This is a genomic window from Pedobacter sp. UYP30 (assembly GCF_040547165.1).
Lineage (GTDB): Bacteria > Bacteroidota > Bacteroidia > Sphingobacteriales > Sphingobacteriaceae > Pedobacter.
This window is the reverse complement of record NZ_JBEPPD010000003.1, coordinates 57,672-391,558: the sequence shown is the minus strand read 5'-3', so window position 1 is coordinate 391,558 and position 333,887 is coordinate 57,672. Positions and strand designations below refer to the sequence as shown.

The window sequence follows — 333,887 nt, the reverse complement described above, 5'->3', positions numbered from 1 at the left end:
CCCATATCCCTGAGCGGAGTGCAAAGATAGAAAAAATAACGGCACGCAGTTATAACCGGAAGAGGATTTCAGGATAATCACCGCAAAACGCTGTGACATAGCATCATTTATTTTTGCAACGGGGTATCGGGACGGCGCTGGGGCAGCGCCAACGACAGAAACGGCATCCTTTCGACCTCTACTTCGGAAATCAAAAGATATAGTAGATGGCGTGTTAAGGCGCCCAAAAAATACTGATTACTCAATAGTATCTACAATTCTAAAAATTATTATCTAAATTAGGGTTGTGGTTTCAGCAAAACATTACTTCCAAGACTTTGTTGGGCTTCTGTTTCCCAACCTCTGCAATGCCTGTGGAACGCCACTATTTAGAGGTGAGCATTTGGTGTGTTTAAATTGCATCCATCATTTACCGTATACCGACTACCATATACATTTTGAAAACCGAGTTGCAAAACAGCTTTGGGGTAGAATGGAATTTGAAGCGGCTATGGCTATGTTGTATTTTAGAAAGGGCGCAAGCATTCAAAATTTGATGCACAATTTAAAATACAACCAGAAAACCGAGATTGGGCTGTTGTTGGGCAGACTGCTTGGAGATAAACTCTTGGAAAGCTCATTATATAAAGGTATAGATTTTATTGTGCCGGTACCGCTGCATCCAAAAAGGTTACAAAAAAGGGGATACAACCAAAGTGCCTTTATTGCAATGGGGGTTGCCGAGAAAATTGAGGTCACGGTAAATGAAGGTTTGCTATTGCGAACCACCCATACAGACAGCCAAACCAAGAAAAACAGGTACAATCGTTACCAGAACATGAAAGATGTTTTTTCGGTTGAAAGCAGCGAGCCTCTTTGTAACAAACATATTTTACTGGTAGACGACGTTATTACAACAGGTGCAACTATAGAAGCTTGTGCCAACGCCCTAACAAAAAGCGGGGTAGCGAAGGTAAGCATCGCCGCTTTGGCTTTTGCCGATTAACGCCGCGTGGGCAATTTCTAGCCCGACAAAAAAAATCAACTAAAACTTTAAGAATTATTTTGAAAACTAAAAAATTAGTTTTAAGTTTGATTAATATTTCGACACCAAAATAAAAAAGATATGAAAATTAAAGATTTAACCAGAGCGGAAGAACAGCTGATGCAGGTGTTGTGGGATTTAGATAAAGCCTTTGTGAAAGAGGTTATCGAAAAGCTGCCAATACCCAAACCAGCATACAATACGGTAAGCACCATTATTAGGATTTTAGAAACCAAGGGCTTTGTAGGGCATGAGGCGTTTGGAAAAGCGCATCAATACTTCCCGATCATTAGCAAGGAAGATTACAAGCGCTTCGCCACAGAAAAATTACTGGATAACTATTTCGAAAATTCTGTAGAAAGCATGTTCTCATTCTTTGTTAAAGAAGAAAAAATGGATTTGAGCGATGTGGATGAAATTTTAAAAATGATTAATAAAATTAAAAACAGACCAAGATGAGCTTCTCCAACTACCTACTCTTAGCCAACTTGTATTTAACCGCTTTTTTTATTTTTTATAAACTGCTGTTGGATAAGGAAACCTATTTTAAGCTAAATAGAGTTTATTTGTTGTGCGCCGGCATACTTTCTATGGCCTTGCCTTTTTGTAGAAGCAGCTGGTTATACAACGATGCCATTGGGACCAACGTACAAACTATCGTTTCTTGGGATGCCTTGGCGCAACCTGTCGGCATTATTCCCGATGAAAAAATCAGCTTTACTTTTACCGATGTTTTGGCCGTTCTTTATTTGTTAGGGGTAGCCTTCTTTTTGGGTAAACTTATTCTAAGCCTTATTAAAACCCGAAAATTATTGTCGGCAGAGACTCCGGGAGCTGCCTATTCTTTTCTAGGCAGAAAAGTAATTGACCCAGCTTTACCTGCCGCTGAGGTAATTTCTCTGCACGAAGACGTACACATTAGGCAGTTTCACAGTATCGACGTGTTGCTGTTTGAGCTGTTTGCCATAGTAAACTGGTTCAATCCATTTATTCACCTGTATAAAAAAGCGCTTCAAGACATCCATGAGTTTTTGGCCGACGAAGCTTCTGCCAATAGCCACGGAGATAAACATGCTTACGCCGTGCTGATTCTTAGTAACGTAATGGGCGTAGAGCCGAGCTTACTTATGCATGGCTTTTTTAAAAAATCACTAATTAAAAAACGAATTTATATGTTACACAAAAACAAATCTAGAAGAATAGCCTTGTTAAAATACGGAATGTTCTTACCCATGTTTATGTTGGCGGCCGTGTTATCATCTGCCACACTTAACAAAAATAAAAAATTGGCAACACTTGCAGATAAGGTAGATGTAGAAAAATCTATTGAGACGGTAAATAGTATTTTGCCAGAGGCGATGAAAATTGCTCCAGCAAAAATTGAAAAAAGTGTTAATGCATCGCAAAAAACTAAAACAATTGAGCCTCAAAATGTTCCTGGGGAATGGGCAGCATTTTATAAATTTGTGTCCGGGCATTTACACTATCCATCTGACGCATACGACAACAATATTGCAGGCAATAGCCAAATAACTTTCAGCGTAAGAAGTGGAAGAGTGGTAGACCTCTCTATTGCAAAGCCTTTAGGTTATGGTTGCGACGAGGAAGTGATGAAAGCAGTTCTGTCTTACAAAGGTCTTAATAAAACCTATGATGGAAAATATGCTATGGGCGTAACGTTTGCGATTTACGATGAACACAATAACAACAACGCTCAAAAAATTGCGCCGTTAGAAGGTTACACAAATTTGAAAACGACAATACTTGTACGTTACAAAACAACGCAAGCGGACAAGGACAGCATTAAGAATGTGACGATTACGCAATATGATAAAACAAAAGCCGGCGGGATTGCATTAAATGAAGTACAGGTTAAAGACAAATCTTCGCAAACTGAAGGGGCGGTTTTGGGCGTAAAACTTACACAAAAACCATCAGGCGATAAAATATATGACTTTGTGTCCATTCAAAAGCAACCTGAATTTCCAGGTGGGATTGAGAAGTTCTACCAATATTTGAGCAAATCGATTAGGTACCCAAAGAAAGCACAGGAGGACAATAAACAAGGAAAGGTATTTTTGACTTTCATAGTTGAAGAAGATGGGAGTCTGTCGGATATTCAAGTAGTTAGAGGACCGAGTGAAGAAATTAATGATGAGGCAATAAGAGTGCTCAAAGCAAGCCCGAGATGGAATCCAGGGATTTATAATGACAAAGCTGTACGGGTAAAATACAATATTGCGGTAAATTTTAATTTGGACGATGGAAAAGATTCTGCGAAAAAGCCCCTATATATAGTAAACGGAAAAGAATATACCAAAGATTTTAAAACCATTTCTCCAAACGACATTGAGACAATTAAGGTCTTGAAAGACACCGAGGCAACCGCCTTATATGGAGATAAAGGAAAAAATGGAGTGATTATAATTGCCTTAAAGAAGAAATTGGAAGATTACAAAAAATAACTTTTACTTTCTGCCAGTTAAAATTTGAGATTTACGCTCTCATTTTAAATCTCTCCAAACCTAAGCAGACCATTATAAAACTTGGTAACCAGCTGTATTAGTCTTTTTTAACAAAAAACACTAAATTCGAAGATGCGTTTTAAACGTAACATCTTTCAATACAAAGCAAAATGCTAGAAAAAACAAAACTTAAGAAAACTGTGCGTTTGAAATATAGCGTCTTTTTTTCCTTGTTGATGCTTGCTGCCATTTTTTCTTCGGCTCATTTAAAACCAAACGCCGTCCTTAATAATTCTATTAAAGTTAGCAGAAATGTTTTGCCAACGGCAATAAACCCCAATTGGGATGCCTTTTACAAATTTATAGCTAAATCTATAAAATACCCAAAAAAGGCACAAGAAATTAATTTTTCGGGGCCATGCCAGGTAACCTTTAGCATTACAGATGGAAAGGTGGCCAACTTAACCGTTGTTAAACGTCTTGGGCAGGGTTGCGATGAAGAAGTAATGAAAGCCATTTTATCTTACCCAAATTTTGATACAAGTTATGATGGCAGCTATGCGTTTGTAACGTCTTTTGCCCTGCAAGGCAAAGGTAGAATAGTTACCAAAGAAGAAGTTAAACCATTAGAAGGTTTTACAAATTTAAATCACGTAATTATCATCGCCTACGCACGTAAACAAAAAGAGGTCGACAAAACAAACACAGAAAAGTTGATGAACTCTGGAATTAACGGAAAAGTATCAAACCTTGGAAAAGTATCAAACCTTGATGTTAAAAAAGACCAAGTTTTCGATTTTACAAAGGTTGAGAAAATGCCCGCATTTCCTGGTGGTTTGCAAATGTTCTACAAATATTTGGGAAATACCATTCGTTACCCAAAATCTGCAAGTATAGCTGGCATACAAGGAAAAGTATTTGTTCAATTTACAGTTGAAACGGATGGTAGTTTAACCGACTTTAAAATAATGAAAGGCGTAAGTGACGATATTGACGCCGAGGCCATACGAGCGTTAAAGGAAAGTCCGAAATGGAATCCAGGTGTGCAAAATGGAGAGTTTGTACGCGTACGCTACAACATTGTAGTAAACTTTAATTTAGGATCCAATAAACCGACACCTTTAGTTTTTGTTGATGGAAAGGAATACTTTGGCTCGTATATGAGCATACCTTCAAAGCATATTTATTCTGTAGATGTTCTAAAAGCGGCTGAGGATATTAAGCCGTATGGCGAGAAAGGTAAAAATGGAGTTATCTTAATTAAACTAAAAAAGAAGGTTGAAGAGAAGAAAGAATGACTGCTTGCGTTAACAACTAAAAAAAGTCGAAATCTAGGATGAAGGCTACCGAAACAAATTACTATTGACAGTACTATGTAAACAATTAGTTATCTGGTAAGAAAATCATTGGAACCAACAAAATAGCTGTCCTTCGACTGCTTGGCCCGACCATTCGGGAAGCTACCATTGACGTTATTTATAATCAATTACTTATCAGAAGATCATAACATTGCCTGACTTCTATCATTCAGCCTTACCAAAAACGACCTCCGCTAGACCTGACGCTGTCCTGTCTGGACGGGAGCCCTACTTTTTTCTTGACAAAAATTAGCAAAACCGAGCATTTCTGCGAGCTCATGAATGCAGATAAAACAATAGATGCTAATGAATAAACTCAAGGCTGGCATCCCTTTGGGTAAAAATTCGCCAAGCTGTTTAACATTCATGATTCGAGGCCTTTCCCCTACTCATTTCCGCTCACGGCTGCAAATCATCTTCGCATCAATACCCCGTCAGGTCTCTGCCAGCAGCTTTAGGCGTTTTTTCCTCCAAACTGCTGCTAGGCCGGGAGTAGCGAGATGGCTATACCGAGCTTAACAAAAACGTCATTTCAATTGATTTATATGAAATATATTAGCCCTCACGATGAAACCTGCTTTTTGGTTTCTCTTATGTTAATGACATTGCCCCAACACCTCCTAAAAAAGAGGAGAAGAACTTAATTTACGATGAATTGCGTTGTCTGATTTCCCTCTGCTTTCTTCCAGAGTTAGCAAAAGAGCTGATGAACCTCACTCTGCACGAAAATCTCTTTTACAACATAAAACCCCAGTAACTTTACATGGGGTTTTATGATAATCTCCTGTCTCGGGGCTATAAATCTATGTGTTTTTTACAATCGAAGCAAATAAATACTTTATTTATTTTTCAACATCAATAACGTTCCGTTCGGATAGTCAACCGGTTAGCCTTGTCTCAAGCGTTAAATTTGTTCTTCTGATACGAATTTGGCATGAGCAAAATCTCTGTTCATACGGGCAATATTTTCTAACGTAATTCCTTTCGGACATTCGGCTTCGCAAGCACCGGTGTTGGTACAGTTTCCAAAACCCTCGGCATCCATTTGTGCAACCATACTTTGCACCCGGCGGTAACGCTCTGGCTGTCCCTGTGGCAACTGCGCCAACTGAGATATTTTTGCAGAAACAAACAACATGGCCGAAGCATTTTTGCACGTTGCTACGCAAGCGCCACAACCGATACAAGCGGCTGCCTCAAAGGCAGCATCTGCTTGCCTTTTTGCAATTGGCAAGTCGTTTGCATCTTGGGCATTACCTGTGTTTACAGATATAAATCCGCCAGCGGCGATAACCCTATCAAAAGCAGAACGATCTACCGTTAAATCTTTTACCACCGGAAAAGCGGCAGCGCGCCAAGGTTCTACCACAATGGTATCGCCATCTTTAAAAGAGCGCATGTGCAACTGGCAAGTAGTAATGAGGTCTTTAGGACCGTGAGGCCTGCCGTTAATAAACATAGAACACATGCCGCAAATACCCTCGCGACAATCGTGATCGAACACAACTGGTTCCTCTCCTTTGTTTATCAATTCCTCATTTAATACGTCGAACATTTCCAGGAAAGACATGTCTGGCGAAATATCCGAAACTTTATAATCTACTAATGCACCTTTAGTTTTGTTGTCTTTCTGACGCCAAATCTTTAAGGTTAAATTCATATTTCCTGTACTCATGGTCTTATTAGTATTTAGTAGTTAGTAATAAGTATTTAGACACTAAACGGGTTAAAGATTAGACTTAATAAAGAGATTGCTTTCCCGAACAATCGGGACGGACAGTTCCTCGCAAATGAAGAATTTACGTGGTGCTATGCTATCTTGATACTAAATACTAACATCTAACTACTTCTTTTATAAACTATTTATAACTTCTTTGTGCTACTTTAATGTTTTCGAATTTAAGTTCTTCCTTATGCAGTTTAAATTTAACGCCTGGTTCATACTCCCAAGCAGACACATAAGAATAACCTTCATCATCACGTAAAGCTTCTCCTTCTGGCGTTTGATGTTCTTCTCTAAAATGGCCTCCACAACTTTCATTTCTATCTAAAGCATCAACACACATCATTTCACCGAGCTCTAAAAAGTCGGCAACTCTATTTGCTTTTTCCAACTCGGGGTTTAATTCATCTGCAGATCCAGGAATACGCACATCTTTCCAAAACTCTTCGCGAAGCGCGCGAATAGCTGAGATGGCCTCTTTTAAGCCTTCCGCATTACGAGACATTCCACATTTCTCCCACATAATATGGCCTAATCTTTTATGAAAATGATCTACAGATTTTGTTCCCTTAACGTTAACCAATTTCTCGATGGTTGTTTTTGCCCGAGCTTCTGCCTCAACAAAAGCCTCGTGATCTGTTGGTATTGCTTTAACAGAGATTTCTTTTGATAAATATTGTCCAATGGTATATGGAAGCACGAAATAACCATCTGCCAAGCCTTGCATCAATGCAGAGGCACCAAGTCTATTTGCACCATGGTCTGAGAAATTAGCTTCGCCGATGCAATACAAACCTTGTACACTGGTCATAAGGTTATAATCTACCCATAAACCGCCCATGGTATAATGCACCGCGGGATAGATACGCATTGGCGTTTCGTAAGGGTTTTCGCCCGTAATTTGCGCATACATATCGAACAAGTTGCCGTATTTGGCTTTTACCACATCGTGGCCCAACCTTAAACAGGTTTCTTGGCTCGGGTTATGATCGCCAGCTTTTGAAGCTTCTATTTTTCCGTAGCGCGCTGTATTTGCCTTAAAATCCAAATATACTGCAAGCTTAGATTTTCCAACGCCATAACCTGCATCACAACGTTCTTTGGCAGCGCGAGATGCTACATCTCTTGGCACCAAGTTACCGAAAGCAGGATAACGACGTTCTAAATAATAATCGCGTTCATCTTCTGGAATATCGGTTGGTTTGCGGTTATCGTCTTTTTTCTTCGGCACCCAAATTCTACCATCGTTACGCAAAGACTCAGACATCAGCGTAAGCTTACTTTGGTGCTCTCCAGAAACTGGAATACATGTTGGGTGAATTTGTGTATAACATGGGTTTGCAAAATAAGCGCCTTGCTTACACGCTTTCCAAGCAGCAGTAACATTGCAGCCCATGGCGTTGGTAGAAAGATAGAATACGTTTCCGTAACCTCCAGATGCCAATACAACTGCATGGCCAAAGTGGCGTTCTAATTCTCCGGTTAATAAATTTCTGGCGATGATTCCACGCGCTTTGCCATCTATTTTAACAATTTCGAGCATTTCGTGGCGGGTGTACATTTCTACTTTACCCATGCCTATTTGGCGTTCTAAGGCAGAATAAGCACCAAGCAACAATTGTTGCCCTGTTTGCCCAGCTGCATAAAACGTACGCTGAACCTGCACACCGCCGAAAGAACGGTTGTCTAGCAAGCCACCATATTCGCGGGCCAAAGGTACACCTTGTGCAACGCATTGATCTATAATATTAGCACTTACTTCTGATAAACGATGCACGTTTGCTTCTCGAGAGCGATAATCGCCACCTTTTACGGTATCGTAAAATAAACGGTAAACGCTATCACCATCATTTTGATAGTTTTTTGCAGCATTTATTCCGCCTTGAGCGGCAATAGAATGCGCTCTACGTGGCGAATCTTGGAAACAAAAGCACTTTACTTTGTAACCCATTTCTGCCAAAGTGGCCGCAGCAGAACTACCAGCCAAACCAGAGCCAATTACAATTACCTCTATACTTCGTTTATTTGAGGGGTTTACCAAAGCAACAGAGGAACGAAACTTGGTCCACTTTTGAGGCAAATCGCCTTCTGGTATATTTGAATTCAAATCTGACATTTCCTTGTAACTTAGTTATTTAATTAAACCTGCATAAATTGCTATCGGCATTGCCGCAAATAGAATGCATATAATAATAGCATACCAAACACCTGCTCCTTTTATAATAGCGTTGTATTTAGAGTGGTTCCAACCCAAGCTTTGAAAAGCCGATGCAAAACCGTGTAATAAATGGTAACATAAAGAAACCATTGCCAATACATATAATACAACAATGAGTGGGTTTTGAAACACGGCGTGCATCACAAAATACAAATTCTCATTTCCATTTGCATCTAAACCAGTAACCCCATCGTAATTTTCTATTCCTGTAAACCTAGAAACTACCCAAAAGTTAGAAAGGTGCACGATTAAGAAAATGAGCAACAATGTGCCCAATAAACCCATAGAGCGGCTGTACCATTTGCTATTTGCATTGCCATTGTTTACCGCATAACGAACTGGGCGTGCTTTTCTATTTTGTATCCAAAGCCTCAAACCCTGAACGATGTGGGCAATAAGCCCAATAAACAGCACAATTTCACCAGCCCTTATCAACCAATTGCTCGCCATAAAGTGTGCGCCTTGATTAAAGGTTATGCCGCCATCGTTAAAAAATATAAGCGAATTTATAAAACAGTGCACTATTAAGAAGAGTACTAGAAATAATCCTGTAATACCCATTATAAATTTTTTCCCTATTGAGGCAGAGAAAGCATTTCCGAAACTACCCATTTGATTAGTATTTGTATCTAACGTTACGCAAAAGTATTTATTTATGGCCTTAATTTATAAAGCATATCTTAAAAAGAGGCACAAAGGAGCTATTTAGAAACGTTCTAAAAAACATTAGGGTAGTTTAAATTTTCCCTTCTGGGTGATGTTTCGACCGTTTTTCCGTTGCCGACGGAACAAGTTAGCCAAACATCTTTGAAAAACTTAACTCGAAAACTTATATTGCGCACAAATAAATCTAACCAAACGATGAAAAACTATTCCATTTTAATGGGCGGCCTCGTATTAATGCTATCCGCATGCGACCCGAAACCAGCCACATTTTCCGCAACTACCACCAATTTTGGGCCAAATGCGGTAATCGCAATCAATGATGTGGCTACTAACAAAGCGTTAAAAGTTATCAATATTGAAAACAAGGCTCAAACTTTTAAAGCAAACCAACCCACCAACAATTTTGAAGAATTGATGATACAAGACGGTGGCAAAGAAAAAAAATACTGGATCTACTTAGATAATGGCGAGACCAAAATGCAGCTTGATGGAAAGAATTTATATTTCTATCCGATAAAAGAGGCTTCATCTATAGAAGGGAAAACATTAATAGACTATTACAAACTGAAAGATGAGCGCAGCAAAGACGTTCTTGACAGTTTAGAAATGGCGAAAACTGCGCTAGACCACGCAAACCCAAGCACTGTTGCAGAGCTTGCTAGAAGTTTAGACCATTGGCAAGCTAAAAGTGCTTCTTTAGATTTGGACATTATTAAAGATTTCGCAAAGAAAAGTCCAGATTCTAAAGTATCTGCCTTTCTACTAACTAGGTTACCTGGCATAGACGACAGTCCACAAATATTTAAAGGCATTTACGATGGGCTAAGCGAAGATGTGAGGACAAGCGAAATTGGAAAAGAATTAGAAAGCCAAATAGCTACTGCCATGTTAATGAGCGTAGGCAGCACAATGCCAAATATTGAGGGTACAACCCCATCAGGCGAAGCTTTTAACAAAACAAAAGTGCTTAAAAAGGTAAACCTTATCATCGCTTGGACATCTTACAGCGGTAAAAGTGCAACGAACAACAAAGAGTTGGTTGATCTTTACCAAAAGTTTAAAGATAAAGATGTACAGTTTATTAGCGTTTCTTATGACAAAGATAAAGACGCATGGTTAAATGGAATAAAAGCACAAAATCTTACTTGGCCGCAATATTCTGATTTGAAAGGGGCAAAATCTCCGAATGCGAAAAACATAAGCAATTACAGCATAACCTATTTTGCAATAGTAGATAAAAATGGCAAAGTGCTTACAGGGCACGATCTTTCTATGGATTTTGTTGGCGATGAGTTGGAAAAAGCGTTGGGACACTAGGCGCTGAGACGTTGTGCGTTAGGCATTGAGACATTGAGGCGCTGGGCATTAGGGCGTTTTCTTGCGCCGAAGTGCATAGTTTCAACTAACGAATGTAACCAATAATTTTTTTAAAAATAAAAAGCCCCAGTTTTAGCTGGGGCTTTGTACGATTTATGTGTTACTTAATTAAGCCACTTTTACATTTACCGCGTTTAAGCCTTTTCTGCCTTCTTCTACATCGTAGCTTACAGAATCATTCTCGCGAATGTTGTCAATTAGGCCTGAAGCATGAACAAAAATTTCGGCATCGCCGTTTGATGGAGTGATAAATCCGAAACCTTTTGTTTCATTAAAAAATTTTACTGTTCCTTGTTGCATTGTATTTCTTGTTATATTAATTTTGACAAAGATACAGTTAAATTCCTATTAATCAATTTTTTATTTTATTCTGGTTAAAACACGTATTTACCTCCTAAGTATTTTATGCTGGGGATGTACTGTTGTTTGTCCCTTTCCCTTAAGCAAGTTGCCGATACTGCCAAATTGCGCCCCAATATAGCTTTCTACCAAATAACTGTTTCCAGGCGCAAATTTCTCCGACGGAAAAAAAATCAAAGAATCGCCAACCACTTTAACTGTTCCGGGTACAATTTCGTTACCGCCAACGGTACTATTTTTCGATGGCACAATCCTAATTTTCAGATAATCACTTACCCCGCTGTCGGCCTTAACTAAGTCTTTAAGCTGCAGCAGGCTAACCTTATCTATGTTTTTAACGAGAATGGAAGCGCTATCTACAGAAAACTTAATGACCGGAAGATTGTCTACATTTGAACAGTTGCAAAAACAGATGAGGATTACAGAAAAACAACCTATATTTATGCTTTTTACCATGCATCTAATTTAGGCATTATGAAATTACTTATCGAAATTTTACTTACCGGTTTGGCCTTTTATATTGGCGCTAAACTTATACCCGGTGTAGAGGTGGCAGGTTATGGCAGCGCCATTATTGCCTCCGTTTTAATTGCGCTTGCGAATGCAACCATTGGTTTTATTCTCAGGGTACTTACTTTCCCCATCAATTTTTTAACCTTGGGCTTGGTTTCTTTCATTATTACCGTTTTGATGATTTTGCTGGTAGATAGTTTAATGACCTCTTTTAACACGACTGGTTTTTTTGCCGCAGCATTTTTAGCCATCGTCGTTGCGTTAATTAAAGCAATTTTTGGTGCAGTAGTGGGCGAAGAGAAATAGAATTTAGTTACGCCGAAGTCATTTTACTTATTTGGTCCCGCACTGCGGGATTTCCACTTTATCTTTTTGGCGAAAACAAAGCCAAAAAGGATATCGTTTCAATCGTGGGCGCAAAAACCAAATATGTGCTAAAAAATCTCTATCTAATAATTCCCCTGCTAATTACCATTTTCTGAATCTCGGAGGTACCTTCGTAAATTTGGGTGATTTTTGCATCGCGCATCAACCGTTCTACATGGTATTCTTTAACAAAACCATAACCTCCGTGTACCTGCACGGCTTCTACCGTTACTTCCATCGCGACTTTAGAGGCATAAAGTTTGGCCATAGAACCTGCTTGCGTGTAAGGCAAGCCTTGGTCTTTAAGCCATGCCGCTTTATACACCAACATTCTTGCTGCCTCTATTTGCGTTGCCATATCTGCAAGCTTAAAAGCAATTGCTTGATGTTCTGCAATAGGCTTTCCAAATGTTTTTCTTTCTTTGGCATATTTTGTAGCGAGCTCAAAAGCACCCTGCGCAATACCCAAAGCTTGTGCCGCAATGCCAATTCTGCCGCCCTCTAGCGTAGCCATGGCAAAGGTAAAGCCGAACCCATCCTCGCCAATTCTATTTTCCTTCGGAACTTTTACATCATTAAACATTAAAGAATGTGTGTCTGAACCACGAATACCAAGCTTGTTTTCTTTTGGACCAACAGTAAAACCTTCAGTTCCTTTTTCTACAATAAAAGCATTTATTCCTTTATGTCGTAACGCTGGGTGGGTTTGTGCAATTACCAAATAGGTAGAGGCCGTGCTGCCATTTGTTATCCAGTTTTTGGTTCCGTTAAGCAAATAATAGTCTCCTTTATCTTCTGCGGTTGTATGCTGAGAAGTTGCATCGGAACCTGCCTCTGGTTCCGACAAACAAAACGCCCCAATTTTTCCGCCTGTGGCCAAAGGTTTCAAGAACTTCTCTTTTTGCGCTTCCGAGCCATATTTTTCTAAGCCGTAGCAAACCAAAGAATTGTTTACGGAAACCACTACAGAGGCAGAGGCATCTATTTTAGAAAGCTCTTCCATCACCAACACGTAAGATATAGCATCTAAACCACTACCACAATACTTAGGGTCTACCATCATTCCCAAAAAACCCAGTTCACCAAGCATCTTAACCTGTTCTGTAGGAAATTTTTGATATTCATCTCGCTCAATCACGCCAGGTAAAAGTTCCTGCTGTGCAAAATCCCTCGCTGCCTTCTGGATCATTAGTTGTTCTTCGGTCAATTCGAAATGCATAACAATTTTAATTTTGGTTGTATCCAAATGTAACATTTATACCCAAAACGATCGTGATTGTTTACCCTTTTTCAGCAAAAATTACATGACCTAGTAATCTTATTTTCGCTTATCCTTAAAAAGAATACCAAAGCCAATTGTGCCAACCAACATAATGGGCAATAACTGTATTGCGTACATAACGGTGGCATAGGCCAAACCGTCTGTAAAGGCTATTCCATACAACATCAAACATTTCGCCATCATCCAATGAAATACCCCAATTCCTCCCTGAACTGGTACAGCCATGGCTAGTCCAGAAAAAACCATCGCGGTAAAGGCTGTGTTTAATCCAAGACCCGAAGTGCTTTGTAGAGAGAAGAACGCGGCGAAAATAGAAAACAGATAAAGCAACCAAATGCCTATGCTGTAACTTAAAAACAAGGGCTTGCGTTTTAATTTTTGGTAAGAGGTAAGTCCTTGTTTTAAGGCGCTATACACACGCAATAACCTCCGGTTGAAACGGCCTTTCACAAAATAGAAAAGAAGTACGAGGAAAGCTACCATCAATAAGATGATTCCAACTATCCACCAAATATGCTTAGTTGCAAATTGCTCTAAAAAACCTTGGTATACATTTGCGGTTAGGAACTCATCAACCAAATTAAATTGAAAAAAAACCACACCTACTGTTGCTAGAAAAAACACAAGAACGTCGAAAAGTCTTTCGGTTATTACGGTTCCGATGCTGGCAAATAACGGAATGTTGGCCTGTCTTTCTAAGGCTTTACACCTAATCAGCTCCCCAAATCTTGGCAGTGCCAGATTTGAAAGATAGCCTATATACAGGGCAAATAGCGCATTTAAAAAGCCAACTTTATATCCGATAGAATGGTATAGCATTTGCCACCTCAAGGCTCTAATCACATTTGCAACAAGGGAAAATACCACAGCGACTGTTACCCAAAATAAGTTGGCAACTTTTATTTCTAGCCAAATGCTTTCTAAATTTTGTCCCCTAAAAGCAAAGTATAAAATTGCTATTCCTATTAAAAACAGGAGAGTAATTTTTAACGCCGACTTTAAGGCAGTGCTCACTACATTAGGTTAAGAGACGGTTATTATCGTCTGGGAAAACTAGGGCTGGCTGAAAGTTTCTCGCCTCCTCAATGGGCATCGAACAATACGAAATAATAATTAAGATGTCTCCAACCTGCACAAGCCTAGCCGCCGCACCGTTTAAACAAATAGTACCACTGCCACGCTCACCTTTTATTACATAGGTCTCTAGCCGTGCGCCGTTGTTGTTGTTTACAATCTGCACTTTCTCATTTGCAATTATGTTGGCCGCATCCATCAAGTCTTCGTCAATGGTTATACTGCCCACATAATTAAGTTCTGCTTGAGTAACCTTTACCCTGTGTATTTTAGATTTTAATATCGAGATTGTCATACCACAAAGTTACCATTTAAAAGTAGAACTCGAAAGGCCGACTAGGTAGTTCGCCTACATAAACCACATCGGTTACATGTTATTATCTCAAACGTACATCTGTTAATTTTTTCCCGTTAAAATTATGTTATCTATCAAACGTGTGGCGCCCACTTTAGCGGCAACCAGTGCAACCAAATCGCCTTCTGTTTTCGACTCTGCTGGCATAAGCGTAGTTATGTTCGAAATGGTAAAATAATCTAATTCCACTCCAACTTGATGTTTAAAAAAATCTTTGGCCTGTTCGATCAGTGCACCAATAGAATCCTCGCTAAAACGCTCTGCCACAAACAGCAAGGCTTCACTTAGCACAAGCGCGTGCTTCCTGTCTTCTGTAGAAAGGTGCATGTTTCGACTGCTCATTGCCAAACCATCGGTTTCTCTAATAATGGGACAAGTGACAATTTCTATGGGCATAGTAAACAGCTCGACCATATTCTTTATCATCAAAACCTGCTGAAAATCTTTCTGCCCAAATAGCGCTACATCTGGCATTACACAATCAAAAAGCTTTTTTACAATTTGCGTTACCCCCTGAAAATGACCTTTTCTAAATTGTCCCTCTAACACAAACTCTGCTGGCCCCAAATCTACGTGCCATGCTTCTGGTTTAGGGTACATCTCTTGTACGCTAGGCATAAAAACAGCTTCGCATCCGCTTGCGCTCAACATGTCTAAATCGTGTTCTAAAGGCCGAGGGTATTTCTCTAAATCTTTTGTATCTGTAAATTGAGTGGGATTTACAAAAATGCTACAAATAACCACATCTGCGAACTGTTTAGCCTGATCTACTAGCGAAATATGGCCCGCGTGCAGCGCGCCCATGGTAGGCACAAGCGCAATTTTATTTCCTTTATATTTTAGTTGCGATACAAAATTATTGAGCGCAGCTTTTGTGTGAATTACTTCCAATTTTAGAATTTTGGTTTTTGCGCTAAAGGTGTGCATTTATCTAAAGTAAACCAAACAATTGATTGTCTTATTGATAAATAACATTATTTTAGTTACCTTTGCAACACAATATCTTTTTAATTTAATTAAAATTTTTCTGATTTATATGGAGATGGCTAAAACCAAGCTGCTGATCGTTACCCACGAAATGTCGCCGTTCCTTGAACTTACAAAAATTGCTGAAATTACCCGCCAATTGCCACAAGCAATGCAAGAAAAGGGTTTCGAAATCCGCATTTTGATGCCGAAATTTGGCAACATCAACGAGCGGAGAAACAGGCTTCACGAAGTGATTAGGCTTTCGGGAATGAACATCGTAATTGATGATACCGATAACCCGCTTATTATTAAAGTGGCTTCAATCCCAGCGGCTAGGATGCAGGTTTACTTTTTAGATAATGAGGAATATTTCCATCGCAAGCATGTGTTTAATGATGCAAAGGGAAAATTTTTCGAAGACAATGACGAACGCAGTATATTTTTCTGTATAGGCGCATTAGAAACTGTTAAAAAATTGGGATGGGCACCAGACATTGTGCATTGCCACGGTTGGATGAGCGCCTTGATACCTGTATACATCAAAACAAATTATAAGAACGACCCTACCTTTAAAAATTCTAAAGTAGTATATTCTGTTTACGATAAAAGCTTTGAGGGCAACCTCAACCCAACTTTTTCAAAAAAGGCTTTGATGGCAAATATGGTAGCTAAAGACACTAAGGCCTTCGAAAAAGGCGATTCTGAAAGCTTACAGATTGGCGCAATTACCCATGCTGATGCGGTAGTTTTAGCATCGGAAAATACAGACGATGCGGTGTTAAAATTTGTTAAAGATTCTAACAAACCAATTTTAGCTTATAACTTGACCGACGATTTTGAAAACTTCTACAACTTTTACGAAGAAATTTCAAATGATGAATTGGTTTCTGTTGCTTAAAAGGCATTATTAATTTGAATATGAACTTTATAAAACAAGACTTATTAACCCTGTTGATAGGTCTTTTTCTTTTTGCAGGCTGTAAAAGCACCAACAATATTGGCTTAGATGTAGACGCAAATACAGCCATTAAGGGAGATTTGGTAGATAACCAACTGGTTACATCTGCCACGGTACGAAGCGCGGACATTAGCACTGCTGGATTAAGTAGGTATCCACTTGGCTACATGGATGATTCCGTTTTTGGAAAAACCGAAGCGAGCTTGGCTCTAACGGTCAACCCTCCTGCCGTTAATTATGACTTTGGCCTTTCTGCACAATTAGACTCTGTGGTGTTGGTGTTAAAATTGGACAGTATTGAGGTTGGAGGTAGCGCAATAGAGCCAACCAAGTTTTATGGAGATACTACAAACTCCACCTATAGTATCGATGTGCACCAACTTAGCAATGCAATAACAATTTTTAAAAGTAATGCACCTCAACCATATAACGATGAGGTTTTAGGAAACTTTACTGGTAAAATAAAACCAACTACGCCAATTAAAATCACCAATATTGTGGCTGGCAAAGCAGACACACTCAAATCTGTTTCGCCGCAGCTGCGTATAAAACTCAGCAAGGAATTTTTCCAAACTAATGTTGTGGAAGCTTCTACTTTTATTACCACTTCTAATGCAGCTTTTGTAACCGCTTTTAAGGGCTTATCAGTTTCGATAAACAAGACGTCTTCTACGGGTGTGGGCGGAATTGCTTTTGTAAATTTAAATGGTACTAATTCGTATTTGCAATTGGTTTATAAAAGGACAAACGATAAGGCAACTAAAGATACCTTGTCTGTCAACTATCCAATTATTGGCACGTCGAGTACCACCACGATCGCGCATGATTACACTGGCACCGATATTCAAACCCAATTAGACAACCCGGCAACTCAGTATGATGTTACCTATGCGCAAGGACTTGTAGGTGTTAAAACCAGAATTTCTTTCCCAATGTTAAAAAACTTTACGGCAACTTATGGAAAAGCTGCGATAAACAAAGCTGAGTTGGTAGTTCCAGCTAGTACAGGAACTACCGCCTACCCATTTGGCCCTCTTGCGCGGTTATCTTTATACCGATCTGACATCGCTGGCCAACCTGCACAATTACCTGATCATTCTGGGATTCAAGGTGACCCAAAAGACTTAAGTACAGCTTTTGGCGGATATTATGATTCCTTAAAAAACCGTTATGTATTTGTAGTTACGAATTACGTGCAGGCATTGGTAGATGGGAAATTGACCGATTACGGCGCCTTTTTAGCTCCTTCTGCGTTAAACGAGTTTCAATTAATCCCTACGGCTACTGCTGCGGGCAGAACAGTAATCGGTTCGAATGGTAACGCTGCCAATAAATTAAAATTAAATATTTATTATACTAAGATTAACTAAGCCTGTTCTTGATTTAGTTTCTCTACTTTTATCAAAATTAAAACTCAATAAAAATTTATGTGCGGAATTGTAGGTTACATTGGTGACCGTGAAGCTTGGCCGATTGTTCTAAAGGGCTTAAAAAGATTAGAATATCGTGGATATGACAGTGCTGGTATTGCTGTTTTAAACGATCAGGGCTTAAGGGTTTACAAAAAAGCTGGGAAAGTTGCGGTTTTAGAGAATTTTGCCAAAGAGCTAAATACCTCGGGCACCATCGGCATGGGGCATACTAGATGGGCAACACACGGTGCGCCATCAGATAGAAACTCCCATCCCCACCCTTCAAATGATGGAAGCCTTTGCATCATCCACAATGGGATTATAGAAAACTATGCAACGCTGAAACAAGAACTTATTGGCCGTGGCCATGAGTTTATGAGCGATACCGATACCGAAGTGTTAATTCACTTAGTTGAAGAAATTAGAAATATAGAACAAACTGATTTACTAGAAGCGGTAAGACTTGCTCTTAACCAAGTAGTTGGAGCCTATGCCATCGTCATCATGGATAAAAATGACGCTACCCAGTTAATAGCAGCAAGAAAGGGAAGCCCTTTGGTTATTGGTGTTGGTAAGGGAGAATATTTTATCGCGTCTGATGCTACGCCAATTATCGAATACACAAAAAACGTAATCTACTTAAACGACAACGAAATAGCTTTGGTTACCAAGAACGATTTGTTGGTAAAAAGATTGGATAACGTTATTGAAACTCCGCTAATCCATCAATTGGAAATGCAACTAGAGGTTTTGGAAAAAGGCGGATTTGATCATTTTATGCTTAAAGAGATTTATGAGCAGCCACGCTCAATTAGAGATTGTATGCGTGGCCGTATCTATCCGCAGGAAGGTAAGGTATTGCTTGGTGGACTTAAAGAGTATGACGGAAAGTTAAAAAACATCGATAGGATCATTATCATTGCGTGTGGCACCTCTTGGCATGCCGGCTTAGTTGGAGAATACCTCATAGAAGAATATGCAAGGATTCCTGTCGAAGTAGAATATGCCTCAGAATTTAGATACCGCAATCCAATTATTACAGAGAAAGACATTGTTATAGCCATTTCTCAATCTGGAGAAACCGCAGATACTATGGCGGCCATAGAGATGGCAAAAGAACGAGGCGCCACTATTTTTGGCGTTTGTAATGTGGCTGGTGCTTCTATTCCAAGATTATCTGACGCGGGGGTTTATACCCATGCTGGCCCAGAGATTGGGGTAGCTTCTACCAAAGCATTTACAGCTCAGGTAACTGTACTAACACTTATGGCTTTTTACATGGCCCAACAGCGCGGTACGCTAAGCACAACTAAGCTTACCCAGTTGTTAACCGAGTTGGATACTATCCCTGAAAAAATAGAAAGATGTTTGGCCTCAAACGACATTATAAAACAAGTTGCTGAGAAAATAAAAGACTCTCCCAACTGTTTGTTCTTAGGTCGTGGAAGTGGTTTCCCTGTTGCACTAGAAGGTGCTCTAAAACTCAAAGAAATCTCGTATATCCATGCAGAAGGCTACCCGGCGGCAGAAATGAAGCACGGTCCAATTGCATTAATAGATGAAGAGATGCCTGTGGTATTTATTGCAACCCAAAACTCATCTTACGAAAAGGTAATAAGCAACATTCAAGAAGTAAAAGCTAGAAAAGGAATAATTATTGCCATTGTAACAGAAGGCGATGAAGTGGTGAGAGATCTTGCCGATTACTGCATAGAAATTCCAGACGCAAACGAAGCCTTTTTACCGTTGTTGGCTACTATTCCATTGCAACTACTTAGCTACCATATTGCAGTAATGCGTGGTTGCAATGTAGATCAGCCAAGAAATTTGGCTAAATCTGTAACGGTAGAATAAAGTTTGCTATAACGTTAGAATAAAGAGTGCTATAAAAAAGGGAATGGGTTAAAAAGGGAGGTCGTCTTCCATTTGCTCGTTCCCTTTTGTAAATTGATCATCTATCTTTTCTGGGGTGGGATCCGTGTGCGATATATTTTCGCTGGTTTCAAAATCTGTTTTTCTTCCCAGCATCGTAAAATTATCCGCTACTATTTCTGTGATGTATTTTTTTACTTTCTCCTTGTCTTCGAAATGGCGAGTACGGAGTTTTCCTTCTATATAAACAAGCTTTCCTTTCTTAAGATATTTTGAGGCGATATCTGCAAGTCCACGCCACATAACAATGTTGTGCCATTCTGTTTGCTCTATCCGCTTATTGTCTTTGTTATAGGTTTCTGAAGTGGCCAATGGAAAAGTTGCCACACTAACGCCACTGTCTAAATGCCTTACTTCTGGATCTTTACCTAAATGACCAACTAAGATAACTTTGTTTATACCCGACATACGTTTCGTTTAAGTTTTAATCCAAATTACAAAAAAATTGCCCAATTAAGGCTATTTACAAAAACTTCTCAATAAAATTGTTGATCAATTTTGGTTGGGGCAACTCATCTAATTCTTGTAAGGAAACCCATTTACAGTTGTCGAATTTAGACAGCTCAATGAAAAAATCATCTACCAAAAAGAACTTTGCGGTAATTAATTGATGGGTTAAAATATGCCGCAAACTTGTTTTAAGACTTAATGAACTATCCACACCGAAAACCGCTACCGCTGCGTCCATCAAATCAGGCTGCAAACCATCATAAGCATCCTTCGTTTCGATGCATGGAAAATCAAACAAATGTTGCCAAATATCTCCCGCTAGCCGATGCCGAACCAAAATTTGATTGTTTTTTATACAAATGAAATAGTTAAAGTAGCGGCTTTTCTTAGCCGCCTTGGGCAACTTTACAGGCAACTTACCCACGGAATCAGTTTTTAACGCCACGCAATCCACATTGAGCGGGCAAATACTACAACCTGGTTTTTTAGCTTTGCATTGAAGGGCGCCAAACTCCATAATGGCTTGGTTGTACAAACCTGGATCCGGCATAAACAACAACTCTGCCGCTAACACATTAAATTCCTTAATTCCTTTCGGGGCGTTAATGGGCGATTGTATGCCAAAATATCTGGCAAGCACCCTAAATACGTTTCCATCTACCACGGCTTGCTTTGCCCCAGCAGAAAAAGACGAAATAGCGGCCGCAGAATAAGGGCCAATGCCGCGTAATTTTAGTAGCTCCTGATAACTTGTGGGGAAAACACCGTTATAATCTCCTATCACCTGCTTGGCGGTTGCATGCATATTTCTGGCCCTAGAATAATAGCCCAACCCTTGCCAAAGTTTCAAAATTGACGCTTCATCTGCTTTCGCAAAATCGGTTACGGTCGGGAAAGCATCTAAAAACTTTAAAAAGTACGGAGTTCCTTGGTCTACACGAGTTTGTTGCAGAATAATTTCAGACAGCCAGATAATATATGGGTTATTTGTATGGCGCCAGGGCAAGTCTCTTTTATGGGTTTTATACCACGATAAGAGGGTGTGTTGAAAATCCATCGATGCAAACATACTACGTTTTAATTCAAATTTTAAGATTGTTACAATTGTTTGATGTTAAGGCTGCGAAAAAAAACATCTTTTATTTCCCTATCTCATTAAAAAGCAATACTTTTGCAACCCCAAAACAGTTATAAAAAGATACATAAAAAAACACATAAATATTTAAAGTATGACTAAGGCAGATATTATTTCAGAGATATCAACAAAAACCGGAATAGAAAAGGTTGATGTACAAGAGACGGTTGAAGCGTTTTTTAAAGTAATAAAAAACAGCATGATCGGTGGCGAAAACGTATACGTAAGAGGCTTTGGTAGTTTCGTTGTAAAGAAAAGGGCACAAAAAACCGCCAGAAATATTTCCAAAAACACTGCTATCATTATCCCAGAGCATTACGTACCAAGCTTTAAGCCTGCAAAAGTTTTTGTAGACAAAGTAAAAAGCAACACCAAAACACTTAAAGTAGAAGCTTAAAAACAAACAGCGTGAACAGTAGCATTACAATCAAACAGGTTATTATTGTCGGAGCAATTCTATTGCTCATTGCCTTTCTGTTTACGCGCGACATTAAGGGGCTTGTTAAACCCGCAGAACATAATGGTAATGCCGGCGCTGCAAGTGGCCAAATGGCTCAAAACCCAGCGGCCACAAGCGGGCTGACACTGGCAAACGCCTCTGAAGCCGGGAAAAGCGCTATTAGTAAGGGTTTGGGCAAAGACATTATCATCCTAGAGAAAAAATACCAATCTGCTAGTGGTAACGAGAAAGTAGATTTAGCTAAAAAACTCGCCCAGAAATGGGACGATGTAGAACAGATTACGCCATCTGCCATGTATTTGGAGGTTGTGGCAGAAAATGAGCCTACCGCTGTGAATTGGGTGAAAACCGGAGATGCTTTTATGAAAGCGTATGACCGTACACAAGACAGTTTGGCGCAGCCTTCCCTGCTAACAAAAGCAAACATGTCTTTCAAAAATGCGTTGGCGAAAGATTCTACTAACTTAGACGCAAAAACAGGCCTAGGATCTACTATTGTAAATGGTCTGGGCATGCCTATGCAGGGTATTGCTATGTTGTTAGACGTTGTTAACAAACAACCTAATAACATTAAAGCCAACATGAATTTAGGCTTGTTCTCTATAAAATCTGGACAATTTGATAAAGCAATTCCACGTTTTAAGACAGTTATTGCTACTTCGCCAACACCAGAAGCTTACTTTTATTTAGCTACTGCTTACGAAAATTTAGACAGGAACAAGGAAGCAATAGCTGCCTACCTTGAGAGTAAAAAATTAGCGGCTGACCCATCTTTAGCTAGCTTTATAGATAAAAAGGTTACCGAGTTAAAAAACAAGAGTTAATTAAACATTGATAAAAACATTTAAAAATTAAGACTATGCCAAGCGGAAAGAAAAGAAAGAGACATAAAATGGCCACTCACAAACGTAAAAAACGTTTAAGAAAAAACAGACATAAGAAAAAGTAGTTTTCTTATTTTACGATATAGCCCTAAACCTCTCGGCTTCTGCCTTGAGGTTTATTTCTGTTTGCAATATATTGCACATATTTTCGGCTACGTCAATTTTTATTGTCCATTTTCTCATAGGCGAAAGCCTACAAATTTATAGCTGTTGGTAAAAGAATTAATTATAAATTCGACTCCTGCCGGAGTAACCATAGCCTTAATTGAAGATAAGCAACTTGTTGAGCTACATAAAGAACAACTTAATACTAACTACGCCGTAGGCGACATTTATTTAGGCAGGATAAAAAAAATTATGCCTGGCCTAAATGCCGCGTTCGTTGATGTTGGTTATGAAAAGGATGCCTTTTTGCATTATTTCGATCTTGGCCCACAAGTAAAGTCTTTAATTAAGTTAACTAAAATAAAGCGCAATGGTTCGCCCTCCGGCAATTTATTAGAAGATTTAAAGCTAGAGCCCGACATTAATAAGGCCGGCAAAATCTCTGATATATTAAGTAAAAATATGCTTCTGCCTGTTCAGATAGCCAAAGAGCCAATTTCTACAAAAGGCCCTAGGCTAAGTTCAGACCTATCTCTTGCAGGCAGATATGTTGTGTTGGTACCTTTTGCCAATACCATTTCTGTATCTAAAAAAATTAAGAGCAATACAGAGCGAAATCGCTTAAAGAAAATCATAGAAAGCATCAAACCAGAGAAATTTGGCGTGATCATTAGAACTGTTTCAGAAGGTAGAGGCGTTGCAGAACTACAGAAAGACCTGTTGGACCTGGTAGCCAAATGGGAAGACTTTGTTAAAAAAATCAATAAAACCGAACCATCAAAAAGAGTTTGGGGCGAAATGGATAGATCTTCTACCTTAATTAGAGATATCTTAAACCCAGAGTTTACCAATGTATATCTAAGCTCACCCACGCTTTATGATGACATTAAAACATATATCCAGAATATTTCTCCAGAAATGGAGAAGATTGTAAAACTTTACAAACAAAAAGAACCAATATTCGATCACTTCGGTATCGAAAAGCAGATAAAAAATAGTTTTGGAAAAACTGTAAACTTACCGGGCGGCGCATATTTAGTGGTAGAACATACCGAAGCTCTGCACGTGGTAGATGTAAACAGTGGTAATCGTACGGCTAGCAAAGAGAATCAAGAAGAAAATGCACTTCAGGTAAATAAAGAAGCGGCAAAAGAAATTGCAAGACAGTTGCGCTTGCGCGATATGGGCGGTATAGTAGTCATCGATTTTATCGACATGCACAAGCCTGCAAACCGCAAAATGCTTTTCGATTATTTAAGAGAATTAATGCTTTTAGATCGTGCAAAACATACCATTCTACCTCCAAGCAAATTTGGTTTAGTGCAAATAACTCGTCAAAGAGTTAGACCAGAAATGAATATTGTTACAGTAGAAAAATGTCCTACTTGTGATGGTACGGGCGAAATTAAGGCAAGTATTATATTGATGGACGATATAGAAAACAACCTCAATTACATCCTTAACGAGCAAAACGAAAAAGGCATAACGCTTTGTGTACATCCGTATATAGAAGCATTTATAAAAAAAGGACTAATTAATCTACAGATGCGCTGGTTTATGAAATATAGCCAATGGATCAAGGTAAAATCAAAGTCTTCGTACCATTTAACAGAGTTCCATTTTATTTCTGCCAAAGACGAAGAGATAAAGCTGTAGGTACTAGGCATTAGGTGTGAGGTTGAAAACTAGACGTATATCTCACATCTAATGTCTAAAACTGTAATTTGGCGATTCAAAATACTCAACAACCCAAACTCCTAACACATAACCTTTAACTTTCAATTCCCTTCCCTTGGCTAAATCCAAAGTTGCTTATTTCTGTCAGAGTTGTGGATATGAATCTGCAAAGTGGTTGGGTAAATGCCCATCTTGTAACCAATGGAACACCTTTGTAGAAGAAGTGATAGAAAAGGCAAGTGCATCCATTCCTACTTGGAAAAGTGATCTTGGTACACGCGTGCTCAACAAGCCAAGCAAGGTAAGCGAAATCGAAAATTCTATAGAAAAACGGGCCTCTACAGGCGATAAGGAATTGGATCGTGTACTTGGTGGCGGCCTGGTAGAAGGTTCTATTGTGCTTATAGGCGGCGAGCCGGGCATAGGAAAATCTACCCTTATGCTGCAGTTCGCGCTAAATTTAAAAGGCAGAAAAATCTTGTACATTTCTGGAGAAGAAAGTCAGCAACAAATTAAAATGCGCGCAGAGCGGATAAACGACGCCTCCAATAGCAATTGCTATATCTTAACAGAAACTGCTACACAGAATATTTTTAAGCAAATTGAGTTATTAGAGCCGGAGGTATTGGTTATAGATTCTATCCAAACCCTCCATTCCTCTCATATCGATTCTACCCCTGGCAGCGTGTCTCAGGTTAGAGAATGCACCGCAGAGTTGCTACGTTTTGCAAAAGAAACAGGCACGCCCGTTTTTTTAATTGGGCACATTACCAAAGATGGCGCAATTGCGGGCCCAAAAATTTTGGAACACATGGTAGATACCGTGTTGCAATTTGAAGGGGATAGACACCATGTGTACAGAATATTGCGTTCGATAAAAAACAGGTTTGGTGCTGCCGCAGAATTAGGCATCTACGAAATGCATGGCGGTGGCTTGAGAGAAGTCTCCAATCCCTCAGAAATTTTGCTTTCGCAGCGCGATGAAGAGCTGAGTGGCATAGCTGTTTCGGCGATGTTAGAAGGCGCCAGACCAATGCTGATAGAAACGCAAGCACTAGTTAGCCCGGCCGCTTATGGAACGCCGCAACGATCTGCAACTGGTTTTGATACCAGGCGCATGAACATGCTTTTGGCAGTGCTCGAAAAACGATGTGGTTTTAAGCTGAGCGCACAAGACGTATTTTTAAATATTGCCGGCGGTATTAGAGTGGAAGACCCAGCAACAGATTTAGCGGTTTTGGTTGCCATTATTTCATCTCACCAAGATATTGCAGTATCGTCTAAAACTTGCTTCGCCGCAGAAGTTGGACTTTCTGGCGAAATTAGGGCTGTAAACAGAATAGAACAGCGAATTGCCGAGGCAGATAAGCTCGGTTTTGAAACAATCTATATCTCAAAATATAACCTTAAAGGTATTGTTAGAGAAAAGTTTAACCTAGAAATAAAGGCGGTAAGTAAAATTGAAGAGGTTTTTGGACTGGTATTCGGATAGCGCTTAGTAACCTGTAACCACAAATTAATAGTCGCTCTGCGATAGAGAAAAGCATTAGGGAAACATGAAAAGGTTATTTTAAACCTTAGCTTTTGTTTGCTTACAATAGCGGTTTTACCCAAAAAAAATAGGTTGAAAACACCTTTGGAAATTACAATACCAAAAACTGAACTGACTTTTTGAAGCAAGCGAAGCGACAATAACAACCAGAGACAAACCTTTACTCTTTTACTTCTTCGTAATCTACAAAGTCGCCTAATTTATCGGCATTGCCTTGTTTGTTCTTTGGCGGCATATAATCTATAGAAATAGAGCCCTCTGGCTGTCTTTTCTTCTGTCGGGGTTCGTTTGGACGCTGATTCATTTTACTTGCCATGTTGCCAAAAAGCATTGGCAAAATTAGCCTAATAAGCACCCTTATGAGCCAGAAAACTAAAATGGTTATAAAAATGAATCTTAACAATTGCATTGTTTTTGGTGTTGTTACAAATATAGACGATGAATCACCTGTTATGTTACTTTTGTACAGATTAATTGCAAAGCAATTACAAAGCTATTTAACGCTAAAATACAGAAAATTGTTTGCGTTATCAAGAGGAAAAGCTTAGACCAAAAACCATTTCTCTTATTCTGCTACAATTTCTGCAACCCGTCCAACTTGTCCGTCCGCCAACCTAACCTTAATTCCTCTCGAGTGAAAAGCCGACGAAGTGAGCAGATTTTGCACGATGCCGTAAGTGATGTTGCCGCTCCGTTGGTCTTTTTTTAAAATAATCCCCACCTCTAAACCTGGGTAAATGTCTTTGCGATTTTGTCCTTGCATATAATTTTAAGCTTTATATCTTTTCTCTATTCTTTTTCCGGCTATTTTTTAATTCATTCTTCCGTTGCGATTAATTTACTATTCCGCGACCACTCGCTCCAAGAACCTATATAAAGTTTTGGGATTTTTAGTCCGGCGTACGCAACTGCCAATAACGTATGGCAAGCTGTAACGCCTGAGCCGCAATGAACTATTATATTTTGAGAATGTTTTTCTGCAAAAATGATTTGATATTTCTGTCTCAGTTCTTGCGGCGATAAAAAAAGTTGACCATCATTTAAATTTGTAGAGAAAGGAATGTTTATAGCGCCGGGAATATGGCCGGCAATAAGATCAATCGGTTCTATTTTTCCTTTGAACCGTTCGCTATCTCTAACATCGATAATGAGGTGTTTTTCATCTCTTGCTATATTTTCTACTTCCTCTATGCCCGCCAGAGGAAGCATCCATTTACTTGCCTTGTAACTCGGAACTTTCTCTGCTACCTCTAACGTATCACTTAAAGGAAAACCTATTTTTTCGGCCTGAGTAAATCCGCCATCTGAAACCTGCACTTTTTTATGACCTATAGATTTTAACATCCACCAAAATCGTGCTGCCGCGTTGGATCCGTTTTGCTCGTCATACACCACTACATTACTTTCCTCAGAAATTCCAAGGGACGCTAGTGTATTTGTAAAACTTTTAAGTGTTGGTAAGGGATGCCTGCCGCCATTCGCAACGTCTGATTTTACATCTGCCAATTGAGTGTTAAGATCAACAAATAATGCTCCTTTTAAATGTTTTGCTTGATAATTTTCTCGAGCATTTTTGGCATTGGTAGCATCGATTAGCACAATTTTTTCTTTGTGATAAATTTCTACCAAATCTACTGCTTGAATAACTGGGGATAAAATTTTACTCATGTATATAATTTGCGCTTTCTTTAAAGTTTAACAAAGGAGCTCAATTCTTTTACTGCGCAATCCTTTGCATCCTCGCTAGCGCTAACGATTGGAATGACATCCTTTTTGGTTTTTTTGCCAAAAAGATAAAATGGAAAGCGTGTAAAAGCGCCCAAATTATTCCTATATTTTTATTAGTTGAACTTCTCTGCAAACATTTTTTCTAAGGCAAACATTTCGTCACGCAGTTTTGCTGCGGCCAAAAAGTCCATTTCTTTTGCAGCTTTTTGCATATCTTTTTTGGTATTTTCTATAGCACGTTGCATGTCTCCTTTGCCCATATATTGCACAATGGGGTCTGCCGCCAGGCTCACCTCCGCATTTTCTACATAAGCCCTCGCTCTGTTATCACTCGCTTTTTGAGAAAAATCTAACACCGAGGTTTGTTCCAAAATTGCTTCGCGAGATTTACCAACCGTAGTTGGTGTGATGCCGTGTTCTAAGTTGTATGCAATCTGAATATCGCGCCTTCTATTTGTCTCGCTGATGGTTTTCTCCATGCTGTCAGTAATTTTATCGGCGTACATAATTACGTGGCCTTTATCGTTACGTGCAGCGCGGCCTATGGTTTGAATAAGCGACTTCTCTGAACGCAAAAACCCTTCTTTATCCGCATCTAGGATTGCGACTAGGGTAACTTCTGGTAAATCCAAACCTTCGCGCAATAGGTTAATTCCAACCAATACATCAAATTCGCCAAGTCGCAGACCGCGCAAAATCTCTACACGCTCTAAAGTTTTTATTTCTGAGTGAATGTACCTGGTTTTTATGTTCAACCGATCTAAATATTTTGTCAATTCCTCGGCCATACGCTTGGTTAGCGTGGTCACCAAAATTCTGCCGCCATCTTTAATGGTTATATCTATTTCGTCTAGCAAATCGTCTACTTGGTTAATTGCTGGTCTAATTTCTATAACAGGATCTAACAAACCTGTTGGGCGAATTACTTGTTCTATCACTACGCCTTCAGATTTTTCTAGCTCGTAATCTGCCGGAGTTGCGCTTACGTAAATGGTTTGCGGTGCAAGTGCTTCGAACTCGTTAAAGTTTAAAGGTCTATTATCTAGGGCAGCCGGCAAACGGAAGCCATACTCTACCAACGATAATTTTCTAGATCTATCGCCACCGTACATGGCCCTAATTTGTGGCACGGTTACATGACTTTCGTCGATGACCATTAAATAATCATCTGGAAAATAATCTAGCAAACAAAAAGGACGCATACCCGGAGATCTTCCGTCGAAAAAGCGAGAGTAATTTTCGATACCCGAGCAATAGCCCAGTTCTTTCATCATTTCAATATCGAAATTGGTACGCTCTTCTAAGCGTTGTGCTTCTAATAAGTGCCTATCGGCGATAAGCTGATTTTTTCTAACCTCCAACTCTTCTTGGATGCCCCAAATGGATTGAGTGAATCGATCTTTCGGGGTAACAAATAAATTGGCCGGATAAATGGCCATGTCTTCTAATTTTTCGATGGTTTTACCCGAAACTGGATCAATGGCTGAAAGTTCTTCGATGTCATCGCCGAAAAAAGAAATGCGATAAGCATGATCTAAATACGCCGGAAAAATATCTACCGTATCGCCTTTTACCCTAAACGTACCGCGCTTAAACTCACTGGTTGTTCTGGCGTATAAAATCTCTACCAAACTATGCAGAAATGCATTTCGAGAAATCCTTAGTCCAACGGCAAAGCGAAACACCATTTTAGAAAAATCTTCGGGATTTCCCATACCATAAATGCAAGAAATGGAAGAAACCACTATAACGTCTCTTCTTCCGCTCATGAGCGAAGACGTGGTGCGCAGCCGAAGTTTTTCTATTTCTTCGTTGATGGCCAAATCTTTTTCTATATAGGTGTTGCTGGAAGGAATAAAAGCCTCTGGCTGATAATAATCATAATACGACACAAAATAATTGACCGCATTCTCTGGAAAAAACTGCTTAAATTCCCCGTATAATTGAGCCGCCAGAGTTTTGTTATGACTTAAAATCAAGGTTGGCTTTTGCGTTTGCTCAATAACGTTTGCTATGGTAAATGTTTTACCAGAACCGGTAACGCCAAGCAAAGTTTGGTAATTTTCGTTGGCGTTTACACCATCAACCAGTTGCTTTATGGCAGAAGGTTGATCTCCGGTAGGTTGATATGCTGATGTGATTTTGAATTTCATAGACTAACAACAAATATACAATTTAAGCGAAAAAAACTAAACAGTAAAAAGTCAGGAAAGTTGGCGAATTTTGTGCACTGCTATAAATTTGTTGCCCGAATTTTAGTTTGACTTCCTGTTATATGCACAGAAATCTCTTAATAATTATTAAGTTTAAGTTTTAAAGCTAAAAACTTTATTCCTCTCTCTACAGAAACTATAGCTATGATCTTCGACCTCAGCAAAACCAAATCTATTGCCAATACTTTTATTGCAGAGCTACGCGATACAGAAGTGCAAAAAGATGCGATGCGTTTTAGAACAAATTTAGAGCGATTGGGTACTTTCTTCGCATTTGAAATTAGCAAGCACTTGGATTATGAAAACACGGAAATACTTACGCCCCTAGGAACATCGACCATACCGATGTTAAAAAAGCAACCTGTTATTGCCACCGTTTTAAGGGCTGGTATTCCGCTACAACAAGGCATTTTAAACGTATTCGACAAAGCCTCTTGCTGTTTTATTGGCGCTTACCGCAAGGTAAAGAAAGACAACAGTTTTGTTATAAAATTGGATTATGTGTCTTCGCCAGATTTGACAGACAAAGTGGTAATTATGGCCGACCCCATGCTGGCGACTGGCAAAAGCATGGTTTTGTGTTGTAAAGAATTGATAAACCAACATAAAATTGCCGATTTACATATTGTGGCCGCGATAGCAAGCGCCCAAGGTGTTGCGTATATGCAGGCAAACCTGCCAAAAGCAAAACTTTGGCTCGGCGCAATAGACGAAGAAATGACAAGCAAAGCTTATATTGTATCTGGTTTGGGCGATGCCGGCGATTTGGCTTACGGAACAAAGGTTTAAAGGATGAATATTCTTTTTGTGTGCAGCAGAAATAAGTGGCGAAGCGCTACTGCTGAAACAATTTACAAAAACCACCAAGAACATCAAGTTAGATCTGCAGGTACGGAATCATCTGCTCGAATTAAACTTAATGCTAGTCATATTCTTTGGGCAGATGTTATCTTCGTGATGGAGAAAAAACATAAGCAAAGGATTCTAGAAAAATTTAACCTCGAATCTTCCGACCAGGAAATTATTATTTTGGATATTCCCGATGATTATAACTACATGAATGAAGAATTAATTGAGGAGATTCGTACCAAAGTTGAACCTTATCTCTAAATATTATGGAGCAACAGTCTATCTTTGACCCTAACATGCACGCAAAAAAACATATTTTTTTCGATTTAGACCACACCATTTGGGATTTCGACCGTAATGCCGAAGAAACGCTAACGGAGCTTTTTGCAAAATATAAATTGTTCGATTTGGGCTTGGCTTCTTGTCCAGATTTTATTAGCGCTTACACTAAAAACAACCACCAACTCTGGGCAGAATATCATTTAGGAAAAATTACCAAAGACCATTTGCGCGCAGCGCGTTTTCACAAAACATTTTTGCAATTAGGCCTAAAGCCCGATGATATTCCGCAACAGTTTGAAGAAGATTATGTAAATATTTCGCCCACCAAAACAAATTTGTTTGCCGGTGCAATAGAGGTATTGCAGGTGTTGCAAAAAAACTATGAGCTTCACATCATCTCAAATGGTTTTAAAACAACTACGCTCACAAAAATGAATTTATCCAACCTAAATCCCTATTTTAAAAATGTTATAATTTCTGAAGATGTTGGCGTTAATAAACCAAATCCGCAGATATTTAAGTATGCGCTAGACAAAGCGAATGCCAACAAAAGCCAAAGTATTATGATTGGCGACAGCATAGAAGCAGATATTGATGGCGCTTTAAACTTTGGGATGGATGCCATTTTTTTTAATGCAACTAAAAAGGAAAAACCATCGCATGTAAAGCACCAAGTTGAGAATTTAACGGAATTGCTTGGACTTTTTTAATTGAAATAGGCAACGAACAAAGACTTGGCGGCGTGTTTAAGAAAGAAATCAGAAGTCGGAGATCAGAAACCAGTCATTTATCATCCAAAACTTAATTCATGGAAAAGAAAGAAATAAAGGAAAAGTCTGAGACGTACAGTCTAAATACTAACTACTAAATACTATTATCTTATCTTCAACCATGCAAGCCAAAAAAACCGAGCAATCCATCTTACAAACGGTAGCAAAATATAGAACCAAATTTGCGCAAATGAGCGAAGCGGACTTCGTTAAGCAACCGCCCATCGGCGGCTGGTGTTATAGCGAAGTGTATTTGCATATTTTCGATGCAAGTTTACTCTCTTTTCGCTCGATAGCGTATTGTTTATCTGGCAAAGCCAAAGAAAAACCAACCCATTTCTCAGTAAAATTAATGTTGTGGTATGGCGCATTTCCGCCAAGGAAAAGATATAAAGTGCCCAAAAGCCTAGCCGAAAGGGTAAAAAAAATAAGCAAAGTCGAGGCCGAAACACTAATGAATGCGATGGAGAAAAAGCTTAGCCTTACCGCCGGTAAAGTTCAACTTGCTGACAGGAATAAAAAAATTAAGCATCCACGTTTGGGCTATCTAAATGCCCAACAATGGTTTCGCTTTATAGAAATACACCTCAAGCATCATCTAAAACAGCTTACCCGTATAGAAAAGAGTTTTAAGCAACGCATTTAATTTTACATCTTTGCTCCAGATGAAATTTCCAGTCATTAAAGGTTTTGATGAAGAAGCATTTAACAAGTATTTAAAAAATACTGGCTGGTTAATGTTTGGCAAAGTACTTAGCTTGTTGGTGGGCTTGGTTATTGCAAATTATTTAGGGCCAAATCTTTTTGGCGATTTAAGTTTTGCGCTTTCTTTAGTAGCTATACTCGCTGCAGTGGGCGCTTTGGGGCTAGATAGTTTTATCATAAGAGAAATTGTACAGAAGCCAAATAAACGAGATGAAATTTTAGGCACCTCGCTATGGTTAAGGCTTGCCGTTAACGCGCTACTAATTCCTATTGCAGTTGGTATTTATCTGCTTAGCCACAGTCTGTCTAGTAATCCCGGCGAATCATTAGCCCTCATGGTAGGCTTATTAGCCTTCGCTTCATTCTTTAAATCTTTCAATGTTATCGATTCTTTTTTCCAATCGCAGGTACAGTCTAAATACATTGTACACGTACAAAACATTTGTCTGTTCATTTCTGCCGGAATAAAAATAGCGCTTGTTTATTTTGGCTTTTCGCTTATCTACATCGTCTGGGCCTTGGTATTTGATGGTTTCGTTTTAGCTATCGGGTTGGTTATCGTTTATCAACGCAAGGGCTATACTATTTTTGCTTGGCGATATAATGGCGATCGGGCAAAATCTCTGTTAAAAAAATCTTCTCCACTTATTCTTTCTGCCGTAATGGTTTCTATTTACATGAAGATAGACGTGGTGATGTTAAAGAGCGTGGGCAGCAAAGCGGTAGGTATTTACAGCGCTGCGCAAAACCTTAGTGAGGCTTGGTACTTTATTCCTATAGCCATTGTTACTTCTGTTTTTCCAGCCTTAATAAACGCACGAAAAACGGACGTAGAAAGGTATCAAAAGCGCCTAAAAAACCTCTACGATCTTTTGGTTTACATCAGTTTACCCACTGCTATTTTCATCAGCTTTACGGCAAATTATATTGTAGAAATCCTTTACCCAAATAAATTTGATGGCGCGGGAGCCATGTTGTCCATCCACATTTGGTCAGGGATTTTTGTATTTCTAGGCGTAGCAAGCGGTCGATACCTTATTGCCGAGGGTTACACCAAAATTTCCTTTTATAGAACTGCCGCGGGCGCTTTGATAAATGTATTGTTAAACCTTTGGCTCATTCCAAAATATGCAGGTGTGGGCGCTTCCATCGCTACGCTAATAGCTTGTATTACCTCTACATTTTATATTTTGCTTATTCCAAAAACGAGGCAGCAAGGTATATTGATGATAAAATCTTTATTTTTGGTGGACGTATTTAAAGGTGTCCGTAGTAGACTAAAAAAATAAGCGGGAAATGGGATGTCAGAAATCAGTTGTTTGCTCTTCAAAATTGGATTTAACTCCCAATCTGACTGAAAAAAGATCATAACCTATAGAAACAAGTTCTCGGCGTTTTAGCAAGAAAGCGATAGCCTTTTTCTTTAAGGAAAATGTAAATTGGAGACTTGCTTAAATCATCAACATCAATACCTTCCTCAATCAAAATAATTTCTGGCTTATATTTTTCCCAATTATTAGAGAGCAGCACCTGATAATCCAAGCCTTCTACATCTATCGTTAAAAAATCTATTTTGGTATTGGCGGGAAGATAGTTATCAAAAACATCAGAAAGCGGAAGTACATCAATATCTACCTCTTTAATTATCTTGTACTTTGTAGATTCCCGATCTATTCGTTTTGAAACTTCTTCTGAAAAGCTATTTAAAGCTGGCTCGTTAAAACAATAAAACTTCAGTTTTCCACGCTCTTGCCCGACACCGATATTAAGATTGACGTCCCTTTTCCTAAACATCTCGAACGCTTTTATCGCAGTTGGAGTTGGCTCTACATTTATGCCCCTCCAACCTCGCTTAGAAAAATATTTTGTGTTGGAATACCTCACGGGATGATGCGCGCCAACATCTACAAAAAAACCTTTATAACCTTTTTTAAGCTCATAAAGCGCTTTCAATATCATATCTTCTCCATCTTGAGAATAGGATTTGCTAAATTTGAAATAGTTTACCGGTAAATATTTCAGCAGTACTTTCTTTAACGATTTAATCATCGATAAAAATAGAAAAAAGAGTCTGTTTAATATCAAAACAGACTCTTTTTTTATTAGTTCACTGGTTTTAATGCAATGTATGAGTTTAAGTTTGCTGGAGGACCAACAGATACTTTATTATCTTTGTACCAAGCGTAAAACCAGCCAGAACTGGCTGCAATCCCTATGTCCGCGATGTTTGTATATGTCTCGCCTATTGGCACTGAGTAAGGCTGCGAAGAAGAATATGCAGCCAAATTGGTAGAATTTCCTTCTGAAAAGGTGCCATCTTTATAAAAAGTAAAACAATGATCATTACTTTTTAGGATAGCTATTCCTACTATGTCAGTTGGAACTTTCCCCGCTGGTAAAAAATATGGTTTTGGAGCGATAAAATTACCTAGATTGTTAACACTCCCAACAGACATTATGCCATCTGTGTACCACACATAACTATATCCTGAATTAGATATTGCCATATCTACGACTTGGTTATAGGTTCTTCCAGCTGGCAAAACATAACTACTTGTTGGCCCATAAATCGAAGTAGAATTGCCTTTCGTTACTTGACCTGATAAGTCCCAAAAATAAACTCCATCATCTGTTCCGATATCAATGCCTACCATTGTTGCCAAAGTTCCCGATGATCCACTGCCTGGATATAGTGAGGCAGCCGCCAACTTGTCTTTTGCAGATAATTGCGTTGCACCAGAGCCGCATTGACCTCCGTTCATTATTGAATACGGATCTGTTCCCCCAACTCCGGGTACATCGATCGCATTTACAGAAGTACCCACATCATCGGTTCCATATTGTGATTCTCCATTCGCTTGCCAATTGGTGTGTCTAAAACCAATGCAGTGACCCATTTCATGCGCAATCGTTCTCTGACGTTGCTCAAAACTGTTGCTTGCAATCTCATTTTTATTAATTCGGATTAGGTTGCCAGGAGTTCCACTTATAGGGAAACGTGCAGCTCCACAGAGTCCCGCACCCAGGTTTTGATCAGTGATATAAATATCGTAAACACCGCCTGTAACTATACTGAAGTGCAACGACGAATTCGGCACATTATTCCATTGTGAAATGGCTGCATTAATTTCACCCGATAAACTGGCCATAGACCCGTCGACTAAAATTTTTATATTTGTAGCCGTTGTCGTGCTTACCAAGTTTCCCGTAAAATACTGTTCGATCCAAAGATCGTGGTTCGGCGGAAGGTTCATCAAACGCTCTCCTGCATTTCCACCGAAACCTTGTCTTGGAATACCTTGAGTAGATGGCAACTTCATGTCTTTTGGAAAAGAAATATCTCCCTCAACCAAATACTCGTCTCCCTTATCTTCTATCATTGTACTTTTAAAGCCTAAGCTTTTAATGTAAGAAAGCACTGGATCAACATTTTTAAGCGATTGGACGGGAATCTGTTGGACTTCCTTTCTACAGCCCATAGAAAGAATTGCAAGCATGCTTAATAAAAGGCATGCATTAAGGCATTGTTTTTTGCTCATAACGAATTTAGATAGTTGTGTAAATGATTAGTTAATTAGCCATAATTATAAAAAAAACTGTTTTTAGAAACGAAAAAATTACACGAAACCTTCAGAATTTTACACAAAACACCAAATCTGTACTGTTTTCACAAACCTATTGTTAAGACACTGTTTTTAAAAAGCTTTTATGTATGAGCGTTTTAGCTCCATCGTTTATCAAACAACAAATTATCTAGTCTCATGGAACGGAAGGCGTGATGGCAAATCAAAATTACATTTAAAGTTAGTTTTTTCTATAATTCTTCCCCTTCATTTCTCAATCAATTAAAATTTTATGTTACTTTTATGGTTGTTAAACCCAAACTGATTTTTGCCGCTCTCCCCATGAAAATTAAATCTTTCTTGTATTTTAGGCTTCAATTTTTGTTGGTTTTTTCGCTAGTTTCGTTCAATACCTATGCTCAGTTAAAGCCAGTTCCAGCTTGGGTTAAAGACATTGGTGGGACTGGAGAAAGTAAGGTGGCTGGCGTTGCCGTAGACAAATTTGACAACGTGTACGTTGCTGGGAACTTTAGAAACACTGTTACGATAGATTTATCTGGAACCTCCAACCCCATTACCCTCAGCTCAAATGGAGATTATGATGTCTTTATTACCAAGTACACTTCAGACGGTAAAGTGATTTGGGCGAAAAGTTTTGGCGGGTCAAATCTAGATCAATTGAACAACATTACTGTGGACGCAGAATCAAATGTTATTTTGGCGGGTCAGTTTAATTCTCCTAACATGGACTGTGACCCTGGCCCGGGGACTTTTAATCTGTCTAATAATGGAGACAACGATGCTTTTATAGTAAAACTGGATAAAAATGGGAATTTTAGATGGGCGAAAGACGTAGGGGGCTCAGAAACGGAATTTGGGCACGTTGTAGCAGCTGATAATCTAGGAAACATCATATTTGTTGGCTCATTTTCTTCTGCTATCATAGCTAGTAGCACAACATTGGTAAACCAAGGAGACAAAGACGGATTCTTAATAAAATACGATAAAAACGGCAATGTAATTTGGGCAACTAGTTTTGGCTCGTCTGGTACAGATGAAATCCGTCATGTAATAACCGACAAAAATAAGAACATCATTATCATGGGCTACTTTGAGAACGCCATCAACCTAAATCCGAGAGGTGTTCCGAGTAATATAACAGGTGGGGCACATAGCTATTTTGTGGCAAAATACTCGGAGAACGGCCTTTTACTTTGGGCTAATAAAGTGGATGGCCCAGATGTAGTTGTATCTTCATTAGCTATCGGCCCACAAAATGACGTTTATTTAACGGGCGGTTACAGCAGTTCGATAAAACTTTTGTCGCGATCTTTAAATCCCAGCGTTGTAACTCTTTCTGGAAGAAGTCTATTTGTTGGAAAATATAATTCAGTTGGGAATGCGCTTTGGGTTTATGGAATAAATGGAACATCGGAAACCTTATATAGCTACTATATTACAGCAGATTTAGATGATAATATTTACATCGGAGGATACTTTGACAGCACGCTAGATTTCAACGGTAATACGTCCACTACAACATTAACCAGCCATGGCGTTAGAGACACCTTCTTTGCCAAATACAAGGGTTCGGGGCAGTACGTTTGGGCATTTAACTTTGGCAGCCAATGTTCACAAAACTTCGGGCATAAAATCGCTGTTGATTCAAAGAAAAATATATTATTGGGTGGTGCGTTTTGCAATACAGTCGATTTTAATCCAAATAACTGCAATTTAAATTTAACTGCAAAGGACTATAACTCTGATGGCTATATTTCAAAATATAACCAAATTGAAATTGTGACAGATGCTAACATTACATCTTTTGAATTTCCAGAACAATACAGCCCAGCTTTGATAAATAAAGCACAAAAGAAAATTATAATCCGCGTTAAACCAAATACTGATTTAACAAAACTTATTCCAAAAATTGAAACTGATATTGGTATATTAAATCCACTTTCGGGCGTAGTTGGAGATTTTTCAAAACCTAAAACATACAAAATCTCCTCCAATTGCATTGACTACAACTGGCTAGTAACCGTTGTTTTAGCACAATCGCAAAGTATTTCAATTTGTGCTTCTGAAAAAACAAAACTAATAGGTGATACGGACTACAGTCAAAATAACGTGGCATATCTGTGGCAGATAAAAGATCTAAACGGAAATTGGATTGCAGCAAAAGGCAACTATCGCGAAGCAGGTTATGAACTCGACGGCTATGGGAATAACACAAACTCTAAAATCACTCTTAATTTCAGAAGACAAATAACTTTGAACGGAACTAAAAGTTCCGATTCAGAAACTGCGGTTACCATTAATCCACAAATTAATAACAACATCATTAGCTCACCAGAAGCTGTTCCTTGTGCAGGCCCTGCACAAATATCTATTGACGGATCGATCCCTCAAGCAGGCGAAAATGCAACCATAACTTATCAATGGCAACAAAGTGAAGATGCTGAACAATGGACAGACATCGCAAATGAAAAAAACAAAGACCTGGCTTCAATCTCGATAAACAAAACGGTCTATTTTCGCCGCCTCACTTCGTCTGGCGATTGCGTTTCGCCTAGCAACTCGCTAAAAATTCAGATTAATCCTCAGCCTACAATCGCCAGTGCTGGAGAAAACAAGACATTATGCGGTGATCTAACAGCAACATTAAATGGCAACTCTGCCAGCGACAAGGAAGTTGGAAGTTGGAGCGTTATCGCTCCAGCAGACTATAATCCCTTCGATCAAAACAACATACACAACCCAAAAGCGATTATCGCAAACATGCCACAAGATACACCAATTGTATTGCAGTGGGAAATCTCTAACAACAATTGCCAGACTTCAACAAAGGCTAATGTTGCGCTTATTTCTTATCACAATATCTCCGTTCAAGCGCCGACTTCCCTGACCATAGATTTTGGAAAGGAAGTGAATTTAAACGTCGTTACCGATTTAACCGCGACCGACAGGTACACTTTTGAATGGTCGCCCAAGGTAGGGCTGGACAACACAAATGTTTTAAGCCCAAATGCTTCACCCGCAGAAAATACCGTTTATTCGCTCAAAATAAACTACGGTCAAAGTTGCTCCAAAGTGGTAACCATTAAGGTTGTTGTGCTAAACACGATAAAAATCCCAAGTACTTTTTCTCCAAATGGAGATGGAATAAATGACTTGTGGGAAATCAAAAACCTAGGCAATTATTCAGGATCCAAAGTTTCTATCTACAACCGATATGGCGCCATCGTCTATCAAGCAACAAATTATGTAGCACCATGGAACGGAACGCGCAATGGCAAAGCCTTACCTTTTGGCGTTTATTATTACGTTATTTCATTAAAAGACAACAAAAAATCTATCTTTAGCGGAAGCGTAACCATTATGCATTAAACCTGGTATTGATGTATAACTATTGCTGCTTAGCACTATATTTGCCCCCCAGAAATTATGCTTACCGAAAACCTAAAATCTGCCTACGATAACTTTTACACCAACACCGATACCGCTTGGCGTATGTTGGGCGCAAAGTATAAGGCGCAAAACATTGTAGAAGTGTGCAAATCAATTACCCCAAGAACAGTATTGGAAGTTGGCGCTGGCGATGGCAGTATATTACATTACTTAGATGAGTGGGATTTTGCACCAGAGCTGCATGCGGTAGAAATAGCACAAAGTGGAGTAGATTTAATTTTAAACAGAAAACTACAACACCTAAAAACTGCACAAATTTTTGATGGTTATGTGCTGCCATTCGAGGATAACAGCTTCGAATTGATTGTTTTAGCCCATGTTTTAGAACACGTAGAACATGAGCGTATTTTGCTAAGGGAGCTTAAACGCGTGGCTAAATATGTGGTGATAGAAGTTCCAAAAGATTACAGGTTTGGCATAGACAATAGGATGAAACACTTTTTAGATTACGGCCACATTAACATGTACACGCCAACTTCTTTAAAGTTTTTGCTTAAAAGTGAGGGATTTGAAATTATTACCGACAAGGTTTCGATGACCACACCCGAAGTTAATTTTTTCAACGAGTTTATAAATAAAAAAGTAGTCAAATCACTTAGTAAACAACTAAAAATTAATGCCGAGTATTTAATTAAGAAAACATTGGGAAATCTTTTAGGCATAAAAAAGCGAGAACAGTTTGCCAATGCCTATACGGTATTGACCAAAAAATCTGATCACGATATTAAAATATTTTAGTGAAAAATGAAACCATTTAAGGGATATAAGAACATATGAGGCAAGCTCCATAAGTATTAATCACAAACAACTTAAATGAACTTCAATACCTTATATGGTTCAATAAAAAATAGATTTAATAACTTTAAAACCATTTAAGGGATATAGGAACATATGAGGCAAGCTCCATAAGTATTAATCACAAACAACTTAAATGAACTTCAATACCTTATATGGTTCAATAAAAAATAGATTTAACGATTTTAAAACCATTTAAGGGATATAGGAACATATGAGGCACTACATAAGTATTAATCACAAACAACTTAAATGAACTTCAATACCTTATATGGTTCAATAAAAAATAGATTTAATAACTTTAAAACCATTTAAGGGATATAGGAACATATGAGGCAAGCTCCATAAGTATTAATCACAAACAACTTAAATGAACTTCAATACCTTATATGATTCAATAAAAAATAGATTTAATAACTCTAAAACCATTTAAGGGATATAAGAACATATGAGGCAAGCTCCATAAGTATTAATCACAAACAACTTAAATGAACTTCAATACCTTATATGGTTCAATAAAAAATAGATTTAATACTTTAAAACCATATAAATAATGGCATTATCAAAGCAGTATTTAAAAGACTTGGTTTATCAAGTAAATGGAGCATCCATAGAAATACATAAAGCATTAGGGCCAGGATTATTAGAAAGTGTTTATCACAGATGTATGGCACACGAATTATCTTTGAGAGGCATCAGTTTTAAATCAGAGCTAGGACTTGCGGTAAATTATAAAGACATACAGATAGATACACTTTTAAGATGCGATTTTTTAATCGAGGATACTTTAGTTGTTGAATTGAAAGCTGTAGAAACGATTATGCCGATACATATAGCCCAAATATTAACTTACATGAAACTACTAAAAAAACCAATGGGCTTGATGCTCAATTTTAACTGTAGTCACATGTATTCTGAAGGACAAAAAACTTATGTTAATGAGCTGTACCAAGAGCTTTTTTAAACAATTAAAATTATTGGCACTGGCAAAAACTTAAATGAACTTAAATGCCTTATATGGTTAACCTAAAAGCCGATAAAGCTAGCCGATTAATAAAATATACAACAAGGTTAAAATCTTAAACGAACTTATATGCCTTCTATGGTTCAATTAAAAAGAAAATGCAAAATCTAGCGCCAGTAGCCTTATTCGTTTATAACCGCCCGCAGCATACGTTGCGCACGCTCAAATTTTTGCAGCAGAACTCCTTGGCTGAAGATAGCCGCTTGTTCATCTTTTCAGATGGCGCAAAAACCAAAAAAGACGAAGAAAAAGTTGCTGAGGTGCGGCGCATCGTTGCAGAGGTTGAAGGTTTTAAATCAATAAAAATCATTACCCGAGATAGCAACATGGGCCTTGCGAACTCTATTATTTCTGGCGTAAGCCAGTTGGTGAATGATTATGGTCAGATAATTGTTTTCGAAGACGATTTGGTCACCTCACCACATACTTTAACCTATTTTAACGATGCGCTTAATTGGTTTAGAACCGAAGAAAAAGTAATGCACATTGGAGCTTACATGTATCCGCTGCCAGAGAGCGTTGCTGAAAACAATTTACCTGAAACCTTCTTTTACCGCGCAGCAACTAGTTGGGGGTGGGCAACATGGAAACGGGCTTGGCAACATTTTGAACCTAACATAGATACGCTGATTGCCCAGTTTGATAAAGCTAAAAAAAATGATTTCTCTATTGATGGAAGCATGAATTTTTGGAAACAAATGCAGGAGTTCAAAGCCGGCAAGAACAACAGCTGGGCAATTAGGTGGTATGCTTCTATTTTTTTAAAAAATGGATTAACGCTAAATCCATTTAAATCTTTGGTACAAAACATTGGCCATGATGGTTCTGGCATACATTCTGGCGTAAACGACATTTATAATGTAAGCATTAACCCACAACCTATTTCACAATTTCCAACGGTAATCGCCGAAGATAAAAAAGTATATCAAACGATTAAAAATTTCCTTGCAAAGCGAAAAGGAAGCATGTCAATGCGAATTAAACGCTTTGTTAAAGAACGGATAGCGCGCTATTTCTCAAAGTAGTCCATCATTTTTTTGCGGTTTGGTTTACCTAAGTTATAATGAAATTGATTTCATTCTATTCTTATCTCTCTGTTGATATTTGTGAGCAAGCAGCACCAAAACCTTATGGAGCAGAACCTTCCGAGCTGAGGTTAACGATTATCAAATCGCCGTTTTGTATAACCCTGAGTGAGTGTGCTGTTTATAAAAAAGGCAGAGTGACCTTTTGACTCGCCGTTGTCGACAATCAGAGAATCTCACAAGCCATAGCATTCGTAACTCACTTTAAATGTACTTGCATGCTATTTTCCATTGCGAAGCGATAGATATCTAACTTCCGATAACTGATTTCTGGCGTCCCTGCGCCTTTAACCGTCCACCATCCCAGCCTCTACCTTCCCGGTTTCCTTGCAGTCAAAATAATATAAGGCGATAGGCTTTTCCGCTCTGCGGGAACAATTTTGGTAAACACTTTTCCGGTAAGCCAAACTAGCTTTTTAAAGATACGAACGCCTACAGGCTTTTCTTTTTCGCTTTCTAACCAAACACTAAACTTGCCGAAATACCCGGCTTCAACATCTTTCAAACCAGCCTTCTCGCAAACAGATTTTAAAAGTTCCAAATCCATACTATCGATGTTGTGTTTATCGTAATTCTCTTTGTCAAACTTTTTTTGAAACCAGCCATTTACTGCTTTAAAATTTGGCAGCGTGATAAACAAGATCCCTCCGGGTTTAACAAATGCAATATGCCGGTTAATAATGTCTGCCGTATCGTTAAAATGTTCTATCAGACCGCAGCTTAACACCAAATCGTATTGTATTTCTGCGTGATAGTTAAACAAATCTGTTTCGATAATATGGATGTCTTTTTCTGTAAGTCCATTTTTTTCCAACAAGTCATTTATCACAGGTGGATGCACGAAATAATCGAGAAGCGTAACATACAGCTTAAAATATTTCTTTAAAAACACGGCATAATAACCCGGGAAGCCCCCAAGCTCGATGGCGGTTTTAACTTTATTCTCTTTAATTACGTGTGCTAATTGCCGATTAAAAAGATAATTTGATGGGAGCTTTACAGCCAGCCCCTTTTTGCTCTCCCAATAATTTACCCAAAATTGCCTATCGGTTAGTAAGTTTGCCATTTTTTTAATCTGTTTCGAACGGCAAAGAAACGCAAATTTCAACAATTATATGTTTTAGATTGGCTACCCCATTATACAATTTTTGATTGCCTTTCCTTCCACCTTAAATTATCTTTCCAATAAAATGAGTTTGATTTCGTTAAAACAGTCAAGGCTTTTTTATTATTTTACAAGCCTGTACATTTAATTGTATTTTTGCTTGATTTGAAAGTTTTACACCTGAACACATACGATGCCAACGGCGGAGCTGGAAGGGCTTGCGTGCGCCTAAGCGATGCACTGACAGCCAATGGCGTAGATTCTAAGGTGATGGTGTTTTATAAGTTTGGTCAAAATCCCGCTATCGACACCTTTAGCGAAACGCCAATTCAAAGAGCCAAAGCGATTTATAACATTATATCAGAGCGGTATTGGTCCAAATGGCTTAGCAAATCGTTAAAAACACCCTTTAGTTTACAATGGTTTGGCCGTTCTATTAAAAACCACCCAGAAGTTAAAAATGCCGATATCATACATCTGCATTGGGTAAACCACGGCTTTCTTACCCCAAAGTTTTTAGCAGAGCTAGATGAACTTGAAAAGCCGATTGTATGGACTTTTCATGATAGCAATGCGTTTACCGGAGGCTGCCATGTACGCTATGGCTGCGAAAATTTCCATCGCCAATGCGGAGAATGCCCAGTGCTAAAAATGAGCGGCAAAGAGGATGCATCGCACAAAACATGGCTTAGAAAACAACAAGCCTACGAAAAAATGAATTTCCACATTGTTGCTCCGAGCCGTTGGATGGCAAACTCGATTAAATTTAGCAGTTTGCTCGGCACCAGGGCAGTAAACGTAATCCCAAACACCCTCGAAACCAATGTTTTTAAACCCTACGTTAAAAAAGAGGCTAAGAAAATATTTAAAATAAAACCAGAAAAATTTGTCTTATTGAGTGGCTTTATGCCTTCTAAAAACGATAAGCACAAAGGAACGCCCTATTTATTAGAGGCGCTAGAAATTTTATCGCGCAAAGCAGATGTAAAAACTGAGGATATAGAACTGGTTATTTTTGGCAATAAAGAAAACGCAGAGATGCCTACATTTCCTTTTAAAACTACTTTTTTAGGCACGATAGCTAAGGATGAGCACTTGGCAAAATGCTATTCTGCCGCCGATGCTTTTATAACGCCATCTTTAGAAGACAACCTGCCAAACACCGTAATGGAAAGCCTTGCTTGTGCTACGCCAGTTGTAGCATTTAGAACCGGTGGAATACCAGATATGGTTCAACATTTGCAGAATGGCTATTTGGCCGAGTATGAAAATGCCGAAGATTTAGCAGAAGGTATTGCCTGGTTGTATCATCACCCAGAACGTAGAGAAATAGAAAAACAAGCGCGACTTAGCGTGTTAACCAATTTTGCTGAAGAAATAGTTGCGGCAGAGCACATTCATTTATACGAAACGCTGTTGAGCCTGCAACCAAAATAGCTCTCTTGATTGTTATAAATAACGATTACGTTACATTATACGCGCACAAAAAAACTAAATTTGCAAACATTACTATTGTTAAGAAAATACAGCAGACATGAGTTTTAGAATAGAACATGATACGATGGGCGAAGTACAGGTGCCCGCAGATAAATATTGGGGGGCACAAACCGAACGCTCTAGAAATAATTTTAAAATTGGCCCAGAAGGGTCTATGCCGAAAGAAATTGTCCATGCTTTCGGCTATCTAAAAAAAGCTGCTGCCCAAGCAAATGCAGAACTTGGCGTGCTTTCTGAGGAGAAAGCTGCACTTATTGGTAAAGCTTGTGATGAAATAATAGCTGGCCGATTAGACGACCAATTTCCATTGGTAATTTGGCAAACAGGTTCTGGCACGCAGAGCAATATGAATGGCAATGAAGTGATAGCCAATCGTGCACATGTTTTAAACGGTGGACAGCTTTCTGACGATAAAAAGATACTGCATCCTAACGACGATGTGAACAAATCTCAGTCGAGCAACGATACTTTCCCTACGGCCATGCACATTGCAGCCTATAAATTAACTGTAGAGAACACTATTCCAGGTTTAGAAAAATTAAGAGATACCTTGGCTAAAAAAGTGGTAGAATTTTCTACTATCGTAAAAACTGGCCGTACGCATTTTATGGATGCCACGCCACTAACGTTGGGGCAAGAGTTTTCTGGCTACGTGCAACAAATAAACAATTCTATCCGTACGATAAAAAATGCCCTGGCTATGGTTGCAGAACTTGCCTTGGGTGGCACCGCCGTTGGCACGGGATTAAATACGCCAAAGGGGTATGATGTTTTGGTGGCAAAAAAGATTGCCGATTTAACCTCGATGCCTTTTGTTACTGCTCCTAATAAATTCGAGGCTTTGGCAGCGCATGATGCCATGGTAGAACTTTCTGGCGCTTTAAAACGTACCGCTGTTTCGCTTATGAAAGTTGCAAACGATATTAGAATGCTAAGTTCTGGACCGCGTTGCGGAATTGGCGAAATCATCATCCCCGATAACGAACCTGGCTCTTCTATTATGCCAGGCAAGGTAAACCCTACGCAACCAGAAGCAATGACCATGGTTTGTGCGCAGGTAATGGGTAATGATGTTACCGTTTCTATTGGTGGAGCAACTGGCCATTTTGAACTGAATGTTTTTAAACCTGTAATTGCCGCAAACGTATTGCAATCTGCTCGTTTAATTGGCGATGCTTGTGTGTCTTTTAACGATAAATGTGCTGTGGGCATCTTAGCAAACGAGCCAGAAATTGCCAAGCATTTACAAAATTCGTTAATGCTGGTTACCGCATTAAATCCACATGTTGGCTATGAGAATGCAGCCAAAATTGCTAAAAAAGCGCATAAAGAAAATAAAACTTTAAAAGCTGCAGCTGTAGAACTTGGCCTGCTTACAGAAAATGAATTTGACGAATGGGTAAAACCAGAAGACATGGTTGGGAGCTTAAAATAAATTGGTCCTTTTAAAGAAAATGGACTAGTTAACAGAAAATAAAAAGTTTTTCCCGATTAGAATAGTTCATAATATTTCTGCAAATGAACTGCTTTTTGTTTGAGAAATGAACATAGATTATTACCGATAATTTTTAAATAATTGAATCTATAAACCAATTAAAATGAGCACTTCTATCATTGATACCTTATTGGGTATAATCGGCATTATTGCGCAATTGCTGATTTTTATTGCCAGCATGTACTTTTTAGTTAAATGTAAAGGTACCGAAGCTATTTTGTTAACCATTGGTTCTGCATTCAGCCTAATCATGTCGATTTTTTATCGGGTGATCTCCTATCTCGTATCCAGTGGAAGCATTACTGGGGAAAATACAACATCTATGTACTCAATTGCTGGGTTTTTCTCCACTATTTTCTACGTAATCTTTGCCGTGGGGTTTTTTATGCTGTTGTTTAAGCTCGCGAATCAGCCTAAACAAGATTTCTCTCAATTTCCACCAACTAATTATTAAGTCGAGTGTTGCAATATCTATTAAGACCAAAACGCTCTAATCAATTCGTTGTAAATAAACGTCGGGTTTTTACGGCGCTGGCCATTTGGCTTTGTATTGGGTTATTTGCCAGCTGCGTGCGCAGGCCAAATATTCAAGGCAAAGGCACCGTTTTTATGCAGGGCGTTTGGAACGAAGACTCAGTGGCCTTTAGTAGCCGGCTAAAGACTTTTACACAACACGGTTTTAAATTTACCTGCGATTCTTTTTATGTTGATTTAACCACACACAGCAAAGTAAATTTTTACGAAGATTCTTGCTTTAACAATGGCCTTTGGAAAGAATATGCCAAGGGCGTTTATGCGGTAAAAAACGACACATTATCTTTATCTGGAACATTTACCCATGCCAATTACAAACAGAAATTATCTGGCTGTTATAGAATAGGCAGGTACGAGAGAATTTTTTTGATCAAGAAAGCCGATTCGAGTGTAATAATTTTAGAAAGCACCACAGACCAACGAGAGATTAGGTTAAATTTGAAGCAAAAAATTATTTGTGTTCAAAAATCACTTTAAAAATTTATGAAAAAAGTATCGTACATCGTTGTTTTCGTACTATGCAGCTACCTTCCCTTTAAGGCCGCAGCTTGGGGCGTTTTGGGCCATCGCATTGTTGGGCAAATCGCAGAAACCTACCTCAGCGCCAAAGCAAAAAAAGGTGTTAAAAGCGTTCTAGGATACGAAGACCTAGCCATGGCGGCAAACTGGGGCGATTTTATAAAATCTGATTCTAACTTCAATTACTTAAGCAGTTGGCACTACGTTAATTTATCGGCAGGTTTAGATCAAAATCAGGTTTTTAACTATTTGGGAACCGAAACGACGCCAAATGTGTACAACAAAATACCCGAGATGATCAAGGTGTTAAAAAACAAAGCGAGCACCGTTAGCCAAAAGCAACTAGCCATGCGGATGTTGGTTCACCTTGTCGGCGATTTACACCAACCTATGCATACCGCACGTAAAGACGATAGGGGCGGAAACGATGTTTTTGTTACTTGGTTTGGTCAAAAATCAAATCTTCACCGTATTTGGGATTCAGACTTGATAGACTTTCAACAGCTCAGCTACACCGAATACGCAAATGCAATAAACCACGCATCGGCGGTTGAGCTGTATAACTGGCAACACACTAGTTTAAAACAAGATGTGTACGAATCTTATTTGTTATGCAACCAGATCTATGCAAAAACCCCGGCCAACGCAAGGTTGAGCTATCGTTATAATTTCGAGTTTGTTGCACCTTTAAATCAACAACTGTTAAAAGCTGGAGTTCGGCTAGCTAAGATTTTGAATGATATTTACGCTTAGAGAGATTGAGGCTAGGTTGAGGTTAGGGTTGAGACCAACAGGGTCTAAAAAAATGGGTTATTCGCTTTTTCAAAGCCAATGGATGTAGCAGGGCCGTGACCCGGATATACCTTGCAATCATCGGGCAGCAGAAACAGTTTAGTCTGTATATTATCTATCAGCTGGCTATGGTTTCCTCCTGGCAGATCGGTACGCCCAATACTGCCGTAAAATAATACATCGCCACCTATTAAAAACTGATCTTCCTTGCTGTAAAAACACAAGTGCGCTGGCGAATGGCCAGGAGCAAAAATAAGGTCCAAACTGCTATTGCCGAAAGTAACGGTCCCTGTTTCCGGTAAAAAAGTATCGGGTTCTGGAGATAACTGGTAATTGTTAAAGCCCATTTGAGGAGCGTATCCCGGTATGGCCTGTAAAATATCCAATTCTCCTTTGTTAAATTGAGGCTTCAATCCGTACGTATCAAAAATAAATTTATTGCCAAAAACATGATCTAAATGGCAATGTGTATTGAGCAACAAGACTGGTTTCAGGCCATTTCCCTTTACAAACGAGGCCAATGCATTCTCCTCAACGCCATCGTACATCCCCGGGTCGATGATAACACATTCTTTCGTTTCATCGTATAACACGTAAGTATTTTCGCTGTAGGCGTTAAAAGTAAAGGTCTTTATGGTAAGCATAATTTTAATTTTTCCACCTAAAGGTAGAGATTAAGGTGTCTATATCTGTTTTTATAAATTTTACCACAGGTTCTATAGAATCGTACTGTGGCCGTTCATTGAAATAAAGTGCACCCCTAAAATAATGTTTGACACTATCTGTTAAAAAAAACTGTACGGAAGAGGCGGTATTTCCGTCTATCGCATAATAAACACCATAAACCTTTTTATCGGGATAATTTATTATTTTTTGATCAATGGCTGTGGCTTTAATGGTATGTTTAAATGCAAGTTTACGCGCATCTTCTACCATCTCATTGTACTCTTTCGAGCCAAACACATCATAATAGGTAAGGTGTAAAAACCCATTGAAGGGATTAAAATGAAGGTTGTACCAATCTCTCTTCGCTCCACTCTTCTTATCCAACTCCATTGTAGCATAAACCGGATAGTTAAAAGTAAAGGGCGCATTTGAAACGAATGCTCTGTATTTCTTCTCAGGATAGTTTATTCTAAAATATCCCTTTGGTTTAGGGCTGTAATTAGCACTGTTTTGGCAGGCGGCAGCAAGCAAAGTAAATACAATAATGGTTAAGCATGCAAACTTAAAATTCATTTTATGGTACGCTTAATTCATTAAGACCAAGGTAGCTTATTTATTCCAAATTGTCCAAGCTTGTTCTGCCTGAAGGTGCAACATTTCTAATCCATTTTTTGTTACCGCGCCCTGCTTGGCAGCTTGTTTTAAAAAAGTGGTCTCTAAAGGGTTGTAAACCAAATCATAGGCCAAATGATCCGGACCAATTGCATCGTAGTTAAGCTCAGGGTAGCCTTCTGTATTCGGTGTCATCCCCAATGGAGTTGTATTAATGAGGATGGTGTGTGTTTTCAACAGCTCGTTAGTAATTTCTGAATATAAAATGGCGCCTTCTTGCTTAGTTCTCACAACGCTTAAAAAATCGATATTTAATTTTCTAAGCACGTATTTTACCGCCTTAGATGCGCCACCGTTGCCAAAAACCAATGCCTTTGTATGTTGAGGCATTGAGAGCGTTGAAAGCGTTGAAAGCGTTGAGACCTTTGAAAGCTTTAAGAGCGGCTTGAGCGATTCCTCGAAACCAAACGCATCTGTATTATAACCTTTTAAAATTTTGTTCTGGCCTTGTGTTTTGATGTCGATGCAATTTACCGCACCAATTTTTGCCGCAGCGTCATCCATTTCAGTTAAAAACGGCAAAACTTCTACCTTATAAGGTATGGTAACGTTCAGTCCGCAAAGCGAAGGATGCTGTTCTAAAAGTGCTGGAAAAAGACTGATGCTGTCTATTGGAAAAAGTTCGTAGCCACACTCCAAAATGTGTTCTTTTTCGAATTTTTCTGTAAAATGTTTCTTAGAAAAAGAATGGGAAAGCGGGAAGCCTATCAAGCCGAAGGTTTTCATAAAATTATAGATTTTTTGCCAAAAGAATTTAGCCGGCTTTTTAGTCGTTGCTTAAAAAAGAGCTCTTTTTTTGCTGCGCGATGTTTTTTAGCTAGCGGTATAAAAAAAGTGCAATCATTTAGTAATCCTAATCGGTAATTAAAAAGTGGTCAAAAGTATCGCCTCTAAGCCCCAAACGAATGGTTTCTAACGGAATAACTTCTGATGGCGCAATGTTGCCCAAGTTTACGTTCGCCCCAATAAGTTTAATAAACCAAACTTGTTGCTCTTTTTGAGGCGCTTCCCAAATGATACTTTCTGCTGGTATTTGGGTTAAAATCTCATCAACCAAGCCCTGTCTAACTTCTCCATCGCCCCTATAAATACCTACGTTACCACCTTCTCTAGCTTCGGCAATAACCTTCCAAGCTCCAGCTTCCATTTCGGCTTTCATCAGTTTTATCCACTTGTACGGAGCAAAAATTTTGGCTGCATCTTTACTGCCTACCTCAGAGATTACCGTAACTTGTTTTGCCAATTCTATGATGTAGTTGCATTTTACTTCATGCTCAATTTCTATCGAGCCATCAGAAACTTCGGCAAACTCCATTCCGTATTCATCTAAAATACGCTGGTAATCTGCAAACTGGTCGCGAACAATAAAGGCCTCGAAAAGCGTACCACCAAAATAAACTGGTATACCGGCACTTTTATACAGCGCCAATTTCTCTTTAAGATTTGGGGTAACGTGCGAGGTTGCCCAACCTAATTTTACAATGTCTGTATAAACGCCAGCAACTTCTATAAAGTCCTCGGTCTGGCGTAAACTCAATCCCTTGTCCATTACCATGGTAAAGCCACTTTGACGGGGCTTTACCATTCTTTCAGGGGTGTTTTTTAATGGGTAATTCATACGGCTACAAATTGAAGAAAATTTTTACACTTTTTATGTAAAATTTTTTTTCGGTATTTTATCTAAAATATCTGCTAATTAAATCTACTATGCCACGGTTGTCTTGCAGTTGAGGCAAATACTCGAATAAAATATAATGCTTATCTGGATCTGTATTTAAAGCGGTTTCCAAGTAGCTCAAAGCTTCATTTTGTTGGCCCATTGCAAAAAGATACGCAACCATCCTATAATACAATTCTGCCGCATCTGGATTGTGCTTTATGGCTTCAGAAATAATTTCCGAAGCTTCTAAAATCTTTTTTTGCTCATACAAAACGGTGCTATAATCTAACCAAGCCTCTATATCTACTGGGTTGTACTCCAACACCTTCTCATAAGCCTTTACAGATTCCTCAATTTGGTTAAGTTTATAGTAAGCATCGGCCATTGCAAACCAAAAATCTGCATTTTCGGCTTCGACGTCTAGCGCTTTTTTATAAAAGTGCAACGATTCGAAATAGCGTTCCTCAAAGTTAAGGGTAACGCCAATACCAAACCAAGCATCCGCCATTTTTGCATCCAACTTTACCGATTTCTTGTAATAAGAACGCGCCTCATCCATTTTTTCGAGCTTCTCGTAGCACTCGCCCATAGCACAATAGGTATCGGCATTAGGCTGCTCATACTCAAAAGTCTGCTTATAAACCTCTATGGCTTCAGTAAATTTGTCTAATTGCACCAATGCGTTTCCTTTGTTAAAGTAGGCCGAGCTAAAATCTTCCCTAATCAATATGGCATAATCATAAGCATCGATCGCTTTTTCAAAAAGATCTAACTTATGGAAACTATTGCCCAAATTGTACCAAGCTGCGTAAGAATACGGATCTGTATCTATGTATTGCTCGTAAAACTTAATGCTTTCTTCTTGCTTGTCTAATACATCATAGCAAAACGCCAATTCATACAGCCCATCTTGGTTTTCCATATTCTGTTCCAAACTGAGTTTAATGTACTTAATTGCACTTTCAAAATCAGACATGCTTTGATAAACATAGGCCATTTGCAGTAAAATCTCGTCGGTAATTTCTGCAAGACCCAATGCTTTTTGGTAATTTTCTATGGCCTCATCAAAACGTTCTTTGGTTTGATAAATATTGCCACGCATCAAATAAATATCGGCTTCTGATGGTTCTAAAAGCTCTGCACGTTGCAGGGCTAAAAAAGCTGCATCGTAATTGTTGGTCAACATCCATAAATGCGCCTGTTTTATTAAGAATACAGTTGCGTAGGGATGTTGGCTGATGGCAAAATCTACCACTTGCAACGCCTTTACGGGATCATTTTTTTCGATGTAAAAATCTACTATATATTCAAAAGCATGCGAATCAAAAAAATACTGGTCTTTATTTCGGAGCATTTCTTCGTAACGTTCCACTGAACGTTGGGCATCTTCATTCGATTCAAAAAAGAAATCTTCTTCCATGTGTGTGTTGTTAAAAGAACCTACCTTTGAGAACGTTTATGAGCGTTAAAAAGGAAATTTATTATAATTTTACAGCATTTTGCCATTAGCGAGTAAAAAAATTATTAACAGCATTCTACATAAACCGCGTAAACTACTGATAGAAAACCTATTAAACACCCTTTCTGATTGTGAAAAACTACAAGAACGGTTCTTTTTGTTCGCCGCAAAAATAAAGTATTTTTCCTGATGCTCGGTAAGCGATAAGTAAAAGATGGCTATTGAACAAATGCAGAAGTCGGGAAAGCAGCTGAATTGGTTAAGCTAATTTATCGTTTAGATGATCATCTTCTGATATTAAAGTTGTGATGTCTGGGAGATTTTGGGTAAACCAATCTGGCAGAGCCTCAGGCCTGACTGAAAATTCTATTGATTGGTTTACTTTCTTGAATAAGATTCGATGATTAATCTCGGATGTATCTATTATAATTAAATCGTCAATCATTTTATGATAAACATCAAGCTTTTCCAGGTTTCCATAAAAATTGTTTTCTAAAGTTATAGGATCCACATAATGACCTCCTTCACTTGTTCTTTCAGTTACACGAAATTGAGAAAGATTGGGGTTTTCCAAACCGAAAAAAATAAGATGAACATGATAACCAGCAGCGGCGAAAGCTTTTGGCGTATTCCAGGTTTCATGATTCGTAAAATGACCTTCATAAATATAATGGTCATTAGTTCTCAACGCCTTTTTTGTCTGCTTATGGAAAAGGTCGACTACATATTCTAATGCTTCTTTACGCGCATATTTTGCAGACCTAGTTATTGCCGGGAACAACTCTTTAAGCTTTTTTGTATATAGTAAATCTCCATCAAAAATATGGTGCGTTGCCAAAAGTTCCGCTGGGAGATACTCTGTCCAACGGTAGATTTTCCAGCTCCGTTTGACCCAGTGATGATGTACAAAGAGGGCATTAATACATTAATAAAGGTCAAATTCTCTTCTTATCGCCTGAACTTGTAAGTCTGTCAATTCACGAATTACGATGAATGACCTTAATGTTGGCGATACCTTAACTATCTTTATAGATTTATCGGGGTATTCTAAGTAGCTCTGCTCTTTTGGCAACCTTTTAGACCATACCAAAAATGGCTTACCGTTTTCTAGCTTTTGTTTCCTAAGGCGCTGAACGGCTGTTTTACTTACCAATTTTAAATCTTCAATTGTTCCCATTATACTTTTGTACGATACTCAAATATAACAATTCTTTACCAGATCTGTACTGATTCACTATTACTTTTTACTGGCTCAAGTTGAATTAATGAAGCTGAAGACCAACAAATTGGTTGTTTTAGGGAAGTATGGATTTTTTTTGTAAAAAGAGAACGAATTTATTATAAAACCCGCTCCCTTCCACTTGCTTTTACTTACTTTTTCTCCGCGGCATACTTACAGCTAAACTTTTTATACCTAGTTAAGATGGCATAGCCAATATTTTGCATTTATTTCCTTAATTTTGAATCAAAAAAAATGCTATGTATAATATTTTAAGAAGTGCACACTCGGGTTGGCGATATATTGTTTTAATATTATTATTACTTGCGGTTATAAAAGCGGTTTCTGGTTGGCTGGGAAACAAAACCTACACACCTGGCGATAAGAAATTAAATCTTTTTACACTGATCAGTGCACACATTCAATTGTTGCTTGGTTTAGCATTGTATTTTATGGGCGATTGGTATCAAAAAGATAGTTCAAATGCTGCTGTTCGATACTTTAAAATGGAGCACATTAGCATGATGATATTAGCCATTATTCTAATTACCATCGGCAACTCTAGGTCTAAGAAAGTAGTTGAAGGCGTTGCAAAACACCGCGCAATTTCTATATTTTTTGGCTTAGCGCTTATTTTAATTGTGGTGGCTATTTTGTTAATGGTTAAAAGTGTACCAGGCAAAAGCTTTTTTGGGATGGGATAAATATTCTGCCTTACTACGTTTTGCAATACAGCGTAAGTTCAATTTTGCATGTTCCTTACTTTCTTTGCTGCAAATTATGTATGTTTAAAGTCTAATCACTTATAAAATATGAAGTCACCGATTGTAAATGGATTGAGTATTGCTTGGCTTGTTTTTACTATTTTAGGTGCGGCTTTAAAAATTTTACATATTGGAGGTTCTCTTATTGCTCCTATTTGTTTATCTCTGTCATTTTTACTAAGCGTAGTACTCCTATTTATGGTATTTAGAAAAATAATGAGCATTTAAGTTTACGCATTATTAAGCTGCTTGCAAGGACATAAGAACAATCGTGAGGATAAGGCATTTTTAAATCGAATTTGACAGCAATTTGTGTTCAATCGTAGTACTTTCAATTTTGCTTTCCCCCATCTTTTCCAAAAAATATTTTGAGTTCTCATAATTCTTTATATTTTTGCTGTAGATGAACAACAGAAATTATACATGGCTTTGGCGTAACAATTTAAAAATTAATTGTGCCTGGTGCGTATAGCGAAAATATTTTATCAACCTAAACCAACAAAAACCCAGCGCAACATAACGCTGGGTTTTTTGTTTTAAATTCAACTCGCCCATTAAATCCATTGCTTTATTTGCAATAACAACATCAAAAAAAATGTATAAAATTAATACCCAATACAAAAAACTACTTGCAGATACCACCACGCCTGTAAGCATTTACCTGCGCTTGCGTGATGTTTTTCCAAATAGCATCTTGTTAGAAAGTTCTGATTATCATAGCAGAGAAAATTCTATGAGTTTTGTTTGTGCCGATCCGATAGCGGGCATCATACTTAAAGGAAATCAACTGGAAACTTACTTTCCAGATGGAAGTGTAGAGATAAGAGAAACCGAAAACCTGGTAACAGAAATTGAGACGTTTAAAAACAAATTTAAGGTTACAGAGATTCCAGAGATAAAATTTATCAGCACCGGGCTGTTCGGTTATTTTAATTGGAATGCTGTTCAGCATTTCGAAGACATTAAATTTAAGGCAGAAACGCCCCACGGGGAGGAGATTCCAGAACTTCAATACCATTTATACCGCTACCTTATTGCCATAGATCATTTTAAAAACGAGATAACCCTTTTTAAAAATAGTTATGAGGGCGAATTAGATGAAGGCTTAGATAAAATGCAATACCTCATTCAGAACAAAAACTATCCAGAGTATAAGTTTAACATCAAAGGAGAAGAAACCTCCAACTTGGCCGATGAAGATTTTATCGCGCTGGTAGAAAAGCTTCAAAAGCATATTTTTAGAGGAGATGTGTTTCAAATTGTGCCTTCCAGGGCTTTCAAGCAATCCTTTACGGGAGATGAGTTTAACGTGTACCGGTGTTTACGTTCAATTAATCCATCACCATATCTATTCTATTTCGATTACGGCAATTTTAAGTTGTTTGGTTCATCGCCAGAGGCACAAATTACCATTAAAGACAATCATGCCAATATTTTCCCAATTGCCGGTACCTTTAAACGGAGCGGCAACGATGCCGAAGATGCCGAACAGGCAAAACGCTTAGAACAGGACCCTAAAGAAAGTGCAGAACACGTAATGCTGGTAGATCTTGCCCGCAACGATTTAAGCCGACATTGCAACAAAGTAGAAGTTAAGTCTTTTAAAGAGGTACAGTATTATTCTCATTTAATACATTTGGTAAGCAAGGTGAGTGGCCATTTACAATCAAACGTTCACGCTTTTGATGTGGTTGCAGATACCTATCCTGCTGGCACATTAAGCGGTGCGCCAAAATACAAAGCCATGCAGTTGCTAGACGAAAACGAAAGTTTGGGCAGAAACTTTTATGCCGGCGCAATCGGTTTTATGGGCTTTAACGAAGATTTTAACCACGCCATTATGATCCGTACTTTTATGAGCAAAAACAACGAACTTCACTACAGGGCCGGCGCGGGCATTGTGGCAGATTCTGTGCCCGAAAGCGAACTGCAAGAAGTAAACAATAAAATTGCTGCTTTGCGCAAAGCGATAGAAATGGCCACGGGGATTTAGATTTAAACAACAATGGAAAATAAAGATACAATAAGCAACAAAAGGGTTTTGGTTATAGACAATTACGACAGTTTTACCTATAACCTGGTGCATTTAATTAACGAAGTTGGTTTCGAGGCCGAGGTTTGGCGAAATGACAAATTCGACCTGGAAGAAGTGGAAGCTTATGATAAAATTTTGCTCTCGCCAGGGCCAGGCATTCCAACAGAAGCAGGTTTGCTTTTAGACGTAATTAAAAAATATAGCAATACCAAAAGTATTTTTGGTGTTTGCTTGGGGCAGCAAGCCATTGCAGAGGCTTTTGGCGGCACGCTCTTCAACCTCGGCAGACCCATGCATGGCGTTGCCACACCTGTTACCGTAACCGATGGTGAGGAAAGTTTGTTTTGGGAATGCCCACAAACCATAAATGTGGGCAGGTATCACAGTTGGGTAGTAAGCGATGAAAACCTACCATCTTGCTTAAAGATTACTGCCCGAGACCACAGTAACGGTATTATGGCACTTCGGCACGAAAGTTTAGATGTACGCGGTGTGCAGTTTCACCCTGAAAGCGTACTTACAGAATACGGCAAAAAGATGATGGAAAATTGGCTGAGCCTCCCAACCTCCTAAAGGGGAGCTGAAAAACAAGCTGGAATAGCGAAAAGTAAAATAATATACATGAATAGAAATTCAGGTCTCCCTTTAGGGGCGGAGGGGTCAATACTAGATAAAATAGTTGCCCGAAAAAAAGAAGAACTTGCTTCTGCAAAGCAGCTTGTTAAAATTATAGATCTAGAGCAATCAGTTCATTTCCACCGGACCCCACTTGTCTTTAAAAAATTTTTATTGGCCGAAGACCGTTCTGGGATTATAGCAGAATTTAAACGTAGATCGCCTTCTAAAGGATTGATCAATGGCATAGCCGACGTTGCAGAAGTGACCAATGCGTATAACAAAGCTGGTGCATCTGCCCTTAGCGTGTTAACTGATGTAGATTTTTTTGGCGGAACTACAGATGATATTTTAGCAGCCAGAGCGGCTAATGACATACCAATTTTAAGGAAAGATTTCATTATAGACGAGTACCAAATTTTAGAAGCAAAAGCTTGGGGCGCCGATATCATCTTACTAATTGCAGGAATATTATCGCCAATAGCGATACAAAAACTTGCAAAAACGGCTAAAAGTTTGGGCTTAAATGTTTTGTTAGAGGTACACAATCTGTCCGAATTAGAGCGCAGCATTTGTGCCGATTTAGATGCCATTGGTATAAACAATAGAAACCTTTCAGATTTTACAGTAAACATTCAAACTTCTTTCGATTTGGTAGACCAAATTCCAAAAGAGTTTTTAAAAATCTCAGAAAGCGCCATCAGTGGCCCAAAAATTATAAAAGATCTAAAAAGCGTTGGCTTTCAAGGGTTTTTAATAGGGGAGAACTTTATGAAGACCGAGGATCCAGGAAAAGCCATGAAAGATTTTGTGGTGCAGATGGTTTAACTTCAATTCAAATTACAAAAATATATCTACATAACCCGATAATACATTATCAACTTCTTTAAAATGACCCACCCAGCTTTTTCACAAAGAGGTGTCTTCGGCACAGGCATTCCAACGAAGGGGGATTGCCGATGTACTAAAAAATGTGAGGGGCAATCCCCCTCTTACAAAGGGGTGGTCGCGGACCGGGGTGTTCAATTAAAGAATAAACCACAGGTCTACACAATCAATTTTAAAGTCTTAAACTTTTACATCTTTACAATTAAACCAACCCAATTTTGGCTTCTTTATTGCGTATATTTGTTTTGATATATGAGCACACAAAAAATGTATGATACCGCTGCAGCACAAGAAAGAGTGGTGTTGGTAGGCGTTGTTACTCCGGGCGAAAAAGAAGCCCAAACAAAAGAATATTTAGATGAATTGGCTTTTTTGGTTCAAACTGCCGGCGGAAAAGTAGAGAAAGTATTTACTCAAAAAATGCTAAAACCAGATCGTGCAACTTTTGTTGGTACAGGAAAGTTAGAAGAAATTAAAGCTTATGTAAAAGCAGAAGAGATAGACATGGTGGTGTTCGATGATGAATTATCGCCCTCTCAACTGCGTAACATTGAAAAAGAATTTGGGGTTAAAATCTTAGATCGAAGTATTTTGATTTTAGATATTTTTGCCAATCGGGCACAAACCGCACAAGCCAAAACGCAGGTAGAGCTTGCGCAATTGCAATATATGTTGCCAAGGCTTACCAGAATGTGGACCCACTTAGAGCGCCAAAAAGGTGGTATTGGCATGCGTGGCCCAGGTGAAACACAAATTGAAACCGATAGACGAATTATTTTAGATAAAATTTCGCTATTAAAAGAACGCTTAAAGCATATTGATCGGCAGAACGAAACACAAAGAAAAAATCGTGGAGAACTTATTCGCGTTGCGCTTGTGGGCTACACAAATGTGGGTAAATCTACCATTATGAACATGCTAGCTAAATCAGAAGTGTTCGCAGAGAATAAGCTTTTCGCTACATTAGATACCACGGTGCGCAAAATGGTGATAGACAATTTGCCATTTTTACTTAGCGATACGGTTGGATTTATTCGCAAGCTGCCCCACCATTTGATAGAATGTTTTAAATCTACGTTAGACGAAGTGAGAGAAGCAGATATTTTGATTCATGTGGTAGATGTTTCTCATCCAAATTTTGAAGACCAGTTATTTACCGTTAACGAAACGCTTAAAGATATTGGCGCAATAGACAAAGAAATCTTGTTGCTTTTTAATAAAATTGATGCTTATGTTTCGCCAGAAATAGACGATCTGCAAGCACTAGAAGATGGCAAAATGTCTTTGCAGGATTTTAAAAACAGTTGGATGAGCCGTGGAGATGTACCAACGTTATTCATCTCCGCCACCGAAAAAGAAAATATAGAAGAGTTTAAAAGCGTTTTATACGAAATGGTAAGTGCAGCAAACAATGTTAGGTACCCGTATAGCAGAAATTTGCTTTATTAATTGAAAAGAGAGCGAAGAAATGGTTTTCCATCGCTTTGCGTAAAAAACAAATTAAATAATTATGGAAAGTAAAAGACAGCGAAAATTTGCTGGTGTTTTGAAAGAGGAATTGGCAGAAATCTTTCAGCGAGAGGGCGGATCCCTGCTACCAGATACCTTGGTAACCATTACCAGTGTGCGTGTATCGCCAGATTTAGGTGTGGCAAAAATTTACCTCAGCTTTTTTAACACGAAAGATACAGAAGCTTCAATCAATATCGTAAACTCGCACAATGGAGAGATTAGATATAAATTGGGCGCCCGCATTAGAAACCAAGTAAGGGTTATACCAGAGTTGAACTTCTTTGTTGATGATACCAACGAATATGTAGAACGGATGGACCATCTCTTTGATCAAATTGCAAAAGATAAAAATGAAGAAACCCAAGAGGATTAGCTAAAACTCGACTTGAAAAAATTAGAAAGTATTCTAGCAGCCCAAGCCACAACTATTGGCAAAGTGGTAGATTATAATCAGGGAAAAGATGACCTGATTCACTTAGATTGCACAAGCAATAACCAAGAGTTGAGCGATAAACAACTAAGTGACACCTTGCTTTACGCTACTTGGATGGAGGAAAAACTAGCGAGTGCTAAAGCTAAATACGGAATAGGCGGATACAGTGAACACAGAGATATTTACAAACGAAGTAATCATTTCTCAGCAACAGAGGAGGCTCGCCGCCTGCATCTTGGTGTAGATATTTGGGGAAAGACTGGAACTCCAGTTTACAATTTTTACGAGGCAAAAGTGCATAGCTTTGCCAATAACGACCATTTTGGGGATTATGGAGCAACGATTATTTTAGCCTATTGTATTGAAGGATTAACTTTTTATGCGCTTTTTGGTCATTTAAACTCTGCGTCTTTAATCGGCTTAACAGTCGGCGAGGTTATCCCGAAAGGAAAACAGTTTGCTGAATTTGGAAATGAAAAAGAAAATGGTTCTTGGCCTCCGCACCTTCATTTTCAACTTATTTTAAACATTGGCGATTATTTTGGCGATTACCCCGGTGTTTGCAAATTTAGCGAGCGCGAGCAGTATTTGGCAAATTGCCCAAATCCGGAGCTTGTTTTGCGGCACAGTTTTGGTTCGATTAGCGCGGAATTTTATGCGTAAATTAGTGTAATGAAAAAATTATTGGCCATTTGCTTTATCTTATACTGCACTATTGCTACAGCGCAATTGCGATTTAAAAGTAGCCCAGATGGTTTTGCCAATTTTTTAAAGCAGAACACCATTTATCCGCCTTTTTCTAAAGACAATTGCATCCAAGGCACAACAGAAATCCGTTTTAAACTAGATGCAGAGGGAAAGGTGTACTTCTCTGAAATTAGCAAACGCATTGGCACCGATTTGGACGAAGAAGCGTTGCGACTGGTACGCATGAGCAGCGGAAAATGGCTAGTACCGTCTGGTTACGACACGACGACTTACGTGGTGGTTCCAGTAAAATTTACGCTGCAAGGATACAATTGCGAAACAAAAAGCCAACAAGAAATAAACCAGGCCATCAACCAATATCAAGTAGAATTGGGCCAGATAAACACCATAGAAAATTTCTATAAGAACTTCGATGCCGCAAAACCTGGGCAGGAACAGCAAATTGTTAAATTGAAAAATCAGTTGGGTATTGATGATGATTATCTGAGTGAACGAATTAAAATGGCATTAAAGAAAATTAAACAGGGTGACAACCAGGGTGCTTGTGAAGATTTTAATTTTGTAAAAAATATGGGAAGCAATCTTGCCGATGACTATTTAAAGAAGTATTGCAAATAAATGCGTGCGCTGACAAAAATTTTCGCAGCTTTCGATCTAATATCCATCATTCTGCTGTTTCAACCTGTTTTAGATTTGATGAAACATTTCGACGAAGTTCCTGACAGTCTTCTGTCGCAAGCAAGAGTTTGGCTAACGTTCCCACTGTTTCTTTCGCTATTCGCATCGGCCATTGGCTTAGCGCTGTTTAAAAAATTTGGGTGGATTGCCTACTATATCCAATTCCCTTTTCGCCTGGTGTTATGGGTTTTTTCTATCGGTTTCATTACGCTATTGCCAGAATGGTTAAATTTATCAGATGGATGGTTTAACGCGCTGTTTAGAATATGTATTATTGCCGAGTTTTTTAGGCTGTATTTTACCGTTAAAATTCATAGGAAGTATTTTTAATTAAACCTGTCTTCTAAAAATTCGGTTGCCAAATATTTTTTGTTCTTAGCTTATCTTCACTTTAGCAATTACGGCTTCGGTTTGCTGTAGTTGGGAAGTCTTTGTTCCTTGCTCTTTGTTCCTTATTCCTTATTCCTTATTCCTTCTACCGTTTCCCACCTTCAGCCCTCAATCTTTCCTCCTTCCAAAATCACACTTATTGCTGCTGGCATAATCTCTGCGTGCACTTTATCTACTTTGCCCAAATATTCTCCATCTACCTGAAAATGGGTTTTCTTTCTAGCCGTTATCGTTACCTCGCTGGCCTGCAACACCTCAATTTTTTCTGGGTTTAAGGGCAAACTGGTTATCCACATTTTTAAAATCTCATAATACGAGTATTTCTTTACAAGCACTACTTCAAAAAGCTTGTCATCTAGCTTTCCCAAAGGATTTATTTTCAGACCAGAACCATACATGGTCGCATTTGCTATTGCAACCATTGCGGCTTTAGTATTTATTATTTCACCTCCCAATTTTAAGCTAACCTGCATCTTTTTATGATTTAGCAAAGCAAGCCAAGCTGCTTTTGCGTAACCTAACATTCCGCGTTGTGGTAAGGCGTCGAAAATTTTAATTAGGTAAGCATTAAAGCCCATGTCTGCTAAGTGGATACAGATTTCGTCGTTTACCTTAACTACATGAATCGCCTTTGGTTTGCCTGTTTCTATTAAATTTAATGCGCTCGGAATATCTAATGGGATTCCTAGTTCTTTGGCCATTCCGTTTGCGGAACCCGTTGCAACTAGCCCGATTGGTATGGATTTGTGCAGTACACACTCCGCCACCAGCTTTAAAGTTCCATCGCCGCCAACGGCCACAACCCTGTCTGGATCAGAATTGCTTATTTTTTCTCTAATTTTCGCTAAAGAGCAATCCTTCGGCAATTCATAAAAATCCAATACAACATTCCGCTGTAAGAAATGCTCAGAAATAATTTCTTTAAAGTTTTGGTTATGATTGCCCGACCCGGGATTTATGATAAATAACAGTTTCATTCTATTAAGCCCGTTTGTGGTAAAGTACTTTACAAACAACTTTGCACAAACTCTGTTTTAAAATTATGAGGGAAGCGGTTAGCGTAAAAGTTTATCATGGTTACGGCCACACCCAAAACTTGGTTGTTTTTGGACATGTATTTAAAGGTAGGGCAAAAATTAACCAGCGCTTTAGCAATAATCTTTTGATTAATGCATGCAACTTAGTTAAACTTTTTATGGTTAAACCTTTTGCGTTTACCAATATTAAACTACACTTTTTTGGAAAGACTTTTTTAAATAAAACCGAAGCAGATGGCTTTTTTAAATTCGAATGGCAAGCAAATGAAAAGGTCGCTGCCGGCTGGCACGAAGTAAAAATAGATGCTTTAAATGAAGCAGGAGATGTTATGGCAGAAGGCTTTGGTAAGATATATGTGCCACATATTACGCAATATGCCTTTATTTCTGATATAGATGACACGGTGGTTAATTCTTACTCGGCTACTCTTTGGCGGAGGTTAAAGGTACTTTTGACCAAAAATCCGCGGACGCGTACCGTTTTCTCATCTACCGCGAATTATTATCAACAATTAGCAGTATCGCACACTACCTTAAATCAGCCAAATCCATTTTTCTATGTAAGCAGCAGCGAGTGGAACCTGTACGATTATTTAACCGAGGCCTTTAAATTCAATCAACTCCCAGATGGCATATTTCTATTGAACACCATCAAACGTTTAAAAGATTTTTTTAAAACCGGGAAAACAGGCCATCAAGGGAAACTGCTTCGTGTAATGCGAGTTTTAGATACTTTTCCAGAACAAAAATTCGTGTTTTTTGGAGACAATTCACAACAAGATCCTCAAATTTATGAAACGATAGTACAGCGGTATCCAAAAAACATTATGGCCGTTTACATCCGTAATGTACGTTTATCAAAAGCAGAAAGCACTTTAGAATTATTAGATAAAATAGAAACGCTAGGAATTTCCACCTGCCTTTTTACCAAAAGCGAGGAAGCCATGGCGCATTCCAAAAAAATTGGCTTGATTGCGGGGGAAGATTTCGCTTGATGGGCTAACACGTTAAAACGGGCACAAATTTTTGTATTTTTGCGGCCATGGCAACAATAAAACCTTCATTGGCAAAAGGCACAAGAGATTTTTCTCCACAAGAAATGGTTAAGCGCAACCATATTTTTAACACCTTAAAACAAGTATTTTTAAAGTATGGCTATGCCGAAATACAAACCCCAAGCATAGAAAATTTAAATACCCTTACCGGAAAGTATGGCGATGAAGGAGACAAACTAATTTTTAAGATTTTAAACAGTGGAGAATTTCTAAACGACCCGAAAAAGAAGTCTTTTGATTTTGCGGGCGAGGAGAACAGCAATAAATTAATCCCGCTCATTTCTGAAAAAGCACTGAGGTATGACCTAACTGTGCCGTTTGCCAGGTATGTGGTCATGCATCAGAGCGAATTAACCTTACCATTTAAACGTTTCCAAATTCAGCCTGTTTGGCGTGCCGATAGACCGCAGAGGGGCAGATATAGAGAGTTTTATCAATGTGATGTTGACGTAGTCGGCTCAGAAAGTCTGCTAAACGAAGCTGAATTTATCCTCATTTATCACGAAGCTTTGTCGCTGTTAGGCTTAAAAGATTTCGACATAAAGCTTAACAACCGCAAAATTTTGTCTGGCATAGCCGAAATTATAGGTAAGCCAGCGCTTATAGTTGCTATGACTGTAGCCATTGATAAGTTAGACAAAATTGGCATTGAAGGTGTAAATAAAGAATTGTTAACCAAAGGATTTACGGAAAAAGACCTAGCGGTTTTGCATCCTATTATTTTATTAAAGGGAAGCAACACTGATAAATTATCGCAGTTAAAAACCTCATTAGAAGCATCAGAAATTGGCCTTAAAGGCGTTGTGGAAATAGAGGAGGTTTTAGAATACCTTAAATTACTTACAACCGATGATTACCAAGAGCTAAGTACCTCCATTCAGTTAGATATTACCTTAGCGCGGGGATTGAATTATTATACCGGCTGCATTTTCGAGGTTAAAACCAACGAGGTTGCCATGGGAAGTATTGGCGGCGGCGGAAGATATGATGACCTTACTGGCATGTTTGGACTACAAAACTTAACGGGGGTTGGTGTATCTTTCGGTGCAGATAGAATTTACGACGTGCTGGACGAGCTAAATCTTTTTCCTGCTTCTACAACAGCAGGAACAAAAATACTGATCAGCAATTTTGATGAGGTTGCGGAGAAGTTTGCCTTACCCATCCTTCAAAACCTTCGATTAAAAGATATTTCGGCAGAATTATATCCTACCGCAGCAAAGTTGAAAAAACAATTGGCCTATGCCGACGCTAAAAACATTCCTTTTGTGTTGCTTATTGGAAGCGATGAAATGCAAAGCAGCTTACTTACGTTAAAAAACATGAAGACGGGAGAACAACAAAAACTTGCCGTAACCGCATTGGTTGATTTCTTAGAAGCGAATACGTTTTAATAGATTTTTGCAAACTGAAACACTCCTAGCATCAAATTTTTAACGGTTGTTAGTTTTAATGGTGTCTGGTTTTATCAGCAAACCCTTTATGTCTCCCTCAACTTCTGGCTCTTTGCCTTTTTTACGTTTTTTAGAGGCAGGAGTAATTCCGCGTAGGCGCTCTTCTATAACTTTATCGAATTCGGTTTTTTGATCGCCTTTTAATACCTCTCTAATGTTGGCGTTTGTTTCGTTTTGGATTTTGTAATATTGATCCGCATCATCATCTCGAGGTGTCCCTGTCTGTTGGCGCTTTATCATCTCGGCCTGTTCTTTAGCTTGAGCATAAGTAAACCGATAAATTACACTTTTCTGGGTGTCGTTTAATTTCAGTCTCGAATTTAAATCATCAACATTTTTCTTTGCCGTTTCTGCTGGAGTAGGTGGCTTTTGCTGGGCTTGCGTAGTTAAACCAAAACCAATTAACGCAAAAAGTATTAAAATTAATTGTCTCATTTTTTTTAAATTACATACAAAGTTACCGATAAATAAGAAACAAAAAAACCCACGGCTTTTTATAACCGTGGGTCGATAAAATCTTTATTGTTTTTTTATAATGCTTTCTTGTAAAGTTCTGATACAGCATCCCAATTTACAACTTCCCAAATAGCCGCTAGATAATCTGGGCGCTTGTTTTGGTACTTCAAATAATAGGCGTGTTCCCAAACATCAATTCCAAAGATTGGCGTTCCTTTAACTTCTGCCACATCCATTAACGGATTATCTTGATTTGGTGTTGATGAAACCTGCAATTTTTTGTCGGTGCCAACAGAAAGCCAAGCCCAACCAGAGCCAAAACGAGTTGCACCGGCTTCTTTCATCTTTGTTTTAAAATCTTCGAAAGATCCAAATGCCTGCTTAATGGCATCGCCAAGTTCGCCTGTTGGCTCTCCGCCTTTGTTAGGCCCAAGTACTTTCCAAAATAAAGAGTGGTTGTAATGGCCGCCTCCGTTATTGCGTACTCCAGTTGGATATTTAGAGATGTGCTTTATCAACTCTTCGATGTCAGAATCTGCTTCTGGCTTGCCTTCTAAAGCCTTATTTAAGTTGGTTACATAACCTTGATGGTGTTTATCATGGTGTATTTCCATGGTTGTTTTATCTATTTGCGGTTCTAGCGCATCTGCTGCGTATGGTAACGCTGGTAATTCAAAAGCCATAATGGATATAAATTAAGTTTATTAAAATGATTCGTTATTATTACAACAAAAGTGCAGGCCAATTGTTCTTATTCTACTTATAGTTTTTATGTTTATTACTGAGCTAGATCTAACGTTTATTCTTAAAAAAGTTCTGCATTAGTATAGCGCATTCCTCTGCTAAAACGCCTGCAGTTACTTGTGTTTTTGGGTGCAATAAATTTGAACCCTTTGATGAATAGCCAAATTTCTCTTCTCGTGCACCATAGACAATCCTAGTAATTTTCGCCCAAAAACTTGCACCAGCACACATAACACAGGGCTCTACAGTAACGTATAACGTGCAGTCGGTTAAATATTTACCGCCTAAAGTTTGTGCCGCCGAGGTAAATGCCTGCATTTCTGCATGCGCAGTAACATCTCCCAATTTCTCTGTAAGGTTGTAGCCCCTACCCACAATTCTATTTTTGCAAACCACTATAGCACCGATGGGAATTTCGTCTTGTGTAAACGCTTTTTCTGCCTCCATCAGCGCCATTCTCATGTAATGCACATCCTCCGCATCCGAGTCCTTGTTCTCAAAATTAAAAAAAGTCATGTGCAAATATAACAATTGCCTTATATCATTTTGCTTCCATTGGGCAGGTTTGCGTCAACTGTAGTAAGAATAATATCACCGTTTTGGTCGGCGAAGCCCGTAACTAAAAACTCAGACATAAATTTCCCTATCTGCTTTGGAGGAAAATTAACAACGCCCACAAGTTGCTTTCCCAATAAACGCTCTTTGCTGTAGCGTTTTGTAATCTGCGCGCTGCTTTTCTTAATTCCCAAAGCACCAAAATCTACAGTTAACTTATACGCAGACTTATTAGCCTCTGGAAAATCCTCAACCATTATTACCGTTCCTACCCGTAAATCAACAGCTTCAAAATCAGTCCATTCAATTTTTTTCATAACACATATTGTAGTTTTTTCTAAGTACATGACAAAAATTTTATTATATTGATATTGAGTTTGTTGAATCCTGACAGCATGCAATTCCGACAGATTGTCTACCCCCTATTTGAATACGCTCACAGCCCTTCTTCCGTGTTTCTTTATTTTGATGGGCTTGATTTGGGTATCGATACAGTTTCCAATCTTGTGGCGCCACACAAAAGATTATGGTTAACGAAATCAGTTTTTCCAACCTGTCTAAAGCGGCCACATGAGTGTCCTCTATATTAAAGCCACTTGATTTCGTCACCTTAAAAAGTGTCTCATGAGACATTTTGGCACACGAATGAATTAAGGTAAACCGACGAAAAACCGATGATTTAACTCCCGATAAGGAAATAGCGTTATTCCCTTAAACTATCGCTTTTTCAATCATCTCCCCACCCATAAACGGATCGGTAGTCGTTCCTTTTTCTGTTTCAATCTTGCCTGCATAACGGTGCTTAAAATCTAAAGCATCATTAACCACACTTATGTCGTACCAGTTTGCACTGTTAGAAAAACTGATTGCTTGTTTTAATTGTTCCATTGCATTAATCGTTATTAACTTTTCGGGTTGATTGTATTTATTATCAATCAACTTAATTTGGATAGGTTCTGTGGAGAAGTTTGCAAACGAAAAAGCGAGTTTTCCTGTTGCCTTTTTACTTAGCAAACCGCCCATTTCTGAGTTCACTTTTACAGATAGTTTAGATGTTTTGTTGTCGCCTTCAAAATGTCTGTAAAATCCATTCGGCCCATGCACAACCAAATTGTATTGCCCATTTTCAAAGTCAGATAGATTAAACTTGTCTTTTAAAACATCTCCGGTTTTAACGCCGTAGGCAAGTATTTTGCCAGGTAAACCTTTAAATTTGTTTAGAACCACCACATTAAAAGGAGCGCTCTTATTTTCAACCGACGCACCAAAGGCAGTTTTTTCTGCGGCAAAAGAAAGTTCGAGTTTTCCATCTATTACTTTCGCATCTGCCGTTAATTGATAAGGCAACGCACAAGCAGGTTTGGTGCCTTGTTCTTGCTTGGGCATTTGCTCCGTGTTGTTGGCAGAAAAACTATCGTATTTGTTTACTTTTTCAATTTCATTCTTACGCAATGGCGTGGGCGCCATTTGTTCTGGCTTGTCTTTAGCATTATTGATACTTTTGACCACTTGAGCTCTCTGCAAAAAGTTTGGAAGTGGCACATTATTCTCTTCCGAAGGCCTAAAAACTGACGTTAAATCTCCGCACATTTCGCGCCTCCAATCGCTTATGTTATGGCTTTTAATTGTTTTGCCAGTTTTCTTTTTCAGCCAACTTTCTAAAAACATTAAAGAAGAAGTATGGTCAAAAACCTGCGAGTTTACAAAACCACCTTTGCTCCATGGCGAAGCAATTATCATCGGTACACGGTAACCGAGTCCAATCGGACTTCCTTTTTCATCCTCAAAATCTGTCGCATAATTTATTCCAGCAGAAACCTTTCCAGTTTCAGAGTCCTTCGGGTTTGGAACCACAAAAGGCGGCTGATGATCAAAATAACCATCATTTTCATCATAAGTATGCACAAAAATGGTCTTTTTCCAAACCTCCGGATTCTTTGTTAAAATATTCATCGCCTCGCTTACATACCAAGTGCCATAAAGCGGCGAGCTTGTATGATCTGAAAAACGCTGCGGTGCAACCAACCACGATACAGTTGGCAGTTTTCCGCTATCTACATCTTTCCGAAACTCGTGGAATATATCGCCCTTCGGCAAACTAACCGTTTCCGTTTTGCCCTCGTCATTTTTATAAGTAAACGGTTCTAATTTTAAATAATCCTTTTCTTCTTTATTCGTGGTGAACGCTTTGTCTATTAAGTTTTTTTCTTTTTGAGAAAGATTGTTGTATTTCGCCGTAACTTCTGCTGCAGTAAGCGGAGGATTTGATAAATGATCTCCGTGTTCACGGAAAAAAGAAGAGAGCTTTACGTTATGCCGTGCGATATATTCTAACGCATTATCACCATAGTTGCCACACCAATCATCGGTTTCATCATCCTTATATTTTGCACTCCAAACCTCATTTTGGTAAACTCGCCAATCTACTCCGTTATCTTCTAGCGTTTCTTGAAAAGTTGGCCAATCTACAAATACATTGTCTCTAGATTCAGCTTGGCTATTGCTTACAGCGGCTACCTTATTCGCGCTATTTTCGCCCCTAATGGTTCCTGTAAAAAAGAAAAGCCTGTTGGGTGTAGTGCCCGTTAAAGCAGAACAAAAATGCTGATCGCAAATGGTAAAGGCATCGGCTAGATCATAATAAAAAGGGATGTCTTGGCGATTGTAATGCGCGAGCGTCAATTTAGATTTTACGGGCACCCATTTATCATATTTTCCATTATTCCTGGCGTCAACTTGGTCATCCCAAGAATGTGGCAAACCGCCTTGCCAGGTAATTTTTGTTTTATTAATATCTACATGGAACGGGAGATAGGTAAAACCTTCCCCATCTTTTTGCAGCCACACTTTATTCCCGTCGGGCTGAATGTGTGGATGTGGATCGTTAAAACCCCTAACACCTTTCAGCTTACCAAACATGTGGTCGAACGATCTGTTTTCCTGCATCAAGAAAACAACATGCTCAGCATCCATAAAAGTAGTTCCTGGCGCAGCACTAATGCTCGCTGCTTTTGCTATCGCCTCTGGCAAAACATTTGTTAAACCAATGGTGCCAGCCAAAAGTGCCGTTTTCTTTAAAAAATCTCTTCGAGTATCTGTAAACATGTTTCGGTCGATTTGTTTTTTTCAACCTAAATTAGGTTTATAGTTATGTCAAATTTAGCCAATTGAACCCTGCTCTAAAAATTTTGAGCACAAAAACTTTTTTGTTAACACGTTTATAGCAGAGAGTTTACATAAGTCGCTCCAACAGAATACCACCTTTACAGAAAATTAATTTGCGTTGTATAAACTGGCGCATCAATTGCTAAATAAATCTTAAATTTACAGCTTGAATATTCGCGATTTAGTAAATAGGTATAAAACAGACGAGCGGGTAACCCAATTTGCCCAAACGTTAAACGGAAGCAGAAATCCAAAAATACAGCTAAAAGGTTTGGTTGGCTCCTCAGATGCCATGATTTCCCTTGCTTCTTATTTTTTATTGCACAAACCTTTGTTTTTTGTGTTGCCAGATAGAGAAGAGGCCGCTTATTTCCAGTCAGATTTAGAAAGTATTTTAGATAAGCAAGTGCTTTTTTTCCCTTCTAGCTATAGGAAATCTTTCGATTTTACACAGATAGACAATGCCAATGTGTTGGCTAGGGCCGAGGTTTTAAATGAGTTAAACCACGATTCTGAGTTTGGAAAAATCGTTGTTTCTTATCCCGAAGCCATTTCTGAGAAAGTTATAGACCGCTCTGCCTTAGATAGAAATACCTTGGAAATTGCGGTTGGCGCAAAACTAGGTATAGAATTTATAAATGAATTTTTAGTTGATTATGATTTTGACCGTTGCGATTTTGTTTATGAACCCGGGCAATTTTCTATACGCGGTGGTATTGTAGATATTTTCTCGTTTTCGTCTGATTTACCTTTCAGGATAGAATTTTTTGGAGATGAAGTAGAAAGCATCAGAAGTTTCGAGATTGAAAGTCAACTTTCGGTGGCCGCTGTAAAATCGCTTACCATAGTGCCAAATGTACAGGCCAAGTTTTTAACCGAAAGTAACATCAGCATTTTAGATTATATTGATGCCGATACTCAGCTTTGGTTTAAAGATGTAGAGTTTACGTTAGATATTGTGAAAGCGGGCTTTAAAAAAGCCGTAGAACTTTGGAAAGCTTTGTCTTTGGCCGAAAAGGCAGAAAACACAGGTTGGATAAATCCACAATTTGCCTTTACGGATGAGAAAATGCTTGGCGATCATCTGCATGATTTCTCCATCATCGAGTTTGGAAAACAGTTTTTTTACACCACAGAAAATAGGATCGATTTTGGCATAAAGCCTCAACCTTCTTTCAATAAAGATTTTACGCTTCTCATCCACAACCTAAAAGAAAACGAAAAGGCAAAAATAGAGAACCTGATATTTACCGATTCTACCAAACAGATTGAGCGTTTGTATGCCATTTTAGAAGACATTGACAAAACAGTGACCTTTACGCCGATAAATCACATGCTGAGAGAAGGATTTATTGATCCTGAAATTGGCATCGCTTTTTACACCGACCATCAAATTTTCGATAGATATTATAAATACAAGCTTAAAAAAGGTTACCAGCGAACCCAAGCGATTACACTAAGAGAATTGCGAGAGTTAAAACCTGGCGATTTCGTAACGCACATAGACCATGGAGTTGGGAAATACGCCGGGTTAGAAAAAGTAGAGACCAACGGGAAAATTCAAGAAATGATTCGGCTAGTCTATGCCGATAATGATTTGTTGTATGTAAACATAAATTCTTTAAACCGCATCGCCAAATATAGTGGCAAAGAAGGCGGCATTCCAAAGCTGAATAAACTTGGCACCGAGGCTTGGGATAAACTAAAAAAAAGTACTAAAAAAAAAGTTAAGGACATAGCCAGAGATTTAATTAAGCTTTATGCCATTCGCAAAACGCAAACCGGCACTGCTTTCTCTCCAGATGGCTACTTACAAAACGAATTAGAGGCCTCGTTTATTTATGAAGACACGCCAGATCAGTTAAAAGCCACGCTTGATGTTAAAAAAGACATGGAATCTTCTCACCCGATGGATAGATTGGTGTGTGGCGATGTGGGTTTCGGAAAAACAGAAGTGGCGATCAGGGCTGCCTTCAAAGCGGTTGTAGAAGGAAAGCAAGCCGCCATATTGGTGCCAACTACCATTTTGGCGTTGCAACATTTCAAAACATTTTCGGCAAGATTGGCTGATTTTCCGGTTACGGTAGATTACATCAATCGTTTTAAAAGCAGCAAACAAATTAAAGAAACCCTGCAGCGCGCTGCAGAAGGAAAGGTAGACATTCTCATCGGCACGCACCGTTTACTAAGCAAAGATGTAAAGTTTAAAGATCTGGGAATCATGATTGTAGATGAAGAGCAGAAATTTGGCGTTTCGGCAAAAGAAAAATTAAAAGCCATTCGCATAAATGTAGATACGCTTACCTTAACGGCAACTCCAATTCCCAGAACCTTACATTTTTCTTTGATGGGGGCGAGAGATTTATCCATCATAAGTACGCCGCCGCCAAACAGACAACCCGTAAATACCGAACTCCATGTTTTTAACGATAAATTGATTAAAGAAGCCATTCAATATGAATTGGATAGAGATGGCCAGGTGTTTTTTATCAATAACCGTGTAAACGATTTACCAAAATTTGCAGATTTGATCCAGAAGTTGGTGCCGAAGGCGAAAATTGGAATTGCCCACGGTCAGTTGGAAGGTGACGCATTGGAAGATGTAATGCTTGCTTTTATCAATGGCGAAAAAGATGTTTTGGTGGCAACAACCATAATTGAAGCCGGATTGGATATTCCAAATGCAAATACCATTATCATCAATCATGCACACATGTTTGGGCTAAGCGATTTGCACCAAATGCGAGGTAGAGTAGGAAGAAGCAATAAGAAAGCTTTTTGTTACTTGCTTTCGCCGCCACTTTCTACACTAACAAGTGAGGCTAGAAAACGTTTAAGCGCCATCGAAGAATTTTCTGACCTCGGCAGCGGATTTAACGTTGCCATGCGAGATTTAGACATCCGCGGAAGCGGAAACCTATTAGGCGCAGAGCAAAGTGGCTTTATTGCAGAGATTGGATTTGAGATGTACCATAAAATTTTAGATGAGGCCATAACTGAATTAAAAGATGCCGAGTTTAAAGGCCTTTTTGAAAACGAACCAAAAAAAGATTTTATAGGCTTTACCCAAGTCGATACAGATTTGGAAATTTACATTCCGGACAGTTACATTACCAACATTACGGAGCGATATAATCTATATACTGAGCTTTCTAAAATAGAAAATGAAGCCGACCTTTCTGCATTCGAAAAGCAATTGGAAGACCGTTTTGGACCTGTGCCACAGCCGGTAAAAACCATGCTAAGCGTAGTAAAGCTGCAGTGGTTGGGCAAAAAACTAGGTTTCGAGAAAATCAGTTTTAAAAACAATATGCTACGCGGATACTTTTTAAGCGATAAGCAATCGGCTTATTTCGATTCTGAGACTTTTACCAAAATCTTAAATTTTGCACAAAACCATCCACGCATGGGGAATTTGAAGGAGGTTAAAAACACATTGCGCATTGCTTTTAACAACGTAAATACCGTAGAAGAAGCGATACAAACATTAGAATTAATTGATTAAAAAACGTTAATTCAGTCAATGAACTGACTGAATTAACGTTAATTGAGTCAGTTTGTTGACTGAATTAATATAATTTTGGTATATTTGGTTGTGATGGAAAATCAGATACCAAGATATTTGAGTGCGATTATCAATAGCAAAATTGGCAAAAACAAGGTGATCCTACTTTTCGGAACCAGAAGAGTTGGCAAAACATGGTTTATAGAAAATATTGCTGGAGAAAACGAGGTAGCGCATCTATTTTTAAATGGCGAAGACCAAGATGTACAAACTTTGCTTGCTACCAGAACAGTGGCAAACTACAAAAGAGTTTTAGGTAATGCGAAGCTTTTAATAATTGATGAGGCCCAGGTTATACCAGAAATTGGAAAAATTTTGAAGTTGCTTATAGATTCTTTTAAAGACTTAACCATCATTTCAAGCGGCTCATCGGCTTTTGATCTTTCCAACCAAACTGGAGAGCCTTTAACAGGCAGAAGTCTAACCTTTTATCTTTATCCGATAGCACAAATAGAATTAAATGGCATAGAAAACCGGTTACAGACAACACAAAACCTGGAAGACAGGCTCATTTTTGGATCATATCCAGAGTTATTTCATTTAGATACGATAACCGAAAAAGCCCAATATTTAACGGAATTGGTAAAATCGTATTTGCTAAAAGATATTTTGATGTTTGAAAATATACAGAACAGCGCAAAACTATTTGAACTTTTAAAATTAATTGCATTTCAGGTCGGTTCAGAAGTTTCTGTTGATGAGCTCTCCAGAAGTTTGGGCATAGCTAAAAACACTGTAGATCGGTATTTAGATTTACTCTCAAAAGTATTTATCATTTATAAAGTGGGTGGTTACAGCAATAATTTGCGGAAAGAGGTAACCAAATCGTCTAAGTGGTATTTTTTTGATAATGGCATTCGAAACGCCATTGTTAACGACTTTAGACTTTTGGCACTACGTAACGACCAAGGGACTTTGTGGGAAAATTATTGTTTTAGCGAACGTATTAAGAAGATGAACTACCAACAAAAAAACACAAGGTATTACTTTTGGAGAACTTACGATCAACAAGAAATTGACCTAATTGAAGTTAAAGATGAACAAATTACTGCCGTAGATTTTAAATGGGGAAATAAGAAAAAGAAAATCCCGGGCTTTTTTGGTAAAAATTACCCCAACGCATCCTTTACCGTAATAAACAAAGAAAATTATTTAGAATTTATTAGTTAATGCACAATCAAAACGCACTGAAAGAATTAGTTGAAATGGAAATGCCTTTCGGAAAGTATAAAGGCAAACTCATCTGCAACTTACCAGAAGACTATTTGTTGTGGTTTAAAGGCAAAGGTTTCCCAAAAGGAAAACTAGGTGATTTAATGGCCACCATGTTTGAGATTAGGCTAAATGGATTAGAATATTTGCTGGATCCATTGAAGAGGAGATAATTTGAAAATTATGTTATCTTGAGCCTGTCGAAGGACAATATATATTCCTTCTTTAGATTATTTCGGGTCTTCGACAAGCTCAGACTGACAACGTGTGAATTAGATAACTCGATTTTGAAATAACCGGCCCTAACAAAAAACTCTAAACACTACAAAAGCTTATCTGCAATCTCTTGCCAATTGTTTACCCGTTCATATTCGGTAATTAATAAATTATGTGGCGAAGTAAATAGTAGAGGCCTGCCATCAAAATCAATAAAGTTTTTTGTACGATCATCTATCAATACATCGGCTTTAATAATTTTATTGCCGCAGAACATGATGTGCTTCCAATCTATCGCAGGAAAATGTTCTGCCAGCCAATCATATTTATCGGTTAAAGAATTTCTAAATTCCATTGCAGCAGAAACAATATAAACATCATATTTCTTTTGCAATTCCATAATCACCCGCTGACTATCGGCCATCACTTCCATGTCTCTAAAAAACCCAGGCTCGTTAATGTATTCGAACCATTTATCATTTACATCTTCTGGAATGTTCCTAAAAACTTCCGTTCCCGGGATAAGCTCAATATTCAAAGGCGTGTTAAAATCTCGGTTGTACAGTTTTATAAATTTTTTAATTGCATCTGCAATTACCTCATCCATATCTATGGCTATCGTCTTCATAGTCGTTTTCTTAAATCTGGCGCAAATATCCCAAAAAAGAAAAGAAATAAAGTATGTTTTTAGTTTTCAGTTATTTAATTATCTTTGCAGCCCCGCAGCACGTAGCTCCGGGAACTATGTTGTATACATAAAACAAAAGAAAAATGGCAACCAAAATTAGATTGCAAAGATTCGGTAAAAAAGGAAAGCCTTTTTACCATGTGGTAATAGCAGATTCTCGCTCGCCACGCGACGGTAAGTTTATTGAGCGTTTAGGTTCTTATAACCCAAACACTAATCCAGCTACCATCGATTTAGATTTCGATAAAACTTTAGCTTGGGTAAACAAAGGTGCAGAGCCTACTGATACTGTACGCGCAATTTTAAGTTATAAAGGAATTCTGTACAAAAAACACTTAGAAGGTGGAGTAAAGAAAGGTGCTTTAACAGAAGAACAAGCTGCAGAGAAATTTACAGCTTGGTTAGAAGCAAAAAGTGGTAAGATCTCTGGCAAATCAGAAGGTTTAGCAACTAGCAAAGCTGATGCACGTAAAGCGGCTTTAACAGCAGAAGCTAAGAAAAAAGAAGACAGAGCAGCGGCAATTGCAGCTAAGAATGCTCCGTTGGTAGAAGAAGTTGCTGAAGTTGAGGAAGCACCAGTTGAAGAAGCAGAACAAACAGAAGCTGCGCCAGCAGAAGAAGTTGTTGCTGAAACTCCAGCTCCAGAAGCACAAAAAGTTGAAGCTCCAGTTGCAGAAACTCCTGCAGCAGAAGAAAAAACAGAAGATAAGGCTTAAGCTATATTTTCTGAAGATAAAAAGCGTTGCGGTTTTCGCAACGCTTTTTTTATGTTTAACGGTAAAATTATTTCGACATGCAAAAAGAGGAAACTTTCTATATAGGTTATGTAACCAAAACTAAAGGCTTAAAAGGCGAGGTACAGGTTTTTTTCGAATTTGAAGATTATGATCAGTTGACTCCAGAAATAATCTTTGCCGATATGAACGGGAAATTGGTTCCGTATTTTGTAGCCAGCTACAAACTACAAAAAAACAGCACGGGTTATTTCTATTTTGATGATTTAGACCACATAGATAAAGCACAGCTATTGGTAAGAAAAAAATTATACCTACCGCTAGCGGAAAAACCCGACCGCGATGAAGATGAATTTCGCTATACAGATTTAAAAGGCTTTACGGCATTTGACGAAACTTTAGGCGAATTGGGAGAGATAACCGAGGTGCACGAATATCCACAGCAATTTGTGGCAACCGTTCTATACAAAGAGAAAGAAGTACTCTTCCCTCTAAATGAAGATTTTATTATAGAAATCAATGAAGAACAGAAGCTGCTGACCTTAGATTTACCCGAAGGCTTATTAAGTATTTATTTAGAAAGTTAATTTTTATGTCAAGCAGTCTACTCATAAAGTAAAATAAATTTGTTTTTATGTCAACTATGTTTTACTTTTAGTAAAGTAAAACTGATATATGAAAAAAATAAAGCTTCTCCCCTATAATTGCAAAATTTTAGGAATTGGAATCGTCTTATGCACGATTGTCTGGAATCTCTTCCGAATTTTTAAATACCACTTATTTACAGACCCTTTCGATCCGCTGATCTCGGCAATTCAGACTTTCGGCTTTTCGCTCATGATTTTCTCAAAAGAGAAATGCGAAGATGAATTTATAAACCAACTTCGTTTACGGTCTTTCTATTCAACAATGCTTTTCATGTTTGTGTGGGTAATAATCGTTAAACTTATGACGTTTGCAACGGGTTCATTTGTTTTAGAAAGCTTCAATATTGACCTTGTTTATGTTCAAGCTTTCTACGTTTTATATTTCTATTATTTGTTGAAAAAAAATCACTTTTTTAGACCTACAAAATGAAAAATTCTTTATTATTACCAAGCAGGTTTGGATACCTTGGAATGGCATTGATGATTGGTGGCGCCATCTCAATCTTGTTTACCATCCCGAACTATTCATCATCCCACTCACAACATTTCTCCCTTGCAATGTTAATTGAAATGATTGGTGCTTTAATCGCAATGTGCTCAAGAGAAAAAGAAGAAGACGAGTTAATTGCGGGTCTTCGGCTTCAATCTTTCTTCCTTGCTACGTTATTTGTCTCCGTACTGGTAATTATCTTTAAACTAGCAGGTTTGATATTTAATTTTAGTACAGCAGTAGATGTGGCTTTGCCAATAGTAATTCTACAAGCTTTTTACTTCTGTTATTTTTTATACGTGAGAAGAAATTGGCTTTTCCTTAAAAAATCAAAATGAAAAATAATCTCTTATTACCCAATAAATTTAAGATGATTGGTTGGGTTGTGTTTTTATTCTCTTTCTGTCTATTTATCATGGTGCCTTGGTTTAATAATGGAGAGCAACTAAAACTGATAGATGAATTGGATAAAAGTTCTGGTTTGAGAGTAGATGTATGGGTAACCGTTTCGTTAGCTCTTATTACTGTTGGTCTTTTTTCAATTGCCTTCGCAAGAGAAAAGCAAGAAGATGAATATATATCATTGCTTAGGTTAAAAAGTTGGCAATGGTCAGTCGCGATTTCTTATGGCATTCTATTTATCGCAAATTTGCTATTCTATGAAATGGCCTTTGCAGGTTTTATGATCTATAATATGTTTACAGTTTTGCTGGCATTCATTGTTGTCTTTTATTGGAGCTTATTTAAACTTAGAAGGGAAGGCGCAGACGATGAAAAATAACATTAGGGTGCAGCGTGCGATAAAAAACATTACCCAGGCACAACTTGCAGATTTAATTCAGGTGTCTCGCCAAACCATAAACACCATAGAATCTGGAAAATACGTTCCATCAACTGTTTTGTCTTTAAAAATAGCTAAGGTTTTTGAGAAACCTGTAGAAGAGATTTTTGAGCTGGAAGAGGAAGATTAATATGTTGTCTCGTGGAAACATGAACCATGGAATTTGTGGAGAAAGCACTCACTTTAGATTTTCCAGATGGCTTGTTAGATATTTATTTGATATAGATAGTTGTAAAAATTGATAAAATTGTTAATTTAGATTTCACTCTAAATCAAATTAACATGTTCAAAAAATTATTTCAACACGCATCAATATTGCTTGCACTAGTATCTATTGTTTCTTGTAAAACTGTGCAACAGGCAAATCTTAAGGAGACTAAGCAATTTATTGGTATTTGGAAAGATAACGCTAATCCAGGCAACACAATAGTCTTTAATTCTGACGGGAGTTTTTACAATATCTCTAAAGAAAATGATGTTCAGATCATTACGCATAGTGGCACGTTTAAAGTTTTAGCCGATAACATGTATGTAGTAAGCATAACCGATGCGAGAGCAGATGCAATGTATGACATGAAGGGTAGGCAATACGCAAATTATTATACTTTAAGTAACAACCAAAAAAACCTAAAATTAAGTGGCGTTGTTGATGGAAGAAATGGTAGCCAACCACTCCGTTGGACAAATGATTTAACTAAAGTAAACACCATCAACTAATTATTTCCCCTCCATTTTAGTATTGATTTTACGAATTCCAAGATATGATACAACGTTATTCAAATATGAACAGCAGCTTAATTAAATACACCATCTCATTGGTATTTTTACTATCAGTTTTTACCGCAGATGCACAAGATTCAACTACAACTTCAGCGCTTGTTGGTGTATGGCAACTAGATAAAATAGCCCTATCTTCTAGAACAGACGTTATGAACCCAGAAAGTCCAACTCTAAAGGTTTTCGATAGCAACGGTACATTAAGCCAGGTAGTTGTTTCTGATAAGGGCGCTTTTATTCTCCAAAAGGGCAAATTCGAACTCGTTGATAGCACACACTTTAATGATATTATTTGGACTGACAGTAGGCCGGATTTTAAAAGGGCAGGTATAAAAAATTTAATAGAATACCACATTACAAAAAATGGGACAAACACATTCCTATCTCTTGTAGGATGGTTTGAGAACGAAAAGGGCGAGAAAACGGTTAATTGGAAAGAATTATGGAGAAAAGTTGAAGTGATTCCAAAATAGAATTAAAATACTTTTAAACCTATTTTTAGGAATTACAACATCAACCACAACCCTTATCTTTGCTTCATGCGTTTTGATATTATAACCGTTTTACCCGCCTTAATAGAAAGCCCTTTTGCACATTCTATTTTACAGCGTGCACAGAAAAAAGGACTTGTTGAGATTGTCGTGCACAACTTGCGAGATTATGCAACAAACAAGCAAAAAAGTGTAGACGATTACCAATACGGTGGTGGGAGCGGAATGGTTATGAGTATTAAACCATTTGCGGCTTGTATAGAGAAACTTCAAGCGGAGCGCCAATATGATGAAGTTATTTTTATGACACCAGATGGTCCAACATTAAATCAATCTGCGGCCAACGAATTATCTGGCAGAGAAAACATTATTGTACTTTGCGGACATTATAAAGGCATTGATCAGCGAATACGCGATGTTTTTGTGACCAGAGAAATATCTGTTGGCGATTATGTTTTGAGCGGAGGCGAATTGCCCGCAGCTATTTTGGTAGATGCCGTGGTTCGACTATTGCCTGGAGTATTGAACGATGAAACCTCTGCGCTTTCTGATAGTTTTCAGGGAGAATTGCTCGATGCGCCTTTGTACACCAGACCAGCCGATTGGCGCGGACATAAAGTTCCAGAGATTCTATTAAGCGGGCACGAGGCTAAAATTAACGAGTGGCGACATGAGCAAGCTGTTGAGCGCACACGAGAAAGAAGGCCAGATTTGTTGGAGTAGTTATTAGAAATCTCGCCCTTATTATGAGACACATCTTAAAACGAAGATTAGGGATGTCTAAGATGATTATCGACTTCCGTTTCCCGAACGCTCATGAAAACAATAATTGTCCTTGAATATATTTTTCTTAGAATTTTAGCTATTTGCCTTATATTTAACAAAAAAATCTAAATGCCCTCCAACAATACCCTTTGTAACGAAGATATTAAAGTGCTCCTGCTTTCAGTAGATAGGGATTGCTATGAAGTGCTGCGCGAGTATTACGGGCCTCAGGTTTACGGTCAATTTGCATCCTTTTGCAGGGAAGGCACAAAAGCAGCAGAGCTGACGCACAGGGTATTTGAAATGGCCGCATTTGAGATAGAAGAAAACTCAATGGTTAAAGGTAGCCTATTGATTTGGCTGATGAACATTTCCAGAAAAGTAGCACGCACCTACTTACTGGATTATTCGGTTAAAAAAAGCAGTGATGATCGATGCATCAGGAGGCTAGTCGTTTCAGAAGGATTTAATCTTCCAGAGGCTGCGGGCGTATTAGGCATTAGTAAGCAGGAAGCTATAATTAGACTAAGAACAGCATTAAAGGGATAATACAATGCAAATGGATTTAAAGGAATTTTTAGACAGTGGGCTATTAGAGTTAAATGTAATCGGCGCGCTGGCGCAGGATGAAGCACAACTTGTGCATAAAATGCTAGTGTCACATCCGGAGATTAAAAAGGAGATTGCTGCGCTCGAGGTATTTTTTGAACAGCACGCTATAAAGAACGCCGTTAGCCCTCATTTGCGAATGGGCAAAAAAATGGAACGTTTGTTCTCCAACTTAGCAGCAGAGCAGAACATGCAGCTATCCCAAACCCCACTCATCAGTGGTTTTTCTGACTCAAATGCATGGTTGGAACTGATTTCTCCGTTATTGCCAAAGGATAATTCTTGCGAAAGATTCAAAAAATTATTGCGCTATGAAAATGGAGTGATGCAGTTACTTATTGTTTCCTCTACTGATATTGATGAAGAAGTTCATGAAGATTTGGATGAAAGTTTTCTGATTCTGAAGGGCACTTGCGTTTGCACCATTGGCAATACCTCAATAAATATGGGAGCAGGAGATTTTATGCAGATTCCACTTGATCTACCACACACGGTAACTATTACTTCAAACTCGGTAACAGCCATTTTGCAGCGTGTAGATTGTGCAAATTAAAGATAACAATAGCCATTGTAAATAACTTAAAATTTGATTTGCCAAAACTGATACCGCACTGCTTTTCAAAATAGATTTTGATTCTCAAAGAAAAATACCTGACAGCTGATTTTCCGTGCAGAAATACTTAACGCAAAAGCACACAAAAGCAATATGCATAGCCATAAGGTTACATATCATTATTTTCTGTTCTTTGCTCCCAACCTCGTCACTATCTCCATCCGCCCCCTAATGCACGGTACAAATTTACAACCGCCTGAAGCTGTTGTAAAGTATCGCCAACGCCATTTAACTGTGCGGTTAACAAACTTTGTTCTGAGGTAAGCACGTCGGTATAATTGGTTGCAGAGCTGTACCTTAATAACTCATTTGTAAAATCTACAGCTTTGTTTAAAGAAGCAATTTGGTCGGTACGAATGCTCTTTTTCTCGCCAGCGGTTTGATACGCGTACAAGGCATCGCTTACTTCCTGTCCACCTGTTAACAATGCTTTTTGGAAGGCATAAAATGCTTGTTGTTGCTGTGCCTGCGCTGTTGTGAGTCTAGCTTTATTTTGCCCCTTGGCAAAAATTGGTTGGGTTAAACCTCCAACTAAATTATAAAAGATAGAGTTATCGAAAAAATCTTTCAATTTTAAACTAGACAATCCTCCAGAAGCAGTTAGCGTTAAAGCTGGATAAAAGTAGGCCTTGGCTACGTTTGTTTGTTCAAAAGCGGCTCTAAAACCAAATTCTGCAGCTTGCACGTCTGGCCTGTTTTCTAACAATTGGGCGGATACGCCTGTCTGTAAGTTGGAATACACTTGTTGACTATCTAATGCGCCACGGTTGATGGAGCCGGCTGGCCTCGCGAGTAAAACAGACAGGGCATTTTCGGCTTCTCTCAATTGTCTTTTTAAATCTGGCAAAAGGATCTGTGCGCCATAAACGTTGGCTTCGCTTTGTACCACGGCCGCGCCATTTACAATTGCTGCTTCTTTTAGCGCTTTTAACGTAGTTACGTCTTTCTGCCTAACGAGAATGGTTTGCTCAGTTATTTTTATTTGTTTGTCTAATGCCATTAAATTATAGTAGGCATTGGCAATGTTGGCAATCAGTTCTGTTTGGATTGCCCTCTTTGCAGCGTCGGTTTGAAGCAAGGACGCGTAAGCAGAACGCTTGGCGCTGCTCAATTTACCCCAAATATCAGCTTCCCAACTTGTGCTCAGCTGTGCTCTATAGCTTTGGGTATTTAGGTTTATGTTTATCCCGGGAGGAAAGTTTAAAGACCTGGCAGATTGCTTTGCATCTGTGGCAGAAACATCTGCCTGTAAGCTTGGAAGTAGTGCACTTTTGCTTTGAGCAAAAGTGGCCGAAGCAATCTTTATGCGCTCTATGGCTTGTTTTAAATCTAAATTTTGATTTAAGCCTTCTTGTATGAGTGCTTGCAGACCTGGGTCCGAAAATAGACTTTGCCAAGGCATGCTTGCCATGCTTACGGTATCATTAGTAGCTCCATCTCTATACAGCCCATCGGTGCTTACTTTTGGCGCGTTGTATTTGCGAGAAACGCAAGCTGATAAACTTAGCGTTATTAAGCCGACAGAAACGATAACTTTATTCGTCAATTTCATAATTAATTTTTAGTGATGTTTACGTCTTTCCTCAATTTCTTTATACTCTGCCAAGCTCAGCTCTTTTTCAATTCCTTCGTTAAAAGGAGATTTAGTGCTCACTTTTTCTTGTAGTACCTGAAAAACAATAAACAGCGAAGGAATAACGAATAGTCCAAATATGGTACCGATAAGCATTCCGCCAACAGCACCTGTACCAATAGATTTATTGCCCGAAGCGCCCACTCCGCTCGAGAACATGAGCGGCATCAATCCAAATATGAAGGCAAAAGAGGTCATTAAGATTGGCCTCAACCTAGCGGTTGCCCCCTCAATGGCAGCGTCTACAATAGACATACCTTTTCGTCTCCTATCTATGGCATATTCTACGATTAAAATGGCATTTTTTGCCAGTAATCCTACCAACATAATCAGTGTAATCTGGGTATAAATGTTGTTGTCGATACCGAAGATTTTATCAAATATAAATACGCCTGCTAAACCAATGGGTAAAGAGAAAAGCACCGAGAGTGGTAAAATGTAGCTTTCATATTGCGCAGCAAGTAAAAAGAAGACAAACACAATACAAAGCATAAAAATAAATACGGTTTGGCTACCACCAGCAATTTCTTCCCTAGAAAGCCCAGAAAATTCGTACCCATATCCAGCGGGCAGATATTTTGCTGCTTCTTGCTGGATAGCGGCCAACGCATCGCCAGTACTGTAGCCGGCATTTGGTGCGCCTTGTATAGAAATAGATGTGAATAAATTAAACCTAGAAATTGCCTGAGGGCCATAAACGGGTGTTAATGTTATAAATTCACTTATGGGCGCCATTGTGCCCGCGGCGTTACGCACGTATATGGAGTTTAGACTTTCTTTGTTGGCTCTAAATTTTGCATCCGCTTGATAAATTACGCGAAACTGTTTTCCAAATTTGTTGAAATTTGAAGCATACACACCTCCATAATATCCTTGAAGTACACTAAGCACGTCATTTACTTTTAAGTTTGCCTGTTTCACCTTGGCCACGTTTACGTCTATCTGATACTGCGGGAAATTGATGTTGAACGAAGTTGTGGCATATTGGATTTCTGGTCTTTTATTTAGGGCTTCTATAAACCGATTGCCAACGGCGCTAAATTGCGAAATCTCACCTCCCGTTTTATCCTGTAACTCGAAAGAAAAGCCAGCATTGTTTCCAAAACCAGAAATGGTTGGGGGAGCAAAAAAGATGATTTTCGCACCTTTTATAGAAGCTGTTTTTGCAAACAATTCGCCGATAATGGCTTTTACATCTCGTTTTCTATCATCCCAGTTTTTTAATCGTCCAATAACCATTCCGTAAGAACTCCCTGATCCGCTAATAAAGCTTCGACCGACAATTTTTAAGGTTGTTTGAATTTCTGGTATCTGGCGGACTACAGAATCTACTTGGGCAATAAGCTTTGCGGTTTCTTCTTTCGAAGTTCCAGGAGCGAGGGAAATATCTGAAAATACGGTGCCTAAATCTTCTGCTGGCACGAAACCCTTTGGCGTTATGTTCATTAGAAGAACCAGAAGCCCCGAAAATAAAACTATTCCTAGGCCAACAATCCACTTTTTTCTAGCAAGAAACCCTATAGATTTCTTATACTTAGAAGTTACGCTATCGAAAGAAGTATTAAAAGCTACATAAAACCTGTTTACAAAAGTTTTCTTCTCATACTTATCTTCTCCGTGCGGCTTTAGAAACAAGGCGCAAAGCGCGGGGCTTAAAGTAAGTGCATTTACCGCAGAAATAATAATGGCAATTGCCAATGTTAAACCAAACTGCTTGTAGAAAACGCCAGAAGAGCCTTGGATAAAGCTTACCGGAATAAATACCGCAGCCATAACCAGCGTTATGGAAATAATGGCGCCACTTATTTCACCCATAGCGTCTATAGATGCTTTTTTGGCATCTTTATAGCCTTCATCTAGCTTCGCATGGACGGCCTCGACGACTACGATGGCGTCATCTACCACGATACCAATAGCAAGAACCAGTGCAAAAAGCGTTAACAGGTTAATGGTAAAGCCAAACAGGCCCAAAAAGAAAAAAGTACCAATAATGGCCACCGGAACACTAATTGCAGGAATCAGCGTTGATCTAAAATCTTGCAAAAAGATAAAGACCACTAAAAACACTAAGATAAATGCTTCTATCAAGGTATGCACAACCTTATCTATGGAAGCCCCTAAAAAATCGTTAACATTGATAAGCGTGGTGTAATGTACACCTTTAGGGAAACTTTCTTGCGCTTTATCCAATGCTGCGATAGAGTTGTCTATGACCTCTTTTGCATTAGATCCCGCGGTTTGGTTTATGGCTATACCCAATGCCGGCTTGCCATCTAGCTCTACGGTACTGGCATAACTTTGAGCTCCAAGCTCAATTCTGGCAATGTCGCTTAAACGCAAGATATTGCCTTTTGTATCGCTTTTTATAATGATGTTGCTGAACTGCTGCTCGTCTTTTAAACGCCCGGTATATTTTAAGGTGTATTGAAAAGCCTGGTCGCCTTCTTCTCCAAATTGTCCTGGTGCCGCTTCGATGTTTTGCTCTGCCAAAGCTGCATTTACATCGCTCGGAATAAGTCCATAGCTGGCCATTACATCTGGCTTAAGCCAAATACGCATGGTATAATCTAGTGACCCAAAGGCACTGGCATCGCCTACGCCATTTATCCTTTTAATTTCGGGAATAATGTTAATGTTGGCGTAATTTTGCAAAAACTTTTGATCGTAGGATGGGTCGTCGCTATAGATACCAAAAATAAGTACGTTACTGGCTTGGGCTTTTGCTGTAATAACTCCAGCTCTGGTAACCTCTGCTGGCAAAAGACTCGTTGCTCTGGCCACCCTGTTTTGAACATTCACAGCCGCAATGTCTGGATTGGTACCTAGCTTGAAGTTTACGGTGATGGTTGCAGAACCATCGTTATTTGCAGAAGAAGTCATGTAAGTCATGTCTTCTACCCCATTTATAGCTTCTTCTAACGGTACTACAACGCTGCTAAGCACTACGTCTGCGTTAGCCCCAGAATAGGCGGCCGATACACGTACCGTAGGGGGAGCAATTTCTGGATATTGGGTAACTGGTAAAGTGCTCAGACCCAAAATACCGAGTATTACGATGATGATGGAAATAACGGTAGAGAGTACTGGCCTTTCTATAAATTGCTTGAACATGTTTTTTTTTTAGTATTGCTATCCGCGTTTTTAAGCCTTATTCGTTAATCTCTTTGTAAACAGAGTCTGCGCTTTTTTCTTGTGGCTTTATCTTTGTTCCATCTTTCAATCCTTGAAAGCCCTCAACCACAATTTTCTGCCCAGGTTTTAAGCCTTTGGTAACCACATAGAATTTACCTTTGGTTAAATCCATAATCTCTATTTCGGTGCTTATTACTTTAGCAGAATCGCCAAGTACATAAACAAATTTTTTGCCCTGCAAGTCTACCGTCGATTTTTGGGGGATTAACAAAGCGCTATCTATCTTTGTTGGAATTCGAACCAATGCACTTCCTCCACTTTTAAGCAAAGCTGTTGGATTTGAAAAAGTAGCCCTTAAACTCGCAGAACCAGTACTTGTATTTAGCTGGCTATTGATAGATTCAATATGCCCCTGTTTATCAAAAACACTCCCATCGGCGAGCACCAGGCTTACTGGAGGAATGTTTTTCATCTGCTCCTTTAATGTATTTCCCTTATAGGTTTTAGAAAAATCTAACAATTGTTTTTCATTTAAAGAGAAATAGGCGTACACTTTCGCCGTATTAGAAACCGTAGTTAAGGGCTGCGCACTGCTGCTACTTACAAGGCTTCCTGTTTTAAACGGAATACTTCCCACAATTCCTGCTACCGGACTTGTAATGTTAGTATAACCCAAATTTACCTTAGCATTGGCTAGCGCTGCCTTTGCTTGAGAAAGCGCAGCTTGTTTAGACTGGAGGGTAAGTTGTGCCGCATCTAATTCATATTTGCTTATGATATCTTTATCAACCAAAGGCTTGGTTTTATTTACCTGTAATTTCGCAGTATTTACATCGGCCTCGGCACTGCTAATTGACGCTGCCGCAGTTCTAACTTCTTGCTCGTATTGCGGCGCTTTTATCCTGAAAAGCAATTGTCCTTTTTTAACTACCGAACCTTCATCTACATAGATGTTTTCTATAAAGCCATCTACTTTAGGCCGTATTTCAATATCTTGAATACCTTCTATAGTAGCTGGATAGTCTGAGTTTAGCGTAGTGCTTTGTGGCTCAATCTGAATTACGGGATATGCTTGCGGTCCTGTTGGCGCGCCTGGTTTACCTCCGGCGCTCTTGTCTTTATTTCCGCAGGCCGATACCAGCGTGCCAGCAGTTAAAAGCATTAAAAGTGCATATTTTTGTTTCATATAAAGCTGTGTTTAGGTAATTCTAGTGTTAGATGCAAAGGTATCTTTAAAATTACTGGGCAAAAGTAAAACGTTTGATAGATGAAATCGTTATATTTTAGTCATTTAATCAATCGTTTGATTAACATAGGTGGCTAAAAAACTAACAAGCAGGCGTTCGTAGCTATATAGACCATGTTTTCCTTTTCCACCGCTAATTAATTCTTTGTAATTATTTTGAGACAAGCATTGCCCTTAACCAAAAAGATAAGGTAGCGCGCACCTTCGAATATAAAAAAAGGCGAATAACAACTATTAAATCACAAACTGGCCTTGGAATACAGCTTTGGCTGGGCCACATAAAAACACTCGCTCAAATTTTTCGCCATCGTAGCTAAATTTTATCTCCAGTTCGCCGCCAAGTGCCTTTATTTTCGTGGTTTGTTCCCCCAGCTGGTTTTTCAATTTCGCCATGGCGAGTGCTACAGCTGTTACACCCGTTCCGCAAGCAAAGGTTTCGTCTTCCACACCGCGTTCATAAGTTCTAACAAAATATCCGTCGGCTCTTTTTTCGACAAAATTTACGTTTATACCTTTTGACACAAATTGGGCGCTGTTTCTTATTTTTTTGCCCGCAGTGTACACATCAAAACTGTCTAAATTACTTTGCAAGATCACATAATGAGGAGAACCTGTATTTAATATATAGGCATCCTCAATTTGAGTAATGGTTTCAACATCAATCATTTGTAGGTTTACCCAATCTCCTTTATCTGCAATTTTGGCATAATGAGGCCCATCTACTGCCAAAAAGGTAGTTTCATGCTGTATCATTCCCAAATGCTTAGCAAAAGCTACGATGCACCTGCCTCCGTTCCCACACATACTGCCCAAATTTCCATCAGCATTGTAATATTTCATTTCAAAGTCATAATCTGCATGGGCATTTAATAGCATTAAGCCGTCTGCACCAATTCCAAATCGTCTATCGCAAATTAGGTTAACTTGCTCTTTGTCAATGCTAGTAATGGTGTCGTCTCTATTGTCTATCAATACAAAATCGTTTCCAGCACCTTGATATTTATAAAAGTTTAGGTTCATCATTTCTTCATTATTTACAACGATATTTAATCGATATGGAATTTTACCGAGCTAAAGCCTTGGTATTTAACATTATTTAACACCAAAGTAGTGCTTGTTTCTGCCAAATATCGTTAATATGGTATTAACTTTGAACTGCTGAGGGTAGAAATGTTTGATTTTTTAAACAGTTCAATACAAAACACAACATTTGCAAATTACTTATCACACAAAGAAACTTTGCATCGAGTACAATAGGCGGCAACTGCTGCACATTGTATTTCTTGTTAGTTTCAAATAATTAATCAATAAACAATGAAAAAAATACTTGGAATTTCAGTTTTAGCGGCACTTATTGGAGGTGCTGCAGCGCTTGGTGGATACAAGCTATTAGAGCGCAGTAAAAGCGCAGATACCATTTCTGGAAAACAGGAAGTGTATTTTGCAAACAACCCTTTAAAAATTTCATCATCTGGAGCCACAGACTTTACCGAGGCGGCGGCGGCGGTCGCGCCGGGTGTAGTGCATATTAGAACAACTTATGCGCCAAAGAAAAGCGATAATGGGAATTCTCAATCAGATTTCTTTAATGACTTTTTTGGCGGCGGCGGCGGCCGGCAAATGAAGGCAATGCCAAGCGCGGCTTCTGGTTCGGGCGTTATTATTAGCCCCGACGGCTATATTATGACAAACAACCACGTGGTAGAAAATGCCAGTAAAGTAGAGGTTATTCTAACAGATAGACGTAAAGTTGAGGCTAAAGTGGTTGGAAGAGATCCAAATACCGATTTGGCTTTAATTAAAGTTGATGAAAAAAACTTGCCCGTGGTAAAAATGGGTAATTCTGATAATGTAAAGGTTGGCGAATGGGTGTTGGCCGTTGGTTACCCCTTAGATTTAAATACCACCGTTACAGCAGGAATTGTGAGTGCCAAGAACCGAAGTATAGGCATTATTGGGCGCGAACAACAAGGCAACCAAATTACCGAGGAAGAATATCAAGAATACCTACGCACGGGCAAAAAGCCTCAAGCGGCTCCAAATGCAGGGATTGAAGCATTTATTCAAACAGATGCAGCCATTAACCCCGGAAATAGCGGTGGCGCATTAGTAAATGCTAGCGGAGAACTTATTGGTATAAACTCTGCCATTGCTTCACAAAGCGGGTACAACCAAGGTTACGGATTTGCCATACCGATTAACTTGGCTAGAAAAGTTGTAGACGACTTTATGAAATATGGTAAGGTTAAAAGGGGTTATATCGGCGTAAGCTTTGTGCCGTTAAGCGGTGATAACCCAGATTTTATAAAGACTGATGAAGTGAGTGGCCTATATGTAAGCGACGTGGTTAAAGATGGCGGCGCTGCCGCTGCGGGAATTAAAAAAGGAGATATTATTAAAGATGTTGATGGTAAAGTGATTCACGATTCACCAGATTTACAAGAAAAAGTAGGTAGGTTAAATCCTGGAGATAAGGTAAAATTGTCTATTTTAAGAGATGGTAAATTAAAAGATTTTACCGTGCAGCTTAAGGATGAATCTAGTTTGGGCATGACAGCCAAAAGCAACGCTGAAAGTAAAGGAATGGCCGTAGATAAATTAGGCGCCACATTTGCTCCAGCAAGTAAAGAACAAAAAACAAGTTTAGGAGTTGGTAATGGCGTAGTGGTAACCAATGTTGCACCGGGCAAATTGTTCGATAATGTGGGTATTACAAAGGGATTGGTGATTACCAAAGTAAACGGACAAATGGTTAATAGTGCAGAAGATGTGCAAAAAGCCTTGGGAAATACCAATAGAAATATGGTAAATATTTCTGGTATAACCAGTCAAGGAACTTTTAATTATAGTTTCCCTGTCCAATAGGCATAAAAAGAAGTCAATTTTTCTAAGCAGCGAGCATTCCTCGCTGCTTTTTTGTGCACAAGTATTCATTGAATTTGGCAGACCAGAATAAATTCATTCTATTATTTGGGCGTTACCCGGCCACGCATATCCCAACGCCCGCGTCGGTCTTTCCATTTCAATCTCTAACACAATTTTGCGGAAATTTTGCTTCTCGAGACTTCCATTTCCCGAGGTGGCTATAGCTCGGTATAATGTTACCCTGAACTCGTTTCAGGGTCTTTCATTCTATATCGAGCTTTTACAAGGAAGTATTCTGGCTGTGTGAGATTTCTCCCTCGCAGGCTGTCCGTTGAGGTTTAATATTTTTAATATAAATCAATATAAACGACGTCAATGGTAGCCTGTCGAAACATTGCAGAATCATTTGATTTTCCTTCGACAGGCCCAGGATGACAATCGATCTATTTTTGCCAACACTTTTTTATGGTTGTCACGTTGAGCCTCCCGAACGGTCGGGACAAGTAGTCGAAACGCGTAATTGGGAAGTTTGGAAATCGGGAGGTCAGAGATCAGAAATTTATCCTGCAAAAATAAATCTACACGCAAACAGCTTTCGTTTTCGGCTTTCGAGGAAGGTGACTAAATCGGAGGAAGATACTGAAACGACTTCAGCATGACCGAAACCCGGAGAGTCACCCTGAACTGGTTTCAGCGCCTTTTCGATAAACAAGTATGGATTAATCACACGCGACACGCGTGCGCTAGATTAGGAACCAAGAGCAAAGAGCGATTTGCCCAAAGTATAAACGCCAACTGCCAAATACTAAAAAAGCTCCTTGCAATTAGCAAGGAGCTTTAATGAAATTCTTTTTAATGGATACTACCAATATACGCTGTAAAGCGCAACCAACATGGCAATAATAATAAACGAGCCAATAGCAAAACTGGTAGATGTTTTGAACATCTTTCCATCGATCTCTAACCCGTTGGTAACTACACCTTTTTTGTGGTCGTAGATGCTAATGAAATACATACCTATAGAGCACACTGCAAAGACGATAACCATTCTATCCAAGAACGGGATTTCGAAAATGCCAGCTGGATTTGGAACCGCCCAGCCGATGCTGTACAAAGGAGATAGATCTACAAATCCTGGTAACAACTTTAAAATAACTGAAAGGATAAAACCTCCAATGGTTGCGAATAGTGCAGCATTTGACGTGGTTTTTTTCCAGAAAAAACCGTAGATAAACATGGCGAAAATACCCGGAGAAACAAAACCCGTATATTCTTGAATGTATTGGAAACCCTGTTTTCCTTCGCCCATTAAGGCATCGCCTAACATTAACGAAAGCAAAACCGCCAACATCATAGCAACTACAACAGTTACCTTACCAGTGTTTACTAAATTATTTTCTGATGCATCTCTGTTAAATGCCTTTTTATAAATGTCTAGCGTAAATATGGTTGCGATACTGTTTGCTTTTCCTGCTAACGAGGCAACAATAGCTGCGGTTAAGGCCGCAAATGATAAGCCTTTTAATCCGGCAGGAAGCAGTGTTAACAATGCCGGATAAGCTTTGTTAACATCTTGCACGCCAGTAGAGGTAAGCATATCGTTTGGATCTATACCGCTAACGTTATTTTTTACCATGTAGTAAACCGCAATACCCGGAATTACAACAATTAGAGGCATTAACATTTTTAAGAAAGCCGCAAACAAAAGACCTTTTCTAGCCACTGGCAACGATGCACCCAATGCTCTTTGGGTAATGTACTGGTTACAGCCCCAATAGTTTAGGTTAGCAATCCACATACCGCCAATCAGCACGCTCAGTCCGGGTAAATCTATATAATTGGGATTGTCTTTCTTAAATATTAAATGAAAGTGGTCTTTCGCCCCGGCATGAAGCATCGAAAATCCCTCTGTTATACCCTTACCGCCAGATATGAGATTTAACGCAATGTAAGTTGCAACCAGACCGCCTAATACCAAGAAAAACACTTGGATTACATCGGTATAGCCGATTACTTTCATTCCACCAAGGGTAATAAAAATAGCGAAAATGGCCAATGCCAAAATGCAAAATGTAATACTAATGCCAGAAATGCCGCTTATGGCCAATGCGCCCAAATACAGGATAGACATTAAATTTACTACAATGTACAACATCAACCAAAAAACAGCCATAATCATAGCTACTTTTTTGTTGTAACGCTCGCTGAGGAATTGCGGCATTGTAAAAATTTTGTTCTTTAGGTAAACGGGCATAAAAAATATACCTACCACAATAAGCGTTGCGGCCGACATCCATTCGTAAGCCGATATGGCCAGCCCAAGCTTAAAACCAGAACCACTCATGCCAATCATCTGTTCGGCAGAAATATTTGATGCAATTAAAGACGCGCCAATGGCCCACCAAGTAAGTGATCCCTCTGCTAGAAAGTAGTCTTTAGAGCCTGCATTTACCGTTTTTTTGCGATTATAAACGTACAGACCGTACGCAGAGACAATGATAAAATAGATAAAAAAAACAATGTAGTCTTTTGTATCTAGTAATTTATGGTTCATTTGTATAGATTAATATTGGTTTTCAGCGCTAAATGTAGGAAAATCATTAATCAAAATAACATGAATGTCAATTTTAATGTAAAAAAATTTCTTGTTTCATATAAAATAAGGAAAATAAGTGCCATATCTATTTAAAACTTGTTTTTGAATCCTGACAGCAAGCATTCCGACAGATGGTCTACCCGATATTTGAATACGCTCACAGCCCTTCTTATGTGTTTCTTTATCTTGGTGGGCTTGATTTGGGTATCGATATAATCCCCAATCTTGTAGTACCACATAAAAGCGATCATGGTCAACAAGATCAGTTTTTCCGACCTGTTCAGGGCGGACACATGGGTTTCCTCTATATCAAAGCTGCTCGATTTCATTGCTTTGAAAAGTGTTTTGATCTGCCAGCGCTGTCTGTAATAATCCAATGCCTGCTAGGGCTTGTTAAAAGAGACAAGTATAAGAAACTCCACCTTTCCGTCTATAACGGTCTTAATGCCAAAAAGATAGCAGAGCTGATTGTGCATCCTAACGATCAGTTCATCATGCGCAAGTTCGTTAACCTATTCTCTAATAGAATAATTATTAGTCTATTATAAAAATAATTATTAATATATTTTGCTCATTTTCAAGTGGTAATAAATTTTTACTTATGTTTTTTTTATCCTTAAATAGCGTTTAATTTAGCATTGCTGTTATTCCTATAAACTCCCCGTAAACTTCAATTTTATTCCAGACTGAAAACTAAGGATGGTCTTGAATATTTCTTTTAAGGTTACTTTCTCAATTTTTGTCAGTGAATCTAACTCAATAGAATTTTGAGGGGATTTATTGTCGTTGATAATTTGCTTCGCCTGGTTTTTTAAGCGTAACCCCATCAAGTAGTAATAAGATTGCATCAGCTCGTTAAATTGGGTTTCGTTAAAAACTTCTAAATCTCGCAGCGCCTTTAAGCGCTCGCCAGTATTCTCTTTTTTAAAGATTCGGTTTTGGAGCGCATACACGCGCACCAGGTCCACAATGGGTGTCATGGCTTTTTTAATGTCGAAGACCTCTTTTTCTTCTACCTTATAGGTTTTTATATTTTTAAAAAAGGTTAAAGGCGGCTCATATTGTAAGGCGTTTTTTGCAAGAAATACAAAAAACTTCTCGTTTGGCTTTTGCAGTTCCTCATCAACAAAAACCCTAAGCTCATCTATAATGGCCATCTCGCCATAAATCGCCCTACAATCAAACATGGTAGAAAATTTAATGGCCGATTCGGGAAGCGCATCATCGATCCAGCTTTTGTAATTTTTCTTCCAATGCGAAAGAGAGTGTGTCCATTCTGGGTTAGAAGCCATAAAATCTCCGGTGCAATATACAAACCCTATTTCGTTGAGTTTATCAGACACAAGAGAAGCAAACTTTAAAAAATATGCCCTAACCTCATCTCTCTGTTCGTTTGCCTTATCTTCATAAATAATGGCATTGTCTTGGTCTGTCTTTAGCGTTTGTTCTTTCCTCCCTTCGCTGCCCAAAACAATGTAAACAAACTTGGCTGGTGCATCACCTATTTCTTCAATTACCTCTTCGATCACTTTTAAAGAAATCGTATCGGCAATAACTGTAACTACTTCATTTACAATTTCTGCGTGCACACCTCGGCCAAGTAGCTGCGCAACAATTTGCGGCACTTTTTCCCATTTAGATTTTAGCTCTTTGGTATTTAATGCCAATTTAACCGATTGGATAAAAACCAATGGCGATTGCGCTTGTTCGCTTAACAGTCGGTTTCTGCTCAAAAAACCGATAAATTCACCTTCATCCTCAACTAATAAATACCTAATTTTTGTTCTAAACATCATTAAAACAGCTTCATAAACCAGGGCGGTTTTTGGTATGGATATAATATTTTCATCCATGACCGAGCTTATTGGGTCTGCGGCATTTCGTTGGAGCGCAATGACTTTATCCCTCAAGGTAATGTCTGTTACAAACCCAATAATTTTAGCCTCATTGTTTGTTACAAATAAACAACTTACTTTATGCTTTGCCATTTGAGCAGCGGCGAAGTAAATGGGCTGATGGATGGGGCAACTTACAATCTCTTTATAGTTTACCGCTTCTATTTTACGGCTATAAAGTTGCTCTGAGGCAATATAACTTTCTTCGAAAGTGGTGTGCTTTTTATAGAAATGAGCAAAATCTTCCTCCAACATTTTTATGCCGAAAAGGCTGATAAAGTGCTGAAAGAATGGCTCGTAAGCTAAGCAAAGCTGTCTAAATTCTTTTCGTGGAAGAAAAAGAGTTGTCGTGCCTTTTTTTGCGATGGTGGTTTTAAGTGATCGCTTTCTATTTAGCAAAATAGAGATTCCGCCGTAACAATAACCAATGTGGTGCAGTTCTAGGGCACGCTTCGCATCGGTGCTATCGTAAAAGAACGATTCGTATTCGCCGGAAAGAATAATATCTATCCCCTTCATCTTACTTTGCTCCTGCTGATAAATCAGCGTGTCTCTTTCGTAGGCTACCTCTTGAAGCATGGTTATAATGCTCAGCAACACATCGTCTGCTAGCAAGCTGAAAGGAAGAACCGTTTTTAAAAAGGTTAATTTATCGTTCATAGCATAGCAAAATTATAAGTAGTAAAAGAATAACGCCTAGCAAAACAAATGGCCACAGATAAATTTTAAAATCCTTATCGGCTTCATTTTGCTTAAGATCCAAAAGTTGATCGTCGATAATCTGGTCTGTCACTTCTCCACGCGCTATTAGCTCAAAAAAAATTTCCTTGGCTAGCTCGGCGTCGTTTATGGCATTGTGCAGGTTTTCGGCTTTTTTATCGAAAAGTGTTTTATAAAACCTGCCTAGTTTTAAATGGTTGAAATACGGATTGCGAACATGCTTGGCGCTGGCTTTCATGGTGCAAAACCTTGGGAGTTCCGCTATTGGGTTATCCATAGAGAGCCTAAAGAAAGCGGCATTGACCATGTGGATGTCGAGCTGGATAAAGTGGCCGACAACCAAAGGACGGTATTGATTCAGGTCGGCTGCAAGTTTTGTCATTACGCTTCTTTTATCCTCCCCGTTTTTTTCCAAAAATTCGGCTGTAATTTGGTGGGTTTTCTGAGCCGATTTCTGGATTTTGAAATTTACATTCTTAATGTAGTGATTTTCTCTTTTCAATTCGGTACCGTCGGCGCTGCAAATGATCCAAGCTATTTGAACCACATAAGGCCAACTTTTTGAACCATAAGGCGCTTGCCAGTTTTTAGGCAAACCCGAGGTTTCTGTATCAACAAATAGAAAAAAATCTTTCACCGATGCAAGTTAATGGTTTGCAGGCAAAGATTTAGGTGTTTAGAGTTTTTGATGTTGATGTGGGATAGCGGATACTTAATGTTGATTTGCAGTAGCAAATAGTTACAGTACTAAATAACACGATAATTATTTAAGAATTACTAGTCTTGGGAGTTGCTGGTAGATAGCCAAACTCGATTAAATCATTAAATTCCTTTATCACCCTTACATTATCAGTATTCATCAAAATAATCTTTGATGAAATATCCAATACGTTTCTATAATCGTGACCAGGAATCACAAAACTTTTATCTTTTGAATGGTTTTTAATAAGGTTTTTTAGCCTGTCACCAATTTGTTTTCGAACGCTATCAGCATGTAATCCGTTCATAACATAATCAGTATTAGCCCACTAATTATGCTAGTAATTATAGTGATTATCCAAAAAAGAACTTTAGTAAGAGCTAGATTACCGTAAAAACAAATTAAGTTTTATCTTAAAGAAACCAGATAAAAAATTATATTTGTTTAATGGAACTAGCTAATCGTTAGTAAACTATCACCTCATTTTTTATAAACAAATCATTTAAATTAACACAATGACTAGTGTCGATTCTATTTCAAAGATTTCTCAAAAAGAATTCATTACTAAATACCAAAAACCAGGTTTACCTGTAGTTGTGAGAAATATAACGAACACGTGGACATCCAAAATTGATTTTACTCCTCAATTTTTCAGAGAAAAATTTGGAAATTGTGTTACAAATTTTGAGGGAAAAGAGTACTCTATGTCAGAAATAATGGATATTACGGAGAAAAGTACAGTAGAAAACCCTGCTCCTTATCCTATGAAGTTTAATCTTTTAACTCAGTTGAGAGATATACTTCCCTTAATGAAACCTTTACATTTTAATATTGCCCAACCAAATTGGATTTACAGCAAACTTTTTCCAAAAAACAAGATGGGCAATTCAATCGACTTATTTATTGGCGGCCCAGGAAATAGGTATACCATACATAAAGATGCTTATGATGTACATGCTTGGCTTATACAGTTATATGGTGAAAAAGAGGTGATTATATTTCCTAGAGAACAGGAAGCATTAATGTATCGAGGGAAAACTGGTATGGAGTCATTTCAGTCTCCAATAGACATATCAAACCCTGATTACGAGAAATACCCGAAGTTTAAAGAGGCTACCCCCCTCAAAGTTACCCTAAAGGCCGGAGACGCCATATACATACCAAATGGAGTTTGGCATACTACCCAGGCTAATAGACATAATATTTCGATAATTGTTGACCAAATTAACAGCTCGAATTTTAAGGACTGGAGAAATGACGTATATCATTATAGAAAAGAATACAGCAAAGTTAAGGCTGTTATAGATTACAGCGCAGCTGTTTTAATTGGAAATACTTGTAAACTTGGGAATTTTTTAGGATTAAAGTTTTAATATATTACTTAAAAATGGGTGTGGATCTGAAATGAATTATCAAAAAACCGTAGAATAATGGCGGTTTAAGTTGAATTTGTCAAAAATTTGAGGGTGATTGATTGAGAAAAAACATTTTGAAAAGGCCGCTTTTTGCCCTAACTCTAAAATTCATGATTACACTTATAAGCAGACAAAGCGTATTTGATAAATACAGTAAAATCACTGAAGAGATATCTGAAATACAACGTCTGTTTTACGATGACAATCCAGAATATTTTGCAAACGAACAGGACAGGACAGAATATCAAACGTCGTTTGACGCAAAAAACATGTTTTTTGGAAAAAGTAAAAAGTTCTACAGTATAGTTTCTTTTGCGCATTACGAAATTAAAACATTTCCAAATACTTTATCTCATAAACTAATTACCCTATTGTCTGAACTGGGAATAAAAGATTTGGTTATGATTGCTCATTTCAAAATGAACTTCGTAGGAAATATGGAGCATACATACCCACCGCTATTTACAGCCTTTAAAAAGTTTGAAAACATTACTCGAGATATAAACTATGATGAGGCCTTTGAATTTGGCTAATGTCATTTACCTGAGCTGATTGAAATCGCCTTTTGGCTTGTGCGTTGTGATGCAAATAGCCCGGAATATATTTTTTTCGTCGACCAAAATGAAAAAATTGCATTCTCTTTATGTAAAGAAGGAAATATTCATGCGATAGAATTTGAAAATGAAATACTATCGGATAAGATTTTGAATAGATGCGGCTGTGAATTTATCCAAGGGAGCTGCAGCAGTAGATTTTCGAACACAAGCAAAATTGACGGTCGAAAAAGCAAAAGACAAAACACAAAGTAAAAGTATCTCATCACCTTCGTATAACCGCCTACTAATTAATTCTCAATTATGTTTAATTTTGATCATTGTTATTAAACGATAGTTTGTTGCTAAGCTATAAAATGCTGTTATCGCCAATACACCCCAAAAAAAGTAACTCATGTTTTATTTGTTGCAAAGATTTACCATTAATAATGGCTTCTATTCTATATAAATCAAGTTACGCAGAAAAAGAAAACACTCCAACCAGACCGAAAAAAAAATACCAAGACTTTCATCTTGGCATTATTCTATTATTCCCTTAAAAAAATTCTTGTTTAAAACGGAAGATCATCTTCCTCTCTAGAAGTGGTGCTCACATCTACAGGCTGCGCCATTGGAGGAGTATTTGGAGCTGCCGCAGCTGTACTAAGTGCATTTACGCGCCAAATAACCATGCTGTTAAAATACGCTGTTTTTCCTGCTTTATCTGTCCAAGGTCTACCACGAAGGTTAAAAAAAACTTCAACTTCGTCTCCAACTTTAAAACTATCTAACAAGCCTGTTTTGTCTTGCAACGCTTCAAACTTTAAATATTCTGGATATTGTGGATTCTCTGCATATTCTACAACCAAATCTCTTTTTTTAAATGTTTCGCTTATTTGCTGGATTTCTCCAACCTCGTGCACTTTTCCTTTTATTTCCATAACACAGATCCTAATAATGTCTTCTAAAGTTCAAATCTCTATAAATTTATTGATAACTTCGCATAAATATTATGCAAGTTTTCCACAATAAAAGCAAGGTAATCATTACCTGCAACAATCGCTTGGCGGCATACTTAAAAGAAGAAGTAATTGCCTTGGGCTATACAATAGACCGCTATTTTGCCACCGGCGTAGAACTAAACATTACGTTAACGGAGTGTATAAAGTTAAACCTAAACTTACGTTGTGCCAGCCAAATTCTATACGCAATTAAAGATTTTAAGGCCATAACTCCAGATGACCTTTACAGCGAAGTAAGCCAAATTGCTTGGGAAGAGTTGATAGATTTTTCTGGTTACTTTTCAGTAACTTCAAATGTAGACAACCCAAACATTACCACGCCTCTTTTTGCCAATCTAAAGGTAAAAGATGCCATTGTAGATCGCATAAAAGAAAAAAAGGGAATGCGGCCAAATTCAGGTTCAGATGCTAATAAAGCCGTTGTTCACTTGTACTGGAAAGATGCCGAGGCCACCATTTTTGTAGACACTTCTGGAGAAACTTTGGCTAAACATGGCTATAGGAAAATACCTGGTAAAGCGCCTATGTTAGAAGCACTGGCTGCAGGCGTAATATATTCCACGTCTTGGAACAAGGATACCTCATTTATAAACCCGATGTGTGGTTCGGGAACTCTTGCAATCGAAGCTGCCCTTATCGCCACAAATAGGGCGCCGGGTTTGTTCCGCATGAATTATGCCTTTATGCACATTATGGGTTACGATGAACAAGAGTTTTTTGCAGAACGAAGAAATTTGAAAGACCAGGTGGTGAAAAAACCTAATCTAAAAATTATCGCGTCAGACATGTCTCAAGATGCTGTTGATGTAAGTATTCGTAATGCTAAAACAGCTGGAGTTGACACCTTGATCGATTTCCAAGTCTGCGATTTTGAAAAAACAGTAGTGCCAGACACAGAAAAAGGGGTTATAGTTTTTAACCCAGAATATGGAGAGCGATTGGGCGCACATTCCCAGTTAGAATTAACTTACGCTCGAATAGGAGATTTTTTAAAGAAAGATTGTAAAGGCTATTTCGGCTACATATTTACCGGAAACCCAGATCTAGCAAAAAGAATAGGTTTAAAAGCTCAAAGAAAAATTGAGTTTTACAATGGAAAACTAGACTGCAGGTTGTTAGAGTACGAGCTTTACGACGGTTCTAAAAGAGACCCTGAAAAACGCGCGCCAAGGCACTTAAACCAAGATAATTAAAAGTTGCATTTATTAGACCTATCAGTTTGTGTACCGTAGAAGGCTGCCATTTTCTACAAATTAAAACCTAATGGCTAAAAATTCCGTAAATGTAGCTAAAGAGCTTAACAACACACAGCTATGGAAACTATTTTGGCCAGCCCGATTGAAAACGTGGCGAGCAACATCAGAAAAATTAGGGAGTATAAAGGTTATACCCAAGATTATTTAGCCGCCAAGCTAAAAATTTCGCAAAATGCGTACAGCAAATTAGAACTTGGCTACAGTAAACTAACAGTAGATAGACTTTTCAAAATATCGGGTATTTTAGGGCTAGAGGCAAAATTGCTAATTTCCCTAGATGAACACGACTTGATTAAACATATTGCAGAAAATAATAGTTTGGCTTAAGGCATAAAAACCGAATCAGCATTTATGCCTTAAGCATTTTTCTGCTACTTTTGAGGAAAAATGATCTATGGACAAGGAAGTTGCAGAAACTATAAAATTTGTAAAACAAACCTTAAAAACTGCCGAAGCCGGACACGATTGGTTTCATGTAGAAAGAGTTTACAAAACGGCTCTTAACATTAATAAAACAGCCGCTGCTGATGCGGCTGTGGTATCTTTTGCGGCATTATTGCACGATATTGCTGATTCTAAATTTCATGGAGGAGATGAGAAACTTGGGCCAGAGGTGGCAAAAGTGTTTCTTACATCCATAGAGGTTTCTCCCAAAATTATCGACCATGTGGTCAAAATTATCCAACACATGTCTTTCAAAAACAGCTTTGATACAACTCCGTTTTCGTCAAAAGAAATGGATGTAGTACAAGATGCCGATAGACTGGATGCCATTGGCGCCATTGGAATAGCCAGGGCCTTTACTTACGGAGGCTTTAAGAATAGACTACTTTATAACCCAGACATACCACCGGAATTAAACCATACAAAAGACAGTTACAAAAATACGACCGCGCCAACCATAAACCACTTTTACGAAAAGCTTTTACTATTAAAAGATGGGATGAAAACCGAAGCTGGCAAAGTTCTTGCAACAGAGCGCCATCAATTTATGCTTAATTTTTTAGACCAATTTTATAAGGAATGGGAGGGGAATTAGGGAAATCATTTTCATATATTCGCCCTATCAGATAGAGCATTTATGGTAGAATTGTTAACCAGCCCAGAAGCTTGGACATCGTTATTGGTTTTAACAGTATTGGAAGTAGTTTTAGGAATAGACAACGTTATTTTTGTAAGCCTGATCCTAAACAGAATTCACAAAGAATCGCAAAAGAAAGGGCGTCTGATCTGGATGATAACCGGTATCGCCTCTCGTTGCCTCATGTTATTTGGCCTCAGTTGGCTACTTTCTCAAAAAGGAAATTACATCATTCCAGAAGCTTGGTTTGGAAAAGGTTTTGATCTGGCAAGCATCGTTATGTTATTGGGCGGTTTGTTCCTCATTTACAAATCGGTTATGGAAATTCACCACAAACTCGAAGGAGAAGATCCATCTGCCGCAGGAGATACAAACAAACCATTAGGCTTTGGACAAGCAATTATTCAAATTATGTTGATAGATGCCGTCTTTTCTTTCGATAGCATAATAACCGCAGGCGGCACGGCTAAACACCTGGAGGTAATGATTGTTGCCGTTATTATCGCCATGTTTATTATGTTTACCTTTAGTCCAAGAATCTCCGCTTTTATACACAAACATCCTACTTTAAAAATGTTGGCGTTGTCTTTTTTGGTGATGATTGGCTTAAGCCTTGTAATAGAAGGCTGGGATGCTGCCGCCGCGCACGACATGCATTTAAAAAACTACATCTATTTTGGCATGGCCTTTTCTGTAGGAGTAGAGGTTTTAAATATGGTTTTTAGAAACAGGCAGAAAAAGGAAAGATTGGTAAAACTTAACGAGCCGAGGCTTAAAAACGAAAAGTAGAAAATCAAAAAAATCAGTTTGCTTAGGATGCCGAATATTTTTATATCTTAGAGAAACCAGATAACTAAATAAAAATGAGTCAGCCGTTCTTAAAACAGGTGTTTTTAAAACTATTGTGGCGTCCTATTTAGGTATTCTGATAGAGCGGCACGACTTCTACCATAGCTATATGTTTCCTTCATAAGTCATCAACCCTAACTAAAACACAAGCCAAGAAATCTCAATTATTTCCATTTATAAAATATAAACGCTATTTTTATACCCAATACCGTTTTGGTTTACGGTTTTTAATTTTTAAAGAATGATCAACACTGTACTAATAGGAACAGGCAGCTATATTCCAGAGCGCATTGTATCTGGTAAAGCATTTTTAAAACACAGTTTTTTCGAAAACGGCGAAAAGATAGCCAAAGAGAATAAAGACATTGTTGAAAAATTTTCTGAAATCACCGAAATAGAAGAACGTAGGTATATAGAAGATGATCAACTGAACAATGAAATTGGATGCATCGCTGCGCAAAAAGCGATAGATAGCGCATCGATTGACAAAGAAAGCCTAGACTACATTATTTTTTGCCACAACTTTGGCGATGTCCACCTCAATAGCAACCGCATTGACATGTTGCCGGCCCTTGCTGCAAAAGTGAAACAACAGCTAGGCATTGAAAATCCAGACTGTGTTGCATTCGACTTGATTTTTGGTTGCCCAGGATGGGTTCAAGGTTCAATCCAAGCAGATTATTTGATCAAAAGTGGCGATGCGAAGCGCGTATTGGTTATCGGAGCTGAAACATTGAGCAGAATGGTAGATCCGCACGATAGAGACAGCATGATCTTTGCAGATGGAGCGGGAGCCGCGATTTTCGAAGGCCAAGAAAATGAAATAAGGAAAGGCATCATCTCACATAAAACTGAAACGCATGCCCTCAATCATGGCCATTTGCTCGTGATGAATAAAAGCGCAAACCCTGCAGACGATAGCGGAAACGCCTATTTAAAAATGAACGGCCGCAAGCTTTATGAATTTGCGGTGGTACAGGTGCCTCAAGTAATTAAGAAAGCATTAGATAAAGCCAATTTAATGGTAGACGACGTTAACATTGTCTTTGTTCATCAGGCTAACGGAAAAATGGACGCAGCCATAATGAAGCGCTTGTTTAAGCTGTATGACAGAAATGAGGTGCCAAAAAATTTGGTTCCAATGACCATTTCTTGGCTTGGAAATAGCTCTGTAGCCACGATACCAACCTTGTTAGATTTAGTATTACACAACAAAGTTGATGGCTATAAAGTAAAACCTGGCGATGTGGCCATCTTTACTTCTGTAGGGGCTGGGATGCACATTAACGCAATTGTTTACAAATTTTAAGCTAGCCCGAAACGCGCGCTAAACCAGCTTTTGCTTCGCTGTCTATGCTGTTTTGATAATCGTGGCTTTTCATGTCGAGCGCCATCTTATACGCTTTTGCGGCTTGCGGCCTATTGTTTTTCGATTGGTAAATGTTCCCCATTTGCAAAGCGGCATTTGCTGCGAAATAGTATGACAAATTAGCTCCGAACTTAACGGCATTTTGATAATTCTCTAGCGCAAGATTATCTTTTTCTAGCTTTTCATAAACCCTTCCCAACCGGTAATAATATTCCGTTCTATCTTTGTCTGTGCCAAAAGCGCTCGATGTTGTTGCATTCAATGTAGATAAGGCCTTATCGAAATAACCTCCATCAAACAACAACCTAGCTTTAATTAACACCGCTGAAGCAGCGGGATAGGCCGCTTCTTTTTGTGCCTGCTTATCTTTTTCCTGATAGGTAAATCCCTTAGAAATGCCTTTTGCCGCTAGGACTTTATAGCCCTCCACATTGTTGTTAAGTAGTTCTATCCAAGCGAGGTGCAAATAGGTATCCTTTATATAATTTACCCCTTTATTTATTTGCAAAAAACGAGTAAACTCCGCTTGGGCGGCAGAAAGATTAAGTTGATTTAAATAAGCAACCCCCTCCAAATAACTGAGGTAGGCGAAAGGTTGATAGAGTGGGCCAGTAGGTCTGTTTTTTAAGATTTGAATAGCCTCATCTGTATGGCCACTACGCACCGAAACATAACTTTGTAGGTAAGCCTTTAACAAACTGCTATCGCTGATGTTTTTGCAAAGCGATATTGTTTTTGAAAAGGCAGCAGGGCTATGTGCCACGTCAGAAAGTACGTACGAATAATAAAAAACAACCTCTGGATAGAAAGAACGATAGTCTGTGCCCGACAAACTCGAAGCCAGTCGGTTTAACTTATTTAATCCTTCCTTTAAGTTGCCCTTAACGCCGAAAGTATTTAACGCACTTTTTAATGTGCCCTCAGGTAAACTTCCCAATACGGCATCTATCAGCCCCAAGCCTTTCTGATTAAGCACAAAGTCTGGAAATTTTTGATTGTTTTCTAAAAGCTGTGCCCTCGCCTTTCTAATTTCTAACGCCGAGGCAAAATACTCGCCATACCGCGCCCTAATAAGCGCCCATTGTAAGTTTATCTCGGCTTGGGCATATAAGTAATAGGGAGAGTTTTTATCATCATTGCCAATCTTAGCCAAACGCGAGGACTTATTGTTTTTAAGTTTCTCAAACTGCGCCTTGCTTTCTGTGGTAAGCAAAGAAAAATAGTCTATATAATTTTCTAAAAGCGGAATAATTGCATTGTTTGGGCGAAGTTTCCTTTCTGTATTTAGGTACGCCCTCGCATTGTTTAGCTTCAGCTGAAAAATGCTGTTGTATGCTTCTAAACAATTTTCGTTAAAGTCGAAGTTTGCCAAACAAAAAATAGGCAACAAACTTATTCCAATCAATAGGAGAACTTTTTTCATAAAACGTAAAGGTCTTGTTCGTGCAGCATCTTAATAATTTGAACCCAATAATAAAAAACCCTAAAAAACTGCTGCTAAAAGAATTGCCTAATAGTTTCTTCTAGCAATCACATATTTAAGTAAGCTACTTGTAATCAATAATATATATAATTTCCCAGCCGCTGACCCACGCTGTGCTAGCCGCACTGGCTGTAAACTTTTTTCTTGATAAAAAAGTTTACAAAAAACCAAGGCTTGCACCCCTTTGGGTAAGAATTTGCCAAGCTGTTTAATATCGACGATTCGATGCCATTCTCTTCTCTCACCATCTCCCGCACGGCTGCGAACCCTCTTCGGAGCTGCAAAGTCTCAGGTTTCTGCAAAGCAGCTTTAGGCTTTTTTTCCTCCAAACTGCTGCTAGGCCAATCCCACCGGTTGGCTATAGCGAATACCGAATACCGAATACAAGCTAGCTTCGCGATTGCCCAAAACCTAATATCTAACGCCTTTCTTCCCATTTTCTTTTTGTAAATTTTTCCAAATTCTTAAACTCGCAATACCATCACGGGCTGCGGTCGTTGCGAGGCTCGAAGCAATTTCAAAAGCAGCATAACCATACTTATATAGAATCCATTAATTATCACAAATAATCTGTAATATAGGTTTTAAGCATTGTGTGTTTTTCTTTCAGCCTTTATACAAACGAATATCAATAATTGAACTCGGGGTTGTAATAATTTACCTCATCTTAATAACGAAAAACCTGCGCGTTAATTTTCGTAACGCAAAAAGGCCTCGCTTTTCAGCAAGGCCGTTTTAATTTCTGCTTTAGTGTTTAGCCTTCTACTACTTCTACTGTTAAAGCCTCATCAACCAAAATACGACCGCAATGCTCGCAAACGATTACTTTTTTGCGTTGACGGATGTCTAATTGTCTTTGTGGTGGAATTTGGTTAAAGCAACCAGAACAAGCATCTCTGTCTATGGTTACCACGGCAAGTCCGTTTATCGAATTTCTGCGCAACCGGTTGTAAGCTATCAACAAGCGCTCTTCAATCCCTTTTTCTGCTTTCTCTGCTTTTTTCTGTAATCCCGATTCTTCTTTTTCGGTTTCAGAGGTAATTAGTTCAAGCTCGCCTTTTTTAATTTCGAGGTCTTTTTTGCGGCTTTCCAACTGTGCTTCTGCTGCTTCATAACCTTCGTTTTTCGATGCGATATCGAAACCAAACTCTTTTATTTTCTTCTCAGCAACCTGAATGTCCAACCCTTGAATTTCGATTTCCTTGGTCAACGCATCGTATTCACGGTTGTTTTTTACTTCCTTTAACTGGGTATCGTAGCGCTTAATTGCAGCCTGCGAATCTTTGATGGCATTTTTGCGCATCACAATCGAGTCATCTAAATCATCTAACTCTCCCTTAATTTTTTGGATACGTGTCTCCAATCCATGTACGTCGTCCTCTAAATCGGCAACTTCCATGGGCAGTTCGCCTCTAACCTGGCGTATTTTATCAATTTTTGTGTGGATGTTCTGTAATTCGTATAAAGCCTTTAGCTTTTGTTCTACGGTTTGTTCCATTAAAACAAGTAATTTATTGGGTTCGTGTTTTGCTCCGTTAAACGGATTGCAAAGTTAGCAAATTTTTTCTTAATAATATCTACCAATAAATGCGGCGTAAAATGTTCTGTTTCAAAGTGCCCAATGTCTGCGATGACTAGTTTTTGATCGGCGTCGAAAAATTCATGGTACTTAAAATCTGCCGTAACAAATGCGTCCGCTCCCGCTGCAATGGCGTCTTTTAATAAAAAACTGCCAGAACCGCCGCAAACCGCAACCTTTCTAATTTTTTTTGGAAGGATTTCGGTGTGCCTCACTACTTTTGCCTGCATCTCATACTTTAGCATTTCTAAAAAATCTCTGCCTTCCATAGGCTCTTCCAACCATCCCAACATCCCTGCACCAACTTCTTGATGCGCGTTTTCTAATTTGTAAATATCGTATGCAACCTCCTCGTAAGGATGATTTTCAAATAGGGCCAATAAAATCTTTCTTTCTTGTTGTGCCGGAAAAATAATTTCTATCCTTAACTCCTCTGTCTGCTCTTGTATGCCACGCTCACCAACAACGGGGTTCGAATGCTCATTCCCCTTAAATGTTCCCATACCAGAAACGTTGAAACTCGCTTCGCTATAATTGCCAATATTTCCAGCCCCTGCATAAAACAACGCTTGCCTTAATTGCTCTGCCTGTTTAACGGGACAAAATGTAACAAGCTTTTTTAAAATGTTGCCTTTCGGCCGAAGAATTTTTGTTCCAGTTAAACCCAAACGTTCGCATATTTTGGCATTTACACCATTGTGCACGCTATCTAAATTGGTGTGGATGGCATAAAGCGCAATGTTGTGTTTAATGGCTTTTAACACAACTCGCTCTACATAGTTTTTTCCATTCAGTTTTTTTAAGCCTTTAAACACAATAGGGTGATGGGTGATAATCAAATCGCAGCCAGTGGCAATTGCTTCGTCTACAACGCTCTCAATACAATCTAAGGCAACCAAAGCGGCGTTAACTTCCATGGCATAATCGCCCACAATAAGCCCAGCATTGTCGTAATCTTCTTGGTAGCTTAGTGGCGCAATAGCCTCTAAATACCCAATTAATTCTGATAACCTCATTTGATAAAATTAGGGAATTTTATCAAATTCTAGCACAGCTGCACAGCGCACAGCCAAATTGCCTCGAAAAAGACTTATAAAATTCATAACCGAAAGTTATTGCGTCGGCTGTTGAAATCCGCCCATGCGCACCATTTGCAAACTTTCAAAAACCATCTTCTGGTTATGCTCAAAAGCTAACGTTTTGTGATTCACAATATCAATAATGGACCCTATAAAACATAAGCCTATGGTAAAGAGGTAAAGGATGCCCATTCCAATTTGGCCGATGATAAATCTTTGAAGGCCTGGGACGATAAACAAGCCGATCAAGCAAAAGATGAGCATGTCTGACGGGTTTTTCCGCTTGCTGCTGTAAACCATTAAAAAATTGCGCAACTGCTGATCGGTTAAGCCTGCTGTAGCTTGTTGAAGGTAAGCGTATTCATCTGGCGTTATACCTGGTAACGACATTAATGGCGATTGAAATATATCCATGGTTAATTTGCTATTTGTGTTAAATCTGTATAATCTTTTTTCTTTTTTAAAAGTTGGGCAATTCGGTATAAAATAATCAGCAAGGCTGGCAATCCAAACCAATGTTGCTGAAAGGATTGGGTGAACGATCCGTGAAATAAGTAGCTGATGGACCTTCCCAAACCGCAGCCCGGGCACCAAGCTTCTAAGCCCAGGTTTGCCAATGGACAAAGCGTAAAAGCGTGCGCATTAGGGTCGCTAAAAGCCAAAGAGACCAAAGCCACCACCCAAAAAGCAAGTTCAATCGGAAAGCTTTTAAACTTTTTCATTTACCTAATTTAGAGCGAAGTTAATGGAATTTGTTACAAGGAAAAGGGAAATCGGAGGTCGGAGATGAGCAATCGGACATTTTACTGAGAAAAGCTGGGTAAGCGTCGTAATTTAATAGCAGTCAGAAACCAGCGGTAAGAAATCAGACATTCGAGGAGAAACACTAAGCCATTCTCTGAGTGCACTCCCTTTCTTTGAGAGGGGTTGGGGTGGTTGAAAGGAGCAAGGATTAAGGAACAAAAAAGAAGTCGGAGATCAGAAGTCGGTGGTCGGACATTTTCAGAGCATTCAGAAGTCAGTTCTCAGCAATCAGCTATTCTTGTTACAATACTAAATTTTCCTATCTAGTACTTGCAGAGCCATCTCGCTAGGATCTGGCTTCCTCCACAAATCGTCACCTTGAGCGCAGCGAAAGGTCTCACAGGCAGGAAGGCGTATTGCCCGACATCTCAAATCTCATCACTCACGTCTCATATCTCAAATCGGCTCTTCGCTATCTGCAATTGGATTTGGTGTAGTAGTGATCAAGCGCTGCGTTGGGTAAGCGAAATCAGAATTATTGCCCAAAACAGTATCCATAATCTTGAAGTTTATTTCTTGCTTTATCAATACATACTTGGCAAGATCTAGCTCGGTAATGTAGTAGATAATTACAATATCCAAAGAAGAAGCGCCAAAGCCATCAAAATAAACAATCCCATCGTTGTTGGTATCTGTATGGTCTAAAAGAAATGCTTTTATTTTCTCTACAATTTTTTCTACCTGTTCTTTTGGCGTTTCATACGTAACTCCAACCGTAAACTTAACCCGCCTAATGTTGCGCAAGCTCATGTTTTCCAGTACGCCGTCAATCATTCCCTTGTTGGGGATGGTAACCATGGTTTTGTCGACCGTTCTAATCCAAGTACTCCTAAAACCAACTTTCTCTATCACGCCTTCTACATTATCAACCTTAACATAATCACCTACTATAAAAGGTTTATCAAGAAAAATGGTAAACGAGCCGAGCAGGTTTTCTAAGCTTTCCTTTGCTGCCAGCGCAATGGCTATACCTCCAATGCCCAATCCCGTAATCAGCGTAAGCACGTTCACTTCGAAAACATAGCCCAATAGGGTAAAGAAGGCCACAAATATAATCAGGGCTTTAAAAAGCTCTTTTAAAAACGGAATAAGTTGGCTTTCTGTCTTGCTTTCTTTGAAGGTTGCTTTGTATAAAAAAACATGAGAGATAAAATCGATGATCCTGAGAATGATCCAAAAAATGGAAATAATGATCAAGAATAAGAAGATTTTATCCAAACCGTCGCCAATGGTAATAGGTATGGCCAGGTTTGTTTTGCCAAGCAATTTATGGTGCTGAAAGAGCACCTGGTTTAAGGGGTAACTAAGCTGGTTTGCGGCAAAATACAGCGTTGTCAAAAGTAAAAAGAGCTGCAACGGTTTTAGCAGTAGCGCAATAAACGCAGCGTCATGAGATTGTGCAGCGAAATTCCTGAACAGTTTAACGAGCAGTTTTCCTAAAAGTTTAGAAATAAGTTTCCTAAATACGAGCCCCACAAACAAGAAAAGCAAAAAGAAACAATAGTTCCTTATTGGGTTGCCCCAAAAAACCTGCTCAAAGAAAGGGGTGTTTAGCATAAGAAAATCAAATTAACAAAAAAACCTCCACGAAACCAATCGTGAAGGCTATGTCTTTTTTAAGAAAATTTATTTTCTTAACGACTTAATGCGGGCAGCTTTACCGGTTAGTGCACGTAAATAGAACAATTTTGCTCTACGCACCTTGCCGTGGCTGTTTACCTCTATTTTATCTATGTTAGGCGAGTTTACTGGAAAAATACGCTCAACACCAATGCCGTTACTCATTTTGCGCACGGTAAAAGTTTCGTTTGCGCCAACACTATTGCGTTGCAACACCACACCTTGGTAAACCTGAATACGTTCTTTGTTACCTTCGCGAATTTTATAGTGTACGCTCACTGTATCTCCAGATTTGAAAAAAGGAAAATCTTTTTTTGCAATCTCCTGCTCTTCAACAAATTTTACTAAATCCATGATTTTTAAGCTATTAAACCAAACTTCTTTACCCCGAAATTCGGATTGCAATATTAGGGATTTTTTTTGGTATTTAAAAAAGGAATTTAATTTTTTCCACATTTAATTTTTATTCCACAATCGGCCGGTTTAAAGCACGCTATTCCAAATCCTATTATTTGGCATTTGGGCGTTCCCCTCGGCAGCGCTTTTGGCCTAGGCTCGGGGCGGGCTTTCTGCTCCAAGTCCTCGCTCGTTCCTCGCTGTGGGCTTTATGCGGCAATCCCTAACGCTTAAGAGCAAAAGAAAAAACACTTGGATGTAGAGATTTGGGCAATCGGCAATCAGAAGTCAGCAATCAGACACTTGTTTTTTAAAAGTAAATCGCAACGCTGAGTGCCGCAAATGGGCCTAATAACTAAGGTTTCCCTTCCGCAGATTGTCACGTTGAGCCTCCCGCACGGTCGGGACAAGTAGTCGAAACGCGTAATTGGGAAGATGGAGTTCGGAAATCGGAGGTCGGAAATCAGTCACTCGTGTTTCAGAAGAAAATCATCACCCAAACCCCGAATTCACCCTGGACTCGTTTCAGGGCCTTTCCTTCTATATCTGCTTCTACTAGATTCTAGCTTCGGGTACAAGTAATAGAAAACGTTGCAGAATCATTTGATTGTCCTTCGACATGCTCAGGATGACAACCCCTTTTTTGCCAACCCCTTTTTCATTGTTGACCGTTGAGCCTCCCGAACGGTCGGGACAAGTAGTCGAAATGCGTAATTGAGAAGATTGAGATTTGGGGGCGGAGGTCGGAAATATATCGCTTAAAAAAATCAAGAACGACAATCCAGCTGCTCCTAGTGGCTGAGGTTGCTTTCCCGAAGTGTCGAGACAGGCTTGCCTCGCAATCACGGAATATTTTTTGCTAATTAAGTCTATTGTATCCTTATAATAAGCTGTCTTTTAAAGCACTAAGAAAAGGCATTACTTTATCTAGCGCAAAAGTAAGTTGTTCTGCCTCTGTAAGGTTTGTATTGTCTAAGATAATGGCATCTTCTGCCCTCGTCAACGGGCTTTCCTTTCTCGTGGTATCTGCATAATCTCTATGGGCTAAGTTTTCGAACACTTCTTCTAACGTAACCAGATTCCCCCTCTTATTTTCGAGCTCTCTAAATCGGCGCTCAGCCCTTATATTTGGGTCGGCGGTCATAAAAAACTTAACCGGTGCATCAGGGAAAACGGCTGTGCCTATGTCTCTTCCGTCCATTACAATGTTTTTAAATGTACCCATCCTTTGCTGTTGTTTAACCATCTCGTGGCGGACAAGTTTTAGCGCAGAAACGTCGCTTACTTTTTCAGAAACTGGCATTAATCGAATCTCATCCGATACTTCTTTACCGTTTAAGGTAATGTGAGATTGATAGTCTCTGGCATGGAAATTTAATTCGATTTGCTGCAAAGCCTCTGCAATTTGTTTGTCATGTGCGGTATCTACTTTATTATTTATAAAAAATAGTGTTACTGCCCTATACATAGCACCACTATCTATGTAAATGAAGTTAAGATGTTTTGCCAACGCTTTTGCCACCGTACTCTTTCCACAAGAAGAGTAGCCATCTATTGCAATAACCAAATTTTTTTTCATGCAGCGCAAAGATAAAAAACCAAAACTAAGTTTCCGGAAAATTGCGTCAGTATTCTTTATGGCTTTGGATGTGTCGCTCAAACCTTAATCTTTTTGAGGAAAGGGGCAGTAAAAAAGCAATCAGTTGCCAGAAGTCAGTATTCAGACACTTGTTTTTTAAAAGTAAATTGCAACGTCGCATAGCGAAGGCGTCTAAAAATAAGAGTTCTCTACCTCAATTTGTCACGTTGAGCCAGTCGAAACGCGTAATTGGGAGGTTGGATATCAGTAGTCAGAAATCAGCAATCAGACATTTAATGAGAAAAGGAACAAAGAACAAGGAGTAAAGACTGCGTGCAGTGCTAGTTTTACCTGCTCGCCTTCTTCGGGAAGAGGCCTCACAACTAAACCCAACCAGTTACCTAGATTTCTCTCTCACAGATTGTCACGTTGAGCTTGTCGAAACGCGTAATTGGGAAATCGGCTTCTACTAGATATCTAGTCGGGCACAAGTAATATAAACGTTGCAGAATCTTTTGATTGTCCTTCGACAGGCTCAGGATGACAATCCATTTATTTTTGCAAACCCCTTTTTTTCTAACCCCTTTTTATGGTTGATCGTAGCGCTTTCCGAACGGTCGGGACAAGTAGTCGAAGACCTCCCAATAATCAAAAACCTACAAAATGATTATCCTTCGACGGGCTCAGGATGACAATCATTTTGTTAGTTTTTTCTTAAGTTAATGTCATTGGGGGTTGGGGGTGGTTTTAAAAGGGAGTTCAGTAATCAGCAATCAGACATTTATTGTTCAAAAGTAAATCATCACGTCAAGTGCAACGAGAAGTTTCACAACTATCTCCGTTCATATCGAGTGAGATTTCTCCTAACGTCGAAATGACGAGTGTTGGCAGAGGCCAGGATCAGTTATTTGTAGCCCTATGCTAGGCTCGTAAATCATCTCCCCTCCTTACCTACAAGGAGGGGCCAGGGGTGGTTTTAAAAGGGAGTTCAGTTATCAGAAGTCAGCTTTGTTTTTCAAAAGTACCCCTTTCCCTTCTACGTAGAACCGAACAAGCAAGAAACAAATGGCGCTAAAAACTGTAAGCGAAATGGCGATTAATGCAGAATCTTTTGCAACAAACAACAGCACCGCATTTGCAAAAAGTTGCAAAACTACATAAAGCAACGAAATAACTAGATGTGACCATTTTTTTTGGTTGGCCAGATATTGATAAAAATGGCTTCTGTGCGCCTCAAAAATATTTTCTTTTCTAAGTACTCTAAAACCTATTGTAAACACGGCATCAAGGCCATACACCAATAACAATAAAATGTAGGAGAAATTACCCGTGGCTAAAATAAGTTGCCCTATAAAAAAAACAAGGATAAAGGCAATACTTACGCTACCAACATCGCCGGCAAAACACTTTGCACGTTTTCGGAAGTTGAAAAAATTAAATACCAAAAGAGAAAGACCTACGATAATAAGTAACTCAGAAGAGGTAAAGGCAACAATTTCTTCATTAATGTAGAATAAGCTGGCAATTGCCGCAAAACTATAGCCACCGGTAATTCCATTAATGCCATCCATAAAGTTATACGCATTGATGGTACCGATAACGAAAATTGCTGCTACAGGTATCCAATACCAAGCGAGACCGAATAAGCCCCATTGAAAAAAAAGTAATCCAACAGCTATTAAATGAACGCCCAATCTAATTTTGTTGTTTAAAGTCACCACGTCATCAATAAAGCTAATGACAGAGATAAGCAACAATCCAACAATAAAGTATGGGTATTGAAACCCAAACACCAAGAAAAACAGCAGTGCTGCCAAGCTGAAGATTACCCCGCCGCCACGAATGGTGACGTTTGAATGAGAACTCCTATGGTTTGGCTTGTCTATAATGTTATAGTGATTCGCAATTTTGAAATAGATCCTCTCTAAACAAAATAACACGGCAATTGATAAGAGAATGTATAGTTTCGACATGACCCGGTTTGATAATTTGCGAAAATAAAAAAACTTATCTTAACGCCGACCTATTTAACTAAATTTCTATAATTCTTGGCAAATGAACGGGCGGTAATTTCTAAGCCTTGTCTACTCGTTAACGGAAATGCTATGCCCAATAGCGATTTTATCTTTTCATTACTTACCACGTAATTTTCCGTCAGCTTATTTAAGCGTTCTGTGTTAATGGGCAACCTCAATACATCTCCCAATTTTGCTACACTTTCTATTAGGGGTGCTGGGATAGCCATGAGCCTAGGTTTTTTACCAAGCGAATCGGCCAATATGCCCACAACATCATTGGTAGATAAAGCGTCATCATCAGCAACCTGGAAAACATCTGACGCCATGGTACTCGTCATTAATTTTTCGATTACAGAACACAAATTTTCTATACTAAGAAACGACCGGCGGTTTTCGAAAGCCGCTAATGGATACGGCAAACCTTTTTTAACAAAGCCATACAATAAATTTAAGTTCCCTTTATTGCCAGGTCCATGAATCATACATGGACGCAAAATATAATAGGATTTCCCTTCCGGCAACTCTTGTTTTTGAATATATTCTTCGGCCATTAATTTAGACTTTCCATAGTCTGTTTGGGGGTTTGGCAAGGTTTTTTCCGTTAGCACGCCATCTACAGCATCTGCCGCAGCTTTAACAGAGCTCATAAAAATAAACTTTTTAGCATCAGACTTAATGAAGGCGTCAAATAAGTTTTTTGTAAGCTCGAAGTTTACGGTATAATATTCAGCAGGATTTGATGATCTCTTTAGGTCATGTGCCTTTCCTGCCAAATGTATCACGCAATCTGCACCTTTAAGTGCATCTGCAGCCAAGGGTGTTCTAATACTCAAAGGCATCATATTAATTTCTGGCTTATCCTTAAAAAATGAAGTTAAACTCGACCCTACAAATCCACTTGCGCCTGTTAAAATTATTTTCATTCCTGCTCCTTAATTTTGATTTTTTTAATTGACCTTCAACATATTATCTAATTGCACAAATTATTCAATTTTTGCTATTGTGAACTAAAATAATCGCTAGTATATAAGTAATCGTCTAATTTCGCATGTTCCAGGCCATAATCTGCAAAGACAATTAACTTCGAATTCTCTTGAGTTGCTTGTATGGAACTCCCATATCCTGCAGGAATGTGAAGCACCTGCACGGAGGTTGCAGATAATTTAAACGTCTGTAGCGTAGTCGATGGATCTGGCTTAATCCAATCGTTTATTTTTACCAGTTTTATTTCAAACTCTCCTTGATCTACATAAAACCAACGCTGTTCTATTTTATGCGCGCGCCAAGCCCTAACTACAGAAATGTCTCTGTTTTGAATCGTGTAAAACCGCTTTACTTGGCTCATGTCAAAATCGTTCAGGAAAGTGATTGTTCCTCTTTCATCCGTATGATTTCCTCCGCTAATTAAATTTGGGTTTTCTGTCATGTTTAGTCTCTATTTAATATTTCTGTATAATATTCAAATGTTTTATAAAGATGAATGAGAAAACCCAATGGCTCCGATAACTACTTTAATTTAATCTTGAATTTATTAAACGTAGACTTCATCATTGAATCTGTAGTATTCAAATTTAATTGTGATAAATTTGTCTTATAGAAAAAGAACTTATCTTTATTCTTGCTATAATTTGTATTCTGTACATTAATTTGGCCTCCGAGATTAGATGTGGTCTTATCATTTTTAAAGCCGTGAAAAGCTATTCCATAGGTAGAATAAGTATCAGTATGACCTAAAATATTTATTGAAATAGTTTTTTCTTGAGTAGCTTTGAATTGCTCGAATACTAAAAGTATTCCAGCCCACTTATTATTAAACGTGGTTAAATTTTTAATAGTAACATTATCGACGTCATCAATAATATTATTAGGCTCGATGTCAATCCCACTCTGGGGGCTATTGCCATTGGTATTTGAGATATAACTATTAAGGATATTTACGTTTTTAGCTGATGTTATAGAAATTCCGTTCCTTCTAACATTGTCAATAACTGCATTATTTATGTCTATATTAGTCGACGGCTTTTTCCCTGTCTGGCCCAAATATATTCCATCTCCCCAAGTGTTTTTTATATAAGGTGAATAAATTTTTACCTGGTCAGACCCTTTAATTCCTATCCCAAAACCCCATTGACCAGTTTTCCCCATGTGCTTATCCCGATCACCCTCTAAATTGGCATAAAAAACCTTAATGTTACTCACGCCATAAACCTGCAACATATTGTAACTGTTCTTAGCCGTTGGTATTAAAACTAATTTAGAATTGGGCTGAAACAAAAGAACTTGATTACTGTGCAGCGCCAAACCCTTATCGCTTATTTTTAGCGAATTGTTAGGGAGCAAGACAATGTCGTGCTTATTTAAGGCATCTTGAAGATAAGTTGTACAATCTAACAAACTATCTGTTTGAAAATTTGCAGGTAGATTTTTAGATGCAGCGTATGCTTGTTTCACATAACCATTATAGTCATCATTAAATTGCGCTTTGTTTAGATATTGATCAACAGTAGCTGTGCCTAGTTTTTTTAAAGAAAAGGTTTGCGCGTTCACGAATAAACTCGCTAGAAATAGACTTAGAAAAAATGAAATGCTTTTCATCTGAATTGATTTAAGGTAATTTTATTTATTTTTCCCCTATCTCTATCAAAAAACCAGCCCCATTTTTTAAAATAAGCTTTTGCAGAATTCACAAAAATCTTAAATAACTTCTTATTTTTGTTTGCACCAGATTCATAACCATGGTAAATGGAAACTTTTGGAAAATAAACGGTCTTAAATCTCTCATTCATTCTTCGAGAAATATCCCAATCTTCAAAATACATAAAGAAACGGTCATCATATAAACCAATCTCTCTTAATGCGTTTGCACTAAACAAGGTAAAGCATCCAGACAATATTGGCGCTACGTATACTTGTTCATTTGGCACATTTCTCAATTCATACCTCTCAATAAATGGCTGATAAAGAAACATAGGCTGTTTTATCTTTCTAAGAACTATGCTTAGAGGTGATGGAAGTAACTTAGGAAGATGCTGAACTGTACCGTCTAAATTTAAAATCTGTGGCATCATCATACCAATATCTGAGTCGGCACTCATGTATTCCACCATCTCTGTTATAACGTCTTGTTTAAAGTAGACATCAGGATTAATGACAAAATGATGAGGAATATTATCAATTAGGGTTCTCTTTAGAGCAATATTGTGGGATGCGCCGAAACCTGGATTAGAAGGATTGTGTATGTATTCGACGGTTATTTTGTCTTTAAAAAAAGACAATAACTTATCAGTCGGAGAATTATCTATTATATATAATTTATATGGAGATTTTACTACTTCCAGTGATCTGAATATATTTTGAATATCTTCTTCCGAGGTGTTATATAAGACGATTGATAAATTAATCATATTTACTAGATATCCATGTATTTTTTTCGAAATTAAATCTTTTTACAACACGTGCAGGCGACCCGACTACTATACAGTAGGGAGGAACATTTTTATTAACTACTGACATTGTTCCTACAATAGATCCCTCTCCAATAGTTACCCCAGGTAAAATTGACACGAATTCCCCTATCCAAACATTTTTTTCTATAATAACTGGAGCAGAATGTAAAGGCCTCTCTTTTGGAATAGATAGTGGGGAGTCTGCATTTTCCCCAGAATATTTACCATGATTATGGTCTGTGATAAAAACTTTACTAGCAATTAATACATTATCATGAATCTCTATTTTTTCTATACCAGCTATATGGACGTTATCGTTTATCTGTACATTCTTACCTATTGTAATTAATTCTTGTTTGCTATTATTAATGTCAAAAGCGTCTAACTTGCAGTTGTAGCCTGTAGTAAAACCTTCGCCAACAACAATGTTTTTTCTTCCTCTTATGTAGAAAGGAAATCTAATCATTCTAGCCTTGTTAAATACCAATTTTGTTCGTATTTTAAAGTAAAACAATTGTATTATTCCAAATAAACCGTAAGTTTTCAACATACCTATTTTATTATATTTTTAAACATTACATAAGCAGGAAGATAGGCTATTTTTGAAAATATTTCCGAAGACTTTCTTTTAAAATCTTTTGTCCCATATATATTGTCAACAGCACGATTCATAGCATCACAATATTTATATGTTATTTTAGCTAAAAAACTTATGGAGATTTCAGGATAAAATTTGTTCAATTGACTGATTAAATTTTTATTTAGATTTCCTCTAACGTTCAAGTGAACTCTAGCTCTTTGGACCGCATTTGAACCTGCTCTTCTTACTAACGTTAAATTTTCATCAATATAACCTAGTTTGTTCTTGACGCTCATTAATATCCAAAAATAACCATCCTGTCCATACCTCATATTTTCTGAAAATCTTATAAAACTATTTTTCAAGAGATAGGATTTTCTAACCATAACGCACGGTGTGCCAATATGGAGTTTTGTCAAGGATTTTGGATATACAATTCCTTTGAAATCTTCATTATGAATTTCTTGATAAACTCTATCTGATTTGTTTTGAACTTCATCAAAAACAGAATATTTTGTGTGAGACCAATTCAAATTGTCATCTTCCATCAATCTAACTTGCTTTTCCAACTTTTCTTTCAACCATAAATCATCAGAATCTAAAAAAGCCAGATAGTCTCCCCTTGCTTCCTTTATTCCGTAATTCCTAGCATGTGCAGGTCCCTTATTTTCTGTTTTAAAATATTTGATTCGAGGTTGGTATTCCTCAATAAAATCTTTAATATTCTCTGGCGAGCCATCGTCTACCACAATAATTTCATAATCTGAAAATGTTTGCGCTAAAACGCTATCGACAGCCTCTTTTAACCATGTTACATTTGAATAAAAGGGAATAATTACACTAACTTTCATAAAGTTTCTAAAAATTGATTTAATTGCTCTGCATGGCCAACCTTTTTATCATCCAAGTAATTCTTAATAGTTTTTAAGCCACTATTACCAAGCCTTTGCGCCAAATTGGATTGGTTTATCAACTTTTCAATTTGATTGACAATACTTTGAGCACTTTTAGGTATAATTTCTAAACTGTTAACGTCATCTTTCATGAGATATGAAATAGTGCCCACAAATGTCGTTAAGATTGGCATGTGCATAATCATTGCTTCATATAAAACACGCGGAAAACCTTCGTGATAGGTGGGCAATACGAAAATATCGCTCCCCTTATAGATGTTAATTAATTTTTCTTTATCAGAAACCATCCCAAAAAACGAAACATTGCTTTCTAAGCCTTTTTGCTTAACCATAGAAACCAACTTGTCATAGTCGGGACCATTGCCAACTAAGTTCAAATGTAAATTGTATGACCTTCCAATTAAAGTTTCAAACGCTTCTAACAATTCGAAAATACCCTTGTCAAAAACTAAGCGTCCTACATAAAGTAGATAGACATTTTTTGTAAAATCTATTTTTTTGTTTACGACGATATCAGATTCTTTAAAACCAATCATTGGTCGGATAGTATGCGTTTGCTGATTTAGTTTAGATATTTTTTCTGTAAAACTAGGCGAAATAGTAAAAATGGCTTCTGCCTTTCTAAGTATCGTCTTAGATAGGCTCGACTCTATCCCCTGTTCCCCTCTAATGTAGACCCCGTAGGGTTTACGGTATACAATACAAAGCATTGCAATAATCTGACAAATGGGGCCTGGATAGAAAATATAAACAAAATCGTTCTTAACTATGGCTTTTTGTATTACAAAAAATGACCTTATAAAAGACAGGGCACGATTTCCATTCCTTTTAACTTCATATATTTTAATCGAAGTATCAGTTAGTGCAAAATTGGCAAAGGTGTCTTTGCTCGTTTTTGGCTGGCTAATTTGGAAGGCACTAACCACATGGCCAAGTTTTTGTAAATTTACAAAGAAGGCGCCAGTCTCTTTATTTAAGTATAACTTGCTATTTTCCTCGTAAAAAATGGTGTTGTTTATGGTAAGAATTTTTTTCATTTAACGACTTTCAAAAACGGCTTTAACAAATAAAATAACAAGTAATAAATAATTGCGGCCCAGGCGATATACCTTAAAGAGTCGAAGAGGCTTGACCTAGCCATGTAAATAGAAAAACTACAGACAAAGATATAGCAAATTGTAGTAAACAATCCACTACCATTATTCAATGCTAAAGAAGAAATTAGTCTACCTAAAAGAAACATCAATAGTAAAACACCTAAAAATCCAAATTGCATATAAAGATCTGCGATTAAATTTGTTCCCAAACCCCAGGTTGCACCCACATCGTTTGTCAAAATGGTTCCTGAAGACAGCTGCTGTGGCGTTGCATTGAACAACTTAGTCGTGATGTAGGAAGGCAAAAGTGGAATTGGTGCAAATATATACGGCAGAGAACTTGTGCCGTAATTTAGGCCGTTTTTATTAGCGTAGTCATAACCCGCGTATAAATTTCGATTATTTACGATTAAATCCATTGCAAAATCGTAATAATGTGAATACTCTACCTGATTTAACTGCTTACTACCGCCATCTTTTCCCCTTAAAGAAGAGACGACGGTTAGACCAATGAAACCTGCGAGAAATATAAAGACTACTTTAGTTTTCCGTATTTTTTTATAAAAAAGATTGTAAGAGAGCAATAGCACTAAGCTTGTTTGAACTGCAGAGCCCCTATCGCCAACGTAGATAAAAACAAGAGAATAAATTATTACAATTGCGAGGTTTTTTAAAGGCTTCTTCAGATAGAAATTTAAAATAATCAATAAATTAACTAGGCATTGGGCAATTACCAAAATAGATGGCTCTACATTAACGAAAGCGTCAGAACTGCGTTGGAAAATACCCTCCCTGGCCATATAGAACGTGATAAAACTCAAAACCCACGTCAACACTAAAATAATCTTGTAAGAATATTTAAGTATTACCTTTTTTCCACTCTTCATTTGGAAGATACTGCCGCTAAAGCGCACCTTCGTCTTACCAAAAAAATAACTCACTCCAACAGAAAAACTACAGTAACCTACTAAAGCGAGTAATGTAGCTTTGGTTATGACCGCCTCATTGAAGTAAAAACGTCCAAAAACAGGGAAGTAATATTTATCGATTGGATATATAAAAATGGGGTAAAAAAAATTAACTAAAAAAAAACTAACCGTAAAAAATAATGTGAAACTTAAAAATCCCTCTTTTCTACTGGTTGATTTTACGGTAATGGATGCACTGTACAGAAACAATGCGAATGCGACACAGCATATCGTGAAATCATATTTATTAGGCGCCAAAAAATATAATATGACTGCCAGTATTAGGGTCAGTATCTGCATTTTTATCTTATTTTATGAACTCCATTTTTTGCTCGTCTTGCAGTTTTACAATAAATCTATTTGTAAACAGTACCTAATTTTACTCAACAAGAATTTTACCTTGCTTAACTACTTCTATATTAAATTATTTCTTTCACAGCCTTTTCTTAATTTTATCAATTAAAGCTTTGTCAACCAAAAATGATAAGCATATTATAAAATAGATAAATAAAATAAGCGAAGATCCGGCCAAAAAATTTGTAACTCTGCTGAGTTCGAACCAACTTACAGCGTATGTGCCTAGAAAGCCCGCCAATCCCGCAACAAAAATAATGGGCACAACATCTTTTACTTGTTTATAAAATTTGTATTCCGTGACTACATTTACATAAAACATATTAATAATACATCCAATAAAATTTCCGGCGACGATAGAATAAAGCAAGATGGTAAGGTTATATCGAACAAAAATGATTACTAAAATAAACTCAATCGCTTTTTTAATTAGTTCAGACCGTAAGATTATTTTACCATGACCGGTAGCCTTCAAAATATTTCTACTTACGGTATCGATGATCATTCCAAGCGAACTCAAGCATAAAATTTTAAGCATTGGGGCAGAATTAGACCATTGCGATCCAAGAACAATATTTACTATATCTCTTGAGAAAAAAAAAAGTATTGCAAAAAAAGGAAATGAAACAAAAAGAATAATCTTCATTAACTTGGAAGACTCAATGGCAAATCTTCTACTGTCCTCCTCTTTGCTTAACATTGGAAAAACGACGTTATCGCCAATCGCTCTAAAAATACTAATTGGGAAGTCAACTAATTTTTTAGCTTGGTAATAAAAGCCGGTCGTATTTAAACTATAGACTTTAGCTATTACGGAAGACATGCCTTCATTATACAAAACGGTGAGAAGGGAAGAAGCAAATAGGCGACTTCCAAAACCATACATTTCTGAAAAGGAACTCTTGACGAACTTTAGTTTTGGATAATATTTTACAGTAAAAAATATAAATATAAAATAAAACATATTGTAAAATAGCTGCTGGAAAACCAAAGCCCATACGCCAAACCCTTTATATGCAATGATAACAGCAATGATAACGGATAAAGAAAGCGCAGAGATACTAATAATTGACTGCTTTCTAAAAGCCAGTTCTCTAATTAAGTGTACTCTTTGGGTTAAGGTCAGTGCAACGATGATAATATTTAGCCCCACTGCGCGCGTAACTGGACTAAGTATAGGATTATTATAAAACTTTGCAATCAGGGGTGCTGTTAAGAACAAAATTATGTATAGAATTATGCTACAAACTACATTGAAGGTAAAAATGGTATTGTAATCTGCGTCTGACACAGTTTTCTTTTTGACTAAAGCACCTCCGAAACCAGACTCAACAATCATTTGAGAAAATGAGACAAAAACTGCCAAAACACCTATTACCCCAAAGTCTCTAGGCGTTAGAAGCCTGGCTAAAACAAGTGTTGCCAAAAAATAAACACTGCTGTATCCAAATTTTTCGAACGCTACCCAAAATAAACTGGTGGCTACTTTTGACTTAACAATACTTTTAAACATCTCTTGAGCTTTTTACGACTTTCCCTGGAATTCCCACTACCACAGATCCTGCCGGGATATCTGAAATTACCACGGAATTTGCACCAATAGATACATCGTCTCCTATAACAATTCCACCCAAAATACACGCACCACATCCAATAAAAACATTCCTCCCAACTATCGGCGTTCCTCTATTATTTCTCCCTGCTATTGAAACATTTTGATATATTTGAGTATTTTCGCCTATAATAGCTTTTGGATGAATTACCACACCTAATCCATTATGCTTTAAAATAACTCCCTTTCCCAGTTTTAAACTTACCGGAAGATCGCAAGAATACACGATTCTAATGTAGCGCATCAATAGCCCTGGTAGAAGAATAATTTTTTTATCATTCAATTTCTCCATTATTCTATAAATACGCATCAAGGAACTCTTCTCCCTCGCTAAAAATTTAAACATATTAAGATGCTTGTAAAATCATTATATGTGTGCACATCAATTAAATTTACATACGAGCTCCAGCTTCATCATTAAAGATTACAATTTTGAGTCGCACTCTGGCAGAATTCCCTTCACATCGTAAACAATGGCCTTGTCTTTTTTAAGCTGATCCAAATTAAGGTTTAAAAATTCCTTATGGGCAACGCCTAAAATGATGGCGTCAAATCTCTCCCCTTCGACAGGCTCAGGATGACAAATTAAGTTATATTCATGTTTTACCTCTGCAGGATTGGCCCAGGGATCATAAATGGTTACGCTTGTACCGTAATCTTCTAATGCCGCGATGACATCTACAATTTTTGTATTCCGAACATCTGGACAATTCTCTTTAAAAGTAATGCCCAGCATTAAGATTTTAGCATTGTTAACCGGAATGTCTTTTTTTATCATACATTTTACCACCTGAGCCGCTACGTATTGACCCATAGAATCGTTCAGCCTTCTGCCAGCTAGAATAATTTCAGGATGATAGCCATATTCCTGCGCCTTTTGAGCAAGGTAGTAAGGATCGACGCCAATGCAATGTCCGCCAACCAAACCCGGTTTAAATGGTAAGAAATTCCACTTGGTTCCGGCAGCTTCTAAAACGGCATGTGTATCAATATTCATTAAATTGAATATTTTTGCAAGTTCGTTTACAAAAGCGATGTTGATGTCTCGTTGAGAGTTCTCAATTACTTTTGCAGCTTCAGCAACCCTAATGGTAGGAGCTAGGTGGGTGCCTGCAATAATGACAGATTTATACAACTCATCTACTACTTTCCCAATTTCTGGCGTAGATCCAGCAGTTACCTTCAAGATTTTTTCTACCGTATGCTCCTTATCTCCGGGATTGATTCTTTCTGGCGAATACCCAGCGTAAAAATCAACATTGAATTTTAGTCCAGAGACTCTTTCCAAAACAGGTACGCATTCCTCTTCGGTAACGCCAGGATATACTGTCGATTCATAAATGACGATATCCCCTTTTTTCAACACTTTACCTACGGTCTCGCTTGATTTGTATAAAGGCGTAAGGTCGGGTCTGTTGTTTTTATCTACTGGCGTAGGTACCGTAACGATGTACACATTACAGCCTTCGATATCACTTAGCGTGGCAGAACAATACAAACCATTATTTTCAGAGGGCTTATCTACCAGTACGGCTTTTAATACTTCATCCGAAACTTCTAGGGTCGCATCGCTACCGGCATTTAAGCCGTTTATACGATTTTGATTAATGTCAAAACCAACCACTGGATATTTAGTTGCGAACAATCTGGCTAAGGGTAAACCAACATAGCCCAATCCAATAACGGCTATTTTTAATTTTTTTTCTGGTAACATAAGTAGTATTTAATGAGGAGTTATCCCCTTCCTATTTTTGATTTTTGCTTAGCAATTGTTTAATTTCAGTCGCTACTCTTAATTGTTTGACCTGCCACAGGCAATTTAACTATTGTGCTTCGACAAGCTCAGCATGACAGGCAGTAATTTATTTCAAGTTTTCCCAATACCAGGCTAGTGCTTCTTTTAGCCCTTCTTTAATGGTGTGCGAAGGCTTGTAACCCAACAGTTTTTCTGCTTTTTCTATACTTGCTAAAGAATGCGGAATGTCGCCAACTCTGTTTGCGCCATATATCACTTCTACCGTCGCAATTTTTTCATCATACGCAGTCAAGTCTTCTTTGATGTATTGAACGAGTTGATTCAGCGTGGTGCGATCCCCGACCGCTGTATTATAGACCGTGTTAATTGCTTCTTTATTTGTGGTTAACATCGCACGTTCATTCATTTGGATGACGTTATCGATGTAGGTAAAATCTCTAGAATAATCTCCTCCTCCATTAATTATAGGACTTTCATAAGCCATATACTGCATCACAAACTTTGGAATTACTGCTGCATAAGCGCCTTGTGGATCTTGCTTTCTGCCAAATACATTAAAATAACGTAGCCCAATACATTCTAGACCATAAGTTTTGGAGAAAATTTCTGCATATAACTCATTTACATATTTGGTAATGGCATAAGGAGATAGGGGTTTACCGATTACGTCCTCTACCTTAGGCAAAGCTTCAGAATCTCCATAAGTAGAAGAGCTTGCAGCATATATAAAGCGTTTCACGTTTGCGTCTTTTGCAGCCACCAACATGTTCAAAAATCCTGACACATTCACGTCGTTAGTGGTAATGGGATCGTTGATCGATCTTGGTACCGAGCCAAGCGCTGCCTGGTGCAATACGTAGTCCATTCCTGCAACTGCTGTTGAGCAATCGGCTATCGAGCGGATGTCGCCTTCGATTAATTCGAAATTTGGATTATTCAAAAAAGGTTCAAGGTTATGCCTGTGCCCCGTGGCAAAGTTGTCCAACACACGCACCTTGGCCTGTTTATTTAAAAAATACTCAGTCAGGTTAGAGCCAATAAACCCTGCCCCACCTGTAATTAAAATGTTTAGCCCTTTGCAGTTTGCTGCGTCTTCTTTCTTGGTATCTGTCATGGTAAATTGGAATCTACTAAAATCTCTTGACTATGTCTTTTAAAAAGCTACCCAGCCCAACCTTGGTTTTCGCGGCATCATCAGAATAATATCCATAGCCATAGCCATTACCGTAGCCGTAGCCGTATCGTCCACCCATTTTCACCCCGTTTAATACTAGGTTGAGTTTAGGGAATTTTTTACCCTGATACAGTTGCTCTAAATTTCTGATTTGATGTTTAAAGGTAACGTCTTGACGAACCAGATAAATGGTGGCGTCTGTCAATCTAGCTAAAATTTGTGCATCGGTCACCAAACCTATGGGCGGGCTGTCAATCAAAATTTCATCAAAGTTAGCCCTTAAATAAGTTAAAAGGTCGTCTATTTCTGACTGAATTAACAACTCAGCTGGGTTAGGAGGAATAGGGCCAGACCCAATAACATAGAAATTTGGATCTATGCTGGTTTGTTTAACAATATCTTCAATGCTTGCCTTACCAATCAAGTAATTGCTCAATCCAATCTTATTTTTCAAATCCAAATACTTACTTACCTTGGGTTTGCGTAAATCGAGTTCTAACAAAACTGTTTTCTTGCCTGCAATGGCCATGGCTGCTGCGATGTTGGAGGCCACAAAGGATTTCCCCTCGCCACTCATGCTCGAAGTGAACAGGGTCACTTTCCCAACACCAGGTTGTTGCTTGCCATGTAAAAATTGCATGTTGGTTCTAATGGCCCTAAATTGTTCGGCAATCGCCTTTCTACTATTTCCTGTAACCACAATGGCATTCGACCCATCTTCATACAGGACCTCCCCTAAGAGCGGTGTATTTGTTAATTTGGAAATATCCCCAGAGGTTTCCACTTTATTATTTAAAGCATCTTTACCGTACACGTACCCCATTGGCAGCAAGAATCCCAAAACTAAAGCAGCTAAAAAAACTAATTGTTTTTTTGGTTTAACAGGGATGCTGTCACCATAAGCTGGATCTACTATTCTACTGTCAGCTACCGCGGATGCATAAGACAATGCCGCCTCCTCCTTCTTTTGCAGTAAATACAGGTAGATGGTCTCTTTAATGGATTTCTTGCGTTCCAGACCTATCAGCTGGCGCTCTTGGCCAGGTACTTTTTTGATGGTCCCCTGAATCTGAGAGCCAGTCCCTTCTAATGATTTTTTAGTGTTGGTTACACTTTCATAAATGTTTTCTACACTCGCCTTGATACCGCTGCGTAAAGTTTCTATTTGGCTCTCGATGGGTAAAAGTCGTGGGTTATTTTCGCCTGTGGTGGCGATAAGGTTGTCTTTTTGCAACTGTAATTCCCCCAATTGATTGATTTGCGCCAATAAGGTTGGGTCTTCAATGCCCAAAGTACTTGGCAGTTTTTCTCCCGGGCTGTTTGAATTTACATATCGCCGAATGTCTTCTATTACAGAAAGTTTTAGATTTACCTCGCTCAATTTGGCATCATTTGCTTTTACATTGTCTAAAAAGACACTCGCATCGCTACTCAAATCGGTTAGGCCGCGTGCACTTTTATAACGCTCTACGTCCTTTTCTGCATCATTTAGTTCTCCACTAATCAATTTCGCCCGCACATCTATGAAATCCATCGTGCTTTGCGTGGTACGGTTTTTATCGGCCAAGGCTGCTTCATTGTAGACCTGAACCAAGGTGTTCAATACCGCTTTTCCTCTCTCCACAACAGTAGTTTCGAGAGTTAAATCCAACACTGTGGATTGTTTACTCGCTACCGCAACAGTTAGGTTTTTCAAATAATTATCAATTACTATCTGTGGGTCATTGATGCTGAGAAAAATAGGATTCGACTTTTTAGTCATCCAGTTGTTAAAATTTTGATTGGGCTCTATTTTGAAAATACCGAAGATGTTTTTTTGGAGCGAGTCTAATATGCCCGTAACTTTTTTACCACTTTCTGGTTCTACCAATTGATAGGTTTCTAAAGTGGGAAAAGTTAAATTTAAGGTGGTGCCATACCAGAGGCTATCCATTTGCACCACCCCAATGTCTACAGGTTTGTTTTTATATATGTCTGGCTTAATTACCCTACCCTCTACATGATAACTGAGCGTGAGGTTTAACCGCTTGACTACCCTAGACATTAAGGTTTTAGATTTTAGTATCTCGATTTCATTGTCTACCGTTTTGGAGCTGCCGAATATATCGAGGTCAGACAAAATATCACCTCCTGGTGTAGGGGAGTTTTTTTCGTCTTTGATGAGCAACACACTGTTCACCGAATAAACCTCTTGCGTATACCGCAAGTAAAAAAAAGCCGCGGTTAAGCAAAGTAATACACCCACTACAAATACCGGCCAGTGGTATAGGTATTTGTCAAAAATTTCTCGAAAGTTGATGGCTTGGTCTTCGTCTTCTACCGTGTTATTGAAGTTAGCGTCGTTTGTCGTATTCATTTTAGGCTATAAACGGGTGATCAATAAGGCAATTACGGACAGGGCAGAGATGATGAGGCTTGCATTTCTATATTTAGAATCTACACTGGCATATTTAGCAGCGCTGGGTGTTACCACCAAGACATCGTTGTTTTGCAAATAATAATAGGGAGAATTGAGCAAGTCTTTGCTTTGTAAATTCAATCGAATTTCGTGCCTTTTACCCTGGCTTTCTCTCAACAACAACACGTCGTTTCTTTTTGCAGTAATAGTTAGATCGCCGGCCAAGCCTAGAGCTTCTAGCACGGTAATACGTTCGCTTTGCACTGGATAAACTCCAGAGCGCGCCACATCGCCCAATACAGAAATCTTAAAGTTTACCAAGCGTAAATTTACCACTGGCTTGGTTAAGAAGCCGCCTTCTTGTAATTTATCGGCAATTAACTTTCTAGCTTCTACGGTGCTAAGGTCTAAAACGCTTACGGCGCCCAGATAAGGCAATTGTACGTTGCCTGTCTGGTCTACAATAAAGCCATTTGGCGAAGCATTGGGTACTGCGCTGGTACTGGTTTGCGCAGTACCTATGTTGCCTAAATTAAAATAAGCATCAGACTGTGCATCTAAACTGCTTACCGTAATGGATAAAATATCGCTTTTTTGAATCTTCAAAATACTTTGGTTTTGAATTTCTTCTGATACATTTCCGCTTTGAGGCAGGTCTGTTAAATACGGGATGGTTTCGTATTTAATGCCACAACTGCTTAAGAAAAGCACCAAAATGGCTAGGTAAATTATTTTATTCATAGACTGGGACTCGAAGCTTAATTTTGCAAATGTAGTAATAAAATGTCATGTGAGTGTTAACTGTTGTTATTTTTAGTGAAAAGAGGCGGGAGGAAATAGGTCAGCAATCAGAAATCAGCAATCAGATATTTATTGATAAGTGCTGGGCAAGCGCCGTAAATTACTAGAGCGGCCCTATCTGGAAGAATAAGGGGAAAGAAGTAAAGACTGCGTGCAGCTAAGTGCTACGTTGTAAATTATCCGTTTTAAGTTTCGATTGCTCGCCTGGCCACCTCGGTAGGGCCCCGTCCTCCTTCCTAAATCGCCACGTAGAGCTCGCGCCTGTTACCTTAGATCTCACTCACAGATTGTCTCGTTGAGGGTTGATATATTTAATACAAATCAATATAAGCGACGCTTTGGTTTAAACTCCCTATAGCCATCCCGCTAGACCCGGCCTAGCAGCAGTTTGGAGGAAAAAACGCCGAAAACCGATTTGCAGAGGCTTTCAAAAGGCACTGTCCAAAAGAATTTGCAGCCTGTGGGTAGGCGATGAGTGACAGAGAGAGGCCTCAAATTATTGTGAAAAACGGTTTGGCGAATTTTTACCCAAAGAGGTGCAAGCCTTGATGTTTTGCTACTTTTTCATCAAGAAAAAAGTAGGACTCCCGTCCGGATAGGACAGCGTTGGGTATAGCGGTGGTCGTTTTTGACAAGGCTAAAAGGAAAGATTAATAGAAAAAATTAATTAATTGACAGTAAATAACGTCAATGGTAGCCTCCCGAACGGTCGGGACAAGTAGTCGAAACGCGTAATTGGGAAGGCGGAAGTCAGAGGTCGGAGGTCGGAGGTCGAAAATTTAATGAGAAGTGCTTGGCGGGCGCGGTAAACTGAGGTTTGATTTCTTTTCGATAAACCAGTATGGATAAAGACTGGGCGGAGATAAGTACTACGTTGTATTTATACGTTTTAAGTTTCGGTTGCCTGCCTGGCCACCTCGGTAGGGCCCCGCCCTCCTTCGTAAATCGCCACGTCGACCGCGCGCCTGTCATCCTAGATTTCTCTTCCGCAGGTTGCCATGTTGAGCCTCCCGAACGGTCGGGACAAGTAGTCGAAACGCGTAATTGGGATGGCAGAGGTCGATGTTCGGACATTTAATGAGAAGTGCTTAACGGTGTTGTAATTTACTAACGTTTCCATAAATCAGCTTTATAAGCCAGTAATAGGATGCAGAAACGAATTCTGCGCCTGAGTCTGCAAGATAGCCAAATTTTAAAATCATTCATATCAAGATTTTATTTTTACATTTGCGAGCAACTTAAATTTAACACCTTGTTCAATCAATTTAGCATCGTCCCACGCTGGATTATCTTTCTACTAGACATCATCATTTGCACGTGCTCGATGGTTTTTGCCTATAGCCTTAAACATAATTTAGACTTTACTGCGGTCAATATATTCGAGCTCTCCAGAAATCTCTTAATTTTTTGCATAATCAACCTGGCCGTTTTTACCAACATTAAAACCTACGCTGGGATTATTAGGTACACCAGTGCACAAGATTCCTTTCGCATTTTGTTTTCTGTGATTATAGCCAACGGCACCTTCTTTATTTTAAATTTAGTTTACATAACATTTACTGGCCAATCTTTAATTCCAAACACGGTGCTCATCACCACGGGATTGACTAGTTTTTTGCTGCTGATTACCTACAGGGTATTGATCAAATATTTCTTTTTGTATGTTAAGAACTTAAAGCTCGACAAGAAAAAAGTTATTGTTTATGGAGCTGGGGAAGCTGGCCTGGCAACCAAAAGAACTTTTGACCATGATGGAACTGTGCACAAGAACATCTTTGCTTTTGTAGACGATGATGATCGCAAAGTGGGCAAAACCATAGACGGCGTAAAAATTTTAGATGCAAAGAAACTGGAGGCCTTGATTGAAGAGCATGAGCCAGACGAAATTATTTTTGCCACTTATACGCTTCCTGCAGATAGAAAAGATCAGATTGTAGACTTGTGTTTAGCAAAGCACATTAAAGTGTTAAACATTCCGCCTTTGGATGTTTGGGCAAATGGCAAACTTCAACCTGCCCAGATCAAAAAAATAAACATAGAAGACCTGCTAAATCGGAAAGCCATTAAAATAGACATTGAGGGTATAAGCAACATGCTTCGCGACAAGCGTATTTTAATAACTGGTGCTGCTGGTTCTATTGGCAGCGAAATTGTGCGACAATTGGCCAAATTTGATGTTGGCCTAGTGATTCTTTGCGACCAAGCTGAGTCTGCCCTGCACGAACTGTATCTTGAACTGGAAGAAAACAATAACAGCAAAAATTTCCATCCCTTTATAGGAGACGTAAGAGACGGGCAGCGTATGGATACCTTGTTTAAAAATTACAAGCCGCATTACGTATTTCATGCAGCGGCCTATAAACATGTGCCTTTAATGGAAGACAATCCCGCCGAGGCCGTAAAAGCAAATGTGCTGGGTACTAAAACCATTGCAGATCTATCTGTAAAATATGGTATTCAGAAATTTGTGATGATCTCTACCGATAAGGCGGTGAACCCAACCAACATTATGGGAGCTTCCAAGCGGATTGCTGAGATTTATGTGCAGTCTTTGAATAATTCCATTCATAAAGAAGGGTATGTCTTTCAAAATGGGCTAGACTACATCAATGAACTGGAGGTTAAGCCTGTAACCAAGTTTATTACCACCAGATTTGGCAATGTGCTTGGATCAAATGGCTCGGTGATTCCTAGATTTAGGCAACAGATTGAAAAGGGAGGCCCGTTAACAGTCACCCATCCAGAAATTACCCGTTATTTTATGACCATTCCAGAAGCTTGTCGCTTGGTTTTAGAAGCAGGTTGTATGGGTAAGGGCGGCGAAATTTTTGTGTTCGATATGGGCAAAAGCGTTAAAATTGTGGAGTTGGCAAAAAAGATGATTCGTTTGGCGGGGCTAGAACCTAACATAGACATCAACATTGTATTTTCTGGCTTACGTCCGGGCGAGAAACTATTTGAAGAGTTGCTTAACGACAATGAAAATACCATGCCTACACATAATGAAAAAATTATGATAGGAAAGGTACGTGAATATGTGTTCGAAGAGGTGGAAGAGCAACTTCAGCAATTGATATATGCGGCCCAAAACCACAACGACAGGCAGGTTGTGGTAAATATGAAAAAGATTGTACCCGAGTTTATAAGTAAGAACTCAGTATTTGAGGAGCTAGATCAATTAAAGTAGAATAAGGGGATAGGTATTAGGGGATAGGTTTTGGGGTGTAGGTATTGAGCTTAAAGTTGGGTACACTGCTAAAGAGAAATCACTTGGGTAAAAACCTAGCGCTGACGACGACGTAAAAAAATTATAGAAACTGGAAACCTTGCAAAACTGCATCGTTTTAGCCAACGAAGAAAACCAATGAAGAAACTTTTAATTATTGCTGCTATAGGGTTAGTAGGATTAACCGTTAACGCGCAGCAAATTACACCTTATAGTTTTTATCAATATCAAAAACTAGGTAAGCAACTCTATAACATTGATACTCGCCTCCACACTTCTATAAAGCCCATTATTGGCGAAGATACGCTGGTAAACAACTCGCTAGATTCTTTAATGGCAGTTGGAACTGAAAAAACCTACAACAGCTGGGTGTTGCGCAAGCTCTTTAATGAACACTTAGTCTCTATACAAAAAGAAGATTTTAACGTATACATCGATTTTCTTCCTGATTTTATAATAGGAAAAGACGTGAGCCATAAAATTACCACCTGGACCAATACCCGCGGCTACCAGGTGATGGGGAATATTGGCAAGAAGTTCTCTTTCTATACCAGTGGTTTCGAAAATCAAGCACGGTTTAACGATTACCTGACCAAATACATAGACGCCAAAGGGGTGATTCCGGGCATGGTGAACGATAAATTTGGCGCTTCCAAAACCACCAAAGATTGGGCTTATGCTACCGCAATACTAAATTATAGATTAGATAAGCATTTTTCTTTTACGCTGGGTAACGATAAAAATTTTATTGGCGATGGCTACAGGTCGATGTTGCTCTCTGATGTTTCTGCTGCCTACCCATATTTTAAGGTAAATGTTAATTTAGGCAATGTGCGCTATATGGCGATGTGGGCGCAATTTCAAGACCCACTTTCGCCAGCACTTTCTTATGCCAATGGTTTTAGGAAGAAATGGGGGGTATTCCATTACCTAGACTGGAATGTGAACAATCGCTTGTCGGTTGGTTTTTTTGATTCTGTAATATGGCAAGGCGCAGATGAGTCTGGCCGTAGGGGTTTTGATGTGAGCTATGTAAATCCATTTATTTTCTTGCGTACCATAGAGGGCAAGAATGGCTCGCCGGATAATGCACTTGTTGGTTTTACAGGAAAATATAAGGCATTTAAAAACGGAACTGTTTATGGTCAAATTGCCATTGATGAGTTTACCGCGAAAGAAGTATTTAAAGGAGAAGGCTATTGGGCCAATAAATTTGGCTACCAATTAGGACTAAGAGGTTTTGATGCCTTTAAAGTGTCTAACTTAAATTATTTGGTAGAATTTAACACCGCTAGGCCATTTACCTATTCGCAAAGAAGTTCTCTATTGAATTACGGAAATTATGCTGAACCGTTGGCACACCCACTTGGCGCTAATTTTAGGGAGTTCTTAACCATTTGGGATTACCAATTGGGTAAGTGGAACTTGTACGGCCAGGCGAACTATGCCAAATATGGATTAAATGTTGGCACCTTAGATTATGGAAAAGATATTAATCAGTCTTACGATGACCGTTTTCAACGTACAGGCTACAGAACGGGAGGTGGTTTAAAAACCGACTTTTATTATATTGAGGGCAGGATTGCGTATGTCATCAATCCGAAATATAATTTGCGCTTAGAATTAGGCGGTGTCATCAGACAAGAAAAGAACAGTTTGGGCACTGACCGCACCAACCAGATTACTTTCGGTCTAAGAAGTACTTTTAGGAATATTTATAAGGATTTTTAGAAAGAGCGCGTTGAGGAGGCAACTGAGAATAGGTTAGAGATCAGAAGTCAGACATCAGACATTTATCGTTCAAAAAAAATCAACGCGAAAATAACTTGCATTTTATGCTTTGAGTTTTTTACTTCATAAGTTGTCGCATTGAGGTTTAATATATTTCATATAAATCAATATAAATGACGTTTTTTATGCAGTATAGCCCTCTCGCTAGTCTCGGCCTAGCAGCAGTTTGGAGGAAAAAACGCCTAAAGCTGCTTGCAGAAACTTTCAAACCGCATTGTCAAAAAAGAATTTGCAGCCTGTGGGCATGCGATGCGCGATGGAGAAAGGCCTCAAATTATTGTAAAAAACGGTTTGGCGAGTTTTTACCCAAAGGGCTGCCAGCCTTGATTTATTCACGGGTTGTTGTTGATTAAATGCGTTCATGAGCTCGCAGAAAATGCTCGGTTTTGCTACTTTTTTATCACGAAAAAAGATTGAAGCCCGTGCGGCTAGCACAGCGTGAGATAGGGCGGAGGTCTTTTTTGGTAAGGCCGAACGAAGGGATAGTAGAAATCAAATAATAGTATAATTATCTGCTAATTAATTGATTATAAATAACGTCAATGGTAGCCAGTCGAAAGGTGTAATTGGGAAGTCGGAGGTCGGAAATGAGACACTTACGGAGAAGTGCTTGGCAAGCGCCTTAAACTACTAGGGCGTAAAGGTGGATTAAGGAACAAGGAGTAAAGACCGGGTGCAGATAAGTGCTACGTTGTATTTATACGTTTTAAGTTTTGACTTCTCTCTTGGCCACCTCGCTAGGCTCTGCCCTCCTTCGTAAATCGTTGAGCCTCCCGAATGGTCGGGACAAGTAGTCGAAGACTTCTCAATAATCAAAACCTACAAAATAGTTATCCTTCGACAAGCTCTGGATGACACCATTTCGTAGGTTTCTCCTTAACTTTATGACATTGGAGCCAGTGGCAGATATTGAAACAAGTTCAGCATGACCGTCTTATGTTATCAGTCACCCTGAACTCGTTTCTCATAACTAGGCCCTGTGTCTTTTCGATAAACCATTGTGGATTAATCACACGCTGCACGCGTGCGCTAAATCAGGCTGAGAATAAAGACTGGGCGCCGAAGACTGAGATTTGCCTGTCTTAGCCAAAGCCTAGCAACCCAAGGCCTAATACCGAAACCCTCACCTAATCATTTGTATTCTTATTTCGCAGCCGATACCAAGCTAAATTAAAAGCAATTACCAGATGATTTAACAGGTTTGGGAAAAACCCATAATACTTTTTAAAAATCTGATAACGCTCCATCAAACTTTCTCGGTGTTTCTTTTTGCTAACTCCGCCAACCAGATACTTAGCCACATAGCCATCAACTTTGGCAATGGTCTTTGCCTTTTTAGCCGCCTTTAAAATCCAATCTATGTCTGCACTATATTTGTAAGAAACATCAAAGGGCTCAATTATGGCTTTGCGCAAATAAATGGCTTGATGGCTAATGCTCATGCCATATTTAAAACTCCTCCAAGTAAATTTTTCTGGCACTTTATGCCTCCTCCTACCCAAACTCTGCCAATCGTCGTTGTACATTTCGGTTTCGCCATAGTAGATATCTGCATCTGGTGCAGATGCGAAAACACGCTCGACCGTTTGCGGTTCATAAATTTCATCGCCCGAATTCATAAACAACACGTAATCGCCCGTGGCAAGTTCCAAACCTTTATTCATCGCGAAATAAATGCCTCCATCTGGTTCGGATACAATTTTAGAAAGGGCTGCTTTATATATTGAAACGACCTCCATTGTGCCATCTGTAGAACCTCCATCAATTATGATGTATTCTATGCCTTTGAAAGACTGGTTTACAACAGATTTGATGGTTCGTTCTATATCTCGAACATTGTTATAGATAATGGTAATGACAGATAACTTTGGCAATGGGTACAATTTAAATGATTAGACAGGATAATGGAGCGCTAATTTAAGCCTTTTAACTTATTTAAGAAATCTACAAACTTAGCATCAGAATAATCTGCCATGCCTTCATGCCTAAAAGACAACCTGCCCTGCTTGTCAAAAATAACCGTAGTTGGTAATGTGCGCTCAAAAACCTTTGTCGGGATGTCGCTTTCGAGCTTGTAGATAGGCAAATCATACCTGTTACGCCGCATAAACTTTGCCGACTTATTCAAATCTCCATCGGCATCGGCAAAAATAAAAACAACATTTTTGTCTTTCTCAAATTGTTTATAGAGCTTGCTTAATCCGGGCATTTCGGCCCTACATGGTGGGCACCAAGTCGCCCAAAAGTTAAGTAAGATTACCTTTCCTTTTAAATCTCCTAGATCTAGCAATTGGCCTTTTTCGTTGCTAAAAGTGATGCCTGCTAAATCAGTAGAAACTAATGCTGTTTGCGCTATTTTTGGAGCAAACAATCCCGTTTTCATCAATCCTTGCAGCATAAGTGCTTTTGCCGAAGGAACGAACAAAACAATCAGCACAAAAGAAAAGAAAACAATAGTTAAACCGTTTTTCTTTAAAAATTTAAAAACCATGACGTATTACTTAGCAAAAACCATTCCCCCCTAATTGACGGCGATAAACTTACGGTCATAATGTGGCATTTTGATGCCAAATTCGTTGCTCCACCGCTCTCTAACATAAATAAGTCAATATATTGTTACGATATCGGTTGCTTTAACCCAAAAACATTATCTACCTTTGCAAAGGTGAGGAGACACAGAAAGAAAGTACGCAAAATCTTATCAGCTTTTATGTTGGCTGTTTTTGCAATTGCTTTAACTCCATGGAGTGTGTTGCACCATGATGAAGTTGTGCCAGATCCACCAAAAGAGGCGCATTGTACGCATTTAAGCCATGTGCAAGCACACGCGGCCGATTGTTTAATTTGCAAGGCCAGCTTTACCAAGCATTACACCTCCACACACCATATTTATAAAATTTTTCTGTCTGTTAAGATTTTCTGTCCGGCAGAACCAGTTTTTCCAAGTTTTTACACCAAATTAATTGAGACCAGTTTACGCGGTCCGCCTGTAGTGTAGTTTACCTAACTGAGCAAAATTCTGCTCAAATTCTAATTTTTCTTTTACGTTTTTTCCAAGGCAAAAGCCAATGGGATAAAAACGTATTATAACTACACACACAAAAACACATGAACAAATTAAAACTCGTGGGCATTGCGTTTATCGTTATGCTTATTACATACAACGCGGCATTTGCAGGTGCCTTTCGAACGATTACCGGTAAAGTAACTGATGCTAGCAACAACCAAAGTTTACCGGGTGCAACTATTTTCATTCCAGATTTAAAGGTTTCTGCCGAAACAGACAAAGACGGAAACTTTTCGTTAACTAACCTGCCAAATAAGGGCGTTTACTTGATAGAGGTTCGATATATAGGTTATATTTCGGGCACAAAGACCATTAATTTGGCAAGCGCCTCTAATTTAACTTTCGCCTTAACTCCAACGGCTATCGAAACGAAAGAAATAGTAATTACTGGCAACCTCATCAGCAGTACCGGAAAACGGAACAGCACATCGGTTAGCGTTGTTGGTAAAGACCAATTGCTGGCGCCATCGAGCAACCTGATTGATGCATTGGCAAAACTGCCTGGAGTAAACGAAATTACTACCGGCCCATCCATCTCAAAACCTGTAATAAGAGGTTTAGGCTATAACAGAGTAGTAACGTTAGATGACGGCGTTAAACAAGAAGGGCAACAATGGGGAGACGAGCATGGCATAGAAATAGACCAATTCAAATCAGATAGGGTTGAAGTTTTACGTGGCGCGGCTTCTTTAATGTACGGCTCTGACGCATTGGCGGGCGTTATAAACTTATTAGAACCTACCAGCGCCCCAGAAGGGCAAATAAAAGGGGAGTTTATTTCTAACTACGCCAGCAACAACGGCCTTACCGCCAATTCGCTCATGCTTAATGGCAATGAAAACGGATTTGTATGGCGTGCCCGAGGAACTTACAAAAATGCCTATTCTTTTAAAACGCCGACAGGTTATTTTCCGAATTCTGGCTTTAACGAAACCGACCTGAGTGGAATGGTTGGACTAAACAAAAGTTGGGGATACACCCATTTAAATGTTTCTAGTTTTAGAAATAATATTGGCTTTTATGAGCCCACTTTAGACAATGATGGAAACTTTGTAAAGGGAGATGGCAGCGCATTTACAAATGGTGATTATACAAATCGCACATTAGACTTTCCTCGCCAAGACATTAGGCATTATAAGGTGGTGCTGAACAACAACATTGTTTTGGGTAACGGCAATTTAAAGGCAGATTTTGCCTATCAGCAAAACCAACGTAGGGAATTACCTGGGCCAGATCCAGCCTTGTTTTTTGATCTAAAAACCTACACGGCAGATCTAAAGTATTTTTTGCATGAAATGAATGGCTGGCAACCCGTTTTTGGCTTAAGTTTGAGTGATGCACAGAGCGAAAACAAAGGCACAGAGTTTTTGGTTCCCGCTTATGATACGTACGGAATTGGTGGATTTGTATACGCCAAAAAAAATTGGGAAAGCAATACCCTTAGCTTAGGTGCCAGATACGATTATATAAAGAATGATGGCAAACAACTTTTTGCCGATGGCGAAGAAAAGTTTGCACCGTTTAGCAATAAATTTTCTAATGTAAGTGGCGCTGTAGGCTTTACACACCAATTTAACAATCAATTAAATTTTAAAGCAAATGCGGGATCTGCATTTAGAGCGCCAAATCCGGCAGAATTGGGCAGCAATGGCGTGCATGAGGGTACGTTTAGGTATGAAATAGGAAATTCAAACCTTAATCCAGAACAGAGCTACCAAGTAGACGCCTCTTTAGAATACGATGCAAAAATAGTTAATGCAAGCGCTAGCATCTACAACAACTACATCCACAACTTTATCTACGCTTCTAATAATGGCGAAATAAACACGGTAGATGGAACTCAGTATCCTGTTTATCGCTATGGACAGGTAAATGCAGATCTGTATGGTGCAGAGGCCAGTTTAACCATCCATCCGGTGCCTTTTATCCATTTTGAAAACACATTTAGTTATGTGCATGCACAAAATCAAAGCTTAAATAAACCCTTATCTTTTATTCCTGCTGCAAGTTTGCGCAATGAACTTAGGTTTGAGCCAAAGTTGAGCACCCTAACAGACGCTTACCTTTCTGTAGGGATAAACTCTGCTTTTAAACAGAGCAGAGTAGACGATATTTTTGAAACGCCAACAAGCGGATATACTTTGCTTAATGCGGGGATTGGCGCCACCATAAAAATAGGCAAACAACCCATAAAACTTTCTGTAGCTGGAAATAACCTGCTAGATCAGAAATATTACAATGCCTTAAGCAGGTTTAAGCCTGGTAGGTTTGATCAAACCCAACCTAATTTAGGCGTTTACAATTCGGGTAGAAATGTAACTTTCGGCATCTATTTGCCTTTTACGGTATTGAAGTAGGTGGAAGGTTGAGGGTTGAGGGCAATGTCATTAACTTAACGGAATCGTTGGTCAGTCTGAGCCTGTCGAAGACCCTAAAATAAATCTAAAAAACCAATAAAATGGCAGTCCTTCGACAAGCTCTGGATGACACCATTTTATTGGTTTTCCCTTAAGTTAATGACATTGGGGTTGACGGTGCGTCGCCGCTGAAGATCGAGAGCTAAGCACCGAAACGCTTAAAAACAAGCAAATTTTTAAAAGGCAGCCCCATCAAAAATATTTTTGATGGGGCTTTTATTACGACCAATTTTTTTTATAGCTTCTAAAAACTGTTAAACCCAGTAAATTATCGTTTCGCTCTTACATATTGTACTGGCCACGCAATATCATCTTCGAGCACTTTTGCCGCGTGCATAGCAAAATAGGGTTGTCTTAACGACTCTCGAGCGATGAAAATCATATCTGCTTCCCCAGCTCCTAATATTGCTTCTGCCTGCTTTGCTTCTGTAATAACGCCAACAGCGCCGGTTGCAATTTCTGCATCGTGCTTTATTTTTTTAGCAAAAGAAACTTGATAATTTGGGCCAGCAGGAATTACAGCATCTGGAACGTTGCCGCCCGATGATGTGTCTATCAAATCAACACCCATTTGTTTTAGCACGGCCGATAATTTTACTGAATCGTCTATATTCCAGCCGCCCTCCGTCCAATCGGTGGCAGATATGCGCACAAAAAGTGGCAAGTTTTCTGGCCAAATGGTTTTTACTGCTTCTACCACTTCTATTGTAAAGCGGATTCGGTTTTCGAAACTGCCACCATACTCATCTGTGCGACTGTTGCTGAGTGGGCTAAAAAACTCGTGCAACAAGTATCCGTGGGCAGCATGAATCTCCAACACCTTATAGCCCGCTTTTACAGAACGCTTGGTCGCCTCTACAAAATCGGCGGTAATTTGCTTAATCTCTTCAATAGATAATTGTTGAGGCGTACGTTGCGATGATTTGAATGGTTGAGCTGATGGAGCAACAGGAAGCCAGCTTTTTTCTCCATCTTTTATCTGCTCGCCACCGTTCCATGGAACTTCGCAGCTTGCCTTGCGGCCTGCGTGTGCCAATTGTATTCCGGCAACAGATCCGTTGTTATGGATAAAATCTACAATTTGTTTCAATTTTTCGATATGCTCATCTTTCCAGATACCCAAATCGGCATAGGTAATTCTTCCATTTTCTGATACTGCGCTCGCCTCTTGAATAACCAATCCGGCGCCACCAACAGCCCTACTGCCCAAATGAACCAAATGCCAATCTGTGGCAAAACCATCTACCGAAGAATATTGGCACATGGGAGAAATTACGATTCTGTTTTTAAAGGTGACTTCCTTAATGGTAAAAGGAGAAAATAACTTTGACATTTACGGCGATTATTGTTTATTCTAACTTAAAATTTTAGCTTGGCATCGTCCAAGGCTTGGGTAATAGATGTTAGCTCTTCTTGGCTCAAGCTCACATCTGCCGCCTTTGCATTTTGGGTAGATTGTTCTGCATTTCGCGCACCAACAAGCGCAATGGTTATGCCTGGTTGGTCTATCGTCCAACGCAGTACCAATTGCGACAAACTTACGCTTTTATCATTGGCCATTGGTTTAATTCTATCCAAAAATGCATTTGTTTTCTTGACGTTCTCTGGCTCAAAAAACTTATTGTTTTTTCTATGATCGCCTTCTTCGAACTTATAATCTTGGGTAATCTTACCCGTCAGCAACCCACGTTCCATTGGGCTATAAGCCAAGATAGATTTTTTGTGTTCGATGCAGTAAGGAACTGTTTTTTCTTCAACACCCCTGTTTACCATGCTAAAAGGAATTTGATCAGATACAATGTTTAAAGTTTCGCCCGCCTCTTTAACCTGATCTGCATTATAATTGCAAACCCCAGCAAATCTAACTTTTCCGTCTTTAACTAATTTTCCTAGTGCCTCCATGGTTTCATCCATCGGTGTCGTTACGTCTGGCCAATGAATTTGGTAAAGGTCTATGTAGTCGGTTTTTAATCTTTTTAGAGATTGCTCGCATTCGTAAATAATGCTTTCCCTACCTGCATACTTATATATATCGATGGATTTACCTTCGTTATTTTTGCTTTTCATGGCAAGCTCGCCTTTGGCCAAATCCCAGCGCATGCCGAATTTGGTAAGGAGCTGGATTTTATCTCTACCGATACCTTTAATGGCATCTGCCACAATTTCTTCGCTTTCGCCCTGCCCGTAAATTGGTGCGGTATCTATACTGGTAACACCCAGATCGTAACTTGCTTTAATGGCCGTTATGGCTTCATTTCTATCTGTGCTTCCCCACATCCAACCACCTGCAGCCCAGGCGCCGAAGGTAATGACCGAGAGTTCTAAATCTGATGTTCCTATTTTTCTATATTCCATTTGATGTTCTTTAATTCATAAAACATACAATTTTAACGCTTTGTTGTTTTAAAAAAAGCAGCATGAAGGATGGTTGTTACCTTTTCGCCGAGTTCTTTTTTGCTTTGTAAATCATTTTTATTACTCGTTCCTTCTGTCTTATAAAAAATAGCTACCAACTCTTCCTTACGTTCTCCTAGCCTGAGGGGCAATGTCATTAACTTAAGGAAGTCGTTTGTCAGTCAGAGCCTGTCGAAGACCTTAAAAAAATCCAAAAACCAATAAAATGGTTGTCCTTCGACAAGCTCTGGATGACACCATTTTATTGGTTTTTTCTTAAGTTAATGACATTGCACCAACCCTTTCTAAAACAAGGAGGGAGCTTAATTTATGATGAATTGCGTTATCTGATTTCTGACATCCGACTTCTGATTTCCCTCTGAGCATTTTCTCCTCCAAACTGCTGCTAGGCCGGGAGTAGCGAGATGGCTATAGCGAGGCGAAGCCAGTAGTCAGCAATCAGTTATCAGTAGTCAGATATTTATTTCGGAAAGTTAAATCGCCTCAGCGCCAAGCCCAACCACGGGATAGGGGGCGCCGGACTGGTAAAACGCCGAGCCACGCGGTGGGCTATAGCGTGGAAGGATCGTTTTACCATGCCTTTTTGGATACTTTTTTGGCACAGAAAAAAGTATCTTGAGTTGGCCCGCTCAAGAGGCCGGCAAGCCGAGAGCGTATGTACATATTAGGGTAATTATGCTATTCTGTCTGTTACAACCACACCAACCCCTCATAAAAAAAGGAGGGGAGCTTAATTTACGATGAATTGCGCTATCTGATTTCTGACATCCGACTTCTGATTTCCCTCTGCGTTTTTCCTCCAAACAGTTGTTAGGCCAATCCCACCGAGCTGGCTATAGTAATTTTATTTATCCAAATTTAAACAGGCTAAATCAATCATGCTATTTTTTTTGCGTGAGGGATAGCAGCGAAAAGCCCACAGCGAGGAACGAGCGAGGACTTGTAGCGAATAGCCCGGCCCGCAGGGACACGCCCAAATCATTTTTATAACGAAGCGATAACTTTAAACCCATTTGCGCTGGAGCAGGTAAAACCAAAACTTTCCCTTAATAATAAAATTATGCTAAATTGGGCTTTCGGCCTAAACTGGTCTTAGTCTGTTTACCTATGAAAAAAACAATTGTCTTCCTAGCGCTCCTTTTATCATCCATAAGTTATTGTGATGCGCAAAAAATAGATACCCTTTCTATCACTTTAGAAAATGTTCCTTATCCTTACCCGGTAAAGTATTTTCCGATACATACAGAAGGCCAAGATTTAAGAATGGCTTATGTGGACGTGGCGCCAACCAACAGGCCAAATGGGAGAACCGTTGTGCTTTTTCATGGAAAGAATTTTGGCGGCTATTATTGGGGCGATGTAATTAAGGGTTTAACCGCAGCGGGTTTTAGGGTAATTGCACCAGATCAGATCGGTTTTGGTCGGTCGTCGAAGGCGTTTATCCATTACAGTTTTCATGACATGGCGGCCTGGAACAAAAAACTGTTAGATACCTTGGGCATTACAAAAGCCAGCATTTTAGGCCACAGCATGGGCGGAATGTTAGCTACTCGATTTGCGTTGATGTATCCAGAAAAAACAGAAAAGCTTTTGTTAGAAGACCCGATAGGTTTAGAAGATTATAAAACTTTTGTGCCATATACAAGTACGGCGCAACAATACCAAACCGAGCTGAAAAAGACCGCTACCAGTATTAGAAACTATTACAGATCGTCTTATTTTACAGTTTGGAAAGCCCCTTATGAAAAATTGGTTAACATTGCTGCTGGCGTTACCTTTAGCGCAGACTTTCCTCGTTACGCACAAATTGCAGCCGAAACCTACACCATGATTTACGAGCAACCTGTGTTTTACGAATTTCAAAACCTGCGCGTGCCAACGGTATTGTTTATTGGCAAACAAGACAAAACCATTGTTGGGAAAAACCTATTATCGCCGGCGCAGCAAACCTTACATGGCCAATACCGATTTTTAGGAAAGCAGATTGCCGCGCGGATACCGGGTGCAAAACTGGTGGAATTTGATGGCTGCGGACACATTCCGCATGTAGAAATTACAACAGAATTTATGGTTGCCCTGGTGGGCAGTTTATAAAACCAATGTATTTTTAGGCGGCTGGGTCTTGTGCAAAAATTAGCGCTAATTGCTCATATATTTCTGGATGTTTTTCCTTGAGTTTATCGGGCCGTTCGAAAAAATATTCTGAAACCACTGCAAAAAATTCTGCTTCATTTACTGATGCATAGGGGTTTATGTCTGATTTATTGTGTGCAATTTTGCCCATTTCCTCGTGCATCATCTTTAACCAAGGTAAGGTGTACCGGTGTGCCAAAAGATTTTCTGGAATGCCATCTGCAGCACCGTCTGATTTATCCAACAAATGCACAAACTCATGAATTCCTGTGTTTTCGGCGTCTACCGCATTGGCAAACCCATGTGTAAGCGCTGCGCGCGATAAAATCATTTGACCGTTCATAAAACCGCTGCCAACCATGCCCATAATGTTTCGTTTACCACCCAAAACTTGGCCAACGCTTTCTAAATCTTTAGAATTGTTAAACTGAAATTCGGCATTAAAGGTATCGGGATACAATAATACCGCGGTTAAATTTTTGTACTTCCAATCTTCGAACCCAAAAATAGGGATGATTGCGCTTGAGGCAATCAGCATTTCATCTAAAGCTGTAATGTCAAGCTCTACGCCTTCTATTTTAATACTGCCGAGAAAAGCAGCTATTTTACTTTCGAATTTTGATTTATCTCCACTATCCAACCGCTGATAAAAAGACACTTTATCATTCAATATTTTCCGATCATCATCGGTTATTTTAACCAAATTAATTTTCTTCTTTTTGAGGATAAAATACAAACTCAAGAAAAAAATTGGCACCAGATATATCCAGGGCAAATTGCTCATACGCTTTATTGTAAAATACTACAGATTAATTTTCTAAAATCTCTAATTGTAACAATACCTGCGCTCTGGTAACGGGAAAAGCCTGGTTGTTTACAATCGCTTGGTAAATAGATTCGAAGAGCGGCATGTAATCTCCCCTTTCAGATGGAATAAGTTGAGTTGTTTTTTCTCCGGCATCGTTTATTGTGGTTAATACGCCGTCCTTATCTTTCTCCTCTATACCATATTCTGCTTCGTTTGGTTTTAGCCCCGCGATCAATTGGCTTTCTTGAACATCTGAACGGTCTTTTACAAATGTTCCGGTTACACCGTGCAACACAAAAGAAGGTTGAGGCGCTACCACAAGCATACTAGAAGTTAAGAAAACATATACACTATCGGGGTAAACCAGTTGTATGCTAAAGAAATCATCTACTAGAGTTTCTGCCCTGTTCTTTCCGAGTACTTTATGGTAGTTTAAGGGGGTGCCAAACAAACTGATGGCTTGATCTAACAAATGAGGCCCTAAATCATAGAGCAAACCACTCGCTGCCATGGGGCTTTCTTTAAATTTTTTGGGTCCTACAAAGTTTCTATACCTATCGTACCGAATATGCATTTCGTTCAGCTTGCCGATTTTGCCGCTTGCCAACACTTTTTTAGCAGATAGAAACTCGCTGTCGTACCGCCTGTTTTGAAAGAAAAACAGTTGTTTCCCCTGCTTGTCGGCAAGCGCAAAAAGTTCTTTAGCCTGCCTAGATGTTGCGGTGAACGGCTTTTCTACCAATACGTTTTTGCCCTTGGTAAGTGCTAATTTAACGTGTTCGAAATGTAAGTAATTTGGTGTGTTAACCACCACGAGCTCAATTTCATCGTCTGCTAAGAGCTCCTCAATACTTCCATAACTTACAATATCTGAATAATCTAAATTGGCCTTCTTCTCGTTGCGCTCAACCACGGCTTTTAAGTTAAAGCCTTGATGCGTTGAAAAAAACGGCGCCTGAAAAACTTTTCCAGACATGCCATAAGCGAGTAAACCAACGGCTATCTTTCTATTGTACGTATTGTTCATAATAAAAGGTTATGCTCAAAAATACAATTATAGAACGTCTTATCTGTCGATATTAAATCTTTTTTAATCTTACCTTTGCACTTATGACACCTTCGGAAGTAAATACAAAGTGGAAGGCCCTGCAACAAAAGATCGCCAAAGAATTCGACTCAGATTTTCCGGACCTTAAAGTGATGCTGTTTTTAATTGGCGTACAAGAGCTTGGAAAAGGTACGAGAAAATATAGCAAACGACAAAAAGAAGAGCTGATGCATGTTGCAACCTGTAGGTTGCTTAGCGAAATGGGTTTTTACGAGTTGGAAGGCTTAGATCAAGATGGTTGGCCACATTGGAAACTGTTGCGTGCAATACCTCCTTACACCACCATGGAACAGGAAATGTTGATGAAATCTCTAGTTGTTGGATATTTTGAAGACATTTATAGCTAGCCGATAAACGGAAAAAGCTCCGAAAAAATCGGAGCTTTTTTTATACTATAATACAAGAATCGACTATCCTTGTTGTTTTGCTTCTTGCTTTAACTGATCGTTTGCAACGATTACTATTTCTACCCTACGATTTTCTGAACGACCCGCATCGGTTGCATTACTTGCAATTGGCTCGGTAGAACCTTTGCCCATTGTTTCTAACCTGCCAGATGGAACACCTTGAGAAACGGCATAGGCTTTAACAGAAGCTGCTCTTCTCTCTGATAATTTTTGGTTGTAATTTACAGCACCAACGCTATCTGTGTGGCCAATTACCTTAATGTTGGTGTTTGGGTATTGATTTAAAGAGGCCGCCAAACTTTGAATATTTGTTTTTGCGTTGTCTTTCAAAGCATACTTATCAAAATCGAACAAAATACCGCTATCAAACTTCACAATAATACCTTCGCCTTCGCGGATAACTTCTGCATTTGGAATGGCTTTTTGTATCTCGGCAGCTTGCTTATCCATTCTCTTGCCAATAAATGCACCAGCAGTACCACCTATTGCACCACCAATTAATGCGCCAACGGCTGTGTTACCCGCTTTTTTTCCTATAAGCGCACCAATAACACCACCTGCCGCAGCACCAATACCAGCTCCTTTTTGAGTTTTTGTTAAACTATCGCAGCTTTGAAGCCCCATCGCTCCAATTGCCAATCCTATGCTTAGTGTGGCTATTCTTAATTTCGAAATTGTCATAATGTTTAAGTTTGTAATTTATTGATGGTATTCAAACACAATGCCAAAAAGCAAAAACAGCTGAATTTTTAAATTTTTTAAGTGCCCATCGTTAAAAATGAGAAAAGACAAAATAAAAACGACCAGCTATATTTACCTATACAACCTTTCTATTGTATCATTTCTAGTACAAATATTAGGCAGAAAAGTAGCTTTCCAACTCTTTTAAAGAATTTTGGTCGGTTTCGAAATCTTTAATCACTTTGCCTTTTTCTAAAAGAACGATTCGGTTACAAACCTCTGTAACATGGCTCAAATCATGGCTCGAAATAAAGGTAGTCATTTGACCAGACTGTTCTTTCAGCAATTTTTTAAGTCTAATTTGAGTGGTAGGATCCAAGTTGGCAAAGGGTTCATCCAATATTAAAATTTCTGGCTTTTGCATCAGCGCAGCAGCTATCCCCACTTTATTTTGATTTCCCTTGCTAAAATCTCTAATGTATTTACCACTGTTAAGCACCTCTCCGTTAAAAAACTCGTGGTATTTATTTAGAAAGGCTTGTACATCGGCAATGCTCAAATTGTGCAAACTTCCTACAAAAATAAAATACTCCTCGGGGGTAAGGTAATCTATCAAAAAACCTTCATCTAGGTAAGAAGCCGTGTAATCTTTCCAAGTGCTGTTAAGCATTACATTTTCTCCTTTTGATAATACTTCGCCCGCTGATGGACGAATTAAATCTAAAAGCATCCTAAAAAAGGTGGTTTTACCTGCACCATTATTACCCACCAAGCCAACTGTTTCGCCAGCTTTGATTCGCAACGAGGGTATATCTACAACGGTTTTATCGCCGTAAACTTTCTTTAAATCATTTATTTCTAACACCATGTTTATTCTCTAAAGCCTTCGGCTATCTTATAACGTTGTTTTTCAAATCTCTTTGTTAAGAAGTCTACCCAAAAGTTTCTCATCAGCAGCATAATCGCACCAAAAACAAAAACCGCCAGCAGGCCATAATACGGAAGGTCTGCCATGCCAAATGGAACATAGATTAAAATGGGCGTTAAGGCGTAAGGGAACATAAGCAACCATTGTGTAGCGCCTGTGCCCTGATAATTAAAGCTTGCAGCCTTATTAATATCCAGATGTTTGTAGTTTAAAGTTGCCAAATAAAGCACCACTACTGTACCAAAACCAATGTTATACACGTATGCTACAATTTGCAATAAAATAAGCTTCGGACTTATAAACCCATAAAAACTGGCCAATATGGTAATGATGGTGCAGCCGATGGTAAATAGCAGGAATTTTGCTTTAATAAAGTTTTTAAAGTTTATTTTACTGCTTAGCAGGCCATCAAAATGTGCACTTTGCCAAGCAAACATAAATTGGCCATAAATAATTACAGAGATGCCGGTCATAAAAATTGCGCCGAACATCATCGTACCAAAGGCATCGCGATCAATTGCTTTCTCTTTGTAAAATAGAAAACCATAAAATAGAAATAGGCAACCCATAATCATTGCAGAGCGGGGTCTTTTATGGCGCAGAATCAACTTTAATTCAAGCGCAGCAAGCTCGCCTACCTTACCGAATCTATTTAAGAAAGCATAATCTGTACTTACTTTCTTCTCTGTTTTGCTGCCTAACTCCTCTACATACAAATTGCTTAACAAATAGTGAGAGTTGAGCAAAAACAACCCAATTGCGCCGACAGAAAAAACCAATGCGCTTAGTGGATATTTGCCGATATAGCCAAAAACATAAGCAGATGCGGCCATGATGGAGATTATCTTAAAATAATCTAGCAGGCCCAAGGCGATAAGTATGGCGAAACCCACAAGCGTATAAGCCGTGTTTGCAATGGATTTTCGCTTGATATAAAGCGCCAAAAAATTGTTAAAAATCGCGAAAGAAAGTATGGCCACAAGGTACATCGCGCAAGCAAAACCGCCATAAGTTGGGGCAATCTTTACGAAAATAAAAGGGAAGAAAATAAAGATAGGCAATAGATTGAACCCGGTAAAAAGCGACTTAACATTTAAAAACTTTACAATCTCTGTTTTCCTTATTTTTAAATGCAGATAGGGAATTATACCTAAGGTTGGGAGTTCTTGAAGTTGCATCCGCAATAAAAAATCGGCGGCGAAATAATATAGAATGAGGCCGTTAAAGCTAACTACCGCAGACTGACCTGGAAAAACCTTAATTAAAATCGGTGCCATTGCTACCCCAACAAAAATGGCGATGGCCATAAAATACAGTACGAAAAAACCGATGATGATTTGACTGGCTATACTGCCTGCCTTATTTCTTGAGCGCCAAAAAGATTTCCATTGATGATTTAAAAAAATTGAAAGCATAGTTGGCTTCTGTATTTAGTCGTTTAACCGTTGGTTGATTAGCTCCTAAACGGTTTACTGTTTCACAACAAACTTAAAAAATTATTACCATAGTTTTAGAGCCTGTTTAAATTTGGATAAAAATTGCTATAGTCAACTCGGTGGGGTGCGGCATAGCAACTGTTTGGAGGAAAAAACGCCTAAAGCTGCTTGAAGAGAACTGCCGGGTTACTGGTGCGAAGAGGATTCGCAGCCGCGCGCGGGAATTAGCTAGGAGGAAAGGCATCGAATCATCGTTGTTAAACAGCTTGGCGAATTTTTACCCAAAGAGGTGCAAGCCTTGAGTTTTTGCTACTTTTTTGTCAAGAAAAAAGTAGGACTTCCGTCCGAATAGGACAGCGTTGGGCAAAGTAAAAACCGAGTTAGGCAAGGTTGAAGCCCGCAGAGAAAAATGAGGTAAGTTGCAATTATCTTCAAAATTAACAATTTACAAAAAAAGTAAATGATAGCTTTTCTTAGTCTATTCCGTCAGAAGTCTCAGGTAAACAATAAAACTGTAAATTCAAACAGAATCTTAATAATTGTACTTCTCTTTCCAATTTTGTTTTAAAGTTTCTCGCAACTTGGCCTCTGCCGCATTTTTGCCGGGCTCATATAAGGTTGTTCCGCTGATGCTTTCTGGCAAATACTCTTGCGGCGAGAAGCTGCCCTCGTAACCATGCGAATACTGATAATCCTTCCCATAGCCAATGTTTTTCATCAATTTGGTGGGCGCGTTTCTTAAATGTAAGGGCACAGGCAAATTACCTGTTTGTTTAACCAACGACTGCGCTTTACCAATGGCCTGGTAAGCGGCATTGCTCTTTGCCGAACTTGCCAAATAGGTAACGCATTGAGACAAAATTATTCTTGCCTCTGGATAGCCAATAACATTTACCGCTGTAAAGCAATTGTTGGCCAACAATAACGCATTAGGATTGGCATTGCCAATATCTTCTGAAGATAGAATAAGCAATCTACGGGCAATAAACAGCGGGTCCTCACCCCCTTCTATCATTCTTGCCAACCAGTAAACTGCCGCATTTGGGTCGCTGCCGCGGATGGATTTTATGAAGGCTGAAATAATGTCGTAATGCTGTTCGCCAGCCTTATCATATAAAGCAAGGTTTTGTTGAGCATGCTCCAACACGTTTTCATTCGTAAGTACAATCTCCTCGCCACCTATTCCATTTATGGCAATTTCTAGTACATTGAGCAGCTTGCGTGCATCACCACCAGACAGCCGAATTAACGCCTCATGTTCCTTTATCTTTATCTGCTTTGAGGAAAGAACTGTATCTTTTTTTACGGCAGTTTCGAGCAACCCGACCAACTCCTCTTCTGTAAGCGGCTGCAAAATATACACTTGACAACGAGAAAGCAAAGCCGAAATAACCTCAAATGATGGATTTTCTGTAGTTGCGCCAATAAGCGTTATAATGCCACGTTCTACTGCGCCCAACAAACTGTCTTGCTGCGATTTACTGAAACGATGAATCTCATCAATAAACAAAATAGGCTTTCCAAGTAAACCATCTTTTAAGGCCGAGGCTTTTTCTATAATTTCCCTAATGTCTTTTACACCACTGTTTATGGCGCTCAGGTTAAAAAAAGGCCGATCTAAAGTTTCTGAAATGATGTAAGCCAGCGTAGTTTTGCCTACGCCCGGTGGCCCCCAAAAAATCATCGATGGCAGCTGTCCGCTTTCTATTGCTTTGCGCAACACCGCATTAACGCCAACCAAATGAGTTTGGCCAACATATTCACGTAGGTTTTGGGGGCGCAAGCGCTCGGCTAAAGGGGCTAAATTCTGCATAAAAACGGTAAATATATCAATTAATGGGTAGGTCTATCTTTTTAGTAAAACTGTAAATCTCTTTTTATGTTTTAAGTCTGTACGCCCTATCGGGCAATTTGTTAACATCAATATAAGAAAATGAAAGATAACTTTTCGATGCAATCTGCTGAATACGCCCTCTATCGCCCAAACTATCCTAAAGCTTTGTATGATTTTTTATTTGACCTAGTGCCGAGTAAAGATTGCGCTTGGGATTGTGCAACAGGAAACGGACAAGTAGCCCGGGTTTTGGCCCAACAATTTAAAATGGTTCAAGCTACAGACATCAGCGAAAACCAGTTGAAAAAAGCGCTAGAGCTGCCAAACGTCAGCTATCGCGTGGCCGCAGCCGAAGAGCCCATTTTTGAGAACAATCAATTTGACCTGATTACAGTCGGGCAAGCTGTTCATTGGTTTAATTTCGATGCTTTTTACGCGCAAGTAAACAGAACGTTAAAGCCCAACGGAGTTTTGGCCATTTTTGGCTACGGCCTAATGACTATTGATAAAGCACTAGATGCCGTAATATGGAAACTCTACGAACAAATTTTAGGTAAATATTGGGACGTAGAAAGAAAGTATATAGAAGAAAACTATACTTCTATCCCCTTTATATTTGAAGAGATAAAAACACCTGAACTCCAAATTACCACAACCTGGACCTTCGACGAACTTATTGGCTATTTAAATACTTGGTCGGCACTACAACATTATAAAAAAGCGAATGAAAGAAACCCCATAGAACTAATATTGACCGAACTAAAAGAAGCTTGGGGAGATGCTGCGAAAAAAGAAGTAATTTTTCCGGTACTTTTGAGGGTAGGGAAAATAGGTGCTAGGGATTAGGTGCTAGGTTATAGGAATCAGGTTATAGGTTGGGAGGTCGGATATCAATTAATTCTTGTTAAAAAATAAAAACTCTCAAACCCCCACTACATCTTTCTTCTTTTTATTTTTCATGTGTTTTGGAATAGTTTCTAAAATCTCTGTTTTAAAAAGTTCTAGCATTCTATGCTTGATAAAATTTTTATGGGTAATTAAGCTAATCTCTCTCACTGGTTCTGGAGCTTTGAAACTACGCAATCTGTTCTTCTGCTTACCCGTCAATTCTTCTGCACCGAGCTCGGGCAATAACGTAGCTCCACCATTTAAATCTACCATTCTTACCAAGGTTTCTACGCTGCCGGTATTGTACTCTAAGCCTTGCAACCTGTTGTTTTTGGTAGACCTGCAGATGTTTAAAACCTGGTTGCGCATGCAATGCCCTTCATTCAACACCCAAACATTCTCATCGTTTAAATCTACAGGATCGATGATCTTCTTTTTATAAAGCTTACTCCCCCTATTCAAATAGGCCACAAAATTCTCGTAATAGAGCACATGCTCGGTTACGTTTGCATCTACCAAAGGGGTGGCAAGAATGCCGCAATCCAATACTCCTGTTTTCAAATGGATCAATATATCCTCTGTGGTATACTCCCAGATTATCAGTTTTAAATCGGGATACTTTGAAAGCATATTTGCAATAACTTTAGGCAATAGATAAGGCGCGACTGTTGGAATTACTCCAATTTTAAACTCTCCCGAAACCTCTAATTTTTGTGCGCTAATCAACTCCTTAACCTTCCCGGCCTCTTGCAAAATCGTTCTGGCTTGGGCGATGATGTGTACGCCAATTTCTGTTGGGTTGACGGGTTGTTTGCTCCGATCAAATATTTTAACGCCCAACATGTCTTCTAGTTTTTGCACCTGCATGCTTAGCGTAGGTTGGGTAACAAAGCACTTTTCGGCTGCAGCCACAAAACTTATGTAGGTATCTACCGCAACAATATATTCTAGTTGAACTAAAGTCATATAGTTAAAAATGATGTATTCTTTCAAATATATCAATTTAAGCTATAAAATCAAACTACACATTTTCGCCTCTGATTTGGATAACAAGGAAATTACCGGATACTTGCGATTCTTAACCTCTCCAACTGCGCTGGCAATTGTTTTAAAAGGAAAGCGGTCGAAACGAATTCTATGTGACTTATTGTATTTCGCTTATGCCGAACTCGTTCCTGCACCTGGCATTGGCTGCTGAAGCTGATTGCTGCCCATTGATTTCTCGCTCACGCATTTCGACTACTCGTCCCGACCGTTCGGGAGACCACCATTGACGTTATTTATAATTAATTGAATTTCACATAATTATGATGTTATTTGATTTCCACTACCCCTTCATTCCGCCTTACCCTAAAAGACCTCCGCTCTGCCTCATGCTGTGCTAGCCTCACGGGCTTCAAACTTTTTTCTTGATAAAAAAGTTTACAAAAACCGAGCATTTTCTGAGAGCTCACGAACGCATTTAATCAACAACAACCCGTGAATAAATCAAGGCTGGCACCTCTTTGGGTATAAACTCGCCAAGCTGTTTAATATCGATGATTCGAGGCCTCTCCCTGGGCTTATTGCGCGCAAGGCTGCGAATCCCCTTCGTAGCTGCAAAGTGTCCGGCTTATGCAAGCAGCTTCAGGCATTTTTTCCTCCAAACTGCTGCGAGGCCGGAACTAGCGAGATGGCTATAGCGCGTTAAAAAACGTCACTTATATTGATTTCTATGAAATATACTAAACCTGAGGCTTACAAACGATTTCCTTAAGTTAATGACATTGCCCCTGCCCCTCTTCGTTATCGTTGACTTTTGTAATCCCGAAGGGATTAAATATTTATAAAAATTCTCTGCGAGGAGAGATTCGACCCCGTCGGGGGTCGTATGCTACATTAAACTATTTGGTGCTACAAGCATTTGAATCCTTCGGGTTCGGTTAGAGGACGTGAATACTTAACTAAAAGTATTTCTAACTTTCAAATCTCGCTTTGCTCGGTAGATTTCCAATTATTCTGTCCCGTTTGTAATCCCGAACGGGTTAAATTTTTATAGAAGTTATTTTTAAAGTGAGGTTCGACGCCGACTGGGGCGTATGCTACATTAAACTATTTGGTGCTACAAACATTTCACCCGTTCTGATACCGCTGTGTGTAAGGCACAATAACTCCAATTTACAAAGAGTCGATTCTATTTTAATTTATTCTTAATTTTGGCGCTTCATCATTTATCAGAAGGTTAAAGCACATTGGGAAAAGACAAGTTACGCAGGTTTGCAGAGATAGATACTTTTGCAAACGTATATCAGCTAGAAGAAGCCAAACCATTAAAAGGCAACTGGACAAATAACCATTTTAAAAACTGCAATCCATTGGTGTTAGAGCTTGCCTGCGGAAAAGGAGAATATGCCGTAAATCTGGCACAACTGTTTCCCGAAAAAAATTTTATCGGCATAGATTATAAGGGTAATAGGATTTGGCGGGGGGCAAAAACGGCCATAGAAGATGGTATTGAAAATGTCGCTTTTTTGCGGATTCAAATTGAAAATATTTTAGACTATTTTGGAGAAGGCGAAATAGACGAAATTTGGATCACCTTCCCGGATCCGCAGCCACAATTAAGCAGAGAGAAAAAGAGGCTAACTTCGCCACGCTTTTTAGAGAAATACAAACCCCTGCTAAAAAAGGGAGGTAAAATCAACTTAAAAACTGATAATGACCAACTTTATTTATACACCTGCGAAACCGTAGAAGCCCTCGGGTTAAAAACCCACAAAAACACTGATCATTTGTACACATCAGAGGTGTTGGATGAAGTTTTATCCATAAAAACGTATTACGAGAAAAAATATTTACTGCACGATAAAAACATCAATTACATCCAATTTTCTTTCGATTAAATGAACACTAACTTTTACGAACAGGTTTATGAAATTGCACGTCTCATCCCGAAAGGGAGAATAACATCTTACGGCGCTATTGCAAAAAGTTTGGGTGCAGCAAAATCCTCTCGAATGGTTGGAACCGCCATGAGCGTTTCGCATCTGGCTTCGCCAAGTGTGCCCGCACACCGCGTGGTAAACCATAATGGGTTGCTAACGGGCAGGTTTCATTTCAATCCGCCAGAGTTAATGGAAGAATTGTTGCTTAAAGAAAACGTAAAAGTTGCCGACAATAAAATAGTGGACTTTAAAACGCTTTTTTGGAATCCGATGGAAGAAATTACAATATAGTTGGAAGTTTTTTATGGTAATCTGTTGTACAGAAAACAATTAAAATAATGATGCCAAAACAGGCAAAGTAAATCTCATCTGCCTTATTGCCTTTAAAAAAAGTAAATGCAAGGATAACGAGTGCAATTCCAACCAAAAGTTCTACATAACCGTGAATTTTGAAGGGTATTATTTTAAGTATCCCTCCGCTAAAATCGGTCATAACAGTCATTAAAAAGTGAATTCCTGCAAGTGCATAAGAAAGTACGGCCGCGTGTGGAGAAAGAGACACGAGATCTGGAACCGCCAATAGCGCAATAACGGTTACGAAATCCAACACTGCATGTGTTTTGGCCGAAATAATTTTCATAAATAAGATGCTTAATTTCGTAAATTAAGAAAATTTAATCAGGATAAAGAACATGGGAATGTTAGTAGATAAATTTAACGAAGAGAGAACCGCGCTAAACCAGCGTGCCATCGAAACAGCGAATACTAATATGAAGTGCTTTTTGGCTTTAGACACCACTTCACAAGCAGAAGGCGCTTTAAAATGTTAAGACCAAAAAAATGCTCGGATTGCTTGCCTCGATGGTGTTGCGTTTCTATGATGGCATAAAATACCACCTGGGAAATCCACATCAAGAAGGCCTAAGCACCGAAGAAATAAACGAGGCTTTTATGATTGTCAATTTGGTTGGCGGAAGCATTGTTATTCCACATTATCGCACGCAATAGCTTATTGGGACGATTTACATAAAGACTGAAAGCAACACGCATAAAGCTTAAATCTAAAGACCTATATTACAAGTAATTATACCGATTATTCATGAAGTTAATTAATGACTCCTGTGTAAATGTTTAATTTTAGTTGAATTATACTTCAAAAAAATGCCAGAACAACAAAAAATAGTTAGGTGCCATTGGTGTGGCACAGACCCTTTGTACATTAAATACCATGATGAAGAATGGGGGAAACCGGTATATGATGATAAAACATTATTTGAATTTCTAATTTTAGAAGGCGCGCAAGCCGGACTGAGTTGGATAACCATTTTGCGCAGGCGAGCGCATTACAGAAAAGCTTTCGCTAATTTTGAGGTAAAGAAAGTTGCATGCTTTGGCGAGGAGGATGTAGCACGATTGCTGCAAGACGAAGGCATCATCAGAAATAGGTTAAAAATTTTAGGTGCGATAAATAATGCAGCACGTTTTATAGAAATTCAAACAGCATTTGGAACTTTCTCGAAATACATTTGGGGCTTTTTACCCGATGGGAAACCTGTAGTAAACCAAATTGACGGCAATAATAAAGTTCCGGCTACAACGCCCTTATCTGACGCAATAAGCAAGGATATGAAAAAACGCGGCTTCAAGTTTTTTGGCAGCACCATTTGCTACGCGTATATGCAGGCAACTGGAATGGTAAACGATCATATTGAAGGTTGCGTAGCGTGGTAACATTACACGTTTATATATAGCATCCATTTACATAAGGTATATTTCCAAAATACATAGCTTTTATTTCAAATTTACATAGATTCTGTTGACAATATACAAAGGCTTTAATGATTGGTTTCGTGGTTATCAGCTGTTCGAAATTTGAATGATGGATGATATTTATCTCCTGTTTATTTCAATAAACGCATTTAAAGCGGCGGAGACTTCATTCTTAATTCAGCAGTTTTTTTATCCTCAACAAAAAGGTAACTTAGTAGTAATTATAAGTTCAAACATGCCAAAATATTATTCTTTGCTTTTTATATTGATGGTTTCGCTTTTTTCTTGTCAACAAAAGCCAGCCGAAACTACCAAAACACATAGCAGTAAAGACGGAATGTCTTGTCAGAGCAATCTGCCAAGCAGGTTTGGCGCGGCCATTAAAACTGCCACGCTGCCCGATTCTCTCTCTACCCAAACCAAAGACAGAACAGGCATGAAATGGATCCCCGGTGGAACTTTTATGATGGGCGCGTCTGATAAAGAAGGCAGGCCAGATGAATATCCGATTCATGCGGTAAAAGTAGATGGTTTCTACATGGATGCCACAGAAGTAACTAACGCCCAATTTGCAGCCTTTGTAAAAGCAACTGGCTATAAAACCATTGCCGAAAGAAAGCCAGATTGGGAGGAACTAAAAAAGCAACTTCCTGCGGGCACACCAAAACCGCCAGAAGAAGCCTTGGTTGCATCCTCTTTAACATTTACGCCGCCCAACCATCCCGTTCCTTTAGATAATGTGTCGCAATGGTGGTCTTGGACACCCGGCGCCGATTGGCGCCATCCGGCTGGGCCAAAAAGCAGTATTGCAGGCAAAGAAACGTATCCGGTTACGCAGGTTTCTTGGGATGATGCTTACGCCTATGCCAAATGGGCGGGCAAACGCTTGCCTACCGAAGCAGAATGGGAATTTGCTGCCAGAGGCGGATTGAAAGATGCTAAATACCCTTGGGGAAACGAAGCGATAGAAAGCAAAAAACCCAAAGCAAATACTTGGCAAGGAACTTTCCCAAATAAAAACACCGATTGGGATGGCTTTGATGGCTTAGCCAAAACTGGTTCTTTTGCGCCAAATGGCTACGGCCTTTATGATATGGCAGGCAATGTTTGGGAATGGACCGCCGATTGGTACCGTGTCGATTATTACCAAAGCTTGGCAGGCAAAACCACCGTAAATCCGCAAGGGCCTGCAACCAGCAATGACCCCGATGAACCCAAAGTACCGAAAAAGGTAACTCGTGGCGGTTCGTTTATGTGCAATGCTTCTTATTGCAAAGGCTACCGCGTTAGTTCTAGAATGAAGTCTTCTACAGATACCGGCTTGGAAAATACGGGATTTAGGTGTGTGGCGGGTAAGTAATTTTAATAGATCTATAGTGCCAATCCGTTGGTAACTATCGTCAAAATATCAGCTTAAGAATTGTAATAAATTATTATCTTGCAATCATGTTGTCAAGAACAGGGATAGAAACAGAATTGAATCTAAAAATTGCTGAAAATTTATCAAAAATTGTAATTGCCAATGCCCTACAATTCTAATTTACATCATCGTAGGTCTATCCGATTAAAGGGATACGCTTATTCGCAGGCAGGATTGTATTTTATAACCATTTGTTGTGAAAACAGGTCGAGTTTGTTCGGTAAAATTACCGTAGCGAATAATCATTCGCCCGAAATGGTATTGAACGATGCAGGAAAAATAGCAGATGAATGTTGGGAGCAAATACCAAAACATTTTCCAAATGTGATATTGCACGAACAAATTATAATGCCGAACCACATTCACGGTATTATCGAATTGGTAGGGGCGAATAATCATTCGCCCGAAAATGGAATGAATAGCGGTCATTCGCCCGAAAATGATAAAAACAATGGGATGTTGGATGATGATAGGGCGTTGGACGATAATAGGGCGTTGGACGATAATAGGGCGAAAAATTTTTCGCCCCTACGATCACCGTCAAAAACAATTGGTTCGGTGGTGCGTGGTTTTAAAATTGGTGTAACAAAATGGTTTCGTAACAACACACATATTGAAACCGTTTGGCAACGCAATTATTACGAACACATCATCCGAGACGAACAATCGTATCAAACAATTTCAAATTATATTATCAATAATCCTGTAAAATGGAATGAAGATAAATTTTATGCTAATTGATATACAATAAATATGACCGCATCAGAATTAATACAACATTTACATACCCTGCCACCCGATACCAGAATAGTGGTACGTGGCTACGAACACGGCTACAATGATATTTTGAATTTGAAAGCAGTAAAAATAAAACTAAACCCAAACGCTTACAGGTGGGTTGGTGAATATGAAGTTAGCACAGATGCTGATGCCATTGGTGCCATCGATTTATTAGGCGAAAACCAACATCCCAAAGACGATTTGAAATGGAAGAAAATATAAGTACGGGCAGAAAATTTTCTGCCCAGACAGACTAAAATAATCCGCATTGGTATTAATCTAAGTCACGGCAAAATTTCGATGCTCTAAGCGACAAATATCCGTAATTACGGTTTCCCGTTTTCTAATTTGTTTTTTGATAATTAACTTATGGTACCGGATTTAATTTATTCCTTTTCAAGTCGAGGTGCCTTATCTTACAAAATCAAATCACTCTATATGCCAATAAAACCGAAATTTTGTGGACAGTGCGGAACTGAAAATCCCATAAAAAACAACTTTTGTTATAATTGCGGAGCTAAGTTATTCAACAGCAAAAAGCACGATGAAGCAAAACCTATCATCGAACCAACGGAAAAACTCGATAAACGATATGAACCTTTAGAAGAAAAACTACTGCAATTAATCGACTTGTCGGGATATTTTATTATGAACAATCGTGAAAATTTTGTGTAATTCTCGAAAGATGAGAAAAGCTACAAAATTTTGTTCGATTTAGGCAATGTCTCCAATTTTAATAGCGAGAAACTTAACGAGTTGAAAAACTCGGCTTTATTGAGAGTGGTAGCTTTATAAATAAGGAGATTGTTTTAACTTATAGTAAAAAAGCTATCCAAGAAATTTTAAGACAAACACAATTTATTTTTGAAGAAATCTATATCATAACGTATAATGAACCATTTGTTTACGAAGAACATTTTGACGCTAATGAAATCATCATCAACAAAGACGAGAAAGCCGTTTTAGAGGAAAAACAGACTAATGGTAATTCTGGATATTATATTTTTTTTGGCATTTTAATATCCGTGATAGCTTTCGGATACTATACCGGCTCAGATTCCGATAAAGGACATCCTAGTTATCAGGCTTCAACGGATTCAAATAATATAATATCACCACGAGATATTGATGGCGCTAAAGATGAGGTAGTTAAGAGCAGTGAACCGAAACGCATGAATAATGATAAATTAAAAGGAAAAAAATTTACTTTCAAAAGTACAAGTTATGACAAAGAGTTAAACGGAGTAACAATAGAAGCTAGAGATGAAGTTTCATATCATCAGTTCGATTTTGTAAACATGATAGTTACACAAAAACCTTTGTATGACGGAGAATGGGTCGAATTTAGCTATCCAATTGTCAGTTCTTATAAAGAAAAAGGAATCGCAGCCACGACTTACGTCTTAATTATTGGATCTATGGGGGTAAAGGAAATTTGGTTTAGTCCAGATGTACCAAATCTCGGCTATGATTACATCGATGGTTCGACGATTGCATGCTATGGTATCTCAAAACAATAAGTTGCACAAAAAATTCGTCACCTATAAAAATTAACTTTACCATCTTAATTAAGCAAAAGACTATATCATAGAATGAGTTTAAACACCTATTCTCCCTTATTATACCCTTCCACCAATTCCTCCACCTCTTTCCTATTAAACTCAGTCGTGCTTTCTATTTGAGATTTTAACCCGGCGCTGTCGCCCATTTTTTGTAGCAAGATGCTTTTAACAGCCGCGTATTTATCGGGATTGGTAATGGCCTTAATGGGAATTTCTTGCATTGGGCCGCTTCCGGGTTTTTCTATAAAGTAGTGAATAACTGGCGCGCCTGCGGGTCTATCTGGCTGATTGTTTCCTCCGCCGCCTATAACAATGCCCCCACCAAATCCGGCTCCACCAGTTCCGATACCAACGGAAGGCCTAAACCTAACGCTTTTTTGTTGTTTTATGGGTGGTGCTGCCTCGCCGCCAATGCTGTATAAATTTACCTTTCCGAATTTCAACACCTTTACAAACTTAAAATCCAGATCTCGGCGTCCTGCGAAGCCCTTGCTTACATAACTATCGCCATTCCAGAAAAAGCTCTTTGCGTCTTTGGCCTCGATAAGCGTAACCTCGTTATTTTCATTGGCAATAACCACCGAAGCGGTATTAGTTCCCCGAATAGTTCCTCTAAGAACATCGCCATTGTTCTTCACCACAAAATCTTGGGCAAAAGCCAATTGAGCACAGCATATAAAAGACAGGATTGCCAAAAAGAATTTCATCTTTAAAAGGTTTTTAAACTATTGCCCGAAGTTACAAAATTCAATTGGCTACATGAATGATGATTGCGTAAATGTATTTTCTCAAGACAAATAACCGAATCGACTGTGCCAACTTATATTTGGTTTACCAGACTGCCTCATTACTGGCGGTGACGACACGCTAGTTAGATTTCGCTTTCCCCTTCCCGCTTAATTACGTTGTACTACACCAAAAAGAACGCTAAGTTCTGCAGAGAGCCCACAAAAGGGAGCAGCGGCTTTTCATTGCGTTCTCTGTGTTTTTCTTTGCGAACTTTGTGGTTAAATTATTTTTTCCCCGACTTAAAAATACCCGATTTCCGACTTCTGATTTCCGACCGCCCTGCCGCCCAACCTTTTTTCGTCTACAAGTCTACGGCGTTGGTCGATTGTTTTTTTAGGCTAGTCTATTACCCAGTTTTGGGCTGCAACAAATGTGTGTTAAGGTGGTCTTAATTACAAAACAAGCACAAAAACTTAAAAATATTTTAAACGTATAAAAACTTAATTATCATGAAAACTCAAATCAAAACCATCATCGCAACATCTTTCGCAGCTTTAACTTTAACCGTTAGCTCACTTTCTGCAAATGCATCAGTAAAACATCCAACAACAGAAACAACACAAGTAAAAACATTTAAAAAAGTTAGCGTAAGCGGAAACGTAGAAGTAACTTTTATCCAATCGAACAAAGAGGGCGTTAGCTATGCCGATAACAACTTTGGTACTGCAAAAGTAATGCAACAAGGAGATGAACTTAGCATTACCTCAGCAAACAATGGCACTGCAAGATTGGTGGTTTATGTAAAAGACATCTACAGAATCCAAGGCAATGATAATGCGGTTATCAAAACAGACGGAAAATTAGCTGTAAACAATTTGCAGGTTTTTCTAAAAGGAAACGCAAAGGCCAACATCAATACGTCTACTTCTAGCTTATACACCATACTTAACGACAACTCTTCCTTAACCTTAAGCGGCGACACAAAAAACCACACCTTGGCAAGCAGCAAGAACAGCAGCCTTAGCATGGCTCACTTCGCTGCTCAAAACACTGATCTAGAAGCACAAATGACCTTAAGCAATTCAGATAACTTCGCTGCCACAAAATAATATACCCAACACAAGTTAATTAAAGCGATGGAGCATTTCCATCGCTTTTTCTTTGTGTGCGTAATTTTGCTCACGTCTAAGTTTCAATGTTTGTGAATTTGCCAACCAACAAAATAGCTGTCCTTCGACTACTTGTCTCGACCATTCGGGAAGCTACCATTGACGTTTTTACATCAGTTATTTAAATAATATCTCATTTTTATTACTCCTTCCTTCATTCTTATAAAAAATGGTCATCAACTCTTCCCTACGTTCTCCTAGCCGGAGGGGCGTCTCTCTTTTTATTGACAAAAAGAGACAAACCGAGCATTTCTGCGAGCTCATGAATGCAAATAAAACAATAAACACTGATGAATAAACTCAAGGCTGGCATCTCTTTGGGTAAAAATTCGCCAAGCTGTTTTTCATCGATGCTTCGAGGCCTTTCCCAACCACGCCCAATGTCATAGAGTTAAACTAAATTACTGTCAATCTGAGCTTGTCGAAGACCTCTCAATAGTCAAAAACCAAGAAAATAATTGTCCTTCGACAAGCTACCATTGACGTTATTTATAATCAATTAATTAGCAGATAATTATACTATTTTTTGATTTCTATTACTCTTTCATTAAGCCTTGCCAAAAAGAACCTCCACTATACCTAACGCTGTGCTAGCCGCACGGGCTTCAAACTTTTTTCTTGATAAAAAAGTTTACAAAAAATCAAGGCTGGCAGCCCTTCGGGTAAAAACTCGCCAAACCGCTTTTTACAATAATTTGAGGCCTTTCTCCATCGCTAATCGCCTGCCCACAGGCTGCAAATTCTTTTTGGACAATGCCGTTTGAAAGTTTCTGCACGACGGTTCTCGGCGTTTTTTCCTCCAAACTGCTGCTAGGCCGGGACTAGCGAGATGGCTAAGCAAAAGTGGCTATAGCGAGCTTAAACAAAAACGTCATTTATATTGATTTATATGAAATATATTAAACCTCAGGATGACATCATTTTGGTGTTTTTTCTTAACACTATGACATTGCCCCAACCCCTCCTAAAAAAGAGGAGAACAGCTTAATTTACGATGAATTGCGTCGTTATCTGATTTCTGACATCCGACTTCTAATTTCCCCTCTTAGCATTTTTTCCTCCAAACTGCTGCTAGGCCGGGACTAGCGAGATGGTCAAGCGAGGCGTCGATAGAGAGAACAAATTTAGTTTTGGAAGATAAATAACTGATTTCTGACTTCTGATTTCCCTATACTTCTTTCCTCCATTAGGAAGGTTCCGAACAGCCATACTCTTAAACTAAAAACTCAACTTTTTCGCTAAAGCTTAAACTTTAGTTACTTTTATTGCCCGATGAATATATTTTCTTCGACGTTGCTTTTAAAATTTCTGTATCAACATGGCTGATAAAAAATTATTTCTTTTAGATGGAATGGCGCTGATGTACCGCGCACACTTTGCGTTAAGTAAAAATCCACGTTTTACCTCTACTGGCATCAACACTTCTGCGGTAATGGGTTTTACCAACACCTTGTTAGAAGTAATAAATAAAGAACAGCCAACCCATATTGCCGTGGTTTTTGATACCGCAGCTCCCACAGAAAGACACATTGTTTACGAAGCTTATAAAGCGCAGCGGCAGGCCATGCCAGAAGATTTAGCAGCGGCCATGCCTTATGTTATTAAGTTAATTACAGGTTTTAACATTCCCGTAATCACCTCAGATGGTTACGAGGCCGATGACATTATTGGCACTTTAGCCAAAAAGGCAGAAAAAAAGGGATTTCAGGTTTTTTGCATGACGCCAGACAAGGATTTTGCCCAACTGGTTTCTGAAAATATTTTTATGTACAAACCTAGCAGAATGGGAAATGGTATGGAAATTCTGGGCGTAAAGGAAATTTTGGCCAAATGGGAAATAGAAAATGTTTTACAGGTTATAGATATTTTGGGCCTTTGGGGCGATGCTGTTGACAACATTCCGGGTATTCCGGGCATTGGCGAGAAAACATCAAAATTATTGATCCAAAAATATGGTTCGATGGAAAACATCATTGCCAACAGCCATGAGTTAAAAGGCAAACAACGCGAAAATGTAGAAAATTTTGCGGAGCAGGGTTTGCTCTCAAAAAAACTGGCAACTATTATTTTAGATGTGCCCATCGATCTGGATGAAGAAGATTTATTGCTTTGCGAGCCAAACAGAGATTTGTTAGAACCTCTATTTGCGGAGTTGGAATTTAGAACGCTGGGCAGGCGGGTGTTCGGTGATGAATTTTCTGTAGGCATCGCTAAAACTACCGAAGGCATCCAAACCGATTTATTTGGGGGGAACATGGGTGGAGAAGTGGTGTATAAAAGTTTGACCGAAGAAGAACCGACAGAAGTGCTTCCCGTAAAAACCATCGAAGATACCGAGCATGATTATAAGCTAGTAGAAAATGAAGAAGCGCGCGCAGCGTTAATTAAAATCTTGCTCGCTGAAGCTAGAATTTCCTTCGATACCGAAACCACCAGTACCGATGCCAACATGGCCGAATTGGTTGGGCTTTCCTTCGCGATAAATCCGGGAGAGGCATTTTACATTCCGCTTTCGGCAAATAGAGCTGAGGCACAAGTTATTTTGGACGAGTTTAAGGTAGTTTTGGAAAATGAAGCCATTGAAAAAATTGGCCAAAATATCAAGTATGATATCTTGGTATTGAGCTGGTACGGCGTTCAGGTAAAAGGAAAATTGTTCGACACGATGCTTGCGCATTACCTCATAGATCCAGATACCAGACATGGAATGGACGTACTCGCAGAAAACTATTTAAATTACGCGCCTATTTCTATTACAAAATTAATTGGCCCGAAAGGAAAGAACCAAGGCAATATGCGCGATGTGCCGGTTATTGATGTAGTGGATTATGCTGCAGAAGATGCCGATGTAACTTTGCAGTTGGCCCATATTTTTGAACCAATGCTTAAGGAACTTAATGCGGCTAAACTAGCAGATGAAATAGAAAACCCTTTGATTTATGTGCTTGCTGATATTGAGAGAGAAGGAGTTAGGATTGACGTAGAAACGCTAAAAATCTATTCGGCAGAGCTAGAAAAAGAAATTATTCAGTTTGAGCAAAATGTGTACGACAAGGCTGGCATTAAATTTAATCTGGCCTCACCAAAGCAATTGGGCGAAGTGTTGTTCGATAAATTACAGTTAGACCCAAAGGCGAAGAAAACCAAAACCGGCCAATACCAAACTGGCGAAGATGTATTATTGGCATTGGCGCATAAAAGTGATATAGTAAAAGATATTTTAGAATTTAGACAGTTGCAAAAACTAAAGTCTACCTATGTAGATGCGCTACCGCTGATGGTAAATCCAAAAACCGGCAGGGTGCACACTTCTTACAACCAAGCGGTTGCCGCAACAGGAAGGCTGAGCAGCAACAATCCAAATTTACAAAACATTCCCATCCGTACAGAGCGTGGCAGAGAGGTTAGAAAAGCATTTATCCCAAGAGATGACAACCACATTTTGCTTTCTGCCGATTATTCTCAAATAGAGCTGCGCATTATCGCAGAAATTAGCAAGGAAGAAAACATGCTAGAGGCGTTTACCAACGGGATAGACATCCACACAGCAACCGCTGCAAAAGTTTACGGCGTAGCTATTGAAGATGTAGACAGCAATCAACGCAGAAATGCAAAAGCGGTAAACTTTGGTATTATCTACGGTCAGTCTGCTTTTGGGCTATCGCAAAACCTAAACATTCCGAGAAAAGAAGCGGCAGAAATTATAGAACAGTACTTTGCCCAATATCCGGGCATTAAAAGGTACATGAGCGATACCATGAATTTTGCCCGCGAAAATGGATTTGTGGAAACCATTATGGGTAGAAGGCGCTATTTGAGAGACATCACTTCCGCCAATCAAACGGTGCGCGGTTATGCAGAACGAAATGCAATAAACGCCCCGATACAAGGTTCTGCTGCAGATATGATAAAAATAGCCATGATTAATATTCATAAGCAAATGAAAGCCGAAAACCTAAAATCTACCATGACCATGCAAGTACATGATGAATTGGTTTTTGATGTGTTAAAAAGCGAGAAAGAGTTGATGAAAGAAATTATTAAAGATAAAATGGTAAACGCAATGAAACTTACTGTGCCAATTGTGGTAGAAGTTGGCGAAGGAAATAATTGGTTAGAGGCGCATTAATAAACTAAGGTGGTTTTTGATTGTTTTAAAAATAATCTAATATGAATTGATGACAAAATCGACTAAGATTATTACAAGTGCTTTTTGTGTATTGAAGTTAGCGCTACACCTAGTTGCAGATAGCCACTCTGGTTTTCAGGGAGATGAATTATTACACATCGAAACTGGAAAGCACCTTGCCTTTGGTTATATGGAGTTTCCGCCGTTGATTGGGCTTTTGGCCTTCTTTCAAGATCTATTTCATAGCCATTCCATTTTCATTTATCATATTTTTCCTCATATCGCTAGCCTAATTATTCTAATTTTTGTAGCTAAAATCACAATAGAATTAGGCGGAAAAAACAAGGCTGTTTTTCTTGTTCTTCTGGGGATAATAATAGCACCGAGTTTTGGAGATTCGCAACAAAATTTTCAGCCTGTAGTTTTCAGTCAGTTATTTTGGACTTTAGGTTTTTATTACTTGGTGAGATTTGTAAAATTTCTAGACAAAAAATCACTTTGGCTACTTACATTTTCTTGCATTTTAGGTTTTCTCTCAAAATACGATGCTGTCTTCTTCATCTTTGGGTTAGCTTCTTTGCTATTCTTCACCAGAACTAGAAATGCACTCATTAGAAATAAATTTTGGTTGCACGTTTTAGTTGGGTTAGTATTTATACTCCCCAATTTAATATGGCAATTTTTACATGACTATCCGGCAATACAAATGTTTAATCGGCTCTATGAAACACAACTAGACAAAATAAGCAGAGTTACGAACATTATGGGCCTGCTTATTGCAATGAATCCAATTGTTACCCTATTATTGTTTCTGCCAGGAGTGTATTTCATGACATCCTCAAAAAATAAATTATTGATATTTCCTGTAGCAACTTCAATTGTCCTATCATTTTTATTTTTGTTGTACGAAAATGGAAAATCATATTATTTCTTCCCAATCGTCTTGACTATCTTACCATTTGGCGCAATTTTTTTGGAACAAATTATTTTGAAAAGATATCGATGGTCAATTTATCCAATTACGATTTTGATATTTTTTGGAGGCATACTAATTCCCTTCGGAATGCCAATTTATTCCCTTAATCGGTATCTCACAAAAATTTATCCATTCGAAAAAAAGGAAATTGATGGTGGGAAATTTGCCGTTAGAAATGATGCATACTATAATAAACAAAAATGGCGAACCACACTACGGGAAATGAAATCGGTTTACGATAGTCTGCCAATGGACGAAAGAAAATATTGTTTGGTCTGGGCAAAACATTATGGACAAGCAGGTGCTATAAATTTGTTTAGAGACCAATATGATTTACCTGAGGCATTCTCCTACCACGGGAGTTTCTATACTTGGGCGCCGAACGGCCAAATGCCAAAAACCATTATTGCTTTAAGTTATATGGTGGGGAATTTTTTTCAACCGTATTTCGGTACAATAACTAAAGTACGAACAATCTATAACCCATATTCAGCCACTGATGAACAATTATATCAATATATTTATATCTGCAAAAACCCAAAACAGAGCTTTGAGGTAATGAAAGAGCTGTTTAAAACTAGAATCTTTGAGTAAAATTGTCGCTGATTTATTTTTACAAAAATCAAACCTATAAATTTGAGCTAAATCGCGGGTAAAACTTCCAAAAAATTAACTTTGACTTTATAAAAAAATGGAAAAAAACTTTCTTGATAACCTCTATAAAAGACAAACCCGCGCGCAAGCCGTTCCCTCTAATAAGGAAGTTGCCTCATGGGCGTACAAGCTTTTAGCCGCCCTGTTCCCAGAAACGTCTGACAAGGTTTTTACCACCTCAGAAGCCATTGCCGAAGAGTTTGAGGCTATACAAAAAGACTTGCACCGATTGCTGGAAGAAACACAAGCCTGTATCGATTGCGATAATAAATTTATTGCCGAGCAGTTTATGGAAAGTATTCCGAGCATTTTTGGGGTTTTAAAAACCGATATCTCTGCGCTAACCAGCGGAGACCCGGCAGCCAATAACGAATATGAGGTAATAAGAACCTACCCTGGTTTTATGGCCATTGCATTTTATCGCATTGCACATCAGCTTTACCAATTAAACATTCCATTAATTCCCCGCATTTTAACGGAATATGCACATTCTAGAACCGGGATAGACATTCATCCAGCGGCAGCTATCGGAAATTACCTCTGCATTGACCATGGAACTGGCATTGTTATTGGCGAAACTGCCTCGCTCGGAAACCATGTAAAGATATATCAGGGCGTTACCCTAGGCGCTTTGAGCGTAAGCAAAAATTTAGCTGGCACAAAAAGACATCCAACGGTAGAAGATCATGTGGTTATTTACAGCAACGCCACCATTTTAGGCGGCGAAACGGTAATTGGCGCAAATAGCATTATAGGTGGTAATGTATGGATAACCAAGAGCGTGCAAAAGAATTCTACCGTTTACCATACGCCTATTATTAAAGTTGTAGACAATACCAATTTAAATATATTATGAGTTCGCTAATAGATTTAGTGGGAAACACGCCCATGGTTAAGCTGACCCGCTTAAATAAAAATCCCAAAGTTACCGTTTATGCAAAGTTAGAAGGCAACAACCCAGGCGGAAGCGTAAAAGATAGGGCTGCATTAAACATGATCCAATCTGCTTTGGCTCGAGGAGACATTAAACCTGGAACGAAACTAATTGAAGCAACAAGCGGAAATACGGGAATAGCGCTGGCGATGATAGCGCGGCTTTTTGGCTTAGAGATAGAGCTTATTATGCCAGAAAATTCTACCAAAGAACGTACGCTTACCATGCAGGCTTTTGGTGCGAAGGTAATATTGATGGATGGGATTGAAAAGTGCAGAGATTACGCAGAGGAACAATGCGCAAGTGACGGTTACTTTCTGTTAAATCAGTTTGCCAACAAAGACAATTATTTGGCACACTATAAAACTACCGGACCCGAGCTTTGGAGAGATACCGATCATAACATTACCCACTTTGTAAGCTCTATGGGCACAACTGGCACCATTATGGGCAGTTCTATGTATCTTAAAGAAAAAAATAAAAACATTCAAATTGTTGGTTGCCAGCCTACCGATGGCTCATCTATACCAGGCATTAGGAGATGGCCAAAAGCTTACCTTCCAAAGATTTTCGACCCAACCAGGGTAGACCGTGTGATGGATGTGAGCGAAGAAGAAGCGACCCAAATGACCCGTAATTTGGCAAAGACCGAGGGGATTTTTGCTGGCATGAGTAGCGGAGGCGCTTGTTATGCCGCCTTAAAGTTAGCGCAAGAGTTAACCGAAGGAACAATAGTGTTCATTGCCTGCGATAGGGGAGATAGGTATTTGAGCAGCAACCTGTTTGGTTAAAAATTCTTCATTGTTTCTTCATGATTAAACTTCATCTTTACTTATGTAATCATAAAAAAGATAAAGTATTATGAAAAAATTGTTCATCGTGTTAGCTCTTTTTGCGCTAGGTTTCTCTACCACCTTTGCACAAACACCAGCAACTAAAACCAAAAAAGAAGTTAAAACAAAAAAAATGGCCGTAACTAAAAAGGCCAAGGTAGAAAAAGCAAAAGTTAAGGAAGCACCTGTCGCCGCTAAAACAAACACCGTAAAAGTTGATAAAAAAACATCGACTACATTAAGCAAAGCAAAAGCGGCACCTACTAAGGTAGAAAAAAGCACATCGGGTGTTAAGTTAAAAGCCGATGGTACCCCAGATAAAAGGTACAAAACAGTAAATAAAGTTGGGCCTGTTAAAAAAGACGGTACTCCCGATATGCGTTACAAGGCTAACAAGAAACACTAAGTTTAAGTTTAGGCTTATAGTTTGGAGGGGTTGCATCGAAAGATACAACCCCTTCTTTTTTTCTTGCTTATTGCTAAATCACACTGAATAGCTTTTACAACGAAATTGTTGCACCTATTTGGGGCAATAACAAGGTCTTATTTTCTCGCTTAAACTTATCTTTCGCTTCCTCGGTATCTATCTCAATAACCGGAAACGTGTTGTAATGTATGCCAATTACCTGATCACAATTAAAATATTTGGTGGCAATTAATGCATCCTCTACGTCCATGGTGTAATTTCCTCCGATGGGCAAAATGGCATAATCCAATTTGTAAAGATCAGCTAATATTTTCATCTCCACCGTTAGCGCTGTATCCCCGGCAAAATAAATTTGCTTACTTTCCAGTTCAAGCACAAAACCAGCTGGATTGCCGCCGTAAGAGCCATCTGGTAGGCTAGATGAATGCAGGGCAGCAACCATCCGCACCTTGCCAAAATCGAAGGTAAACTTGCCAAAGTTCATGGAGTGTACATTCTTAACACCTTGTTTCTCTACCCAAGCAATAATTTCTGGGATAGCTACCACCGTTGCGTTTGTTTGCTTGGCCAGCAAAATTAAATCTGCCACGTGGTCACCATGGCCGTGGCTCACGAAAATATAATCTGCTTCTATCTTACTAATGTCTATGTCCTTGGCTAAAGGATTAGGAGAGATAAAGGGGTCGAAAAGTATTTTTTTGTCCGCAGCCTCTAATAAAAAACACGACTGGCCATAATAGGTATATTTCATTTTTTAGATTATATAAAGGCCGAAAGCAACGTGCAAAAAGCGTAAAGCTAAAAACCTAAATTACAGAATATTATGCTGATTATTTTTGAAATTAATTAATTTAATGCTTTCGAGATTATGGCTTTTGCTAAAAATTGGTAAAGCTCATCTTAGATGCAATTTGCTATTAACCTCCTTGTCCAAACATTCCACCAAGGCCGCCAAGCATATCTTTAGTAGCCGACTGCATTTCGGTTGCACTAACTTGTTCTGCATTTGCCAATGCTTTGTTAATGGCCGTCAACAGCAATTCTTCTAGTTCCTCCTTATCTGCGCCATTTAAAAATTCTTGGTCTATGGAAATCCCGGTAATTGCCTTATTTGCCGTAGCGGTAATTTTTATGGCTCCATCCTCTACCTCACCAAATACAGATATGGTATCTAAACGTTTTTTAATCTCTTCGGCCTTTTGTTGTGCCGCAAATAATTGATCGAACATAATTAGCTTTTTTAATATAACTAGAAATATTGCCTTTGTGTTTTAATAGATTTTCTTTTACACCCGAAGGGAGCTTTGGAACGCTAAGTAAAAAGTTCCTACAGGGGTTTTGGGGTTTCTAGTCTTCATCGGCACCCGGCAAACCACCATCTCCTCTATATGCGCCTTTTCTAATAATGGGCATATCTAAGTGTTTGTAAAGGTCATCTAAGTGCAAAAGACTACCATTGGTTAAATTTCCTAATAAAATCACCACTATGTCCTTACTTAAGTCTCTTACATAAATGTGCCTAAAACCGTGCCACCAGCCGGTATGATAAACCACTTGATCCATATTCTTGCCTTCAAAAAGCCTCCAGCCATAGCCATAGTTAAAATGTCCATTAACACGTTTATTGCGGCCAACATAGGCAGAATCTAGTGTACTCGGTTTTAACAAACGTCCGTTTTTCAGATATTTATCAAAAAGTAGTAGATCGTGGATAGTGCTGTAAATTCCTTTATCGCCCACCGGACCATCTAAAAAATTTTGTGCCACAGAATACTTCCAAGTTCTATCATGTCCAACCACATCTACCGGTATTTTTTCATATTCGGCTTTGCTGTACACGTGGGTGTGTTTTAGGCCTGCCGGTTTAAACACATGATCCATCATATACTGTGAATATCTTTCTCCAGTAACTTTTTCTATAATAGCACCCAGCACCATAAAATTGGAGTTATTATAATGAAACCGAACATCGGGTTTAATGTACGGTCGCGGCTTTCTCTCTGCAATAAGGTCCATCACTTCCTTATTGGTAACCCCCTTTTTCATGTTTCGCTTTTCTTTGCGAAAAATATCATCGATAAAATAAACGTAATTCATCATGCCGCTGCGGTGGCTCAAAAGCAGTTTAACGGTAATGCCATCGTACGGAAAGTTGGGAAAAAACTTCTTCACGTTGTCATTTAAAGATAACTTACCTTCTTCTACCAATTGTAAAACGGCCGTGCCTGTAAATGTTTTGGTAACCGAGGCAAGCTCAAACTCAGAGTTTATTTTTAAGCTATCGCGATGTAGGTAATCTGCCCAACCAATGGCGGTTTGATAAAGAATTTTTCCTTTCTTCTCTACCAGCACGTTGCCATTAAAACCATACTTTTTATGCAGGTTGCTTACAAAATCGGCTATCCACTTATCTGCTTTTGCAGGGTTATAGGAAATTAAGACGCTATCAGCTTTATCATCTGCAGCTGTCCTAACTTTATTGTTTTCGGCAACTTTCTTTTCATCAGCTTTTTTGCTGGAACAGGCAGTAAATACAGTAGTTGAGAGGGCTAATGCTGCAAATAGGTAACGAAAATTCATTTATGTGTGTAATGCTAAAATTAAAGCCCGAAAATTAAATAAATTTGTACCGTAAACTTTAAAGAGTTTTAAACATTCTTGCAATTTTGTTTATACCAACATTCAAACAACTGTCCTTTGCTTCCATAAACTGGGTCACTTTCTGGTTCTGGCACATTTTCTATTTCTCTTTTTGCTTCCTCAATTTCCTCTTGGCTACCACGGCGGAGGTTATACTCGGCTCCTTTTGGGTAAGCGCCCACCACTTTCAAATCGGCGCTAACGCTTAGGCTCTTGTGTGCAACACCCGCGGGAATAAGCACCACATCGCCCTTATCCAACTCTATAACAACCCCATGCGGCCCACCAAACTGCACGTTGGCCTTGCCAGAAAAAACACCTAAAACCTCGTGTGTATTGCTATGGTAATGATGATAATCAAAAATTCCATTTACCCAAGCATTGCTGTATCCGTTTTGTGCAAAAACAGTTTTTATAACTTCTTCGGTATCGTCTGGATGAATAAGCAGCGCTCCCTTGTAAATCATTAGTGGATATTTCGAATTGTTTGGAAAGTTTCCGTTAGGTTCTATTTTGTGCGAAACCAAATACGCCTCTTGTATTAATTTTTCTTTGTCCATGGGATGTACAATTTTAGTAGAAACAAAGAAACCTAAAAAGGGTTTAGCTAAATCGTAAATCTTATCGCATACAATAGATGATTGCGTTTTTAAGCATTGCTCCGCGCTAACGATTGCAATTGCATCCTTTTTCCCCGCTTTTTAGGCGGGGAGAAAGATATAATGGAAAGCGAGCCTGTCCCGATTTTGATTCGGGATTAAAGCGCCCTAAAAATTTTCTTTAAAACCAAGTAATTTTGGCCTTAGCTGTTCATAATGTCTTCGATTTCTTCGATTTCCAACGGAATATTTGCCATTAAATCGACTATTCCATTTGCGGTAATCAACACATCGTTTTCGAGTCTTATGCCCAAATTTTCTTCTGGAATATAAATACCTGGTTCAACTGTAAGTATATTACCTTCTGCAAAGGGGGTATATCTTCCAGCAAAATCGTGCACATCTATGCCCAAATGGTGCGAGGTACCGTGCATGAAATATTTTTTATAGGCAGGGATTTTCGAATCTTGTTTTTTTACCTGCTCGGTGGTCAGCAATTTTAGTTTTATTAGCTGCTCAGTCATTAGTTCGCCAACTTGCTCATGATAAGCATTCCAATCTGTTCCGGGTTTTAATAATTTGGTAGATTCTTTCATTACATGTAGTACCGATTGGTATACCGCGGCTTGCCTATCTGTAAACTTTCCATTTACTGGAATAGAGCGGCTCATGTCTGCATTATAATTGGCATATTCTGCTCCAAAATCGAACAAAATAACATCGCCATCCTTGCAAACTCGACTATTGTCATTATAATGCAGAATGGTTGCATTATAACCCGAGGCGATGATTGGCGAATATGCATGGCCAGTAGCGCCCTGCCTTACAAATTCGTGAATTATTTCCGCTTCAATCTCATATTCCTTAACGCCTGGTTTAACGAACTTAAGTACCCTAATAAAGGCGTCGCGAGTAATGTTGCAGGCCTGTCGGGTTAACTTTACCTCTATTTCTGATTTTACCACCCTTAATTGGCGCATAATGGGCGCCGAACGCTCAAAATGATGTAAGGGAAATCGGGCTTTCATTTCATTGATAAAGCGAAGGTCGCGATAAGGTACTTCAGCTACTGCTCGGTCGTTTTCATTTGCATTTAGATATATATGGTCGGCGTAGTTGGCCACACTCTGCAATATTGCATCGAAATCTTCTAACCAATAAATTGCAGAGATACCAGAAGTCTCTAATGCTTCTTCCTTTGTATATTTATATCCCTCCCAAACCTTAATATGATTGTCGGTCTGTCTTAAAAAAAGTACTTCTTTGTACAACGGATTAGGACAATCGGGAAAAATTAATAAAATAGTTTTCTCTTGATCTATCCCAGAAAGATAAAATAAATCGGCATTTTGTTTAAAAATAAAGTTCTGGTCTCCGCTTCTTGGAAACTCATCATTCGATTGGAATATGGCTAAACTATTGCTTTTAAGCTTTTTAGCAAAGTTTTCTCTATTTAATATAAATAAATTACAGGCTACTGTTTTCTGCTTCATACGTATCTGGTGGGTGTTTATGTCGAAAATCAAATGTAATTAAAGCTGTTATAACTACAAAATTTGGAACAGATTTTGTATAAATGTTTGAAAATTTAAAATTTTGTTTAATTTTGCGATTACAAAAGATTAACTAATTAGTATTTAACCCTTAAAAAAAAGATTATGAATTATTCTACTTTAAAGAAAGGACTTGTGCTTTCTTTAGTTGCGGCCACCGGTATAGCTACCATTGCCTCAGCTCAAGATTCGACAGCTCAAGATTCGACAGCAATGTCTTCTCCGATGTCGACTTCGACTTCGATGTCTTCCTCAGCCAAGGTATTTGGCGGAAGAGCTCAGTACAGAACTTGGTCAATTGGTATCAATGGCGGTGTTTTAGCTCCTATTGTTGCTATTGGCGGTGCAAATGATTTTAACAAATGGGATGTTAACTTAGGTTACGGTTTAAATATCCGTAAGCAATTAGGTAACGCATTCGCTTTAGAATTAAATGGTGTTCGTGGAAAGCTTTCTGGTTCTAACGATGCTAGCCTTTATGGCGCTGGATCTACCGCTAAAGATTTTGAAACCCAACTTCAATATGCTGTTGATTTACGTGGTGTTGTAAATGTTGGATCTGTTGATTTCTTACGCCGTGAGAATTCAGTTGGTTTCTTTGTAACTGCTGGTGCTGGTTATATTGCTTACAATCCCAAAGTTACTTTGGGAAATGGTACTGTTGTAGATCAAAAAGGAATGTACGGTGGCAATGACGGATATGGTAATTCAAAAACCAAATCTGGTAATGATAAAGATTACATCCACTCTTTCTATATTCCTGTAGGTGTTGGTGTGAAATTTAAAGTTTCCGAGCGTGTTAACTTTAACTTAGGTTACACCATGAACTTTGTTGACGAAGATAACGTTGATGGTGTTTATGCAAAAGGAACTTCTAAAGATAAATTCTCTTACGGTTACGCTGGTTTAGAGTTCTCTTTAGGTTCTTCTTCGAAACCAAGTTTAGAATGGTCTAATCCATTGGCTACCATGTATGATGAATTAAAAGATCCATCTTTACGTCAAGAAGTTGAAGCATTGAAAAATCGTGTTTCTAACGTAGAGAAAGCTGTTGAAGATTTGAAAAAAGATACTGACGGTGATGGTGTTTCTGATCAATTCGACAAATGCCCAGGTACACCTGCAGGTACTGCAGTTGATGGTTCTGGTTGTCCTCTTCCTGCAATGACTGCTCCAATGGCAGATTCTAGCAACGTAACAGGTATGGAATCAATCCAGTTTGATTTCAACTCTTCAGTGTTAAAAACTGAATCTTACCCAACATTAGATAAATTATCTTCATCATTACGTGAAAACGGTGGTAAAGCAAACTTAAAAGGTTACGCTTCTAGCGAAGGTACTGCTGCATATAATATGAAGTTATCTAAAGACAGAGCAAACTCTGTTAAAACTTACTTAGTAAACTCTGGTGTTAATTCTAGCCAAGTTATGACTAAAGGTTATGGTGAAGCTAACCCAATTGCTTCTAACGATACTGAAGAAGGTCGTATCCAAAACCGTCGTGTTGAAACTGCTAGAAACTAATATTTAGTTAATAGTTTTGTAAAAGGTTCCGGAAATTCCGGAACCTTTTTTTTTAATATAATTTTTTAGACAATACTTATTGTTCTAAAAAACCAAAAGGTTTATTTAGTTTTGTATATGTACTTATTTAGGAAAAAAGACGCTAACAGGCCATCAAATATCAACCTAAAAATAATGCATTTTATAAATGCGCTAGCGATTGCCGTTTTTGTAATCGGAATTCTTTATAAACTGGTGCAGTGGTTAATTAACTAATAACAATACAAATCATGAAAAAAACAATACAAACTACCAATGCGCCCTCGCCAATCGGGCCATATAGCCAAGCGGTAGCAGCGGGCGGCTTTCTATTTGCCTCTGGCCAAATTGCTTTAAATCCAGAAAGCGGAGAACTAAATTTAACAACCATAGAAGAAGAAACACACCAGATAATGAGAAACATTAGTGCTGTTCTTTTAGAAGCTAATGTAGGCTTTGAAAATGTAGTTAAGACAACTATTTTCTTAAAAGACATGAACGATTTTTCATCTGTTAATGCCGTTTATGGAGAATATTTTTCAAGTCAGTTTCCAGCTAGAGAAACGGTACAAGTTTCTGCGCTACCTAAAAATGTAAACGTAGAAATTTCGGTTACCGCAATACTTCAATTATAACCGAACTATAGATTGGCAGTTTTCAGCCACTAAACTCCACTTGTGTTGCTTGCCATTAATAATACCAATTTCTCTAAAAACTGCCGCTGTCTATAAAAAAACACGGCGCGCTCTTAGAGTGCTGCTTAATTTAATTCATTTAGAAATCTATGGCATAAAAGCATTTCTAATGCCCTATCAGCATATTTGCTTTTGCTGTTATCTATCTCTATTTTTAACTTTCAATGCTGTAAAACTTATCACTCCTATCAAATCTGTAAAATTTGCAAGATTCTACTTTAAACATGCGGCTGGAGTTTGTAAAAGGTGTTGGCCCAAATAGAGGCGAGACCTTAAAAAAAGAGCTGGGTCTTGTTACAGTAGGCGATTTACTTACCTATTATCCGTTTAGGTACATAGATAGAACCAAGTTTTATAAAATCAATACATTAACTCCCGAAACCCAATATGTTCAAATTATTGGGCGGATAATAAGCAAAAACATTCTTGGAGAAAAAAGAACTAAACGTTTGGTTGTTGCTTTTAAAGATGATACTGGCCTAATAGAGCTTGTTTGGTTTCAGAGCATAAATTGGGTAAGTGATCAGTTGGTAGTCGGCAACGCTTACATCGCCTTTGGCAAACCAACTATTTTTAACGGCTCGTTTAGTTTCTCGCATCCAGAAATAGAACCTTACCAAAGCGCTAAACAAAGTAGGGGAAATTTAACCTTACAACCTGTTTATGGCTCAACAGAAAAACTCAAGAAATTTAACCTAGACAGCAAAGGACTACAGCGTTTAACGGTTTCTGTATTAGATCAAGCTTTGGCCCAAGTGGAGGAAAACCTTCCGCAGCTAATACTTGAAAAATACAGTCTTCCGGATAGAAGATCTGCACTCTTGAATATCCATTTTCCAAAAGACGAAACTGTTTTAAATTCAGCAACGAGACGAATTAAATTCGAGGAACTATTTTTTATCCAGTTACAACTGCTTAATGCTAAAAAACTGCGACAACAAAAATTTAAGGGTGCATTATTTGCAAAAGTTGGGGAGAAGGTAAATAAGTTTTATACGGAATATTTGCCGTTTGATCTTACCAATGCCCAAAAAAGGGTGATTAAAGAAATACGTAACGACACCCAAACGGGCGCTCAGATGAATAGGCTCATACAAGGCGATGTCGGCAGCGGAAAAACAGTAGTTGCCTTAATGAGCATGCTCCTAGCCATCGATAACGGCTGCCAAGCATGTATGATGGCGCCAACAGAAATTTTAGCAAGGCAACACTATGCATCGATTTGCGAGCTAATTGGTAACGAGCTGATAACAGTTTCTATTTTAACCGGTAGCACCAAGAAAAAAGATAGAATCTTGTTACACCAGCAATTAGAGGAGGGGGCTATAGATATTTTAATTGGGACACACGCATTAATAGAGCCCAAGGTTATCTTTAAAAACTTGGGGCTAGTGGTTATAGACGAGCAACATAGGTTCGGCGTAGAGCAGCGAGCAAAGCTCTGGAGAAAAAATTTTATTCCTCCACACATTCTTGTTATGACGGCAACGCCAATACCACGTACGCTCGCCATGACGCTTTATGGAGATTTGGATGTCTCTATGATAGACGAACTTCCGGCCGGCCGAAAGCCTATTGAAACGCTACACCTGTACGAGAGCCAAAGACTGAGAATGTTTGGACTTATAAAACAAGAGATTGCAAAGGGCAGACAGGTTTATGTGGTATACCCGCTTATTAAGGAAAGTGAAACACTCGACTTAAAGTTTCTAGAAGCGGGAGTAGAATTACTAGGTTTCGAATTTAAACGCCCCGATTACCAAATTAGCATTGTACACGGCCAAATGCCAAATGCAGATAAACAATTTGAGATGCAAGAGTTTGTAGAAGGCAAACGCAACATTATGGTGGCCACTACTGTGATTGAAGTTGGCGTTAACGTTCCGAATGCATCTGTTATGGTTATAGAAAATGCAGAGCGCTTTGGGCTTTCTCAACTGCACCAGTTGCGTGGACGAGTAGGTAGGGGAGCGGAACATTCTTTTTGCATTTTAATGAGTGGCGACAAGCTTAGTAAAGAAGCTAGATTGCGGTTGGATACGATGGTAAAAACGAACAACGGTTTCGAAATTAGCGAGATCGATTTGCAACTGCGGGGTCCGGGAGACATAACCGGAACCCAACAAAGTGGCGTTTTGAATTTAAAGTTAGCCGACTTAACCAAAGATCAAAATATTTTGATAGAAGCCCGAAAAACAGTTTTAGAGCTATTTGAAAACGACCCCACATTAGAGAAGCCAGAAAACATCTTGTTAAAAACATTTCTACAGCAAAAATCTCAGGGAATTTCTATGGATAAGATTAGCTAGCCTTAAACAAAATCTCTTATCTGAAATGACTATTCGAAACCTGCGTAAAAAAACCTTGTGTTAGCTTATTACAATTATATTGGTTGAATATAATCGGAAAATCTAAGCAGAAACTTTAAGGATGGAAAATAAATACCAAATACAAAGGCTAGAATTACAATTGTATCTGTTGAAGGTATTAGAAAAACAGAAAACCCACCAGTAATTGAAAAACGGAGAAACCGATAAAAATCGAGGAACGTCTTTGACTTTATAAGTTGTGATTCATTAATCTTATAACGGTCTGCTCCACAATTTTTTAGACCACATATTAACTTTAAAAAAGAGAAGATCACTATGGTTTAAGCGGCAAACTATTAGGCTTTTTATTTCAACTTAAAACCTAGAACGCCCTACCTAGGCCTTATTTATTCCAGAGCCTTAATTCTTTTTCTGATTTCCCTTTTCAAAGGCTACTTTTGTGGCATCTAAAAAAAGCAATTGGCAAATACAAAATTTCCTGAAACAGAAAAAACAGATTCATTCGTTACCCTCAAGATAAAAGAGTTTCGTTTTTACCTGGGCATGCGTTTCTTCTTTACGTTTGCCTATCAAATGCAAGCCGTTATTATCGGTTTTCACATCTACAAAATTACCAATGATCCACTTTCGCTTGGCTTGGTAGGTTTATGTGAGGCAATTCCGGCAATCGGTATCGCTCTATATGGTGGCTACGTGGCAGACAAAACCGAAAAGCGAGGACTTCTTATAAAGGTTTTTTGTGGCGTATTTCTGTGTTCGTTAGTTATGCTTCTCGCCACCTCTAATTACATGCATCAATACATACTAGGAAGCTATGTGGTACCCATTATGTATACGATGGTTTTTGGCATTGGCATTGCCAGAGGTTTTTTCTCTCCGGCCACTTTTTCCATCATGGCACAGATTGTACCGAGAGAGCTTTACCCAAATGCCACCACGTGGAACAGCTCTAGTTGGCAGTTCGCATCCATCATCGGTCCTGCCGTTGGCGGATTAATTTACGGCTTCTACGGCATTACGACAACCTATTTTGTCATCATTTTCTTCATCGCCGTTGCATTGGGATGCATTTTTTTCCTAAAAAAACACGAGCCAAGATTTATTCCTACAACCAACATTATGGACAGCCTATCTGAAGGAATAAAATTTGTTTTCAAAACCCGAATGATGGTTTGGGCAATGAGTTTAGACCTGTTTTCGGTTTTTTTTGGTGGCGCAGTAGCGCTTTTACCCGTATTTGCCCATGACATTTTGAAAGTGGGTGCTGAAGGTTTAGGATATATGCGCGCAGCCTCTTCGGCAGGAGCAGTAATTACCATGTTAGTTATGACGCGTTATTCGCCCATGAACAAACCTTGGCGAAATTTACTTATTGCCGTAACCGGTTTTGGAACGAGCATTATTTGCTACGGCCTTTCCAAAAACTATTACCTCACGTTATGCCTATTGTTTATGGAAGGATCTTTTGACAGCATAAGTGTAATCATCCGTTCTACCATTATGCAACTTCTTACGCCAGATGAGATGCGCGGACGAGTGTCTGCCGTTAACAGCATGTTTATAGGCTCTAGCAACGAGATTGGAGCATTCGAATCTGGCTTAACAGCGAAACTAATGCGCACCGTGCCAGCAGTAGTTTTTGGCGGAAGCATGACGATTGCTATTGCGGGCGTTACTTGGTTTAAAACAAAAAAGATGCTAAAGTTAAATTTAGAAGATATTAATACGCAGAAAGCTTAAAGCGAAAAGTTGAAAGACTAAAGCGAAAAAATGAGTGATACTTAATACGTTTTAAGTAAAAATTACACGCCAAATACCGTAGCCGACCGTTCTTTGTATAGCGGGAAACTGATTGTCCCGCGTTCGGGAAAAGTAGTTTAATCAATCATCAACAATTAACAATCACTTCCTCCCCAAAATCCAATACATGATTGAGCCAATAAAAGGAGCAAAAATAATAATTGCGTACCAAAGTAATTTCTGTGGCATGGGTTTATTAGTTTTAGAATTGTGGTAAATGGCGCTTATAATTAAGGCCAGATATAGAATAATCCCGACAAGGACGAATAGACTAATTTGGTTGCTTTGCATATCTGTTCTGTGTTTGGTTGAAGTTTGCTAATATTCAACAACGCGCTCGCCAATTTGTTGTCTCCACATGGCTTGATATAACCCTTTTTGCTCTATCAATTCCTCATGTGTGCCATTCTCTATAATTTGCCCTTTCTCTAACACATAGATTTTATCTGCATGTTTAATTGTAGAAAGTCGGTGGGCTATAATAATGGTTATGTGGGATGTGGCAGTTGATACTTGCTTTATGGTATTGGTAATTTCTTCTTCTGTTATTGAGTCCAGGGAAGAGGTGGCTTCATCAAAAACCAAAATATCTGGCTGGCGCAGCAATGCACGCGCAATAGAAAGCCGTTGTTTCTCCCCTCCCGAAACCTTTACCCCGCCTTCGCCAATTACAGAATCTAAACCATTGTCTGCCCTAGCAAGCAAGGTGTAGCAGGCTGCTTGCTTTAACACCTTATAGCATTCCTCATCTGTAGCCGAAGGCTTTACAAACAATAAATTTTCTCTTATTGTGCCAGAGAACAATTGCGTGTCTTGCGTTACAAAGCCTATTTTTTCGCGCAAAGCATCTAAATCTATTTTATTGCTGGGAATGCCATTATATAAAACTTCTCCTTCTTGAGGATGGTAAAGGCCAACCAAAAGTTTAACCAAAGTAGATTTTCCGGCACCAGAAGGGCCAACAAAAGCGATGGTTTGTCCACTACTCGCTTCGAAAAAAATGTTGGTTAAGGCGTTTGTTTTTGCCGTTTGATGCTTGAAGCTAATCTCTTTAAAAGTTAGGCTTGTTAACTTCTCAATTGAAATTGGATCCTTAGGCTTCTCATCTATCGGTCGGCTTAAGATATTTTTAAAATTGTTTAAAGATACGTCGGCCTCTCTCCAAGTAAGCATAATGTTGCCAAGTTCTTGCAATGGGCCAAAAAGGAAAAACGAATAAAACAAGAAAGAAAAATATTGGCCTGCAGAAATGGTGTTCTCAAAAATTAACAAAAGCAAAACAAGCACCATTGTGCTACGCACTAAGTTTACCGTTGTTCCCTGTAAAAAACTCATGCTGCGCACATACTTTACCTTGCGCAGCTCTAAGCCCAAAATTTTATATGTCGTTTTGTTTAAACGCTCTATCTCCTGATCGGCAAGACCAAGGCTCTTTACCAATTCTATATTTCTTAATGATTCGGTAGTAGAGCCCGCCAACGCTGTGGTTTCTCCGACGATCGATTTCTGTATTGTCTTAATTTTTCTGCTTAAAAACCAACTTACAAAACTTATAATAGGCAATGCGGCGAAGTAAACAAGTGTAACCTTATAGCTAATAGAAAAAGAATAGACGATCACAAAAATCATCCCAATCAAGCTGGTAAATAAAACGCTTATAAAAGACGTAATAAACTTTTCGCAATCGATGCGTACTTTTTGCAAAATGCCAAGTGTTTCTCCGCTGCGTTGGTCTTCGAACACTTGATAGGGAAGTTTCAACGAATGCTTCAATCCATCTGCATACATTTCTGCACCAACTTTCTGCACAATTACGTTGGTATAATAGTCTTGAAAATTTTTAGCTATCCGAGAAATCATAGCAGCTCCAACTCCCAATCCTACCAAACCAAGTGCCCCCCATAAAAATTGACTATGACTTAACGCATCTTTCTTGTTGATGTATTTGTCTAAAATTCTGCCGGTTATGTATGGGTCTAATAATGAAAAACCAATATTTACAGCAGCAAGTATCAATGCCAATACAACAACCCAAGTGTGTTTCCTTAGATAATTTACAAGAACCTTCATTCAGTTTTTTTGATCGGCAAAAATAAACAAAGGGAATGATTAAAATCATTCCCTTTGTTATTATGACGGTTAGCTTGCGTTACGATAGGCAAGTAAAAATTATTGGCCGTTTAATATCTTCGCTGCATCTTTAAATAATTCAGCTTGCTTATTTAAACTGGCTTTTATAGCGCCTGTTATTGCAGTAGCTTGCTTTATTTTTTCGTCTGCGGCCATTTGAGATGCTGCGCCGAGCTGTTTAGATAGGTATTGTTGGAGTTTTAGGCGTTCAATAACCTGTTCTATATCTTTCAACCCTTTCTCGGTGACAATTGGGTTGGTATTATTTTTTAGGTATTGAAAATATTGTCCGATTGACCCAAACACTTCGCCTCTGTTTCCAGTAGCCATTATATTGCCAAAGAAGGGTTGGTATTCATCGGAACCGTCTGCGGCATACAAACCTGCAATAGCACCAGCAATATGCTTTTTGGTACCTGCATCTAAAGCGGCTAAAGCGCTTGTTCCTTCTTTCGGGGCAAGCGTTGCCAAACCTGTAACCGACGCAGCAATAACCTTGTAAGATCTTTCCTTAATCCCGTCTAACATCAAGCCCTTATATTGAATATCGCCCGTAGATGCTAGTTTTGTGATAGCTGCTCCGCGAACACCTGTATCTTTATCGCCTTTGGCCAATTGCAACAAGATTGAGAGAGCAGCCGCTTTGATTTGAGCATCTGCAAGATCTAAACCTTGCACGCTAAGTGCCCTCAAACTGGCAGACTGGTCTTTCAATCCTGCCAAAAGCAGTTTTTCCGCTTCCGCTGATTTATCCTTTGCCGCAAACTGCAAGGCCTCTATTCTATTCTTATAACTTGGCGCATGTTGATATTGATAAGCGTATTCTGCTAAAGTTTTATTGTCTTCTATCTCGCCCACCAAAATCTTGTCGGCGTCTAGGTCAACAAATTCTGGTTTGCTCGCTACATCAAACGTAAAAGTCTGATCTCTGTCTTTAATTAAAATATTTTTTCTAATCTTCTTTCCGCCAGCATAAATAACAACTTTTAAAGGCAATAAAAATGTTTGCACGCTGCTATCTTGCACTTGTTTTACGTTCATGGTTTCCTTCCCATCGGCATAACTAAAATTTACCTTCAAAATTGGGTGACCGCCATTGTAATACCATTGGGTAAAATAAGGGCTCCAATCTTTTCCTGTAACAGCCTCCATGGCCAAGCGCAGTTGATGCGTTTCGCCATTTTTAAAAGCGTTATCGGTTAAATATTTTTTTAGCGAGGCATAAAACGCAGCATCACCCATCTGGTTTTTAAGTGCGTATAAAATTAGCGAACCTTTGGGATAACTTACATTGTCAAAAACATCTTCTTTGTTATCATAATAAAACCTAGCTAAAATTGGGCTCTCGCCATTTTTTGTAGTTCGTAGGTACGATTCTAATTTATCATACCTTGTTTTCTCCTCGGCATCCTTACCGCCGTCGTGTCCGCTCCAAATAATCTCGCCAAAAGTGGCAAAAGACTCATTCATGGTAATATTGCTCCAACTTTCTGCGGTAACATAATCGCCAAACCACTGATGAAAAAGTTCGTGCGCAATGGTACTTTCCTGATTGCCATCTAATAGTTCCCTATCTGTTTTTTGTACTTGTTCTCCATGCAAAGTTGCCGTGGTATTTTCCATGGCGCCAGAAACATAATCTCGCACTACAATTTGAGAATATTTGTTCCAAGGATAATCTACTCCAAGCGTGGTGCTGTAAAACTTGATCATCTCTGGGGTTTTTCCAAAAATCTGTTTTGCATAGGGCGCATATTTCGGCTCTAAATAATAGTTTACTTCTTTGTTTTTATATTTGTCTTTTGTAATCTTAAAATCGCCAACAGCCATCATAAATAAATACGTAGACTGCGGCAAATCCATGCGCCAAGTATCAGTTCTAGTGCCGTTCTTATTCACTTTTTTACTTACCAACTTACCATTGCTCAAAGTAGTATACTTATTAAGTACCGTCATGCTAATTTCGTCAGTAGTCTTTTGGTCTGGCTTGTCGATGGTAGGAAACCATGCAGAGTTAGATTCAGTTTCACCTTGTGTCCAAATTTGAGTTGGCTTATTCTTCTCTGTACCATCTGGATTGATAAAATACAAGCCTTTTGCATCTGTAATGGCGGCGCTTCCTTTAACCTTTAGTTCATCGGGCTTGGCAGTATAAGAAATAAAAATAGTGTATTTTTCATTCTTTTGATACGTCTTGTTTAACTTAATTGCTAACTTCTCTCCATTGTAATCATACTCTAACTTGGTTATTCCCTTTGCACCAATCAACGAAACATTTTTAATGTCCATACCTTGTGCGTCTAAGGTTATAGAATCAGTTGGATAAAAGTAGGGTTTAGCCGTTAACCATTCTTTACCATAGAGGTATCGCTTTGCGTAATCGAAAGAAACAGCTAACTTGGTGTGTACCAACTCATTTATTTTTGTTGCCGTGACACGATATTCGGCACGATTAAAATCGATATTGTAAGGTTGCTTTTGAGCGTAGCTTGGTTGCACAAAAGTGAACGCAATAGCCAGAACGGCGAACAGAAAAAGTCTACTTTTCATTGGTTTTTTTTGAAATTAGTTTAATTGTCTCGAGATATCGATGCTATAATCGTTGAATTACAAACAAATGTAAACTCTTTGATTATATTTTGGGTTTTTTTTATGTAAATTGATGGTTATGAAAGCGACGATAGCATCCATTTTAAAAGAGTTAGGTATAGAGACACAAAACGCTGCTTTTTCTACCGGCAGAAATTGGGACGCAAGCGATCAAAGCAAAGTTTTCGAAAGCTTCTCTCCAGTAGATGGAACATCTATAGCATCTGCAAAACTGGCAGCAGCAGCCGATTTTGAAACAGTGGCAACAGCAGCCGAAAAAGCATTTAAACGATGGCGCACCGTACCTGCTCCAAAACGCGGCGATGTGGTTAGGCAGTTTGGAGATGCTTTACGTACGCAAAAGAAAAACTTGGGCACTTTGGTAAGCTACGAAATGGGCAAAAGCCTGCAAGAAGGATTGGGAGAAGTGCAAGAAATGATAGACATTTGCGATTTTGCACTCGGCTTATCGAGACAACTATACGGCCTTACCATGCACAGCGAACGGCCACAGCACAGAATGTACGAGCAATGGCAGCCACTTGGCATTGTCGGAATTATTTCTGCCTTTAATTTCCCGGTAGCGGTATGGGCTTGGAATGCTGCCTTAGCTTTAGTTTGCGGAAATGTGTGTATTTGGAAACCTTCAGAAAAAACTCCGCTTACAGCTGTTGCTTGTCAGCATATTTTAGCTAAAATCTTAAAAGAAAACGAGTTTCCAGAGGGCATTAGTAACCTAATTTTAGGCGATAAGGCAATTGGCGAACAAATGGCAGGAGATAAGCGGATTGCGTTAATCTCTGCAACGGGCTCTACCAAAATGGGTAAAGAGGTTGCAAAAACGGTAGCCGAGCGATTAGGAAAAAGCCTATTAGAATTGGGCGGAAACAACGCGATGATTATTTCGCAACACGCCGATTTGGACATGAGCTTAATTGCCGCAGTTTTTGGCGCAGTTGGCACGGCAGGCCAAAGGTGCACTTCTACCAGACGACTCATTATCCACGAAAGCATTTATGATAATTTTAAAGAGAGACTTATTAATGCCTATAAGCAATTGCGCATCGGAAACCCATTAGATGAAAACAACCATGTAGGTCCACTAATTGATAAAGCCGCTGTAGAAAGTTACAAGAGTTCAATCGAAAAATGTAAAGCCGAAGGCGGTACATTTGTGGTTGAGGGAGGCGTTTTAAATGGCGATGAATACGGCAGCGGTTGCTATGTAAAACCTTGCATTGCCGAGGTTAAAAACCATTTTGCCATTGTACAACACGAAACCTTTGCGCCGATTTTGTACCTAATTAAGTATAAGGCGTTAGACGAGGCAATAGAGTTGCAAAATGCTGTTCCGCAAGGACTCTCCTCGACCATTATGACGTTAAATCTTCGCGAAGCAGAACAATTTTTATCTGTTAATGGATCTGATTGTGGCATTGCAAATGTAAATATCGGCACCTCTGGTGCAGAAATTGGTGGTGCGTTTGGTGGCGAAAAAGAAACTGGCGGTGGCAGAGAAAGTGGTTCTGATGCTTGGAAAGCGTATATGCGCAGGCAAACAAATACAATAAATTATGCAGACCATCTTCCATTGGCTCAAGGAATTAAGTTTGACTTATGATAAAAGCCTATTTTGTAAAAACTTTAGCGTGCATAGGGCATTAAACCTATGCACGCTTTTTTCTACCTTTGCCAAATGGTAGAAATCGTTTTACGTAAAGGCAAAGAAAAAGCTCCACTTCAAAGACATCCCTGGGTATTTTCTGGCGCGTTAGACAAACTTAAAGGTAAGCCAAACGATGGAGAGGTGGTAAAAGTTTTTGCTTCGGACGGCGAGTTTTTGGCTTATGGGCATTTCAATAGCAAATCTAGGGTGGCCGTAAGGTTGTTAGATTGGAATGAGGATGCCATTATCAACACTAACTGGTATGAAGCACGTTTAATACAAGCCATTGCTCTACGAGCAACTATTTTAACTACCCAAACCGATACCTGTAGGTTGGTCTTTAGCGAAGCCGATTTTATCCCCGGATTAATTGTTGATAAATATGCCGATTTCTTATCTGTGCAAATTCTTAGCGCCGGAATCAATTCTGTAAAAGACAACATTCTCCATTTACTGCAAAAACACTTAAACCCAAAAGGAATTTTTGACAAAAGCGATGCCACGGCAAGAACACATGAAGGCTTGACAACCGCCAGCGAACTGTTGTTTGGAGAGCAGCCACCAGAATTTTTGGCCGTAAAAGAAAATGGAATTAACTACCACATTAATATTTCTGAAGGACAAAAATCTGGCTTTTACTGCGACCAACGAGAGAACCGCGCCATCTTATCTAGCTTTGCGAAAGGGAAAAAGATGTTAGATTGTTTTAGCTACAGCGGTGGTTTTAGTTTAAATGCCCTTGCCAATGGAGCCAGTCAAGTTACAAGTGTAGACAGTTCTGCCTTGGCGCTCAATACGCTAGAACAGAATATCCACTTAAACAATTTCGATAAAACAAAATTAAACGTTATTCAATCTGATGTGAATAAACAACTCCGCGCATTTAAAGAAACGGGCGAGCTTTTCGACATTGTGGTATTGGATCCGCCAAAGTATGCGCCATCTAGGTCTGCTTTAGATAGGGCAGCACGCGCTTATAAAGATTTAAATAGATTGGGTATGTTGCTATTAGAAAAAGGCGGTTTGCTGGCTACTTTTTCTTGTTCTGGTGCGGTAGATATGGAAACCTTTAAGCAAATTATAGCTTGGGCTGCATTAGACGCTGGAAAAGAGGTGCAAATTATTAGGCAGTTTTCGCAACCAGAAGATCATCCGATAAGGATTTCTTTTCCAGAAGGGGAATATTTAAAAGGATTGTTGTTAAAGGTGCTTTAAGTATCTTTTATAGCCTTTTTTTGGGCGCTTTTAACATCCCGCACATGCGGGACTAAATCTTTTCTTCGCCGAAAAGGCTAGAAAAGGGTATCGCTTCAATCGTTAGCGCAATTGTACCTGTCTAATTTTTTCTCGGCTAATCAAAATCATCTACCAAAAATACAAACAGCTCTTTTGGGCCATGCGCGCCCAATACCAATGTTTTCTCTATATCGGCAGTTCTGCTCGGGCCGGTAATTACGCTTACCATTGAGGGGATTTGGTTTTCGTACTTATTCTTCAAAGCCACAAACGCATCTTTCAAATCTAACACCAATTGGCCTGTTCTGGCCACCACAATATGGTTGTGTGGGTAAATGCTAAGCCTCCGCCCGGCAGCGTTCCCGTTGCTTACCATAATGCTCCCGTTTCGTGCTATTAACGATTCACAGAGTGTTATTCCAACCTCAGCCTGCTCAAAATCTTTATCTGTTTGATAAAATGGAAACTCATATTTAGACAAGAATGCCTGTAAATCGGGCTCCCAACAATACATTTTTCGCCAGCTAAATTTATCGGCCAATTGAAGCATATTTTCTATGAATTCTATTCCATCTTCACAAAAAATAAATTTACCTGCAACAGCGGTTAATTGCTCGGCGAATAGCACCTCCAAGGCTTCGTCGTCTGGCTTGTATAAATTGCTATCCTCTAAATTAGGGTACGGGTTTTCTCGTTTTTCCAACAAGGCCTTCCTAATTTTCTTAAGCATCCTTTCTTTAGAAGTGGTAATGTTGTTCATGGTAAAAAAATAAAAACCCTAAGCCAGAAAGCTTAGGGTTTAAAACTTATACATTATCGTATCAATTTACAATTTTGCATCGAATACTATTTAGTTTCTGTTGCGTTGTTAACATCTGCAACATCTTTGTTTATATCTGTGTCAGAAACACCATCGTGAACTAGACCTTCTGCGGCTGGGGTTTGATCGCCCGTGCCGTTAACAAACTCATCATAGGCTGTACGATTATCGAACGGGCGTTTGCCTAAAATTTCTTCCAAATCTGCCTGAAACAAAATTTCCTTTTCCAACAACTTTTGAGCTAACTTTTCTAAGCCTTCTTGCTTATCGGTAAGCAATTGTTTCGTCTTTATATAAACATCGCCAATTAAACTACGCACTTCAACGTCAATCATTTCAGACGTTTTTTCTGAATAAGGCTTATTGAAATTATATTCGTTCTGTGGATCGTGAAATGATACATTTCCGATTTTCTCGTTCATGCCATAAATGGTAACCATAGCGTAGGCCAATTTGGTAATCCTTTCCAAATCGTTCTGTGCACCGGTAGAGATTTTACCAAAAGTAATGTCTTCTGCAACACGACCGCCCAGTGTCATACACATCCCATCTAACAATTGCTCTGTGGTGTAAAGAAACTGCTCTTTTGGCAGGTATTGGGCATAGCCCAGCGCTGCAATACCACGTGGAACAATTGATACCTTTACCAATGGGTCTGCGTGTTCTAAGAACCAGCCAGCAATGGCGTGGCCTGCCTCGTGATAAGCAACTATACGCTTCTCTTCTGGCGAGATAATTTTATTCTTTTTCTCTAAACCGCCAATAACCCTGTCAACTGCATCTTGAAAATCTTGCATATCAACTGAAGTTTTATTTCTGCGAGCCGCAATTAGCGCCGCTTCATTACATACGTTGGCTATCTCTGCGCCTGCAAAGCCTGGGGTTTGAGCCGAAAGTTTTTTGGCGTCGACTTCCTCACTTGTTTTTATCGGTTTTAAATGCACTTTAAATATGTGCTCTCTTCCAACCAAATCTGGCTTATCGATAGAAATCTGCCTGTCGAACCTACCAGGCCTCAACAAAGCAGAATCAAGTACATCTGGTCTGTTTGTTGCCGCCAAAATGATAATTCCAGAATCGGTACCGAAACCATCCATCTCTACCAGCAGCTGGTTCAATGTATTTTCTCTTTCATCGTTTCCGCCCATTACACCGTTTTTACCACGGGCTCTACCGATTGCATCTACCTCATCAATAAAAATGATACAAGGCGCTTTATCTTTTGCCTGTTTGAACAAATCGCGTACACGCGAAGCTCCGACTCCAACAAACATCTCTACAAAATCGGATCCTGATAGAGAGAAGAAAGGAACTTGCGCCTCGCCAGCTACCGCTTTTGCCAATAAGGTTTTTCCCGTTCCGGGAGCCCCGACTAAAAGTGCTCCTTTAGGAATTTTACCCCCCAAATTGGTATATTTTGAAGGATTTTTTAAGAAATCTACAATTTCCATAACCTCTTGCTTGGCTTCTTCCAGTCCTGCAACGTCGTTAAAAGTGGTGTTTACCTGACTTTCCTTATCGAACAGGGTGGCTTTAGATTTGCCAATGCTAAAAATCTGTCCACCGCCGCCACCGCCGCCTCCCATTTTGCGCATAATGAATACCCAAAAAGCAATCAAAAGCAAAACAGGAACAATGATGGTAAGAAACCAACTTGCTAAAGGATTATTTTTAGTTGTTATCTCTGCAGATACACGAGGCTGATCTGCAGCAAGATCTTTTTGCGAATCTGCCAATTGTTTTACCAACAGATCCATGGAGCCTGCGTTAAAATATACGGTTGGTCCAGAAGCAGCGCCACCAAAATTACTATTAGTTTGATATTGCTTATACTCTTCTTTACTTAATTTATCTTTTTTAATGTAAACCTCGGCTTTCACTAAATCGTCTGCTTTGTAGGCAACAACCTTTTGCACATCGCCCTGAAGCAGCATCTTTTGCTCGAAGGTTTGATAAGTTACTTCCTTACTATTATCACCCGATAGCAGAAACTGTCCACCTATAATGGCTATGATGATAGCCGCATAAACCCAAAATATGTTAAATTTTGGTCCTTTCTGTGGTTTCTTAGGAATATTTGGAATCCGAATGCCGGGCTTTTTTTTCTCCACTACTTTTTTATTATCGCTCATTTGAATATCAATGTTAAATTAGGAATTATGCACTTTTAAAATTTGTACTTTCTGCATCACCCCAAAGCTCTTCTATGCCATAAAATTGGCGCTTCTCCGTTTTAAATATATGAATTACTACGTCAAAATAATCTAATATAATCCAATCTGCATTTTCAAACCCCTCTTTATGCCTTGGATCTACTTGATTTTTTTTGTAAATCTGCTCCTCCACACTGTCGGCGATCGCCTTTACTTGAGTGCCGGAATTGGCGCTGCAAACAATAAAAAAATCTGCTACTGATGAATGGATATTTCTTAAATCTAAGCGCACAATATCTTCGCCCTTTTTCTCTTGAATGCCTTCTACGGCCAATTCAGAAAGATATGTAGAAAGGGTTATAATTTTCTTTTTTACCATTAAAATGATTTAATTTTGGTTCACTAATCTCGTTATTATAAACAATTGCAAAATAACACTTTTTCTACATTATTTATCGGTCAGAAACTTATCAAATTAATTGAAGTAGATTCTACCAACACTTATTTAAAGCGTTTACTGTCAAATTCCGAGCCATTGGCAGAGGGAACTGTAATAATGGCAGCACACCAAACTGCCGGGCGAGGCCAACAAGGGGCAAACTGGGAAAGCGAACAGGGCAAAAACATCATATTGAGTGTTTATTTAGCACCAAGGGCTGTTCCTCTAGACAAGCAGTTCTTTTTGAATATGGCCATTGCATTGGCCGTAACACATGCTTTGCAACAATTTATTAAAGAAGACATCAAGGTTAAATGGCCCAATGATATTTATTGGCAAAATAAGAAGTTAGGAGGCATACTGATAGAGAATACGTTGGCAGGAACATGCATTAAATCATCCATAATTGGCATTGGTATTAATGTCAATCAACGTAGTTTTAGCCATTCCATTTCTTCCAAAACAATTTCTGCAGCAAATATTTTAGGAGAAGACCTCAATATAGATGCCGTTGTCGAACAGCTTTGTATTTTCTTAGAAAAATATTACTTATTGCTCCTTGCTAAAAAGTACGATATTTTACACAAATATTACTCGGAAAGCCTGTATCTTAGAGGAGAATTGTCTCTTTTTGAGGAAAACGGAAAGGTTTTTGAAGGTAAGATAACCAATGTAGATGAATCTGGATTTTTACTTATGGATGCAAAAAGTCTACATAGAAAATTTAATTTTAAGGAAGTACAATTTCTACACACACACACAAGATAAAACCAACATGAAAAAACTATCGCTAATGCTTGCAGCGTCCTTGTTTATAGGTTCTGCCGCATTTTCACAAATTGCTAAACCTGTTACATGGAGCTATGCTGCTAAAAAAACAGGAAAGAATGAAGCTACCGTATATGTGAAAGCTAAAATAGATAACTCGTGGCACATGTATAGCCAAAATGTTAAAGACGGCGGTCCGGTTAAAACAACCTTTACTTTCGCTCCATCTAAAGACTATAGCGTTGTAGGCAAAACTTTAGAGCCAAAGGCAGTTGTAAAATACGAACCAACATTTAAAATGAATGTGAGTTATTTCGAAAATCAGGTAGTATTCCAACAAAAAGTTAAACTCAACAAAGCTGCAACGGTTGTTAAGGGAAAAGTAGAATTTATGGTGTGCAACGATAGAGAATGCTTACCGCCAGAAGAGATTGAATTCTCCGTTCCAGTAAAATAAAATTGTAAAAATTCAAAATAAGTTTACAGCCACGGATTCTCTGTGGCTGTTTCTTTATTAAGTAAAATTTAAGGCTAGACCGCCCATCCGGAGGCTGCTTTATAAAATTATACGTATTTTCACGCCCTCAAAACCACCACAGCATGAAGAGATTTATTGTTGCATTACTAATGTGCTTTTTAGCAACAATGGCCTTGCCGAAAAAAAGCAACGCGGTCGTTTTGCAAGACACTTTGACTGTTAGTAGCGTACCAGACGACTTAGTATTTACTGAAGTTGGTACGGATGCAGATAACGCAACCGCTCAGGTAAACAAAGATTCTGCCAAAATAGACTCATCTAAAATTGCGAAGGCAATACCAGCTGCGCAAGCAAAGCAATCTTTATGGATTACTTTTGGTTTAGGTTTATTGGCGGGAATCGCGGCATTCTTTCTACCCTGCATTTTCCCAATGGTTCCATTAACCGTTGGTTTTTTTACAAAACGAGCAGAAAGTAGGGCAAAAGGGATAAGAAGTGCCATCATTTATGGCTTATCGATTATTGTAATTTATGTGGGTTTAGGCGTTATTATAACTTTAATTTGGGGAGCAAGCGCATTAAACGAGCTTTCTACCGATGGGTTTTTTAATATATTTATTTTCTTAATACTGGTAGTTTTCGGAGTTTCCTTTTTAGGCGCCTTTGAAATTACCTTACCAAGTTCTTTTGTAAACAAACTCGATTCCAAATCGGACGCAAAAGGGTTGAGTGGCATATTTTTTATGGCAGCCACACTTGCGGTAGTTTCATTCTCGTGTACCGGGCCATTAATTGGCACTTCATTGGTGGCCATAAATACGGATCTACTAACCCCAATTGTAGTAATGTTTGGCTTCTCTTTTTCTTTGGCCTTTATATTTACCATGTTTGCTATATTCCCAAGCTTAATGTCTGGCTTGCCAAAATCTGGTGGTTGGTTAAATTCCATCAAGGTATTTTTGGGTTTTTTGGAGCTAGGCCTGTCTTTAAAGTTTTTATCAAGTGCAGACTTAGCTTACCACTGGGGTATATTAGATCGAGAAATCTTTTTAGCGATATGGATTGTTTTAGCCTTTTTATTAGGCATCTACCTATTGGGTAAGATAAAATTTTCTCACGATAGTGATTTGCCTTACATCTCTATACCAAGGCTGCTTATTGCAACAACCACGTTTGTTTTTGCAATCTATTTAATACCTGGTCTTTGGGGAGCTCCATTAAAAGGTGTAAGTGGTCTTGTTCCGCCGCTTTCTACGCAAGATTTTGTTATTGGCCAAGCTGGTGATTTTGCTCAATCGCCTGCTCCAAACCACGCGAAAAGGAAATATTCAGATTTTCTGAAAATTCCACACAATATAGATGGCTTTTTTGATTACCAAGAAGCCCTAACTTATGCCAAAGAAGTTAATAAGCCTTTATTTTTGGATTTTACAGGGCATGCCTGCGTAAACTGTAGGGAGATGGAAGCAAAGGTATGGTCCGATCCAAGAGTTTTACAAAAATTAAAAAATGACTACATCGTTGTTTCGTTATATACTGATGATAAGACCGAGTTGCCAGAAACAGAGCAATACGAATCTAAAATTCTAGGCACTAGGATTAATAGTGTGGGTAAAAAATTTAAAGATTTACAAGCAACGAAATTTAACACCATTTCGCAACCTTATTATGTACTTTTGGGCATCGATGAGCGAGAATTGGTTTCTCCTCCAATAGGGGTTGAATTTAATATAGATAAATATTTACAATATCTAGACAAGGGTTTGTCAGAGTTTGCAAAAAAGAAAAATGAGTAACATTAGAAAAATTGGGGTTTTGACCTCGGGCGGTGATTCGCCGGGAATGAATGCGGCGATAAGAGCTGTAGTGCGCGCATCAATTTATTACAATATAGAAGTTACAGGTTTTATCCGTGGGTACGAGGGGCTTATAAATAATGACTTTATAGAGATGGACCGCAAATCTGTGGCGAATATTATACAGAGGGGCGGAACAATTTTAAAGACTGCTCGAAGCGAAGAATTTCTAACAGTCGAAGGCAGGAAGAAAGCGCTCGCCACTTTACAGAAAAATAAGGTGGATGCGCTTGTTGTTATAGGCGGCGACGGAACCTTTGTGGGCGCCGATCTTTTTTCAAAAGAACATGATTTTCCTGTCCTTGGTCTTCCAGGAACCATAGATAACGATCTAGTCGGCACAGATTTTACCATAGGGTATGATTCTGCCCTTAACACCGTAGTAGATGCGGTAGATAAAATTAGAGATACCGCAGAATCTCATGACAGGTTGTTTTTAGTAGAAGTGATGGGCCGGGATTCTGGACTTATAGCGCTGAGAAGCGGCATTGGTGTTGGAGCGGAAGCTATTTTGATTCCAGAAGCTAAAATGGGCGTAGAAGAACTGCTGCACAAGTTAGATAACAGCAGAAAAGACAAAGCTTCTAAAATTATTGTTGTGGCAGAGGGCGATGAGAACGGTGGAGCGGTAGGAGTAGCAGAAATACTGAAATTAAAATATCCTCAGTATGATACGAAAATTGCGATTTTGGGTCACATTCAAAGAGGAGGGAAGCCCTCTTGTATGGACCGAGTATTGGCAAGCAGACTTGGGGTTGCAGCGGTTGAAGGTTTATTAAATGGCAAAAAAACCAGTATGGTCGGTTTAGTGGACAAGACAATTACCTTTACCCCATTTGATCATGCCGTAAAACATATCGATGCAGAAACAGTAATGCCGAAATGGGTAAGATTGTTAGATATTCTTGCTTTTTAGCAAATAACATTAGCGGAAGTCCCTTATAGGCCTTCCGCTTTTTTAAAGATCTTCTATAATAACAGCTGTGCCGCTAGCGGTAACCATCAGCATGCTACCGCCATTCCCTACGGTTTCATAGTCTAAATCTACACCAACAATGGCATTTGCACCCATTGCGCTGGCATATTGTTGCATTTCGCTCACCGCAGTATCTTTACCTTCGCGCAATACCCGCTCGTAAGAACCTGATCGCCCGCCTACAATATCTCTTATTCCAGCAAATAAATCCTTAAAAATATTTGCACCGATAATGGTTTCGCCAGTTACCAAACCAATGTATTTTACTATTTTCTTTCCCTCTAATTGTGGGGTAGTGCTTACGATCATCTGTTCAATCTTTTAAGTGTTTAATGATTAAGGTCTTTTATTTTTGGACGTTGCCTAAGTCAATATGTTACACATCTAGTGCACTGCTGCTAAATTTCGCATCCGCTCTCATCACACATAGCACCGCTTTCTTTGTTAAGAGGCTTAAGGGTTTTATTTTGCTGATGTTCTTTCCATTCTTCGAAACTTTGCTTTAGCGCATCTATAAAAGATTGAACGGGTTGGGCACCAGAAATGGCATATTTTCTATCCAACACAAAAAATGGTACGCCCTGAACACCCAAATCTTGACTTTCTTTAATGTCTAACTTTACATTTTCGGCAAATTTTTCGCTTTGCAACATGTCTAAAACATCGGCTTTTTCCAGACCTAATGTTTCTCCAACCGCAACCAGTTCGTTTTTATCCGCCACATCTTTTCCATCCATAAAATAGGCTTTCAACAAAGCTTCCTTTGCGTCGCCTTGTAATTTATGGGTTGCTGCAAAATGAATGAGTCGATGTGCATCAAACGTGTTTGCTGGAATACCCCGATCAAAATTCATACTCAAACCAGCCTTGCTTGCCATCTCGGCAACTTGGCCGGTCATTTGCTTTGCATCAGCAATCGAAATTCCTTTACTATTGGCCAAATGATCGTAAATCGACTCTTTATTGGTGTTTTGATATGAAGGGTTCAATTGATAGCTTTTCCAGATAATTTCCAATTCATCCTTAAAAGGCAATGTCTTCATCGCCTTTTCCAAATGTCTTTTGCCAATGTAGCAGAACGGGCACGCTACGTCTGACCATATTTCTATCTTCATCCTCTAAAATACCCATTTTTCAGAGGTCTTTAGTTTGCTCGAAGTAAAATAAAGTGTTTTATGTTAAATCAAAAGTGGGCTATCCCAGGATGAAATAAAGATAAACGTAAACCAATGGAGCAGAAATAAGCAATCCATCAAATCGGTCTAGTAAACCGCCATGACCAGGCAATAAACTACCACTGTCTTTAGTACCTAAACTTCTTTTAAGCATCGATTCTACAAGGTCTCCTGCAGTTCCCACAATAGAGATAAGGAGTGCCATCCCACAGAAAACAAAAAAAGAGCCCTCTATAAAGAATAGGGAGAGCAAGTATGCTATTAGCACACTGGTAAAGATGCCACCCAAAAACCCTTCCCAACTTTTTTTTGGCGAATGTCTTTCAAAAAGTCTCGTCTTCCCGAATTTTACTCCGAAAAGATAAGCGCCGGTATCATTTGCCCAGAGCATTAACAAAAAGGCCAATGGTAAATGAAAACTATACGCGGTCCAGTTTTGTATAAAGCCTAGTCCATGAAAAAATAAAAATGGAAAACCAACATACAATAGCCCCAAAATGGTGAAGCCAATATTGGCAAAAGGTGCTTTTTCCTTTCGGTAAAGTTCTACGACAAAAAATCCGCAGAATAGCGGCATCGCAAAAAGTAAATATTTTAAATTAAAAGGAATATAGTGTCTAATTATAAATGCTAAAAAGAGTGCTACCGAGACAAAAATTCCAAAGAAAATTTGAGGTTTTACATCTGCCTTTACTACAATTTTGTAAAATTCTAGTAATGCCAAAGCACTTAAAAGCAGATAGAATCCAGAAAACACATAGCTACCCAAAAATACCGATGCCAACATAACAAGGGTAAAAAATAAAGCCGTGATTGCTCGAGTTTTCATAGCTCTTTAATTACTCTATGTCGTTTTTTACCAAGTATTCTATGGCGCTATCAAAATTCGACTTATTTACCATTATTTCTATTTCGCCGAAGTTATATGCAGCCAGCTGTTTATTGATGGCTACCGCAGGTATTCCCTCTTCGCTTAAACCCTGCTTAATCACTTCTGCGGTAAAAGTATCTCGTGTTGTGTAAATCTTAACCCAGTTTTCTTCCACTTGACGTATTTTTTTTAAAATATATAAACAAAGCTATGGTAAATATTGCACTTAACAAGTAAAAGTACCAACCAAAGCCAATGGGTTGATCTGCACTATCTAAAGGCATACCGTGAGTTTGCATGTAGTATGCCATACAAACTGCAAATCCATTGTTTAAAAAATGCGCAAGAATGGCATACCACAAATTACCGCTATAAAAATAAAGATATCCAAAACCGGCACCCAACAACATTCTGGGTACAAAGCCATAAAACTGCATGTGTATTGCACTAAAAATAATTGCCGCCAACCAAATGGCTACATGCGGATTCCCAAAAATTCTTTTAATTATGCGCTGCAGCCCTCCTCTAAACATTAGTTCTTCCCCAATAGCTGGTAAAATGGCAATCATTAGTAGGTTGACGAAAAAATCTACTGGGTTTTTAACAGTAATAAGCTCCACCGTCATCTTAGCAGCTGCATCCTCTTTTTCCTTCATCCAATGCTCTACACCTTTTAAAAATTCTGGCAACACCATTTTTTGATTCCAAACCGCAGCCCATTCCATCAATGGCATGCTTATAATCATTATGGTAAGTGTCAAAAATAATAACATCGCCTTTGGCTTATACAAGCCAAAAAATTGCTTTGGCTTTCTATGCTCTGTATAGGCCAACATGATTGGAGGCAACAGAAACATTCCAATTGTTGAACCTATCTGCAGAATCTTCAAGCCACCCAAATAAAGAGGATCGCCCGTTAATAACGAATTAAAGTTTTGAAACAATGGAAGCCCGTAAATGATAAGTAAAATAACCAAGCAAAAGACGGTAAATATAAGCGCTCCCAAAATGGCATAGACCAACAGCAACACAATCTGAAGGAATGGACTGGACTCTTTTTTTTCTGGAATTTCAAAATCCATTTAATTTGTACCTTTGTATTTGAATTTTTTCGAAGATAAAGAATGTCTGTTAAGATAGGAAATATAGATTTAGGGGAGTTTCCTTTGCTTTTGGCTCCGATGGAGGATGTGAGCGACCCACCTTTCCGTTTTGTTTGCAAGCAAAATGGAGTGGATATGATGTACACTGAATTTATTTCTTCTGAGGGATTGATTCGTGATGCCGCAAAAAGCAAACAAAAACTAGATATTTTCGAATATGAGCGCCCGATAGGCATACAAATTTTTGGTGGCGATATAGACCACATGAGAGAAGCCGCAGAGATTGCCTCGCAAGCTGGACCAGATTTGGTAGATATTAACTATGGTTGCCCGGTTAAAAACGTTGTTTGTAAAGGTGCCGGTTCTAGCTTGTTGCAAGACATAGACAAAATGGTTAAAATGACCGCTGCTATAGTAAATGCCACGCATTTGCCGGTAACCGTAAAAACAAGGCTTGGCTGGGACGATAGTACCAAAAACGCGTATGAGGTTGCAGAACGGTTACAAGACGTAGGCATAAAGGCCTTAACCATTCATGGCCGCACAAGGGCGCAATTGTACAAAGGAGAGGCAGACTGGTCATTAATACGCGAGATTAAAAGAAATCCAAGAATAAATATTCCAATTTTTGGAAACGGCGACATAGATAGTCCAGAAAAAGCGGCCGATTGGCGGCTGGAGTATGAAGTAGACGGCATTATGATTGGTAGGGCGGCCATTGGCTACCCCTGGATTTTTAGGGAAATAAAGCATTTCTTTAAAACCGGAGAAAAATTAGAGGGTCCAACCATAGAAGAACGGATTTCTGTTTGCAGCACACATTTAAAAAAATCAATAGAGTGGAAAGGCCCAAAAACTGGTGTTTTCGAAATGCGCCGCCACTATGCAAATTACTTTAAAGGGGTTCCAGATTTTAAGCCGTATAGAATGAGGTTGGTACAAGAAGGAGAAATAAGCAACATTTATGCTATTTTGGAAGAAATTGCAGAGGTATATGGCCAAAACGTGCCGATAGGCGAGTTGGCTTGATTTTTGCCAAATAATAAGCAACACGCAATCTAAAAGAGAGATGACAACAGCTATTACAGAAGGAGTTAAAGTTTCAGTAGAAACGGTTTTTCAACCAGAATATTCTAATCCGGTAAATGATCATTTTATGTTTGCTTACCGCGTAGAAATTTCTAACCTTACTGAAAATAGTGTGCAATTGCTGCGTAGACATTGGTATATTTTCGATTCTAACAGCACTAATAGGGAAGTAGAAGGGGAAGGAGTTGTTGGAGTACAACCCGTAATAGAATCAGGCGAAACCCATGTATATGTCTCTGGCTGCAATCTTAAAACAGATGTTGGCAGTATGAAAGGATATTTTACAATGAAACGTTTGGCAGATGGCGCCTTAATTAACGTAGATATTCCAGAATTTTTTCTCATCGCGCCTTATAAATTAAACTAAGGGTCAGGCCGTATTTATATAAAGGCCGAAAACAAAAGGTTTAAAGCTAAACCTATTTTACAAACTATTATATTGGTTATTTGTGATGATTAATGGATTATATATAATTCAAAATTACCAATCTTTTAATTTTCTGTAAAGCAAAAGCGGCCGAGAAAATCTCAAGCCGCTCGTTACCTTTCATCGGTAGATAAAATTTCTTAATCTCTTCCTCTTCCAAAAAGCATAGATACATAATAGAGCAGGTTTGCCATTGCGCCAACCGCTGCTACCACATACGTCATTGCTGCCCACCAAAGTGCATCTTTAGCTTGCACACTTTCAATTGGTGTTTGCATTACGCTGTCATTAGATTTTAGCCAGGCGATTGCCCTATTGCTCGCATCAAACTCTACAGGCAGCGTTATTATACTAAATATCGTAATTACTCCTAACCCTATTACTCCTATTGCTAAAACGATTGGAGTAACTGAAAATATCAAAAGCATAACGCCCAACAATAGTACCCATTGCAACAAATTAGAAGAAATACTCACCACTGGAACCATTGTACTTCTAAAATTTAACCAAGCGTACGATTTTGCATGCTGAACTGCGTGACCACATTCATGAGCCGCTACCGCTGCTGCCGCTACACTTCTACTATAATAAACATCGGTACTTAAATTAACCGTCTTTTCGGTTGGATTATAATAATCTGTTAATTGCCCTTCTGTACTCATTACATTTACATCATAAATGCCATTATCTCGCAGCATTCTTTCTGCTACTTCTTTTCCCGACAAACCCGAGCTAAGTTGCATTTCTGCGTACTTAGAAAACTTATTTCTAAAACGCCACTGTACAAACATGCTCAACAATAATACCGGGACGATTAAAATTAAGTAAACTCCCATTTTCTAATTTTATGTTTTTCAATCACTCCTATACAAAAAGCGTTCCCATAATAAATGACGCGTAAAAGATGAGTAGATTCCCAAAAGAAGAAGTGCCAAAAATTATAAATTTAGCAGTTTTTTGAGATTTATCCTACTATGTAAAGACCAAATCAATATAAAAACATTTATGTAAAAGTTGTTTCAATAAAGCAAAAGCAAACTTTAATTGCTAAGATTTATTTAATCAAAAAGGCTGGATTATTAGCCGCATTGGGCTAATAGCCTGGATTAAAGTTCTTTTATTAGTTATTTGAACTTATAAAGAGCATCGGGCTCTTTCTTAAAATTTTGAATCTTTTTAAGAATTTTGGTTTTGATGGAAGAAAAAAAATGAACTATAAAATACGTACTACTAAAAACCACTATTTTAAACGACTTAATTGTCTTGTATTTAAAATTGAACAATACTTAACTGATAAGCTACATTCTTTTGCTATTTAAACACCACTGTTTTATTGCCACTTATAAAAACGCGATGTTCGAACACTAAATCTAACGCCTCCAGCAACACTCGCTTCTCAACTTCTTTGCCGGCTTTTACCATTTCTTTTAGCCCGAAATTATGATCTATATGGGTAATTTGTTGTGCAATAATTGGCCCTTGATCCAGCTGATCGGTAACAAAATGTGCAGTTGCACCTATTATTTTTACCCCGCGCTCAAATGCCTGCCGGTATGGGTTGGCACCGATAAAAGCTGGTAAAAAAGAGTGATGGATATTGATAATTTTTCTCGGATAATGTTGTACAAAATCAAAAGAAAGTATTCTCATAAATTTTGCCAATACGATATAATCTACCTCAAATTTATCAATGATGGCTTTTACTTCTTCTTCAAACTGTTCTTTGCTTTTTTCTTTATGATCTATAAAAAAGTAGGGTATACCAAATTGAGCCGTAACGTTTTGTAAATCTGGATAATTGCCAATTACACACTTAACCGATGCCCCAAGATTTTCAAATTGATTTTTAACTAAAATTTCTGCCAAGCAATGGTATTCTTTCGTAACTAAGATTGCCGCTGTCGGCTGCTCTGCAGAAACAATATTAACGATAGCATTTGCAGGCAAAAACCTCAGCAAGTTTTCCTTCAAAAGTAAATGATTGCTTGTTAAATTACCACACGCAATCCTAGCGAAAAATGAGTTATTTGCTTCATCAACAAATTCTCGCATGGCAATGATATTTAGATTTTCTGCCGCCAGCACATTACTGATGCCAGAAACCAATCCAACGCTATCTGTACAAGAAATTAAAATGGTAAGGGCTTCCAAACAGGTTTTTTATTAACTTAAAACGTATTACTTAAAACTTCTCGTCATCTTTTAAAAGCATTCCAACCTTGTGCTGTTAACTCGTGCACCTGGTCTGATTTAGAAACCATCTTACACCCAGAATTTTTATCTGTAACATGTCCAATCACTGTTACATCAACATCATTCTTCAGTTTTTTATAATCGTCTTGACTGATGGTAAAAAGTAGTTCGTAATCTTCTCCGCCACTTAATGCACAAACCGTTGGATCTAATCCAAGCTCTCTCGCTGTTTCGTAGGTCATTGGATCTAAAGGAATCTTATCTTCGTAAATGGTAAAACCTTTACCGCTCTGCTCTGCTAAATGCAGAATTTCCGAGGCTAAACCATCAGAAACATCAATCATAGAAGTAGGTTTTATGTTTAAATCGTCTAACAAAGCAACAACGTCTTTACGTGCTTCGGGCTTTAGCTGGCGTTCTATAATGTAATCTTTCCCTTCTAAATCTGGCTGTATTTGCGGATTTTCTAAATAAATAAGCTTTTCTCTTTCTAAAATTTGCAAACCTACGTAGGCACCACCTAAATCGCCAGATACGCATAGCAAATCATTTTCATTTGCGCCACTTCTATACACTACCTTATCTGCATCAACATAACCAATACTGGTTATACTAATTACCAAACCTTGCTTGCTAGCAGAAGTATCTCCGCCAACTAAGTCTATGTTAAATCTATTACACGCCAATTCTATGCCCTTATAAATTTCTTCTACAGCCTCTAACGGAAACTTACTAGATAACCCTATAGATACAGTAATGCTACTTGCCATACCGTTCATGGCATAAATATCACTTAAATTTACTTGGACGGCCTTATATCCTAAATGTATCAGTGGAACGTAGGCCAAATCAAAATGGATACCCTCTAAAAGGAGATCTGTTGATATGAGTACCTGCTTTCCCTTGCCATCTAAAACGGCTGCATCATCGCCAATCCCTTTAATAGATTCACTATTTTTTATCGCAAATCGAGAAGTCAAGTGTTTTATCAAACCAAACTCACCCAATTCGTTTATCTCCGTCTTTTCTTTATTTTCAAACATATTCACAAAACTATTTACTTTTCATTTTTGCTTTTAAAGGTTTGATCTTATTACAAACTAAAATCATTTTAACTAATCACCTCCATCAAACCCGACACATTTTTCTTACTTTTCATCCAATTTTTACCCTCTGTAAATCTCGCAATCAACATGGCAGCAACATTATCGCCTGTAGCATTTAAAAGTGTCGCCATAGGATCTACCAAGGTACCTATAATCATTGCTGGCGGTAACGCTTCTGGTGGAAGGTGATAGGCAGAAATCATCAATAATTCGCCTATGTATCCGCCATTTGGTATTCCGCCCTCTACAATACTTACCAATACGGTAATTACTAGCGCCAGCAAAATAGTATCTACATGTGCCAAATCTTTCCCAAAAATAGCAAAAACAACGGCTATTTTAACAATAGAACTTATGCTAGAACCGTCTTTGTGTAAAGTAGATCCCAACGGTACCGTTACATTTGCCACGTAATTTGGTACGCCCATTTTTGCAGTTCCATCTAAATTTGCTGGTATTGTAGCAATACTGCTGCAAGTGCCTACAGCTGTTAAGCCTGGCACAATGTTATTCTTCCAAAAGATTTTAATTGCTTTAAAACCACCAGCAACAAAAGCATATAAACTAAAGAAAACTACAAAATAAAATGCTCCTACTCCATAATAAAGTCCTAATGCCTTTGCATAAGTACCAAAAAGTTGAGGACCAAAAAAACCAACCTGATAGGCAAAATAAGCACCTAAACCAATAGGTCCTAATTTCATAATCAAGATTATTAATTTCTTCATCACCTCATTTCCAGAAACTAAGAAGTTTTTAAAAGCAGTTCCTTTTTCATCCGCGTAAAGCGTTGAAAAGCCAACAAGTACAGAAAAAATAATTAGGGCTAGCATATTTTGTCTGCTACCAATTTGATAAAACTCATTAACCGTTAGCAATTGAGTTATTTGTTCGCCAACGTTTTGAGATTTTACTGTTTCTGGAGAAAATACAGTTGCAGAAATGTGCTGTGTAATGGGAAAAAACCAAGTTGCTGTTAACGTAAGTAACGCCGCTATAAGTACCGTAGACAAAAACACCAACACCATAACCGTTAGCAATTTACCTAATTTTTTATCTCTATCTATGTTTGCAATGGCCGATGATACCGCAAAGAATACCAAAGGAATAACGGCCGTGAACAAAAGATTTAAAAAAATATCGCCCAGCGGTTTAATGGCTTCTATATTTTCACCAAAAAATATTCCATAGATACTTCCTAAAATTATCCCTAATAATAACCACAAAAGGCTGCCGTAATTCTTTAGGATAACTTTTGCCTTCATGTTACAATCCTAATTCTGCAGAGATATCCAACATACGTTGTATTGGTTTTCTAGCTAGTGCAATAATATTTTCTGGAACGGTAACTTCTGGTAAACCATTTTTTAAACATAAATAAAGCTTTTCCAGGGTATTTCTTTTCATGTACGGGCAGTCATTACAAGCACAGCTGTTGTTTGGTGGTGCAGGAATAAAAGTTTTTGTGGGATTTGCTTTTTCCATTTGATGGATAATGCCACTTTCTGTTGCCACTATAAATTCTTTGGCTGGATTATTTATGGTGTATTTTAACAAACCGGTGGTAGAACCAATATAATCGGCCATTTTCAACACTACTTCCTCACATTCTGGATGAGCTATAAATTTTGCTTCAGGATGACGTTCTTTGAGTTTTGTAATCTTCTCTTTAGAAAAAATCTCATGTACCATACACGCACCGTTCCAAAGCACCAAATCTCTACCTGTTTTTTTAGCTACCCAAGCACCTAAATTTCTGTCGGGACCAAAAATAATTTTCTGTTCTATAGGCAAACTTTGCACAATTTGTACAGCATTGGTACTGGTACAAACAATATCGCTCATTGCCTTTAATTCTGCAGTACAGTTTACGTAAGTGATCACTAAATGATCTGGGTATTTCTCCTTAAATTTCTTAAACAAATGTGGCGGACAACTATCTGCCAAAGAGCATCCAGCTTTTACATCTGGCAATAAAACCGTTTTTTCTGGTGATAAAATCTTTGCAGTTTCGGCCATAAAATGAACTCCAGCAAAAACAATCACTTCTGCATCAGTCTTTGCAGCCTCTTGCGATAATCCTAAACTATCGCCAATATAATCTGCAATATCTTGTATATCAGGTTCTTGATAGTAATGTGCTAATACAATGGCATTTTTAGCCTTTTTTAATTCTGCTATTTCTTTAAAAAGATCTAAAGTCGGGTCTATCGGTTCGTCTACAAACCCTTTCTGTTTAATTTCTTCTAAAATATCCATAACTTGTTTTTTATCCTTTCGAAGCTTCTCCAAAGATACATGCTTTCCACACTTTAATATTTAATAGTTATTTTAAATATATACTTATTAATTTTTATTAGTGTGTTAACTTTGTTGGCAAGTTTCTAAAATAGACTCTTCCTTTTAAGTTATTAAGCAATTGTCAACAATTTTGTTTGCAATTAGAAATACTACTTCGCTCATTTACAACGAAATTTATAAATTAGATTTAACTTTTCAATAGTAGAATGTTAATTGTTTATAAACTTGAAAAAGTTAGTTACTAATAGAAATTTGCTTAAAAGTTGATTAAAGAAAAGGGTCAGTCTGGTATTTTCAGCTATCTTTAAACAATCAATAAAATTTGTTAGCTCAAAGTGCACATGAAATTAACAATTGTTATGGGTTTGTTAACATAGTTTTTTAAAACATATAGATAAATGCGGAAAGTAGATTTTCTGGTAATTGGCTCGGGCATCGCAGGTTTGAGCTTTGCATTAAAGGCAGCTAAACACGGCAAGGTTTTAATAGTTACAAAATCAAATGAAGACGAGTCTAATACAAAATATGCGCAAGGTGGTGTTGCCGTGGTGGTTGACAAGCAAGATTCGTTTGAAAATCACATTTCTGATACCTTGATTGCTGGCGATGGTCTTTGTGATGAAAAGATAGTAGAGATTGTTGTGAGTGAAGGCCCAAAGCGCATACAAGAAATTATAGATTATGGCATAAATTTCGATAGAGATAAGTCTGGTTTTTACGACCTTGCCAAAGAGGGCGGACATTCTGCACACCGGGTGTTGCACTACAAAGATGTTACCGGATATGAAATAGAGCGTGTTTTGCTCCAAGAAATTCATAAAAACGAAAACATAGAGATGTTAACACATTACTTTGCTTTGGAGTTGATCACCCAACATCATCTAGGTACTTTTGTTGATAAACGTAGTGAAGATATTAACTGTTATGGCGTATATGCCTTTAACACAGGTCTTAACGATGTTGAAAAGATTCTGGCTAAGGTAACGGTTATGGCTGCTGGTGGCGCTGGGCATATTTATTCTGCCACAACCAATCCGGTTATTGCTACCGGCGATGGTGCTGCAATGGTTTATAGAGCTAAGGGTAAGATAAGAAATATGGAGTTTATACAATTCCATCCTACAGCATTGTATCATCCTGGCGAGTATCCATCGTTTTTAATTTCTGAAGCTGTAAGAGGTTTTGGAGGTATTTTAAAGCGGAAGAATGGTACCGAGTTTATGCAAGAATATGATGAGCGGTTATCTCTGGCACCCCGCGATATTGTGGCCAGAGCTGTTGATGCAGAGATGAAGAAGTCTGGAGATGATTTTGTTTACTTGGATATAACTATGAGAAGTAAGGAAGATATTTTGAAACATTTTCCAAATATCTATGCCAAGTGTCTTTCTATTGGAATAGATATGGCTGTGGATTATATTCCTGTTACGCCTGCGTCTCATTACATGTGCGGAGGAGTAATGGTTAACGAGTATGGTCGTTCTTCTATTAAGAATTTATATGCCTGCGGAGAATGTTCATCTACCGGATTGCACGGTGCTAATAGGTTGGCGTCTAATTCATTATTAGAAGCAACCGTTTTTGCACATCGAATTTATCAGGATGCAATAGAGAATTTTAAAGACAATAGTATACCCGATGATATTCCAGATTGGGATGATAAAGGTGTTACCCAAGTTGATGAAGATATTCTTGTTACCCATAATTTACGAGAAACACAGCGGATTATGGGCGATTACGTAGGTATTGTGAGGTCAGATTTTAGGCTTCAAAGGGCCTATCGTCGATTATTTCTTATTTATGAAGAGACTGAGGAATTTTATAAAAAGAACAAAGTATCCGTTAAACTTTGTGAGCTAAGAAACGTAATACAAGCGGCCTATCTTGTTATTAAATCTGCCATGGAACGCAGAGAAAGTAGGGGATTACATTATACCACAGATTATGACTGGCGCATAGAAAAAATTCACGACACGATACTCTAAATTTTAAAGACATGCCATTAATACTTCCTGTAAAAGGAGTTTTTCCAACGATATGCTATGATTGTTTTATTGCGGAAAATGCTACTATTGTAGGCGATGTAACCATCGGAAAAAAATGTTCTATTTGGTTTAATGCTGTGATAAGAGGTGATGTAAATAGAATTTCTATTGGCGATGAAACTAACATTCAAGATGGAGTGGTTGTACACGCTACTTATCAAAAAGCATCAACAACCATCGGAAATAGGGTTTCTGTCGGTCATAATGCCATTGTGCATGGATGCATTATAAAAGATAATGTGTTAATAGGAATGCATGCCATTGTTATGGATCATGCCGTAATAGAAGAGTTTTGTATTGTAGCTGCAGGTTCGGTTGTTTTAGAAAATACGGTGTGCGAAAGTGGTTATATTTATGCAGGTACACCCGCAAAAAAGATAAAACCCATCTCAGATCATCAACGTGATTTGTTAAGAAAATTGCCAGACAATTACATCTTATACAGCAGTTGGTTTCAAGATAAAATCTAGGTATTAATTAAATTTTCGATTAATGTTATCGTTGTTGTTAATATTCTTGTTGTTAATATTTTTGTTTATATTATTATTATTTTCAGTTCCTGGTTTTTTAAACGGGGCTGCGGTTGGTTTATCAGGAGGTGGTGGGATGATAAGTTTATCTTCTCGTTCCCAATTTGCCCTTAGAGAGCGCTCCACGGGATCATACCAAATTTTTTCCGGTTGCAAGCCGGCAGAAACATTTCCTGTGTCCCAGTTGCCATTATTGTTCGCATCGTAGACAACTCGGATGTAATATTTTCCAGAGGGATAGTTTGCAAAGTTTATTGTTTGATTTTTGCTTATGGGATAAGATTTAATTGTTTCCATTCGTTCGGAAATAAACTCTACTAAGTAACTTTTGGTTGTATCTGGAACTTCTACATGAAGTGTCAACGTGCCATAATCGTCTTTGCTCCCAAGCGTAAAAACTTTATTAATCGCCTTATTTTTGGTGTTAAATATAGCGGTAAATGCACCCGGTTCTAACTTTATAGTGTAGGTTTTTTTTGTTCGCCATGGATATTTGAGGTGGTATTTTAAAAAATCCACACTGTCTTTTACGAGTTCAAAATTTGTTCTTTTTACAGAGTCATCTAACAAGGTAATTTTGGATGGATCTGCACTGGCAATAGGAAAATTGGCGGTTAATGTGTAAGAACTAAACGGACTAAGTTTTAAATCGTTGGTATTGTCGGTAAACGTTAGTTCTCTTTTATAGTCGTCTTTCTTGCCGCGCGTAAACGATATGGTATCTAGTTTTTTTCCGGCGGCAGAGATTTCTAACTTTACAGAATCGAAATCTAATTTGCCAAGCCATACTCTTGCCGTGTCGTTATTTTTAGAAAACGATACATATTTATCCTTATCTAGTTCAGTTGTTTGGATAACACTAATTTTAGGTTCTTTTAACTGCTGGTTAAACACGAAAAACATACTTCCATCTAAGTTGAACTTTCGTTCAACAGTTCTGTATTTTGTTGCTTTTTCTTTAAAGATTTGTATATCGTAGTTTTGAATGTTTTTGTCTATGTGGGCCGTGTCTTTTCTAAATCCTATTTCATCAGAAATTTGTTGATAGATTTTGTCGCCGCCGCCACCTGGTTCTTTTATTGCATAAACCTTATAATAGTCTTCTCTTAAATTATTCAGCTGGTAACGTCCCGAACTGTCTGTGGTGGTATAGATAGAAGGTCGCTTCTTGCCTAACAATGAATCTTTGTTAAGTGGAAGGATAAAGACGGTAGCATCTAATTCGGGTTCGCCAGTTAAAGAACTTACTACGGTTCCACTTAGCTGTAAAGAGTCTATTTTTGCTCCAGTAGAAAAAACATAACTCAAGTTTTTAATTACGTTTCCTTCATTAACATCGGCAACGGCTTTCCCAAAGTTTAAGGTATAAGTAGTGTTCTTCTCTAAAGTATCTTGCAAATCAATTTCAAGTTTTTTCCCCTTAGTTTTTAAGATAGGTGGTTTTTCTTGATCTGGCGAAATGCTAAATTCTTTGAACTCATCATTCAATTTAAAATATTCGTCAAATTCGATGGTGATTTTTTTTGCCTTAAAATATTTAGTCAGATTTTTTGGAATCATGGTGACTACCTTAGGTGGAGTCGTGTCTCTCGGCCCACCCTGTGGGTTTTGTGGGACTGCACAAGCCGCTAATAGACCACAAATGCCGTAAACAGACAAATTTATCAAGCTAAAAAAAGGTGTTCGTTTATTTCGCATTTTCAAGCGTTTTAAGGCATTTTTGGCTTCTTTGATATTCAACATCAAAAAATATTTTTTTTAACGTTAGATAGGATGATATTTTTTGTGTGTAAATATTATTTAAAATATTGATAACCAGTTACTTGGTAATATATACCATCAAAACAGAAATATCTGACGGAGAAACTCCAGATATACGAGAAGCTTGACCAAGCGTTCTCGGTTTCACCTTAAATAACTTTTCTCTTGCCTCTTTAGAGATTGATACTATTTTATTGTAATCGAAGTCTGCACTTATAGACTTATCTTCCATCTTCAACATCTTCGCAACGATCTCGTTTTCCTTTTCAAAATAGCTCTCGTATTTTATTTTTATTTCGGCCTGTTCTATTGTTTCTTCATTTAGGTGTTCGGTTGCTTTTGCTAATGGGTAACTTACTAAAATTAAATCTTTTAACCCTACGTGTGGTCTTCCAATTAAACTATATATTTTAACGTTTTGTGTTAATACACTAGAGCCAAGATTTTCGAGCATAGGATTTGCCACAGTCATTTCTATACCCTGATGTTTAGTAAATCTAATTAAATCTTCTGCATCGGCAATTTTTTTATTTACCTTTTCTAATCGTTCATTTGATACTAAGCCAAGTTTATGGCCTATTGGAGTCAGTCGAATATCTGCGTTATCTTGCCTCAATAGCAAACGATGTTCTGCTCTAGAAGTAAACATTCTATATGGTTCTTCAGTGCCCTTGGTAACCAGATCGTCAATCAATACGCCGATATAACTCTCCGATCGTTTCATGATCACAGGCTCTTTTTCATTTATTTTTTGATGGGCATTTATTCCTGCCATAAATCCTTGGCAAGCTGCCTCCTCATAACCCGTAGTGCCATTAATTTGGCCAGCTAGAAATAGGTTGTTAATTTGTTTGGTTTCTAAAGTTAAGTCTAATTGTGTTGGTGGAAAAAAATCGTATTCTATGGCATATCCTGGTCTAAACATTTTTGCATCTTCAAAACCCGGGATTAGTCTGAGTGCTTTTAGTTGTATGTCTTCTGGCAGGGAAGTGGAAAAACCGTTCACATAAATTTCGCAAGTGTTCCAACCTTCTGGCTCAACGAAGATTTGATGTCGGTCTCTTTCCGAGAACCTATTTATTTTGTCTTCTATAGATGGACAATATCTTGGTCCGAGTCCTTTAATTCGTCCGGTAAACATCGGAGATTTTTCAAAGCCTTCTTTAAGTGTTTCATGGACCGCAGTGTTGGTGTAGGTAATCCAGCAGCAGCGTTGTTCTGTTGAACGCTTTGTGTCTGTGAAAGAAAATTTACTGGGGTTTTCATCGCCCCACTGCTCTTCCATTTTTTCATAATTTAACGACCTACCATCAACCCTTGGCGGAGTACCGGTTTTCATTCGCCCAGATTGCATTCCTAGGCCTACCAGTTGCTCTGTAATTCCAATTGAAGCGCGCTCGGCAGTTCTGCCACCGCCAAATTTTTTCTCTCCAATGTGTATGATTCCGTTTAAAAAAGTTCCGTTGGTTAAAACCACCGCCGTACTCTCTATCTCAATTCCAAGAGAAGTTTTTACACCGTAAACTTTTTCGTTTTTTACTAAAATTCCTACAACGCTATCTTGCCAAAGGTCTATGTTTTTTGTTCGCTCAAGTGCTAGGCGCCATTCCTCCGCAAAGCGCATTCTATCTATTTGCGCTCTCGGGCTCCACATTGCTGGGCCTTTAGAAAGATTTAGCATGCGGAATTGGATGGTGCTTTTATCTGATATGATACCCGAGTAGCCGCCCATTGCATCTATTTCGCGTACAATCTGGCCCTTTGCAACTCCACCCATGGCGGGGTTGCAGCTCATTTGGGCAATAGTACCCATGTTCATGGTTATTAGAAGAACTTTTGAGCCAAGGTTTGCAGCTGCCGCCGCTGCTTCACAGCCTGCGTGTCCCGCCCCTACTACCACTAAATCGTATTTATCAAACATCTTTATTTTTATTAATGTTTCACGTGGAACTAAATTTTCTATGTTGTTTCACGTGAAACAATTATTCTGAGAGCTCTAGCCATTTAGACATCGCCAAGTCTAGAGCGTTGTTTAATTTTTCTAATTTTTCTGAAACTTCCTGTATCGCTGAGAAATCAGCTGCGGCAATTTTTTCGAACTCGCCGTTTACTTTGTTTATTTCTTCTTCTAGTTCGGCCACTTTCTTTTCGCTATCGTCAAGTTCCGCTTGTTCCTTATAGCTTAGTTTTTTCTTTGCGATGATGGAGCTTTCTGGAACATTGGTTTTTTTTGGAGAGTTGTCTGCCTTTGTCTTCGGCTGATCTAAACTGATTTTAAACTCGGAGTAATTGCCGTTATAAACGCTAACCCCTCCATTTCCCTCCATTATAAAAAGCTGGTCGCACATTTTGTCGAGCAGATACCTGTCGTGAGAAACCAACATTAAAATACCTGGAAAGTTTTCTAAAAATTCTTCAAGTACATTTAGCGTGTCTATATCAAGGTCGTTTGTGGGTTCATCCAGAATAAGAAAGTTTGGGTTTTGCATCAATACCTTCATCAAATGCAACCGTTTTTTTTCTCCCCCACTTAACTTTTCAACCATTCCGTGTTGCTTTTTTGGCGGGAAGAGAAAAAGAGATAATAGTTGTGAGGCGGTAATGGTTGAACCGTCGGCCATTTTAATGTATTCGGCATCCGATTTTACAATGTCGATTACCCGCATTTTTGGGTCGAACGAAAGTCCCGATTGTTTATAATATCCAAAGACCGTTGTTTCGCCAATACTAACGTTTCCGTGCTCTGGTTTTTGTTGATTCGTTAGGATATTTAATAAGGTAGATTTCCCCGTTCCGTTTTTTCCAGCAACACCAATTCTGTCGCCTTTTTTAAATGTATAAGTAAAGTCGTTGATCACTTTTACTCCATCATAAGATTGCCCGATGTGGTCTAGTTCAAGAATTTTTCCACCTTGCCTAGATATTTTTACATTTAAGGTAACACTACCTGTATTTGATTTTTTCTTGGTTTTTTCTTCTAAATTGTAAAAGGCATCGATCCTAGCTTGAGATTTTGTTCCTCGCGCCTGTGGCATTCTGCGCATCCACTCCAGCTCTTTTTTCAAAAGGTTTTGGTTTTTTTGTAGGCTGCTTGCGTCGCTTGCTTCGCGTTCGCTTTTCTTTTCTAAAAAAAAGGCATAGTTTCCCTGGTAATTGTAGGTCTTTCCCCTATCTAGTTCCACTATCGCATTACAAACATTATCTAAGAAATATCTATCGTGTGTAACCAACAAAATGGTTTTGTTGCCAGAGGTTAAAAGTTTCTCCAGCCACTCAATGGTATCAATGTCTAAGTGGTTTGTGGGTTCGTCTAAAATAAAAAGGTCTGGATCCTCTATTAATAGTTTGGCAAGTGCTAAACGTTTTTTTTGTCCCCCAGATAAGGTATCTATTTGCTGTTGAAGCCTAGAAATACCCATCCTATTTAGAATGTTTTTTATCTTATGCTCGTATTCCCAAGCGTCGTGCTCGCTTAAGTCTTCGTATAGCCGAGCGAGAACATTTTCATCTGGTTCTGGATCTTCTAACAACTGCTCATATTCTCTAATCAACTGCTGTTGCTTATTGTCCATCGAAAAAATAAAGTCGCTAATGGAGTCTCCTGGATTAAATTGAGGGTCTTGATTTAAAAAACCAACTCTAACAGACTTGTTTTTCACAACCTTTCCTTCTAAAGGCGGAAATTCTTCACTCAATAATTTAAGCAAAGTGCTTTTGCCAGAGCCATTTATGCCCACCAAAGCCACTCGCTGTCCGCTGTTTATGCCGAGGGTTAGGTTTTTAAATAACCATTCATCATGAAATGCGTGTCCTACGTCTTCTGCCGCAATTAAAGTGCTCAAGTCTTGAAATTTTTAGGGTTTAAAATCTGGCAAAAGTACTCATAATATTTGTTAAGGCGCTCATTAAAGGGTCAATTTGCGGGTTGGCAGTAGCTAATTGATCATTTAGTCTTACTTGTATCTAAAAAGAGTAAAAAAAGCGGTTAGGACTCGCTCCGTTCCCGCTTTTAATTATCAACTAAAACTATTTATTTAGTAGCAGCAAAAGCTGTTACATCTATTAGACGGTTGTAGGGTAAAAACGTTGCAGGTTAATCTGGATTTTATACAAAGAGCTCTTTTCTCTAGACAAACTACGTAAAATGCTTGACGAAAAAAGAATTTCGAAAGGAATAGAAACCAATGCTGTCCATTTAACAGCAAATTCCTTTGAAAGCCAAAAAGACTTAGATAAGCGATTAGAAAATCCTTTTGCTGAGATAAAAATCTTCCTTTTCAGTCATTTTTGTTTTTTCTAGTTTGCTTTTGTCTCCGTAGCCTAATAAATGAAGTGTGCCATGAACCATAATTCTACACACTTCATCGTAAATGCTCGTTTTAAAGAGTTTAGTATTCTCACGGACTCGTTCGATGCTAATAAAAATGTCTGAGGTAATCTGTTTATGGACTTCGCTGTTATCAAAAGTAATAATGTCTGTAAAGGTATCGTGGTCTAGGTATTTTTGATTGATTTCTAGAAGATATTCATCGCTACAGAAAACAATGTTCATTTCATCTAGTGTAAACCCTTCTGCAGAAATGGTATTGCGTATCCAAGTTTTAACCTTCAGCTTATTGGGTAGGTTGTAGGTAGTGTCTTCTTTAAAAAAGTGTATAGATGGCATCAGATTTAAATTTAAGGGGTGTTTAATTGGTAAGAAGTTTTAAATATTCAGCAATCTTGTTCTTATAATAGTAATTTAACGCAGGCGGTAATTTTTGTAGCAAGTCTTCGCCGTTTGCTTTTTGTTGCTGGTATTCTTTTAATCGCTGCTGGTAAGATGGAGGAAATTGCTTGGCGGCTTTTGCCTCCCGTTTGCTATCCTCATCCTGTTCTCTGTCGGCTTTTTCTGCGTCTAAAAGTTTAGTTACCAAGTCCTTTTGGCGTTTTATGGTTTCTTCTTCCAGCCTTTTGTTAACAAGGTCGCTTTCGGTTTTTTTCATTTCTTGAACGGTTTCGTTCAAGTTGCCCATTTTTCCACTGCCGTCTTTATTGTCTTCTCTATTTATCTTTTCCAAAGCTTGCCTGATCATCTGCTGCTGTTGAGCCATCTTGGCAAATTCCTGGCTCATTTGGCCAGCCCCAACCTTACCCTTATTTCCTTCTTTTTGCATTTGCTGCTTGGCTTGCTGCATGTTTTTGTTCAGCTGTTCTTGCATTTGCCTTAACTGTTGCATGCTCTGTTTCTTTTTGCCTTTGCCACCTTTTGCATTTTTATTTGCTTTTTGCAGTTGCTCTAAAGCTTCGTTTAGCATCAGCGCAAGGTTATTTATAGAGGTCATTGTAAACTGCTGGTAGCGGTTGCCTTCTGCCGTTCTTCTGTCGGCCAGACTTTCTAAACTCTTGGTCAAATTAAAGTTTATGGCATTCATTTCTTGGTTAACGGTACTTTCTATTTGCGGTACTCTTCTGCTTAAGCTATATAGGCTATCGGCAATGGTTTTTAGGTTATCTTTTACTGTTCGCTGCTCTTGTACATTTGTTCTATAACTGGGGTCATTGGTGCTCATTTGTTTTAGCGCAAGCATAATCTTTTCTTGGGTAAAGGATGTGGTAAGTAGGTTTTCTAAAAGCTTTCTCAGCTCTTTTGCATCCACATTATTTTCGGCTTCTGCACCTTGCGCATTCATTTGCTTCATTTTCTCCGCAAGCTTTTGCATGCCATCGGCTGCGTCTTTTTGCTTTTGACTTGCCTCTTTAGGTTTGCTTTTATCTAATGCGTCTTTACTGTCTTGCTGGTCTTTCTGTATCTGCTGCAGCTCATCTTTAGGGTCGTCGAATGCATTTGGCCGGTCTAACTGTTTATTTTTATCATTTAATTTAGCAAGATCATCTTTAACTTCTTCGAGCTGTTTTATTAAATCGTCTTGTTTTTGCTTTGCACTGGCTTTGTCTAAATTTGATGCTTTTGGTTGATCACTAAGTTTTTGTTGATTCTTCGACAGCTCGTTTAACCGGTTGATGTTGTTCTCCAATCCCTGATCAAATTCCAATTGTTTGTACAGCTCTAATATCCTATCCAGCTCATTCTTTAATCCTTTATTGTCTATTTGCATTTTAGACAATTCATCTTTTGTTGAATCTTTTGCTTGTTGATTCATTAAGGCCTGGAGCTTTTGCAACAACGCTTTTGTTTTTTCGTCTAACACATTGTCAAACAAGTTTTTAATTTGGGCTTGTTTCTCTTTTAGTGTTTCCGTCTGCTCTTGGTTTTCTTGTCGTTGCTGGTTGCTTTTATCGTTTAGGTCCTTTATCTGTTTAATAGCTTCGTCTAGCTGTTTCTTTTTATCTAGCAAAGCTTCTATGTCTTTTTTATCCTCGAAAGAGATTTCCTTTTTATCGATAAGCTTGTCGGCTATTTTTTTACTCTCGGTTTGCACGGTGTTTGCCAAACGAATGGCCGATTGCATTTTTTGTTTTAAAGAAGAACTGTTTGCGTTTAGTTGCTCCGAAATTTCTTGTTTTGTAGGTTGAACAAACGTCTTAATAGAAGATTTAGAAACTTTTGCTCCATTAACTCCATCGTTATCGGCCACCTCAAAATAGTATTCTAAAGATTGATTTTGTTTTAAATCGATATTTCTCAGGTCCCAAAAAAGGAAAAAATTGTTTACAGTAACATTTGCCTTAATTGCTATGTTTTTGGTAGTGCTAGAAACCAGCTTGCCATTTTCTTTAATGTAATATTTAAAACTCAGGCGACTAAAGCCATAATCATCTTGCACCTGCCCACTAAAATAAAGTGCCCTGCTAGAGATAGAATCGGTCTTCTCTTTAACTTCTATACTTGGAAACTGATCTTTTATTACAGAAATTTGGTGACTCAAGGAATCTTTGGAGTTAGAAAATTGGTTCTTTGGCAAAATGCTATAGCTTGCATTTTCTCTAATTTCTGAACTGAAATTTGAAGAATTATTTTGTACAGGTAAACTATGGGGTTGGTGATTGAGCAGAAACACAACAACATCACTTTTTGCAGTTTTAATTTGCCAGTTTATTTCTGTTCCTTCCGGGATGAGCAACTCGCCCACATTGTCGATCTTTTCACTTTTTTTGCTTAGGTATTTTGGGTAACTGAGTGATGCCGCAACCGTTAAAAGTTCGGCTTTTGGCCGTACGGTAACCGCGTAAACTTTAGAGGAAAATCCTGCGCCTTTAAAAATTAGTTTCTTATCGCTCTGTATATTATTTATAGCAAAATTAAAGTTTGTTAAATCTTTCTTTTCCAGTTTGTAAGTGTTCTTCCCATCGGCTACATAAACCTCATTTGGAATATCATTTCCAACAATTTTTACCGCGATGTTAACATCATCGCCTTGCGTAACATTTAAGCTTTTATTTGCTATTACAAACTGAAACGGTGCTGTGGGAGGAATGTATTTACCGTACTTTATAAAGCTGTAAGTTCCTTGTTTTAAGATGATTGGGGAAAATATGGAAATGAGCACGATGATGCTTATCGGAACAAGAAGATATTTTAAATACTTTTTATTTTCATCTATACGTACTGCAGAATAGAATGGTACAGGTCTCAGCTCTACGATTTTTTGATCTATGCTGGCCAAAATAAGGGTGGTATTTGCTGGATTGTTTTCGGCAAGCTGATGCAGTTGAAGTGTGTTAAGTAATTTATCTTTAATATCTGCAAAATGGTTGCCAATAATAACCGAAGCTTCATCTAAACTAAGCCTACGGCCAAGTTTTAGCATGGCAAATAATGGTTTTATGATTAAGAAACCAACAGTTAAGATGCCAATAATTAAGAAGGAAAAAAATATAATCGTTTTAACAGCGGTTGGCGGATGGAGGTAATAAAAACTTATAAAAATAAATAAATAGAGCAACAACAAAATTGCCGAAGCATAAATGCTCCCACGTAAAATTTTGTTGAGGTAAAACTTACGTATAAACTCGTTTATTTTAACTAATAATTCGTTATAGCTCGTTGTTGCCATGGGCAATTGCTAAAATAGGTAAATTAGATTTCTTCATCCTCTTCTTGTTCTTCAGGAACGTAATTTTCTATTGCCTTACCAATGGCAATTACCTCTTCATCTTCTTCAAAGATAGGTAGTTCTGTCTTGTAGTCTAATTTTAGCCAAATTGCCGAGGTATCTTTTATAATTTGGAGATGTTCCTTACCATCTTTAAAAATGGTATAGGTATCGTTACCTTCTGGAAAAGCAGCGTAAAGAACGCCGGCAACTTCTAAATCGAATGGGTCTTGCATGATTACATTTTAGGAGGTTAAAATTACAAAATCATTTGATGGAATCGAAATTGTTGACAGGTGTAATATTTATCTAAAATTGTATATGGTTAAGTTAGAGTACCTAAACTTTAGTGATTAAAACTTGGTAATAACCTTGGCCCAAAAAAGGTGGTCTCTATGATTATAACAAAAATCACAAACTTTTTCTTGTAATCATTGCTACGAGAACTCATAAATATATAATATCTTTACATAAAATATAATTAAATTTTATCAATTATGATAGTTGAAATTATAACTTATAAGAACATTTTAAATAAATTGGGCGAATTGGTACAGAATTCCCCGTTTAAAATGGAACATATAATTAGAGAAACAGGAATAAAGCCGGCAACTTTTTATAGAAAAATGAAAGCTTCTTCGTTTACTCCAGATGAAGCTTTGGAAATTGCTAAAATAATAAGCCCAAAAGAAGCGTACTTATTTGAACTTAAAGAAAGTATTAGGAGTGCAAAAGAGGATTATAAAGCTGGCAGATTAACCAAGCATCATGACGTGATAGAAGAAATAAAAAGGGAATTACTGTAATCTTTTTAATGGTTTCTTATAATTATTCCAAAAAGATAAAAGAACAATTTCATCAAACTGAACCATATAAAACAGCGTAATTTGTTTCACAACAAAATATCTGTTGCACTTTAATTCATCATCATAGCTGCCTAAGTCTGGATACTTTGCAAGAAGGTCTAGTTTCTTATAGACTTCGTGAGTAAAATTAACAACTTCTTTGTGCGTCCATTCCTCCAACAAATATCTGATATTGCTTTTAAAAGTTTCCTTAGCTTCGTCTGTCCATTTTATTTCCATTATTTTTAATCGCCTAACTCAAATATCAGAAATTTTTTTACAGTTTTTAGTTGTCGGAGACCTGAGGCTGCAAGGTTTTCGCTTTTAATGCGCTATTATATTTTTGGCTTGGCGGTGACTTAATTAAAAAATTACTTCGTTTTGTTAAAATAAATACCGTTTTAAGCTAATTTAGCAAGATTACATTTTCTCTAAAACATGAAATTAACCTTTTGGGGCGCTGCACAACAAGTTACCGGCAGCATGCACCTGTTAGAAATTGATAATTATAAGATATTAATAGACTGCGGATTAGATTATGAAAAAGAGTCTTATCAAGAAGATAATTTAGAATTTCCCTTTAATCCTGCTAGCATTAATCTGGTTATCTTAACCCATGCACACATAGATCATTCTGGCAATTTGCCAACCTTGCTACGCGCAGGTTTTACTGGCCAAATTTTATGCACGCCGCCTACGGCAGATTTATCCGCATTGCTACTTTTCGACTCGGTAAACATATTTTTAAGGAAAGCGCAGCGTACGCCGAGAACAAAACGCGGAAAATTTTCAGGGCCAAAACCATTATATCTCCAAAAAGATGTAATGGAAACTTTGGACAGGATGGTTACCATAAACTTTAATCAAACTTTCCGCATAAGTGGAGATATTAGTTTAACGTTTGTGCCTGTTGGGCATTTGTTGGGCGCAGCTGCAGCCGTTTTGACGGTGAACGAACACGGAAAAGAAAAGAAAATAGCTTTTACGGGAGACATTGGCAGGGATAATTATCCGGTTTTGGTAAATCCAGAACCATTGCCCGAGGTAGATTATTTGGTTTGCGAAAGTACCTACGGAGGCAGATACCACACCACAGAACTTACTTTAGAGCAGCGCTTGATCAAAGAGATTGAAGAAGCATGCATTAAAACCCCCGGCCGGTTGATCATTCCTGCGTTTAGCATCGGGAGGACTCAATCGCTGGTTTTTGCCCTTAACCAGATATTTGCCAAAAACTTGCTCCCTCCCATTCAGGTTTTTGTAGATAGCCCAATGGCTATTCAGGCAACTTCGGTTTATCGCAAACACCATAAATTTGTAAATCAAGAAGCCAAAGATTTTTATCAAACCAAAGGAGATGAATTTGAGTTTGAGCACCTCGCTTATGTGCAAACCATGAAAGAGAGCAAAGATGTTTCCAATTACCTAGATCCTTGTATCATTATTTCTTCGGCTGGTATGTTAGAGGGCGGTAGGATTCAAGATCATTTGTACTACAACATCCAAAATTATTACTGTACGTTGCTGTTTATTGGCTATTGCGCTAAAGGAACGCTAGGAAACAAATTACTTCGCGGCGATTCGATAGTTAGGGTAAAAGACAGAGAATTAATGGTTTATGCTACCATTAGAAAAACAGATCTGTTAAGCGGACATGGCGACCATAACGATTTGTTAAAGAAAATTAGAGAAACCGGAAAGCCAAAGCAAGTGTTTCTGGTGCATGGCGAAGTAAAATGCTTGGAATCGCTAAGCGCCGCATTGAGAAAAGAAAATTTTGATGTGGTTATTCCGACAAGAGGAGGATGTTTTGACCTCCCTTAGCGCTAATCCATGGCTTACTTTTTGCGAATTTGTGCAGAAATTGCATTGTTTTTAGAACCATTTACGCACCTCAAAAATTAATTAAATAACTGATGATTTTACGTAAAACTGGCAGCCATTTTTGTGTAAATTTGTTGTTAGTCGTTGACTCGTTAGTGCTCATGCCCTTGGTAAATCCACATTGATTTTGTTTCTCCGGCTCTTTTAAACCCACTTTTTTCGTAAAAATCTATTGCCTTTCCGTCGGCGATTAAAATTTGTTGATGGAAGTCGGCATATTTTTCTTGAAACTTTTTTAAGATAAGCTTTCCAATTCCTTTTCCCTGAAAGTCAGGATGAACTATTAGATGAGGATAATAAACCACTAAATGTCCGTCTGAAATTGCGTTTCCTAGTCCAACGAGTTTTTCATTATGCCAAACGGTAAAAAAAGAATGGGAGTTTAATAAGGCCTTGTAAAGTTGTTCGGGTTTCTCAGCAGAAGACCACTGATTTGCTTTATAAATCTCAATTATATCTTCTTGCTTAACGTTTTTGGTTTCTCTTATGATGAAGTTCATTGGTAATTATTTAGGTCTCTAAAGCCTGCCGCTAACTATTGGTTTACGGGGGTTACGGTCGCACTTGCCCATCTCCTTCAATAATCCACTTATAACTGGTTAATTCTTCCAATCCCATTGGCCCTCTAGCATGTAATTTCTGCGTGCTAATACCTATTTCTGCTCCTAGCCCAAACTGTGCACCATCGGTAAATGCGGTAGATGCGTTTGCATAAACAGCCGCTGCATCTACTTCGTTTAAAAATTTTGCTAAAGCGTCTGAATCTTCAGAAACAATGGCTTCACTATGTTTTGAGCTAAATTGTGCGATATGATTTAACGCACCATCTAAATCCTCCACTACCTTTACAGCCAATTTTAGCGATAAAAACTCTGTGCCAAAATGTTCTGGCTTTGCTCGATTTAACAACGCTTTCGGATAGTTGCCAGAAAGAGCTTCAAAACTGGCGTCGTCTGCAAAAAGAAGTACTTCTTTATCTGCCAAAGGCGATAAAAGTGCTGGCAAATCTTGCACCCTATCTTGATGGATCAATACGCAATCTAATGAATTGCAAACACTTACCCTCCTAGTTTTTGCGTTGAGGATAATCGCTTTTCCTTTTTCTAAATCGCCACTCTTATCAAAATAAGTGTGTACAATACCAGCACCTGTTTCTATTATAGGAATTTTGCTGTTTTCTCTTACAAAGTTTATAAGCGCCTGGCTTCCGCGAGGAATAATTACATCGACAAACTCCCTAGCGTTTAATAACGCTTCGGTGGCCGAGCGTTCTGGAGGCAATAATGTAAGCAAAGCTGGATTTAAATCGTGTTCCTTTAATACCCTATGAATGGTCTTCGCAATGGCTTGGTTAGAAAAATCTGCATCAGTTCCGCCTTTTAAAACGGCTACATTTCCGGTTTTAAAGCAAAGAGAAAATACATCAGCAGTAACATTTGGCCTAGCTTCGTAAATTACACCCACAACGCCTAGCGGAACTCTGGTTTTCTTTATTTTCAAACCGTTTTCTAGCACGCTTTCGCTGATAATTTTACCCAAAGGACTTTCTAGTTTGGCAACATTCTCCATGTCGCTGGCAATGGCGCTTATCCTTTCTTCCGTCAGTTTTAGTCGGTCGTATTTTGGATCATCTTTTGGCATCTTGGCCAGGTCCTTTGCGTTTGCGCTAAGGATACTAGCCGCATCTGCTTTTAATGCATCAGCCACATCTAATAGCACAGCATTCGTAGTCTTTGTGCTGATTTGCACGGTATTATGGGACGCAGTTTTTGCTTGTTGAAAATATATCGTGTAGTTATTCATTGCTTTGAGCTAAAGTAAAGAAAAAAAATAATCGCAATGGACCAAAGGTTTTTGGTGGGCTTGGCCAAGTTGTTCTTTAGCTTTATCAGAACCATATTCTGCAATTCCCAAACCTATGTTCTGGTTGTCTTCGTCTAAAATTTTAATAACATCGCCCTTGGCAAAATCGCTGATGATTTCTATAACCCCAACAGGTAAAATGCTTATTGCCTTCCCGACAGATAACGCGGCTTTTGCACCATTGTTTACTTTTACCGCACCTTTTGCTGCATTTTCTGAGTGGGCAATCCATCTTTTTTTCCCAGATTTCTTTTTCCCAGGAATAAAATGTGTGTGCGTTGGGCTGCCATCAAATAAATCGGTTAAAATATGGTCTGTCTTGCCATTGGCAATGTGTACAGCAATGCCCAATTTAGAAATTTTTTGAGACATGCTTAATTTTGTAGCCATCCCGCCTCTGCCAAAAGACGATTTATTCTTCGCCACAAATGAGTTTAAAGCTACAGGTTCTCTATCTATTTGTGTAATTACCTGTGTATTCTCTAACGCCGGATCACCATCATAAAGGCCATCTACATTTGTTAGTACAAACAGCGCTTCGGCATTTAGCATGGAGGCTATTAGGCCAGCAAGTTCATCATTGTCGGTAAACATTAGCTCTGTAATGGCAACTACGTCGTTTTCATTTACAATGGGGATAATGTGGTGCTGCAGCAAAGTCTGCATGCAGTTTTTCATGTTTAAATAATGCGTGCGATCTCTAAAATCTTCTTTGGTTACCAACACTTGGGCAGAGCTAATTTGCTGCTCGCCGAATAACTTAGCGTAGGCGTTAATCAACTTTATTTGTCCTGTGGCGGCCAATACCTGTCGCGCTTTTACAGCGTCTATTTTTTCTGATATTAAGTTCAGGCTGCGTCCAAATGCCACCGCTCCAGAAGAGACTAGAATTACTTCGATGCCGCGTTGCATTAAATTGGTTAATTGATTTACCAAGTGCTGCAAACGGGGTTCGTCTGGCAGCCCGTTTGGCTTTGTGAGCACATTAGAACCAATTTTTACCACTATTTTTTTATACACCAAAGCCATTGCCTTATAAACCGTAAATATTAGGCGCCAAGTTAACATCTATTTTTTTTAACACAAAGTTTAATTGTTTTGGCTGTTATAAAACGGATAGATTAACGATGCTGTTTCACACCGCGTCTAAAAGATGTAAAGATGCAGAGAGGGGCTTCTTTGTTGGCAAATTGCCTTATCTTTGTAAACAATGGACTATAGTTTACATACGCTGCAGAATGGAATTAGGCTGCTGCATGCGCCCAGCGCAAGTACCATATCTCATGCTTGCGTTTTAATAAACAGAGGATCTAGAGACGAGCCAGTTGGTAAGGCAGGTTTGGCTCATTTTATAGAGCATTTAATTTTTAAGCGAACCAAAAAGCGCAGTACCAACCAGATTTTAAACCGTTTGGAAAGCGTAGGCGCAGATCTAAATGCATACACCACCAAAGAATATACGTGTATTCATGCGTCGTTTTTAAACCCTTATTTAGATAGAACGTTAGAGCTCTTTAGCGACATTCTTTTTAATTCTACTTTCCCCGAAGAGGAAATGCAGAAAGAAAAAAGTGTTATTTTAGATGAGATTGCCTCTTATGAAGACCAGCCAGAGGAAGCAATACAAGATGATTTCGAAGATGTACTTTTTGCCGGAAATCCATTGGGTAATAATATTTTGGGTACGATAGAAACGGTAAAAAATTTTACGAGAAATGATGTGCTAACCTTCATAAAGGGAAATTATCATACAGATGAAATTGTGATCGGCCTGTTGGGCAATTACAATTTTAAAAGGGTAAGTGCTACCGGAGAAAGGCATTTTGGCGATGTACCCCAAAACACATCCTCAAATAAAAGACAGAAAGCAAGCATTCTTCCCCAAAGCGAGGTTACTAGATTTAGGCCAATAAACCAGAGCCATTGTATGTTGGGTTTGCAGACTTTTGATACCCATCATCCAAAAAAAGCAGGTTTATTGTTGTTGAATAATTATTTAGGAGGTAACGGAATGAGTTCTGTGCTCAACTTGCAAATTAGGGAAAAATACGGCATTGCCTACACCATCGAATCTAATTATGCGCCGCTTAGTGATACAGGGATTTTCTGTATTTACTTTGGTACAGAGCAAGAAAAGCACCAAAAAGCCCTAACGCTTATTTATAAAGAGATTGATAAATTAAAAGGTAAACCTTTAAACACGCTGCAATTACAGAAAGCAAAGAATAAGTTTATTGGACAGATTGCTCTTGCCGAAGAAAACAGAATGGGTTTGATTATTTCCATGGCCAAAAGCTTGTTAGATCATGGCAGAGTAGATACTTTACAAGAAGTGTTTGATAAAATTAATGCGGTAAGTACAAAGGATTTTGCTGAAATTGCCGAGGAATTGTTAGATAAATCTAAGTTTACTACGTTTAACTTTCATCCTTTGCCAGAATAATTCTTATTTTTGTAGCTGTAAAATTTTTTGGGGATGCTAAACGGAATATCGGAGCGCATGAAAATAACTCCAAAAGCCTATTAAACAGGTTAAATAAATGGGCTTGGCGAAAAGCCCGAAAAAAGAATTGATATGAAATTACCTATTGTTGCTTATGGAGACCCAGTTTTAAAAAAGCATGGCGAAGAAGTAGATAAAGAATACCCAGATTTGCAAAAGTTAATTGCCGATATGTTTGAGACCATGTACCATGCAAATGGTGTGGGGTTGGCGGCGCCTCAAATTGGTTTGCCAATACGGTTGTTTATTGTAGATTTTAAAGACGATGAAGCAACTGAGGGCTATAAACAGGTATTTATCAATGCAAGAATATTAGAGGAGACTGGAGAAGAATGGATGTTTAACGAAGGTTGCTTGAGCATACCCGATATTCGAGAAAACATTATGCGGAAGCCAAAGGTCCAAATAAATTATTTTGATGAGGATTTTGTAGAACATACCGAAGAATTGGAAGGCATGCCGGCCAGGGTAGTGCAACACGAATATGATCATATAGAAGGCAAGCTTTTTACAGATAGGGTAAGTGTGCTGCGCAAAGCAATGTTAAAAGGCAAACTAGACAACATCTCTAAAGGTATTGTAGATATTGATTACAAGATGCGCTTTCCGAAAAAGAGTAAGAGAAAGGCGAGGTAAAGTTTAGTTTTCCTTCCTACTTTTATCGCCCTCAAAAATTTGCTGCATCAATTTGGACCAAGCAAAAGGATTAAGCAGTGGGTTGGTTTGAACCATATTTTTATTGATCAGCCTATCGAAATTATACCTATAATTTTGACTGCTAATTTCTCCGCCATCTCTAGGCAGGGTTAAGATTAGCCCATTGATAGATGATTTAGAAAGGTTTTTTTTGGCAATGGCGAGGTCGTCATCGGCTATTTTCATCGTAAGAAACTCACGCGTAAACTCTTCTGTGGTGGCCCAAGGAAAAACACGCACCGTTGGCAGGTTAATTACATCGGATGTCATCTTTACCATAATGGTATATTTATTGTCTGGTGTGCCTAGCGGTACAATGGTAGAAAACTTTTTATACCCAATTGCGGTAAAAAGAATGGTGTCTCCAGGATTTACAATAAATGTAAAATAACCTCTATAATCGGCAGCTACACGTGTATCTTTTGCAGAAAGGTTGGTAATGGTTACATAAGGGATCACGTTTGCGCTGTCGATGTCTGTAATAATTCCCGAAAATTGGATAAGTTTATCCTGTATCGGTTTGTTTTGTGCAAACGCCGAAAGAGAAAAAACAAAGAAAATTAGGAAAACGCAGTATTTCATCTATGCAAAACTAATCTTAAAGCGCCTATTCTGCTGTTAAAAAATGTTAAGGTCATTCTTGTTCTGCTAAATCAACTGCAACTACGGCGGTAATCTCTGGAACGGCCCTCATAATGGCCTGTTCAATACCCGATTTCATGGTCATAAAACTCATTGGGCAGGTGCCGCAGTTTCCGAGAAGCTTTAATTTAACTACATAATCTGCAGTAATTTCTTCAACAGAAACGTTGCCGCCATCTGTAATGAGGTACGGCCTTATGGTTTCTAGTGCCTCTTCTACTCGTTCTGTTAAATTCATTTTTTTAACCTTTAAAGTTTAAAATTAGCAAATTTTTATCAAACAGCTGTCTGTGCATTGTTAATTGATATTTGCTGGGCAATTTTGCTTGCAATATCTCCGAAAATAGTGTCTAAAAAAGCGTCGTTGTTCAAGGCTGCCGGTTTTCCTGCATCTCCTGCATCCCCAATACTTTGTATAATTGGTATTTCGCCTAGAAAAGGGACGCTAAAACGGTCTGCTAGCTTTCTGCCACCACCCTTACCGAAAATATAATATTTGTTGTCTGGCAGTTCTGCTGGGGTAAAGTAAGACATGTTTTCTATCACACCCAACACCGGAATGTTTATGCTTGGCATATTAAACATGGCCAATCCTTTGTGCGTGTCTGCCAAGGCAACCTGTTGCGGCGTTGTTACCACCACGGCTCCTGCAATAGGGAAACTTTGGGTAATGGTTATATGAATGTCTCCGGTTCCAGGAGGCAAATCTACCACCAAATAGTCTAATGCGCCCCAGTTGGTATCGTTAAAAAGTTGCTTAACTGCGTTAGATGCCATTGGTCCACGCCAAGGAACTGGTTGGCCAGGATCTGCAAAAAAACCTAGAGACAATAACTTTATGCCGTGCTTTTCTATGGGCAAAATTTTGGTTTTACCATCTGCAGTTTCCTCCGCACCCGGTTTTGCATCAACCAGATCAAAAAGCGTAGGAATTGAGGGGCCGTAAATATCTGCATCGATTAAGCCAACCTTTGCACCATCTTTAGCTAAAACTACCGCTAAATTACTTGCTACGGTAGATTTCCCTACGCCACCTTTGCCAGAAGAAATTAAAATGATATTTTTTATTTCGTTTAGCGATGAGGAGTTTACCGGTTGTGTAACCCTAGAGGTAACCTGTATAGAAACTTCTGCATCTGCAGAAACAAATTCTTTAATGGCGTTGGTGCAAGCGCTTTTGAGCATTTCTTTTAATGGACAGGCAGGAGTGGTCAATTCTAGCGTAAAGCTTATCTTTGTCCCATCAATAGCCACATCCTTAATCATGTTTAGAGTTACCAAATCCTTCTTCAAATCTGGATCCTCAACATTCTTTAAAGCGTTTAAAATATCTTGTTCGCTTATCTGCATGGTTTATGTTTAATTTCAAAATTAGCAAAACCTACTTACAAATGCTTCAACTTAGCCTTTTTAACCGTAATTTTAACACGAAATAAACATTTAAATGCTACGTTTAGGCACTAATATCTTTTAATTCCTTTTATGCAATTACCAAAAATTAACATCAACAAGAAATATTTAAAAATTTCTGCGTGGGTTTTGGGCGTTTTCATCATCATTGTTGGCATAGTGGGAGCTGTTGCCTACAGCAAAAGAGAAGCTTTACTTAAAAAAATAATGGCAAAGGCCATAAATAAGGCCGACAAAGATTACGGCTTGAAAATAAGCATTGGCGAAGCAGGCTTTAGCGGCCTAAGCACAGTGGAGCTTCAAAAAATAACTGTTGTGCCAAAAGATAGAGATACCTTGGCCAACATAAGTAAGCTGCGGGTGGGCGTAAAATTGTTTCCGCTGTTGTTTGGCAATGTAAAGTTATCTGAGGTAAAGCTAAATGACGGAATGATGAGCATCGTGCTAAAAGACTCTACCACCAACATAGATTTTATTTTAAAGCGCAAAAAAACCGATAGCACAGACAACAAAGGCAAAGTTAACCTTGCAGATATAGCAAGCAACCTTTTAAACGAAGTGCTGTATAAGATACCAGACAACATGGATGTTGTTAACATGGTGTTTAAGCTTAATGATCACGATACCTCGAAATTAAACTTTCAAACTTTTGCAACTATAGATGGTGGAGATTTAAAATCGACGATTAAAGTAAATAACGGTTACGCAGTTTGGCATGTAGACGGCAAAGTTAGGCCAGGCAAAAGGCGACTTAGTTTTAAGGCTTATGCAGAAGGTAAAAAATTAGAGCTTCCTTACTTAAATGATAAACTGCACGCAAAGCTTAATTTTGATACACTTCAAACTGAACTAAAGAACGCCGACTATGATGGCGACAATTTTAGAATTTCTGGGTCGTGGTCGGTAAAAAACATGTTGTTAAACCAAAGTAGAATTGCTGCTAACGATATTGTAGTGCCTAGCGCGAAGCTAGACGCAGATGTATTGGTTGGCCCAAACTTTCTTTCGCTAGACAGCAGTTCTACCGCTTATTTGAAAAATGCCACGCTGCATCCCTTTATAAAATATACGCTAAAGCCGCATAAAATTTATGAGCTTAAGTTAACTGCCGATGAGCAGAACGCCCAGGATCTGTTTGATGCATTTCCGCAGGGGCTGTTCGAATCTTTAGACGGATTGAAAGTTAGGGGAAAGTTGAAATACAGCTTAAATTTTTATCTGGATACCAAAATTCCAGATAGCGTAAAATTTAATTCTACGCTTACTCCTTCGAACTTTAAAATTTTAAAATGGGGCAAAACAGATCTGCAAAAAATTAATAAGCCGTTTGTATATACGCCTTATGAGTACGGCAAACCAATGAGAGACATCGTCATCGGCCCTGCCAACCCAAATTTTACCACATTAAACAACATTTCGCCCAACTTAAAAAATGCAATACTTACAGCCGAAGACCCGTCTTTCTTTACCCACCATGGCTTTGTAGAAGAATCTATCCGTAAATCTATCGCTACGAATTACAAAGAGAAAAAATTTGCCAGAGGCGGAAGCACCATTAGTATGCAATTGGTAAAAAACGTGTATTTAAGTAGGAAAAAAACATTAGCCCGTAAAGCAGAAGAAATTTTAATTGTTTGGCTGATCGAGAATGAACACCTCATTAGCAAGCAGCGTATGTTAGAAGTGTATTTTAACATTATAGAATTTGGAAAAAATATTTATGGCATAGGGGAAGCATCTAGGTATTATTTCGGGAAGCAACCCTCAGGAATAAGTATAGGTGAGGGCTTGTTTTTTGCGAGTATTGTACCCAAACCAAAAGCGGCCATGTATAAATTTGAGCCCGACGGTTCTTTGAAACCCTATATGCGCAAATACTTTAGCTTTATGGGCAATATAATGGCTAGACGGGGATTAACCCCAGGAGATACCACGGCTTATGGCTTTTATAATGTGCGCTTGCGAGAGGGTTTGCGCCAGTACATTGCGCCAGATTCTTTGGCTGTAGATTCTGCTGCTTTTGATGATGAAGATGGGGCGCCTGTAATTATGCAGGATAAAAATAAAAGCATTTTCGATAGGCTTTTTGGCGACGAGAAAAAGGAAAAAAGAGATACGTCGCACAGAACCGTAATCTTGCCGATAGATACAGCGAAAACTAAAAAAGAACTTAGACAAGAGAAAAGGGAAGAGCGACGGAGGGAACGGGAGAACAATTAGCAAAATAGAAAGTCCTGAGCCTACAATAAAATGGCGATTTGATCTGCTTATTTAGATTTGTAAACTTTAATTCCAACTGTGTATTTGATGAATAGAATTACAATTGCCAATAAACAATTCGAGATTTTTTTGGATAAAGATATGATCCAGAAAAGAATAAGACTTCTTGGCGTGCAGCTAAATGTAGATTACGAAGGTAAACGCCCCTTGATAGTCGGCGTGTTAAACGGTAGTTTTTTATTTATGGCAGATTTGGTGAAAGAACTTAATATCAACTGCGAAATAGCTTTTATGCGTTTACAATCTTACGAGGGAACTAAAACCACTGGTAAAATTAAGGAATTGATTGGCTTGCCCGAAAATATAAAGGGAAGAGACATTATTATTGTGGAGGACATTGTTGATACTGGATTAACCATTAGCCATATTTTAAAAACGATAAGAGAACAGCAACCAAGCTCGGTAACTGTCTGTTCGTTGTTGTTAAAGCCAATGGCGTTAAAACACGAAGTGCCAGAGCTAGGGTATGTAGGCTTTGAGATACCAGATGATTTTGTGGTTGGATACGGCTTAGATTACGATGGCTTAGGCCGTAATTCTAACGATATTTATAAAGCGGTTTAGACGAATGCCGTGTGATGTTAGCAGGAACGTGAACACGCGCTTTGCCCTTGGCTTAGTATCTAAACATTTCTAAACCGCACATTAGATTTTTTTCGCACCTTTGTAATTTAATTGCCTACAAATGACGATACACAAAGAGGGTTATACAACCATTGCCCTTACCATTCTTTTTATTTTAGTAATAAATGCGTTTGTAGACTATCGTTACTACGATATTGGCTGGCTAAGATGGTTGATTTACGTGCTTTCGTTCGTAATGTTGCTGATTGTGCTGCAATTCTTCAGAAGCCCTAGGCGTAGTTTTTCTGGCGGAGATACCTTGGTAATTTGCCCGGCAGATGGTAAAGTTGTGGTAATAGAAGAGACCGAGGAGTCTGAATATTTTAAAGATAAACGTTTGCAGGTGTCTATCTTTATGTCGCCCGTTAATGTTCATATCAATAGAAATCCAATTTCTGGCGTGGTTAAGTTCTTTAAATACCATCCGGGGAAATATTTAGCCGCTTGGAATCCAAAATCCTCTACAGAGAACGAGCGTACCACTGTTGTAGTAGAACACCAAAGTGGAGTGCAAGTGTTGTTTAGGCAAATAGCGGGTGCGTTGGCGAGGCGAATTGTATGTTATGTAAAAGAAGGCGACGATGTGATGCAGGCAGAGCAATTCGGCTTTATAAAATTTGGCTCTCGGGTAGATGTTTTTCTTCCAATCGGAACTAAAGTTAACGTATCCTTAAACGAAGTGGTTAAAGGAGGCATAACCACGTTGGCAGAAATTTAATAACTGGCGCAGAAAACTCACGCTATCGGTTAATGCCTTAACCTTACTCTCAGCCTAAATCTCAGTCTCAGTCTCAACCTTAACCTCGGCCTTAGCCTTAATCTACTTTATCCCGCCCAGCCTTGTCTATCTAAGCTGCGGTAGTTGATGGATTCTGCCAAATGTTCAATTTCTACGGTTTCGCTGTCGGCAAGATCTGCAATGGTACGCGCTACTTTTAAAATGCGATCGTATGCCCTGGCGCTTAAGCCAAGTCTTTCCATGGCTGTTTTTAATAGTGCAATTCCAGCATCGCTAATTTGGCATACCTTTCGTACCATTTTTGGACTCATTTGGGCGTTGCAATGTAAATTTTCGTCATCGGCAAAGCGCTTGTCTTGGATTTCTCTCGCTTTAATTACGCGCTGCCTAATTTCGTTGCTTTTTTCTGCGTCTCTGGTCGAGGCAAGCTCAGAGAAGTTCACCGGCGTAACCTCTACATGTAAATCTATCCGATCTAATAAAGGGCCAGAGATTTTGCTTAAATATTTTTGCACCACACCTGGCGCGCAAACACATTCTTTTTCTGGATGATTGTAAAATCCACAAGGGCATGGGTTCATAGAGGCAACGAGCATGAAACTGGCTGGGTATTCTACAGAAAATCTTGCCCTTGCAATGGCCACTTTTCGGTCTTCGAGCGGTTGCCGCATCACTTCTAACACAGTTCTTTTAAACTCTGGCAGTTCATCTAAAAACAATACGCCATTATGCGCAAGAGAAATTTCGCCAGGTTGTGGGTTTATGCCACCGCCTACCAAAGCTACATCGCTAATGGTATGGTGCGGACTTCGATACGGCCTAACCGTCATCAGTGCATCCGTGGCCGAAAGTTTTCCCGCCACAGAATGGATTTTGGTAGTTTCTAAAGCTTCATGCAGGTTTAATGGCGGCAAAATGGTTGGTAATCTTTTGGCTAACATGGTTTTTCCGGCACCGGGCGGGCCGATTAGAATAACATTATGTCCGCCGGCGGCTGCAATTTCTAGCGCACGCTTTATGTTTTCCTGTCCTTTAACATCGGCAAAATCGTGTTCGTAATTTCCTATATTCTTTAAGAATTCCTCTTTGGTGTTTACAGAAACGGCTTCTAAGACAGTAGTACCATTAAAGAAGCCAATCACTTCTGTTAAACTCTCTACTCCATAAGCCAAGAGGCCATCAACAATGGCTGCCTCCCTAACATTTTGCTTTGGGAGAATAAAGCCCTTAAAGCCTTCCTTTCGCGCTTGTATTGCAATGGGCAATGCGCCGCGTATGGGTTGGATGCTGCCGTCTAAAGATAGTTCGCCCATAATGAAGAACTCGTTCAGTTTATCGCTGGGTATTTGACCCGATGCAGCTAAAATTCCGACGGCGATCGGTAGATCATAAGCAGAACCTTCTTTTTTTATATCGGCAGGAGCAAGGTTGACCACAATTTTTTGCCTAGGCATGCGTAAGCCAGAAACATTTATCGCGCTAGCCACCCTTTGTAAACTTTCTTTAACCGCGTTATCGGGCAGGCCAACCATAAAATATTTGTTGCCCGCACTAATGTTAACTTCTATGGTTATGGTTAACGCATCTACGCCATAAACGGCACTTCCGTAGGTTTTTACGAGCATTAAAATTTGGTTTTGGTTAGGCTATTGCTAAGTTAACAAATTTTTGCTTGCCGATGCGTTAAAACTTTAGAAAGGAGAGGGATAAAAGACTAGAAGAGCGTCGCTGTTAAAATATCGTGCTATTGCTAAACTAAAGCCAACACCTTTATTGCTATTATTCTCCAGTAATTTTTTCTAATTTTTAGAAATGCCAACGGCAAGTTGTTGGTATTTAAGATGGGATAGGTTTTTAGAAACCCTCAAAGGTGCAGTGGATTAAAATCCACCGCTACGATTTCGGCCGAAGCTACGCATCTGCAAAGAAAGTAGCTTTCCAAGCGCTCGTATTTGAGCCTTAAACCTTCGAACTTTCAGCATTCAACCTTCTTGCTTTAAAGTTTCTGTAAAATGCTTCTTGGCAATTACCACTTACGGTCAAGGGAAACCTTCGCTTTGGTCTTTCGGCTTTGGTCAAGCCTTCTCCTTCAATCCTACTTCCCAAACGGCATTTTTGGCATTCCTTGCATCATTGCCTTGGCTGCGGCAGGATTAGAAAACTGCTTCATCATTTTCCGCATGTCTTCAAATTGCTTAATCAGTTTGTTTACTTCTTCCAATTTTGTGCCCGATCCTTTTGCTATGCGCACTCTTCTACTTTGTTGTATGCTGTCTGGATTTTCTTTTTCAAATGGCGTCATCGACTGGATAATTACCTCGATAGATTTAAAGGCATCATCTTCAATATCCACATTCTTCATCATTTTTCCAACACCGGGTATCATGCCCATTAGGTCCTTCATGTTACCCATTTTTTTGATCTGTTGGATCTGATTGTAGAAATCGTTAAAGTCGAATTTATTTTTACGAATTTTCTTCTGCAGCACAGCGGCTTCCTTCTCGTCGAACTGCATTTGGGCACGTTCTACCAAGGAAACCACATCGCCCATACCCAAAATACGAGAAGCCATTCTATCTGGATAGAAAACATCCAAAGCTTCCATTTTCTCGCCAGTACCAATAAATTTAATTGGCTTATTAACCACTGATTTGACAGAGAGCGCTGCACCACCGCGGGTATCGCCATCTAATTTGGTAAGTACAACTCCGGTAAAATCTAAACGGTCGTTAAAGATTTTGGCTGTATTTACCGCATCTTGCCCAGTCATAGAGTCTACCACAAAAAGTACTTCTTGTGGATTGGTTTTGGCCTTAACCTCAGAGATTTCGTTCATCAGCGATTCATCGACGGCCAAACGACCGGCTGTATCGATAATAATCACGTTAAAACCGTTTTGCTTGCCATAGGCAATTCCTTCTTGGGCTATGCCAACAGGATCTGCAGATGCTCGATTGGCAAATACCGATACGCCAACCGAAGTTCCAAGCACCTCTAATTGGTCTACTGCAGCGGGGCGGTACATATCGCCAGCAACAAGTAATGGTTTTTTACCTTTGTTTTTTAAATATAAAGCCAACTTGCCCGCAAAAGTAGTTTTACCCGCACCATTTAATCCGGCAATTAAAATTACTGTTGGGTTCGCCTTGGTATCAAGTTCCGCCACTTCGCCACCCATTAAAGCAGCGAGCTCATCACTCATTATTTTGGTTAGCAACTGCCCAGGAGACACCGCCGAAAGTACATTTTGCCCTAAAGCCTTTTGCCGTACATCATCTGTAAAGATTTTAGCAGTTTTATAGTTCACATCGGCATCAAGCATTGCTTTCCGAATTTCTTTCATGGTCTCCGCCACGTTAATTTCGGTAATGCTTCCTTGCCCCTTAAGTACCTTAAAAGCTCTATCTAACTTATCCTGTAAATTATCAAACATCTTATTTTATGCTAAGAACCATATATTCGGTATATGGCCATCGGTTTATCTAAACGCAAAGATATTAATTTTGCGCGTAAGTTCTTTTTAGAGAAGATTTTGAATTTTACCTATCTGGGAAACACAAATGCGAAGCCCAGCGATAGCGCTTGGCTTGCTTGAACCTTTGCGTCGTTATCTTTATCGTATAGCACCGCGCCAGTTATGCTGGTGTTCATAAACCTGTTAACTTTGGCGGTTAGTGTTACATCAAGGCGATGGTCTATGTTTGCTAATGTTAGATCCTTGTAGGGAATAAACATCACATACCTAGATTTTAAGACAGTATTTTTAAAAATCTCTTTTTCAAAATTAGCTACTACCTGAAAAGCCAAGTCGTTGCGCACTTTCTTACCAACATCTACCCCGTAATTTTTAGGATTGGTTTTGTACAGTGTAGTATCTAGTACAAAGGTTTGCCTTGCGGTTCCGGTACCAATACGGGCCGAAAAATAATTTACAGGCTTATACTCAAAGCCTATTGATTCTGTTAAATATCCCGGCGACATAAATCGCGAAATTAAGGTTGCTACCTCATTATCATCTTGATTCTTATAACTAAACCCATCATCAAACTGAGATTCGAAGGTTAAAGACCCAAAAAACGACCAGTTTTTAGAGATTTTTAAGGCTGCTTTATTGTCAAAGAAAATTCTGTCATTGGTTTTCTTTTGTAACTGCCCTTTATTTTTAACCTTTCCGTACTGCAAATTTGTTTCGGTAACAAAACTATAATCGCTCTTATTATACTCTGCCTTATAATTTAATTGTCCGCCAACGGCAATAGAGTTAACGCCGCCCCCTTTCCAGTTATCACTAAATTGTGCCTGGTTTACGTTTAGGGCTATGGAGGTAATTGTTTTCCAATAATTAACTTTAGCATTTACAATGATCGGTTTTATGGTTACCGTCTCAAAATTTAACGGCCACTGCCTGCTAGGCAAAGGGTTTCGCTTAAGCTTTAAGTTTAAATTATCGGTTTTAATGGGAATAGTATCTATCTCTTGAGCAAATAGCGGCTTACAGCAGAGACTTAGTAAAACAATAGAAACGGCTAAAAGATTCTTCATTGGTTACAAAGAAAAACAAAAAAACGGTAGAAAAAAAGATGTGAGCGCAAATTAGGTTTTTGTCTTTCTGCGTGAAAAATAAATTTAAGGCGCAATAAGGAAAAGTCTAAGCTGTCTTTTCTCTCGAAGCTCGAAGAAAATAGAGGATGTGTTTTGCCATTTTTGAGGGATTAAACTTTTCATAAGGATAATTTGGGCGCTTTCTGAGGCGTTAAAAAATCCGGCAAAACGAGTTTCGCCAATTGCAAAAATACTTATTGATAATAAAATAGATATTCTTCAACTTATTTACGCAGAGATCTATAATACTTATCAAAACTTAGAATGGAAAGGTAGCGCGATAGAATATTTATCTAGTTTTACATTAGCGGAAAATAAAATCATTTTTAAAAATATTCTCTATCAAAACGATTCTAACTTTTCTTTGAACAGAAATGCATCAATTTGGGTTGCCTAACCTTAATGATAAGAGTTCAATCGACCGCATTATAGAGCTAAGTGAAAAAGAAAGAAAGGGAAGCGACACTAATTGCCAAGCATATTTACTTACCTTATCTAAATTAAAAGGTCCAAATGCAAAAGAATAATTTTCAACGATTTGTTAATAGCGATTCGGAATATGTTTCTAAACTAGTTAACAATATAATTGCTGTTTGGTAAATAATAAAGTGCCCTGCCAACGTGTCTGAAACACTTCCTAAACCTGGAGGTTCTTAGTTAAGAGCTTGTCAACAGTACGCCATGGTTTCGCAGCGCCCAAAGGTCAAAAGATATTTTTTTCTTAACGATTTCGAGAACCAAGTATAAAAACCATAATTGAATATTTATCAATTCAATAGAACGAACGCCGAATACAGGGTCGAAAAATTAGGGCTAACAAATAAATTTTGGACTGTTGAAATTCTACTTATCTTCGGTCGATTATTGGGCAGACGTTCAAAAAGTAACAGCCTTCGCCAATTCCAAAACATTAATTGCTATTATAAAGCAAACTAAAAAACAATTAGCGCCTAAAAAATGACCAATTGCGGAAACTGCAACAGCCTAATAAGTGAAAATTACTGTCCCAATTGCGGGCAACCAGCAAAACTTAAAAGAATAAACGGGCATTACATTGTTCACGAAATTGAACACGTTTTACATTTTGAGCGGGGCATTTTGTATACTGTTAAAGAATTGTTGCTTCGCCCCGGAGAAAATGTTAGACACTTTATATCGAAGAATAGAAGCAGGCTTGTAAAACCGATTATATTTATTGTGGTAAGTTCTTTAATTTATACAGTTATAAGCCACCTTTTTCACATCGAAGACGGTTACGTTAAATTTGAGGAAACGAAAAAATCTACAACAGGTCTTATTTTTAAGTGGGTTAAAAACCATTATGGATATTCTAACATCATTATGGGCATATTTATAACATTTTGGGCAAAACTGTTCTTTAAAAAATATGCCTACAATTTCTATGAAATTTTAATTCTTCTTTGTTTTGTAATGGGGATGCTTATGCTGTTTTTTTCTGTTTTTGCAATCGTCACAGAGTTTACTCATGTTAATTTAATGCCAATAGCAGGTGTTGTAGGAATAGCATACTGCACTTGGGCCCTTGGGCAATTTTTTGACGGGGAGAGAAAGTCAAGTTATGTTAAAGCATTTGCTTCTTATGTATTGGGCATGCTATCGTTTATGCTTTCCGCCTTACTTTTAGGAACATTGGTAGACTTGATTTAAGACAATAAAGTGATACGAGGAGTTTTAAAAGTACCTTGTTACAAATGGCGTCACTTGTGATGCGCCCAACTAAACCAACTCCTTTTCTTCAAATAACCTAGATTACGCTCATTGTCAAAAGCCTCTTTCTCGAAAATAATGTTTCGATAAGCTTCGTAATGGTTTTTATACTTTAGTCGGTTGATAAGATAATTGGCCAAATAGCACACATAAAAAGGAAGAACCAGCAGTTCTAATTGCTGCCGCAGATGGATTTTTTCATGGTTTAAAAGAATGGTGTCCTTTTTATAATCTGCAGACTTTAACAAAATAAAGGGAAACAACGCCATACCAAAAGCGGGCAGTTTCTTTACCACTAATACTGGCGCTTTCATGGGGCTTTATGAATTAAAGCTGGTAGATCGGGCAGCCGAAGTACGCTTGGGTTTATGCGGTAACTTTTGTAGGCATTTTTGATGAATAAATTAAAAGCATAATCGTTCGCATCTAACACAAACTGATAGGTTGGCCTATATTGTAACATAAAATCATCGCGTTCAGCACCCTTTATGCCAAGCACTTGGGTTACCAAAACCGGCGAAAACCGGTAGTCAATCACCTGTTCTCTATAATCTTTTTCTAACACTTTTTGTAAATAGCGCGCATTTTTTCCTTGCCTACTTAGCAAATTGTAAATGGCATCTATTCCCAAGCCCGCGCCTTGATCGCCTATGGTTAAAATGTCTTTACTACTTCCCCTTAAAATGGCATAGCGATTGTCTTTTAAGGTCTCCTCGTATTTTTGTTGTGGCGTTAACTTTTTCTGTTGTATCTGTACGTCTTTTAATCTAATTCCGAACGATTTTAATTGGAAGTATGCAGCAGCTTGCCCTCTGTACACAATGGTATCTACGCCGTATCCGCTCAAAGCAGCAACCAAGGTGTCGCCTGGTTTTGCATAAGTATTAAATTCGCCTTTTGTGTTATTGTACAGGCCATCGCCAGAGCGCATATTGTAAATGTACACTTTGGCAAGGCGCTGCTTGGTATCTTTATCTATAACAAGACCTTGCAACGGCTTTTCTTGCGCCAAGCAAACCACAGCTACTTTAGAAAAGAAAACAATGCATAAAAAAAGTTTCATCCAACATCAAAGTTACGCATAACAAAATTGGCGGTATATGCCTTAACATTATTTAACCTTAATTACTTGGCCTAATTTAATTACATTGTCGTTCATGCTGTTTAAACTTTTCAGCTCATCTACAGAAAGGTTAAATCTCTTTGAGATATTGTAGAGCGTGTCGCCTTTAACAATGGTATAGGTGCCATCGCTGCTAATAGTTCCTGTGCTATGCGGAGGGTTTTCTACCGGGGCAAATTTCTTTTTTTCTTGTGGAATGTTTGCGTTGATCTCTGTAAACACCTTGTCCTCTCTCACCAGTTTTTGCGTTTCGGTTTCTGGTTGGTCGTATTGAAAAAGTTGATATTTATCAATCACATTGATAAGCATATCTGGATATTTTGGATTTGTAGCATAACCGGCAGTTTTTAATCCCCGTGCCCAGCTGCGGTAATCATTTTTATCCAACTGAAAAAGAAAACTATAACGTTTGCGCTTTAGAAACTCAGAATGGTCTCTAAACGATTCGCGCGCATCTTTGTACACCCTGAAACAGTCGTTTTTCTGGTCATCATCTCGATAGTAACTTTTTCCGCGCCAGTCTGAGGTACATTTTATCCCAAAGTGATTGTTCGCATACTTCGCCAAGTCGCTGTTTCCACTGCCCGATTCTAATATGCCCTGTGCCAAGGTAATGCTCGCGGGAATTCCAGAAGTGTTCATTTCTTCTATGGCAACTCCCTTAAATTGATCTATATAACTAAGCGTGGTATAACTTTGATAACTGTTGTTGCTTGCCTTATTGGCGTTTTTCTCTATCTGCCTATTGTTTTTGGTGTATTTTCTCGAACCGCAAGAAGCAAAAAAGAACATACAACAGCCTAATACATAGATTATTAGTTTCATTTGTATGTTTAACGAAGGAATTTTTAGCATAATCTGCCAAATTTAGATTCTTTTCGCGCTAATATGAATCGGTTTTTTAAACACTTGTGGATAGCGCGTTAACGTGAGGATTTTTGGTGGAGTTGGAAGTCGGATTTCTACAGCAATTTTTTCGTTAATGACCAAATAGATTCCAATAAGCATTCTATTTATTTAGTGCGTTTTTGTTATCTTTATGTTTTCAATTACCAATTGGCGGCTAGCCTAAGGAACTTGTGTTTAACGATAAAGTTTTATGCAAAGAGTAAAAAATAAATTAGCAAGGCGCCTAAACGGAATGAACATCATAAAACATAACCGGCCAACGCCAGTAGTCAAATTAAAACATGATAAAGACAATCGTAACTCCGCAAAGCAATAACCTGTGTGTGGCGATACCCACCAATTATATAGGCAGGGAAATAGAGGTGCTTCTCTATGCAAAAGACGAGCTCCAGGAAGAGAAAATAAAGCCTAAAAAAACTTTAGCTAGTTTTACTGGTGTTCTTTCAGAGCACGATTATAAGTCATTAAAATTACATGCAGAACAAGCCCGTGGTGAATGGAACAGAGGTATTTAATAGACACCAACGTCATTATCGATAATTTTGGAAACAAACTGACAGAAAATGCTAAAGCACTACTCTTTTCAGTAGATTTAAACGTTTCTGCGGTTACCAAAATTGAATTGCTAGGCTGGGTAAATGCAACCAAAGAACAATTGCAGCCGTTATATGGTTTTATGGAAATAGCAAGCATATTGCCCATAAGCGAAGCGGTAATTGAGAAGACAATTGTGATAAGACAAACCAAAAAGATTGCTCTTGGCGATGCTATCATAGCTGCTACGGCTCTTGTCTATGACTTGGCTCTAATCTCTCGCAACACTTCCGACTTTAAGAATATTGATGGATTGAAGGTTTTTGACCCATATAATTTGTAAAGCAAAAGTTGAGCTATATGTATCTTGGTTTTTCTTCCATAAAAAACGCTAATGAACATTTAATTTTTGGTTCACCGAACTTTGTACAGTGTGTTGAGTGTCTTTTTCTCTTTGTTTTTAAACACTTGTGGATAGAGTGTTAATACCTCAATCTTTTCCCTGGTTGTAACAACGAATTCTTTAACCCATTCTTTTTCATCAGCGTTTTAACCGTTGTGCCTTTTTTATCGGCGATGCTATTCAGATTGTCACCTCGTTTTACAACGTAAATGCGGTGTTTTTTACGCATTTTAGAGGGCCTTGCATGATAAGTTGGTTCTATGTAATCTTCTGGCCGTTCATCATATTGATAGAGCTGATATTTTTGAATGATGGCAATTACTTGGCTTGACCAAGTTCTACTGTGTGCATAACCTCCCCGTTGGATGCCGCGTGCCCAAGCGCGATAATTGTATTGATCGCAGGTATCAAATAAAGACTTAAAAGAAGATTTATCCTCTAAAAAATCTATAAAACCTTGGTAAGATTCATCAGGAGAATCGTAGTCTCTGTAAGCTGATCGTATTTCGGTATTGCTGTTTGGGCCTTTTACCCCGAAATGATTGTTTAGATACCGGGCAATTTTACTATTTCCCGAAGCCGATTCGTGAATTGCAACGGCCAAGATCAAACTTGCCGGAACTTTGTAAGTGCGCATTAAGTTTTGTGCGCAATCTAAATGGGCGGCAATGTACTCTTCGGTAGCTGTTGCTTTTGCTTTGGTTGCGCTCAACAGACCTATAAAAAGGCAGATTGCGGAGACGAACAACATCAAACAGTTTTTTTTCTTCATCCTTTTATTTTTTCCTCACGTGATGTTATTTTTTCCTAATCACAAATAGGCCATCTCTAACTGGCAAAATGAGTTGCTCAACTCGGTCGTCGTTCTTTATCTTTTCGTTAAATGCATTTATGTTTTTGGTGTCTTTATCCGGATTTTCTAGCAACACCTTGCCACTCCAAAGCACATTGTCTACAATGATGATTCCACCGGTTCGAACGCGGTCAAAAATCATGTCGAAATAGTTGCCGTTGTTCTTTTTATCCGCATCTATAAAAACGAGGTCGAAAGTCTCATCGATTTTTTTTAATGACTCGGTTGCGTCTCCAAGAATATATGCTATTTGTTTTTCAAAGTTAGAATCTGCAAAGTTCTTGCGGACCATGTCTTCTAGCTCTACATTTACATCCAAAGTGTAAATTATGCCGTCAGTGGAAAGACCTTCTGCGAGGCAAAGTGTTGCATAGCCAGTAAAAGTGCCAATTTCTAAAATCCGTTTTGGCGCAAGCATTTTGCTAAGCATGCTTAACACTCTGCCCTGATAATGGCCCGAAAGCATGCGTGGCATCAGTACTTTTAAGTTTGTTTCTCTATCTATACGTTGTAGCAATTCTTGCTCTGGCTCGCAATAATTGTCTATCAACTCTTGAAGCGCCGGATTAATTATTTCTATGTTTTTTTCCATCAATTTTATGCTTTTAAATACTTTACGTAAATTACATTTAGTGGAAAGATTTCTCAATTTATTAGATTGCTTTCCCGAAAAGTCAGAATAGCTGTGCCTTGACGGTAAGGTTGGCAACTTGTGCCTTCCACCTTCTACACTTTTCCTAACGCCTCTGCTCCATAAAATATTGCAAAATAATAGTTGCCGCAATGGTGTCTACGCGTTCCTTGTTTTGTCTATCCATTTTTTTTAAGCCACTCTGCATAATGCTTTGTTGTGCCATTTTTGATGTAAAACGTTCGTCTACCCAATGGTGTGGAATGGTAGGAAAGTTTTTTTTCAACAAAGTTGCAAATCCTTTGGCGTGTTGCTTAGAATTCGAATCGCTGCCGTCCATTTGCCTTGGGTCGCCAATTACAAAGGCCTCAACCTGCTCAGTTTCGATATATTTTTTTACAAAAGCTATGGCATCTTTTGGGTGCAGGGTGGCTAGCCCTGTGGCTATAATTTGCAAGGGATCGGTCACGGCTAGGCCTATGCGCTTTGTTCCATAATCGAATGCCATTATTCTTGCCATAGAAATAGATAGCCCCAAAGATAAGTATTAACCCCTAAATCCATAAAGGGGACTAGAGCAGCGCAAAAAAGGCGGCTATAATGGTTTAAGCATTAACTATTAAGGTTAAGATAAAAAGGTTTAAGCGAAAATGTAGCTCCATTGGTTTTCAAATGTCCAAAAGATTGTGTCTATAATAATCTCGGCCATTATAGTTTTTATCTATGGCCGTATCTTTATTAATGATGGCTATTTACTTTAATTTGATTGACTGGCGGCTCTCTTTGCCGTATCTTTGTGCAAAATTTAAGAATTATGGCAATAGTAGGAAAAAAATTCCCAAGCGTTAGTATAGATGCAATGACTGAAATGGGAGACGATTTAAAAATAAATGTTTTAGAAGAAGCGGTTGGCAAAAATAAAAAAGTGCTTTTGTTCTGGTATCCGAAAGATTTCACTTTCGTTTGCCCAACAGAATTACACGCTTTCCAAGCGGCTATCGGCGAGTTTGAAGATAGAAATACGCTAATTATTGGCGCCTCTTGCGATACCAACGAAGTACATTTTGCTTGGTTGAACACCCCAAAAGACAACGGTGGTATAGAAGGTGTAACTTACCCAATATTGGCCGATACACACAGACAATTGGCTAACTTGTTAGATATTGTAGAGCAAGATGTGGAATACGATGAAGAAGGAAATGAAACCTATACAGGTTCTAACGTAACTTTTAGAGCTACTTATTTAATAGACGAAACAGGTAAAGTTTTCCACGAAAGTATAAACGATATGCCGCTTGGCAGAAACGTGAAAGAATATTTACGTTTAATAGATGCATATACACACGTGCAAAAGCATGGCGAAGTTTGCCCTGCAAATTGGGAAGAAGGAAAACAAGCAATGAATGCAAATAGAACAGGCGTTGCAGAATATTTTAGCGCTAATTAATAAACAGAACATTATGTTTTTGGAATTAACTGAAGATAATTTACAGCAATATTTAACCGATAACGATAAGGTTATGGTGCAGTATGCTGCCTCTTGGTGTGGCAATTGCCGGATCATGAAGCCGAAGTTTAAAAAATTGGCCGCGGAGAATGAAGACGTAGCTTTTTTAATTATAGACGCAGAGAAGCTTCCAAATTCGCGCAAGTTTGCCAATGTGGATAATTTACCAACATTTGCCGCTTTTGAAGGGGGAAGTTTGGTAGATCAGGTGCAAACGAATAAGCAAGAAGGTTTAATTGAGCTTTTTAATAAAATAAAATAATGAAGATACCAGTAATAAAGCAGCTTTTTCAAAACAACTCGCCCGAAAACTTGGCATCGACTTTAGAAGTGTTAGAATCTTTTTGTGAATTTAGAGGCGTAAACGAAACTGAAGTTGACGTTGTGGGTGAGCTGATTACCAACATTTGCGGCGCTTTAGAGGTACACCAAATGATTAAAGAGGGTGCAGAAGAAAAAGACGCATTAAATGCCTTTGGGAAACGGGTAATGGGTTCGATTGATCGATAAAATCTATTCCAATTTATTAAAAATCCCTCGCAATATTTTGCGAGGGATTTTTTTATACTGTTTGAAATTTCAACCCAAAGCATATATTATTTAGCTTGAAAAAACTTTTTAAGCCAAATTTCTGCCAGCGTTTACAATACCGAAAACAGTTCTTACGGCAAGCTTTTCTAGCGCGACCCTATCATCAGTGTCTTGCTCTGCCTGTAATAATTTTTCTAAAGCAAAGTGTTGGATCAACACAAGCGGAAGAATAATTCTTTCGCGGGTAGCAATAGATTTTTTATCTAAGGGATAATTTGCCATTAGAGTGGCTTGTCCAGACAGCTTTAAAAGCATCGCTTTGGTCAGTTCAAATTCATTGTGGAGCTGTGTCCAAAACACACCAAATACCTTATCGCTTGCCAAGTGGGCAGTAATGGTAAAATCAGATTTGCTCATGCTCATCATACAATTATCTACAATAGTTTTGAGGTATTCTGACGTTTGATAAACTTTAACAACTTTGTCCCAATTGCCTGCCTTTTCTTGACTTTGCAAGGCTGTGCCCATTCCATAAAAACCAGGTACATTCTGTTTTAACATACTCCAAGCCGTTACAAAGCTTATAGCACGCAGATCTTCTAGTTTCATTTCGCCACCACCATTTCGCTTTACCGGGCGACTGCTAATGTTTGCCTGCGATAACAATTTTAGTGGCGATAGTTGATCTAGGTATTTTACAAATAAAGGATGTTCGCGCAAATCTACAAAAGCCTTATAACTTATTTCGGCCATTTCATCCAACAGCATTTTATTCTCTGGATCTAATAAAACATTATGTTTTTCTTTTAATCCTGAGGTAATGCCGGCGTTAATTAATTGCTCTATGTTAAATTCTGCACTTTCTACGGAACCATACTGAGAACTAATGGTTTGGCCTTGTACTGTTAACTGCATGTTGTTATTTGCAATTTCTTTTCCCATAGATGCATAGAACCGATGGGTTTTGCCTCCTCCACGGGCAGGTGGGCCACCACGACCATCAAAAAATGCAAGCTTGATGTTGTGCTTTGCAGAAATTGCTGTTAAAGAGGTTTTGCCATTAAAGATCGACCAGTTTGCCATTAAATAGCCCCCATCTTTGGTGCTGTCTGAGTAGCCCAACATAATATCTTGCTTGTTGCCGCGAGACGCTAAATGCTTTTTGTAAAACGGGTTTTTATACAGGGTATCCATAATACCAGCTGCCTCTTTTAAATCATTTACTGTTTCGAAAAGTGGCACAAAATCTATAGTTAACTCATCTGTTGCCCATCCATTCCATAAAAAGAGCTCAATCAATTGTAAAATATCGCTTGCTTGTTGGCAGTTGCTTATAATAAATCGGTGGCAGGCATTTTCGCCGTTGCGTTGCTGTATGCCTTTAATTTCCTTAATAACATTTATGGTGTCTAGCGTTAAAGCGTCTGCTCCTGTTGCATAAACAACACTCGCTTCTTTAAACGAAATGTGGGCTAGTTTTTCGACTTCAGATAAAGAATCATAATCTTCGGGATAAAGCGATGAAATCGGTTTGTTCGCTCTACAATATTGATGTACTTTTCTAAGCACTCGGCTATCTTGTCTAATATCTAATGACGCAAAATAACAGCCGTACAAGTCTACCTTTCTTATCAAATCGTTTACCAAATCTACAAACAATCCGTCATGCTCTTCCAGTACCGTATTCTTAATCGAGTTGAGGTGGGTTCTAAGCTCATCAGAAATATCTGAAAGCTCACCGGTTTCATCAAATGCATTTTTGTAAAGCACCTCCTGTAAATAGGCAATATTTTCTTCAACCCCCCTAAAGGTCACTCTTTTTCTTAAATTTCTAAAATCCCTGTAATAGCATCTAAATAAAATCTGCCTTAACATTTTAGAAACTTCTAGCGTAGTCTCTACATGAATGTTAGGGTTTCCATCTCTATCGCCGCCTGGCCAAAAGCCTAATTGCAAAATTTTATTTGTCTCTAATCCATACTCGTCTAAATTTTGGTCTATTCCCTCTTGAATGTTTGCTGCAGCAAAATAGAAGGTGTTTTCTAAAAACCATGCTAAATTTAAGGCCTCATCTACAGGCGTTGGTGATTTTTTATTGAAAAATGGTGTCTTGCCAAGCTGTTGCAATAGCAAGTTCATGGTAGTTAAGTCGTTTGACTTTATGGCGGCGGTTAAATCTGTAATGATTGCAAGCACGCTGCCGGGGTAGAATTGTGTAGGGTGAGCAGTTAACACCAGCCTAAGAGAAAGGTCATCTACCACCTTTTCTATTTTGCTCAACATGGGTTTGTTGTCGGCGTTCTTGTTCAATATAAAGGCCAAAGTGTTTTGTTCTTCGGCAGTATTTAATTTAGCGAAAGAAGCGTCTTCTACTGCATCAAAAAGCACAACTTGACGCTCTATGTATTGGATAAATCTAAACAATAGATCTATAATGTCTTTCTGATCCGAATAGCTTGTAAACTTCGAGAAAAACTCCTCAATAATCTGTGCAGGTTTTTGGCCATTGGCCACTCCTTCCTCACAGCTTTTAAAGAAAAGGGGCAACAACGTACCGGTGGCCTTTACTTTGTAAAATGGCAATGTTAGAAAAAGACTGTTGTAAAGTTCGAATTTAGAAACTACCTCATTGTTGAATATAAATTCGCGGTGGGTAGTCAATCGGAGTTTCGGCATAGCTTGTAAAATCATAATTGAGACGTAATACTACAAAAAATGCTCAACTAAATAAAATTTACGGGCTAACGATTTGGATTTTTGTAGAAAATAATTTAATTTTAGAATCTTATTTGGGTGTTGGGTACCCGTTTAAGAACTTTTGCAATGTTTAAGGGCGTTGCGATGATTGTTAATTTTTTGGGTTAAAAACAGCCGATCTTTTAATTTAGATCGGCTGTTTTATTTTTGTGCCTATTTTACCTTTTAGAATTAAAAAAATCGCATTTAATGAGCGTCAGTGGCAATGGGCATGTCTTTCTGAAACTTTTGGAAAAGCACCAATGGAATTGCAAAAAGCATAACTAGACCCGCTACCCAATAAGCATCAGTAAAAGTTAACAACATAGATTGTTTGGTTACTATACCATCTATTGCTCTATATGCCATAATTTTTGCATCGAACATGCTTTGTCCTTTGGCCATGAAGCCACTTACCATGCCGTTAAAACGCTCTGTAAAGGCAGGGTTATATTCGCTAATATTGCTTAACAAATGGCTCCTGTGGTGGCCTTCTCTAACGTGAATAAGGGTTGTTAGCGCTGCGATGCCAAAAGCACCACCCAATTGCCTCCCCATATTGTTTAGTCCTGTGCCTTGGCCAATCTCTGGGCCTTTTAGATCTTGCACTGCCAACGTTGTTAAGGGCACAAACAGTAACGCCAAGCCTGCTCCTCTAATAATTAAAGGCCAGAAAAAGTCGCCTGTTCCAGAAGAAAGTGTAGAATTGCTAAGCATCCAACAGAAAACAAAAAAGATTAGCAGTCCCACACTCGACATAATTTGTGCTGGTATTCCTTTTTTAAGCATGATACCTATAAATGGCATACACAAAATGGTAACAATACCTCCGGGCAAAAATATCTTTCCTGTTTGCAATGGTGTAAAACCAAGCAATGATTGGCAAAATATAGGAAATATAAAGACGGATCCATACAGGCCGAACCCTAACAAGAAGGAGGTCATCATCCCAATGGAGAAACTTCTATGCCTTAATATTTTAAAGTTTACAACCGGATGGTCGGTGCTCATTTCTCGCCATACAAAAAGTAAGAAGCCAAAAACAGCAAGTACGGCTAGCACTACAATATACGGTGTAGAAAACCAATCTTCGCTCTCGCCCTTTTCTAGCAACGTTTGTAAACTTCCCACAAATATCGCCAAAAGAGCAATCCCCCACCAATCTATTGGCTTTCCTTTCCCGTCTTTAGGTGTAGCTTTAATGTAGGTATAACTTAAATAAGCCGCTAAAATTCCTACCGGGATGTTTACGTAAAATATCCAGGGCCAAGAACTAATGTCTAATATATAGCCGCCAATGGTTGGCCCAACGGTTGGCCCAACAACAGCACCAAGACCAAACAACGCGGTTGCAATACCTACGTCTTCGCGAGGCCAAGTCTCTAATAAAATGGCTTGCGCAGTAGATAATAAGCCACCGCCAGCAAAGCCTTGCAAGATTCTAAAAAGAATTAACTCATCTAAACCGGTGGCATTTCCGCAAAGGAAAGATGCTAATGTAAATATGATGATGGAGGTGATAAAATAATTCTTCCGCCCAAATTGGCTACCAAGCCATCCAGACATCGGTAGAATAATAACGTTGGCCACCGCATAACCTGTGGTAAGCCAAGCAACATCTTCTAAAGTTGCACCCAGATTACCTTGAATATCTGGAAGCGCAACGTTTACTATCGTGGTATCTATAAGCTCCAACAAAGAAGCTACAATTACCGTAATGGTAATAATCCACTTTCTAAAACCTACTTCGGGCATGTTATTTTTGTTTAATTACCGAGGCTTGCACGCTCATTCCGGGGCGTAATCTGGCCAACAGTTCTTTTGATGGATGAATTTTAATTTTAACTGGAACGCGTTGCACCACCTTAACGTAGTTACCAGTTGCATTATCTGGCGGCAACAACGAACCTTTTGCGCCAGTAATTGGTGCAAAATTTAATACTTCTCCTTCTATTTTTTCATCGGGAAAAGCATCTACTGTTACCTCTACTTTTAAACCAGGTTTAATATCTTCTAGTTGCGTTTCTTTAAAATTGGCGGTAACGTATAGGCTGCTATCTATAACAATAGAAAAAAGCGGTTGGCCAGCCTGCACCAGTTGTCCTTTTTGAATGTTCTTTTTAGAAACAAGGCCAGATACCGGTGCAACTATATTGGTATAAGACAATTGCAGTTTTGCAAAATCTATATCGCTTTGGCGAAGGCTAATGGTATTATTGCTTACCGCTAATTGAGACCTAGTTGCACCAACTTGCTTTACCGCAGCATTATATTGGTCTTTGGCGCCTCGGTAAGTCGCTTCTGCCGCTTCTTTTGTGGCCTCTGCCTGATCAAAAGCCTGTTTGGTAATGGCTCCTTGTTTTATCAGATTTGCATAACGCTCAAAATCTTTTTCGGCCAAATTTAATTTAACCTTTGCGGCATCTACGTTTGCCCTTGCTGTTGCAGTATTGGCCGCAGTTGCAGAAATTTGAGCCTGTGTTACCCCAACGCCAGCATTTGCGCCGCTTTGCCCGGCCTGTGCTTGCTCTAATTTAATTTTAAAATCTTGATCGTCTAATTTTACAAGTGTGTCACCATTATTTACATGCGTGTTTTCTTCAAAATTAATATCCTTTACATAACCGCCTACCCGAGCAACCACCGGACTAATGTCTCCGTCTATCTGGGCGTCATCTGTGTCAACGTGTTTGCTATAGTAGCTCCATTGCATTAAACCAAATACAACGCCTATTACAACTAGTACCCCAATAATTATGGGTACAATTTTGTTTTTTTTCTTTTTTTCAGTTTCCATTGTTTTATTTATTGGGTAATTTTTCCTGTTGATTTTAATAGTCTGTAATATGCTAGACCGGCATCTGCCTTGGCTATTTCTAAATTTATTTTTGCTTGATATAGCAAGGTCTCTGCATCTATCCGATCTGTAACTGATGCAATATTATTTTTGTATTTGGCAGCAAGCAAATTGTCGTTTTCTGTAGCTTGCGTAATTGATGTTTGTAAAATGTTTATTTTATCTACAGCAACTTTATAAGCCTGATAGTTTGAGTTGATTTCTTGCTTTACTTGATCTGTTAAAATATCTTTTTGTAGGGTAATTTCGTTCTGCTGAATTTTTGCCTGGCTTACTTTGTTTTTGTTGGTCCACAACGCGTCGAAGTTCCATGAAATAGATCCACCGACAGTAACCGGCGCCACAAATTGGTTTGCCTGCGGGATAAATCCATTAGGATTAATATAATACAGGTTTGCAGCCACGCCCACAGTTGGCAATACATTTGCTTTGACCGTTTTTATATTTAATTCTGCAGCCTTGTTTCGCAAATCTAGTTGTTTCAGATCTTGTCTGGTTGCCAGTGCCATGGTTAAATAATTGCTCATAGCAGTAGGATTCATTGCGCCAAGCATCGGATCTTCAATTTTAACTTCTGTATTCTCTGTCAGTCCAAGCAATATATCCAAATTATAAGTTATAATTTTCTTATTGCTTTCAGCATCTAATTTTGTTAGGTTAACGTTTGCCTTTTGCAATTTAAACCGTAACACATCATTTTTGGTTACCAAGCCTTGATCAAAAAATTGCTGCGATTGCTTAATTTGAGCATCAATAGAGTTTAAATTTTGATCGATTACCTTTTCACTCTGTGAAATTTTAAATAGACTGTAATACATATCTATTACCGCGTATGTAACTTCCTCTTTGCTTTTATCGGCGTCTAATCGGGCTACGTCTGCCAATAGTTTGGTAGATTGTTCTGCAAGCTTCAGCTTTCCACCTTGGTAAACCAACTCCTTAACGGCTACGGAACCTATAAAAGCGTCTGTCCTTTTTGGAAGATGGATGGCGTTAGGGCTGCCTCCCAAGATTAGCGTATTGGCGGGTATCTCTGCGTGGGTGTATAATAAACTAGCATCGGCCGAAGGCAAAACCCTGTCTTTAACCACTTCTAACTGTGCTATTGCTTCGTCTATTTTACTTTGAGAAAGCTTTAAATTTTTGCTGTTGGCAATGCCGAGCGCTATTGCCTGGTTTAAATTTAATTCCTTTATCTCTTGTGCCAACAATATAGAAGGCGCCAATACTAAGGCGAGTAAGAACTTAATTGTTTTAAATTTCATTGGTAGTTGTTTTTAAGAAAGTTGTCATTAAATCTTCAAGGTGCTTTACCAAACGTTCCCTAATTATTTTTTTATCCTTCGGGTTATCTATATCAAAAGATGATGAGGACAATATTTTTGCTGGATAGGTAATCACGTTGGTAATTGTGCCCATTACGGTGGCAATAGCCATCCTAACGTCTATCCTGTTAAAATCTCCATCTTCCATCCCCTTAATTAAAATCTGCTCTATAATCTGCATATTCTTTCTTAATGACTCCTTAATTCTAATGTACATTTCAGGTCGCAATGAAAGAGATAGCTCTCTATTCATCATTTTATGAAAAGGCACATTAGATAGAATTCGATCAACCAAGCTTTCTATTACTCTATGTAATTTCTCTATTGCGGGGATTTCGTCTTCGCTTATGGTTTTTAATATGGTAGAAAAAGCCGCAATGCGATCTGTCATAATGTCCATAAAAACGCCTTCTTTTGATCCAAAATAATAATTGATCATGGCCATATTAGAGCCAGCTTCTTTAGCTATCTGCCTAGTAGACGTGCCTTCGTAACCTCCGCTACAAAAAAGCTTTTCTGCGGCAGCTAAAATTGCAGTTTTCTTATCCGTCTTTTCCAACACCATTTTTTTCCTTTCTTTAAATGTAGCACAAAACTAATCAATCGATTGATTAGTTTTGCTTTGTAGACCTAAATTTTACACTTTGCTGATAATGAGTTTTATTGGTTAGGAATTAAAATAAATAGTACATTTGCCCTAAAATTAAAATAGATCATGAGCGTACAAAAAAATAGCGATAATAATTTCAATTGGCTATATTACCTTTCTGGACTTGTTTTTGGGGTTTTAACGGCCATAGTTGTAGAAGGCAATTATATCTTTGCTATTGTTGGTGGAATTTTGGGCCTTCTTTCTGCGGGGCTATTTTTAAATGCGTTAGACAAAGGCCGTAAATATTAGATTGGCCTAGTCGATGGCTAAAAACTTTGTGAAATTCTAAATCGGTGAAAAAAATCCTTTCATTTGTTTTCTTTCTAGCTTATTTAACGGTTTCTGCGCAGAATAAGCCGAACGAAATCGTTTCTTTTCCGCCGGCAGACGCTAGTCCGGCAGATATTTTATATTATCCAATCAACGCAGCCAAAACTAAGACCGATGGAGAAGAGAAGCCGATTATTAAGGTTATTTATTCTAGGCCGCAGCTAAAAGGGCGCGTTATTTTCGGAGTGTTAGAAGAATATGGAAAAGTTTGGCGTTTAGGAGCAAACGAAAATACCGAGATTACTTTTTTTGAAAGAGCCTTAATTGCTGGCAAAAAAATTAAGCCGGGTACGTACAGTCTGTTTGCGATTCCCCGAAAAGATAAGTGGACCATCATTTTAAACAAGCAAATTAACAAGTGGGGCGCCTTTACTTATGATTCAACAAAAGACGTGTTGCGCGCCGAAGTTCCTGTTAAGGCGCTGCCCAAACCTTTGGAATATCTATCTCTAACCTTCGTTAAAACCCAACTTGGCGCAAATTTGGAAATTGGTTGGGATAAAACACTGGTGGAGCTTCCTATAGACCTTCCCTAATAAGATCTTTATGCGCTTGGCCTTAGCGGCCAGCATAGGCAACACTAATTCTCATAAAACATTTGTAAACTATACCAGCCGGTTACCGGCATCTGTATTGGCATTTTGCCAGCAAAATATAACTAAGTAGCATATAATCTTGATGTTAAATTATGTTAAACCACTTTTATAGGTGTTTTCTTTAGCTATTTTTGGATGAAAGTGGAAAATTTTAGCCTTTGTAAAGATTTTTCTTGCTGCTTTGAATGAAGAAAAGAAGTTTTTGGTTCATCACCATTTTAATGACTTTGGCCTTGTTGGGCGTTTTTGTAATGCAACTGTATTATATTAGGGAGGCGTATAATCTAAAATCTCAACTTTTCGATCAGCAAGTAAATCAAACGCTTACAACCGTAGTTGGTAAACTGCAAAAACGCAACGCTTATAATTATTACAGCCGTAAAGAAGCTAGAGATAAGAGACAGCGGGTAATGGATTTAGAGCAACGTGAACTGCAGGTTGCGGATGCGAAAAAGAACTATGAAACCTTGCTGGATAGAAACCGTTTGAGCCATCAGAGGCAAATCGAGGCTGAGCTAATTTCTCAAGACAGTGTAATTAGATCGTTCTACCTTAAACCTGTTATTTTATCAGAGAGTGATTTCAAGGCAGCCGATGCAACGAATGGCCGAAGCTCAAATTCGCCAGTTCGGTTAGATGTATATGCAAATGTAGACGAAAATTTTAACATCGTAAGTGGATCAATTTCTACAAAATTTACGCCCTCTGGCAGGCGCACGCTCAATTTTAACGGCGGAAAATTGCCAGATACTATCCGGTACGTGGCCAAAGACCCAAATACTAGCCGAATTGTGCTAATCTCTTTAGCTACCATGCAGGCAGACATGAAAACGAAGTTTAAGAAAGAAGATTTCTTGGCTAGAAGAGAATTTGAGCAAAAGGTTCGTTTTTTAAAATCAGATTCTGCCGTTGTATACACCTCAAATTTAAGTCGGGTGGAAGATGTTGCAAAAGAAATGAGCCAGCCCAATTTACCCTTAGATAAGCGGATAGATTTTAGCCAACTAAAACCTTTGCTAAAAAAAGAATTTAAAAACAGCAACATCAATCTACCTTTTGCTTATTCGGTAAGTCTTGCGCAAAAAGATTCCGTGCTTTTTGTAAGTAACGGCAAGGCGCAAAATACCTTCAATCCTGCTAACACGTATGCTACCAATTTAGATAACAATGGCTTGTTTAGAGATCCTGGTGTTTTGATGATTAGTTTTCCCAACAAAAATTCGGCTATTCTTTCTAATTTAACGGCTACAGTCGCCTCTTCTATAGGTTTGCTCTTGGTGTTGGTATTTATTTTTAGCTACACGCTTTACGCCATACTTAAGCAAAAGAAGTTATCTGAAATGAAAACTGATTTTATCAACAACATGACGCATGAGTTTAAGACCCCGGTTTCTACCATTATGATTGCGAGCGAAGCGTTAAAAGATCCAGATGTAAGTGAAGACAAAACTAGGTTAAAACGACTTGCAGATATTATTTATGATGAGAATGTGCGCTTGGGCAACCACATAGAGCGGGTGCTTAGCATTGCCCGGTTAGAGAAAAAGGAACATAGCATGGATAACAGCGATGTTGACATGAACGATTTGATTTTGGTGGTGATCGATAGCATGGATTTGCAGCTGCAAAAGAAGAATGCAAAGGTAACGCTAAAGTTAGATGCTGAACAATCTACTGTTTTTGGTGATGAGCTTCATTTATCAAACGTTATTTATAACTTAATAGATAATGCCAATAAATACAGCTTAGATAGCCCAGAAATAACCGTTTCTACAAAAAACACTTCTGACAATTTGATTATTAAAATTACCGATAATGGCATTGGCATGAGCAAAGAACACAGTAAAAAAATATTCGATCAGTTTTATAGAGTGCCCACCGGTAACTTGCACGATGTAAAAGGTTTCGGCCTGGGATTAAATTACGTTCAAGACATTGTTAAAAGACTTAATGGCCGAATTAAGGTGGATAGCGAAAAAGGCAAAGGCACCACTTTCGAAATTTTGTTACCTTTATTAGCAATATAAACCTGCATAGAATGAAAAAAATACTTTTGGTAGAAGATGATCCAAATCTCGGTTTGTTGCTGCAAGATTATTTACAGCTTAAGGGAAAATTTGAGGTAGTGCTTTGTGTAGACGGTGATGAAGGTTTAAAGGCCTTTAACACCCAACAGCATTTCGACCTTTGTATTTTAGATGTAATGATGCCCAAGAAAGATGGTTTTACACTTGGCAAAGAGATTAGAAAGCTCAACCAGCACGTACCTATTATTTTTGCTACAGCAAAGACTATGTTAGAAGACAAGTCTGCGGCTTATGATCTTGGGGGCGATGACTACATCACCAAACCCTTTAGAATTGAGGAACTTTTACTTCGGATAAATGCGCTACTTAAACGGGCTGCTGGGAACGCAGATGACCTTACGGCAAGTAAAGAAACCAAGTTTTCTATTGGCCAATACCATTTTGATTATACGATACAAATTATCACTTTTAGTGGCAACCAGCAAAAGCTGTCTACAAAAGAAGCCGAATTATTGCGTTTGCTTTGTCTAAAAAAGAACGAGGTACTTACAAGAGAAGAAGCGTTGCTAAGTATTTGGCACGACGACAATTATTTTAACGGACGAAGTATGGATGTGTTTTTAAGCAAGCTGAGAAAATACCTGCGCGAAGACCCCGCTGTTGAAATATTAAACGTACATGGAAAAGGCTATAAACTGTTGGTAAATTAAAGCGGTTACAACCTATTTACACGTATAAATGCTCTGGAATTTCAGTTATGATTCCGCGGCTTTTTGCCCAGTAGAAAAGCATGTCGATGGCTTTTCTACCTTCCTCTCCCAAATCTATGCTATAGTTGTTTACATACAAGTCTATGTGTTTGCGCATTACGCTTTCTTGCATGGTTTGGGCGTGTTCTTTAATAAAGTCTAAACTTGCATCGGGGTGGGCAAAAGCATATTCTACAGATTGCCTTACCAACCTGTTTACCTTTAATTGCACAGCCCGGTCTAACTTTCTGCTTACCACAATTCCCCCTAATGGAATAGCACAACCGGTAAGTTTTTCCCAATACGCTCCTAAATCTGTAATTTTATGTAAATTTTTATCTTGATATGTAAACCTGTTCTCGTGTATGATCAAGCCCAAATCTATTTCGTCATTCAGCAAGCCATTTTCTATCTCAGAAAACACCATTTCTTTTTTATTTGTTAGGTCTGGATAGGCGATTCCCAATAAAAAATTTGCGGTGGTATATCTTCCTGGTATACCAACTCTTAACTGCTTGTATTCGTCTTTTGTCAACGCTGCAAAATCATTTTCATTATTTTTTTTACTTATCAGTAGCGGACCTACTCCAAAGCCAAGTGCGCTTCCGGCATCCAATAGTGCATATTTATCGGCGGTAAAAGCCAATGTATGGAAACTAAGTTTGGAAACGTCTAACTCGCCCCGCATCGCTTTCTGATTTAGGGTTTCAACATCATCAAAAAAAACCTCGAATTCTAAACCTTCAGTGTCGATTTTTTGGTGAATCAAGGCATCGAATATAAAAGTGTCGTTCGGGCAAGGAGAAAAACCAAGGGTAAGTTTCATATAGCAAAATTAAAGTTTCGGCACATGGCACGCGTCATTGTTAAATCAAAACGCAGAAAAGCTAAAAATATGTTGCCCGCTCTAAAAATTCAATAGCCCATTGGTTTAAATTTTCTATGGCCAAATTTATATTCCAAGATCCTTTATCTCTAGGCGCTACGTAGTTAGAAATACTTCGCACTTGTATGGCATCGATTCTTTGTTTTGCAGCAACATAAAAAACTGCGGCACCTTCCATACTTTCAACCTCTGCCAACCATCGTCCCTGTCTGTCGGCTATGGTTTTAGCGTTTCCGCTGATGGTATTTACGGTTATGCCCACCGCTTTTGGCAGATCTAGGTTTAATGATGACTTACTAAAAAAAGTATTTTTTCCAAAACCCATTTCGTCGATGCTTAAAAAACCTCCGTTATCTTCTGCGCCAAAATCGGCAAAACTATCTTTTGTAACGCTAAATACTTTGCCCAGCGGTACTGTTGTATCAAAGCAGCCAGCAATACCAAGATTAACAATTAAGCTATATTTGTTAAGAACAGGTAAATTTCCGAGTGCAAATGCCGTGGCCACCATGCCGACTCCCGTAATAAGCACATCGAAGTGGGGGGATTTAGAAAAATGCTCGTTTGGGAGGTTAAAATGCCCATAAACAGAAGCTAATTCGGCTTTTGTAGCCGCTACAACCAACGCTTTCATTTTGTAAATGTAGCTTTTGTTTTATAATCCTTTAACAACAACAGCATTATTATGGGTAGTTTTTGTGGTTTTAAAAGCAGTTGGTGTCTTTTCGTAGCTTGCTGCTTAAACTGTATATTTGTTTTTTATTTGATAAAATGATTTATATAACACGGAAAGCATCTTTTAATGCGGCGCATAAACTGGCTAGACCAGACTGGGACGAAGATAAAAACTTAGAAGTTTTTGGTAAATGTTCAAATCCAAACTGGCACGGTCACAACTACTCGTTATATGTAACCGTGAAGGGCGAAGTAAGTCCTGAAACGGGTTTCTTGGTAGACTTGAAATGGTTAAAGCATTTAACCAATGAATTGGTGGTAGATAAAATAGACCATAAAAACATTAATTTAGATGTAGATTTTATGAAAGGAAAACTAGCTTCGACAGAAAATTTGGCTATTGCCATTTGGGATCAGCTTTTTGCTGCCATTGCTAAAAGTGGCGCAATTTTGCACTGCATAAAGATCTACGAAACAGAGAATAACTACGTAGAATTTTTCGGATAATAAAAGCAGATTATACATGGAAATGGACAGTGAAACAGTAGACGGCTACCTTAAAATAGACCGTTACGATGAAGGTAGAGTAGCCACTTTGGCTGCGGTTTACAAAGATGTTTTAGCGCAACTTGGCGAAGACCCTAATCGCGAAGGCTTAATAAAAACGCCAGAGAGAGTGGCAAAGTCTTTACAGTTTTTAACACACGGTTATGATTTAAAGCCCGCAGAAATTCTAAAATCGGCGATGTTTCAAGAAGAGTATAGCCAAATGGTGGTGGTAAAGGATATAGAAGTTTACTCCTTATGCGAACACCACATGCTACCTTTTTTTGGTAAGGCACATATTGCTTACGTTCCTAATGGGCATATTGTTGGCCTTAGCAAAATCCCTAGGGTGGTAGATGCTTTTGCCCGCCGATTGCAGGTGCAGGAGAGGCTAACCAACGAAATTAGAGATTGTATAGAAGACACCTTGAAACCTAAAGGAGTTGCGGTAGTGATAGAGTGCCAACACCTCTGCATGGCAATGCGGGGAGCCCAAAAGCAAAACTCTGTTACCACAACTTCTGCATTTACTGGCGCGTTTTTAAACAACGAACGCACAAGGGCAGAATTTTTAAGGTTGATTACCGCTAGCTTACATTAACAAGCCCCATAGCCATAGTTAATAGAGTTTAAAAAAGGGCTGTTTCAAAAACCATTTTTAAAAGAACAATTTTTAACCAGTAATAAATTTCCCGTTTTGGGACGATGAGTATGAAAGCATATATTTTTCCTGGCCAAGGCGCCCAGTTTGTGGGTATGGGCAAAGAACTTTATCAACATAAATTAGGCGAAGAACTTTTTGAGCAGGCCAATGAGATTATTGGGTTTCGGATCAGTGATGTTATGTTCGGAGGGACAGAAGACGAGCTGAGGCAAACAAATGTAACACAGCCCGCTATATTTTTGCACTCGGTTATTATAGCTAAGTTAATGGGCGAGAGTTTTCAGCCAGATATGGTTGCAGGCCATTCTTTGGGCGAATTTTCTGCGTTAGTCGCCACAAACGCGCTTGGTTTCGAAGATGGGTTGAAGTTGGTAGTTGCACGGGCGAATGCCATGCAAAAAGCTTGCGAAAGCCAGCCCTCTACTATGGCCGCAATATTGGGTTTAGCTGATGATGTGGTAGAGCGAATATGCAAAGAAGTGGATGCTGTAGTCGTTCCTGCAAATTACAACTGTCCGGGGCAGTTGGTGATCTCTGGTAGCATAGAAGGAATAGACGCAGCCTGTACAAAACTAACCGAAGCTGGGGCAAAAAGAGCATTGAAATTAAATGTTGGTGGCGCATTTCACTCGCCGTTAATGGAGCCAGCAAAAGTAGAGCTACAGGCAGCCATAGAACAAACAACAGTTTTACAACCTAGATGTCCAATTTATCAAAATATAGATGCAAAACCTTATAACTTACCTAGCGACATTAGAATGAATCTAATTAAACAGCTTACAGGAGCAGTAAGGTGGACGCAGACTGTAAGTAATATGTTAAGCGATGGAGCAACTGAATTTATTGAAGTAGGCCCAGGAAACGTTTTACAAGGTTTGGTAAAAAAGGTAGATAGATCGTTAGTAACGAGCAGCGCCATGGTGTAGTTTGTATCAAGGCCTCTAAACTGAGGATTGTATAAGGTTTATAAACAAGTAACTGCTATAAGACACAATGGGCGTAGGTTTTGGAATTAAAATTCGGTTTTTGCTCCTTGTGCTTGGCTGCTTACTTATCGCTACTTCAGTTTCTCTAAGACAATTTTCTACCAAAGCCGAAATATTAGACCATGATGCAAAAGAAGTAGAGCATAATCTTTTGTTGAAAGAAAAATCGGTTAAAGATTTTTTAGCGGGAAAAGGTAATGTGGAACGGCTAAAAACCTTCCCACAGAATGCTAAGGAAGCCTTAAGTTTTATAGATACCTATAGAAAATACGGCATCAACTTATATAGTTATCAAAACGAAAAATTACAATTTTGGAGTACGTTTAAAATTCCTAATCTAAATCCAAAGACCATCAAAAGCGGCACTTCGGTGGTGTTTTTATCAAACGGTTGGTATGAAGTAATTAAGCAAACCAACGAAAATTTCGATTTTGTTTTTTTTATACCTATTCAATCACAATACGGGCTTAAAGAAAGCAGTTATTTTAGCGATGCCATTGACCCTCTGTTGTCTACGTCTAAAAAAATTACACTTGCGTCTTTTACAGATAAGGAAGTTTACGCGGTTAGAAGTTTAGATAATAAATTTCTATTCGCATTAAAATTGAAACCGAATTTTCCGGTAGATTATATGCCCGACTTGCAAATTTGGTTATTTGTGGCAGGGCTTTTATTTATAGCGGCTTTTTTTAATTCGCTCGCCTCGTTTATAGCTAAAAAGGGATACATCGGTTTTGGAACGATACTGCTGGCGGCTTTCTTCTTGGCTTTTCGGTTAACAGATTTATACTACGGGTGGTTCAACCATCGGTTTGTGGCAGGGATTTTCGACCCAAAAATTTATTCTCAAAGTTTTTTAATGCCCTCTTTGGGAGATTTGATAGCTAATATTACCTCGCTTACTTGGCTATTCTTGTTCGTTTTTAATCATCGAAAATACTATCAATTTCCACAATGGGTTAGAAAATATAGCTGGACTGGAATTTTAATTCACTTGCTGTTTTTAGTAGCTATAGGTACGACGGCTCTATTGGCCGATGACATTCTTTTTGGGCTTATCTATAACTCCAAAATTAATTTCGACATTATAAATATATTAAAGTTAAGCGGTTCTAGTTGGTTAAGTATTGTAATTGTTTGTTTAATTTGGTTTCAGCTTTACCTTATTACAGTCATTTTTGCAGTTGCAAGCAAACAATTAAAGGTTTCAAACACGCAACGAATCTACATCCTCTGTGTTGCTTTTTTGGTGGTATTAATTTACAATTTGGCCACAGCGTTTAATGTGTTTTTTATAGCATTTTTTTTAGTGTTGTTTCTTGTAGCTAGATACGTTTATCTAGAAGATTCTAAGTTTAATATCGGACTTTTTGCGGCCGTTTTTATTTGTTTATCCTTCATTACTTCTGTTAAATATTTAGAATATAAAAACATTGCAGAAGAGTCTTTACGAGAGCCCTTAGCACGTAAAGTGCAATCTTCAGACGATCCAAATGCCATTTTGGCTCTCGGAGATTTAGAAGATAAACTGCTGGCCGCGAAGTTGCTCCCCAATTTTTTTAGCGAGTACAAGAGCGTCAATTACGCTGAGTTTAAATCAAGCATCAAAAGTTTTTTGGCGGGTTATTTAAGTCGGTATGATTTTCAGGTTTATAGTTACAATAAGGAGGGTAAGCCATTAACATTATCCAACACCGCACCCTTTTCGAAGTATAGAAACTTAGTAGAATCGGGCGCTATCAAGGTAGATGGATCAATGTATTTTTATCAGGTAAATAACACCTTTGGTTATCAGAATTATTTTGGCATAATTCCGGTGGTGCAACGAGGTGGTTTGATTGGCACGTTAATTATTGAATTGAGATCCAAACCATATAACTACAACAACCGACTGCCGGATCTGCTTGGCGATCAAAAATTAATCAATAACCAAGATTTTAAAGGATATTCGATAGCCCTGTATAGCAATGAAAGGCTGCTAAACCAAAGCGGCAGCTTTACCTATCCGCTAAATGGTATGGCGTTTGGCGGTAAGCTAAATGATTTCATTTATATAAATGACAATAAGTCGGGGTATAACCACTTGGTGTTTAAGCCATCGCTAAGCAAATTGGTTGTTATTAGCAAAGCCAATCCAGATTACATAGAGCGAATGGCTGTGCTTTCCTTCTTTTTTATAGTTTTTATAGTTTTTTCACTGGTTCTTTTTGGTTTAGTATGGATTGTTAAGAATTTAGAGGACGATAAAGTTGGCTGGTTTACGGTAAATAGGTCTTTGATGATCAACGCCAATAAGATTCTATATAAAACGCGAATCCAACTGTCTGTGGTGCTTGCTGTGGTTGCCACTTTAATTATTGTTGGTTGGATAACCTATTTCTATATGGATAAGGAATATCGCAGCCAACAAAATGACATCATTAAGCAAAAAATTAGAACGGTGCAGCAAAACTTTGAAAAGCAGGTTTTAAATACAGACAAAATTAATAAGGATGCAACGGCCTTAGCTGGATTTGAGAGCTTTTCGGAAATAAATAATGCCGACTTGAATTTATACGATGTAAATGGCAACTTGGTAACCACCACTTATCCAAAACTTTATAATTATAAGGTGTTAGGTAGAAAAATGGGTGCTTCGGCATACATTTATCTCAAGTACATGCAGCGGTCGGAATACATTAATCCACAAGAGAAATTAGGCACACTAACGTATGCTGCGGCTTATGCGCCAATAAGAAATGCTCAAAGCAAAACGATTGCTTTTATTGGTTTGCCCAATTATTTAAACGAGGAAGAATATAGCAGTAAAATTGCCTTGTTTTTGAGTAACCTAATAAATATTTATGCGCTGGTATTTGTTGGTACCGGTGTGCTTGCCATATTTTTAGCCAAACAGATCACCAACCCGCTTACGTTTATCCAACAAAACATTAGGAAGACCAAATTGGGGCAACGTAACGAGCCCATTATTTGGCGCAGGCACGATGAGCTAGGCTCTTTAATAAAAGAGTACAACAACCTAATTGCCGAACTGGAAGAGAGCGCGAAGAAACTTGCCAGATCGGAAAGAGAAAGTGCCTGGCGCGAAATGGCTAAACAAGTGGCACACGAAATAAAAAACCCATTAACACCCCTTAGATTGGGCGTACAATTGTTAGAGAAATCTTGGAAAGAAAATGACGTAAACTTCGAGTTAAAATTTAACAGGTTTAGCAAATCATTTATAGAACAGATAGATAGCTTATCAAGAATAGCATCAGAATTTTCTCATTTTGCAAAAATGCCCGATGCCATACTAACGAAGATAAATGTGCTTGCCGTGCTAGAAAAATCTGCGGAGGTTTATGAGAGCTCTGAAAACGTACATATTGTACTACTAGATAAGTCTGTGATGCCCCTTGAAATAATGGCCGATAGCGATCAGATGCTGAGAACCTTTAATAATTTATTTAAGAATGCAATAGAGGCGTCTACAGAAAATACCTTTTGTAAGATTGAAGTTAGCTTGCTAAATGACCTGAAAAATGTTTATTTAGAAATTAAAGACAACGGAAATGGGATTCCAAACAATGTCCACGATCAAATTTTCGTGCCTAATTTTACTACAAAAACATCAGGAACCGGGTTAGGCTTAGCTTTTGTTAAGCAAGCTATAGACAATGCTGGAGGTACGGTAAGTTTTACTTCCACTTCTAAGGGTACAACATTCTTCTTGTCGTTTCCTTTGGCATAATACCTTTAGGCAACAATCGTTTTATTTTAAGGTTATTTGTGCTTTTCCTAGGGTCTTGCCGCGGGTGTACAAAATTACCGTATACTCACCTTTTATAAAAGGTTGAGGGTTTGTCCAGTCGATTAAATAAGTACTGTTGTCATTATTATAATCGATAAAGATAGAATGGCTGTATTGCATTTCTTGGCCGTCTGCTTCGAACCTATTGTTATCATCTGCCAATAAATTTCCTACAGGATCAAAAACCCTTAAAAATATGTTATAACGTGTTTTTTCTGCTAAGTCGTTCGGTACGATGTTGAATCTAATGCTAAGTTTTTGTGCTGTAGAAGCCCTGGTAACCTCTACCTTTTTTCCGTTAGATTTTGTTTTAAATGCCACAACATCTATACTTTTTATGCTTAGCAGCGAAGCTGATTTAACCTTTTGGGCAAGCGATTGGTTCTCTGTTTCTAAATCAGAAACCTGTCTGGTAATAGATTTTACTCTGTTTTTAAGGCTGTCTCTACTGTTTTTTAAATAAACCGTGTCTTTCTGTAATTTTGCAATTTGGTTACTGTAGCCTTTTATAAAGGTTTTCAATCTCGCAATTTGTAGGTATGCTTGATCTAGTTCTATTTTTGTGATCGAGCTTTTTCTAAGGGCAAGTTTTAATTGGTCTATTTTATCTCTGGCAGTTTTTTGTTCAGTAATTAAATCTTGATTAAGCGTAATATTCAGCAAGTTTACCCGATCCAACTCCACCTCAATCTTTTCCACTTCTAACTTTAGGTCGTCTTTTTCTATACTGCTGCTGTTAACCTGTTCCGTTTGCTGCTTATTTTTAAAAAACAGATAACCGATTGTTCCCAACAAACCGGCAATTACTATAATTAAAAAATAGATTTTATTTTTATTTCCCCTGCTTAAATCGCTAGCTTCCATGTGGTGCCAAAATTTGGTTTTTTTAATAAAAGTTACTCCAAATATTTCTTTTGGATTTATAAAGGATAACTTTGAGCGGAAATTTAAACTATTTATTAAAATTTATAAGACTTTTTAAAAAAAATCGTTTAATTTTCAGTATCCAGATTACTTAGAGAGACGAAGACTGAGTAAAAAAATAGATTCTTAAAATGCTTAAAACCGTTACAATCGCCCTTTTAATATCTTTTATTTACATTTTTAATGTATCAGCACAATTACCCACAAATTTAGCACCAAAAAGAGAATTTAGAGGTGTGTGGGTTGCAACTGTGGCAAATATAGATTGGCCTTCTAAACCTGGGTTGAGCACAGATCAGCAAAAACAAGAATTAATCGCAATTTTAGATCGGCATAAGGCAGAGGGTATGAATGCCATTATTTTGCAAATTAGGCCTGCGGCCGATGCTTTTTATGCAAAATCTAGAGAGCCGTGGAGCTATTGGCTTATGGGGAAACAGGGTTTGGCACCGTCTCCTGGTTATGACCCGTTAGAGTTTGCCATTAAAGAGGCGCACGCTAGAGGCATGGAGCTCCACGCGTGGTTTAATCCGTACAGGGCAAGCATGAGTGCAAATACTGTTTTTGCAAAAGACCACGCCACTCAAATTCATCCAGAATGGTTTTTTACCTACGGTGGTAAAAAGCAGTTTGATCCTGGTATTCCAGAGGTAAGGGAATACATTGTGCAGGTAATTTTAGATGTGGTAAAACAATATAACATAGATGGGGTGCATTTCGACGATTATTTTTACCCTTATCCCATTGCCGGGCAACGTATTAACGATGCCGCAACGTTTAGCAAATACGGCGGCGACTTTAAAAGTATAAATGATTGGCGTAGAAATAATGTAGACCTGCTCATTAAGCAATTAGACGATAGCATTCACCACTACAAAAACTTTGTTAAGTTTGGAATAAGCCCATTTGGCATTTGGCGCAACAATTACGAAGATCCAGAAGGATCTGCCAGCGACGGCCTTTCCAACTATGGTGAACTTTATGCCGATAGCAGAAAATGGATTAAGGAAGGATGGGTAGATTACATCAATCCTCAAGTCTATTTTACTTTTACTCGCAGGGTTGCACCGTTTGCAACGTTGGTAGATTGGTGGGCAAACAACAGTTACGGGCGACATGTATACGTGGGGATGGCTGCATATTTGGTAAACAGCAGGGCCGAGGCCGCCTGGAGAAATCCAAAAGAAATTCCAAACCAGATAAGGTATCTAAGAAAAAATAACCGGATACAAGGCAGCGTATTTTTCTCATCAAAATCGTTAAGTACGGTTGCCCGTGGCCTAAGCGATTCGTTAAAGAACGATTTTTATAAATATCCGGCTTTGCCGCCCCAAATGCCATGGCTAGATAGTGTTCCGCCAAATAAACCCAAAGAATTAATGGCAGAGGCAACCAAGTTGGGGGTTAGCCTAAAATGGAAAATGCCAGAGCGCGCTAGAGATGGAGAAACGGCATCGGGCTTTGTGGTTTACAGATTTGAAGAAGGAGAAGAAATATCGATTTTAAATCCAAAAAACATCATGAAAATTAGTTTTGAAGATTATCCCTTTTTTCTAGATACAAACGTAAAACCGAACCATAGGTACAGTTACCTTGTTACCGCTTTAGACAGATTAAAAAACGAAAGTGAGCCCTCTGGACCTGTAGGAATAGAGACGGAGTAGATTTTGATTTTGTCTTAATCCTTAATAACGATATTCTTTTTATACATAATCCAAAGCAATACATAAAACCCTAACACATAACTTGTAGCCCAGGCCAGCGACGCGTTTATAGGCGAAATATAAGGCTAATAAGCGAGTTCGTAAAGTCGGGTTAAAATGGTAACCTTAACTCCATCGGGCCTGGTAATGGTAAAAAAGCCCAACAATCATGGCATTAATCCCGCAAGGAAAAAAACAGTAATTGCATTAATTCCATAAATTACAAATGGCGTGGTAAATCGTTTATAGTTTTGCACATCGACGATCCAATAGCAAAATGGAAATATCATATCTGTTGGTGTGCAGTCATGCCACTCAGAATGTTTTAAGGAGCATAAATGTGCCGCAGCTGCCGCGTTGTTTACCAAAATCATAGCTACGACTGTTAAAACCTTTAAAAAATCCAAAGAAAGCGATTTTTGTTTTTTCTCAGACGTGGTGGTCTATTTTGATGAATAAATTTAGCATAATGTTTTTATAATTGAAAGTTGGTTAAAGAAATCTTAAATTGCATCTACCACCAATTTAACATTTTTATGATTCAGAACCGCCCAAATAGGTGGTTAGATTTAAAGCTATGAAAAAGGAAGACGCCATCAAGTTGTTTCAACAAAAGCAAGTTAGAACCCATTGGGATAATGAGGCAGAAAAATGGTATTTTTCAGTTGTAGATGTTATAGCAATTCTTACGGATAAAGAGAGCTTTCAGTTGGCAAGAAACTACTGGAAGGTACTTAAAAGCAGATTGCTTAAAGAAGGAAATGAAACGGTTACAAATTGTAACCGGTTGAAATTGTTAGCCGAAGATGGAAAAATGCGGCTAACAGACGTCGCAGATACAGAACAGTTGTTTAGATTAATCCAATCGGTCCCTTCTCCAAACGCTGAACCTTTTAAACTATGGATTGCAAAAGTAGCAAGGGAGCGAATTGATGAAATTGAAGACCCAGAATTGGGAATAGACCGTTTAATGGAGACCTATTTAAAAAAAGGATACAGCAAAGAATGGGTCAACCAAAGGTTAAAAAGCATAGAAGTACGAAAAGATTTAACCGATGAGTGGGATGAAAGAGGCGTAAAGAAAGGATTAGAATATGCAATACTTACCGATGAAATAACCAAAGCCTGGAGCGGTTTTTCGGTAAAAGCATATAAGAATTACAAGGGGCTTAAGAAAGAAAATCTACGTGATAATATGACAAACCTGGAGTTGGTGTTAAATATTGTTAGCCGAAGCGACGACAACAGAAATAAGCAAAGGAAAAAAGCCAACTACCTTTGCCGATAATCAAAAAATAGCCAATCAAGGAGGAACTATTGCTGGGAATACACGTAAGGAAATTGAAGAAAAAACCGGAAAGAATGTTGTAAGTGCTAACTCTGCTAAGAAACTGTTGGGAGGAAAGTAGGCATTGCTTAGAAGATTAAACAAAGGCGTTGTTTCTTCTGTTAAGCCAGCTCCAGACCATTATCCCAGATATTTCATTCCTAACACTTTAGGTCGCAGTTAAAAAAGCCTTTACTTTACCTAAATTGCCTGCTTAAACCAAACCGAGCATGAAATATTTTTTACCCGCCATTTTTCTTTTTATGGCGCAGTATTGTTCCGCACAATTGGCTCCATTAACTGTCGAAAAAATTATGCGGGATCCAAAATGGATGGGTGTTGCGCCGTCTAACTATCGATGGAGCCAAGACAGCAAAACGCTTTATTTCGACTGGAATCCCGAAAACAAAGATAAAACGGCGCTTTACGAAGTTTCCCAAAAGACAGAAAAAATCGCCAAAGCCAAGGAAACTGAAAATGAAATCGCCGATGCAGAACCTTATTCCCTAAACACCTCTGGCACTTTCGGGCTGTTAGAAAAGAAGGGCGACATTTATCTGAAAGAAATAAAACACAATAAAATAACACGTTTAACCAACACGTTAGAAAGAGAAAGCAATCCCGTTTTTTTAATTAATGGTGATGTAGTTTTCGAAAAAGACAAAAATCTATTCGAGGTTAATACAAAGACTGCCGAAATTAAGCAACTCAGTAATTTCATAAATGAAGATAAACCTGTAAAAAAAGATAAGGAATTATCCCAACAAGATCAGTGGCTAAAAAAAGAGCAGACGGATTTGTTCGATGTAATCAAGAAAAAAAATGCCGAGGAGGCAAAGGCGGCCAAGGAGAAAGCAAAAAGCGACTTGCGAAAGCCGCTTCACGAAATTTATACCAATAAGAAATATTTAAGCGACATAACCATAAGTCCAAACGGAAAATACATCACCTATAAATTAACAACGTTTGCAGGTGGCAATCGGAATACCATTGTGCCCAATTATGTTACCAAAAGCGGGTATACAGAAGACATTAGCGGCAGAACCAAGGTTGGCGAGCAGCTCAGTACCTCCCAAAGTTATATTTTCGATATTGGTAGAGATTCGGTTTACGCCATGCAAACTGCCAGCATTACAGGCATCAAGGATTTACCCGATTACTTAAAGGATTATCCTAAGGCCTTAGATTCTTTAAAGAAGAAGAATGCCGATAGATCTGTAAACATTTCTTCGGTAATGTGGAATGACAATGCAACGACTGCGGTGGTAGTTGCAACATCGTCAGATAATAAAGACCGGTGGATTTTAAAACTAAACATCGAAACCGGAAAATTTAGTACCATAGATAGGCAGCGAGATGAAGCTTGGATTGGTGGGCCTGGAATTGATGGTTATGACGAAGGCAATGTTGGCTGGATAGACAACGCCAGGTTTTACTATCAAAGCGAAGCTACCGGTTATTCACATCTATATGTGGCGAATGTTGCCACGGGAGATAAAAAACAGTTAACAAGCGGTAACTGGGAGGTTCAAACCTTACAATTATCTAAAGACAAGAAAGATTTTTATTTTACCGCAAACAAGGCCCATCCGGGCATAACCAATTTTTTTAAAATACGCAGCAATGGTGGCGATATTGTTCAACTGACGAACCTGGACGGTTTAAACCGGATCACTTTATCGCCAGATGAAAAAACTTTGGCGATAAACCATTCTTACATGAACACCCCTTGGGAGTTATATCTTCAGCCCAACAACCCAACAGCCAAGGCTAAAAAAATTACACAATCTACATCAGTTGAGTTTAATTCGTATTCATGGCGAAAGCCCAATATGATTACCTTTAAAAATCGCTACGGTAAAGCCGTTTATGCCCGCGTATACAAGCCGACCGTGGCCGATAAAAGCCATCCGGCAGTTGTATTTGTACACGGCGCAGGTTACCTGCAAAATGTGCATTTTGGCTGGAGCGATTATTTTAGAGAATACATGTTTAACAACCTGTTGGCAGATAATGGTTACACGGTAATAGACATAGATTATACAGGCAGCGCTGGTTATGGTAGAGATTTTAGAACAGGTATTTATCGGCACATGGGCGGCAAAGATTTAACAGATCAAGTAGACGGCGTTAAATATCTCGTAGAAAATTATGGAGTAAATCCGGCCCATGTGGGTTTGTATGGCGGTTCTTATGGCGGGTTTATTACACTTATGGCCATGTTTAAAGAAAACACAACCTTTACTAGCGGTGCGGCTTTGCGCTCGGTTACAGATTGGGCAAATTACAACCACGGCTATACGTCTAATATTTTAAATGAGCCTTATAACGACCCGATTGCCTACAGGCGTAGCTCGCCGATTTACTTTGCAGATCAACTAAAAGGCAACCTCCTTATGGCACACGGCATGGTAGATGTAAACGTTCATTTTCAAGACATTGTACATTTGACCCAACGGTTTATAGAACTTGGAAAAAACAATTGGAACCTTGCCGTTTATCCGGTAGAAAGTCATGGTTTTGTACAGCCAAGTAGCTGGACAGATGAGTATAAAAGGATGTTCAAACTTTTCGAAACGACATTGAAAATTAAAACAACCCATTAAAACAATGTTTGCTGAGGGTATCCTTTCTTTTATTTGGGCGTTACCCCGAAAAGGGGTCGCGCTTTCCGTTCCAATCTTTTCCCCAAGCCCAAAGGGGCTTTAGGGATAAAAGGATTTCCACTTCTATCGCTAACGCAAAAAGATAACTGCCAACCGAGCAAGATTTTTCGCAGAAATTAATGGAATTATAGATCATGCAGAAAGGAAATGACATAATAACAGAAATAATATTTAGCGAAGAAACATCATGAAACTTCTCAACCTAGATCAACAAAATACAACTAGTGCTTTTTACCCATAACCTTCAACCTATAACCCATAACCTTTTCGTAAATGTGCTAATCTCACATCTATTTCTTATTTTGCAGCAATGCAATTTAAAGAGATCATCGGACAAGAAAAAATTAAACAACATTTGCTGCAAACGGTAAAAGAAAACCGTATGAGCCATGCACAGCTGTTTCTCTCGCCGCTTGGATCTGGGGCATTGCCCTTGGCAATTGCGTATGCACAATACATAAATTGTTTAGATAAAAAACCCAACGACAGTTGTGGAGCATGTGCCAGTTGTACCAAATATCAAAAACTTATTCATCCCGATCTGCATTTTTCTTATCCTTTTTTCGCTAAGAAAAAGGAAGAAACCGCACAGCTTTATATAGATCAATGGCGCAAAATGGTACTGCACGATGTTTATTTCGACATGGATGTTTGGCGTTCTAAAAACGATGCAGCAAACAAACAGCCCAACATAAATATCGCCGAATGCCACGACATTATTAAAAAGTTAAGCTACAAAGCTTTCGAGGCAGAAACGAAGGTGCTTATTATGTGGCTTCCCGAATATTTAGACAAGCAGGGCAACGCGCTCCTAAAGTTAATTGAAGAGCCACCTGCCAACACTCTATTTATTTTGGTTGCACAAAATCAAGAGCAAATTTTAACAACCATTTTGTCTCGTACCCAGATTATAAAAGTTCCGAAGTTAACCGTGGCAGAGATAAGCGATTATTTAATTGCGGAAGGCGGCCTAATGTCTCAGCAGGCAGCAGATTATGCATTTTTGGCCGATGGAAATATGGTTGAGGCGAAAGCGCTAGTAGCCAATGTGCAGAATGATCATTCGGGCAAGTTTACCGACTGGCTAAGAAATGCTTATATGAACAAAGTGCCTACTATGATAGATTTTGCCGACGAAGCTGCAAAATGGGGCAGAGAAAATCAGAAGAATTTTTTAAGATTTGGGATAAATTTTTTGAGAGAATGCTGTTTAATCTTGGGTGGTGCAGAGGAATTGGTAAAGCTGTCGCCTTTAAGCCTGGAAACCGCAAAAAAGCTCAGCGAAAAAGTGCTTACTCTGCCCATGGCAGAGGGAGTTATTGCCGAACTAGAAAAAGCTCATTATCATATCGAAAGGAACGGAAATCCTAAAATTGTCTTTTTAGATGTATCTTTACAATTGGTAAAAATTATAAATTTTAAAATACTCCCCGTGGGGATTCAATATATATACAATTAATTATGGGATGTGGAAGTTGTTCTAGTGGCGGTGGTTGCACCCCCAATGGATGCAAGAGTAATGGAAATTGTGCCACTGGATGTGGATCGATGGAAGTACACGACTGGTTATCCAACTTGGATATGCCAGCAAATTATAGACCTTTTTTGGTCACAGAGGTAAAGTTTAAAGGATCTAGAAAAGAGTTTTTTGTTAACCAAGAAAACATCTATTTAGAGATTGGTGAACTAGTTGCGGTAGAAGGATCTTCTGGCGGGTTTGATGTGGGCAATGTTTCCCTAACGGGCGAATTGGTACGCGTACAGATGCAGCGCAGAAAAACTACGATGGACGCTGTTATCAAAAAAATATACCGCAAGGCTACAGAAGCCGACGTGGAAAAATGGAATGCAGCTAAAGAGCTGGAGTGGGAAGCAATGCATAGAGGACGTAAATTGGCCTTAGATCTTGGGCTTTCCATGAAAATTAGCGACGTAGACTATCAGGCAGATAAAAGTAAAGCAACCTTTTATTACACGGCAGATGGTCGCGTAGATTTTAGAGAGCTGATCAAGAAAATGGCCGAACAGTTTCGGGTAAGGATAGAAATGCGCCAAATTGGAATGCGCCAAGAAGCAGGCCGTTTGGGCGGGATTGGCTCTTGTGGCAGAGAGTTGTGCTGCTCTACATGGTTAACCAATTTTAAAACAGTTTCTACTGCTGCGGCTCGGTATCAAAATTTGTCGCTCAATACTTTAAAATTAGCAGGACAATGCGGAAAGCTTAAATGTTGTTTAAACTACGAATTAGACACTTATTTAGATGCGTTAAAAGACATTCCTGATCGCGTTGATAGTTTAGATACAGTTGTAGGCTATGCCCGCCATCAAAAAACAGACATTTTTAAAAAAATTATGTGGTTTAGCTACCAGGGAGAGGACGATTGGATTCCACTTACGGCGGCAAAAGTAAAAGAAATTTTAGCCCTCAACAAAGCAGGCAAAAAGGGGCCTAACCTTAAAGAGGAGGCAATTGTGATTGCAGCCCCAGAGGTTTTAGAGAAATCTTACGATTATGAAAATGTAGTTGGACAAGATAGCCTAACCCGATTAGACGACCGTTCTAAAAACAAGAATAAAGCTAGAAACAGCCGTCCGAAAGGGAAACCACACCCAGTAAACAAGGCGGGGGAAGTGGAAGAAGCCGGCGGAAAGAAGGATGCGACAGCCGGGCAAGGGAATGATCGGGGAAAAAGAGAAAACAGAACTCCGAACCAATTGGATAACGTGAAGGGCGATGAGCGTGAAAACCTAACCCAAAGCACTGAGGCGCGACCAAAACGGCCGAGGCCAAAAAATAAGCGATTGCCAGACCAGACAAAAGCTGATCCTTCAGGTCTGCCAACTAGCACTCCCAATCCAATAGCCGATGCAGCAAGTTTGGCTTCGGGAGACGACAAAACCGCCCCAAAAAACAAGAATAGAAATAATAGGAAAAAGAATTTTAAACGCCGTAACGAAAACAATGGCCCGGATCAGAATCCATCTACTGCAGAATAGATGCGTATTGATGTGGCTTCTGCTGGGGAGCTTAATCACTACATCTACTGGATGTAAACGCAATCTGGTCGATTTTTCAATGGAGACGCCCAAAAGACAATGGTTCTATAGAAATCACGTGTCTGCACAGTTTGAAATTAATGATAATAGTAAAGCCTACAACATCTATTTCAAACTAAGGCACACTGCTGATTATCGCTATGCAAACATCTTTATTTTGGCACACTTTGTTGATGGCAAAAAGAAGATAACCAAGCGATATCAATATAAACTGGCAGAAAATGATGGCAAATGGCTAGGTAGTGGCTCGGGGAATATATTTAACTATACCTTGCCCATGGTAACCAACTACCGCTTTACCCACAATGGTAAATACAGCATCGATATAGAACAGAACATGCGCGACAATCCTTTAAAAGAGGTTACCGACGTTGGCATTTTGGTAGAAGAAGCGAAGTAAAAGGGTGGAAGGTGTAAAGTAGACTAAAGCTGAAAGACTAAAGCACCCCTGGATCGGTCAGGTTGAAGCCGAAAGCATTAAGCCCAAAGCGAAAGTCAGCAATCAGATCTAGCGCACGCATGCAGCGTGTGAACAATCTAAGTTATCATATAAGTATGATTAAGCACACGCCTGCGCTAGGGGAATTCAAAGCTTCGTTGTTCTTTGCTCTTTATTCTTTGCTCAAAAAGGCCACAAAGAATACAAAATTAGTAAAGTTTGAAAACTCTCTGTAGATCTTCATGCACGTTGTGTTATTGGCAAAGCGAATGGCTTACAATGCTTCCAGTAAATCTTCCAGTTTCATACTTCGAGAGCCTTTTAGCAATATCAGGTAGTTTTTAATAGGTTCGTTTTCTAAAAAGTCTTTTGCTTCCGTTGCATTCAGAAAAAACAGTGCATTAAATCTGTCTTTTAAGACAAAAAACCGTGCGCCTATAAAAACCGAAGTTTTAAATCCATAGTCGATAGTTTGCTGCGCAATTTTTTCATGCTGTTGGGCAGAATCATCCCCAAGCTCGAACATATCTCCAAGAATGGCCGCTTTTTTATTACCCTGCAATACCGATAAATTTTTGAGGGCAGCTTCCATACTGCTGGGGTTTGCATTGTAAAAATCGCAAATAACTTTATTGGTTGCTGTAGCGGTTAACTGAGATCTATTGTTTTTAGGGCTGTAACTTGATAATCCAGCATTTATTTCTTCCGTATTCAAATCAAAAAAGTCGCCAATGCAAATGGCAGCCAAAATATTTTCAAAGTTATAACTACCCGTAAGTTGGGTGGCTGCATGTCCATTTTCGCTATGGTTTGTCCATTCAGCCTCGATAAATGGATCAGAGGAAATAAGCTTGCCTTTTATGGCATTTGCAGCGCCAGTACCATAATAAATAATTTTTTCTAAACCGGCTGTTACGGCCATCTCCATCAGTACCTCGTTGTCTCTGTTCAAAAAAACATATCCATTGGTCGCTTTTAAATAACTGAACAGTTCGCCTTTTCCTTTTTTAACACCCTCTATCCCACCAAAACCTTCTAAATGGGCCAAGCCTATATTAGTGATCATTCCGTGGCTAGGCATAGCGATCGAACTTAAAAACGCTATTTCTTTTTGATGATTCGCGCCCATCTCAATCACGGCGATTTCGTGTTCTGGCTTGATGGATAAGATAGAAAGTGGCACGCCAATGTGGTTATTTAGGTTGCCATGCGTAGCAAAAGCGTTGTATTTTTTTGCTAAAACAGCATGTATGAGTTCTTTGGTAGTTGTTTTTCCATTGCTTCCAGTTAGGCCAATTACCGGGATTTTTAGGTGTTGGCGGTACATTCTAGCAAGTTCTTGAAGTGCTTTCAATGCATTTGGAACTAGAAGTGTGCCTTTTACCTCCGAAAACCGATTGTCATCTATCACACAAAATTTCGCGCCTTTTTCTAAAGCTTCTGCCGCAAAGGCATTCGCATCGAAATGCTCGCCTTTTAGTGCAAAGAAAATACTATCGGGCAAAATATTACGCGTATCTGTGCAAACTATTGGGTGTTGTAAAAAAATATCGAATAAGACTGTTGTAGTTATCATTAATACCAAATATGTGGTAAAATTAAGGTTTAGCGAGAATAAATCACAAATTTACTACTTTAGGTAAAATTTTCAGTTTATGAAACCTCTGAAAGCTTTCTGCTTCTGGCTTGTCGTTCTCAACGTTCTCAACGCTCTTACCGCCCTCAGCCTTTCTGTAAGTGCCCAAGTATTAGCGCCAGCTGAGTTTCTGGGTTATACGCTGGGAAGTCATTTTACGCCGTATTATAAAAGTAATTGCGTATTTTAAGCAGATTGCCGCGGCTTCGCCAATAAAAGTTAAGCTGATAAACTATGGAGAAACCAACGAAGGCAGACCATTATTAATAGCCATTATTTCTTCTGAAGAGAACATTACGCGTTTAGAAGAGATTAGAAATAAGAACTTAAAGCTTGCAGATGCCAATGGGGCAAATGTAGATTTAAATTTGCAGCCTGCAGTTGTTTGGTTAAGCTATAACGTGCATGGCAATGAGGCAAGTTCTACAGAAACGGCCATGAAAACGCTATATGCACTTTGCAGCGGCGCCAATGTAGACGCAAACGGTTGGCTAAAAATACGGTGGTGGTTATAGATCCCTGTTTAAATCCTGACGGGAGAGATCGATACGTCAATTTTTTTAACAGCGTCGTTGGCGAAACTCCAGATGCAAACCCGATGGCACGAGAACACGCCGAATCCAGACGCGCCTTTTACCGCCGACAAAAATGACTATCCGGCTGGAAACCTGTTGGTGATGCGTGCTGAGAATGAGCGCTTAAATAAAAACTTGGCAGAAATTATTTTAAAAATCGCAGATGGTCAGCATGAGTATTTTAAAAACATTAGCGCTGGTTTTGTTGAAAAAGGAAAGGACTTTGGTTCTGATGGGTATCCTCTATTGGTTTCGCCAAAGATTGCCATCGTTTTTGGTGATGAGGTATCTTATCTGGCTTTTGGGGAGGTTCGGTTTTACCAAGAGCATGAGTTAAACTTGCAGCCATGGTGATTGCAGCTCGGAACATTAACTCGTTAAACATCGAGCAAGTGAATACGCTCATTCTACCCAGCGGCAATTACAAAGAAACTATAAAAGATGGTTTAACAGATTGGGTTAAAAGAGGTGGGAGGTTAGTTCTAATCGAATCGGCCATAAGGGGCGTGGTTGGCAAAAAGGGATTCGACATCAAAAAAGTAGATTCTACCGCGAATATAAATCAGGAAGAAAATTACGGAGCATTTGCCAGTAGAAACAGGTCTAATTTTGACAACGCTATTCCAGGCGCCATTTATAAAATTAGCCTAGACGATACGCATCCATTCTCCTATGGGATTGGAAAGGCATATTATGGGCTCAAAACAGACGACTTCATCTACAAGCCATTTGCCGAAGGTTGGAATGTTGGGCTGATAAACCCAACGAGCTTTATGGCGGGTGTTGTAGGTAAGGCGGTAAGGAAAAGCTTAAATTCTGGACTTTTTATTGGCAGCCAAGACTTAGATTGAGGCCAAATTGTATACCTCGGTACTAATCCCTTGTTTAGAAATTTCTGGGAAGTTGGGAAAACGCTTTTTAACAATGTTATTTTTTGCAGTTATTAGAAAAATAAATCGTTTTCTTCAAAGCCGACTTTTTGTTATCAAGCCCCGATAAATTTGTATAGTTTTTACAAGCGTCTGCCTTTTAAGCGGTTTCCCCCTAAAACCTAGGTTTTTCAGTTCAAAATACGCCGGGTTTGCGCTCTAAAACTTAATGAAACCGTAACTTATTACTTACATATAAGTAACATAACAAGTGTCTCTTTGCTATTTTGTTAAAAAAAAAGCTTGATTTCCTAAAATTTAACATTTTTTAATTTATCTGTTAAAAAATGTTAAATAATAGGTTTATATTGCGAGCAAATATTATCAACTAACTTATTTATTTTATGAAAAGACTTTTACAAAGTTTGTTCGTTTTGTTGTTCGTTGCAGGCTCTGCGATGGCTCAAGATAGAACAGTAACAGGAAAGGTTGTCTCTAATGAAGATAATCTCCCAATCCCAGGGGTAAGTGTGAGGGTGCTAAATACTAAAATTGGCGCTGTAACCAATGCAAACGGAATGTACTCTATTCAGGTGCCCGCTTCAGAAAATTCTTTAACATTTTCATTTATTGGTTATGTGCCTCAAACACTTGAGGTTGCAGGTAAAGCCAGTTTAAATGTATCCCTTCTTTCTGATGCCAAGCAGCTTACGGAGGTTGTAGTCACTGCTTTGGGAGTTACGAGAGAGAAAAGATCCTTGGGTTATTCTGCTCCTAGTATTAAAAGTGATGAATTAAAAGAAGGGGAGAGCCCAAGTGTTCTTAACTCTTTGGCTGGCAAGGTTGCAGGGGTAAATATAACAGGAACCTCAAATACTCCGGGAAGTTCATCAAGGATTGTACTTCGTGGCGGTTCTTCTATTTCAGGTTCTAATCAAGCTCTCATTGTAATTGACGGTATTCCTATAGATAACTCTAGTGTTATTGGAGGCGTATCCTCTTTGGCAAGTGTTGATTTCGGTAATAGGGGGAATGACGTTGATCCAAATGATGTAGCATCGGTTACGGTATTGAAAGGCCCTGCGGCCGCGGCACTTTACGGATCTAGAGCTTCTAATGGTGCTTTGATTATTACCACTAAAACCGGGTCTCAAGGCAAGAGTAAAACAGAAATTACATTCAACTCTGCAAATACTTTTTCGTCTATCTTAAAACTGCCTGATTTTCAAAATGAATATGGGCAGGGATATAATAACGCATCAAAAAATAATCCGCCAGATTATTTTAATGATCCTCAAGAAAATTGGAGCTGGGGATTTCCTTTTACAGGAAAACCACAAGAATGGGGTCAGAAAATTGACGGTGTTCGCTTAACAAAGCCTTACTCTGCCGTTAAGAATAACATTAGAGATTTTTTTGAGACCGGTTTTGCTTCAAACAACAACTTGAGCATTTCTGGTGGTGGAGAAAAAACTAGTTTTTACCTAGCATTAAATTCTTTAAATTCTGATGGAATTTATCCTACTGCTAAGGATACCTATAATAAATATGGTGTTCGTTTTAATGGTACTGCAAAGTTGAGTAACAAATTTGACGCCGGAGTGTCTTTTAATTACTCTAAAATAAATAGCAATCAAGTTGGCGGTGGACAGGGAAATTTTTCCGTTTACGATAACGTGTTGCAAACACCTAGAGACATACCATTGACTCAATTGAGTGATCTTAACAACAAATTTTACGGATATGGCTTCGTCGATGCAAATGGTGTAAAAAGAGATGATTTGTATGGATACTACGGTGCTTATACCCAAAACCCTTACTGGGTATTAAAAAATTACGATAACTTCGATAATGTCGATAGGGTAACGGGCAACTTTAACGTTGGCTATAAACCCTTAGAATGGTTAAACATAACAGAACGCCTTGGAGTGGATAGTTATACTGACCGAAGAAGGATATTGGCTCCGAAGTATTCATATCTCGCAGCTGACGAGGCGGGAAATTATACCAATAATCCAGTAACAAGCAACGGTTCTTACGAAATTGATCAATACAACGTAAATGAAATTGTGCATGATTTAATAATCACAGCGACACATAAATTTAATGAAGATTTTCAGGGATCTTTATTAGTAGGAAACAATATTAGACAAAGATTTACGAATAGTAACTTGACTGGTACAAATTCTAGTGGCGGCTTGGTTGTTCCGGATTATTATAATTTGGCAAATAGTAATGGACCTGTAGATGTAATAAGTGACTTTTTAAGTAAAAGGAGGTTAATCGGAATCTATGCAGATCTTAGTTTAAGTTATAAGAGCATATTATTTTTAGATGCAACTGCTAGAAATGATTGGTCTTCAACATTGCCGGTAGCGAATAACTCTTTCTTTTATCCAAGTGTGAGTGGCTCTTTTGTTTTTAGCGAATTGCTTAAAAATTCTTCTGCATCCAATGTTATTAATTATGGAAAGATAAGGGCAAGCTTTGCCCAAGTAGGTAGTGATACAGACCCATACCGCTTATTATCATCTTATACAAAAGGTACAATTGATGCAAATTTTGGCAGTACAGTTTTTCCTTTTGGTAACGTGGCGGCGTTAATGGCAGGCTCCACAATTGGCAACGCAAACCTCAAACCCGAGCAAACGAGCTCTTTTGAAGTAGGAACAGAGCTTGGATTATTTAAAGACCGAGTGTCTGTAGACTTCACTTATTACAGAAATAACTCGAAAAACCAAATTTTAAGTATCCCCATTCCTAACTCTACGGGATATGGGTTTAGCGTAATAAATGCTGGAGAAGTTCAGAATAGAGGCGTTGAATTGAGTTTAAAGGGAACACCTGTTAAAACAAGCTATGGCTTAACTTGGGATGTATACGGTACATTTACTAAAAACAATAACAAAGTTGTTTCCCTGTTGGATGGCGTAGATCAAATTTCACTTGGTGGGTTCTCTGGTATGGGTGTTGTAGCTGCAAAAGGGAGACCTTATGGCGAGTTTTATGGCGTAGCGAATGCTAAGGATGGTCAGGGAAGAACCATTGTTAGCAAAACATCTGGTCTTCCTGTAGCTTCTAGTAAAGCTGAATATTTGGGCAGTTACAATCCAGATTATCAAGCATCATTAGGTACCACTGTCAAATTTAAAAATTGGAGTTTGAATGCCTTATTTGACACGAAGCAAGGTGGGGTGTTTTATTCACGGACAAAAGATATCACAGCTTTTAACGGAACTTCTGCAGAGACAGGCGGAGAACGTATAGCTGTATTCCCTAATTCAGTCTATTTAGATGCGGATGGCAATAGCGTGGTAAATACAGATATAACTTACAATAAACAAGACTATTATCCAAATCTTTATCCAGGCGAAAATATTGTAGATGCTTCCTACATAAAACTTCGCAACCTTGGCATCACTTATGATTTTTCTAAATCCTTACTATCAAAAACTCCATTCGGCGCAGCATCCCTCGGGCTTTTCGGAAACAACCTGTTTTTATGGACTCCAAAGTCAAATAAATATGCTGATCCGGAAGTTAATTCCGCAGGTGCTGGAAACGTTCAAGGTTTTGACTATACAGCACAACCATCCGTACGTAACTACGGCTTCAACTTAAAAGTTTCATTTTAATATTAAATCATCATGAAAACAAAATATATGTTAAATCCTTCAAAATTACTGCCGTTGATACTTATCGTGGTAGTTTCTTTTGCAGGATGCAAGAAATTTTTAGATGTAAATCAAAATCCAAATAATCCAGATAAAGCTGCGCCAACGCTACTCTTGCCCACTGTTGAAGCTGCAGTAGGTCAGATTGTTGGCAACTCTTTTCAGATTTATGGCAATATATGGGGACAATATTGGACGCAAAGCCCATCGTCTTCCCAATATAAGACTATCGATCAATACCAAGTTACAAATACAAATTTTGATAGGCCTTGGCTTATCCTTTACCGTAACGCTTTAATTAACGCAGATTTGATTATTAAAGACCCGGGAGCCAACCTACAATACATACAAGGTATGGCTTACGTTCTAAAAGCTTATGCATTTCAATTAACGACAGATGCTTTTGGTGACGTACCTTTATCGGAGGCATTAAAGGGAAATGAGTTTGGCAGCCCGAAATATGATGCTCAGGAATTGGTGTATGATAGTATCTTTAATTATATCGACAAGGGTAGTGCCTTATTAAATACAGCCAATGCATCATCTCCCGGAGCGCAGGACATAATCTTTAAGGGAGATATTTCTAAATGGAAAGCTTTTGCAAATACTTTGAAATTAAGAGCTTATTTAAGGTTGTCGAAAGTTAATCCGGCAAAAGCACAAGCTGGTATTGCTGCTTTATATGCATCGAATGCTGTATTCTTAACTGAAGATGCTGCTATTAAATATACTAGTGTTGGTGGCAATGAAAACCCGCTTTATAACGAGATCGTCGGGCTGGGCAAAACCCAGAATATTGTAGCGAGCGCTACTATAGTAAAAGCATTTAAAGCAAACAATGACCCAAGGTTGTTTAAGTTTTATGATCTTCTTAAAGGTGCAGATACCATAGCTTATATCCCTCAGGGAAGTTATAGTAAAAACTCAACAAAAAAAGTTTCACCTCCTTCGCCTTTAGTGGGTGGGAATGCGAATAATATTGCGTCGGCAACAGCGCCCGTAAAATTGATTTCTGCTTCTGAAAGCTATTTTTTACAGGCGGAGGCGGTTGCCCGGGGTTGGGCTCCTACTGGCAGCTTACCGACTTTATTTGCCCAAGGAATTACGGCAAGTTTTACAGCGGCTGGACTTACAGAAGCTCAAGCTGTTACGTATACGGCGACAGCTGGTGATGCCGCTACTGCATTAACAGCAGCTGCTACCGTTGAGAATAAAGTTAAAGTCATTATCACTCAAAAATACTATGCAATGTGCGGTTTTCAAGGTTTTGAAGCTTGGAGTGAGTGGCGTAGAACAGGATATCCCACTTTTTTCGTAACCTCCGTTGCATCTACGTTGGCGCCCGGTAAAATGCCGCTTAGATTGTTATATCCCAACAGTGAGATTCAATCAAACTCGAATTTTCCAGGTTCGATAGTTGTTGATGTTCCTGTTTGGTGGGATAAATAGTTATATTATTATCTGGACAAAGAATAAAAGGATGAAGAGATTAGCATACTTACTCTCTTCATCCTTTTTTGCGATAGTGTATTAATACTAATTGTTACCCTAAAAGTGTGAGACTTGGTTTGCAGTTAATGTTATTCCGCAAGGATTGTGCGCGGATGCTATCCGTTTAAAGTCTCGAAGCAAGGAGGTCAGTACTAATTTATAACATTAGAATTTCCATTTAATTATTCCTAACCCGATTTAATTATTAAATAAATCATAAAGTATTCATTACGTTGGGGCTTTGTTTGTCGGTTTTAAGCGGATTTTATACTCAAAACAAAACGAGACTAAATAAGTCAAATCCATTTACAATTGAGGTAAAGCGAACCAAACAAAATTAAATAGAACAAGCAGTTCGCATTGGAGTAAGATAACCGTTCCTGCGGGAGATAAGCTGTTTGCGCTTCCAATTCCTCGAAAGGAAATTGATACAAATCCTAAAATAGTTCGAAATCCATTTTAGGATTTGATTTCTAGTAGATTAGGAAAGGGCAACGGTTTTACCATTGCCCTTTCCTAATTTTGGCTAGAATTCATAATCTTTGTCAACTAGATTTGGATAAACAGATCGTGTTAAGGTCAATCAGAGGGAGATTGCGCTCAAACTCAGTACAGAACGTTTGATGTGTTCCCCACCTCTAATCCTTGCTTTTTTATCTTTGCGCTAAGTTGGCCCTACTTCTTATCCACACTATACTTTCCAGGCCCAATAAGTAGCAAGCTAAAGAATACAATGGCCATTTCTATTGGTTGAGAGGCCTGTGTAATGCCACCGCCTTGGCTTAACTTCATGGCTGAAGCCACCAGCATGGTCATTAAAATGAGCAAACATGCTGGACGGAAAAACAGCCCGACGAGGATTAAGAACCCGCCAAATGTTTCTGCAAACGCAGCCATAAAGCCCCAAAAAGTGGGTATAAAGTGTACACCGACCGCATGCATTGCGCCCCCAACTTTTTCCCAGCTAGCAGGGCCGCCCGCCATTTTTGGGAAACCATGGGTAATAAACATAATGCCCAGCCCTATGCGTAAAAGCAGCAATCCAGTATTGCGGTATTTTCCTAAATTTTCTAAAATAGCCATGTTATACGTATTTAAATTTTACAATGTTCGGTTCAATTTCTAATGTTACCGTTTCGCCAAGTACCATAGCTATGTTATTGTCTATGTGCCCAGTTGGGAAATTGAAGCAAACAGGATAGTCGTATTTTTTAACTACTTCCCATAGCACTTCTTCAGCACTTTGGCCAAACGGAATTTTTTCGGGCTGAATCTCATTAAAAGCGCCAAAAATAAGTGCACTTAAATTTTTAAGTTTCCCTGCCCTGTCCATCATTCTCATCATTCTGTCAATGGCGTATTCATGTTCACCAACATCCTCCAAAAATAATATTTTTCCATTAAAGTCCATCTCAGAAACAGAACCTTGTAAGGCACATAAAATCGAAAGGTTTCCACCAATAAGTAAACCTTCGGTTTTTCCTGTTCTATTTTTAACGGTGCTTTTGTATTCGAAACTCGATTTACTGCCAAACAAAACTTGTCTAATTGATTCTAACGAGCCTTTAGTAGCTTTTTCGAAGGTATAAGGCATTTGGGCGTGCAAGCATTTCATATTTAGTTTTGCTATGCTATGAGAGAGCAGCACGGTAATGTCGCTGAAGCCAATCAGCCATTTCGGACTTTTCTCAAACGCATCAAAATTCAGTTCATCTATAATGCGGAGCGTTCCGTAACCGCCGCGGGCGGCCATAATGGCTTTAATATCGGAGGCGTCTAAAAAACGTTGTAAATCCGAAGCCCGAAGGGAATCGGTACCCGCAAATTGATGATGGCTTGCGCCGATGGTTTCTCCCAGCACCACTTCTAAACCCCAACTTTCTAACTCGGCAATAGCAACATGTATAGCTGCAGGAAGTTTCTTCGCGGGGCAAACAATGGCAATCTTGTCTCCTTTTTTTAAATATTCGGGCTGTCTTATCATCATTCAAAAACTCTTATCTTTGCCAAATTAATAAAAACGTTTTGGATAATAGCAAAGTAAAAAGATATACCGTTACCGCAGCCCTTCCCTATACTAACGGGCCAGTACACATTGGGCATTTGGCCGGAGTTTATATTCCTGCAGATATTTATGTGAGGTATTTGCGAAGCAATAAGAGGGATGTAAAGTTTGTATGCGGAAGCGACGAAAATGGGGTTCCTATTACACTGAAAGCTAAAAGGGAAGGCATCACTCCGCAAGAAGTGGTAGATAAGTACCATAAAATAATTGGAGATTCTTTTAAAGAATTTGGTATTTCCTTTAACATTTACCACCGCACTTCGTCTGTAACGCATCATCAAACAGCTGCTGGTTTTTTTACAACGTTATATAAAAAGGGTGTTTTTACGGAAGTGGCAACGGAGCAATACTACGACGAGAATGCAAAGACCTTTTTGGCAGATAGATACATTGTGGGCACATGCCCCAACTGTGGTTTCGAAAATGCCTACGGCGATCAGTGCGAAAATTGCGGGTCTACTTTAAATCCAACAGATCTTATCAACCCAAGGTCTACGCTTTCTGGCGATAAGCCGGTGTTAAAGGAAACTACCAATTGGTTTTTACCTTTAGAAAAATACGAGGACCGCTTGCGCACTTATATAGAAAGCCACAAAGAGTGGCGGCCAAATGTGTATGGCCAATGCCAAAGTTGGTTAAATGCTGGCTTACAGGCAAGAGCTATGACCCGCGACTTAGATTGGGGGATTAGAGTGCCGATAAGAGGTGCAGCAGGAAAAGTTTTATACGTTTGGTTTGATGCGCCTATTGGATACATTTCTGCAACCAAAGAACTTTCTAACTATGGCAAACTAGGTGTTTGGAACCCACGTGCAGAAGAGTATTACATTAGCGATTCGGAGAATGGAGCATTCGAATGGGAAGACTATTGGAAAGACGAGGGAACGAAGTTGGTACACTTTATCGGAAAAGACAATATTGTTTTCCATTGCATTATCTTTCCGGCAATGTTAATGGCCCATGGCGATTATATTCTGGCCGACAATGTGCCTGCAAATGAATTTCTAAACTTAGAAGGCCAGAAAATATCTACCTCGAAGAACTGGGCGGTTTGGCTGAATGAGTATTTGCGTGAGTTTGAAGGCAAACAAGATGTGCTCCGTTATGTGTTAACGGCTACTGCGCCCGAAACTAAAGACAACGATTTTACTTGGAAAGATTTCCAGGCAAGGAATAACAATGAGCTGGTTGCCATTTTCGGCAATTTTGTAAATCGGGTTATGGTGCTTACGCATAAATATTTTAATGGAATAGTTCCGACTTGTATGGCTCTTGAACCCGTAGATCACGCAGTTATTGACGAACTCGCTACTTACCCGGCTAAAATTGCGAGCTCAATAGAACAGTACCGTTTTAGAGAGGCGCTGATGGAAGTAATGAATGTGGCTCGTTTAGGAAATAAATATTTGGCAGAAACAGAACCTTGGAAGTTGATTAAGACGGATGAGGATCGCGTGCGAACCATATTAAATATTTCTTGCCAAATTTGTGCCAATTTACAAATTTTAATAGAACCATTTTTGCCGTTTACAGCCGATAAGCTGATGAAAATGCTTAAGAATGCTGGTCACGATTGGGAAGATGCAGGTGGTGTAAATTTAATAAAAAGAGGGCATTCCCTTGGCCAACCCGCGCTTCTTTTTGAAAAGGTTGAGGATGCTGAAATTGAATTCCAAATCACTAAATTGAACAATAGTAAATTGGAAAATGCCGCAGCAAATGCCGAGGTAATTCCTGCAAAGGAGGACATCCAATTTGAGGATTTTTCTAAAATGGACATCCGCATTGCCACGATTGTTGCCGCAGAAAAAGTAGAGAAGACAAAGAAGTTGCTAAAACTGACGGTAAACACCGCTTTAGATGAGCGAACCGTAGTATCAGGGATTGCGGAACATTACAAACCAGATGAAATTATTGGAAAACAGGTTTGCATCGTTGTTAATTTAGCCCCCAGGGAGATTAAAGGGATAGCTTCGCAAGGAATGATTTTGATGGCGGAAGATTCAACTGGGAAGTTGGTTTTCGTTTCTCCAAGTAATCAATTTGCTGACGGCAGCGTGGTGCGGTAGGCTTTTGGTTTAGTCGGGAAGTCGGTTATTTCGGTAAGTTGTTTAGTTGGGAAGTTGTAATGTTTAGAGAAGTGATTCGTTTTAGGTCGAAACCCAGCCAGTTGCCAATATATAAGCTCGCACAGACACGATTGATTTCTAGCAACCAGAATTTAACAGCTTTATTTGGTATATACGTAGTTTTGAACGAAGGTTTAGCGGTGGATTTCAATTCACCGCTAAATACGAAGCAATGTCAAAAGAACAGCAGCAATCGGATTTTAGAAACGAGATGAATACGCCTAACTAAACTAAAACCTGTTCCTCTAGGCCTCGTCTTTGGTATTTCTAATCAATCCTATTCCAGAAACGAAAAATATCAACCCTATTACGCCTGCAACCACCAAGCCCCGAGTATCATTGCTATGTTGCATAAAACCATAACCAGCATAAATTAGCCCCACTATTCCTAAGATGGTTAAAATGGTCCCGAAAATTCTTTTTACGTTCATAATTTATTTGATATAATACCTTTGACAATTTTAATGCCATTTTTGTTTTGCTCAGTTTGCATTTTTAGTGATAGAGGATCTCAAATCTCAGTTTTCTACTCCCAATCTTTATTCCTTGCTCCTTATTGTTCTAATCTCTCTTTGAATTCAGGATTGATTTACTTCCAGCGGCTGTCATGCTGAACTCGTTTCAGCATCTGTTAATGCTTCTGAAGCTGATTTCCGAGAGCGGCCTAACAATTTACGTGACTCGCCAAGCGCTTCTCATTAAGTCTGATGGCTAGTTTTAACCTCTGGCGTCCGACTTCTCAATTACCCGTTTCGACTACTTGTCCCGACCGTTCGGGAGGCTCAACGTTACAACCTGCGCGAGAGAAATCACACTTCATCAAACCTCAGGTTTCCGCGGAGTCATTACTCCTTTCTCATTGTTCCTTAATCTTACCCTACCAAACTCCCAATCTATTTTTAGGAGCAATGTACATTTTAGCAGTATTTGGGATATTAAATGCTTTATAAAATGCATCAATATTATAAACGGGTCCATTTACCCTAAACATTTCTGGACTGTGAGGATCTGTTTTTAAACGAACACGCATGGTCTCCTCTCGGGTTTTTATCCTCCAAACTTGGGCAAAGCTTAAAAAGAAGCGTTGATCCGGTGTTAAGCCATTTATTTTGTCTCCACTTTTCCCTTCCTCTGTAAGTTTAAACGCATCGTAAGCAATTTGTAGGCCTCCAATGTCTGCTAAATTTTCGCCCAAGGTTAATCTACCGTTTACATGTTGGTTGTCTAGCAGCGAAAATTTACTGTAAAAATCTGCAACCTTATCTGTTTTGGCCTTAAACTTATCAGCATCGGCTTTAGTCCACCAGTCTTTTAGGTTGCCGGCAACATCATATTGCCGTCCCTGATCATCGAAACCGTGAGTCATTTCGTGTCCAATTACCATACCAATGGCGCCATAGTTTATCGCGTCGTCTGCATTGAAATCGAAAAATGGAAATTGCAAAATTCCTGCAGGAAATACAATCTCGTTAAAAGAAGGATTATAATAAGCATTTACTGTGGGGGGCGTCATGTCCCATTCGGTTTTGTCTACCGGTTTACCTAACTTATTTATCATCACATTAAAAGCGTGAGTTTTTGCCGTTTGGATATTTTTATAATAGGTGTCTGGAGAAGTCGACACATCATCAAAGTTTTTCCATTTATCTGGAAAGCCAATTTTTTTAACGAATGCATTCAGTTTTTCAATCGCTTTTTCTTTGGTTTCTGGGCTCATCCAGTCCACCTTTTTAATTCTGTCTTCGTAGACTTTTTGTAAATTATCAACCAGGCTAAGCATTCTTTTTTTAGCCTCTGGTTTAAAATATTGTTCAGTATATAATTGTCCTAATAAATCTCCCAAGTTTGAGTCTGTGCTATTTACAGTAAACTTCCAGCGTTCGGTGGGTGCCTTTTGGCCATTTAACGTTTTGCCAAAAAATTCAAAACGAGCATCTCTAAAGGCTTTGGTTAGAGATGAAGCTGCTGCGTTTAGCGCATCGAATTTTAGTTTTAACTTCCAGTTAGCAATTGGTTCTGCTTTGACTAGTGCGCTTAGGGTCTTGTAATAATTTGGTTGTCTAACCAAAATGCTGTCTGGATTTATATCTAATTGCTTAAAAAGCGAAGTCCAATTGATGTTGGGGGTTTGTTTCTGAAAATCGGAAACTAAAAACTTATGATAATTCTTTTCTGGATCTCTAAGTTCTACCGGTGTGGAGTGAGACTTGGCTATCTTCGTTTCTAAAGCTAAAATTTTTGACGCATCTGTCTTTGCATGTAGAGAGTCTCCTGAAAGGGTAAAAACCTTCTGTATATAGGCTAGGTAAGCTGCTCTGATGGTCTTTGCTTTTTGGTCTTTATCTAAATAATAGCTACGATCCGGCAAGGTAATGCCCGCTTGCGAAAAATTGGCAATGTTCTGGGTGCTCATTTTATCATCGGGATCTACCGAAAAGCCAAGTAGATTGTCATAACGTCCGCGGCTGCCGTCAGCTATCAAGTTCATTAATCCCCTAACATCGGTTGCAGAATCTATTCTGTTTAATAGTGGCTCCAAAGGCGAAATACCCAGTTTCTCTATGGTCGTGGTGTCCATCCCACTGTGATAAAAATCGCCAACCTTTTGCTCAATACTTCCTTCTGGAGAATGACTTCTGTACGCGTCTACCAAAATCTTATTCAGATTTTTAGTGTTTTCTTCGTGTAAAACATAAAATGAGCCCCACCCTGTTTGAGTGTTAGGTATCTCCGTGTTTTTTACCCAATTTCCGTTAGCATATAAGAAAAAATTATCGCCCGGAGCCACAGTGGTATCCATTCCAGTTTTATCAAAGAAGACGGTACGTAGGGAAACACTACCGACCTGTGGTGCATCGCTCTTTTTGCTTTGGCAGGCAAAAATAAATAATGTTGATGCGAGTAGAACGTTTTTAATAATTTTCATGGGATGGGTTAAGCAAATGCTAAGTTACAAAAGGAGAGATAAATTTGGAGGTTTTTTTCTATCTTCAACAAAAAAAATAATATGGAATATATTGGTTATGTAGTTTTAGTATTAATACTTATAGTTTTTTTAAGTTCTTTTGTAACTGTTAAACAGGGAACAATTGCTGTGGTTACTGTTTTTGGGAAATATAGGCGAATGCTAAAACCAGGGTTGAGCTGGAAAATCCCTCTTATTGAGCAGATTTATTCGCGAATTTCAATACAAAACAGATCGGTGGAGCTATCTTTTCAGGCAGTAACGCAAGACCAGGCAAATGTGTATTTTAAGGCGATGTTGTTGTATTCGGTAATCAACCAAGAGGAAGAAACAATAAAAAATGTTGCCTTTAAGTTTGTTGATGCAAGTAATTTAATGCAGGCGCTGATTAGGACAATAGAGGGGTCTATCAGGGCTTATGTGGCTACGCAAAAACAAGCAAATGTGTTAGCGCAACGCAACGAAATTGTATTGCACGTAAAGGAGCAAATAGATCAGGTGTTAGATGGATGGGGTTATCACCTGCAAGATCTTCAACTAAATGACATTACCTTTGACGAAGAGATTATGCGCTCTATGAGTCGTGTTGTAGCGTCTAATAACTTAAAGGCGGCTGCAGAAAATGAAGGTCAGGCGTTGTTGATCACCAAAACCAAAGGTGCCGAAGCAGATGGAAATGCCATAAAAATTGCCGCTACCGCAGAACGAGAAGCTGCACAATTACGTGGACAAGGCATTGCTTTGTTTAGGCAAGAAGTGGCAAGAGGTATGAGTAGTGCGGCGCACGAAATGCAACAAGCCAACTTAGATACCTCTGTAATTCTTTTTACCATGTGGACGGAAGCCATTAAACAGTTTGCAGAATACGGCGAAGGAAATGTGATTTTTCTTGATGGCAGCACAGATGGAATGAATAAAACCATTAAGGAACTAATGGCTATGCAGCTTACACAAGGACAGTTGGCTGAGAAATAGCTTTTATTGATAACCGTGATCAGGCAGGTTTTTTGAAAATAGGCAAAGAAAAAAGAAGCGCCATGGTAATTTAATACCATGGCCGCTTTTGTTATGGTGTAAATAAGCCTAACGGTTACATTTGCCCTAAATTCATAACGTAATTGCTAGCCTGTTGCATCAAATCTCCCATTACGTGTAAACTCTCGTCTTCTATAAAATCAAAGCTATCAACTTTTCCTGGTTTAGCGTCTTTTTTAAGTTTCGGTAATCCTCTTGCGGCACGTAGGTCATTTGCGCGCTCAAATGACTCCGATTCTTGTGCATCTCGTTCTCCCTTAAGTTTCTGTTCATTAAGGGTTACAGACGTTTCAGTTTCGCGTTTTTTTAATTTTTGCATATCTTCCTTCAAGTATTTAAAACTTAAAGAGTTTGCTATGCGTTCTTCGCTATTTTTTACCAAATTAGGCTTAATCATAGCTAGGTTGGCCACAGCCTTAAAGTTAGAACTAGGAATGGTATCCCATGGCAATGCAGAAGGTTCAGTGTCTTCGCCAATTTTATCCATAGGATAGATTGAAGGGAAAACAACATCTGGCGTTACACCCTTATGTTGAGTACTACTGCCCGCAACTCTATAAAATTTAGCCAAAGTTAAATTTATTTGTCCCAACTGTATGTCTTTATTAGCAACGCCCGCTGGCGATGTACCAACAGTTTTATCCTTATTGATTAGTGAAGAAAGTTTTTGAATGATGCTTGGGTTAACCAACTTATTCAAGTCTATAGAAGATTGCACTGTTCCCTTACCATAGGTTTGAGAACCCATAATTACACCTCGACCATAATCTTGGATCGCACCGGCAAAAATTTCTGAAGCAGATGCACTTAATCTGTCTACCATTACACCAAAAGGACCGCTCCAAGCCACGCCAGGTGTTTCATCAGCATCAACTTCTATTTTCCCTCTAGCATCCTTTACCTGAACGACTGGACCTTGATCTATAAATAATCCCGTTAATGAGATGGCTTCTACCAAAGAACCGCCGCCATTGCCACGTAAATCCATCACAATGGCATCTACTTTATCCTGGTTTTTAAGGGTATCGATTAACAACTTCACATCTCTTGTGGTGCTCTTGTAATTTTTGTCACCTGCGTTTAAGGCTTTGAAATCTGCATAAAAAGCTGGTAGGGAAATAACACCTATCTTATATTCCTTACCATCGGTGGTTACGGTTTTTACTTCTTTCTTAGCAGACTGATCTTCTAAAATAATCTTATCTCTAGTTAATTCTATAATTACTGGTTTAGAAGACATTTCTTTTCCTACCGGGATGATTTTTAACCTTACCTTAGTTCCTTTCGGGCCTTTTATTTTGGTTACGGTGTTGTCTAACCTCCAACCCACAATGTCTACAAACTCTCCCTCTCCTTGCGCTACCGCGATGATTCGATCGCCTGAGTTTAGCTGTTTGCTTTTAAAAGCTGGTCCGCCAGGAATAATATCGGTAATTTTAACTACCTCGTTCTCCAACTGCAATCTTGCACCAATGCCTTCAAAAGACCTAGACATTTCTTCGTTAAATGCTACAGTATTAGATGGGTTAAAATAATTGGTATGAGGATCAATAGCTTCAGTAAGCGCATCCATTAAAACTTGGAAAACATCTTGATTGTTCGTCTTTAACGCTTGGGATTTTAAGTTCTGGTATTTTTTGGTCAGCGTTTCTACGTTTTTGGCTTCGGCGGTACCTGCAAGGTTTAAATTGATAAGCTCGTACTTAACCCTTTTTTTCCAAACATCATCTAATGCCTGTGCCGAAGCTGCCCACGGCATTTTTTCCCTATCGTAGGTATACCTATCTTCTTCATTAAAGTTGTATTTATCTTTAATTTGGGTGGCTGAATAATTAAAATATTCATTTAAGCGCTTTAAATACACGTTAAAAATATAGAATGGGGCACTTAAATCCCCATTTTTAAAATCATCATCTAAGGTATATCTATACTTTTCAAACCCCTTAATATCCGAAGCCAAAAAATAATTTCTCCCTTGATCTAAGGATTTGATATACCTATCTAAGATAATGGACGAAATAGAATCGTTAATTTTAATTTTTTTGTAGTTATAATTCTCTATCAGCCCCACAACCTCCTTCATTACAAGCGCCTGTTGCTCATCTGGCGTTATGTTTTTTACCCCATCTACCATAGGCTGTGGCTTTGGTGCTGCATTGCAGGCAAAAACTGCAGCGGTAAATAGTACGAAAAATATGTTCTTTAGCATTTGTTTGAATGATTTAAAATCCATTGTTTAATTTGAATAGCCAATATGATACCATTTTACCGAAAAACCAAAAAAGAGACAGCAATATTACCATCTCGCCAGTTCCAAGCATCAAATCTAGCCAAAAATTTTGGTGATTAATTGTTTGGTGTTGAACATGTATAGATGAGATATGTTTGAAGAGGAACGTAAATAAGAGGGAAAAATTTATTTTTTCTGAGCAAGTTGTCCTGCAATTGTTCTCCGCGCAGCACTAATTTCATCGCCAAATTGTGTGGTGTTTCGGGCTTTTGCGAGTAATTCGGCAGACTTTAGATCACGAAGTGCAAGTGAAAAATCTTTCTTTTTAATTTTAACCTGAACCACACCCAGTAAAGATTCTATAAACGAGTTTTGGTTGCCAAGTTCTTTTGCCAAAATGCCCTGTTGTGTATAAAACCACATAGACTGCGTATATTTATTTTGTGCCAACAAGGTGTTTCCCAACAAGTAATACGTGTTCATTAAGCCAGAATTACTGTGCAGCTTAGAATAATTTTTAACTGCTACGTTAAGTAAAATGTCTTCTGCTTCCTTAAAATTTCCAAGTTTGTAGTGCATGTTGCTCATCTTAATGATGGCTTGCCCGTACTTATTGTAATTTTTAACTACACAATATTCAAAGGCAGCTTTACCAAACAGGGGCAAAGCCTGGTTAAAATCTCCTCGTTGCGCAAAACTCGTTGCCTTATCGTAAAACGCATTCCCATCAAACAAATCATATTTAGAAACTGCTATATTTATAGCCGTATTGCCAGCATTTTGATTTTGAAAATCAATCTTTTCGACGCTTTGAGCGTACGTAGAAAAGTAAATAAACATCGCAAAAAAAGCAGCAGCAATTTTTATCATGCAACAAAAATAATACTTTTGCGGGGCTTTTTTAGTTAAAGACTTGTAAACTTCCATCAAAAGAAGCCCAAACCATGTAAGGATGAGAGTCATAATGGCAAACATCGCCATTGGCAGAGATACCGACGACCCCTGCAAAGCCATCAAAAGGTTTAAGCTCTGAAAAAGATTTTTTGCAAGCTTCTTCTATCGTAAATCCATCCGTTACACGTGTTACAATTTTCGCAGCTAAAGCAGCACTGGTAATGTCTTCGCCAACCCCGGTGCAAGAAATACCCGCATATTTATTGGCATAATTGCCTGCAACTGTTGCAGAGTCGCTTACGCGGCACGGTATTTCGAAACCTTTGCCCCCCGTAGATGTTGCAGCAGCCAATTTTCCATCATTATCTAAAGCAACACAACCAACCGTACCTTTATTTTCCTGCTGTTTCAATTTCTCGTCAAAATCTGCTTGTCGCGATGGCGTTATCGGGTTATAAGATTGGTGACCATGTTGTCTTGCATACTTCTGTGCGCCCTCGCCGCTCAATACCCGGTCTTCTTCTAGTAGAAGTTGTTCGGCAATTAATATTGGGTTTTTAACATCTTCGATGTTAATTACGCCGCTAAATCTTTCGGTCTTGCTGTCCATTAAAGAGGCACTCAACCTCACTTTTCCATCGCTTTGAATTTGCGAACCCAGCCCTGCGTTAAACAATTCGTTGTCTTCTAAAAGAGATACGGTATAAGCCACTGTTTCTAATGCAGCATGCGTTTTTAAATATTCATAGCCCTGAATTACAATTTTTGACAAGGCTTCTTGTTTAGCCTTTTTTGTTTCGGAATTTGTGGAAGACTCACTAAAGAAGCCTCCGTGTATAATAATTTTCATGCTAAGGGAATAAATGGAAAATAATCAGCACGCAATCTTCTAAACGTCAAGCTAGCGCATTTCGGTGCGAAGATAGGGGAGATTTTATAATTTGCAAAAGCAAAGCATGTTGTTGGGAATAACGAGCAGGCAGCAGAGATCAAAAACCCTGTGTAGACCTCTGTCCTCCGACTTCCATTTTTCTGATTTCTGAATGCTTACATTTGGTTTCTTTCTAGTATTATGTCTTGGGATAACTTTTTTTTCTCCTCAGATTGCACTGATTTTTGCAACTCTGTCTCTGCGGAAATCCGTTTTATCTGCAGGAATCATTCATAATCGATTTCCAAATTTCCCTTCCTACTCCGCCAATTTATCCGCCGAATTAAATCCGAGATCGCTCTGATAAGAACTACTTTATCAGTCCTATTAATTTCCGGTTTGAGATATAATTGTAGAACATACCGAAAAAATTTATTTAACAAAGGCAGTTCTTTAGCAACATTTAAATACTGCACAAAACTATACCTTTACTATTTCAAACAGAGTGTTTCCTGTTTTATGGTTGTAGTTTTGCTATTATTGCTGCAAGTTTGTTAAAAATTAAACTTAACACTATGAAGAAGATAGCCTTTACATTTCTCAGCTTTATTATTGCGCTATCTACAGCACATGTACAAAAAGGCATAGATTTTAATAAAAATATTGCTGCTGGGGGTATATTGCTAATGAGTGTAGATAGTTCTGCCAAAAACGTCGTTTATGCAGTGGTGTTTCCCAATCAACCTAATACGTGGTTTAACTACCTGCCTGAAGTTAACAATTTAAATATCCAAATTAATTTTAGAAAGGATATTAACATACAGCATTATCGCTATACCATTTTGGTAGATGATAAACCAATAGCAGTAAATAAATCTATCGACATAGCGAAGCTGAAAGATACCCACGCGGGTGGCGACGAAGAACTATTCAGTACCACATCACTTGGCACATTTGTTATAAAAGATAAAATAATTACCACTTTGGTTTATAGCGTTGATAAGCCGCAGGATATATACAAGTCTATTTTTTACGGGAAACCTCTTCCCAAAACAAAAATTAAAGCTTTCGGAAAGCGCTTCAAAACTGAAAAAGGCGTTGATTACAAATATATTATAGACCCGAAAGAAAACACGAAACTTATTTTCACTAAAAACGACGACGAACTAACCATTGTAAAAGACAAATCTGACATCGATTATCTCTATAACATCACAATAAAAGATAAAAAAACAAATGAAATTATTTTTGAATCGGATGTTTGGCAGTATGGCGGCCTAGTAACTGAAAATCATGAATTTGCGCCACATGTTAAAATCGATAGGAATATTTTTAAAAAATCGGGAGATTATGAAATTATTATTCAACCGTCGATTAAATGGACAAATTGTTTTGATTGTGAATTCTCACAAAAAGAAATAGAAAGTTACGCAACTAGATATACGCTAGCTATCACAATAGATAAAGAAAACTATACTAAAAAGGATCTTTGACTGTATATCCTCGTTACCGCGTTGTTTATTGGAATTGCCTTTCTTGTCGCCCTTTACTTCATTAAAAAAAGAAACAAAAAAACAATGGCAGAAAAAGAGCAGCAAAAAAATACTGCAAAGCTCCAACTCAGTTCAATCCGTGCTCAATTAAACCCTCATTTTTTGTTTAATGCGCTTGCTGGCATTCAAAATTTAATGAACAAGAACGAGATAGACAATGCCAATAAATACCTTTCTAAATTTGCCAGGTTAACCCGTAACGTGCTTGATGATAAAGAACTGATTAGTTTATCACAAGAAAAAACTTTGCTAGATGATTACCTGCAAATGGAGCAATTGAGGTTCGGTTTTACGTATGAAATTAATCACGCTGAAAACTTAGATTTAGATAATATAGAAATACCAAGCATGTTGCTGCAATCTTTTGTAGAAAATGCGGTAAAGCATGGAATATCGCAAAAAGCTACAGATGGAAGAATTATCATTACCTTAATTAATCAAACAAATGATTTGGTGTTAACTGTTGTTGATAATGGAAATGGATTTAATACAGAAAATAGGCAGAATGGGCTAGGTCTAACATTAAGTGAGGGTAGGATAGCGTTATTAAATAATATTTATAAAGAAAATCGCTTTATCTTGGGCATACAATCAACCACAAACGGCACTAAAATAAGCTTAACGTTAACCGATTGGCTATAATAGGATGAGAGCAGTTTTAATAGATGACGAAATATCCAACTTAGAGAACCTGCGGTCTTTGCTAGAAAAGCACTGTCCGCAGGTAACTATAATGGCAACAGCCCAAAAGGTAAGTGATGCGGTTAATGCTATTGAAAAATCTTTGCCAGATTTAGTGTTTCTGGATATTCAAATGGGCGAACAAACAGGTTTTGATGTGTTAAAACAACTTCCCACACGTAATTTCGAAGTTATTTTCGTTACCGCTTACGACCAATATGGGATACAAGCTGTAAAATTTGCCGCGTTAGATTATCTTTTAAAGCCAATTGATATTGAAGAATTGATTAATGCCGTAACTAAAGCCGAACATAAGGTGGCAACACAAATACAAACTTCCCAGCTGGATTTCTTACTGCAACAACTAAAAAAGCCAGAAGCGAACGTTAGCAAAATTGCGCTGCAGATGCAGAGCGAAATAAGGTATGTTGCTTTATCAGAAATTATACGTTGCGAAGCAGATAATACTTATACGCACTTCTTCCTCTCGGGTGATGAAAAAATATTGGTGTCTAAATCACTTAAAGAATATGCAGATTTACTGCGACCGAACGGATTTTTAAGAACCCACCAAAGCCATTTGGTAAATCCAAAATACGTAAAAAGCTGGTTAAAAGAAGATGGTGGTGTGCTCCTCTTAATGTCTGGAGAAAAGATACCCGTTTCTAAGCCGAATAGGGAAGGTGTAAAGCAAATGTTGGGGAAATAGATAGTTCGGTGCAGCGTTCATTGTTTTACGTCATTCGTTGCTCGAACAGAGAATGTCAAGCAACGAGCAACTTATCTTCGTTTACAGCTACATTTGCCATTTTCACAAAGTTAGCGGTGGCGTTTACTAAAACATCATTTTATTAGCTGCATATTTGATGCAAGTTTGAGGAAATCTTAAACTTAAAAATGATGAGAAACTACTTCACTTTAATTATTTTATTTATTTCTTCAGTTTGTTTTGGGCAATTTAAAGAGAATACTTCTTATTCGATAAGTCAAGGGAATGTTGGGATTGGGTTAAGCATGCAAATAGATACTTTTACTAATCGAATAGATTATCATAACAATATTCCAAACCAACCAAATGCTAATCTAGTTTATTTAGAAGGTGCGCAAAAGATAAGACTTTTTGGTTCTATTAATAAAGATAGTGCGGCTTATTATCGCTATAGTATTGTCGAGGATGGTGTTAATCAGCTAGTAAGTGATGCTACTCCAACAAAAGTGCATCCTTCATCTTTTGACAGAATTTTCAAAAATAAAATAGAGTTTGACTTAGGGGTTTTCAACGTTTACAATAAAAAGCTTACTATTTCTCTGTTTAAAATAACAAATAGAACAAAAATTGCTACGGTAATCATATATAGCAAGCCAATTAAATCAGCAGAATTAAAACTTATTGGTATTGGAAAGACCCATAACAGAACTTACGTGTCTTTCCAAACAAAAGATAATTCGAAAATAAATATTGATAAGAATTTCAGTAACCTCCAATTTGTGTTGAAAAGTACAGGACTAGATTTCGTATATTATGGCTATCTTAAAGAGAAATCTACAGGTAAAATACTTTATCAATCTAATAATTGGCAATATGGGCTTTATAATCCTATAGTGCCCTACCTTATCATTGATGCAGCCTACTTACAAAAATCTGGAGATTATGAATTTATTGTAGCGCCAAAATTAAACACGTTACAAAATACACGTGGGATAAATTCGAAACCAATGCTTTACAGTTTCTCGATAGTAAATCCGCAAGAAAAAGTATTTACCGCAAAGCAATTTGCCATTTTTGGGATTTTATTAACTGCTTTTTTCGGTACTGGTATTTTGTATATTCGCAAAAAGACCAAACGCAAACTGCTTGCAGAACAACAACAGAAAGAAATCGCTAAAACTCAATTGCAAAGTGTTCGTTCACAGCTTAATCCTCATTTTATTTTTAACGCATTGGCGGGTATACAAAGTTTAATGAATAAGCATAGAACTGAAGAAGCTAACGAATATTTGGGCAAATTTGCACGCATTACCCGTAATGTGCTTGACAATGAAGAAATGAATAGTTTGGCGCAAGAAAAAGCTTTGCTTGATGATTATTTACGGATGGAGCAGTTTCGTTTTGGCTTTAGTTATGAGGTTTTGATAGTCGACACGCTAGACCTTGAAAATACCGAGATACCAGCCATGTTATTGCAACCCTTGGTAGAAAACGCCGTAAAACATGGTATAGCCGAGCGAACTAAAGATCGCAAGATTGAAATATTTTTTGAGCAACAGCAAAATAACCTACTTTTAAAAGTTGTAGATAATGGAAAAGGTTTCGATACCTCTAAAAATTATAAAGGTTTAGGCCTGGCTTTATGTAAAGACAGAGTCATTTTGTTAAATAGTATTTATAAGGAAACCCCAATTACGATGGAGTTTATAGGTAACAGTAACGGGACTTCAATTTTAATAACCTTGGTAAATTGGTTATAAAAGCAGTCATTTCGTTGCGCTCCAATCGAAAAGACGGGGATTTTTAAGATTTCGAGCTTCACGAGAATGATGCTGGAAATAAGTTTTCAGTTTACGGTATATCATTTTTTTGGCATAATGAAGAAATCTTTTAAACTGGCATTAGATGATTTATATTATGCAACAAAGGTCAAAAATTTCTCGCTTTCATTACATTTCGCTTTAAAGGGCGACTAAACAAAAAAATATAATGCGTGCAATTTTAGTAGATGATGAACGTGAAAATTTGGATAACCTCCAGATTTTATTAGAAAAATATTGTCCACAAGTAAAAGTTATAGGTTGTGCACAACAGCTTGATCAGGCTGAAAAGCTCATTAAACTACATCAACCCGATTTACTTTTTTTAGATATCCAAATGGGTAGAAATACAGGTTTTGATTTGCTAAATAAACTCGATGAAAAGTTATTCGAAGTAATTTTTGTTACTGCTTATGATCAATATGGTATTCAAGCTATTAAGTTTGCCGCATTAGATTATTTACTAAAACCTGTAAATATTGCCGAGTTAACTGCTGCGGTAGCAAAGGCTGATATAAGGATAAAGGATAAAATGCAATACCACCAGCTTAGTTTTTTATTAAACGAGCTTAAAAATGCCAAAACTAATTTGCCTAAAATAGCCCTGCCACAGCAAAACGAAATAACTTATGTGTTGGTAAAGGATATTATAAGGTGCGAGGCTGATAATACTTATACTTTCTTCTATTTGGCCAATGGCGATAGGGTTTTGGTTTCCAAACCTTTAAAAGAATATGCTGATTTATTAAAAGTTCATGGCTTTTTAAGGGTACACCGCAGTCATTTGGTAAACCCAAGTTTGGTAAAAAGCTGGCTTAAAGAAGATGGCGGCACGTTGTTAATGAACAATGGAGATAAATTTCAGTATCCATTGCCAATAGAGAAATGGTGAAGCAAATGTTGGGGAAATAATAAAGTTCTCGTCATTTCGATGATAGGAGGAATCTTTCAGCTAAGAACTAGAGTCCTTGAGCTGTGTTGCCGAATGGCTCTTTACTTGTGGCGAACAGACATGTTAGCCCGCTCTTCGGGATGTTAAGCTTGCGCATCCCGAAGCCAAGATAACGTGGATTTTGAAATCCACAAAACGAAGGGGATAAGGGCATTGTGTCAGGGATTACAAATCCCTATTTATGCATAGTTCAAAATGGCCCTGCCGAACATGTCCAACAGCAGGCCTTGCAACAGCTCGGTTGAGCTTTTCAGAACAGCAATATTTCAAAACCTTAAGTTACTGAAACAGCCTTTGGATGGTGTATCGCTAAACTGTGATCTAGCAGATTGTAAATATCTCCTTCGCCCATTACATGCACCACCATGTTTTTGATAGACACCGGTTGCCCCATTTCTACATCGGTTAAATTCGTGTCGGTCATTTGGCGCCCGTCTACCAAAATAACCATTCCAGAGCCAATTGCCTCCATTCTATGCCCATCTGTTATGCACAACCCAGTATCTTCACCCAAGCCTATACCTAAAATGCCTGGGTTACTGGCAACTGCATACAAAAGTCTGCCAATTCTGCCGCGTTGTACAAAGTGTGTATCTACAATAACATCGTCTATAAAACCAAGTCCGCCGGTAATTTTCACTTCGCCTTTTAGCAAAGCCTCTTTACTGCTGCCTTGGTAAATCATGTTTTTAGAACTCGCTGCCGCACCAGCCGATGTACCAGCAATTACCACTTGCTCTGATTGATATTTTTGTAATAATATTTGGTGTATTTTGGTGCCACCGAATATAGACGATAATCTTAACTGATCGCCTCCTGTAAAAACAATTACGTCTGCATTCTTTATTCTCGCTGCATTTTCATCACTGTTTGCTTCTTCTCTGTTCTTAATATTTAAAATACCTAGATTATGAACATCTAATTGAGCAAATGCTTTTATATATTCTTCGCCCACTTTCTCCGGCATTAGCGAAGCAGTGGTTATAATCTCGAACCTAGATGCTGTATTTTTGGCAGATTCTGTAGTAATTCTTTTTAAAATGCCACGTTCAAAAAAATTCATGTTTTCTGGCATTCCAAATTGCGTTTCTGCAAAACTACCAGTGTCTATCGCGCCGCCTATAATTATTAATTTACCGTTAACTGCCATGTTTTGCGTGTTGCGTTTGCTTGAAAAAGCTCAAATATATAAGGTTATATCAAAAAAACACAGGTTTTTCGCCAAAATTTTGGCTTGCTTCAAAAACAATAAGGAAATAATGTGCGTTATCAATAAATAAATGAACGTTATTAAGTGATTATAGTTTTTATCCTTTTTTTTAGATAGACGTGCTATTTCATAAATAATTTATAATTTACATTCGAAATTTTACCAAAGGAGCAACCCATTTTTACCTTTGGAATTTCACGCTAAAGCTTCGAGGGAGGCGACAAACAAGAATTTATGAAAATATCTAAGATACAGGTGCTAAGAGGCCCAAATATTTGGTCTATCAGTAGAAAAAACCTCATCCAAATGCGTTTAGATTTGGAAGAATTGGAAGAAAGCCCCACCAATTTGATAGAAGGTTTTGGCGAGCGATTGGAAAAACTACTACCAAGCATGTTTAGCCACCGTTGCTCCAAAGGAATAGAGGGAGGTTTTTTTTCGAGGGTTAAAGAAGGTACCTGGATGGGGCATGTAATAGAGCACATTGCTTTAGAAGTACAGACCCTTGCGGGGATGGATACCGGCTTTGGAAGAACCCGAGAAACAAAAACACCAGGCGTTTACAACGTGGTATTTAGTTATTTAGAAGAAAAAGCAGGCGCTTACGCAGCAGAAGCAGCGGTAAATATTGCCCAAGCCCTAATAGACAATGTGGATTATGACTTGGCCCATGATATACAACGCATGAAAGAGCTGCGAGAAGCAGAAAGACTTGGGCCAAGCACTGGTTCTATTGTAGAGGAAGCGGTAAGGAGAAATATCCCATGGATCAGGCTAAATAAAAATTCTTTGGTGCAACTTGGTTATGGAAAAAATCAGGTTAGGTTTCGTGCCACCATGACCGAGAAAACAAGTAGCATAGCGGTGGATCTTGCTGGCGATAAAGATGAAACTAAAAGATTGTTGACAGAATCTGCCATTCCTGTAGCCGATGGTGTAACGCTCTCCAATCCTGACGAGCTGGAAAATGCGGTAAAAAAACTTGGTTTTCCGTTAGTGTTTAAACCTTTAGATGGGAACCATGGCAAGGGCGCTACCATTAACGTTAAAACTATGGAAGATGCCTTTGCTGCTTTCGAGTATGCAAAAACGTATTCCCGTCGCGTAATTATAGAAAAATTTATTGTTGGATACGATTTTAGGGTTTTGGTGATTGATAACAAAATGGTGGCAGCAGCGCAGAGAGATCCGGCGCATGTAAATGGCAATGGCATCCATACCATCCAAGAACTTATCGATACAGAGAACGAAGACCCTAGAAGAGGCTATGGGCATGAAAACGTGCTTACAGAAATTTCTGTCGACAGAGATACCCTAGATCTTTTGGCGAAGAAAAACTACACGCTAGAAACTGTGCCCGAGAAAGGAGAGATTATCTATTTAAAATCTACCGCTAATTTAAGTACCGGAGGCACTTCTATCGATGTAACAGATTCTGTACATCCACAAAATATATTTATTTGTGAACGTATATCTAGGGTAATCGGATTAGATATTTGCGGCATAGATATTATGGCACAAAATCTTACCCAACCACTTAGAGAAAACGGCGGTGTTGTACTAGAGGTAAATGCCGCACCAGGTTTTAGAATGCACCTCGCGCCAAGCGAAGGTTTGCCAAGAAATGTTGCAGCGAAGGTAATAGACATGTTGTATCCTCCAAGCAAATTATACAAAATTCCTATTATTGCCGTGACGGGTACAAATGGAAAAACAACCACGACAAGATTAATTGCCCATATTATTAGAAGCAATGGTAAACGCGTAGGCTATACCACCAGCGATGGCATTTATGTGCACAATACCATGTTGATGCAGGGAGACACCACCGGCCCGGTAAGTGCTTCTTTCATACTTAAAGACCCAACAGTAGAATTTGCGGTGTTAGAAACCGCACGTGGTGGCATATTGCGTTCTGGCTTAGGCTTTGATAGCTGCGACATTGGCGTGGTAACTAACATTCAAGAAGATCATTTGGGCATTTCTGACATACACACGTTAGAAGATTTAAAGCGTGTTAAAGAAGTGGTAATTGGCGCGGTTAGAAGAAAAGGTTGGGCGGTGTTAAATGCCGATAACGGTTATTGCATAAAAATTGGCCGAGAAGCTAGGTGTAATGTGGCCTACTTTAGCATGGACGAGAACAACCCCATTATAAAAGAACATTGTAAAAAGGGTGGCGTAGCTGCCATTTACGAAAATGGTTTTATAACAGTTAAAACCGGAGACTGGAAACTGAGGGTAGATAAAGCAACACATGTGCCTTTAACTTTTGGAGGTTCTGTTAACTTTATGATACAGAATGTATTGGCCGCAACCCTGTCTGCTTATTTGTGGGGTTATAAGCCAGAAGATATAAAATTGGCATTAGAAACCTTTATTCCCTCTGCGGCGCATACCCCCGGAAGGATGAATGTTTTTAGATTTAAAGATTTTAAAGTCTTGGTAGATTTTGCCCACAATGCAGATGGTTTTCTAGGCATAAAATCGTATTTACAAACCGTAGAAGCCACAAAATATATCGGTATTATTTCGGGTACGGGCGATAGGCGCAACGAAGATATTAAGGAAACAGCACGTATTTCGGCTCAAATGTTCGACAAGATTTACATTTGTCAGGAAAAATACTTACGTGGTAGGGAGCAGCAAGAATTGATTGATTTATTATTGGAGGGAATAGCAGAAGTAGATCCGAGAAAAGAGGTCATCATTATCAACAACAGCCAAAAATGTTTGCAACATGCTACAAATCATGCAGAAAAAGGCGCCTACATTACCATTTTATCCAATTCCATAGATAATGTGATACAAAAAGTTACCGAATATTTGGATCAAGAACTAGAAAACTAAAAGGGGAATAGATGCTATTAAAAATCCCCATTTGGCATTTGCCAGATGGGGATTTTAGGTAAAGTTAATTTTATTCTCAGGCGTCTCTAAGCGCTTTGATCTTGTTATGAGAAGTGTTTAAGCTAGCTTTTTGCTCAGAAACAAGCTCCCTAATATTCGCAGGAATTTCTTCTTCCAAAGCCATTTTATAAGCGTGCTGTGCCGCATCTTCTCCAGTTTCGCAATTGTTTAAAACCGATTGGCGATCGTGGCCGGTAAACATGGCTTTTACATCCATCCAACCCCGATAAATTTTGCCCGACGCGGTTGTGCCAGTTTCAATGTCTACACCTAGAGAGCCCACTTCTGTAGCTAAGGCCATTCTATATTTCTGCGATTCAGAAATCATCGTTAAAAAGAGCGCTTTTAAATCTTCATCGCCTTCTTTCAATTCTTGTCGGCCAGTTTCGTAGCCCTTAATTCTATCGTTGTTGATTTTTATCAAATCATTTAAAACTTCAGCTGTTTTCATTTCGTTGTTTTTCTTTTACAACACAACTTCGATTAAAAGGTTTGTGCCCTAATTGTTAAACAGCTTTGAATTGAAAAAATATCCACCAAACTTTACACCAACGGCAATTAAGTCAGGTTTTTTAGTGGAATATAACCCAAATGCATCTGGTCTTGTTTGATACTGAGGTTTTTGGTCAGTTTCAGCTTAAATTTCGACTTTACCTCTTGTGAAAGCACGTCGTTAATCTCAAAAATATCATCTATATCTACACCATACTTATCGTCAATATGTGATGTTGCGCCACTAAACCCCACATTTTTATAGAATGTTGTTTCTTTGGCCTGTTTAATGGCGCCTGCCTTTGTTGCTGCGGCCAACAGCATTTTAAAGTGTGCCTCATCAAAAACATCTTTAACATAGCCGCCAAGGTTAATAAAAAAAAGATGTTGCTCGTTTACAAACTCCTCTGTCGAAGAAACCACGTTTACTTCAAAGCCTCCAACAGCAGTTACTTCTCGCCAAGCATCAATATGCAGCTTTCCCTTTGCTTCTGGCCAAAAAGCATTCATAGATGGTACTAAATCCAATAGATTTTCTGCTATGCCAAAAAAAATATCGTGCTGCTCGACTAGTCTGCCTTTTGGAGTGCAGCCGAGTAATAACATGTAAAGTTTGGGATTTTTCATTGTTTGGTTTTGGGTTTTGAAAGGGATATTTTGGGCGCCTTAATCCCGAATCAAAATCGGGATATGCACGCTTTACATTATATCTTTTGTCCTGCCGACACGCAGGGCAAAAGGATGTCATTTCAATCGTTGGCGCACTAGGCTACAAATGCAGCCTTTCCAAAAAGCACCTCTGCTCTGCCTAACGCTGTGCTAGCCGCACGGGCTTCAAACTTTTTTCTTGATAAAAAAGTTTACAAAAACCGAGCATTTTCTGCGAGCTCATGAACGCATTTAACCAACAATCACCCGTGAATAAATCAAGGCTGGCAGCCCTTTGGGTAAAAACTCGCCAAGCTGTTCAATATCGATGCTTCGAGGCCTTTCCCCAATGTCATTAACTTAAGGAAATCGCTTGTCAGTCTGAGCTTGTCGAAGACCTTAAAAAAATCCAAAAAGCAATAAAATGGTTGTCCTTCGACAAGCTCTGGATGACACCATTTTGTTGGTTTTCTCTTTAACTTTATGACATTTCCCCTCTGCGAAAGGGGAAATGCAAGGCGGGGTGGCTATTTTAAAGAAATGGATAAACCAACGGCGAATAAATTATTTTTTTTCTCCCATAGCATATTCTATTCCACCCAGCAAATGTTTTAAAAATTTCGGCTCGCTGTAAGTCTCATCGGTATGGCCCATGGCTGTGTAGAACATTCTGCCACCTTGAAAATTTTGATACCAGCTAAAAGGGTGGAAAGCACCATTTTTTCCGCCTTCGTAACTTTTTTCATCTATGGTAATAAGCACGTGGATACCGGGTTTTATTTCTTTAAAATTATAAAGTTCGTCTTTATGCATCCACACAGAATCGGGAAAGAATTTGGTAGAGGGATGGTTTTTATCTTTAATAACAAAGCGGGCATTTTGAATACTTGGATGGCTTAAAAAACGCGCGCCAATCATGTCGCCATACCAAGGCCAGCCATATTCGGTATCTGTAGCGGCATGTATTCCTACAAACCCATGTCCGTTTTTAAAATAGTCTTCAAAAGCTTTTTGTTGTGCATCATTCAATACATCGCCAGTGGTGCTCAGAAAAATAACAGCAGCATATTTCTTAAGGTTTTCTGCGGTAAATACATCAGCGTTTTCTGTGGTATCTACAGCAAAATGGTTTTCAGCCCCCAATTTCATGATGGCCAATTTGCCTGTAGGGATAGATGCGTGACGGTAGGCTTTGGTTTTGGAAAAAACAAGCACCCGTAAATTTTTATGCGCCTTAGTTCTTGTGGCACTACAACTTTGGAATAAAAAAGCAAAAGCAAAGAAGCATAAAACTTTTGCATATAATTTTAAGGATTTAAACATGATAGGTTTTTTTCAGAGCAATCTACGAAAACTCTTTTATTATTTGCTCACATCTAGTTTCAATTTGTGCTGTAACCACAGAAAATAGCTTATCGTCATAATATGGGTCGGTTACATCGCCAATCTCTAAAAACATTTTTATTTTGCTTTTCTCTGTTTTAGATGTTGCTATACTCAAGAGGTCGGCGAAGTTGTTTTTATCCATCGCAAAAATTAAATCGTAATAGGCAAACATGGTTGGTTTAAACTGTTGCGCACGTTGTTGGCTAATGTCATGCCCTTTTTTGTTTGCTGCGGTAACACTTCTACTGTCGGGTGCTTGCCCTATATGCCAGTTGCCCGTGCCAGCAGAAGCAACCTGCCAGTTTAAGTTTTTGTTGTTAGCAAGTTGTTGCAAAATACCTTCCGCCAATGGCGAACGACAGATATTGCCAAGGCAAACCATTAATATTTTCATTTATAGGGTATTATGTATATGTTTTGACATTTCTGCAAGCTTGCTCAAAGTTGACACTTTAATCTGCCAATCGCAAAATTATCAGCGAAAACGAAAAAAGTTAAGGTATTAAAAACTTAAATCTTGACGAATTTTATGGCTTAGCCAAATAGATTAAAACACTTCTGCCCTTAAAGCCCCAAGCTTTTAATTATCTTTACCGCCGTGAATACGCCACTATATATTGCCAAACGGTATCTTTTTGCAAAGAAATCTACCAATGCAATCAATTTAATATCGGGCATTTCCATGCTTGGCGTAATGGTTGGCAGCGCTGCGCTAATCATTATTTTATCTGTGTTTAATGGTTTCGAAAGCGTTATTTTAACCATGTTTAACACCATAACGCCCCAAATAGAAATTAGGCCGGCGCACGGTAAAACCTTTAATCCCAACACCGCGGCTTTTATCGATTTGCAAAAAAACAAGCACATTTATTCGTTTACAGAAGTGTTGCAAGAAAACGCTTTGCTAAAGTATAACGAAAAACAAGCTGTAGGATTAATTAAGGGCGTGAGTACCGCCTATCTAAAAAATAAAAAATTAGATAGCATTATGATGGAGGGGCGATTTGAGTTTCAAAATAAATTTGGGGCAAGCGCTGTTATAGGTTCTGGCCTACAGAGTTTTTTGGCGGTAAACACACTAGATCCATTTACACAGCTAGAAATTTATTCTCCGAGAAAGACTCTTGCCGCCAATTCTATTAATCCCGCCGACGATTTTAACGTAGAAAGTATACGGGTAAGCGGCGTATTCGAGGTTCAGCAAGATTTTGATAACGGTATTATTGTACCGATTGCCTTTATTCGCAAACTGCTAAACGAGCCACAAAACGTTTCGGCAATAGAGATTAACTTAAAACCAGGGCTAAGCGTGCCAGATTTTAAATCGATGGTAGCTGAGAAAATTGGCGCCTCTTTTAACGTGTTAAACCGTGCAGAACAAAACAGCGCGCTTTATCACATTTTAACCACAGAGCGCTGGGCAGTTTACATTATTTTAACATTTATTTTAATTATTGCTATCTTTAATATTATCGGCTCGTTAACCATGCTTGTAATTGATAAGATGCAAGACATTGCGATATTGAGCAGTTTGGGCGCAGGAAAACGCCTGATAAAAAATATCTTTTTGTTTGAAGGGTTGATGATTACCATGTCGGGATGTATGGTTGGGTTGCTTTTAGGGCTGTTGTTTTGTGTTTTTCAGCAACAGTTTGGCTTTGTAAAAATGGGCGAGGGAGCTAACCAGCTGTTAAATGCTTATCCTATAGCGCTAAAATGGAAAGACTTTCTACTGGTTTTTTTAACTGTGGGTATTTTTTCTTTTTTGGCATCGGCTTTGTCGGCTAAGTTAAGCGTTAAGAATATAGATAGGATTAACCAAGAATTATAATCATGAAAAGGAATAGTGGAATTTTTTTGGGGTTAATGATGATGATGGCGGTTGTGATAAGTTCCTGTCAGAACGATCCGAAAGAAGAAAAAGTTGCTGCTGTAAATAAAGCGCACGTTGTAAAGGGTTTATATAGTTTTGGCCCAGACATGAAATCTTTTACCTTATGCGAGGATGGCAGAGAATATTGGGTGGTAGACAGCGTAAAAAGCCTAGAATTATCTTACAGCAAGCTAAATTTCGAGAAACCTTACGAACCAGTTTATGTAGAGCTCGAAGGATTTTTCGAGAAATCTAAAGCGCCTTTAGTTTCGGTAGATTTCGATTCTACCTTGGTGGTTACAAAAGTGATAAAAATCAGCGAAAAAATACCAGATGGTCCGTGTAAACAATGATCTCTTTAAGAAAAGTAATAATTATTCGTAGAGCGGTCAATAATAATCATTTACTTATTTGAAAAGTCGCAATTTTATTACTACATTTGCACTCATAATCGGGAAATTGAAGGGGACATTGTCCCCTTTTTCTATGGAGGAAGATTAAAATGCAAGTAGAGGAAAGAGTAAAGGCACTTGTGGAAGAAAAGATTGCCGATAAAAAAGATTTGTTCTTGGTCGATGTTAAAATGTTGCCAAATAATAAATTAATTATAGAGGTAGATGGTGATGAAGGCATAAGCATACAAGAATGCGTAGATATTAGTAGGCACGTTGGCTTCCATTTAGAAGAAGAGAATGCCATAGCGCAGGCTTATAATTTAGAAGTATCATCGCCGGGCGTGGGGGAGCCATTAAAACTTCAGCGCCAGTACATTAAGAACATCGGCAGAAATTTGGCCATAAAATTTAAAGATGGCCTTAAAAAAGAAGGTAAATTGTTAGAGGTAACTCCAACAGGTTTGCTAATAGAAGAAATGGTTAAACAGAAGGGCAAAAAAGCCACCGCTGTAAAAACAGTTATAAACGTTAACGAAATTATAGAAACAACGGTTTTGGTAAGTTTTAAGTAACCGCAAAACTTTTTAAAGCCTATAGCATTATATAAAAAATGAGTTCAACAACAATTAACTTAATAGACTCTTTTCAAGAGTTTAAGGATTTTAAGAATATCGATCGGCCAACAGTCATCAGTGTGTTGGAAGAGGTTTTTCGTAGCATGTTGCGTAAAAAATATGGTACCGACGAGAATTGCGACGTAATTGTAAACCCAGATAATGGAGATTTGGAGATTTGGAGAACTAGAACCGTTATGGAAGATGGCTTTTCTGAGGACGATGATCTGGAGATAGAATTGGCAGAAGTACATCAAATAGACGATAGCCTAGAAGTTGGAGACGATTACATTGAGCAAATTACCTTAGAAAGTTTTGGGCGTAGGGCTATTTTGGCAGCGCGACAAACGCTTGTTTCTAAAGTATTAGAGTTAGAAAAAGACGAAATTTTTAAGAAATATAAAGACCGCGTGGGCGAGCTTGTTACCGGAGAGGTTTATCAGGTTTGGAAAAAAGAAACGCTTGTGTTGGATGATGAGGGAAATGAGCTACTTTTACCTAAGACAGAGCAAATTCCTGCCGATTATTTTAAGAAAGGCGATACGGTTAGAGCGGTAATTTCTGAAGTGGAAATGATCAATGCCAACCCAAAAATTATTATTTCTAGAACTGCACCACAGTTTCTGCAACGTTTGTTCGAAATAGAGGTTCCAGAAATTTTTGATGGTTTGATTACGGTTAAAAAGATTGTAAGAGAGCCCGGTGAGCGTGCAAAGGTTGCCGTAGAAAGCTACGATGATCGTATTGATCCAGTGGGCGCTTGCGTAGGTATGAAAGGATCTAGAATACACGGTATTGTTAGAGAATTGAAAAATGAGAACATCGATGTAATCAATTTTACCAACAATACTTCGCTATACATTAGCCGTGCATTGAGCCCAGCAAAAATTACCTCTATTAAATTAAATGACGAAACCAAACATGCATCTGTGTATTTAAAGCCAGATCAGGTTTCGCTGGCAATTGGGCGAGGAGGGCACAACATTAAGTTGGCGGGTAAATTAACCGGTTACGAAATAGATGTGTATCGCGAAGCAGGAGAAGAAGATGAAGATGTAGATTTAGAAGAATTCTCAGACGAAATAGACAGCTGGATTATTGATGAGCTTAAAGCCATTGGTTGCGATACAGCTAAGAGCGTACTGGCTTTAACAACTGAGGATTTGGTAAAACGCACAGATTTAGAAGAAGAAACTATTAAAGAAGTAATTCAAATTCTACGGTCAGAGTTTGAGTAAGTGGGGTATTTGGCAAAATTACACTACTTTTGTATTATCATTAGAAAAATAAAGGGACATAAATGTCAGACGACAAACCAATCATTTTAATTAAAGCTATTAAGGAACTTAATATTGCCATGGGTACGGCTGTAGAGTTTTTAAACAAGAAAGGATTTTCTGCCCAGAAAAGCCCTATGTTTAAACTATCTCCAGAAATGTACGGTGCGTTATTAAAAGAGTACCAGGGCGATAAGTCTTTACGTGAAGAGGCTAAACAAATCGTGATCGGAAAAATTCGTCGTGATGAGGTAGAGGCAGAAAAGCCTGTAGAAAAGCCGGTTCCAGAAAATGATTTTGAAAAGAATGAGGAAATCTTAATCAAGAATGCTCAGACTTTCTCTGCGCCGGTAGAAAAGCCTAAGGCCGAGCCGGTGGCTCCAGAGGTAATTCCTGCCGCAGCCGAAAAAGTTGCACCGCAGCCTCCGGTAGAAGAAAAGAAACAAGAAGAAGCTCATACGGGTGTAAAGGTGGTGGGCAAAATAGACTTAAACCGGTTTAACGGAAAGCTTAGGCCAAGCAAAAAGGTTGAGGAAGTAAAGCCCGAGCCGAAAGTGCCAGAAAAGCCAAAGCCGGTTATACCCGCTGCACCTATCGTTACAGAGAAAGCGCCAGTTGAAAAAGCCGCTCCTGTTGAACCTAAAACACCGGCAGCACAGGAAGTAAAACCTGTAGAGCCGAAAAAAGCAGATGTTCCAAAGGCAACTGCTCCTTTAGAAAATAAAGGGCCAGATATACTTAAAACCCGCACTGTAAAATTAACGGGCCCAAACATTGTAGGTAAAATTATATTGCCAACAACGCCAGAGAGAAGAAGCCCAGTAGCATCATCAAATGATAATGATGCGGCTAAGCGGAAACGTAAACGTAAAAAAGCACCAGGAGGGCCAGCTACTACTGCTCCAGGGCAAAGTGCACCTGGCCAGCCACGTCAACCTTATCAGGGAAATAGGCCAGCAAGTGGTACGCCATATCAAGGCAATAGAGGGAAACCTACTTACGGAAATAGAAGTACGCCAAGTGGGCCAAAGGCAGAACCTACAGAAAAGGAAATTCAAGATCAGATCAAAGCAACATTGGCACGCTTAAGTGGTGCCGGTAAATCTGGTAAGTTTGCACAACGCGCAAAATTGCGTAGGCAAAAACGTGATGATGTAGCAAGTACTTCAGAAGAAGCTGCAGCTGAACTAGAATCGCAGGCAATGGTGTTAAAAGTTACAGAATTTGTAACTGCTAACGAACTTGCGAATATGATGGATGTACCGGTAACAAAAATTATAGGTACCTGTATGAGTTTAGGCATGTTTGTATCCATTAACCAACGCTTGGATGCTGAAACACTTACCATTGTAGCTGATGAGTTTGGATATGAAATACAGTTCGTCAAGCCAGATGAGGATGAGGAAAGCGTTATAGAAGAAGATGATAATCCAGAAGATTTAATAGAAAGAGCACCAGTTGTTACCATTATGGGTCACGTAGATCATGGTAAAACTTCGCTGCTAGATTACATCCGCGAAGCGAATGTTGTTGCTGGAGAAGCAGGTGGAATTACCCAGCACATTGGTGCTTATATGGTTACCACACCTACTGGTAAAAAAGTTACCTTTTTAGATACACCGGGTCACGAAGCGTTTACCGCCATGCGTGCCCGTGGTGCAAAAGCGGCAGATATTGCCATTATTGTTGTTGCCGCAGATGATGCGGTAATGCCTCAAACTAAAGAAGCCATAAACCATGCGCAAGCTGCGGGTGTTCCATTGGTGTTTGCTTTTACCAAAGTAGACAAGCCTGGAGCAAATTCAGATAAGGTGAGAGAACAACTGTCTGTGATGAATATTTTGGTTGAAGATTGGGGTGGAAAATTCCAGTCGCAAGAGATTTCTAGCAAGACAGGCTTAAACATAGATTTATTATTAGATAAGGTATTGCTTGAGGCAGAGCTGTTAGAACTTACTGCAAACCCTAAAAAGCGTGCTGTAGGTACCGTTATAGAGTCTGCTTTAGATAAAGGTAGAGGCATTGTTACTACTGTTTTGGTTCAGGCTGGCGAATTAAAAGTTGGCGATCCTATTTTGGCAGGAAGTTACAGCGGTCGTGTTAAGGCTTTGTTTAATGAGCGTGGCGCTAAAGTAGATTCTGCTGGGCCATCTCAACCGGTACAAGTATTGGGTATGCAAGGTGCACCAACAGCTGGCGACCGTTTTAATGCGGTAGAAAGCGAGAGCGAAGCCAGAGATATTGCAACCAAGAGGATGCAGTTACAACGCGAGCAAGGATTGCGTACTCAAAAACACATCACGTTAGATGAGATTGGTCGTCGTTTAGCCATCGGTAACTTTAAAGAGTTAAACATTATTGTAAAAGGTGATGTGGATGGATCTATCGAGGCATTGGCAGATTCATTACTTAAACTTTCTACAGAACAGATACAGATCAATGTGATTAGCAAAGGAGTTGGCCAGATTTCAGAATCTGACGTATTGTTAGCTACCGCATCTGATGCAATCATTATTGGTTTCCAGGTTCGTCCATCTTCTGGCGCGAGAAAACTTGCAGAACAAGAGCAGATAGACATTAGGTTGTACTCTATTATTTATGATGCAATCGATGAGATTAAATCTGCCATGGAGGGTATGTTGGATCCAATATTCGAAGAGAAAATTGTTGCCAATGTAGAAATTAGAGAAACCTTTAAAATTACCAAAGTTGGTACCATTGCAGGTTGTATGGTGCTAGATGGTAAGATTACCCGTAACAGTAAAATACGTATAGTAAGAGATGGCGTGGTAGTTTATACAGGCGAACTAGCCTCGTTAAAACGTTATAAAGATGATGTTAAGGAAGTAACCAAGGGTTATGAGTGTGGACTGAACATTCAAAACTTTAACAACATTGAAGTTGGTGATATTGTAGAAGCTTACGAGCAAGTAGAAGTTAAGAATAAGTTGTAAGCGATTCTTAAAAGACAGACGAGGGCATCAATAGTACTGATGCCCTTTTTATTAACAGAAACCGTTGCTCGTTTTGAAATATGCTGTAATGGTAACATCAAAGGGCACAGGCATCATTAAATCCCTCTTTCTTTATTTAACCCCCTCTTTTCAATGAAGTAGTGAATAGGCGAGTTAAAAAAGCTTGTTTAATTATTATCCGAAGGTGTTTAAAAGTTATAAACTGCCTTTCAAACAACTGATTCTTAAAGTATAGCGAAATGATTTTTCTCTCCTTTTTTTCTCGTAAAACGCTAAGCCATTTTACCATGAGCATCTTGTTGAAAACGTTCGAAGGATAGATGTTACTTAAATCGTTACCATGTTTTAATATTTCCAATAGGTTAAGAATCTCTTTTGTATCAGTTGATTCAGTTTTGAATCTTACTAGGTCATGATGAACCCTAACTAATTTTTCGTTCTCCGGAATGTTTAAAACAGCAAATATATCTTTAATGATATTAATTTCTGCATAGTCTAATTTTTCAGTTTGTAATTTAGAAATATTATTTCCGTGTTCTCTATAGTGCACAAAAACATCATTGAGGTTGGCTACTTTGTATTTCAACGATATTCTAAAAGATAGATCGTAATCTTCTGCCGGCGACCTATCATGATACCCGCCAACTTCTTCAATTGCACTTTTTTTTATCATTAATGTCGAATTGATAAAAATGTTATGTATTACAAGATGATGAGCTAAATCATTTCCAACTATATAATCTGAAACACCAGTTTTAACGCCATTTTCATTTATAAAACTAGCCTGTGAACCGCATAATGCTATGTTTGGATTCGATATCATAAAAGCAACCTGTATTTCTAGCCGATTACAAGTAGCTACATCATCGCTGTCAAGAATGGCAATATATTTCCCTTTGGCTTCTTTAACGCCATAGTTTCGGGTAAAGAAAAGTCCTTTATTTTTTACATTATCAATCAACCTAATTCTCGGGTCAACAAATTTCTCAACCACCTCTACTGTTCTGTCTGTAGAACCATCGTTAATGATTAAAAGCTCGAAATCTGTAAAACTTTGGCTTAAGACACTTTCAATTGCTTTGCCGATATATTTCTCGCCGTTTAAAACAGCCATTAGAACTGTAATAACGGGTTTGCTTATAATTTTATCCATGTTTTTGGCATTATACAATTAGTCGAATCATTGTTTACCCATTTTTTTGGCCCAATAACTATTTTTTCGGAATTATTATTTAACCACGCTCCCCACCAACTAAAGCTACTATTGGCAATAATATTATGTTTGCAGTTGCTCATCAACTGCATGTCTATATAACTTTCTTTATTCTGGTTCCCTTCTACAAATATTGATGGGCCGTTAAAAGTTAAATTCTTTTTACACCAGTCAACATCATCTGAGAAAATAAAGAATAGCGGATGCTTTATTCTGTTGTTTATCAAATTAATAGCTCTAAGATAATAGTCAATAGAACACATTCCACCGAGTAGTTCTTCTTTAAGATAGTCTCCTCGCCTTACATGGATAGAAACGCTATTGCTAAGCTTAATTTTATCTAACAAGGATTTGTTTTGAGAAGTTAACGGCAATTTAAATTGAAAATCTTCTCGTATTTCTACCTCGATGTGAGAAAAATATTCTGGATCTTGCCAATAACCCCAATAAAATGCATTTGATGAGTCTTTTAGGAGAGACTTTTCTAAACAAAAAGGTGTTTTCTCTTCGACGTATACATTTTTTAGATTTAGTATTCTTCGCAATTTTCTACTATACCAGTCTCTAACAGAAGGATCGTAGAGCTTAATGATAAATTCCGAAGCTTCGTCTAAATTGACATCAAACAATCTATAGAGTTCAAACCCGTTGTGCAGCCTATAATTCTTGTAGCCAGAAATATCTGCTTTTACATTGTTAAAGCGGCTTTTTAACGATTTGTAGAATGTGTATTGGAACATTTGATTTCCTAATCCACCTAAGAGTTTAACTATTTTCAATTTACTAATATTTAAAATGTCTTTTCCATAATAAGTTTCTAGAAATTCGAATTGTATTGATTGTTTTATATTCGATGGTTTTAAAATCTTCTTGTGATAACTTCTATAAGGCTGTTAATATTTTCCCAATTATAAAGATTGAATTAGTCGAGTCTACCGAAAATCACATTCTTATACCTTTCATCAAAATCGGATGTTTTTGCGAGATTAGCTATGGTATTAAATGCATTTTCACTAAATTTTTTCAGTTTATTTCTATCAGCACAAAACTTCTTCAGTTCATTAACAAACAAAATAGCTAGCTCTTCTAGGTCGTCTATGTTATTTACTATCGCACCATTTTCATTTTTATCCGAAATATAATCAGATAGTTCTCCTACCTTTGTCGAAATAGGAACTACTCCAAAGCTCATTCCTTCAAAAATAACCAATCCCCAGCTTTCTGTTTTGGAGGTAAGCAATAGCAAATTCGATTTTTTATAGTATTCGTTCAAAAGAGATACATCCTTAATCTCGCCAGCAAATTGTGTATTAGGTGTACTATTGGTTTGCAGTGCGGAGAAATCACCAATTAGGTTAAAGTTTAACGGAAGTTGAAGCTTATGGCATAGCTCTGCAATCCTGATAATCACATGTACTCTTTTTTCTTCGCTGTTTCTAGATACAAAGATAACCTGTAAATTGTCTTTATAGTTTTTTGTCGGAAAACTACTGTTGCAGGGAATCTTATTGTGAACCACCTTTAACCTTTCCAGGTAATTCAACGAAATGTTATTTTGGGTATATAGTGCTTTAAATTGCTGAACAATTGTTTTGCTTACAACTATCCTTGCTTCAATTCTATGGACATAAGGAAGACTATACCATTCGGTACTTTGTTTATCATCTCTAAAGTTATGAATGAGATCAACAATTTTTACCCGTTCATTTAATAGAGGAATGAGCTCATACATAAAGTTACTATTGCTGCCAAACACAACAGGTTGACTAGCAGCATTTATAGCCACAGCAACTTTTTTTAGCATATAAGCTTTATAGGAGTTTTTTTCTGCCCATCTGTTCAAATTTATAACGTTGGCCAAAGCTTTATAGGGCTTCTTAAATCCCGTATTTGGAGATTTCGAGGTAATGAAACAGGTTGGGTTTTCATTCTTAAAAAGCTCTAATATATCAAGCTGCACACGCTCTGCGCCGCCAATAGACCAGCGCTGAAAGAAAAAGAACAAATTAGTTTTTTTTAAGATGCCAGCAGATATTTGGGGATACCTTAAAAGATCTAAAAAATTGTCATACGTCCGGATAATTTTGTTCGCCATAAATTTAGGGACTAAATGAGGATCAAAAGTTTTTCTTTTAAAATAGCCATAATTCTTTTAACGAGAAGCAATTCGATTCGTCTTAACAAAGGATTTAATCTTGGTTGAAATAGGGTCTGATTTAATCCAAAAAGGCAGTAAGTGAAATAGGGTGTCTTTGGCTTTTATTTTTCTTCTGCCTTTAAAGAAAAGGTATCGAAAGCAAGAGCTCAAAAATAAATAAAGCCATATAACGGGCCTGTTTTTAGCTTTCAAATAAACCCGAACAGCCGGATAATACTTACCCAACGTTTGGCGCGAGTTATCAAACCCGCGTAGAAGCTTTTCTTCTAAAAATTTTTTTGTGAGCTTAAATTTCGGGATATGATGCTGATAGATCATTTCGCTATCATAAAATAAACGATATCCTTTAATGGCGAGGCGCAAACAGTATTCTGTGTCTTCGGCAGATAGAATGTTAAATTTAGATGTCGGAATTATAGATGGAAAATTTTGATACATTTCTTCGTACAGCGTTTTTCGGGTTGCTAAACCTGCTCCCCATAATACACTACCTTGTTTCATAATACCCTCGGCCTTACTTTGGGAGCCAACAGCGTAGGCGTAGTGGTAGTCTTTAAACCATGCAGGTAACTCAACCGCATCGGTTACAGCCACGCCAAAACCACCAAAAGCAGCAATATTGGGCATGTTTTCGAGATTATTAAAAACCCTTATTAAATAGTTTTTTGCTAGCCAATTGTCGTCATCACAAATAATTAGATATTCATATTCGGCAGTATAAATGGCTTTTTGTAAAGCATAAAGTTTACCTGGTTTTGTTTCGCTTATAGCTTTGAAAGCAATGTTGGGAATAGCTAAATTCCTCCATTCCTCTTTTGCAAAATCAGTCGAATTATCGTTAGAATTGTTATCTGCTAAAATGAGTTCTATTTTGATGTGTGAGGGGATAGTTAATCGTGCAATATGGGCAAGGGTCTGGCCTAGCCGTTCCACGCCGTTATAAGTGCAAATGATAATTGTTATCCCTTTTTTTATCATAGTACTAATGTTTCATAAATTCCTCAATTTGTGAGGTAAAATAATCTGGCTTAAATAACTTGGGAAAAAGGTGGTGTAAAATCGTTTTTTGTTTTCCTTTATTTTCACCAACTAAAAGCCTGATTGGTGTAATTGCCGATAACCTTACTTTTTCGAGCAAGCTTGGGTTTGAAACTTTGCTATGTTTTAATGCCAGATAATATTTTTCTAAAATTTTATGCGCGTCAGCAAAATTTTGAAGTAAGCTATTTTTATAGGCTAACGTTAATCTGTTGGCAGAAATATAATGTTTAAGCTTTAAATTATTGCTGTAGAAAAGCGTATAGCCATTTAAAATAAGCCTCAAACAGTATTCGGTATCTTCGGCAGATAATATTTGGATATTGTTTTCATTAATGAGTAAAGACGGTACATGCTGATACATCTTTTTATATAAAGCTGTTCTAGAAGTTAAGCCCGCCCCCCATAAAAAACCGCGCCGTGTAATATCACCAGTTGCGGATGCTTGCTTCCCTACGGCGTAAGCGGCTTTCTGCTCATCGAACCAAAATGGGAAATCCTCGCCATGGTCAATTATTGCAAATGTTTCTCCACCAATGGCGCCTATTTTTGCATCGCTTTCTAAACCAGAAAATGCAGTAGTTAGATAATCATTATCAAGCCAATTATCATCATCACAGATTGTAAAATATTCATATTTGGCGGCAGCAATTCCACGTTGGAACGCAAATAGCTTACCTGCCTTTTTTTCTGAAATTATTGTAAAAGTTACATGAGCTATTTGATGTTTTGACCATTCATCTCTTGCTTTAATTATGGTATTGTCGGTAGAGTTGTTATCAACAAGAATAATTTCCCATTTAAAATCCAATGGTAGATTTTGTTCGGCCAGATGCCTCATCGTTTCTACCAATTTAACTCCACCATTGTGGGTGCAAATGATAACGGTAACTCCTTTTTCCATAGGTGAACAAAACCAGTTATATTTCTAACTATTGAATGCCTGTAGTTCTATCAATTTATTATAAAGGCCCTTAGTTTCAATTAATTCTTTGTGTGTGCCGGATTCAACAACCTCACCTTTATCAATAACTACTATTCTATCTGCATGTTGTATGGTACTCAATCTATGAGCAATTACAATTGAGGTCCTATTTTTCATCAGATTGGTAAGCGCGTCTTGCACCAGTTTTTCAGATTCGGTATCTAAAGCAGAGGTAGCTTCATCTAACAACATAATAGGTGGGTTTGCCAAAACTGCCCTCGCAATACAAACGCGTTGCCTTTGGCCGCCAGAAAGCCTGTTGCCACGATCACCAACAAAGGTATTATAACCTTGTTCTGTATTTAGAATAAATTCATGCGCGTTGGCAATTTTTGCTGCCGCGATCACTTCCGGTTCGGTTGCATTTGGTTTTGCGAATGCAATGTTGTTAAAAATGCTGTCGTTAAATAGAAAAGAATCTTGATTAACAATGCCCATTTGGGCTCTGATGCTGTCTACGGTTAAATCTTTATAGTCCTTGCCATCTATTTTAATGTTTCCAGATTTTGGGTCATGAAAACGTGGAATCAAATCCATCAAGGTACTTTTACCACCGCCAGATGGGCCAACCAACGCAACAGTTTCTCCTTTTTTTACAAGGATATCTATGTTTTTAAGCACTTTTTTTTCGCCATAGCTAAAACTTACGTTGTTAAAGCTTAAATTTTGGCCGAAGGTATTTATGGCTATTGCATCCTTTTTATCCACCAATTCTGGTTTTGCATCGATTAATTCTAACACCCGTTCGCCAGCTGCAATACCGTTATGTATGCCGCTAAAGGAATCTGTAAGTGCTTTCGCCGGGTTCATTATTTGAGAGAAGATGGCAATGTAGGCAATAAAATCGCCAGGAGATAAGGCGTTTTGTTCTTTGTTAAGAATCAATGTTCCTCCATAATAAACTATTATGGCTGTCATAAGCACGCCAAGAAATTGCGAAACGGGAGAACCAAGTTGTTGGCGCCGCACCATTTTACGGGTTATGTTAGAATAAAAAATGTTTTCCTTATCGAATTTATCGATGGTGCTTTCCGTGGCATTGAAAGCTTTAATTATTTTTATTCCACTTAGGGCCTCATCTAAAAAACCGATCATTTTTGCGAAAGACTCGTGCGATTCTTTGGCCTGTTGTTTTAGTCGCTTTACAATTTTGCTGATCAGGAATGCAGAGATGGGGATAACCAATAGCGAAAAGAGTGTAAGTTTTACAGAATAGATAAATAACATGGAAGAATACACAATTAACGTTACCGGCTCCTTAAAAACTACTTGTAGGGTATTGGTAACGGTAAATTGTACCACTTGCACGTCTGACGCGACTTTGGAAATGATGTCTCCTTTTCGCTCATTGTTAAAAAATCCAACATGCATTTTCATTACATTGTCGAACACGCGTTTTCTGAACTTTAAGAGCGTATGCACCCGTAAATCTTCCATATAACGCTGTGAAATATATTTAAATAGATTAGCAAGCAGTACAGAAATTACAATGGTAATGCATACATATTGTAATGTTTTTTCGGGTCCATTTGTGTAAATAGAATGGTTGATAAATGCCTTGAACTTTTCCAAAAGGTCTAAAGAAGCCGCCGCCTTGTCGGTAAGTGTGTCGGTAGATTTGCCATTACTGAGCAAAGTTTGAAATAAGGGCCCGAGCAATGCAAGGTTTAACGTGCCAAATAAGATAGAGAGTAACGTTGCAATTACATAAGGAATGGCAAATTTTTCTATTGGTTTGGCAAAAGAAAGAAGTCTAAAATATGTTTTCATCTAAAAATTAATCGTTGATAAGTATCGTTTTAATGCAGTAATAATTTAAACTTCTTGGTAGCCGTTATCACGATAGGTTAATTTCTGTGATAATGTTGCTTGGTATATTTTATCATTTGCACCGGTATTTGCTCTACAATTTACTGGGTGAAAGATGTGAAAGGCCAAAGCTTTCATTTTTAACCTAATCCTTTTAACACCAGCATGCAAAAACCGGGCGCCAAATTCGTAATCTTCGCCTCCCCAGCCTTCAAAGCCATTGTAATATCCGTTAACGCTGATGAAATCTTTTTTCCAAAAGGCAAAGTTACAACCTTTTAAATGAAATGGATTTGATGGAGCGAGCCTAAACAATGGCGATAGTAGCGGAAACCTAATGGCGTTGAACTTATTATTTAAGCCATAAGAGAAGATTGAGAGATTAGTTTGTCCGCTTTTTAATATTTCCGCCGATTTTTGTTCGATAATCATTGACCTGCTGCCCTGTACAAAATATCCTTCTTCTGCGGTCTGTAAATGGTCTTCTATAAATTTAGGATGGATGATGATGTCTCCATCAATCTGAATAATATAATCGGACTTAATTTTTTTTACGGCCTTGTTTAATACTAGGCTTTTTCTAAATCCAATGTCCTCTTGCCAAACATGTGTAATGTTTAGTTTTTTACTAAAATTTTCAACTAAAGTGCGGGTTTCTTCTCCCGATCCATCATCTGCGATGATAATTTCGTCTGGCATTTTACTTTGAGCCAAAACGCTCGTTAACACTAAATTTAGTGCGCCAGGCCAATTGTATGTAGAAATTAATAAAGCTACTGTTGGGTTGTGCATAGGCGATCCGGATTACAAGGCTGCAAATTTACGGCTAATAACTGTCATTTTACAATCTTATAGTTTTTGTACTCGAAAGGCCGGTAGCCCGTAAAGCTTTCTACCCGTTCAAGAAATCGCCGTCTCAAAGACATTTTTTTAACTGCTTTTGTTAAATCTTTTTCAAACTTCCAATTAAGTACCTCTATTCGTTCTTTAATTACTGCTGGATGAGTGCCTGTAAACTTGACTAGCCTATCTGCATTACTCATGTCAAAACTGTTTTGTATTGGGTAGTTTTCCTCTACCCAGCCTTCGGTTTGATAGAATTGGTTGAAATTTCTGACTTTATGCTGTAGCGCTCTTGGAGTTTTAACCCATCCATAATGATAAACATAAGCATCTATCAATTTAACCGTTAACTTCCTATCGTTTATTCGAAAACCTTGTGCATCTCTGTAAGAATGAATATTTGGTAGGTTTTTCAAAACTCTAACTTCTCTTCTGTACCATCTTCTCGATTCGGCCACGTAATCATAAGAGCCATAAAAATGCTTGTATTTTAACAAAAGCGCTTCGACTTTGTTGTCGTGCAAGTTTTCTTCCATTTCTTTCTTAATCAATGGTAAAAACTTCTCGTGGATGCATTCATCGCCCTGGATGTAAAACATCCAATCGGTGTCGGCAGAAATGGCCGCAATGGCTTTGTCTGTTTCTTGTGCAAAAACTTGTCCGCCTTCTCTCAGCCCCTCCTCCCAAACGGTGTCGATGATCTGAATTTTAGGACTAGCTATTTTTGTAACCAATTCACGTGTTTCATCATTAGAATTTCCTACAGCTACGATAAAATAATCGCAGATGGGTAAGATTGATTTAATGGCCTCTACAATTGGATAATCGTTTGCAACGGCATTTCTAATAAAGGTAAAACCGGTAACTTTCATTGCTTAAAGTATTTTTCAGGTAAAGGATGGTATTTTAAAACGGTGGAATTGCCCTGATATTTTTAGGGAAGTAAAACAGGGTTGGTAAGCTGCATCTTTTTCCAGTGTTCGCCTTTTTTATAAAGCAGCTTGCTAAAAGCATATTTAAATGTTAGAAAGCCCATGTAATCGGTGCCTAAAAGTCTGTAATTGACAGTTGGTTGATTCTTTAACACAAAATTTATGGCCTTGGTATAAACCGTTGGCCCCGTCATTTTATGTACATCGTGCGGATATTTATTTGTTCTAATGTTTTCGCAAACCAAGTTGAAGGTTTGTTTTAAAAAAGGATGTTCTTTGTTAAAAATGAGCGCCCACTGCACAAACAAACCTGGATTGCGTTCTTCTGATATGACAGCTTCATCAGTTGGTAAAATAAAACTGTCTAATGCAACATTTATTCCACTGTCGATATCTAAATAAACCCCACCTTTTTTATATAACACAGCGTACCTAAAAAAATCTGCTTTGGCAGCTCCAATATTTATTCTTTGGTAAAGCTTTAAGGTTTCATCATCGTATTCTTCTTTTAAAAACGATATAATCCGGTCGTCATCATAAAATTCATAACGATATTCTGGATTTTTTTTCCTGAATTTAGCAATATGCCAACGCGTGATAAAAGGCAAGTCTGCCGTTTTAAAAGTTTGATGGATTATTTTTGGGATCGCCATTTAATATTTGCTCCTTTTTTTATTTAGCGCTATTAATTCAGTTGTCTCGACGTTTGAATACTTAATGAAAAAACTGACTTCTGACTTCCGACCTCTGACTTCAATTTTTCTTCCTAACTTGTACAAATATAGTTTTATTGATGGAAGAGCCTGAAAATTTATTAAGCTTAACTAAAAATGGCGATTTTAGGGCCTTGGCACGGCTGTTAACTTTGGTTGAAAATGACATTTCCCCAGCGGGCGAAATTTTAAAAAGCCTGCAAAGCAACAACGCCATTCCTGTAATTGGAATTACTGGCCCGCCTGGAGCAGGGAAAAGTACGTTGGTAAACGCTATCGCGACAGAGCTAAGCAAAGCCGATAAGAGGTTAGCTATTTTGGCGATAGATCCAACGTCGCCATTTAATTTTGGTTCTTTACTCGGCGATAGGATCAGAATGGCTTCGCAATTTACCAATCCAAATGTTTTTATTCGGTCTTTGGCAACCAGAGGTTCGTTAGGGGGTATTTCTGCCAAAACCATAGAAATGGTCGATGTGTTAAAAGCTTCTAATTTCGACATGATTATTGTGGAAACGGTGGGCGTGGGACAATCTGAAGTGGAAATTGCCGGCTTGGCAGATAAAACCATCGTATTGTTGGTGCCAGAATCTGGCGATGGCATACAAAACATAAAATCTGGCTTGATGGAGATTGCCGATTGCTTTGTAGTGAACAAGGCAGATAGAGCAGGGGCAGATGAGTTTGCAAATAACTTAAAAAAAACCATCCACGGCGGTACAAAAACCATCCCGGTTTTAAAAACTGTTGCAGACAAAGGTGCAGGTGTACCAGAACTTTGTAAATGGATGTTGAGTGACATCACAACAAAACAAAACCGGCGCTATTTTCTATTGGCAGAAAAGGCTTGGAGGCTTATCCAACAACAAAGAATGGTAGATGTGGATAGAGTTGGGTTGTTGAGTCGTTTGAAGATTGAGGCGGCTGATGATGATTTTAACATTTATCGCTTTGCGGATAGGTATAGGTTAGAGTAACGTGTAAAAGATTGTTGTTTTCTCGAAAATAACCACCCCGCCTTTCAGGAATCCCTCCAGAGGAAGGGAATTGCAGGTGTGTTAAAAAACATGAGGGGAAATTCCCCTCTTGTAGAGGGGGTGGTCGCAGACCGGGGTGTTACCATTGATGTTTTTACATAAGTTGTTTACTATCAGTTAATCAAATAATATCTCATTTTTATTACTCGTTCCTTCAGTCTTATAAAAAATGGCCGCCAACTCTTCCTTACGTTCTCCTAGCCGGAGGGGCGGCTCTCTTTTTCTTGATAAAAAGAGACAAAAATCAAGGCTGGCACCTCTTTGGGTAAAAATTCGCCAAGCTATTTAACATCGATGATTCGAGGCCTTTCCCTAGGCTTATTACCGCGCAAGGCTGCGAATCCTCTTCGTAGCTGCAAAGTGTCCGGCTTCTGCAAGCAGCTTTAGGCGTTTTTTCCTCCAAACTGCTGCTAGGCCAATCCCACCGGACTGGCTATAGCGAGCTTAAACAAAAACGTCATTTATATTGATTGGTCCCATTCGTTAGTTGAAACTATGCACTTCAGTGCAAGACTTTCAGTTTCTAAAAATATCATTCTAATATAATTACGTCAGTATCATTGTTGTCTGGCGCTCTATGATGTTCAAGATATTGTTGAACCATCTCGTCTGTAATATTTCCGGTGCTCCAGACGCCGTAGCCGATAGCCCAAAAATGTCTTCCCCAATATCTTTTGCCGATGTGAGGGAATTCTTCTTGGATACGTCTAGAGGTTCGACCTTTAAGTCTTTTTACGACATCACTTATGTTTTTGCTCGGGAGATATTCAATGTGCAAGTGGACGTGATCCGAACTGATTACACCAGTTAAAATAACGATATCTTCCGCCTCACAAATTTGTCTAATAAGTGTCCTACACCTAATTTTTAATTCTCCCTCAAGAACCTTGTAGCGATACTTCGTTACCCAAACAATATGTGCAGTTAGTCTGGAAACAGTATGTCCATTAAATCTTTGCTTATCCTCCACAAATCGAAATTACTATTTTACGCTTGCAAGAAAGAATTTCAATCTTTCTTTACGCAAACCTATGCACTTTCAGTGCATAGTGGTTTAGTTATATGAAATATATTAAACCTCAGGATGACACCATTTTGTTGGTTTTCTAGTTAACTTAATGGCATTCGTGTCTCCACGAACCGAAACTATGGAAATAAAAAAGACCCCCATTTTTGGAGGTCTGTATGTTTTGTAATTAAATTAAATCTTTAAAGTAGACTAAGCCAACAACCTAACAGGCTCTTCTAACAAAGCTTTTAACGTTTGTAAGAAGGAAGCTCCGGTTGCGCCATCAACTACTCTATGGTCACAGCTTAAGGTAACCTTTAGCACATTGCCAGGAACCACCGCGCCGTTTTTTACCACAGGAACTTGAGATATTCCTCCGATGGCTAAAATACAGCTGTCTGGTGGATTAATAATCGCAGTAAACTCATCAATGCCAAACATTCCTAAGTTAGAAATGGTAAAGGTAGAGCCTTCCCAATCTGCCGGTTGAAGTTTTTTAGATTTTGCTTTTTGAGCAAAATCTTTAACCTCAGCAGAAATGTGCGTAAGCGTTTTTCCATCAGCAAAGCGAACTACGGGTACCAATAACCCATCTTCTACCGCTACTGCAACGCCAATGTTAACATGTTCGTTGTATCTAATTTTATCGCCCAACCAAGACGAATTTACGTTTGGATGTTTTTTCAAAGCAATTGCGGTCGCTTTTAAAATCAAATCGTTAAATGAAACTTTAGACGGCGCATATTCGTTTATTCTTGCTCTCGCTTCTATAGCATTATCCATGTCTATACTCATGGTTAAATAGAAGTGTGGCGCAGTAAATAAACTTTCAGAAAGCCGTTTTGCGATTACCTTACGCATTTGGGTAACAGGTTTCTCGGTATATTTCTCTTCGCCAATAAAAGCAGGAATGGCTGGAGCAGCTTGCTCTTTTGCAGCTTCTGGTTTAGCGCCTTCTTGTTTAGAAGCAGCAGGTTTAAAGTTTTCTATATCTTTTTTGATAATTCGACCACCTTCTGCACTTCCGGCAACGCTTGCTAGATCTATACCTTTATCTTTTGCTATTTTTTTAGCCAAAGGCGATGCTTTTACACGTCCATCTCCTGATGTTTCTGCAACTGGTGCGGCATTGGCATTTTTATCAGATGAAGATTTTGCGTTTTCATTGTCTTTGTCCTCAGACTCCGTTGCTTCAGTTTCTTTGCTGTCTTCTTCTGCCGAAGCTTCAACAGCTCCTGCGCTTACTACGCCACTAACATCAGTGCCTTCAGGCCCAACAATGGCAATGATTCCATTCACTTTTGCAGCTTCGCCTTTTTCTACGCCTACGTATAACAAAGTTCCGGTAGCGTAGCCCATTACTTCCATAGTGGCTTTGTCTGTTTCTACATCGGCCAAAATATCGTCGTCCTTAACTTTATCGCCAACTTTTTTATGCCATTCGGCAATTACGCCTTCTGTCATGGTATCGCTAAGCAAAGGCATGCGGATAATGGTAACGCCTTTTTTCTCTAGCTCTTCCTCTGTCATTCCTCCCGCTTCGGCTGGGATGGCTTGTTCTTTCTTATCAGATTTATCGTTAGACTTTGACTCCTCAGCTTTCTTGTCTTCAGTTTTAGAGCTGCTCGAATCTTTTTCTTCTGGTTTCTCATTTCCACCTGCGGCATCTATAGCTGCCTGGAAATCTTCGCCTTCTTTACCTATCACTGCAATAATTGCATCGATTGGCACGGCTTTTCCTTCTTCTATGCCAATGTGTAGCAATACCCCTTCTTCGTAAGATTCGAGGTCCATAGTCGCCTTATCGGTTTCTACTTCTGCAAGTACATCACCACTCTTTATTTTATCGCCAACCTTTGCATGCCATTTTGCCAATACCCCTTCGGTCATGGTATCGCTCATTTTGGGCATTCTTACTACTTCAGCCATTATGTTTTGTTAAAAATTATCAGAAAAAATTAATCTTTTACGAACGGGTAATCGTTTTCTATATATACATCAGTATAGAGTTCTTCTGGCTCTGGCCATGGAGAATCTTCTGCAAACTTAACGGCATGAGCAACAGTTTCTTTAACACGTGCTTCTACCTCTTCAATCCATTTCTCATCGGCATATTTTTGCTTTAAGATGGTTTCTCTTGCCAACTCGATAGGGTCTTTTGCTTTGTAATCTTCCAATTCCTCTTTGGTACGATATTTAGCGGGATCGCTCATGGAGTGTCCTCTAAAACGGTAAGTGCGCATTTCTAAAAATGTTGGCCCTTCGCCGTTCCGTGCGCGTTGGATGGCTTCGTCCATGGCGTTGTGTACCGCTACCGGATCCATTCCGTCTACTGGTGCACAAGGCATATCGAAACCTAAACCAATTTTATAAATATCTGTCATGTTGGTGGTACGTTGTACCGAAGTTCCCATGGCGTAACCGTTGTTTTCGCAAACAAAAATTACGGGCAGCTTCCAAAGCATTGCCATGTTAAACGTTTCGTTTAATGCACCTTGACGCACCGCGCCGTCGCCCATATAACAAATGTTTACATGATCTGTACCTTTATATTTTTCTGCAAAAGCTACACCTGCACCTAAAGGAATTTGGCCGCCTACAATGGCATGGCCACCGTAAAAGTTATGTTCTTTGCTAAACATGTGCATAGAACCACCCTTGCCTTTGCTACAGCCAGTAGCTTTACCATACATCTCTGCCATTACAGCATCGGCAGATACACCTAGCGATAACGCATGCGCATGATCACGGTAAGTTGTAATCATAGAATCGCCTTTTTTCATGGCAGATATGGCGCCAGCAACAACAGCTTCTTGCCCGATATACAAGTGGCAAAAGCCGCGAATTTTTTGTTGGCCATACAGCTGTCCAGTTTTTTCTTCGAACTTGCGCATCAGCAACATCGATTCGAACCACTTTAACCAAGTATCTTTATTAATCTCTACTGCACTCATTTGGTGTTTTTAGTTTTTTTGCGTCAGCAAATCTAAATTTTTATTGTAATATAAAGAAGTTTTTAACGTAAAATGCCTAGTATATTTTGTTTAAATGTTAATAACTTTACGTTTGCCTACACAAACATTTGGATAACATTTGTATAATTGATACTTTTGGCAACCAACAATAAGCTATTGAAGTGTACGTTAAAGGGAGTGAACCCGCCACAACAAAGAGCATAACATGATTAAAAGAATTTTGTTTTCAACAATAATCGCTATTTGCACGTTCTCAGCTGCATTTGCACAGCCAAAAACAAAAGAGGATGCTAAAGATGTTAATGATCCAGACAACTTAGCTTCGCAATATTTTTCTCAAGTAATGGGCGTGGCGATAGATGCTACCACGAACTTAAAATTGTACAAATTTGTTTACGAGTGGATTGGAACTCCATATAGTTTTGGAGGTAACACAAAAAAAGGAATAGATTGTTCGGCCTTTACCAAAGCCATTTACGATAAAGTTTTCAACACCACCATCCGTCGCAACTCTAGAGATATCTTTAGCATGGTAGATCCATTATCAAAAGACGAGCTGAAAGAAGGAGATTTAGTTTTCTTTAAAATTAAGAGCAGGAGCATTTCTCACATGGGTATTTATTTGGGCGATAATCGCTTTGCGCACGCATCTAGCTCTAGAGGTGTTGTAATTAGCAACTTGAACGAGCCTTATTACAGTAGATATTTTTATAAAGGTGGAAGAATTTTAGAATCTGTAAAAAAGGATTTTACAACAGAATAGTTTTTACTGCTTTTAAAACTTTTTTAAAAAGAAAGTTTTATCCCTCCTCCAAAATTATTTCGGAGGATTTTTTTTGCAACGACATTTAAGATGAAATTTTCTTTGCGCCTTTCTATTTGCTCCGTTTTTATTGTAGTAGGTTTTTCTGGCTGCAGTAACGATAAAAACGATAAAGCTGTCTTACAGCTAGATGAAGGGCTTAATTCCACGCCTAAAGTAGACACTTTAGTTAAACACACTGATACTTTATCTATTGTTGCAGTGGGCGATATTATGCTGGGCTCCAGCTACCCGTCTGAGAAACACCTACCACCCGATGATGCGAAAAATAGTTTTGTGGCTGTAGATAGCTTGCTAACGGGCGATGTGGTTTTTGGTAATTTGGAAGGCGTGTTGCTAAACGATGGGAAAACAACAAAAATCGACACCTTAAAGCTTAAAACGAAATACGCATTTAGGATGCCCGAACGTTACGGCGGGATTTTAAAGCGCGCGGGATTTAATGTGTTAAGCATCGCCAACAATCATATTGGAGATTTTGGGATGAAGGGCAGAATGACCACCGCTAAGATTTTGGATTCTCTAAAAATTAATTATGCAGGACAGCTACAAAAGCCATTTGCAGTTTTTACCATTAACAAAGTTAAATATGGATTTTGTGCTTTTGCTCCCAACGCAAATACGGTTTCTATAAACGATGTAACTGCGGCGAAAGCTATTGTTTCTAGGTTAAAAGATTCTGTAGATGTAGTTATTGTCTCTTTTCATGGCGGGGGAGAAGGAAACAGTTTTCAACGTGTAACTAGAAAGAAAGAGGTTTTTTATAAAGAGAATAGAGGTAATGTTTACGAGTTTGCACATGCCGTGATAGATGCGGGCGCCGATGTGGTACTCGGGCACGGCCCGCATGTAACTAGGGCCGTAGAGATTTATAGAAGCAAATTTATAGCGTATAGTTTGGGTAATTTTTGTACCCGCGGTACTTTTAGCTTAGCCAGAGAAAATGGCTTCGCACCATTATTACGACTAAAGATAGATAGAAAAGGAAATTTCTTATCGGCCGAGGTAATTTCTGTGAAGCAAGATAAAATAAACGGTCTGACGCTTGATGGTAAGGAGCGGGCTTTTAAAAAGATGAAGGAATTAACCGATGCAGATTTTCCTGGGCACAGCTTAAAATTTGAAGGAAATACCATTAAACTTGTAGATTTAGCCTTTTAAGAAATCGATTTGAAAAAGAAACATATACTTCATCTCATTATTGGCTTAAGCGCGGCTGTTTTGGCCTTGGTGGCCATCTATTATATCTACTTAAATCCAAAAAATCTAATTTCGGCTGGGATTATCGCAACGGCTGGTGTTGTGATTGCCATTAGTCAGTATTTAATTATTAAAAGAGGGTAGGTGGCTGATTGTTTAGAGGTGAGATGGTTAGTGTTTAGAGGAAAACGCTGAGGTGGATATCTTGATACTTGCTACTCGATACTATACCTTTGAAACGCTTAACCTATTATCATACATGGATTTTCTTTTAATATTAGTCGGTATTTTTATCGGCGGCTTTATTTCTTACTTCATTTTTAACATGCTACATAAATCTACAAGCGTTAGTAAAGTTAGGTTTGAGGAGATAAACCAACAATTTTTTACAGCCGAAAGCAACCGTCAGTCTTTAGATAATATGCTTCAACAGAAGATTAAAGACTTAACGGAAGTTGGAAATAGAAACGATTTTGCGCAGAGAGAAAATAATCTATTAACTACAGAAAATGCCGTTTTAAAAGTAGAGCTGAACACCGAGCGCGAAAAATTAACACAGCAAAAGGCAAGTTTGGCAACCCTGCACGATCAAAATTTGTTGCAATTTAAGGAGATGGCAAACAAGATTTTGGAAGAAAAATCTGAACGCTTTACACAGACAAACAAGGTAAATTTAGATGCGATGTTGAAGCCTTTTGGTGAGAACATTGAGAAGTTTAGCAAACAGGTAAACGAAACGTACGACAAGGAATCGAAGGAGCGCTTTACCTTGGAGAAAACGGTAAAAGACCTGATCGAACAGACGGATAAGGTGAGCCTTGAGGCAAATAATTTGGCTACCGCTTTAAAAGGAAATACCAAAAAACAAGGCAATTGGGGAGAGATGATTTTGGAAAGTATTTTGCAAATGAGTGGTTTGGTTAGAGACCGGGAATACTTTTTAGAGCAAAACCAAAAAGGGGATGAAGGGATAAATTTGCGGCCAGATGTGTTGGTGAAATTTCCAGACAATAGGGTGGTTATTATAGATTCTAAAGTTTCGCTGTTGGCGTATGATAGATTTGTTTCTGCGGATACGCCCGAGCTGCAAAACCAACATC

General features: G+C 38.6%; 304 protein-coding genes (1 of these 304 only partly in view). 148 read left to right on the top strand and 156 right to left on the bottom strand.

The features are described 5' to 3' along the window. The first annotated feature begins 286 nt into the window (after nt 1–286). The 4 genes from ABIB40_RS06070 (at nt 287) to ABIB40_RS06055 (ending at nt 4,787) form a co-directional block, all read left to right on the top strand. Nucleotides 287–985 carry a ComF family protein gene (locus ABIB40_RS06070; RefSeq protein ID WP_354357030.1) on the top strand — a complete coding sequence of 233 codons (699 nt, stop codon included), beginning with the start codon at nt 287–289 and terminating at the stop codon, nt 983–985. A 120-nt stretch (nt 986–1,105) separates the two neighbouring features. Further along, on the top strand, nt 1,106–1,483 hold the full coding sequence (locus ABIB40_RS06065) for a BlaI/MecI/CopY family transcriptional regulator (RefSeq protein WP_354357028.1): 378 nt from the start codon (nt 1,106–1,108) through the stop codon (nt 1,481–1,483). Next, nucleotides 1,480–3,489: a TonB family protein gene (locus ABIB40_RS06060; RefSeq protein WP_354357026.1), complete on the top strand. Its 2,010-nt coding sequence runs from the start codon at nt 1,480–1,482 to the stop codon at nt 3,487–3,489. Before ABIB40_RS06065 ends, ABIB40_RS06060 begins: the two co-directional genes overlap by 4 nt. A gap of 170 nt (nt 3,490–3,659) precedes the next feature. Beyond that, entirely contained in the window at nt 3,660–4,787 is a 1,128-nt protein-coding gene (locus tag ABIB40_RS06055) for an energy transducer TonB (RefSeq protein WP_354357024.1), read from the top strand. A gap of 964 nt (nt 4,788–5,751) precedes the next feature. On the opposite strand, the gene ABIB40_RS06050 is transcribed toward ABIB40_RS06055, so the two are convergent. The 3 genes from ABIB40_RS06050 to ABIB40_RS06040 form a co-directional block, all read right to left on the bottom strand. After that, complete coding sequence (locus ABIB40_RS06050; protein WP_354357022.1) at nt 5,752–6,522, bottom strand: succinate dehydrogenase/fumarate reductase iron-sulfur subunit; 771 nt, start codon at nt 6,520–6,522, stop codon at nt 5,752–5,754. Between the two features lie 184 nt (nt 6,523–6,706). Beyond that, nucleotides 6,707–8,686, bottom strand: coding sequence for a fumarate reductase/succinate dehydrogenase flavoprotein subunit (locus ABIB40_RS06045; RefSeq protein ID WP_354357020.1), 1,980 nt, complete (start codon nt 8,684–8,686; stop codon nt 6,707–6,709). Nucleotides 8,687–8,701: 15 nt separating this feature from the next. After that, complete coding sequence (locus ABIB40_RS06040; RefSeq protein WP_354357018.1) at nt 8,702–9,400, bottom strand: succinate dehydrogenase cytochrome b subunit; 699 nt, start codon at nt 9,398–9,400, stop codon at nt 8,702–8,704. Between the two features lie 249 nt (nt 9,401–9,649). Between ABIB40_RS06040 and ABIB40_RS06035 the strand changes: the two genes are divergently transcribed. Further along, nucleotides 9,650–10,771 (top strand): TlpA family protein disulfide reductase, encoded by a 1,122-nt coding sequence (locus ABIB40_RS06035; RefSeq protein ID WP_354357016.1) that lies wholly within the window; start codon nt 9,650–9,652, stop codon nt 10,769–10,771. Between the two features lie 168 nt (nt 10,772–10,939). Here the strand turns inward: ABIB40_RS06035 and ABIB40_RS06030 are convergent, their stop codons facing one another. Both ABIB40_RS06030 and ABIB40_RS06025 read right to left on the bottom strand, forming a co-directional pair. Then, the gene (locus ABIB40_RS06030; RefSeq protein WP_354357014.1) at nt 10,940–11,131 is read right to left on the bottom strand and encodes a cold-shock protein; all 192 of its coding nucleotides are present in this window, start codon (nt 11,129–11,131) and stop codon (nt 10,940–10,942) included. An 87-nt stretch (nt 11,132–11,218) separates the two neighbouring features. Further along, the gene (locus tag ABIB40_RS06025) at nt 11,219–11,647 is read right to left on the bottom strand and encodes a hypothetical protein (protein ID WP_354357012.1); all 429 of its coding nucleotides are present in this window, start codon (nt 11,645–11,647) and stop codon (nt 11,219–11,221) included. Between the two features lie 18 nt (nt 11,648–11,665). Between ABIB40_RS06025 and ABIB40_RS06020 the strand changes: the two genes are divergently transcribed. After that, entirely contained in the window at nt 11,666–12,010 is a 345-nt protein-coding gene (locus tag ABIB40_RS06020; RefSeq protein WP_354357010.1) for a phage holin family protein, read from the top strand. 139 nt (nt 12,011–12,149) lie between these two features. Here the strand turns inward: ABIB40_RS06020 and ABIB40_RS06015 are convergent, their stop codons facing one another. From ABIB40_RS06015 to panC, 4 genes are all read right to left on the bottom strand, one after another. Continuing rightward, nucleotides 12,150–13,289, bottom strand: a complete 1,140-nt coding sequence (locus tag ABIB40_RS06015; protein ID WP_354357008.1) for an acyl-CoA dehydrogenase — start codon at nt 13,287–13,289, stop codon at nt 12,150–12,152. A gap of 99 nt (nt 13,290–13,388) precedes the next feature. Next, nucleotides 13,389–14,366 carry a lysylphosphatidylglycerol synthase transmembrane domain-containing protein gene (locus tag ABIB40_RS06010; RefSeq protein ID WP_354357006.1) on the bottom strand — a complete coding sequence of 326 codons (978 nt, stop codon included), beginning with the start codon at nt 14,364–14,366 and terminating at the stop codon, nt 13,389–13,391. A gap of 4 nt (nt 14,367–14,370) precedes the next feature. Beyond that, on the bottom strand, nt 14,371–14,721 hold the full coding sequence (gene panD / locus ABIB40_RS06005) for an aspartate 1-decarboxylase (RefSeq protein WP_354357004.1): 351 nt from the start codon (nt 14,719–14,721) through the stop codon (nt 14,371–14,373). A 102-nt stretch (nt 14,722–14,823) separates the two neighbouring features. Further along, nucleotides 14,824–15,672, bottom strand: a complete 849-nt coding sequence (gene panC, locus ABIB40_RS06000) for a pantoate--beta-alanine ligase (protein WP_354357003.1) — start codon at nt 15,670–15,672, stop codon at nt 14,824–14,826. A 151-nt stretch (nt 15,673–15,823) separates the two neighbouring features. Between panC and ABIB40_RS05995 the strand changes: the two genes are divergently transcribed. The 3 genes from ABIB40_RS05995 to glmS are packed head-to-tail and all read left to right on the top strand — an operon-like array spanning nt 15,824 to nt 19,974. Continuing rightward, on the top strand, nt 15,824–16,648 hold the full coding sequence (locus ABIB40_RS05995; protein WP_354357001.1) for a glycogen/starch synthase: 825 nt from the start codon (nt 15,824–15,826) through the stop codon (nt 16,646–16,648). Between the two features lie 20 nt (nt 16,649–16,668). Next, on the top strand, nt 16,669–18,078 hold the full coding sequence (locus tag ABIB40_RS05990) for a DUF4270 domain-containing protein (protein ID WP_354356999.1): 1,410 nt from the start codon (nt 16,669–16,671) through the stop codon (nt 18,076–18,078). 57 nt (nt 18,079–18,135) lie between these two features. Beyond that, nucleotides 18,136–19,974 (top strand): glutamine--fructose-6-phosphate transaminase (isomerizing), encoded by a 1,839-nt coding sequence (glmS, locus tag ABIB40_RS05985; RefSeq protein ID WP_354356997.1) that lies wholly within the window; start codon nt 18,136–18,138, stop codon nt 19,972–19,974. A 48-nt stretch (nt 19,975–20,022) separates the two neighbouring features. On the opposite strand, the gene ABIB40_RS05980 is transcribed toward glmS, so the two are convergent. Both ABIB40_RS05980 and mutY read right to left on the bottom strand, forming a co-directional pair. Next, the gene (locus ABIB40_RS05980; protein WP_354356995.1) at nt 20,023–20,460 is read right to left on the bottom strand and encodes a single-stranded DNA-binding protein; all 438 of its coding nucleotides are present in this window, start codon (nt 20,458–20,460) and stop codon (nt 20,023–20,025) included. Between the two features lie 55 nt (nt 20,461–20,515). Further along, the gene (mutY, locus tag ABIB40_RS05975; RefSeq protein WP_354356993.1) at nt 20,516–21,559 is read right to left on the bottom strand and encodes an A/G-specific adenine glycosylase; all 1,044 of its coding nucleotides are present in this window, start codon (nt 21,557–21,559) and stop codon (nt 20,516–20,518) included. 172 nt (nt 21,560–21,731) lie between these two features. On the opposite strand from mutY, the gene ABIB40_RS05970 reads away from it, so the two are divergent. The 4 genes from ABIB40_RS05970 (at nt 21,732) to radA (ending at nt 26,255) form a co-directional block, all read left to right on the top strand. Next, nucleotides 21,732–22,034: an HU family DNA-binding protein gene (locus ABIB40_RS05970; protein ID WP_354356991.1), complete on the top strand. Its 303-nt coding sequence runs from the start codon at nt 21,732–21,734 to the stop codon at nt 22,032–22,034. An 11-nt stretch (nt 22,035–22,045) separates the two neighbouring features. Beyond that, complete coding sequence (locus ABIB40_RS05965; RefSeq protein ID WP_354356989.1) at nt 22,046–22,921, top strand: tetratricopeptide repeat protein; 876 nt, start codon at nt 22,046–22,048, stop codon at nt 22,919–22,921. Nucleotides 22,922–23,191: 270 nt separating this feature from the next. After that, entirely contained in the window at nt 23,192–24,742 is a 1,551-nt protein-coding gene (locus ABIB40_RS05955; RefSeq protein WP_354356987.1) for an Rne/Rng family ribonuclease, read from the top strand. 136 nt (nt 24,743–24,878) lie between these two features. After that, nucleotides 24,879–26,255 (top strand): DNA repair protein RadA, encoded by a 1,377-nt coding sequence (radA, locus tag ABIB40_RS05950; protein ID WP_354356985.1) that lies wholly within the window; start codon nt 24,879–24,881, stop codon nt 26,253–26,255. A 220-nt stretch (nt 26,256–26,475) separates the two neighbouring features. Here the strand turns inward: radA and ABIB40_RS05945 are convergent, their stop codons facing one another. From ABIB40_RS05945 to uvrB, 4 genes are all read right to left on the bottom strand, one after another. Continuing rightward, a complete protein-coding gene (locus ABIB40_RS05945; protein ID WP_354356983.1) occupies nt 26,476–26,724 on the bottom strand; it encodes a DUF4834 domain-containing protein in 249 nt (82 codons plus the stop codon). A 156-nt stretch (nt 26,725–26,880) separates the two neighbouring features. After that, nucleotides 26,881–27,078 carry a YwbE family protein gene (locus tag ABIB40_RS05940; protein WP_354356981.1) on the bottom strand — a complete coding sequence of 66 codons (198 nt, stop codon included), beginning with the start codon at nt 27,076–27,078 and terminating at the stop codon, nt 26,881–26,883. 53 nt (nt 27,079–27,131) lie between these two features. Beyond that, entirely contained in the window at nt 27,132–27,983 is an 852-nt protein-coding gene (locus ABIB40_RS05935; RefSeq protein WP_354356979.1) for a sulfurtransferase, read from the bottom strand. Between the two features lie 173 nt (nt 27,984–28,156). Beyond that, nucleotides 28,157–30,196: an excinuclease ABC subunit UvrB gene (gene uvrB, locus ABIB40_RS05930; RefSeq protein WP_354356977.1), complete on the bottom strand. Its 2,040-nt coding sequence runs from the start codon at nt 30,194–30,196 to the stop codon at nt 28,157–28,159. Between the two features lie 204 nt (nt 30,197–30,400). Here uvrB and upp point away from each other — a divergent pair, with 204 nt between their 5' ends. The 5 genes from upp to ABIB40_RS05905 all read left to right on the top strand — a co-directional run bounded on the left by upp (nt 30,401) and on the right by ABIB40_RS05905 (nt 34,151). Beyond that, nucleotides 30,401–31,045: a uracil phosphoribosyltransferase gene (gene upp, locus ABIB40_RS05925; protein WP_354356975.1), complete on the top strand. Its 645-nt coding sequence runs from the start codon at nt 30,401–30,403 to the stop codon at nt 31,043–31,045. Nucleotides 31,046–31,048: 3 nt separating this feature from the next. Beyond that, on the top strand, nt 31,049–31,366 hold the full coding sequence (locus ABIB40_RS05920; RefSeq protein WP_354356973.1) for a low molecular weight protein tyrosine phosphatase family protein: 318 nt from the start codon (nt 31,049–31,051) through the stop codon (nt 31,364–31,366). A 5-nt stretch (nt 31,367–31,371) separates the two neighbouring features. Beyond that, a complete protein-coding gene (locus ABIB40_RS05915) occupies nt 31,372–32,097 on the top strand; it encodes a YjjG family noncanonical pyrimidine nucleotidase (protein ID WP_354356971.1) in 726 nt (241 codons plus the stop codon). 181 nt (nt 32,098–32,278) lie between these two features. Further along, nucleotides 32,279–32,803, top strand: a complete 525-nt coding sequence (locus ABIB40_RS05910) for a DinB family protein (RefSeq protein ID WP_354356969.1) — start codon at nt 32,279–32,281, stop codon at nt 32,801–32,803. 19 nt (nt 32,804–32,822) lie between these two features. Next, nucleotides 32,823–34,151: a flippase gene (locus ABIB40_RS05905; protein ID WP_354356967.1), complete on the top strand. Its 1,329-nt coding sequence runs from the start codon at nt 32,823–32,825 to the stop codon at nt 34,149–34,151. Between the two features lie 76 nt (nt 34,152–34,227). Here the strand turns inward: ABIB40_RS05905 and ABIB40_RS05900 are convergent, their stop codons facing one another. Then, the gene (locus ABIB40_RS05900; protein WP_354356965.1) at nt 34,228–34,911 is read right to left on the bottom strand and encodes an FkbM family methyltransferase; all 684 of its coding nucleotides are present in this window, start codon (nt 34,909–34,911) and stop codon (nt 34,228–34,230) included. A 53-nt stretch (nt 34,912–34,964) separates the two neighbouring features. After that, a complete protein-coding gene (locus tag ABIB40_RS05895; RefSeq protein ID WP_354356963.1) occupies nt 34,965–36,359 on the bottom strand; it encodes a M57 family metalloprotease in 1,395 nt (464 codons plus the stop codon). Nucleotides 36,360–36,767: 408 nt separating this feature from the next. On the opposite strand from ABIB40_RS05895, the gene ABIB40_RS05890 reads away from it, so the two are divergent. From ABIB40_RS05890 to ABIB40_RS05875, 4 genes are all read left to right on the top strand, one after another. Next, nucleotides 36,768–39,815, top strand: coding sequence for a T9SS type B sorting domain-containing protein (locus ABIB40_RS05890; protein ID WP_354356961.1), 3,048 nt, complete (start codon nt 36,768–36,770; stop codon nt 39,813–39,815). A 57-nt stretch (nt 39,816–39,872) separates the two neighbouring features. After that, nucleotides 39,873–40,634, top strand: a complete 762-nt coding sequence (locus tag ABIB40_RS05885) for a class I SAM-dependent methyltransferase (protein WP_354356959.1) — start codon at nt 39,873–39,875, stop codon at nt 40,632–40,634. A gap of 610 nt (nt 40,635–41,244) precedes the next feature. Beyond that, nucleotides 41,245–41,655, top strand: coding sequence for a GxxExxY protein (locus tag ABIB40_RS05880; RefSeq protein ID WP_354356957.1), 411 nt, complete (start codon nt 41,245–41,247; stop codon nt 41,653–41,655). Nucleotides 41,656–41,813: 158 nt separating this feature from the next. Next, entirely contained in the window at nt 41,814–42,740 is a 927-nt protein-coding gene (locus ABIB40_RS05875) for a glycosyltransferase (protein WP_354356955.1), read from the top strand. A gap of 370 nt (nt 42,741–43,110) precedes the next feature. Here the strand turns inward: ABIB40_RS05875 and ABIB40_RS05870 are convergent, their stop codons facing one another. After that, the gene (locus ABIB40_RS05870; RefSeq protein ID WP_354356953.1) at nt 43,111–43,866 is read right to left on the bottom strand and encodes a class I SAM-dependent methyltransferase; all 756 of its coding nucleotides are present in this window, start codon (nt 43,864–43,866) and stop codon (nt 43,111–43,113) included. Nucleotides 43,867–44,070: 204 nt separating this feature from the next. On the opposite strand from ABIB40_RS05870, the gene ABIB40_RS05865 reads away from it, so the two are divergent. The 5 genes from ABIB40_RS05865 (at nt 44,071) to ABIB40_RS05845 (ending at nt 48,703) form a co-directional block, all read left to right on the top strand. Beyond that, a complete protein-coding gene (locus tag ABIB40_RS05865; RefSeq protein ID WP_354356951.1) occupies nt 44,071–45,342 on the top strand; it encodes a glycosyltransferase in 1,272 nt (423 codons plus the stop codon). Between the two features lie 97 nt (nt 45,343–45,439). After that, a complete protein-coding gene (fumC, locus tag ABIB40_RS05860) occupies nt 45,440–46,837 on the top strand; it encodes a class II fumarate hydratase (protein WP_354356949.1) in 1,398 nt (465 codons plus the stop codon). Nucleotides 46,838–47,000: 163 nt separating this feature from the next. Beyond that, nucleotides 47,001–47,351 (top strand): hypothetical protein, encoded by a 351-nt coding sequence (locus ABIB40_RS05855; RefSeq protein ID WP_354356947.1) that lies wholly within the window; start codon nt 47,001–47,003, stop codon nt 47,349–47,351. 8 nt (nt 47,352–47,359) lie between these two features. Then, on the top strand, nt 47,360–47,908 hold the full coding sequence (locus ABIB40_RS05850; protein WP_354356945.1) for a fumarate hydratase: 549 nt from the start codon (nt 47,360–47,362) through the stop codon (nt 47,906–47,908). 6 nt (nt 47,909–47,914) lie between these two features. Beyond that, nucleotides 47,915–48,703 (top strand): S1/P1 nuclease, encoded by a 789-nt coding sequence (locus ABIB40_RS05845; protein ID WP_354356943.1) that lies wholly within the window; start codon nt 47,915–47,917, stop codon nt 48,701–48,703. 44 nt (nt 48,704–48,747) lie between these two features. On the opposite strand, the gene ABIB40_RS05840 is transcribed toward ABIB40_RS05845, so the two are convergent. From ABIB40_RS05840 to ABIB40_RS05810, 7 genes are all read right to left on the bottom strand, one after another. Beyond that, entirely contained in the window at nt 48,748–49,386 is a 639-nt protein-coding gene (locus ABIB40_RS05840) for an MBL fold metallo-hydrolase (protein WP_354356941.1), read from the bottom strand. 4 nt (nt 49,387–49,390) lie between these two features. Next, nucleotides 49,391–49,981 carry a gliding motility lipoprotein GldD gene (gene gldD / locus ABIB40_RS05835; protein ID WP_354356939.1) on the bottom strand — a complete coding sequence of 197 codons (591 nt, stop codon included), beginning with the start codon at nt 49,979–49,981 and terminating at the stop codon, nt 49,391–49,393. A gap of 36 nt (nt 49,982–50,017) precedes the next feature. Further along, nucleotides 50,018–50,806, bottom strand: a complete 789-nt coding sequence (locus tag ABIB40_RS05830; RefSeq protein ID WP_354356937.1) for a shikimate dehydrogenase family protein — start codon at nt 50,804–50,806, stop codon at nt 50,018–50,020. Between the two features lie 127 nt (nt 50,807–50,933). Further along, on the bottom strand, nt 50,934–51,698 hold the full coding sequence (locus ABIB40_RS05825) for a phosphosulfolactate synthase (RefSeq protein ID WP_354356935.1): 765 nt from the start codon (nt 51,696–51,698) through the stop codon (nt 50,934–50,936). 58 nt (nt 51,699–51,756) lie between these two features. After that, the gene (locus ABIB40_RS05820; RefSeq protein ID WP_354356933.1) at nt 51,757–53,160 is read right to left on the bottom strand and encodes a tetratricopeptide repeat protein; all 1,404 of its coding nucleotides are present in this window, start codon (nt 53,158–53,160) and stop codon (nt 51,757–51,759) included. 298 nt (nt 53,161–53,458) lie between these two features. After that, nucleotides 53,459–54,037: a zeta toxin family protein gene (locus ABIB40_RS05815; protein ID WP_354356931.1), complete on the bottom strand. Its 579-nt coding sequence runs from the start codon at nt 54,035–54,037 to the stop codon at nt 53,459–53,461. Nucleotides 54,038–54,124: 87 nt separating this feature from the next. Further along, nucleotides 54,125–54,376: a hypothetical protein gene (locus tag ABIB40_RS05810; RefSeq protein WP_354356929.1), complete on the bottom strand. Its 252-nt coding sequence runs from the start codon at nt 54,374–54,376 to the stop codon at nt 54,125–54,127. Between the two features lie 302 nt (nt 54,377–54,678). Here ABIB40_RS05810 and ABIB40_RS05805 point away from each other — a divergent pair, with 302 nt between their 5' ends. From ABIB40_RS05805 to ABIB40_RS05765, 9 genes are all read left to right on the top strand, one after another. Then, nucleotides 54,679–55,122, top strand: a complete 444-nt coding sequence (locus ABIB40_RS05805) for a cytochrome B (protein ID WP_354356927.1) — start codon at nt 54,679–54,681, stop codon at nt 55,120–55,122. Between the two features lie 655 nt (nt 55,123–55,777). Further along, nucleotides 55,778–57,175 (top strand): anthranilate synthase component I family protein, encoded by a 1,398-nt coding sequence (locus tag ABIB40_RS05800; protein WP_354356925.1) that lies wholly within the window; start codon nt 55,778–55,780, stop codon nt 57,173–57,175. A gap of 12 nt (nt 57,176–57,187) precedes the next feature. Continuing rightward, nucleotides 57,188–57,790, top strand: coding sequence for an anthranilate synthase component II (locus ABIB40_RS05795; RefSeq protein ID WP_354356923.1), 603 nt, complete (start codon nt 57,188–57,190; stop codon nt 57,788–57,790). Between the two features lie 48 nt (nt 57,791–57,838). Next, nucleotides 57,839–58,660: an indole-3-glycerol phosphate synthase TrpC gene (gene trpC, locus ABIB40_RS05790; protein WP_354356921.1), complete on the top strand. Its 822-nt coding sequence runs from the start codon at nt 57,839–57,841 to the stop codon at nt 58,658–58,660. A gap of 312 nt (nt 58,661–58,972) precedes the next feature. After that, the gene (gene hflX, locus ABIB40_RS05785) at nt 58,973–60,169 is read left to right on the top strand and encodes a GTPase HflX (protein ID WP_354356919.1); all 1,197 of its coding nucleotides are present in this window, start codon (nt 58,973–58,975) and stop codon (nt 60,167–60,169) included. A 61-nt stretch (nt 60,170–60,230) separates the two neighbouring features. Further along, nucleotides 60,231–60,605 carry a 30S ribosome-binding factor RbfA gene (gene rbfA / locus ABIB40_RS05780; RefSeq protein WP_354356917.1) on the top strand — a complete coding sequence of 125 codons (375 nt, stop codon included), beginning with the start codon at nt 60,231–60,233 and terminating at the stop codon, nt 60,603–60,605. Nucleotides 60,606–60,617: 12 nt separating this feature from the next. Further along, nucleotides 60,618–61,328, top strand: a complete 711-nt coding sequence (locus ABIB40_RS05775) for a peptidoglycan DD-metalloendopeptidase family protein (protein WP_354356915.1) — start codon at nt 60,618–60,620, stop codon at nt 61,326–61,328. Nucleotides 61,329–61,337: 9 nt separating this feature from the next. Further along, entirely contained in the window at nt 61,338–61,991 is a 654-nt protein-coding gene (locus tag ABIB40_RS05770; RefSeq protein WP_354356913.1) for an energy transducer TonB family protein, read from the top strand. Next, nucleotides 61,992–62,381, top strand: coding sequence for a hypothetical protein (locus ABIB40_RS05765; protein ID WP_354356911.1), 390 nt, complete (start codon nt 61,992–61,994; stop codon nt 62,379–62,381). Nucleotides 62,382–62,542: 161 nt separating this feature from the next. Here the strand turns inward: ABIB40_RS05765 and ABIB40_RS05760 are convergent, their stop codons facing one another. Beyond that, nucleotides 62,543–63,418 carry a diacylglycerol/lipid kinase family protein gene (locus ABIB40_RS05760; RefSeq protein ID WP_354356909.1) on the bottom strand — a complete coding sequence of 292 codons (876 nt, stop codon included), beginning with the start codon at nt 63,416–63,418 and terminating at the stop codon, nt 62,543–62,545. Nucleotides 63,419–63,483: 65 nt separating this feature from the next. On the opposite strand from ABIB40_RS05760, the gene ABIB40_RS05755 reads away from it, so the two are divergent. Continuing rightward, nucleotides 63,484–64,473 (top strand): App1 family protein phosphatidate phosphatase, encoded by a 990-nt coding sequence (locus ABIB40_RS05755; RefSeq protein WP_354356907.1) that lies wholly within the window; start codon nt 63,484–63,486, stop codon nt 64,471–64,473. Nucleotides 64,474–64,520: 47 nt separating this feature from the next. Continuing rightward, a complete protein-coding gene (hisS, locus tag ABIB40_RS05750) occupies nt 64,521–65,927 on the top strand; it encodes a histidine--tRNA ligase (protein WP_354356905.1) in 1,407 nt (468 codons plus the stop codon). A gap of 39 nt (nt 65,928–65,966) precedes the next feature. On the opposite strand, the gene ABIB40_RS05745 is transcribed toward hisS, so the two are convergent. The 5 genes from ABIB40_RS05745 to ABIB40_RS05725 all read right to left on the bottom strand — a co-directional run bounded on the left by ABIB40_RS05745 (nt 65,967) and on the right by ABIB40_RS05725 (nt 70,847). After that, entirely contained in the window at nt 65,967–66,422 is a 456-nt protein-coding gene (locus ABIB40_RS05745) for a hypothetical protein (RefSeq protein ID WP_354356903.1), read from the bottom strand. A gap of 95 nt (nt 66,423–66,517) precedes the next feature. Beyond that, nucleotides 66,518–67,126 (bottom strand): superoxide dismutase, encoded by a 609-nt coding sequence (locus tag ABIB40_RS05740; protein WP_354356901.1) that lies wholly within the window; start codon nt 67,124–67,126, stop codon nt 66,518–66,520. Between the two features lie 109 nt (nt 67,127–67,235). Beyond that, complete coding sequence (locus ABIB40_RS05735) at nt 67,236–67,703, bottom strand: nucleoside deaminase (protein WP_354356899.1); 468 nt, start codon at nt 67,701–67,703, stop codon at nt 67,236–67,238. A 20-nt stretch (nt 67,704–67,723) separates the two neighbouring features. Continuing rightward, entirely contained in the window at nt 67,724–68,059 is a 336-nt protein-coding gene (locus ABIB40_RS05730) for a tRNA-binding protein (protein WP_354356897.1), read from the bottom strand. A 394-nt stretch (nt 68,060–68,453) separates the two neighbouring features. Next, nucleotides 68,454–70,847, bottom strand: a complete 2,394-nt coding sequence (locus ABIB40_RS05725) for a phosphocholine-specific phospholipase C (RefSeq protein ID WP_354356895.1) — start codon at nt 70,845–70,847, stop codon at nt 68,454–68,456. A 226-nt stretch (nt 70,848–71,073) separates the two neighbouring features. Between ABIB40_RS05725 and mfd the strand changes: the two genes are divergently transcribed. The 3 genes from mfd (at nt 71,074) to ABIB40_RS05710 (ending at nt 75,857) form a co-directional block, all read left to right on the top strand. Further along, the gene (gene mfd / locus ABIB40_RS05720; protein WP_354356893.1) at nt 71,074–74,412 is read left to right on the top strand and encodes a transcription-repair coupling factor; all 3,339 of its coding nucleotides are present in this window, start codon (nt 71,074–71,076) and stop codon (nt 74,410–74,412) included. A 93-nt stretch (nt 74,413–74,505) separates the two neighbouring features. Further along, complete coding sequence (locus ABIB40_RS05715; protein WP_354356892.1) at nt 74,506–75,642, top strand: ATP-binding protein; 1,137 nt, start codon at nt 74,506–74,508, stop codon at nt 75,640–75,642. Further along, entirely contained in the window at nt 75,642–75,857 is a 216-nt protein-coding gene (locus ABIB40_RS05710) for a DUF3820 family protein (protein WP_354356890.1), read from the top strand. The genes ABIB40_RS05715 and ABIB40_RS05710 overlap by 1 nt, the downstream gene beginning before the upstream one ends. Nucleotides 75,858–76,006: 149 nt before the next feature. Here the strand turns inward: ABIB40_RS05710 and ABIB40_RS05705 are convergent, their stop codons facing one another. Continuing rightward, complete coding sequence (locus ABIB40_RS05705; protein ID WP_354356888.1) at nt 76,007–76,528, bottom strand: 5' nucleotidase, NT5C type; 522 nt, start codon at nt 76,526–76,528, stop codon at nt 76,007–76,009. A 143-nt stretch (nt 76,529–76,671) separates the two neighbouring features. Here ABIB40_RS05705 and ABIB40_RS05700 point away from each other — a divergent pair, with 143 nt between their 5' ends. The 10 genes from ABIB40_RS05700 (at nt 76,672) to ABIB40_RS05655 (ending at nt 82,495) form a co-directional block, all read left to right on the top strand. Continuing rightward, complete coding sequence (locus ABIB40_RS05700) at nt 76,672–77,304, top strand: 30S ribosomal protein S16 (RefSeq protein ID WP_354356886.1); 633 nt, start codon at nt 76,672–76,674, stop codon at nt 77,302–77,304. Between the two features lie 77 nt (nt 77,305–77,381). Next, nucleotides 77,382–77,909 carry a ribosome maturation factor RimM gene (gene rimM, locus ABIB40_RS05695; RefSeq protein ID WP_354356884.1) on the top strand — a complete coding sequence of 176 codons (528 nt, stop codon included), beginning with the start codon at nt 77,382–77,384 and terminating at the stop codon, nt 77,907–77,909. A gap of 486 nt (nt 77,910–78,395) precedes the next feature. Then, nucleotides 78,396–78,797, top strand: a complete 402-nt coding sequence (locus tag ABIB40_RS05690; RefSeq protein WP_354356882.1) for a hypothetical protein — start codon at nt 78,396–78,398, stop codon at nt 78,795–78,797. Beyond that, on the top strand, nt 78,794–79,240 hold the full coding sequence (locus ABIB40_RS05685; RefSeq protein ID WP_354356880.1) for a hypothetical protein: 447 nt from the start codon (nt 78,794–78,796) through the stop codon (nt 79,238–79,240). Before ABIB40_RS05690 ends, ABIB40_RS05685 begins: the two co-directional genes overlap by 4 nt. Next, complete coding sequence (locus ABIB40_RS05680) at nt 79,230–79,430, top strand: helix-turn-helix transcriptional regulator (RefSeq protein WP_354356878.1); 201 nt, start codon at nt 79,230–79,232, stop codon at nt 79,428–79,430. Before ABIB40_RS05685 ends, ABIB40_RS05680 begins: the two co-directional genes overlap by 11 nt. Before the next feature lie 152 nt (nt 79,431–79,582). After that, entirely contained in the window at nt 79,583–80,017 is a 435-nt protein-coding gene (locus ABIB40_RS05675) for a DUF4488 domain-containing protein (RefSeq protein WP_354356876.1), read from the top strand. Between the two features lie 44 nt (nt 80,018–80,061). Beyond that, nucleotides 80,062–80,550, top strand: a complete 489-nt coding sequence (locus ABIB40_RS05670; RefSeq protein ID WP_354356874.1) for a DUF4488 domain-containing protein — start codon at nt 80,062–80,064, stop codon at nt 80,548–80,550. A 66-nt stretch (nt 80,551–80,616) separates the two neighbouring features. Continuing rightward, nucleotides 80,617–81,291 (top strand): tRNA (guanosine(37)-N1)-methyltransferase TrmD, encoded by a 675-nt coding sequence (gene trmD / locus ABIB40_RS05665; RefSeq protein ID WP_354356872.1) that lies wholly within the window; start codon nt 80,617–80,619, stop codon nt 81,289–81,291. A gap of 171 nt (nt 81,292–81,462) precedes the next feature. After that, the gene (locus ABIB40_RS05660; protein WP_354356870.1) at nt 81,463–81,882 is read left to right on the top strand and encodes a hypothetical protein; all 420 of its coding nucleotides are present in this window, start codon (nt 81,463–81,465) and stop codon (nt 81,880–81,882) included. 10 nt (nt 81,883–81,892) lie between these two features. Continuing rightward, nucleotides 81,893–82,495 (top strand): cupin domain-containing protein, encoded by a 603-nt coding sequence (locus ABIB40_RS05655; RefSeq protein WP_354356868.1) that lies wholly within the window; start codon nt 81,893–81,895, stop codon nt 82,493–82,495. 211 nt (nt 82,496–82,706) lie between these two features. On the opposite strand, the gene ABIB40_RS05650 is transcribed toward ABIB40_RS05655, so the two are convergent. The 4 genes from ABIB40_RS05650 to dapF form a co-directional block, all read right to left on the bottom strand. After that, a complete protein-coding gene (locus ABIB40_RS05650; RefSeq protein ID WP_354356866.1) occupies nt 82,707–84,107 on the bottom strand; it encodes an efflux transporter outer membrane subunit in 1,401 nt (466 codons plus the stop codon). A 9-nt stretch (nt 84,108–84,116) separates the two neighbouring features. After that, nucleotides 84,117–87,299, bottom strand: coding sequence for an efflux RND transporter permease subunit (locus tag ABIB40_RS05645; RefSeq protein ID WP_354356864.1), 3,183 nt, complete (start codon nt 87,297–87,299; stop codon nt 84,117–84,119). Nucleotides 87,300–87,336: 37 nt separating this feature from the next. Continuing rightward, nucleotides 87,337–88,506: an efflux RND transporter periplasmic adaptor subunit gene (locus ABIB40_RS05640; RefSeq protein WP_354356862.1), complete on the bottom strand. Its 1,170-nt coding sequence runs from the start codon at nt 88,504–88,506 to the stop codon at nt 87,337–87,339. A gap of 294 nt (nt 88,507–88,800) precedes the next feature. After that, a complete protein-coding gene (dapF, locus tag ABIB40_RS05635; RefSeq protein WP_354357038.1) occupies nt 88,801–89,586 on the bottom strand; it encodes a diaminopimelate epimerase in 786 nt (261 codons plus the stop codon). 294 nt (nt 89,587–89,880) lie between these two features. On the opposite strand from dapF, the gene ABIB40_RS05630 reads away from it, so the two are divergent. After that, nucleotides 89,881–91,431: a trypsin-like peptidase domain-containing protein gene (locus ABIB40_RS05630; RefSeq protein ID WP_354356860.1), complete on the top strand. Its 1,551-nt coding sequence runs from the start codon at nt 89,881–89,883 to the stop codon at nt 91,429–91,431. 862 nt (nt 91,432–92,293) lie between these two features. Here ABIB40_RS05630 and ABIB40_RS05625 read toward each other — a convergent pair. The 5 genes from ABIB40_RS05625 to ABIB40_RS05605 form a co-directional block, all read right to left on the bottom strand. Further along, a complete protein-coding gene (locus tag ABIB40_RS05625) occupies nt 92,294–93,985 on the bottom strand; it encodes a sodium/sugar symporter (RefSeq protein WP_354356858.1) in 1,692 nt (563 codons plus the stop codon). A 131-nt stretch (nt 93,986–94,116) separates the two neighbouring features. Further along, nucleotides 94,117–94,356: a hypothetical protein gene (locus ABIB40_RS05620; RefSeq protein WP_354357036.1), complete on the bottom strand. Its 240-nt coding sequence runs from the start codon at nt 94,354–94,356 to the stop codon at nt 94,117–94,119. A gap of 321 nt (nt 94,357–94,677) precedes the next feature. Further along, entirely contained in the window at nt 94,678–96,582 is a 1,905-nt protein-coding gene (locus tag ABIB40_RS05615; protein ID WP_354356856.1) for a DUF294 nucleotidyltransferase-like domain-containing protein, read from the bottom strand. Beyond that, complete coding sequence (locus ABIB40_RS05610; RefSeq protein ID WP_354356854.1) at nt 96,572–97,279, bottom strand: 3'-5' exonuclease; 708 nt, start codon at nt 97,277–97,279, stop codon at nt 96,572–96,574. Before ABIB40_RS05610 ends, ABIB40_RS05615 begins: the two co-directional genes overlap by 11 nt. Nucleotides 97,280–97,409: 130 nt before the next feature. Beyond that, complete coding sequence (locus ABIB40_RS05605) at nt 97,410–97,649, bottom strand: hypothetical protein (RefSeq protein WP_354356852.1); 240 nt, start codon at nt 97,647–97,649, stop codon at nt 97,410–97,412. Between the two features lie 208 nt (nt 97,650–97,857). Between ABIB40_RS05605 and ABIB40_RS05600 the strand changes: the two genes are divergently transcribed. Beyond that, the gene (locus tag ABIB40_RS05600) at nt 97,858–98,715 is read left to right on the top strand and encodes a cupin-like domain-containing protein (protein WP_354356850.1); all 858 of its coding nucleotides are present in this window, start codon (nt 97,858–97,860) and stop codon (nt 98,713–98,715) included. A gap of 152 nt (nt 98,716–98,867) precedes the next feature. Continuing rightward, nucleotides 98,868–99,290: a hypothetical protein gene (locus tag ABIB40_RS05595; protein ID WP_354356848.1), complete on the top strand. Its 423-nt coding sequence runs from the start codon at nt 98,868–98,870 to the stop codon at nt 99,288–99,290. Nucleotides 99,291–99,862: 572 nt separating this feature from the next. On the opposite strand, the gene ABIB40_RS05590 is transcribed toward ABIB40_RS05595, so the two are convergent. Continuing rightward, nucleotides 99,863–100,231 carry a DUF3127 domain-containing protein gene (locus tag ABIB40_RS05590; protein WP_354356846.1) on the bottom strand — a complete coding sequence of 123 codons (369 nt, stop codon included), beginning with the start codon at nt 100,229–100,231 and terminating at the stop codon, nt 99,863–99,865. A 71-nt stretch (nt 100,232–100,302) separates the two neighbouring features. On the opposite strand from ABIB40_RS05590, the gene ABIB40_RS05585 reads away from it, so the two are divergent. From ABIB40_RS05585 to ABIB40_RS05565, 5 genes are all read left to right on the top strand, one after another. Next, nucleotides 100,303–101,505, top strand: a complete 1,203-nt coding sequence (locus tag ABIB40_RS05585; protein WP_354356844.1) for a THUMP domain-containing class I SAM-dependent RNA methyltransferase — start codon at nt 100,303–100,305, stop codon at nt 101,503–101,505. A 120-nt stretch (nt 101,506–101,625) separates the two neighbouring features. Next, nucleotides 101,626–101,895, top strand: a complete 270-nt coding sequence (locus ABIB40_RS05580) for a helix-turn-helix domain-containing protein (RefSeq protein ID WP_354356842.1) — start codon at nt 101,626–101,628, stop codon at nt 101,893–101,895. A 67-nt stretch (nt 101,896–101,962) separates the two neighbouring features. Then, complete coding sequence (locus ABIB40_RS05575; protein WP_354356840.1) at nt 101,963–102,607, top strand: HD domain-containing protein; 645 nt, start codon at nt 101,963–101,965, stop codon at nt 102,605–102,607. Between the two features lie 42 nt (nt 102,608–102,649). Beyond that, nucleotides 102,650–103,438: a TerC family protein gene (locus ABIB40_RS05570; protein ID WP_354356838.1), complete on the top strand. Its 789-nt coding sequence runs from the start codon at nt 102,650–102,652 to the stop codon at nt 103,436–103,438. Nucleotides 103,439–103,739: 301 nt separating this feature from the next. Then, the gene (locus tag ABIB40_RS05565; protein ID WP_354356836.1) at nt 103,740–104,807 is read left to right on the top strand and encodes a 3-oxoacyl-ACP synthase III family protein; all 1,068 of its coding nucleotides are present in this window, start codon (nt 103,740–103,742) and stop codon (nt 104,805–104,807) included. A 1-nt stretch (nt 104,808) separates the two neighbouring features. Here ABIB40_RS05565 and ABIB40_RS05560 read toward each other — a convergent pair whose 3' ends face one another. From ABIB40_RS05560 to ABIB40_RS05450, 23 genes are all read right to left on the bottom strand, one after another. Continuing rightward, nucleotides 104,809–106,290: a tetratricopeptide repeat protein gene (locus ABIB40_RS05560; protein WP_354356834.1), complete on the bottom strand. Its 1,482-nt coding sequence runs from the start codon at nt 106,288–106,290 to the stop codon at nt 104,809–104,811. A gap of 814 nt (nt 106,291–107,104) precedes the next feature. Beyond that, the gene (locus tag ABIB40_RS05555) at nt 107,105–107,848 is read right to left on the bottom strand and encodes a zinc ribbon domain-containing protein (RefSeq protein WP_354356832.1); all 744 of its coding nucleotides are present in this window, start codon (nt 107,846–107,848) and stop codon (nt 107,105–107,107) included. Continuing rightward, nucleotides 107,848–108,945 (bottom strand): Nif3-like dinuclear metal center hexameric protein, encoded by a 1,098-nt coding sequence (locus tag ABIB40_RS05550; protein WP_354356830.1) that lies wholly within the window; start codon nt 108,943–108,945, stop codon nt 107,848–107,850. The genes ABIB40_RS05555 and ABIB40_RS05550 overlap by 1 nt, the downstream gene beginning before the upstream one ends. Before the next feature lie 96 nt (nt 108,946–109,041). Beyond that, nucleotides 109,042–109,422, bottom strand: coding sequence for a TM2 domain-containing protein (locus tag ABIB40_RS05545; protein WP_354356828.1), 381 nt, complete (start codon nt 109,420–109,422; stop codon nt 109,042–109,044). Nucleotides 109,423–109,424: 2 nt separating this feature from the next. Further along, nucleotides 109,425–109,730, bottom strand: a complete 306-nt coding sequence (locus ABIB40_RS05540) for a DUF2752 domain-containing protein (RefSeq protein WP_354356826.1) — start codon at nt 109,728–109,730, stop codon at nt 109,425–109,427. A gap of 478 nt (nt 109,731–110,208) precedes the next feature. Further along, a complete protein-coding gene (locus tag ABIB40_RS05535; protein ID WP_354356824.1) occupies nt 110,209–111,369 on the bottom strand; it encodes a mechanosensitive ion channel family protein in 1,161 nt (386 codons plus the stop codon). Between the two features lie 69 nt (nt 111,370–111,438). Further along, complete coding sequence (gene rplS, locus ABIB40_RS05530) at nt 111,439–111,786, bottom strand: 50S ribosomal protein L19 (RefSeq protein WP_354356822.1); 348 nt, start codon at nt 111,784–111,786, stop codon at nt 111,439–111,441. Between the two features lie 922 nt (nt 111,787–112,708). Beyond that, nucleotides 112,709–113,407: a (d)CMP kinase gene (cmk, locus tag ABIB40_RS05525; protein WP_354356820.1), complete on the bottom strand. Its 699-nt coding sequence runs from the start codon at nt 113,405–113,407 to the stop codon at nt 112,709–112,711. A gap of 995 nt (nt 113,408–114,402) precedes the next feature. Then, the gene (locus ABIB40_RS05520; protein WP_354356818.1) at nt 114,403–115,380 is read right to left on the bottom strand and encodes an MraY family glycosyltransferase; all 978 of its coding nucleotides are present in this window, start codon (nt 115,378–115,380) and stop codon (nt 114,403–114,405) included. 50 nt (nt 115,381–115,430) lie between these two features. Next, nucleotides 115,431–116,348: an NAD-dependent epimerase/dehydratase family protein gene (locus ABIB40_RS05515; protein ID WP_354356816.1), complete on the bottom strand. Its 918-nt coding sequence runs from the start codon at nt 116,346–116,348 to the stop codon at nt 115,431–115,433. Nucleotides 116,349–116,422: 74 nt separating this feature from the next. Then, nucleotides 116,423–116,851, bottom strand: a complete 429-nt coding sequence (locus tag ABIB40_RS05510; protein ID WP_354356814.1) for a WxcM-like domain-containing protein — start codon at nt 116,849–116,851, stop codon at nt 116,423–116,425. Nucleotides 116,852–116,931: 80 nt separating this feature from the next. Continuing rightward, nucleotides 116,932–118,020, bottom strand: a complete 1,089-nt coding sequence (locus ABIB40_RS05505) for a right-handed parallel beta-helix repeat-containing protein (RefSeq protein ID WP_354356812.1) — start codon at nt 118,018–118,020, stop codon at nt 116,932–116,934. Further along, on the bottom strand, nt 118,017–118,829 hold the full coding sequence (locus ABIB40_RS05500) for a glycosyltransferase (RefSeq protein ID WP_354356810.1): 813 nt from the start codon (nt 118,827–118,829) through the stop codon (nt 118,017–118,019). Before ABIB40_RS05500 ends, ABIB40_RS05505 begins: the two co-directional genes overlap by 4 nt. Next, entirely contained in the window at nt 118,822–119,421 is a 600-nt protein-coding gene (locus ABIB40_RS05495) for an LbetaH domain-containing protein (RefSeq protein WP_354356808.1), read from the bottom strand. Before ABIB40_RS05495 ends, ABIB40_RS05500 begins: the two co-directional genes overlap by 8 nt. A gap of 2 nt (nt 119,422–119,423) precedes the next feature. Further along, nucleotides 119,424–120,302 carry a glycosyltransferase family 2 protein gene (locus ABIB40_RS05490; protein ID WP_354356806.1) on the bottom strand — a complete coding sequence of 293 codons (879 nt, stop codon included), beginning with the start codon at nt 120,300–120,302 and terminating at the stop codon, nt 119,424–119,426. Continuing rightward, nucleotides 120,299–121,402: a glycosyltransferase gene (locus ABIB40_RS05485; RefSeq protein WP_354356804.1), complete on the bottom strand. Its 1,104-nt coding sequence runs from the start codon at nt 121,400–121,402 to the stop codon at nt 120,299–120,301. Before ABIB40_RS05485 ends, ABIB40_RS05490 begins: the two co-directional genes overlap by 4 nt. Beyond that, entirely contained in the window at nt 121,399–122,730 is a 1,332-nt protein-coding gene (wzy, locus tag ABIB40_RS05480) for an O-antigen polysaccharide polymerase Wzy (protein ID WP_354356802.1), read from the bottom strand. Before wzy ends, ABIB40_RS05485 begins: the two co-directional genes overlap by 4 nt. 133 nt (nt 122,731–122,863) lie before the next feature. Continuing rightward, the gene (locus tag ABIB40_RS05475) at nt 122,864–124,297 is read right to left on the bottom strand and encodes a lipopolysaccharide biosynthesis protein (protein ID WP_354356800.1); all 1,434 of its coding nucleotides are present in this window, start codon (nt 124,295–124,297) and stop codon (nt 122,864–122,866) included. Beyond that, nucleotides 124,290–124,742, bottom strand: coding sequence for a serine O-acetyltransferase (locus ABIB40_RS05470; RefSeq protein ID WP_354356798.1), 453 nt, complete (start codon nt 124,740–124,742; stop codon nt 124,290–124,292). The genes ABIB40_RS05475 and ABIB40_RS05470 overlap by 8 nt, the downstream gene beginning before the upstream one ends. Nucleotides 124,743–124,820: 78 nt before the next feature. Beyond that, a complete protein-coding gene (locus ABIB40_RS05465; RefSeq protein ID WP_354356796.1) occupies nt 124,821–126,110 on the bottom strand; it encodes a nucleotide sugar dehydrogenase in 1,290 nt (429 codons plus the stop codon). A 148-nt stretch (nt 126,111–126,258) separates the two neighbouring features. Continuing rightward, the gene (locus ABIB40_RS05460) at nt 126,259–127,266 is read right to left on the bottom strand and encodes an SDR family oxidoreductase (RefSeq protein WP_354356794.1); all 1,008 of its coding nucleotides are present in this window, start codon (nt 127,264–127,266) and stop codon (nt 126,259–126,261) included. Nucleotides 127,267–127,282: 16 nt separating this feature from the next. Then, nucleotides 127,283–129,682 (bottom strand): GumC family protein, encoded by a 2,400-nt coding sequence (locus ABIB40_RS05455; RefSeq protein ID WP_354356792.1) that lies wholly within the window; start codon nt 129,680–129,682, stop codon nt 127,283–127,285. A 6-nt stretch (nt 129,683–129,688) separates the two neighbouring features. Continuing rightward, complete coding sequence (locus ABIB40_RS05450) at nt 129,689–130,465, bottom strand: polysaccharide biosynthesis/export family protein (protein ID WP_354356790.1); 777 nt, start codon at nt 130,463–130,465, stop codon at nt 129,689–129,691. A gap of 1,312 nt (nt 130,466–131,777) precedes the next feature. Between ABIB40_RS05450 and ABIB40_RS05445 the strand changes: the two genes are divergently transcribed. Both ABIB40_RS05445 and ABIB40_RS05440 read left to right on the top strand, forming a co-directional pair. Beyond that, nucleotides 131,778–133,712, top strand: a complete 1,935-nt coding sequence (locus ABIB40_RS05445) for a polysaccharide biosynthesis protein (RefSeq protein ID WP_354357034.1) — start codon at nt 131,778–131,780, stop codon at nt 133,710–133,712. A 177-nt stretch (nt 133,713–133,889) separates the two neighbouring features. Then, a complete protein-coding gene (locus ABIB40_RS05440; protein ID WP_354356788.1) occupies nt 133,890–135,482 on the top strand; it encodes a gliding motility protein RemB in 1,593 nt (530 codons plus the stop codon). A 1,187-nt stretch (nt 135,483–136,669) separates the two neighbouring features. On the opposite strand, the gene ABIB40_RS05435 is transcribed toward ABIB40_RS05440, so the two are convergent. Both ABIB40_RS05435 and ABIB40_RS05430 read right to left on the bottom strand, forming a co-directional pair. After that, nucleotides 136,670–137,416, bottom strand: coding sequence for a glycosyltransferase family 2 protein (locus tag ABIB40_RS05435; protein ID WP_354356786.1), 747 nt, complete (start codon nt 137,414–137,416; stop codon nt 136,670–136,672). A gap of 38 nt (nt 137,417–137,454) precedes the next feature. Beyond that, complete coding sequence (locus ABIB40_RS05430) at nt 137,455–138,033, bottom strand: TlpA family protein disulfide reductase (protein ID WP_354356784.1); 579 nt, start codon at nt 138,031–138,033, stop codon at nt 137,455–137,457. Between the two features lie 60 nt (nt 138,034–138,093). On the opposite strand from ABIB40_RS05430, the gene ABIB40_RS05425 reads away from it, so the two are divergent. Both ABIB40_RS05425 and ABIB40_RS05420 read left to right on the top strand, forming a co-directional pair. Then, nucleotides 138,094–138,540: a hypothetical protein gene (locus ABIB40_RS05425; protein WP_354356782.1), complete on the top strand. Its 447-nt coding sequence runs from the start codon at nt 138,094–138,096 to the stop codon at nt 138,538–138,540. A gap of 110 nt (nt 138,541–138,650) precedes the next feature. Beyond that, nucleotides 138,651–140,966, top strand: coding sequence for a TonB-dependent receptor (locus ABIB40_RS05420; protein WP_354356780.1), 2,316 nt, complete (start codon nt 138,651–138,653; stop codon nt 140,964–140,966). Between the two features lie 328 nt (nt 140,967–141,294). Here ABIB40_RS05420 and namA read toward each other — a convergent pair whose 3' ends face one another. The 3 genes from namA to ABIB40_RS05405 are packed head-to-tail and all read right to left on the bottom strand — an operon-like array spanning nt 141,295 to nt 143,578. Further along, nucleotides 141,295–142,359, bottom strand: a complete 1,065-nt coding sequence (gene namA / locus ABIB40_RS05415) for an NADPH dehydrogenase NamA (RefSeq protein WP_354356778.1) — start codon at nt 142,357–142,359, stop codon at nt 141,295–141,297. A 26-nt stretch (nt 142,360–142,385) separates the two neighbouring features. Then, a complete protein-coding gene (locus ABIB40_RS05410) occupies nt 142,386–143,381 on the bottom strand; it encodes an aldo/keto reductase (RefSeq protein WP_354356776.1) in 996 nt (331 codons plus the stop codon). 32 nt (nt 143,382–143,413) lie between these two features. Further along, complete coding sequence (locus ABIB40_RS05405; RefSeq protein ID WP_354356774.1) at nt 143,414–143,578, bottom strand: hypothetical protein; 165 nt, start codon at nt 143,576–143,578, stop codon at nt 143,414–143,416. 970 nt (nt 143,579–144,548) lie between these two features. On the opposite strand from ABIB40_RS05405, the gene ABIB40_RS05400 reads away from it, so the two are divergent. After that, complete coding sequence (locus tag ABIB40_RS05400) at nt 144,549–145,535, top strand: alpha/beta fold hydrolase (RefSeq protein ID WP_354356772.1); 987 nt, start codon at nt 144,549–144,551, stop codon at nt 145,533–145,535. A 13-nt stretch (nt 145,536–145,548) separates the two neighbouring features. Here the strand turns inward: ABIB40_RS05400 and ABIB40_RS05395 are convergent, their stop codons facing one another. Together ABIB40_RS05395 and ABIB40_RS05390 are read right to left on the bottom strand one after the other, a co-directional pair. Continuing rightward, entirely contained in the window at nt 145,549–146,358 is an 810-nt protein-coding gene (locus tag ABIB40_RS05395; RefSeq protein ID WP_354356770.1) for a M90 family metallopeptidase, read from the bottom strand. Nucleotides 146,359–146,383: 25 nt separating this feature from the next. Beyond that, a complete protein-coding gene (locus tag ABIB40_RS05390; protein WP_354356768.1) occupies nt 146,384–147,409 on the bottom strand; it encodes a Gfo/Idh/MocA family oxidoreductase in 1,026 nt (341 codons plus the stop codon). A gap of 83 nt (nt 147,410–147,492) precedes the next feature. Here ABIB40_RS05390 and ABIB40_RS05385 point away from each other — a divergent pair, with 83 nt between their 5' ends. Then, complete coding sequence (locus ABIB40_RS05385) at nt 147,493–147,837, top strand: hypothetical protein (protein WP_354356766.1); 345 nt, start codon at nt 147,493–147,495, stop codon at nt 147,835–147,837. A 63-nt stretch (nt 147,838–147,900) separates the two neighbouring features. Here the strand turns inward: ABIB40_RS05385 and ABIB40_RS05380 are convergent, their stop codons facing one another. The 4 genes from ABIB40_RS05380 to ABIB40_RS05365 form a co-directional block, all read right to left on the bottom strand. Next, nucleotides 147,901–148,578 carry a YiaD family glycine zipper/OmpA-like lipoprotein gene (locus ABIB40_RS05380; RefSeq protein WP_354356764.1) on the bottom strand — a complete coding sequence of 226 codons (678 nt, stop codon included), beginning with the start codon at nt 148,576–148,578 and terminating at the stop codon, nt 147,901–147,903. A 175-nt stretch (nt 148,579–148,753) separates the two neighbouring features. Further along, the gene (locus ABIB40_RS05375; protein ID WP_354356762.1) at nt 148,754–149,446 is read right to left on the bottom strand and encodes an ABC transporter ATP-binding protein; all 693 of its coding nucleotides are present in this window, start codon (nt 149,444–149,446) and stop codon (nt 148,754–148,756) included. 2 nt (nt 149,447–149,448) lie between these two features. Continuing rightward, on the bottom strand, nt 149,449–150,921 hold the full coding sequence (locus tag ABIB40_RS05370; RefSeq protein WP_354356760.1) for a DUF5687 family protein: 1,473 nt from the start codon (nt 150,919–150,921) through the stop codon (nt 149,449–149,451). A 553-nt stretch (nt 150,922–151,474) separates the two neighbouring features. After that, entirely contained in the window at nt 151,475–152,755 is a 1,281-nt protein-coding gene (locus ABIB40_RS05365) for a replication-associated recombination protein A (RefSeq protein WP_354356758.1), read from the bottom strand. 120 nt (nt 152,756–152,875) lie between these two features. On the opposite strand from ABIB40_RS05365, the gene ABIB40_RS05360 reads away from it, so the two are divergent. Then, nucleotides 152,876–153,622: a class I SAM-dependent methyltransferase gene (locus ABIB40_RS05360; RefSeq protein WP_354356756.1), complete on the top strand. Its 747-nt coding sequence runs from the start codon at nt 152,876–152,878 to the stop codon at nt 153,620–153,622. Nucleotides 153,623–153,697: 75 nt separating this feature from the next. On the opposite strand, the gene ABIB40_RS05355 is transcribed toward ABIB40_RS05360, so the two are convergent. After that, complete coding sequence (locus ABIB40_RS05355; protein WP_354356754.1) at nt 153,698–154,630, bottom strand: hydrogen peroxide-inducible genes activator; 933 nt, start codon at nt 154,628–154,630, stop codon at nt 153,698–153,700. A 10-nt stretch (nt 154,631–154,640) separates the two neighbouring features. Between ABIB40_RS05355 and ABIB40_RS05350 the strand changes: the two genes are divergently transcribed. The 3 genes from ABIB40_RS05350 (at nt 154,641) to ABIB40_RS05340 (ending at nt 156,879) form a co-directional block, all read left to right on the top strand. Continuing rightward, complete coding sequence (locus tag ABIB40_RS05350) at nt 154,641–154,862, top strand: hypothetical protein (protein WP_354356752.1); 222 nt, start codon at nt 154,641–154,643, stop codon at nt 154,860–154,862. A gap of 1,033 nt (nt 154,863–155,895) precedes the next feature. Then, nucleotides 155,896–156,546: a tRNA (guanosine(46)-N7)-methyltransferase TrmB gene (gene trmB, locus ABIB40_RS05345; RefSeq protein ID WP_354356750.1), complete on the top strand. Its 651-nt coding sequence runs from the start codon at nt 155,896–155,898 to the stop codon at nt 156,544–156,546. Further along, nucleotides 156,547–156,879, top strand: a complete 333-nt coding sequence (locus tag ABIB40_RS05340) for an MGMT family protein (RefSeq protein WP_354356748.1) — start codon at nt 156,547–156,549, stop codon at nt 156,877–156,879. Here ABIB40_RS05340 and ABIB40_RS05335 read toward each other — a convergent pair. After that, complete coding sequence (locus tag ABIB40_RS05335) at nt 156,869–157,228, bottom strand: hypothetical protein (RefSeq protein WP_354356746.1); 360 nt, start codon at nt 157,226–157,228, stop codon at nt 156,869–156,871. The genes ABIB40_RS05340 and ABIB40_RS05335 overlap by 11 nt on opposite strands. A 58-nt stretch (nt 157,229–157,286) precedes the next feature. On the opposite strand from ABIB40_RS05335, the gene ABIB40_RS05330 reads away from it, so the two are divergent. The 8 genes from ABIB40_RS05330 to ABIB40_RS05295 all read left to right on the top strand — a co-directional run bounded on the left by ABIB40_RS05330 (nt 157,287) and on the right by ABIB40_RS05295 (nt 162,078). Next, entirely contained in the window at nt 157,287–157,418 is a 132-nt protein-coding gene (locus ABIB40_RS05330) for a hypothetical protein (RefSeq protein ID WP_354356744.1), read from the top strand. Between the two features lie 10 nt (nt 157,419–157,428). After that, on the top strand, nt 157,429–157,596 hold the full coding sequence (locus ABIB40_RS05325) for a carboxymuconolactone decarboxylase family protein (RefSeq protein WP_354356742.1): 168 nt from the start codon (nt 157,429–157,431) through the stop codon (nt 157,594–157,596). A gap of 153 nt (nt 157,597–157,749) precedes the next feature. After that, nucleotides 157,750–158,319, top strand: a complete 570-nt coding sequence (locus ABIB40_RS05320) for a DNA-3-methyladenine glycosylase I (protein ID WP_354356740.1) — start codon at nt 157,750–157,752, stop codon at nt 158,317–158,319. 274 nt (nt 158,320–158,593) lie between these two features. Then, nucleotides 158,594–159,718, top strand: a complete 1,125-nt coding sequence (locus tag ABIB40_RS05315) for a formylglycine-generating enzyme family protein (protein WP_354356738.1) — start codon at nt 158,594–158,596, stop codon at nt 159,716–159,718. Nucleotides 159,719–159,880: 162 nt separating this feature from the next. Beyond that, nucleotides 159,881–160,519 (top strand): transposase, encoded by a 639-nt coding sequence (locus tag ABIB40_RS05310; RefSeq protein ID WP_354356736.1) that lies wholly within the window; start codon nt 159,881–159,883, stop codon nt 160,517–160,519. A 12-nt stretch (nt 160,520–160,531) separates the two neighbouring features. Continuing rightward, on the top strand, nt 160,532–160,780 hold the full coding sequence (locus tag ABIB40_RS05305) for a hypothetical protein (protein ID WP_354356734.1): 249 nt from the start codon (nt 160,532–160,534) through the stop codon (nt 160,778–160,780). Nucleotides 160,781–160,927: 147 nt separating this feature from the next. Then, nucleotides 160,928–161,233, top strand: a complete 306-nt coding sequence (locus tag ABIB40_RS05300) for a zinc-ribbon domain-containing protein (RefSeq protein WP_354356732.1) — start codon at nt 160,928–160,930, stop codon at nt 161,231–161,233. A gap of 350 nt (nt 161,234–161,583) precedes the next feature. Further along, nucleotides 161,584–162,078, top strand: coding sequence for a hypothetical protein (locus ABIB40_RS05295; RefSeq protein WP_354356730.1), 495 nt, complete (start codon nt 161,584–161,586; stop codon nt 162,076–162,078). 86 nt (nt 162,079–162,164) lie between these two features. On the opposite strand, the gene ABIB40_RS05290 is transcribed toward ABIB40_RS05295, so the two are convergent. Beyond that, entirely contained in the window at nt 162,165–162,827 is a 663-nt protein-coding gene (locus tag ABIB40_RS05290) for a hypothetical protein (protein WP_354356728.1), read from the bottom strand. A 531-nt stretch (nt 162,828–163,358) separates the two neighbouring features. Here ABIB40_RS05290 and ABIB40_RS05285 point away from each other — a divergent pair. The 6 genes from ABIB40_RS05285 to ABIB40_RS05260 all read left to right on the top strand — a co-directional run bounded on the left by ABIB40_RS05285 (nt 163,359) and on the right by ABIB40_RS05260 (nt 171,950). Beyond that, complete coding sequence (locus ABIB40_RS05285) at nt 163,359–163,958, top strand: GIN domain-containing protein (RefSeq protein WP_354356726.1); 600 nt, start codon at nt 163,359–163,361, stop codon at nt 163,956–163,958. A gap of 1,378 nt (nt 163,959–165,336) precedes the next feature. Then, nucleotides 165,337–168,147: a DNA polymerase I gene (polA, locus tag ABIB40_RS05280; RefSeq protein ID WP_354356724.1), complete on the top strand. Its 2,811-nt coding sequence runs from the start codon at nt 165,337–165,339 to the stop codon at nt 168,145–168,147. Between the two features lie 49 nt (nt 168,148–168,196). After that, nucleotides 168,197–169,717 carry a glycosyltransferase family 39 protein gene (locus ABIB40_RS05275; RefSeq protein WP_354356722.1) on the top strand — a complete coding sequence of 507 codons (1,521 nt, stop codon included), beginning with the start codon at nt 168,197–168,199 and terminating at the stop codon, nt 169,715–169,717. Between the two features lie 97 nt (nt 169,718–169,814). Next, on the top strand, nt 169,815–170,633 hold the full coding sequence (epsC, locus tag ABIB40_RS05270) for a serine O-acetyltransferase EpsC (protein ID WP_354356720.1): 819 nt from the start codon (nt 169,815–169,817) through the stop codon (nt 170,631–170,633). Further along, nucleotides 170,630–171,502 (top strand): cysteine synthase CysM, encoded by an 873-nt coding sequence (cysM, locus tag ABIB40_RS05265; protein ID WP_354356718.1) that lies wholly within the window; start codon nt 170,630–170,632, stop codon nt 171,500–171,502. The genes epsC and cysM overlap by 4 nt, the downstream gene beginning before the upstream one ends. Before the next feature lie 70 nt (nt 171,503–171,572). Next, the gene (locus tag ABIB40_RS05260) at nt 171,573–171,950 is read left to right on the top strand and encodes a hypothetical protein (protein ID WP_354356717.1); all 378 of its coding nucleotides are present in this window, start codon (nt 171,573–171,575) and stop codon (nt 171,948–171,950) included. Between the two features lie 94 nt (nt 171,951–172,044). On the opposite strand, the gene ABIB40_RS05255 is transcribed toward ABIB40_RS05260, so the two are convergent. From ABIB40_RS05255 to ABIB40_RS05235, 5 genes are all read right to left on the bottom strand, one after another. Then, entirely contained in the window at nt 172,045–172,722 is a 678-nt protein-coding gene (locus ABIB40_RS05255) for a metal-dependent hydrolase (RefSeq protein WP_354356715.1), read from the bottom strand. 166 nt (nt 172,723–172,888) lie between these two features. Beyond that, a complete protein-coding gene (locus tag ABIB40_RS05250) occupies nt 172,889–173,200 on the bottom strand; it encodes a YbaB/EbfC family nucleoid-associated protein (RefSeq protein WP_354356713.1) in 312 nt (103 codons plus the stop codon). A 118-nt stretch (nt 173,201–173,318) separates the two neighbouring features. Further along, the gene (locus tag ABIB40_RS05245) at nt 173,319–174,551 is read right to left on the bottom strand and encodes a serine hydrolase domain-containing protein (RefSeq protein WP_354356711.1); all 1,233 of its coding nucleotides are present in this window, start codon (nt 174,549–174,551) and stop codon (nt 173,319–173,321) included. Nucleotides 174,552–174,619: 68 nt separating this feature from the next. After that, nucleotides 174,620–175,171: a cupin domain-containing protein gene (locus ABIB40_RS05240; protein WP_354356709.1), complete on the bottom strand. Its 552-nt coding sequence runs from the start codon at nt 175,169–175,171 to the stop codon at nt 174,620–174,622. Between the two features lie 242 nt (nt 175,172–175,413). Further along, the gene (locus ABIB40_RS05235) at nt 175,414–176,703 is read right to left on the bottom strand and encodes an aminopeptidase P family protein (protein WP_354356707.1); all 1,290 of its coding nucleotides are present in this window, start codon (nt 176,701–176,703) and stop codon (nt 175,414–175,416) included. Between the two features lie 165 nt (nt 176,704–176,868). Between ABIB40_RS05235 and ABIB40_RS05230 the strand changes: the two genes are divergently transcribed. From ABIB40_RS05230 to ABIB40_RS05210, 5 genes are all read left to right on the top strand, one after another. Then, entirely contained in the window at nt 176,869–178,287 is a 1,419-nt protein-coding gene (locus tag ABIB40_RS05230; protein ID WP_354356705.1) for an OmpA family protein, read from the top strand. Nucleotides 178,288–178,404: 117 nt separating this feature from the next. Beyond that, complete coding sequence (locus ABIB40_RS05225; RefSeq protein WP_354356703.1) at nt 178,405–178,542, top strand: DUF6728 family protein; 138 nt, start codon at nt 178,405–178,407, stop codon at nt 178,540–178,542. A 14-nt stretch (nt 178,543–178,556) separates the two neighbouring features. Then, nucleotides 178,557–178,940, top strand: coding sequence for a RidA family protein (locus ABIB40_RS05220; protein WP_354356701.1), 384 nt, complete (start codon nt 178,557–178,559; stop codon nt 178,938–178,940). Between the two features lie 263 nt (nt 178,941–179,203). Further along, nucleotides 179,204–181,309 (top strand): ATP-dependent DNA helicase RecG, encoded by a 2,106-nt coding sequence (gene recG, locus ABIB40_RS05215; RefSeq protein WP_354356699.1) that lies wholly within the window; start codon nt 179,204–179,206, stop codon nt 181,307–181,309. A gap of 480 nt (nt 181,310–181,789) precedes the next feature. Further along, nucleotides 181,790–183,070 carry an MFS transporter gene (locus tag ABIB40_RS05210; RefSeq protein WP_354356698.1) on the top strand — a complete coding sequence of 427 codons (1,281 nt, stop codon included), beginning with the start codon at nt 181,790–181,792 and terminating at the stop codon, nt 183,068–183,070. Nucleotides 183,071–183,232: 162 nt separating this feature from the next. Here ABIB40_RS05210 and ABIB40_RS05205 read toward each other — a convergent pair whose 3' ends face one another. The 3 genes from ABIB40_RS05205 to ABIB40_RS05195 all read right to left on the bottom strand — a co-directional run bounded on the left by ABIB40_RS05205 (nt 183,233) and on the right by ABIB40_RS05195 (nt 187,810). After that, nucleotides 183,233–183,421: a PLDc N-terminal domain-containing protein gene (locus tag ABIB40_RS05205; protein ID WP_354356697.1), complete on the bottom strand. Its 189-nt coding sequence runs from the start codon at nt 183,419–183,421 to the stop codon at nt 183,233–183,235. A 27-nt stretch (nt 183,422–183,448) separates the two neighbouring features. Further along, on the bottom strand, nt 183,449–185,200 hold the full coding sequence (locus ABIB40_RS05200; RefSeq protein WP_354356696.1) for an ABC transporter ATP-binding protein: 1,752 nt from the start codon (nt 185,198–185,200) through the stop codon (nt 183,449–183,451). A gap of 99 nt (nt 185,201–185,299) precedes the next feature. Then, nucleotides 185,300–187,810 (bottom strand): M1 family aminopeptidase, encoded by a 2,511-nt coding sequence (locus ABIB40_RS05195; RefSeq protein WP_354356695.1) that lies wholly within the window; start codon nt 187,808–187,810, stop codon nt 185,300–185,302. A gap of 118 nt (nt 187,811–187,928) precedes the next feature. Here ABIB40_RS05195 and amaB point away from each other — a divergent pair, with 118 nt between their 5' ends. Then, nucleotides 187,929–189,470, top strand: a complete 1,542-nt coding sequence (gene amaB / locus ABIB40_RS05190) for an L-piperidine-6-carboxylate dehydrogenase (protein ID WP_354356693.1) — start codon at nt 187,929–187,931, stop codon at nt 189,468–189,470. A 75-nt stretch (nt 189,471–189,545) separates the two neighbouring features. Further along, complete coding sequence (locus ABIB40_RS05185; protein ID WP_354356691.1) at nt 189,546–190,730, top strand: class I SAM-dependent rRNA methyltransferase; 1,185 nt, start codon at nt 189,546–189,548, stop codon at nt 190,728–190,730. Nucleotides 190,731–190,866: 136 nt separating this feature from the next. Here the strand turns inward: ABIB40_RS05185 and ABIB40_RS05180 are convergent, their stop codons facing one another. From ABIB40_RS05180 to rsfS, 3 genes are all read right to left on the bottom strand, one after another. Continuing rightward, nucleotides 190,867–191,511: a LutC/YkgG family protein gene (locus tag ABIB40_RS05180; RefSeq protein WP_354356689.1), complete on the bottom strand. Its 645-nt coding sequence runs from the start codon at nt 191,509–191,511 to the stop codon at nt 190,867–190,869. An 86-nt stretch (nt 191,512–191,597) separates the two neighbouring features. Then, nucleotides 191,598–193,703 carry an ATP-dependent zinc metalloprotease FtsH gene (gene ftsH / locus ABIB40_RS05175; protein ID WP_354356687.1) on the bottom strand — a complete coding sequence of 702 codons (2,106 nt, stop codon included), beginning with the start codon at nt 193,701–193,703 and terminating at the stop codon, nt 191,598–191,600. A gap of 25 nt (nt 193,704–193,728) precedes the next feature. Beyond that, a complete protein-coding gene (gene rsfS / locus ABIB40_RS05170) occupies nt 193,729–194,103 on the bottom strand; it encodes a ribosome silencing factor (RefSeq protein ID WP_354356685.1) in 375 nt (124 codons plus the stop codon). Between the two features lie 45 nt (nt 194,104–194,148). On the opposite strand from rsfS, the gene ABIB40_RS05165 reads away from it, so the two are divergent. From ABIB40_RS05165 to pfkA, 4 genes are all read left to right on the top strand, one after another. Further along, nucleotides 194,149–194,931: a biotin--[acetyl-CoA-carboxylase] ligase gene (locus ABIB40_RS05165; protein WP_354356683.1), complete on the top strand. Its 783-nt coding sequence runs from the start codon at nt 194,149–194,151 to the stop codon at nt 194,929–194,931. Between the two features lie 7 nt (nt 194,932–194,938). Continuing rightward, nucleotides 194,939–195,388 (top strand): protein-disulfide reductase DsbD domain-containing protein, encoded by a 450-nt coding sequence (locus ABIB40_RS05160; protein WP_354356681.1) that lies wholly within the window; start codon nt 194,939–194,941, stop codon nt 195,386–195,388. Between the two features lie 143 nt (nt 195,389–195,531). Further along, nucleotides 195,532–197,205, top strand: coding sequence for a protein-disulfide reductase DsbD family protein (locus ABIB40_RS05155; protein ID WP_354356679.1), 1,674 nt, complete (start codon nt 195,532–195,534; stop codon nt 197,203–197,205). Next, complete coding sequence (pfkA, locus tag ABIB40_RS05150; protein WP_354356677.1) at nt 197,198–198,181, top strand: 6-phosphofructokinase; 984 nt, start codon at nt 197,198–197,200, stop codon at nt 198,179–198,181. The genes ABIB40_RS05155 and pfkA overlap by 8 nt, the downstream gene beginning before the upstream one ends. A gap of 42 nt (nt 198,182–198,223) precedes the next feature. Here pfkA and ABIB40_RS05145 read toward each other — a convergent pair whose 3' ends face one another. The 5 genes from ABIB40_RS05145 to ABIB40_RS05125 all read right to left on the bottom strand — a co-directional run bounded on the left by ABIB40_RS05145 (nt 198,224) and on the right by ABIB40_RS05125 (nt 201,369). Further along, a complete protein-coding gene (locus ABIB40_RS05145) occupies nt 198,224–198,550 on the bottom strand; it encodes a heavy metal-binding domain-containing protein (protein WP_354356675.1) in 327 nt (108 codons plus the stop codon). A gap of 89 nt (nt 198,551–198,639) precedes the next feature. Further along, nucleotides 198,640–199,356 (bottom strand): DsbA family oxidoreductase, encoded by a 717-nt coding sequence (locus tag ABIB40_RS05140; RefSeq protein WP_354356673.1) that lies wholly within the window; start codon nt 199,354–199,356, stop codon nt 198,640–198,642. A 79-nt stretch (nt 199,357–199,435) separates the two neighbouring features. Beyond that, complete coding sequence (locus tag ABIB40_RS05135; RefSeq protein WP_354356671.1) at nt 199,436–200,245, bottom strand: phosphatidate cytidylyltransferase; 810 nt, start codon at nt 200,243–200,245, stop codon at nt 199,436–199,438. Nucleotides 200,246–200,255: 10 nt separating this feature from the next. Next, on the bottom strand, nt 200,256–200,462 hold the full coding sequence (locus ABIB40_RS05130; RefSeq protein WP_354356669.1) for a putative signal transducing protein: 207 nt from the start codon (nt 200,460–200,462) through the stop codon (nt 200,256–200,258). Then, entirely contained in the window at nt 200,443–201,369 is a 927-nt protein-coding gene (locus tag ABIB40_RS05125; protein ID WP_354356667.1) for a CPBP family intramembrane glutamic endopeptidase, read from the bottom strand. Before ABIB40_RS05125 ends, ABIB40_RS05130 begins: the two co-directional genes overlap by 20 nt. 42 nt (nt 201,370–201,411) lie before the next feature. Here ABIB40_RS05125 and dusB point away from each other — a divergent pair, with 42 nt between their 5' ends. Next, nucleotides 201,412–202,419, top strand: a complete 1,008-nt coding sequence (gene dusB, locus ABIB40_RS05120) for a tRNA dihydrouridine synthase DusB (protein WP_354356665.1) — start codon at nt 201,412–201,414, stop codon at nt 202,417–202,419. Nucleotides 202,420–202,459: 40 nt separating this feature from the next. After that, nucleotides 202,460–202,846: a Co2+/Mg2+ efflux facilitator ApaG/CorD gene (gene apaG / locus ABIB40_RS05115; protein ID WP_354356663.1), complete on the top strand. Its 387-nt coding sequence runs from the start codon at nt 202,460–202,462 to the stop codon at nt 202,844–202,846. Nucleotides 202,847–203,046: 200 nt separating this feature from the next. Here the strand turns inward: apaG and ABIB40_RS05110 are convergent, their stop codons facing one another. The 5 genes from ABIB40_RS05110 to nadA form a co-directional block, all read right to left on the bottom strand. Continuing rightward, nucleotides 203,047–203,742: a zinc metallopeptidase gene (locus ABIB40_RS05110; RefSeq protein ID WP_354356661.1), complete on the bottom strand. Its 696-nt coding sequence runs from the start codon at nt 203,740–203,742 to the stop codon at nt 203,047–203,049. A 475-nt stretch (nt 203,743–204,217) separates the two neighbouring features. Next, nucleotides 204,218–205,057, bottom strand: coding sequence for a formyltetrahydrofolate deformylase (purU, locus tag ABIB40_RS05105; protein WP_354356659.1), 840 nt, complete (start codon nt 205,055–205,057; stop codon nt 204,218–204,220). 44 nt (nt 205,058–205,101) lie between these two features. Further along, nucleotides 205,102–206,142: a thiamine-phosphate kinase gene (gene thiL, locus ABIB40_RS05100; RefSeq protein WP_354356657.1), complete on the bottom strand. Its 1,041-nt coding sequence runs from the start codon at nt 206,140–206,142 to the stop codon at nt 205,102–205,104. Nucleotides 206,143–206,210: 68 nt separating this feature from the next. Beyond that, nucleotides 206,211–207,470, bottom strand: a complete 1,260-nt coding sequence (locus ABIB40_RS05095) for a dicarboxylate/amino acid:cation symporter (RefSeq protein ID WP_354356655.1) — start codon at nt 207,468–207,470, stop codon at nt 206,211–206,213. 1 nt (nt 207,471) lies between these two features. Next, nucleotides 207,472–208,464 (bottom strand): quinolinate synthase NadA, encoded by a 993-nt coding sequence (gene nadA / locus ABIB40_RS05090; protein WP_502931052.1) that lies wholly within the window; start codon nt 208,462–208,464, stop codon nt 207,472–207,474. 440 nt (nt 208,465–208,904) lie between these two features. Here nadA and nadB point away from each other — a divergent pair, with 440 nt between their 5' ends. Together nadB and ABIB40_RS05080 are read left to right on the top strand one after the other, a co-directional pair. After that, nucleotides 208,905–210,491, top strand: coding sequence for an L-aspartate oxidase (gene nadB, locus ABIB40_RS05085; protein WP_354356651.1), 1,587 nt, complete (start codon nt 208,905–208,907; stop codon nt 210,489–210,491). An 11-nt stretch (nt 210,492–210,502) separates the two neighbouring features. Beyond that, entirely contained in the window at nt 210,503–211,021 is a 519-nt protein-coding gene (locus ABIB40_RS05080) for a gamma carbonic anhydrase family protein (RefSeq protein ID WP_354356649.1), read from the top strand. Nucleotides 211,022–211,024: 3 nt separating this feature from the next. Here ABIB40_RS05080 and ABIB40_RS05075 read toward each other — a convergent pair whose 3' ends face one another. The 6 genes from ABIB40_RS05075 to ABIB40_RS05050 all read right to left on the bottom strand — a co-directional run bounded on the left by ABIB40_RS05075 (nt 211,025) and on the right by ABIB40_RS05050 (nt 221,114). Continuing rightward, complete coding sequence (locus ABIB40_RS05075) at nt 211,025–212,779, bottom strand: Ig-like domain-containing protein (protein WP_354356647.1); 1,755 nt, start codon at nt 212,777–212,779, stop codon at nt 211,025–211,027. A 121-nt stretch (nt 212,780–212,900) separates the two neighbouring features. Continuing rightward, complete coding sequence (gene mnmG, locus ABIB40_RS05070) at nt 212,901–214,763, bottom strand: tRNA uridine-5-carboxymethylaminomethyl(34) synthesis enzyme MnmG (RefSeq protein WP_354356645.1); 1,863 nt, start codon at nt 214,761–214,763, stop codon at nt 212,901–212,903. Nucleotides 214,764–214,824: 61 nt separating this feature from the next. Then, nucleotides 214,825–216,684 carry an ABC-F family ATP-binding cassette domain-containing protein gene (locus ABIB40_RS05065; protein WP_354356643.1) on the bottom strand — a complete coding sequence of 620 codons (1,860 nt, stop codon included), beginning with the start codon at nt 216,682–216,684 and terminating at the stop codon, nt 214,825–214,827. Nucleotides 216,685–217,082: 398 nt separating this feature from the next. Next, nucleotides 217,083–217,508, bottom strand: a complete 426-nt coding sequence (ybeY, locus tag ABIB40_RS05060) for an rRNA maturation RNase YbeY (protein ID WP_354356641.1) — start codon at nt 217,506–217,508, stop codon at nt 217,083–217,085. 22 nt (nt 217,509–217,530) lie between these two features. Further along, a complete protein-coding gene (locus tag ABIB40_RS05055; RefSeq protein WP_354356639.1) occupies nt 217,531–220,839 on the bottom strand; it encodes a hypothetical protein in 3,309 nt (1,102 codons plus the stop codon). A 23-nt stretch (nt 220,840–220,862) separates the two neighbouring features. Continuing rightward, the gene (locus ABIB40_RS05050) at nt 220,863–221,114 is read right to left on the bottom strand and encodes a hypothetical protein (protein ID WP_354356637.1); all 252 of its coding nucleotides are present in this window, start codon (nt 221,112–221,114) and stop codon (nt 220,863–220,865) included. A 261-nt stretch (nt 221,115–221,375) separates the two neighbouring features. On the opposite strand from ABIB40_RS05050, the gene ABIB40_RS05045 reads away from it, so the two are divergent. Then, on the top strand, nt 221,376–221,684 hold the full coding sequence (locus ABIB40_RS05045) for a hypothetical protein (RefSeq protein WP_354356635.1): 309 nt from the start codon (nt 221,376–221,378) through the stop codon (nt 221,682–221,684). On the opposite strand, the gene ABIB40_RS05040 is transcribed toward ABIB40_RS05045, so the two are convergent. Next, complete coding sequence (locus ABIB40_RS05040; RefSeq protein WP_354356633.1) at nt 221,676–221,963, bottom strand: type II toxin-antitoxin system RelE/ParE family toxin; 288 nt, start codon at nt 221,961–221,963, stop codon at nt 221,676–221,678. The two genes, ABIB40_RS05045 and ABIB40_RS05040, sit on opposite strands and share 9 nt — an antisense overlap. A gap of 198 nt (nt 221,964–222,161) precedes the next feature. On the opposite strand from ABIB40_RS05040, the gene ABIB40_RS05035 reads away from it, so the two are divergent. Further along, complete coding sequence (locus tag ABIB40_RS05035) at nt 222,162–223,547, top strand: MBL fold metallo-hydrolase (protein ID WP_354356631.1); 1,386 nt, start codon at nt 222,162–222,164, stop codon at nt 223,545–223,547. Nucleotides 223,548–223,699: 152 nt separating this feature from the next. On the opposite strand, the gene ABIB40_RS05030 is transcribed toward ABIB40_RS05035, so the two are convergent. The 3 genes from ABIB40_RS05030 to proB are packed head-to-tail and all read right to left on the bottom strand — an operon-like array spanning nt 223,700 to nt 226,538. After that, nucleotides 223,700–224,107 carry a GNAT family N-acetyltransferase gene (locus ABIB40_RS05030; protein WP_354356629.1) on the bottom strand — a complete coding sequence of 136 codons (408 nt, stop codon included), beginning with the start codon at nt 224,105–224,107 and terminating at the stop codon, nt 223,700–223,702. Nucleotides 224,108–224,159: 52 nt separating this feature from the next. After that, the gene (locus ABIB40_RS05025) at nt 224,160–225,410 is read right to left on the bottom strand and encodes a glutamate-5-semialdehyde dehydrogenase (RefSeq protein WP_354356627.1); all 1,251 of its coding nucleotides are present in this window, start codon (nt 225,408–225,410) and stop codon (nt 224,160–224,162) included. 9 nt (nt 225,411–225,419) lie between these two features. After that, the gene (gene proB / locus ABIB40_RS05020) at nt 225,420–226,538 is read right to left on the bottom strand and encodes a glutamate 5-kinase (RefSeq protein WP_354356625.1); all 1,119 of its coding nucleotides are present in this window, start codon (nt 226,536–226,538) and stop codon (nt 225,420–225,422) included. Between the two features lie 142 nt (nt 226,539–226,680). Between proB and ABIB40_RS05015 the strand changes: the two genes are divergently transcribed. Beyond that, nucleotides 226,681–227,913, top strand: coding sequence for a M16 family metallopeptidase (locus tag ABIB40_RS05015; RefSeq protein ID WP_354356623.1), 1,233 nt, complete (start codon nt 226,681–226,683; stop codon nt 227,911–227,913). 132 nt (nt 227,914–228,045) lie between these two features. Beyond that, nucleotides 228,046–228,609, top strand: a complete 564-nt coding sequence (gene def / locus ABIB40_RS05010; protein WP_354356621.1) for a peptide deformylase — start codon at nt 228,046–228,048, stop codon at nt 228,607–228,609. Between the two features lie 3 nt (nt 228,610–228,612). Here def and ABIB40_RS05005 read toward each other — a convergent pair whose 3' ends face one another. The 3 genes from ABIB40_RS05005 to ABIB40_RS04995 are packed head-to-tail and all read right to left on the bottom strand — an operon-like array spanning nt 228,613 to nt 230,661. After that, on the bottom strand, nt 228,613–229,251 hold the full coding sequence (locus ABIB40_RS05005) for a peptidase associated/transthyretin-like domain-containing protein (protein WP_354356619.1): 639 nt from the start codon (nt 229,249–229,251) through the stop codon (nt 228,613–228,615). Nucleotides 229,252–229,303: 52 nt separating this feature from the next. Next, entirely contained in the window at nt 229,304–229,549 is a 246-nt protein-coding gene (locus ABIB40_RS05000) for a NifU family protein (protein WP_354356617.1), read from the bottom strand. Nucleotides 229,550–229,587: 38 nt separating this feature from the next. Continuing rightward, the gene (locus tag ABIB40_RS04995) at nt 229,588–230,661 is read right to left on the bottom strand and encodes an Mrp/NBP35 family ATP-binding protein (RefSeq protein ID WP_354356615.1); all 1,074 of its coding nucleotides are present in this window, start codon (nt 230,659–230,661) and stop codon (nt 229,588–229,590) included. 132 nt (nt 230,662–230,793) lie between these two features. Here ABIB40_RS04995 and ABIB40_RS04990 point away from each other — a divergent pair, with 132 nt between their 5' ends. From ABIB40_RS04990 to ABIB40_RS04980, 3 genes are all read left to right on the top strand, one after another. Then, nucleotides 230,794–232,941, top strand: coding sequence for a transglycosylase domain-containing protein (locus ABIB40_RS04990; protein WP_354356613.1), 2,148 nt, complete (start codon nt 230,794–230,796; stop codon nt 232,939–232,941). Between the two features lie 87 nt (nt 232,942–233,028). After that, complete coding sequence (gene hpt / locus ABIB40_RS04985) at nt 233,029–233,565, top strand: hypoxanthine phosphoribosyltransferase (protein WP_354356611.1); 537 nt, start codon at nt 233,029–233,031, stop codon at nt 233,563–233,565. Between the two features lie 121 nt (nt 233,566–233,686). Beyond that, entirely contained in the window at nt 233,687–234,343 is a 657-nt protein-coding gene (locus tag ABIB40_RS04980) for a phosphatidylserine decarboxylase family protein (protein WP_354356609.1), read from the top strand. Between the two features lie 107 nt (nt 234,344–234,450). Here the strand turns inward: ABIB40_RS04980 and ABIB40_RS04975 are convergent, their stop codons facing one another. The 3 genes from ABIB40_RS04975 to ABIB40_RS04965 form a co-directional block, all read right to left on the bottom strand. Continuing rightward, nucleotides 234,451–235,989 (bottom strand): YifB family Mg chelatase-like AAA ATPase, encoded by a 1,539-nt coding sequence (locus ABIB40_RS04975; RefSeq protein WP_354356607.1) that lies wholly within the window; start codon nt 235,987–235,989, stop codon nt 234,451–234,453. A gap of 470 nt (nt 235,990–236,459) precedes the next feature. Then, nucleotides 236,460–237,797, bottom strand: a complete 1,338-nt coding sequence (gene ffh, locus ABIB40_RS04970) for a signal recognition particle protein (RefSeq protein WP_354356605.1) — start codon at nt 237,795–237,797, stop codon at nt 236,460–236,462. 110 nt (nt 237,798–237,907) lie between these two features. Next, nucleotides 237,908–238,906: a DUF3078 domain-containing protein gene (locus tag ABIB40_RS04965; protein WP_354356603.1), complete on the bottom strand. Its 999-nt coding sequence runs from the start codon at nt 238,904–238,906 to the stop codon at nt 237,908–237,910. A gap of 1,017 nt (nt 238,907–239,923) precedes the next feature. Between ABIB40_RS04965 and ABIB40_RS04960 the strand changes: the two genes are divergently transcribed. Further along, nucleotides 239,924–240,634 carry a DUF3667 domain-containing protein gene (locus ABIB40_RS04960; protein WP_354356601.1) on the top strand — a complete coding sequence of 237 codons (711 nt, stop codon included), beginning with the start codon at nt 239,924–239,926 and terminating at the stop codon, nt 240,632–240,634. Between the two features lie 50 nt (nt 240,635–240,684). Here the strand turns inward: ABIB40_RS04960 and ABIB40_RS04955 are convergent, their stop codons facing one another. Genes ABIB40_RS04955 through ABIB40_RS04945 form a run of 3 tightly spaced genes read right to left on the bottom strand, consistent with a single transcriptional unit; the run spans nt 240,685 to nt 242,642 of the window. Next, entirely contained in the window at nt 240,685–241,008 is a 324-nt protein-coding gene (locus ABIB40_RS04955) for a hypothetical protein (protein WP_354356599.1), read from the bottom strand. Beyond that, the gene (locus ABIB40_RS04950) at nt 241,005–241,757 is read right to left on the bottom strand and encodes a hypothetical protein (RefSeq protein WP_354356597.1); all 753 of its coding nucleotides are present in this window, start codon (nt 241,755–241,757) and stop codon (nt 241,005–241,007) included. The genes ABIB40_RS04955 and ABIB40_RS04950 overlap by 4 nt, the downstream gene beginning before the upstream one ends. Before the next feature lie 48 nt (nt 241,758–241,805). Continuing rightward, on the bottom strand, nt 241,806–242,642 hold the full coding sequence (locus ABIB40_RS04945; RefSeq protein ID WP_354356595.1) for a glucosaminidase domain-containing protein: 837 nt from the start codon (nt 242,640–242,642) through the stop codon (nt 241,806–241,808). Between the two features lie 365 nt (nt 242,643–243,007). Between ABIB40_RS04945 and ABIB40_RS04940 the strand changes: the two genes are divergently transcribed. Next, nucleotides 243,008–243,241 carry a hypothetical protein gene (locus tag ABIB40_RS04940; protein ID WP_354356593.1) on the top strand — a complete coding sequence of 78 codons (234 nt, stop codon included), beginning with the start codon at nt 243,008–243,010 and terminating at the stop codon, nt 243,239–243,241. Beyond that, nucleotides 243,223–243,603 carry a type II toxin-antitoxin system VapC family toxin gene (locus ABIB40_RS04935; RefSeq protein ID WP_354356591.1) on the top strand — a complete coding sequence of 127 codons (381 nt, stop codon included), beginning with the start codon at nt 243,223–243,225 and terminating at the stop codon, nt 243,601–243,603. Before ABIB40_RS04940 ends, ABIB40_RS04935 begins: the two co-directional genes overlap by 19 nt. A gap of 139 nt (nt 243,604–243,742) precedes the next feature. On the opposite strand, the gene ABIB40_RS04930 is transcribed toward ABIB40_RS04935, so the two are convergent. The 3 genes from ABIB40_RS04930 to ruvX form a co-directional block, all read right to left on the bottom strand. Beyond that, entirely contained in the window at nt 243,743–244,435 is a 693-nt protein-coding gene (locus ABIB40_RS04930) for a glucosaminidase domain-containing protein (protein WP_354356589.1), read from the bottom strand. A 25-nt stretch (nt 244,436–244,460) separates the two neighbouring features. After that, nucleotides 244,461–245,108, bottom strand: a complete 648-nt coding sequence (locus tag ABIB40_RS04925; protein WP_354356587.1) for an O-methyltransferase — start codon at nt 245,106–245,108, stop codon at nt 244,461–244,463. Between the two features lie 145 nt (nt 245,109–245,253). Further along, nucleotides 245,254–245,667, bottom strand: coding sequence for a Holliday junction resolvase RuvX (gene ruvX, locus ABIB40_RS04920; protein WP_354356585.1), 414 nt, complete (start codon nt 245,665–245,667; stop codon nt 245,254–245,256). A gap of 294 nt (nt 245,668–245,961) precedes the next feature. Here ruvX and ABIB40_RS04915 point away from each other — a divergent pair, with 294 nt between their 5' ends. Genes ABIB40_RS04915 through ABIB40_RS04905 form a run of 3 tightly spaced genes read left to right on the top strand, consistent with a single transcriptional unit; the run spans nt 245,962 to nt 247,164 of the window. Then, entirely contained in the window at nt 245,962–246,594 is a 633-nt protein-coding gene (locus ABIB40_RS04915; RefSeq protein ID WP_354356583.1) for a peroxiredoxin, read from the top strand. Then, nucleotides 246,551–246,916: a thioredoxin family protein gene (locus ABIB40_RS04910; RefSeq protein WP_354356581.1), complete on the top strand. Its 366-nt coding sequence runs from the start codon at nt 246,551–246,553 to the stop codon at nt 246,914–246,916. Before ABIB40_RS04915 ends, ABIB40_RS04910 begins: the two co-directional genes overlap by 44 nt. Next, nucleotides 246,916–247,164, top strand: a complete 249-nt coding sequence (locus tag ABIB40_RS04905) for a DUF6952 family protein (protein WP_354356579.1) — start codon at nt 246,916–246,918, stop codon at nt 247,162–247,164. The genes ABIB40_RS04910 and ABIB40_RS04905 overlap by 1 nt, the downstream gene beginning before the upstream one ends. Before the next feature lie 108 nt (nt 247,165–247,272). Here the strand turns inward: ABIB40_RS04905 and ABIB40_RS04900 are convergent, their stop codons facing one another. The 5 genes from ABIB40_RS04900 to ABIB40_RS04880 all read right to left on the bottom strand — a co-directional run bounded on the left by ABIB40_RS04900 (nt 247,273) and on the right by ABIB40_RS04880 (nt 254,668). Continuing rightward, nucleotides 247,273–249,861: a phosphoenolpyruvate carboxylase gene (locus ABIB40_RS04900; protein ID WP_354356577.1), complete on the bottom strand. Its 2,589-nt coding sequence runs from the start codon at nt 249,859–249,861 to the stop codon at nt 247,273–247,275. 267 nt (nt 249,862–250,128) lie between these two features. Further along, a complete protein-coding gene (locus tag ABIB40_RS04895; RefSeq protein WP_354356575.1) occupies nt 250,129–251,676 on the bottom strand; it encodes a DHA2 family efflux MFS transporter permease subunit in 1,548 nt (515 codons plus the stop codon). A gap of 1 nt (nt 251,677) precedes the next feature. Beyond that, entirely contained in the window at nt 251,678–252,718 is a 1,041-nt protein-coding gene (locus tag ABIB40_RS04890; protein WP_354356573.1) for an HlyD family secretion protein, read from the bottom strand. Nucleotides 252,719–252,726: 8 nt separating this feature from the next. Next, nucleotides 252,727–254,043, bottom strand: a complete 1,317-nt coding sequence (locus ABIB40_RS04885) for a TolC family protein (protein ID WP_354356571.1) — start codon at nt 254,041–254,043, stop codon at nt 252,727–252,729. Beyond that, nucleotides 254,033–254,668, bottom strand: a complete 636-nt coding sequence (locus ABIB40_RS04880) for a TetR/AcrR family transcriptional regulator (protein ID WP_354356569.1) — start codon at nt 254,666–254,668, stop codon at nt 254,033–254,035. The genes ABIB40_RS04885 and ABIB40_RS04880 overlap by 11 nt, the downstream gene beginning before the upstream one ends. A gap of 150 nt (nt 254,669–254,818) precedes the next feature. Between ABIB40_RS04880 and ABIB40_RS04875 the strand changes: the two genes are divergently transcribed. The 4 genes from ABIB40_RS04875 to ABIB40_RS04860 all read left to right on the top strand — a co-directional run bounded on the left by ABIB40_RS04875 (nt 254,819) and on the right by ABIB40_RS04860 (nt 258,418). Next, nucleotides 254,819–255,004, top strand: a complete 186-nt coding sequence (locus ABIB40_RS04875) for a hypothetical protein (RefSeq protein WP_354356567.1) — start codon at nt 254,819–254,821, stop codon at nt 255,002–255,004. Between the two features lie 44 nt (nt 255,005–255,048). Then, nucleotides 255,049–255,621: a DUF2911 domain-containing protein gene (locus ABIB40_RS04870; RefSeq protein ID WP_354356565.1), complete on the top strand. Its 573-nt coding sequence runs from the start codon at nt 255,049–255,051 to the stop codon at nt 255,619–255,621. Nucleotides 255,622–255,866: 245 nt separating this feature from the next. Beyond that, nucleotides 255,867–257,708, top strand: a complete 1,842-nt coding sequence (locus tag ABIB40_RS04865; protein WP_354356563.1) for a sensor histidine kinase — start codon at nt 255,867–255,869, stop codon at nt 257,706–257,708. 11 nt (nt 257,709–257,719) lie between these two features. Next, entirely contained in the window at nt 257,720–258,418 is a 699-nt protein-coding gene (locus tag ABIB40_RS04860) for a response regulator transcription factor (RefSeq protein ID WP_354356561.1), read from the top strand. A 16-nt stretch (nt 258,419–258,434) separates the two neighbouring features. Here ABIB40_RS04860 and ABIB40_RS04855 read toward each other — a convergent pair whose 3' ends face one another. Together ABIB40_RS04855 and mqnB are read right to left on the bottom strand one after the other, a co-directional pair. Beyond that, nucleotides 258,435–259,283: a menaquinone biosynthesis family protein gene (locus ABIB40_RS04855; protein WP_354356559.1), complete on the bottom strand. Its 849-nt coding sequence runs from the start codon at nt 259,281–259,283 to the stop codon at nt 258,435–258,437. 61 nt (nt 259,284–259,344) lie between these two features. Then, nucleotides 259,345–259,977, bottom strand: coding sequence for a futalosine hydrolase (mqnB, locus tag ABIB40_RS04850; protein ID WP_354356557.1), 633 nt, complete (start codon nt 259,975–259,977; stop codon nt 259,345–259,347). 137 nt (nt 259,978–260,114) lie between these two features. Between mqnB and ABIB40_RS04845 the strand changes: the two genes are divergently transcribed. From ABIB40_RS04845 to ABIB40_RS04830, 4 genes are all read left to right on the top strand, one after another. Beyond that, the gene (locus ABIB40_RS04845; protein WP_354356555.1) at nt 260,115–260,525 is read left to right on the top strand and encodes a 6-pyruvoyl trahydropterin synthase family protein; all 411 of its coding nucleotides are present in this window, start codon (nt 260,115–260,117) and stop codon (nt 260,523–260,525) included. A 22-nt stretch (nt 260,526–260,547) separates the two neighbouring features. Beyond that, nucleotides 260,548–261,165, top strand: a complete 618-nt coding sequence (gene folE / locus ABIB40_RS04840) for a GTP cyclohydrolase I FolE (protein ID WP_502931051.1) — start codon at nt 260,548–260,550, stop codon at nt 261,163–261,165. Between the two features lie 110 nt (nt 261,166–261,275). Beyond that, nucleotides 261,276–262,154, top strand: coding sequence for an ACP S-malonyltransferase (gene fabD, locus ABIB40_RS04835; RefSeq protein WP_354356551.1), 879 nt, complete (start codon nt 261,276–261,278; stop codon nt 262,152–262,154). A 67-nt stretch (nt 262,155–262,221) separates the two neighbouring features. Beyond that, nucleotides 262,222–265,947 carry a sensor histidine kinase gene (locus ABIB40_RS04830; RefSeq protein WP_354356549.1) on the top strand — a complete coding sequence of 1,242 codons (3,726 nt, stop codon included), beginning with the start codon at nt 262,222–262,224 and terminating at the stop codon, nt 265,945–265,947. 21 nt (nt 265,948–265,968) lie between these two features. Here ABIB40_RS04830 and ABIB40_RS04825 read toward each other — a convergent pair whose 3' ends face one another. Further along, nucleotides 265,969–266,871 carry a DUF8428 domain-containing protein gene (locus tag ABIB40_RS04825; protein ID WP_354356547.1) on the bottom strand — a complete coding sequence of 301 codons (903 nt, stop codon included), beginning with the start codon at nt 266,869–266,871 and terminating at the stop codon, nt 265,969–265,971. A gap of 191 nt (nt 266,872–267,062) precedes the next feature. On the opposite strand from ABIB40_RS04825, the gene ABIB40_RS04820 reads away from it, so the two are divergent. Then, nucleotides 267,063–268,595, top strand: coding sequence for a glycoside hydrolase family 10-like protein (locus ABIB40_RS04820; RefSeq protein WP_354356545.1), 1,533 nt, complete (start codon nt 267,063–267,065; stop codon nt 268,593–268,595). 206 nt (nt 268,596–268,801) lie between these two features. On the opposite strand, the gene ABIB40_RS04815 is transcribed toward ABIB40_RS04820, so the two are convergent. Beyond that, entirely contained in the window at nt 268,802–269,008 is a 207-nt protein-coding gene (locus ABIB40_RS04815) for a hypothetical protein (protein ID WP_354356543.1), read from the bottom strand. Between the two features lie 203 nt (nt 269,009–269,211). Between ABIB40_RS04815 and ABIB40_RS04810 the strand changes: the two genes are divergently transcribed. From ABIB40_RS04810 to ABIB40_RS04790, 5 genes are all read left to right on the top strand, one after another. Further along, entirely contained in the window at nt 269,212–269,922 is a 711-nt protein-coding gene (locus tag ABIB40_RS04810) for a BRO-N domain-containing protein (RefSeq protein ID WP_354356541.1), read from the top strand. Between the two features lie 269 nt (nt 269,923–270,191). Then, nucleotides 270,192–272,567 (top strand): S9 family peptidase, encoded by a 2,376-nt coding sequence (locus ABIB40_RS04805; protein WP_354356539.1) that lies wholly within the window; start codon nt 270,192–270,194, stop codon nt 272,565–272,567. A 370-nt stretch (nt 272,568–272,937) separates the two neighbouring features. Continuing rightward, entirely contained in the window at nt 272,938–274,086 is a 1,149-nt protein-coding gene (locus tag ABIB40_RS04800; RefSeq protein ID WP_354356537.1) for a DNA polymerase III subunit, read from the top strand. A gap of 2 nt (nt 274,087–274,088) precedes the next feature. Beyond that, nucleotides 274,089–275,624, top strand: coding sequence for a PSP1 domain-containing protein (locus ABIB40_RS04795; protein ID WP_354356535.1), 1,536 nt, complete (start codon nt 274,089–274,091; stop codon nt 275,622–275,624). Continuing rightward, a complete protein-coding gene (locus tag ABIB40_RS04790; protein WP_354356533.1) occupies nt 275,590–276,084 on the top strand; it encodes a gliding motility lipoprotein GldH in 495 nt (164 codons plus the stop codon). The genes ABIB40_RS04795 and ABIB40_RS04790 overlap by 35 nt, the downstream gene beginning before the upstream one ends. Before the next feature lie 313 nt (nt 276,085–276,397). Here ABIB40_RS04790 and ABIB40_RS04785 read toward each other — a convergent pair whose 3' ends face one another. Then, nucleotides 276,398–277,699: a UDP-N-acetylmuramoyl-tripeptide--D-alanyl-D-alanine ligase gene (locus ABIB40_RS04785; protein ID WP_354356531.1), complete on the bottom strand. Its 1,302-nt coding sequence runs from the start codon at nt 277,697–277,699 to the stop codon at nt 276,398–276,400. Between the two features lie 182 nt (nt 277,700–277,881). On the opposite strand from ABIB40_RS04785, the gene ABIB40_RS04780 reads away from it, so the two are divergent. The 5 genes from ABIB40_RS04780 (at nt 277,882) to ABIB40_RS04760 (ending at nt 284,326) form a co-directional block, all read left to right on the top strand. Next, nucleotides 277,882–278,274: a M14 family zinc carboxypeptidase gene (locus tag ABIB40_RS04780; RefSeq protein ID WP_354357032.1), complete on the top strand. Its 393-nt coding sequence runs from the start codon at nt 277,882–277,884 to the stop codon at nt 278,272–278,274. A gap of 57 nt (nt 278,275–278,331) precedes the next feature. After that, entirely contained in the window at nt 278,332–278,688 is a 357-nt protein-coding gene (locus ABIB40_RS04775) for a hypothetical protein (RefSeq protein WP_354356529.1), read from the top strand. Next, a complete protein-coding gene (locus tag ABIB40_RS04770; protein WP_354356527.1) occupies nt 278,682–279,185 on the top strand; it encodes a hypothetical protein in 504 nt (167 codons plus the stop codon). Before ABIB40_RS04775 ends, ABIB40_RS04770 begins: the two co-directional genes overlap by 7 nt. A 422-nt stretch (nt 279,186–279,607) precedes the next feature. Beyond that, nucleotides 279,608–282,838, top strand: a complete 3,231-nt coding sequence (locus ABIB40_RS04765; protein ID WP_354356525.1) for a SusC/RagA family TonB-linked outer membrane protein — start codon at nt 279,608–279,610, stop codon at nt 282,836–282,838. Nucleotides 282,839–282,850: 12 nt separating this feature from the next. Beyond that, nucleotides 282,851–284,326: a SusD/RagB family nutrient-binding outer membrane lipoprotein gene (locus ABIB40_RS04760; RefSeq protein ID WP_354356523.1), complete on the top strand. Its 1,476-nt coding sequence runs from the start codon at nt 282,851–282,853 to the stop codon at nt 284,324–284,326. Nucleotides 284,327–285,043: 717 nt separating this feature from the next. Here ABIB40_RS04760 and ABIB40_RS04755 read toward each other — a convergent pair. Together ABIB40_RS04755 and ABIB40_RS04750 are read right to left on the bottom strand one after the other, a co-directional pair. Continuing rightward, entirely contained in the window at nt 285,044–285,451 is a 408-nt protein-coding gene (locus ABIB40_RS04755) for a DoxX family protein (protein WP_354356521.1), read from the bottom strand. A 1-nt stretch (nt 285,452) separates the two neighbouring features. After that, nucleotides 285,453–286,355, bottom strand: a complete 903-nt coding sequence (locus tag ABIB40_RS04750; protein WP_354356519.1) for a S66 peptidase family protein — start codon at nt 286,353–286,355, stop codon at nt 285,453–285,455. Between the two features lie 38 nt (nt 286,356–286,393). Here ABIB40_RS04750 and metG point away from each other — a divergent pair, with 38 nt between their 5' ends. Then, nucleotides 286,394–288,502, top strand: coding sequence for a methionine--tRNA ligase (gene metG, locus ABIB40_RS04745; protein ID WP_354356517.1), 2,109 nt, complete (start codon nt 286,394–286,396; stop codon nt 288,500–288,502). A gap of 305 nt (nt 288,503–288,807) precedes the next feature. On the opposite strand, the gene ABIB40_RS04740 is transcribed toward metG, so the two are convergent. Both ABIB40_RS04740 and ABIB40_RS04735 read right to left on the bottom strand, forming a co-directional pair. Further along, nucleotides 288,808–288,993 carry a hypothetical protein gene (locus ABIB40_RS04740; RefSeq protein WP_354356515.1) on the bottom strand — a complete coding sequence of 62 codons (186 nt, stop codon included), beginning with the start codon at nt 288,991–288,993 and terminating at the stop codon, nt 288,808–288,810. A gap of 446 nt (nt 288,994–289,439) precedes the next feature. Then, the gene (locus tag ABIB40_RS04735) at nt 289,440–291,488 is read right to left on the bottom strand and encodes a M13 family metallopeptidase (protein ID WP_354356513.1); all 2,049 of its coding nucleotides are present in this window, start codon (nt 291,486–291,488) and stop codon (nt 289,440–289,442) included. Nucleotides 291,489–291,569: 81 nt separating this feature from the next. Between ABIB40_RS04735 and ABIB40_RS04730 the strand changes: the two genes are divergently transcribed. Next, the gene (locus ABIB40_RS04730; RefSeq protein WP_354356511.1) at nt 291,570–292,502 is read left to right on the top strand and encodes an SPFH domain-containing protein; all 933 of its coding nucleotides are present in this window, start codon (nt 291,570–291,572) and stop codon (nt 292,500–292,502) included. Between the two features lie 115 nt (nt 292,503–292,617). On the opposite strand, the gene ABIB40_RS04725 is transcribed toward ABIB40_RS04730, so the two are convergent. From ABIB40_RS04725 to ABIB40_RS04715, 3 genes are all read right to left on the bottom strand, one after another. Further along, nucleotides 292,618–294,771 (bottom strand): carboxy terminal-processing peptidase, encoded by a 2,154-nt coding sequence (locus ABIB40_RS04725; RefSeq protein WP_354356509.1) that lies wholly within the window; start codon nt 294,769–294,771, stop codon nt 292,618–292,620. Between the two features lie 207 nt (nt 294,772–294,978). Beyond that, complete coding sequence (locus tag ABIB40_RS04720) at nt 294,979–295,662, bottom strand: tetratricopeptide repeat protein (protein WP_354356507.1); 684 nt, start codon at nt 295,660–295,662, stop codon at nt 294,979–294,981. A gap of 31 nt (nt 295,663–295,693) precedes the next feature. Then, on the bottom strand, nt 295,694–296,536 hold the full coding sequence (locus ABIB40_RS04715; RefSeq protein ID WP_354356505.1) for an isoaspartyl peptidase/L-asparaginase: 843 nt from the start codon (nt 296,534–296,536) through the stop codon (nt 295,694–295,696). A gap of 596 nt (nt 296,537–297,132) precedes the next feature. On the opposite strand from ABIB40_RS04715, the gene ABIB40_RS04710 reads away from it, so the two are divergent. The 5 genes from ABIB40_RS04710 (at nt 297,133) to ABIB40_RS04690 (ending at nt 302,212) form a co-directional block, all read left to right on the top strand. Continuing rightward, on the top strand, nt 297,133–298,050 hold the full coding sequence (locus ABIB40_RS04710; protein ID WP_354356503.1) for a hypothetical protein: 918 nt from the start codon (nt 297,133–297,135) through the stop codon (nt 298,048–298,050). A gap of 84 nt (nt 298,051–298,134) precedes the next feature. Beyond that, complete coding sequence (locus tag ABIB40_RS04705; RefSeq protein ID WP_354356501.1) at nt 298,135–298,752, top strand: sensor histidine kinase; 618 nt, start codon at nt 298,135–298,137, stop codon at nt 298,750–298,752. Between the two features lie 4 nt (nt 298,753–298,756). Then, nucleotides 298,757–299,500 carry a LytR/AlgR family response regulator transcription factor gene (locus tag ABIB40_RS04700; RefSeq protein ID WP_354356499.1) on the top strand — a complete coding sequence of 248 codons (744 nt, stop codon included), beginning with the start codon at nt 298,757–298,759 and terminating at the stop codon, nt 299,498–299,500. A gap of 188 nt (nt 299,501–299,688) precedes the next feature. Then, nucleotides 299,689–301,260: a sensor histidine kinase gene (locus ABIB40_RS04695; protein ID WP_354356497.1), complete on the top strand. Its 1,572-nt coding sequence runs from the start codon at nt 299,689–299,691 to the stop codon at nt 301,258–301,260. 229 nt (nt 301,261–301,489) lie between these two features. Then, nucleotides 301,490–302,212: a LytR/AlgR family response regulator transcription factor gene (locus tag ABIB40_RS04690; RefSeq protein WP_354356495.1), complete on the top strand. Its 723-nt coding sequence runs from the start codon at nt 301,490–301,492 to the stop codon at nt 302,210–302,212. A 334-nt stretch (nt 302,213–302,546) separates the two neighbouring features. Here the strand turns inward: ABIB40_RS04690 and ABIB40_RS04685 are convergent, their stop codons facing one another. Continuing rightward, nucleotides 302,547–303,422 carry a cyanophycinase gene (locus ABIB40_RS04685; RefSeq protein WP_354356493.1) on the bottom strand — a complete coding sequence of 292 codons (876 nt, stop codon included), beginning with the start codon at nt 303,420–303,422 and terminating at the stop codon, nt 302,547–302,549. Between the two features lie 294 nt (nt 303,423–303,716). Between ABIB40_RS04685 and cphA the strand changes: the two genes are divergently transcribed. Next, a complete protein-coding gene (cphA, locus tag ABIB40_RS04680) occupies nt 303,717–306,332 on the top strand; it encodes a cyanophycin synthetase (protein WP_354356491.1) in 2,616 nt (871 codons plus the stop codon). Between the two features lie 76 nt (nt 306,333–306,408). On the opposite strand, the gene ABIB40_RS04675 is transcribed toward cphA, so the two are convergent. From ABIB40_RS04675 to ABIB40_RS04660, 4 genes are all read right to left on the bottom strand, one after another. Then, nucleotides 306,409–306,843: a ferritin-like domain-containing protein gene (locus ABIB40_RS04675; RefSeq protein ID WP_354356489.1), complete on the bottom strand. Its 435-nt coding sequence runs from the start codon at nt 306,841–306,843 to the stop codon at nt 306,409–306,411. A gap of 107 nt (nt 306,844–306,950) precedes the next feature. Beyond that, entirely contained in the window at nt 306,951–307,511 is a 561-nt protein-coding gene (locus tag ABIB40_RS04670; RefSeq protein WP_354356487.1) for a DUF1543 domain-containing protein, read from the bottom strand. A 585-nt stretch (nt 307,512–308,096) separates the two neighbouring features. After that, entirely contained in the window at nt 308,097–308,855 is a 759-nt protein-coding gene (locus ABIB40_RS04665) for a ThuA domain-containing protein (RefSeq protein ID WP_354356485.1), read from the bottom strand. Nucleotides 308,856–308,877: 22 nt separating this feature from the next. Next, the gene (locus tag ABIB40_RS04660; RefSeq protein WP_354356483.1) at nt 308,878–309,312 is read right to left on the bottom strand and encodes a low molecular weight protein-tyrosine-phosphatase; all 435 of its coding nucleotides are present in this window, start codon (nt 309,310–309,312) and stop codon (nt 308,878–308,880) included. Nucleotides 309,313–309,516: 204 nt separating this feature from the next. On the opposite strand from ABIB40_RS04660, the gene ABIB40_RS04655 reads away from it, so the two are divergent. The 5 genes from ABIB40_RS04655 to infB all read left to right on the top strand — a co-directional run bounded on the left by ABIB40_RS04655 (nt 309,517) and on the right by infB (nt 316,031). Then, nucleotides 309,517–310,749, top strand: coding sequence for an ABC transporter permease (locus ABIB40_RS04655; protein WP_354356481.1), 1,233 nt, complete (start codon nt 309,517–309,519; stop codon nt 310,747–310,749). A 2-nt stretch (nt 310,750–310,751) separates the two neighbouring features. After that, a complete protein-coding gene (locus ABIB40_RS04650) occupies nt 310,752–311,144 on the top strand; it encodes a hypothetical protein (protein ID WP_354356479.1) in 393 nt (130 codons plus the stop codon). 149 nt (nt 311,145–311,293) lie between these two features. Beyond that, nucleotides 311,294–311,758 (top strand): ribosome assembly cofactor RimP, encoded by a 465-nt coding sequence (rimP, locus tag ABIB40_RS04645; RefSeq protein WP_354356477.1) that lies wholly within the window; start codon nt 311,294–311,296, stop codon nt 311,756–311,758. A 38-nt stretch (nt 311,759–311,796) separates the two neighbouring features. Continuing rightward, on the top strand, nt 311,797–313,038 hold the full coding sequence (nusA, locus tag ABIB40_RS04640; RefSeq protein WP_354356475.1) for a transcription termination factor NusA: 1,242 nt from the start codon (nt 311,797–311,799) through the stop codon (nt 313,036–313,038). A 62-nt stretch (nt 313,039–313,100) separates the two neighbouring features. After that, nucleotides 313,101–316,031, top strand: a complete 2,931-nt coding sequence (infB, locus tag ABIB40_RS04635) for a translation initiation factor IF-2 (RefSeq protein ID WP_354356473.1) — start codon at nt 313,101–313,103, stop codon at nt 316,029–316,031. A gap of 136 nt (nt 316,032–316,167) precedes the next feature. On the opposite strand, the gene ABIB40_RS04630 is transcribed toward infB, so the two are convergent. From ABIB40_RS04630 to ABIB40_RS04590, 9 genes are all read right to left on the bottom strand, one after another. Next, entirely contained in the window at nt 316,168–317,205 is a 1,038-nt protein-coding gene (locus tag ABIB40_RS04630) for a glycosyltransferase family 2 protein (protein WP_354356471.1), read from the bottom strand. Then, the gene (locus ABIB40_RS04625) at nt 317,190–318,044 is read right to left on the bottom strand and encodes an alpha-1,2-fucosyltransferase (RefSeq protein WP_354356469.1); all 855 of its coding nucleotides are present in this window, start codon (nt 318,042–318,044) and stop codon (nt 317,190–317,192) included. The genes ABIB40_RS04630 and ABIB40_RS04625 overlap by 16 nt, the downstream gene beginning before the upstream one ends. 143 nt (nt 318,045–318,187) lie before the next feature. Beyond that, nucleotides 318,188–319,360, bottom strand: coding sequence for a glycosyltransferase family 4 protein (locus ABIB40_RS04620; RefSeq protein WP_354356467.1), 1,173 nt, complete (start codon nt 319,358–319,360; stop codon nt 318,188–318,190). Nucleotides 319,361–319,417: 57 nt separating this feature from the next. Further along, nucleotides 319,418–320,401 carry a glycosyltransferase gene (locus ABIB40_RS04615; RefSeq protein ID WP_354356465.1) on the bottom strand — a complete coding sequence of 328 codons (984 nt, stop codon included), beginning with the start codon at nt 320,399–320,401 and terminating at the stop codon, nt 319,418–319,420. Nucleotides 320,402–320,405: 4 nt separating this feature from the next. Beyond that, entirely contained in the window at nt 320,406–321,365 is a 960-nt protein-coding gene (locus ABIB40_RS04610; protein ID WP_354356463.1) for a glycosyltransferase, read from the bottom strand. A 24-nt stretch (nt 321,366–321,389) separates the two neighbouring features. Then, nucleotides 321,390–323,216, bottom strand: a complete 1,827-nt coding sequence (locus ABIB40_RS04605) for an ABC transporter ATP-binding protein (protein WP_354356461.1) — start codon at nt 323,214–323,216, stop codon at nt 321,390–321,392. 45 nt (nt 323,217–323,261) lie between these two features. Continuing rightward, on the bottom strand, nt 323,262–324,047 hold the full coding sequence (locus tag ABIB40_RS04600; protein ID WP_354356459.1) for a glycosyltransferase family 2 protein: 786 nt from the start codon (nt 324,045–324,047) through the stop codon (nt 323,262–323,264). A 44-nt stretch (nt 324,048–324,091) separates the two neighbouring features. Then, nucleotides 324,092–324,970: a glycosyltransferase family protein gene (locus ABIB40_RS04595; RefSeq protein ID WP_354356457.1), complete on the bottom strand. Its 879-nt coding sequence runs from the start codon at nt 324,968–324,970 to the stop codon at nt 324,092–324,094. Between the two features lie 62 nt (nt 324,971–325,032). Further along, entirely contained in the window at nt 325,033–325,683 is a 651-nt protein-coding gene (locus tag ABIB40_RS04590; RefSeq protein WP_354356455.1) for a glycosyltransferase family 32 protein, read from the bottom strand. Nucleotides 325,684–325,823: 140 nt separating this feature from the next. On the opposite strand from ABIB40_RS04590, the gene meaB reads away from it, so the two are divergent. Continuing rightward, on the top strand, nt 325,824–326,720 hold the full coding sequence (gene meaB / locus ABIB40_RS04585) for a methylmalonyl Co-A mutase-associated GTPase MeaB (RefSeq protein WP_354356453.1): 897 nt from the start codon (nt 325,824–325,826) through the stop codon (nt 326,718–326,720). A gap of 592 nt (nt 326,721–327,312) precedes the next feature. Here the strand turns inward: meaB and tnpA are convergent. From tnpA to pdhA, 3 genes are all read right to left on the bottom strand, one after another. Continuing rightward, on the bottom strand, nt 327,313–327,750 hold the full coding sequence (gene tnpA / locus ABIB40_RS04580) for an IS200/IS605 family transposase (protein WP_354356451.1): 438 nt from the start codon (nt 327,748–327,750) through the stop codon (nt 327,313–327,315). A 249-nt stretch (nt 327,751–327,999) separates the two neighbouring features. Then, nucleotides 328,000–329,718 carry a pyruvate dehydrogenase complex dihydrolipoamide acetyltransferase gene (locus ABIB40_RS04575; protein ID WP_354356449.1) on the bottom strand — a complete coding sequence of 573 codons (1,719 nt, stop codon included), beginning with the start codon at nt 329,716–329,718 and terminating at the stop codon, nt 328,000–328,002. Between the two features lie 29 nt (nt 329,719–329,747). Continuing rightward, nucleotides 329,748–330,743, bottom strand: a complete 996-nt coding sequence (gene pdhA / locus ABIB40_RS04570; protein ID WP_354356447.1) for a pyruvate dehydrogenase (acetyl-transferring) E1 component subunit alpha — start codon at nt 330,741–330,743, stop codon at nt 329,748–329,750. A 226-nt stretch (nt 330,744–330,969) separates the two neighbouring features. Here pdhA and ABIB40_RS04565 point away from each other — a divergent pair, with 226 nt between their 5' ends. From ABIB40_RS04565 to ABIB40_RS04550, 4 genes are all read left to right on the top strand, one after another. Then, nucleotides 330,970–331,527, top strand: coding sequence for a C40 family peptidase (locus tag ABIB40_RS04565; protein WP_354356445.1), 558 nt, complete (start codon nt 330,970–330,972; stop codon nt 331,525–331,527). Between the two features lie 90 nt (nt 331,528–331,617). Continuing rightward, entirely contained in the window at nt 331,618–332,748 is a 1,131-nt protein-coding gene (locus ABIB40_RS04560; protein WP_354356443.1) for a CapA family protein, read from the top strand. Nucleotides 332,749–332,757: 9 nt separating this feature from the next. Beyond that, entirely contained in the window at nt 332,758–332,931 is a 174-nt protein-coding gene (locus tag ABIB40_RS04555; RefSeq protein ID WP_354356441.1) for a hypothetical protein, read from the top strand. A gap of 115 nt (nt 332,932–333,046) precedes the next feature. Beyond that, nucleotides 333,047–333,887, top strand: the 5' portion of a protein-coding gene (locus ABIB40_RS04550) for a DNA recombination protein RmuC (RefSeq protein WP_354356439.1). 536 nt of this gene lie beyond the right edge of the window; the window shows 841 of its 1,377 coding nt (coding positions 1–841); it begins with the start codon at nt 333,047–333,049; the stop codon falls past the right edge of the window.

Coding starts and splice junctions, on each gene's coding strand:
- ABIB40_RS06065 (WP_354357028.1), top strand. CDS start 1,106: ATGAAAATTAAAGATTTAACCAGAGCGGAAGAACAGCTGATGCAGGTG.
- ABIB40_RS06060 (WP_354357026.1), top strand. CDS start 1,480: ATGAGCTTCTCCAACTACCTACTCTTAGCCAACTTGTATTTAACCGCT.
- ABIB40_RS06055 (WP_354357024.1), top strand. CDS start 3,660: ATGCTAGAAAAAACAAAACTTAAGAAAACTGTGCGTTTGAAATATAGC.
- ABIB40_RS06050 (WP_354357022.1), bottom strand. CDS start 6,522: ATGAGTACAGGAAATATGAATTTAACCTTAAAGATTTGGCGTCAGAAA.
- ABIB40_RS06045 (WP_354357020.1), bottom strand. CDS start 8,686: ATGTCAGATTTGAATTCAAATATACCAGAAGGCGATTTGCCTCAAAAG.
- ABIB40_RS06040 (WP_354357018.1), bottom strand. CDS start 9,400: ATGGGTAGTTTCGGAAATGCTTTCTCTGCCTCAATAGGGAAAAAATTT.
- ABIB40_RS06035 (WP_354357016.1), top strand. CDS start 9,650: ATGAAAAACTATTCCATTTTAATGGGCGGCCTCGTATTAATGCTATCC.
- ABIB40_RS06030 (WP_354357014.1), bottom strand. CDS start 11,131: ATGCAACAAGGAACAGTAAAATTTTTTAATGAAACAAAAGGTTTCGGA.
- ABIB40_RS06025 (WP_354357012.1), bottom strand. CDS start 11,647: ATGGTAAAAAGCATAAATATAGGTTGTTTTTCTGTAATCCTCATCTGT.
- ABIB40_RS06020 (WP_354357010.1), top strand. CDS start 11,666: ATGAAATTACTTATCGAAATTTTACTTACCGGTTTGGCCTTTTATATT.
- ABIB40_RS06015 (WP_354357008.1), bottom strand. CDS start 13,289: ATGCATTTCGAATTGACCGAAGAACAACTAATGATCCAGAAGGCAGCG.
- panD (WP_354357004.1), bottom strand. CDS start 14,721: ATGACAATCTCGATATTAAAATCTAAAATACACAGGGTAAAGGTTACT.
- ABIB40_RS05995 (WP_354357001.1), top strand. CDS start 15,824: ATGGCTAAAACCAAGCTGCTGATCGTTACCCACGAAATGTCGCCGTTC.
- ABIB40_RS05990 (WP_354356999.1), top strand. CDS start 16,669: ATGAACTTTATAAAACAAGACTTATTAACCCTGTTGATAGGTCTTTTT.
- glmS (WP_354356997.1), top strand. CDS start 18,136: ATGTGCGGAATTGTAGGTTACATTGGTGACCGTGAAGCTTGGCCGATT.
- ABIB40_RS05980 (WP_354356995.1), bottom strand. CDS start 20,460: ATGTCGGGTATAAACAAAGTTATCTTAGTTGGTCATTTAGGTAAAGAT.
- mutY (WP_354356993.1), bottom strand. CDS start 21,559: ATGGATTTTCAACACACCCTCTTATCGTGGTATAAAACCCATAAAAGA.
- ABIB40_RS05970 (WP_354356991.1), top strand. CDS start 21,732: ATGACTAAGGCAGATATTATTTCAGAGATATCAACAAAAACCGGAATA.
- ABIB40_RS05945 (WP_354356983.1), bottom strand. CDS start 26,724: ATGCAATTGTTAAGATTCATTTTTATAACCATTTTAGTTTTCTGGCTC.
- ABIB40_RS05940 (WP_354356981.1), bottom strand. CDS start 27,078: ATGCAAGGACAAAATCGCAAAGACATTTACCCAGGTTTAGAGGTGGGG.
- ABIB40_RS05935 (WP_354356979.1), bottom strand. CDS start 27,983: ATGAGTAAAATTTTATCCCCAGTTATTCAAGCAGTAGATTTGGTAGAA.
- uvrB (WP_354356977.1), bottom strand. CDS start 30,196: ATGAAATTCAAAATCACATCAGCATATCAACCTACCGGAGATCAACCT.
- upp (WP_354356975.1), top strand. CDS start 30,401: ATGATCTTCGACCTCAGCAAAACCAAATCTATTGCCAATACTTTTATT.
- ABIB40_RS05920 (WP_354356973.1), top strand. CDS start 31,049: ATGAATATTCTTTTTGTGTGCAGCAGAAATAAGTGGCGAAGCGCTACT.
- ABIB40_RS05915 (WP_354356971.1), top strand. CDS start 31,372: ATGGAGCAACAGTCTATCTTTGACCCTAACATGCACGCAAAAAAACAT.
- ABIB40_RS05910 (WP_354356969.1), top strand. CDS start 32,279: ATGCAAGCCAAAAAAACCGAGCAATCCATCTTACAAACGGTAGCAAAA.
- ABIB40_RS05905 (WP_354356967.1), top strand. CDS start 32,823: ATGAAATTTCCAGTCATTAAAGGTTTTGATGAAGAAGCATTTAACAAG.
- ABIB40_RS05900 (WP_354356965.1), bottom strand. CDS start 34,911: ATGATTAAATCGTTAAAGAAAGTACTGCTGAAATATTTACCGGTAAAC.
- ABIB40_RS05895 (WP_354356963.1), bottom strand. CDS start 36,359: ATGCTTGCAATTCTTTCTATGGGCTGTAGAAAGGAAGTCCAACAGATT.
- ABIB40_RS05890 (WP_354356961.1), top strand. CDS start 36,768: ATGAAAATTAAATCTTTCTTGTATTTTAGGCTTCAATTTTTGTTGGTT.
- ABIB40_RS05885 (WP_354356959.1), top strand. CDS start 39,873: ATGCTTACCGAAAACCTAAAATCTGCCTACGATAACTTTTACACCAAC.
- ABIB40_RS05880 (WP_354356957.1), top strand. CDS start 41,245: ATGGCATTATCAAAGCAGTATTTAAAAGACTTGGTTTATCAAGTAAAT.
- ABIB40_RS05875 (WP_354356955.1), top strand. CDS start 41,814: ATGCAAAATCTAGCGCCAGTAGCCTTATTCGTTTATAACCGCCCGCAG.
- ABIB40_RS05870 (WP_354356953.1), bottom strand. CDS start 43,866: ATGGCAAACTTACTAACCGATAGGCAATTTTGGGTAAATTATTGGGAG.
- fumC (WP_354356949.1), top strand. CDS start 45,440: ATGAGTTTTAGAATAGAACATGATACGATGGGCGAAGTACAGGTGCCC.
- ABIB40_RS05855 (WP_354356947.1), top strand. CDS start 47,001: ATGAGCACTTCTATCATTGATACCTTATTGGGTATAATCGGCATTATT.
- ABIB40_RS05845 (WP_354356943.1), top strand. CDS start 47,915: ATGAAAAAAGTATCGTACATCGTTGTTTTCGTACTATGCAGCTACCTT.
- ABIB40_RS05840 (WP_354356941.1), bottom strand. CDS start 49,386: ATGCTTACCATAAAGACCTTTACTTTTAACGCCTACAGCGAAAATACT.
- gldD (WP_354356939.1), bottom strand. CDS start 49,981: ATGAATTTTAAGTTTGCATGCTTAACCATTATTGTATTTACTTTGCTT.
- ABIB40_RS05830 (WP_354356937.1), bottom strand. CDS start 50,806: ATGAAAACCTTCGGCTTGATAGGCTTCCCGCTTTCCCATTCTTTTTCT.
- ABIB40_RS05825 (WP_354356935.1), bottom strand. CDS start 51,698: ATGAATTACCCATTAAAAAACACCCCTGAAAGAATGGTAAAGCCCCGT.
- ABIB40_RS05820 (WP_354356933.1), bottom strand. CDS start 53,160: ATGGAAGAAGATTTCTTTTTTGAATCGAATGAAGATGCCCAACGTTCA.
- ABIB40_RS05810 (WP_354356929.1), bottom strand. CDS start 54,376: ATGGGAACAATTGAAGATTTAAAATTGGTAAGTAAAACAGCCGTTCAG.
- ABIB40_RS05805 (WP_354356927.1), top strand. CDS start 54,679: ATGTATAATATTTTAAGAAGTGCACACTCGGGTTGGCGATATATTGTT.
- ABIB40_RS05800 (WP_354356925.1), top strand. CDS start 55,778: ATGTATAAAATTAATACCCAATACAAAAAACTACTTGCAGATACCACC.
- ABIB40_RS05795 (WP_354356923.1), top strand. CDS start 57,188: ATGGAAAATAAAGATACAATAAGCAACAAAAGGGTTTTGGTTATAGAC.
- trpC (WP_354356921.1), top strand. CDS start 57,839: ATGAATAGAAATTCAGGTCTCCCTTTAGGGGCGGAGGGGTCAATACTA.
- hflX (WP_354356919.1), top strand. CDS start 58,973: ATGAGCACACAAAAAATGTATGATACCGCTGCAGCACAAGAAAGAGTG.
- rbfA (WP_354356917.1), top strand. CDS start 60,231: ATGGAAAGTAAAAGACAGCGAAAATTTGCTGGTGTTTTGAAAGAGGAA.
- ABIB40_RS05770 (WP_354356913.1), top strand. CDS start 61,338: ATGAAAAAATTATTGGCCATTTGCTTTATCTTATACTGCACTATTGCT.
- ABIB40_RS05765 (WP_354356911.1), top strand. CDS start 61,992: ATGCGTGCGCTGACAAAAATTTTCGCAGCTTTCGATCTAATATCCATC.
- ABIB40_RS05760 (WP_354356909.1), bottom strand. CDS start 63,418: ATGAAACTGTTATTTATCATAAATCCCGGGTCGGGCAATCATAACCAA.
- ABIB40_RS05755 (WP_354356907.1), top strand. CDS start 63,484: ATGAGGGAAGCGGTTAGCGTAAAAGTTTATCATGGTTACGGCCACACC.
- hisS (WP_354356905.1), top strand. CDS start 64,521: ATGGCAACAATAAAACCTTCATTGGCAAAAGGCACAAGAGATTTTTCT.
- ABIB40_RS05745 (WP_354356903.1), bottom strand. CDS start 66,422: ATGAGACAATTAATTTTAATACTTTTTGCGTTAATTGGTTTTGGTTTA.
- ABIB40_RS05740 (WP_354356901.1), bottom strand. CDS start 67,126: ATGGCTTTTGAATTACCAGCGTTACCATACGCAGCAGATGCGCTAGAA.
- ABIB40_RS05735 (WP_354356899.1), bottom strand. CDS start 67,703: ATGACTTTTTTTAATTTTGAGAACAAGGACTCGGATGCGGAGGATGTG.
- ABIB40_RS05730 (WP_354356897.1), bottom strand. CDS start 68,059: ATGAAAAAAATTGAATGGACTGATTTTGAAGCTGTTGATTTACGGGTA.
- ABIB40_RS05725 (WP_354356895.1), bottom strand. CDS start 70,847: ATGTTTACAGATACTCGAAGAGATTTTTTAAAGAAAACGGCACTTTTG.
- ABIB40_RS05715 (WP_354356892.1), top strand. CDS start 74,506: ATGGAAAATCAGATACCAAGATATTTGAGTGCGATTATCAATAGCAAA.
- ABIB40_RS05710 (WP_354356890.1), top strand. CDS start 75,642: ATGCACAATCAAAACGCACTGAAAGAATTAGTTGAAATGGAAATGCCT.
- ABIB40_RS05705 (WP_354356888.1), bottom strand. CDS start 76,528: ATGAAGACGATAGCCATAGATATGGATGAGGTAATTGCAGATGCAATT.
- ABIB40_RS05700 (WP_354356886.1), top strand. CDS start 76,672: ATGGCAACCAAAATTAGATTGCAAAGATTCGGTAAAAAAGGAAAGCCT.
- rimM (WP_354356884.1), top strand. CDS start 77,382: ATGCAAAAAGAGGAAACTTTCTATATAGGTTATGTAACCAAAACTAAA.
- ABIB40_RS05690 (WP_354356882.1), top strand. CDS start 78,396: ATGAAAAATTCTTTATTATTACCAAGCAGGTTTGGATACCTTGGAATG.
- ABIB40_RS05685 (WP_354356880.1), top strand. CDS start 78,794: ATGAAAAATAATCTCTTATTACCCAATAAATTTAAGATGATTGGTTGG.
- ABIB40_RS05680 (WP_354356878.1), top strand. CDS start 79,230: ATGAAAAATAACATTAGGGTGCAGCGTGCGATAAAAAACATTACCCAG.
- ABIB40_RS05675 (WP_354356876.1), top strand. CDS start 79,583: ATGTTCAAAAAATTATTTCAACACGCATCAATATTGCTTGCACTAGTA.
- ABIB40_RS05670 (WP_354356874.1), top strand. CDS start 80,062: ATGATACAACGTTATTCAAATATGAACAGCAGCTTAATTAAATACACC.
- trmD (WP_354356872.1), top strand. CDS start 80,617: ATGCGTTTTGATATTATAACCGTTTTACCCGCCTTAATAGAAAGCCCT.
- ABIB40_RS05660 (WP_354356870.1), top strand. CDS start 81,463: ATGCCCTCCAACAATACCCTTTGTAACGAAGATATTAAAGTGCTCCTG.
- ABIB40_RS05655 (WP_354356868.1), top strand. CDS start 81,893: ATGGATTTAAAGGAATTTTTAGACAGTGGGCTATTAGAGTTAAATGTA.
- ABIB40_RS05650 (WP_354356866.1), bottom strand. CDS start 84,107: ATGAAATTGACGAATAAAGTTATCGTTTCTGTCGGCTTAATAACGCTA.
- ABIB40_RS05645 (WP_354356864.1), bottom strand. CDS start 87,299: ATGTTCAAGCAATTTATAGAAAGGCCAGTACTCTCTACCGTTATTTCC.
- ABIB40_RS05640 (WP_354356862.1), bottom strand. CDS start 88,506: ATGAAACAAAAATATGCACTTTTAATGCTTTTAACTGCTGGCACGCTG.
- dapF (WP_354357038.1), bottom strand. CDS start 89,586: ATGAACCTAAACTTTTATAAATATCAAGGTGCTGGAAACGATTTTGTA.
- ABIB40_RS05630 (WP_354356860.1), top strand. CDS start 89,881: ATGAAAAAAATACTTGGAATTTCAGTTTTAGCGGCACTTATTGGAGGT.
- ABIB40_RS05625 (WP_354356858.1), bottom strand. CDS start 93,985: ATGAACCATAAATTACTAGATACAAAAGACTACATTGTTTTTTTTATC.
- ABIB40_RS05620 (WP_354357036.1), bottom strand. CDS start 94,356: ATGAAATCGAGCAGCTTTGATATAGAGGAAACCCATGTGTCCGCCCTG.
- ABIB40_RS05615 (WP_354356856.1), bottom strand. CDS start 96,582: ATGAACGATAAATTAACCTTTTTAAAAACGGTTCTTCCTTTCAGCTTG.
- ABIB40_RS05605 (WP_354356852.1), bottom strand. CDS start 97,649: ATGAACGGATTACATGCTGATAGCGTTCGAAAACAAATTGGTGACAGG.
- ABIB40_RS05600 (WP_354356850.1), top strand. CDS start 97,858: ATGACTAGTGTCGATTCTATTTCAAAGATTTCTCAAAAAGAATTCATT.
- ABIB40_RS05595 (WP_354356848.1), top strand. CDS start 98,868: ATGATTACACTTATAAGCAGACAAAGCGTATTTGATAAATACAGTAAA.
- ABIB40_RS05590 (WP_354356846.1), bottom strand. CDS start 100,231: ATGGAAATAAAAGGAAAAGTGCACGAGGTTGGAGAAATCCAGCAAATA.
- ABIB40_RS05585 (WP_354356844.1), top strand. CDS start 100,303: ATGCAAGTTTTCCACAATAAAAGCAAGGTAATCATTACCTGCAACAAT.
- ABIB40_RS05580 (WP_354356842.1), top strand. CDS start 101,626: ATGGAAACTATTTTGGCCAGCCCGATTGAAAACGTGGCGAGCAACATC.
- ABIB40_RS05575 (WP_354356840.1), top strand. CDS start 101,963: ATGGACAAGGAAGTTGCAGAAACTATAAAATTTGTAAAACAAACCTTA.
- ABIB40_RS05570 (WP_354356838.1), top strand. CDS start 102,650: ATGGTAGAATTGTTAACCAGCCCAGAAGCTTGGACATCGTTATTGGTT.
- ABIB40_RS05565 (WP_354356836.1), top strand. CDS start 103,740: ATGATCAACACTGTACTAATAGGAACAGGCAGCTATATTCCAGAGCGC.
- ABIB40_RS05560 (WP_354356834.1), bottom strand. CDS start 106,290: ATGAAAAAAGTTCTCCTATTGATTGGAATAAGTTTGTTGCCTATTTTT.
- ABIB40_RS05555 (WP_354356832.1), bottom strand. CDS start 107,848: ATGGAACAAACCGTAGAACAAAAGCTAAAGGCTTTATACGAATTACAG.
- ABIB40_RS05550 (WP_354356830.1), bottom strand. CDS start 108,945: ATGAGGTTATCAGAATTAATTGGGTATTTAGAGGCTATTGCGCCACTA.
- ABIB40_RS05545 (WP_354356828.1), bottom strand. CDS start 109,422: ATGGATATATTTCAATCGCCATTAATGTCGTTACCAGGTATAACGCCA.
- ABIB40_RS05540 (WP_354356826.1), bottom strand. CDS start 109,730: ATGAAAAAGTTTAAAAGCTTTCCGATTGAACTTGCTTTTTGGGTGGTG.
- ABIB40_RS05535 (WP_354356824.1), bottom strand. CDS start 111,369: ATGCTAAACACCCCTTTCTTTGAGCAGGTTTTTTGGGGCAACCCAATA.
- rplS (WP_354356822.1), bottom strand. CDS start 111,786: ATGGATTTAGTAAAATTTGTTGAAGAGCAGGAGATTGCAAAAAAAGAT.
- cmk (WP_354356820.1), bottom strand. CDS start 113,407: ATGAAAAAAAATTTGGTTATTGCAATAGATGGCTACTCTTCTTGTGGA.
- ABIB40_RS05520 (WP_354356818.1), bottom strand. CDS start 115,380: ATGTCGAAACTATACATTCTCTTATCAATTGCCGTGTTATTTTGTTTA.
- ABIB40_RS05515 (WP_354356816.1), bottom strand. CDS start 116,348: ATGAAAATAATTTTAACAGGCGCAAGTGGATTTGTAGGGTCGAGTTTA.
- ABIB40_RS05510 (WP_354356814.1), bottom strand. CDS start 116,851: ATGACAGAAAACCCAAATTTAATTAGCGGAGGAAATCATACGGATGAA.
- ABIB40_RS05505 (WP_354356812.1), bottom strand. CDS start 118,020: ATGAAAAGCATTTCATTTTTTCTAAGTCTATTTCTAGCGAGTTTATTC.
- ABIB40_RS05500 (WP_354356810.1), bottom strand. CDS start 118,829: ATGATTAATTTATCAATCGTCTTATATAACACCTCGGAAGAAGATATT.
- ABIB40_RS05495 (WP_354356808.1), bottom strand. CDS start 119,421: ATGTTGAAAACTTACGGTTTATTTGGAATAATACAATTGTTTTACTTT.
- ABIB40_RS05490 (WP_354356806.1), bottom strand. CDS start 120,302: ATGAAAGTTAGTGTAATTATTCCCTTTTATTCAAATGTAACATGGTTA.
- ABIB40_RS05485 (WP_354356804.1), bottom strand. CDS start 121,402: ATGAAAAAAATTCTTACCATAAACAACACCATTTTTTACGAGGAAAAT.
- wzy (WP_354356802.1), bottom strand. CDS start 122,730: ATGCAGATACTGACCCTAATACTGGCAGTCATATTATATTTTTTGGCG.
- ABIB40_RS05475 (WP_354356800.1), bottom strand. CDS start 124,297: ATGTTTAAAAGTATTGTTAAGTCAAAAGTAGCCACCAGTTTATTTTGG.
- ABIB40_RS05470 (WP_354356798.1), bottom strand. CDS start 124,742: ATGTTTAAATTTTTAGCGAGGGAGAAGAGTTCCTTGATGCGTATTTAT.
- ABIB40_RS05465 (WP_354356796.1), bottom strand. CDS start 126,110: ATGTTACCAGAAAAAAAATTAAAAATAGCCGTTATTGGATTGGGCTAT.
- ABIB40_RS05460 (WP_354356794.1), bottom strand. CDS start 127,266: ATGACAGATACCAAGAAAGAAGACGCAGCAAACTGCAAAGGGCTAAAC.
- ABIB40_RS05455 (WP_354356792.1), bottom strand. CDS start 129,682: ATGAATACGACAAACGACGCTAACTTCAATAACACGGTAGAAGACGAA.
- ABIB40_RS05450 (WP_354356790.1), bottom strand. CDS start 130,465: ATGAATAAAATAATTTACCTAGCCATTTTGGTGCTTTTCTTAAGCAGT.
- ABIB40_RS05440 (WP_354356788.1), top strand. CDS start 133,890: ATGAAGAAACTTTTAATTATTGCTGCTATAGGGTTAGTAGGATTAACC.
- ABIB40_RS05430 (WP_354356784.1), bottom strand. CDS start 138,033: ATGGTTTTTAAATTTTTAAAGAAAAACGGTTTAACTATTGTTTTCTTT.
- ABIB40_RS05425 (WP_354356782.1), top strand. CDS start 138,094: ATGTGGCATTTTGATGCCAAATTCGTTGCTCCACCGCTCTCTAACATA.
- ABIB40_RS05420 (WP_354356780.1), top strand. CDS start 138,651: ATGAACAAATTAAAACTCGTGGGCATTGCGTTTATCGTTATGCTTATT.
- namA (WP_354356778.1), bottom strand. CDS start 142,359: ATGTCAAAGTTATTTTCTCCTTTTACCATTAAGGAAGTCACCTTTAAA.
- ABIB40_RS05410 (WP_354356776.1), bottom strand. CDS start 143,381: ATGGAATATAGAAAAATAGGAACATCAGATTTAGAACTCTCGGTCATT.
- ABIB40_RS05405 (WP_354356774.1), bottom strand. CDS start 143,578: ATGACATTGCCCCTCAGGCTAGGAGAACGTAAGGAAGAGTTGGTAGCT.
- ABIB40_RS05400 (WP_354356772.1), top strand. CDS start 144,549: ATGAAAAAAACAATTGTCTTCCTAGCGCTCCTTTTATCATCCATAAGT.
- ABIB40_RS05395 (WP_354356770.1), bottom strand. CDS start 146,358: ATGAGCAATTTGCCCTGGATATATCTGGTGCCAATTTTTTTCTTGAGT.
- ABIB40_RS05390 (WP_354356768.1), bottom strand. CDS start 147,409: ATGAACAATACGTACAATAGAAAGATAGCCGTTGGTTTACTCGCTTAT.
- ABIB40_RS05385 (WP_354356766.1), top strand. CDS start 147,493: ATGACACCTTCGGAAGTAAATACAAAGTGGAAGGCCCTGCAACAAAAG.
- ABIB40_RS05380 (WP_354356764.1), bottom strand. CDS start 148,578: ATGACAATTTCGAAATTAAGAATAGCCACACTAAGCATAGGATTGGCA.
- ABIB40_RS05375 (WP_354356762.1), bottom strand. CDS start 149,446: ATGGTGTTAGAAATAAATGATTTAAAGAAAGTTTACGGCGATAAAACC.
- ABIB40_RS05370 (WP_354356760.1), bottom strand. CDS start 150,921: ATGCTTTCAATTTTTTTAAATCATCAATGGAAATCTTTTTGGCGCTCA.
- ABIB40_RS05365 (WP_354356758.1), bottom strand. CDS start 152,755: ATGCAGAATTTAGCCCCTTTAGCCGAGCGCTTGCGCCCCCAAAACCTA.
- ABIB40_RS05360 (WP_354356756.1), top strand. CDS start 152,876: ATGAAAGATAACTTTTCGATGCAATCTGCTGAATACGCCCTCTATCGC.
- ABIB40_RS05355 (WP_354356754.1), bottom strand. CDS start 154,630: ATGACTTTAGTTCAACTAGAATATATTGTTGCGGTAGATACCTACATA.
- ABIB40_RS05350 (WP_354356752.1), top strand. CDS start 154,641: ATGATGTATTCTTTCAAATATATCAATTTAAGCTATAAAATCAAACTA.
- ABIB40_RS05340 (WP_354356748.1), top strand. CDS start 156,547: ATGAACACTAACTTTTACGAACAGGTTTATGAAATTGCACGTCTCATC.
- ABIB40_RS05335 (WP_354356746.1), bottom strand. CDS start 157,228: ATGAAAATTATTTCGGCCAAAACACATGCAGTGTTGGATTTCGTAACC.
- ABIB40_RS05330 (WP_354356744.1), top strand. CDS start 157,287: ATGTTAGTAGATAAATTTAACGAAGAGAGAACCGCGCTAAACCAGCGT.
- ABIB40_RS05325 (WP_354356742.1), top strand. CDS start 157,429: ATGCTCGGATTGCTTGCCTCGATGGTGTTGCGTTTCTATGATGGCATA.
- ABIB40_RS05320 (WP_354356740.1), top strand. CDS start 157,750: ATGCCAGAACAACAAAAAATAGTTAGGTGCCATTGGTGTGGCACAGAC.
- ABIB40_RS05315 (WP_354356738.1), top strand. CDS start 158,594: ATGCCAAAATATTATTCTTTGCTTTTTATATTGATGGTTTCGCTTTTT.
- ABIB40_RS05310 (WP_354356736.1), top strand. CDS start 159,881: ATGCCCTACAATTCTAATTTACATCATCGTAGGTCTATCCGATTAAAG.
- ABIB40_RS05305 (WP_354356734.1), top strand. CDS start 160,532: ATGACCGCATCAGAATTAATACAACATTTACATACCCTGCCACCCGAT.
- ABIB40_RS05300 (WP_354356732.1), top strand. CDS start 160,928: ATGGTACCGGATTTAATTTATTCCTTTTCAAGTCGAGGTGCCTTATCT.
- ABIB40_RS05290 (WP_354356728.1), bottom strand. CDS start 162,827: ATGAAATTCTTTTTGGCAATCCTGTCTTTTATATGCTGTGCTCAATTG.
- ABIB40_RS05285 (WP_354356726.1), top strand. CDS start 163,359: ATGAAAACTCAAATCAAAACCATCATCGCAACATCTTTCGCAGCTTTA.
- polA (WP_354356724.1), top strand. CDS start 165,337: ATGGCTGATAAAAAATTATTTCTTTTAGATGGAATGGCGCTGATGTAC.
- ABIB40_RS05275 (WP_354356722.1), top strand. CDS start 168,197: ATGACAAAATCGACTAAGATTATTACAAGTGCTTTTTGTGTATTGAAG.
- epsC (WP_354356720.1), top strand. CDS start 169,815: ATGGAAAAAAACTTTCTTGATAACCTCTATAAAAGACAAACCCGCGCG.
- cysM (WP_354356718.1), top strand. CDS start 170,630: ATGAGTTCGCTAATAGATTTAGTGGGAAACACGCCCATGGTTAAGCTG.
- ABIB40_RS05260 (WP_354356717.1), top strand. CDS start 171,573: ATGAAAAAATTGTTCATCGTGTTAGCTCTTTTTGCGCTAGGTTTCTCT.
- ABIB40_RS05255 (WP_354356715.1), bottom strand. CDS start 172,722: ATGAAATATACCTATTATGGCCAGTCGTGTTTTTTATTAGAGGCTGCG.
- ABIB40_RS05250 (WP_354356713.1), bottom strand. CDS start 173,200: ATGTTCGATCAATTATTTGCGGCACAACAAAAGGCCGAAGAGATTAAA.
- ABIB40_RS05245 (WP_354356711.1), bottom strand. CDS start 174,551: ATGAATTTTCGTTACCTATTTGCAGCATTAGCCCTCTCAACTACTGTA.
- ABIB40_RS05240 (WP_354356709.1), bottom strand. CDS start 175,171: ATGGACAAAGAAAAATTAATACAAGAGGCGTATTTGGTTTCGCACAAA.
- ABIB40_RS05235 (WP_354356707.1), bottom strand. CDS start 176,703: ATGAAGCAGAAAACAGTAGCCTGTAATTTATTTATATTAAATAGAGAA.
- ABIB40_RS05230 (WP_354356705.1), top strand. CDS start 176,869: ATGAATTATTCTACTTTAAAGAAAGGACTTGTGCTTTCTTTAGTTGCG.
- ABIB40_RS05225 (WP_354356703.1), top strand. CDS start 178,405: ATGTACTTATTTAGGAAAAAAGACGCTAACAGGCCATCAAATATCAAC.
- ABIB40_RS05220 (WP_354356701.1), top strand. CDS start 178,557: ATGAAAAAAACAATACAAACTACCAATGCGCCCTCGCCAATCGGGCCA.
- ABIB40_RS05205 (WP_354356697.1), bottom strand. CDS start 183,421: ATGCAAAGCAACCAAATTAGTCTATTCGTCCTTGTCGGGATTATTCTA.
- ABIB40_RS05200 (WP_354356696.1), bottom strand. CDS start 185,200: ATGAAGGTTCTTGTAAATTATCTAAGGAAACACACTTGGGTTGTTGTA.
- ABIB40_RS05195 (WP_354356695.1), bottom strand. CDS start 187,810: ATGAAAAGTAGACTTTTTCTGTTCGCCGTTCTGGCTATTGCGTTCACT.
- amaB (WP_354356693.1), top strand. CDS start 187,929: ATGAAAGCGACGATAGCATCCATTTTAAAAGAGTTAGGTATAGAGACA.
- ABIB40_RS05185 (WP_354356691.1), top strand. CDS start 189,546: ATGGTAGAAATCGTTTTACGTAAAGGCAAAGAAAAAGCTCCACTTCAA.
- ABIB40_RS05180 (WP_354356689.1), bottom strand. CDS start 191,511: ATGAACAACATTACCACTTCTAAAGAAAGGATGCTTAAGAAAATTAGG.
- ftsH (WP_354356687.1), bottom strand. CDS start 193,703: ATGAGCGATAATAAAAAAGTAGTGGAGAAAAAAAAGCCCGGCATTCGG.
- rsfS (WP_354356685.1), bottom strand. CDS start 194,103: ATGGTAAAAAAGAAAATTATAACCCTTTCTACATATCTTTCTGAATTG.
- ABIB40_RS05160 (WP_354356681.1), top strand. CDS start 194,939: ATGAAAAAACTATCGCTAATGCTTGCAGCGTCCTTGTTTATAGGTTCT.
- ABIB40_RS05155 (WP_354356679.1), top strand. CDS start 195,532: ATGAAGAGATTTATTGTTGCATTACTAATGTGCTTTTTAGCAACAATG.
- pfkA (WP_354356677.1), top strand. CDS start 197,198: ATGAGTAACATTAGAAAAATTGGGGTTTTGACCTCGGGCGGTGATTCG.
- ABIB40_RS05145 (WP_354356675.1), bottom strand. CDS start 198,550: ATGATCGTAAGCACTACCCCACAATTAGAGGGAAAGAAAATAGTAAAA.
- ABIB40_RS05140 (WP_354356673.1), bottom strand. CDS start 199,356: ATGAAGATAGAAATATGGTCAGACGTAGCGTGCCCGTTCTGCTACATT.
- ABIB40_RS05135 (WP_354356671.1), bottom strand. CDS start 200,245: ATGAAAACTCGAGCAATCACGGCTTTATTTTTTACCCTTGTTATGTTG.
- ABIB40_RS05125 (WP_354356667.1), bottom strand. CDS start 201,369: ATGGATTTTGAAATTCCAGAAAAAAAAGAGTCCAGTCCATTCCTTCAG.
- dusB (WP_354356665.1), top strand. CDS start 201,412: ATGTCTGTTAAGATAGGAAATATAGATTTAGGGGAGTTTCCTTTGCTT.
- apaG (WP_354356663.1), top strand. CDS start 202,460: ATGACAACAGCTATTACAGAAGGAGTTAAAGTTTCAGTAGAAACGGTT.
- ABIB40_RS05110 (WP_354356661.1), bottom strand. CDS start 203,742: ATGGGAGTTTACTTAATTTTAATCGTCCCGGTATTATTGTTGAGCATG.
- thiL (WP_354356657.1), bottom strand. CDS start 206,142: ATGTTTGAAAATAAAGAAAAGACGGAGATAAACGAATTGGGTGAGTTT.
- ABIB40_RS05095 (WP_354356655.1), bottom strand. CDS start 207,470: ATGAAGGCAAAAGTTATCCTAAAGAATTACGGCAGCCTTTTGTGGTTA.
- nadA (WP_502931052.1), bottom strand. CDS start 208,464: ATGGATATTTTAGAAGAAATTAAACAGAAAGGGTTTGTAGACGAACCG.
- nadB (WP_354356651.1), top strand. CDS start 208,905: ATGCGGAAAGTAGATTTTCTGGTAATTGGCTCGGGCATCGCAGGTTTG.
- ABIB40_RS05080 (WP_354356649.1), top strand. CDS start 210,503: ATGCCATTAATACTTCCTGTAAAAGGAGTTTTTCCAACGATATGCTAT.
- ABIB40_RS05075 (WP_354356647.1), bottom strand. CDS start 212,779: ATGCGAAATAAACGAACACCTTTTTTTAGCTTGATAAATTTGTCTGTT.
- mnmG (WP_354356645.1), bottom strand. CDS start 214,763: ATGTTTGATAAATACGATTTAGTGGTAGTAGGGGCGGGACACGCAGGC.
- ybeY (WP_354356641.1), bottom strand. CDS start 217,508: ATGCCATCTATACACTTTTTTAAAGAAGACACTACCTACAACCTACCC.
- ABIB40_RS05055 (WP_354356639.1), bottom strand. CDS start 220,839: ATGGCAACAACGAGCTATAACGAATTATTAGTTAAAATAAACGAGTTT.
- ABIB40_RS05050 (WP_354356637.1), bottom strand. CDS start 221,114: ATGCAAGACCCATTCGATTTAGAAGTTGCCGGCGTTCTTTACGCTGCT.
- ABIB40_RS05045 (WP_354356635.1), top strand. CDS start 221,376: ATGATAGTTGAAATTATAACTTATAAGAACATTTTAAATAAATTGGGC.
- ABIB40_RS05040 (WP_354356633.1), bottom strand. CDS start 221,963: ATGGAAATAAAATGGACAGACGAAGCTAAGGAAACTTTTAAAAGCAAT.
- ABIB40_RS05035 (WP_354356631.1), top strand. CDS start 222,162: ATGAAATTAACCTTTTGGGGCGCTGCACAACAAGTTACCGGCAGCATG.
- ABIB40_RS05030 (WP_354356629.1), bottom strand. CDS start 224,107: ATGAACTTCATCATAAGAGAAACCAAAAACGTTAAGCAAGAAGATATA.
- ABIB40_RS05025 (WP_354356627.1), bottom strand. CDS start 225,410: ATGAATAACTACACGATATATTTTCAACAAGCAAAAACTGCGTCCCAT.
- proB (WP_354356625.1), bottom strand. CDS start 226,538: ATGTTAACTTGGCGCCTAATATTTACGGTTTATAAGGCAATGGCTTTG.
- ABIB40_RS05015 (WP_354356623.1), top strand. CDS start 226,681: ATGGACTATAGTTTACATACGCTGCAGAATGGAATTAGGCTGCTGCAT.
- def (WP_354356621.1), top strand. CDS start 228,046: ATGAAATTACCTATTGTTGCTTATGGAGACCCAGTTTTAAAAAAGCAT.
- ABIB40_RS05005 (WP_354356619.1), bottom strand. CDS start 229,251: ATGAAATACTGCGTTTTCCTAATTTTCTTTGTTTTTTCTCTTTCGGCG.
- ABIB40_RS05000 (WP_354356617.1), bottom strand. CDS start 229,549: ATGAATTTAACAGAACGAGTAGAAGAGGCACTAGAAACCATAAGGCCG.
- ABIB40_RS04995 (WP_354356615.1), bottom strand. CDS start 230,661: ATGCAGATAAGCGAACAAGATATTTTAAACGCTTTAAAGAATGTTGAG.
- ABIB40_RS04990 (WP_354356613.1), top strand. CDS start 230,794: ATGCAATTACCAAAAATTAACATCAACAAGAAATATTTAAAAATTTCT.
- hpt (WP_354356611.1), top strand. CDS start 233,029: ATGAATAGAATTACAATTGCCAATAAACAATTCGAGATTTTTTTGGAT.
- ABIB40_RS04980 (WP_354356609.1), top strand. CDS start 233,687: ATGACGATACACAAAGAGGGTTATACAACCATTGCCCTTACCATTCTT.
- ABIB40_RS04975 (WP_354356607.1), bottom strand. CDS start 235,989: ATGCTCGTAAAAACCTACGGAAGTGCCGTTTATGGCGTAGATGCGTTA.
- ffh (WP_354356605.1), bottom strand. CDS start 237,797: ATGTTTGATAATTTACAGGATAAGTTAGATAGAGCTTTTAAGGTACTT.
- ABIB40_RS04965 (WP_354356603.1), bottom strand. CDS start 238,906: ATGAAGAATCTTTTAGCCGTTTCTATTGTTTTACTAAGTCTCTGCTGT.
- ABIB40_RS04960 (WP_354356601.1), top strand. CDS start 239,924: ATGACCAATTGCGGAAACTGCAACAGCCTAATAAGTGAAAATTACTGT.
- ABIB40_RS04955 (WP_354356599.1), bottom strand. CDS start 241,008: ATGAAAGCGCCAGTATTAGTGGTAAAGAAACTGCCCGCTTTTGGTATG.
- ABIB40_RS04950 (WP_354356597.1), bottom strand. CDS start 241,757: ATGAAACTTTTTTTATGCATTGTTTTCTTTTCTAAAGTAGCTGTGGTT.
- ABIB40_RS04945 (WP_354356595.1), bottom strand. CDS start 242,642: ATGAAACTAATAATCTATGTATTAGGCTGTTGTATGTTCTTTTTTGCT.
- ABIB40_RS04940 (WP_354356593.1), top strand. CDS start 243,008: ATGATAAAGACAATCGTAACTCCGCAAAGCAATAACCTGTGTGTGGCG.
- ABIB40_RS04935 (WP_354356591.1), top strand. CDS start 243,223: ATGGAACAGAGGTATTTAATAGACACCAACGTCATTATCGATAATTTT.
- ABIB40_RS04930 (WP_354356589.1), bottom strand. CDS start 244,435: ATGAAGAAAAAAAACTGTTTGATGTTGTTCGTCTCCGCAATCTGCCTT.
- ABIB40_RS04925 (WP_354356587.1), bottom strand. CDS start 245,108: ATGGAAAAAAACATAGAAATAATTAATCCGGCGCTTCAAGAGTTGATA.
- ruvX (WP_354356585.1), bottom strand. CDS start 245,667: ATGGCAAGAATAATGGCATTCGATTATGGAACAAAGCGCATAGGCCTA.
- ABIB40_RS04915 (WP_354356583.1), top strand. CDS start 245,962: ATGGCAATAGTAGGAAAAAAATTCCCAAGCGTTAGTATAGATGCAATG.
- ABIB40_RS04910 (WP_354356581.1), top strand. CDS start 246,551: ATGCAAATAGAACAGGCGTTGCAGAATATTTTAGCGCTAATTAATAAA.
- ABIB40_RS04905 (WP_354356579.1), top strand. CDS start 246,916: ATGAAGATACCAGTAATAAAGCAGCTTTTTCAAAACAACTCGCCCGAA.
- ABIB40_RS04900 (WP_354356577.1), bottom strand. CDS start 249,861: ATGCCGAAACTCCGATTGACTACCCACCGCGAATTTATATTCAACAAT.
- ABIB40_RS04895 (WP_354356575.1), bottom strand. CDS start 251,676: ATGCCCGAAGTAGGTTTTAGAAAGTGGATTATTACCATTACGGTAATT.
- ABIB40_RS04890 (WP_354356573.1), bottom strand. CDS start 252,718: ATGGAAACTGAAAAAAAGAAAAAAAACAAAATTGTACCCATAATTATT.
- ABIB40_RS04885 (WP_354356571.1), bottom strand. CDS start 254,043: ATGAAATTTAAAACAATTAAGTTCTTACTCGCCTTAGTATTGGCGCCT.
- ABIB40_RS04880 (WP_354356569.1), bottom strand. CDS start 254,668: ATGGTGTTGGAAAAGACGGATAAGAAAACTGCAATTTTAGCTGCCGCA.
- ABIB40_RS04875 (WP_354356567.1), top strand. CDS start 254,819: ATGAGCGTACAAAAAAATAGCGATAATAATTTCAATTGGCTATATTAC.
- ABIB40_RS04865 (WP_354356563.1), top strand. CDS start 255,867: ATGAAGAAAAGAAGTTTTTGGTTCATCACCATTTTAATGACTTTGGCC.
- ABIB40_RS04860 (WP_354356561.1), top strand. CDS start 257,720: ATGAAAAAAATACTTTTGGTAGAAGATGATCCAAATCTCGGTTTGTTG.
- ABIB40_RS04855 (WP_354356559.1), bottom strand. CDS start 259,283: ATGAAACTTACCCTTGGTTTTTCTCCTTGCCCGAACGACACTTTTATA.
- mqnB (WP_354356557.1), bottom strand. CDS start 259,977: ATGAAAGCGTTGGTTGTAGCGGCTACAAAAGCCGAATTAGCTTCTGTT.
- ABIB40_RS04845 (WP_354356555.1), top strand. CDS start 260,115: ATGATTTATATAACACGGAAAGCATCTTTTAATGCGGCGCATAAACTG.
- folE (WP_502931051.1), top strand. CDS start 260,548: ATGGACAGTGAAACAGTAGACGGCTACCTTAAAATAGACCGTTACGAT.
- fabD (WP_354356551.1), top strand. CDS start 261,276: ATGAAAGCATATATTTTTCCTGGCCAAGGCGCCCAGTTTGTGGGTATG.
- ABIB40_RS04830 (WP_354356549.1), top strand. CDS start 262,222: ATGGGCGTAGGTTTTGGAATTAAAATTCGGTTTTTGCTCCTTGTGCTT.
- ABIB40_RS04825 (WP_354356547.1), bottom strand. CDS start 266,871: ATGGAAGCTAGCGATTTAAGCAGGGGAAATAAAAATAAAATCTATTTT.
- ABIB40_RS04820 (WP_354356545.1), top strand. CDS start 267,063: ATGCTTAAAACCGTTACAATCGCCCTTTTAATATCTTTTATTTACATT.
- ABIB40_RS04815 (WP_354356543.1), bottom strand. CDS start 269,008: ATGATTTTGGTAAACAACGCGGCAGCTGCGGCACATTTATGCTCCTTA.
- ABIB40_RS04810 (WP_354356541.1), top strand. CDS start 269,212: ATGAAAAAGGAAGACGCCATCAAGTTGTTTCAACAAAAGCAAGTTAGA.
- ABIB40_RS04805 (WP_354356539.1), top strand. CDS start 270,192: ATGAAATATTTTTTACCCGCCATTTTTCTTTTTATGGCGCAGTATTGT.
- ABIB40_RS04800 (WP_354356537.1), top strand. CDS start 272,938: ATGCAATTTAAAGAGATCATCGGACAAGAAAAAATTAAACAACATTTG.
- ABIB40_RS04795 (WP_354356535.1), top strand. CDS start 274,089: ATGGGATGTGGAAGTTGTTCTAGTGGCGGTGGTTGCACCCCCAATGGA.
- ABIB40_RS04790 (WP_354356533.1), top strand. CDS start 275,590: ATGGCCCGGATCAGAATCCATCTACTGCAGAATAGATGCGTATTGATG.
- ABIB40_RS04785 (WP_354356531.1), bottom strand. CDS start 277,699: ATGATAACTACAACAGTCTTATTCGATATTTTTTTACAACACCCAATA.
- ABIB40_RS04770 (WP_354356527.1), top strand. CDS start 278,682: ATGGTGATTGCAGCTCGGAACATTAACTCGTTAAACATCGAGCAAGTG.
- ABIB40_RS04765 (WP_354356525.1), top strand. CDS start 279,608: ATGAAAAGACTTTTACAAAGTTTGTTCGTTTTGTTGTTCGTTGCAGGC.
- ABIB40_RS04760 (WP_354356523.1), top strand. CDS start 282,851: ATGAAAACAAAATATATGTTAAATCCTTCAAAATTACTGCCGTTGATA.
- ABIB40_RS04755 (WP_354356521.1), bottom strand. CDS start 285,451: ATGGCTATTTTAGAAAATTTAGGAAAATACCGCAATACTGGATTGCTG.
- ABIB40_RS04750 (WP_354356519.1), bottom strand. CDS start 286,355: ATGATGATAAGACAGCCCGAATATTTAAAAAAAGGAGACAAGATTGCC.
- ABIB40_RS04740 (WP_354356515.1), bottom strand. CDS start 288,993: ATGAACGTAAAAAGAATTTTCGGGACCATTTTAACCATCTTAGGAATA.
- ABIB40_RS04735 (WP_354356513.1), bottom strand. CDS start 291,488: ATGAAAATTATTAAAAACGTTCTACTCGCATCAACATTATTTATTTTT.
- ABIB40_RS04730 (WP_354356511.1), top strand. CDS start 291,570: ATGGAATATATTGGTTATGTAGTTTTAGTATTAATACTTATAGTTTTT.
- ABIB40_RS04725 (WP_354356509.1), bottom strand. CDS start 294,771: ATGCTAAAGAACATATTTTTCGTACTATTTACCGCTGCAGTTTTTGCC.
- ABIB40_RS04720 (WP_354356507.1), bottom strand. CDS start 295,662: ATGATAAAAATTGCTGCTGCTTTTTTTGCGATGTTTATTTACTTTTCT.
- ABIB40_RS04715 (WP_354356505.1), bottom strand. CDS start 296,536: ATGAAAATTATTATACACGGAGGCTTCTTTAGTGAGTCTTCCACAAAT.
- ABIB40_RS04710 (WP_354356503.1), top strand. CDS start 297,133: ATGAAGAAGATAGCCTTTACATTTCTCAGCTTTATTATTGCGCTATCT.
- ABIB40_RS04705 (WP_354356501.1), top strand. CDS start 298,135: ATGGCAGAAAAAGAGCAGCAAAAAAATACTGCAAAGCTCCAACTCAGT.
- ABIB40_RS04700 (WP_354356499.1), top strand. CDS start 298,757: ATGAGAGCAGTTTTAATAGATGACGAAATATCCAACTTAGAGAACCTG.
- ABIB40_RS04695 (WP_354356497.1), top strand. CDS start 299,689: ATGATGAGAAACTACTTCACTTTAATTATTTTATTTATTTCTTCAGTT.
- ABIB40_RS04690 (WP_354356495.1), top strand. CDS start 301,490: ATGCGTGCAATTTTAGTAGATGATGAACGTGAAAATTTGGATAACCTC.
- ABIB40_RS04685 (WP_354356493.1), bottom strand. CDS start 303,422: ATGGCAGTTAACGGTAAATTAATAATTATAGGCGGCGCGATAGACACT.
- cphA (WP_354356491.1), top strand. CDS start 303,717: ATGAAAATATCTAAGATACAGGTGCTAAGAGGCCCAAATATTTGGTCT.
- ABIB40_RS04675 (WP_354356489.1), bottom strand. CDS start 306,843: ATGAAAACAGCTGAAGTTTTAAATGATTTGATAAAAATCAACAACGAT.
- ABIB40_RS04670 (WP_354356487.1), bottom strand. CDS start 307,511: ATGAAAAATCCCAAACTTTACATGTTATTACTCGGCTGCACTCCAAAA.
- ABIB40_RS04665 (WP_354356485.1), bottom strand. CDS start 308,855: ATGTTTAAATCCTTAAAATTATATGCAAAAGTTTTATGCTTCTTTGCT.
- ABIB40_RS04660 (WP_354356483.1), bottom strand. CDS start 309,312: ATGAAAATATTAATGGTTTGCCTTGGCAATATCTGTCGTTCGCCATTG.
- ABIB40_RS04650 (WP_354356479.1), top strand. CDS start 310,752: ATGAAAAGGAATAGTGGAATTTTTTTGGGGTTAATGATGATGATGGCG.
- rimP (WP_354356477.1), top strand. CDS start 311,294: ATGCAAGTAGAGGAAAGAGTAAAGGCACTTGTGGAAGAAAAGATTGCC.
- nusA (WP_354356475.1), top strand. CDS start 311,797: ATGAGTTCAACAACAATTAACTTAATAGACTCTTTTCAAGAGTTTAAG.
- infB (WP_354356473.1), top strand. CDS start 313,101: ATGTCAGACGACAAACCAATCATTTTAATTAAAGCTATTAAGGAACTT.
- ABIB40_RS04630 (WP_354356471.1), bottom strand. CDS start 317,205: ATGGATAAAATTATAAGCAAACCCGTTATTACAGTTCTAATGGCTGTT.
- ABIB40_RS04620 (WP_354356467.1), bottom strand. CDS start 319,360: ATGGCGAACAAAATTATCCGGACGTATGACAATTTTTTAGATCTTTTA.
- ABIB40_RS04615 (WP_354356465.1), bottom strand. CDS start 320,401: ATGATAAAAAAAGGGATAACAATTATCATTTGCACTTATAACGGCGTG.
- ABIB40_RS04610 (WP_354356463.1), bottom strand. CDS start 321,365: ATGGAAAAAGGAGTTACCGTTATCATTTGCACCCACAATGGTGGAGTT.
- ABIB40_RS04605 (WP_354356461.1), bottom strand. CDS start 323,216: ATGAAAACATATTTTAGACTTCTTTCTTTTGCCAAACCAATAGAAAAA.
- ABIB40_RS04600 (WP_354356459.1), bottom strand. CDS start 324,047: ATGCACAACCCAACAGTAGCTTTATTAATTTCTACATACAATTGGCCT.
- ABIB40_RS04595 (WP_354356457.1), bottom strand. CDS start 324,970: ATGAAAGTTACCGGTTTTACCTTTATTAGAAATGCCGTTGCAAACGAT.
- ABIB40_RS04590 (WP_354356455.1), bottom strand. CDS start 325,683: ATGGCGATCCCAAAAATAATCCATCAAACTTTTAAAACGGCAGACTTG.
- meaB (WP_354356453.1), top strand. CDS start 325,824: ATGGAAGAGCCTGAAAATTTATTAAGCTTAACTAAAAATGGCGATTTT.
- ABIB40_RS04575 (WP_354356449.1), bottom strand. CDS start 329,718: ATGGCTGAAGTAGTAAGAATGCCCAAAATGAGCGATACCATGACCGAA.
- pdhA (WP_354356447.1), bottom strand. CDS start 330,743: ATGAGTGCAGTAGAGATTAATAAAGATACTTGGTTAAAGTGGTTCGAA.
- ABIB40_RS04565 (WP_354356445.1), top strand. CDS start 330,970: ATGATTAAAAGAATTTTGTTTTCAACAATAATCGCTATTTGCACGTTC.
- ABIB40_RS04560 (WP_354356443.1), top strand. CDS start 331,618: ATGAAATTTTCTTTGCGCCTTTCTATTTGCTCCGTTTTTATTGTAGTA.